Origin of the sequence: Olivibacter sp. CPCC 100613, from assembly GCF_036959255.1 — a bacterium.
In the GTDB taxonomy this organism is placed as follows: domain Bacteria; phylum Bacteroidota; class Bacteroidia; order Sphingobacteriales; family Sphingobacteriaceae; genus Olivibacter.
Map to the genome: position 1 here is coordinate 634,228 of NZ_JAWMTI010000001.1, position 461,373 is coordinate 1,095,600.

The window sequence follows — 461,373 nt, forward strand, 5'->3', positions numbered from 1 at the left end:
TCTGAATATCAATCGCGTTGAAGAATCTACCACTCAACCCAACATCGAACTGAGCAGTCTCTTCCCAACTTAGATTGGGATTTGCAACCCTACTTGGAACTAACCCGGATTCACCATTATAATTGACAATCTGGCTATTAGCATCGGTACCTGCTAAAAATGTACCTAAGTAATCATAGTACCCTATATTATCATTTCCAGCTGTTCCATAACTAGCTGTCAGCTTTAGAAACTGAGCAATATTATTGTCCTTATTGAAAAAGCCTTCGTTAGAGATAATCCAACCGCCCGAGAACGCATAGAAATTTCCATATTTTTTGTTTGGTCCAAAGCGAGAAGAGCCGTCACGCCGGAAAGATCCTTCAAATAGATACCTGTCATCAAAGCTATAGTTTACACGAGCGAATTGGGATTCGAGTGCCCAGTCGAAAATTTCTTCAGAGGCAGAAACTGGATTTGAGGCAGACCCAACATTGGGCAATCCATCGCTTGCGTATCCTGTTCCTTCCACAAAGATTTGGGTCAATGTCGCCTTTTCAAAACTATATCCTAGCAAAGCGCCGATATTATGTTTGCCATCAAATGTTTTATTATAATTAAGTGTATTAGTAGTTAACCATTTGTTATCGGTATAGTTAGTACGATATCCATAACCACCAGGCGTAAGTAAGTCTGCTTCTCTATATTTTTCGTCGATCTTATAATTATCGATTCCCCAATCAGTTTTCAGTTTCAACCCTTCTATGATCTCCAATTCTGCGTAGGCATTGCCTGTACTTCTGTCAGACCAATTTTTGTTTATCCCAGTCTGTTCAATAGCAATTACATTGGCAATAAAGCCAGTATTTTGAAATTTTCCGTCAGGTCCGTAAGGCGTAATATATGGTAACTGTAGATAGGCAGACGTAAGGGGTGCATACGTGTTATTTTCTGCACCAATTCTATCCATATCAACGTGAGAAAGGTTATAATTCACCCCAAAGTTCACTTTGTCTGAAACTTTGTGGTTTAGATTAATACGCCCAGATAAACGGTCCATCTGATTTCCTATTGTGTAGCCACTTTCAGCAGAATATGTTCCTCCCACAAAAAAAGTTGTCTTTTCACTTCCACCTGTGGCACTTAGATTCGCTGTATTAACATGGCCCGTTCTAACAACATTGTCGATCCAGTCATAACTAGTAGTTGGAAATTGCGGAACTGGTGCATTATTAGCGGTTAAGTATTCTGTTCTAAATTGACGCCATTGATCTGCATTCATCATTGGTTCTAAAGACGTAGGTTTAGAGAACCCAGTGAAGTAATCCGCATTGATTTTCGTTTTGCCTTGTCCTGACCCCTTTTTAGTAGTAATAAGTATCACACCATTTGAACCTCTTGAACCGTAAATGGCTACAGCAGAAGCATCTTTTAGAACGGTCATACTTTCAATGTCATTTGGATTAATATTAAGCAGTGGATTAAGTGCGGAAGCGCCTCCCTGCGTTTGTGTATATTGTGCTCCAGCTGAATTTAAAGGCACACCATCAATTACATACAACGGACGTCCACCAGCGCTTAAAGAAGACCCCCCTCTAATAGTGATCTGAGCCTCAGATCCTAAAACACCTGATGAGTTCACCATATTAACACCAGCTGCTTGACCTTGTAGGATTTGCTGAGGAGTTTGAATCGGAACATTTTTAAACGACTCCGAACTAACAGACGCTACCGTTTGTGTGCTTAATGCTCGACTTTGTTGTCCATAACCAACAACCACGACTTCCGATAATTCAGAAGCATTAATTCCCAACGTTACGTCCAAGTTGTTTCCTGCGCTTAAACTTTGTACTAATGTTTTATAACCAATGTAGCTAAAAGTTAAACTTACAGCACCAGTTGGAACTGACAAAGAGAATGTACCGTCATTGCCTGTCTGGGTTCCAATGGTGGAACCGCTGACAACTACCGACACTCCCGGAAGCGGCTCTCCTTTCTCGTCAGTTACTTTACCGCTGACTCTTCTCTCCTGCGCATACACTGCCCCTATAAGGACTGTGCACAACAAAAGGAAACTTAGTAGTTTTTGTTTCATGTGTTTGATTTTTTGGTTAAAAATTAAATTGATTAAAAAATATAAAATAATGCACTTATATTCAGCAACAAAAACCTAATGAGTGTTCATTCCTCAGGTTTTTTATCCAGACATATGCATTAACTTTATCGCAAGCATAGATAAGCTGAAAAATAAATATTCTATATTATTTACCATAACAACTCAGTCCCTGTATATTAGCAAAAATCGAGAAAAATAGATGTAGGATCAGGCCAATCAAAGCGCTCTGGAATTCATTATTTAATGCACTAATACCTAAAAGATGAAAGTAAATCTATCTCAATACGCCAAAAATGTTAGGGTTATTACTAATAAAAAATTGACAATTACTAAACAAAACTAAGATTTTGGAGATATTTTGCAAGTTTTTTTTTATTCGTATTAGAAAAGAGCAGTCAAACTTTCGTCTATTATGAAGTAAACAAGATTTTTCTGGTTATGGTTATATCTTTTTTGTAACAAGACGTGGGAATTGTAGTTCAGGAATACGCAATGTTGTTAAAATAAAAAGTCGACCGACTAAGAGCGACTTTCTAAAGTTATCAATTAATTTCAAAATCTTAGATTAGATTTCATCCATTAACATACCAGGCCATAAAGTTTTCCTTCAAGAATACATTGAGCATTCTTCAATATCCAAATAATTCAATGATATAAAACGATATTGGTTTACACTTTACTTAAAACATTTAGTTCTGGTTTAGATGACGATAATTAGTTTAGATACTCTGTACTATAAGAAATGTTTGTTTTAAACGATTTTACGATTTTCACACGAGGGCTGCCATTTTTGGGAACCACATCAAATGATATACGTAAACCAATGACATTGGTTGGTGAACCTTCATATTGGGTCGCCACCCCCGTTACACCTATAGTTTCTCTTGTTCCCGATAATAGATTCCCTCCATCTGTTGTAATAACGCGTTTAGTTAGGTTTTCGATGTTTGCAACTGCTAATACCGCTGGATTGAAAACCATTTGATAAGAATTATCGACCGCTTGATAATGATAAACATATCTCTGATCTATCTCCATTCCATTCTGATCATAAATACTGTGAATCTGAGTTGTCTCGTTTATTATTGGTTTATCGGATAAATAAAAAACACCCAATCGCTCATTATATATCGGCAAAAGTCCTGTGGTTTGTGATTGATCGTAACCAGGAACGGCCAATCCAAGCGATCCAACTAAAAAATCAGAAGTAATTTGACCAGTCAGATTTACATTTGCGTTAATTGCATACTGCACAACCTCAGCTCCTCCACTCTTCTTACCAAACAGCCCCCCTAGCAAGTCCTTTACAACACCCCCTAAAGCGTCAAGTATTGTTTTCACTATAGAAGGAGACGACCCAGGTGTTGATGACGCTCCGTAACTTGAATAAATTGGTATGTTAGCATTACCAGAAAAATTCGGCGTTGTGGTTAGATTTACATTTGAAACAGAAAGACTGTTTGTCAAAGTTCCTTGAATAGTGCCGTTAACGCTCACTTGCTGTATTTTATTAGATTTTATTGGCCATAAAAAACTGAAGTTTTGATAATTTTGATTGACAAGATTTTCGTCATAGGCTAATTCATATTGAAAAGCATACCATGTCCCCGGCGCTACTTGAAAGTTTTCCAAAGTAGACGTCTGAAGTTTATTTTCACTTATATCGATCATTCCAGGCTCTGTAAAATTTAAAATGGGAGAGTTTGCGGAATACGTACCCTGTCCCATTAGTGTATGTACAATATTTGTCGAAAAAATATAGTTGCCTGGCTTTACATAGTAATACATCCGTATTATTCCTCTATACTTGTTATACAGCACAAAGAACAGGTGATCATGAATCGTTGACGAAGTGAATGTATTATAAACCAGCTCCCAACCATCGACCTTTTTATAATCATGGACAAATTCCTCTGGCATTTGTCTGCTAGCCGCTGATCCCCAAGGCACTACGACATTATAGCTACCTGAAGGCATAGGCATTAAGTCAATACTTTCCCAATCCAGTGTTGGCGAAACTATTCCCAGTGGGGATAAATGACGAGCTAGAGTTGTTTGGGTTTCAACATTAGGTCCTTCTGGAATTGATTTTTCCTTTGTACAGCCAAAACAAATCGAACTTACTATTAAACTAACATAAATTTTTTTCATAATACTTAGGTTATATTAATAATTATTCATTTAGATTCAAAAAAGTATTCTTTTGCGTATACACTTTTATATGATAGAGATCGGTAACTTATCTACAATTTCACGGCTTACAGTGTTAATGTTTTTAAAATCCAAACAAATCTATATAAAATCTGGGTTGAGTATTTTATAAGTTTATGTTTTTAAGATTTATAACACGTTTTCCATAAAAACCGTCCTTCGCTTATTTGACGGTTTTTATGGAAATCAAATCTCTATTAAAGCCCTGGATTCGTCTGTTGTTCTCCTACCGGAATAGGGAATATATAGGAGGAAGAAGATGGGCTGATTTCACCTCCAGCACCATAAGAAAGAATCGTTTCACTTCTTCTCATAATATCAGGTGCTCTAAAACCTTCGCCAAGCAGCTCAATACGACGCTCTTTCAGAATTTTTTCGATAAGATCCGTTTTACTTGAACTGGTAAGTGGATTATTGGCATCTGAGCGCGTATGTACGGCATTTGCCAAGGCCAATGCTCTTGTCTGATCACCTGCTTCTGCTTCCGCTTCTGCCAGATTGAGTAATACCTCTGCGTACCGAATCACGGGGACCCAATCAATGAAAGGAGAAACACCCGCCCATTTTGTTAAAATACGCACCGTGCTTCCTCCAGTTGTATAATCAGCTGTCAGCAAAGTCTTCCGGGAATCTCCTTCATGCCATTGTGGATCTGTATAAATCCCGGTGATTACATCGCTACCTGTACTGGTATTTAGATAATACTCCACATTTCCATTCCCGGTATTATAGTAGTATCCTATTTGGTTTTGCGTGCCCGGTGCGTTTGTATCAGCAAAAGGCATTGATAGAATATTTTCCGTGGTGGTATAGGGGGTAATAAAAACAGACTGTATGTTTGCCTGTAACGCATGCGGTACACCAGTCGGAGCACTAAAAGGAGCTGATGGCGAAACGATTTTATTCGCTTCTTCAATCACTTTCGCAAAATTACCCATGGCTAAATAAACCCTCGTTTTTAATGCAATCGCGGTATTCTTGTGTGCCCTTGTAGTTCGCAAGTTAGCGTTGCTGTAGTCCGCTGGTAAAGAGGTTTCCGCTTCATCCAAATCCGTAAGGATCTGTGCATATACTTCCGAAACCGTGCTCCTCGGAAATGAATTGTTCTCCGTATTTGTTTCCGCTTTCAGACGTAAGGGTAAACCAGGTGAAGCTCCGTTGTCTTGCGCATAGGGGGTAGCAAACATATGAACTAAGGCATAGTACATCCAAGCCCGAACAAACTTCGCTTCTCCTCGATAATTAGCCTCCAATTCTGTACTAACCACCCCGGGATATTTATCAAAATCTTCTAAGAATTTATTAATCCGATTAATGGTCATGTAGGCTTGAATCCAAAAATTGTTTACCTGTGTGGTCGCTGCGTCATTGGTATGATTATAAACCGCAAGTCCCGTTACACCATTCGTAGTACGGTTTACAAATTCTTCCGCTCTTATGTCATTATAAATATAGTAGCGCCCCGCCATTAATCTTCCATCTTTTGCCGAAGCGTATAAGCCATTGACGTGGGTTAAAATACGCTCAGGCGTGTCAAACATATTATCTTCCGGAATACTTAGTTCAGGACGAAGGTTTAAAAAATCCTTACTGCAGCTCGTTGCTGTGGTTGTTAGTACGAAAGCTAACAAAGAAATTTTCAGCAATTCTTTCGCTTTATTTTTATGTATCGATTTCATTTTATTTCACTTATTAATTCTACTTAGAACCCTACTGTTAGCCCCATGGTAAATGTTCTGGCCTGAGGTATTGAATTACGTTCAATACCCGAAGAAAGATTTTGGTTACCATTACTTGATATTTCGGGATCTACACCACGATAACCCGTAACGATAAATAGATTTTGTGCAGAGCCATAAACACGCACGGACTGTATCCCGCTATTTCCAAAAAGATGCTTTGGTAAACTGTACCCTAAGCTCACATTTTGAAGTCGTAAGAAATCACCCTTTTCAACATTGTCCGAAATCAGGAAAGAGGAACCGTTGGAAACATTATCCCCATATACCGGCCGAGGAATTTTGCTCCCTGTATTTTCAGGTGACCAAGCATCCAAAATCTCAGTAGAGTTATTCCAAACGCGTTGGTCTAATAAACCTGCTCTCGTTCCATTATAAATGTAGTTACCGCCCGAAAAGGTAAATATCAATCCTAAATCAAAAGCTTTATAGCGAAAGTTATTGTTAAAGCCACCAAACCAAGTAGGTATCGTATTTCCTAATATTTGCTGCTCATTAGCGATGTTAACACCAGTCGCCGGCGTACCGTCTAAATAAGTATACGATGTTCTAAAGGTATTGCCATTGCCATCTACAAATTGTTCTCCACCATGTAAATATTGAACTTGCACACCATCCCTTGTTTCAAAAATCCGGCGACCATTCTCGGGGTTTACACCGGCCGATTTCACACCGTAAATGCTGGCCGCAGCGTACCCTACTCGTGTAATGCTGGTTAATTCAAGGCCCGAAGTATACGCAAGTAATGGCGTGGTTTCATCCACTAAACTAGTGACGCGATTTTTCAGGGTTGAGAAATTTAAACTGGTCGTCCAAGTGAAGTCCCCTTTATCAATGGGGGTTGCATTAATATTAAATTCAAACCCTCTGTTATACATGGATCCCACATTTAACAATATTGTATTTTCATCAATCGTCGCCGGAGCAGGAATACCTTTAGACGGCGATTGGGGTACGGCCAATATCATATTGTCAATATCCTTGTTATAGTAATTGGCTTCCAAGTTTAATCGATTATTGAAGAAACCTACATCCAGCCCTATATTGAGCTGTGTACTGGTTTCCCATTTTAAATCATTATTTCCTGCCTGAATATAATAATTACGCGATACGCCCCCATATATACCCGTCTGGTATAAGTTATACGCACCATATAAATTATTTAAATTGCCATTACCAACTCTACCCCAACTTCCCTTCAACCGGAAATTAGAAATGGTGTTAGCTAGGTTCGAAGTCTTAAAAAACTCTTCATTGGAAATCGTGTAACCCACAGAAACTCCTCCAAAACTACCCCATCTATTATCAGGGGATAGGGCAGAATTTCCATCTCTTCGAAAATTTCCGCTTATGTAATATTTGTTATCATAATTGTAACTCACACTTCCCAGATAGGCCTCGTAGGCAACTTCGTTCACCCAATTGCCACCGGAAGTATTCACTAAAAAACTACCTTGGTACTGGTCATAAAAAGGATCTGCTAAATTAGAACGCTGCCCACCCCAAGCACGATCTGAACGTTTTTGAGCATCTGATCCGACTAGCAAGCTCAAGTTATGGACTCCATTGAACGTTTTATCGTATGTTAAGGTATTTACCCAATTCCAGTTTTCAGAACGAATCTGATTGTTAAAGGCCTGTCCTGTACTTCCCCATCCATCACCTTGAACAGGATTCCAAAATCGTTGATTCTCGATGTTACGTAAATCCCATGAGAATGTTGTTTGGAGGTTCAATCCTTCAGCTAGCTTAATACGGGCTCCAAGATTGGCTAATAAACGATTTGTTTCTGACGCGTTTTTATCTAATTCAATCAAAGGATACGGGTTAGCATATTGCGCAGGAATTAAGTTGGCACCGCGACCAATGGCATTCCCTTCAATATTGTAGCTACCATCTGGATTAAATGGACGGACGTTTGGCATTTGCGCCATTGCTATACGCCCTAAGCCAGATGAAGCATAGGCACCACCATCAATAGAGCCCGAATTGGGTGCATTATTTTGCGTATTCGTGTAATTTACGTTAGCCCTTAAATTTAACCAATTCGTTGCTTGATGATCAATATTCATCCTGCCCGTTTTCCGTTTAAAATCATTGCCCTTCAAAAATCCATCCTGATCAGAAAGTCCTGCGGAAAAATAATACTTCGTTTTTTCTGTTCCTCCGGAAATAGTCAAATTATGATTTTGCTGCCAAGCCGATCGATAAACTTCATCATACCAACGGGTATCGACAACCGATCCGTCATCATTGTACTGCAAGAAAAAGCCTCGACCTTCATCGTCTCTTTGCGCTGGAGGAACCGCATTGGGATTAATTGCCAAAGCGTTCGCTAGCGCTGCATTTTTATGTGTTACATATTGCTCGGCATTCAATACTTCTTGGAGTCGAACGGCCTTTGTATTGCCTACCCAGCCATCATAAGTCACACTTGTTTTTCCTTCTTTTCCTTTCTTAGTGGTAATGACTAACACACCTGCTGCCGCTCTTGATCCGTAAATGGCTGCCGAAGCGGCGTCCTTCAAGATATCCATCGACTCAATATCCGCCGGATTAATATCTCCCAACGGATTATTTGCGGCTGCGTTTAAATTTGTACCTTCAAATTGTGTAGCATTATCTGTTGTAATTGGAATACCGTCCACCACGACTAAAGGAAAGGAACTGAGTGATAAAGAGCTCAAACCACGAACACGAATCACTGGTGGATTATTTAGCAAACCATTCGGTTGTACGATATTAACCCCCGTAGCTTGTCCTGTTAAACCTTGTCCAAAACTTTGTATCGGCATTGATTTAATGACGTCGCCTCGTACAGAGGCCGCAGAACCGGTAAACTCTTGCCTTTTTTGTGTCCCATACCCCGTTACAATTACCTCGGAAAGCTCCGATGCATCCGAAGACAATACAACATTAATTACATTTCGTCCATTAATGGATTCGGTAATCGATCTGAAGCCGATATAGCTAAACGTTAGGGTTCGTGCATCAGCTGGTACCGCAATCGAATAATTTCCTTGTCCATCACTTTGCGTTCCGTTGGATGTCCCTGAGATCACAATGGATACACCGGGCAATCCCCTGCCGTCTGTCTCCGTTATTTTACCGCTAATTCTTCGTTCCTGCGCATAGACGATCTGAATCAGTCCCAGGCACAGCAGAACGAAACCAAGTAGTTTTTGTTTCATGTGTTTGATGTTTGGTTAAAAAATTAAATTGATTGATTGATTAAATATAGAAGACTGTTTGTGGACTTATCTCCAAATACGTCTCACTCGCCCGGTTTGATAACCAGTACAAAGGTTCCAAGCTGATATTTTATCCTATTCGGCATAGAATACTTTTTTATAACCAAGTAAACGGGGGGAAGACAAAGCTCTGCATGCAAAAAAGTTCATACATCCACGTAAGAGCGAACGAAAACGTAAAATACCCAGAGAAATACAGTTGATTTTAGTAAACTTTCTTCAAATTTGCTTTAGCTAAATTATCTACCCTTTAATTAATACCTAATTCACAGCAAAACTAACATTTAACGTTTTTTTTGCAAGGTCTAACTGAAAAATTTTATTGATTTAAAACAAAAAACGATGGCTACCTTCAAAAAAAGCCTATTTATCAAAAAAAATCATATTAAAATAAGATAAGAATTGTAACAATACCCCCCCAAAAAAAATTATCAGAATCAACTCGCAAAAAAACGTACAAATCATGGTGTAACATGTGATACGTACTGAAATATTGATCTTGAGGAGAATATAATCAGAAATAATCACTAGCAAATCTTCGTTATATTGCTACGTGCGTAGGTTTTTGGTAAAAGTTTTTCCTCCCGTCATTCATGGAGGAAAAACTCAAAAACATCTCGGAAATTAAAGCTCATCACAAATATTGGTATATGATTCCGTATATCGCGCCGAAGTACCATACGGATATACAACTTCAACGCCTATTTTTGCTGTCGCACCGCAATTTATAGTAAAACCTCGTCTTCCGAAAGTTTCTGTCGCAACGAGGTTATTATTCAAATACCATTTATATTTAGTTCCTGTCGGTACTGTGCCCTGTCCACTTGTGGTAACCAATATTACTCCATGCCCGTTCTTTGAAAAGTTGAAAGACGTTACAGGCCGGGGACCTGTGGAGAGAGTTTTTGATATTATATTGGTACAACCGTTTATTGAAACATAAATTGTTCCACCCCCTGTCGCGGTCGATTTAATGATTACAGTTGGCCCAAGGTTAGAACCCACTATCTGAAGATTACCAGATACAGACCAAGTGAAGCTGGAATTAATTGGTAGAGAAAAAGCTTCAACTGAATATGTCTGCTGTTCGTTGACATCTAGATTATCTGGACCAGCAACAGCAAATTGATTTTGCTCTTCAATAACAATATTATTCCATAGTTCCGCTGTGGAGTTTGACTTTCCAGAAGTATTTGGAAGAGCGCTTAGCCAAAGATAATCATAACATTTATCAGCAGTAAATAATAATTCCACTGCCTTTGCAGCGTCCTTAGCTATAGCAGGAAAAACCTGTGTCGGCTCGGATGAACCTGTCAAATTAATTGGAGCCGAATTTGCACAAATCGACGTAGTAGTTGGGTTATTGGTTAGCCTCGCCTGCAAAGTTGGATATCTTCTAATATCTTTAGTTTGCCCCCATTCATAATCTGTTCCACCAAAAGTGGTTTTTATTTTATATATCGATCCTTGCTTAAAAGGATACTTAATTGACATACCGCTGCCGTAACTCCCAGGTGCGGATTCAGAATAAGCATGTGATGTAGACAGGCTTAAAATGTAAAGAGTTTTAGTATTATAATTATTTACACGAAGCTTTGAGAACCCTTGAGTAGATTTGAATATAATATCATTAACGGTCTTTTCCGAAGTAGCACAAGCATCATAACCCTGAAGAGATTGAAAATCTATAGTTGTTGTTTTCATATTGGGCATGGCCGAAAGAGCAACATTCAAAGCCTCCGTATTTGCCCCACTTTTTATCATACTCATGGCCTGATCAAAAGTAATAGTCTTGTCTTGAGTTAACTCATTGCCTTTTTCAACAGCATCTTTCTTAGAACACGAAAAAATCAATGCTAAGGATAGGATAATTGGTAAATATTGTTTCATAATTGTATCCGATTTTATTGTAAAGATAGACTAATCATTCAGATAAAAAAAAATAAAATCATATTTTAATTTAATCAAACAAAAGATTAATATATTAAAGCAAAAACTATAATAATCACACTTTACAGCACACAGACAGCCACTTACAACCAAGAAACCACTTCTTTGGATTCGTAAAACCAATTAAAAGTTGATGATAAAAAAGCCAGCGGGATTTTCTTCAAATAAGAAAATCCCGCTGGCTTTTTTATTGATAATGAATGCACCTCTAAGGCATCCACCATTGTTTCGCACCCTTCGAATCCAACACCTCTTGCTATTTTCGAGACAGCGTCTCTATAGTTAACAGCATTCCTTGTTTGCTCTTCAACCGGATAAGTCATTCTATAGGGTACAAAATCAACGTTCTGATCCAGGCTTCCGCTAACCGGTGCAACAAAAAGTTGAGCACCCCCTGGTTTTTTGATATCGAGACATATTCTTTCTAACCAAGCTTGAATCCCTTGCATATACATAGCTAACCACTTTTGTACTCTTCTGCTCCTTTTTATTTTTCCAGACAGCAGTGATGATTTAAATAAAACTCCGTTGGACAAATTTACTGTCTATCCAATGGAGTTAAGTCTAAAGGATTGCGGTTAATTAGATTAATCTATTTATCCCACCAAACTGGTTCATAAACAACAACTGTTCCTGGAAAGTTTCCGTTCGTATTAGCCTCGTTACTGGGATATAACAGGCGAAGGGGCATACGATCTACTCCTATAACAGAAGCCGCAGATCTTACTAGAAAATTCGGATAGCCAGTACGACGCCATTCGGTCCAAGCTTCAAATCCCTGAAAGCCGCACATCGCGTAATACTTCTGCGTAATTATTGCTTGAACTCTGCCATTTAAATCTGCAGGTAGCTGTGCGTCTTCGGCTTCCGAAATATACACATCTGCATCACCACTTAGATTGACAGCAGCAAAGCTTTCTCTAATCCCTTGGGTAAATAACTGCGTAACATCACCTGATGCCCACCCTCTTGCAACAGCTTCTGCTTGTAAGAAATAACTCTCGGCAGCTGAAATCACCTTAACAGGAGCAATAGCCGACGCTGGATTATTTGCAAAACCTCCAACTAATGCAGATGGTGGGGAAACTTCTTTTCCAGTATTTGAGCTATATGTTCCTTGAGGAATATAAGCGATAGAATCCTGACCGCTGATTGGACTGTAGAATGCAAACCGCCTTGGGTCATTGTTCCTCAAGAATGCAGTAACTGCAGTACCGCTCGCTACCAGATTCTGAGTATAACCCAAGTTTACCATTTCATTGTATAAAGGGTTTTCATTTCCGCCAGTTGTTGAATAAGCAATAGATGCGTCCTCTTCAAGAAATACTGGATTGTTAGCGTACAACGCCTCAATCCCAGCCCGTGCCTTCTCCGCATCAACTTGCGACAAACGTAAATAGGCCTTTAATTTTAAGGTATTTCCAAAAGCTTTCCATTTGTTTACATCGCCTTGAAAAATCATGTCTTGGCTGCCAGGCAAAACGGCATCTTCTGTATTTAACAACGCCTGCCCTTGATCGATAAACATAAATATGTTATCGTAAACAGTTTCTTGACTTTCATAACGGGGGCTTCCATACTCATTTCCCTTTAAAGCTTCGCTTAAGGGAATATCGCCGAAAGCATCTGTTGCAACTTGAAATGTGTACGCTTTCAAAAGATAGGCAATCCCCTTAAAATATTCATTAGAAGTCCCCTGATCGTTTATCATTATTTGCGCATTATTAAGCGCATTCCGATAAATCGTTAACCACACGCGATCTGTCGAGCTGTTAGTTTGGTTATATTGATCGATCGCCCGGTATTGGGAAGAAGAAGGATTTTGGGTCCAGTATTGAGCCCACATTCCTCCATATACCTGAAATGCATTACCAACAACTTGTCCTATTGAAGCTTCTACAGTTGGAAGCAATAAACTTGGTTCCGCGGAGTCCGGATTATTCGGATTTTCGTTCACATCCAAAAAATCCTTACAGCTATTCAACCCTAAACTAGCAACAAGACCCAGAGCTAGTAGGCTTTTTATACTCAATTTAAATTTCGTTCTCATTATTCGTTTCTTTAAAAGGATACCTTTACATTAATACCATAATTTCTCAAAGAGGGTTGGGCAGTAAAATCAAAACCTTGTGTATTGCCCGATCCTGCAGAGTTTACCTCCGGATCAGCGAACTGGTTTTCTTTAGGTGTCCATATAAACAAATTATTTCCATATAGGCCAATAGTTAAAGCGCCAAAAGGACTATTTCTTAGTTGTTCTTTTGTAAATTGATAAGAGAGTGTTAGATTTCTCAACTTAACGAAGGAGCCATCGATTACGCTAACGCCACTCGCCATAGCAGGATAATAGTCTTGCTTGTTATACGTAACATCTGTATTAACAACACTGTTGCCATTTTCGTCTAAATAAACCGAATTAGGGAAAATAACATCAATACGTTCTCCACCAGTTTCCGCAGAAGTTCCCACGAAACCTAAGATGTCCTTAGTCCTAGAGAAAAACTTGCCGCCTTGCTTAGTATCAAATAAGGCGTTAAGAGACCAATTTTTATAGCGGATATTCGTTCCCAATGAAGCCTGATATTTAGGATTATAACTACCAAGATATTGTGCTTCTGCTGTGTTAACCGGTAATCCAGATTCAGCATCTACAATGGTACGACCTTGATCATCTGTAGCATTTGTTACAGCATAGAATTCACCGTAAGGACGGCCTTTGGCTGCTACAATTGACATGCCGCTAAAGCCGCCTAATGAAACCTGATCAACGCCTTCCATTAATTCAATTACTTTATTGTTGTTTTTTGTGTAAGTTCCGAAGAGCTCCAAAGAGAAGCCTCCTTCTGTGCGAATAGGTGTACCCCTCAACGCTAACTCAACTCCCCTATTCCGTACTTCTCCAGCATTCACCACACTGAACCCGTATCCTGTAGAATTAGGAATAGGAATGCTTAAGATTTGATTCCTTGAATTGTTGTCATAATAGGAAAAGTCAACAGACAAACGATTGTTGAAGAAACCTAGATCGGCACCGATTTCGAATGATCTAGTAATTTCCGGTTTCAAATTGGCATTACCAATAGTAGTTCCAGACATCAAAGCAGCAACGTTTCCAAAAGGAAAAGTAGTGCTACCAAAACTACCTAAAATTTCACCTCTTGAAAACGTTGTAAGTAGCTGATAAGGGTCTGTATCATTACCAACTTTTGCCCAGCTAGACCTCAACTTACCGTAACTGATGATATTTCTTATATTAGACTGCTGGTCAAATAATTCACTGAACACGAAAGATCCACTTACACTTGGGTAAAAGAATGAATTATTCCCTTGCGGTAATGTCGATGACCAGTCGTTTCTCGCCGTAGCCTCAAGATAAAGAAAATTTTTGTACGACAGATTTAAGTCTGCATAAACACCGACCAGTCTTCTTTTACTCATATAATCGCGTATAATATTCACAGGTCCATTACTATTGGATAAATTATACCAGCCAGGAACCACTAGTCCCCCGCTTTCGTTTGTGGCAGTCTCACTCTCCGAAGTATAGCGTTGTCTAATATTATTACCAACCATCAAAGATGCGCTGAAATCCTCATTGAATTGATGGGTGGCTGTTATCATTAAATCATGAACAATCTCGTTGACGTTATATTGATCAATTTGATAGGATCCATTGCTATTATGTAAATTAGCAGAAGCTGAGTAATTACCAGTTGTATTATCAGCCGGTACAAAAGAGTACTTCGGCGATTCAAAACGTCTTCTGTCAGTATAATTGTCTACCCCAATACGCTCCTTTATATCTAGCCAACTAACAGGCTTATATCCAACATTAACATTTCCAGTAATTCTATTTACCTCATTATAGTTGTTAAAATTCTCAAGCACCCAATAAGGATTCATTGTATAGGCACCATAATAGCCATACTTGTCGTCTTGTGGAATGCCGTTAGCGTCTACGTAACCATAACCGTAATATTTATTTCCTAAGTCCTTTAAATCCGTCAACGGAATATCACGAGGTGTTTGCAATACGTTATCGTATACTGAAAAATCACCTTGGCCTCCTCCAACATTGTTGCTATTTATTCTATTATAGTTTAAAGAAATGCCCGCATAAAATTTATTGCTAAATTCCGTAGTCCCATTAAATCGGACCCCATATTTGTTGTAGGTATCTTTATTTCCTGGATAAACATTATTTGAGTTGAGAGAATTTAGACCAAGATAAAAACTTGTCTTTTCACCGCCTCCTGAAAAACTGAGGTTGTTATCCGACGTAAAGCCTGGTTTAAAAAAATCTCTCACGTTATTTTTTACTGCGGAATAAGGCTTGGTCAAACGCACACCATCTACTGCTTGCCCCCATTCTTGCACTTCTCCTGTGAAAGGCGCTCCCCAGCTCCAATTTTCTTTCGGATCGTTAGTAAACGTTGGATTCCCATTTTCATCATAAGCATAGTCGAAATAACCTTGTCCATATTCATTTTGAAAATCTGGAAGTTTTAAAATAGACGACAACGAATTCGTCGTAGTAAAGGTGATTTCCGTTTTATCGCTCCCCCTCTTTCCGCTCTTGGTTGTAATGATCAATGCACCATTGGAGGCACGAGAACCATATAATGCCGCCGCCGCAGGTCCTTTTAACACAGTGATTGATGCTATATCGTTCGGATTGATATCGTTTCCTCTATTACCAAAGTCTACACTCGATAAGGTTGATCCTCCTCCAATCTTACTTTCATTGTCGATCGGAATCCCGTCAACTACAATCAGCGCCTGATTATTTCCTGCAATCGACGACCCTCCACGCAAAACAACACGCGAGGAGCTACCAGGAGCATTAGACGTTGTTGTGATATTAGCTCCAGCCACTTTACCAACCAAGGCGTTCAATGGACTGGTACTTCTGCCTTCCACTAACTCTTCACTATTGATGGTAGGGGCAGAATATCCCAATGTTCGCTTTTCTCTTTCGATAGCGTTAGCTGTTACCACGACTTCACTCAATTCAGAAGCAGCTTCTGCCAGCGTAACATTTATCGTGGTTTGAGATCCTATTTGAACAGTTTGGGAATTGTAACCGATATACCTAAATATTAAGGTGGTCGCATTTGCTGGTATGGTTAATGAATAATTTCCGTTAGCATCTGTTTGCGTCCCGGAAGTAGTTCCTGTAACGATAACCGACACTCCTGGAAAAGGTTCACCGTCATCTGAGGTTACCTTCCCTCTAATTGTCCTTTCTTGCGCATACGCTGCTCCGATGAGCAAAGAAAACGCTAGAAAGAAACTTAGTAGTTTTTGTTTCATGTGTTTGATTTTAAGTTAATATATTAAATAGGGATTATAAGCAATTATATAAAAAAAGAAAAGGTCGATGAATAGGATTTATTCACCTGGTTTAATAATAAGTATATAAGCCCTCACTTGGGTATCCATTTCCTCTATAGTCAATACTTCATTTTTTGTTATTCCTTGCCAACCTGTCCACGCATGGGATACATAACAATTTCCTTTGCCACGCTTTAGCAAGTAGATTTTAATATTAGCTAGATGTTAAAAAATGTTAAAATCAACCGCAAATATTCTTTCTATTTTAAAATTTTCAAAAAAAATTAGAAAATGTTACAAATACTACGCCTCAGATACATTAGAACAGCATTAGAACAACTGAATGTAACAGACCAAAAAGTTCCATTTCAATCCTCGATCTCCTCAAGCCTTCATGGAAACGGTTCACAAAAAAAGGCCTCCCTTTCGGAAAGCCTTTCTATTTTCATAAAAATTGATTAATTAACAAACTAATTCACATCCCAGAAAATCTTATGAACTACGTCATCGCCACCTAGTTTGGAAGCCGCAGCATTTACATTTGTGCCATTTAACGTACGTTCACTAATCGGATAGGTTAATCGATTGGGTATAATACCCGGGTCAACAGCTCGGAAGGCGGGTTCTAACTGGGGATAGTCTAGCCGTTTCCATTCTACCCAAGCATCATAACCTCTATTATATAAAGCCAACCATTTTTGTACACCGATCTTTTCCTTCCAATCCCCTGAAGCCGTTTCATAAGCAACAGCCGGCTGCGCTAAATAAGTTGCTACATCTCGGTCATCTCCACCCCAGTAGGTGATGGATGCCTCTATCGCTTTATTATAATGCTCACTTGGGGTCCCACCGAGCCCCCATCGGGCTGCGGCCTCTGCTAAAATAAACTCTACTTCCGAATAATCGAGCAACAGTGCCTCAAAATCAGGCGCTATAACCTTATCACTTGGCTTAGAATTCGTTGAATATTGATTACTGGATCCAATTCCACCACCTACATATTCACCATTAACCGTGGTAAAGAAAAACGGACGCCTAGGATCTTGCACACTGTTCAATACACTAATAAAGGGTCCTCCCGCAACATAATCCTGCCGCGAGGTAAACTGTGAGTTTAAGTTATTGGAAACCGGGTTATTGTTAGGCGATGCCGAAACATAGGCGAAGGTAGCATTATCTGCATTGCTTGTAAAAGCCGCCGCAACCGAGGTACTGATGATCTCGCGGGCCTTCGTCTCATCAACATCAGCCAGCGTTATCGCCATTTTCAATTTTAAACTATGCGCAAACTTTAACCAGGCAGCCATATCGCCACCGTATAATAAGTCAGCACTACCAAAGCTATCACCATTGGGATCAATCATCGCGATAGCGGCGTCCAGTCTGTTTAACAGATCGGCATAGATCGTGGCCGCATCATCATATTTTGGCTGACCAATATCGGAAAGCGCTTCTGTATAAGGCACATCTCCCCAGGTATTCACGAGCACCGTCCAAGCATACACAGAAGTGATTTCAATTGCAGCCAACTGATTATTTCGCTGAACGTCTTCAATTTCCGTATCATCCGTTGCATAAGCTTTTGCTTGCTTTAAATCATGTAATACTTCCTGATAAAGCGGCTCCCAAAAATTTTGAGCAATATTTCGGGTAACAAAATTATATCGGGGTTCATCCTGATAGGTGGTAGCAGTCCACTGTTGAATCCAAAATCGAAACACATTAATATTAACACTCGGAGAAGTCACATCATCGGTAAGTTCTTTCAGTGCATTACTGAAGAGTGGGGCCTGCGAAACTTCCGCAGGATTCTTCTGATCGACATTGTAGTCATCCAGATTTTTTGCGCACGAGGCCAATAAAACCAATGGCGCAAGATATAAGAATATTCTTTTCATTTTATACGATCTTAATATTTACTAGAACCTCATTCGAACATTAAATCCAAAATTCCGAACAGCAGGATATACGCCACTTTGAATACCCTGTAAGTTACCCGAACTCAATCCGCCTTCCGGATCCGCATAAGGCACATTGCTGTGAATCAACCAAAGGTTTCTTCCAACCAGCGAAAAGTCGACACCCTTGAAAAAGTTCGTATTCGCCAGCCACCTGTTCGGTAAGCTGTACGTAAGCGAAACTTCCCTCAATTTGATGTATCCTGCATCGTAGATAAACCCCGCCTGCGGATTATTGGCATAGCCATAAGGTGTAACGGAGTTATCGTACGCTTCTACGCGGGTTGCATTTGGCGTACCATCCTGATTAACCCCCGGCAAAACAACACCGCCACCTTGACTGATTGGCAAGCGTTTCGGATTGCCTAAATCGTTCAGGCCGGCAGTTTCGGGATAAATACCGGTCGACATGCCATAATATTGATCTAAAGAGAATAAACTACCCCCTTTTTTGATATCGATTAAGAAAGATAAAGAAAAGTCTTTATACTTAAAGTTGTTCTGGATACCGCCCAGCCAATCGGGATTGATATTACCCAAAACCTGGTCCGGATCCGAGGTGAGGTAGTAACCATCCTCGCCAACAATACGGTAGTCGGGATCACCATGGTGTCCATCCTGATATACATAATCCACACCTCTCAACGTTCCGAATGGTTGATCCAGGGTAGCATTTAACGTAATACCACCTTGGAAGGTTCCCAACTGTAAATTATCATTCCCTTCGTACAGCTCAATCATCTTGTTTCGGTTACGCGCAAAATTCAAGTTCATCGTCCAGGAAAAATCATCAGTCCGCACCGGAATTACAAATGCGCTCAATTCGAAACCTTGATTTCGCAGCGAGCCGGCGTTTACCCACCGTCTATCATATCCAGTTGCTGAAGAAACCGTTACTGCCATAATTTGATCGAAGGATGTCGAACGATAATAACTGGCATCGAAACCTACCCTTGAATCCCAAAAGTTCATTTCCAAACCAACTTCAAAACTTTTAGTACGTTCCGGTTTTAAATTCGAATTACGAAGCTCTTGGGAAATAGAAGCCATTGGAATACCATTAAATGGAGTGTTGATGGTATAGGTATTATATAAACTCAAAGCGGAGGCATCGTTTCCGACCTCGGCATAGTTAACCCGCAACTTACCATAGTCCAACCAGTTCGAATCTTTTAACAGATTGGAGAACAAGAAACTTCCCGCGACCGAGGGATACCAATAAACATTATGATCAGTTGGCAATGTGGTGGATTGATCTCGGCGGATAGATCCTTCTATAAAGTAGGTTTCCTTATAACCGAAGTTCGCATTGGCAAACAGGCCATCGACACCGATCCGTTCGTAGCGTTCTCTTGGCGGTTCGATGGGGAAAATAGAATTAGAAAGTGAATAAATACCCTCATAAGCCAAACCGCCATTTGTCTGCGCACGAATAGCTGACAAATAATTTCGCCGTAAGTTACTTCCCAACAAACCGGTAAAGGTTAGATCCTCGGCTAAGTCTTTATGGAAATTAAGCATTAAATCATAATTGGCCTCGCTGTAGGTACGATCGTAGCGTTGGTATTGCGGAACATCGGCCCCTCCAATTGCCAGGCGCTCTTCCTGAAATTCATTCGATCCATCGAAAGTAACACGTCCCAAAACATCCATCCATTCTAATGGCTTCCAATTCACCACGGCGCTACCAAAATAGCGGTTGCGGCTGTCATTTTGATAATTTTTGTATCGTTCCCAGTAAGGGTTGTTGGAATAAATCGGCCCGGTAGCTCCGATATCCGACCAGTTCCAGGTGACATTTCTTTCTTCTCGCTCATAAGCACGCTCCAGCTCCTTAATATCCACATTTGTCTGCCACCATTGACGGAAGCCTTGATTCGGATTTCTTCCGTCATAGCCTGTTCCATAACGGCCAATCGCATCTACCCTCGAAAAGTTAGCAGTAGCACTCACCGTCAACTTATCATTAATCTGGTGCGAACCGGAAAGGTTAAACAAATTCTTGGTAATTTTACTGTTAGGTAAAACGCCTGTTTCGTCATTCCGTGTATAGCCCACTTTATAAGTCGTTACATCTCCTCCTCCATCAATACTGATGCTTTGCATCGAATTAAGGCCTGTTTTAAAAAATTTAGAGGGATCGTTCTGTGCCCCTACCCAGGGTGTTGCCTGTCCATAGGTTGGAGATGTTTCGTCGAATGCATTCCATTGGTAAACAAGCAAATTAGGATCAAAAGCAGCACCGTAAGAAGCATCCTCCGTAAAGGGTACTACCAGTGATGGCCCCGAATTACCAAACACAGTTTCATACCAGAAGTTACCGTCCGGAGAAGCGTAGCCTTCTTCACTGTACTGATTGACATAACCTGCACCATATTCTTTTTGGTATTTTGCAAAAGTACTTTTATCAATTTTACCGATATTCAGCCCGCTGTTGATAGTAATGTTTGTGCTGTTTTTCTTGCCCTTCTTCGTGGTAATCATGATAACACCATTGGATGCACGAGATCCGTATAAAGCCGAAGCGGCGGCTCCTTTCAATACGTTGATTGATTCAATATCATCCGGATTGATGTCCGCGGCTGCATTTCCATAGTCATATCCACCACGCCCTTGATTTTGCGCATCGGCATCCTCTTTTAAATCGGTATTGGTGTTTACATTGCTGACAGGAACTCCGTCAATAACGAATAAGGCTTGGTTATTACCTGTTAACGATTTATAACCACGCATTACGACATTGGTTGAACCGCCCATGGTGCCCGATTGTTTGATATCCAAACCAGCAACTTTTCCTGATAGGGCGTTGGTAAAGTTATTATCGCGTGTACGTGTAATCTCATCGCTTCTTACCTCTTGGGCCGCATAACCGAGTTCGTTTCGCTTACGCTCAATTCCCAGAGCAGTAACGACCACTTCACTTAATGCCTGCGCATCTTGTGATAACTCAACGTCTATTACCGTTTGGTTCCCAATAGAGACGGTTTCTTTTTCAAAACCGATGTAAGAAAAAATTAATGCATTTGCATTAGCCGGAACCGAAATCGAGTAGATTCCTTCTTCATTGGTCGTCGAGCCCGATGCCGTACCAGACACCATAACGGATACGCCCGGTAATGGCTCACCACTGTCTTTTGCAGTGACTTTTCCTCGAATTGTCCTTTCCTGTGCATATAGACTTCCTATCAAAGCCATGCTAATAAGAAAGAAACTGAGTAGTTTCTGTTTCATGTGTTTGTTTGAATGGTTATAAAATGATGATTGATTAATATCGCCTACCTTCCTCGTAGGCAATGATAAAACGATTTCTAGCAATATCAACAACCTTATTCGGCTGGCTTTATTACTAAAACGAATTTTCGGCGCTGAGCAGCTCTATTTAAAAGAAATTCTTTCTTCAAATACACGAATACAACACTAACTTTCATAAAAAATATTCAAAACATCGAAATCACCCGTCACAAAAGATAGCTATTTATTAAAAATCATTATATAAAATTAAAATTTATCAACAAAAAAAACACAAATAACGATATTATCCAAAAAAAATCAAAAATTGTTACAAATACATCAAACAAAATTCACAAAAACACAAAATAAAAAGATAATTTACCCAATAAAACATCTATAAAACATAGAAAAAATAAAAACAAATCAAACAGACATGATACTTTACCTGAAAAAAAATAAAAAAAATGCAAAATGCTTTAAAGAACCTTAAAACATATAGTAAGAAACTAAAAATACGTTGCTTTTCTGTAAAAAGTATCATTCATTCGGAAGAATGAAGACTATTTTCGCTATTTTTTAAAAATGGCTAACACAAACAACCTAGCGTTGTCAAAGCGTACATCTGTTTACCTTAAAAGCTAAATTTCTATACGTTATAATTGGTTCTTAGATGTTGAAACAACTAGTTGGGCTTTTTGTTTCAAAAAATTGCAAAAATCTCCGATTCGCTGCTAAGGCAACAATCCTTCGAATACTAATTTAGCGGGACCTTCCAAATAAATATCTTTAAATACACCATTTCCCAGATAAGTAAAACGAATATTGAGATCACCCCCCATGGCTTTAATTGGTGTATTATATGTTCCTAAACGATTATGATGCCAGGCCATTGCCAGTGCCACAGCAGTTACGCCCGTTCCGCATGCGAGGGTTTCATCCTCCACCCCTCTTTCATATGTGCGGACCTGGTATCCTTCTTCCAGCGCTTCTACAAAATTCACATTAATACCCGATTGCTTATAGGTATTATTGTATCGGATTGCTGCGCCATGCTTAAAAACATCTAAATTTTTTAAGTCTTTAACCTCTTGTACATAATGAGGAGACCCGGTATTTAAAACAAAGTCGTTTCCATCTTTTTCAATATGCTCCACATCGATCATCTTTAAACTTACCCAATCAGCAGCTTCGTTTATAGTCGCTTCATGCTCGCCGTCGACCGCCAAGAATTTGGTCGACTTTTCAATAATACCCAAATGTTTTGCAAAAGATACAATGCAACGTCCACCATTACCGCACATACTACTAGGGTTGCCGTCTGCATTATAATAGACCATCTCAAAATCATACCCGACCCGCTGCTGAAGAAGCATAAGTCCGTCAGCACCAATACCAAAACGCCGATCACAAAGCTGTGCCACTAGGGTGGTGTCATTTGCATCAAATTGTTGGTTGCGATTGTCTATTAAAACAAAATCGTTGCCTGCTCCCTGGTATTTGAAAAATTTCACTTCGATGGTTTTTGTTACTTTTTAAAGCATCAAACTTAGGGAAAAAGGAGGTATATATCAAGTAATGTGATTTAAGCCGCTCCGACACGCTGGCCTACCCTTCGCTTATTCGCATGATTTTTCCCCAGGGCTATCCTAAATCTTTTTAACGCTCAATATCATAAGACCGTTGTGCCCTGCACTATACATATCAGCACTGCCATTCCGAAGTACTTAATGGCCTAGTCTATTGGTGGCAACAACCGGCAGTCAAAGATGTCCTTCATAATTATTAAACGAAGCGTACGGTAATCAGTGAATCGATGAACCAAGGGCATGGCCATTGTGCTAAAGGGGGCTCCGATTCACGGATGGACGTCTGACCACAGGTTGCAACAGAATAGACAAGCCAAACACCTTGTCCTGCTTGGATACTCCGCATGGAATGTATACTCCCCTAAACAAACCTTAATTCCTATTACCTGTTATAGAACGGGGAAGCACTTAAAACTTTAAATAAAAGCCTTCTCAAAAATGCGCTATGCTTACGTTTAACGACAAAGGAATTTATTGTGCTCAAGCGGCTGCTTATATCGACCCATGGGCGCCGGTTGAAAGGGCAATTATAACGCATGCTCATGCAGATCATGCACGTTTCGGCAGCAAGCACTACCTTTGCCATCGCGACAGCGTAACGCTTTTAAAGTTGAGACTAGGGCCTGAAATATCTATCCAGTGCTTAAACTACGGCGAAGAAATCGATTTAAATGGTGTTAAAATTTCTTTGCACCCAGCTGGTCATATTATTGGCTCGGCGCAGATACGTCTTTGTTATAAAGGACAGGTCTGGGTGGTTTCGGGAGATTATAAGCTGGAAAACGATGGTATTTCCACTCCCTTTGAACCGGTAAAATGTCATCATTTCGTATCAGAATCGACCTTTGGTTTACCAATTTACCGCTTTCCCGACCTCCATGACGTGGAAAGCGATATGCTCAGCTGGATCGACAATAATAAAAAAAACAATATCAACTCTCTCCTAGTCGGATATTCATTGGGCAAAGCACAACGCATGATCGAAATCGCAGGAAAAGCCGATTTACCTATTTACGCACACGGTGCTATTGTGAATATTCAGCAACAATTGATTGAAGATGGATACCGATTGCAGAAGGTAAGCTATGCTTCTGCTGATCTAAAAAAAATCCCAAACCCTTATATAGTGGTGATGCCTCCGAGTGCGCTACACTCCTCCTGGATGAAGAAGTTCACGCCTTACGAAGTGGCTTACTGTAGTGGCTGGATGCAATTAAGAGGAGCCAGAAGGCGACGGAATGTCAACCGCGGCTTTGTCCTATCCGATCACGCGGATTGGGTACAGCTGAATTTGGCTATAACAGCTACCGAGGCAGAAAACATTTATGTAACGCATGGCTATAAATCTATCTATGCAAAGTGGCTGCGCGAGCAATATGGCTTAAATGCCGTTGAGGTAGATACCTTGTACGAAGACGATCTTTTAATGCAGGAGGATAAGGATGACAGCATTCAATGAGTTATTTGAAGAAATAGATCGAACAACTTCAACCAATGCAAAAATAGAAGCTTTGGTCCGCTATTTTCAATCAGCTGACGACGGAGATCTATTATGGTGTATATACTTATTAATGGGTAAGTCAACGGGGCGCTTTGTTAAAACTGCGGTGCTTCGGCAAACAACCGTTCAATTATCACAACTCCCTGCCTGGCTTTTTGAGGAATCGTATCATGTTGTTGGTGACTTGGCCGAGACCATTTCTTTATGTCTACCATCGCCGCTTGAGCCAAAGGCAAACACCTTAACGGAAACCATGATTTTCCTGAACGACTTAAAAAATAGTTCAGATGAGGATGCCGTTATGGCCCTTTCTAAGAGATGGATGCACATTCCAAGCAATCAACGCTTTGTTTTTAATAAATTAATTACGGGAAACTTCAGGATGGGGGTATCGAAACAATTGGTGATTAAAGCCTTAGCGGTAACTTTTAATAAACCTGAAAGTGAAATGGCGCATCGACTAATGGGTAACTGGCATCCCTCCAACACGCAAATTCAACAGCTTCTCTTGACATCGCTGCCAAAACACGAACGCAGTTTTGAACCTTATCCCTTTTATTTGGCCTATCAATTGGATAAAAAACCGGAAGACTTGGGTGAGGTCGATGAATGGATTATCGAACGGAAGTATGACGGCATTCGAGGACAGATTATTGTTCGCAACAAAGGCCTGTATATATGGAGTCGTGGGGAAGACTTATTGACGGATAAATTTCCGGAATTTCATGTTTTGGCCGATTTACTACCGAACGGCACAGTGATAGATGGTGAGATACTTCCATTTAAAGATAATGAAGTACTTCCCTTTTCGGTGATGCAAACCAGAATCGGCCGTAAGCAATTAAGCAAGAAAATACTTGCCGACGCACCCCTTGTAATGATCTGTTATGATTTATTGGAGTTTGAAGGTGAAGACATTCGGGATCAACCTTTAGAAAAACGACGCGGACTATTAGTCTCTTTGTTAGCGAGACTTCCCGCTGATGCTCCGCTGTTAATTTCCGCAGCACTTCCTTGCGCTACTTGGCAGGAAGTGGCTCATATTCGTGAAAAGGCTAGATTACATCAATGCGAAGGGGTAATGCTTAAAAAAAGGGACAGCATCTACGAGACCGGACGGCGCAGAGGCAATTGGTGGAAATGGAAGGTTGATCCTTATACCATCGATGGTGTTTTAATATACGGACAAAGAGGCCATGGGCGGCGAGCCAATTTATATACCGATTATACATTTGCGGTATGGGACGGGGAAGAATTAGTACCCTTTGCTAAGGCTTATTCCGGGTTAACTGACAGAGAGATTGGGGAAGTGGATGCCTGGATAAAACGACATACCATTGATAAATTTGGTCCCGTAAGGAGTGTAACGCCTACACTGGTTTTTGAGCTGGCCTTTGAGGGGATAAACCCCTCCCCCCGCCACAAATCAGGTATAGCATTGCGTTTTCCACGAATTGTTCGCTGGCGAAAAGATAAAAGCGCTAAAGACGCAAATACAAAAGCTGATTTATTAGCTTTGCTGAAGTAACAGAAAGCTTAAAACGGAAAGCATTATCTAAGGAAATAGTATTTTACAACTAACAACTATTAACGAGTAGCCAATAACCAACAAAATGCTAGCCGAAAATTGGTTTAAACATAAACAATGGTCTCCACACCGGTTCCAACAGGAAACTTGGCAGGCAATCATTCAGGGTAGTTCAGGATTGTTGAACGCCCCTACCGGTTATGGCAAAACCTACGCCATGTGGTTTGGAATTTTGGAACGGTTACTAGCCTTTCGAGCAAATCGAAAGAACGTGTCACGTGGAACATATTGCCTATGGATTACACCCCTGCGATCCTTATCACAGGAAATGGTATTGGCACTCAACCGTGTAAATGATGATTTAGATCTCAAGCTTGATATAGCCCTACGCACTGGCGACACCTCAATAAAAGAAAGGCAACGACAAAGCAAAGAACACCCTGATGTACTGATCACCACACCGGAGAGTATTCATCTTATGCTGGCACAAAAGGGTTATGCATTGCGATTAAAAAACATCCAATTTGTAGTGGTAGATGAATGGCATGAACTGTTGGGTAGCAAAAGAGGTGTTCTCACCGAACTCGGACTATCTAAACTGAAACACCTCAATCCACAATTACAAATCTGGGGTATTTCTGCCACTATTGGAAATCTGGAAGAAGCAAAACAAATTCTTCTGGGAAAACAAGAGGGTGTAATTATTAAGGCAAATCTGCCAAAAGAAACACAAATAACGACTGTCTTACCGGACGTGTTGGAAAAATTCCCATGGGGTGGACATCTTGGGATTCATCTTGCCGTCAAAGTACTTGAAATCGTCAATAAGAGCGGCACAACGTTAATTTTTACGAACACACGGTCGCAAGCCGAAATTTGGTACCAAGAATTGCTACGCCTCCAACCTGATCTTGCGGGTATTCTGGCACTCCACCACGGTTCGTTAAGCGAAGAGATCAGACAGTGGGTAGAACAAGCCCTCCATACAGGCACCTTAAAGGCAGTCGTATGCACAAGTAGCCTGGATCTTGGAGTAGATTTTCGGCCGGTCGATACGGTTATTCAAATAGGGTCCGCCAAGGGGATTGCGCGTTTCCTGCAACGTGCTGGTCGAAGTGGGCATCAACCAGGGGCCACAAGCAAAATCTACTTTGTACCTACCCACTCGCTTGAAATTATGGAAGGAGCAGCCCTTCGTTATGCTGAACAACATCAATTAATGGAAAATCGCGTCCCCTATATTCGTTCTTTCGATGTGCTGATTCAATATTTGGTTACGTTGGCCGTATCCGACGGCTTCCGACCGGAAGAGATATTCGTAGAGGTTAAGAACACACATTGCTTTGAGTCGATTACGCTCAACGAATTCGCGCAATGTTTATTGATGATCACGCAAGGCGGTAAGACCTTGGACGCCTATGATGAATTCCACAAAGTGATCATAGAGGAGGGGGTTTATAAGGTTGTTAGCAAAAAGGTAGCCATGCGCCATCGCTTAAGCATTGGTGCCATCGTTAGCGATACCATGATGAGCGTCAAATACCTGAGTGGCAAATATATAGGAAGTATCGAAGAGTGGTTTATTTCACGCTTAAACACAGGGGATACCTTTTGGTTCGCCGGTAAAAATTTGGAGTTGATTCGGGTAAAGGACCTACAGGCGATTGTTAGGATGTCCAATAGGAAAAAGGGCTTAGTTCCTTCGTGGATGGGCGGGCGTTTACCGCTCTCTACGCATCTTTCGTTTGCTATTCGTCATGTTTTGGACCAATGGCAAGGTTTAGCGGCGAAGGAGCCTGAAATTTCTTTTCTCCAACCGCTTTTTCTGGAACAGCAAAAAAGGAGCACCTTACCGAGTAATCAATACTTAGTAGTGGAACAAACAGAAACGAAAGAGGGACATCATGTATTCTTTTTTCCATTCGAGGGAAAATTTGTTCATGAAGGTATGGCGGCATTAATTGCGCATCGACTCGGAAAGGTAAAGCCCTACACCTTCTCCGTTGCGCTGAATGATTATGGCTTTGAGTTATTAAGTGATCAAAAAATCGACATTAAGGAGGCGATTGTAAAGGGTCTTTTTTCTATTGAAAATCTAAGTGAGGATATACAGCAGAGTGTAAACATGACCGAATTGGCGAGAAAACGTTTTCGGGATATTGCGGGCATCGCAGGCTTGGTTTTCCAGGGCTTCCCTGGAAAAAAAATCAAAACGAAGCACCTACAGGCAAATTCAGGTTTGTTTTTTAAGGTGTTTGAGGAATATGAAAGCGATAATTTATTGCTGCGAGAAGCGTATGATGAAGTTTTCGATTTTCAGTTAGACTATAATCGTTTATTGAATGCATTGACCCGCATCGCGAACCAGGAAATCCTTATTAATAGAACGGATCACCTGACACCATTTGCTTTTCCTATATTTGCGGAATCTTTCCGAGAACGCTTTAGTAATGAGGCCTTGGAAGATCGGTTAAACAAGATTATAGCGCAATTGGAATGAGCGATCGACTGGAGCTGCGAATAAAAAATAAAGCGATGTACTTGCTCGCGGAAAGATGTATTTTTTTCCCCGAAAACCAAACCTTGGTGATTGCTGATGTCCATCTCGGAAAGGCTGCTCATTTTAGGAAAGCAGGTATTATGATACCACAACAAGCAGGAACGGATCAGGATTTCGGCATGTTGCAACATGTATTGGATAAGTATGATGCTGCACGAATCATTTTTTTGGGCGACTTGTTTCATAGTTCTGAGAATGAAGCTTGGCGTCATTTTGTCGATTTCTCCGACCGACACCCGCATACTGAACTTATTCTTATCAAAGGTAATCACGATGTACTTCCCTTAGCATACTACCAGCAAGGTAACCTCACCGTTCATCTGGAAACATTACAGGAAGATTTCATCCTTTATTCACACGCTCCTTTACCTGCAGTACCGCCAGGCTTACTGAACATTGCCGGTCATGTACATCCCGCAGCTCGCCTAAAGGCAAAAGGAAAGCAAACGCTTCGGCTCCCTTGCTTTCATTTAGAAACTTCACTACTTTTATTGCCGGCATTCGGCAGTTTAACAGGAACTTTCGCGCTACCGAAGGGAAATGCGCAGCAATTTGTTACTACAGGACGAGCAGTACTTGCCGTTAAGTAATACAAATTCTTAAAAAATCCGGCTAAAGAAAACCTGCCTTTGACATGAATATATTTTCATTTGATAAATCCAATCCCCCTATTACCTAATTTTTTTTTCGAAATACAAACAAATTGTTACCTTTAGTTATTTATGCACTAGTGCAATGATAAACCCAAGATCAATTGCACATAAAGTTTCACTTAAAAATAATTTTATGAAATCAAAGATCTATGCACTATTAACAGTCTTCATGTTAGCGTTCACCTTTAGTACACCGTTGGCAGCATTCGCGAATGATAAGCACGCAAAAACAGTAGAAATATCGAAGGAAGAAGCGACGAGGGAAATCAATGCAATGAAAAGGCGTGTGGAAGAGATTAAGGCAATGGATAAATCCAGCTTGACGAAGGTAGAACGAAAAGCGCTTCGCAAAGAGCTTCGAGAAATGAATAAAAGAGCACGCGCACTGGGTAGTGGTGGTGTTTATCTTTCCGTGGGAGCTATTATTATCATTATTTTAGTATTGATATTAATTCTATAAACAGAAAGCAGGGAACAAGTAGTTCCCTGCCTTTATAGTACTATTATCATGCAAACATGATTTCCCTACTGAACTATTCAACCATTTTCCTACTGAACTATTCAACTCCCCAATCATCCTTTCGCTTGTCCTAAAAATTTACTAAACTTGTTTTTATATTAAATAAAACAAACAGCTAACAGCATCGTGCCAACACCGAAATGATACTAATTGTTGACGACAAACAAGAAAACCTGATTTCTTTACGGAAGTTCCTGGAAACCAATAATTTTAAGGTTGACACCGCTTCATCCGGAGAAGAGGCACTAAAAAAAGTTCTTAAAACCACTTACGCCCTGATCATATTAGATGTCCAAATGCCAGGCATGGACGGCTTCGAAGTGGCAGAATTAATCTCTGGCTACAGTAAAACGGTGGATACGCCCATCTTGTTCCTATCGGCCGTCAATACCGAGAAGAAATTCATTACACAGGGGTATGAAACAGGAGGGATTGATTATCTAACGAAGCCATTCGATCCTGACATTTTGCTGCTGAAGGTAAAAACGTTCTATCGACTATTTGAACAGGCACAAGCTATGCACGAAATGCAGGAAGCGCTTAAAAAAGAGATCGAACACCGGAAAATGCTCGAAAATAAAAAGGACGAATTCATCAGTATAGCTAGCCATGAACTCAAAACGCCATTAACAAGTGTTAGGGGTTACCTACAGTTACTGGAACGGCTACCCGAAGTGAAGGATAATGAAAAATTCAAAACCTATTTAGGAAAAACCAGTGCGCAGCTGAATAAGCTACGGGAATTAATTGACGACCTATTAGATATTTCCAAAATAGAGAGCGGGAAAATGAAGTTTAACTTTCAACCTGTTTCCGTTGAAAAATTGATCAGCAACACATTGGAAAATGTGGGGCAAATGTACCCTGAGCATACTTTTAAAAGGATTGGACAGATGGATAATGTTATACAAGCAGATGAAATGCGATTAGAGCAGGTATTGATCAATTACCTAACCAATGCCATCAAATATTCGCCTAACTCCAAAGAAATATCCTTGGAAACGACCCGTACGAAAGACAACAAGATTCAAATCGGTGTACGCGATTTTGGAATAGGAATACCGCAAGATAAGCTAAATCATTTGTTTGACAAATTTTATAGAGTAGAAGAGTCTTCTTACAAATTTCAAGGCTTAGGTATGGGGCTTTATATATGTAAGGAAATTATCACTAGACATGGCGGTGAATATGGCGTAGAAAGTCGATTAAATGTGGGCTCTTTTTTTTATTTCCGATTGCCTTTAAACTAATCTTTGTGCTGAAAATAGTATCCGATGAGAAAAAATCGTTTTAACCTGATCCCCCTCAATTATAAACTAGCGCTGCTAGGCTTCGTTCCTCTCATGTGCTTGCTGTTTTTCTTTTTTATTGTAGAGAACGAAAAAACAGAGCGAATAGAAGGAACTAATAACTTTATTACACGCATTAATCTGGCACTAAGTGCCGATAATTTAATTGAACAACTCCAGCAAGAACGGAGATTGAGCTTGGAAAAAATATTCAGAACAAAGGATGAAGGCGCGCTGAATGTACAACAATTAAAGACAGATGAGGCAATCCAACAGTTTAACACGTATATTGATAGCGGCTTGAATGCAGATTATGCAAACTACACTTTCGTCAATGAACTTCCCGGTTGGCGATCCGGTATCAATAGCGGAAAGATGGGCTATGAAGAAACGTTTAACAATTATCAAAAAATTACTGAAAGACTGAGCGTTTTCAGTAGAGTCTCCACTGATTATGCCAATCTTAATCAAAGTTTAGGAGGAAAGATAGAATTGCGGGAAATTCTCTCGCAGTTGGTCAATTATGCCGCAACACTTCGATTAAATCTCTATTTTACCTTTGCCGACGACAAGCCCACCGGTTTGGATTTTCCAAAATTCAATATGAATTATGAGCTTTTTCAATCTTACATCGACCAGCTCCAAAGCTTTGATAAACGCTACAATGAACAAAATCTGGAAAAACTGAAAGCCAGCCAGGCTTTCAATACGACCCTCGTTTTTTTTAAGACAGTACATGACACCAAAACGCTATCGAATCGCTTTACGGCGACCGAGTGGTGGAATATTTCTGCGGCAGCAATGGACGTCGCAAAAGCACGCCTGAACACAACAATCACATCGATCGGAACAAGCGCTTCAAACGTTTATCAGTCTGAAGTTTACGATCGAAATTTCACGCGTATCGTTCTTATTCTGTGTGTACTCATGGCGATTGGTCTCATTTACATCGTGATAAAAAACATTGCAAATCATTTATTTGAGCTACAGGAAGCTGCAAGCAAAATTGCACTGGGTTACACCAATATTGCGTTGCCCACCTTTGCAAAAGATGACCTAGGGGTTGTTGCACGTTCTATACGGAAGATCGATTTAAGTAATCAGGAACTCGCAAAAGTGGCTGAAGAAATAGGAAAAGAAAATTATGAGATTCCTATTCTCGCTAAAGGCACCCACGATGTATTGGGGAACGCCTTGATCAATATGAAGAATTCGCTGGAAAGTCATTCAAAAAAGGATAAAACCGAATTATGGCTACAGACCGGTGAAAGCTTGATAAATAGCTTATTGATAGGGCGGTCGGAATTAAAAGAATTTGGTTTAGAAGTTCTAACGTCTTTGGTCGATTATCTGGACGCTGCCCTAGGCACTTATTATATAGGTGAACGTGGAAAAAGTTTTGACCTGATCAGCAGTATTGGTGTAGCCGACCGATCACAACTACCGCAGAAAGTAATAGCTGGGGAAACCTTACTCGGAAAAGCTATTTTAGAAAAGAAAAGTGTACTATTGGAACAATTTCCCCAGGATTATCTACAAATCAGAACGAGTTTAGGCATCAGTCAGCCACAATGGGTGCTGATCATCCCGTTGATTCATGAAAAGGAAGTCGAAGGTATCATAGAAATTGCCTCCATCAATGCAATGCCAGAGGCGACGATTACGTTTGCTGATAGCATCACGAAAAATGTGGGCGCGGCGATACATGCCATTAAAAGTCGAATCCGACTGAAAGAATTGCTAGAGGAAACACAAACGCAAGCAGAAGAATTACAGGTGCAACAAAGTGAACTCGAAAACCTGAATGTGGAATTGGAGGCACAGGCGAATAAACTACAAGCATCTGAAGAGGAGTTAAGGGTACAACAGGAAGAATTGCTGGAAAGCAACCAAGAGCTCGAAATCAGGTCGCAGGCCCTGGAGGAAAAAAATCAAGTAATCTTGGAGCGAAACCTCGAAATACAAAAGAAAGCGGAAGATTTGGCCTTAAGTACCAAGTATAAATCGGAATTCTTAGCAAATATGTCGCATGAATTGAGAACCCCACTTAATTCGATTTTATTACTTTCACGATTACTTAGCGAAAACAATGAAGGGAATCTACAAGAAGATCAAATTGAATATGCGAAGGTAATCCAAACTTCAGGAAATGGTCTTTTAACACTAATTGATGAAATTTTAGATTTGTCTAAAATAGAAGCTGGAAAGATGACCCTTTCCTATGAGGAGATATCCCTTGCGGATATGTTAAACGATCTACAAAATTTATTCGGCCCAATGGCCACTGATAAAGGCCTCGAGCTTAAATTAGTCCATCATCAAACAGCGATCGCCAAAATCCAAACGGATAACCTCAGATTACAACAGATATTAAGAAACCTAATTTCCAATGCCCTTAAATTTACGGCTAAAGGATCCGTAACCTTAAGCATTTACCCCGATAGCAAAAAAGAGAATTATTTAAATTTCGCCGTGCGTGACACCGGGATCGGCATACCCAAGGAAAAACACCAGTTAGTTTTCGAAGCGTTCCAGCAAGCGGACGGGTCCACGCGTCGAAAATTTGGTGGTACAGGTCTAGGTTTATCTATCAGTAAAGAGCTGGCGAAGCTATTGGGCGGTATTTTGTATATCAATAGTGAAGTGACCAAGGGAAGCGAGTTTATCTTAAGCATACCTATAGCCCAACCAACAGCCGAAAAAAGGGAACAAGAAGAACCACAAGTATTGATTGTTAAGGAAACAAAGGAGGATACAGATAAAGAAACAATTCCCGAAAAGGTCTTCACCCCTAGCACTGCTGTTCCTTTCCTAAGTGCAGTAATCCCCGATGAGCTTACCGACGATCGCGAACAAATTAAAGAAGGCGACAACATTTTGCTGATCATTGAAGACGACACCAATTTTGCACGTGCGCTGGTCGATTTTTCTCATAAAAACGACTACAAAGTAATTACCACCGTCCGAGGTGATTTAGGAGTAGAATTGGCCGAAAAGTACATGCCGCGAGCCATTCTTTTAGACATCGAATTGCCTGTAAAAAACGGATGGCAGGTAATGGAAGAAATCAAAAACAATCCCGCTACGCGTCACATCCCTGTTCATATCATGTCTTCTCATGAAGTGAAACGAGAAAGTATCACCAAAGGAGCCATCGATTTTATCAGAAAACCAATGGCTCTAGAGCAAATTGGTCAAATCTTTAATCGCGTAGAAAAGGCCTTGTCTGCCGGTCCACGTAAGGTGTTAATTATCGAAGATAATCTAAAACATGCACAGGCACTTGCCCATTATCTGGAAAGTTTTAGTGTAAAGACCGATATCAGCAAAGATATTCAATCAGGTGTTAATCGATTAAAAAGCCATGAAGCAGACTGTGTCATTTTAGATATGGGCATCCCCGATGCACAGGCTTATAAAACACTTGAAACGATCAAATCGGATGCAGGTATGGAAAATTTGCCCGTCATTATTTTTACAGGCAAGCAACTTTCACCATCGGAGGAAATTAAGATTAAACAATATGCCGACTCTATCGTCGTTAAAACAGCGCACTCCTATGAAAGAATACTGGACGAAGTTGCACTTTTTTTACATCTTGTGGAAGAGTCCAACGGCAAAGCAAAGAAAGAAAAATTAACCTTGAACAATACATTGGCCGAGATATTACATGAAAAAACCGTTCTCATTGCCGATGACGATATCCGAAATATATTCTCGTTAACGAAGGCGCTGGAACGATATAAAATAAATGTCTTAGCTGCGGAAAACGGAAAAGAAGCCTTACAAACTTTGCATGCCAACGCCGGCAAGGTAGATATTGTGTTGATGGATATGATGATGCCCGAAATGGATGGTTATGAAACAACGGCCCGTATTCGTCAAGAACCTCGATTTAAAAACCTCCCCATATTAGCGGTAACGGCAAAGGCAATGATGGGCGATCGGGAGAAATGCATTGCCGCCGGTGCATCCGACTATATTTCGAAGCCTGTGGATATTGATCAATTAATTTCCTTATTGCGTGTATGGCTCTACCAATAAATCGAAGTAAGATAAAAATACTCATCATTGATGATGAACCGTTAAACATTTTAGCCCTTAGCGCTGTTTTGAAATCAAGAGGATACACGGCAGTTAGCGCAAGCAACGCAGAAGAAGGTTTAACTTTCCTCAGAAAGGATCGAGATATAGGCTTGGTACTGATGGATATGATGATGCCTGATCTTGATGGCTACGAAGCCACTGCAAGGATCAAAAAGGATGATTTTATCCGGGACGTTCCTGTTATAGCCGTTACGGCACAAGCAATGAGCCATGATCGAGAAAAATGCCTGGCGGCAGGAGCAAACGACTATATTGCTAAACCAATTGATATCGATAAGTTAACAGCGATAATCCAAAAACATTTATCCTGATATGTGGCAATTTCCCGTGATCGAAGACAACGATTTAGAGACGTTAATAAATGATTTGTTAGAGATACATGGATACGATTTTCGAAATTACAGCAGGGCCTCCATAAAACGACAGGTCAATCGGCTTTTTACCCGAGATAAATTCCCCAGTTTTGCCGAAATGCGGTACCGCCTAAAAATCGACAAAACATACCTGAAGCGTTTTGTTGAAGGAATCACGGTCAATGTTACCGAGATGTTCCGCGACGCCGAATTTTATCGATTTCTACGAACCCACATTATACCAACGTTGGGCACCTACCCTTTTATCCGAATATGGGTAGCCGGTTGCTCCACCGGTGAAGAAGCCTACTCGCTTGCCATCCTATTAAAAGAGGCTAATTTATTGCATAAATCCCTGATCTATGCAACGGATCTTAACCCAGCCGTGCTGGAAGAAGCCAAACAAGGAATATTTAATTTAAAAAGCATGAAGTTATATTCCGAAAATTATATCCTCGCCGGCGGCTTTCAAGATTTTTCCATCTACTATACCGCCAATTATCATCATGCTATATTAAATAAGGAGTTGTCAGAAAAAATTATTTTTAGTCAGCATAATTTAGTATCCGATGGTTCCTTTAACGAATTTCAACTTATTTCTTGTCGCAATGTATTGATTTATTTTAACAGTTATCTTCAAAACCAGGTTTTCAGTCTGTTTGACAACAGCCTTGCCCAGTTAGGTTATCTTGCTTTGGGCACGAAGGAAACGCTGTTATTTTCCGCTATTGCAAAACGGTATAAACAGGTTGCACCTGACAAAAAAATTTGGCGTAAACAAGTCTATGAGGTTTGAGGTTGCACTAAACACTACTTCTTAAAACCCTATCCTTCACATCTTCCCCTTAAAGCTTAAATCCTATAGCTTAAATCGTGATTTTTCACTATGTTTGTCACGTTTCTGGAAAGGCCAATAATAAAGGGTGTTTAAAAAGCAAAAGCTCTGTCATTTCGACTAAAGAGCTGTCTGAAAAGGCTGGAAGAAATCGGTATCGATTAAAACAATGATGAATTCACACACCGATGCATCGACGAACCTCGACTTGACAAAACGTGCTATTTTTAAACAACCTTAACAAAAAAGATTGCATGCTAAAACTTGAGGAAATTAAGAAGCCGATTGCTACTGAACTTGATGATTTTGAAATAAAATTTAAGGAATCTATGCGTAGCTCGGTGCCGTTGCTCGATAGAATTACTCATTACATTGTCAAGAGAAAAGGCAAACAAATGCGGCCTATGTTTGTTTTTTTCGCGGCAGGAGCTTGTGGTGGTATCAATGAATCTACCCATCGGGGGGCGGCTCTTGTGGAACTGGTACATACTGCCACCCTGGTACATGATGATGTGGTAGACAATTCCTATCAGCGAAGGGGATTTTTTTCCGTGAACGCGCTTTGGAAGAACAAAATAGCAGTCTTAGTAGGTGATTTCCTCCTCAGTAAAGGACTCTCTTTATCGGTAAAAAATCAAGATTTTGAGTTTCTCCGCATCTTAAATGAGGCAGTAACAGAAATGAGCGAGGGAGAATTACTGCAAATGGAAAAAGCTCGCCGGCTTGATATCGATGAAGGAGTCTATTTTGAAGTCATCCGGCAAAAAACGGCTTCCTTAATTGCTTCATGTTGTGCTTGCGGCGCGGCATCTACCAAGGCTCCCCATGAACTTGTTACTAAAATGCATGATTTTGGAGAAAAAGTAGGTATCGCGTTTCAAATTAAAGACGATCTTTTTGATTTCGGTTTTGATGATGTCGGCAAACCTTTAGGAATTGATATCAAGGAGAAAAAACTTACGTTACCTTTAATTTACGCATTGAACAACACTAGCAAAGAAAAAAAGCGAAGTATTATCAATTTAGTGAAGAATCACAACGAAGATCAAAAGAAAGTAATGGAAGTTATAGACTTTGTACGAAATAGCGGTGGACTAGACTATGCCAAGGAAAAAATGTTAAGCTACCAGGCGGAGGCTTTTGGCATATTAGAAACATTTCCCAAAAGTGAATATAAAACGGGATTGGAACAACTCGTACGATTTACAACGGAGAGAAATAAGTAATCATGGCGAATGAACTAGTTTTTTTCTTTGGCTTTCTGCTTTTCATCATTCTCATGTTAGCTATTGACTTGGGTCTTTTTAACAAAAAAGATCATGAAGTATCCTTTAAAGAGGCGGCTATTATGAGCAGCGTTTGGGTGGCCTTCGCACTAGCTTTTTATATGATCCTCCGTTTTTGGGGCGATAAATTGCACGACATACAGGATTTTGACCATTTGCAGGAAGTTACCCGCCGACATCTTCATAACATTAAACTATTACCCGATGATTTTGCTGCGAGCCTTGAAATCTATAAAAAGAATCTAGCCCTTGAATACCTTACCGGCTACGTTGTCGAATATGCGCTATCGGTTGATAATATTTTTGTCATGGTGTTAATTTTCACTTCCTTTGGCGTCCCCCCTAAATTTTATCATCGTGTGCTCGTATGGGGCATTGTCGGAGCCATTCTATTGCGATTTTTGTTCATATTCCTCGGAGCCTCGCTTATTAGTCGTTTTGAATGGATTCTTTACGTATTTGGGATCTTCTTGGTATATACGGGTATCACCATGTATCTTAACAGAAATGAGGAAGAGGAAATTGATCCAAAAAATCATCGCGTCGTTCGTTTTGCATCGCGCTATTTTTCTGTTTATCCGGATTTTGTTGGCCATACTTTTTTCCATAAAGAGAATGGCAAAAAATTTATCACGCCACTCTTTTTAGTTTTATTAGTGATCGAATTTACGGATCTCATTTTTGCAGTCGATTCAATTCCTGCTATCTTTGCTGTTACAAAAGACCCCTACATCGTATTCTTTTCTAATATTTTTGCGATTCTTGGCTTACGTTCGATGTTTTTCTTATTGGTCAACATTATCCATAAGTTCCACTACCTAAAGGTAGGACTTGCGTTTCTGTTGGTATTTATTGGCGGCAAGATGCTAGCGCATCATTGGCTGGAAGCTTGGGGCTTTACAACCGCCCATTCTTTATATGTAATTATTGGAATTCTGGCAATCAGTGTTATCGCTTCCCTATTGTTTCCGAAGAAAACGGAAGAGTCTTAAGTTTTATGTACAATTAAAACCTAGCCATTGATCAGCTGCTTTCTTGGCATTCAAAAAGCGTTCTTCACCAAGGCCGGACACTAATTGATACGTAGCGTGTAACGATACCAGTTCGTTTTTCCATACTTGAAGAAAATACTGTCGCTGTTCGGGTTCAGGAAAATCACGTAAGGGATCGTCTTCCCATGGTAAATCAATATCCATTAGTAGATAAAAATCATACGGATGATTTTTTAACGCGTATTTCACTGCCTCCGGTGTATCACCGAAAAGATAATCGCACCATACCTTTACCGTTAGGAATGTCGTGTCACAAATCAATAATTGATTAAACGCGATGGGTTCCAAGCTTCGCTCTAAAGCAAGCTGGCCATAAAAAATGTTCAACTCATCCTGCAACGTGTATTCTCTATTTAGATTTCGACAGTATTCCCGCGAATATTCAGGTACGCAAACGGTATTATATACTTCAGCCAGGTAGGTCGAAACCTGTGACTTCCCGGTAGATTCCGGACCAACTACTGCAATTTTTGTTATTGGCTTGTGCATAAACCTCTCCGTCAAGATCGCCTCCTTAGGCTACAACCGCTAAAATACAGTATAATATCACTGTTAACGTATAATTTTTGTAAATAATAGAGGATCTTCATATTCTTTTAACTCCTACCGATGACGCAAGGAACAAACCATACATTTTTTACATTTTTTTCAAATTATAAATCAAAAAAGTCCTATCTTTGCACTCCGACAAAGCAGTCGGAATAATCTTCAATCATAGAACTTCCCGCACTGTTTTATCAAAATCGTTCTTTTTGATAACTAATACTTTTGAACATATAAAATGCCAAAAAACACCTCCATTCGCTCGGTGCTGATTATCGGTTCGGGCCCAATTATTATCGGACAGGCCTGTGAGTTTGACTATTCGGGTTCTCAAGCAGCTCTTTCATTGAAAGAGGAAGGTATTGAGGTTTCCATTATTAATTCGAATCCTGCAACGATCATGACCGACAAGGTCATCGCAGATCATGTTTACCTATTACCGCTTACCGTTGATAGTATTGAGCAAATTCTCCAAGAGCGTCAGATTGATGCCGTGTTGCCAACAATGGGCGGCCAAACGGCGCTGAATCTATGTATTGAAGCTTCCAACCGCAATATTTGGGAAAAATACGGGGTGCAGGTAATTGGTGTAGATGTTGCCGCCATCGAAAAAACAGAGAATCGGGAAGCATTCCGTCAATTAATGATCGAAATTGGTGTTGGCGTAGCGGAATCCAAGATAGCCAACTCTTTCTTAGAGGGTAAAGAAGCAGCTCAACAAATCGGCTTTCCGCTAGTTATACGCCCTAGTTATACTTTGGGTGGAACCGGTGGAGGTTTTGTTCATAAAAAAGAGGATTTTGAAGCGGCGCTTAGTCGTGGGCTCCAAGCGTCACCAACGCATGAGGTACTGGTAGAACAAGCGGTTTTGGGATGGAAAGAATACGAATTGGAACTCCTACGGGACAATAAGGATAATGTGATTATCATTTGTTCCATTGAAAATTTCGATCCGATGGGGATTCATACCGGAGACTCGATCACCGTGGCTCCAGCTATGACATTGAGTGACACCTGCTACCAGGAGATGCGTAATCAGGCGATTAAGATGATGCGCGCGATCGGTAATTTTGCAGGTGGGTGTAATGTCCAGTTCTCTGTAAATCCTGATAATGAGGACATCATCGCAATCGAAATCAATCCCCGAGTTTCACGCTCATCGGCCTTGGCTTCGAAAGCTACCGGTTATCCAATCGCTAAAATTGCAGCAAAGCTCGCAATTGGATATAACCTAGACGAACTGGAAAATCAAATCACGAAAACCACATCAGCTTATTTCGAACCGACCTTAGATTACGTCATCGTAAAATCACCGCGTTGGAATTTTGCGAAATTCAAAGGAGCTAACCGCGAACTAGGCCTGCAAATGAAATCGGTAGGTGAAGTGATGGCCATTGGCCGTACCTTTATTGAAGCCTTACAAAAAGCTTGTCAAAGTTTAGAAACTAACCGTTTAGGCTTAGGTGCTGACGGTCGGCAATTACGTAATCTCGAAGAGATTATGCAAAGCTTGGAACACCCAAGTAGCGGCCGCCTCTTCCATATCAAAGATGCCTTTGAAATGGGCGTTCCTTTGGAATCAATAAGAAAAGCTACCCATATCGATAAGTGGTTCTTGGTTCAAATTCAAGAGCTGGTTGAACTGGAAACAGAGCTGAAACGCTACTCTCTATCTAATATACCGAAAGACTTCTTTTTAACCCTAAAGCAAAAGGGATTCTCCGATGGTCAAATTGCCTGGGTATTAGGCAACGTAAATGAAGATGAGGTATACAACCGCAGAAGAGAGTTAGGTATCAAGCGCGTGTATAAAATGGTAGATACTTGTGCGGCAGAGTTCCAAGCAGTCACTCCTTACTATTATTCTACATTTGAAGAAGAAAATGAGTCGATCCCCAGTGATAAAAAGAAAATCATCGTATTGGGCTCGGGTCCGAACCGAATTGGTCAAGGTATTGAATTCGATTATTCCTGCGTGCATGGCTTATTAGCCTCCAAAGAAGCGGGATATGAGGCCATTATGGTAAATTGTAATCCAGAAACGGTATCAACAGACTTCAATATGGCTGATAAGCTGTATTTTGAACCTGTATTTTGGGAACATGTACGTGAGATTATCGATCTTGAAAAACCAGAAGGTATTATTGTACAATTAGGCGGACAAACAGCCCTTAAGATGGCTGAAAAGCTGAAAGAGGCGGGCATTCGTATTATCGGAACCACCTTTGAGGATATGGACCTAGCGGAAGATCGCGGACGTTTCTCTGACTTATTGAAAGAGTTGGATATCCCTTATCCGAAATATGGAGTGGCAGAGAATGCAGAGGAGGCGTTAAAAGTAGCCAACGAGGTAGGCTATCCTGTATTAGTACGTCCAAGTTATGTGCTTGGTGGCCAAGGAATGAGTATTGTGATTAATGACGAAGAGCTTGAAAAAGCGGTTATTAAAATCATGAAAAACATGCCGGGAAATCGGGTATTGATTGATCATTTCTTGGATCGTGCAGAAGAAGCAGAATCGGACTCAATTTGTGACGGCGAGGATGTGCATATCATCGGCATGATGGAACATATTGAACCGGCAGGTATTCACTCCGGCGATTCAAGTGCGGTATTACCTCCATTTAGCTTATCGGCCGCAGTGCAGGAAAAAATGGATGAATACTCCAGAAAAATTGCGAAGGCTTTAAATGTAAAGGGCTTGTTGAATATACAGTTTGCAATAAAAGATGATAAGGTCTATGTAATTGAGGCCAATCCAAGAGCATCTCGTACCGTACCTTTTATAGCCAAGGCTTATGATGTTCCCTATATCAATATCGCCACCAAGATTATGCTTGGAAAAAATAAGCTAAGCGATTTCAAAATTGAACGAAAATTAGAGGGTTATGCGATCAAGGAACCTGTGTTCTCTTTTGATAAATTCCCGGATGTTGACAAACAGTTAGGCCCTGAAATGCGTTCTACCGGTGAAGCCATCCGTTTTATTAAGGATTTGGATGACCCTTATTTCAGACATTTATACGCCGAAAAATCGATGTATTTAAGCAAATAAAAGAAACCCCGGCCATATGGTCGGGGTTTTATTTTAGTTACCTGGTCTTCGTTATTAGTGGTTGGTTAACAAAGCCGAATAACGGGGAACGAAGAACCAGCAGCCACGAAAGCTACTGCCATCCGCCACCTAAAGCTTTATAAAGATTAATGACCGATTGCAAGTACTCCAAATAGGTACTATTTAAAGTAATTTCGGCGTCCAACACATTTCGTTGCGAGGTGATCACATCCAAATAGTTCGCTCTCCCCGCCTTAAATAGCTCTGTTGACGCATCAACCGCAAGACGAAGTGCGTCCACCTCATGTTGATTATAGGATCGTCTCGCCACCAAATGCCGTTGTGCATTCAATTCCGTTTCCACCTCCTGCCATGCCTTCAATACAGTTTTTTCATACGCCTGATATTCCAGCCCTTTATTTGCCAGTTCTTGTTCATAGTTAGAACGAATCAATCGCTGATTAAAGATAGGAGCCGTTAATCCCCCAAGTAAACCATAAGCAATGGAGCTAGGCGATGTGACAAAGAGTTTAGATAGATCGAAGGATTGAAATCCTACATAAGGCGAGAAATTCAAGGAGGGCAAGAAGGCGGCACGAGCCGCTTTAACATCTCCTTTTGCGGCTAATAAATTTAATTCCGCAGATCGTATATCTGGTCGAAGCGCCAGCATTTTTGCGGGCAAACCCACTTTAACTGCACTTGACAATGGGTAAGCATTAAGCTCATTTCGCTTTCTTGCAATTCGAGATGCGAATCGACCGGACAAGAAGTTCAAGTAATTCTCCTTTGAGTTTATTTGTTGCAAAACCATCTCCTTCCTGCCCTTTGAGTTCATCAAAATAGCACGTAGCTGCTGCACACCCAACTCTGTAGCGCGCCCTCCCTCTTTTTGAACTTGCACGAGCTCGTACGACTCTTGTTGTAATGCAATGTTTTTTTCCAAAATATCCAACTCATTGTCTAAAGCAAGTAGCTCGAAGTAGGCAGACGCGATTTCGGCTATCAATTGCGTTTGCACAAGCTTACGCCCTTCATAAGAAGCCAAAAACCGGGCGAAGGCCGCTTTTTTTCTATTTTTCAGCTTCCCCCAAATATCAATTTCCCAAGACGCACGCAAACCTAAAAAATAGTCAGGCACCGGATCTGGTACACGCTCATCATCTTTTAAATTATCGGAAAAGTTGGTATCATAATTTCCGATCCCATCCATCGTATAAAAACCATATTTCCGAAGCCCAACCTCGGCGACAGCATCAACAGATGGAAACAAAGCATTTTTTCCCAGGCGCATATTAGCCCGCGCTATTTCTACACGATATAAAGCCTGTTGCATCTCCGGGTTATTCGCCAAAGCGGTATCGATAAGCTGTACAAGGTATTCATCCTGAAAAAAAGTCTTCCACGATATGGTCGCCATGGATATACTGTCATTTGCTAACGTGTCTACCTGGTTCTTTCCAAGGTAATGAGCCGGTACCTTTCTATGTGCAAGCTCCACCTCTTTTTGCGTGCCACAGGACGATAGCAGTAATAACCCGACTAGCGCGACAGCCGCACCGGTTACCTTTTTAGCCTTCCTTTCCTTCCGCATAGAAGTAAATAAAACATACAGACCCGGGATCACAATGACACCCGCTAAAGTACCGATAATCATTCCGCCGATTGCAGTTGTACCGATTGATCTATTTCCAAGGGCTCCTGCACCCGATGCCATTGCTAAAGGAATTAATCCTGCTATAAAGGCAAATGACGTCATTAAGATCGGACGCAAACGTGCAACCGACCCTTCGATGGCGGCATTCAAGATAGACGCTCCCTGTTTATTCTTTAAAATAGCATATTCAATGATAAGGATCGCATTCTTACCTAAGAGACCAATCAACATAATCAAGGCAACTTGCGCATAGATATTGTTCTCCAATCCAAGTAATTTCAAGAATAGGAAAGCGCCGAATACACCCGCCGGTAAACTTAAAATAACCGGTAAAGGCAGTAAGAAGCTCTCATATTGTGCACACAATAAGAGATAAACAAATAATAAACACAAAGCAAACACGTAAATTGCCTGATTCCCTGATAAGATCTGTTCACGTGTCATTCCCGACCACTCGATCTCAAAACCGCGCGGTAAACTTTCGGCAGCTACACGTTCAACTGCCGCAATTACATCACCGCTGCTATACCCTGCTGCGGCATCACCGTTAATCATGGCTGAAGTAAACATATTATACCGTGTTAACTGTTCTGGTCCGTATATTCGTTCCATTTTTATGAAACTGGAGAAAGGAACCATTTCACCCGCTTCATTTTTAACAAATAAGCGCAACACATCTTCTGGTTTCTCACGATAACCGGGCCCTGCTTGTACCATCACTTTGTACATCTGCCCAAACTTGATGAAATTGGAAGTATAGAAACTTCCCATTAAGGTCTGTAGGGTTGACATTGCATTATCAACACTTACGCCTTTTTTTGCCGCTACATCATAGTCCACATTAATCAAATACTGCGGAAAATTGGGGTCAAAACTGGTAAAGGCACTTCCTACTTCCGGCGATTTCTTTAGATTGTCCATGAACGTGTTCAAAACATCGGACAACTTGCTGAGGTCATCACTACCACTTCGATCTAACACCCGTACTTCAAATCCACTTGAGTTACCAAAACCCGGTACGGTGGGCGGTGGGAAAAATTCAATTTCTGCATCCGTTATTCGTGATGTTTCTCTCTTCAAGCGTTCCACCATATCACCTACCGACTCTTTACGCTCATCCCAACGTTTCAGGTTAATCATCCCCATTCCGTAAGAAGCACCCGTAACTTCGTTTACCAAACTATAACCGGCAAGTGTTGAAACACTCTCCACCGATTCCATTTGCCGAGCAATTGCATCTACTTCATCCAATACGGCTTCTGTCCGTTGAACGGTAGCCCCGGGAGGAGTCGTTACATTCACATAAATCATCCCTTGATCTTCCGTAGGAATGAATCCCGATGGTAAAACGGAGGAGATACCCCAGGTCGCTATAAACGAAACCACCAATATGATCAGCGTGATGACGCGCCGACCCGCGATACGTTTAATGAGACCGGCATACTTTCCGGAGATTCTGTTGTAAACATGATTGAACTTTTTAAAGAAAGTTGCCAATACACCCCGCGGCTCCGGTCGATCGTGCGGTGATCTTAAAATAATCGCACAAAGGGCTGGCGTAAGCGTGAGTGCATTGATGCCCGAAATAAGGATGGACCCTGCCAATGTTAAGGAAAATTGTCGATAAAAAACACCAACGGGACCTGACAGGAATGCCACAGGGACAAATACAGCCGACATCACTAAGGTAATAGCGATAATTGCCCCACTGATTTCCTTCATGGCGGCCAATGTCGCTTCCATAGGCTGCATATGTTCTTCTTCCATTTTTACATATACCGCTTCTACCACCACAATGGCATTGTCAACTACAATACCAATCGCCAGTACCAGTGCAAACAGGGTTAGTAAATTGATCGAGAAGCCGAGCATTTGCATGCAAAATAAGGCACCGATCAAACAAACAGGAACCGCCAAAGCAGGTACCAGGGTGGACCGGAAATCCTGTAAAAAGATAAAGACAACCAGAAATACCAAAATAAAGGCTTCCACCAGTGTGTGTAAGACTTCATTAATAGATGCATCCAAGAAACGAGAAACATCATAACCCATCGTATATTTCATCCCAGGGGGGAAAGTCGTGCCGCGCAGCTCCTCCATTTTGGTCTTAATCAAATCAATAACCTCGCTGGCATTCGATCCTGGTAATTGCTTAATCATAATGGAAGCAGATGGACGACCATCGGCTTTGGACGCCATCTCATATTCCAAAGATCCGAATTCAATATCGGCCACATCCCTCAATCGTAAAATAGATCCATCGGGGTTAGCCCTTAAAGGAATATTTTCATACTGTTCCGGACGATCAAATTTACCAGGATAGCGAAGCACGTATTGCTGCATATTGACACTCTTATCCGACCCAATTCCCGTTTGACCGGGTGCGGCCTCCACATTTTGTGCCCGGATAGCTTTAATCACATCCTCGCTCGATACTCGATAGGCCGTTAAGCGATCGGGTTTCAACCAAACGCGCATCGCGTAATCTTTAAAGCCCATAATCTCGGCTCTACCCACGCCTTGGATACGCTTTAATTCTTTTAATATATTGATATCCGTAAAATTGTATATGAATCGTTCATCAGCTGTTTCGTCGTCGCTGTATATATTCAAATACATTAACATACTGTTCACTTCCTTCTCGGTGGTAACACCTGCCTTTATAACTTCTTCCGGTAATTCATCTAAAACGGTCGTTACACGATTTTGCACGTTTACAGCAGCAATATCAGGATCCGTACCGACTTCAAAATACACCTGTATAAGTGTATTTCCATTATTGGTAGAAACGGATGACATATACGTCATGCCCGGAACACCATTAATGGCCTTCTCTAAAGGAATGGCAACCGCATTTGTACTTACTTCTGCATTAGCGCCGGTGTAATTGGCATTTACAACAACTGAGGGGGGGACAATATCGGGAAACTGGGTAACCGGTAAGGTAAAGAGCGATAGCAGCCCCAGTAAGGTAATAAATAATGATATGACCAGTGACAGCACCGGTCGTTTTATGAAAATTTCAAACATGATACGTATCTTAAAGCAACAAAATTATTTATTGTAATCCTTGACTCGGACTGTGCAACAAGCTATCCAACGAAACCTCACGAGGTTCAATAGCCACACCGTCCGTAAGGCTTTGTGTACCTTCGAACACAATTTTTTGTCCGGCTTTAAGCCCTGAGCGTATTAAATAAAAATGGCCAAATCGTGTTCCTAGCTCAATATTGGTCATTTTAACCTTACTTGCGGTGTCCAGTACATAGACATAGGCACGATCTTGGATTTCGAAGACAGATTTTTGAGGGACAATAATAGATTCGGTGATTTTAGTCGGCAATTGTATTTTGCCTGTTGCGCCATGTTTTAGTATCCTATCCGGGTTGGGGAATCGGGCCCTTAATGAAATGGTACCTGTTTGCTCTTCAAATTCGGACTCGGCCAGCTCTATTTCCCCCATATGCGGATAGTGTTGCCCATCTGCCAATGTAAGTTGAACTTTCTTAGATAAGATGCTGTTTTCAGGCGACTTCCGCGCGATATTCTGCAGGTATTCTGTTTCCGATATGGTAAAATAAGCATATACTTCATCCAAGTCGGAAACACTGGTCAATAAGGCTCCTTCGCTTAATAAACTTCCCACTTTTAAAGGAATCCGATCGATCCTTCCCGTAAAAGGGGCCCGTATACTCGTATACCCCAATTGTGTCTGTGCACGCTGTAAATCAGATCGTGCTTCTTGTACCCTTGCCTCAGCTGCTTTTAGTTGCGCCTCCGCAACATCCAGATCTGTTTTTGTAATAATATTTTTCTTTACTAAGGTCTTAACCCTTTCCAGTTCGAGTGCTACGGTTTTAGCATCGGCAGTTGCATTGTTTAAAAGGGCTTGTGCTTTGGATACGTCGGCGCGCTGCTCATCCTCATTAATCTTAAACAATATCTGCCCTGCTTGTACCAAGGCACCCTCATCTACAAATATTTTATCCAGAAACCCCTGCACTTTGGATCTCACTTCTACGTTTCGTACGGCTTGTATATCGGCTACATAATCGGTATATAACGTTGTATCTACGGCTTTTAACTGCGTATAGGGTACGGAACGTTTTTCTTCCGACTCATCACTATTTCCTTTACTTGATGTACATGCTATAGCAGCTGATAAAGCGACGCCATATAAACCTATATAAAATCTGTTCATTAATATATTCTAAGAATGTATTTTGTTTTAGTTGACTGTTGTTCGTGCCGAAAAAGGCAATGACAGGAAAGGCCATCTATGTTGGCTCCTGATAAAATGCATCATGCATTATCGTAAGGGAATAACAGGACTAAAAAGGCTTAAGCCTAAACAGAAATGTATAATAGCCTAAAAGGGGGGTAATTTTTGATACAAAATAATTTTCACTACTGACTAGCGAAGTTATAATCGGCTTAATTGCCAGAATAAAGCTATCCAGAATCTTAATCGATATCGATATGATATTGGTTAAGAAATTATAATTTTTGTAGAAAATCGTAGGGCTCAGGTCCTTGCCCGACATCGGTATATCAAGCACGTCATCGAAAAAGCACTCCAATAAGGTGTCACCATCGAAATCCTGCAACTTATCATGAAAAACCTGCTTTTGATAAAAAAAATTATCGTTTACATAACTCGGGAAATACGTAATCGTATTTACGAATCCTAACAAAACGATAATATTTATTAACTTAAAAAGAGTCATTCAAAACAAAAGTAGCATTTTTAGCTCATGTGTAAAACTTACACCCGAAATATTATGTAAAATTCTTGTATCTAACCGAAAATGGCTTGAAAAATCTCTTCAACCTTTGCCATCCAGTTAACTTTAATATTATACTTCGACGTATCTAACCCTTTGTTATTATATTTTGATATATAGATTTCTTCAAAACCAAGTTTTTCAGCCTCAGCAATACGTTGCTCGATTCTATTCACAGCTCGAATTTCCCCCGAAAGCCCCACTTCACCTGCAAAAGCGATATGCGAAGGTACGGCTATATCTTGTTGAGAAGAGAGAATAGCAACGATTACTGCCAGATCGATTGCAGGATCTTCAACACGCAAGCCACCGGCGATATTAAGAAATACATCCTGTGCACTCAGCCTGAAACCAAATCTTTTTTCCAAAACGGCCAACAGCATGTTCATCCGTCGCGTATCAAAACCAGTGGAGGATCGTTGGGGTGTGCCGTATGCAGAATTTCCTACTAAAGCTTGTACTTCAATTAACATAGGGCGTACCCCTTCCAGCATGGCTGCTATGGTAACACCACTTATCGGGAATTCGCGTTGTGAAAGCAGAATCTCTGAAGGGTTGGAAACCTCGCGCAATCCACCATGAAACATCTCATATATGCCCAACTCTGAAGAAGAACCGAATCTATTTTTTACAGCCCGTAATATACGATACATATGATGTCTATCTCCTTCAAACTGCAAAACGGTATCCACCATGTGTTCAAGTACTTTTGGTCCGGCAATAGCTCCATCCTTGGTAATATGCCCCACAATAAATACCGGCGTAGAAGACTCTTTGGCAAAACGCAACAATTCCGCAGTACATTCTCTTACCTGCGAAACACTGCCAGGTGTCGATTCGATCTGCGAAGAATGCAATGTTTGTATCGAATCAATAATCACTAAGTGAGGTTCTACTGATTCGATCTGTTTAAAGATATTCTGGGTGGAGGTTTCCGTAAGAATATAGCAATCCGCTTTCGAAGATTGAAGCAACCGTTCTGCGCGCATTTTTAGTTGTTGTTCACTTTCTTCGCCGGAAACATATAATGTCTTTATACCTGGTATCGTCAACGCAAGCTGCAACATCAGTGTTGATTTGCCAATACCGGGTTCACCTCCTATGAGCACCAAAGATCCGGCCACAATTCCACCGCCTAAAACGCGATTCATTTCATGATCGGGTGTTTGCATCCGAACCTCTTCCGCATAAACAATCTCATGAATAACAGCCGCTTTATTCGGCTTCCGATTCCCGGAATAAGAAGTTCCGCTTCTCCAATCCGGCACTTTACTGCCTCCCTTTTCAACCAGTTCTTCTACAAAGGTATTCCACTGATTGCACGAAGGACATTTACCGAGCCACTTAGCCGATTCATATCCACAACGCTGACAGAAATAGACCGTTTTTGCTTTTGCCATTGTTTTTTAAGTTGTGCGTTACGAGTTATCAGTTGCGCGTAATTACTACTCACAACTCGTAACTGACAACTCGCAACTATAATTTTATTTCTTCTTCTTTGGCGTTTAAGAAGTGAAATTCATTCATAAAGTACGATGAAATTGCCTTTACTTTAATCCATTTACCGTACTGGAAAAACCATTTCAAGCGTCTCGAAATAAAGCCCTTTTTTATAAAGGCTTCTATATATGGATGAACACACAGCGTAATATTTCGTTCGTTTTGTTCATTCAGAACATAGCTTAAATTACTCTCAATGTCATCCATCAGTACGATGCTTGCCCGGATTTCGCCCGTTCCTCCACAGGCAGGACATTTCTCATTGGTAACCACCGTCATCTCAGGACGAACACGCTGCCTTGTGATCTGCACAAGACCGAATTTACTGGGAGGAAGAATCGTATGTTTAGCACGATCATTACCCATACATTCCTTCAAGTAGTCATGCAGTTCCTTCCTATTTGTCGGCTTATGCATATCGATAAAATCGACAACAACAATTCCACCCATGTCTCGCAGGCGCAGTTGACGGGCTATTTCTTTTGCCGCCTCCTTATTTACCAACAATGCATTGTCCTCCTGATTTTCTTTATTGGCAGTGCGGTTCCCACTATTAACATCAATAACGTGAAGTGCTTCCGTATGCTCAATAACCAGATAGGCTCCTCCCTGCAGATTAACTATTTTACCAAAGGCAGCCTTAATCTGCTTTTCAATGCCAAAATGTTCAAAGATAGGATCCTTGTGCTTATACAGTTTTACTATCTTCTCCAGATCGGGAGAGATTTCCTGGATGTAGGACCTCGTCTCCTCATAAATGATCGGATCATTTATATAGATATGAGAAAACTCGTCTGTTAATATATCACGCAAAATGGTAGATGTCCGATCCATTTCGCCTAATATTTTTTTCGCGGGATCGGTAGAAGCGAGACGCTTGGTAAAGGACTCCCATTTGGTGATTAAATCACGGAGATCTTTCTCCAACTCGGCAACCCCTTTACCTTCCGATACGGTACGAATAATTACGCCAAAATTTTGAGGTTTGATTCCCTCAACAATTTTTTTAAGTCGGTTTCGTTCGGTATTACTTTTAATTTTTTTCGAAATCGAAACCGTGTCAGAAAAAGGCACCAAAACAACGAACCTTCCTGCGATCGATAAGTCAGAACTTAAACGTGGGCCTTTGGTTGAGATTGGCTCTTTTGCAATCTGTACCGGTAGCAACATGTTACGACTTAGGATCTCTGAAATCTTGCCCGCTTTATTGATATCCTTTTCTAGCTTTAAACTATTGAGCAGCTTATCTTTATAACTGCCATTCTTTACTAGCTTGGTAAGCTTAATGAGCGACTGTACCTGTGGTCCTAGGTCTAGATAATGCAAAAAAGCATCCTTTGAATAGCCCACATCTACAAAAGCAGCATTCAATCCGGGCATTATTTTCTTGATTCTGCCCAAATAGATGTCGCCAACAGCATAATTATTATTTACCTGTTCTTTATTTAGCTCAACAAGCTGTTTATCCTGTAGTAAAGCAATAGTTGTCCCTGTCTCCGGGGAAGAATCTACTATTAATTCCTTTACCAACAGCTACTTTCTTTAGAAAGAATACAGGGGTTTGGTGGATAGATATCCAGCTAAATACACCCGCTAGTCACTCTTTCAGTTAAACCATAAGATTGTTCAATAAAAAACCGACATTACATAAACCGTTACTACGGCTATGTATAAAAAAAGCCAACAATCACAATAGCCTGCACCTCAGATCATGAGATGCAGGCTACCGGATAATGGCACGCCTAAATGCGCTTATTTTTTCTTATGTCTATTTTTTCTTAAACGTTTCTTACGCTTGTGAGTAGCCATTTTATGTCTTTTTCTTTTTTTTCCGCTTGGCATAGCTTAATTTTTTAAATGTTTTAATGAATTATTTTAATTACTTGCTCAGTTCATCAATCTTTCGATCTATGAACTGCGATAAACTTGGGTCTGCTGCTATTGATTTGCTTTGTTCAAAAGCTTTAATCGCATCAGCTTTCAAGCCAATATTTTCATAACTTGTTGCCAGGTAAAACCAGGCTTCAGCACTTGGTTGAATTTCAATAACCGTTTTAAATCGGTCAACCGCCTTATCAAACTGGCGCGAACGCATGGAGAACATTCCTAAACTCATGTTTGCCTTCAGGTTTTTAGGATCCTCCCGCACAACGTCCATTAGCATCGCAATACCCTGCATCGGCGCTCCACCTTTATTTACAATGGCAGTTCCCAGGCCGGTTTTAGCATCTAAGCTTTTAGGATTTAAATCAAGGGCCTTTTGATAAGCCGCTTGTGCATGTTCTGTCAACACAGGAGCAACAACGGTGTCCTGCAAATTTTCATAAGCAGCCGTAAAAGCATCGCCAGCCTTTAGCCAATTATCGTATGTTGGCGCTAACTTGGCTATTTCCTCATAAGAGAAACCCAGAGGGGCAGGTTTTGCGAGGTCATCCCAATGCCCTGCCAATTTCTTTAATAGACTTAAACGCTCTTCTCCACTACTATTTGGTAAAGCAGCTTCAATATCCGTAATCTCCTTCACCAAAGCGGCGTTCAGTCCTTGTTTTGCAACAGTAGAAACCGAAGCTAAATTAATAGTTTCGGTTTCGGTACTTGTATTCGCTTGCTGTTCTTGCTCGGCTTTATCACGCTTAACCAAACCTTTAATAGGTTGCGCCATCAATACCCCCATTAGTATGATTACAAAGGCAACGACTATTATTTGTTTTGTTTTATGCATGATCAATATATCCGATTAAAGCAGATTTATTTATTGCCGTTTTTTACTTTCTCAACAAAAACTTTTGCTGGTTTAAAGCTAGGAACAAAGTGTTCCGGAATAATAATAGCCGTGTTTTTTGAAATGTTACGAGCAGTCTTTTTTGCTCTCTTTTTTACAACGAAGCTACCGAATCCTCTAACGTAAACATTCTCACCCCCTACCATAGCTCCTTTTACTACCTTAAAAAATGCTTCAACAGTTTCCTGTACATCTACTTTTTCTAAACCTGTCTTGTTAGAAATCTCTGCGATAATTTCTGCTTTAGTCATGTTATATTCTTCTAATTGTTTGTTCGTTAAAAACCGCCCGATCATTCGAATTGGGGATGCAAAAGTATTGCTTTTAAATGATTTACAAAAATAAAACGTTAATTTTTATGTAAAATATCTGTCAGCGAAGCTTTTAAGGTAAAAAATTAAACTATTCAGCTAATTTTTAGGAAGTTGAGAAATTCAATTAGCCAATGGGCGAATGGGTCCATCTCACAACGGGCAACTAGTCCAGTTGAGCCGTTAAATAGTTGAAGTAGTTAAGTAGTATTACCCTTAGGAACGTTATTAGGAATACTAACAACCAATAACTGACACCCGGTAACCAACAACGAATAACTGATAACGAATCCCTACATTTGCCTCATGTTATTTTCACAAGAGATTATTCAGTGGTATTATAAAAACAAACGCGATTTACCTTGGCGCGACACGACGGATCCCTATATTATTTGGCTCTCCGAAATCATTCTTCAACAAACCCGTGTAGAACAAGGACTTCCGTATTTTAATCGTTTCGTTACTTCTTATCCTACCGTTCGTGATTTTGCACAGGCAACTGAGGACGAAATTTTAAGGTTATGGCAAGGCCTTGGCTATTATTCAAGAGCAAGAAATATGCATAAGGCAGCACGAACCGTCATGCAAGTATACGAGGGTATCTTTCCCAAGCACTATGCCACGCTCATCAATCTTCCCGGAATCGGGGAATACACAGCTGCGGCCATAGCCTCTTTCGCTGCTAATGAACCCAAAGCGGTCTTAGATGGAAACGTATTTCGTGTATTGGCAAGGTATTTCGGTGTCAACGAAGCAATTAACACTGGAAAAGGAAAAAAATTGTTCAGCAATTTAGCCACAGAGATGCTCGATAAAGCGAATGCTTCTATTTACAACCAGGCGGTTATGGAGTTTGGGGCGCTTCAGTGCAAGCCGCAGTCGCCCAGCTGCGATATTTGCCCTATCCGTATTGATTGTTATGCCTTTCGCGAAAACAAAGTAAATTTCTTACCTGTTAAATTAAAGGGAAAGGTATCAAGAGATCGATACTTCTATTATTTTATCATAAGAGACGAGAACGGCATTGTGATGCAAAAAAGAGGACCAAAAGATATCTGGGAAAATATGTATGAATTTCCGCTAATAGAATGCCCAAATGCCATGGAGCTGGAACAACTAAAGGATACCGCGATCTTTCAACAATTATTTGGTGTTGATTGCGAATTAGAAATAGTAAGCACCCCCAAAAAACATGTCCTCAGTCATCAGAATATTTATGCTTCCTTCATAGAAATTAAAAATTTAGGTCACTTAAAGGAGAAAAAAAAGGTCTGGAATTATGTTTTTATAAAAGATTTAAATACATTAGCTAAACCTAAATTAATTTTCACATTTTTAAGAGACCATAATATTTGCAACAACTAACAATTATAAGCTATGTCAGGAATTAACAAAGTTATTCTGGTCGGACACTTAGGCAAGGATCCCGAGGTTCGCCATTTAGAAGGCAATGTATCTGTTGCGAGTTTCCCTTTAGCAACATCGGAAACCTTCAATAAAGATGGAAGAAAAGTAGAACAAACCGAATGGCATAACATTGTAATGTGGAGAGGGCTTGCAGATGTTGCAGCAAAATACTTACAAAAAGGAAAATTGGTTTACATAGAGGGAAAATTGAGAACTCGATCATATGAGGATCGAGAAGGAGTGAAACGCTATACTACTGAAATCGTTGCTGAAAATTTTACAATGCTAGGAAGGAAAAGCGATTTCGAACCGCCTAGCAATGGCGACAAGTCGAATAGCACAGATCATAGTAACGACCCGAGTTCTACAACGGTTGATTTTAATGAGAATAAAGATGATGATTTACCTTTCTAAGGTTAAAGGTATAAGGTTATTGGTCTAAGTACCATAACCTTATACCCCCAGGGTTCTTCTTCCCATCATCGTATATCGATCCTTAATTCGTCTAATTGTGCCTGCGAAATGCTGCTTGGAGAATCGATCATTACATCTCTACCCGCGTTATTTTTAGGGAACGCGATAACATCACGTATCGAGTCCAGGCCTGCAAATATCGAAACCAAGCGATCGAAACCAAAAGCAATACCTCCATGTGGAGGGGCACCGTAAGTAAAGGCATCCATGAGAAATCCAAATTGTGCCTGGGCTTCTTCTTGCGTAAAACCAAGATGCCGGAACATCAATTGCTGTAAATCTTTCTCAAAAATACGGATGGATCCACCCCCCACTTCCGTTCCATTAATAACCATGTCATAAGCATTTGCTCTCACCTGGCCGGGTACGGTATCCAACAACGATATATCTTCTAACTTCGGTGAAGTAAAAGGGTGGTGCATGGCATGGTAACGTTTTGTTTCATCATCCCATTCCAATAGTGGGAAATCAAGCACCCAGAGTGCGGAGAAGGTATTCTTATCACGAAGACCCAATTGACTCCCCATCTCCAAACGAAGCTCACTCAATTGCTTGCGTACCCTATCCGCATCGCCCGCCATTACCAATATCAAATCACCCGCTTTGGCATCAAGTGCATTTGCCCAAGCAAGTAGTTGTTCCCGACTAAAAAATTTGTCGACCGATGATTTCAGCGATCCGTCTTCATTATACCGAAGATAAACCAACCCCGTAGCGCCTATTTGTGGCCGCTTCACAAAATCGGTAAGCGCGTCGATTTGCTTTCTGGTATAAGAAGCACAACCAGCTGCTTTAATTCCAACAACTAATTCGGCATTATCAAAAACAGGGAAACCTGCACCTTGTAGCACCGTATTTAATTCTACAAATTGCATCCCAAAGCGTGTATCCGGTTTATCAGAACCATACAAGCGCATCGCATCTGCATACGTCATGCGTGGCAGTTTTCCGATCGCTATATTTTTAACTTTCTTAAAGAGGTAAGCGATGAGTTCCTCAAATAAATTCAATATATCCTCTTGCTCCACAAAAGCCATCTCACAATCGATCTGCGTAAATTCCGGCTGCCTATCTGCTCTTAAATCCTCATCGCGGAAACACTTTACGATCTGAAAATACCGATCAAAACCGGAGACCATCAGCAGTTGCTTAAACGTCTGTGGCGATTGAGGCAAAGCATAAAATTGCCCTTCATTCATTCGACTGGGAACCACAAAATCACGTGCGCCTTCTGGTGTAGATTTAATGAGCACGGGGGTTTCTACTTCAAGAAAACCTTGCTGATCAAGATAAGCGCGAACCGCTTGTGCCATTTGATGTCGAAGCACCAAATTATTACGTACCGGATTACGCCGTAAATCAAGGTAACGATACCTCATACGAAGATCGTCTCCACCGTCCGTTTCATCCTCAATTAAAAATGGAGGTAATTTTGCGGCGTTCAACACAATCAGATCAACTACCTTTATTTCAATCTCTCCTGTAGGAATTTTCAAATTTTTGCTTGATCGTTCAATTACGGTTCCCTTGACTTGTATTACATATTCACGCCCTAGTTCACGAGCCCTGGCACGCAATGCCTCATCATCATCGGTATTGAATGCCAATTGTGTGACACCATACCGGTCGCGCATATCAATAAAAGTCATCCCTCCTAAATCTCTCGACCTTTGTACCCAACCGCATAAAGTAATATCTTTTCCTAGATCTGCTAACGTTAATTCTCCACAGGTATGTGTTCTATACATATATTATTATTGTTCATTGTTCATTGTTTGTTGTTCGTAAGCCGCTCTTATGCGTGCATCTATTCAACCATCAACGAACATCATTATTTTCTATTTATCTAATGGTCCTTTTCAAATCTGCTTAATAGCCATTGAGTTCAACAACCGGGAACTGATTATCCCGCCATGGTGCTGGTTTTACGCCCCTCTGTAAGTTGTTTGGCGCTCAAGATAATATGTTTTGCATCATAACCGCAATCGGCCCACAACTGATTTTGTTCGCCATGTTCAATAAATTCATCCGGAATACCCAAACGAACAACTTTTGCCTGGTAACCGTGGTCAGCCATAAATTCAAGTACAGCACTTCCCACTCCACCCTGCACACATCCATCTTCTACAGTTATCACCTTATTGAATTTGCGAAACACTTCATGCAAAAGTTCTTCATCCAATGGTTTTACAAATCTCAAATCATAATGTGCGGGAAAAACACCTTCCGAATTAAGTGATACCGTCGCTTTTACCACCTCATTCCCGATATGTCCGATACTCAATATCGCTAAATCTTCACCGTCACAGATTTTCCGTCCCTTGCCGATGGTTATTTCTTTGAAAGGCCTTCTCCAATCAGGCATTACACCTTGTCCTCGAGGATAACGAATCACAAAGGCTCCCCTATTTTCCATCTGTGCCGTATACATCAAATTACGCAGTTCCTCCTCATTCATGGGGGCAGTCACCGTCATATTTGGTATACAACGCATATAGGCTAGATCATAAGCTCCGTGATGCGTGGGACCATCGGCCCCTGCAATACCTGCCCTATCTAAACAAAAAACAACATTTAGATTTTGCAAAGCTACATCATGTATCACTTGATCGTATGCCCGCTGCATAAAGGTTGAGTAAATATTACAAAAAGGTACCATCCCCTGGGTCGCCAAGCCAGCCGAAAAAGTAACGGCATGCTGTTCAGCAATGCCCACATCAAAAGCCCTGTTGGGCATCGCCTTCATCATAATGTTCATCGAAGATCCCGAAGGCATTGCCGGTGTAATCCCCATAATTTTTCCGTTTTTCTCTGCCAATTCAACTAAGGTATGGCCGAAAACGTCCTGGTATTTGGGTGCAACTGGTTTGTCGCTCAGTGTTTTCTTTATTTCACCGGTTATTTTATCGAACAAACCCGGTGCATGCCATTTCGTTTGGTCCTTTTCTGCTAACGCAAACCCTTTACCCTTCACGGTGATACAATGTAAAAGTTTAGGCCCCGGTATATCCCGAAGCTCGTCGATAATTTTAACCAAACGCTTTACATCATGTCCATCAACCGGACCAAAATACCTGAACTTTAATGATTCAAAAAGATTACTGTTCTTTAACAGGGTACCTTTCACGCTCTTTTCTATTTTTTTTGCCAAACCCAAAGCATCAGGCCCTATTTGGGAAATCTTGTTCAAGACTGCCGCAATATCATCACGGAAACGATTATAAGGCTTCGATACCGTGATGTCTGTTAAATATTCTTTTAGTGCACCGACATTTGGATCGATGGCCATGCAATTATCATTCAATATAACAAGCAGATTTGACTTTTCTATTCCTGCGTGATTCAATGCCTCGAAAGCCATGCCGGCCGTCATTGATCCATCGCCGATTACCGCAACATGTTGCCGGTCATTTTCTCCTTTATAGTGAGATGCTACCGCCATCCCTAATGCTGCAGATATAGACGTTGAAGAATGTCCTACACCAAACGTATCATATTCACTTTCACCACGTTTCGGAAATCCGCTTATTCCGTTATAAACTCTGTTGGTATGAAACACATCGCGTCTTCCGGTAAGGATTTTATGTCCATAGGCTTGATGGCCGACATCCCAAACCAACTGGTCATAAGGGGTATTTAGCACATAATGTAATGCCACCGTGAGTTCCACAACACCTAAACTCGCTGCAAAATGCCCCCCATAAACAGAGACTACATCAACAATATATTGACGCAACTCTTTACAAACTTTTTCTAGGTCCGACTCCCTGAGCTTTTTTAAATCGGCGGGGCTATTTATGTTTCTTAACAACGTTCCTGGTTCAAAATCCATATTTAAATAGGTTCTGAAAGAATTTGTCCTGTAACCAGTCCTCCTTCTCTGCCTGTAAGTACAAAATTACGGTAATAACAAAATGTTTACAAAGTAAAGGATAAATATTCAATTTAGCTATGTACTGCTTTTTTTGTTCTCGTTCTGTTCCATCTCAGCTTTCCGCTAGTTCTGCTCATTTTTCACCAACAAGCAACTACTCGCTTTGTTTTTCAGCTATATATTTCATTTTTGCCTAAATCAGTCTTTAAATCTAATACCAGAGATTACCTTTGGTGAACTCCCGTTAGTAGGTTTCGCTTTTAACATACAGATGAAGGTGTTTATATTAAAAGAACCTTTATTTTAACTTCTTTCTTTCTCCGCGAAAGAAAAGAAGCAAAGAAAGCTCGCCGCTTCAAAATTTACAGGAACGGTACTGCCTCCCAGTGCTAGCTGTAAATTTTGGAGGCGGCACTTTAGTGGAACGATGGGCTTTAACTTTTAACCGAATGTACTAGTTTTAGCCTTATAAATAGCCAGTGTGTTGGGGAAAAATGGCCTTGAAGGATACCGAAGCAGCGAGCAGCAAAGTATTTGCACGACTGTTCATCTTGCAATATACAAGCGGATTGAGGAAGTGAAACGGCTCCAATACGCGTTATGGATACTTTGCAATCAGGTGCAAGGTAGCCTACAGAGCCTTGATTATTCATTTGTGTTTGTTTTAAAAGGTATTCATGAGCTCGAAGCAAGCTTCTCGGTTGTTTGGTTCTTTATGATCAAGCATAAAGAACTGATACTAAAAAATAGATTAATAAAAACGTTCCTTTTAAACGCACTTACTCCACGTTATAATTTGTATTTAATAAAAGCTTACCTTTGGAGCCATGCAAACAGAAGGTTTTGAAATAAAGCTTCCCCAATTTGAAGGTCCTTTTGACCTTTTGCTATTTTTCATTGAGCGAGATGAGCTCAATATACATGAAATTTCCATCGCTCGTATTACAGATGATTTTTTGGGCTATATTCATCATATGAATTCCTTAAATATGGAATTGGCCAGTGAATTCATTTTTGTAGCTGCCACCCTAATGCGCATTAAAGCAAAAATGCTCTTACCACGCCCGGAAGTCGATGAAGAGGGAAATGAAATTGACCTCAAGAAAGACCTGGTACAAAAACTTATTGAATATAAAAAATTCAAAACAGTTTGTGAAGATCTAAAAACATTAGAGGATAACCGTTTCATGATTGAAAAACGCGGCAACATTGCGTTCAACCTCAAATCAGCTGCCACTGAAGTCGAACCGGGTGAAGAACTGAACTCGTTTGATCTATATAAGCTTATGAAAGTGTATGATCGGCTAATGAATAACTATCTGAATAAATCGAATGGGGTAAAACACACTGTCGTCCAATATCCTTATACCATTGAGCAACAGAAAAAGGCCATTACCTCCTTATTAACAATTAATCAAAAATTAGATTTTAAGGCCATTCAACAGCATTCCGAAAATAAAGTTCATTTTGTTTATAACTTTTTAGCGATATTGGAAATGCTTCAACAACAGATTTTGGAACTGCAACTGGGCCTAGGTTATAATAATTTCTGGGTAAAAGAGAGGGTCTAGCTGACGCTACTCCCACTGAGCCCTTAAAATAAAGCTAAATTACCGATGGCTAATAACCCGAAATCGATTATTATTTTCTACATTTTCCCTATCTTTGCGCAACTATCTAAAACTGATACTTATATCAATATTTAATGGAAAGAGATAACATCATATTTGAGCTGATTAATGAAGAGTTACAACGTCAAGAAGAAGGCATTGAGCTGATCGCTTCGGAAAATTTTGTAAGCAAGCAAGTCATGGAAGCAGCGGGGTCCGTATTAACAAATAAATATGCGGAAGGCCTACCGGGGAAACGTTATTATGGCGGTTGCGAAGTAGTGGATGAAATTGAACAAATCGCAATCGACCGTGCAAAACAACTTTTCAATGCGGAATGGGTTAATGTGCAACCACATTCAGGAGCGCAAGCCAACGCTGCCGTATTTTTAGCGATCCTTAAACCGGGCGATAAGATTTTAGGTTTCGATCTTTCCCATGGGGGTCACCTTACACACGGTTCTCCGGTAAATTTCTCAGGCAAGTTATATGAAGCTCATTTTTATGGTGTTGATAAAGAAACCGGTTTAATAGACTATAAGGCTTTAGAAGAAACTGCGCTTAGAGAACAGCCAAAGGCAATCATTGTTGGGGCTTCGGCTTATTCACGTGATTGGGATTATGCCTTCATTCGTCAGGTAGCTGATAAAATTGGTGCTTTAGTAGTTGCAGACATTTCACATCCGGCAGGTTTAATAGCTCGCGGACTGCTGACTGATCCACTTCCTCACTGTCATATTGTAACGACAACAACACATAAAACCCTTCGAGGTCCGCGTGGAGGTATGATTATGATGGGGAAAGACTTTGAAAATCCGTGGGGCTTAAAAACACCTAAGGGCGAGATCAGAATGATGTCTTCTCTTTTAGATATGGCGGTTTTTCCCGGTACGCAAGGTGGGCCTTTGGAACATATCATTGCGGCTAAGGCAGTTGCTTTTGGTGAAGCATTAAGCGACGGTTATATGGAATATGTCTTGCAAGTGAAGAAAAACGCTTCGGCCATGGCAGATGCATTCGTTAGCAAAGGATACAAAATCATCTCCGGAGGTACCGATAATCATTCCATGTTGATCGACTTAAGAAATAAAGGAATTAGCGGTAAGGCAGCCGAAGCAGCCTTAGGTGAGGCCGGAATTACTACCAATAAAAACATGGTGCCGTTTGATGATAAGTCACCTTTTGTTACCTCAGGAATTCGGATGGGAACTGCCGCCGTAACAACCAGAGGACTACAAGAAACTGAGATGGTACAAATCGTCGAGTTAATCGACCGTGTCATTAACGCTCCCGAAAATGAAGAAGTTCTTGAGGTCGTTCATGAAGAAGTGCTTCAACTGATGGCCAAGTTCCCTTTATATAAATAAAATACCTCCAGTTAGCTATAAAAAATCAACAAACGGGCATTCCATAGAATGCCCGTTTCTGTTAACTTTACTTAGATATTAGTTCGTATTCAACTTACTATTAAATGTGTACGCATTTAGCAATAATAAAGGGTTAACAAAGGGTTAGTGAAGGTATACCTTCACTAACCCTTTGTTAACCCCTTGTCAACTCTCTATCAATCCCTTATTAATAACCTGTCAAGTACAAAGAAAGCCTAAATATATATATCAGCACAATAGAAACTTTTTAAAAAAAGATCACAGTTATTTGGTAAAGGCAAGTGTCAGCACGCTAATACTTACACCAGGTATTTCCAACAGCCTGTTGGCACATGCTTCAATTGTTGCTCCAGTCGTCAACACATCATCGACTAATATAATATGCTTATCAGTAAAGGCATTTGGATTCACCACTTCAAAAATATCTTTCATATTTTCATAACGCTCATATCGCCTTTTGGTAGTTTGCGATTCCGTTCGTGTGTGTCGAATTAGGTTATTTGATTTAATCGGGAGTTTAAATTGTTCGCTGAGTCCTTTGGCAAAAAATTCACTTTGATTATATCCTCTTTTTTTTAGCTTTTTGGGATGCAGAGGTACAGGGACGATAAAGTCGGCACCCCCAAAGGAAGAAGTTGCTAAGGTAGCTGCATAATATTTACCTAATATATATCCGATTTCGGGCTTGTTGAGATACTTTAAATGACGAAGCATATTTTGTACCGATGAACCTTTTACATAATAAAGATAGGAAGCAACCGCCTTTAAATGAACACGCCCCCATAATTGTTTACTCGCCGCGTTCGCTGCATCTTGATGAAAGTTTGTAACCGGTAAATGATATAAACAATGTGTGCAGATAAGTCTTTCGTGCTCATAAAGTGCACGCATGCATCCGGTACACAACTCAGGATACAATAAAGAAACAAATGCCCTTAAAAACCGGATCATCATAGGTTTTGGTTAATTTGTAAATAATTACCCTCGCTGTGAGCAAATTGACAGCAATGGTTTCGGACAATGGCTGCAATAGAAAAATTTTAGCGTTATACAGCCTGTTCTTGCTTTTCCTTTACCGCCAACTGTCCGCAAGCGGCGTCAATATCCTTACCACGACTTCGTCTAACATTGGTTGTAATCCCTTTTTTCCGGAGAAAAGCAGCAAAGCGATCAATTTTATCCCCTTCGGCATTCTCAAAATCAGCAAAAGAGATGGGATTATACTCTATGATATTAACCTTACAAGGTAAATGTTTGCAAAATGCGGCTAATTCAGCAGCATCTGTCAACTCATCGTTGAAATTATTGAAAACAATATATTCATAGGTAACGGGATTCTTGGTCTTAGCAAAATAGTACTTCAAAGCCTCTGCCAGTGCTTTCAGCGTATTTTGCTCATTAATCGGCATAATTTCATTCCGTTTAGCATCGTTGGCGGCATGGAGAGAAAGGGCAAGATTAAATTTCACCTGATCGTCTCCCAACTTCTTAATCATTTTGGCGATTCCGGCGGTTGATACGGTTATGCGTTTGGCCGCCATATTCAATCCATCCGGGCCTGTAATCCGCTCGATGGACTTTAAAACATTTGCATAATTAAGCAGAGGCTCCCCCATTCCCATATAAACGATATTACTTAGCGGTGCTGAATAATTTTCCTGTGCTTGCTTATTGATCAAAACAACCTGATCATAGATCTCATCTGCATTCAGGTTTCGTTTCCGATCCATATAACCCGTTGCGCAAAACTTACAGGTTAAGCTACAACCAACTTGGGAACTGACACAAGCTGTCATTCGATCAGGAGTAGGGATCAAGACTCCTTCAATAATATGGTCGTCAAAGAGCTTAAAGGTGCTTTTAATAGTTCTATCAGCACTGTATTGGGATTTATCAACCCGGACAGCATTGATTACGAAATTTTCTTTCAGGGAATCGCGCAGCTTTTTACTGAGATTAGTCATATCATCGAAATCAACACAGGCTTTCTCCCACAACCATTCATAAATTTGCTTTGCACGAAAGCTTTGCTCTCCTAAAGCGACCAAAGTTTCCTTCAACTGATCAACACTTAACGATCTGATATCTACTTTCTTTCCCATATTTTTCACGGTGCAAATATACCGCTTTTTTAACACAAAAATATATAATCCTTTGTTATACAAGTGTGTTAAAGCGTGAAACAAATTTCGTTAGTTTCATATTTTTTGCTAACATTGCCCGTAATTATTAAAAAAGTAGACGAATTCTTCATATTTTTAGTGAACCTCAGATGTCATGGTAAATTATTACTCGGCAGACTATATTCTTCCCGTTTCTGCAAAACCCATTTACAATGGTGTCATTGGAGTGGATGAGAACGGAGAAATTATAGGTGTTTATGAATCAGGAGCAAAAGAAATATCGGATAAAACCATTACTAAACATAAGGGGATTATTACACCGGGCTTTATTAACACGCACTGTCACCTCGAGCTCTCTCATCTGAAAGGTAAATTTCCAAAAGGTACTGGATTAATTCCCTTCATCGAAGCTGTCATTGAGCAACGGGATACGGATGAGCGCGAAATCATAACGGCTATGCAAGCAGCCGATGCGGAAATGAAAAAAAATGGCATCGTAGCTGTTGGTGATATTGTGAACCGTGCTATATCTAAAAACACGAAGGAACAAAGTAGTCTATATTATCACACCTTTGTAGAAATTCTGTGTTTTGACCCTGAAAAAGCACAGGAAGTATTTAGAAATGGCTTAACCTTATGCGAATCATTCGATGGCTTACCGTCATCGATTACGCCACATGCGCCTTATTCCGTATGTAAAGAAATTTTCCGATTTTTAAAGCAGCTCCACAAGCCTGAAACCAATCTACTGAGTATTCATAACCAGGAAAGCGAGGAAGAAAATAAATTTTATCGATATAAAGCAGGAAAGTTTGTCGATTTTTATCAAAAGTTAAATCGGGACATCAGTTTTTTCAAGGCGCAAGCTAGGGATTCGATTCAAACCATCGTTCCACTATTACCAAAGCGGCAACCTGTGATGTTTGTGCATAACACCTATACGAATATGAAGGATATTTTCTTTGTAGATCGTTTTGCCGGAGACGTGACTTGGTGCCTATGCCCCAATGCCAACCTGTATATCGAAAACAGACTGCCCAAGATTGATCTCTTCCTTAGTCAGGACAATCCCATAACATTGGGCACGGATAGTTTGGCTTCCAATGATAAGCTATGCATTTTAGCTGAGCTCTTGACGCTGCATAGCCATTTTCCGCATTTAAAGTTAGAACAAACCTTACAATGGGCGACCCTTAATGGCGCCAAATACTTGGGTATCGATGACTTATATGGAAGTCTTGAGAAGGGCAAAAAACCAGGTCTTAACCTAATCAGTCATACCCAAGGATTAAACTTGAGTGAAAACTCAACAGTTACCCCACTATACTAAGGAGCCAGCCACCCTATCTAGCCTAGCATAGGCTATCATAAAAAACAGTGTAAGACAAGAAGATTGATTTATAAAAAAATCGCACTTTTGCATTATAGCGTTCTTCGTATCGCTATAAAAGGAAAGTATGAATATCAATGAAGCATTTGAATATTACCGTTTTCGGAAAAGTACAGGGTGTTTATTTCAGAGCAGCAACTAAAGCCGTTGCCAATCAGTTACGAATTGTGGGCTTTGTAAAGAATTTACCTGATGGAAGTGTTTACATGGAAGCTGAGGGCGAGTCCTTCGAATTGGAAAATTTCATTGAGTGGTGCCACGAGGGACCAGAACACGCTGTCGTCGAAAAAGTTGAAATTAATTCGAGCGAACTGAAGAATTATCGCAATTTTGAAATTCTTAAACGCTAACATTTTAACGATCAATAAAAATTGTCTACACTACGAAAATTTGCCGGACAAACCTTTATTTATGGTTTAAGCACTATTATAGCCCGTTTAGTTAATTTTGTCCTTACGCCTTTATTTTCCAGAAAACTTTCCACTGCGGTCTTTGGGATTTTCACCACCATGTATAGTTATGCTTCGTTATTGAATGCATTACTGGCCTTTGGAATGGAAACCACTTTTTTTCGATATCTCCAAAAAAAAGAGGATAATAAGCAAGCGGTCTATAATAATACCTTTCTGATTATTCTCTTTATTAGTTTATGTTTCCTCTTGTTTGTCTTGTTTTTCAAGCAGGAAATTGCGCACTTTATCAACATATCCGATCCCGATCTGCCTAAGTATATTACCTACTTTTCACTTATTTTGACATTGGATGCCGTCGCCGTTATTCCCTTTGCTAAGATAAGGGCTGACGGACATCCGTTAAGATATGGCATAATTAAGTTGATCAATATCTTCACTTTTGTGTCATGTAATTTACTTTTTATCGTTTTTATTCCTTGGGCGCTTAAAAACAACCTTTCTATTGTGAGCTCCTTTTCGACCTGGTATCATCCCCAATGGGTTGGTTATGTATTTATTTCAAATCTAATAGCGAGTGCAATTACCTTATTGTTGATGGTTCCTGAATTACTTAAGTTGAGGCTGCGATTTGATGGTCAGCTAGCATTGGAAATGTTTTCTTACAGCTTTCCTATTTTGATCGCAAATTTTTCATTCATTATTAATGAGAATCTGGATAAAGTATTCTTAGGGCAGCTATTACCGGATAATATCGCTGAAACGCAAGTTGGTATCTACGGACTGTCAGCAAAACTGGCGATTTTTCTAAGTATCTTCATACAGGCATTTCGTTTAGGTGCCGAACCCTTTTTCTTTAGTCATGCAAAAGAAAAAAATTCGGGACAAACATATGCCATCATCATGGATTATTTCATTATTGCAATGACCATCGGTATGCTGGGATTAGTAGCAAACATAGAGATTTTAAAATATTTTATTGCAGGCGATTCCTTGGAAACAAGTATGGGAAATTGGAAAGGACTCTCAATTGTTCCTGTTCTTTTGTTGGGATACATCTTTTTAGGAATATATATGAGCTTGTCGATTTGGTATAAGCTATCTGATCAAACAAAATATGGCCTTTATATTTCCGGTGCCGGTGCCATTGTAACCATTGTGTTGAATTTAGTATTTATACCCTCTTATGGCTTTATCGCCTCTGCCTGGATTACGATGATAACCTATGCCTGTATGATGATTCTTTCTTATGTTTTAGGACAAAAAAATTACCCAATACCCTATCATACATTTAAAAATTTGACGTATATTGTATGTGCAATTATACTGAGTTGGTTATCTTTCAGCCTATTTAAAAGAAACCTCCTCATTGGAAATGCACTGCTGCTATCTTTTTTAATTTGTATATACCTGAAAGAAGGAAAGCAGCTCAAACAATTAATGGGAAAGAAAAAATGATACCGGCCTAACCTTTGCGATAGAAGACAGAAGATGAGGAGAGTGGACGAATATGACTTTTTTGTTTAAGGTCAGCCATCGGTAAATGATATGAATAAATAAAGAATGTAAAATGATCTTAAAGAAGAAAATATACGGTTTTATCTGTTTTTTATTAATAAGCGGACATCAAGTACTTGCGCAGGCACCTACAGATAGTAGCCAAGTAAAGGATTTATACTACCAGGCGCTAAATGAAAAGGCTCGAGGCGATATGGACCTGGCACAAAACACACTGCATAAGTTATTGAAATTAGATGACCGGAATGATGCTGCCTATTTCGAATTGGCCCGTTTAGAATTGGAAGGTAAGAACATGGGTGACGCCGCCATTCATGCTAAGAAAGCGACCAGCTTGAAGCCTGATAATGAATGGTATTGGGTTCTATTAGCCGATATTTACAAACGAATGGAGGATTTTAAATCCCTTCCGCCAATTTTTGATCGACTAGTTCAGATTAAACCGGAAAAAAAGGAATATTTTTATGATCGTGCTTACGCGCTCTTCCTAAACAATGAGCTTGACAAATCGCTTGTTGCTTACAATGAAATCGAGCAAAAATTCGGAAAGGATGATAATATTATAATTGCTCGTCAAGAAATATACCTAAAACAAAAGCAACCCAAAAAAGCAATCGAGGAGGTGACATCCATTATCGAAAAGGAACCGGACAGCACGAAAGGCTATTTGCTCTTGGCTAATTTATACCTAAAGCTTGATAAACCAAAAGAGGCGATCAAAGTATTAGATGAAGGACATGCGCGTATTCCGGGAGATCCCTACATTTCATTGAGTAAAGCCGATGCCTACCATAATTTAAAAGATGAAGAAAAATCAGCGAGGGAGCTTAAGCTGGCTTTTGCGAGTGAACGCATGGATTTTGAAGGGAAAATGCGCCTATTGATCAGTTTGATGTCTGATCCGAAAAGCAGTGAAATGGCGCCCATTATACGGGACTTAGCAAATACATTGACAATTAGTTATCCTGCCGATGCGCGTGCTTTTGCCCTATATGGAGATATTTTAGCCCAGCAGAAACAACTTAAGGAAGCGCGGGAGCAATATCTCAAGGCAATCGACATCAACAGTAGAATCAATACAATCTGGGAGCAATTACTACAGATAGAGTTAAGTTTAGGTATGCAAAAAGAGGCCTTAGCCCACGCTTACAAGGCATCAGCATTGTTTCCACAACAACCATTAACCCAATTTTTTTCAGGGCATGCCTTCTTTATGGAAAAGAAGTATACGGATGCCAGAAGTTGCTTTGAAGCCGCATTGAATTATGTAGAAGAGAAAAATACGATGTTACTCACGCAAGTATATAGTAGCTTAGGCGATACGTATCATGCCTTGGATATGTTTGCGGAATCTGATCAGGCCTACGAAGAAGCATTAGCCATTGACAGTAACAATGTGGGCACACTTAATAATTACGCCTATTACTTATCTCTTCGGAAAACCAATCTAGAGACGGCCGCTAAAATGTCCAAAAAATCCAATGAATTGGAGCCGAATAACCCTACATTTCAAGACACGTATGCTTGGGTCCTGTTTCAACAGGGCAATTATACGGAAGCATTGAAATGGATTGAAAAAGCAATTACCACTTCGGGAGAAACCTCCTTTGCACTCCTGGAGCATTACGGTGACATATTATTTAAATTAGGCGACATCGAAAAGGCGGTTTCAAAATGGAAAGAAGCGAAAGCGACCGGCGAAACTACCGGTGAAAATGTTGAACTTTTAACAAAGAAAATTGATTCCAAAAAGTATATTGAGTAATCATGCCCTTTAATCATTCAACTATCCGAACGTTATCCATTTTAATGGTGTTATCAACCTGTTTACTGGTTTCGGCATGCAAAAGCAAAAAGATGGTGGTTGAAGCGACTAAAGAAGAAAAGCGAAGCAGCTTGAGTAATCGGGTCTTGCTAAACGGTATTCTCGATAATCAGTTAAGCTTTAAGACCTTCAGCGCCAAGGCAAAATCTGCTGTTGCTATTAATAAAGACAATTATGATGCAACGCTAAATATTAAAATAAAAAACAAAGAGGCTATCTGGATTTCTATCACAACGGTTTTCGGAATTGAGGCGGCCCGCGTACTGATCACGCCGGCTCGTTTTAAAATGATGAACCGAATAAATGGAACCTATATTGATGAACCTTTTTCCTTCTTACATCAATTTGCCTCCGAAGAGATTGGCTATGATAACCTACAAGCCATGATGGTAGGAAATATTATCGAGCAAGCGTTAACTTATTCAAACGAAGCAGAAAAAAACAACTTGGGCTATTCGCTAAGCGGTTTTAAAAACGATTTAAATTTCCTGGTACAAACGGATGATAATTTTAGGATCACGAGCAGCACCCTAAGCACTGATAATGCAGAACGTCAAGTAAGCACAAATTATACTGATTTTGCACTAATAAGTAAACATCCGGTACCTAAAGATATTCGCTTAACCGCCAGTTCTTCGGCCGTAAAGTTAGAGCTGCAGTTAAAATATAACCGTATCGCTTTAAACGAAGCATTGGAAATGCCTTTTACGATTCCGTCGAAATATAAGCCTTTAGGCGCAATACGTTAATTAACAAATGTTCATCGAGTTGAAAATATTTTAGTACTTTCGTTGGCAATAAATTCGTTAAAATAACGATGTAATGTAATAGGACATCGATCAATGATTTGAAGAAGAGAATGATTCGGATAAAGTCAATATGCTGTTTGTTTTTTTTTCTGGGAATAGGCCTTTCAAGCTGGGCGCAGTCGAGCGCACAACTGAAAAAGCAAAGGGAAGCACTTACACGTGAGATCGAATTACTGAATCAAACGTTACGTTCTACATCAAAAGATAAAACACTATCACTCAAACAGGTAAATGCTCTTAATGCCCAAATTAACCTACGTGTAAAAAAAATAAAAACCATTAATAGCGAGGTAAGTCTGATCGAAAATCAGATAACAAAAAACACCAATACAATTCGTTCGTTGCAAAGTGAGCTGGCGAAGCTCAAAAAAGGATACGCTTCGATGGTGCAATTTGCTTTCCGTAACTCAAGCGCCTACAATAAAATGATGTTCATTTTTGCTTCTAATGACTTTAATCAAGCCTATAAGCGTCTTAAATACCTTCAACAGTTTAGTGACTCGCGAAAAAAACAAGCAAAAGAAATCGAAGAAACGCAGAAGAGTATTGAGCAAAAAATAGCCGAACTGGCAAGCAATAGAAAGGAAAAAGTAGTACTTCTTAGCGATCAGGAAAAGGAAAAGAAAGCACTTGATGGCCAAAAAACTGTTAAATCAAAAGCACTTAACGACTTAACAAAAAAGGAGAAAGAGTATAAACAAGAGCTGAATAAAAAGCAACAGGAAGATGCACGTTTAGCCCGTGCCATACAAGCCGCTATTCGAAGGGAAATCGAAGCAGCAAGAAGAAAAGCCGAAGAAGAGGAAAGAAGAAGGGCGGCTGAGTTAGCGAAAAAAGATCCGAATGCGAAAGCGCCGGAGCCAACGGCTAGAAAATCCGACAAAGAGGCCCTCTTATCAACTCCTGAAGCAGCCAAACTTGCAGCAGACTTCACGGGTAATCGCGGTAGACTCCCATGGCCTGTAGCCTCAGGATCGGTAACGCAAGGTTATGGACAGTATACTTATGGAAAAGGTGTAAAAGTTAACAGTAACGGAATCACCATTCGCACGGGAGCCGGTGCTACTGTTCGCGCAGTGTTCGACGGAGTTGTCTCTTCCATTATACAGTTGCAGAATCAATACACTGTATTGGTAAAACATGGTAATTATTTCACCGTTTACCAGAATCTAAAAAGCGTAAGTGTGTCCAAAAACCAAAAGGTATCTGTAAAACAAGCAATTGGTACGGTAGCAGTAGATGCAACGGAAGGGACTTCGGACCTGCACTTTGAAATCTGGCAAGGAACTTCTCCCATCAACCCAAGTAGTTGGTTAGCGGGGAATTAGGCATTTGGGTCCAGAAAATCATAAATGATTAAAAATTGTTTATCTAAGCATTTTTACATAAGTTTGTAAACTAGACGTAAAAGAATTACGTATATAACAGAAAGAATAGGAGCTACAAACGTAGTTATTGAATAAAGATTTTAAATATTGAGTTATGTTAAACACAATTTTGTTACTGGGTATCGGTGGGCCTGAAATAGCAATTATCGTTCTTGCTTTGTTATTATTGTTTGGTGGAAAGAAAATCCCTGAATTAATGCGCGGACTAGGTCGCGGTGTGAGAGAATTTAAAGAGGGTCAAGCCGGCACCACGAAAGATGAAGTTAAAGAGGAAAAGCAATAAGCCCTCATTCTTATAAAAGATAAGCTGCTGTAACGTCTATAGCATGTTACAGTAGCTTTTTTATTATTATTTAAAAAAAATCACCTTACTATACTAAGTGGGTTGATTAAAACGTTGTTTAAGAGAATTATTATCAAAACGCTTTTGGGCTTTGCTCAAAATATGTTAACGTACAGCAATGATGAATTGATTTGATAATCAACAACCTTAAATATAAGACATGATATTGAAAAGATTTTCGGCGTTTGCCGTGGGTATGTTGTTTTGCGTTCATTTGACACAGGCAACAACAAGCAAAAATACCGACGAACCTTCGAAATTAAATGCCACTTCGGACATTCAACCTAGAGAAGATTCTACGCATAGGAGAAACCCGGAAGCCCAAGACCCCTCTTGGTACCTTGCTCCTCAAAATATAAAAAAGCAACTGGATACCTTACAACGAGTAGTCCCTTTATCGTATAACAGTTACGTTCAATCGTATATCGACGCGTATACGGCGTCGCGCTATAAGAACCATCTTGCTAAAATGCTTGAGTTAGCGCAATACTATTTCCCTATTTACGAAAAGGTATTTGCTGAAACAGATGTGCCACAGGAAATCAAATATTTATCGATCATTGAGTCGGCTTTGAATCCACACGCAGTTTCCAGAGTGGGGGCTACCGGCCCTTGGCAATTCATGTTTGCTACAGCCAAGGCTTTTAATTTAAATATAGACAACTATGTTGATGAGCGAAAAGACCCTTATGCAGCAACTTATGCCGCTGCAGCTTATTTAAAAGACGCTTATAACGAGTTTGGCGATTGGCAACTTGCAATTGCCTCTTATAATTGCGGAAAAGGAAATGTTGCTAGAGCTATACAACGTTCGGGTATCGAAAAACCTGATTTTTGGACGGTCAGAAAGTATCTTCCGCAGGAAACGCGTAACTATGTACCTGCCTTTATTGCAATGACCTATGTACTTAGCAACTATGAGTTACTTGGAATTTCAGGTCCTGCCAATGCCGGATCTACCCTTGCGGCGGAAGAAGGTACAGATGTAATATTAATCGACAAGTTCATTCCATTATCAGGCATTGCAGAGGCATTGCGACTCGACTTGGATCAACTGATTACATTAAATCCTGCCTATAAAAAGAGTATAATCAACGGTACGCCGGAGGCACCGAAGCGATTAGTTGTTCCAGCCGTAGATAAGACTTCTTACGCCAGTTTATATGCCGCTTTAAACACACCAACTGACGCTCCTGCAAAAGTCATTACAGCCTCCAATACAGATCGTAAAGCTATTTATCATCGTGTAAGAAAAGGAGAAAGCCTAGCGTCAGTCGCCAATAAATACCAAGTAGAGGTACAAGATTTAAAGGTTTGGAATAGGCTACGAAGAAATGCAATTGTTCCCGGACAACGGTTGAAAATTTCAGAACCTGGCTATGTTACCGGCAAGAAAGGTCTCGAGCGGAAATCGGTAAACTATGTAACGTACAAGGTTAGAAGAGGGGATACACTTTCGGGGATAGCGCAAAAATATAGAGGTGCTACGGTTAACAATATAAAAGCCATGAATAATTTAAAGGGCTCATCCCTCAAACCTGGAATGACTTTAAAGATCAATAGCTTATAAGGTACCCCCCTGCGTGTAATAAAGAAATCCGGCAGCTCCAGGTTCGTTGTTAGGCGGGAAAGTGTCACACATCTGCCTAATACGTTTTTTTCTCTGCCCATATGATCTTATCAGTGCAGATAGGCCGCATCCTCTTCGTCTTCAAAACCTTCGAGTGTGACAGATACGTGCTCATTAAGAATGGTAGATAATTTGTGTCCCGAAAAGTCACTTACAACAGGAAACTTATGGTGACTTCTATCAATTAGCACGGCAGTCCTCATCTTTCGTAGAGGAACATTCAAGAAAACACCCAAACCATAAGCCAGCGTTCGTCCGCTGTTCAACACATCGTCTACCAATATCACCACTTTATCCTTTGCCTCATTAACAGAAATATCTGTTTCCGCTTGTAGCGTGGAGCTGATCTTATTTAATGAAATATTGATAAGTGTAACATTGATTACGGATGAAATCTTTCTCAATTCCTCTTTTAAACGACGAGCCAGCACATATCCTCTCTCAGCCACGCCAGCTAAAACAATTTCCTTTTCTTCAAAATTATCTTCCAAAATCTGATACGCAATCCTGGTAATTTTCTTCCTAATCTGGTCTTTGTTTAAAATCAATATTTTTTCACTTGCCATAGCATTATTCTGATTCGATAAAAGTAGTAAATATTTTCTGAAGAGGAATCGAAGTATCTTCGGTTCAATAGACCGATAGCGGTGGGTGTATACAAGGCAAAAAATAATTGAATCCAGTACAACTGTCAGAAGCGGAGTCTCGCCTAGTTCAAATGGAGAACCTCTTCCTCCTCCGACCCGGTTTCGTTCTGCGCTTTCAGACTCATGCGACCTCCATTAAAATAATACCGTCTCCAATAGGCTTCATCAAGATTGCTGATCATAACCCCTCTACTTGTTGACGCGTGTGCAAATTTTCTATCACCTAAATAGACCCCAACATGGGTAATGCTTCTACTTCTTATTTTGAAAAATACTAAATCGCCCGGCTTCAATTCATTTTTGTTGATGGGGTCAACCTGTGTATAAATATTTCTGGAATTATTCCCAATGGAAGTGTTAAATACCTTTTCGTATACCTCATAGGCGAACTTAGAACAATCAATGCCCTTTTTTGTCTTACCGCCCAATCGATAAGGTGTTCCTATCCAATCATAAACAAACTGATATAGCTTTGTATTGGTGGATGCAGAAGCAGCTATTCCCATTATCTGAGAAAAGTATTCTTTAGCTAAGTTATCTGGATCTTCGGGTGAATTATTTTTTTCAGTGGAGGTTTGGGCCTGAAGGTTTAGTGACATGGCACCTAGTAGCATACATACTACCAAAAGCGTTTTTTTCATCCGAGTTAATTTACTTTTAAGGAAGCCGCCCAATCCACGCGTTCTGGTTGACTATCCGTTTAAGGTTAACAATGTTGTTTTCTAATGTAAAAATTTATCCATTCACTAAAACAGGTTGTGTCGCAAATCTAAACTAAAACTTTTACTTTGTCAAAAAAAGAAAACACAATTTTAACATTTTTTTGACATGTGTACTATATACCATACAGGCGAACAAAAAAAGGGAGAGAAAAACAAATAATAATTCACTTTCTCCCACGTACATTCTGTGAATATCGCAACAATTGATTAGATTTGCCTTCCAGTAAATTAAGTACACGAACATAAAGCGATGAGTTCAACACCAATAACAAAAGAAACATATCTAGAGTGGTATAAGTCGATGTTACTTATGCGTAAGTTTGAGGAAAAAGCAGGTCAACTTTACGGTCAACAAAAAATAAGAGGCTTTTGCCATCTATATATTGGACAAGAGGCTGTTGTTGCAGGTGCAATATCCGTTCTTCGTAAGGAAGATTCGATGATTACCGCTTACCGTGACCATGCCCACGCCCTAGCGAAAGGAATGAACGCCAATGCTGCTATGGCAGAGCTATTCGGAAAAGTGACAGGTTGCTCGAAGGGAAAAGGTGGATCGATGCACTTTTTTGATAAAGAAAACAATTTTGCAGGGGGACACGGCATTGTCGGCGGACAGATACCTTTAGGTGCCGGTCTTGCTTTTGCCGAAAAATACAATGGAACAGATAATGTTTGCGTTTGTTATATGGGTGACGGAGCGGTAAGACAGGGATCTTTAAATGAGACCTTTAATATGGCAATGCTCTGGAAGCTTCCTGTTATCTTCGTTTGCGAAAATAATGGCTATGCTATGGGTACTTCCGTTAAGCGTACCACCAACATGGTTGACATTTATAAAATGGGTTTAGGTTTTGACATGCCTAGTGCACCCGTAGACGGAATGGACGTTGTTGCCGTTCACAATGCGATGGATGAAGCTGTTCAGCGTGCAAGAAAAGGAGAAGGACCAACATTCTTAGAGATTCGTACCTATCGTTATAAAGGACACTCCATGTCGGACCCTGCCAAATACCGTACAAAAGAGGAATTGGAGCAGTATAAAGAGCGCGATCCGATTGCTGCGGTAAAACACGCTATTTTAGAGAATAAATATGCTGACGAGCAGTGGTTTGATCAAGAGGAGGCGGAAGTAAAACGCATTGTTGACGAAGCGGTTAAATTTGCCGAAGAATCAGCATATCCAAATCCTGAGGAGCTTTATACGGACGTTTATGTACAGCACGATTATCCATATATTATGGATTAAACCACGGTGCATTCTTAATAATTTAATTGATAAAAAAACCCAGATAATATTATGGCTGAAGTAGTTCGAATGCCTAAAATGAGTGACACCATGACAGAAGGTGTGATTGCAAAATGGCATAAAAAGGTAGGCGATAAGGTTAGCTCAGGAGATTTAATTGCTGAGGTTGAAACCGACAAGGCTACCATGGATTTTGAATCCTATCAGGAAGGCACGCTATTATACATAGGTCCTAAAGAAGGTGAAGCAGTTCCCATTGATGCTGTGATCGCTGTATTAGGAGAAGAAGGTGAAGATTATCAGGCATTACTTGATGGTAATGGCAATGATTCCTCTTCAGCAAAAGAAGATAAAAAAGAGGACGCGCCGGCACTGGAAGAAACCGAAGATGAGGATGAAGGAGAAGAAGTAAGCGCGGAATCATTGGGTGCAACTGTCGTTACGATGCCACTACTCAGCGATACCATGACGGAAGGTGTTATTGCAGAATGGCATTTCAAAGTCGGCGATAAGATAAAAAGTGACGATGTCATTGCAGACGTTGAAACGGACAAAGCGACTATGGAGGTAACTGCCTACGCTGAAGGTACCTTATTGTATGTTGGTGTAGAAAAAGGACAAGCAGCAAAAGTGAATGATATCATTGCTATCGTAGGAAAAGAAGGCACTGATGTAACTCCTTTACTTAAACAAAAAAGCAGTAAACCCAAAAAACAAGAAACGGCAAAGAAAGAGGAATCTGCTAGCAGCGCCCCCACGGAGGCAAGTCAGACAGCAAGTAAAGAGTCTGTATCAAGCGATTCGTCCCGTGTTAAAGCATCCCCTTTAGCGCGGAAAATTGCGCAAGAAAAAGGCATTGATTTAAATGAATTGAAAGGATCGGCAGAAAATGGTCGCATCATCAAAAAAGATGTTGAATCATTTACACCGGCCGCTAAGCAAACAGCTGCAGCTTCCGCTGCGCCAAACGCTGAAAGCAAATCAGTTACCATCCCGCAATTTATAGGTGAAGAAAGCTTTTCTGAGAAGCCTGTAACGCAAATGCGTAAAACGATTGCAAAACGCCTTTCGGAAAGCTTATTTACTGCCCCACATTTTTATGTGACAGTGAAAATTGATATGGATAGCGCCATTTCGGCCCGGAACAAAATCAATGAGGTTGCCCCTGTTAAGGTATCTTTCAACGATTTGGTTATTAAGGCTGTTGCAGTGGCTTTGAAACAGCATCCTAATGTTAATTCTTCATGGTTAGGCGATAAAATTCGCTATAATGAGCATGTTAACATTGGTGTTGCCATTGCTGTGGATGAAGGCCTGTTAGTTCCTGTTGTCCGCTTCGCTGATGGAAAGACTTTATCACATATATCAGCAGAAGTAAAAGACTTTGCGCAACGAGCCAAAGCAAAGAAACTACAACCAAAAGACTGGGAGGGCTCCACTTTTACGGTATCTAATTTAGGCATGTTCGGCGTGGACGAATTTACCGCGATCATCAACCCACCTGATTCCTGTATATTAGCCATTGGTGGAATACAGCAGGTTCCTGTAGTAAAGAATGGCGCAGTAGTTCCGGGTAACATCATGAAAGTTACCTTAAGCTGTGATCACCGTGTAGTGGATGGCGCTACAGGTGCAGCCTTCTTGCAGACGGTTAAATCATTATTGGAAGAACCGGTCCGGTTATTAGTATAAAAATTTTAAATAAGAAAAAGGCATCTACCCCAACAGGCAGATGCCTTTTTTCTTTCGTATACGTTTTTTGCTCTTTTATCGGTTACAGTCGTTTCCCTTAAACTAATTATTATTTATTTCTCTCTCTATCGTAGAAAAGAGCGATATAAAAACGAGTATAACAGAAAAATCACACGAGAAGTTACTAATTCAAAACTTTATTTACGATTTTGGCCGCAAACAAACAGTAATCGAAATATGATACTTAAACGACTATTACTTTTATGCTGTTGTATCAGCTTATACTGCGCACAAGCCCAACAGGTGGATAGACCCAAACTTGTGGTGGGCATTATGGTAGATCAAATGCGTTGGGATTATCTATATCGTTATTACGATCGATACACCGAGGGTGGCTTCAAACGCATGCTAAACAGTGGTTTCTCTTGTGAAAACACTTATATCAATTACATTCCAACAATTACTGCAATCGGCCATAGTTCGGTTTACACCGGCACAACACCCGCTATTCACGGGATTGCCGGAAATGACTTCATCATACAAGCTACCGGAAAAAGTATGTATTGTACCGAAGATGAATCCGTTAGCCCCCTTGGAACTGCACCCGAGAATGTAGCGGGCAAAATGTCGCCAAGAAATCTATTGGCATCAACGGTAACCGATGAGTTAAAACTGGCTTCCAATTTCCGTTCAAAGGTAATTGGAATAGCCATAAAAGATCGAGGTGCCATTTTACCTGCAGGCCATTTTGCTGATGCCGCTTATTGGTTCGATAACAGCGGCGACTGGATCAGTAGTTCTTACTATATGACGGACTTGCCAAAATGGGTTAAAGATTTTAATCAACAAAAACTTGCTGAAAAGTACTTAAAACAAGATTGGAATACCTTATATCCGATTGAAACCTATAAACAGAGCATTGAAGATAATAATCCGTACGAAGGCAAATTTAAAGGAACACAAGCACCAACATTCCCGGTTAAGACCTCTCAACTGCTAAAAGAAAACGGCCTCGGTTTAGTTGCTACAACACCTTATGGAAATACCTTAACGCTTGATTTAGCAAAAGCAGCCATCGACCATGAAGAACTAGGAAATAATGCCAGTGGTTTTACAGATTTTTTAGCAATCAGCATATCATCTCCCGATAAAATAGGGCATCAATTTGCCGTGAATTCAATAGAAGTCGAGGACAATTACCTACGGCTGGATAAAGATTTGGAAAATTTCTTTAATTACCTCGATAAAACGGTTGGACAGGGACAGTATACGGTGTTTTTAACTGCTGATCACGGTGCTGCCCATAACCCACAGTATTTCATGGACCAGCAGGGGAATGGGGGATATTTTAATTCCAAAGTGGTACAACAAGGATTGAATGAACAGTTAAAAGCAAAATTTAATACCGATAAGCTTGTCATCAGCTTATCAAATTATCAAGTTCATTTAAATAACATACTTATAAAGGAACAGCATCTTGATCGACAAGCCATTTGTGATGAGGCAGTAAAATATTTACGGAACATAGATGGGGTTGCTTTCGCCGCGGAAATGGATAAAGTATCGGAAGCAGCTATACCGGCGCGTATCAAAGAGCGCATTATAAACGGCTATAATTACAAACGTAGTGGCGCTATTCAGATTGTCTTAGAACCACAATGGTATGCCGGATCAGCAAAATCTACAGGCACCACACATGGTAACTGGAATCCGTACGATTCACATATACCGTTAGTATGGATGGGATGGGGTATTAAACATGGTGCAACGAACCGCGTCACCGCAATGACCGATATTGCGGCAACCGTCGCAGGTCTATTACACATCCAGGAGCCCAATGGAAGTATCGGTAATCCAATTATTGAAGTTTTGGCCCAATAGCTCATTTAAAACCCGCAGAGCGATGCGCATTCTCTGCGGGTTTTACCTATTCCATTCCTTTTCACGTCTTGATTTCTTCTGGAAGAAGATTTTAATTACCGATATCTTATTCATTTTTGAAGCTATCTATCGTCATGAACCTTTCGAGGTTTTGTATTCCTGTCTCTGAGAGGCAGACTTAATTCGATCAATATGTCTTCCCATCATATCGTAAAAGAGCAACAAGAACCTGCTTTAATTGTGGATTTTTTTCAAGATCTTGACCTCGAACTCCTTGGACAGCTATTGGAGTGGGCACCTACAGTTATCGCCAATCAAGAAAGTGCCCAATGGTTGTCGGAAAGAAACATCCATGTTGATGTGGTCCTTGGCGTAGGAGATCATCATGGCATTAAACAAGATGGACTTACTTTCCTCCGAGGGAACAGCGCTTCCTTCAAAGAAATTGCGCTAAACTATCTTGTTGAAAAAGGATACCAGGCCGTTAATATACTTTCTCAAGAGCTGCCGATAGATTTATTTCACCGCTTTACATCTCTTATTAACTTGGTGTTTATCAATGGCGAACGAAAAGTCTTTGCCATCAAGTCCGGTTTCAAAAAATGGAAACCCGCAGGCGAGGTTATCCACATTCTCGCAAACGAAACGCTTTTCCAAACAAAAGGCCTAAAAAAAGAGGGACATCAACAATATCAAACAACAAAGGATGGTTTTTTCGAGATTCACTTTCAAACAGCTCATTTACTTATTGCGGAGAATCTTTAATTCTTTAACGGCTCTAGCCGTGTTGGTGTATCCTTTCCCGCGACTATCGAGCGCGTCCCCAGGGCAATTGCATTAATTGAGGAAACAATGTTGTTGATATCCAAGGTTTGCAATTCGTCTTTCACGGTATGATAGTAATTATCCTTATCAATCTGCACAGTAGAAGCTGTATGTGCAGGAACGCCCAGCGCAGCCAAGGTTGCATTATCACTTCTATAAAAAAGGTTCTGTTCCGGGTAGGGGTCCGGATAGAATGAGAAACCGGTACCTTTCACATTATTTTGTAATATCTTACCAAGATCCGACTTTTCAAAACCGGTTAAGTACATAGCGTTCGGTCCAAATTTAGCGTCTTTGCCAATCATCTCTATATTAATCATCGCCATTACATCATCAGGATTAAGCTGCTTAGAAAAGTACTGCGAACCATAGCCTCCAGATTCCTCGGCAGTAAAGGCGGCAAAAACCAATGTTCGTTCGTTATCCTTTTGCTTAGCAAAAATCTTTGCTAAGCTTATTACTGCGGTAATTCCCGAAGCATCATCATCTGCACCATTTGCAATAGAATCTTGACCAACGGGCTTTAAAATGCCGATATGGTCATAATGTCCCGAAAAAATAACGAACTCATTCGGTTTGGATTTTCCCGGTAATATCCCCACGACATTAGCAAGCCCTTTATTTTCTACGGTACCTGTATAATTAACTCGAAAAGATTTGGGTTGTTTAGCATGTAAGACAAAAACAAATGAATTCTTTTTCTTCTGATCCGTATTTAATAATATCCTACCATTATCCGCATGTTGCTTCAAATAATTGAATTCCTTTGCGAAACGCTCGTCAACACAAACAATGGCGTTGATATCCTGCTGCGAAATCTCTCGGTATTTACTTCTGAAACTATCTCCTGCACTTATTGATAAAATACGCACTTCCGGATCCGTATTCCAATTAAGTCCTGCTTGATCACTCAGCACAAAACCCCTCTCCTCATCAATCTGCTCGCCATCGAATAAAATTTCGCACAGAGACGGTTTTATTTGCGTTGCCTGGAAGCCTTGTAAAAAATCGTCTTCACCGCCTTTAAGTGGTTGCAACCCCGCCTTCCTGAACTCTTCTCCGATAAAAGCAGCCGCCTCCTCTATTTCAGGAGTAAACACAGCTCTACCCTTCAATCGATCATCGGCTAAAGTTGAAATAATTCGCTGCACTTCTTGTTGATCGATACGGACAGCCACCTGTTTCTTTTGACTCGCACAAGCACCCATTATCAACGCTAAAAGAGAAAGGAAAAGCTTATGCATCAATGATCTATTTTTATACATAAAATATCACTTTAATTTTTGTTTCTTGTTAAAAATTTCCGGATTGTTGACATCAATCGATCAAAAATTCAACGATTCGCAAAACGCATCTAAACACCAATGTCCCCCGATTTGATGAACAAGAAAGTTTAGTTAAGTTTGGTAATAAAGTTAAACAAAATCCCTAGCTTTGACGATTAGAAGTATTAATTCTTAAAAGAAAGATTATGAAAGAAATAAGCGTAGAGGAGCTAAAGGAAAAAATCGATCAGCATGAAGATTTCCAACTAATAGATGTACGTGAGGAGTTCGAATATGAAACATCCAATCTGAATGGCGAGAATATTCCATTGGCCCAAGTCTTAATAGAAAAAGATAAAATCCGTAAAGACAAACCCGTGGTAGTACACTGTAGAAGTGGAAAGAGAAGTGCCCAAGCAATATTACTTTTAGAGAAAGAAGGTTATACTAACCTTGCGAATTTAGAAGGCGGTATTCTTGCTTGGCGCGATGCTTTCGACCCGGATATGCAGGTATATTAAATCAATATGGGCAAGCAAATTCTTTATAATATTTTCCTCAATATCGGTATTCTGGTTTTAGCCTATTGTACCATTGCTTCCTACAATGGGAAGCAATACGGCATTATGGCCGGAAGTATACTGGGGATCGCAGCGCTCATATACCTGAAGATTAAGCTCGCAAAAAAGGTGAAAGAAATAATCAGAAACGGCAAAAAATAAGTTTTTGTACTATATTTAAGTCAATATTGTAGCAATAGTAGACATTTTTTTAATGATTTTTTTTAGCCATTTTTTGATGTGCCTATAATTATCTAAACGATATATATGGAACGCAAAACACTTTAAAACAAGCGTTTATACAACAATTAACAGTAAGACACACTATCAAAGGGGGCTAAGAGAGGCAAATTGATCCCATCTTTTTTTTTGGAATAGTATTTGCTATTGTTGCATGAATAAAACTAATAACTATTTTTGTATACAAATTATACAATTAAAACTGTTTAACCTTTAAAAGAACGAAGTATGAACTATTCTACAATCAAAAAAGCAGTTACTTGCTCTTTGATTGCCGCCTTAGGTTTCACTGGGGCAGCTCAAGCACAAGATGCTAAAGTATTTGGCGGAAGAAGCCAATACAGAACTTGGTCCATTGGAGTCAATGGCGGTATAACATCTCCTAATGTACTAGTAGGAGGATCTAATGCTTTCGGACGCAAAGTGGGTCTTTTCGAAGCCCCTGTAAGAGAATATTACGGTATCAATATACGTAAACAATTCTCGAGCTGGTTCGGATTGCAATTAGATGCAAACAGAGGACGTATTTTTACGCATAACGCGGATGGACAAGCTCCGGAAGTATTACCTACTTATGGAAATGTCAACGGTATTAATGCACAGTCAGCACAAACTGATGTTCAATATGCAGTTAGTTTGAATGGTGTATTCCAATTTGCTACCATTGATTTCTTAAGAAGAGAAAACGCTGTTAACTTTTACGCTAGTGTAGGTTACGGATTGATGGCGTTTAATCCAGTAGGATACACCAACAATGATGGTACCGGTACTGAATGGAATAACAAAGGAAACTGGGGTGAAAGCTTAACAGATAGAGAATTTAAGGGTGATAAAGACTACACTCGTGAAGCTTTTATTCCAGTAGGTTTAGGTCTTAAATTTAAATTATCAGACCGTGTAGCTTTAGATTTAGGTTATACAATGAATTTTGTTGACACTAAACAATTGTTTGGACCAGTGGAAGGCAGAGCTAGCAATGATAAGTTCTCTTATACCCATGCTGGTTTAGAGTTCTCACTAGGAAGCAAAGACAAGCAAGATTTAAATTGGGCTAACCCAGTAGCTACTCTTTATGATGAGTTGAAAGACCCAGAATTGAGAAACGAAGTTGATGCGTTGAAACAACGTGTTAGCGCTCTTGAATCAACTGTTCAAGCGTTAAGCACTGACTCAGATGGTGATGGTGTTGCCGATAAATTCGACAAATGCCCTAACACACCAGCTGGTACTCAAGTTGATGGATCAGGATGTCCAATTAAATTCCCTGAGCCTGACACGACAGCTCTTTCAACCGGTTCTTATTCAAACATTCAGTTTGAATTCGATAGCTCCGTGTTGAAAACTAGCTCTTACCCAACTTTAGATCAAGTTTCTTCTGACTTACGTGCTAGCGGTGCTACGCTTACTTTAGAAGGTAACGCTTCTGAAGAAGGAACTGAGGAGTACAACTATCAGTTAGGTTTAGACCGTGCTAACTCTGTAAAGAACTACTTAGTTAACTCAGGTGTTGCTGCAGACCAAGTTAATGTGGTAAGCAATGGCGAAACTAAACCAGTTGCATCTAACGCTACTGAAGAAGGTCGTCAATTGAACCGTAACGTACAATTCAAAAAATAATCCTGTCTATTAAGCAGGTTATTATAGAAACCCTCGGAACAATGTTCCGAGGGTTTTTTCTTTGAATTCTCGTCAATCCACATTAATTTCGTAATATGTATTTTTTTTCCAAAAAGGATCGGAATCGCCCTAAAGAAAGTTTTAACTTGCGGGTAATGCATATCATTAACAAGGTAGCGATTACGCTCTTTTTACTCGGAATTTTGTATAAACTTATCAACTGGTTTTTTCTTCGTTAGTTCAGATCATATGAAAGAAATCATTAACACAAACAATGCCCCTGCACCTATCGGCCCCTATAATCAAGCTATTAAAGCTGGTAATACAATCTATGTCTCTGGTCAAATTGCTTTATCGCCTCAAACCGGGAGCTTAGTTTTAGATAGTATAGCAGCACAAACCAAACAGGTTCTGGAAAATCTGCATGCTATTTTAGAAGAAGCGGGTTATTCTTTTGCCGATGTAGCTAAAACGAGTATTTTCCTTACCGACATGGCCAACTTCAATATAGTAAATGAAGTATATGGTGAATATTTCACAGAAAATGCTCCAGCGCGAGAAACCGTCGCTGTTAAAGGACTTCCCAAGGGAGTTGATGTTGAAATCTCTTGTATTGCCTGGAAAGCCTAACTGCTAGCCCCACGTAAATGTCCGCGATTGAATATGGTTTACATACGCCAATAGAATACTTAAAGGGAGTTGGTCCACAAAAGGCAGACGTACTGAAAAAAGAACTGGCGGTATTTACTTTTGGTGATCTTGTATATTATTATCCTTTCCGCTATATAGACCGAACCAAATATTATAAGATTAACGAATTACATCCTGATCTTCCTTCCGCTCAGATTTTAGGCCGATTAATTGCCGTTGAACAAATAGGACAAAAACGGGGCAAACGACTGGTTGCGCAATTTAAAGATGAGACGGGATCAATGGAACTTGTCTGGTTTCAAAGCATCCGATGGTTGGAAAAAAGTCTCAAAATTGGTTCTGTATATATCATATTCGGAAAACCAGCACTTTTCAACGGTCAATTTTCCATGACACATCCTGAAATGGAGCTCTACAATACAGCCGATAAAAATGTTGGCAATCCCAGTTTACAGCCTGTTTATCGATCAACGGAGAAGCTCAAGCAATTTTTTCTAGATACAAAAGGGATTCAACGACTGCAAGAAGGGTTAATTGCCTGGGCTTCAAAAAAAATGGCGGAGACCCTTCCGTCCTATATTCTAAAAAAGCAACAGCTAACCTCCAAAGCGGAAGCGATTACCAATATTCATTTTCCTTCTAGTGTGGAGGAATTAAAATCAGCCGAGAGGCGTCTTAAGTTTGAAGAATTGTTTTTTATACAACTCAAATTGTTGAAGAATAAGTTACTTCAAACACATAAGTTCAAAGGCCACGTTTTTGATAAAGTTGGAAGCAATTTCAACACGTTCTATCAAGAACACCTCCCTTTTCCATTGACGGGTGCTCAAAAGAGAGTTATTAAAGAAATTAGACATGACACACATACCGGCGCGCAGATGAATAGGCTCTTACAAGGAGACGTGGGGAGTGGAAAAACAGTTGTAGCGCTCATGACCATGCTGTTAGCTGTCGACAATGGTTGCCAGGCTTGCATGATGGCACCCACCGAAATACTTGCTCAGCAACACTTCAATGCTTTAATTTCTTTGATTGGTAATTTACCCATCTCCATTAAGCTATTGAGCGGTTCGACGCCCAAAAAGGAGCGAAAAAGTCTTCACGAAAGTCTGCTGGATGGGACTTTAGATATATTAGTTGGCACGCACGCACTTATCGAAGATACGGTACAATTTAAAAATTTAGGTTTAGTTGTAATTGACGAGCAGCATCGTTTCGGTGTTGAGCAACGTGCAAAATTATGGCGAAAAAATCCTATACCTCCACATATGCTTGTTATGACCGCGACACCGATTCCGCGTACATTAGCCATGACCCTCTATGGGGACTTAGACGTATCCGTAATCGATGAATTGCCGGCTGGAAGAAAACCCATCAAAACGCTTCATCTATTTGAAAGTAGCCGATTAAGGATGTTCGGCTTTATGCGTGAGGAAATTAGCAAGGGGAGACAGGTATATGTCGTATATCCGCTGATTAAGGAAAGCGAAAAGCTCGATTTAATGCATTTGGAGGCCGGTATTGAAAATCTAGCGCGCGAATTCCCCTTACCCGAATACACAATCAGTATTGTGCATGGAAAAATGTCAGCTAAAGACAAAGATTTTGAAATGCAGCGCTTTGTAAAAGGCGAGACACAGATCATGGTGGCCACCACAGTTATAGAAGTTGGTGTAAATGTGCCGAATGCTACTGTCATGATTATTGAAAACGCGGAGCGCTTTGGTCTTTCGCAATTGCATCAATTACGCGGTCGCGTAGGTAGAGGAGGCGAACAATCTTTTTGTATTTTGATGTCATCCAATAAGCTCAGTAATGAAGGTAAGCTAAGGCTTAACACGATGGTTAAAACCAATGATGGATTCGAAATTGCTGAAACTGACCTTCAGCTGAGAGGCCCCGGAGATATCGCAGGAACCCAACAAAGTGGGGTATTGGATCTGAAATTGGCTGATTTGAGTACCGATCAGCAACTACTCCAAGAAGCAAGAAATTTAGTAATCGACCTATTTAAACACGATCCTAAGCTTGAAAATCCGGAAAATCAACTACTTCATAGATACCTTTTAGAACGAGGCAACGGTATCAGTTGGGATAAAATTTCTTAATATATGGATTTTAGCTATAAAACGCTTAACTTTGTGGCATCAAATCATTTCACTTTACATTAAATTATTTTTATGTAATAACATGCTAGTCAACATTATCGCTGCCAAATACTGGTTGTAGATGCGGTATATTGATAAGTATGAACTTTTCACATGCAATAAACCTCATCCGTAACCGTATTGACTTAAGTTTCAGGCACGATTCTTTCATTGCAAAAGAGATGCAAGGAGCTACGTTATCTGTACTGTTAAATTACATATAAACCTAGCTTATAGAACTATTATTAGTAATTTTAATTCCTTAAGAATACCTATGGCCATAAAAAAAATATATGATACTGCAATAAAACCTGAAAGAGCTGTTTTAGTGGGCATTATAACCCCAAACGAAACGGAAGATCAGGAAAAAGAATACCTTGAAGAGTTAGCCTTTCTGGTTGAAACCGCAGGCGGAGAAACAATCAATAGTTTTACGCAACGAGTGCAGAGGCCAGATAGAGCGACCTTTGTGGGTAGTGGAAAACTGGATGAAATTAAAGCGTATGTAAATGCTGAGGAGGCGGATATGGTTGTATTTGATGACGAGCTGAGCCCTTCTCAACTAAGAAATATCGAAAATGAATTGAAGATCAAAATATTAGATCGAAGCAATCTAATATTAGACATCTTTGCCAACCGTGCAAAAACCGCACAAGCAAAAACACAGGTTGAGCTTGCTCAATTACAATACTTGTTGCCTCGACTGACACGAATGTGGACTCACTTGGAACGTCAGAAAGGTGGTATTGGTATGAGGGGGCCGGGGGAAACACAGATCGAGAGTGACCGTCGGATGATCCTAAATAAAATTTCTTTATTAAAAGAAAAGTTGAAGCAGATTGATAAGCAAAATGAAACGCAGCGGAAAAATAGAGGCGAGCTAATCCGGGTAGCTTTGGTTGGTTACACAAATGTTGGCAAATCGACGATTATGAACATGATTTCTAAGTCAGAAGTTTTTGCAGAGAACAAGTTATTCGCCACGTTGGACACCACTGTTAGAAAAGTTGTTGTGGACAATCTCCCGTTCCTATTATCAGACACGGTAGGCTTTATTAGGAAGTTGCCTCATCATTTAGTTGAATGCTTCAAGTCGACCTTAGATGAGGTACGGGAGGCTGATATTTTAGTCCATGTTGTGGACATCTCCCATCCCAATTTTGAGGATCATATTAATACAGTGAACGAGACATTAAAAGATTTAGGTGCGATTGATAAACCGATGATTACTGTTTTTAACAAAATTGATGCCTATAAACCGGTAGAGACAACGAGTGAGGATCATGGGAACGAGGAAGGAAAGAACGGTATCACGATCGACGATTTTAAGAACAGCTGGATGGCAAAACATAGCAGCCCTGCTGTTTTCATTTCTGCAACAGAAAAAAAGAATATCGAAGAATTTAGGCAACTTTTATACAACAAAGTAATCAAAATTCATACGGCCCGATACCCGTATAATAATTTGTTATATTAATCATTATTAAGTAATTGAAACATGGGATCAACAGAGAGTAAAAGACAACAACGCTTTGCTAGTGTAATCCAACAGGATTTAGCCGACATATTTCAGCGAGAAGGGATGGTATGGGCTCCTGATACACTGGTGACCGTTACACGTGTTAGGGTTACACCAGACTTAGCCATTGCCCGTATTTATCTGAGCTTCCTTAACGCAAAGAACGTACAAGAAACGATTGCCAATATAAAAAGTCATGCGGGCGAGATCAGGTATAAATTAGGTAGTCGCATCAAGAATCAGGCGCGTATTGTACCTCACTTAGAGTTTTTCGTTGATGATACAAATGAGTATGTGGAACGCATGGACAAACTTTTTGAAAAAATCAGTAAAGAGCCGAGGCAAGAAGACTAATCAGGCACAATCTGCAATTATTGGTTTTTATTCAATATGAATGCTTTTTCAGCTTAACGAAGACGATTATTGGTTTCCATCCCCCTCCTTAGCTGAGGAGGATGGCTTACTCGCAATCGGTGGTGATCTTCAGACAGAACGACTTCGATGTGCTTACGCGCAAGGGATTTTTCCTTGGTATGATGAAAGCACACCCATATTATGGTATGCCCCTCCTAACCGTTTTGTATTGTTTCCACAAGATTTGAAAATCAGCAAAAGCATGCGCAAAGAGATGCGAACCAACAAGTATCATATTACTTACAATAAAGCCTTTGCACAAGTAATTCACCACTGTTCTTCCGTCCCAAGGAAAGGGCAACAAGGCACATGGATTACGGAAGAGATGCAAAAAGCCTATATCAAATTACACCAAGAAGGCTTTGCTATGTCGGTAGAAGTTTGGGAAGCAGAACAGTTGCTTGGAGGACTATATGGTGTTGTCTGCGGAAAAAGAAATCACGTATTTTGTGGTGAAAGTATGTTTTCATTGGTTCCCAATACGAGTAAACTAGCGTTAACTGCACTTTGCTTATCCGATCAATTTGAGTTAATAGATTGCCAAATTGAAAGTGAGCACCTTAAATCCATGGGCGCACAATTTATTTCTGCAAAAAGCTATTATCAGCTATTGCAAGCTTAGCATTTAAATCTTAGTTTAGTGATAATCAAATATAGCCTGTGTGGACTTACTGTATCAGATAGACTTAATCGGCGCTTTAGTTTTTGCTATTTCGGGAGCGATGGCCGCGGCCGATCATAAAATAGATATTTTCGGCGCCGCTTTCACCGGCTTTGTGACTGCTATCGGTGGTGGTAGTTTGCGAGATATTTTCCTGAACACCAGACCAGTATGGGTAGATGACCGGAACTATCTATTAGCAATTTTGATAGGCGTAATTATCGCGACAACCACACATCGCTATCTGGGCAAAATAAGAAGAACCTTATTTATGTTCGATGCGTTAGGTATCAGTTTTTTCACCATTGTTGGCTTACAAAAATCACTTGCAGCAGATAGCAGCGAGATTGCCGCTGTTGTATTAGGTATGTTTTCTGCAGTTATGGGTGGCGTAACACGTGACACGTTAATGAACGAAACACCCCTTATATTTCGCAGGGAGATTTATGCTACTGCTTGTCTATCTGGAGCCATCTCCTTTATTGTACTGGCAGGTTTTGGTGTCAATGAGAATCTGAACGCCTTTATCAGCGCCTCGCTTATATTTATTATCCGGATAATTTCCGTGCGTTATAAACTGTCATTACCCATCGTAGGCGGGTAACGGTTTACCGTTTCTTTTTTTGTGCAGGAAACTTCATTTTATAATCCACTTTCACCTGGCCTTTGGAAATCGCGTCAAGTTTGGACTTAAGCATCGCTTTGCGCAATACGCTTAACCTATCCGTAAACAGTTTGCCTTCGATATGGTCATACTCATGTTGAATAACCCTGGCGGCAAGTCCATCGTATTTTTCACGATGCTCTACCCAATTTTCGTCAAAGTACCTAATATGTATCGTTGCATGCCGGCTAACATCTTCTCTGATATCAGGAATACTTAAGCAACCCTCATTAAATTCCCACTTTTCTCCTTCTTCTTCTTCAATAGAAGCGTTGATGAATACCTTTTTGAAATCTTTCAATTCAGGCGCATCATCCTCTGCGAAAGGAGATGCATCCACCACAAACAGTCGAATAGAAAGTCCTACTTGTGGTGCGGCGATACCAACACCGTGTGCAGCATACATTGTATCGAACAAATTCGCGATTAGCATATCCAATTCAGGATAATTTTTATCTATATCAGTGGCTTTGCGCTTTAGTACCGGATCTCCGTATGCTATTATTGGTAATTTCATTTTGCAAAGTAAAAATTAAAAAATAAAAATTAAAAGTCCGACTCTTTATTTATTCCTGCTCAGGAATAAAATCTAGCTGACTAAGTTGGGACTCATCAAATATTTCATTTGAAATTGCGAGCAGCTCTTCTGCGTTAACTTTCTTTATTTGCTCCACAACTTCTTCGAGCGTGTTCACCTTGTCGTAGTCTAGTAAATTTTTCGCCATCGAGATAAGTACGCCCATCCGATTCTCCTCTCCTAATGCAATCTGACCGATAAATTTTTGTTTCGCCTGATGCAGCTGTAAGCTTCCCAGCTTGGCATCTCGCAACTTTTTAAGCTCTTTATTGACCAATTTTCGGGCACGATCCGCCTTATCGGCATCGGTTCCATAATAAATGGAAAACATACCGGTATCTGTAAAGGGGGTATAGTTTGACTCGATTGTGTAGGCTATTCCGTACTTTTCGCGAATTTGAAGGTTTAATCTAGAGCTCATACCCATTCCCCCTAAAAGATTATTCAGCACCATCAGACCGATTTTGCGATCATCATGTAAAGAATAAGCTATATTCCCAATACTAACATGTGTTTGAGCGATCGGTTTTGCAACTTCCTTTCGAACAGGATGATAGTGGACATCCATGTTTCTTACTCGCTTTGATAGGTTTGCAGGAATCTTTGCCAGGATAGATTCTGCTAAGCGCTGCACTTTCTTCCAGTCATAGTTTCCCGTTATTGCTAAAACAATTTGATCAGTACAATAATTTTCTTTGAGAAATTGAAAGACACTTTGTCGTGTTATCCCTTTAAGAGATTCGCTGGTTCCCAAAATATTATGACCCAGCGCATGTCGATCAAATAATAAATCTTCGAAATCATCTGCAATCGAATCTTCAGGACTATCCTGATAAGAAGCTATTTCGTCAAGAATGACACTTTTTTCCTTTTCCATCTCCGATTCAGGGAATACTGAATGGAAAATAATATCTTCGAAAAGATCCAGTACGCGTGGTAGATGGTCCTTTAGAAAAGACGCATGTACACAGGTATACTCTTTTGTCGTATAGGCATTGAGATCTGCTCCCACTGATTCAAGGTGATTCAAAATCTGATTGGTACTTCGTCTTTCCGTGCGTTTAAACAATAGATGCTCCACAAAATGAGCCATTCCGTATTGTTCTGAAAGCTCATCTCGTGTTCCTGCATTGATTAAAATACAAGCATGAGATACAACGGTATCCGCAGGTTTTAACAGTACACGGATACCATTAGATAAATGAATGATTTGATGATCCATTGTGGTGGACAAACATAGACAAAAATGCGGGGATATTAAAATCCGCCAGGTCTTCCACCCCTTTCGCCCATCGGCCGATCGCCTCTTTCCCAACGCCCCGGACCGCTATCATCCGGCATTGCTCCAGACCGCCCCGCAAACTTTTGGAAACGATACGTAAAAGATAACATAAAGTAGCGTGCCAAGCGATTGGACCTGCTATCCGAAATTCTATTTTCCGTAACCAATCTGGAGATATTCACCTGCTCGTTTAGCAAATCGAAAGCTTGCAGTCGTAACATGCCATTTTTATTTTTAAAGAACTGTTTCTCTAAAAAGGTATTAATGATCAAGGGGTTTGCTTGCACATTACCTTCATAACCATTGTTACTCGTCTTTGCTACATCGAAATTCCATAGTAAGGTGGGGGTAATATAAATATTGCCGTACAGGGAAGCTGCCCAAGTCGTGATATTCTGGTTGCTTCGGTCCTGCAGGCTATTTTTTGTGGTATTGTAGGTAAAATCTACTCCAGGTCTGATTTCCAACCAATCCTTCGGATTTATCTGTACGTTGAGCCCCTGATTCAACACCCAGTTTTTGGCTTCGTTCTCAACTGAGTTTGCATAAGAGATATTATTATTAAAATTCGCTGAGCCCCGAAGAGATACCACGTATTTACGATTATTAAAAGGTTTTGCATAATGGTAAAAACCACGGGCGTTATAGTTCCCACTGGTATTCAAATACTGCGTTTCTTGCACCACTCCTAGACTATCATCCACCGTGGTGATACGATTTGTTGTGATTTTATCTTGAGTAACATTTGCATTCAACACAGCGAAGAAAATATTACCGGATTTAAAATCGAAATTGCGATAGCGTAAGTTTAAGGTATGATTAAACTCAGCAGCCAAATTGGGATTACCTGTTGTCGGAAAATTTGGATTAGAAACATCCGTTATCGGTTGCAACTGAGAAAAGGTCGGTTCACTTGCATTCCCTCTGTATTCCACATTCAAGGAACGAGTTCTAGAAGCTTTATATTCGAAGCGAGCCACCGGAACAAAATAAAATCCATTTCTTCCAAAAGACAAATCTTGTCCGGCCAAGTTGGTGTGGCCAGTTAATCGGGTAGGTAAAACGGTAGCACCTAATTGATAAACAAACTTGTCCGTTCTATAACGATACGTCACACCCGCACGATGAGTGGAAAAAGTATACTCATAAAAATTACTTAAGGAAGGATTGGGTATACTATTACCTGCTAAATCCATCGAATTTGCTTGCCGATCATTATCGTAGTTCGCGAAATTAAAATCATACGTAAATTCCAGATTGCTTTTATCTGTGAGCGGCTCGATATAAGAGAGAGAAGTCCCCCCGTTTAATCCTTTATTGTTTAGATCGACTAATTGTCTTTGATAGATGCGCGCACTATCTAGATCATTACTAAAGGTAATATTGTTGATAATTCTGTCTAAATCTTGGTCTGTTTTAGCCGAATTTAAGGAAAAGTTAAAGAAAACATTCCGTCCACGGTCATTTATTTTATAATTTAACAACCCACTCCCCCCAAAATTGGGTGTAAAGGACTTATCATTATTTATATTTTCAATTTTGTTTGACAAAATACCATTTATTTGCTGATTCGTCAGTTCGTAACTACTACTATTGTTATTTCCTATACTCAATGTGGGAGAGAGTTTTAGAAATAATTGATTATTCGGTTTATATTCCACATTCCAATCGAAACGATGATTATTACTGATAGCGTTGCTCGTTGCGTTTGTACTTCTTAAGATTGTCGTATCAACGAAAAAATCCTGAATAGAATTCGTGCTCATTACGCTGTTATCACTGTGATTATAGCTGTAATTGCCATACGTTGTCCACTTGTCATTAAAGTCCTTTCGATAATTGAATCCGGCCGAATAAGAGTCTGTCAATCCATTACTTCCTCCACCAAAGCCACCGGGGCCGCCGAAACCGCCTCCCATTCTTCTCCCACCCCCGCCGGGCATCCTTCTGGCTCCTCCCCCTCTTGCATTGAAGTCAAAGGCTTGATTGTTGTTATTATTCGCATTAACCAACACAGAAAATTGGCGCGATCCCGTGAACGAATTATACATACCGCCTAGCTGGTAACGATATCCGTCATCTCCATCCGGTTTGGTTCCCATACCGGCACCGAATTGCCCAAAGTTACCATTGTTATTCTCTTCCGCAATCGTTATGTTCAACACCTTCTCGGGCTCCCCTGTCCTATTCCCCGTTAAATTAGCCTGATCACCATAATCGTCGACAATCTGAATCTTCTCAATTATGTCAGCCGGTAAATTTTTGGTTGCTGTTTTCACATCGCCTCCAAAAAAATCTTTCCCATTAATTCTAACTCTTGCTACACTTTCCCCTTGTGCCTGTACATTTCCATCTTTATCTACTTCTACGCCATCCAGCTTTTTTATGAGTTCCTCCGTCATAGCATTCGGCCGCACACGATAGTCCTTCGCATTATACTCAATGGTATCTTCCTTCATTGTTACTAAAGTGCCGCCCGTTACATTGACTACGTCTAATAGTTGGGACTCAAATGACATAACTAGTGGTGCTAATTCAAGCGCGTTTTGACCATTGAAGGTAAAGCTTTTGCTGAGGGGTCTGAAACCGAGACTCGTGATCAATAAGTTAAAACTTGTTGCTTTCACATTTTTGAAGGAAAACTTTCCATCAACGTCACTACTTGCCTGAAGTGTATCCTGAGGAGACATCAACTTAACAGATGCTGCTATTACACTAAGTCCTGTACTATCTCTTAATACACCATTTACTACTTTACCCGATTGTGTTTGCGCCTTAACAGAAAGAAGGCTTAATCCAAAGAAAAAAGAAAGAAGGAAACTTCTAATCAACAGGTTGATTTTTTTGTAGCGCATTTTGTTTTAATCGTTATCTTTTGGTATTAATTTGATTATATCACTTTGGTTTAGCAAGTGGCAAAACGATCCATTCGCAGGGTTCTTGCCTCGCTGCTTTTCTACTGGGTTGTGCACCGTTGTATCCATATCCTCCATAGCCAGATCGCCCGACAGGCCGTGCATTCTCCACGTTCTGCATAATGACACCATTTATCTTTATGTTAAGTGCGACTTCGCCGCTCTTATCCAAAATCAAACCAAGTCGCTCAAAAGGAATAACAGCTTCATAACACAAGGCATCTGCGCTGTCGATTTTTACTGCTGCTTTGATGCCGTAATTATTTTTTAAGGAGATTGGTCCATCTACGATATCCGCCATGCCATAAATAAAGAGGGCTCTTACCGCATTTAAAATTCCCTTACGCATATCCGCAGGCTTTTCATCCTCATCCCCGGTCGTCAAGCTTCTCAACGATTCGCGATCGGGAACCGGAAATAGAATCGATGCTCCTTCTTTTTTCTTTCCTTCTTTATTCACAAGAAAGCTAAACCCCTGATGTAAGGCTTGCATCTGCCAACTGCCATTCCTCACACGCATTCCTATATAGAGCTGTCTTTCGTCATTTGCAATCTCGTACTGAAGCTCTTGTTTATCGTAATAGTAGCGTAAACTGTCTCCCCATTCTGACAAATCACCATCCACATGAATATTCGACTTAAAATCAATCCTTGCAGGTGCGATGGATTTCCTTTTTTGTCCATATGCAACATATGTACTTAGTAATAGGCTAATAAAAATTAATCGGCTTACCTTGTGAAATTTCATCTCCTTTCTTATGACAAAGCTTTTTGACTAACTCGTTTTTTTTTGGTTTAATTGTAACATAAAAAATATATAGTATTTAGCTATAATCAGGGATTTCGTTTTTGCCATATGCTATGGTGTTCATATTAAAAGAACGTTTTTACGAGCTCTTGCAGCAAAGTTCCAAGCGATGAGTTTATTCGCGTTTTGTCCATTTTGGTGCTCATGAACTCCCTACGGTCGATTTTAGTTACTTTTTTCATTACTTGTTCGTTTTTTATGGCATTCAAGCTCATCGTGGTCTGCGGAAGAAAGAGACAAAAAAAGTTCCTTTTTCAAAAGCGCAATCCCTGAACAATTAACCGCTAACACTTCATAGCTAAAAAATATTTCTATCTTTGTTTCATTCAAATTCGATCCATATCGTATTATAAAATGCTATTGTCTACTTTTCAAGATGAATTTATCGAAGCTGGATGTGATGAAGCAGGAAGAGGATGCTTAGCAGGTCCGGTTTTTGCCGCGGCGGTCATTTTTTCTTCTACATTTAAGCACGACATATTAAATGATTCCAAAATACTATCTGCAGCCCTGCGTTACGATTTAAGGGAAATGATAGAGGCGGAAGCACTTGCTTTTTCCGTTGCCAGCGCCAGTGCCGAAGAGATTGATCAGATCAATATATTGAACGCCTCGTTTTTGGCCATGCATCGTGCCCTAGATGCCTTACAAATGCAGGCTGAATACATTTTGGTGGACGGTAACCGCTTCAAGAAATACCAAAACGTTCCTCATCAATGTGTTGTAAAAGGAGATGGAAAATATCTTTCAATCGCCGCAGCCTCTATTTTAGCAAAAACATACCGCGATGATTATATGGACAACTTAGCCCATGAACATCCTGAGTATGACTGGCTAAAAAACAAAGGTTATCCTACCAAAAGACATCGAGACGCGGTTTTGAAATACGGCTTAACACCTCATCACCGTAAAACCTTCAGGATAACAGATCCGCAATTAAGTCTTTCTTTTATCTAATCCATATTTTGCCTAAGTTTGCGCAGCATTTTGAACCTTTTATTTTTTTGATATGAAAACTACCGCTCTAACGGATTTACACATAGCACTTGGTGCGAAGATGGTGCCTTTTGCAGGTTATAACATGCCTGTACAATATACAGGTATCAACGATGAACATGAAACGGTTCGTAAGGGTGTTGGCGTGTTTGATGTAAGCCATATGGGAGAGTTTATATTGAAGGGAGAAAAGGCCGTGGATCTGGTACAGAAAATAAGTTCCAATGACGCTTCAAAGCTATACGATGGAAAGATTCAATATGCTTGCATGCCTAACGAAACGGGTGGTATTATTGACGATTTTCTTGTTTACCGTATAGATGCCACCACCTTTTTATTGGTAGTCAACGCCTCCAATATACAAAAGGATTGGGATTGGATTTCCAAATTCAATAGCTATGGCGTTGAAATGAAAGACATCTCTGACAGAACATCATTATTTGCGGTACAAGGTCCAAAAGCAACGGAGGCTTTACAAAGTCTAACCAGCCTGGACCTAGGAGAAATGGAATATTATACTTTTAAAAAGGGTGTATTTGCCGGTATTGACAATGTATTGGTATCCGCTACTGGTTATACAGGAGCTGGTGGATTCGAAATCTATGTCGAAAATGAACATGCAAAGGATGTGTGGGAAGCAGTTATGAAGGCAGGCGAACCATTCGGCATTAAGCCCATCGGACTCGGAGCACGTGATACGCTTCGACTTGAAATGGGCTTCTGCTTATATGGAAATGACATCGACGACACCACTTCTCCATTGGAGGCTGGTCTAGGCTGGGTAACCAAGTTTACGAAAGACTTTGTAAATGCAGAAAATTTGAAGAAGCAAAAAGAAGAAGGCATACAGCGTAAGTTGGTTGGATTCGAAATGCTTGAACGGGGCATCCCAAGACATGGATATGAACTTGTTAACGAAAACGATCAACACATTGGACATGTTACTTCCGGTACGCAATCTCCGACGCTTCAAAAATCGATCGGCTTAGGTTATGTAAAGAAGGAATTCAGTAAAGAAGGAATTGAAATCTACGTCAAAATCAGAGATAAAAAGGTAAAGGCAGTTGTAAGTAAGCCTCCTTTTATTAAATAAGCTGTTATCAACGGCTTAAAATAACGTCATACCAAAAGAATTATATTTTGCTTGATCAGACTAAAGAGATAAATGTTTGTTTGAGCCCTGCACTCATTCATCTACATGACATTCGAAATAGCATTGTTGTTGTGATCGATATTTTCAGGGCCACCACTTCTATGTGTTACGGATTGGCTAATGGAGCTGAAGGAATTATCCCTGTAGCCGAAGTATCTACATGTGCTATTTATAAAGATCACGGATACTTACTTGCTGCCGAACGGAATGGAGAAGTTGTTGACGGTTTCGATTTCGGCAATTCTCCTTTTTCTTATGTGAAGGAGAAAGTCAAAGATAGAACGATCGTCCTAACAACAACCAATGGAACCAAGGCCATCCATTTATCTAGAGAGGCAAAACAAGTGGTCATTGGATCTTTTTTAAATCTTACAGCACTTTGCAACTGGTTAGGGCAGCAAAGTGATCCTATTCTATTGGTGTGCGCTGGATGGAAGGATAATTTTAACTTAGAAGACACCCTTTTTGCCGGTGCCATCATCAATAAACTGAATGAAAGTCATCAAAAAGGGGATGATGCCGCTATTGCTGCTGAAAGTCTATACTTAACAGCAGCAAGCAATCTTTCTGATTTCTTGGCTCAAAGCGCACACAGTAAAAGACTACAAGGTTTAGGTATTCAAAAAGATATTGACTTTTGCCTACAAATTGACCTCTTGCAAACTATTCCGGTTTTAAAGGGAGATCGACTTGTTGCCTTAGAAAACTAAACAGCTAATTCCTTCATCAAGATTTCGCATCGAGCTGCAATAAGTTGATACACCGGATCAAACAAATTATTATCGTAGTAAGGATCCGGTACAATATCATTTACCAAAAAGAGGCTCACTTTGGCACGGTCGCCCGTTGAGCGGGCCATCGCCAATACATCTCGCAGATTGTTCCGATCCATTACAAAAATCCGATCGTAGTGATCGAAATCGGCTTTATTAAATTGCCTGGCCCTTTGTTCACTGATATCGACTCCATACTTTTTTGCGACTGCTATAGACCGTCCATCAGGACATTCTCCAAGATGCCAATTCCCTGTCCCTGCAGAATCGACTTCCCAGTTTAACCCATTTTCTTCGATCAAATGAGCTAATATTCCGTGGGCCAAAGGAGATCGACAAATATTGCCCAAACAAACCATGAGTATTTTCATCTTTATTAACTGGTAAGCCGTTAGTTATTAGTAGTAACCACAATGGCTAACGATTAATCCCTGATAGCTTTTTTAAAATTGTAATGTAAACACACTTCCCTTCCCTTCTTCTGAGTGGACACTTATATTTCCTTTGTGCATAAGCATAATTTGTTTGCTGAGCGTCAAACCAACACCACTCCCACTTTTACGGGTGGTAAAGAAAGGAATAAAAATACTTTCCAGCAAATCTTTGGGTATTCCCCTTCCATTATCTGTTATTTTAATCTGTGGACCACTATTATTGGCCAACGCAGAAAGGCTAATATAAGGTTTATCCGCGTCCTTTACTGCTTCCATTGCATTTAGCAATAGGTTGATAAGTACCTGTTCTATTAAGTTGATGTCTAAAGACAATTGTAGAATTGGATCTTTTAAAATGATATCCAATTCAATATTTTTCTGGATGAGCGAAGGTTCCATCAGTTGGTAGAGGTTTTCGAACATATCAGCAGCATAGACTGTTGTCAATTCAGGTTGCGCAATCTTATTGAGGCTTCGGTAAGTACTTGCAAATTTCAATAGGCCTTCACTTCTTCGTTTAATAGTTTCTGTACCCAAGCGAATATCATCAAGTTCCTCGCTGTTTGGCAAAGTTTCCAATCGATTTTTCAACGTATCTGCAAGCGAAGATATAGGGGCAATTGAATTCATAATCTCATGCGTCAAAACGCTTAGCAGTTTTTGCCAGGCCTTCGATTCCGTTTCGTCTAATGCTTCATTGATATTCTGAAAAGCCAACAATCGGTAATGTCCATCAGGTGTTTGAAAACTACTGGTAGAAAATTGGAGTTTCAATACGCCCTTTGGCGTAGGCACGGTAAACACGTCAGCTTTACCCGTAGACATTTCCAGCACTTTATTGTATAAATCAGGATTACGTTTATTCAAGCCGTCAATTTGGGAAATATAAGGAATGTTGAACAGTTCTTTGAAGGCCTCATTCATCCAAACAACTTTTCCTGTTTGCTCATCATAGGAAAGGATGGCCGTATTCACAACTTCCAAAATAGTCTGCAGGTATTGATATTGCGTTTCACGTTCACTGCTTATTTTTTTAAATACGCCATTTATCTCATTAAAAGCTCCTCTAAGTGGTCGTATTTCGGGTCCGGCATTTTGCAGTGGAAAAAACCGAGTAAAGTCGCGATATCGGGCTGCCTCCGCAAATTCATCCAATTCGCGATAGGCTCGCATTTGAGAGCGAAAATTCAAACTCAGCATCCATAAGGCGATCGGCAGAACAAGGAGTGCATAAAGATAATAGCCCGTTAGCAGCAACCAGCATAGAAGGCCTATGGTGAGGAAAAGTAAAAACGCCCTGACCGTGATTAATAGCCGTAAACGGTTCATTAGATATTATACTTGCTTAATCTTCTATAAAGAGCGGTACGTGTTAATCCCAACTCCTGAGATGCCTTACTTATATTCCCATTATGTTTTTCAATCACCTTCATAATGGCATTCTTTTCCATTTCGCTTAAATTATAGTCATCCTGTTCCAGCTTCGATTGACTATTCGCCTGCTCAATGGGAGAGAATATAATATCCTCGGCACATAGCACTTCCCCATCTGTCATGATAATAGCGCGTTCGACACTATACTGCAATTCACGGACATTTCCGGGATAATGATAATTTAGTAATTTATCCTCAGCACGTTTGTCCAAGTCAGGAACTTGTTTCGCATATTTTGATGCATATTTTTTCATAAAGTGACGGGCCAGGAGCAATATATCATTCCCTCGCTCACGCAAGGGAGGCACCTGCACTTCCACTGTGTTAATTCGATAGATTAGATCCTTTCGAAAACGACTTTCATTCGCTAATGCCGTTAAGGGTACATTAGTAGCACAAAGCAAGCGGATATCCACTGCTATCGGCGCATTGCTTCCCAAGGGAATGACCTGTCTATTTTGAAGTACACTCAATAATTTTGCTTGTTGCTGTAAGGAGATATTTCCGATTTCATCTAAAAATAAGGTACCTTTATCAGCAGCCTCAAACCGTCCAACCCGATCTTCCCGTGCATCTGTGAAGGCTCCCTTTTTATGACCAAAAAGCTCACTTTCAAATAAAGTGTCTGTTAAGGCCCCAACATCAACTTTTACATAGGGCATCAACACCCTACGAGACGCCCGGTGAATCATATCGGCAATTACATCCTTCCCTGTACCATTTTCGCCTAGTATAAGAATATTGGCGTCAGTTGGTGCAATTTTTGTAATTTTATGCATAAGATTTTTCATCACTTCCGACTCACCAATAAGGTCGCTATTTGTTGCCTGAGGGGTTTCTGATTTCTTTTTACCCGATTTTTTGTTCAGAATATCGCCAATTACCTGCAAAAGATGCTCGTTTTGCCATGGCTTTACAATAAAATCAGTAGCACCTTGTTTTAACGAGGTAACGGCCAAATCAATGGCACCATATGCCGTGATCATAATGACCGGCAAATCCGGCCGAAGTGATTTAATGCGATTTAACCAATACAATCCTTCATTGCCTGTATTAATGGCACTTTTAAAGTTCATATCAAGTAACACCAGGTCGATGGGCTGTCTCGACAAGATTGCAGGAATATTCTCTGGATTTTTATCTGCAATTACTTCACTGACTTCTCTTTTTAACAGCAATTTAACTGCGGTTAATACATCAGGATCATCGTCAATAATGAGTATTCGGGCGTGTTTCATGTTAGCATTTAGTTTTTAGCGATTAGTTATTAGGGATATTAGCTATTAGGCAGCAACTTTAGTCAATGCTAACTAAAGACCATGTCCTAGCAGCTAATCGCTCTGTCTTGTAAAGATATAACTATACCATTATTATTAAAAGGCTGATAATCAGAAAAAGTGCTGTAAATCGTATTTTGTACGCTGTACGCAAGCGCACATAAAGTGTACGATATCGAACAGTACCAAAACCCAAAAAAACGTAAGAAGCTGATTATTAGCAGCCTATTTTTATGGCACAAGCTTATATGGTTATTATGCGAGCAAAAAGCATATTTTATTGCCGTATAACGAACAAAAATGGACAGAGCACTACCAAAAAAGAAATGGAATAATAAACGGATTGCAACCGTTGTGGGGATCGTGGGCATTGGTGCCTTAATTTTCTCTAGCTATTACTTCACATCGGGAAAATCAAAATTAAATGTTGATGCAGAAAGAATTACTATATCTGAAGTTACAGAAGGACCATTTAGGGAGTTTATACCCGTGAATGGTATGGTAATGCCCATTAGTACGATTTACCTAGATGCCTCCGAAGGTGGCCGTGTTGAAGAAAAGTTTGTGGAGGACGGTGCACTTATGAAAAAAGGGGATCCAATTATGCGATTATCAAATACAGATCTGGAGTTGAGCTTGGTTAATCAAGAGACGCAGGTACTTAACCTACTCACACAGTCTCAAATTTCTCAGACCAATGCTCAACAGGCCTCTATTTCAACCCGTAACCAAATGGCAGAGGTAGAGAATGGATTTAAGGAAGCTACACGCGAGTACAACTTGAAGAAACATTTATATGACCAAAAGGCAATAGGTCGCCAAGAGTTTGAGAAAGCACGGAACGAATATACCTATCAGGTTGAGCGAATGAAACTAAGCAGAGAAAACTTACATACCGACTCCATACGTACACAACAGTCATTAAAAGAGAGCCGTGAAACCTACGAACGTACACGAAGTGCTTTGGATCTAATGCGTCGTAAAGTGGGTGACTTAATTGTAAGGGCACCAATAGACGGTCAGCTTACGGCTTTTGATGCAGAAATAGGTCAAAAGAAAAATCCCGGCGACCGATTTGGACAGCTAGACGTGTTAAGTGGTTTCAAAGTAAAAGCCGATATTGATGAACATTATATCTCACGTATTTATCCTGATCTAGATGGTGAGTTTACCTTATCGGGCAAGACCTATAAATTAAGGGTAAAAAAGGTATACACGCAAGTTGCCAATGGAAGATTTCAGGTAGACATGGAATTTGATGGAGAAACACCTAAAGGAATAAGACGTGGCCAAACCTTACAAATACGCTTGGCTTTAAGTGATGAAACGAAAGCGGTCCTATTACCTAAAGGCGGGTTTTATCAGCAAACAGGGGGCAACTGGGTATTCAAGCTAACTGCCGATGGTAAAACGGCTTATCGAGCAGATGTACAATTAGGAAGGCAAAACCCTGATTACTACGAAGTTATTCAAGGCTTGAAACCAGGAGAAAAGGTTGTAACTTCCAGCTACGAAACCTACGATAAGGTACAAGAACTCGTTGTGAAATAATTAAATACGCAAGAAATATTAAAATAATGCAGTTATCTGCCTTTTAGCAAGTGAAAGAACTGCCATAGCTAATAAAAACATGATCAAAATAACTGAACTTCAAAAGTTCTACCGCACAGAAGAGGTAGAAACGGTAGCACTCAACAACCTGAGTATTGAGGTTGAGAAAGGTGAATTTGTGGCTGTTATGGGCCCCTCAGGATGTGGAAAATCTACCTTATTGAATATTATTGGTCTTTTAGATGATCTAGACGAGGGTAGTTACAAGTTCAATGATATAGAGGTCGCGCATTTTAATGAGCGAAAACGCTCGGATTTACGTAAACACAATATTGGTTTTGTCTTTCAGAGTTTTAACTTGATTGACGAGCTAACTGTTTTTGAAAATGTGGAGCTCCCGCTTATTTATACCAAAGTGCCGGCCGCCGAACGTAAAAAACGGGTAGAAGAAGTCCTGGAAAAAGTACAAATTATGCATCGCCGTAACCACTTTCCTCAGCAGCTTTCAGGGGGACAGCAACAACGGGTTGCGGTTGCGCGCGCTGTCGTAAACAATCCAAAACTGATCCTTGCGGATGAGCCTACGGGTAACCTGGATTCAAACAATGGTAATGAGGTCATGCAATTGCTTACCGAATTAAATGAACAGGGTACGACCATCGTCATGGTAACACACAGTGAGCATGACGCACGTTATAGCGACCGTATTATTCGGATGTTAGACGGGCAAGTGGTCATGTCAACAGTAGGAAGTTAAGCTGTGATAAGTTTTACGTTGTAGGTATTATTAATAAGTTTTCGATAGGTACAACTTTCAACGTTAGAAGCTATGTTAAAAAATTACTTTAAAAGCGCTTTTCGGAGCTTGGTAAAGAGTAAGCTTTATACGGCACTCAATGTAGTCGGGTTGAGCATTAGTTTAACTGCTGCCACCTTCCTCCTTCTATGGGTATGGGATGAGCTGAGCTTTGATCAAATGCATAGCAAAAAAGATCGGATTTATTACGTTGCGGCCGCCATCGGAAAAAGCAAAGACCAACTATGGGGCACTACATCCGCTCCACTTGCTGTCTTCGGAAAAAACGAAGTTCCCGCCATTGAAAATGCATGTCGCATATCTTCATTTCACGATAATCAGCTATGGCTCTATAAAGACAAGAAGTTCAATGACGCTCCGATCTATGTTGACAACAGCTTCTTTCAATTATTTGATTTTAAGTTAATCGAAGGAGATAAAAAACAACCGTTCCCTGATAACCGTTCCATTATCATCAGTGAAAGTACGGCGAAAAAATATTTTGGTCATGAAAACCCTATTGGCAAAGTACTGCAAGTAAAGGATGGTAATCCTTATAAAGTAACGGGCATAATGGCCGATATGCCCGCAAATTCCAGTCTTCAGTATCAGATGCTCTTGCCTTTCGATATATTAGCGGAAAACAGGGAATCCAACCCGTTGAACACTGATTGGGGAAACTTTAATTATCAAACTTACTTTCTGCTAAAGGCCGGTAGTGACCCTATTTCTGTTGGCAAGCAACTAGCTGATATTCATCGCAAAAATCAACAATCAGATTTTTGGAAAGATTTAAACTATTTACTGCAGCCACTTTCTAAATACCACTTGTATGCTTCAGACGGCAGTGAGCAAGGTATGAAGCAAGTAAAAATTTTCACCTTTGTGGCTTTTATCATCCTAGTAATTGCGTGTATTAATTATGTTAATTTAGTTACCGCGAGGTCAAGTAGACGGAGCAAAGAAGTTAGCGTTCGGAAAGTAGTTGGGGCAAACAAAAAACATTTATTTTCACAATTTATAACTGAATCTTTTTTAGTATTCCTATTTGCTGTTGTGCTTTCAATCGGATTAAGTTTTCTTTTAATGCCACTGTATAACAGCATTTCAGGTAAAGAAATGCTGTTCAGTTTACTTAACCATCGTGTTTGGACTATTTTTGGAACGACACTTTTTGTAATTTTAGTACTAGCTGGCGTGTATCCCGCACTGATGCTTTCGTCATTCAATCCGGCCTTGGCACTAAAAGGCATTCTGCCACGTTTTGGAAAAAACAGCACCTTTCGCCAAGTACTCGTTGTTATTCAGTTCACTTGTTCCGTTGTCTTGATTATTGCCACCTTAATCATTAGCCGGCAACTTCAATATATCCGTAAGATGGATCTTGGATATACACGTGAAAATGTCTTCACATTCAACACCTTTAATTTTAAAAAGAATTACGACGCGATTCGTCAACAATTAGAAGGAGAACCTGGTATTTTGGGTGTGACAACATCAACACAATCGATTTTAAATTTGTTTAGCTCTACAGGTGATCTTGAATGGGAGGGAAAACCGGCAAATATGAGCTCCTTCATCATTAATCAATTATCTGTAGATCAAAATTTTACAAAAGTAATGAACTTGCAATTTACCTCCGGCGAAGGCTTTACCGGCACACCGGCGGATAGTGCACATTATATTCTCAATGAATTGGCCGTTAAACAGATGAAATTAACGGATCCGATTGGAAAATCGATCACCTTTCATGATAAACCAGGCACCATTGTTGGCATTTTGAAAGATTTTCATTTTAAAGATATGAAAACAGCAATAGAACCCTGTATTCTCTTTATAGATCCCAATTGGGGATGGAACACCATGTATATTAAGACGACGGGAAAAGACGCTTCCAAAGCACTGGCAAGCGTAAAGACGTTATGGAAAGAATACAATGCCGATTATGATTTTAACTACCAATTTATGGATGAATCGTTTGACAATATATATAAAAGCGACATGCGAGCAGGGCGTTTATTCAATCTATTTGCCGGTATAGCCATTCTGCTTTCCTGTCTTGGTTTGTTTGGCTTGGTAACCTATACCGCTGAGACGAAGGTTAAAGAAATCGGTATTCGCAAGACCTTAGGGGCCAGTGTAAATCATATTATTCTATTAATCTCTAAAGATTTTATGAAGCTGGTAGCTATATCCTTTATTCTTTCCTTTCCCATCGCTTGGTGGCTGATGAATAAGTGGCTGGATAACTATGTTTACCGAACCGATGTTCGAGTTTGGGTGTTCCTTGTCGCCGGGTCAATTGCTTTTCTCATTGCCGGACTTACTATTTGTGGACAGGCGTTAAAAGCAGCAAAAAACAACCCGATCAAGGCGATTCGAACGGAGTAAATTCGTTACCGGTTGTGAGCGAAAACCATCCTTGCAATGCATAACTCATCACGATGATCAAGAACTATCTTAAAACTGCATTTCGAAACCTATTCCATTACAAAGCCTATGCGCTTATCAATATTATTGGCTTATCTATTAGCTTAACGGCTGTTATTTTAATTAGTTTATGGATATGGGATGAATGGAGTTTCGATCGTATGCACAGTAAAAGCGATCGTCTTTATCGAGTTTCCACTACCTTTGACATCCAGTCTAACAATGTATTTCCACAATCTCCCCCTCCCTTGGCCACATATGCAAAATCACGTATTCCCGGTATCGAAGAAGCTTGTCGTTTTTCAAATAGTGAAGCGGTTATCCTTCTACCCAGCCAAGACGAGAAGTTCAGCGAAAGTGGGCAGTATGCCGACTCTTCCTTGTTTCGTCTTTTTGATTTTAAGATGTTGCAGGGCGATAACAGACACCCATTTCCGAATGACAATTCCATCATCATATCCGCAAGTCTGGCAAAAAAATACTTTGGCCGGACAGAGGCTGTCGGAAAGCAAATTCTTGTCAGCATTGACCCTTTGTTAAAAGAAGGCAAGCAGCCCTTTTTGGTAACAGGCGTCATGGAAGATCTGCCAAGTAACTCATCTATACAGACGGATTTCTTCATCCCATTCAACTTACTGAAGAAACGATTTAAAGAGAATGATACCGATTGGGGTCATTTTTCGTTTCGCACTTATTTTTTATTGAAGAAGGGTATAGATCCACAAAAAATCGAATCTCAGCTCATTAAGTTACAGCAACAACAACGAGGAGATGAACTTTATAAGAAGCTTGTTTATTTTCTACAACCGATAGAAAAAATTCATCTCTACAATGGCGATGGAACAGATGCCGGGGCTCAACAGGTTCGAATTTTTTCCATAATCGCATTTCTCATTTTATTCATCGCCTGTATTAATTATCTCAACCTTGTTACAGCTCGTTCGGCACAGCGCGGTAAAGAAGTGAGTGTAAGGAAAGTCATTGGAGCAAATCGTTCGCATCTTTTCTTTCAATTTATTATTGAATCTTGTACGCTATTTATGATCGCCACGATTCTTGCATGCCTCCTTAGTTACTTGTCGATTCCCTATTATAACGAATTATCCGGAAAGGAACTCACGTTCGATATCCGTGATTTCCGTATTTGGTTTATCTTTATAGGCACGTTCACAGCTACCCTATTATTAGCCGGCATCTATCCTGCCATCACCTTATCTGCATTTAAGCCCGCTCAAGCGCTGAAAGGGATCATTATTGGATTGAACCAAGATAATTGGCTGAGGCGATCGCTTGTTATTGTACAATTTACCAGCGCGGTTATCTTAATCATTGCTACGATTATCATAAGTAAGCAGATGACCTATATTCAGCAAAAAGATATGGGCTATCAACAGGAAAATGTCTTTGTTTTTCCACAGATCAACTTTCTCAATCATTTTGAGTCTATTCGTACTGAGTTAGAACGTGATCCAAGTATAAAGGGTATCACGTCGGCCAGCTCGATCATCAATGATATTGGCAGCAGTACCGGTGACATCGACTGGCCTGGTAAATCGACAAAGGATGCCCAGTTTATGGTCAATAATATAGTAATAGACCATAAGTTCCTGGATGTTCTAGGCCTATCCTTACAGGAAGGAAAAAGCTTTACCGGTAGACCCGCAGACTCCAACTACATATTGCTAAATCAAACAGCCGTTCGTGAAATGGGATTAAAGGATCCGGTTGGGCAAACGATCAGCTTTCGAAACAGCCCCAGAACCATCATTGGTGTGGTTAAAGATTTTCATTTCCATAATCTTCGGGAACAAATCGGTCCTTGTATTTTATTTGCGGATGCGGGTTGGGCCCTTGGAGGTATGTACGTTAAAGCAAGCCCCGGTAAAACAGGCGAAGCGATTGCTTCAATACAAAGACTGTGGAAACAATATAATTCAGCCTATGAGTTTCAGTATGAATTTCTAGATGCGCGATTTGAAAAGCTTTACAAAAGCGATATTCGAGCGGGTCGACTGCTGCATATTTTTGCATGTATAGCGATCTTGCTTTCTTGCCTGGGTTTATTCGGATTGGCTACCATCACGACAGAGTCTAAAGTAAAAGAGATTGGGATTCGCAAAACATTGGGAGCCACAATATCCGATATTGTACTACTCGTTTCTAAAAATTTGATTGCACTGGTTAGTCTTTCGATTATCATCGCATTTCCTTTAGCCTATTGGCTGATGAGTCGATGGTTAGACAACTATGCTTATCATACAGCTATTTCTTTATGGATTTTTATAGGTGCAGGTTCGCTAGTAGCTACGATTGCGCTACTTACTGTTTATAGCAAGGCCATAAAAGCTGCGAAAAACAATCCGATAAAAGCGATTCGTACGGAGTAGATTAATTACCGTTTGCGTTACCAATTGTAAGCGAAAGCTCTACTTGCGACGCACAACACATCAACCATAACTATGATAAAGAACTACATAAAGATCGCATGGCGCAATATTTGGAAAACCAAGGCCTTTTCCATCATCAATGTTCTTGGTTTGGCCGTCGGAATGACTGCCTGCTTCCTCATTGCGCTCTATGTCAATTTCGAACGGAGCTATGATCGGTATCATCGAAAAACCGATCGCATTTATCGCTTAGTATGTGATATCAAAACACCAACAGAAACCATCAATGCCAATATTACTTCAGGCCCCATGGCGATGTATGCCGCACGGGATCTTCCAGAGATAGAAAATTTTGTGCGTTTACTGCCCAATAGCTTGCTCATACGAAAAGACAATATCAAATATCAAGAAAGCAGTTTATTCTTCGCAGACTCTTCACTTTTCCAACTTTTTGATTTTCCATTAATTGCAGGAAACCCTGAAACAGCATTAAAAGAACCGTTCAGTGTGGTTTTGTCCGAGTCGGCAGCAAAAAAATATTTTGGAAAGGAAAACCCGATAGGTAAAAGTTTACTATTAACTGATGACAGTTTTAATAGTAAAGTTACAGGTGTCATGAAAGACATTCCTGAAAACTCTCAATTTAAAGGGGATGTCTTTATTTCTATGGTCACCTTGATCAAAATGGCTGATTTCAAATTTGATGAGCAATGGGGAAATTTTGGTTTTACCTCTTATTTACTTCTCAAACCCAACACCAATGCGTCCTTATTAACCACTAAATTTCCTGCCTTTTTGACTGAGCGTGTCGGCAAAGAAATGGATCAAATGAAGATGCATTATAGCCTATTTTTAGAACCTCTAAAAGAGGTGTATCTGCATTCGAAACGAGGGGGTTTTGAAAACGGCAATATCAACAATGTATATGTCTTTGCCATTGTAGCGTTGTTCATTCTGCTTATTGCATGTATTAATTTTATTAATCTTTCGACAGCAAGGGCAGTAGAAAGGGCAAAAGAAGTAGGTATTAGAAAGGTAGTGGGTGCTTACCGCATCCAGATTACCCGGCAATTTATCAGTGAATCTATATTGATCTGTCTACTCGCTTTTGTGATTTCTCTTTTGCTCTGTTTAGGACTGATCCCTTATTTTAATTTTCTTGCCGGCAAAGAAATTAGTGGTGGTATATTTCTACATCCTCTCTATATCCTTGTTTTGTTCTTATTGGCCTGTTTCATCGGATTACTTGCCGGCATTTATCCTGCACTCGTATTATCCTCTTTTAAGCCCGTAACGGTACTAAAAGGCAAATTTTCGTCCAATACAAAAGGGCTATTATTAAGGAAAACCTTAGTCGTCGTACAATTTGTGGTATCTATTGCGCTCATTGCCGGCACCTTGATTGTAAATCGTCAGCTTGCCTATATGCGAAATCAAAATCTGGGCTTCAACAAAGAACAGGTATTGATTCTGCAAACAAACGGAGATGCCAAGAGCCGGATTTTAAAAGATGCGGTTACCAGCATTTCCGGTGTATTAGCTAGCGCTGTTTCGGGTGCGGTTCCTGGAGGCGAAAACCCCGTTGCCTATTCAGAAATAGAGAATAAGCAGGGGGATATGCAGATTGCAAACCTCCCGGTCTATTTCGTGGATTATAATTACCTTCCACTTTATAAAATTGAACTGGTAGCCGGCCGTACCTTTTCACCCGATTTTGGGACGGATACAGCGCAAGCGATGATTTTGAACGAAAGTGCCGTTAAACTCTTTGGTTATGCAAACCCAACAGAGGCCATTGGTAAAAAGTACTCCCAATGGGGAAGCGAAGGGAAGATCATTGGTGTCATCAAAGACTTTCATTTTAAATCCCTGCAGTCGAAAATAGAACCCCTCAGCATGCGATACGGTCAAGGAAATGGAGGAGGTATGGTCTCGCTCAAAATCGATGGTAAACACATTAACAATGCCTTAAAATCAATTGAAAAAAAATGGCAGGAAATCATTCCCAACCGTCCATTCGATTATTTTTTTGCAGACGAGTTTTTTGATCGTCAATATCGTTCAGAAAATCGTTTTGGCAACCTGTTCTTCAACTTTGCCATGCTCGCTATTTTTATTTCTTGTCTAGGCTTGCTAGGTTTAGTATCCTACCATACTGCCCAGCGATATCGCGAAATTGGTATACGAAAAGTTTTAGGAGCCAATGTTTCGGTCATTGTAAAGTTGCTATCTCTTGATTTCTTAAAACTGGTATTGATTGCACTGCTTATTGCATCACCGATGATGTGGTTTTTAATGGATAAATGGCTGGATGATTTCGAATATCAAACCACCATCAGTATTGGAATTTTTGTACTAGCAGGAAGCATTGCCGTTGGTATTGCTTTAATCGTTATTGGATCGCAAACTATACGAGCGGCATTGACCAATCCGGTTGAATCTTTGCGCAACGAATAGGTTGGTTATTCGTGATCGGTTATTTGATGAATAGCTGAAATACCTTAAAAACAAACACCATGCTGAAAAACTATTTTATTTCGACTTGTCGGAATTTATGGAGAAACAAACTTTTCTCTTTGGTCAATATAATTGGCTTAGCAATAGGGATCAGCTCTTCTTTAATCATTGCTATGATTGTTCAATACGAATTCAGTTTTGATCAATTCCAGAATGATAAGGAGCGGATCTATCGAATTGTATTGGATATGAAGCGAAATGGATTCGAGATGCATAGTGCATCGGTACCGGCACCCTTAGCCCATACCGCTCAAGAAGCAATCACCGGTATCGAACAGGTGATTCCCATTTTCAGCTTTCCAGGTGATGCCAAAGCAGATGTGACAGTTAAATCGGATAATATCGGTCAAAAAGTTTTTAAGCAGCAAGCGCGAGTTATTTTTACGAACACAAACTATATACAGCTTTTAGGCTACGAATGGTTGGCCGGTAATTCCGCTTCTGCATTGACACAACCCTTTCAAGTCGTACTTACCCGCAGCAGAGCAGCACGCTATTTCCCCAAAAAAAGTCTACAGGAAATACCGGGAAGCATCCTAAAATATCGAGATATCGAAGTAAGCGTGAGCGGCATTGTTGAAGATCTTAAAAAAGTTACCGATTTCCAAAGCCAAGAATTTATTTCACTCTCCACACTGAACGCAACTTCACTACAAGAAGACCTTATGTTAAATGTTTGGGACGACTGGATGGGATATTCCAATCTATTAGTGAAAATATCACCCCAGGCACAAGCTACTCAGGTTGAGCAAGGATTAAACACCCTATTAGCCAGGCATTCAAAAAAAGATCAATTTTTTTCTAAAATTCAACTTACGCTACAACCCCTATCAACGATACATTTTGACGCACGTTATCAAGGAATGGATATCCGAATCGCTCATAAACCAACCTTATACGGTTTAATTGCCATTGCTGTCTTCCTATTGCTACTGGGATGCATCAACTATATCAACCTCAGCACAGCACAAGCATCAGCACGTGCCAAAGAAGTTGGCATCAGAAAGTCGGTCGGTGGTGATAAAAGGCAACTCATCACTCAATTCTTAGGAGAGACCCTTTTCCTAACAACACTTGCAACCCTGGTTTCTATTATCATTACCCCTTTTCTACTCCATGCTTTTTCGATATTTATCCCAAATGGTCTTACCTTTTCTTTCCTCGGTAATACAAGCATGTTGTTTTCCCTCATCCTGATCATTCTATTAGTAAGTATCCTTGCCGGGTTATACCCTGCTTTTGTCCTGTCGAACTACAATCCGGTACAGGTATTGAAGAACCAGCAACTTCCGAGCCTCGGCCAGACAAGGCAAGCTCTTTTACGAAAGAGTTTAACGGTATCCCAATTTATCATTGCCCAATTTTTTGTCATAGCTACTCTGATGATCAGTAAACAAATCTATTTTGTGCTTCATGCCGATATGGGCTTTGAAAAAGAGGCTATTCTTACCTTTAAAACACCAAGAGACACTGTTGAGACCCATCGAATGCAATTAAAGCAACGCTTGCAAGCAATTTCGGGCATCCATGCTGTTAGTAACGGCTTTCTTACTCCAGCTACCGAGGGCGGGGCCTTTGCCAATCTTACCTATTTTAACGGAAAAGAAGAGCTCAAGCCCAATGTTCAAATTCGATGGGGAGACGATGATTTCCTTAATCTATATAATATACCAATCATTGCGGGGCGAAATGCAATCGCCCATGATTCCTTAACAGAGCTGGTAGTCAATGAACAATTCACGAAAGAAGTCGGTTTTCAGCGTCCGGAAGAGGCCTTAGGTCAATTTGTCACATATAACGACAAAGAGGTTCCAATTGTAGGCGTTATGAAAAACTTCCATACGCAAAATTTGCGCGCCAAATTAGCGCCTGTTATCTTTCAAAATCGCCAAGGTGATATTTTCCACATAAAACTTTCATCCGGCCAACCCGGAGCGGATTGGCAGAAAACGATTGCCCATATCGAAACGCTTTTTAAGGAAAGCTATCCCGGAGAAGAATTCAATTATGAATTTATAGAAGACAATATCAGGAAATTCTACGAAAAAGAACAGGCTACTGCATCCTTGTTAAACTGGGCAACCGGCTTGGCTATTTTAATAAGTTGTTTAGGACTGGTAGGGTTAGTGCTTTACACGACAAGCAATCGGACAAAAGAAGTGGGGATCCGCAAGGTGCTGGGAGCATCTGTTGCTCAACTTATCACGTTATTAGCAAAAGATTTCCTTAAGCTCATCATACTTGCTTGTCTTATTGCATCTCCCCTCGCTTGGTGGGCTGTCCACCAATGGCTTGAGAATTTTGCTTATAAGACCCCTATGGATTGGTGGGTGTTTCTACTTAGCGGGATGGCTATGGTTTTATTAGCCGTTTTACTATTGAGTGTGCAAACGTTCAAAACGGCAATCGCCAATCCCGTAACCAGTTTACGTGATGAATAAAACAGTGCAACGTTTACTTTTTGTTTGCGTCTTTTAAATAAAAAATCATGAAAAAGCTCTCTCTCTTTTTTATTGCCATTTATAGCAGCTATTTTTTGGCATCGGCACAAGATAATACCTCTCCTTATTTAACGAAATCGCTTGCAAGTGAAAATATCCGCTCAGTGAATCTACAAACCTCCGGTGGGAGTCTAACGGTGGAGGGAGTAGCCGGGTCGCAAGCGCGCTTGGAGGTATTTGTCCAGGGAAATAACGGGAATAACCGTTTAACTAAAGAAGAAATCGAGCAACGTCTACAGGATTATGACCTACAAATCAGCACCGATAATGGACAGCTCGTAGCCACAGCAAAGCCAAAAAACGGATTTAAAAATTGGAGAAAATCAGTATCCATTTCCTTCAGAGCTTATGTACCGCAAGCAGCATCTGCGAAATTGAAAACCAGCGGCGGTAGTCTTTCTATCAACGGTATTAATGGACTCATTGAAGGAGAAACATCCGGTGGAAGCATTAAAATAGCCCAGGTAAAGAACAATGTTAATTTAAAAACCAGTGGTGGAAGTATCAATGCGGCTGACGTTGCGGGAAATCTATTACTACATACATCAGGAGGTTCCATTAAGTTGAGCAACTTAAAAGGAAAAATTGATGCGCAAACTAGTGGCGGGAGTATAGGAGCCAACGATATCAGCGGTGAGTTACTTGCAAAAACTTCCGGCGGGAGCATTCGCGTTGACCGTATGACGGGAAGTGCGGACCTAGCCACAAGTGCCGGTAGTACGTCGGTAAATATGGTAAATGTGGATAAGTACCTCAAGATTGATGTTTCCGCCGGCAGTGTTAACCTTCAACTTCCTATGGATAAAGGTCTGGATCTAAACTTATCAGCAGGAAAAGTTAATCTTCCTTCTCTAGGAAATTTTTCAGGAACAAAGGAAAAAGATCGTGTGGTCGGAAAATTGAATGGAGGTGGTGCCCGTGTAGACGTTCATGTCAGCGTAGGCAATTTAAATCTTGAAGCGAACTAAACTTCATTATTTCACTATATATGCCACAATTTACATTCGTTTTGTGGCATATTATCGCACATTTTGAAAAAAATATGCGCATTTTTATGATATAAACAGTTCTGCTCTTCAACGAATACCTACAGGGGCAAATAAATCATCCTTTTCATCGTATTTTTATTAAAGGGAGCCACGAATAAATTAATTAAACCAGGTCCCGATAAAAAGATGACACGCTTTCCGCTTCGCAAAAATTATTTCGCAATTACCCTTTGGGTATCCTTATTTCTTTTAGCAGCCTGTAAAAAGAATGACAACAATGAATTGCCCGGTATCCAAATTACATCGGCTGAATATGATGGAAAACTCCTTTTCGTAAACAAAAACAATTTTCAGATAATGACGAACAGAGAGGCCGTTTTCAGTGCAGATGATAGTCGTATCAATATAGACGCTAATGGGCTGGTAAAACGAGTAACATCCGGCGAGGTAGTCGCCATCGACATTGCGCCACGAGAACAACCTACGAACAAAACACGCTTTTATCTATTAGGTGCTACTGATACCAATCATGATAAACCGCAAATCACCTATAATGGAAAAGGGGCTACCGATCCCTATAATTCTTATTTGAAGGGTTGGGCAACCTTACAAAAGCTACCGGTCAACAACGAGAGCTATGCGCTGGTTTTACGCCACGCCGATGCCGATCAAGGTGTGGATTACTCCTTAAATCACAACGATGCCGGTCCTGCCAACTGGTGGAAATCAAAGGACACAGCTTTAGCGCGCCAATTAAACGAAGAAGGCCGAACACGTGCCCGCGAATTAGGCGTCAATCTTAAAGCATTGGGTTATCCAATTAGCCGCATTTACTCCAGCGAATTTAATCGGGCAATAGAGACGGCCGAGCTCATGGAACTTAACTTACCAATTATACAAGATAGCACCTTGAATCATCCTTCACATAACCATGGAGATTTATTTAAAGGCTTAACAAAAATCCTGCAAAATACGCCAACAGACAACCAGATCACCTTAATATCCACCCACCATCCCATTAATGAAATTATTATCAGTGGCGGTTACCCAACTTTCCCCGATGTATCTCCTTTCAATTGGACAGGCATGTATTTTGTAAAGATAGCTCCCGATAAAACCCTTACCTATGAAGGAGCCGCTTCTTGGGGAATGATCAATTATTGGCGGCAATTGTCCAAGCCATAAACGAAACGGATACCTAGGCAAAAGCTTGGATTAAATCTCCTAAACAAACGGTTATATATATTCATTCTAAATAAAAAATTCCTGTTTCATTCGTTCAGAAAATGCATCTATTACCGCCATAAGCCTTATCTTTGAGGAAGTTCAGTAGCACTTTGCATTATTTCATTTAATAAACGCTCGTTATGGACGATTTCCTCGCCGCCCGTTCCCAAATGGCCCTCTCACTTGGCTTTCATATTGTTTTTGCCTGCATTGGTATGGTTATGCCTTTCTTTATGGCAATAGCTCATTATAAATGGCTCAGGACAGGCGAGCAGGTATATAAAAATGTGACGAAAGCTTGGAGCAAAGGGGTGGCTATTTTCTTTGCTACCGGAGCGGTCTCAGGTACGGTTCTATCTTTTGAGCTAGGTTTGCTCTGGCCAACCTTTATGGAACATGCAGGACCCATCTTTGGCATGCCCTTTTCGTTGGAAGGCACAGCCTTTTTCATTGAAGCCATTGCTTTAGGATTTTTTTTATATGGTTGGGATAAATTCAATCCTTGGTTTCATTGGTTCACAGGTGTCATCGTCGGGGTAAGTGGCCTGGCATCAGGAATTTTAGTGGTAGCCGCTAACGCGTGGATGAATAGTCCATCCGGCTTCGACTACATCAACGGTTCCTATACGAACATCAATCCAATAGAAGCGATGTTCAATGATGCCTGGTTTTCACAAGCACTTCACATGACCTTAGCCGCCTTCGCAGCAACTGGTTTTGCCGTAGCGGGCGTTCATGCGCTCATGATTAAGAAGGGAAAGAATATCCATTTTCATCAGAAAGCCTTCCGCATTGCGGCGATTTTTGCAAGTATTGCCGCCGTACTGCAACCACTAAGCGGCGATATATCCGCCAAAGATGTTGCAAAAAGACAACCGGCTAAGCTCGCAGCTATGGAAGCCCATTTCAAAACGGAGGAAGAAGCTTCGCTCATTATCGGTGGGCTTGTCGATGAAAAGGAAAAAGACGTAAAATATGCGCTAAAGATACCCGGTTTACTTAGTTGGATGGCCCATGGTAGCAGCAAAGCCAGCGTTACCGGCCTGGATAAAATTCCGGAAGATTTTCATCCACCGGTAGCTATCACCCATTATGCTTTTCAAGTAATGGTCGGTTTGGGAATGCTTATGCTCACGTTATCGATCATTTATTTCATTGCACTCGTCAAAAAACGTTCATGGCTTGGCGCCCATTGGCTTTTGAATTTATTTATTATTGCCGTTCCTTTGGGTTTTATCGCCATTGAAGCTGGTTGGATGGTAACCGAAATAGGACGTCAACCGTGGATTATTTATGGTATTATGCGAACGGTGGATGCCGTTACTCCGATGCCAGGTATTGTTTATTCATTTTATTTATTTACCGCTGTTTATCTTTCTTTGTCGATTATCGTAGCTTTTCTGCTTTATCGCCAAATTAAAATGGTTGGTAAGATTTATGATATATAGGTTATTCGCTATAGCCAGGTTATTGCTATTTAGCTTATCGGCCAACAAAAAAAGCTAAGAATATGTTATATGTAGTTATTGCCTTTCTTTGGACTGCCATTTGGTTATACCTGCTTTTAGGTGGAGCCGATTTCGGTGCCGGCATTATCGAATTAATAAGTAAACGCGAGCATAAAAGTAAAACACGGCACACCATGTACCGTGTTATCGGCCCAATTTGGGAGGCTAATCATATGTGGCTTATCATAGCCATTGTTATTCTATTCGTTGGCTTTCCAAAAATCTATACAACAATGTCCATCTTTATCCATATTCCATTGACAGCCATGTTGCTTGGAATTATTGCCAGAGGAACGGCCTTTGTTTTCCGAAATTACGATGCTGTTGATGATCATATGCAAAGCATTTATAACCGTATATTCGTCTATTCCAGCGCAATTACCCCCTTTTTTCTTGGCATTATTGCAGCCAGCACGGTGAGCAGAAAGATTGATGTACAAGCAGCGGATTTTTTGTCTGCGTATGTCTATAGCTGGTTAAACGGCTTCGGCATTGCTGTTGGCCTTTTTACGGTATGCATTTGTGGATTTCTAGCGGCTATCTATATCATCGGGGAAGTACATTTGCAGGAAGATAAGCAACATTTTATCCGCGTGGCAAAAAAAATGATTGTAGCTGCTTTTTTCGCGGGCGGGCTCGTTTTTATTGCCGCACATTACGAACAAATACCCTTATTGGATTGGATTTTCGGACACTGGATCGGTTCACTAGCTATGGGGGCGGCGAGTATTTCATTGATATTCCTGTGGCTATCTTTAGATAGGAATTCAGGTATTCTCATTAGGCTTTTGGCGGGATTCCAGATAAGCATGATTTTATTAGCGGCAACTTACATTCATTTTCCAAAGATTATACTTTTAAAAGACGGAGCTTCGCTATCCTTGATCGAGGATGCCGGTTTAGATAAAACGATAGAAGCCTTAGCCTGGGCACTTCTGCTGGGAAGTATTTTCATTTTACCGGCACTATTTTATCTAATTTATAGCTTTGAAAAGAAAAAGGAAGTCGCTCATTGAAAACAGGAGCGCCGACCTATTTTATCCGGCACTCCTGTTTTTTAAAAACTATAGGCGACACTCAAACGGTAATTCCGTGGTGCTTCGGTTTGCCAGTAATAACTACTCAGCCAATCATAATAAGAACCACTGAATAAGTATTTATCAAATATATTAAAGGCATTGGCCGTTATACGCATTTTCCTTCCTTCCCAGAAAATTCCACCATCTACCTTATGATAGTCCGGCAGCCGAAGTTGTCCTTCACCCCAATTGTCTGTTGCACGATTGAGCAACCCGGTATAACCCAAAGAAACGCCTACGCCATTTAGTGCTTTGACAGGCAACTTATAATTTAACCACCCATTAATTACATGCTTAGCGAAGCCTGGCATTACTTGGCCCACCGTCACACTTGTTACGCCGGGCGTCACTTTACTAACTTTCGAATCCGTGTAGGCGTAATTCGCAACAATACGCAAATTAGAACCAATACTTCCTCTTGCATCGAACTCGAAGCCTTGCGCTTTTTTCTGTCCTAGCACAATACTTGTAGGATTCGTAGGTGTACTGTTCGGCCCCGTAGTTAATTCGTTGTTCTTCAATATCCTGTAAACAGATAAAGTGGTATTTAGGTTGCCATCAAACCACTCGTTCTTAATTCCAAATTCCGTATTATTACCCGTTATCGGTTTTAATTTTCCATCATTCTCAATCGTTCCAGAAGCACTTTGCGGAACAAAAGCCTGATCATAAACAGCATAAACCGACGCACTTTGATGAATCGAATAACTTAATCCTAAACGCGGTGTGAAACGTTTTGCTTCGTCCGCGCTTTCACCATAATATTGACGAACATAGGTGTAGCGCCCCGCCAGGGTCAATCTTAGTTTATTCTCAAAAAAACCTAATTCATCTTGAAAATACAATCCCGTATAACGCTGCCCTTGCAATCCTCCTGCTGCCAAAGCCCTCGCTTCTAAACTCGTACTTCGATCAAAGTTTGGCAATCCGTTACTCGGTACCCCATAAGAAGGGTTCAGTGGATCGAAATATAAGGTGGCACTGTCACGATCTAAATCATGTGATTGCCCCCAATCAGCAATATATGTCTTTTTACCCATATCAACACCCGCAAGAATACGATGCCGAACCGGACCTGTTTGTACATCTCCATTAACAAAAACCTGTCCCAATCCCATACGCCCTTGCGCATCCCAGATACCAACATTTCTAATCACCGTTCGATCCGCATTAACCTTTGACGGCCAAGAGCTGTAGCCTACTTGATCATAGAAGAAATAAGATCCTTGAGCCGTTAATCGCCAATGATCATTGAACTTATGTTCTAAGGTTAGAAATAAGCTGTGATCATCGATGTTCGTTGGTGGAATACCCGGGTTCGTCATCGTAAAATCTACCGGTAATGTAGCATAGCCACCCGCCTCAGGCCCAAACACGTAATAAGATCCTACTTCGGTCATCCGTACATGTTGCAGTGTATATTCAGCCGTCAGTTTCGTTTGCTCATCCACTTGATAAGAAATTACCGGTGCGATACTATATCGATCGTTATATTCATAAGGGCGATGCGAGGCTTTATTTTGCCCCATCACATTTAGTCTATATAATAGCTTACCGTCCTTACTCAACTTCCCATCTAAATCGAGTGTTCCTCTAAATAAATCAAAACTGCCCATTGTAAAGCTCGCCTCTCCTTTTGTAATACCCGTAGGTTTTTTGGTAACCACATTATACAATCCGCTCGGATCCCCATTCGCCAGCATAAACCCTGCGGGTCCCTTAACAAACTCGATATGATCTACAAAGCTCATATCCTCTGTTAGAGGCCCCCAATAGGAGCCAACCACATTGAATCCATTTCTAAAAGCTTGAATTTGCGATCCGCGCATGTTGATATTCGCGTATAAATCTCCCCAATGCTCTAAGCGAACGGCTCCACTGACATTACGAATCAGTCCATCACTCATACTAACAATCTGTTGATCCGCTAGCACCTTGTTGGTTACAACTTGAATATTTTGAGGAATTTCCAATAGCGGCTCGTTTAAGCGCAAGCTCGTAGACGTGGTATCTACCTTGTATTGTTTCTTCTGGCTGGAAATAATTACTTCTTGCAGTTGCTCATTGGTTGCTTGTACCCTAAAATTTTCGACAAGCTCAGTCCCATTAAAACGAATCAGTCGCTCTTGCTTCTCAATTCCAACAGCTGATAAAACCAATGTGTACTCACCCTCTTTTATGCCTTGAATTTCGTAGCCCCCTGTGCTATTCGTTTTCCCACCTGTACGTGTCCCTTTAATCCACAGTGATACGCCCACAACTGGCTCCTTCGATTGATTAAGTACCGTCCCTTTAATTTGCGCAAATGTTAAGTGTGTAAAACAGAGACTAAGTACGACGAGTAGGTTGAATGATAGTAGTCTTTTCACTTTATTTAGAATAAATCTAGTTAAACAAATTTTGCACAAACGTACAATTTGTTTAAAAATTTGTCAACTTTTTTTAGACTTATTTTAAATAAGTGAATATTGGTATATCACCGGTGAAACTTATTCTGTAGAATAAATATAGCAGATGATCCCTAAGCTACCTAAAATCTTCATCATCCAATTCATCTTCATCATCCTGTTCAAATGAAGAGTTAAAAAGGCTACCGAACATATCTGAAAAAGCAAATCCGCCATTCATCATATTTTTACTGAGTTGAGAATATTCTGCCAATCCGTGTAAAACGAATTCCATGAGCAGCAACGTTTGGTTGTCCGTCAATTTCTTATGAAAATCTTTCACAACCGTCTTTAAACCAGGCACATGATTTAAGATCATTGCATATTCTTCCGTGGGCAAAGCATCATTAATATCCAATTTATTTCCTGCCGTGAACCAATCGATAATATCTTGATAAGGATTGCTGGCCTTAGTTTTTTTTATTTTTTCCGGATCAGGGAAATATTCTGCAAACAAGGTTTTAATCGCATTGCTAATCAGCTTGTTTGCAACATGAACGGGACCTTCCAATTCACCTTCATATACTAATTCGATCTTCCCTGTGATAGCCGGGATAATGCCAACTAAGTCGGCGATCCGAGTAAAAGTTCTCTCCTCTTCCGATAATAGCATCCGTCGCTCTGCTGTACTGACCAAATTTTCATAGGCCGAAATTGTCAACCGAGCGGACACCCCCGATTTTTGGTCAATAAATTCACTTTTCCTAGCCTCAAAAGCCACCTGTTCGACCAAATTTTTCAACAGTCTATCGACTTCAATGAGCATCTTTTGTTGAGAAGAAAGTCGGGCTTCCTGAAAAGTAATTGCTCTTGATATATCGATCGTTTTTGGATAATGTGTCAATATCTGGCTTTCTATCCGATCTTTCAATGGGGTTACAATAGACCCTCGATTCGTATAATCTTCCGGATTAGCCGTAAAAACAAATTGGATATCCAAAGGTAACCGTAACTTAAAGCCCCGAATTTGGATATCCTTTTCCTGTAACATATTGAAAAGGGCTACCTGTATCCTTGCCTGCAAGTCCGGCAGCTCATTAATTACAAAGATTCCACGATGCGCCCTCGGTATCAATCCAAAATGAATAACGCGTTCATCATTATAGGTAAGTTTGAGGGTCGCAGCCTTAATCGGATCTACATCACCCACTAAATCAGCAACGGTTACGTCCGGTGTCGCCAATTTTTCGGTATAACGTTCGCTGCGATGCAACCACGCAATCGGCGTATCATCCCCTTTTTTTTCTATCTCTTGCTTAGCGAACCAGGAAATGGGGTTTATCGGATCATCAAATATTTCACTTCCCGCCACGTAAGGTATATATTCATCGAGCAAATTAACCATTAAACGCGCTATTCGTGTCTTTGCTTGCCCACGTAAGCCTAATAAAAGAACATTGTGTTGCGAAAGAATGGCGGTTTGCAGTTCAGGGATAACAGTTTCCTCATAGCCTAAAACCCCTTCAAACCCTTCTTCTTTACTTTTTAACTGTTTGATTAGGTTCTCTCGTAATTCTTCTTTTACCGATCTACTTTTATATCCAGCTGCTTTTAATTCACCTAATGTCTTGACCATAGTTATATTGAGTAATTAGCTTTAGAAATTAGCCCAAAGCCTTGTTATTATCAGTTATCAACCATCCACCTTGTAGTTTTACCTTAGCCATTCTATCTCTCGTCGGAGTTTAGTACTTTCGACTCGCAGACCTTCAGCTAATAGCCAACACCTAAAGGCTAATGGCTCATCACCTTACCGTTCTTCTTCTATTTTTAATATAATCTTCAAAAATATACTCACCCAGTCCATTTAGCGAGCTATAAAAAGCTTTACCGCCATTAACCTGTGTAAACTGACGAACAAATTGCTGCAAATAGGGATCCCTAGCGATCATAAAAGTAGTAATTGGTATTTTTAATCGCTTACATTGTGCCGCCATGGTGAGTGTTTTATTAACCACTTTGCGATCCAAACCCATACTATTTTTATAGTACCTTCCATGTTCCTTCAGACAAGTTGGCTTACCATCGGTAATCATAAAGATTTGCTTATTATGCGTTTTTCGTCTTCGCAATAAATCGGTTGCCAGTTCTAAACCGGCGTAGGTATTTGTATGGTAGGGCCCCACTTGAAGATAAGGCAAATCTTTCAAGGTAATAGGCCAGGCGTCGTTTCCAAAAACCACAATATCAAGTGTATCTTTAGGGTACTTGGTCCGAATAAGCTCGGCTAAAGCCATCGCCACTTTCTTTGCCGGTGTAATTCGGTCCTCTCCATACAAAATCATACTGTGTGATATATCAATCATCAACACGGTAGAGGTAAGTGTTTTATAATCCCTTTCTTCGACTTCTAAATCGCGTTCGGTCAAGGTGAAATTCTGTAATCCGTGATTGATTTGTGCATTATGAATCGAAGCCGTCATATCAATTTGGTCCAAGCTGTCGCCATATTGATATTCTCGACGATCCGCATTTTTCTCTTCACCTACACCACTACGATTACTTCCATGATTTCCTTTGCCCGATTTCTTCAACTTCCCGAAAATCTCTTCTAAAGCCGACTGTCGGATCGTTTGTTCTGTTTTGGGGGTAATTTGAAACGAACCATCCAAAGGATTCTCCTGGAGATAGCCCTTATTTTTGAGATCTTCGATGAAATCGCCCATCCCATATTCGTCGTCGGTCAGCTTATATTGCTTATCCAACTCATTCATCCATGCCAGAGCTTCTGCCGCATCACCTGCTGTATAGTTGAGTAATTGACTAAACAATTTTAACAGGTTATCGAAGCCTCCTTTAGGCATATCACTCGGAAGAAATTCCGAAAATCGAAATCCTCTCATTTTGCTCCCTTCTTCTTTACTTATAAGCGCGTCCAAAAAAAGCCCTTTCTATTCTAATAGTTGTAAACACCTTACCTTGGTTGTCAACATCTATCCTCATGTCGCTAGTAGCGCGCTTATTATGAATACTCAATCGAAGATAAAATTTTCCACGGAGAATATTTCTAAGCTCAAGGTCATTTTTAATACGGAACCTTCGGAAACCACTAGGCAGCTATCAGCTTTATTCAAAAAACTGTATAGCTAATTACTGAAAATGAAGGCTTCCTTATAATTGCACAACAGCACCGTTTTGCGCGCTTTCAATAGCCGCTTCAATAAGCTTCATGGTTTGAACGCCCTCAGCTGCCGTAACCGGTTCGGCTTCCTGATTAACGATCGCTTGGTAAACTCCTTCAAAGAAATCAAGATAATTTCCTTTTTCAGAAGGAACTCGCTCTTTAAAGTCCTTACCATCTCGTTCGGCATGCAGTATGCCCCATTCACTTTCAGGTTCCTCACACCAGCTCGTTGTATCTGGCTTTTCACCTGCCAGGAGCCGATCCTCTTGCCTATCTGCCCTGCTTTTCAAGAAAGAACCATTTTTACCGTGAACGATATACGACGGTGCCATCTCCCTGGCAAGAAAACCACCTTTTAAACGTACTCGCTTATCCGCATAGTACAAAATCAATTCGAAGTAGTCATTTACCTGTGAGTTGGTTCGCATAATTGCTAAATCTGCAAAGATAGCCTTGGGATAGCCAAAAAGGGAGAGAGCCTGGTCAATCATATGCGGACCACGATCCCTTATCAGGCCAGCAGCAGGAGAAGGTTCTTCCAGATGCGCCTTTGTATTCAATTTGGGGAGATAGGCCTCATAAGAAAACGTGACTTCTACAATTTCCCCCAAAACACCTGATTTCACGATCTTCTTAACGGTTTTAAAATCACTATCCCATCGGCGGTTTTGGAAAACCGCTAGTTTGAGTCCACGCTCCTTCGCCAGTGCCTCTAAGGCTGTAGCTTCTGCAGCTGTGATGGTGAACGCTTTTTCAACAACTGCATGTTTACCCGCTTCAAGCACCTTCTTTGTAAAATCATAGTGCGTCCCTGTTGGTGTATTGACGATAACCAATTCAACTGATTCATCGTTTAAAATAGATTCAAGAGACGGATAACTCGTCACATCGGGATAGTCCTTTTGAATAAGTTTTTTACTTCTCTCCCAAGAGCCGGTCAACAAAAATCCTGGATGTAAATCAATAAAGGGTGCATGGAATACACTACCTGACATTCCGTATGATAATAAAGCAGTTTTAATGGTATGCATCGATAAATTCTATTGGTTTTCTTTCAAACCTAGTCTATTTTTCCGAATTTTCGGTTCTTTCAAACAAATTTATTGGGAATCAGTTATTTTAAAGTGAAGAATAGATGAAATTATTTTCTCTTTTTCAGTAGATAAACCATGCGTATGATTAACCTAAAGGTAAATGGTAAGAACTATTCATTAAAGGTAGCACCCGATACACCCTTACTGTATGTATTGCGAAACAACTTGCAGCTTAATGGACCGAAGTATGGTTGTGGTATCGAGCGGTGCGGCTCCTGTATGGTACTATTGGACGGCGTAGCTATGCCCTCTTGCAAACGACCGTGCAATTCGCTTGAAAATGTGTCGATAACGACGTTGGAAGGTCTGGGCCAAAACAAGCAGCCTGATCCGGTCCAAGAAGCCTTTATCACAGAACAGGCAGCTCAATGTGGTTATTGTATCAATGGTATGATTATCGCCTCGAAAGCTTTGTTACAGGAGAATCCAAACCCAACGGATAAAGAAATCCGACTAGCTCTGCAGCGGGTATTATGTCGCTGTGGCAGTCATAATCGTGTTATACGGGCGGTCCGTCAAGCCTCCCTTAGGTTAAGGACCCAGCTATGAATAGAAAAGACTTTATAGCGAAGACGGGGCAACTTATTATCGGCTTTCACCTCTTTCCGCTTTTTTATTGCACATCAGGCAAAGGAACCACAAAATCCATAAATAGCAACCGCATTGATGCTTGGTTAAGATTAAACGATCAGGGAAAAGTGACCTTGCTGACCGGGAAGATGGAGCTTGGCCAAGGAATCCGTATTGCGCTGAAACAAATTGCTGCTGAAGAACTGGATGTTGAGCTCAACCGTATTGAAATCATTATAGCGGATACCGAGCTTACACCTGACGAACGATATACAGCGGGGAGTGCTTCCATCGAAAATAGTGGAATGAGTATCCGTCAAGCTTCAGCCGAAGCCCGTTATCAATTGACTAAAATGGCTTCCGAAAGGCTGCATCGGCCAATGGAGTCACTTACCGTTCGAGATGGACTCGTTCTTGATCCATCGCAGCCTCAAAAAGCCATAAGCTATTGGGAATTACTCAAGGGAGAAAATATCCAAGGCGAAATTACAGGGAGCGCACCCGTTAAAAATCCGAAAGATTATCGGCTCATCGGTAAAGATATCCCTCGCGATGATATACAGGCCATGGTAACAGGTACCCCTTATTATATACAAGACCTGCGATTCCCTGCAATGTTGCATGCTCGAATAATTCGCCCTCCCGTCTATGATGCCGAACTCGTATCTTTTCCCGAAAAAGAGCTTGCCAAAATAGCCGAAGTGAAGAAAATAATTCGAAATGGTAATTTTCTAGCCGTCGTGGCAGAAGAAGAATATCAAGCCATCCGAGCATGGGAGTATTTGCGATCTTTCACTAAATGGAAATCAAAACCTTTGCCTTCTCAATCGACGTTATTTGAGGATATGGCCCGTGTTAATGGGGACAGAAAGGTAGTAGAGGCAAGAGGAGAAATAGATAAATCTACCTTATCACAGATTGAAGCCGTATATACACGTCCCTATCATATGCACGGGTCTATCGGTCCCTCTTGCGCATTGGCAAAGTGGGATTCAAACAGCTTAACAATATGGACACATAGTCAAGGTGTTTATCCCCTAAGGAAAAGTCTGTCCGATCTGCTGGATCTCCCGGAAGCATCAATCCATGTTATCGGTGTTGCGGGTTCGGGCTGTTACGGTCATAATGGCGCTGATGATGTAGCGGCAGATGTGGCCCTAATTTCGCTTGCACTCCCCGGGAAAACTGTTCGCTTGCAATGGATGCGTGAAGATGAACATCTTTGGGAGCCGTACGGATCCGCTATGCGCATTCATCTACGGGCTGGTCTTCAAGATGGAAAAATCAGTTACCTGGAAAGCGATTTATGGTCAGATACCCATAGTGTCCGCCCTGGAGGAGATGCTTCTCTACTTTTAGCAGCGCGATATATCCACCCAAAGAGATCCATTGAAAGAACAGGTGTGTCGGGCGGTGCTTATCGAAACGCCGTTCCCCTTTACAGCATCGCTGACCTAAAGGTTACAGCTCATGCCTACCAAGGCCCCCTACGCACATCTGCCCTGCGAAGCCTGGGTGCCTACGCAAACATCTTCGCTTTGGAGTCATTTATCGATGAATTGGCGTTGACGGTTCAGCAAGACCCTGCAGCATTTCGTTTAAAGCATTTAAGCGATTCGAGAGCAGTTGCCGTTATAAAAGCGGTATGTGATAAGGTTCAGTGGGATAAACGAACTGAACGGCAAGGGATTGGTTTTGGACTTGCATTTGCGCAATATAAAAACCAAGCAGCTTACTTTGCCGTGGTGGCCGAGGTCGCCGTGGACCATGTAAATAAAACTTTTAAAGTCATTAAGTTAACAGGTGCCATTGATGCGGGTCAAACGATTAATTCAGATGGACTAAAAAATCAAACAGAAGGAGGTATGATTCAATCGGCAAGCTGGACACTATTCGAAGAGGTCAAGTATTCAGAACAGGGCATACAAAGCGATACTTGGGAAAAGTATCCCATTATGCGCTTCTCCGATGTACCTAAAACCGAGGTGATAATTATTGACAGACCCGACGAAAGACCGGTAGGTGCAGGTGAGGCAGCACAGGGTCCGACTAGCGCTGCGATAGCCAATGCACTATGCGCGGCCAACAATATGCGCTTAAGAAATTTGCCACTGATGGCGAACAAGGAGCCATGGAATCATTACCCTTCTGAAGGATAGTTGCTATCTTCAAATTTCGTTTCCATATACAGTGTTTCTACTTTTTCCCTAGCCCATGGCGTTCGTCTAAGAAATTGAAGACTTGACTTAATACTGGGATTGTTTGCGAAACAATTCAATCGGATTAACCGCGCAAGCTCCTTCCATCCATAATGTCTTTCCAAGCGCGTAATAACCATCTCCAGTGTAACCCCATGCATGGGGTTATTCGGCTGTTCTTTATGAAAATCTCGAGACATATCTTCGTTGACCTATAGCGTTTCCAGGTAAGTTATAATTGCCATCACATCCTCTTCTCCCAAACCTTTATCCATTGCCTTTTTATAGGTTTCCGCTAGCGGTTGGGCCAAGGGAAAATCAATCCCCTGCTCGCGAGCCAAACGGAGATCTTTCACCATATGTTTCAGCGCAAATGCAGCCGGGAAGTCTCCCGCCACAATGGCACTCGTTTTTAATTTTGTGAGCGGACTTCCACAAGCTCCTTCGTTTACAATTCGCAGCATATCATCGGCCTTGATTCCGTTCTTCTTCGCAAATAAAACGGTTTCAGCCAATCCCTCCAACGTAAGTGCCAAAAAGTAATTGATTGCTAATTTCGCCGATGATCCTGCCCCTACACTGCCCAACCAGAACGACAATTTCCCCAATTTCTCAAATAAAGGTTGCGCGGCACGAAAATTATCCTCATCGCCACCTGCAAGAATTATTAAGGCACCATCCTCGGCAGGTTTAACACTCCCTGAAACTGGAGCCTCCAGAAACCTGGCTCCGACGGCCTTGCACATTTCCTCCAACTCATAAGAAGTTTTTGGAGCAACGGTGCTCATATTTATAATAAGTTTACCATCAACCGGACAATTAAGTAGGCCCCCCTCGCCCAGAAATAAACCCTTTACCGCTTGGTCGTCTGATAACATGGTTATAACAACATCACTTTCCGCACACAAATCTTGTATACTATTTGCTAAAGCAGCACCCTGATTGACTAAGCTTTCCGCCTTCGACGCTGTTCGATTATATACATTGAGCGTATAACCTGCTTCCAGCAAATTTTTTGCCATGGGAATTCCCATATTGCCCAAGCCTATCCATCCTATTGTATCGGTCATCTAAATTGGTATTTCAAAACATCCGCTTTCATTAGCGGGTGTTGCTATAACAAAGGGCAAAGATAATTGTTTAAGCCCTCAAATACAATCGCATGCGGCCCCCTCGCATATCATTACTTCTTCCACAGACTTTGGATTACCGGCAGCTGCCTTTCTCTTATTGAAGGCAAAGGCGAAGAATGCACCAAAAAAGGCCATCGCTGCACCAACTACTGCGGGCCAGGTATAATCGAAATGATAGACCAAAGGTAGCCCCCCCAAGAATGCACCTAAAGCATTTCCGATGTTAAAGCTTGCCTGGCTAACAGATGCGGCAATCATCTCCGCACCTTTAGCCGTATTGATCATCAGCATTTGAATCGGTGCTGCTAGGGCAAAGGCCACAGCTCCGGTTATAAAAGTCATAATTAACGCCGTAATCTGGTTAAAAGAAACAAAATGTACAACAATCAAGGTAACAGCCATTAAGATCAACAAAGCAGCCGAAGCCTTTCCTGGCGAGAAACGGTCGGCCAAAAAGCCTCCTAAAAGATTTCCAACCATCATTCCAACACCTGCCAACACTAAAATATAGGTTACCGCGTCGGCTGAAAAACCAGCAACACTTGTCATCATCGGTGCGATATAACTGTACCAGCAAAACAAGCCTCCGGTGCCAATCGATATCATCAATATAATGAGCCAAGCTTCTGTTTTCTTGAAGAATCCGAGTTCATTTCTTAAGTTTCGGTCTGCGTTAGCTGACAAAGCCGGTAATAAGGCCTTTAAACTAAAAACCGTTATTAATCCTACAGCTACCACAATGGCAAAAGAAAAACGCCAGGAGAAGTGATGGCCAATATAGGTTCCCAAAGGAACGCCTGCAATATTGGCAATGGTCAAACCCAAAAACATCAGGGAAACTGCCTGCGCTTCTTTTCCTTTCTTCGCTATACGGCTTGCAACAACCGACCCTACACCAAAGAAAGCTCCATGGGGCAAACCGGAAAGTAAACGGGCAATAAATAAGGTATTGAAATCCGGAGCAAAGGCAGAAAAGGCGTTAAAAGCCGTAAACATTACCATTAATGCGATCAATATATTTTTGGGAGGATATTTACCTGCAATAGCTACCAGTAAAGGAGCTCCGATGACTACGCCCAAGGCATATGCGGATATAAGGTGCCCTGCCTTTGGAATAGAAACCGTTAAATCCTTCGCAATATCCGGAAGCAGTCCCATCATAACGAATTCGGTTATTCCGATACCTAAGCCTCCTAAAGTTAGTGGAAGTAAGTTTTTGTTCATAAGTTACTTAGTGTCTAAAATACACATTGCAAAGTTAGTATATTCTCCTTCAATTCGTACGAAGCATTTTTAAATAAATAGCTATGTTTGCTACATATTTACACAGCGAAAACAATTTAACCGTTCACACATGAAAAGAAACATACTCTTGCTAGCTTTAGCATTAGGTGTTCACACTATTTATGCGCAACAGAAGCGCTTTAGCATCGATGAAGCTGCCATTGGGCTTTATGCCAATCTTGCACAAGAAAACCTGGCGCAACTCAGTTGGGTTCCTCATGAAACCGCTTTCGTTCATACTGTTAAGGTTCTAGATGAAGATGTATTGATCCGTAAGCATGTTCCAAGCCTAGCTGTTGACACGCTGTTACACCTAAGCGATATTCAGAAACTTCTTGGCTCCGATATAAGGTTAAATACTTTTCCCGAAATCCACTGGCTGGATAAGCAAACGATGTACTTCGAGGTGCAAAATCGCTATTTCATAGCGCATCAAAAGGCGACAGATTGGGAGGTTTTACCTTGGCATACATTACCCGAAAATGCGGCCAATATTGTCGTAGACAGCGTGAATAAACAATTAGCTTATACGCAGGGTAACAATTTGTTTTTGATTGACACAAACGGAAAAATACAATCGCTAACACAGGACGCTAATCCGGATATTGTAAACGGCCAGTCGGTCCACCGCCAGGAATTTGGCATTGAGAAAGGGATTTTCTTTTCGCCAAAAGGGAATTATCTTGCCTTTTACCGGATGGATCAACGTATGGTTGAAAGCTATCCCATCGTCAATTGGGATAATACACCGGCAAGCGTTCATGGTACTAAATACCCTTTTGCAGGCCGCCCCTCCCATGAAGTTAGCCTTGGCGTTTATAACCCCAAAAATGCAAAAACAGTCTTTTTACAAACAGGTGAACCCAAGGACCATTACCTTACCTGTGTGACCTGGAGCCCGGATGAAAAGTTCATTTATGTGGCTATTCTAAACCGTGAGCAAAACCACCTATGGTTAAATCAATATGACGCGGAGAATGGTTTTTTTATAAAAACACTTTTCGAGGAGCAGGATCCAAAGTACGTACAACCGCTACATGAGCTACACTTTCTGCCCCACAAAGACGATCAATTTGTTTGGTGGAGTCAACGTGATGGATTTATGCATCTATATCGTTACGATAGAACAGGAAAGCAATTAAATCAAATCACTAAAGGCAATTGGGTCGTTAATGAGATTATCGGAGAAAGTGCGGATAAGAAAACCCTTTACATTACCGGTTCCAAAGAATCTCCCCTAGAAAAGCATGTATATGCCGTGCATTGGGAAACAGGAAAAATGACTCGATTGGATGCAAAGCCAGGAGTTCATCAAGCCCAGGTCAATACCGATGGCACGCACATATTAGACAGTTGGAGCGATGGCACGACGCCAAGAACCATCGATATCTACGGTACGCAAAAAAACTGGAAGAGAAACCTATTGACTTCCAAAAATCCACTTTCCGCGTATTTACGTCCAAAAGTAGAGAACATCACGTTAAAAGCAGATGACGGTACACCCCTATTCGGCAAACTAATCTATCCTACCAATTTCAATCCTTCTCATAAGTATCCCGTAATTGTTTACTTGTACAACGGCCCGAATGTACAGTTATTAGCTAATAGCTTTCCGGCCAGTGGGAATCTTTGGTACGAATACATGGCACAAAGAGGTTACCTTGTTTTCACCATGGATGGCCGAGGGAGTAGCAACAGGGGCCTAAAGTTTGAACAGGCAACCTTCAGACAGCTTGGATCGGTGGAAATGGAGGATCAAATGCAAGGTGTTAACTACCTGAAATCACTGCCCTATGTGGACATCGACCGAATGGGGATACACGGCTGGAGCTTTGGCGGTTTCATGACCACATCCTTTATGCTGCGCAAACCAGACATATTTAAAGTAGGAGTGGCCGGCGGACCGGTATTAGATTGGCGCTTGTATGAGGTGATGTACACAGAGCGCTATATGGATACACCGGCAGAAAACCCCGCGGGTTATGAAAAAGCCAATTTACTATCGAAGACGGCCCTTTTAAAAGGAAAATTGCTTCTTATTCATGGCACATCCGACAGTACGGTGGTATGGCAACATTCGATAAAATTTCTTAAAGAAGCCATAAAGACAAGAACCCAAGTCGATTACTTTGTCTACCCTGGGTATGAACATAATGTGCGTGGCTACGATCGGATTCATCTTATGCAAAAGATAAGCGATTATTTTGATCTATACCTCAACCCCTATGCGGCACAAGATATAAATGAGAAAGCAAATGCGAAGCTTTCATATTAATGAGAATTTAGTTATTTTGGTATCATGACCTCAGATATATACGATCAATTTCCACTGTTAGCCCATGCTACCTACGTAAATACACCGGGCACCGGCATTTTATCAAAAGATATTTTAGACTGGCGAAGAAAACATGATGAAGATTATTTTCAAAAGGGAAGCACGTTTCGGATAACCCAAGAACATTTTCTTCAGCAGGTGAGAGAGCAGCTGGCCGCTTTCTTTCAAGCGAATGCGGCAACTACTTTTTTAGTCCCAAATTTTTCATTTGGCATGAATACCTTTTTGGATCGTCTAGCGTCCTCTGAACGCTTTTTGTTGTTGGAAGAAGACTATCCCTCTGTTAATTACGCCGTAAAAAGCCGGGGTTTTAAGGTGGAAACGGTACCTGTTGACGAAAATTTGGAAGATCGGATACTGACAAAAATTCGTGAATTTAAGCCCACTGCTTTCGCTTTTAGTTTGGTTCAATATATAAGCGGTATAAAGCTGGATCTTGATTTCTTAAAAAAGTTAAAAGCTGAGTATCCTCAACTTTTACTCGTTGCCGATGGTACCCAATATTGTGGGACCGAAAGTTTTGACTTTAAAAGTTCCGGTTTAGACTTCCTCGGGGCCAGTGGTTACAAATGGATGCTTTCGGGATATGGCAATGGTTTTGTTTTATTAGGAGAGGGTATTACAGACCGCCTATACCTCAATACTGTTGGACAGACACTTCCAACAGAACCATTCTTGCAAGGCAGAACACCGTTGTCTTTACTCTTCGAGCCTGGGCATCAGGACACCCTATCATTCGGTACATTGCAACAATCCATTACCTATTTCAACCAGATCGGAAAGCAGGCGATGGGGAACAGCATTCGGAGTTTATCACTTAAAGCCCTAGCAGCTTTTTCCGATAGGGGCCTTTTAGCGGGTAGTGTAGCGAAGCGCTCCCTACATTCTTCCATTTTCAGTCTCTCGATTGACGATGATGCCCATAAGCGGCTCCAGGAAGCAAATATTGTTTGTATGCGCCGCGGTTCGGGCGTACGCGTCGGTTTCCATTTTTTTAATACCGAAAAAGACTTAAGTAAAATATTGGCCGTTCTGGATCAACATATATAATCAATCATAAAAAATGGCCTCCTAAGAGGCCATTCATCATAAAACCAAACCTAAAATTGAACTCTTTGTCCCTTACTATCTATATAAAATTCTTCCTCCCCCTTCTTAACACGTGCAGTCCCATCTAAAAATATCTCAGCTTCATCGTAAATAAAGGGGACCACCACTTTCCCATTCTTATCTACAAATCCAAACTTTTCTCCTTTCTGCACGTAGGCAACGCCATCAACAAATAGCGAACCTGTTTGATAACTTGGGGGTGTAATCACCTTATTCGTGGTATCTATCAGTGCATACAAACCATCTTTCATTGCCCAAATACGATCCTCTGATGCAATAAAGGCTCCGTCATAGGTAAGGGGAATTATTTCCCGGCCACTTTTATCAATGACACCGAATAAACCATCGCGCGATACCGGTGCTAAACCCGCACTATAGCCATAGCGATCATGGTAACGAGGTTCTACGATTACATTTCCTTCATCGTCCTCCACACCCCAAAGCTCACCATCATCAGTCCAATGATATCCTTCGGCAAGCTCATAATCCTCTTTTTCTTCTACGATGCTGTCAACCGCAACGGCGCTATCATCCGAAAAATCAAATGAATCTTCAATGATATAATCCGTCGGTATCGTAAATAAGGTATCGTCAACCAGTGTTTCTTTAATAGAGGTGGCTTTAATCCCTACATCCATACCATTTGTATTGGTGAATATTTTCAAGGCCATGCCCGGAACATCCTCAAGATAACTATATTCTCCCCAAAAGAGCTTTGGTAATTTCTCTGCATACCATATGGTGATATCTTGCGTCACATCACCAACTGTCATGCCCAGTAATGCTTTCTTACAGGTAAAGCCTGCAATTTCAGCGATTTCATCTGTCAAACGGACTTTTGCATCGGCCGCATTCACAACAACCATACTATCGCCGACCATTTCTGTATTAATTTTTGCTGTTGCCATAGCAGTGCGGGATGCTGTTTTACTTTCAGCATATAAGTTATAGGACGAACTATCTTCCAGATTGCTGATCTGCACCGAAGAAATAATTCCTTTCTGCTCGATTCGCATTTTACTTTCTGTCACATAAGCCTTTAGCAGGTGTTCCCCTTCTTTTGTGCCGCTCATGGCCTTCCCTAATTCCATCATCGCGATCATTTGCTTTTCTTCTTCGGTCATACTTTCCGAATCCTTCTTAGGCATATCAAAAGCTATATCGTATCCAACAACCCAGGCTTTCACTTTCTTTATTTCTTGTGCCCGCAATCGGTTGAATCCAGTCAACCCGATAGCTAACAGGGTCAACAATAAAAAAGAACATTTTGGTAACTGTATTTTCATTAGAATAAATTAGCTGTCTAATAATAAAGAAGCTTATCTGCCAAGCGCCGCTAACTATGCACTAAGTTTTATTAAGCTCGCTAAATGGCCCTCTTTTTTGACACAAAAGTACATATTGCATGCTTGATCTTCCATCACGGGAAACAGGGGTTTTAATCACAACGAATTGATGTTTGTAGGCTGTATTGCATGTACGCGCTCCTCATAAACTTAATTATAGAATCGCCTATCGAAGGGTAATCGCCATATAAATTGGCTCGCCAGACAAATTATTATCTTAATTATCAAGCATTTAAACACAAAAAGAAACAACTTATGCTTATCTTTTAAACTTTTTTTTGCATTTCACTGTTTTTTCTACGTCCCGTTTGCAACGCTAACGGTGTAATTAAGTGCGTTTATTCAACGAACGAAAACTGTTAAACGGCTTTCTTATATACTAAAAATAAAGTATGTTTGAAAGTCACGGATGAAGAACCACACATCTCTTAATGATTTATAGATGGGAAAGGCATACATGAGAAGACGTTATTTACATGACCAAAACGGGGTGTTTTACCTTAAACTTATTTCTTTATCATTTTTTCTTATTCTACTAAACAATTTTAGTTTTGCGCAGCGTCCGGGGTATGAGTTGGAACCTTCTCGATCCAAGGCGGATACCACCAAGCAGCGAGACCTCATCGACTTGGCAAAAGATTTTCTGAATATTGAACCACCAAAAGGCCCCGACAGTAGTGGAAAATCGCTTTACTTCTCTTTTCTTCCTTTTTCTACTACTGTACCGGGTGGTGGACAGGCCTTGATTACTTCTACTACAGCAGGTTTTTACACCGGTGATCGGCAAAGCACCAATATGTCACGTGTCACCTTTACGCCGTACACGAACTTTAACGGCCGTTTTGGTCTCCCAATCCGGTCGTATATTTGGTTAAAGAATAACGAGTGGGTAATTATCGGAGATACGCGCTTGATGAAATATCCGCAATATACCTGGGGTTTAGGACGGCAGCATAGCGAAGAGGATAAAATGTTAGTTGACTATACTTATTTCAGATTCTACCAACATGCATTACGCAAATTTAAGCGGAATTTTTTTGCGGGCCTTGGCTATAACCTGGATTATCGAACAAATATCGATGCAGACAAAGAGGGCGTTCTATTAAAAGATTATGTAAATTATCCTTATGGAACCGATGATTTTGGCAGAAGTTTATCCTCAGGCTTGAGTTTTAATTTTCTTTACGACACACGCGCCAATTCCATCAACCCCTTGGATGGTTATTACGCTTACTTTCAATACCGCATTAATCCGAAATTCCTTGGCAATGATCATTTTTGGAGTTCTGTTTACCTCGATCTACGAAAGTACATTCGTTTTACAGAAGACGCCAACAGGCAAAATATGCTTGGCTTATGGAGCTATTACTGGTCGGTCTTAAATCAAAAAGTACCTTACTTGGATTTGCCGAGCATTGGTTGGGATGTATACAATCGGTCGGGAAGAGGTTTTGATCAAAATCGTTTCCGGGGAAGACATCTATTTTATCTGGAGGCCGAGTATCGGCGCGACATAACCAATAACGGACTGTTAGGCTTTGTATTATTTACCAACGCAAATACCGTTTCAGGTCCTAATAGCAACATTTTTAGAGATTGGAACCAGGCCTACGGCGGAGGTTTACGGATTAAATTCAATAAAGGTTCGGGTACCAATATCGCCATCGATTATGGTCGGAGCAAGGGTTTCTCCGGATTCCAGATAGGATTAGATGAAGTTTTTTAGCCCGTATCTAGCTTTCAGCTCTTAGATTTTAACTAACAGCTAATACCTAATGGCTAACTACTAAATTTTGCTATATTGCACATAAATAGGCGTCGAAAAAAGTTTTTATGGACAAAAAAGTATACAACCGCATTAAGGCTGTTTTAGCAGAGCAAGGAAAAACAAACAAGTGGCTTGCAGAAACCCTGGAAAGAAACATTAACACGGTCTCTAAATGGAGTACAAATAAAATGCAACCTACAGTAGAATCGCTTTTCGAAATTGCAGAAGCCTTACAAGTCGATGTCCGCAGTTTACTTGTTTCAACAAAACAGCATTAAATAAATAATCTATATAAATAAAATCGGCTTGCTAAGCTGAATACACTGACATTAACGATTAACAGAAGATGACATATAAGATAGGAGACTTCGTTCGCTTTGTGGAAGAGGACTTTGAAGGGCATATCACCAAACTTATCAGTGATGAGCTCGTAGGTGTCACCGGTGAGGATGGTTTTGAAATCCCGGTACAAACCACTAAAATAACACGAGTGTATGGTCAGCAAAACAGAAAAGACCTGGACTTTGATGAGGATACCAAAAAACCGAGCAACCCTTCCGGTCCTTTTATAACGGAAGGAATATATTTAGCCATTACCGGCGATCAAAAACAAAATATCGGCGTTTTCAATTTAGTAAACGAAACCTCTTTTGATTTACTGGTAAGCTTTAGTACGGAAAAAGCGAAGCAAGCTGTGGGCGAATATGCCGGCATCCTTGCGCCGAAAAGTACACAAAAGATTTACAGCCATAAAATAAGTGAGGTCAGCAGCTGGCCGTTGTTTGATTTTAAATTCTTATTTCACACCGCTACATTACAACCGCTCAAACCTTCCTTAGAATTAACGAAACGTATCAAACCCTTTGATTTATCCGAAGCAAAAAAACATGTTCCGCTCTTGAATGACCGCGCCTGGCTTTTCCGGTTGGATGAGGACTTTAAAATCGACGCTGAAAAACTGAAAGAAAGTTTTTTAAGTCACCGGCCCGACAAGAAATAAAAACGCACTTCCATAGCGGATCCTCCTTATATTTGTTCGATTTTGGACAGTAAACTGTTCGAAATCGAACACCGCCTCTTTTCTATTCCTTCTCAAATACATTTAAAAGCCATTTTTTCATTTGGCGGTATTCTTGGTCTATCAGGTGAAAGCAAGATTTTGATAGGTTCTTCGTTATTGGCTATTCGCCATTCCTTACTAAGAACGGACAACAGACAACGATTATGTTTCAAAATTACCTGAAAATCGCGTGGCGGAATCTACGGAAGCATCGCATGTACGCTGCCATTAAAATTGGAGGCTTTGCGTGTAGCATCGCTGCCTGCATACTGATTACCCTATACATTATTCATGAAGTTAGTTATGATAAAAGCTATCCGGATGGAGAGCGGATTTATCGTATCATCGCCCGATTCAATAACAATGGAAAAATACTAAAAGGGACATCTTTTCAAGCTCCATTAAGTAAAGCGATAAAAGCGGATTTCCCGCAAGTAGAAATGGCAGGAAGAATCCTTCCCAACTCTTTATTTTACGGAGCAGGGAGTAATCAGGTAAATATAAGCGATAATCCCACAAGCATATATGAAGAAGGTTTTACCTATATGGATCAGGAGTTATTGGATATGCTTCAGCTACCTATGGCTTTCGGAAAGAGATCAGAGGCATTGGCAGCCCCCTATACCTTGGTCATGACCAAAAGTAAGGCAGAAAAATATTTCCCGGGAAAGAATCCCATCGGAAAAATTGTTTACTTAAATGGGGATAGATCCAAGCCTTACACCATAAAAGGGGTGATAGAGGATCTCCCTTCCACATCACATTTAAAGCCTTTCACCTTTCTACTTACTCTAAATGGCGTAGTGTTTTATCCAGGTGAGCAGGACAATTGGGGAGCAACTAATTACCCGACGTATATTAAACTACGGAAAGGGACTGATGTTGCGCAATTTGAAAAGATGTTAACAAAAGAAATTCTTAGCAAGTATGTCATTCCTAATATGCAGCAGGCAGGGAACGTCCGCGCAAATGAAATGGAAAAAAATCTTCGCTTAAGCTTACAACCTGTTAAAAATATCCATCTTTATTCTGCTGATATACAAGATTACCCCCAAATGCAAAGAGGCGACATTAAGTTTGTATGGTTGTTTGGCGGTATTGCTACCTTTATTCTACTGATCGCTTGTATCAATTTTATCAATCTATCTACGGCAAAATCAGCCAAGCGCGCAAAAGAAGTGGGTCTTCGCAAAGTAGTCGGTTCTTATAGAAGCAGTTTAATCACCCAATTTTTAGCAGAATCTACTCTTTATAGTATATTATCTTTCCTAATCGGTCTATTACTTGCTTGGCTATTGTTACCTTTATTCAACGCCCTCTCAGGAAAGGAGCTTGGCCTCCCGTGGTCCAGTTGGCAGTTACTTCCCATTATTCTATGTTCAGCCCTATTCGTTGGCCTTCTTGCAGGTCTTTATCCTTCCTTCTACTTATCCGGCTTTCGTCCTATTGCTGTACTAAAGGGGGAGTTGAGCCATGGTACGAGGAATCCTTTTCTTAGAAATGGTTTGGTTGTTTTCCAATTTGTCACTTCCATCATGTTGATTATCGGCACGTTGATTATTAACAACCAAATGAATTTTATACTCAATAAGAAAATAGGTTTCGATAAAGACCAGGTGATGATATTGCAGGGCACGAGCACCCTTGGTAATCAACTAAAAGTACTAAAAGAAGAGCTTCAAAAATTACCTCAAGTGAAAAGTGCTTCGGTAAGTGATTTTCTACCCGTAAGAATGGAAGGGGTAAAAAGAAACGGCAACACTTTTTGGAAAGAAGGAAAAACCACAGAAGAGGCCGGAACTGGTGGACAATTTTGGGAAATTGATGAAAATTACCTTTCTACTTTGGGCATGAAGTTGCGGGCTGGCAGGAACTTTTCTAAAGACATGGCTACCGACTCGCAATCAGTAATTATTAATCAAAAGTTAGCGAACGATTTGGGACTCAAAAACCCAATAGGTGCCCGTATTACCAATGGGCGTGTATTTACTGTTATTGGTGTATTAGAAGACTTTAATTTTGAATCTCTTAAGGACGAAGTAGATGGCTTATGCATGGCACTAAGTAATAGCCCTACCATGCTTGCCGTCAAGATAAACGGCAAAGATGTGAGCACAGCAGTACAAGCAATTGGTCTTGTATGGAAGAAATTTTCACCGGACCAAGCCATGCGCTATACCTTTTTAGATGAGGGTTATGCAAACATGTATAGTGATGTAAGACGTACGGGTAATATATTCACCAGCTTTGCTTCGTTGGCCATATTTATTGCCTGTTTAGGGCTCTTTGGCTTAGCAGCCTTTACTACAGAACAACGAACCAAAGAAATTGGGATCCGTAAGGTTCTCGGTGCCAGTGTTCGGGGTATCTTACAATTGCTCACAAAAGATTTTCTAAGACTTGTGTTTGTCGCCATTGTCATCGCCTCACCTTTAGCCTGGTGGGCGATGAACAAATGGTTGCAGGATTTTGCCTATCGAATTGAAATCCAATGGTGGGTATTTGCTATCGCGGGACTAGCTGCCATTGTCATTGCTATACTGACGGTTAGCTTTCAAGCCATCAAAGCAGCCTTGGCCAACCCGACTAAATCCTTGAGAAGTGAGTAAATTTAGTTACTGGTTATTCGTGCTTGGTTATTTGCCATTCTTACGAGGAACTAATAACGGATAACAAATAACGATTATGTTTAAAAACTACATAAAAATCGCTTGGCGGAATATTAGAAGGAACAAATCCTTCACCATCATTAATGTATTTGGACTCACCTTAGGAATTACCTGTGCCTTATTGATTTTTGCTTTGGTACACTACCATTTTAGTTTTGACAATTTCCATAGGGGCGAAGAACGGATCTATCGTTTAGTTACGGAATGGCAAGATGATGTTGTGGATCATTCCGCTGGTGTTCCCGGCCCCTTGGGTAAGTCTTTTCGTGATGATTTTAGTTTGGACCAATATACTGCGCGGTCCATCAATTTCCGTGATATGCTCGTCACACTTCCCGGAACACCGGATAGGAAGAAATTTAACGAGGAAAACTTAATTGCTTATACAGAAGCCTCCTACTTTTCCATTTTTAATTTTCCTATTTCAAAAGGTGAGTCGGCAGAAGTCCTTGCAGATCCAAATACAGCAATCATCACTGAAAAAATCGCAAAAAAATATTTTGGAGATAGCAACCCCTTAGGGCAAATTATCAAAATCAACAATAACACCGATTTCACGGTGAAGGCTATCCTAAAAGATTTACCGAACAACACGGATCTTCAAAGTGAAGTATTCCTTTCCTTCGTGAACTTAAAGGATCGGGATCCAGAACTAGCGCGCGACGATGCTTGGAATGGTGTATATAGCGGAACGCAATGTTATACCTTATTGAAAGAAGGTATAAGTTTGGATATGGCCGAAAAAGCGCTGCGACAAACTTCCGAAAAACACTATCCAGGTCGAGATGCAAAAGTATGGAATTTCAAACTACAACCACTAAAGGACATTCATTTTAACCCCGTTTATAACGGCGCCATCAATAAAAATTACTTATATGCTTTATTATTTATCGGTTTATTGTTGCTTTCTACGGCCTGTATTAACTTTACAAACTTAGCGACAGCACAAGCGATCAATCGTGCAAAAGAAATCGGTATCCGAAAAGTACTGGGCAGCCGACAGAAACAACTTTTTTGGCAGTTTATTTCAGAAACTGCTCTTATTACTCTTATGTCCGCATTACTCGCTTATGGATTTGCTTCCCTATTGTTACCAAGCATCAATAGTATTTTTCAATCCGAAGTCCGTTTAAATTTATTAAGTTCGTGGCAAATGCCCCTATTTTTAACCGGTCTTATCGTTTTCGTTATTTTCCTTTCAGGATTTTATCCTGGCTTGGTATTGGGCGGTTTCAAACCCATCCAAGCCTTACGGAGTAAAATAACCCAGCGTGAAGTTGGTGGCTTTGCTTTGCGAAGGTCATTGGTCGTTGGACAATTTGCCATTTCTCAACTACTTATTATTGCCACGTTAATTATCGCGCGGCAGATACATTATGTCAATAATACGGATCTTGGTTTTGACAAAAGCGCTATTGTCAATTTACCTATTCCTGAAGCTGATAGCGATCAAATCAATAAAAAGTTGACACTTAAGAACCGCCTTGAAGGTACCAATGGTGTTCAAACAGTTTCCTTAAATTTTCAACCCCCTGCTTCCCGCTCAAACAGAACAACCAGTGTTCGCTATGATACCCGTACAGAAGAAGAAAGATGGAGCATCAATTTGAAATTTGCAGATAACCAATACCTATCTACATTCAATATGCAACTGGCCGCTGGCAGAAATATACGTCGATCGGATACAATTAATGAGTTTTTGGTGAACGAGACTTTTGTGAAGAAGCTTAATCTAACATCGGCGGAAGAAGTAATTGGAAAGAATATCACAGTAAATGGCACCGCTTATAATGGCCCTATTGTAGGTGTGGTGAAAGACTTTTATAACTATTCTTTCCGCAGTGAAAAGGACGCCATCTGTATTGCGTCTAACAGTGAAGAATATGTTAACTGTTCAATTAAAGTGAGCAGTCAACACCTGGCTTCTACCTTAGCTTCCTTCGAAAAGATATGGAGTGAAACCTATCCAGATTATGTATATTCCTATCAGTTTATGGATGACGCAGTCGCACAATTCTATGAAACCGACAATACCTTGCTCAAACTGATTCAAGCTTTTACACTCGTAGCTGTTTTAATAGGCTGTCTTGGCTTATATGGCTTGATCTCTTTTATGGCCTTTCATAAGACCAAAGAAATTGGTGTACGGAAAGTTTTAGGAGCCACCATACCGGATATTCTATGGATTTTTGGGAAGGAATTCATTCGTCTGCTAATCATCGCGTTTATAATTGCTGCGCCGATTACGTGGTGGAGTATGAAAGCGTATTTGCAAGATTTCTCTTACAAGATTGAAATAGGACTTAACGTTTTCTTATTGGCTATCGCCATTACTTTTGTCATTGCAATTATCACCATCGGTTTCCGTTCTATCAGAGCTGCTACGGTAAACCCGATAAAATCGTTGAGAAGTGAGTAATGGCTTATTAGTTACTCGTTATTGGTTATTTGTCAACCTGACTAAGAACGGATAACGAATAACTAAAAAGGGGCAGGAAGCGTTGGCATACCTTACAAACTATTCAAGTATTTTTCGAGCATCGTGTATCCATCATCGGCCAACTGATTTGCGTCAGTAGGATCATTTGGATCGAGCTGGTGATCAACTTCCCAAGTGTCTGGTATACCATCCTCGTCCGAATCATCAGGCGGCGTAACACTTTGCAGTGTAGGCCATCCTCCCACATCCTGTTGACTATCAATGATACCCGATGGGTGCTGGATGCCCGCCGTGTTTACCAGCGCGTAGGTAGCTCCCTCATAGGTTGCTGTTTTGTTTCTTACCTCCTGAATGATTCGTTTATCGACGGTATCTCGCCTGGGTAATACCGCACCTACATTGTTCAACACCTCCTGATAGGCCTCTTCTGCCGTACCTGTAAGCATGGGTAAAGTTGGGAAGGGTGTGTTTTGTTTGGCGGCGGCAATAAGCGCGGCTGCTCCCGGATAACTGTCGCGTTGCACCCCTTTCTCCCAATTGTCTGCACTTACGTCCGGAAATCCGTCAACGAAATTCCCGTGGATAAAAAACCTTCCGCCCCATACCGTATCACCGGCAGCAAGACTATAACTGGTATATTGCAAAATGCGATTTCTTTTATTGCTTATACTACTTACGGTACCCCCGGGCCATATTTATAATAGTTGTTGACCATATTATAGTCGCCATTCTCACCCCCATAAGTAGAGTTTATATTCCCCCAATTATAAATCACATTATTACGGAAGTCCACCAATTCTTCATCAGGACCAGTTGCGGCCAGTGTTCCCGAAAAGCGTGGATTCCGACTTGAATTATGGGAGAGCAGATTATGATGAAAGGAAGACCGATTCCCACCCCAGATTCCTCCATAGCCATGTGTTCCTTTTTCATGGGCAGATTTGTATAAACTTTCGCTCAGTATACACCATTGGAGCGAAAAGTCTGTAATACCATAAAAAGAACCGATTTCGTCTACCGACCAGCTCAAAGAACAATGATCAATGATAATATTTGCGTAAGGAGTTCCTCCCGCTGCCGGGAGCGAAGTATAGAGTGCATCCGTTGTGATGCCATTAATATCACCCAATCTAAACCGAAGATATCTGATAATAATATTATTTGCCCGTATAGCGGTTCCATAGCCGGCAACACAAATCCCATCCCCTGGCGCTGACTGTCCGGCAATGGTGATATTATCTTGCGTAATAAAGAGGTTACTTTCTAAAAAAATCGTTCCCGAAACCTTGAATAGAACCGTTCGATTGGGTTGGCTGACCGCATCTCTTAAACTTCCAGGGCCCGAGTTATTTAAGTTCGTTACATAATACACCGTTCCACCTCGTCCACCTGTAGCGAATTTTCCGTATCCCTCAGCCCCCGGAAATGCCACAAGAACATCATTAGGCAGTACGTTTCGAGTACTTGTCAATTGTTTTGACGGTGTGTCAATTGTTGCCTTGCTACAAGAAATTAATACAACAAGGGCAATGAATATCCATTTAATTCTTTCCATAATAGCGATTTTATATTGATTGTTAAGGGTATAAGGTTAGGCCGTATATTCAGGTTTCCAGTGTTGAACAGTCTCCGTTTCGGACGCTAAATTGCCCATGTGTATGGCAATTGTACTATCATATGCCGTATGCGCATTCGATAAAGGCTTCTCATTGGTCAGAATGCAATGAATAAAGTGTTGTAAGGAAAGGACGGAAGGGTCAGGCAACTGTTCATTCTTTTCTTTAAAAATCAGTTCCTCCGCTTCTCCCTGTGTTCTCGCTAGAAGCGTAGCGCCGGTAACACCATCAACCGTCCCCTGTTGATTCTTTGTCGATTCCCCATAGATAAATGCTTTATCCCGTTGGATCTCCAAGGTCGCCCGATCGCCTAAAATCCGTATATTATAGCCATTATAAGCATTTGATAATACAGAAGTTACGCTTGACTGTATCCCTCCGGGATATTCATAAACCGTTCGGATATGATCGTAAGTCTCCCGGCCATCCTTCCAATAATTGATCCCTCCAAAACCCACAACCTTCACGGGTTTCTTATCTAACAAATAATGCACGGCATCAATCTGATGAGCACAGAGCTCCGATAAGGGGCCGCCGCAATAGGCGCGGTACATTCGCCAATTGATTAATCTTTCATTTTTCGGATCATCTACCGGGAAGCGCCAATTGGAATTTCGATTGTATTGACATTCAAAATGGGTAATTTTCCCTAACCAATTTTGATTGATCACTTCCTTCACCCTATGATAAAGTGCAAAATAGCGGTATTGAAATCCTACTTGGAATATCTTTGAGGACGCCTCCACAACCTTCCGTAAATCGATCGCTTGCGGAATATCATAGGCCATGGCTTTTTCCAGGTAAACGTGTTTTTCAGCTTGTATGGCCTCTTTCGCCATGGGATAATGTAAAAAAAGGGGGGTAGCAATGACGACCGCATCGATGCTCTTGTCCGCCAACAGTTGTCTATAATCTGTATAAGTTGATACCTTACCTCCTATTATTTTACGAGCGCTAGCAAGGTGAGGCGCATAAACATCACATAATGCGGTAATCCTCACCCCTTCAATTCCCATCAATAACTTGATTAAACCGGTACCACGCGACCCCGTTCCAATAATACCTACTTGTATGGGATCGCTTAATATTCCACTTGAAAAGGACGGCAGTTTATCGAGGGCCAGTGATGAGAGCATCAATCCACTGCGCGTTAAAAACTCTTTCCTTGAATAATGATCAAATTTCTTCATGAATATTTTAGATATAATGGCTACTTAATGTATGCACGGAGTGGTAAGTTGGTTTCTTTCAATGCCGCGACCGCAAGCTTGGCGACATGTTTTGCTCCGGATTCCGATAAATGTGTATCATCCTTTTTCCCTTTGGGTAAAGAAGCAAATTTTCCCGGCGGGATGTGTAAAAATAATTCCTTGGATTGTTCAGGACCTATTTTTTCTAAACAAGCAGCTACCAGCGCATGTAAATCGACAAGCGGCGTATGTGTTGACTTAGCCACTTCTGCTACAACCGTTAAATAAGCACCATGGGTGTCCATGATATGCCCTTCTTGATCGAACTTGCGATGCGGTATGGATGTAAATAGAACGGGATAGGCATTTTTTGCCTGTACCTCTCGAACATATCGTTCTATATTTTGCTTAAATGTTGTGTGTGGATCTGTATGCCTAGCCGTGTCCAGCTTGGCATCATTATGACCAAACTGAATAAAGACGTAATCGCCGGCCTTAACCTGCTGTATGACCTTCGACCAAAAGCCTTCATCACGAAAACTTTTTGAACTGCGCCCGCTCATGGCCTCGTTATGTATACGTACCTGTTTTGTAAACAAGGGAGGGGCAAGCTGCATCCAGCCACGGATGGGGTACCCCTTACCGAATTTATTAAGATAGCTTGCCGTATAATCGGCCATGGTGGAATCACCAATGGAATAAATATGGACCTCTTCTGGTTGCTTAAAGCTAAACAGGCATAAAAGACCTACGATAAGGCCTAACTTCTTCCTATAATGGTAAGGTATCATCTTTCTGTGATTAAATGTTTACAATTAATAACCATAATCCTGTGTTAGGTTCGGGTTGGCATCTATAGCGGTCTGTGGAATTGGAAATAGTTCGCTATGATTAGCCCTAAAAAGCTGAGCAACGTTCGTAATCCAACCATCTGTCAACGCTGCCATCCAATTTACTCTTATAAAGCCTTCAGGAGCGATTGCCGGACTCGCTTCATACAACGAATTCCCCCATACGACCTCCTGCTCAGTCGGTTTATAATACATATACTGTGGCAGCTGATCATAAGGGGCTACTTTGTTTTTCATTTTAGTAAGTACCTCTCGAACCGCTTGTATCTTCTGATCGATTAAATTCCAGCGGATGAGGTCATACTTACGGATACCTTCCCCTCCAAACTCCAGATAACGCTCTTGTACCAAAGCCGTAAAAAAGTCTTCTTTAGTGTTTGGAATATCCCCAATCATTGCTCCGTTGCCATCATAGGCTCGCATCCGAACTTCCTGTAATGCCATAATAGCGTCATTGCTTGGGCCATTTTGCAACTCATTCTCAGCCTCAGCAAACATCAATAATACATCTGAAAATCGAATTAGGGGCCAATTCAAACCTGTTGCCTGAATAGCGGAGGAAAGGCGCGGATTGATCCAATCCGAACGGAATTTCCCGCTGGTCATATTTAAAAGTGGTTGTACCTTTTTACTATAATCCGGATCATTATAATAGGGGGCACAAGTAACATCCCGTCGAGTATCCAACGAGTCAAACGCATAAAAATAAGCGGGTATAATTCTAATCTGACCATTACCCAGTAACGATGTATTCCCGGGAACATAAAACCGCGGGCCATCATAATACCCTAAATTACTATCCGTTTCTCGTCCCATTGCTACTTCAAACAGAATTTCCCCATGAGGGTCAAGGGTATAAGCATCAATCCCTTCTTTGAATACCGCTTGAAAGCTTGGATTGAGCGTATGCTGCTCCCGATGTTGCATGAGTTCATAGCATTCATCTCGCGCAATCTGATAAAAAGACAGGTAATCGCCTGTTCGTTCCATACGGTTATTTCTGCGAAGGGAAAACCCGGCACGATATAGGGCCAATCTTGCTCGTAAAGCTTTTGCGGCCCCTTTCGTAATACGCTCGTCGTTACTGGCCTCCGTCCGCCAAGGTAGCAGCTCTTGTGCGGTTTTCAAGTCTGCAATCAAACGGGTATAAATCGTATCACGATCGACTTTCGGTAAGGTGAGCTCAACTTGGTCAGCTGCCGGTTCAAAAGGAGCCGGAATATCACCCCAATTGCGAATAAGCTCAAAATAAAACTGCGCCCTCAATGTAAGCGCTTCTCCGTACAACCTTTTTAACTCAAGCTGCTCCGATGCCGCCCCATTGCTGTATAGATCCATTGTAGGAATATTTTTTATACAAATATTGGCCCTTTCAACACCTGCATATAACTGTTCAAAAGGGCCGGCAAGCTGCGCATTGGTCGCTTGTAAATTATAGCGTGATAAATCTCGGGAGCTGTTATCCGGAGCAGCACCATTCAAAACACCAACCATTTCATCGCTGTCATAAGGATACATCAGGCTCAGCCGGCTTCCATAGGCTTGTAGCCCGGATAAACGATCATACACACCCAAAACGGCACTTCTTGCATTGGGTACGTTGCTAAATACATAATTTTCACTGAATGCAGATGGCGGTTCCATATCCAAATACTTTTTGCATGAAAACAGCGATAAGGAAAGTACAAAAACAAGGATTGTTCCTTTTAAAAAAATCTTAGATAGCATGGTCATGATGTTAAAGCGTAAGATTAAGACCGATTATATATGTTTTACTTCTTGGGTAGGCGGAATAATCAACTCCTGGCGTAGTAGGCACTGCTCTACGTGTATTCACCTCTGGATCATAGCCTGAATAATTGGTAAACACAGCCAAGTTATTCACCGTTCCATACACCCTTAACTTTTTTAGTTTGATTTTTTGAAGCACCCTATTGGGCAAACTATAACCAATGGTGATATTATTAATCCGTAAAAAAGACCCATCTTCCATCGCCCAAGACGTTGGGTACCAAGCCCCGACACCACTGATAGGTATCCAGATGGAGGCATTTTGGTTTAGCGCGGCTAAGGCATCGGGTGCGATTCCTTTTACCACCTGCTGCCCTCCCTCAGTTACAACCTGCTGTACCACCTGACCATTACCGTCGATCGTCTTCCAACGATCGTTCATAATTGCTAGGGAGTTTGAATTGCTGCTATAGCCATTGGTAAATTCTATCTTGTTGGCATTGTAGATTTTGTTTCCATACACGAAATTCAAGAAAATGCTCATATCAAAATTCTTATAGGTGAATTGCTGAAATAATCCACCTGTAAATTTTGGCGTCGCATCGCCGATAATGGTTTTATCATTTTCATCTATGCGATTATTACCATCCAGATCTTTCAATTTCATCCATCCGGGCTGGGCCGTACCGATTGCATTAGAAACATCTACCACGCCTTCTTTTAGTGTATAAATAGACGTCTCCGGATCATAATTAAAATCGTTCACCGAATAGAAGCCATCCGATACAAAGCCATACATGGTACCTACAGACTGACCAACTTGCACCACATAATCTGCCGGTTGTCCCGAAATACCAAAGCCCGAATATTCATAATAATAGGACTGGCTATTGGATAACTTATCGATTCGATTACGGTTAAAGGATAAATTGAATGCCGTATTCCAAGTAAAATTCTTATTGCTGATAGCCGTGGCATTGAGTTGAAATTCAATTCCTTTATTAGACGTATTTCCGATATTCTGTAACTGTGTTTTATAACCTGAGGTGGTCGGTATGGGTACATTTAACAATAAATCGTTCACTTTATTGTGATAGGCATCAACGGTAAGTTGAATACGGGAATTGAATAACGCAAGGTCCAATCCAATATTTTTAGATACCGTCGTTTCCCAAATCAAATCGCGATTCGCCAGGTCATTAACGGCCAATCCCGGCAAAATCTGTTCGTTTAAAGCGTATTTAGATCCAATACCAAAGATATTCAAGAATAAATAATCGTCTATACGATCATTCCCTGCCGAGCCATAGCTGGCCCGTAGCTTCATGTCTGATATAACCGGTACATTTTTCAGGAATGGCTCATCTGAGAGTCTCCAGGCAATAGAACCGGAAGGAAAGAATCCCCAGCGTTTGTCGGACGCAAACCTAGACGAGGCATCAGCACGTATACTGAACGATGCCAAGTATTTATCTGCAAACGCATAATTTGTTCGATTGAAGAAAGAAACCGTACGTGTTTCTGAGTTATAGGTCTGTGGATAGGTGGGAATAACCGTACCGAGGCTTAATTGCGCCAAGGCTTTTTCGGCGCCAATACCCTCTGGAAAATAACGTAACTGATTCTCCGTTCTTTTGGAAGAAATGGTATAGAATTCATTTCCCAGGATCGCATCGATGTGATGTTGTTCACGCTGTATCTTGAAGGTTAACACATTGCTGTTATTAAAGCTGTTGCGTTCTGTGCCCAAGAGCGATACCATGGGTAAACGTGCCCCTAAGGTTCTGGCTTTGGAAGTGATACCATCATCAAAACTATTAATGTCTTCATTTTGATAGTTAAAGCCTGCTGAAGAACGAAATGAAAGCCAGTCGTTGAACACGTAATTGGCATAGCCATTCAGATTGGTAATCCGTGTATGCCTATTTCTGTATTGTGCATCACTTAATTGCACGGGATTAATAATACCAAGTGCATTCCCTGTATTGGTCTCTTCGTAATAGGCTTCATCTAACTCTTCCTCTGATAAACCGCCAATAGTAAGCGGTCTATATTTTATCGTATGCCGGAGCATATTATACGTAGACCCCGCTTCATCTGCGGTCCCGGCCCCATTTATTGTCCGATTATTATAACGCACATTAAAACCTATTTTCAACTTGGCGTTAATCTTGTTATCAAATCGAAAATTGAGCATTTTCCGATGAAAGTCTGAGTTAAGCATAATCCCTTCATCATCATTGCTGGTTAGGCTCAAGTTATACTGAATGGCCTCCGTACCACCTGTAATACTCAGGTTATGGGTCTGCATGAAGGCATCATTACCAAATGTTTTCTTTTGCCAATCCACAAAAGGCTCATTTTTATATTTTTCCAGTTCATCCCATTGGCCGTACATGGCCGCAAATCCCTCTTCCATGCTGGTATTTCCCCTTGTGCGTTCATACTGCCTGACCACGAAATCATAAGGACGCATCACGTCCAACTTATTCGCAAGTTGCTTTAAACCAAAAATATTACTATAGCCTATTTCTGTTTTCATTTCCTTCCCCCCTTTCGTGGTGATAATGACCACGCCATTCGCACCACGTGCACCATAGATTGCCGTGGAGGAGGCATCTTTCAATACGTCAATCGAGGCGATATCTTGAGGAGATAAGCTGTTAAGCCCATCTTCGACCTGAATACCATCAATAATGTATAAGGGTGAGTTATCTTGGGTAATAGAACCTCCTCCCCGGATTTTCAATTGCACATTGGCACCCGGAGAGCCTTCTGATGTTGTGACCTGCACACCGGCGAGTCTACCTGTAAGTGCCTCCGCGGCTGAGTTGATGGGAATATCCTTTAATTGTTTATCATTCAGGGAAGAAACCGACCCGGTTAAATCTTTCCGACTTACGGTAGCATATCCGATTGCCACTACCTCATCCAGCATTACTTGGTCTTTTTTGAGTGCTATCTGCAGTGTTTGCTGATCATTGATCGGTATCTCCTTTTGCAAATAGCCTGTTGACCTGGCTACCAAGACCGCATTATTCCCTTCGGGACGCGATAGCTGAAAATGTCCCTTCTCATCCGTTTGCGTGACCAAGGATGACCGGAGAAATAAGATGGTAACCCCCGCAAGCGGCTCTTTCGAATCGGCGTCCGTAACGGTTCCACGAATACTTTCACTCTGTTTTTTTTGTTCCTGTGCATATCCTTTCCCGTACAAAAGGAGCACTACGAGTAGCCCTAATAAAGCTGTTGGATAGGTTTTCTTTCTTTTCATAATTTAAACAGTAGGTTTTTCCGCTACTAATAGGAAGCGGATAACACGACCCCGAGTTTATATTGGTAAAATTGGTTGCCTTAAGGAATATCAAGCAATTTATACTCCTTGTGTTCCAAAAATATCAGTTAACTCCATTGCTTATATGAAAATGATTAACCTATTAACGAGAACGTTGCCGAAAATGAATATATCAAGCCAAAACTGTCCGAATACGGACACTGGTTGTCCGAATATGGACAATGGCTGGAACAGTAATCGCTTTAATGGTTAAATAAGGCCTTTTTGACGATGGCAAAAAAGTTGTATAACGACAAATTGTAAGCTATTTGATAAAAAAATCATCCGCAAGGTGGATAGCTGAAATACCGCTGAAAAACAAATCATATGTTTAAAAACTATATAAAAATTGCTTGGCGAAATTTGTTACGATACAAATTCGTTTCCTTCATCAACCTGTTTGGATTGAGTGTAGGAATCACCTGTTGTTTGCTCATCGCTTTGTATGTATTAGATGAGTTGCGTTATGACCGCTATAACAGCAAAGCCGACCGAATTTATCGAGTGGAACGAACGTTCTTAAATTCGGAGAGCAAAAGCACCTCCTTAGAACTGGGTGCTGTTGCACCGCCCGTTGGCCCTTTACTACAAAATGATTTTAAGGACATCCAAACAATGACCAGTATGCTTCCTCTCGGAGGAATGACTTTTCAGTACCAGGACAAAATATTCAATGAAGAGAATGTATACTGCACGGATGAAAATCTTTTTAAGATTTTTGATTTTACAGTAACTAAAGGGGATCCAAAAACAGCGCTACGAGAGCCCTATTCCATTATGCTTTCCGAAGAAATGGCCAAAAAATACTTTGGAACGGAAAATCCGTTAAACAAGTTATTAAAAATTGATCAAAAACTAACGGGCACGGTAACGGGGGTTTATAAATCGCTTCCCTCGGATGCACATTGGCATCCCAATGTGATGGTTTCTTTTTCTACACTAAGAGATACCGCTGTATACGGTGAAGAACAACTTCGTACAAATTGGGGAAATAACGCCTTTTATACGTACGTTTTGCTGCCTAAAGATTACGATGCCAACAAACTGGAAGTACAATTCCCCGCTTTTTTAAATAGACATATTCCCGGTGCCGATAATAAAGCCCAAGAGTGGACTTTTCTTTCGTTAAGAAAACTAACGGACATACATCTTCATTCCCATAAGGATTCTGAATTGGAAGAGAATGGCGACATCAAGCGGGTTTATATTTTTTCTATAATAGGTCTTTTTATTCTATTGATTGCTTGTATCAATTACATGAATCTATCCACTGCCCGCTCTGCGCTACGTGCAAAAGAAATTGGAATCCGAAAAGTTGTTGGGGCAGAGAAAACAGAATTGATTTATCAGTTTTTAAGTGAAAGTGTTCTGCTCTGCTTGCTCGCCTCCTTGATCTCTATTGTATTAACAGGTATGGCGTTATCCGGATTAAATCTACTGGCAGGAAAGGCCTTTACGGTAGCACATTTATTACAGCCTCCTATTTTAATTGGCATAATCACACTCCCTCTCATTATCGGTGTGCTATCCGGTATTTATCCGGCCCTGTTTCTTTCCGGTTTCAAGCCCATCAGCGTATTGAAAGGTATTTTCAAAACAGGTGAAAACACATTTTCTCTCCGAAAGGCACTTGTCGTGTTTCAATTTTCTATTTCCATTATACTGATCGTTGGTACCCTGATCGTATTCAGGCAACTCCAATACATCCAAAACAAAAGTTTAGGTTTTAATAAAGAACAGATTGTAGTTCTTAACAACAACCAAGGGCTGGATGGTACTTTTCAGTCTTTTAAAACCAGCCTATTGGCTAATCCGAACGTTAAGGAAGTAGGAAGATCCAGTCGAATCCCGTCAGGAAGATTATTAGACGCGGCCGGCTCACAGATCAATTTAGGAAATGGCTTAGCCCCGTCCAAGGCAGATATCAAATATGTACGTAGCGATGCCGGCTTTATCCCTGCTTATGGAATCCATATGATTACCGGTAGAAATTTTCACGCCGATAATAATCGGGATACCTCTTCCTTTATTCTGAACGAAGCTGCAATTCGTGTTTTAGGTTTAACGCCAGAAGAAGCAATCGGCAAACCTTTTAAATACGACGCTAGAGTAGGGCAAATTGTCGGGATCATGAACAATTTCAATTTTGAATCTTTGCACCAACGCATTCTACCTTTGGTTTTATTTAATTCCGCTAATGAGAATGATTACGGCCGAATTTCGGTGAAGATTAACGGAAATGTTCAACAGGCTGTGGAACACCTGCAAGCAGTCTGGGAAAAATATCTGCCCGAAGCACCTTTTACCTATATTTTTTTGGATGATCGTTTTGCCAATTTATATAAAGCAGAACGGCAACAACAAGTAATTTTCACCCTATTCTCCTGTATTGCCATTGCCATTGCCTGTTTAGGATTGTTCGGTCTTTCCGCTTTTACCATCACGCAACGCGTCAAAGAAATAGGTATTCGGAAGGTATTAGGTGCCAGCACCGCAACGCTTGTTCGCCTGCTTTCTGCCGATTTTTTACGTCTGGTACTCATTGCAGCTATTATTGCATTCCCCTTGGCCTGGTATGTTATGAGCAATTGGTTAAACGACTTTGCCTACCGCATTGAGATAGAATGGTGGATATTTGGCTTTGCTTTAATCATGGCACTGATCATCGCTTTTTTTACGATCAGCTTTCAAGCGATTAAGGCCGCAATGGCCAATCCGGTGAATAGTTTGCGCAATGAGTGAATTTAGTTATTGGTTATCGGTTCTTAGTTGTTGGGCAGAAGAAAGGCCGCACCGTAAGAGGGATAAGCTACTTGAACGAAACATCAAAAATAGAAAGCAGGAAATACTTACTTTCATTTTAACCCAAATAGTAACCTGATGAAAGCTATTCTTCTGATAAAGAATTCATAAGTTAGGAAACAACCGATTATCGTAGCGAGCAAAACCAAAACAAATTGAATACGTACGTCTATAGCCAATGGAAAGATAAAATAAGATCCAAGGTAAAGAAAAATCATATGAAGTATGTAAAATGGGTACGCCGCACGACTTAAATAGCGAAGTAGGCTACTGGGATGGTTGAAATATTTGTACGCAAATGCAAAAAATGAAACAATCCAGCAATTCGACTCAATAGACAGCATATAGGTCGGCGCTGAAGACTGAAAATAAGTAATCCTTATTATAAAAAAGGTTACTGCAAACGCAAGAAACAGCCATCGCCACTTTAGAATCATAGGCCAAAAGGTAACACCACATGAGACAAAGCAAAACCCGAAGAAGAACGCCAGTAACCCCAGAACGAAACCATGCCATGTCATCGCATACATTTCAAAGGGCATCGGATCAATCAACAAAACTTCCGCGATAAATACGCCCATCATTAATAGTATGCCCAGTGGACTGCTAAATATCTTTTTCATCCAACGCATTAGCTGACCATGTTCCTGCCGCTTTAAATAGAAAAAAATCGGCGCGAACACGATAACATAAACAAAAAGGTTACCAAGAAACCACAGGTGCCCTGGCCCGGGTAAATAGGCTATATCAAAATGATAATACCTTTGCCATATATAAATATGGAGAGGAACAATCAATAGCACCCCAAAAAGAAACGGAAGCAGGATTCTTTTGGCTCTCTCCAGCAAAAGTTGTTTCCAGCTTCTATTTCTAATGGCAAAATAAACACCCATGCCTGACACATAAAATAAAAGTGGTATCCGCCATACATTCATCATGCTCATGGGAATCCACAAGGCATCCCATGATTTTTCATTCGTTATAAAGCCGATCATCATCCCCCAAGGCTGAAAACCGATTGCTACATGATATATTAAGAGCAATGCGATCGCGATGACACGCATCCAATCAATATCATATCTTCTATCTAATACGGGCATATCCTTTCTCTTTGTTTTGTTTATTATTTCAGTTGGGCGGCTATCTCCGGCCGAATTTTTTCGAGATATGCGTAATCTAACTTCAATCCAAAAGGCTTAAGCATTTTACCCATCATATCATAGGTGCTCTTGACTTCGCTGAAGGGTGCTGCTACTGATGCGTAAGCCGTAGCTCCATATTTATTCTTTATTGTTTTATCAGCTCCATTATCCAATAACGTTTTGACAATATGAGGCCGACCAAAAAATGCGGCCGTAATAAGTGCAGTGGATCCCTCCTTATTCTGAAAATTCAGATCTGCTCCTGCGTCGATTAATAGCTTCACCATTTCCGGCTTATCAAATAATGCTGCGGATATTAGCGGACTCGATCCTCCATAAGGGTCTTTCTTATTTAGATCTGTTCCCGCATCGATATGCTGCTGAACAGCTTCCAGATCTCCCGTTATAATCGCTGTGTGGATATCAATTTTGGGAGCTGCTACCTTGTCCTTAACATCAACAGACTTTCCCTTTTGGTTAGAACCGTCCTGACATCCAGTCATAATAAACAAGGCTATTAAAAAGGATAATGTAGAGACTACTTTCGATGAATTTCTTTCTTTCGTTTTCATGATGTTTGGTATTCGTTTTTTTCGATTTTTTTATGTTGTAAAGATCGTTCCAGTTCACAGGACGCACCAAATAACCATGCGGATAAAATCATCAAGTTTAGAGATGACAATATAAATTATGATGAATCGATATAAATTATGATGCATAATCGTCCAAATAGGTATATTTGATCTAGCGAAAATAAGATGTAAACCAATGCCTGATTATCAGCCCTTTGCTAATGACTTTATTCGTCAAATTGCGACGATCGTGGAGCAGAATCTCTCGAATGAGCAGTTTGGCGTTTCCGAACTTGCCGAAGCGCTGAATATGAGTCGCTCAAACCTACTCCGTAAAGTGAGAAAGTTCAGCAATTTGTCAGTCAGTCAACTAATCAGGCAAGTACGTTTAGAGCATGGGATGAATCTGCTTCGGTCCTCTTCCTTAAACGTTTCTGAAGTAGCCGATCGTGTGGGATTTAGCAGCACATCCTATTTTATCAAGTGCTTCCGCGAATATTACGGCTTCCCTCCGGGTGCGGCTAATAGCCAAAAAGAAGCCCCGGAAAATATGCCTCCTCCTGCTATTTCCAAAAACCCTAATCGCCGCTTCATTTTTATTTCGCTATCTGCTGCGCTCATCGTTGTGTTCGCCATTGCTTTATTCAAATATGGAATAAACGCTTCATCTACTAAGAACTCCCTTGAAAAATCGATTGCCGTACTACCTTTCATAAATGACAGTAATGATTCGACCAATGTCTATTTAATCAATGGTTTGATGGAATCTACCCTCAATAATCTTCAAAAAATAAAAGATTTGAAAGTAACGAGTAGGACTTCATCCGAGAAGTACAGAAATATATTCAAGTCCATCCCCGAGATGGCCAAAGAACTCAACGTGAATTATTTCGTGGAGGGGAGCGGTCAAAAGATCGGTAAGCAAATTTTATTGAATGTGCAGTTGGTTGAAGCTCCAAACGACCGCCATTTATGGTCTCGACAATACCGCCGAGAGGTTACAGATATTTTTCAATTGCAACAGGAGATTGCGAAAGACATTGCCAAAGAAGTTCAAGCGACCATTACTCGTGAAGAACGATCGAGGATTGAAAAAAATCCGACCGAGAATTTAGTGGCATATGACCTTTTTTTGAAAGGCAGTGATTTATTACATAGAGGTGGCCATGCCAATTTGGAGCAAGGTATCCGCTATTTTAAAAAGGCGATTAAAGAAGATCCGCAGTTTGCCCTTGCTTATGCCGTTTCTGCCATCGCCTACTACTATCTGGATCTTTTTCAAGAAAGAAAAATTTACACCGCTGAAATGGGTTTTTATGCAGACAAGGCACTTTTATGCGATCCTCTTTTACCAGAGAGCCTGATTGCCAAAGCTTTATTTTATGCACATCAAAAAGATTATAAGGCAGCCGTTCCCTATCTTGAAAAAGCCTTGGAATACAATCCTAATTCCATTTTGGCCATCCACTTTTTATCAGATTTTTATAATTATTCTATTCCCAATACCGCTAAGTACCTCGAGTATGCGCTGCTAGGGGTTAAGTTGAATGCGGGATTACAAGATTCTACTACCACAAGCCTTAACTATTTACACCTCGGCAATGCGCTGATACAAACCGGATTTGTCGAAGAATCGCTTCATTACATTGACAAGTCAATCGCTTACAATCCCGAAAATTCCTATGCCACCTGGGTAAAGGCAGCCATCCTTTTTGCGAAAGACGGTAATACCGAACAAACAAAGCAATTGTTACTGAAAGAATTCGACAGAGATAGCACACAGCTCCATATTTTACAGGAAATAGGGAACGTTTACAATTATGCAGGCGATTATCAAGCCGCTTATCGATACTACCAGCAGTTTATCAAACTGCGTGACGCTCAACAATTGGACATTTTTAAAAATGTTGACCTTAGCATCGGAATCGTTCTAGCTAAATTGGGATTTAAAGAGGAATCGAATAAATTCATAACCAGTTTTAAAAAGTTTGCAGACAATGACCAATCTATTTATAAGCATGTACACCAGGCGATGTACTATGCTTACCTGAAAGATAACAAGAAAACCTTAGATCACTTAAAGCTATTTACCAAGGTAGATAATTATCAATACTGGATACTTTTACTTGAAAGAGATCCATTAGTTAAACCGCTTAAAAACTTACCTGAATTTAAAACGGTAATGCGTGCCATCAAAACTAAATTCTGGGATAGGCACAAGGAAATAAAGGTATCGCTGGAAGAAAAAGGATTGCTATAGTAGAGGTATAAAAGCAAGCGTGCAATACAACCCGATGAAACTGCCAATTCACCAAATCAAGAATTCCACCACTTCCTTGCTGTCACTAAACGAATTTTGGATTGAGGAAAATCTTATTTATCTGCGGGAAAGATATGATTAACGGTTTAGCCCATCTCGTAATGAAATAAAGCATCTTGCTCGCAATGGATGCGCATATTATAAATTTATGCGTATATTTGTATTAAATTAAGAATAGCACATGAAAGCAAAACTAAATTTAACTATTGATGAACAGCTATTGGCACAGGTAAAAGCATATGCCGCGCAAAAGCACAGTAGCGTTTCCGAGCTTGTAGAAAGTTATTTTAGAACATTCATCGTGAAAAAGCCGTCTGGGAAAGGAATCGTTCAGCTTATTGAAAATTTGCCAAAACCCGAAATACAGGATCAAGCGGATTTAGCAAAAGATTATTTTGAGGATAACGCGGATAAATATGGCTTTTAAAGTATTATTGGATGTCAATATTCTGCTAGATTTTGCTCTCCAAAGAAAGGCTTATGAAGAAGGAAAAACCATTATAGTATGGGCAGAACAAGGGAAGATAAAAGGGTATGTAACCCCTTCTGTCGTACAAATATGTGCTTACTGGATCACCAAATCATATGGTCCCGTTAAAGCAAAAGAAATCCTCGGTTCGTTATTAAGCTTTTTAGACAGCATCGAAATTCCTCATGAACAGGTTTTGGCGGCAGTCCATTCATCAATGACTGACGTGGAAGATGCTTTATTATATTATACGGCTCTGCATCACAAACTTGATTTTGTCATTAGTCGCGATCAACATTTTCAGAAAAACAGCCTCCCTTCTCTACCCGTTCTTTCTCCTCAGGAATTTATTAGATTGAATGCATGATTTTATCGGAAGAGGCTCCTTGATGCATCTTCCTGTAACACTACCTAATCTGGGAACTATAACGAGTAAGAAATCGCACCACTTCTACTCGTTGCCTTTTCTTTTTTATCTCGGTATCCATCTCTTGGTATATAGTGAATAACTGGTTAAACGTTTAACAATATAAAAGAAAGGGCTTCTTAAAAGTTACTTGATACTTAAACAAAAAAAGCCTGTATCTTTGTCTTATTATGAAACTTGATATTAGCTCCCTCAGGCAGTACATCAGACCTTTCGACGCATTTAATCCTTATGAACTGTATGCGCTCCTGCGATTGAGAAGCGAGGTCTTTGTTGTTGAACAACATTGCGCTTATTTAGATGCTGATAATAAGGATCAACTTTGCCATCATCTATTAATCTACCAAGACGAAACCTTAGCGGCCTATGCCCGTTTGGTTCCTCCTGATATATCTTATCCCGAAATGTCTATTGGACGTATCGTTACCAGCAAAGCGGCAAGGGGTATAGGCTTGGGTAAAGAGCTAATGAAACGTTCTATCCAAGCTTGTTACGATCTCTTTGGGGAGGCTTCCATTCGTATCGGTGCACAAGTATATGCAATACCTTTCTATGAATCCCTAGGCTTTGTAGTAGATGGTGAAGTGTATGACGAAGACGGGATCGATCATGTGGAGATGATAAAAAAAGTGGAAGCTTAGTCCCATTTACACCACCTAAACAACTGTACGGTATCGCACACTCTGCTGTACGATATCGAACAGCTACTCTATTTACCGAGCAATAAACCACTAAACATCAATACTTTACACACAAATTTTGATTTGGCAAAGTTTTTAAGCAATTCAATGAATGGCCGATACATCGCTGAAAAATTAACAATATGTTTAAAAATTATATCAAAATTGCTTGGAGAAACTTACGAAAACACAAATTCAACACAGCGATCAATATACTTGGCCTAGCCTCTGGCTTGTCTTTTACATTGCTTATAGGTGCATTTGTATGGCAGGAACTTCATGTCAATCAAAATATCAAACATATTGATCAGCACTATCTCTTAAAAAGCAATCTCAATGAATATTCCGCCATCGGTATGCTTCCCAAAGCACTTAAAGAGAATTATCCGCATTTAGTAAAGAACTACTTTCGCTTTGATGGTATAACAGCCATCCTTTCTTATCAGGATCAGCATATACAAAGTAATGCGATCGTAGCCGATTCAAGCTTATTCGAGATGTTCGGTTTCAAGTTGCTTACCGGCGATGTAAATGCTGCACTTAAAACACCCGATCAGGTCATATTATCTGCCCCTTTTGCGAAGCGTCTGTTTGGGAATGAGGAGGCGCTGGGCAAACAACTTACGGTGCGAAACTTTAACAATGAGGAACAGCTTTTCACTGTTGGCGGTGTGCTGGAAAACTTAGAAGAAAATGCCGTTTTAAACTTGACAGGCGAAACAGATTTAATACTCCCAATACAATCCACCAGCTTTTTTGGCCGACCTATTGACGATTGGCAAAGCCTTTATATCGCCTCTTATTTAGAGCTACAACCAACTATTTCTTCCAGCTCTTTAGAGGAGCCGATACAAAATCTTGTCCAAGCACATGCTCCTGAGGCTATCGCAAAAGACTATAAAGTCTCGCTGGCGCCTTTAAAAACATACCACCTGGAAAAAGGTGAGGGATCGATTAAACATTTGCTATACACGATCTCGATCGTTGCTTTTGCTATTTTGCTCTTGGCCGTCATTAATTTTGTTAATATCAGCATCAATACATCTGCCGGTCGATTAAAAGAAATTGGTATCAGAAAAGTGGTTGGAGGTACCAAGAAACAATTACAGACTCAATTTATTGCAGAAGCCTTATTAGCCGTGCTTATATCCATGCTGCTATCAATAGGCCTTTATCCGTTCTTGTCGAAGGTTATATCCACTGTATTGGGAAAACCCATCCCGTCACTGTTCAATTTACCCACTTCGTTCTGGATACTGGCGATGCTCGGCTGCTTAATAATAGGATTACTTGCGGGAGCCTATCCAGCGCTTCGTTTATCGACACTACCTACCGTCCTGTCGGCTCGCGGTAAGCTGGCGCAAAGCAACGATGGGTTCTTTCTTCTTAGGGGATTAATCAGTATTCAATTTGCGGTTGCGCTGATTGCACTAACATCATCGGCTATTATTGCCCAGCAAGTTAGTTTGTTCTTTAGCAAAAACCTGGGTTACGATAAGGATTATTTACTAAGCGTGCAGGTGCCCCGTGATTGGACTGCCGAAGGTTTACAACATACCGAGGTATTAAGACAAGAACTTGCTAAGCTACCCGAGATTGAAACTATTTCCATCTCTTATGACATCCCCGGGGCGATGTCTTCCGGCAATATGGATATTCTGAAAAGCACGACGGACAACGATCCTATCCATACCAATTTAGTTTTTTCCGATCGGCATTTTGCTGATACCTATAAAATACCGCTACTTGCGGGCAATTTTTATAGCCCTAACGAAGCGTCCGAACCTAGGGATCGCGTGGTAATCAATGAAGCCTTGTCAAAAGCGCTTGGCTATACCAATCCTGCCGATGCCGTTAATCAAATTGTTTATTTTGCGGATGCCAGTTCCGCCATCATCTCGGGTGTAACAAAAAATTTTTATGGAAACTCGATGCATTTTCCCATTGGGCCGATGCTATGGTTTAACATAAAAAACAGTAATGTTTACCGCTATTTCAGTATTCGCTTAAAACCGGGAAATGTCGGCGCCTCATTAAATCATTTAACCGCTGCTTGGAAGAGAATAGTACCGACCGCCCCTTTCGATTACACGTTTATGGATGCGAAATTGGCACAACAGTATAAAACCGAAATGCAATTAAGGCAGGCGGGTACCATAGCAACAATACTGGCAATGATCATTGTTCTCTTAGGTATATTAGGGCTTGTATCGCACAATCTACAAAAAAGAGTGAAGGAAATAGGAATACGAAAGGTTTTAGGGGCCTCCGTTAAACAGATTATCTATTTATTTATACATGATGTTTATCCACTGTTCCTATTGGCTGCCTGCATAGCAATACCAACGAGCTATTGGTTGATGAAGAAATGGCTCGCAAATTTCTACGTAAGAACTGAATTGGAAGTTGACAAGTTCGCTATACCTGTGCTCGTTTTAGGAGGAATTACCTTATTAGTGATTATTGTGCAAACCATTAAAACAGCGCTGAATAAACCGGTTGATGCTTTGAGAAGTGAATAAATCTAGTTATTGGTTCTTGGTTGCTAGTTATTCGTAGACCTGCCGATCAAGATGCTGAAATCTTGCAATGAGCGCCGGATCAAACAACGATTAACGAACAACGAAATGATAAGGAACTACTTAAAAATTGCCTGGCGTAATATGCTAAAGCATAAGACGCATACCCTTATTAATATATCAGGAATGGCCATTGCCTTTATCTGTAGTATGCTATTATTGGCCGCCGTTTATCACGAATTTTCTTTCGATAATTTTCATCGGTATAAAGACCGGGTATTTAAGCTTTATGAATTTCATAATTTAGTAAAGGGAACGGAGCTTGGTGCTACTATGGGTTATCCAGTAGCTACGTACCTGAAGAAGGAGAATATTGGGATCGATAAAGTAACTCGAATTAAAAACAGTGGTAGAGAAATTCGTACCGATGCTAAATCACTCGAGCAGGGAATAAATCTAGTTGACCCGGACTTTTTTGATGTCTTTTCCTTCCAGATTATACAAGGTCAAACTCGCTCACCGTTGGATAACATAGATGCCATTGTACTGAATCAAACGACCGCAACCAGTTTATTTGGAGAACAAGACCCCATAGGAAAGCCGGTCGAGATTAAAATAGGTGGAGATTGGAAGCGTCTTATCGTATCCGCTGTAATGGAAGATGCTCCGCAAAATTCAACCTTTAAGCTCCCCATCTTGGCACGTACAGAACTAGACCCCAGCTGGGCCAGAACCAAGGAAGAATGGTATGAGCAGCATCACAATGTATATGTGCGCCTCGCGCCACATGTAAGTCAAGCACAGGTGGAAAAGCAATTGCGTTTGTTCGTGCAAAAATATTTGCATCCAGATGGAGCTTCTTTAAAAAGAGATGGATTTAAAGCTGATGACAATGGTGATTATTTAGGCATGCGTCTGTTATCTTTAAATGATCTTCACTTTAATACTGAAATAGGTTCGGGTGATACTGTCAGCAAAACCTATCTTTATATTCTCCTCTTAGTGAGTATCGTTATCTTATTTATCGCTTGCTTCAATTTCATCAACATTCAAATTAGCCTGTCATTCACACGGAGTAAGGAATTAGGCGTGAGAAAGTGTTTAGGAGCCGCCGCCCGGCAGGTATGGGGACAATTGTTTTGGGAGAACTTTATACAGATCGGCTTCTCATTATTTATAGCTTTGTTAGGTGTCGCTGCGCTTATTAAAATACTGACACTTTATAACTTCTTTAAACTCGATCATGCCGTTCTTTACAATCCGCAAATGGCAATAAGTGTATGTGCCATATGGATACTCATTTCCTTTTTATCATCCGGGTATCCCTTTTTCATCTTGAACAAGCTTAAAACTACAGATATCTTTAAAGGCAAATTCAGCATTATTAAATCAGGAATCGGCAGGAACATTCTCATTACTCTCCAGTTTATCACCGCTATTGTACTGATCTGTGCAACGGCTATATGTTATTTACAGTTTCAGCATCTTCGCACGGCTAGTCTTGGTTACAATACCTCTTCCATTGTTAGCATACCCGTTAAAGACGTTACACACGGTCGGGATATCAGTGCCAAATTACGTACGCGTCTCGCTTCTAACCCGTCAGTATTAAGTGTAACGGGTGCAGACGTTAATTTGGGTGTTGGCAAAGATGGAAGTACTTCTAAATCGCAGGTCGGCTTCAGCCATGAAGGAAAGAATATAAAAACGACCTACATTTCAGCTGATTACGATTTTTTGAAAACACTATCTATTAAACCATTGGAAGGGAGGGATTTTTCTATTGCTTTTTCAGCAGACACATCGGAAGCCGTTATCATCACGGAAAGTATGGCCAAGCAACTCGGTAGTGGACAATTACTGGGGCGCAATATTAATACCGATTCGGCCGGCCGCAATGGTTGGCATATCATAGGCATCATTCCAGATTTTCACTTATATTCTATGCACAACTCAACGGAGCCACTCACGATCGCTATTGAAGGCAACGCTTCGCTAGATTATATTTTCGTAAAAGTCAATACACAAAACCCGGTTGCTACCATGGATATGCTCAGGAAAACTTATGCCAGCTTGGAACCGGATGCTGAATTTAAGGGAAGTTATATTGATGAAAATATCGACCGTTGGTATAAAAAAGAGAAACGCTTAGCTACGCTTTTTTCAGTCTCGGCGGGAATTGCCATTTTACTTTCATGCATGGGCTTATTTGGTCTAGCACTCATTATTATTCATCAAAAAGTAAAAGAAATCGGTATACGGAAAGTATTGGGTGCATCGGTAGCCAATATCACGGGTAAAGTCATCCGCGAATTCGTGAAACCCGTTATCATTGCTTTTATAATTGCAGCCCCCATCGCTTGGTGGATTATGAATCTGTGGTTAGACGATTTCGTTTATCGTATGGATATGCCCGTTTGGGTTTTTCCTTTGGGGGGAATTGCCGCATTGCTAATAGCAATTTTGACAGTAGGTGTTCAGTCATTGCGAGCAGCAAAAGCAAATCCGGTAGATTCCTTGAGAAGTGAGTAATCTTAGTTGTGAGTTACCAGTTGCTAGTTATGAGCTTGATCAACTCGCAACGCATAACTCACAACGCATAACGATAAGAAGATGATAAAAAACTATTTCAAAATCGCTCTCAGAAATTTCAAAAAGAATAAGCTTTATAGCTTCGTAAATCTTTCTGGCTTAACGATTGGTCTGGTTACCTGCATGTTAATAGGTATTTACATCCAGAATGAGATCACGTACGACAATTTCCATGCAAACGCAGACCGACTTGTCCGGGTAACGTCCGATCTTCGGATGTCTGGCTCCGAACACCAGTTTGCACAAACGGGCACCAAGGTAGGTCCTGCTTTTAAAAGAGCTTTTCCGCAAGTATCAGAGTATGTTCGTACGATGAAAAGTGCGGGTGCTATTACGGTAAATCAACAATCTTTTGATGAAAAGAATATACTCTATGCCGATGCCGCCTTCTTCCAGACGTTTTCTTTTCCGCTGCTACAGGGTAGTGCCGCATCGGTGCTTGGCGACCCGAAGAAGGTGGTGTTATCCCGTTCAACAGCAAAGAAATATTTTGGAAACGCAAACCCCATTGGCAAAACCATCCAATTGAATGGAGGCGAAGCGCATTATGAGGTCACTGGCGTCAGTGAAGATGTTCCACTCAACTCCCAAATTCAGTATGATTTAATTATTTCTTTCAATAGCTTGGATGCTGCAAAAACGGAAATATGGAGTACGGCTAATTATATTACCTACCTATTGCTTCAAAATTCCGATCAGATTCGCCCATTGGCTCATGCCATAACAGACTATATGAAAAAGGTAAATGAGGAAGAAATGGATATTCCGAAAACAGATTATTGGACCATGCACTTGGAACCCCTAAAGTCTGTGCACCTACATTCTAAACTAGCAGGTCTGGAAGCAAATGGCAATATCATGTATATTTATGTGTTAACGATTGTTGCACTCCTTATTTTGTTGATTGCCTGCGTCAACTATACGAATCTATGCATTGCACAATCAGCGAATCGTGGTGTGGAAATTGGTATCCGACAAGTGATGGGCGCAGAAAAAAGGCAGCTGATCAAACAATTTTTGGGTGAATCCACCTTGCTCACTTCTCTCGCCTTGCTTATGGCCTTGTTCACTAGCATGGTTGTATTACCGCTATTCAATAATATAACCGGAAAGGACTTTTCTTTCGGTATATTCCTAAATCCGCTGTTCTTGATAGCTGCCATCTTATTAAGTCTTATCATTAGTTTGCTTGCTGGATTATACCCAGCCTTTATACTGAGTAGCAAACAATTAGCACAAACGTTAAAATTGAGTCTACAAATAACCAATTCGGGCGGCATGATGCGCAAAGGACTAATTATTTTCCAGTTTTCCATTGCCATTTTTTTACTTGCAACTACCTTCATTGTGCTGAAACAAATGAACTATGTACAAAACAAAAACTTGGGCTACGACCGCTCTCACGTTTTAGTTTTACCTGTAGATGCCAAAACCCATGGGGTATATGAGCAACTGAAAAATGTCTTTAAAGCTAATCCAAATGTATTAAGCGTTACAGGCTCTTATGAAGATCCGACATCCATTGGCTGGGGGGATGGTATTCATGCAGAGGATGGCACGGGACCTAAAGATCTTTCGCTCAATGCAACGCCGGCCGATCTCGACTATTTAAAAACTATGGGCATGACCTTAGTGGCTGGTAGAGATTTTGTTCCGGCTGATTTTGCCGCTCCTGAAAGTACGACTGCGCCCGGTTCACAGCACCGAACTGCTTACATTTTGAATGAAAAGGCTGTAAAAGATTTGGGATGGACCCCCGAAAAAGCCATCGGCCAAATTGTATCCAGAGGGATTCCCGGTCCAGTAGTAGGTGTCATAAAAGATTTCCACTTCGAATCCCTTCATGCGCCTATCGGGCCACTATTGATTTTTCCAGATACTTCCTTAGTGAGACAGCTTTTTGTGAAAATAAAAAGCGATCATATAGCCGCGACGTTAGGTACGTTGGAAGAATCTTGGAAAGCACATGTCGGACACCGCGCTTTTGACTATCATTTTTTGGATGACGACTTCCAATCGCTCTATAAGACCGAAGAGCGGATTGCCGACTTGTTTTCGGTTTTCTCTGGTATTGCCATTGCTTTGGCCTGTATGGGCTTATTTGCGCTTGCCGCTTTCACCACCATTCAACGAACCAAAGAGATCGGAATTCGGAAAGTTCTTGGCGCGAACATCACGAACATTGTAATGTTGATTTCAAAACAATTTCTGTTACTGGTATTCCTAGCTTTTTTGATTGCCTGCCCTGTGGCCTGGTGGATGGGCAGTGACTGGCTAGATGATTTTGCCTACCGAATGGAATTGAACAGTTGGATTTTTGCTTTCGCGGGTTTAACGGCAATCTGTATCGCTGGAATAACGGTTAGCTTCCATGCGATTCGCGCTGCTCTGGCAAACCCGGTGGATAGTTTAAGGAATGAATGATGTTGGTTATGGGTTAATCGTTTTATTAGTCAACTTTCCTTGCACATTATTAGCCAATAACGACTTCATTTGCGCAATAGCTACTTTATTTAATTGCACTAAGCGTTCTTTTGGTGATAGATTCTGTTGGATCAGTAAAGCGTTGATGCTTTCCATATTACTCAATACCACTAGTTGTTCAATAGTCGCTTCATCTCGTATGTTTCCCTTGGTGTCAGGATGCTGTTCTCGCCAATCTTTAGCAGTCATACCAAAAAGCGCTACATTGAGCAGATCACCTTCATTTGCATAGATATAGTTTGATTGCAGCCTATCAATTTCTTTCGGGATAAGATTTTCTTTGATAGCATCGGTATGAATTCGGTAATTTATTTTAGAAATAGTACGTTGCAGATTCCACTCAAGGTTATTACGGTTACTTTCTTCCTCTTTGAGGCGTTGGAATTCTTTGATCAGGTAAATTTTAAATGCAGGACTTATCCACATTCCAAACTCAAAGGCTATATCGGGATGAGCATATGTACCTCCATATCTACCCGCTGCCGCCCTTAACCCAATTGCATTCGTCTTTTCTACCCATTCTTTCACGCTAATCTTATAGCTATTCAATCCAACTTGGCTTTTAATTATGGCGAATTCGCCATAATTAAAATTGGAGTTATTCACAGACTCCCATATACCCAGGTACTCAACCGTATTCCTGTTGCGTAACCAGTCGGATATGAAAAAGTCGCCATCTTTAGCTTTTAACATATCTGTCAGTGATATATATTCTCGGTTATTGGATAATATAACCGTAATATCCATCCCCTGAACACTAATCTTTTTATTCTTGACCATATTATTCAATTCCCAGTTCCTTCTTTCGTTTTATCACATCGATCACAAAATCCTGATCAGACATATTCATGATCATTTCCATTCGCCACTCGGCAAAAAAAGCAACATACAGCTCACATCTTTTGTCTTCATTAGGTTCATTATCCATTTGTTTGATTTTAGTTCGCCATTTTTCGAAATACTTCTCTTGAATCTTCTTAGCTGGCAGCAAGATTTAGGTTTACCTTTCTTTTCATTGGTCAATTTATTTTTGATTTAGATTGAATGAATGCAATAATGCAAATATATAAAATATTATTAAAAAGCATATTTTAATTTTTAAAAATACTTTTATACTGTTTTTTAAAGCGAATTCAAACTATAGCCTTATCTGCTTAATTAGGGGCGCCTTCAGCCGTAAAGCTTCTTCCAAAACCAAAACTTGTTGCTCTCAAAAATTTTCGCTAAAATGACCCAAATTATCGTTCAGATCTGAACAGCTAGTGTTCGTTTCCGAACACTTTCTTATCAAAAATCACCACAACTACCACGTTATCAGAAAGTTGTTGTTTTGGCGTAATTCCTGTATAAATTAGTGATAAACCGGCTATTTGGTTACTGGTTATTCGTGATTGGTTATCGGGCCGCGTAGTCTTGAAAACTTAAGTCTTGTATGTTTAAAACTCACTTAAAAACGGCTATACGTAGCTTCTATAAGAATAAAACGTTTAGTTTTATTAATATTCTTGGGTTAACCTTAGGACTTTCTGCATGTTTTTTAGTATTAACGGTGGCACTTGATGATCTGTCATACGACCGCTTTTGGAAAAGGACAGACGATCTTTATCGTGTATATTCCGAAAATAAAATGGGTAACGGTATTTATCTTAAAGAAGCATATACCCCCATTGGTTTAGGCACTGAACTCAAAGAACACTTTCCTGAAGTGGAAGCCTTTTCAGCGGTACGCCTATCGGAACTACATTTTAAAGCGGGTATGGATGAATCCAGTAGGCATAATGTCAATGTGATGACTGCTGATTCGAGCGCACTAAAAATGTTCGATTTTGTCAAGATAAATGGCCAGCTTACCCACCACATCGTCGGAGAAAAGAATATCATTCTAACAGAAAGCCTTGCAAAACGGTTGTTCAAGGACGAAGATGCAGTCGGTAAATATGTTTATGATGTGCCCTCATGGAAGGAAAGGTCAACTTCCTATTTTGTTACAGCGATTATTCAAGATTTACCACAAAATACACATTTACGAGCCGAGGCCATTATCCTCGAAATACCTAAAACTGAAAGGATCGAGAAGAACCAAGGAGCAACCATACATACCATTTATTATTTACTAAAACCAGGAACCAACATCAAGCGCTTCGAGGCAAAAGTAAATGATTGGTATCGTCGACACCTGGATATAGAAAGGGGAAAGGTAAAGTTCATCTTTCAGCCAATGAAAGATCTATACTTGCATTCAGATTATAATGCGCGTCAACAAATCAGATCAAACATGCGATCGGTTTATATTTTTGGAGCCGTTGGATTTTTTCTTCTATTAATAGCTTGCATCAATTTTATCAATCTAAGTACAGCTCGTGCTATAACTCGTCTAAAGGAAAGTGGAATAAGAAAAATTTTGGGTGCAGACAGGAGGCAACTAATCGGGCAATTCCTAACAGAGGCGTTATTCTTCTTCGCGATAGCAACTGCACTTTCGTTATTTCTTTATGCGTTAACAATCCCTGTCTTGGAAAAATTTTTAGGCCACCAGCTTACATTGACCATTTTTGACTATTGGCCCTTTTTCCTATCTATTCTAGTATTTACGCTGATATTAAGCATTATAACAGGATTTTATCCAGCAATCTTTTTGTCGGGATTTAACCCGGCCAACAGCTTACGTGGTCGCATTTTTACCTCATCGTCGACCTCGTCCACTGTCTTTCGAAGAACGCTGGTAATTGTTCAATTTTCTATCGCTATTATTACATTGATCACTTTACTGGTTGTTCATGCGCAGCTTGAGTTTATTAACCGCAGAGATTTAGGATTTAAAAAAGAAAATTTGTTATACATTGACCACGTTTCATGGCAGGGGAAAGGCGAGACTATAAAAACACAGTTAGCGCAATTACCAGGCGTACTGAACGCAGCAATTACCAGTTGGCAACCACAAAGTGGTATGGCTACAAGCTGGATGAACTTCGATCACCCTAAACGAAAAGAAGAGCAGGTTAAAGTCAATATAATTTGGGGAGATATTGATTTTGCTGAAACGATTGGACTCACGTTAAAAAAGGGACGAATTTTTAACAAGGGATTTGGTACGGATGTACAGTCCAGATCGGAAGATGAAACAGATACCGAGAAAACTGAAAACTCTAATCAATCACTGCAATCACCGGTTTTGATTTCCGAATCGACGGCGAAAGATTTCGGAATCGAAAAAGAAAACACACCAGTTCCCGCTACGAGCTACACCGCGGTTGGTATAGTAAAAGATTTCTATTTTGAATCTTTACACCATGCCTTAATGCCTACTTTTATTTCAGCGGAGCAAGGAGTTGATTATGGCGGCATGTTTATTCGTATCATGCCGGGAAAGGAGGAACAGGTATTAAGTGGCCTTCATAAAATCTGGAAGGCAGCTTTTCAAGATAAGCTACTGAGTGCTAACTGGATGGACGAAATTGTTAATAAACACTATGAAAAGGAGCACAAACAGCAACTGCTTTTTACTTTTTTCAGTGGGCTCATGCTGTTTATCTCGTCATTGGGGGTATTCGGCTTAGTTTTACATACTGTGGAACAAAGAGTTAAAGAAATTGGAATTCGGAAAGTGCTGGGCGCCAGTATCGCAGGTATTGCAACAATGCTTTCTAAAGACTTTGTTAAGTTAGTTATATTAGCCTCTGTGGTTGCCTCGCCTATTGCTTGGTGGGTGACTAATAAATGGTTGGACGATTTTGCTTATCGAGTGGAGGTTTCTTGGTGGCTTTTTGTTATCGCTGGTATCGTTTCCTTATTTGTAGCTTTGATAACCATCAGTTTCCAAACTATTAGAGCAGCTACGGCCAACCCAGTAGATTCTTTAAGAAATGAATGATTTTGATTATTGCTTTAAACCAGATAACGAAGAACTAACAACGAAGAACGATTATGTTTCAAAGCTATATCAAAATTGCTTGGCGAAATATTAAGAAATACAGAAAATACTCGCTGCTTCACCTGCTGGGTTTAAGCTTAGGGGTTAGCACCTGTTTATTCTTGTATTTGTATATCGATTTTCATCGGAGTTTTGACCGCTTTCACCCAGATGGCGACCGCACATTTAGGTTTGTACATGAGTTACACCTAGAAACAACGGAATATAACAAGGGCGGGTCTTACGCCATTTACCAAGCGCTATTAGCGGAAATACCGGAAGTAGAAAAAGCTGCTTTTGAACTAGGGAACCAAGAGTTCACGTTAAAGATCAATGATCAACTTTACAAGACCGACAGAAAAACAGCACTAACTAATTCTGCCTGGTTTGACATTTTCGATTTCCACTGGCTAGCAGGAACGCCAAAAGCCCTTGATGCGCCCAATACCGCCGTACTCACCAATCAAATGGCTAAAAAATATTTCGGCGATATTGATCCGCTGGGTCAAACCATTCTTGTAGAAAGCAAACATCCCTTCACCGTTGTCGGTATTATTGATGATTCCCGCGGCAATACGAGTGTTAATGCAGACATGTATCTTTCACTTGCGTCCATTAAAACCTTACAGCCCGACTTAATGGATAACTTCTTTACCTACTGGGCCTATTTTAGCTCAAACAACAATGTCTACTTAACCTTACATGATGCCGCTCAAAAGAACATTGTGGAAAAGAAGCTTATGCAGTTGGCCAAAAAGAACTTAGACCCAAGTATAGTAGACGCCTTCGTGTATAAATTACTGCCGTTATATGATAGCCACTTTGATAATCGATATGGCGGAACTGCTAGCCACAGGTTGTTAACGATATTAACGATCATCGGAAGCTGCATTATGTTGATAGCAGGAATCAACTATGTCAACCTTACCATTGCGCAACAAGCCCGTAGAAGTATGGAAGTAGGCACGCGCAAAGTTCTTGGTAGCAGCAAGTGGCAGCTGTTCGTGCAATTTATGACCGAATCGGTATTAATTGCATCCATGGCCTTACTTATCGGACTAACCGGTCTGAAATGGTTGTTGCCTTTAGCAAATGAATATCTACTGAGCAGCGAGCCGATTCAGGTCGTTTCCTGGACGAGGCTTTGGCTTTTTTCGGGATGCCTTTGGCTGATCGTAACCCTGGGCGCAGGTGTATATCCGGCCTACATAATGGGGCGACTTCAGCTTCACGACGCTCTAAAAAACAGGTTCTCATTACAAAATGGTTTAGGTCGGCAATCCTTGGTGATTCTTCAAAGCGCGATTGCACAGATAATGATCATGATAACGGTCATAATCGTATTGCAGGTTAATTATCTCCGCAATACCGATATCGGCTTTAATCGTGAATCCGTTATGATTGTCTCTCTTCCTAAGGAAGCAAAAAACAAAACGAATGTTTTGAACAAGCTTCTTACCACTGATCCGAGAGTTGTACATCACAGTTTTTGTTTCCAAGGTCCGGCAAATAATCAACGGTGGGGTGGTACCGTCTTGTTTGATAATCGAGCCGACTGGGAAAGCTGGGCAGCGCGCTATGCGTATGCGGATACCGCTTATTGCCGCACTTTTGGCCTGCAGTTAGTGGCGGGACGTAACCTCCAGGCGAACACCCCTTCTCATGAATATTTGGTCAATGAACGAATGGTTTCTATGTTAGGTTACGATAATCCACAAGAAGTTTTAGGCAAAGCACTGTTAGCTGGAGGAATGCATGACGATGCCGCGGGTATTATCGTAGGCGTTGTTAAAAACTATAATACCAACTACCTCACTGAACCGATTAACCCAACAGTTATAGGCAGTAAGCCTACTATGTATTCGTCTTTAGCCGTGAAGTTCTCACAGAAAAACATAACCGGATTAATCGCCGATTTACAAAAAGAATGGCGAACCCTATTCCCTAATGCTCTTTTCGATTTTACCTTTCTAGACGATCAGATTGAAGCCTTGTATACAAAGGAGATACAGCAACAACGATTGATATGGATCGCTTCTACCATCGCAATAACCATCAGTTCGCTTGGATTATTAGGTATGGTCGCACTCATGATTTTACATCGCACGAAGGAAGTCGGTGTTCGCAAAGTGTTCGGCGCCTCGGTAAAAGATATCGTGTATATGCTATCATTCAACTTCGTACGTATTGTCGGTATCGCTTTTGTTATAGCTGTCCCAATTTCTTGGTGGGTTATAAAAAAATGGCTGGCTGATTTCGCCTATCGCATTGATCTTCAGTGGTGGATGTTTGCCCTCGGTGGATGCGTTGCTTTTATTATTGCAATAAGCACGGTGGCGTCGCAGGCAATAAAAGCCGCTTTAGCAAACCCCGTTGACTCCCTGCGAAATGAATGATTTTGTTATTGGTTAATTGTTGTTCGTTGTTGGTTATTCGTATGATCCTACTCAGAATGAGCAACGGATTATCAACAGCGAAAAGAAGAGTCACAGGTATAAAGTGAAAGAATAACAATGCATGTCAAAAATGACTTGATACCTGTCTACGACACGTTATCTATATACAAAAATGCTAAAACATTATATAAAAATAACCACACGTTACTTGTTCGAAAATAAACTGTTTTCGATCATTAACCTTTTAGGTTTGGCAATCGCTTTATGTATTGTTTTTTTTACTTTTCTTTATGTACGTTTTGAATTGAGTTATGATCAATTTAACAGCAAAGCTGATCGTATTTATCGGATTAGTATAGATGTTAAGAGCGCTACAGGTACTGTACACGAAACAAGCGCAGCTCCCTTAGCAAATGAACTTGTACAAAACTTCCCTGAAGTAGAGAACGCAGGCCGCTTTTTACTAGATTATTTTATTGTCTCAAAGGATCTAGAGAATTTTGGAGAAGAAACAGTGGCCTATGCTGATTCCTCTGTCTTTTCTATTTTTTCTTTTCCTTTATTGAAAGGAAATATTGCCACCCTATTCAGCGCTCCTTTCAGCTTAGTTATTTCAGAAACAGCTGCCAAAAAATATTTTGGTTCCACCAATTGTCTTAATAAAACACTGCAATTAGACGGAGAACATACAGTTACGGTAACAGGGATTATGAAAGATATGCCGGCAAATTCCCACTGGAGAAGCGACTTGCTATTATCTATGTCAACCTTGTTTTCGTTTTCCAATAATCAACATCTTCATGAGGATTGGAAAAGGTTTGGGTTTTCTACCTATATATTATTGAAAGACAAGACCAATTTCCACCAATTTAAACAAAAGCTAAATGCCTTTGACAAAAAAATACCGATTGATCATAAGCTTTCATGTCGATTGGTTTTAGAGCCACTGAAAGATTTGTATCTCCGTGGAAGTTCAAGAGGCAACAAAGCGGGTGCTACCACCAAAGGCAATTATAATAATATTTATATTTTTTCATTTGTTGCTCTATTCGTACTCATTATTGCCTGTTTCAATTACATTAATCTCAGAACCGCTCTATCATTAAAACAAGCAAAGGAAATCGGCGTACAACAGGTGATGGGCGCTACAAAAAGACAATTAACTATTCAATTTATTATTGATGCCCTCCTAATTTCTTCCTTAGCTTTTCTAGCGGCCATATTCCTAGGTATCATCAGCTTTCCTTGGTTTAATGAATTAGTAGGCAAAACGATCATTCCTGACTTTCAAACTTTTCTTACTTTCCTCCCGCCGGCTTACGTTTTTGTTTTGCTCATTGGTCTTCTCTCTGGAATTTATCCCGCTTTTTTCCTGACTCGCTTTAAACCGAATATGGTATTAAAAGGAAAGTTTGCCAATAATCCAAAAGGGCTCATCTTAAGGAAAAGCTTGGTTATTATTCAGTTTGTAGTTTTCACGCTTTTAACGGTAGCCACAATGGCCATTTATAAGCAGCTACATTATATGCGCAACGATCATTTAGGGTTTAAAAAGGAACATAATTTAGTTATCGATTTTCACTATGATGAACGTATTAATGGGCACCTTGAACAAGTGAAGAGCGTATTTATGGATATTGCCGGAATAGATCAAGTAAGCTTTTCTGCTTATATACCCGGAAGACCTAATCGAAAATTTTCAACATCCCTTGAGGGGGAAAATGGCATGACGGAAACCTTTCAATCCGATGTATATTTTATCGATAATGATTTTCTTAGCCAATATGGTATAGAACTTCTTGCTGGAAGAAACTTTTCAGATCGCTTGTCGGATGATGTTCGCAATCGTCTTTTAATAAACGAAACGTGCCTTAACCGCTTGGGTTATACGAACCCTCAGGATGTTATTGGTAAACGTTTTACCCAATTAGGCGCAAATGGCGAAATTATTGGCGTGGTAAAGGATTTCCATTTCCAATCGATGCATAAAGAAATTCAACCCCTAACCCTGCAAGTTGCGCCTGGTTTTTTTACGTTCCTGACTTTGTCTATTTCTACCCAAGATATCGCAACAACCATCAAAACGATTGAAGAAAAATGGCAACATCTCACACCTGGACTTCCACTGATCTATTCTTTTACGGACGAAACCTTTAACGCACAGTATCAGGCCGAAGAGCGTTTTGCTAAACTGTTTATTTCATTGGCCATTTGTTCTATTTCCATTGCCTGTTTAGGCTTATTGGGACTTGTATCTTTCAACACACTCCAACGAACGAAAGAGATTGGTGTCAGAAAAGTGTTAGGAGCATCTTCTGTCCAATTATTTTATTTACTTACGAAGGAATATGTCCAGCTTATCGGCATTGCCTTTCTACTTTCCATCCCAATCGGTTGGATTGCGCTGAATAAATGGTTAGAAAGTTTTGCCTATCGAATCGATATCCGATGGTGGATTTTTCTTTTTTCAGGGAGCGCTGCAATGGCCATCACTTTCATGACGGTTAGTTTTCAGGCGATCAGGGCAGCCTTAACCAACCCCGTGGATAGCTTGCGGGATGAATGATTTTGGTTATTGGTTCTTGGTTGCTCGTTGTTCGTGGACCTGTCAATCAAGATGCTGAAACCTGGCAATGGGCGCCAGTTCAAACAACTAGTAACGAGCAACGAAATGATAAGGAACTATCTAAAAATTGCCGCTAAAGTATAGGGCGCACACCCTTATCAATATATCGGGAATGGCCATTGCCTTTATCTGTAGTATTCTATTATTGGTTGCCGTTTAATCACGAATTTTCTTTTGATAAGTTTCATCGGTATATCGGGGCTTTTTTCTTTTTCGCCTATTCGGACTTATCGCCCATCGGGGGCATCACGTCCACCCTATTAGTAAAATCAAATAATTTTGTATAGCCGATATAGCTTTTTCTCGCCCGGGCCATTAATAGGATTTTCGAATTTCTAACGGTATTGATCATAATTCCGTTTACTGTTAACACCGTTATTCCGAACCTGGTGAGGATATTGTCGGATCCCAAGCCGAGCTGTTAACAGCTTTAACCAGATCAGCCCGTGAGCCAATCTTAACTAACTAGTATTATGTTACATTCACATAAAATGGGAATGATTGAACGTTACCGCATGGTGTTTGGACTTGAACGGTAACCGGATATGAACCTGCAGAATAAAAAGTAATTTCAGCCTCCCCGTAACTAAAAAAATCTATCTGAAAATCGCTGCCTGATTGTTGCCCGTTTACCAAAAAGACATATCCTGTTGGAGGAACACCCGGATAGGTTGTAGGAAAAGTGAACAATCCCCTTTCATTGGTATTGAGATTAAACGGCCCCGAAATCTGCATGGTGCCCGGCACCGGTGCTGCCCCCGACGGAACGGTTAAAGTGCTTGCTAGGGGAGTACCACATGCGCTGTTTACGGTTGCTGTTATTGTCCCCCAACCCGTGGTTCCTTTCTGAACCGTTACAGGGTTTGCTGTGTTTGAGCCCACAATGCTAAAATGTACCGATGTAGACCAGGTAACACTTGCTCCTGCGGGCAAGTTGGGCACCTGAAATGTTCCTGACGAACAAACAATAGCAGTTCCCGTTGCTTTATAAGGTGTTGCTTGTTGTATGGCTTTTAATGCGTTTACCCGACCGTAACCCATTTGATTATTCCATGTTCCGAAGGGATAGGTACCGGGGTAAGAACTATAAGAATATCCACCAACCTTGTCGGCGGTATTTCCCAAGATCTGGTAGACCTGTGTAGGGGTATAGTTTGGCTGAAACTGTAAAATCATCGCTGCGACCCCCGCGGTAATCGGTGTAGCAAATGATGTACCGTCAAGATTTGCAGAAGTATTTTGATATGCTGTAGTTATGATGCCGACACCGGGCGCAACCAATCCCAAACCCGCACCATAATTCGAAAAACTGGCTCGGGTATCGCCTGAGGTTGAAGCACCAATGCCCATCGTATAAGGGCTGGATGCAGGGAAGCTGATAGTACCGGCCGAGTTATTGCCCGATGCAGCAAACATCGGGATGCCTCTCCCGCTCCGACCCCCGGTGGTATAGGCAAGGTAAATTCCATCATAGACAATTGCTCCCGGGTTTCCAAAACCAATGGAACAGCTTATAACATGAACCGGAAGATCATAAACAGCCGCTGCAAAGGCATTGTATTTCCATTGATCAGTCGAATTTATAAAACCGTAATTTGGGTCTGAACTTGGATTATAACCAATTCTTAACTGTACAACGGTGGAGGCAAAAGCTACACCGGTTAACAGAGTTGCATTATTTCCGACCGCTGCCGCGGCACCTGCACAATTCGTGCCGTGACGATCTGTTCCTAAGGGCATGCCCGTTCCATCGTACCCGCTCATTGTGGAAAGATCAATATGATTTAATTGTATACCGGAATCCATGATACCGATGTTAACCCCGGTTCCTCTCGTCCAGCACCAGGCGCCCGGTGCCTGAATTTTTGGAAGATGCCATTGTGATGGGTACAGCGGATCATTGGGATTAAAAACACTCGCCTTAAGAGATCTAAAGAAATTTGGCTGTGCGTATACAGCTTTTCCTGTTTCAAATATTTTATTGGAAACCTCCAGGGCATCCAGATCGGAATCCTTAGGTAGTGTAAGAATATAGGCGTTCGGCAGCCGGTAGACCTGTGAGATATCTGATAGCCTGAAATCACTTCTCAACTTATTCAGTTCTTCGGCAGATGGCTCTTCTTTGAACTTTACTATCAACTGGTTTAAAAGCGCAACCTTAATTCCCGTACTATCAGTATACATCTGGCTTACGTTCAAGATAGAAACCGTTTCGATATATCGTTGAATCTCACTTAACAGACCTTCCCTGTCGTTTGATTCATTTATTAAGACTTCTAAAAATGGAGGTATCTGCTCTTCAAAAACTAATTTTTTATCGGAAATATACTTGGATAACGCTTGAAAGCTTGAGAGTGAAAAATCATCTTTAGTTGTTGAATCGGAAACATCCAACTGTAACAGCAATGCATCGGGAATCGGGTTCAAAGGCTGCTTTTCGCCAAATTCATTGTAATAGAACCTCGGTGTTTCATTAATGAGCAATTCGTTTAACGCTTTCATAATTTTTGATTATTTATGGAGATTTAATAAATTTAAATATTCCAGTATCCTGATTATAAGCTGAAACAATCCCGTTATAATATACTGTATCTAGTTTCAAGCGGGGGCATTCTGCCGTAGGGTCCGGAGAACCGACATAAATTAAAGTGTCGATATCTGTTTCGGTAATTTGAATGGAACACGTATCCCTTTCCGTTCCGCGTGCGTCAAAACTGAAATATTTGTTATCCCCTCCTTCTGTAGCTATAGTATATGGCAGATCAATTGTACGCGATGGGTAAATTTGCAAGCTATCAGCTTGAAAAGGTGCATCAGGAGAAAAAAAGAGATCCCGCCCGTCAGGATTTACAATATTAAAATTGATTTTGATCGGTGGTATCATGTTTGTACACTCTAATGATCCCTCGTCTTTATTGGAACACGAAACCAGGCAGCAGAAAATCAATGGAATGAACGTTAAAGTTTTTATAAATGCTTTGATCATGGTTTATTCGTTAGTTTAAGTCAGTAAACGGTGTAACCTATTGTTTTGCTACAATCCTTACAATCTGTTAATCAGCTCTAATTTAAGTTTTTACTGCATTAGTTATATTAAGTATCTGTCAATGGTACATTAAGTTGATGCAATAGGGGCGAAGGGAAGTCCCGGCCTATCACGAATTGCTTTCTACTTCAGCTTTACTGCATTTTATTTTCGCGCGCAAAGTTAGAACCATAAATCCCAGGGTCGCCCCTGTCCTCACACTGCCTTTTCCCTCTTGTTTTCAATATTCTTCTTTGCTCTCGAAGACAGTTTGCTCTTTCCGCTAACAAAACAAATAGGCAGATGCATGCATATCTAGCAGATTATGCTACATTCTATGTATTCTTTAAAATCTTCCAGCGTCCTTATCTAATGCCTCTATAGCAACAGAAGGCTCAGCATGTGCTGCCCATTTTCTAGTATACAACCCATATTACTTACTTTCTTTCAGTTCGAGATGCCCATAAAGCTTCATTAACATTTCACAGGGATCCGCGTCAATCGCTTTGGCAATTAATACCAGTTCATCTGCTCTTAATTTAGCAGAAGGATTTAGGGATAATTCGCTAACGCGCGGTTTGCTCAGGCCTGTACGTCTTGCGACCAACGATTTATTAACAGACTTCTTTGCTAAATATTCTCCTAAGGGTGTCATATTATCATTATTTACAGCCAATTGTATATACAAATATTAAAAAAATACAGAATTTCTTTACACTTATTTGGATAAAAGAAAGTATTTAGTTAAAATTGTAAATATATTCTATACAAAAAGAAAGTATTTAAAAACAAATCACTGTTCAGAACGTATGGAATAAAGAGTAGTATCCTAAACCATTTGATTATGAGCGATATCACACCTATTTTGGAAAAATTAGTGGAAAAGATCCCCATGGATTGCATCTATGAATTCTCTTACACCTTTTTAGCAGAAGAGAAACAGCACCTACTCATTGTAATTGACTCCAAGTGTCAGGTTCCTGCCAAAACCTTAGACCCGATGGCTGCACTTTGCCTTGCTGAAATACCTTTGTACGGTTATACACTCATACCTTACGGTGAGTTGAAAACAGCTCTTAAAAACGGTACACTTCATTATGCCTTAACCTGTCGTCAACAAAATTTGAAGCTTGACCTTGGCAAAAAGGCGCTTCCCTGGCTGACACGCTTAGAACTGGAAAGTATCCGAACAAAGGCGCTGGAACATTTTGAAAAAGCAGCGATTAAACAGCGTGATTTCTTAGAAGGTATGGAATTCTATCGTAGCAAAAACAACTTTGAACAAGCTCTGTTTATGTTGCACCAAGCCACAGAATTAACCTTTCGGGGTATTGAAAAGGCTATTTTTAAGCGTGATCGCCCCAGTCATAGTTTACAGGAGCATCTTAAGTTAATTACCAGGTACATCCCTGAACTTGCGACCCTTTTTGACAAAGAAGAACCCCATTATTATCGTTTACTCAAATTGATCGATCAATCTTATACGGCCGTGCGTTATGAACGACAGTTTGAGGTGGAAAAAGAGGAAATCGAGCAGTTGGTATTCAAACTGATTCCGGTTTTAGATTGGTGCAACGACTATTACCATACTTGCATGATCGAACTCGATGCGATGATCCGGCAAGCATCGGTCGAACCCATTATACAAGCAACAACAATCAACGCGCCACCCACTATCAAGCTATCACTTCCCGATCAATTACGCAAACAGTTGAATGAACAACAAGCAAAGGCTTTAACTACTATTTGCACGAATCTCGTTAAAAAGGAAGTGCTGCAACAGCTAGTCCTTATTGGCCATGAAACTCATGAATCGCAAAAAATAGCCCTTTACCAATGTGATCATCTTGATATCCGGCAAACAGAACATTGTTATCTGCTTGGCATCAGTACTAAGAGCAGTACTTCTAAAAGCCATATTATTGTCCATACGGATATCCGGGTTACCGTAATTTTATGTGCATCGTCCAGCGTAAGTCAAGCGCTCGAAAAGAAAAATCGTTTTTTTATACAAACACTTACCCATGGGACGGTACTCTACCAAAATGCAGACCAACCCTTATTCTCTATTCCTGAACCTGATTGGATGCTGACTTTAGAGAAAGCACAAGCTGTTTGGAATTATAAAAAGTATAAAGCAGATACTTTGTTAGCCTGTGCGGAATGGGCCATCAGTCAACGTCAAGACACTCACATAGCCATGTTTCTTCTCTCCCAGAGCATGGAGCAACTTTGTATTGGTTTGATTTATGCCTGTCTTGGCTATCATGTAGATCAGAGCACGCTTCCATTTTTGCTTCAGGTCTCCAAGCTTATCTCGCCACAGCTCGCTGATTGTTTTGTTTTCGGAGGAGACGACACAAAGCAGGCATTTAAATCGCTTGCCAACAGTCTGCATGCCGTTCGTTATAAAAAGGAAGCAGCTCCCAACGATAAAGAATTGGCAATTGCTATGGCCTGTTACGAACGTTTCCAAGCCATTGCTATCGCTTCCTGCACCACTAATTTCGCTCAATTAGAGAAGCGAATACTGGCAGAATCTTCAAATAAAGAATTGGTTGAAACGGCAAAAGACGACCATGCCGTAGAACCTAGCAATGCGTTGTAGCCCTTCCTAAACCTAGCTACATGTCTTGCGTAAACACGTCTATTTTTGTGTAAAATAAATTTTGCGGGGACAGCACCGCAAAATTTATTTGAAGGTCATGTTAGATGAAGTTTACACCTCGGGGTACTAATTATTGTTTACGCAGGTATTTAGTTAGAATCACAATCAACTGCCCCTCTACTCTTCCTTCTATCTGCTCGGGATTATCTTCTACCAAACGAATATTTTTCACCACAGTTCCTAATTTGGCGGAGATCGAACTTCCTTTTACATCCAATGTTTTTGTCAAAACCACGGAATCGCCATGCTGAAGTACATTGCCATTTGCATCTTTATGTACGGGTTTAGCAGCCTCACCTTCTTCAAAAGTCCCAGCCTGTGCCCAAGAAAGCGTCTCTGGTTCTAAATAAAGAATGTCAAGTGCGTCCGCAGCCCAACTTTCTCCTTTTAGACGATTAAGTCCCCGCCAAGCTAATACTTGTACCGCCGGTATTTCACTCCACATGACATCCGGCAAGAAGCGCCAGTCTTCGGGAGAAAAAGCTTCTGTTCCTTCCAACTGATCAGCCAATGTTTTGATTATTACAAGCTCATTATTCGAATAGCTATCGGGAGCGACGCTATAAACCATCAATTCGCCCTCTTTGCCACTTAATTCACATCGTCCACCACTTCTGGCCATTAAAGATTCATTTATTGCCATTTTATCTACTTTTTAAGGATGCAAAGATACGATTTGGGATGGAAAAATTCCCCACAGCTTAGAAACCGCGGGGAAAACAGCTATCTCGACATCAATGATACCGGTTCACACCAATCACCAGGTCCGCTGCTATTTACAGCACGAACCCTGACATAATATGTGGTCCCGGGCTGCAATCCGCTCAAGATGTTGCGTGTGGATGTAGTGGTCTTACGATCACTCCATACAAACATCCCCGACTCATCCCGTTCCTTGGCGTTGCTGTACTCGTAAATGACACGCCCCGCAATCTTATCAAAGTCAAAGCGTATTTGACCGCTTAAGGGGCCATCTGTTAGGCGCAAACGTGTAGGTATCGGAGGTATCAAGCCAGCAATAGGTTGCGCAGACAGGGAAAAACCTGAGCTAAGGAGCATTGGCATATTTCCTTCGGCAACTGAATTGACATAAAAAGCTAGTCGCTTTAATAGGCTACCCAATCCTTCCTTACTCTCATTTTTGATACTCACATCAAGAGGGCTTCCCTTCTGACTAGCTTTTGCCAATTTTTCCTGGTAGTCCGTCACCGCATCTTGCACCTCCGTTAAACTTGGTGATGGTTCCGGAAAGTTGGTGTTGCTAGTCATCGCCTGTAAAATTGTTAAGGCATTTTGTAAAATTTCAGCATCTCTTTTGCTTTTAAAACTGCTGTTTACTCGTAAATTTCTCATCATTTTCTATTTAAAATTGTTATCCATTTATTTTTTCTCATCGAATTCCGTTAACGTATATCACCGCAAATCAATCGTCCCTATTTAAGGAGGTACTACAATCCATTTTTTCATTTTTGCTCATTTATTTTTATATTTAAAAAATATGCTCTCCTTCCCTTGAAGTGCAATACAAAATTCCGCAAGAAAAAAATAGAGCATGTCGCAATTTGACGCTTTTGTCGTTTTTGGCGTAAAATGACGCTTTTGTCGCTTTTCAGATGTCGTAACCAACCCCTCTGGACTGCAAAAACCATTCTCAGTGTAAAGAAAACAGTGACCAAAATGCACCGCTTCAATATCGAAATTGGGAGTTTTGCCCGCAAAACGGGTTAATTCGGCAATGAAACGACCTGCTTTGCAGGAAAAACACAGAATTTAACAACGAAGCGCAGCCATTAAGTAGCACAATGCTGCGTTTTGCTGACACAGTGCAGCAATTGAATATCAAAACGTGGTATAGTACGATCGAAATAAATCGTTTTAATAATGAAACCACCTATCTAGCTGTTGAGATGAGCCGTTTTACTAGCGAAATCAGCTATCGTGACAGCAGTTTGCTAGCTATTGCGAGCGAAACGATCGACTTTGCAATGGGTATTGAGGAAGCTTTCCATGTTGGAGAAAAAGGTAAGCGGGTCTTTCCAATGTTCTTTGTGCGGAAACGAACACTTCTTTGTTCATTTTCGTACATTACTTTTACCGTAAACCTCGTTCAAATTGCAAAAACAGCTTTTTTTAATATGGCCACTTAATTGTGGATAGCTAGCTGGTTAGATGCCTTGTCCGTACAGCAAGAAGCCCTTGGAACGTTAACATAGCCGACAGACCAAATTGGAATTTTAACAATTTAATGCAGCATGATTTATCATCACCTTAAAGCGACCTTACGCTATTTATGGCGGAATCGTTTATTTACAGGTTTAAATATTTTGGGATTGGCCATTGGCATTAGCGCGTCCTGGATCATCTTTCGAATGGTTAGCTTTGAATTTAGTTATGATAAATTTGAACCCGATCGTGAACGCATTTTTCAACTGACATCGAGCTTCAAAACACCAGATGGACGGGATCGTGAGATGGCTGTTGTTCCTAAAGGTGTATTGCCAGCAATGCTCCGGGAAATTTCCGGACTGGAGGAGGTTTCTCCTGTTTATTATCAGCATTATGAAACGGCCCAAACTGCCAAAAGTCCGTTGGTAGAAAACCTCTCTGAACGGATAGCCACATTACCAGGCTATTTTAAAATGATAGGCTATCAATGGCTAGCGGGAAATGCCCAGCAGGCTCTGAAAACACCAGAGCAAGTTATATTAACTGCTTCGCGAGCACAATATTATTTCCCCGGTAAACGCCCTTCAGAAATTATTGGACAAACCATCACCTATAATGATACCATACAAAAAACGGTGTCCGGTGTTCTCGCAGATTTAGGCTATCTCAATAGTTTTCCTGCACAAGAGTTTTTTCCTATAGACCAAGAAAGTCTTACCAGTACCGATTGGAGCAGCTTATCTTCCAATGAGTTATTGTTTGTTAAGCTTAAGAAAGGGGTTAGCACTAAGACTGTTCTTGATCAATTGAATGCACTAAACGAAAAGATCAACAGCGAGATTTTTAAACAACGCAACTTTAAATCACATTTTAAGCTTCTTCAGCTGAAGGACAAACATTTTGCCACCCAATCTGACGCCCGTACCGCCAATAAATCCGTATTATTCGGCTTGGTAGGCATTGCGTTCTTTCTACTTGCCCTAGCCTGTATCAATTATATTAACCTGACCACCGCACAAATACCTCAACGGGCAAAAGAAATAAGTGTTCGGAAAACGTTAGGAAGTACATCAGGAATCATTATCCGTTCTTACTTATTGGAAACTTTTGTTGTCTGTCTACTAGCAGTCGCCTTGTCACTATTTCTAACATTTTTATCCCTGCGCGTTTTTGCGGAATACATCCCCGAGGGTATGGACAATTTCACCAATTATCCCGGTATGATTGCCTTTTCCATTGCATTGATCGGTATTATTACGGTTCTTGCAGGACTCTATCCTAGCTGGCTCGCTACCCGTGTACAAACGGTCCGCGTATTAAAAGGCGAAACAAAGCAATCGATTAGGGGCTATCAATTGAATCTCCGTAAGGGACTGATTGTGTTCCAGTTTGTAATTGCACAGGTATTTGTGATTTGCTCCATTATTATCGGACAACAAATGAAATATACTTTGGACAAAGATTTAGGTTTTGAACATGAAGCCATCTTAACGGTCGAAATCCCCTATAAGCTACAGCAGGATTCGCTTTTTCAAGGCTCTCAATTTGTTTTAAAGCAACGACTGGCTCAACATCCCGAGATCGCAGCGGTTTCTTTGGGCGACTTACCGATGATTGACCGAATGACGGCTTGGTTAATGGATTATCGCGGAAAAAACGGCACCATACAAAAGCAAGTGATGTTTAAAAATATAGACAATAATTACCTTGATCTTTATCAAATACCGTTACTTGCGGGAAGGAACGTCCAGTTAACGGATACCGTGCGCGAATTGCTTCTAAATGAAACCGCGCTCAAAGCCTTTGGCTTCTCTCGTGCCGAAGAGGCCATTGGGCAAACTTTATATCAAGGTAACACGCCGCAGACTATTGTTGGAGTTATTAAAGATTTTCATCAGTTTAACTTGAAGAGCACAATTGATTTACTCGGTTTTACAGCGCAAAAGCCTGGTTTAACAACTTTTAATATCAAACTATCTTCACCTAAGGTTTCCTCCTGGAAAAAAGCGATTGCCCTTATTGAGCAAGAATGGAAACAAGTTTACCCGACAGCGCCATTCTCTTATCAATTCTATGATGACACGATAAAATCGCTATACCGGCAGGAGCATAGTACGTCCCGACTGGTGAATGTGGCTACCGCTATAACTTTGTTGATCAGCTGTCTAGGATTATATGGCTTAGCCGCCTTTACCGCTTTTCAACGCACCAAGGAAATTGGCATTCGCAAAGTGCTGGGAGCTACCGTTGGTGGAATAACCGGGCTGCTCTCTAAAGACTTTATCAAACAGGTATTGATCGCGTTAATGATTGCCACACCAATTGCCTGGTGGACCATGAATAAATGGTTAGAGAACTTTGCGTTTAAAATAACCGTACAATGGTGGATGTTTGCCATCGCCGGACTAGGCGCAATTACAATCGCTTTATTGACGGTAAGCTATCAAGCTATTAAAGCTGCAATAGCTAACCCGGTTGATTCATTGCGAAGCGAGTAAGGTTTATTCATTAGGGGCTACTAGAAAAAAATAAGACGCCATTCATCCTTTTCATGCTGAATAGCCCTTTATGCGTCAAGTCGTATAAAGCATGCTTTAAATAAATCGGGTAAATCGTTGTTCCTGCTGATTTTTGCTTATCCACTTCCCGATAGATATAATAAGGAGCTTGTGGCATATTAAAGAAGCGCCGGCGCAAGAGTAAGCGTAACATGTATAACATATATTCTTTTATTTCCTGTTCTTCTAAAACAGTAATATTGCGATATAACTCATGAAGAACAAGCGGCTCATTTACCTTTCGCTTATTTTTTCGTTGAATCCAAGGGTGAAAAATCCGATATATCAGCTTATCCTTTTCGCATTCCTTTTGAACTCTCACAATTCTTTTTTCATTGTAGGCATAAAATTCATCCTTTTCAAAGGATAGCTCATCTAGATAAATTTCCGAAAAAATGTATTTCAAATTTTCCATATCGATCCCCGTTAACTTAGCCCCTTCCTCCATTCGCTCATAATCGCTAAAATAATAGGGAGCTCTTCCCAGTAAAAAAGAGAGCTCTTCCTCTGTATAATTACTTCTAACTCTCGCGGAAATATAGACGTATCGCTCGGCAAGTTCATCTTGTGTCAACATGCCTCCATAGGTTACGGGTAGTTTAGGTTTCATTATGGTAAAAGATTAATCAATACCCAATTGTTTCTTCCTCTGCTTCACATCAATAATGAAGTCCTTTTCTGACATATTCATAATCAGCTCTTTTCGCCATGATGAAAACAGCTTGGAAACAGCTGCATGCCGTTCATCAAGACTGTTTTCTTTATAATTTTTTTGAATTTCTTTCAGTTTTTGACAGTATTCAATATGGATTTGTTTTGCCGGAACCAGTCGATTCCCCTTTTTCTTTGTCTGATACAACATAAACTTAGTTGCCAGCCCTTCATTATCACTCACCTCTTGACTATTATATTTGGCTAAAGAAACCAGATTAATAAACTCCTGTAAAATTTCTTCAGGTTTCCAATAAAGGATATCACAAGCTGTTTCGAATTCGGAGGTAAAATATATCTTAATTTCCATAATAGATGATTTTAATTGGTCTCCCTTTTTCCTTTAATTTTTTTCTCAACATAACATATTCATCACGCCATTTTTTCACCTCAACCCTTAACTGTTCTTCGCATTCCGGCTGTTCCAATTCTGTTCCCGCAATAGTCATCATTGCGTGATGATATTTTCCCTTTGCTTTCTTTTCGATATATTCTTGTGTTTCTTTTGTGTCCTCAACCGGTGTATTCTTGAGAAAGAAATCCGTCAGCAAACCTTCGGGGTCTTCAGGATGAACACTCATCAATCGAGGCAAAGAAATCCGATCCAAATAATACTGAAAGAACTGCTCTTGCTCGATATCTAACATTTTACACAACAGTTCAAAATCTTTTAATAGCTTAATCTTTATTACTTTCTTCATATTATGCGATATTGTTTAATTCATCATAACAGCAATTAACTATTGATTGATATTCCCGCGATTTTCTCCCAGCATCTATTTTTATCAATTTGCTTATATTCTCTAAGTAAGGATGAAACTTATGAGCGAAATCATCATTCATCTTTTCTCTACTAACACCTTGAAACCTTAAAAACCGTTGCAGAATTTTTATGGCCTCTGACTGTTTGACTTTATTGTCCTTATCCAAAAATTCGTAAAGTGTAATACGTTGTGAGAGTGTCTCGAGCGTTTTCTCTACGGAAATATTAAATAGCTCACTAACGACAATAAAGTCCTCCGGTAGGTTCAGTTCAATTGTTCTTTTCATGATAAGTTTAGGGTGTTTAACAATGATTCAAAGATATAAAAATATTATTTAAAAGCATATATATATTATTAAAAATATTTTTACCAATAAAAAAAGCAATCTTTTTAGAAGTTCAATAGGCTCCTGTACGGAAATGAACAAATAAGTGTTCATTTCCGTACATCACTTTTTTTAAAACCTGTATTTGGAGGTTATTTAATAGCTTTCTTAATGTGGCAACTTAATTGTACGGATCGATAGCAGGGATACTGAAGAACCCATTGAGATGTTTCAAAACTATATCAAAATAGCATGGAGAAACCTTTTCCGAAATAAAGGTTTTTCAGCCATTAACATTATCGGTTTGGCAATCGGGTTAGCGGCTTTTTGGTTTATTGCGTTATATGTTGCCGATGAGCTTAGCTACGATCGTTATCATACGAATGCCGATCGACTTGTCCGCGTAGTTCAACGTACCAGATGGAATGGGAATGATCTACATCAAGCGCCTACTTCTCCTCCATTTGCTCCTGCTTTAAAAGCAGCTTTTCCGGAAATCGAAGCAGCAGCACGCATTGACCTTGAAGGCGGAGGTATTATAAGGGTAAACGATAAAAAGATTAAACAAGAAGACATCGTCTTTGCCGATGCTAGCTTACTCCGATTGTTCTCTTATCATTTTATTTATGGCGATCCGGCATCTGCCCTATTGAAGCCGCAATCTATTGTTATTACAGAAGAATTAGCAACTAAGTTATTTGGTTCAGCGGAACAGGCCTTTAATCGTACACTGTATTTTGATGACAATTTTCCAAACCAAATTACAGGAGTCATTATTGATATACCGCAAAATTCACATTTACGTTTTAGCGGTGTTCGTTCTTTCGATAATAACTTCACAGGAGGTTGGCAGAACTTCCATGTGTATACTTATCTGTTGCTCAAGGATGGCATCGATTATCGTACATTAGAAAAAAAACTAGCATCATTTGCTGCTCAAACCATCCAAAAGCGTATGCAGGTTGCCGATTATAAAATCGAACTGCAACCCGTACCTTCTATTCATCTGCACTCAAATCTCGCTTACGAACTAAGTGCAAATAGCAGTATAAAAAAAGTAACTTTACTCAGTTTTGTAGCTATTTTGATTCTTCTCATTGCCCTTATAAACTATTTGAATCTATCCACTGCTCAATATATAACACGCGTTAAAGAAATAGGAGTCCGTAAAGTGATCGGTTCAGGTAAACGAAACATTGCCTTTCTGTTTTTAACGGAAGCCCTTTTGCTGACGTTCATTGCTTCAGGTATTGCAATTGTTTTAATTCAACTGGCATTCCCCTACTTTAATGAACTCACCGGAAAGCAATTGTTCGTTTGGCGCTTCGGTGTCTTCAACACGTTGATTACGTTGCTGGTGTTTTCTCTCTTTACAGGAATTGTTGCTGGCGTCTATCCCGCTCTATTTTTAGCTCGTTTTAAAACGATTCCCGCGCTTAGAGGCCAAATCGGAAGCATGGCGATGAATGCTACAGTACGGAAATCATTGGTTAGTTTTCAATTCGTCATAACGATTATATTAATTTCTGCATCACTTGTTATTTTTAAACAACTTCGTTACGCTGAACAAGCGGATTTAGGCTTCAATAAAGACCAAGTAGTAACTTTCCATATCGATGCCCAGCAAGTACGAAATCAAATATCAGCTCTAAAAGCACAATTGTTGCAAAGTCCTTTTATAGAAGGCGTTTCAGCGGCGGGAAACCCTATTGGCGATAACAATCTAGGTGGTTTGGGATACAAATTTGAAACCGCTGATGGCGATTTTTCCGCTCCTTCTATTCCTGCACAGGAGTTAATGGTTGACGCAGACTTCCTACCAACAATGGATATCAAACTATCGTTGGGTAGAAACTTTTCGACCGCAATGCCTTCAGATAAATATAGTTCCGCTTTAATCAATGAAACCCTCATGAAAAAGCTCGGTTGGACGAATCCGATTGGGAAACGAATGAAGTTTAACATAGACGATCGAGGAAACACGGCAGAAAGAACAATCGTGGGTGTTGTAAAAGATTTTCATACTTATTCACTTCAACATGTAATTGAACCACTCGTGATGGTAATGCCTCCTGTAACGACTATGGAGGACAACTTATACGTTAAGCTGGCAAAAAACCATATCTCGGAAGGTCTCCAATACTTGGAAAAGGTCTATCAAACTTTCGACAGATCAAATGTTACTTCTTATTATTTCCTGGATAAGAACTTTGCCAAACAATACACCGCAGAAAGAAAACAGGCGGCAATGACACTGCTGCTTACGGCTTTGGCAATTTTAATAGCCTGTCTCGGTTTATTTGGCCTTTCCATTTTCACTACGGCGCAGCGAACTAAAGAGGTGGGGATTCGGAAAGTTCTAGGAGCTAGCACAGCCGATATTATACAAATGCTATCTGGAGATTTTTTAAAGCTTGTAGCCTTGGCCTCATTGATAGCCTTACCTATCGCCTGGTTTTTCATGCATACTTGGCTGCAAAGCTTCGCCTATCACATTAAAATTAATGGGTGGCTGCTTGTTTTTCCATGTATCGCCGTTTTAATAATAGCCTTGTTGACGGTCAGTTTTCAAGCAATTAAAGCAGCGTTGGCGAACCCGGTTGATTCGTTAAGGGATGAATAACAACGACACAAGATATAGGTGTCAAGACATAAAGCTCTTATTCGTAAATAGGCTCATAGAATATCTTGATACTTGATACCTTCTACTTGCTACTTAATATGAAAAAAAATTATATGAAAATCGCTTGGCGAACCCTCTTAAAAAACAAGGGATACACGGCGCTTAATATAACCGGAATGGCTATCGGCCTTGCCAGCTGTCTTCTCATTGGGCTTTACATTCGGAATGAATTGTCATATGATGAATACCACGTAAAAAAGGATCGGATTTATCGCGTTGTTCACGGTTATAAAGAGATCGGAACCAGCGGAACAACGAAAGCGGGGCAAAAAGGGGATTATACTTATCAAATTTGGGGGAATGCACCGGTGGGAAAAGCACTAGAAGCTGATTTTCCGGGAGTAGAAGAGGTTGTCCAATTTTCCGGCAGATCCCCTGTATTGCTTCGCTATGGTGACAAAGCCTTTCAAGAAGACAATGTCTTTTTTGCTGATTCCAACACCTTTAGTGTCTTCAGTTGGAAATTGCTTGCCGGTAATCCAAAAACAGCACTTGTCGCCCCTTATTCCGCCGTGCTTACTAAGAGCACGGCCAAAAAATATTTTGGTGACGAAAATCCTATTGGCAAAACCATTGAAGGAGGTAATACCGGTGGGAGGGCCGCCCCGGGTGTCTATACAGTAACCGGTATTTTAGAAGACATACCCCCTAATTCACACTTCACTTTTGACGCGCTCATGTCTATGAGCTCCTTTAAGCAATCTTGGCCAGAGGTTTTTGATGAGTGGGGTTATGTGGATTTCTATACTTATTTCCTACTTTCGGAAAAAGCAAATCTTGAGCAGTTAACGGCAGACATTCCTGCCTTTCTAAATCGGCACCATGCTAATGATGATGGTCGGTACAGTATTGCCTTTGAACCTATGTTAAATGCTTATTTGCACTCAAGTGCCGATCGCCAGCCTGGCGCTACCGGTAGTTTGGCCAATTTATACATTTTTGGGGTAATAGGTATTTTTATTTTATGTATAGCGTGCATCAATTTTATGAATTTGGCAACGGCACGCTCGCTCGAGCGGGCTAAAGAGGTTGGCATACGTAAAGTAGTAGGAAGCACAAGAAAAGAATTGATTTGGCAGTTTCTGACTGAATCGTTCCTTATGATTTTCATATCAGCTGTTTTAGCGCTTTTATTGGTTTTACTGCTTTTCCCGTTTGTCGCCGCTGTTACCGGGAAGCAGATCAACGCGGATTTTGTCTTTACTTGGCAAACATTTTTACTTTTCCTCCTTACCCTGTTCATTACCGGCTTTTTAGCAGGAAGCTACCCTGCGTTAGTCTTATCCGGTTTCAAGCCCATCACCATCCTTCGAGGTGTTTTCCGTACTTCTCCAAAAGGAGCCCTTTTAAGGAAAGGTTTGGTTATTTTCCAGTTTAGCTTGTCAATTGCCCTAATCGCCGGAACTGTTATCGTCGTATCACAGTTAGATCACTTGCAAAATAAAAATCTCGGGTTTAAAAAAAACCATATGTTGGTCATAGACTTCAATTATGATGAACAGGTACTCCGGCAATTGGAGTCCATTAAGCAGGCTTTTTTGCGCGAAAAAGAGGTCGTATCCGTATCTGCATCCCGTAGCGTCCCTGGCAGCTATTTCCCGAATGCCGGTACGAGTATCGAAACGGCAAATGGTAATTCCGTTATGGAAGTTCCGGCCATCTTTGAAGTGGATATTGATTTCATTTCCCATTTCGGCATTGAAATGGTCGCCGGCAGGTCTTACTCGCGTGATTTCCCCGCAGACACGTTACATTCTTTAGTCATTAATGAAGCTACGGCAAGGCTTTATGGTTATAGCAACCCGAAAGATATTATCGGGAAGCGCTTTTCGCAATGGGGACGGGACGGAACGGTAATCGGTGTAACAAAAGATTTTAATTATCTTTCTCTTCATAAACGTGTTGAACCCCTAACCTTACGCTTAGCTCCTATGGCAAGCCGATTTCTGAGTTTGCAAATACAGTCGGATAATTTACCGGCAACGATTAGTAAATTAGGCGAGATATGGACAAAATTGGCGCCACAACGCCCATATTTATATAGCTTCCTTGATGAGAGCTTTAATCGGCAATATGAAGCTGACGCCCATTTTAGGAACGTATTTTCCATTTTCTCTAGCATGGCAATCTTTATCGCCTGTTTAGGATTATTGGGTCTTGCAACCTATACTGCTCAACAGCGTACGAAAGAAATTGGGATACGTAAAGTACTTGGCGCATCCGTTAACAATATTATCAAACTACTATCCACCGATTTCATGAAATTAGTATTAATCGCGGGGCTTATATCATCACCCCTCGCCTGGTTTGCTATGGATCAATGGTTAGCCAATTTTGCTTATCATATGGAAATTCACTGGTGGATATTTGTAGCAGCCACTTTCTTAGGACTGGTTATTGCCTTTTTTACGGTGAGTTACCAAGCTATTAAAGCCGCGATGGCAAATCCGGTGAAGTCTTTACGGTCTGAATAGGAACGCGACCCATCCTAACCAGATAGGGTATTTACCTTGTAAAATGATAACGCTTGAGAACGAAACAATACAAATATCAGGATATTTCAACACCATAAAATCCTTAACATTGAAATATCCTGATACATACTTGCCTGCAGAAGGCTGGTCTCTTGATACGATACAGCAATTTAAACCTTAACCGTTTTCCAGCGGCCTCGAGAAAAAAGCCAAAGTGTAAAAAGCCCCACTCCTGTCTCTGAGGCAAATATTCCCCAAAACACGCCGGTATGGGAAAGATGAAGCGAAATAGCCAAAAAATAAGCAAGCGGAATCTGGATCAACCAAAAAAAGACAAAGTTAATCATCGTCGGTGTTTTTGTATCACCGGCTCCGTTAAAGGCTTGTACAGAGACCATCCACCAACCATAAACAAAAAAAGAGTAAGAAATAATCTGCAACCATTCACCCCCAATAGCAATAACGCGGTCGTCTATGCTAAAAAGGCCGACTAAGGGTCTATTAAAGAAGAAAAATATCAGCGAAATGATAAGCATAAATACCATATTATAACGACCGATTTTCCAAACGGCCGATTCTGCTCGATCCGGTCTTTCCGCACCTAAATTTTGTCCGACTAAAGTGGCTGCAGCGTTCGATAAGCCCCAGGCAGGCATCATACAAAACATCATGATGCGCATCGCGATGGTTGACCCCGCAACAGCCTCGCTTCCCACTTCAGCCAAAATACGCATCAAAAAAATCCAAGATGTCATTGCAATCAACATCTGACCGATACCTCCCAGTGAAGTGCGTAATATGGTAAACATTGTTTTCATATCCCAAACGATTTGATCTATGCGGACTCGGATGTGCTTTCCTCCCTTAAAGAGTACCCAGAATTGCATTACCACACCAACCGCTCTACCTATATTAGTGGCAATAGCCGCGCCGTCAATCCCAAAGGCGGGAATTGGCCCCCAACCAAATATGAGTAACGGATCAAGAAGGATATTTACGCCATTGGCTACCCATAGTACACGCATAGCAATAGCTGCATCTCCGGCACCTCTAAATATTGCATTCATCACAAAAAGTAGTATTACCACGACATTACCACCTAACATCCATTGCGTGTAGCCATAACCGTGCTGAATCGACCACGCATCCGCTCCCATAAGTGTTAGTAATTCTTTGGAAAAGAAGATTCCGGCCGTAGCAAAAGGTAAAGATGCTATGATGGCAATGAAAATTGCCTGAACAGCAGATAAACCCACTTGTTCTTTTTTCTGTTCACCAATTCGTCTGGCGATGATAGCCATAACCGCCGTAGAAAGTCCCATTGCTATTGAATAAAGCAAAAATAAATAGGTTTCGGTAAGACCTACGGTTGCAACAGCCGATGGCCCTAGTTTGCCAACAAAGTAAATATCAACAACCGCGAAAATAGATTCCATCATGAGCTCCAAAATCATGGGAACCGCTAATAATAAAATGGCTCGCTTTAAATTAATTTGGGTATAGTCGGCCTCGGTACCGCGGATGGCATTTCCCAATTCTTTCCAAAGGGACAGCTGATTCTGCCTATTATCCATAGATCATGCATTTAATTGTTTATAATTGGTTGTTCTTGCAAGCACATATGCTTCGTCAACTAAACTTTGGTAAAAATACGGAAGATTTAGGGATCCGCTCGTAGGGGAATCTGACAAATTAGGGGTAAAATAAGACAGATACCCTTTTATTGATGTCAACTATGGAATTGACACATTACATATAATAATTCCTACTATTTTAACGCTCGCTTTTCAATCCACCCCCTGCGATATCCACGCCTATCTTACCTACAAATCCCCCCTTCTTCATCATGGATTGCGCTTCGGTCAGCTCATTTAACGTAAAGACGCCCGCTATATGCAATCTCAGATCTCCACTTTCAACAAGTTCCTTTAAAGCGCTCAGATCATCCCCGCTGGGTTTGACAAACACGAACTTCATATTGGGTTCGAAAACCACATCAACCGCCGTTTTTACGAACCCTTTCATATTATTGGTTTCCCCCCTAGTGGTCACAAACAGTCCTTGCTCATTCAAATGCTGTTTTAAATCACTGTAAGTATACATGCCTGCAGCATCAAATATAAGATCAAATTTGGCTCCCGAAGGTATATGTTGACGTTGATAGTCAATAACGACATCACAACCGATTTTGTTCGCATATGCACGATGCTTTTCGCTACACAGGCCACTAATATGGCAATTCAATGTTCTCGCTAACTGGACAGCAACGGATCCCACCCCACCGGTACATCCTGTAATCAAAATGTTCTCGCTTTCCTGTAACCTGCCGATCTTGAATAAGCCTTGATAGGCCGTTAATCCAACTAGAGGAATGACTCCTGCCTCTAAATAGTTAAGATTAATCGGTTTAAGCGCAAGCTGATGTGCATCTACTGCTAGTTCTTCTGCGTAACAGCCTCCTTTTAAGGCGGAAATCATACCAAAAACTTCATCCCCTTCCTTAAACAAACGACTCTTCGACTTCAGTACTATACCACAAAAATCACTACCGATTACCTGATTGGAAAAACCGGCACTCGAAAGCAAAGCCTTTCCATTGCGTACCATTACATCTACGGGGTTAATCGATGAAGCGTAATTTCTTACTAATACTTGCCCGTTCTTAACTTTTGGTTGAGGAAGTTCTTTTATCTTAAACCTTGGGCTAACGCCTTTTTTTTCTAATACTGCTGCTTTCATTATTTTTTATCCCATCTCCGCAAATAACACCTTGCAAATTAAGGAATTGTCCACAAGGCATTGTTGCCTGTATCTCATTTTGTATGCCTTTTTGTTACCGCACTGTCAAAGAATAGCCCGCGCTATCAACCTTTATCTCATCCGCTGTCCGAAATCGAACATTGCCTGTCCGATTTCGAACATAAGCGTTTAAAAAATATATGCAAAAAGCTTATAACCAAGCTATTAATACTTTTGGAAGTATTTTGGTAAACCAAAAATGATGGCCTACGCATAATGGCCAAAACGATCTAATTATGCTTAAAAATTACTTTAAAACAGCTTGGCGTAATTTGTGGAAAAACAAGTTCTATTCGCTATTGAATATTTTAGGGCTGGCCATTGGTATGGCTGTTTGTATTGTTATTATTCTTTTTGTTCAATATGAACGAAATTTTGATGCAATACATCAAAAGAACCTCTACCGCTTAGATGAGGTACAGAAATGGGAAGGAATGGTCGCTCCTCAAAAAGTCGCGCTCTCCATGTACCCCATGGGCCCGACTTTACAGCGTGAGTTTCCTGAAATTATCAACTTTACACGTGTCAATCCATTTGGTAAAGTCACTTTTCAGGTAAATGGTATCAAACATGCGCTGGCTTCCACCCATTTAGTCGATTCTACCTTTTTACAGTTATTCGATTTCAAGCTTTTAAAAGGTGATCGCAGTACCGCATTACAGAATCCCAATAGTCTAGTGCTTACCCAGACGAGTGCCAAGGCCTTATTTGGCAGTGAAGAAGCTTTAGGCAAGACGATTACTACGAGCGGACGAGATACCACCAACTTTACCATTACAGCAATTTTAGCAGACATTCCTGAAAATTCGCATATTCAGTTCGACGCACTATTCTCCATGAACACTTATGTCAATGCGGAACAAATGCAGAATTGGGGAAGCAATTGGCTCACCACCTATTTGGAAATTGAGCTAAACGCAGCGATTCGACAACTTGAAAAGAGATTTCCTGCTTTTCTCGTAGATCATATGGGACAAGAAAGAGCCAAGGGTTATGAGCTATTCTTGCAAAGCCTTCGGGATGTACACGCGGGATCAACAGATATTACGCATGATTATATCAATCATCAGAAGTTCAACAGTAAATACACCCTTATTTTCTTTGCTATAGCGCTGGTGGTATTAGCAATCGCTTCGATCAATTTTGTCAATTTAACTACGGCTCGTTCTTCAGGTAGAGCGAAAGAGATCGGTGTACGGAAAAGTACAGGCGCTAAAAGAGGACAATTGTATTTTCAGTTTATCGGCGAATCCATTTTCCTTTGTTTAATTGCTTTGCTATTGGCGATCGGTATGGTTAAATTAATGCTATTATATGTCAATCATATCAGTCTTCGAGCCATCTCGTTTCCTTTATTTGCTACTCCTGGTCTTTTCTTTTCCTTGCTTTTTGGCGCCATCCTACTTGGGGGCTTGGCGGGGCTATATCCTGCGGCTTACCTATCTTCATTCAAACCTACCATTGTTTTGAAAGGTAAAGCTTCCCGTATTAAAGGCAAAGCATTTTTCCGAAATTTATTAGTTGTTGGGCAATTTGCCTGCGCCATTGCTTTAATGAGTTCCACCCTCATTGCGATCAAACAACTTCGCTTTATGCAAAAAAAAGACTTGGGGTTCACGCGAGAACAGATTGTAACCGTTTCACTGGATAATAACGCGAACAAAAAATATGAAGCACTGAAGCAGGAACTTTTAGCCAGTAATTTAATTAAAGGTGTTACGGCTAATCAGCAGAAGTTAGGCAACAATTTACATCAAACAGGTGTGAATTATTATGGAAATGGTCCTGTTCGAAATTTTGCTGTTTCACAGATCGTGGTTGATCCCGATTTCTTAAAGGTTTACCAAATTCCACTCGTGGCCGGTCGTGATTTTTCAAGCGATCGGTTGGCTGAAAATGGCAAGACCTATATTATCAATGAATCCCTTGCCAAAGAGCTACTCAAGGAAGATAGGCAACAGCCGATAGAATCGCTAATTGGCCAGCGCTTTGGTTTTGGTGGTTTAGATTCGAACAGTACGATCATCGGCGTCGCAAAAGATTTTAACTTCAATTCACTACATCATAAAATTGAAACCTTATGTCTCTATAACCAAAAGGATTTTGGCTATAGTGAACTTTCAATTAAAATCAATACAGCAAAAGCTCAAGATGCCTTAGCCTATATCCAATCCGTTTGGAAGCGAGTAAGTCCCGACAGTGATTTTGAATATCAATTTTTGGATGACCATTTTGAAGATCTTTATAAAGCCGATCAAACAACCAGCGAAATTGTTGGTATTCTTGCCGCCCTCGCAGTCTTAATTTCATGCATGGGGCTTTTAGGTTTAGCTACTTTTGTAGCAGAGCAACGAATTAAGGAAATCGGTATAAGAAAAGTACTTGGAGCAAGCGTCCGAGGATTAGTTCAATTATTGTCGAAAGACTTCCTAAAGCTTGTGCTCATTGCTATATTCATTGCCGTACCTGTTGCCTGGTTGGCTATGAATAAGTGGTTAGAAGACTTTGCCTACCGAATCAACATCGAATGGTGGACCTTTGTTCTTGCGGGTATCTTGGCAATCTCCATCGCGATGTTAACGATTAGCTTTCGCGCAATTAAATCTGCTCGAGCTAATCCTGTCAAAAGTTTAAGGACCGAATAAATTTCGTTATTAGCTCTTGGTTATTCGCGATGCCTTACCAAGAACAAACAACTAACAACAAATAACTACAATGTTAAAAACGATCATCCGTCAGCTATGGTACAACAAATTGTTTACAAGCCTGCATATTTTAGGTTTAAGTATCGGTATTAGTGCCTGCTTTATCATCTATCAACTGGTCGGTTTTGAGTTTGGCTTCGAACGGGCAATTCCAAATCACGAGCGAATTTTCAACGTGGTCAGTCACCTAGAATTTAATGGAGAAGAGGGACATAATGTGGGGGTGCCGAAACCTTTGGGAAAGGCCGTTGAAACAGAGGTTCCCGGGGTTAAATTCGTTGTTCCTGTTGCTGAACTGTTTATGGAACAAGTGGTTATTCCTCAAAGAAACGGTGAACGTAAAACTTTTAAATCGCCCGATCTTCAGGTAATGACACAGTCCAGTTTCTTCGAAATGCTCCCTTATCAATGGCTAACGGGAAATGCAAAACAGGCACTGGACGCGCCCAATAAAGTTGTTTTGACGAAAAGCCGAGCAGAAAAGTATTTCCCGGGATTTGCTATAAATGACATCATGGGTAAAACATTGGTTTATAATGATAGCATTAGTAAAGAAGTTAGCGGAATTGTTAATGATTTAGATTTTGCAACTAGCTTTTATGCCAAGGAGTTTTTTACACTACCAAAGGATTATCCATCGCAGAGTGACTGGGGGTCTACGAATTCCAGCGATAAATTATATATTCAACTTGAGGCCAACAGTTCAGTCACGGCAGTACAACAAAAAATCAACGCCCTTTCCGTCAAAAATACCCAAGAACAATTTGCTAAATGGCGATTTAGACGTGATCAGCGCCTTATTCCGATAACAGCGATGCACTTCCGCACAGAATATGGCGAAAATAATGTGCATAAGGCCAACAAACCCGTTCTGCTTGGCTTAATTGGCGTGGCCGTCTTTTTGTTAATCTTGGCGATCATCAATTTCATTAATTTGAGTACAGCACAATTACCTAAACGGGGTAAGGAAATAGCCGTACGTAAAACAATGGGTAGTTCAGGCGGACGTTTGATCTATCAATTTTTAGGGGAGACCTTTGTCACTTGCCTGCTGGCGGCATTTGTTTCCTGTTTTTTCACTTATCTGTTTCTCCGATCGTTCCAAGACTTGTTTCCCGAGCATATGCATGCCTATAGTAACTATTATCAGATTTTCGTTCTATTTTGGCTATTCTTAGGGCTCACCACGCTTTGCGCAGGTTTATATCCCAGCTGGCTTAGCACGCGTGTTAACCCGATTCAAATCCTACGGAATCAAAGCATTATTACGATTGGAAATGTCCGCTTATCCCTCCGAAAAACACTTATCGTTTTTCAGTTCATCATCGCTATGTTATTTATCGTATGCGCCATTATTGTGGGTGAACAACTTCGCTATACGCTTCATAAAGATCTTGGGTTTAACAAGAAGGCCATTTTATTAGTCAACATTCCCTGGCGTAAAGTAAATGATAACAAAGGGACAAAATACACTTTTCTAAATGAGCTGAAGAACTTAAAAGGAATAGAGACTATTTCCTTAGCCGCTCCTCCTTTAAGCAGTCATACGATAAGTAATAATTACGATTATATACCCGATGATGGTACGGCCAAAAAAGAACTCCAACCCTATATAAAGAATATCGATACGGCCTATCTGGAACTCTACAACATGCATTTACTAGCTGGCCGTAACCTTCTTCCACTAGATACTGTCAAGGAATATCTAATTAACGAAACCATGTCAAAGATCCTTGGTTTTAAATCACCGAAGGAAGCGATCGGAAAATTCATTGGTCCGCAAGATCACGAAAAACATCCGATTGTCGGTGTGGTAAAGGACTTTCATAATAAGACTTTCTATAGCTCAATTGATCCGATTATCTTACTGATCGACAAGCAATTGAATGCGACTTATAATATAAAATTAACGGAACGAAACCCAGATGGCTGGCAGGAAAGCATTGGCGATATCGAAAAGCTTTGGAAAAAATTTTATCCCGCAGACGCTTTTGAATATAAATTCTACGATAAAAGCATCGAGGAACTCTATACACAGGAAAGGAATATGTCCAAAATCATCAATTTATCAACTTTCGTTGCTATTTTGATCAGTAGCTTAGGCTTATTAGGGCTGATTACCTTAACAGCCCATCAACGCACAAAGGAAATTGGTATCCGGAAAGTACTTGGTGCTTCCATTTCGGGGATTGTCACTTTGCTTTCCAAAGACTTTTTGAAATTGGTAATATATGCCATTTTAATTGCCACACCAATCGCTTGGTGGGCCATGACCAAATGGTTGCAACGTTTTACCTATAGCATAGAAATTCAATGGTGGATATTTGCATTAGCTGGTTTAATGGCAATAGGCATAGCCTTTTTTACAATGAGTGTGCAGGCTATTAAAGCAGCAAAGGCCAATCCTGTGGATAGTTTGCGGAATGAATAATTTGGTTGTTGGTTACTCTTTATCGAAAAAAAACAAATAACTGACAGCAAATAACGAATAACGAGATGATCAGAAACTATATCAAAATTGCTTGGAGAACACTTTTAAAGAATCGGACTTATACGGGCATTAATATGATTGGTTTATCCTTAGGTATAACCGTAACGCTACTGATTAGTTTATGGGTTTGGGATGAGCTAACCTTTGATCAGCAACAAGCGAATTATACAAGGGTTGCACAAGTAATGCTCAACACCGAACATACCGGTACTATACAAACATCAAAAACAGTTGCTGCTCCTCTGGCCGAAGCGCTAAGAACAAATTTTCATCAGGAATTTGAGACGGTTGCATTAGCTCGTCAAACGGGCGAACATACGCTAGGCAGTGAGAACAAACGACTTCGTGCTCAGGGTAAGTTCATAGAGGATGATGGTACGAAGATCCTTCCACTAAAGATAAAACACGGCATAAGAGCGGGCTTAGAGAAGCCGAATAGCATCATGCTTTCGCAAGAAATGGCCTATGCTATTTTTGGAAAGGTGAATGCTATTGGCAAAACGGTTAAAGTTGACAATAACATGCTCACCACCGTGACGGGCATCTATGAAGATTTTCCTCTAAATTCTACATTCAGAGAAGTAAAGTATTTGCTTCCTTGGAAGCTCCTAGTCGCTACCGATGGAAACTATAAAAAAATGGAAAGGGCCTGGGAATATAACTGGTTCGAAGTTTTTGTTGAATTGAACCCTGCTACATCCTTTTCATCGACCACTGAAAAAATAAGCAAGCTGCAGGAAGATCAGCTAACCAAAAATCAGGAACAGGTCGCTACCACCTACTCGCTTTTTCTACATCCTATGAGTAAATGGCATTTGTACGACGATTGGAAAAATGGAAAACAAGCCGGAGGACAAATAAAATACATATGGCTTTTTTCGATTATTGCGGGTTTTGTCTTGCTTCTTGCTACGGTAAACTTTGTTAATTTAAGCACAGCAAGCGCACAGAAAAGGGCAAAGGAAGTTGGGCTTCGTAAATCTGTTGGGTCGAACCGAAAGCAACTTATGCTTCAGTTTTTTTGTGAATCTATATTGACCTCCTTCTTGTCCTTTTTGTTGGCGTTAATTACGACCTATGTAGCTTTGCCCTATTTTAACGAGTTGGCAGAGAAAAATTTGAGTATTCCTTATAGCAGCTTGACTTTTCATTTAATCTGCTTCACTTTTGTTTGTTCAGTCGGTCTATTTTCCGGTGCTTACCCGGCTTTAGTACTGTCCACTTTTAAACCAATTAATACCCTCAGAGGCTTATATCAAACACAGCGAGCAATCGTTCCCTTACGCCAAGTGTTCGTTATTGTTCAATTTACTGTTGCAACGATTTTAACGATTTGCACCATCGTGGTGTTTAAGCAAATAAATTATGCAAAAAATCGGGATCTAGGTTATCGTCCAGATGGACTTATCAGTGTTCGGATAAATAACTTTAATGGTCGTAATGAATCGTTCCGAAATGCATTACTAAGCACGGGAATGCTAACAGATGTGGCACAGACAACCAGCCCGGCAACGGATAACTGGTCAAATACCTCCGGTTTCTTTTGGGAAGGCAAACCCCCTGGATTTAAGGATGATTTTTCGTTAATGGCTGTATCTCCTGAATATGGAGAAACACTCGATTGGAAAATTATTGCGGGTAGGGATTTCTCTGAAGACTTCATCAGTGATTCCACTGCTGTTATCCTAAATGAAAGCGCCGTGCGGTATATGAACATACAAGATCCGATAGGAAAAACGATTCGCTGGAAAGACGCCACATTTAATGATGCTTCTTATACCATAATTGGTGTGGTTAAAGATCTGGTGGCTCAATCACCCTATGAACCAGTACATCAAATGATCTACTTCATGCAACCTGCAGCCAATTTTCTCATTGCCCGAATCGCACCAAATGTGACACATCAGCAGGCGCTGACGAAAACCAACGAGGTGTTCAGGAAGCACTTCCCGCATGAGCCTTTTGATTATAGCTTTATTAAAGATGATTTTGCCAAAAAATTTACCGTTGAAAATAGAATTGCTAAGCTAAGTACTGCTTTCACTTTATTGACATTAGTCATAAGCTGTTTAGGTGTTTATGGCCTGGTTACTTTTATTGCCGAACAACGAAAAAAAGAAATAAGCATTCGCAAAATATTGGGTGCAGGCATCCGTTCTCTTACCTATCTGCTTTCCAGCGAATTTATAAAACTTGTATTAATTGCCACAGCGATTGCCAGTCCCATTGCTTGGTTACTTTTGTACTATTGGCTCAAAAATTTCTCTTTAAGAACACCGATTTCCTTATCAATTTTTATTTACGTAACCTTTTTCATGCTCGGCATTGCTTTCATTAGCACCGCTTTCCGAACGATTAAAACCGCAATTTCCAATCCCGCCGACTCATTAAGGAATGAGTAGATTCGTTGTGAGTTGCCCGTTGTTCGTAAAAACAAGTCTCGCAACCCACAATTGAAAAAACACTGTTCGTTTTCGAACACCAATTGTGCACTATCGGACAACGATTCGAATCATGAATAAAACAAGATGCTAATTTTCAACCGCTTACACTTTTTGGTTTCATTTATGCCCATTTTGGTACGATTGGTTATAAATGATGGCTCTGGGTAGGTAGTAAACCTACTCTTAGCCTTATTAAAGCTATACATTATAAGTATTAAGAACCTTATAACATAAAACTTACGACAATAAAATATGAATACCAATAACCTAAAGATAGCATGGAGAGCAGCTTGGAAGTCCAAGCTGTTTACTATGCTTAACATGTTAGGTCTGGCGATCGGCTTTGCCGGATTTATTCTGGCCTATGCCTACATTCATCGAGAAAATAGTTATGATAAATGGAATCCCAATTATGAAAATATCTACCTTATCGGTTTAACTGATGAGGCTCGTTCTTCCGATATTACGCCTGCGGCACTTGCTCCTGCTTTGAAAGCAGCAATACCCGAAATAGAAAGTGTTGGTCGCGTTGCAAGGGCTCCTTTTGAAATCCCGTTTATCTCGGAAAATGAGATGTTTTATGTGAAGAATTGGCTGGGAGCCGATCGTACTATTGCAACTATTTTTGCGATCAATCTAACAGGACTTTCAATTGCTAATTCCTCGGAGAAGTCAATAGGCCTACTGTCCGCCGAAGTGGGTAAAAAACTCTTTCCTAATGAAGCTCCAGCAGCATTCAAGACCTCTAAGATGGTATCCTTAATGAACGAAGAGAGTGGTTTTACGGAGAACGTCCATGGAATCACTGAACCTCGTCTCCTGTCAAATTTGGAATACGATTACATTGGTTTTAGAGAGGACATTGCAGAAGGAAAGGGTGACGGTGATAACAATGTTTATCAAACTTATATCCTCGTAAAACCAGGAATCAATATTAAGGCACTCACGCATAAAATCAATACCATCTATCAAAATAACATCGCGAAACGAGGAGAAGTCAGCAGATCAACACGTGCAGAATCCATTATTTATCTGGATCCCTTAGAAAACCTCCACCTGCGCCCCAAAAATGGTTCCGATACAGGGTACAAGATCGTGTGGGCACTGGGTATTCTTTCTTCTATCATCCTATTATTAGCATGCATTAATTTTGCGAATTTGATGTTGGTACAATCGCAAAAACGGTTTAAAGAGATTGGTTTGAAGAAAGTATTTGGTGTTTCTCGAAAACGCTTAGGCCTTCAGTTCCTAATTGAGGTGTTTGCGCAATGTCTCCTATCTGCAGGCATTGCCTGCTTTATGGTCAACATGGGGTGGAATGCTATGATCACTTTTTTTGGTTATGATTTTTCTTCTTTCGATTTCAACCTGACTGTGTTTGGCCAACTAGGTAGCGCAATTTTATTAACCACGCTCTTTTCAGGATTATATCCCGCGTATATTTTATCTGGCTATCATCCCATTACCATATTCAAAGGAAATCTTTATAACGGCCATGGGACTTTTACTTTACGAAACGCCTTGCTTGCTTTTCAATTTATCATCGCCTTTGTCTTTATCAGTGCAATGCTCGTTATCAATAGGCAGATGAACTATATGGAAAAAAGTGATAAGGGATTTAATGTTGACCATATTGTACATATTAAAAATCTCACGCTATTCAATAAACCCGCTCAATTCACCACGCTGAGGAATCAAATGAAAGCGATTCCCGGTATCGAGGAAGTTACGGTGGTAACGAATTACCCGGGAGGACCCGCACCCAGCAATGAAGAGTTCACTTATATCGATAAAGCATACGCTTTAGACCATATTGGTGTAGATTTTGGTTATTTCGAAACCCTGGATATGGACCTATTAGCGGGTAGGACCTTCTCCACATCGCTACAATCAGATACCACTCAATCTATTGTCATCAATGAATCAGCAGCACGGCGCTTAGGAATCAATCAACTGAACGGTGAAAAGATCCGTATTTGCGATCAAAACTATACCCTAATCGGTATCGTAAAAGATAGTAAAATGCAAGGTTTTGAACAACTTGTAAAACCCACCGCCTATACGCTGCAAACAAAGTGCAGCTATCCGAATCACCCCTTTAAAAGTGATATTTTGGTAAAAGTGAACGGGAGCAGCATTCGTTCAACCCTACAAATGTTGGAAAAACAATGGCCATCTATTAACAAGCTGGATGGCAAGTACTTTATCTACGATTTTCTTGACCAGCAATATGCCGCGCTTTATGCTAAACAAGAACAGCTACGCCAAGCTTTCACAGCATTCTCTACGTTGATTATGCTGGTAGCATTACTCGGTTTATTCAGCATGTCGGCTTTTGCAATCAATTTACGCGAAAAAGAGGTAAGTATCCGTAAAGTGTTAGGTGCCAATACCCGACAAATTCTATTGTTGCTCAACAAACCCTTTATTCAATTGGTATGTATTGCAATGCTGATTGCTACCCCCCTTGCTTGGTGGGGTACCGCTAGGTGGTTGGACAGCTTCGCTTATCGTATTCATTTGTCATGGGTAATCTTCATTGTAGGAGCGGCATTAACCTTGTTTTTAGCCTTCATTACGATCAGTTATCAAGCCATTAAAGCTTCTATTGTTAACCCTGCAGATACGTTAAGAAATGAATGACGTCGCAGCGCTTCAAGAAGGGAACATGGGTTTAAGGTCCAAAGGGAGATTCTTTTAATTATTGATACCGGTTTATAAGATATTAATGCGTCCTTCAGGGACAAACTTTTAGTTTTTTAATTTTTACTTTTTAACTTACACCAAAAAAGACGATGATTCAACTTAGCAACATCTTTAAATGGTATAACGTGGGCGGCAACCGTTCGTTTGTGTTAAAGGATATCCATCTTACAATTAACGAAGGTGAATTTGTGTCGATCATGGGACCATCCGGTTCTGGAAAATCAACCTTACTGCACGTTCTTGGGCTGCTGGATGAACCGAATGAAGGCAGCTATCAATTGCTCGGAGAAGAAGTTTTACACCTGAAGGAAAAACAACGTTCCGCGCTTTATAAAGAGCATATCGGTTTCGTATTTCAGGCTTATCATCTGATTGATGAGCTCACCGTTTACGAAAACATTGAAACGCCCTTGATTTATAAAAATTTAAAGGGCAGCGAAAGAAAAGCAATTGTGGCCGACTTAATAGATCGTTTCGGAATTGTTGGCAAAAAAGATCTGTTCCCTGCTCAACTTTCGGGCGGACAACAACAACTTGTCGGCATTGCCCGTGCGCTGGCAACAAGTCCTAAACTGCTCCTTGCGGATGAACCAACGGGTAACCTAAATTCGAAACAGGGAGAGGAAATTATGGATTTATTCAAGCAGTTGAATGAGGAAGATGGCGTGACAATTATACAGGTGACGCACTCAGAAAAAAATGCGGAGTACGGTAACCGAATTATCGAGCTACTGGATGGACAAATTGTAAAATAAAGCTATTCTCATTAAAAGAGGGTCATCCCATGCTAAACGATATACACAGATTTTATGTTAATATCGTTCCAAAAGTGTTGCATAAGCCTTCAAAGCATGGTGTACGAAGACATTTTTTCCCGTATCCGGGTATAATTTATAATAAGCTGAGTCGGGTTGGAGGACAATAGGAACTCCGGCCCGCATATAATTCATCGTTTCTGCATAGACGGGTTCTTTCAACTGTGGCAGCGTTTTGTGAATTTGCTTAAACAGTGTCTTTCCCAAATACTTTTCAAAATTCTTTCTTGCTTTCTTGCTTGATTTATCCAGTTTGTTAAAAGCGCGCTTTAGGTACCACCGAACATAGAACGGTTTTTGCTTATTTAATACTTGATCAATACTACCAAATGGATTTAACTGATTAAAATCTTCTAAGGTTTGCAATGAAAAAGGTGTTTCCGGCACCCAATCGACAGCATTCACCACATTAAAAGCCCAGCCGCCTCTTGTGATGAAATCATAATCGTAAGCATAAAATAAGTTACCGGGTTTTGGCGCAGCACTGCAATAGGTCTTAATAAGTAAATCTGCCGGTAATCGCTTTTCTTCTATCTGATATCGTAGATAAGAGGTTAATAAGAACGCTAAAGCTCCTCCTTGGCTATGTCCCATAACGATTAATTGCTTCGTCCCCTTTTTATACTGTTCTGTCAGTTGCGCAAGGATATCAGGTGCCAAATAGGCAATTCCAACGGTCCAGCCGGCATGAACGGTCGCCTTCGGATTTTTTGAGAACGTGTAAGTAAAGGTTGTACTATCATTCAATTGTATTTCTCCTTTTGCAGGAACCATTGCGGAATAAAAATTCTCCAACCAGCTTACCGGGTCATTAATAGTTCCACGAAGCGAGACGACCATTATTCGTTTATCACGGCTAAGCCAAAAATCCCATCGGTTTTTTAAGCCCAGCTCAGGAGATCGATAAATCCGTTCATAATCAGTCGGCGGTTCCAAATAATTTGGCCCGGGTTTTAACGTATCGCTCTGGGAAGAAGAAATGCGCAACAAGGTTTGATATTCCTGTTTACTGAAGCCCGACGCAAATGGCTGCGCTTTCAGTTCAGAGGCGCTTATAAATAATAAAAACCAGATCCCAATAATATAGCTGTGCATAAATATCCCTCCAATGAAACAGGGTTAAATCTATAAAGTTTTACTCCCTTTTTTGTTTATATTGCCAAAAAATTTTACGTATTCCTAAAACAGGTAGATCCAACCGCTCTTATGAGAAATTTATCGAGAAATCTATATTTTCAGGTAATTGTTGCTATCATTATCGGCATAATAGTCGGTCATTTTTACCCTAGCGTAGGTGAATCGCTCAAACCTTTGGGCGATGGCTTCATTAAATTGGTAAAAATGATTATTGCGCCGCTTATCTTTTGCACAGTCGTGTTGGGAATTGCCGGCATGCAGAATGTGAAGAAAGTAGGTAAAGTAGGCTTAACCGCCATTATCTATTTTGAAGTAATGACCACAATTGCGCTCCTTTTAGGAATAGCCATCGTAAACATTTTGCAACCCGGAACGGGAATGAATATCGACCCCGCTTCGTTGGACACCTCAACCGTTGAAACTTATATCACGCAGAGCAAACATCAGGACAGCCTAAAGGACTTTCTATTGCACATTATTCCAGATAACGTTATTGGAGCATTGGCTGAAGGCGATTTATTACAGGTGTTATTTTTTGCCATTTTACTTGGTTTCGGCCTTTCTAAAATAGGGAAATCGGCTGAACCTGTGATGACTGTTTTACAATCTTTCCTAAACGGAATTTTCGCGGTTATCAAGATTATCATGCGCGCTGCTCCCATAGGTGCCCTGGGCGCAATGGGTTTTACGATTGGTAAATATGGCCTTGGTTCGCTCGCAAAGTTGGGTATGCTGATGCTCTGTTTCTATCTAACTTGTCTCATCTTTATTTTTCTGATCGTGGGAGCGGTCCTCTATTTTAATGGCTTCAGCATATGGAAAGTTTTAAAGTACATCAAAGAAGAGCTACTGATTGTTTTAGGCACTTCTTCGTCTGAATCTGCACTCCCGGGCATTATGCAAAAACTGGAAAAGGCAGGTTGCTCCAAGCCGGTAGTAGGCTTGGTTATTCCAACAGGCTATTCTTTCAATTTGGACGGCACATCAATATACCTAACCATGGCGGCAATCTTTATTGCACAGGCCCTTAATATGCACATGAACTTCAATCAACAGCTAACACTTTTGCTAGTGCTGCTACTCACATCAAAAGGTGCAGCAGGTGTAACCGGTAGCGGGTTCATCATTTTAGCCGCTACACTCCCGATGGTCGGCCATGTTCCCGTAGAATCCGTTGCGCTGGTTTTTGGTATTGACCGTTTTATGAGCGAAGCCAGAGCATTAACTAATATTATCGGTAATACAGCCGCCACAGTCGTAATCGCCAAGTGGGAAAAGGAGATTGACTTAGAGCAGGCCGTTGATATAAGACTATAAGCCCTAGATCTACCCCTTGATTTATCCGTTACAAAAAAACGAGAAGCGATTAATTGAAATAACCTACTGTACGAAAACGAACACCTAATGCCCGTTTCCGAACGTATAACACCCCCTCTCTTTTAATAACCGCTTGTAAATAAAACAGATAAGATTTTGGCTTATCCTGTGTATTCTGTTGGCATAATAAATTTTACATGAATACACTAACAAGAGCTTTATTGTTTTTTCTATATATATTTCCATTATTTGCTCGTGGCCAAGATTCCGTTAAAACACACTATAATCTAGAGGAGTGTATCGCATTAGCGCTTAAAAACAATGCAGACGCCCAGAAAAGTGCCAATAGTAGCCAAGCAGCCTCTTTAGATTTAAAACAGGCGAAAGCGGCTTTACTGCCAACGCTGAGCGGGACTTTGAACCATAATATTAACACGGGCTTTTCTACAGATCCGATCACCAACGCCATCGTTTCTCAAAATATAACTTCGGGAAATCAGAATTTAAGTACAAACCTCGTTCTGTTCAACGGTCTTAACCTGCTCCGAACCATTCGTCAACAAGCCTTCGCTTATCAAGCAACACAAATGGATGAGCAGCGGATAAAAGACAATTTAACGATGGATGTTATACTGGCTTATTTACAAGTTATTACGGCGAATGACGCACTTGATCAATATAAACAACAGCGGGATGTTACACAAAAGCAATTGGAACGGTTGGCGCTGCTCAATAAAGATGGCGCAATTGCCCCGGGCGAATACTATGACGTCAAAGGGCAGTTTTCGGGAGACCAGATTACCGTGTTGACCGGTGAAAATACCCTTAGAACAAATATCATAACGTTAACCGCTTTACTAAATATTCCTTATAGCCAAGCGCTTTCATTCGAACCAATCAACCAGCTTCCCGATGTTTCCAGCGCATCCTTAAGCCAAGAGACGCTTTATGATAAAGCAGCTTCCTCACTCGGAACATTAAAAGCGGCCCAATTCTGGAAAGAGAGTGCTGAATACCAACTAAAAGCAACCCGTTCTTTATATTTTCCATCCCTATCGCTCGGTGCAAATTTATCAAGTCGATATTCAAATGCGGACAGAGACAGAGGAACCTATATGGATCAAATTCAAGATAACTTAGGAAAAGGGGCTGGTTTAACGCTAAGCATCCCGATTCTAGACGGCTTCAGAAGACGAATTAATGTATCTCGAGCCAAACTTGAATTAAGAAACGCCGAAATAGATCTTGAAAATACAGAGAATAACCTGCAACAGCAAACCGCACAGGTATTGATTAATCTACAAACCGCGAAAGAAAAATATTTGGAATTACGTCAACAGGTAGAAGCATATAAAGAATCGTTCCGTGTAGCAGAAGTTCGTTTTGAGGCGGGCGATATTAACTCCGTGGAGTTTCTTCTTCAAAAAACCAAATACGACCAAGCAAATATCGGGTTGGTAGTTGCGCAATATGAATGGCAATTGAGGCAACGTATTGCTAATTATTACAATGGTCAACGCTAAGCAACGATCAAGCGAAAATCAGTTCGCCCTATCAGGCTAAGGAAAAAAATTTATAACTTGCGGATGTTATGGGCAATATTGATTTTAGCTTTTTCAACATCCGACTATTGGATGTAATTGATATCTTTCTGGTAGCTATCATCATCTATTACATCTACAATCTTATCCGTGGAACAATTGCGGTGAATATCCTCATTGGTTTATTCATTATTTACTTAGCCTATCTAGTGGTTAAGCAATCGCAAATGCGATTGCTTACGGAAATATTCGGTGGCTTTATCAGTGTGGGGTCCATTGCGTTAATCGTTGTCTTTCAACAAGAAATTAGACGGTTCTTAATCCATATCGGGAAAAACATCAGCTTTCGACGCAACCGCAAGCTGTGGTCGCTTTTTTTGGGAAAGAAAGAAATCGAAAAGGACAACACTGCTCGCCTGAAGCCGATCATTGATGCTTGTAGAAGTATGGCAAAATCGCGAACAGGCGCGTTAATTGTCTTCTCGAAGTTTTTTGACGAGGAGTATTACCAAAATAGTGGAGAATTTATCGATGCCGAGATTTCGAAACGTTTATTGGAAAGTATTTTTCATAAAAATAGTCCTTTACATGATGGCGCTTTGGTTATTGTAGACTTTAGAATAAAAACGGCAAGCTGCATCTTACCGCTTTCAGACAGTGAAGATCTTCCACTGCAATTTGGGCTTCGGCACCGTGCCGGGATCGGGGTCACCGAGATGAGTGATGCTGTCGCCGTAATTGTGTCTGAAGAAACCGGTGAAATTTCTTACGCCAAACAGGGAAACGTCAATATGAATATCAGCCACGAGGAGCTCGAGCATCTCTTAAATGAGGATGTGTAATTGCTCTGCTTTTGCATCTTACACTAAAAAGGCCCTCATTGTAATTAAGGGCCTTTTTAATAAATAAGCTATTTATTTTATTGATTCTTAGCAATATTCATTGAAGGCAGCAATCAGATTATCGGCAATCATTTGAGCAGGTCTTCCTTCAATATGATGCCGCTCAATCATGTGCACCAATTTACCATCCTTAAACAAAGCCATCGATGGTGAAGAAGGTGGATAAGGTAACATATAGTTTCGAGCCTTATCAACAGCATCTTTCTCCATACCGGCAAAAACGGTCACAATCTTAGCTGGCTTTTTCTCGTTTTGAATGGCCGCCTTCGCTGCTGGGCGTGCATTTGCTGCAGCACAACCACAAACTGAGTTCACAACGACAAAAACAGTTCCGTCACTGTTAATCGCCGAGTCAACCTCTTCGGGTGTTTTAAGTTCTTCGAAACCCACGGCTGTCAACTCTTTGCGCATAGGTTCAACTAAATATTCTGGATACATATCGTTTGTTTTTTACGTTATTAAAAGAATACAAAGATAGTTGAAGCCAACGGTTTAGACAATAGAACTCTTTCAATACATTGTCATTATTATTCGAAGCGGGGAATCGACAAGCGATCCAATTGTTTAATGATCGTATCAAAGCGTGCACCACGCTTCGTTAGTTCTTCCGCTTTTTTTCGCAAAGCTTCTTGCTTGGCTTTGAATTCAGGTGTTTCTATTTTCGTGCTTAATGCAACCATTTGTTGACTTAACGCGGATGCTCTTGCCTCCAAAGCCTTTTCTTTTGCTTGCATTTCCGAGCTGTGCATTTTTAATTGCATTTGTTTTGAAAGCGCTTCCATCTTCTTACTGCTTTCCGCTAGCTCTCTTTCCTTTGCTTTCCACTCGGGGGATTCAAAATAAGTGGAATCACCTTTCATCGCCAATCTTCCCAGTTGTGCTGCCTTTTCCTGAACATTTTTCATGCTCGCTTTCCATTCAGGGGATTCAAAAAAGCTTGTAATAGCTTTATTATGTTGAGCAATTTCGGCACTATTCTTCGTCAATTCTTCTTGACATTGTTTCCACTCAGGCGAATCGAAATGCTTGTTTAGTTCTTGTGCTTGCTTCCCAATTTCGTTGGCATTCAGTTGCAATTCCTTTTGATAGTCTTGCCACTCTTTCGATGAAAAAAAGGCATCTAAATCATGTTGGTAATCCACCGAGGAATCTACGGCATTATCTTTAGGGGTGTCGTGCTGTTTAAGCGTATCCTGTTTGTTTAAAGGAGCTGCAAGCGGAGGTAAAGGAGCTAGTGGAGCCAAAATTTCAGCAGAAGGACTCGCGGGAGGTACAGGCAAAGCTGGAGCTGAAGGCTTCACTTCCGCTGGTGCCGGTGCTTTGGGTGGGTTAGGAATGCTGTCATTTGACGGGTTAATCCAAGCTAATCCGAAGACACCTGCAATTAGAAGTGCCAGTGCACTAAGTTTATGGCGCACATTTAATGTGGTTGTTTTCATAAGTGTAATTCTTTTAATTCGTTGAAGCAAGTGCTCTTTGTCGTCAAAAGCACCTAGGGCAAGTGTAGATAGTTTTTTAGTACGAATACTTTCGAGTGATAATAATGCATAGGCATACACCATGGCGTCCCCGCCGTAATTTAACACCTCATCATCGCAAGTATATTCCCTTTCCTTTTCAAGCATGCTACTCAGAACCCGCACGAAGGGATTAAAGAACAAGATCGCTTCCACCATACATTTTAATAGGTTAAGTACATAATCATTTCTTCGGATATGGCTAAGCTCGTGTATTAGTATTGTTTCCACCTGTTTCAGGTCCAATGCAGATAACGCAGCAACCGGAAATAAAATAATGGGTTTAAAATAACCGATCACCGTAGGAACGTCCACTTTTTCGGAAAGGTAAAAACCGATTTTCTTACGGATTGCCATCCTTTTGATTAATGAGTTATATACGATCAACCAAGGTTTCGGAACCTCCACTTTATTCGACTTTCTTAGACGAGCAATTCCCACGTAGCCCCCCACTAAAACGGCAATCTGAAAACAAAGTCCCAATAGATAGAAAACCGCTAGGTGCGGAAAATAATGCTCTAACATTAAAATGGTATTGCTATTTTTTCCCATTGGAGTTATCCCGGTAATAGCAATCGGAGTCGTATGCTCAGCTGCATCAATGATGGGAGTGTCCGGCAAATAGCTTATAAAAGTACCGATGAAAGCAATCAATAGGAGGCCTAAAAAAGAAAACAGTAGATTTACTTTTTCCTTTGAGGACAAATAAAAAACTGACACCAGCACATAAGCCATCCCCGCTAATAAGGCGCCTTGCCATAGCGAGTGAAGTAAGCTCCAGCCAAGTGCATAAATTAAAGGTGCTAAATTCATTTTCTTTATTTTTTATTTTCTAAATCATTTAATAACTCCCTTATTTTTTCCAGCTCAGAATTGCTTGCGCGATGGTTACCCAAAGCCTGCATAACCAAACGCGCCGCTGAACCATCGAATAAATCTTTTATAAATTTATTGACCAGCTGCTGTTCTGCTGCATCTCGACTTACAAGGGCTCGGTAGATATGGGTTTTACTACTTTCATCCCGTTCTACCAAACCTTTTGTATGCATGATTTGCATTAGTTTTAGCATCGTGGTATACCCTACTTCTTTGTCTGGAGAAATGTGCTCATGTACCTGCCTAACGGTACAATCGCCATGCTCCCATAAAATTTTTAGTATTTCCAGTTCGCTCTCTGTGGGTTTTATCGTTTTCATCAGCCTTTCTGTTTACATCATCGTACTGCAGCATGCTACACTTATTACGAAACATTTCGTAATCAAATATACGAAGAGTTTCGTATATTCAAATACTACTTAAAAATTTTTAACATTTTTTTGCCATACCATTTATTTTTCCCTTCTACGATCAATAAGTTATCCGAAACGTAATATTACCCCTTGGAAACACAAATCCTCCCAAATAGTTAGTACCTTTGTTTTGCTATTAACATGAATAATGCATACTCCACAAGGGGGTTATTCAGATCGTTAACAATTTATATTTATAAACTATGTCATCAGTAGAGACAACGTATGTACCCTATAAGGTTAAGGATATTAGCCTAGCCGAATGGGGGCGTAAAGAAATCGAATTAGCAGAAGCGGAAATGCCTGGTTTAATGGCCCTCCGAGAAGAATATGGAGCATCTAAGCCTTTAGCAGGTGCTCGTATAGCAGGTTGTTTGCACATGACAATACAGACCGCTGTGTTAATCGAAACATTGGTTGCATTAGGTGCAGAAGTAAGCTGGTCGTCTTGTAATATATTTTCAACCCAAGACCACGCAGCCGCCGCCATTGCAGCAGCCGGTATCTCGGTTTACGCATGGAAAGGCCTAAGTGCTGAAGAATTTGATTGGTGTATAGAGCAAACCTTGTTTTTCGGTGAAGAACGAAAACCTCTCAATATGATCTTAGATGATGGAGGAGACCTAACAAATATGGTATTCGACAAGTACCCTGAATTAATTAAAGGCATCAAAGGATTATCGGAAGAAACCACTACAGGGGTACATCGTTTGTACGAACGCATGAAGAAAGGAACCCTTCATTTGCCTGCTATTAATGTTAATGATTCCGTAACCAAATCTAAATTCGACAATAAATACGGTTGCCGCGAGTCTTTAGTTGATGCCATTCGTAGAGCTACCGACTTGATGCTCGCTGGAAAAGTAGCCGTTGTAGCCGGTTACGGTGACGTGGGTAAGGGATCTGCCGAATCGCTTAGTAGTGCGGGGGTTCGGGTTATAGTTACCGAAATAGATCCGATCTGTGCTTTGCAAGCGGCAATGGAAGGTTACGAAGTAAAAAAATTCGCGAATGCGGTTAAAGAAGCAGATATCATTGTGACAACAACCGGCAATAAGGATATTGTCCGCGGCGAGCATTTTCCGTTAATGAAAGATAAAGCTATTGTATGTAATATCGGTCATTTTGATAATGAAATTGACGTTGCTTGGTTAAATAAAAACTATGGACATACCAAGATTGAAATTAAACCGCAAGTAGATAAATATACCCTTGACGGAAAGGATATTATTTTACTGGCGGAAGGGCGCTTAGTGAATCTGGGTTGTGCAACAGGCCATCCTTCTTTTGTGATGAGCAACTCTTTCACCAACCAGACCTTGGCCCAAATTGAACTTTGGACCAATACTGCACAATATGAAAACAAGGTTTATACCCTACCCAAACACCTGGATGAGAAGGTCGCACGCCTGCATCTAGCAAAAATTGGCGTAGAGCTCGATGAGCTTTCGGATGAACAGGCTGCTTATATCGGTGTAACGGTTGACGGCCCCTACAAACCCGATCATTATCGATATTAATAAAACACTATATTAAATAGGAGCTCAAGGGGCTCCTATTTTCTTTACGGCGTTCCTTTTAAAATGGCATAAACATTGGCCAAATAAGCCGCTTCCGTTAACACCTCCTTTATATCTTCCCATTCTTCTTCTGTAAATGCCATACTAATTTCTTCTGCTGCAGAATGCATTAGCAATCTATACTCTCCATCTGGGAAACAGATCGAACGTTGCTGAAATACATATTTCTTTATATGCGTTAAAAACAAATAAAATTCCTTTTGCTTAAAATTCAACAGGATGTTATGATGCCAAATGAAGAACATGCCACATTCTGTACATTGACTAACTGTTGTTCTTGCTGTTTGACATAGTATCCTTGTATTACACATATTGCTGGGGATTGTGCCTGCTTTAGCCATGCCTCCAAGCATGGCTAAACAGGGCTTTTTGAAATATTCAAACTGTTCTCGTTCTTTTGAATACACAAATATAAAGTTATTTTTAATCATTCTAAATAACAATAGGCTTGTGACATTCAGATTACAATCTAACTAGTGAAGTAGAAGACCGTTTTGGCCTGGAGCTTTGCATTTGAAAGCAACATTCTCTATGTTTGCCTAATAGTAACGATATGATATGACGAAGCTTTCTGTTAACATCAATAAAGTAGCAACCTTAAGAAACAGCCGTGGGGGTAATAATCCAAATGTATTGCAAGTCGCGCTTGATTGCGAAAAATTCGGCGCGGAAGGAATTACTGTACATCCGCGGCCTGACGAAAGACACATACGTTATCAGGATGTCTATGATTTGAAAGCGGCTATTGCGACAGAATTTAACATAGAAGGAAATTGCCGGGAGAAAAAATTTGTAGATTTGGTGCTTGCTAATAAGCCCACGCAAGTGACTCTTGTTCCCGACGAACAAGGACAAATAACGTCAAATCATGGTTGGGATACCATCGCCAACCAATCCTATTTAAGGGAAATGTCGACTCTTTTTAAAGAAGCCGGTATACGGGTTTCTATTTTTGTTGATCCAGATCCTAAAATGGTGGAGGCAGCAGCCGATACGGGCACAGATCGTATTGAGTTATACACGGAGGCTTATGCCACGAACTATCATAAGAGTCCTGCTGAGGCCATTCGCCCCTACGTTGAAGCCGCTAAACTTGCCGTAGAATTAGGATTAGGATTAAACGCCGGCCATGATCTCGACTTACAGAACCTTCATTATTTCTATACGCAAATCCCACAACTGCTTGAAGTCAGCATAGGACACGCATTAATTGCAGATGCTCTCTATCTAGGGCTGGAAGAAACGATCAAACGCTATAGAACCCAATTGAGATAAAAGAAGAGGGAGAAAGGTTGAAGGCATAGGACGAAACACTTCATTCTTGCGCCCTAAGCCTTCAATACTTGTACCATATCCACGCTGTTAGTGTTGCTCCAAAGCTGAAAAGAAAAAGCCTCCTTCAATAGCGGCATTTTCATCTGAATCGGATCCGTGCACGGCATTCGCCTCGATTGATTTTGCATATTTATTTCTGATGGTTCCAGCTTCTGCCTTTGCAGGATCAGTAGCACCTATCAATTTTCGAAAATTTTCCACCGCGTTATCCTTCTCCAAAATAGCAGCCACAATAGGTCCTGAACTCATAAAGCCCACTAAATCTTTATAGAAGGGACGTTCTTTGTGTACAGCATAAAAAGCACCTGCTGTTTCACTGGTTAAATGTGTATACTTCATCGCCACAATCTTGAAACCAGCTTCAATAATGTCGTTTAAAATTGCTCCGATATAGCCATTGTTAACTGCATCGGGTTTAATCATCGTAAAAGTTCTATTCGTAGCCATCTATTTGAATTCTTTTTTGCAAAAATAAGCTTTTATGTCCACTTTATTTCCTTATTTGAAATATTGTCCATATATATGCAAGTACGAACTTTTCTTTTGAATATCTAGGAAAAAATTTAATAGCTTTGCACTCTTTAAAACACTGCATGTTAACGATTACCACGCTGAAACAAATATTAGCCGAACCCAAAAGTATAGTTATAACCACTCACTATAAACCCGATGGCGACGCTTTGGGATCGTCACTGGCTATGTTATTATGGCTAAAAGCACGTGGACATCAAGTAAGACTCATTGTACCGTCCGATTACCCCTCGTTTTTAGCTTGGATGCCTCATCAGGACGAAGCAATTATCTACACAGAAAATAAGCCTCTTGCAGATAGCTTGATTACGGCGGCTGATTTAATTTTTTGTTTAGACTTTAACGGTCTTGCACGTACGCATGACATGCAATCCATTTTGGCTGCCAGCCGATCCACCAAGATGATGATTGACCATCACTTGGATCCAGAAGGGTTTGATCAGTTCAGGCATTGGAATCCCGAGTCAGCAGCAACGGCCTACCTCGTATATGATTTCATTGTGAATCTGTTAGATGACCGAGCATCTATTACGCCGGATATTGCAACCTGTCTATACACCGGTATTATGACCGACACCGGATCCTTTCGTTTTCAGTCAACCACTGCAGAGATTCATCTAGCCATCGCCGATCTTATCTCGTTGGGCGCAAAGAATGCACAGATCCATGAATTCGTATATAATAGTTCTTCAGAAAATAGATTGAAGTTTTTAGGCTTCTGCCTGCTTAACCGCTTAGTGGTACTTCATGAGTATCATACCGCTTATTTTGCTATAACAAAAGAGGATTTAACCCGTTTTAATATCGTTACCGGAGACACCGAAGGTTTAGTAAATTATGCTTTGTCGATCAGTGGTATTAAGCTGGCTGCCCTTATCATTGATCGCACCAATCAAATCAAATTGTCCTTGCGCTCTATCGGAACATTTCCGGCAAATGAAATCTGTGCAAAATATTTCAACGGAGGAGGCCATCGTAATGCAGCAGGCGGCCATGACAGCCTTCCTTTGGAACAAGTAGTCGAAAAATTTAAAGCGGTTCTTCCCACTTATAAGGAGCAACTTCTTGCTAAAGAATAAAAAATAAAATTGACAGAATTTATACAGAAAAATTTAAAACAGTAAAAGAAAGCAAATAATGAAAAGAACATCCCTTATTTTAGGTTTGGCAGCTTTAACAGGATTGGGAGCTACGTCATGCCAGAGTTTCAAAGACGGTGCTGGAGGCATGCAGTATAAAATTGTAAAAGAAGAGGGAAAGACCAAAATCAAAGAAGGCGATTTTGTTTCCCTTGGAGCAGTAATCTCTACCGAAAGTGATTCGGTTCTCAATAGTAGCTATGAAATGGAGCAACCTTTTTACTTAGCGACGCAGAAACCAATGTATCCCGGCGATATTTTCACGGCATTATCGATGTTGGGCGAAGGCGATAGCGCTGTTTTTAGGTTAAACATTGACACCATGGTGGCCAAAACCGGCCAACCTCGTCCTCCTTTTAAAGGACAATATATTGTACATACTTTCAAAATAAATAAAGTAATCCCTAAAGGTACTCTTACAGATAGTGTTTTCAACCAAGAAGTAGAAAAATACATCGCGCAGGATCGCGATAAAGCGAAGAATGCAGAGGCTGGAAAGATCGAGACTTATATTAAGAAAAATGGTCTTGAGGTAAAAACAACGGGTTCAGGCCTCAAATACGCGATTGAAAAGGAAGGCACCGGAAACAAACCAAACGTGGGAGATACCGTTGTCGTACATTACACCGGTAAGTTCTTGGGAGGAAAGATCTTCGATTCAAGTGTAAAAGAAGACGCAAAAAAGGGAAATGTATATAACCAAATGCGCGAGCCATACGATCCCATTCGAATTCCTATTGGTGTAGGTGCTGTTGTTCCAGGTTGGGATGAAGGCCTCGCTTTATTATCTAAAGGTGCTAAAGCAACGTTGGTTTTGCCTTCAAAACTAGCTTATGGCGAACATGGAAGTATGGGTATTCAACCCTACACTCCATTAGCTTTCACGGTAGAAATCGTGGATATTGTTCCTCAAAAGGGAAAACCGGCACCAACAGCTGCAGCGCCCAGCACACCGGCAACTGCTAAGAAATAATGATCAGAGCCCATCACAAAACGATGGGCTTTTTTGTTTTTGTTCGGCTCGGAACGGGTAATCTTTAATTTTTTTATATATGTTTGCCCATATGCAACTTACCGATACGCATACACATCTTTACTATCATGAGGGACGTGCATTAGACGAGCAGATAGCGCGTTGTAAGGAAAATCACATAACCCGCCTATTTCTCCCAAATGTCGATGGCGAATCGATCGACAAAGTATTCCGCACATGCAGTCGTTATCCGGACATATGTTATCCGATGTTGGGTCTACATCCTTGTAGTGTAAAGGATAATTTTATGGAAGAACTAACCGTCATTGAGGAAGCGCTATCGACAAATACAGTGGTAGCCATCGGTGAAATAGGCCTTGATCTTTATTGGGATAAGACAACGCTTCCACAACAACGAGAGGCCTTCAAAATACAGGTCACTTGGGCAAAAGAACGTAATTTACCTATTGTTATTCATTGTCGTGAAGCTTTTGAGGAACAATTCGCGCTACTGGAAGAACTAAAGGACGAAAAGCTGTTCGGTATCTTTCATTGCTTTACCGGTAACTTAGCACAAGCACAACAGGCTATATCCCTTGGATTTTATTTAGGTATTGGTGGGGTTGTGACGTTTAAAAATGCCGGTCTTGATAAAGTGGTTGAACAAATAGATTTGGAACATATTGTACTCGAGACTGATGCACCCTATCTGGCCCCTGTTCCTTTTCGAGGAAAACCAAATGAAAGCAGTTATCTAATCCACGTAGCTCAGAAGGTAGCAGACATACACGGCCTAACAATAGCGGAGGTAGCAGATAGAACTACGCAGAACGCACAAACCGTTTTTGGGATTTAATATATTTCTTCTGTTAAGTGACCGTTGGGGGGCCTTTGTTTATTACGAAGGAAGCTCAACGCCAAAAAGAACACTTGTGAAAAGAATTGAATTTATCTAAGTTTACAAGGCCTTTGAACCCAGAAGAAAAGAAGCTCTATTGAAAGAGAGATGCAACGCTAATTTACATGAACAATATACTGATATTATATACCGGGGGAACAATAGGAATGGTTACCGATGAGACATCCGGAAGCTTTGTTCCATTTAATTTCGAACTTATACATAAAAATGTACCTGAATTAAGTCGTTTAAATTACAATTTATCGATTCATTCTTTTGATCCGATTATTGATTCGTCCAACATGCAGCCTGCCATATGGGTACAAATGGCAGCGCTTATCAAAGATAACTACGACTTGTACGATGGTTTTGTGATCTTACATGGATCGGATACAATGGCCTTCTCTGCTTCCGCTTTAAGCTTTATGTTAGAGGGCCTGCAAAAACCCGTTATTTTTTCGGGTTCTCAATTACCCATTGGCGAAATCCGAACCGACGCCCGTGAAAATTTGATTACAGCCTTGGAAATAGCCTCGGCCAAAAAGCATGGACGTTCTCTCATACAGGAGGTCTGCATCTATTTCGATAGTAAATTATTCCGGGGAAATCGTTCGTTTAAATACAACTCGGCAAAGTTTGAAGCCTTCCGATCGCCAAATTATCCCGTACTGGTGGAGGCAGGAGTGCACTTGAAATACAATAGGCCGGCACTCATGAATAATACGGGTAAAGATTTTACTTTACATACGAAAATCGACAACTCCATTTCAGTCCTTAAATTATACCCGGGCATCAGCCAAGAAGTTGTCAGGGCTGTGCTAGAATCCGATGCACGTTCTGTTATTATGGAAACTTTCGGTTCCGGCAATACAACTACAGCTACCTGGTTCTTAGACATGCTTCGCGGGGCTATACAAAATGGAAAAAATATTGTCAATATTTCCCAATGTAAAGTCGGTTCTGTTGAGCTTGGCCGATATGAAACCAGTCGCTGGCTTAAAGAAATGGGCGTGCTAAGTGGTTTCGATATGACCTTCGAAGCTGCCGTAACCAAGCTTATGTACCTTCAAGGCGAATTTGAAAGCCAGAGCGAAGTGGCTCGGTGGGTGGAGGTAAATATCAGAGGAGAATTGACGGACTAATTTTTACGTTAAGTAGTGAAATAGTTGAGTAGGAAAACCGTGAAGAACTACTCAACAACTAAACTACTCGACGATACCCTCCAGAGTAAATAGAAAGGCGTAGTTCAGCGAAATATCTTTTAGATAATCAAATCTACCCGAAGCACCCCCGTGGCCAAAGTCCATATCCGTTTTTAACAATAGTACATTGTTATCCGTTTTAGTCGCCCGCAGTTTTGCCACCCATTTTGCAGGTTCAAAGTACTGTACTTGACTATCATGCAAACCCGTGGTTACCAGCAAATTTGGATAAGCTTTCGCCTCAATGTTTTCATAAGGTGAATAGCTTTTCATATAGGAATAAGCGTCTTTATTTTTTGGATTTCCCCATTCCTCAAATTCGTTCGTAGTTAGTGGTATGCTCTCATCCAGCATTGTGTTTACTACATCAACAAAAGGCACTTGTGCAATAATTCCGTTCCACAGTTCAGGAGCCATATTCATCACTGCACCCATTAATAGTCCACCCGCGCTTCCCCCCTGCGCATATAAATGTCCTTTACTTGTGTATTTTTCATCGATAAGGTGTTTCCCGCAACATATAAAATCGCTGAAAGTGTTTTCCTTTTTCATCATCTTACCATCTTCATACCATTGTCTACCCATTTCCTGGCCCCCTCGAATATGAGCGATCGCATAGACGAAACCGCGATTCAATAAGCTCAATCGTGTACTACTGAATGTAGGATCCATCGATGCTCCGTAAGAACCATAGCCATAAAGGAGTAAGGGAGCTTGCCCATTTTTCTTAAAACCCTTTTTGTAAACCAATGAGATCGGAATCCGGACACCATCGCTCGCTGTTGCATATAGGCGTTCGGTTACATAGTCTCCCTGATCATAACCGCCAAGCACTTCTTGTTGCTTCAACAGCGTTTTATTTTTATCTCCCATTGCATAATCGAAAGTAGAGGACGGTGTTGTAAGCGACGTATAGCCATAACGAACGGTGGAAGTATTATATTCCATATTTGCCTGGGTATAGGCTGTATAAGCTGCTTCACCGAAATCGAGGTAGTGTTCTTCTCCGGTACGCAGATTTCTGATATTCAACTGAGTTAGTCCATCTCTCCGCTCTGAAACTACAATAAAATCTTTGAATTCATCTACCCCTTCCAGTAACACATCCTTCCGATGGGGAATCACTTCTTTCCAATGTTCGACTCCGGTTTCGTCCAAAGGGCACTCCATAAGTTTGAAATTCAGGGCATCTTTATTTGTCACAATTAAAAAGCGATCTTCCAATGCAGTCACATCGTATAATACATCTTTCATCCGCAGCTGAAAAACTTTAAAAGCATCATTCGGTTGATCTGCGTCGATAAACCTGGTTTCCGAACTCGTCGTTGCCCCTGAATAAATATAAATGAACTTACCTGATTTAGCCCTTCCTACCCCAATATAATTACTCTTATCTTGCTCTTCATAAACAGTCTCGTCTTTACGTGTGTCAACGCCGAGTTCATGTTTTTTTATCTTTTCGGTCAGTAGCGTCACCGGGTTTTTTGAGGTATAAAAGAAGGTCTTATTATCATTTGCCCACGCAACGGCACCTGTAGTTCCCTTAATCTCTTCCTTATAAAGTGTGCCGGTTTCCAGATTTTTGACAAAGATGGTGTATTCCCGACGAGATATTGTATCGATACCGAAAGCCATTAATTTATTGTTAGGGCTGACGCTGAAACCTGTCGCACTGAAATAAGGATGCCCTACCGCCATTTTGTCTACATCCAGCAAGACTTCTTCTTCTGCCTCCAGGGTCCCTTTCTTTCGGCAATATTTAAAGTATTGTTTCCCATCTTCAGTCCTCGTATAATAAAAATACCCATTTCTAAAATAAGGTACCGATTCATCTTTTTCTTTTATACGTGCGCGCATTTCCTGGAATAGGGTTTCCTGGAACCTTTTGGTCCCACCCATCATGGTATCCAAATAGTTGTTTTCGGCATTCAAATAGTCAATTACTTTCGTGCTGTCAGGCCCTTTTTTAAAGTAATCAATCATCCAATAATAGTTATCTATTACCGTGTCTCCATGGATAATTCGTTTATGTTCTTTTTTTTCGGCGATGGGAGCTGTAAGTTCAGGCCAACGATAGGACGGTTTGTTTTTCTCATCGTTTGCGCATGCGGCTAAAATCGTTAATAGTATCATAGAAAGCTGATTCTTTTGCATGTATTCTTAAGTTAAACTCGTCTTGAGCATCAATTTACCAAGATAAGAATTAGTTTCTTTTTTTTCATTTACAATTACTTTCAAAGGCATTTTAGCGTCTTCATACTTTTTCATCGCCAATTTATTTGATTTCTACCTTATATATGCGATATTCAATTTTTACAAAATCCATTGTTATAATGAAACTTAAATCTTTTCTATCCTTCTGCCTTGGATTATTCTTATCAAATGTCCTATCCGCTCAAGAAAAACTATACAATGAAGTACAGGATAAATATGTGTTGACCGCAGCAGGGGCCTCTCATCTAGCTAAATTACCACTTAAATGCATGCAGCAAGAGTTTCCTTATAAAACGGGTGTCACTTTTTCGGATACTACGTTAATAACAAAACCGAAGAATTACCATCCGGCCTTTTATGGTTGTTTTGACTGGCACAGCAGCGTACATGGTCATTGGATGTTGGTCAGATTGTTGAAACTCTTTCCTAAACTTCCCGAAATGACCGAAATTCGTACCAAGCTTCGCAGCAACCTAAGTGCCACCAATATACAGACAGAAGTGGAACTTTTTAAGCAAGAGGCCCATCGTGGCTTTGAGCGAACATATGGCTGGGCATGGCTTCTACAATTGCGGAAAGAGTTGTTGTCCTGGGACGATCCATTAGGCAAGGAGTTAAGTAAAAACCTAGCGCTATTGGCACAGCAATTGGTCTGTCTATATATAGATTATTTGCCCAAAATGAATTACCCGATACGTGTAGGAGAACACAGTAACTTGGCTTTTGGACTCACCTTGGCTTATGACTATGGGATGGAAACTAAGAATGATTCGTTGCTTCATGTTATACAAGAGACCGCGTTACGCTTTTACAAGAATGATGTCGGCTGCCCAATCAGCTGGGAACCGGGTGGCTCCGATTTTTTAAGTCCTTGTTTGGAGGAGGCGGATTTAATGTGGCGCATCCTCCCCAAAAAAGACTATGCTTCGTGGGTTGAGCAATTTTTACCCGACATATTCAATGGTCAAACGGTGCTCGCTCCCGGTACCGTGACAGACAGAACGGATGGTAAATTGGTACACCTCGATGGTTTGAATTTAAGTCGGGCCTGGTGTTTATATGGTATTGCTCATCATATACCTGCGCATAAAACCGTTTTGATAAACCTAGCAAATAAGCACCTTGCAGCAGCCCTACCGCATGTTGCCAGTGGTGATTATATGGGTGAACATTGGTTGGCTTCTTTTGCTGTATATGCCCTGACAATGCAGTAAAGCTATGTTATTTTTCCCGCAAAAAGAACCAAAACCGACCGTAGGGAGCTCATGAGCGCCAAAAAATGGACAGAATGCGAATAACCTCGTTGCTCCAAAATTTACCGGACGGTAGTGCATCCCGCTGCTTGATGTAAATTTTGGAGGCGATTTTTTCGAAAACCAAGGGGCGCGGTATTTTTAATCAGAATTCCCTTCCGTTCAATTCTTTGTATAAAAAATTATTCCAGCCTTAAAACCGTAAATTAAGTCCCAGTAGAAAGTTCGTCCCTGCCTGAGGAAAATAAAAATTAGAGGTATAAATGGCTGGATCCCCTTGGTAAATTGAGCTATAGGTATAGCCATTTGATTCATATTTTTCGTTGAAGATATTATTAATCAAGAGCGATAACCCGATATTTTTTACACTTTTAAATTTCAGCTGATAAGACATCCGTATATTATTGACGAAGAACGCATCCAAGCTCCGGTCCTTATTGGATGTATTATCTAAATATTGTCTCGAAACGTATTTTGAAATGAAAGCAACCTCACCATTTTTAATCGGTACAAAGGCAAGCTCACTCGATCCGACAAAGGAAGGAGAAAGTGCTATCGTTGTGCTTTTATAATGATTAACTTTCTGATCTGCCACATTCCACTCGGCATCATACACGTTGATATACTCGTAAAAATCTTTTATTTTATTCCTGCTCAGCGCTCCGGTTAAAGCCCAGGAAAAATTACGCACGGGTTGCCATTTAAGGTCGGCTTCCAACCCTAAGCGGTAACTATCCGGTACATTCATACGGGTTTGTGCACCAACGTCATTAATTTGGCCCGTCAAGATTAACTGATCCTTATATAGCATGGCGTAACCATTGATTCCTAAGCTAAAACGACTTGTTGTTCGTCTATAGCCCAACTCAATATCTTGCATGCGTTCTGCTTTCGGTCTACTGTCGGGCGTCGAGTTTTCATAATCGTCTCGTACCGGTTCTTTATTGCCAATCGCATAAGACAAATACACCTGATCATTGCCGGCAAATTGATAAGTCATCCCAACCTTTGGATTGAAGAAATTTAAGTCCGCTTCTTGTTGAACATTATTCAGATTCCGATCAAAACCCAAGAAAGAATAGCCTACGCGTCGATATTGTATATCACCAAACAATGAAAGTCTATCTAATTGATACGCTCCTTTTGCGAATACATTAAAATCTGTTTTCTTAGCATCGTTAAAATAATATTGATAACGCGTATCGAAGCGCTCATCGCCCATTTCATGGGCGTTTTTTATAAACAAGGGATTTCTGGACCAAGTAACATCGCCATAATGGTCTCCTTTGTATTCATTATAGGCGCCACCAAGTGTCAGATTAAGCCGCTCATTTGCCTTATATTGAGCAGAGTAGGTGACACCATAAAAATGGTTAGATAACCATCGCTCCCTCACAAGGTCTGTTGTGGAAATTGTGCTATCCCCCACAATCACGGGCGTCAAGCCATAATCTTCATAGTTAGCACCAGCTTTATATTCTTCGTAATACCCTCGGCCTCTTGTATAATGCAGGGCAGCATTTAGACTGAGGTTTTCCGATACATTAGTAGAAAATAGGAGTTGATAATGGTCTTGCTGATAATTATCATTTTGATTTTTGTATAGAAAAGAATTATAACGTCGGGGATCCGCATTTCTAATATTTTCGGCATCAGCTCCTTGCAGACCATTTGCGGCTATATAGCTTTCTACATCTTGCGTCGTTCCAAATAATTTCTCCTCCGGTACACCGTTCCAAGCTTGGTAGGTTTTTTCTTTTCCGGAGAAAACATTAGCGCGTAGTAGGCTTTTCTTTCCATACCAGGCGCCGCTTAAGAAGAAAGACTTTAGATCAGATGCCCCTCGATCAACAAAACCATCCGATTTTATTCGGGAGAGACGACCATCGAACGTGAATTTATTGTCTATTAATCCTGTGCCAATCCGCACCGTATTCTTCCAGGTATTAAAAGAGCCAAAGGAATTGTCTAGCTCAGCATAGGCGGTGTCAGTCCGCGTATTTGTTTGGATATTAATGCTGGCGCCAAAAGCTCCCGCACCGTTGGTAGAGGTACCAACCCCTCTTTGTATTTGTATATTATCTACCGAAGAAGCGAAATCAGGAAGATTAACAAAAAAAGACCCCATGCTTTCCGCATCATTATACGGAATGCCATTGAGCGTCACATTCACCCGTGTTGGATCACTACCGCGAACGCGGATGCCCGTATAACCGACGCCGGCTCCGGCATCGGAATAGGTGACAACACCAGGTGTTTGATCTAGCAAAAAAGGAAGATCCTGGCCTAGGTTGTTTTTTGCAATATCCTGACGGCTAAGGTTTTTATAGGTAGTAGCTGCGTTTGTATTTGCCCTTGTTGCATGGACGATTACTTCATCAGCGATAAATTCCTGTGAGCTTAACGATACAAGCAGTTCTTGGCTCGAATCTAACATCAACTGCTTTTCCACCGACTTATACCCAATATAACTTACGCGTACAATATAATCGCCATCTTTCACATTCTTAAACGAGATCACCCCTTGCCTATTTGTTTGAGCGCTGGCTAAGGAGCCTAGAATCGAAACACTTGCACCTACAAGCGGCTTGTTTTCTTTTTCATCGATGACCTTCACGGATAGGTTGTTCTGTGCCCATAAGAAAATTGGACTAAATGCTGCTAAAGTAAAAAGCAAGCTTCTCTTTTTCACGATATAGTTTTTTTATTCGATATACCGTTGATAGGGGTTACAACAGCATCGCTATCACACATAAAATATAACCTCTTTGGTAATTGCTCCCTCCCTACGCCGGCATTATCCGGATCAGGTGCTCAGGAAAGGTCGGCTTTTCGTCTAGCTCTCCCGATGGGTATAATCTCAGCCCTGATTTGTGTTTTTAAAAAACAAGGCACCCCTTTAGTGATGTGCGGCAAATATACGAATTATTTTAAGCTTTTGCTTTATATAGAGTAAGTGTAATCGTAAAAAAGAAGGCTTTCTTTAGTAGAAGCCTTTCATTTTCTTAGATATGACCGGTCTGCCATTGAATCCGTTACATTTTTTGTTCTTTATCTTTAATTTCTTCTTTATAAGGATAAAAAACAAAGTTTGCCCCTTCGGGTACAATTACGAAAAGGCACATAAAATCTTCAGGCCTTTTATAGTTTTTTATAAAATGCTCTTTTCGAGCTTCAAGTATAACTCCCTTTTCTATAAACTCCTCAAGTGTAGATGCTTGGATTGTCCACTGTGTCCCCAGCTCATTTCTGTCCAGAATCAATTCACCCAAGCTAACCTCATGTTGATGAGCAATAAAAATTGGATATTGGGAGAGCCCTTCGGCCATGATCTCAATAGCTACTTCTTTAATTGAATCTTTGTAAAAATTCAAATCGACACGTAAGCTTTTTAAGGGACTATCTTTTTTCGGCGCCTGCCCATCGTCTCCTGCTTGCGCAGCTAATAATTCTTCTAAATCCATGCTACTTATTTACCAACTCGCAACTATTTTAGCTCCAACAAAACCACATTTTCCACATGTTGCGTATGCGGAAACATATCTACCGGTTTAATTCGTTTAACCTCATATTTTTCGCTCAACAAAGCCAAATCGCGGGCCTGTGTAGCTGCATTACAGCTGACGTAGACCATTCGCGGCGCTTCTAGCTCCAACAATCTCGCCACCACCTCAGGATGCATACCTGCCCGTGGCGGATCGGTGATAACCAAGTCCGGTTTACCGTGTACCGACATAAATTCCGGTGTCAACACATCCTTCATGTCTCCTGCAAAAAACAAGGTGTTTTCGATACCATTTATTGACGAATTCAATTTTGCATCTTCAATGGCCGATGGCACATATTCTATGCCGATGACCTGTTTAACGTCCAATGCAACAAAATTGGCAATAGTTCCAGCACCGGTATACAAGTCATATACCAACTCATGCCCTTTCAAATCTGCAAATTCTCTGGTTATACGATAAAGTTCATAAGCCTGCTCAGAGTTGGTTTGATAAAAAGATTTGGCTCCTATTTTAAACCGAAGTCGTTCTGTCCGCCCCGGCAAGGCCATTTCTTCGAAAATATGGTCCTTCCCGGCATAGGTAATGATTTCCTGATCGAAAATGGTATCGTTTTTTTTCTGATTAATAATATATTGCAGCGAACTAATTTCTGAAAATCTTCCTTTCAAGAACTCCATAACCTGTGCAATTTGCTCTTCTGTCGGATACGCAAAAACAACGACAACCATCAAATCACCGGTTGTTGCCATACGAATCATCAGATTCCGAAGCGCCCCTTCATGATTTCGAAGATCATAATAACTAATTCCCTTTTCAAGCGTAAACTTCTTTAGTTCATTTCTAATTGCATTAGAAGGATCGCTTTGCAAATAACAATGTTCTATCTCTAAAATCTTGTCAAACCGCAATGGCACATGAAAACCTAAAGCGTTCATCTCATGCTGTTCTCCGCTTACTATATCTTCTGCAGTTAACCAGCGCTTATTTGAAAAGGTATACTCCAGCTTATTTCTGTAATACAAGGTATGATCAGAAGGCAAAATTTCTTCTAGGGAAGTGGTATCGACCTTGCCTATCCGACTTAAGGCATTATCCACACTCTTTTGTTTATAAAGCAATTGGGCTCTATAATCCATATGTTGCCATTTACAACCACCGCACACACCAAAATGTGCACAAAAAGCATCAATTCTATGCTTTGAGGCCTGTTTGATCTTGGTAATCTTCGCTTCTGCAAAATTTTTCTTTTTGCGGATAAGTTCGATATCCACGATATCTCCCGGGATCGCCTTTTCGATAAAAATCACCAAGTCATCGGTCTTCCCAACGCCCTTTCCTTCTTCTGCTATGTCGATAACCTCAATGTTCTCGAGCAGCTTTTTGTCTTGTGGAATCTTTCTCTTCATGAAGATGCAAAATTAGCTAAAATGCCTGTCATTCACGAACTGAAATATTAAAACAGCGCGAGTGCATCCCTGGCAGCCTCATCGGCTTGAAAGAAGCTAAAGCGAGACAAAAAACGAAGATGGTTGACTATCTAGTGGCCAAAGAAAAGCTTTCGGAATATTTCAAAAAACCCTTTCTTCTTAACTACACTTTTATCGAAGCGGCTTTCTATCATCATCGAAAAATGAAGCAGTTCACGTCTCATAAAGGAAATTTTGATATAAATTTATGTTTTTTATACCAAAAACCAAAACGGTTTCTTGGCTTAGCACAGTAGATTCATTTACGATCTACGGCTTGCCGATTTAAACGAACTCGGAAGAAAAAAGAAAAACTTAGTCCAGCGAAGGAAAAGAAATTCCCTTTATCTTACGGAATAGTTCCACTGCATATAAATCCGTCATGCTAGAAACGAAATCTAAAACCGAGCGTATCTTCCTATAAGTACTTGTTTCTCCGCCCTTATATTGATTGGGTATAAGCGCTACTACTTTCTTGTCATAGGATGATGTATGATTGAGGTACGCAGGCACAAACTCTTCTAGTAAACCGCTCATTACCTTATAACCTGCAACCTCAATTTGCACAACTGCGGGTGCATTATAAATTTTATCAATTGAAATTCTTTCAATGGTCTTCATTACAGTTTTCAGGTGGCTCGGAATATTATCAATCAGCGAGGATTCAAAATTGCCCGACAACAGTTCTTCTTCCTTTGCGAAAAAAACACTCGAACATTCTTGAATCAAAGTACTGATTGCTTTGGCTCTCAATAAGCTCACACGGCTATCGATATCATTTATATCCGCCAAGCGTTTTTTAATGTTGCTATCGTTTGTTAAGGGAATTAAAAGCTCTTCGACTTCGGTAGCCGATAGTATACCTAAACGATGCGAGTCCTCCACATCAATGATGTTATAACAAATGTCATCTGCAGCCTCTACCAAATAAACTAAAGGGTGGCGTTTATACACCGTCTGGTAGTTTTCATCCCGCTCCATGCCAAGCGCTGTCGCTACCTTAATAAAAGAATCTTGTTCTGGTTGAAAATAGCCATACTTTTTTCGGTGGAGCCCGCTCCCCTTAACATTTCCATCTATTGCGGCACATGGATACTTAACAATTGCAGCGAGGGTACTATAGGTTAAGGCAAATCCTCCGGCTTCCTTCCCGTTAAATTGATGTGTTAGGATACGTAAAGCATTTGCGTTTCCCTCAAAATGGATTAAATCTTGCCACTCGGCATCTGTCACATGTTCTTTATATTTCAACCCGTCACCACTCAAAAAATAGTGAGAGATCGCGGCCTCCCCGGAATGGCCAAAAGCCGGGTTTCCCATGTCATGCGCTAAACACGCACTGGAAACAATATTCCCTATTTCCTGTAAATAGGGATGTTGTTCATCTAACCCCGGGAAAACTTCCTTTTTCTTGGTGTAGAAAATCCGACCTAGCGATCGCCCAACGCTAGCCACTTCCAAACTATGTGTCAGTCGGTTATGTACAAAAACACTACCAGGTAAAGGAAACACTTGCGTTTTGTTCTGAAGCCGTCTGAAGGGTGAGGAAAAGATTAATCGATCGTAATCTCGTTGAAATTCAGATCTCGCTATATCTTGGTTTTTTATTTCGCGATGTTCATATCCCCAGCGTTTTGCAGAAAGTAATTGTTTCCAGTCCATTCTTCAAGTTTGCCACAAAGATAAGGCTAAATTGTTTAATCAAAACTCTCCGTACATCTTTATAAACTTCAACAGAACCCCGTTGCTCCATCCAAAGCCATCCTGAGCCGGATATTCTCCTCCCCCTGCCTCTAAATTCGCATCAATCACATTATATTTCTCCATCATTTTTCCCGTTTGCCTATATACTTTTGTATTTAATGCAATCCACCGCTTAGCAATATTCTCGGCTAACTCAAATTGCCGATAATTTCGTAATCCCTTTACCACTATCCATTGCATAGGTGCCCAGCCGTTGGGTGCATCCCACTGCTGACCGGAGACTTTCAAGGTAGTGGTAACACCGCCACTTTTGAGAAAATTCTTGCGGATCATATCAACTGCCTTTTTTATCCCTTTTTCCGGTGCCATCGCTATAAAGAAGGGTGAAAAGCCAGCAATAGTGGCTTCTTTGGACAATGAGTTTGTTCGTATATTATAATCGTAATACCAGCCATCGCGCTTATTGAAGCAATATTGATGAATCGCTTGCTTTCGATTTTTGGCAATCAGCTTATATTTATTTGCTTTCCCTTTATCGCCCAAGAGTTTATAGCTCTTTTCGATTGTCTTTTCCAGATGGTATAAAAGGCAGTTCAAGTCGATGGGTATAATTCTAGTGGTTTCGATCGTATGCAAATCTTTACCATCTACCATCCACCTTGAACTAAAATCCCAGCCACTTTCGGCCGCTGATCGAATGTCTCGGAATAACCGCGACTCTTTCTTCTCGGCGATAACCGTTAAATGGGCATCTTCGTAATACGATTCCTGACGGGCTATATTTAATTGATCATAGTAACGGTTCAAGAACTGGCCATCTGACATTTCGACTACGTGCTTCGCCCTCTGCGTTTTATCCATCCAATAAGCATATTCTTTCAAAAGCATCGGAAAGTATTCTTGATACACCGTCTCCCCCTTTATTTCAGCAAGCAGGTCTAACATAAGCGAAAAAAAAGGTGGCTGAGACCGACTTAAAAAATAACTTCTATTACCATTCGGAACATGTCCATAACGATCAATCATGACAGCGAAATTCTTTATCATATGCTCAACCATCTCATATTCACCGCTCTCTTCCAAACCAAGCATTGTAAAGTAAGAATCCCAATAATAGATCTCATTGAAGCGACCACCCGGAACAATATAGGGAAAAGGAAGGGCCAAAAGCGAGCTTCCCGGAATCACTTTGTCAGGATCTCTTCTTAAAACTAACCATAGTTTTTCTAAATGCTCAACAATCGGTGTATTCGTATCACTGTAATATTGGATATTATGAGGTTGGGGAAGGTTAAAATTCGCATTAACAAAATCGATCAATGAAAAATCCTTCGCCTGTCGCTGAACCCGAAAACGTCGCAGAATCTCTGACGGAACGTCTTTGGGGATGGCGTCTACAAAAGTCTTGTTGTCTCCAAATATTCGTTGCAACTGAACTTCCCGAAACAACTCATCGTAAATCTGATCGGGGGTTAAACTCTGTTCTTTGGTGGACATGTGCGCTATTTTTAATTTCCACCTCTTGATATCGTTTGCTGTATCTTATTTCCCTTAACGCATACGTAAACGCAGTACTTGATTACTCGCAGTAATATAGAGGGTCTTGTCGTCATCTGCTAAACAACAATTTGAAACACGTTGCTTAATCCGGATCTTTCCGATCAATTGGTAGGAGCTGTTAAAGATCCAAATGCCTCCGGGTCCGCTAGCGAAAATATTTCCTTCTTTATCTACTTTAAAGCCATCCGGTCCACCTCCAAATTTACTAAAGTCGAAAACAATTCCCGCTGACTTTAACGAATCATCGGGTGTAATGTCAAAAGCATAGAGCATCGGCTTTTGGTCGTCTGAATTACCTATGTATAGTCTGTTTTCATTGGGGCTAAGAGCAATTCCATTAGGCCTGTTGATGGTATCAATCAGTAAGCTCAAACGTCCTAAGGTATCTATTTTATAAACACCACAAAAATCCAACTCTTGTTTTTCTATATGCTGATCATTCAGTCCATAAATCGGGTCCGTAAAAAACAAATCACCATTACTGCGTTCTACAATATCGTTCGGGCTGTTTAACTTCTTTCCTTTCCATTTGGCTGCGAGCGTAATGAATTTGGACTCGGGATGGCTTAATAAGGCATCCATACGAGCGATTCGTCGATCACCATGCTGACATAAAACTAGGTTTTTATGCCGGTCCAATAACAAGCCGTTTGATCCTATTTCTCCACCTCTCACTTGGTTACTGGTATAGCCTGCGGGTTCCAAATATAGCGCTAGACCTCCTTGTTCTGTCCATTTAAAGACCTTATTGGGTGGGATATCTGAAAACAAAAGCATTTTGGCTTCCTCCACCCATAACGGTCCTTCCACCCAGGTAAATCCTTCCGCAATTACTTCCAGATCGGCATCGATGTTGATTAACTTATCCAGATCCGTATGAATTCTTTCAATATCGGCGGTCGTTTTATTCGTTGTTTGATTTTTAACCGCATTGTTGCAAGACCATAAGCTGATAAGGGCGACTATCGTGAAAAGCTTGAGCATATCTTTTTTATAATTCCCCTGTTCTAAATAAATTTTCTTCTTTTCCATTTTTTCTCAAGAGACGAAAATGTGATGCAACGGCCTTCCAAAAGGGATAGCATTGATAAGGTAGGCCGTATTCAGCAGCATATCGCCGGATTACACGTGTAATATAAGGATAATATGTGTGTGCAACCCCAGGGAATAGATGATGGGCTACGTGGTGTGTAAAACCACCAAAAAGGAAATTGGCGACTGCGCTATCTGCACTAAAATCTTTTGTTACATGCATCTGATGTTCGGCCCAGGTGGTTTGCATCTTTCCATCGTCCGGAGACATCGGAAAATGTGCATGTTCATCTACGTGTGTCGATAGAAGCGCAACCACGCCAAGCGCGCTACCGGATAAATGCATAACGAACCACGCCAATAACACCATATACCATGCTTGCTGTAAGACTAACATCGGCACGATCAACAGGTAGAAAAGATTGAAAATTTTACAGGCAAAAAGTTTAATATATTCGACCCTGGGGATATTAACGACACGCTTTAAATAATTATCCTTTGTGCCAAAAAAATCTTTAAAATCTCTTATAAAAAGCCAATTAATGGTGTAAAGAGGATAGATCATCCACATATAAATATGTTGATATTTATGGTAATTGAAATAGCGACTCGAGGGATATATCCGTACCAAATCACTTTGTTTAATATCAATATCCCAGTTTTGTATATTCGCATAGGGATGATGTAAAAGTAAGTGCCGTTTTTTCCAAATAAAGCTATTGCTGCCGAAAAGTTCAAGTACATAGGTAAACCATTTGTTGTGTTTCGGATTCTTGAAAACGGCATTGTGCGCAGCATCATGAAAAGCATTAACAAATAACACAATCATAAACAGCCCCGCTAATATATAAAAGAAAAAAAGCCCCCTGTTCGTATTACCAAAAACTAATATTCCTACATAGCTTCCTAAAAAACCAACTAATAAAAAAAGGGATTTAATAATGTTTCCGGTTTGTATGCGCGGGTTTTTTAAAATGTTCTCTTGCACCTCCTTCTGCATTCTTTTGAAAAAATCGTCTGGTGCAGCTTTTTTAAATGTAGGTTTTATAAGTTTTTCCATATTTCTAAAGTAATCGCTTTTATACAACAAAAATCCATTCCTATCTGATTACAAAAATGAGGCATTTTAGTTCTAATTAACCGCTCGCCTTTTTTATTTTTACATAGCTAAGACGCTCCGTGTCTTTTCCAATAGGTAGACGGACTCTCCCCAAAAAAACGCTTAAAATCCTTCAATAGATGATTTCTGTCATAAAAACCACTTTTAAGCGCAATTGCTAAAAGTGGATTCTCCCCTTCGCTGAGCAGTTGGTAGCTTTGTAAAATCCGCTGCGTTCGCGCATATTCTTTTGGACCCATTCCAAGACATTGATGGAAGTTCCGTTCTAGCCATTTATAATTAGCTCCCACCTGTTTTACCACTTCCTGTATCGAAATGTTACCATGGTGCTTGCCGATACACTTCATAGCATCTCTCAAAAGGTAATTTTGCGAATGCTTATTCACTAAATGACTTCTAAGAAATTGTTCAAAAAAACCTAATTTTTCGTGGATATCACTTGTCGAATAGATTAAACTTAACAAGTTATCGGTCTGGCCTCCGAATAAAAATTTCAAAGGAAAAGCCTTCTCTCTCTGGAGGTTTTTACTCGCGATCAGATCAAGCTGTCGCAGTGCATCCGCTTGTAAACGGATAATCAATAACTGATCGATTACCGTCTCACAGGTAATTTTTACTTGTTTCAAATAGTGTCCACAGAACCACGCTCCACCTATATCTATTGATCTTCCTTGACTCGTGAATTTTACGCTTATATCGGGCCGAGGAAGAAATACAAGGGTGGGAACACCATCACTCAATGCAGCACAGTCTTCCAAATTTATCGACTCGAAGATAACATAGGAATCGATAAAATTGGCTAAATCGATCGGTGGGTGTACTCTTTGAATATACTCCCTTTGATTGCTGTAAGTTATATGTCTAAGTAACTCCACGGGCATATCCTTACAAAGATAAAGCTTTTCCTTGACAAAAACATTGGTAAAAGGTAATGGGAGAATTGTCTATTTTTTACTAACCGCCATGCAACTAACATTTCTAGCTTTGTAATCAAAAAGATGATATTACCGATTTTTGCATATGGATCTGTCGGTTTGAGAAAAAATTGCCGAGAGATTCCTCCTACTTATCCAAATTTACAATCTTTCATTGATAATCTCTGGCAAACACTGGATAATGCGGAAGGTGTGGGATTAGCCGCACCGCAGGTCAATGAAAACATACAGCTTTTCCTCGTTGATAGTCGTGTAAATTACTTGGAAGCAAAGGGTAAAGAGATGGCATCGGTAGACTATCCCGGCATCCGACAAGCTTTTATCAATCCTAAAATTATAGCGCATTCCGATGAAATGGAAATAGAGGAGGAAGGTTGCCTAAGCATTCCCGGGATTACTTTCTCTATTAAAAGATTTTCCTGGGTTCAGATAATCTATTTGGATGAAAATTTTCAGGCACATACAAACTATTTTTATGGCAGAACGGCCCGAATTATACAGCACGAATATGATCATATTCTCGGCAAATTACCCATTGACTACCTAAATCAACTGCAAAAATTAATGATTAACAAAAAATTGGATAGAATTCGGAAGGGTCATATTCGTACCTCTTATCCGATGCATCATTAATTTACCTGTTTTTATGACGATTTCTTTACTGAAGGTATTGGTTTTTACCCTAAATTCATCAAAATTTACTGCTGTAAGGAATTTCATTATAAACATTGAACATGGTATGTTTTTTTTGAAGATGCTTAGCAAACTTCCTCTTTCCGTACTTTATTGTTTAGCTGATTTTTTAGCCTTTATTGCTTTTAATGTAATCAAATATCGTCGCTCCGTTGTATTCGACAATCTTTCTAAAGCATTTCCAGCTAAACAGAAGGCTGAATTAAACAAGATCGCTAAGAAATTTTATATGCATCTGGCCGATTGGCTGATAGAAACGCTAAAAGCATCTAACCTCTCTGAAACCCAATTGAAGAGGCGGGTCCATTTTGAGCATACTGAACTCATTCGAGAATATCTCGACCAAGATAAATCAGTTATTGTGTTAACAGCTCATCAATTTAATTGGGAATGGGTTCTTCTATCTGGTTGTCTTGCCTTCGAGGCACCGATCGATGCCATATATATGCCCGTTAGCAATAAGCGTGTTGAATCCTTTCTTCTTTCCATACGGAGTCGTTTCGGTGGTTCGCCCATTCCAAAAGATGAAGCCTTGTCTATCCTCGTCAAGCGAATCAAAAAGAAGCGGATCATTGCCATGGTGGCAGATCAACGCCCGCCACAACATGCTACGGATAAGTATTGGTCTCATTTTTTGCAGCAAGAAACGGCTTTTTATTTAGGTCCCGAAACCTTACCCAAATTTATCAAGCTTCCCGTTTTCTTTATGAGAACGCACAAAACCGGAAGAGGTCGATATACGGTTTCCATCGAAAAAATTGCTGAACCCCCTTATGATTATCTCAAAAAGGAAATTATGCCTCTCTATATCGAGAAGCTTGAAGAACTTCTTGAAAAGCATCCGGATAACTGGCTATGGACCCATAAAAGATGGAAGTATACGCGGGGTGCTTACGAATAGCGTCATTTTTTTTCATTTATATAGTTCGCCAATTGTCGAATAGTTGGATAATCGAAGAAATCTGTCACCTCCACTTTTCCGGGATAAATTTCTTCGATCTGTTGATGGATCTGTGCAAGCACCAATGATGTTGTTCCGATTTCAAAAATATTCTCATCTAAATCAATTCTTTTATCGGTTAATAAACCGTCACAAATTCCTTTCAACGTTTTCTCTATAATAGTAGACTCCTGTACTTCCTTTTTGCCTTGAATAATCCATTGCTGAAGTTCTTGAAGTGCCTTATCAAATTCACCTCGTTGATACCGATCACTTAGTTGGTATCGCTGAATCTTCCCGCTTGTTGTTTTCGGTAATTGACTGATGGGAACAACTTCATGTATTTCTATTCCGATCCGTTCATTTACGGTTTTTTTTACGGAATCAGCTACGGGAACAAAACCTGACAACAGTCCCTTAAACACCATAAAAGCGAGTATCTTATCTTGCCCGTCAACTTCGCTGTTCATACTGGTAATAGCTATTTTCCCGGTTTCCGCAACCCCCTGGTCTTGCAATAGCTGCTCCAGGTCGTGTGGATAATAATTCTGCCCGTTCACGAAGATAATATCCTTTTCTCTTCCCGTAACGACCAGCTCCCCATCCGCTGTAAAAAAACCTAAATCACCGGTATCCAACCATCCTTCATAGCTCAATGCGCCTTGTCCCAGATAACCCTTCGTCACATTCTCTCCGGCTATCTCGATCTTACCGATATAATGATTAGTCAAACTTACCTGATCGGAGCCCACAATTCGAACAAAACATCCATCTACCGCTTTTCCCTCTACAGCAAAGGAAACACCCTTTTCCGAATACTGTACCAATGAACCTATTTGCAATTGATCCCGATCAAGTGTCACATGACGAAAGCGTTTGCCCGGTTCTGGAAAAGCAACTGCCAAGCTCGCCTCTGCCAATCCATAAACTGTAAACATCGTATTCTCTTTAAGTCCGTATAACTGCATTTTCTGTAAAAACCGCTGCACTAAAGAGACAGCAATAGGTTCTGCGCCATTAAATATAAGACGAACATGATCGAGGGTCAACCCTTCTTGCGCTTGATTTCTTTCTAAAGCGTTCAAATAATGCTGGTAACCAAAATTAGGTGAGCAGGTAACTGTAGCCCGTACCTGACTGATTTTTTGAAACCATAAAGCCGGTCTTCGGATAAACAATTCTGCAGGCATTAAATACTGTTCGATCCCCTGTACAAAAGGTGTTAAATGAAAACCGATCAGCCCCATATCATGCGTTAGCGGCATCCAACTCAATGTACTATCTGCATCGGTCATCGCCATTCCTTTGATGATTCCTTGTATATTGGTTAGTACATTTTTATGGCTTAACACAATTCCTTTTGGCATACTCGTTGTACCGGACGAAAATTGAATGATCGCCGTATCATCTTCCTCTACCACTACAAAATCTGTTGCCGGCATGAGTGGTGGTATCTGTTCAACCACAAGGCTTTTCTCTTCAATGGCTCGCCATCGGTTTTCCAAACCATTTGATGCAGCAAACTTTTCCAACCGGTCTTTTTGATTTCCATCTAACAGTAACCACGGCGATTCTAATTGTTCCCATATTCGAAATAGTTTCCATTTATGCTCATCCGAAATTCCAAAGGAAACCGGAACAACAGGATTAGCGCCCAAGATTGCCGCCCAGAAACCTTCTATAAAGGCCTCATTTCGTTGGCTCAATAAAATGATTTCATCTCCTCGTGTAACACCCTGCGTGCAAAAGAATGCGTGCAACCCTAATGCACGCTCCTTTAGGGTTTCGTATGATAGGACAAAAGCGTCTTCTGCTCCTCGAATAAAATGTAATTGTGCTTTTGGGTTTTTATTATTGGTAATCGTATCTACAAGTGTCTTCATTTAAATCTTACCGTTTTTAATTCAGGATTGCTATGGTCAGTTCTTCCGGCTCATCAGGCGAGCAAAAAAAGGCTTATCGGGCCTTAAATTTATTTGGGCTTCCATGCCGATAGGTTCATCTACCAAAACCTCTATATCGGTTGAGCGAAGAATCATGGCTATGTGCAGCTGCATCTCAACCAAGGCAAAAAAATCACCGATGCATTGGCGCGGCCCTCCCGAAAAAGGAAAATATTCAAAACGATGCCTTTCTTTTCGAAGCGATGGATCAAATCTTTCGGGATTAAACACGTCCGGTTGGGTCCAATATTTCGGATGTCGGTGAATTACATAAGGCGATATAAAGATATCTGTCTTCGGTGGTACGTAATACCCACCAATGACATCGGCCTGAATAGATCGTCGCGTAAGAAGCCATCCCGGGGGATAAAGGCGCATGGTTTCTTCCACTACCTGCCGAATGTAAGACAATTGCTCCAGCTGTTGAAAACCGAGATCGAGATTTTTTGTTTCCAGTGCCTCGCGTTTCGCCTTTCGATAAACAGCAGGATGTTTATTTAATAAATACCATGCCCAAGTCAAGGCACTGGCTGTAGTTTCATGGCCCGCAACAATCAAGGTCATCATTTCGTCTATGATTTCCTTATCAGCCATTGGTTGACCATCTTCCCCTTCCTTTGCTTCCATTATCATCGAAAGAAAGTCGTCCTCTATTCTTTGCTCCACGCGTCGTCGGTTGATAACCTCCTGAATAACCTTGGCTAAAGCTCTGAACTTCATAGCGAATAATAGGTCACGTTCATGTACCTCCGTAAGTAGCGTGAATGGATTTGTTCCATCTTCCCTTTCCAACCATTGTAAGTCGGCTGAAAATAGTGCTTGAAGCACTATACGTAATGTAACCGAACTTAATTCATCCGTCAGGTTTATGGTTTCTTTGTCGGCCAGCCAACTAGCCAGCATTGCCTCATTGGCTTGTACGATATTACGTGTTAGTCTGGCAATAACTGCTTTATGAAATGCCGGTTGTATCATCCGTCGCTGCTTCTTCCAATAATCTCCTTCACTTACCATAATACCATTTCCAAGCAAAATTTTTACCCGATCAATACCAACACCTTTTTCATAATTCCTATTATTCGTGATTAGGACCTGTTTTACCATTTCAGGATCAGACACCACATAAGTATAATGATTACGTCTTGGTGAAAAGATCTTATATAAGTCGCCATATTGCTGAAATAATCGCAGCATAGTTGATAATGCCTCTGGTCCTTCTTCAATTTCTGACTCCTCTTCGGGGCCGAAAGGAATATTTTCTTTTGTTAACAGGTCCATAATCAATTGTTTTATTGAATAAAGCTTATTTTTATCGAGCTTTATGGAAAAATATGCCCATATTCACGAATACGGTCGAGATATATTATATCCCTACAGTCGCTTTTTCCCTTCCAATCATTTGCTATTTAAGACTAAAAATACGGACAGAAAATTGGAGTCGCTACTTGGACTTAAATTGTTGTCTGATTTATTACTTAAAATTGACAGTCAACAAAAATTAGAGGATATCCAATATGAGCCCAACGGCAAACCTTATTTTCCTGATGCTGATTTGTATTTTTCGATCGCCCATTCGCAGGGGATGGTACTGGTCTCTTTGGAAGAGCATCCCGTAGGCATTGATCTGGAGTTTTCTCAACCACGATCATTCACTATGCCCGAAATATATCTTAACAGTCAGTTACTGACCTTCACCGGTCAAGATAATTGGATAAATGCTTGGGTACACCAAGAAGCCGCTTTAAAAATGTTCGGCTGGAATGACCTACGCTGTTGTCAAATGATAATATGGGATTCTGCCAAAAAGGGTAACTTTAAAGGGCATCCCTTCCATATTCAGGAAATCAAGGTACATGTTGATTACTATGCCGCTAAATGTTCGGAACAAACAGGACAATGTGCTGTATGATTGCCCAGTTTCAATTTGGTCACTTTTCCCAGATCTCGTTACAAAAGAATGGCCGACAACCTTAACTTAATGTAAGTCTAACGCTAAGATAACACCGAAATATCAACTTTGCCTCAGTAAAGTGTAAAGAATACACCCAATTTAATGTGCAAAGCAATTTGATATGTATTTACAGCAAAAACTTAGGGGTCGGTTCAATAAGGAGAAAACCCTATTCTCGAAGGCCGGCCTCCTACTCTTATGCAGTCTCGCTGCAAGTCCCTCGATGGCAGTAACCAGCGAGTGGTCAAAAGAAGGGGAACTGGTTGCAACAATGCAACAAACCGTAAAAGGTACCGTAACCGATGGGCAGCAAGTGCCTATCCCAGGTGTAAGTATAAGGGAAAAGAACAAGTCTGCAAACGGTACAACAACCGATGGCAGTGGTAATTTTTCGCTAAACGCCCCTGTTGGAGCAACGTTGGTCTTTACCTATGTTGGCTATGAAACCAAAGAGCTTCTTGTAGAAGAAGGGAATACGCCACTAGTGGTAAGCTTGAATGCCAGCGCCAATGAATTAGAAGAAGTGACGGTTTCAATCGGCTATCAACGAGTAAGAAAATCAGACGTGACCGGGTCCATATCCAGTGTAAAAAGTGATGAACTAAATCTGAGCGCACCCAAGTTGGGGCAGGCACTTGTTGGAAAGTTGGCAGGTGTACAGGTTTCTCAAACCAGCGGTGCTCCCTATAACAGCACAAAGATTCGGGTTAGGGGGATTGGATCTATCAATGCAAGCTCCGAGCCATTGTATGTCATTGACGGTTATCCCGCGGGGAATAATATCAATATTAACCCGAATGACATTGAATCAATCGACGTACTTAAAGATGCCGCATCGGCTGCTATTTACGGTTCTCGTGGTGCAGGCGGGGTTATATTGATCACAACCAAAAGAGGGAAAGAAGGTACGAGTCACGTCGATTACGATGTACAAGCGGGCTTTGGTCAACTCTCAAAGAAAGTCGATCTTCTCAATGCTTCGCAGTTCATAGACTTATTCATTGATGGGCGGAACAATGCCTACAAAGATTTGGTGGTTAATTCGGGAAAAACTTGGTCGGATAACATGTTCATGGACGACAATGCTACACGGGTGGCACTTGTTGGCAATGCCGGGTCTGTGCAAATCCCAACTGATATTTACGATTTTTCAACCGGACAAGCAAAAGCACCTCAGTATGAAACCGATTGGCAGGATGAATTGTATCGCAACGCGCCTTTCCAACGACATAACTTGTCATTTTACGGTGGCAGCGAAAAAGTTCATTATTATATCAGCGGATCTTATCAAAATCAAGATGGGATTATGCTGGGTACCGACCAGACGCTTTTCAACTTCCGTAGCAATATCGACGCGCAAATCAGCAAACGATTACAAGTTGGTGCTAATATTGCTTTTACGTACAACGATAATAACGAAGTGGGAACAGGCCGTTATAATGGAAGCCCATCGATGGCAGCCCTGCTTTACCTCCCTTATCTTCCTGCGCGAGATCAAAATGGCAATCCGATCCAATACCAGATGGCTGCACTTTCTGCACAAAATTATGGTATACAAAATCCGGAAAATCCCCTCGCTTACGTTTCCATGGTGAAAGATAACCGTAAAGAGCGTCGCGCGCTGTATAATGCCTATGCTAATTTTGACATTATCGAGGGCCTACGGTTAAGAGTAAATGGTGGGGTAACAACTTATAATGAAAAGTATGATTATTATAAACCGACCAGCCTAAGCGATGGTAACTATGCGCCTTACTCTCCACAGGCCATTAATGCAGCCTATGCGCAAGCTGACAACCGGGGAGACCTGGATATACTCGGAGAGGCTACTTTAAATTATAAAAAGTCCTTTGGCGACCATAATCTGGACGCTTTGGTTGGATATTCTGCACAGCAAACGGATGTAGATTTCATTTCCGTTAGAGCCAATGGTTTTCAAAGCGATGCCATTGGTGAGATCACCGATAAGGGGGCAGATGCTACCAACTTCTGGCTGGAGGATGCTTATAAGCAACGTACTACTTTACAATCTTATTTCAGCCGGGTTAGTTATAACTACAAATCGAAATATTTCTTACAAGCAACCTTCCGTGCAGATGCTTCCTCCCGTTTCGGTCCGAACAATAAATGGGGTTATTTCCCCTCCGTATCAGGAGGCTGGACGCTCTCGAACGAAGACTTCTATAACGATTGGTTAGGTGCAGGTTCTTCCGTAAAAGTACGAGCAAGCTGGGGACTGAGTGGTAACAATAATATTGGCGATTATAAAGCTTTGACGACCTATAATGCCCCGGGCGGCGTCGTTTTGGGTAATCAGGTTGCTACCGCTTATTGGCCCGATGATCTAAAGGATCCGAACTTGAGTTGGGAATCGACTTCTCAATACAATGCCGGTTTGGATGTAGGTATTTGGAATGGTCGCGTGAATTTCATGGCAAACCTTTACCTAAGCCGTTCGTACAACTTGCTATTTAATCAACCGATTTCGGCTATCTCCGGTGCTTCTTCTATCCTGACCAACTTGAAAGATAGTAAAGTGCAAAACAAGGGTTTTGATTTTCAAATCGATGCAGCGCTTATTCAAAAACAGGATTTTGATCTTTCCTTTAGTGGAAATATCAACGTGAACCGGAACAAAGTATTGGATCTGGGAGGGGCTTCTACTATTTATGTAAACGGTGCTGAACGTTCTTATATTACGCACGTTACGCAAGAGGGGCAGCCTGTCGGTATGTTCTGGGGATTTAAAGTATTAGGTGTAGCAACGGAGGAAAATTACCAAACGGTAGCCCCTTCTGCAGCCCAGTCAAACCCGATGCATCCGGGTGACCTCTATTTTGAAGACATCAATGGTGATGGTATTGTTAATGATAATGATAAACAGATCATCGGAAGTCCTTATCCTGACTTTACCTATGGTTTCGCGATTAGCGCCCGCTATAAAAAATTTGATTTAAGGGCGTCCTTTAATGGCTCTCAAGGAAATAAGATTCTTGATGGTTATGATTACTATCTCTATAATATGGAGGGCTCCGGCAATCAATACGCAGACGTCGATCAGCGCTGGCGTTCGGCAGCAAGTCCCGGTAACGGTAAAGTATACAGAGCTTCTAGAGCAGGTACTCAGAGTAATAGCACGCGTTTATCTGATTTCTATCTGCAAGATGGTTCTTATTTGAGGATGACCAACCTTATGGTGGGCTTTACCTTCCCGGAGAGATGGATTTCTTCCTTGAAAATAAGTGGGGCCCGCATTTTTGCAAGTGTGGATAATCCCTTTACGATTACCAATTATAAAGGCTATAACCCCGAACCGGACTATAATAACGGGAACAATGCTGAAAACCTGACCCCCGGCGTGGATTATGGTTTATACCCATTGGTTCGCTCTTATAACTTAGGTCTAAAAGTAACTTTCTAAAATTGTGTACAAAATGAAATGGAAATATATCTTGCCTTTTGCTATCATGACATTAGGCTCCTGTAGTAAAGATTTTTTGGATCAAACGGATCCGAATGCAACCCAAATAGACGACTATTTTAAAACAGAGAATGATGTATTATTAGCTGTCAATGGTCTATATCAAACGCTTCGCAATGGAAATACACTTGGTGAAACGAGTAGCTTATATAGCGAACAACGATCGGATAATACCGGCACGAACGACAACCAATCAAACTCGGGAGAGCCTTTTCAGTTTAATGATTTTTCTTTGCTTCCCAGTAATTCTTACCTGAAAACCCATTGGGTAAATATGTACGACGGAATAGCTCGGTGTAATACCTTATTGGCTCATGTTGATGAGGTAACTTTCTCGAGTGAAGATATTAAAAAACGTTATGTGGCGGAGGCAAAATTCATCCGTGCACTCCTGTATTTTCATATGGTGCGAAAATGGGGTGCGATTCCTTTAACAATTGTTCCGCCCACAACGACGGATGAGGTATCAGCAATAGCCTATCGGCAAGATGAAAGTATAGTATATACTCAAATTGTACAGGATCTAACAGAAGCTTTAGACAGCAATTTACCCAATGAGCAATGGGATTATGCTGTTGGAAGAGTTTCCAAAGCAGCTATCAATGCCTTACTTGGACAGGTATATTTGACCATGGGCTCCACGTTAAGTGAAAATACCCAAGCCAATCTTCAACAAGCAGAAACCTATCTTTCTGCTGCCTATAACATGCGGAGTTTTGGCGAATTAAAAGAAATTCCTTACACCGATGTATTCGATGTAAACAAGAAAAATACGTGTAAAGAGTTGGTTTTCCAGATTCAATACCTGCAAGGTGATCAGAATTATTCTTCTGCTATCGCGCGTAATAATCAAGCAAAGGGAGAAACGATCAATTCCCTAAAACCATCCACAGGATCAGGAGGGATGGCCAAACGGGATTTAGTGAACGATTACGAGCAGGGAGACCTCCGAAAGGATTTTTCAGTGAAGTTTGCTGCAGATCCGCAAGTGAGTGATTGGTTTATTACTAAATTTAGGGATACCAGTCCAGCTGCCGGCGAGCAGGGATGGGGTGGCAACGATTGGATTGTGATTCGTTATGCAGACATCATGTTGTTGTTAGCCGAAACCAAGATGAAATTAGGTAAAGATGGGGAAGCGGTCGCTTTATTGGATCAGGTAAGGGCTCGTGCAGGCATGCCTTCTTATCAGGAAACGATGCAAAATGTCGCTTATGCGGCCAAGTACCCTACGTTGAAGGAAGCGATTCTTCACGAACGGCGCGTAGAACTGGCCTTCGAAAATCATCGTTGGTTCGACTTGATCCGAAATTATACCGCGGAAGAATTGGTTGCTTATTTTAAAGCAAAAAGCCAAAGTGACTACGGTTTGGCTAATTTGAATAACATCAGTACGAAAGACCGGTATTTCCCGATTCCTTTTGATGAATATCAGTTAGATCCAGAGAAAATGTATCAAAATCCCGGTTATTAAATTATGAACCTCCCGTTTTTTAGATTTAGGATGACAAGCATGCTTGTCATCCTACTCTTGGCTCTCAATCCCACGAAAGCGCAACGCATCAACACAAGTAGTCAAGAACAAATGCTTCAATTGAAAAACTATTACTTGCTTTCATTGCTTGAACAAGCTCCACTTAAATCCTGGATGCTTCAACAGCAAAAGCTTGCGGAAATAACCGAAAAAAGAAAAACAAATCTGCTATATGCCCTCAAAAACTGTAGTGATGTCGCCTGTTTGGTAAAAGCAATGCAGCTAAGTGAAAAGGAAATAGAAACGGTTGCTCATATATTTGACAAGGCCTATGCTGAAAGCTCCTTGCTCCATCGTTTGGTAAAAGAGCAACTCATTCCTTCAAAAAGATACAATCAATATGCACAAGAAATGCCCGAAAAACTACTGACGCAAGCATTAAAGCAGGATTTAGAAGGCCTCAATTATACGATTGCCGTATATGGAGAAGGTAAAGCGCCCAATTATCCAAAAATAGATTCCATTGCCTTTAACGTAAACAGTAAACAATATCAAAATTTACTCTATGATGTGGTTGCTTCGATAGTAGACCAACCAAAGGAACTTGATTTATTCTTTTCATGTTCGCTTATAAGTGCCTTACGCCTACTTGAAATAAACGAACGGCAAGAGGCCGCAGCTTATGAACCGCTTACGGAAACTGAAAATCGACTCGCTTTAGATAATGTAAAGACAACAGATTGGAACAAATTTCCTTATACCCTTATTCTGATACCCGGTGCCGGACCAGAAGAACCGAATGTCGCTTTAAGTGCGGAAGGTATGCTACGATGTAGGGTTGCGGCGAATCGCTATCGGGAAGGTTTAGCACCCTTTATTATGGTTTCAGGGGGGAATGTACATCCGTATAAAACCAAATTTAATGAAGCGGTAGAAATGAAAAAATACCTGGTAGAGAAAATGAGGGTTCCCGAAGACGCCATATTAATCGAACCACACGCAAGGCATACCACTACCAATATGCGTAACTGCGCACGTATTATGTATACTTATGGCTTTCCGACGAACAAATGGGCCGTTACCTCTACCGATCGTTCGCAAAGTTATTATATCAGCAAAATGGAAGCACGGTGCATGAAAGAACTAGGCTATGTTCCCTATAAACTCGGTAAGAGATTAAGCGATACAGAACAGGAATTCATGCCTTTGGAGATTTCACTTCGCATCAATCCTTATGAGCCTTTAGATCCATAAGACGTCAATAGGTCTTCCGGGATATCACAATAATTTGGCAACCTAGTAATAGGTTCATGTTCCCTTTTTACTCTTGCATAAGAGAACAGACAAAGGGTTGGTTGGACTATTCCAGCGGTAGTGGTACCTATGATTATCAGCAATAACAAGCGATTTTCAGGATAAAAGAGGGGTCCATGGGCTCCTCTTTTATTATTTTTCTAAAGGACCATTTTTGGGTGTCGGGATGACAGTTCTTGAACCTATGAAAACGAATGAAAACGATCGACAGCAATAACATAGCCATAACTCATTTAAACGCATATTTCGCTTTCAAACGTTTTCGCATACTTTAAATTTCTTTCTAAAAACATTCCCCCTTTTATTCCCCTTTCAAAAAAATACACGTATATTTGTTATGCGTTTAAATTCTTTGTATGGCATTGATCACAACTAACTTTATCCTTAGAACGGATAAAAAGAACCTTAAAGGGGAATGCCCGATTGTCTTGACCGTTTCTGTTTCGGGAGCATTGAGAAAGGTTTCTACAGGCATAAGTATTTTACCCGAACAATGGAATTATGAGCATAAAAAGGCATTTTACCTGAACAGACAAGCAGCTAAATCCCTGCTCCCCTCAATGAACTATGACTTACTCCCTTCTGCTGATGAAATTAAGCGGATGAATGGATCGTTAGCTGCGATTATGGAGAAAGCTCAAAAGATAGCATCTCGTTTCGATCTTGACGGAATCCCGTTTACGGTACAGATGATCATTGAAGAGCTATCTAAACAGGGTGGGAAAACAGCAGTCAAACAAAAGCCAAAAGAACATCTTGTTGATTTTATTGACCAATATATTGACAATGTCAAAGCAAGTCGCAATCCGGGGACGATCAAGGTATACATAACCACAAAAAATCATATAAAAGACTATGAAACCCATAACAAGGTCCGTGTCACTTTAGCTGATGCCGGCTATGGATTTCTGCAATCCTTTTATAACTACCTGATCGAGGTAAAGAAGCAAATCAACGTAACCGCAGCGAAACAAGTCACTACCGCTAAGACATTCATATCTTTTGCCCGCAAGTTCGGATACAAGATTAATGATACCTATCACGACTTTACCGTCAAAAGGGAAACTTTAGAAGTAATTGCCCTGACTGAGGAAGAATTTATGTCTTTGTACAACCTTAACCTATCCGGAGAAGGAAAAGTGATTGTTGCGGACAAACCTAAATTGCGTGAAATCTCATTCAAGGCTTTGGCCAAAGTAAGGGATGTGTTCTGCTTCTCCTGTGTGACAGGGCTTAGGTATTCGGATTTGGCCCAGCTGCGCAGGGAACATATCAAGAACGGATACATCCAGCTAACAGTTACAAAAACCAAAGAGCCTATTGAAATACCATTGACCGCTTATGCTGTCGACATATTGAATAAATATTCAAAACACATCAAGTGTCTTCCCATTATAAGCAGCCAGAAATTCAACGACTATTTAAAGGCACTGTGCAAACATGCCGGCATCAATGAGAAGATTGAAATCGTGCGCTACAAAGGTTCCGTCCGCGATGCGGTGATATATCCTAAGTATGAACTCGTTTCTGCTCACACAGGACGAAAAACATTCGCTACCTTATCCTTGGAAAAAGGCCTGAATGCGGAGGAAGTTATGAGCATTACAGGACATAAGAGTTACGCTAGTTTCAAGAGATATGTAAAGATCACCCACGAACGCAAGAAAGCTGTAATGCATAAAGCATGGGGCGCTCCGAAGCCTAAACTTAAAGCAGTTGGAGGGCACAATGAATAAGTCAAAGAAATATATCGTTAGAATTCAAATACCTAGTAGTAAACTAGTTTTCGATACCACCGACTACGGATTTGAAGAGATTGTTTTAGATAATGAAATGTCTGATAGCGCGATTGCCGTCCAGTTACTATACATGTATAATGTTGAGATAGGCGAGGGTCCCAAAGAACGATTCTTATGCATAAAAGACCCCAACGAAAAATGTAAGTTCTTTTTATTAACCAGGTTTTGGAATACCTTCAAAGAAGAATGGAAGAGCAAAAAAGTTTTCGATTTAGAGGGAAAAGAAGTCGGAAATGAAAACATAGACAAATATTTATCAGTCTTCCATAAATCATTCGTAAGCGGGTATCACGATTTCGAAGACTCCCTAGTTAAGAAAGCTTCTATATTTAAAAATGACATTAACTATCTGTCAGAAAAGATAATAAAATTTATAGATTCATATGAGAGTGCGATTTACAGTCCGTTCGCCATTATTGACGATAAGCATGTCCTATTAAATGAACATATTAATATGCTAGGTAAGCTTGCTGGAAATTACTATAAAGCTTGGCATATTATCGTTAACAACCCCGAAAAGTTTATAGATATATTAATAGGCAACAAACTTAATCAGTATAGATACTTCGTGCTCTACAAATTTATGAAAGATAACGGTGACGTTCAGCTGGGAAACTCAGGAGTAAACTTCGAATATTTTGCTAAAAGATTAAAGGATATATTGTTACCGTTTCTTGAACCTTCCAGGGGTGATCAAATACAACTATTAGACTCCATAACACTACTAAGTCTCAAAAAGGAGCTTGACGGCGTGCTTTGGGAGGACGGTATTACAGAAGAGGACTTTATCAAATATTGGACTATAGGGAAAACCAGTTCTAAACTGCCGTTAGTAGGAACTAAGAGAGATTTTGTTTTCGTTTTGATGGAATTAGGTTTAATAGGCGAAAATAAAAAAATAAAAAAAGTTAACGACGAAATCATGGGTGATCATTTCGGTATAAGTTCAATATCTACTGAGATTAAACGCGTTAGGGAAAACATAGCAAAGAATGGATCATTTTATAAAAAATATAAAGGCAAAATACCAAAAGCACTGTTCTCATAAAGTTGAAGATTGTGCTCTTCCCATTTAGCTTTCTTTCGCCCGCGCATATGACCGCCGTAAAAACGATTTTAAATACGTATATTCGCTTGAAACAAAATGTGTGGAAGGGAAGATGGGAGTGTACAGAAAATTTACACCTGCGGGCTTTAAACAGGCTTGGAAAGAATACTTTGAATGGTGTGACAATAATCCATGGATGAAGAGTGAGGTACAAAGGGGTATCCTAGTCCAGGTGCCTATCCAAAGACCATATACCGAGATTGGTTTTTGCTCATACCATGAACTGGGCGAAAAGTATCTCCGCGATCTTTATGCGTCGGCCAAAAATCGAAGCGATGAAGAATCAAAGGAATTTGTTGAGACATTACTACAGGCAAGGGCCAAATGCTATTCGCAAAAATTTGAAGGTGCTGCTGTAGGAATATTCAATGCAAACATCATTGCTCGTGATCTAGGGCTGATAGATAAACAGAAACATGACGTCAAAGCAGACTATAAGATAGAATCGCGCAAACCTGATTTATCAAAGCTGTCTTTGGACCAGTTGAAGACACTAAGGGAAATAAACAGGCGTTTACGCGAAGAAGGTGAAGCGGGATAGGAAGCTTTACAGTGCACATTATAAACTTTAATAATATGGAGCATTGGAAACCAAGAAATACTGATGTATTATCTGCACTTGTTGGAGAATACCAGTTTTTACACCTTTTAAGGGGCCGTGTTTATGACAAGTTGATTGACTATTTAATAGAAGTTGGTCCTGCTTGGGCAGATGAAGAATCCGACTTTATATTACCCACCATTAAGGGTATTTCCGCTAAACTAGGTGAAAAACATGTATCTAAATGGATTCCTATAATTGCAGACGATCTGATTACAATTAATCTCGAAAAGCCAGAACTTTTCAAAACTAAGGACACCTATTCGCTCTATCTTCTTCATACATATGAGAATTCTGATGATACTTCAATAAGTTATCATATTTGGACGGACAAACACTTTCATATTAATGAACGATTTTATTGGCACTTTGCTAAAGTAAAAATGTATTATCATTTATTTTTTATAGAAGACATTCGTCATGAATATCGCAATGGGATTATATCAACGGAAATTACCTTAAATACGGGAAGCCAAAACGATTATAGAAAATTCCTGTTACAGCGTGCATTATTTGAAAATAAGATCTCTCTGTCTGAGGTTTATAAATTATCCGAATACACCATAGATCAAATGCTCCGAGAAATTTATCGCTGAACATAAATATCCTATTACAGTCTTTCGCCAGCGTTAAGGAGCTACTTGGTCTATTGCTCAACGTGTGCGAGAATGTTAACATTTGTTAACATACGCGGCCCCTGAGACCTGGCATTTTCTTTTTCGAACTCTACACACATATGACCATGGAAAAACCTTCCCATATACTAAATATGATCGTTAAAACCTCAAGCCCTTTAAAGCATGTGTCCGAAAATTGGGCACATAAGAAATTCAGTTAGTCGGTCGCGGAGCATATAACCTTGTACTTCACGGACGAAATTTCGTCCATACCAAGTGGTTGTAAAATATCGATTTTCAGAGCTGCCCATTTTTGTTATAACTGATTGATTCATATCGATGTGGGATTTTCCCATAATGACTTTAACATGCCTCAATTTTGTATATTTACATATACGACAAAGGAAATTAACATGACAGATTTTTACAACAAAGACACCTATACTTTCGATGACATTCAAATGCTCATCAACGAACGAATACCTGAATCGCTTAAGCTTGATTATAAAGCGTCTGGAGCAGTTAATGCTAACATGTTAAAGGATATTGGAAAAGACGTATCCTCATTCGCCAATTCAGCGGGCGGCATTATAGTTTATGGGATAAAAGAAGTAAATCAGGTGCCCGCGGAGCTTACGTTTATTGATGGGAAACAATACACAAGAGAACGCTTAGAACACTTCATTGCTAGGGCGGTTGAACCTCGTATAGAGAATCTTATGATCTACCCGATTGTTGTCGATAACGATCTATCTAAGACAATCTACGTCGTCAAAGTCCCGCAAAGCAACCGCATCCACATGAACATGGACAATAGATATTACAGACGATATAACTTCGAAAGTGTGCCTATGGAAGAATACGAGGTCAGAAATATGTATCTACGGGCTAATCTTTCAGAATTGGATTTGAGCTACAGAACGATTTATCAAAACAATCATACCAAAAATAAACACTCAATAACTTTTGAATTTAACGTACTGAATAGTGGAGCAAGCATCGAGAGGTTTTACAAACTTATTTTAGAGATACCAAGGACGCTTTTCGCCAAAGCGGTTGATAAGGATTTATTACAGAACAGATATTATTCGACCTTCACAAGGGAAAGTATTATACTGTCAATACCTAACACAAGTCCAGTATTCCAAAATGAACAGGATTTAATTGCTTCAATAGATTTTGATGTGACCGTATTTGACGAAAAAAGGTTTGTTGGACAAATTGATGTTAAGCTATTGTACTCTAATGGCGCGCGGTCTGAGTCAATAATATTAAAAGATAAATGGAATGCTCTATGGGAAAAACAAACCGACCATTAATCGGTCGGTTCGCTAACATGTGAGGCTAATTTATCAGTTGCCCAAATCGGGTTACGTACTTTTTTAGCTTAGAGCTATTCCAATCCTGGTCAATCCGGTTTATTTCATCTCGAAGAAAAACGGCATCGTATTCCACATTGTAATCGTTCAAAATTGCCGCTATGTCGTTTAGCTTTTCTTTATAAGCGGCATATAAGTTATAGCTATCACAGTACATGCGGTAAGTATTGGTTTTGTTCTTGGCAAGATAGCGCATATAGATTCTGATAGGCAGATTTACGGGCACATATTTCCTTTTGTATCGAACTACAAGAACCGCATCTATCATTCCCTTTACCCGCTCATTCGATGCGGTAAACCTAAAACTAATATTCGGCTTATCAATTGCTTTCATTTTCCAAGACTTTAATGTGGTCTGCCGCAAACTTGACGGTTCCTATTATCTCGCAGGATTTGCCCAGCCAGTAGCAACAGTCCAAAACATGCTGTTCGTTGACTGACTGCATAGCACATAGAGTACTGATGGTCTTAGCTATATGCTGCATACAGTGGTGTATGTCCTCTGTATTTTCGGTAATGGCTTTAATGTCTCGAATTTCGTTTTCGCCTTCAATTGAGCATATATTGTGATCTAATGTTATATTATTCATGCTTAGATCCTCCTTTATCGTTTATAAGTTTGTAATTCTTAAGCAAATTGTATGATTCAGCCTCAATCTCTGTTTTTGTGCGTCCGGCATATCCGTTATACACTTTCTCAATATCTAGAAGCTTATCAAAGCTTTCCCCATCCAGGTTTTCGAAAAACTGGTAGAGCCTGTATAACATTTCTCCCCCTGTATCAAAACCATATGCTCCCATGATCGTCTTTACTTCGTCTAAAGCGAGACATCTTATAAGTAAGATCATCATATCCTTGTAGGCATAAGGAGTGAAATCATTACCGTCAAATTCAAGCAAGCTAAAGGCTTGTTCAGTTACGTCTTTTCTTCTTACACTTCCGTACACCCTTAGTAGATTGGCTTTAGTTGTATCGTTCAGCCAGTCTGCATTCATAATAGATTCATTTATGTGTTTAAACATGGTTAATACTTTCTATTGTTTACGAATTATTTGTCTGTTGATTTTAAGGAATTAGCTCGCTGTCCAAATACGCCCATTTCAGATCATCCGTTGGAGCCAACCATTTACCGGCAGTCCCTCTGACAAATACCTTATTTAACGGTATTTCATAAGGACTATACCGTCCGCACTTCGACAGAGATCCATCTTTCTCGACTGACCCAAATTCTATTTCAAAGTGGTGAATTTGCACCCAGTGTTTACAGAGCCGAAAAACGTACTCCTTCATCACCATTGCCGCCTCTTCAAGCGGCTCTCCCCAATCCGTTAGTCTGGGGATAACATTAATAATGCTTTTGTTGCTCCCGTCAAGGAAGAACAGAGTAGCTTTTACATAGTCGTTCCTGTTGTGATCGGCAGAGACTAAACTGGCGATAGAGACATCGCTATTTGTTTGTGTGGACGACGGATTCACAGTCCGTTTAAGTGGTGTGTTCATAATCAGTTGTTTTATAGATATGCTGTTATAGAATTAAAATTTGAGATTGGCTTTTTTAAAGCTTCTGTATTCCATCCTTTCTGTATCATAATAAACCTGTATAGTGTCATTATGCTTTCTTTTGTTTTCCCCCTCAGCTGTGGGCATGATGCGGTTGTTAAGTGTACCGAAAGCCTCTCTTACCGTGCCGTCAACTTTTGTAAAATAGAACCGTACAATACCGTTTAGCATTTTTGCTTTCAATCTAATGTTGGCCCATGCGCATCTAAGTGCATCTCTTAGTGAATAGCCATTTCTTTTAATGAATTGCCAAGCTAGTTTCATTATCTCGCTTAGTTTGCTTTTGTTCTGCATGGTCATAATATTAACATTTAATATCAATTATCATCACAAACATATACATAAATAATCAATAATGCAAACATTTATTAACATTTTTTATCAATAAATTTTAAAACATTGATACTATACGTATAAATACTTATTTTTGCATTATGTTAAACGTCAAAAAAGCAATCAAAAAGCGGGGTATGACCAGTTTGGAAGTAGCCTCAAAATTGGGGGTAACCCCGGAAAGCCTGAGTAGATCTATCAATGGCAATCCATCTTTAGATACATTGCAAAAAATAGCTGACGCTATTGGTGTAAGCGTTGTCGATCTATTTGACCGGACTGAAATTACCGCATCGTGCCCGCATTGTGGTGGTGCTATTAAGATCGGGATAGAGAAAGCGTAGTTAGTACACCTACGCTTTCATTCTTACTATCAGCTGGCACGCCTGTCGCTCGAAGCATAATGACTCTCAGATAACGTCGGATTATCGTCTCTACACTCGGACGCGACTAGTTTCAACTCACAATTCTCGCTATTATATGTTGATTGAAGCGGAAGAAATTTTCTATCTCCGAATGATTCTATGGAATAAATTTCATCATAAGACCAATTTTTTCCGTAAACGGTTCCTTCGAAGATAACACTTGGTTTATACCTGAACCTCATCATTGCATTGGCCGTCATACCGGTAAGCGAACCAGTGTATTTACCGTCAGTAAAGACGTACTCTTCACTACTGTTGGTCCATGAAGTCATAATATTGCTTACCATGAAACCGCTGAATGATGAGCTTACTTCAAGGTCAACTGATTCTGTCTTCGTATTACTGCTTGACGGATTTTCCGATCGGTATACGTCGTTGTTTTCCTCCACTGACATAAATACATCATCGAACAAAATGCGCTGTCCACGCTTAACATACAACCTGACTTCTATCTCACATTCTCCTGCCGTCAATACCTCAGGTTCTGGGAATTTCATATCAAATCCACCCCCAAAGTTTACTGTGGCCACGTCACCTATTTTCATATTGTTAACAGACACCGGTATTGTCCCGTCTCTAAGATGTGGAGACAATCCCCATCCCATCCCAACATTAACACCTTGATTAGGTCTCCTGCATCTTAATATTAATCCAGTCGTCCCATCAGGTATAACCTCATAACTCTCAATATCAGTGCCTTCTACAAATCTCTGCCCCGCAAAATTTAAGTAGCCTTCAAGATTATTAGCTTGTGTCATAGGACACGGTACTGTCATTACAACTGTACTATTAGATGAGAAGTTTATGTAATCGTCATTTATTGGACTGCCACTGAAATAACTGTCAATCAACATAAAATTGTTATCATTAGGATCGCTATATCCCGAGTAGTTATATCTATTAAAGGTAGCACCCTGAGGTATCGGCATCCAGTATCCGTTTTCATTGAGCACCAGTTCTTTCCCATCGACTTTTATTCTGACACTGACTCTTAGCGGGTTTGTGTCCCAGTTAATTATACCTGTTTCTGTGTAATAGGGAAACCCGTTCAAAGGGCAGAACGTAAAACCGAACCTGAAAGTTTTGAACAAAAGTTTAGTATCTATAGGCATGCCATATTTACCACTATCAAACATTGTCAGGTACACCTCCTGAACATCGCCTGCTGAATTCGCAGGAAAAGACACGTCAGCGGAAACACCTATTCTATTATTAAGCGAATCTCCAGTTGTCAAAGATGCTCCCGAACCTGTTGGCCTTAATACCCATTCGAATATATTACCTGACGACGTTTCGAAACTACCGTTCGGAACTAAGTTGTTTTGTTGCTTCTGCCTATAAGTGACAACCACGCTTTTTAATCCCGGGATCATCAAACTGGATTGATCTTCTCTTATAAACTGATAATTACCCCCTGGCTGAATGCTTTTGTTAACATTTTGACTTGAGGTTGAAATTATAGGCATCGTGCTTGGACCGTAATCTGTATTAACTTCATGTACGGTAAAAGATCCGGTTACAACATCATTTATTCTCCTTATATTCCACTTACCGTTTGACTGGAATATTCTGCATTGAAAAGCTTTTAATAAGCTCTCAAGTACATAAGAACATGATCTGTACACAACATCGGTGCTTCCGTCCTCAATGTAGCTTTTGAAAGCCCTTCCCCTATCTCCCCATTGAGGCGTTCCGGCCAATGCCCCATAAACATCGTCAGGATACGCGGTACATACTATCGAGCTTATCCATGTTATAGGGAGCTTTAGCCCTAGATACACTTCTCTAAACAAAATATCCCTGATATAAGCTAAAGGAGATAGATTGCTTACATCTTCACCGATAGGCCAGTTGTTGATACCTGTAAAATCTATCCCATCTAGTAAATTCAGGCCATCTATCGCGGTAAAACTCACTTCAAACGGGGGTGCTTGCAGTTCCTTTTGTATGCGGTCAGGCACAACAAATCCCGTCCAGTATAAAACACCTTCTCTGTAAACCTGAACGGTAAAATCTCTGTCATTGGCATTCTGCAGCTCTTCCACATCGATCTGACCATCGCTGTACAGGCTTATAGAAACGCTGCATGGTATAATTACCGCATAAGGGTCGTCCTTGTTTGTATAAGTAAAAACACATGCCTTATTCTCTACCCCATCAACTATTATTGGATCGCCTGTATAAGCCGCTGTAGATATATCAAGTCTCCAACGCTGCTCCTCTTCACTATAATAATCCAACCTGTACTTTACCATCTTGTAAGATTTATAATCCGTTTAACTTCATTTATTCGCCCGTCTATGATAAGATCGATTGTGGCCTTTAAAAGCTCAATAGCTTCTTTGTCCTTTCCTTGGTTGAAGTCGGCCTCATCCATTTTTATTTTGTGTTTCAACCCTCTTAGGTATTGCTTCAACATCACTGTTTCCCTGTCTCTCATTTTGACTTATTTATTTCTTCTCTAATAGCCTTTTCCAATATTTTCGGAAGCTTAAGCTCTTCTTCTTTTACTGCCGGGTATAGCATCGGAGTTGCCGGCATTGTTCCTTCACCGTTTCGATAAAATTGTTTCGCGTGCTCCTGCCATTCAGGATCGTACGGGGCCACCGTCTTAGCCGCAAACGGCCCTGTACCGAATTCCGCAAACGGCGCCCAAAATAGTTGGTTATGAACCTGATGGACTAAGTGTTCATGTTCGTAAACCCAGTTTTGCCCAACCTCCTTGAGGTTTTCCGTTGCCTTAGCTCTGGCTGCGGTACGAATTCTGTTTGCAGAATTAGCCAATTGCGAATCCAGTTCAATTTCGACGGTATCTGACACTTTCTTTAAAGCACTCTTCGCTTCCTTTAGGCCGGTTATCTTAATCTGTATCTTAGCCATGTCGATTAATTTAAAAATAACGGAACCTCGGACTTCCCAACGCCCCAGTTGCACCCATCAATAAAATCGATAATCTGCTCTTTTGTCGCAGGCGACTGCATGTATATCGGTACTCCTGCGAACCCTTCCAATATCAGAATTGACTGATCAATGGTCAATTCACGATGTTCAATAAGGAAAGACTTTAATTCTATGGCATTGCTAATGACTATCTCCATCTTTTTCAAGTTTTATAATCAATCTTCTTCCTTCGTTGTCTCCTGTTATTTCTGTTTGCCTTGGAAGCACATAAGGCATCAATTTAACTACCACGTCCAGCCTTTCTTTAGGATCAAGTTGAGAAAGATAATTGTCAATACTGTCCATCTCACGATCTATCAGAGCCTTCACTACTTCCTTTAGTTCCCGACCTGTCTTATTGGGCACTCCTTTAGGCCTTCCATTAGGATTGCCCGACTCTCCTTTCTTAAATGCCATAGCTATTGTAAATTGTTGTTATTTTCAGTTTTGAGACTATCCCCGGTAGTGTTGACACTAACTGCCAGATGCGGTTTCACATACTCGTACTTGGCCGAATCGGTTATGATCTTCTCTAAGCTATTCAGTTTTCTTTTCAACGATTCATTATTGAGCCTTAAGCTATCAACCATAGATTCTTTACCCGACAATGTATCGTTTAAACGTCTGATTGTGGCCATTTGGTTCTTTAGTAGTCCTTCCTGATACTGCACTGTTTCCTTCAGCTCCTGTATCTCTTTCTCTAGTGCATTCATTTTGTTTCTATTTGGTTATTGATTTGTACTAAAAAGGTGCTTTTTCTGCGAATAGCGATTTGAGTTTTATCCTTCTGGTTATCTTTTCGGTTGCCTTATTATGTCTCTCCATTAGTTCGTAAAGTTCCTTTTCGATCAAAATTGCACCGATCCTGTCCACTAATCGTTTTATTCCTGATCCTTCAAAATAATGCAGGAACGTATTCCCATCGGCCGTGGTGCACTTGCAAGGAAACATTTTTGCAAAGTCATCAATCGCATTGTAAACGTACCTCAGATCCTTATGTGCTCCTATCAAATATTTTCGATAATGGTAATCCATTCTATCATAGTGGTGACTAGCCTCTAGGATGTAATTAGGTGCATCGATGTATACCGCAGCATCAAGCCTGTCAGGGACATATTTAATGAAGTTATCAGTCAGGGCCTTTTTTAAGTCTTTGTCCTTTGGTTGCCAAATTATTTTCATGTTGTTATGTAATTATATTGATTTCATTATATCAAATGCTCTTTTCCAATCCTTACCTCCACATTCATACTGCAGCAATATCGTAACGGGACTCGCCGACCACCCGCCCGACGCCTCTGGCTTGAAATGTTCTATTCCTGGTGTGTTACTGCTGAATGCGTAGAGGGTACGCCTTCCTGTGTGATAGTCTACACTCAACCCTGCTGCGGTTGTCTTATCAGGTCTTGTGTAGTATATGTGATCGCCCTTACGATGATGCAGTGTAAAACCATAGTTCGTAAGTATTGTATCAATCACGTCCTCGCTTACATTAGAATTGAAGTAATTTATAAGCTCCTTAGCTTCACCTTTACGGCTAGATGATTCATTCGATTTAAGCTTTGTTTTAGGTGTTTTAACAGGCTCAAATATCTTGTCGAACACGTTTGCCGTTTCGTTAAAATAAGCGTTCTCATCGTACGCAAAGAAGCGAAGTGAGGCAACGTTTCGCGGTGCAGAATCTATCGCTATACCTAATTCTTCAAAAGCCAGCTTCATAGCATCAAAATGCTGGGGGTGTTTGGTTTTATCGCTGATAGGAAATAAACCCCAAATCCCATTTCCGCTCGCAGAACGCGCGCAATAAGTTGTGTAAGGTATTTGCTTCACTAAGTCAAATATGCGCTGCATATCGCCTCCTATGCCATCAATGTCGAATGCCATAAAGCCTGAATGTGCAACAACATACTTTTCTCCGCGCCCCCCAACCTGTATAGCGCTAGGCGTAATTCCGTAAAGCTGTTTCTTCAACTGTTGCTGCTTCTCACTTTTATATGGCTCACTACGTATCTGTGAAACCAGGTCAGTTTGAGCAGGTGCCGTTAACACGGATGAAAAGTTGACAAGATGTGGCTCCGTACTGAACCGCCAGTTTCCGTTCCTATCTTGATAGGTCTTATAGAGACTACATTGTGACTGTAATAACGTCTTTTTCATGCCTTCAATTTTGTTTCTTTTTTTATTTACTAGTTACTGGTTTGAACTAGTAAAATTCCAGTAACTAGTATTTACTGGTTACTGGTTTATTGCGTATATATATACGCAACCAGTTCAGTAATAAATACAGCAGTAAAACAGTAGTTACTGATTCAATAAATATCTCGTATGAGGTGTCTTTCCTTCTGTCCTCACAAACCCATTATCTAAATAATATTTCCTGTATGATTTAGCCACACTCTGCGCAACCTTAAAGCCGTACCATGTACTGATCTCGTTAACGAGTCCCAGCTCGAATTCGGAGAGCTTGGGTGTACTGTCAACTCTAAGAACTTTAGCAAGTATCTCTCTGTGCGTTTCATCTGCGATCTCTTCAGGAAGGAGCGCTTTCTGTTTCTTAACCGTCTCATGTACTTGACGGCTAAATCCCTGCACTATTTTCGGTAGCTCCCCCTTGTCCCATCTGATTGCAAAGTCTTCAAAAGGCAGCCCTCTGCATTCCTTTGCAGACACAATACTCATAGAGTTGTCATCAGGACTTCTTTCCACCATAACCTCAATCTCACACTTCTGACTCGCTATGCTACCAACATGTGCTCTAGCGTCTTTGGACTGTCCTTTATTCTGATGCAGAACACCGGACACGTGAATGTCGTATTTGGAACATAGCTTTAATAAGTCAGTAATAACAAAGTGCCCTTCTTCGGCGCTCATGAAATCATCCATAACATCTACGATTCCGTCAATTATCACCCATCTCACGTCTTCTGTCACTTCAATCGCTGCATGAATGATTGCTAACCTGTCTTTTGGACTAAACTCCCTTAGATCGCAGTAAATTAGGTTTGGAGAAGTTTCCAGATTTGCCAGTTTAAGAATCAACCTCATCGTTCTGGCCGCATAACTCTCGCCCTGCTCGTTATCGAAGAAAAGCACGGGTCCCTTGACTGCCCCCAAAAAGTATGTGCGTTCTGACTTTTCCACCGGGTTTATGAAAGAAGCAACCGCAAGTGCCAAAGCTGTAGTCTTTTTGCTTTTCTGCTTACCTTGCCATAAGCTAAAGCTCTTCTTGGTCAGCAATGGGATTATCTCTCCGTCATGGACAAAATTTACTATAGGCTGAGGTAAAGGATAATCTTTCGTCTGATCCAATATGGAACGCTTAAACAGTTCTTTTGGATCTGTCTTAATGGAAGGAATCCCTTCGCCAAAGCTGACAACACGCTCTTCAATATTAGTTACCTGCATACTCGCCTCCTATATTTCTTGACGGTCCGTTTAGCCATGAACAACCCCTTGACCGCAGCCAATAGAATCCGACAGGCGAGTATTTTGTAATCGGACAGGAAGAATAGTAGGCTATAAAAACAGTATCGGATTTCTTTAGCTCGCTTATTCGCCAGCAAATTGTTGATCTTTCCACCCCGGTTATTGACTCAAGCTGCCGCATATTAAGAGGTATACTTGCAGCATTCAATGCCTTGACGATCTTTAGCCGTTGAATCCTCTTAATGTTTTCTTTGCTACCGTTATTTTTGGTATATTTGTCCTGTCCTGTACCCGAAAAGGTATTTTGCCCTGACTGCTGGTTGGGGCTTTCTTTTTTTTCTTTCATCACTTATCCTCCTCACTGTTTCTGCTTATTATTCACCTCTAATGCCGAAACAACTTTATCCAGATCATACCTGTGTATCCCTCCCATTTTAAGGTATGGGATTAAGCCTTTCTTTTTGTATCTTACCAGTGTTGTTTCCCCAATATTTAGGATCTCAAGCAGCTCTTTAGTGTCTAAAAACTTCTTTTCCATATTTCGTCCCTTTGTTACCTAACCGTTAGTGTTGGCTGGATCTGTTCCATAACCTGATACCAGTTGTATCTAACTGCTGAATTTATCCTTATAGCGCTTATCTTCCCCTTGTTTCGCCAGCTTCTTATTGTCACAGGCGATATGTTCAACCTCCTGGCTAACTCCTTCGTGTCAATTATTTCTACTCCTGCTTGCGAAGTAGGTGTCGCAGACATGTGAACGATGGCCTTAGATAACGCATCGGTAATGATCGCTTGGATCTCTTCTTTCGATGTGATGATCTGAATATGCTCCATTTCTTATGATTTTGATATTGTAAAGTTGGCAATGCATGAAGCAAGGATGTAAATGTTTAGATTGTAAAATGAAAAATTAAAAGCATTGATGGTCAATACATTAACGAATATATAGAAAAGTTATTAGCAAGTTGCTAGCAAGGTTGCTTTCCAATAACGGCCTTATTTTATCCTCTTACGGATTCCCGTAGAAATAATGGAGGTATGTACATTATCTTCGGCCTACAAAATTTGTTATATGAAAAAACACATACTAATCGTATTATCTTTCTTCATCACGCTTCTATCTTGCAGAAAGGATGATAAACAAGACTTATTTGAAACTAAAGTTGTTCAGCTTGTGTTCAGCCCAGGAGGTGTTGGTTCGACATTTGGATATACCAACGCTACCAGCGGTGATAAAGGAAATAGAACCGGATCAGGCTTGACAACCTTGACTGCTACGGTTCGCCCAGGTGATCAGATGACACTCCAAATGAATTGCGATAGAAAGTCGGATTTCAATCAGGAAATTCGTATTGTCATGGATAATAAGGAGCTGGTCAAGTCAGGCGAACCTCAATACTCCGATGAAAGACAAACGGTATATGTATTGAACTATACTTTTGGAGAGTCGTTATTTAGGAAATGACTCTTCCTAACCGATATTTGTTACTGTGTCTATTTAGGAGTATGTGTATTCTCTCGTCAGAGCAATTTTAATTGCTAGTAAGGTATAACGCTATTTAAGACGCCGAGATAACGCGTTATAAGCTTTTGAAAAGATCACGCCTTCAGGCAAGAAGTTGGGAAGAATAATTGGGAAGCAAATAAAAAAATATCTATATTATCGAATTATATTTAGTATTAATTTTTACACATTTAGATACTAAACACTCTTAGATGAAACAAAATGCGCTTCTAACTCGTTCTAAAAGAACGTATTTAAAATATTTAAAAGAGTTTTAAAACTGTGTTGACAATCTCACATATTGTTGATAACTTTGCATTGCTCATCTCGCCACATTAGGGAGATCTTGGGGAAATCCAAGAAAGAGTTTCGAGGCTCGATACACCAAGATGTGTACCGAGCCTTGCGGTTTTAATACATTAAAGTATTTGCGAAAGCTTTCTTTTTATCTTTTTATTCATTTGTTTTATTGAATATTCTTTGTTTAAATAGTAAGCGGACAAAAGATAATAATCTAGTCCGCTTCGCTGCGGTTCAAGAACTACAACATATTTTTCAGTTTTGTTATATAAATATGTTCTATTAACATTTCTTCTTTTCTTTTCGTCTCGCTCTTCAGTACTAAAAACTTGAATTTCTTCCAGATGAGAATTCTCTAAATGGAACTTTACCCAATGTAACCGTTCCGATCTATAGAGATCAAATATTCTGCCTACGTTCCCTTGGACGTCTTCGATAGTAGACCCGACAGTTATTAAATGATGAAATAAATTATCGAGATCTATATCTCCATTGATGTTCTTAGTAGGTCTTATTGGCTTCCCCAAGAAATCTCGATCAGATTCTTCAAAATCTCTTCTAAAAACTCGTTTCAAGGAACTCTTACGATCATTTTCAGTCAAGTGGGATAATTCTAACAAGGCAGAATAAACTTTCAGTAGATTTGCTGGCATAAATTATTTTAAGTCTATATAGAACAAGTTGAATTTATCTTCTGATTTCGGAGTCGAACAGGTTATTGGAAGTTTACAATGTAATTCTATTTTGTCTATCAATCTTGTTTTTGCCAATACGGCATTAAGCCCTCTAAGCTTGTAATTAATAGCGCCCATAAGTAAATCTGTAAGTTGCATGAATGAGCTCTCATAAGATTGAATAAATTGAAAATCTCTTATTGAAGCGTTATATTTTAATATTTGTTTCAGCTTGGTTAAATTTCTGTTGCTAACGGTATCTTTAGCATCTATGTAAATATTATACGACTGTTCCAAGTCTATTTTATGATGTAGTAATTGATAATACATTCTGAAATAAAAGTCGTCATACGTAAACTCTTCCCTTCCTTCGTCAATTTTAGATTTATCTACTATTATAGCTCTGAACTTAAGGTCATTAGAAAAAAAATAATCGATTAAATCCGAATAGAATTGATATTGGCCATTAGACACTTTTGACCATTTAACTTCTCCCTTAAATTTGTGGTCGGCCTTTAGCATTTTGAAATGTCTTTTGTGCACGCTTAGCTGATTGTACGCTACACTTACATACGATATTATCATATACGGACATCCATCACTTTTGAGATGAGTGCTCTCATCACAATACATATTAAAAGTCTTGCTCATATTATTCGGGTACAGGTAGTCTATTACGGTTACGGTGATAAAATACAAATATCATTAATTTTTATCAATCTGAATAAATTTCTTATCAATTATTCTTTAATCTAAAATAACCAGTAACCTCCAAATATTTTACACATTGCATCCAAGTTTTGAAAGAGGTAATAGCTATAAAACAAAACCCACACGTTTTACAGCATGGGTTTTGTTTGCGTTTAAATACCTTTTGGCATCTTTACAAAGATAATGTTTTTTGACATTGTGCTCAAATCGGAAAGGTTTAATCATAAACCACACAAAATATTCCCCCTTCTATTCCCCTAATCTAAAAACAATAAATCAATTATCTGTAATACAATAGTTTATAATTTAAATAAGTCGGGATGACAGGATTCGAACCTGCGACCTCTTCGTCCCGAACGAAGCGCGCTACCGGCCTGCGCTACATCCCGGAATGATGATAAAACAAACTTAAAGAAATTGTTCAAAATTTGAAAACCTGTTATGTGCTCCTTTTAAACCTTAAGCGCCGGGTACACTCTAATCATAAAAATAGTCGCTATTCTATGAGAATGATCGTCTTTTCAGCATTAATTTCCTTGCTTGTCTTCCATCATCCAACAAGGGCTCAAACAAGACCTCAGTTAGCCGTTAGGCTTAACCAGAACAATGACATCGCCTTTGTTCGGATACTTTATCCCGAATTACAAGTTGATTTAAATGGAAATGGTCAGCTTATCAATACGTGGAATCAACTGGGTGAAGAGACTTTATCATTGGATTATTATGATGAGTTTAAGGGAAAGGAAAAACAAGGAAAATTAAAATCCATGGGCAGTACACAAATTGATTACTACGATAATTTCGATGGAGAGGCCAGAAAAGGGAAAGTGAAAAGAATCGGCGATATAACGGTAGATTATTACGATCGTTTTGACGGTATATTGGCCGGAAAAATTAAGTCTATTGGAAATCAACGTATCTCTTATTATGATCAATTCAGCGGAAATGAAAAAAAAGGAAAATTAAAGTCTGTTGGCTCCGTTCAAGTTGAATATTATGATCGTTTTGACGGTAACCATCGGGCCGGTAAAATAAAATCAATCACTGGTAATGAACAAGAAAATGTGCGGATTCTTTTCAACTAAGGAATTTATGGAAGGCCTTACATCACCTTGATAGTACGGCCCTCCTTTACGATCAGTCAACCTAAAAACTTAACAAAGAAATGACTGCTAATTAGATATGCTGACAGCCTTTTTCCGATACTCGTTTTGAGCCACTTGGTTTAACATGAAGCTTGCAACATCTGCTCGAGCGATTTTCAAGGATAATCCCTTTTCACTAGCACCAAAGCCAATCTTATAACGATCCGTACGTACGCCGTCTGTAAAAGCGGATGGCCTTACAATCGTATAGTCTAAATTACTGGTCAATAAATAATGTTCTTGTAACTGATGATCCTTGAACGCCTTTTTTAGAAAGAGACCGAACATCACATGTTTCCAGAAAAAATTAAGGTTTCCTGCACTGTCTCCCAAACCTAACGTAGTCTCACATATCAACCGCCTTATGCCTTCCTGCTCCATCGCATCAATGATATTTCTAGTTCCACTTGCACGAATACCTCCCTTATTTCCATCACCGATTGCACACAATACGGCATCTTGATTTTTGACAGCTTCTTGAATTGTTTTGCTGTCGTTCAAATCTCCTTTGAAAATCCGCAGCAAGGGATTTGCTATTTCTTGTAATTTTTGCGGACTTCTAGTAAATGCGGTTACGTGATGTCCCTCTTGAAGGGCTTGCTTTACAATGAGCTTGCCTATACTTCCTGTAGATCCAAATACAACTAAGTTCATGATAACTCCTTTTAAAATTTTTAACCTGGATGATATCACAAATTTCCGTCGCTGCGTGTTCGAAAAATAGAAGAAAAACGACAAAAAGCTACTACATTCGTTGCGAGAATACGCGGGGTGTCTCCCCCGTAAAAGCCTTAAATACACGGATAAAATGCGATTGATCGGCAAATCCGTTCGCATAAACCACTTCATTGATCTTACTAAAATCCTTGAGTGCCAGTTGGGAAAGAGAAGCTTGAAATTGAATAATTCTTGCAAATTGCTTAGGGGAAAGCCCCGTTTCTTTTATGAAACGCCTCTCCAGTGTCCTATCATGTATGTATAATGCGGAAGCAATTGTATTGATACTTTCTTGCCCGTTTGTTTGAATAATCCGTTCAATCGCTTGTTTAATCTTCAAATCAAGCTTCTGTTTCTTTCTTTCGAATAGTGAACAGAGAAGTTTCGTGATTGCTTCTATCTTTGCTTCCACCGATTGATAAGCGAGCATCTGGTTATTAAAAGACAACATATCGACTTCCTTGAACAAGCTTAAATCATAACAGCCGTCGTTAATGGATTTGGGATCGACGTCAAAGAAACTTTTGAAAACAAAGGGATAAAGCCGAAATATAATAAGTAAATAGGGTCCGGTGAGCTGCATTTCGATCGGATGAATCGTCTGCCCATATAAAAAGGATATAGGCATCAATTTACCATGAGGCCTAATCATTAAACCTGTTTGGGTTTGCTGAAAGAGTAGTCCGGGGTAGCCGTCGGCGAAAAAAGGTAGATGAACCTCATTACTGCGCTTTTCTTCTTCATAAATCCAGATATCCTTTACAAACAAGGATATAGAAGCTGGCGCTGAAAGCTTTTGATGGACCATAACATTCGCGAATATAGAAAAGACACCTTAAATTATAATTTGCTTGACGAGGAGGCTAGCTGCTCTGTCAACTGTTGCAGATGTCGCAAGGTATGATATGTGTTAAACCCCAGCCATTCCAAGCGCGTAAAAGGACCATACTGAGGGATAGCAAAATCCGTACATAAACGTGATAAATCGCTTTGGTTCCAAACTTCCCGATGCTGATCAACTCGCTTCTTAAGTCCTAAAAGAAGCTTTTCCTTCATTATTTGGTCGGCTGAAGGTATTACTTCTTGCGGAGCTTGATATCGCTTATCGAAGTTCAAAAGTATGCTCTTTATAAGTGGTAAATGGAAATCTATAGGTCTATCCGCCTCCACCGTCGTCCCTTTCATGGTATATATTGAAGCATAGGATTTATAGAGGTGCAAACCTAGCTGGCCAGGAGTCCATTTACCTGCAACGAAGGTTTGATTCAATTGTTCTTCCGTCAATGAATTGAGCAGTTCAAGTAATTCTTCCATCACTTGCTCAAAAAGGTTTTTTAATTCTTGATGTTTGTCTTCCATATCCCTGTTAACTTATTGATAGATACAAACTTACTAAAGTTGCCGTCTATAATAAAGGATATTTACGACAAAAGAAACGTAAAATGCGACAATAAATAAAGCCACAGTTATAAGCATGTGGCTTTATTTATTTGCATATCACATTATTGGGCTACTTTCTCAAGTACCTGCTTTTCATCCCGTAATTGTTTTTCAAGATCTGCATAGGCCACCTCCTGCACAGTGAGTCCCTTTTCTATGGCCAATGACGCCGCTAGGGATGCGCTTTGCCCAAGAATCATAAACACGGGTTCCATCCGTATACTACCGAAGGCAATATGAGAGCTCGAAAGACAGACAGGTACCAACAAATTGCTACACTCCTCTTTTTTGGGAACAAGTGCTCCGTATGAGATCTGGTAGGCCCCTCTTTTTGGAGATACACCGATATCCCCTTCATTTTGAACAAAGCCATCGGATTTGATGTAACGCTGTATATTATGAGAATCAAGCGCATAGGACCCCATCCCTACCGGATCTTTTACCTGGCGATCGCTAAACGTATCGTGTTCTGTCACAACATAAGTGCCAATCATCCTACGCGCTTCCCGAATATAAAGTTGATGAGGCCAGTTACCATTATCTTTGAACTCGTCTTTAGCTAATCCCCATTGCGCCATTTCTTTACGGACATCTTCAGGTACGCGCGAATCATTCGCTAAAAAATACATAAGGCCTTGTTGATAATCCGTGTGTTCTTTGATAATCTCGTTCCGTCGTTCATAGCTAGCATCCGGATAGTCGTAGTTCATACCAATAAAATCAGTACTAAATGGACCATGATTATTCGTATCTGTTTTTCGGTTCGGTATCGGATCATATTTTTGGAACGTTTCATGCCAGCCTGAAGCATAAACCCTTGCTAGCAGTTCATAATTATCCGCATTGTAATTTGCCGGTTTAGGGAAGGGAACCCGATTATCCGGATGATTACTTAAACACATACGGAAACAATAGGCTTGTACCTTATGGTCTCCTTCGCCATATTTTCCTGGATCTGCTTCTGATATGCCAAAAAGCAAGCCGCTGGTGGAGTCTCCCGGAATCTTATATGGACTGATATCCGACTTGAAGTAATGTCCATGATGCAGCACCCCCGTTTGCACACCATTCCATTTCTCTCCATACTGTGCATTAGCTTCGCGACCTACATGATAGCTTACGCCCGCAGCGGCCATCAGATCTCCTTCATAGGTTGCATCAATAAATACCTTACCCCGATAGGTCTTTCCACTTAGCGTAGTAATTGCTATAATCTTACCTTCCGCCAGCTCAACTCCTTTCTCCCGATCAAGCCATTCATCCCGACGGATATCCAATTCAAACTCCTTTGCATAATCTTCGAAAACCTGCTCAGCTATGTGCGGTTCAAAAATCCACATCGTCCGCTCATTTCCGTCAATAGCTGGAGTACCTTGTCCTTTGTTACCATATTCCGCAGGCTTTTGCCAACGCCAGGAAGCGCTGTCTTGATAGGCCATGTAAACACGATGGTAAAAATCGCGCGCTAAACCACCGATCACCGATTTATCGCCTGTATCCGTAAATCCCAACCCCCCGGAGGAAAGTCCTCCCAAGTGCTTATCTGGTGATACAACAATCACCGACTTGCCAGATTTCTTTGCCTGAACCGCTGCTGTAATGGCCGCAGAAGTACCGCCATAAATAACAATATCCGCTTCTTCCTGATGCTGTTGCTTTTTTGGTCCACAAGCAATTATTACCAATAAGAGGTAAACATTGAACAGTAGTTTCTTCATAATAGCTTATTTATATTTTAACGTTAGTTGTTTCTGTTACTTTTTTATTAATATCCGGGATTTTGTTCACCTTGCATGGCCTTATTGTATAGTATTTCCGAATTTGGTAGCGGCCAAAGCATCACTTTGTCGGCAACGGCAATACCTTTAATCTCCAAAATACGTTGTTTTGCTATACCCAACCTTACCAAATCCAACCAACGTTTACCCTCATACATTGTTTCATAGCCGCGTTCTTCTATTACTTTAGCTAAAAAAGAATCCAGATTAAAATCAGCCAATTTAAAATCAACCGCTGACCCTGCGTTTGACGGGTAACCATAGGCTCGTCGATGCACTTTATTTAAGCTTTCCACCGCCTCCTCTGTCGGCGTCCCTTGTGCTCTCGCTTCCGCTTCCGCATGAAACAATAACAGGTCTGCATATCGATACCAAGGATAATCATTTGCAGCACCTGCAGTAGCATCCGGATCTCTAAATTTTCTGAATAAGCATGTTGTTGGCCCTAAACCAATATCCACATTGTATAAGATATGTTCTTTTCTAAGATCAGCCTTATCCCAATTTTTTATAAAAGGATTTTTTAACGAGTCGGTATATTGGGCGTATACACCTCCAGGTCCGTAGTAGTTATACTGTGCGGTTTTTCGATGCGCGTAACTCACCAAACCAAAACCTTGCTGTCTATTAAATTTCAAATAAAAAATTTCTTCAGGCGTATTGACGACATCGGGACCAAAAATCTTTTGGAAATCTTCTGCTGTCGAAACCTCAACTAAAGAGAATTTTCCAGAAGAGATTACTTCGGTCGACTTTGCCGCAGCTTCATTATACCGCTGTAAGTATAGGTAAATTTCCGTCAATAAGGTCTTCGCTGCCCATACGGTTGGACGGCCTATATCTTGTACTACATCTGGCAAACCCGCCTCGGCTTCCAACGCGTCCTGTAAAACCAATTGGAGAACTTCATCCGTTGAGGATCGGGCGACATCTGATAGATCCAAATTTGCTTCGGTGCGAATGGGTAGGCCACCAAAACAACGAACCAAAGAAAAGTACATCATGGCACGTAGGTACTTCGCCTCTGCTATAAAAGTTTGTTTATCCTGATCACTTATTTCACTACCAACAGGAACACGCTGTATCACAATATTGGCATTCCGAATGGAGCGATATAGGCTGTCCCAAACAGCACTTACGCGATTAATATTGGTATTATCTAATCCCTGATATGTACTTACCGGGGCTTGTGAACCCCGGGAGTTTCCATAATCGGGCAGGCCCTCTAATTGTGCCGGGTAATTCAAACCAAAAGCACCATCGCCCCGCATCGGTCCATAAATTGCATTAACGGCCGCTCTTGCTTCAGCGCTGGTGTTATAAAAATTACCTTCCGCTTGTGATTTCGGCTTTTCCTGTAAGGCCTTTGAGCAAGCCGAAAAAACCAACAGTACTAGGACTCCTATTGTTAAATTTCTCATTTTAATACCTCTTTATTTCTTTCCCTAAAAACTTGCTTTTATTCCGAACGTAATTGTCTTCGCCGTAGGATACACATAATGATCTATTCCCAATACAATCGAATTTGTACTTCCATAAGAATTTACCTCCGGATCATACCATGAATAATTTGTGATGGTCAATAAGTTTTGCGCACTTACATATAATTGCCCACTAGAAAGCCAATTCAGCTTCCACTTATCCGCGGGAAGATTATAAGCGAGTTGGATATTCTTTACACGAAGAAAAGATCCATCTTCTACAAATCGATCTGACATTTGGGCTTGCGAATTGGTTTTAATGATGGGATATTTTGCGTCCGTATTACTGGGTGTCCAATGGTCTGTATACACTTCCCGAAGCATATTCAGCGCCTGTCCATAATCATATCCTTGTCCTTGTGCACTTAGGTTGTAAATATCATTCCCCTTGCTTCCCTGAATGAAAATAGAAAGGTCAAAACCTTTGTATGACATCGCTGAGGTAAGACCATACGTAAAATCCGGATTCGGATTCCCTATAATCTGCTTATCTCCCTGGTCTCTTGTGCCATTGTTATTGAAATCCTTATAGCGAATATAGCCATTTTCATCATAACCATCTTCTACGTAGCCATAAAAGGACCCCAGCGGATAACCCTCTCGTAAAATATTGACATTGTCACTAAGCGCCGCTCCAATGATATCCCCGAGTATATCATTCCCACCGTAGAGCTCTACCACGCTGTTTCTATTGAAGGAGATATTTCCACCGAGCTGCCAATTAAAATCGCCTTTGAAAACCTCACCGCTTACATTAATATCAACCCCCTTATTTTGAATTTTACCTACATTCTGTACCGTGAAAGAATAACCCTGTGAAGCAGGGAGGGTAACATTGTTCAGTAGATCACGTGTATTTTTTATGTAGAAGTCTGCCGTCAAACTTAATCGATTATTAAATAACCCTACATCTAATCCTACATCGGTTTGCGCAGTGGTTTCCCATCTCAAAGGCCCAGCCAAACGAGCACTTGGCGAATAGGCAGGAACCAACGCATCCCCAAATACGACCTGACTGGAAACGAGTTGATTCAGCGTAAAATAAGGATCAATAGCGGTATTCCCGGTTTCACCATATCCGACGCGCAGTTTTAGATCTGAAATCGCCGGCATTTTTTTTATGAATTCTTCTTCAGACAGGCGCCAAGCAAGGGCTGCGGAGGGAAAATAACCCCATTTTTGGCCATCACTGTACCGCGAAGAACCATCCGAACGAAAGCTGATCGTTGCTAAGAAACGATTGTCAAAAGAGTAATTCACCCTCGCCAGGTAAGAAATTAGGCTCCATTTCGTATATGATGACTTCGGTACATTCTGCGTAGCTGCTGCACCGATATCATAGGTTTCTTGGTTATCACTAATGAACCCCGTTCCTGACGCTGAAAATGCTGTAGTAACATAATTCTGGTAAGTGAACCCTGCCAAAGCATTCAAACTGTGTTTCCCAAATTCTTTCCGATAATTTACGGTATTTTCACTCAGCACACTTGTTGTTTTGGGCGTTGAAATACTGGCAGATCCGGTAGAATTAACAAATCTTGTTGTCCGGTATCTGTCCATTCGTTCGTTCCCGTTTTCAATACCGCCTAACGTTTTAAATACTAATCCGTCAATAGGCTCGTAACTCAAAGAAAGGTTCGCCAGTACGTTGTCTGATTGCGCCTTATCAGACTCTTGATATAAGAAGTTTAATGGATTAACGATGACGTTGGAGCCCCAGGTGTAGGCCTCCGTTAGATTTGTATAGCTACCATCAGTATTATACAAAGGCATCGTAGGGTAACCTGAAAGTACCGCTGACATTAACGAGCCTCCACGGTTTCCTCTTTCTGATTCTTTTTTACTTTCATCAAAACGACTCAAAATACCGCTGAAATCTAGTTTTAATTTACTACTGATATCAGAATTTAGGTTTACCCGTAGTGAATTTCTAATATAATCACTCCCTACAATAATTCCCTCTTGTTTAAAATTGCTGCCTGATACGGAAAAGCGGGTTTTTTCATTGCCACCACTCACCGTTACGGTATTGCTTATAATTGGCGCATTCCGAAAGACAACATCTTGCCAATCGGTTCCTTCACCAAAGCTTGCAATCTCTTCCGTTGAAAAATGGGGATCGATTCCATCATTCGCCGCTTGTTCGTTATAAAACTGTGCATACTCCGTAGCATTCATTAATGCTAACTTCTTACGCAAAGACTGGCTTCCGATATATCCATCATAATCTACTTTTACTTTCCCCGATTTTCCTGTTTTTGTGGTGATTAAAACCACACCATTGGCCCCTCTTGATCCGTATATGGCTGTCGCGGAAGCGTCCTTCAATATTTCTACCGACTCGATGTCTGCATTATTCAACAGTAAAGGGGATCCCGAATAGGGAAAACCATCTACAACATATAAGGGTTCATTGCTTCCCTTTATTGAATTAGTTCCACGTATACGGACACTAATGGGACTGCCCGGTGATCCCGTATTTTGTGACACATAAACGCCAGATGCTCTTCCTGATAAAGCCTGCACCATATTAGTCGATGGTAACTGGCTTATTTCGTCCGCCTTAATAGACGCTACGGAACCAGTAAGATCGCGTTTCCGTGTGGTTCCATATCCAACCACGACTACTTCATCCAAGTCGCTCAAAGACGCTTTCATGGTAACGTTGATCGTTGTTTCGTTAGCGATGGTTTTTTCGATGGTTTCGAAACCGACAATCGTAAAAACCAATGTTCTTGCTTCGCCACTTAGGTTGATCTGATAATTACCCTGGGCGTCGGTTGCACTAGCAATGGAGGTTCCCTTTACCAAAACGGTTACCCGTTCAATCGGCTTCCCCTGCTCATCCAATACACGTCCAACAACTCTTTTTGGTTGCTTTTCTTTTTCTAAATCAAAAATGTTGTTCCGCTTTGGTGTACTTGATTTAATGACAATCGTGCCATCTTTCAATGTCCATTCCAGTTCAAGCGGAAACAGCATCGTTGTCATTGCTTCTTCAAGGGGTAGGTTCTTAAAATCTACCATCACTTTTTTATCTGCTAAATCCTTTCCTTTCAAAAAGAAAGAATGACCACTTTGCCGTTGAATCCTCCGCATTACTTCGGCAAGTGATGTATTCTTTGCTTTCAACGTAATGGTCTGGGCAAAGCTTGCCCCGGAGACTTGCATGATCGTAAGAAGAATAATGAAAACGGTTAGTTTCATAATCAGTAGCAATCGGTAAGTTAAAGGCCAAAAGGACCCTTTAACACATGCATAAAAAATCATATGTTTGTACTGTTTGAATGATGTAATATAATTTGGTTAGATCCATTTGCTGCCCAGTGGCAGCTCTATTGCGCATTCAAATCCGCCGGATAGTGTCACTAGCACTGTCCGGCTCACTCTGAATGTGTGTTTTGCTTATTGTCTCATGTTTGATCCTTGGTCATAACGGTTTTCCTTTTATGGTTAATAATTTGGTTAATTAACTGCTTGCATCCCTAATCTCACATTAGGTAACTTGTTTTTTTAGTATACGATAAGCGTATTGCTTCCCTCTTTTTTGTCTATTTTAAATTTTACACCGCCCTCTTGCAAAATTGCCAATACAGCTGATAATGTCTTTGTACGACTAATTTCACCATAAAAATAGGTGTTGGGTACTTCACCCTGGTACACAACATCCACATCATACCATCTACTTAACTGCTGCATCGCATCCGTTAGTTTTGTCTCGTCAAAATAAAAAACGCCTTCTCTCCAAGATACGTAGGGTTCAATAGCGACCTTGGCTACGGAAGTCTTTCCTTTTATTACGGTGCTTTGCTCGCCTGACTTAAGAAGAATAACCTGATCATGGGTTTTGTCCTCGTGCCATGAAGCGGGTTCAATACGAACCGCACCTTCCACTAAAGTTGTCTTCACAGCTTCCTCCTCATCATAAGCCAAAATATTAAACTGTGTCCCCAATACGTGTACTAGTTGATGTTTACTTTTCACCAAGAAGGGCCGTTGTTCATCTGCTGCTATTTCAAAATAGGCTTCCCCTTTCAGTTCAACGATTCGGTTTTCATCGGTAAAATTTGTTGGATATTTTAAACTACTGGCAGCATTAAGCCAAACTTGCGATCGATCGGGTAGCACGATCTTATACTGCCCTCCCTTCGGTGTTTCGATCGTATTATATCGAGCTTCCTTCTTCCCTTTATCTACACTAGATTTAACATCATCGCCTGAGATTACCTCATACACAACTTGACCATTCGCTTTTTTAGAGATCTTTATGCCACTTTCTTCTGCTAAGGCCCCATCTGTAGCAGAGTCTAAATTGATTTTACGCCCATTGGCAAGCGTCAATATCGCTTTATTAGTCCCTGGATTAATATCATTGTTTTTTGTCAACAGCTCTTTCTTCCGATCGCTCGATTCTTTTATAACTATATAAGCACCTATGCTAAGCATCAGAAAGAGGACTGAAGCCGCTGCCAGCCAAAAAATCGCAGGCTTTCTCCTAATCTTGGTCATTGCAGTTTGTTCCGCGTTCATCTGTGACACTAACCGATCTAAGAGCCTATTTCGAATCGTTTCTTCATCATCATAATTCGAAGGCATTTCAACCTGTTCATCATTGTGACTATTATACCATGCTTCAAAATCAGCCTTTTCAGAAGCTGTTAATAGTCCTCTTTCCCACTTATAGGCTAATTTCTTAATATATGCTTCGGTAAACCTGGAGGCCATATAGACTCATCTTTATTCTATAGTATCAAAATTGACCGGCTAACCTTAGTCGATATCAATTTTTTTTTCTTATAGGAAAGTGGCCTTTACAAAATAGACCCTTGACGTTCGGCAAGCTTGGGCAATAGGATATAGCGATGAAAAAATACCCTTAAATAAGGCGATGTGCTGAAAGCTTAGCCTTGTATGCAGGCAAGCCAATGGACTTTTTATAGAAAATGGTGGAGAGCAGCAACAAAAAAACTGGTTACGAAGGTTGGATATTGTTTTCCCAAATCATTTCGAAGGGTTTTACTGGCTTTGGTTAAATGTGCTTGCACTGTTTTTTCAGAAAGTTTTAATTTTTTTGCTATTTCTTTATAGTTCAATCCCTGTTCACTACTCATTCGATAAATCAGCTGACACTTATTGGGCAATTGTTTAACCGATATTTCTAAATTTTCCAGCAGTTCCTTCTCAAAAATATACGCATCTACCGAAGATTCGATGTAACCATATGATTCCTCGCTTTTAAGTTCCACCGTATAGGGAAAGCTTTTTTGATATGATTCTGCCAGGATGCGGATAGCCCTATATTTCACTGCCACAGCCAAATAAGTAGCAAGCGAATGCCTTAAACTAATACTTGCTCTTCTTTCCCAAACAGAAATTAAAACATCCGAAACACATTCTTCTGCTCGTTCAGGTATCGATAAACGATTCAGCGCTACACTAAATAACTTTTTCCAATAGCGCTCAAAAATTTCACGCATCGCTGCCTGATCATCTTGTCTTAACAATTCGATCAATTCAGTATCAGCCATTTGCGTATGCATGTTCATATCAGTTAGATTGATAAAAAGCTTAACGATATTTAAACGGGACACACGGTTTAATTGGTTTTGATGTTTCGTTAAAAATACCTATGCCGAAATTATAAATTTTTTCCGGCTCTATCCAATTGTTAGGCACTTCCTTTACTGATTTTACTTGTTAACATTTTATTTGCACTGTATTTAATCACTACTTTCCCGTTTTAGCAGGCAAATTATTGCGAAGATGAATAGCGGTGGATAAGAGGGGTGAGAAAAGAGAGCCGGCGTAAAGGATCTAGATAACTGAAAATACGGTTTGATTGCCAAGCTCCACCTTGGTGATCCGCTTTTTATTAATCATAGGCCCAAACCGGCTTAAAATATTCGGTTTAATAAACGAAACTGAAACGCGTTGCCCGTTCAATTTCGCGGCCAAGCTATCTAAATTCAAGTTTTCAACATCCACCTTGCTGATAAAATACATCCCGGCTTTATCCTTTAACTCGATGATGTAATCACCCATTCGTCCCTTATTTACCTTAGTGACTACCGATTGTACCTGCACCATTCGCTCCTCATTAGGATCAACTGGCTTTAATTGGAAATAGACGAAAGCAATGAAGCTAAACGCAAAAAGAGAAACCATTAAACGCTTCATAATCCACCATTTTAAGATAAGACCATTGGTTTATAGCAAGATACGACTTTTATACGAATACTTACTATTTTTTATGCCTCTTTTTCCTTTCGACGATCCGATGCCGACTGATCTTCTGCAACACCCGATTTCCAATAAGAATAGGCATACAGTTCCTCTCGTTGCCAGTGTTGGTCTATACGAAGATAGTTTCTGATCGCTTTTACCGTCGCATATTCTGCAGCTACATAGGCAAATCGTCGTTTTTCAGGTAAATTTAGCTTTTGAACCGCCGCTGCGAGTAAACTCCCTTTTTCAGGACGGGCATTATGCAGCCAGATTAACTCGACATCCGCTTTACTTTCTAACACTTGTTCATCTTCCTTACCATGTACTTCTAGTATACAAGTAACCTTTACTTTCGGAGCTACCTGCTCCAAAATAGCAGCAAGAACCGGTATTCCTGTAGCATCACCAACTAATAAATAATTATCTCTTAAAGGAAAAAGTTCTGTTTTGCCATCGCGCATTAAAACACCAAGTATATTCCCTTCCTTGGCACGATTTGCCCACGCGGAGGCGGGACCTTCTTCCCCGTGCGCTACAAAATCTATCCATATCTCCTTTGTCTCCAAATTTATCCCCCGATGCGTATAGGTACGCACAATTGGCCGTATTTCTTCCGATGGATGCTCCCACTCCCCCTTTTCGTAATTAAACGTAGGAAAATAAACCTTGTCTACTCCTTCCGGTGGTATTAAGATCTTATTATTTACACCTGTTGTCGTGTTCGCGAAACGTTCAATATCTTGACCTGTCAAGTATATACGTATATAATGTGGTGTAATCCATTGCTTTCTCTTTACACGCAGTTCAGCCTGAATCGGTTTTGCTTTCATTCTCTTACCATTTTTAATCTAAATATGTTTCAGTTTATCGATCGATTAAACACTTGTTCGGATAAAACACTATTAAGAATTGTTCTAAGCTTCTTCACAAAGATATTTTTTCCAAAGATTAAAAAGCAACGCTTTACGGAGAAAAAACAACGCATGCCGGAATGTATCGACTTATGACATAAACAAGACTTTTATTATAGATCGGTTTTGAAAATACACCCATATAAAGGAAAGTTTCGTTATGTTTAACGAATTTTAGACAGCACCATCGCTCTCACCAAAAACTAGATTTAACATGCAAGTAAAGGCTCATAAGATACATGATAAAGAAATTGCAGAGATCATATCCGATGAAATCATCCTAAAAACAAAAGACGATGCGTTGGATTTGATGGGCAATCTATATTATCAAGGATTTGAAAAGATTATCCTATATGAAAGAAACATAAGTCCCTCCTTCTTTGACTTAAAGAACGGTATTGCCGGAGAGATACTACAAAAGTTTTCAAATTATCGTATGCAACTTGCCATTGTGGGCGATTTTGAAAAATATACCAGTCGGGCATTGAAAGACTTTATATACGAGTGTAATAATGGTAGATTGGTCAATTTCGTAGGTTCCGTCTCCACTGCCATCGACTAAACTTGCCTGTTTTTATTATAAATAAAGTTGAACGAAAATGAATGATATTGACTCGCACTTGATTCCTTTGAAGTGATTTTCATGTTTGTTATTTGCAGGTAACTATACGTTATCAAATCAAAAATCATGAAAACAACAACAGGCTTAATTTTATCCTTCATTTGCCTTTTTCTTCCAATCTCTTTATTCGCGCAACAAAAAACAACTGGATTGAAAGCAAAGGACGGCTTTATTGACATTCCATTAGAGAAATCTTATTGGCAGAACGATTCAGATCGCGTATCTTACGAAAAAATACAAGATACCGCAACCATGTATATCCACCCTAGAGCTGGATATACGCGATTAAGGGATTTTGATTTCACCACCGGAACGATTGAGTTTGACTGGCAGCCTATTGATACTATGTTCTCATCCTTCTATTTTAGGTTTCAGAACAAAGAAGCGTCAGAATGTATTTATCTTCGTACACCACGAGCGGGTAATCCTCTTGCGATGGACGCTCTACAATATGCCCCTTTTATAAAGGGTGTTAACCTGTGGGATCTATTAGTACATTATCAGGCACCCGCTAATTTTTCAAAACGAAAATGGAACCACATCAAATTGGTCATCTCAGAAAAACAAATGTTAATATATTTGAACGACCCGGCCAAGCCCCTTCTTTGGATTCCACAATTGGAAGGAGATGTCTCGCATGGAACATTGGCGTTTGACGGCGAGTCAATCATCGCCAATTTAAAAGTTAAACACGGTTCAATTGAAGGTCTTGCAAACACACCCGGCATCGACCCAACCGCAAACGATCCTCGCTATATTCGTCATTGGCAATTTGTCGAACCAAGGGACTTCCCTTTCGGCCAGGAACCAAAGGGCGATGATTTACCAGAAGCCAATGCCTCTTGGACATCCATTGACGCTGAACGTCGTGGTCTTATAAACATAACAAGGTTGTATGGGGTCAATCCGGCACGCAGCCTTATTTGGTTAAAAACGACCATCAAAGCAGATAGTGATCAACAGAAATGGCTAGATTTTGGCTTTAGTGATGAAGTATGGGTGTTTATCAACGGTCGTTATGCCTATGCTGATAAGAATTATTATGCACATCCTATTATGAAGCCCCCATTTGGTAGGTGTTCTATAGAAAACAGCGCTATTAACCTCCCTTTACAAAAAGGAAATAATGAAATATTAATAGGACTCGCTAATAACTTTTATGGTTGGGGTATTATTGCTCGTCTTCGTGATTTAAACGGGATTGTTGCTTTAGGAGAAAATGATTTATAAAAGGGACTATTAAATGTCCCTTAAATCCTTTGCTTACTTATCATCGATTGAATTGTCGGATAATCGATATAACCCTTCGGACCTCCATAGTAAAACGTTTCTTCATCCCAAGGTGTAAGTGCTCGTTCAGTACGAAATCGTTCTACTAGATCCGGATTTGATATAAAAGGTTTTCCGAATCCAATAAGGTCCGCTATACCCGCTTGTAAATCCTGTTCGGCACGTTGAGCGGTATAACCCCCGGTAATTAAAATTAAATTGGTAAATCCTTGACGGATTTCTTCAATAAATTCTTTCGGAATAACTGATCGCCCATCTGCTATACTATTCGACAAATGAATATATAAGATGTCTAATTTATTTAATTCCCTAATCAGATATCGATGTGTTGCTGATTCTTCTGCATAAGGATGCAGTCCATTTATACTCCGAAAAGGAGACAAACGTACACCAACGCGATTCTTTCCTATAGCCTGTACTATTCCGTGCATGATATCGAGAAGAAAACGACTTCTATTTACGATATTGCCTCCATAAATATCCTTTCGTTGGTTTGCGCCCGGATTAAGAAATTGGTCGGGAAGAAAACCATGCGCTCCATGAACTTCCACTCCATCAAACCCCACTTCTATTGCATTCTTTGCCGCTTGTATGTGAGCATCAATCATCGCGTGTACACCGATTATATCCAGTTCGTCCGCTAAAGGGATTGCCTGATAAGTCCCGTCCGGTATCCTCATTTTTTCTTTGACGGGAATTGCAGATGGAGCTATTAACGCTCTTCCTTCCTGTATTGATGGGTGTCCTATACGCCCTGCGTGAACAAGTTGAACAAAAATTTTTCCTCCCGCTGCATGGACAGCATTAACTACCTTTTTCCATCCCTCCTTTTGTTCCTTTGTATAGATGCCCGGTACATTTGTATAACCAACACCATTGGCTTCTACTGCGGTATTATCTGTAATTATAAGCCCAGCACTCGCACGTTGTTTAAAATAGGTTAACATCCACTCATTTGGAATCCCTTTCTCCACGCGACGCCTACTCATTGGCGCCATTACGATTCTATTTTTAAATAAGATGTCGTTTTTATACAGTGTTGATAACAGCTTCTGATAAGTCTTCATATTCATTTTGTTTAAAATTTAATATTTCAAAAATAGATCACGGAGACACTTATAAACTTTAACGAAATAAGGTTTATTCTGTAACTTTAAAGGATTATGAAGAAAAAACAACTGTATCATCCTTTTGAAATATATATATCGGATATAGAACACTGGCAAGAACGGCCTTTGGTATATCATTTTTTTGAAATCGTTCTTATTTTGAAGGGCGAAGGCTTCCGTATTGTGAATCAAAACGAATTCGCGTATAAAGCAGGCAATATTTTTTTGTTTACGCCGATGGACTGTCGGGGATTTGAAAGTAAACAGGTGACCCATTTTTGTTCAATACGATTTTCGGAAGTCTTCTTGACACAATATAAAAATAGTCAGGAGCGGCAAAGAATAACCACTTGGCTCAAACAATTGGAACAAATATTTTATCAACATAATCGATTTGAACCGCTTCTTGTCAAGAACAGTAATGATTGTAAAATGATAACCGAGTTGATAAACAATCTATTAGCTGAATACGAATATAAACGGCCTTATTATGAAGAAAACTTGCAATACCTAATAACGCTCATTTTAAATATTTTATCGCGAAATATTTTTCATGGAACCGAAAAATCAATTCACACGGCACAGGAGGAGCCTCTTATCAATAAAATGCTATTACATATTGGCCAGTATATTCATTGTAAAGAAAAATTGAAAGTCGAATATTTAGCATCAAAGTTCAACCTCTCAACCAATTATGTTGGCGAGTACTTTAGAAAACTAACTGGAGAAAGTCTTCAGCAATACATAAGTCTTTACAAGATAAAACAGGTTGAACAACGACTCGTTAATAGTGAACTTACAATCAGTCAAATTGCCGATGAACTGGGTTTTACAGACGAAAGCCACTTAAGCAGGCAGTTTAAAAAGTATAAAAATATCAGTCCAAAATTATATCGAAGAAATCTGAAATCACTTGCTTTAACATCAAATTAGCGCTAAAACTTCTATAGGATGATATTCCATAAAATATTTTTATATTAGTTACAACCTATCAATTTCATATATGGTAATAGCTGCAATAGATGCTACTGACTTAGATGATATAACCTCTTTACAGGAAGAGGGTTGGTCTGATATCCGCCTCGCTTTCACACGTTATATAGAAGAACCCTTTTCACAGCCGATAAAAATAGCAATAGATAAACAATTGGCTGGTGTCGGCGCCGTCATTGTGCATAGAGATGTTGCTTGGCTAGGCCATATTATCGTGCAAAAAGAACATCGAGGGAAGGGTTTAGGTAAAATTATTACGGAAACTTTAGTCAATTTGGCAAACGAGCAAGGTTGTGAAACTATTTACCTATTGGCAACGGCGCTTGGGGCACCGGTTTATGAAAAAGTTGGTTTTGTAACAGAAACAGAATATAATATTTTCACCAATATCGATCTGTCAACCGAAGCCACTGAATCAGGTAATATATTAAGCTATAACGAAAACTTTAAACAGGAAATCGTGGTACTCGACAAGATAACTTCTGCGGAAGACCGGCTTTTCTATCTGAAGAAATTTCTTAAGGATAGCTACTTATATATCAATAAAAATAAAGTTGAAGGCTATTACATCCCTACTTTAGAGAATGGCCCGATAATAGCAAAAACCCAAGATGCGGGATTAGCTCTTGTTAAATTGCACTTGAAAACACACAAGCAGCTAATTTTTCCAAAAGAGAATGATCTATTGGTAGACTTTTTACATGATAAAGGGTATACCCCAACATCCTCTTGTAAAAGGATGCGTTTTGGTAAATGGAAAGCTACAAAAATGGCATATATATACAATCGCATTGCAGGATATCTAGGTTAAATTCTTGAAATTTTCTTATTTCATAAAATCTGCGTTTAAGTTAAAAACTGTTAATTACTTGTAAATCAGAAGATAAATTCTTTATATCGTAAAAAGAATTGTTTATGCATTTCGCTTTTACGCTGATTCTCTTTTTTTGCTATACGTTCTTATGCGCGCAGGAAGGCCTTTCGACGTCAAATGGGAAGGTAGAAGAATCAATAGATATTGATAGCACAAAATTCAATCGCATCATTTTATTAGATGAAATCATTGTTACAAGCAAGAAGGACTATTTAACAGATTCCTTGTCCCTTCGAAAACAATACGCCTCTCTTTTCAATCCGAAGAACCCTTCTTGGAAAGATTTTTTCTCCTCTACTAATTATTTTGATAAAGCACCCTTACCATATAACAGAGCTACTAATACCACCTCTTCCATTATCAGTCTAAATGTACTTTCATTAATAAATTTTCTTGGAAAGAACAAAAGCCCGGAAACTAAACTTCAAAAACAGTTAATGCATGAGGAGCAAGAAAGATACCTAGACCATGTTTTCTCCTCCGAGAAAATACAAAAAACAACTGGCCTCCAAGGCGATTCACTTTCTTTTTTCATTCAGCGTTATCGGCCTAGCAAAGAAGAAATAATTAAAATGTCTGAATATGATATTCTCTCTTACATCAAAGAATCCTTTAAAAGCTACCAAGCGGAGAGTAATCCGTAAGAAGCTTCGTTTATTGATCATCTTACCTTTTTTATTGACTGGCATATCCGCCCTAACAGCTTGTCATCCTAAACAAGAAACAGAAACGGGAGAAAAAAATACTTTCAATCTATATTCCAATATGGTACAAGACACCTTTAAAATTTATGTTCAAAAGCCCGTAGAATATGAAGAAAAAACTAACTCAAAATATCCCCTTGTTCTTGTCACGGATGCCAACTTCTATTTTCCCATGCTCGCTCCTATCGTCCATCAATTTGAACAAACCGGTCTTATGAAACCAATAATTCTCGTTGGTGTCGGCTATCATTCCTTGGAAGAGATGGATTCGCTGCGTGTTCGCGATTTCTTGTTTCCCTCCTCCCTGCCGTCCGACGAAACGCAAGCAGAAGGGGGTGCAAAGAAATTCCAAGCTTTTCTTCGAGACGAATTATTACCCAGATTAGCGGATTCTTTACGACTAAACGCAGATAAAGCCTTACTCGGGCATTCCTTTGGCGGTTATTTTTCCTTGCTCACACTCTTTGAGCAGACTAGAAGTGGGCAATATTATTTTAATAAGTTTGTAGCTGCAAGTCCAACGATGTGGTATAACGATTTTTATCTAAACCACCTTGCAGATAGTTTGAAAAATAAGGTAGTACAAGACAGCGCACATCTTTATTTAAGTGTTGGTGGGTTAGAAGACTCCACCTGGTACGTAAAGCCTGTCCACTATATGACAAAGAAATTAACTTCAGATTCTATCGGTGCAATTAATTGTACCGCTATAAATTATAAAGAAATGGATCATATGGATGTAGGACTCCTTTCATTTATACATGCACTGAAAGTATGGTATAAACAAGAATAAAAAAGATAGCTAAAAGCAAATTTTACAGATGGTAACCTTATACACACGAACGAATTTAAGTAATGATGAACCGACCCGTGTTCTCCAATATAAAGTTATTTGGTGTACCCATGGTTCAGCCACTATTATTATTGATACGCAGCAATACACCTTAACGAATCACGAAGTTATTACCATCACATCTGGACAAATCCACCATTTTAAGGAGATTGCAGGTCACATCGCCATTCTCGAATTTTCACTTGATTTTATATGTAAAGACGAAAACGATATCGAACTTATCTTTCATAATGGTTTATTCTGCCATTTTGGAATCAATGAGGTAGTTCCTGTCAAGAGAATAGATACTTTTAATTATCTATTGCAGCTAATCGAAACCGAACTGCAAAAGAAGTTATATCAACATTCCATCTCTATCCGCGCCTGCATAGAACTCTTATTAGTAGAAATCAATCGCGCGAAGATTGACAGAGGTGATACTATATGGAAACCGGACTCTCTATTCTTACGTTTTCTAGAAACCGTCCGAAACAATTTTTCCAAAAATTATTCACTCAGTACTATCGCTGAACTGTTGCATAGTACCGAAGCAAAACTGAATGATTTGGCTAAATTGCATACGAACAAAACCGCGCAGAACGTTATATATAGTCTTGTCATTTCAGAAGCCAAACGCTTACTTATTTATCAACCTTATTCTTCGATTAAAGAAATTTCCTTTGAACTCGGTTTTAAAGATCCCTTTTACTTTTCCAATTTTTTTAAAAAAAATACGGGTTTGTCCCCAAAAGAATATAAAAAAATCCACCTTGTTTAAATATTACATGCTTTTCCTGGGATTGTCTATTTATTGAGAGTCTATCATTATTCATCTTTACTGCGTATTAAATGTGTTAAATGATGGATAATAATATTAATAACTATCTCGTTAAAAGTGAATTAATAGAATGGATTCCCTTAATTGAAAATGGTCATCAGTATAAGGGAATATTCGTTAAATCGCTACGTTACGATGCAGCAACAAAGCGATCGAAAACGATACTACTGAAATTCGAGCCTGGAGCGGCTTACCCTTATCACAATCACCCGGCTGGAGAAGAGCTATTCATCTTGGAGGGTGAAGCCATTATTGAATCGCTAAAGTTCAATAAAGGCGATTATTTATATACGCCTCCTAACTTTAAACATAGCGTTGAATCAGTGACAGGATGTGTTATTCTTTTTATCGTTCCTCAAGAAGTAGAAATTTTAGCCCGTTTATAAATTTATATCTTTACCAATGGATACCCTGATGGTATCCATTGGTTGTCAATTACTTACAAAGGTGTTCACCGATAAGTTCTTAAATCAATTCAATTCGTTTTGAAAAGCATTCAAAACGTACTAAATATTATACAATAGAATCCCGGAAACATTTAATCCAACGGTGTTAAAATAATATCAATAGTCTTCCTCATCTTCCGAATGATTATCTTCCTCCCATTGTTTTACCACTTCGTCAGGAGATACCTGATTAATATTTTTTAAGGTTTCGTATTTTTCTTCTATCAATTGAATAATAGGCAATACATGTCGTATGTTTTGATCACTTAAGTGATCAAAATCACTGATCTTAAATTCAAATTCTTCTGCATCGGTAAGTAGTTCTTCGACTTCTTGTAACTCTCCGCTTGAAGCAAGTTGTTGAACACTGTGATTCAGTCCCTTATAAGCTTCCTCTAATTGATAAATAGCTCTTAGTAAATTCTTTCTATATTCTTCCGTGTAATTTTTACGCATATAGGCAGTTGATAATGTTCTATTTTTATCAAAATAAACATTATCTAAATGTATGCCAAATCATCCCTATTGCTTCTCAGCATTTTGACATAATACACACGAAAGTTCGAACACCATCACAACCACTACTCCGCTCTTAACGATTCAACTGGATTCATCATAGCAGCTTTAACCGTTTGATAGCTCAGAACCAAGAGGGTAATGCCTATTGCAAAAACGCCAACCAGCCCGAATACCCACCATTGTACCTGAATATGCAAAGCATAATTTTCTAACCAACTGTTCATGACATACCAGGTGATTGGTACAGCCAATACCAAAGCCAACGCTATCAGTTTCACAAAATCAACTGATAGTAAACCAAAAATAGTAGGTACAGAAGCACCTAAGATTTTACGAATGCCTATTTCCTTTGTACGCTTATGAATTGTATAAGTAGTTAATCCTAAAACACCCAAAGAGGTAATCAATAAAACCAATACGGAAAATACCCCTACAACCTTACCAAATCGACGATCTGATTGATATTGCTGATCCAGTAGCTCGTTCATAAAGTGATAATTCAACGGATATTCCGGGTAGACTGCTTTCCATTCTTTTTCAATGGTCTGCAAGCTTTTGGCAATATGCTTTGTTTGTAATTTTACAGTAACGAAATCACTTCTCGTACTATACCAATGAACCATCGGTAGCATAGCTTCCTTCAGAGAAAGCTGATGAAAATCTTTCGTTACTCCGACGACGAACCATTTGTTACCCCATAAGTCAATGGCCTGTCCTATCGCCGATGTTGCATTTTCAAAACCCAACAATCGCGCCGCTGTCTCATTAATAAGTAATTTATTTTCATTTTTTGTTCCCTTTTTGAAATTTTCTCCCGCAGCTAATTTAATATCATTTGTAGGAATAAAATCTTCGTCGATACCATATAGCGTATAGTTATAACGATTTCCATCGGTGGCACCATAACGTGTGATGCCAACTGAAGTGCTAACGTCATACAGCGCAGTAGGTACTGCGTCGGATAATGTCACTTTTTCCACTTCCGACAAAGTCAACAGTTTATTTTTAAACGTTAAACCTTTTTCTCTTCTCAGCGAATCTGTTCCTGTTTTCGGACCACGTATAACCAGCAATTCAGAAGGATTCAAACCAATATCTTGCTTTTTTAGAAAATTTAATTGTTGGAAAACAATCAACGTGGCAGACAATACAACCATAGCTGCTATAAATTGCCCGATAATTAATGCTTTCCGAAAGAAATTTCCGTTTTTATCCGTCGTAAAAACACGACTGACTACCTTTATCGGCTTGGTAGTAGCTAATTGAAACGCTGGATATACACCTGAAAGGAAACAATTAAACAACAGTAACAAAACGATACTCGACCAAAAGAACTCAGTACCAAACAAATTAACAGGAATGTTTTGTCCGATCAATTGCCTATAAAATGGTGATGCGATACTTATCAACAAGACGGAAAAACCCATCGCTATCAAATTGATAATCAATGTTTCTAACAGTAACTGACAGATCAATAATCCTTTTGAAGAACCTAATAGTTTTCGCATGCCAATTTCTTTCACTCGTTCAGATGCTCTTGCGGTAGTCAGATTAACATAATTTACAGAACCGACCAATAAGATTAGAAGAGCAATAACTGCTAAAAAATTGACCGTTTTAACATCTCCATTAACTTCTGGTTCAAAGAACTTATGGGAATATAGATGGATTGATTTAATAGGTTCTGCATTGAAAAGATTAGTAATTTTTCCACTCAAATTGCTTTTTGTCAACGCATGTAACTTTTTATTAAAAGTGTTGACGTCTGTTTTCGGTGGTAACCGAACATATAAATAATTGTTATTCCCTCCCCAATTATCATCCATTGTCCATCCTAAGGCCTTCAATGAGGAAAAAGAAACCAGCATATCAAACTTAAGGTGCGTATTAGCAGGTGAATCCTGAAAAACACCTGTAACCGTGTACAAGGTATTTTCTTGCTTAAGTGCTTTTCCGATAGGATTTTCTGAGCCAAATATACGTTTCGCCTCTGTCTCTGATAAAACGAGTTTATAGGGCTGATCAAATGTATCTGCATTCCCATTGACAAAGGGCATTTCAAACATAGAGAAGGTAGAAGGATCCACGGCATAAATATGTTCGATCCGAAAGGCCCGATGCATATATTGGATTTCATTATTATCTTCCAACATCTGAATACGAGTAAAATCCAATACCTCCGGCATTTCCTGTTTCAAAAAAGGACCTAACGGGGGATAAGTTTCACAATCAGTATCTATGTATTCAGACCCGTTATAGTTATCTAAGGTTATGCGATATAAATCGTCTGCCTTTTCAATAAAATTCTCATAACTATATTCAAAACGAACAAAGTGAACCAACAATAAAAATACAGCGGTTGAGACGGCTAAGCCCAGTACATTAATCAGCGCGTAATATCGATCTTTCCAGAGCGTGCGCCAGGCGGATTTTAAATAATTGGTAAACATAAAACCTGATTATTGCAAAGATATTCAACTACAGGGCCAAATCATATATTCACCTTTTAACTCCTTTACGGCCTTATTGTTTTTTTCATCGTGTTCGAATACGAACACACACCGTACGCTTATGAACAGTTTAATAATACGGTCTTAAAAAAACAAAATTTTAAGTTTAATAGGAATCTAGTTTATTTAGTAATCTTAAAACAACAGTTCCTTATGATAGGATTTATTGGCTACGTCCCGCCACTCTCGCTCTCGCACATATGCTACAACCATACTAGGAAAGGAGTGACAGATAAATGTTACTTGTTTCACAAGTATATCAAAAAAAGAGAAACCAAAATTCAAGCAAGCTTAATCTGGTTTCTCTTTTTTTGATAAAGGCTCAAAGCCCACTATTCGCTTGTCGGGATGGCCGGATTTGAACCGACGACCTCCAGCACCCCATGCTGGCGCGATACCGGGCTACGCTACATCCCGAATTTTTGGACGACAAATCTATATAAAATTTCTCTAATTCGCAATTCTTCAATAACTGTTAGTATTACAGTTGATACCTGGTACAGCGATCGATCAAACAGTCTTACAAATTTATTCCTTACTTCAATAAAGAAGAAATAACAAAATATATTAAAACTTTTACAAAAAGTAATCAAATATTCATATTTACCGTAAAATATCAGTAAATATTCCGTTTATTTACCGTAAAATTTACGATAAAAATACGATCAATTTACGGTAAATAAACGATAAAATTTGATATTTTATCATTATCTCTTCTATTTCTTTCTAATTTTTTATCGTATTTTTTTATGGATTTTATAAGACAATAGGGTAAAGTGGGTTATGAGGGTCGCCAATGAAATCTAAAGATTGTACATTTGAAAGAAAAATAGATATGCCAGGTGCTACCATAAACTTCTTTACTGTAGAGATTAAATACACGCTAAAAAATAAATTAGCGTTAAAAAAATGGATAAAAGATGCCATTGTTAATGAAGGCTTTAAACCAGGTGAAATAAGTTTCATTTTATGCTCAGATGAATACCTGCACAAAATTAATGTGGAATACCTAAATCACGACACTTACACCGATATTATAACCTTTGACAATAGTGAAGACGAAGATATCATAGCAGGAGATATATTTATAAGCGTAGACAGAATTAGCGAAAATGCAAGCCAATTTTCTGTAGATGAACGCGATGAATTACACCGTGTTGTTATCCATGGCATTCTACACCTCTGTGGTTATTTAGATAAAAAAAAGGAAGACAAAAAAAGAATGACGGAGAAGGAAAATGAATACCTTTCAAAGAGAATAATTGGTTAAATAAAAAAGGGATCCATACGAATCCCTTTTATTCTCAATATGTTTTGCTTAATCTCTCGATCGAAGCAGGATACTTGCATAGTATACCAAAGTTGCCAATGATGATAAAGCAGCTACAACATAAGTCATAGCAGCCCACCAAAGCGCATTCTTAGCGCCATCATGCTCTTCTTTGCTGGCCATAATGCCTTTATTCGTTTCCAACCAAGCTAACGCTCTATTGGAAGCATCAAACTCAACAGGTAAGGTTACAAAGCTAAATAATGTAACTAAAGCCAAAGCAGCAACACCGACTGCTAATACAATAATATTACCGGAGAAAATGGCCAATAAAACACCGATCATTAAAGTCCATGATGTTAAAGTTGATGCAATGTTAACAACCGGCACCATCGCTGAACGGAACTGCAACCAGGTATACGCTTTTGCATGTTGAACCGCGTGGCCGCATTCATGTGCCGCTACCGCCGCAGCTGCAACACTTCTTCCGCTATACACTTCAGGACTCAAATTCACTGTTTTATCCGCCGGATTATAGTGATCCGTTAATCTTCCCTCCACTGAAACTACATTGACATCGTAAATATTGTTGTCATGTAACATCTTCTCCGCAATATCTTTACCGGACATACCGCTACTTAATGGAGTTTCAGAATGCTCCTTAAACTTACTCTTGAATCGCCATTGAACAATAAAACTAACAATCGCAATTCCTATTAATAACAAATATTCTATTCCCATTTTAAAATCAATATATACTACACTCCCTCAAACTGCATACCGACTTTAAGCTTTCCCGGCTTTCTTTCTAAGTTATGCATTTTTCCTATAAATTTAAGACAATTAGATTAAAATACGATTAGAAAGGGAGCTCAATACCTGACATTATATCAATAAGATGGAATTAAATGCTGACAGTTTAACAGCCATTGTTGAACAAAATGCAAGAGGAAATAAAGAGATGAATTAAAGCAGTGACAATAAGGTTCTGACTGAATCAATTTTTCTATATAAATTTGCACAAAACAACCAGCATGGAAAATCTATTGATCGTTATTTTACTCATCGTTCTACTTTTCTTTTTGTATAAATTGACGCAACGTACCAATCAACCAAATTCTGAAAGCTTTACGAGCTTTCAGGACGAGCGCGATGATCTTCTGGTAAAGATAGCGAAAGCAGAACAGAAAGCAGACAATTATCGATTAGAAAACGAACGTTTACTAGTAGAAGTAAAAGCTGAACGAGAGAAAGCTGCGGCAGCCGAAAGAACAATTGAGAGTTTAAACGCATACTTTGAATCGCAGCAAGAAAAATTAAATGAGCAGAAGCTCGAAATTGCAACGATGAAAGGTCAGTTTAATAAAGACTTTGAACTGATTGCCAATAAAATCTTAGAAGAAAAGACACTTAAATTCACGGAAACCAATCATAAAACGATCCATCAACTTTTAGATCCTTTGAAAGAAAATATTAAAAGTTTTGAAGAGAAAGTTGATAAAACCTATACCCACGAAGCCGCGGAAAGAAATTCGTTAAAAGGTGTTGTTATGCAGTTAATGGAACAAAGTCGGCTTATTAAAGATGAAGCTGTTAATTTAACTAGGGCATTGAAGGGTGATCAAAAGAAGCAAGGCAATTGGGGTGAAGTAGTTTTAGAAAGAGTGCTTGAACGATCAGGCTTAACGAAAGACAGCGAATATCGTTTACAGGCAAGTTTTCAAAGCGAAGAAGGCAAACGTCTGCAGCCGGACGTGATTATTGATTTACCGGAAGAAAAACACCTAGTTATTGATGCTAAAGTTTCCCTCGTCGCTTATGAAAGATGGGTAAATGCAGATAAGGATGAGGAACGGGAACTATATGCAAAGCAGCATATTTATTCTATAAAAAATCACGTTACCGAACTTTCTCGTAAAAATTATCAAGATTTATACAAAATCACATCACCCGACTTTGTTTTATTATTCATGCCGATCGAATCTGCTTTCAGTATGTCTGTTACGATTGATGGTGAACTATTCAGTGAAGCTTGGGATAAGCGCGTGGTTATTGTGAGCCCTTCCACTTTGCTGGCCACACTTAGAACCATTGCCAGTATCTGGAAACAGGAGCGACAAACGCGAAACGTAATGGAAATCGCAAGAGAGGCGGGTGCATTGTACGATAAATTCGTTGGTTTTACAGAAGATATGGATAAAATTGATAAACAAATTACCGTATTGGCTAGGACACATGAAGATGCTAGAAAGAAGTTAGAAACCGGGAAAGGAAACGTAATTTCAAAAGTTGAAAAGCTAAAAAAACTAGGTGCTAAGGCCAGCAAGCAAATTGATATCAGTTTATTCGAGGATGATGAATTTATAGAGGATTAACCGGTTTCACGTGAAACCGGTTAATCCTCAAAACCTTATAGAAACACCCCGCTAGTTAAATGCATTCCAACCCTGCGCTGTAATTGGATATAGGTTGCCGCTTTTTGATATCAAATTACATCCGGCCTGTTCTTCCATAATATGTCCAATAATACTAACATCTATATCCCCTTTTATCTTCTCATAATCGTCCTGCTTAATCGTGAACAATAATTCATAATCCTCTCCTCCGCTAAGTGCACATATTGTTGGATCCAATCCAAATTCACGGGCAGTATCGTACGTCATCTGGTCAATCGGAATTTTCTCTTCATACAATCTACAACCCTTTGAAGATTGCTTACATATATGTAAAATTTCCGAAGCTAATCCATCCGATACATCAATCATGGACGTAGGTTTAATTTGAAGCGTTCTGAGCAACTGAACCACATCACGTCTTGCTTCGGGTTTTAATTGTCTTTCCACTATATAGTCTTTTCCTTCTAAATCGGGCTGAATATTTGGATTCTCTAAAAAGATCTGTTTTTCCCTTTCCAGCAACTGCAGACCAACGTAGGCTCCTCCCAAATCACCGGATACACAAATCAAATCGCCCTCTTCTGCTCCACTTCTATAGGTAACGGCCGAAGGATCAGCATAACCGACGCTTGTTACACTGATTACCAGTCCTTGTTTCGAGACTGAGGTGTCACCTCCTATCAAGTCTACTGCATATTTTTTACAGGCTAAAATAGCACCAGCGTATAGCTCCTCAACCGCTTCTAAGGGAAACTTACTCGATAAACCTATCGAAAAAGTTATTTGAGAAGCTATACCATTCATTGCGTAAATATCGCTAAGATTAACCTGCACTGCTTTGTATCCCAGATGTTTAAGAGGAACATACCTTAAATCAAAATGTACACCTTCTAAGAGCAAGTCGGTAGAAATTAAGGTCTGCTTCCCTTCATGCTGAATAACCGCCGCATCATCACCAATCCCTTTAATCGTCGATTTTTCATTGATTTCAATTGATTTGTTGATCAAGTCAATGAGACCGAATTCGCCAAGTTTATCTAAGCTGGTATTCTCTTTATTATCAAACATCTCTTTATTATTCTAGAGTCCAAATTGTGCGGAAATGGCTAACATTCGCTCGATCGGTTTACGAGCGCGGTTAATTACCTCTAAGGGCAAATCTATCTCGGGTAGTTCAAAGCGCATCGCGTTATAAAGTTTTTCTAAGGTGTTCAACTTCATATGTGGACAATCGTTACAGGCGCAGGCGTTATTAGGAGGAGCGGGTATAAACACTTTTTGGGGATTAGCCTTTTGCATCTGATGAATAATACCCGACTCTGTTGCGACAATAAAAGTATTTGCCCTATCGTTTATCGTATATTTTAATAAACCTGTTGTTGAACCGATGTAATCAGCCTCTCTTAAGATATGTTCTTCACATTCCGGATGCGCAATAAATTTTGCATCAGGATATTGGCTCCGCAAACGATCAATTTTCTCCTGCGAAAATATTTCATGAACCATGCATGCGCCATTCCAAAGAACAAGATCGCGTCCGGTTTTTCTTTTTACATAATCACCTAAATTCTTATCAGGGCCGAATATAATCTTTTGATCTTTTGGCAAACTATCCACAATTTGCACTGCATTAGAGGAAGTACAAACAATATCACTGAGCGCTTTTAATTCAGCTGTGCAGTTTACATAAGTAATAGCAAGGTGATTAGGATACTGTTCTCTAAATTTGGCAAACAAATGTGGAGGGCAGCTATCTGATAAGCTGCAACCGGCTTTCAGATCCGGCAATAATACTTTCTTTGTAGGTGATAGAATTTTTGCTGTTTCAGCCATAAAATGAACACCGGCAAAAACAATGATCGATGCATCAGTCTTTGCAGCCTCCTGAGAAAGCCCTAAGCTGTCTCCTATATAGTCTGCTATATCTTGAATTTCGGAATCCTGGTAATAATGTGCCAAGATAACTGCATTTTTTTCCTTCTTCAGCCGATTTATTTCTTGCACTAAATCCATTCTAGGATCAATTGCTTCGTCTATATAGCCTTTGCTAGTCAGTTGTTCCGTATAGTTTTCCATGTTCTTAGCCTACGCATATTTCATTACACAAATGTACATAAAGAAAATGAAATCGAATTTTTGTGAATTTTCCACGTTTCAATAAATACAATAATTCTTTTTATATAAAATCTTCTTATCGTTTATTAGGGTGTTAGTAATGTTAGCAAATGCGCGCTATTTTTTCTTGCTTAATAGGATGTTTCTATTTTATACACATGTTTTCAACAGTATTTATAGACTAAATATTTGATTTACAATAGTTATTTTTTTAACCCATTTTTCTTTCCATATTTTTTTGTCAGTTTTTTTTCCGGAACTTTTGGTTGAGAACTGCGCTTGTTCAAGCGGAATAAATCATTGAAAAGTTTTGTGAAATGTGCATATAATAACTTTTAGACAAGTTATTCTTTTTATTCCACGTACTTTTTACAAAAAAATCCACATATTTAACATGTTTTTCCACCGTTTTGGAAGCAGATATCAATAAATAATTTTTTCAATATGGCGAATGTTGATTTCTTAGTTGTAGGTTCGGGCATTGCAGGCTTAAGCTTTGCCTTGAAAGCAGCTAAGTATGGTAAGGTTCTGATAGTTACGAAATCAAATGAGGACGAATCGAACACTAAGTATGCACAGGGTGGCGTGGCAGTAGTTGTGGATAAGTCTGACAGCTTTGAGAAGCATATCGCTGATACACTGGTTGCTGGGGATGGTTTATGCGATAAAAAGATTGTGGAAAACGTAGTGAAGGAAGGGCCTGAGCGAATAGCGGAGATTATACAATATGGAACCCACTTCGATGAAGTTGCAAAGGGAAGCTATGATTTAGCTAGGGAGGGTGGTCATTCGGAACATCGTATTTTACATTATAAAGATATTACCGGATTTGAGATTGAGCGAGCTTTACTGGAGCAGGTTCATCAATCGCCGAATATTAGTATACTGACACATTATTTTGCTGTTGATTTGATTACACAGCATCATTTAGGCTTATTTGTTAATAAGACTAGTGAAGATATTACTTGTTACGGAATTTATGCGCTAAATACGCTTACGAATGAGGTGGAGAAGATCTTGAGTAAAGTTACCGTAATGGCTTCCGGTGGGGCCGGACATATCTATTCGTCTACTACAAATCCTGTCATTGCAACAGGGGATGGAATTGCGATGGTTTATCGTGCTAAGGGAAAGGTGAGAAATATGGAATTTATTCAATTCCATCCCACCTCTCTTTATAATCCGGGCGAGTATCCATCTTTTTTAATATCAGAGGCGCTTCGTGGTTTTGGTGGGGTATTGAGAAGGAAGAATGGGGAAGAGTTTATGTACGAATATGATGAGCGCGGTTCTTTAGCCCCAAGGGATATCGTCGCACGTGCAATCGATAATGAGATGAAGAGATCGGGTGATGATTATGTATATTTAGATATAAGCCACCGGGATAAAGGCGAACTGCTAAAGCATTTTCCGAATATATATGCAAAATGTCTAAGTATAGGTATTGATCTTACACGGGATTATATACCCGTGACGCCAGCTGCTCATTATTTATGTGGCGGTATTCTGGTAAATGAATATGGCTTATCTTCCATTCAACATCTTTACGCTTGCGGTGAATGTTCTTCGACAGGTTTGCATGGCGCGAACAGGTTGGCTTCCAATTCTTTATTGGAGGCGTTAATTTATGCGCATCGGATTTTTGAGCATGCGGTGGGTATCTTTGATAAGATCAGTCTACCACTTGATATACCAAATTGGGATGACACGGATACGCACTTGTCGAACGAAGATATTCTGGTAACCCATAATTTGAGAGAAACACAAAAGATTATGAGTGACTATGTGGGGATTGTACGTTCAGATTTTAGGTTAGAGCGAGCGATGAGAAGGTTAAAATTGTTGTATGAAGAGACGGAAGATTTTTATAAAAACACAAAATTGTCAGTGAAACTTTGTGAACTTAGAAATGTGATACAAGTATCGTACATTGTTATTAAATCAGCGATGGCCAGAAGGGAGAGCAGGGGCTTGCATTACACCACGGATTATCCCAATCATTCGAGGGAGCTTGTAGATACTATATTTTAATTATTGATGATATGGCGTTGATAAGAGCTGTTTTAAATAAAGAGCCACGGATTGAAGAGAATACCTTTGTGGCGGAGAATGCGACTATTGTGGGGGATGTAACTATTGGAAAACATTGTTCTATTTGGTTTAATGCGGTTGTAAGGGGTGATGTAAATTACATACGTATAGGATCTTATTCGAATATACAAGATGGAGTGGTAATCCATGGTACGTATTTAAGAAATGGAACTGATATAGGTAATTATGTAAACGTTGGACATAATGCTTTAATTCACGGTTGTACTTTGAAAGACCATTGTCTTGTTGGTATGGGGGCAATTGTGATGGATCGGGCGGTTGTTGAAGAGTATGTAATTATAGCCGCAGGGGCTGTTGTTTTAGAAAATACAATTTGTGAGAGTGGATTTTTATATGCTGGTGTACCTGCAAAGAAAATTAAGCCGCTGACACATGAACAGCGGACATTATTAGATAATTTACCTAACAATTACGTATTATATGCTAGTTGGTTTGAGGTGGATTAATCGCTGCTGTTTTATTTTCCTCAGGTATATCGATAACTTCTTCCTGTTCCCAATTAGGTCGAACTGTAATTGGTTTACTATGGTACCACACTTTCTCAGGTTGGATACGCTTTTCAACATCGGCAGGATCCCATTTATTATTCCGATTTTTATCGTAGACAATTCGGATGAGGTATTTTCCACCAGGAAATTGTTTGAAGACGAGGCGATCGGACTTGGTAATAGGGGTTGAAAGGAATATAGTCTCTTTCTTTTCGTTTGTTATTTGCACAAGATATTGATTTCCAATAGTATCTGGTACGTTTAATTTTAAAATAACGTCTCCGAAGTTTTCGGTTTCGTCTAGCGTAAAGCTTCGTTTTACAGCCTTTGACTTTTCATCAAAATAGCCTTGAAAAGCATTTTCTTTGAAATCCAGTTGATAGTTACGTTTGGGACGCCAATTGTATCGTATTATGTAAGATCTGTTACTACTTGTGTCTTTTATAAGCTGAAAATTAGGGCGGGAAACTGAATCCTCCGTAAGTATAATATTTTGTCTGTCAAATGATTTTATTGGTCCTGTACTATTTAAAATGATATGTTTTATTTTATTAACCTTTTGGTTATTTAGGTTATCGGTAATGATGAGATCACGGTCATATTTTTCATTTTTACTTCTACGAATCGTTGTAGAATCCAGTATCCTATTATCTTCTAGAATACGTACTTTCAATGAGTCGAAATTCAAGTCGGTTAGCCACATTGATGCACTGTCTCTTGCCATACTATAGTTGACGATTTTGTCTTCGTTCAGTTCGTTCGGGACAACCACTTCTATTTCAGGTTTAGCTACTGGCCTATTAAAAACAAAATTAATGGTGCCATTTTTTTCAATTTTACGGTCGAGCAGTCGGAAATCAGTTGGAATTGGTTTTGATATAGCCAATTTAATGTTGCTAGTATCTTTGTTCAATAAGAAAGAATCAGTTAGAAAGCCAATTTCTTCGTCTGTACCATTGAAAATACGATCGTTGTTTTTTTCCTTTAGGGCATAAATACGATAGGTATCTTCTTTTAAGTTATGAATTTTAAAGTTGCCACTGGAATCCGTCAATGTGAAGATATTTGCCTTTCTTTTACCAAAGATTGAATCTTGCCTAGTTGGGATAAGCATGACGGTTATTTCTTTTTCTTTTTCTAGGGTAAGTGCATTGGTAACATTACCGGATATATTTAGTGAATCTATTTGATCACCGGTTGCAAAAACATAGCTATAATTAAGCAAGGGATTTCCCTCATTATAATCGCCTAAGGCCTTACCAAAATTAATGGTATAGGTGGTTTTTTCTTCAAGTGTATCGGGTAAGGTAATAACCAACGATTTCTTTTTTATTTTGTAGATAGGAATTCTATCCATATCCGGTGTTACGCTAATTTCTTTAAGTTCATTTTGAAGCTTTACAAATTCATCGAATTCGATGATAATTTCTTTGGATTTGAAATTTCTACTTAAGTTAATAGGTGTTTCTTTTAGTACTTTAGGTGGGATGCTATCTTTCGGCCCTCCCATAGGTTGCTGAATGCTGGCACAATGTGTATTAAATAAAAAAAGAGTCAGAAAAAGACCTAAAATTGCATGATTTGTATTTAAGCCTATTTTTAAGCTCTTTAAGAGACTTTTTATTTTTTTGGAGGTCAGCATCGTTTTTGAAAAGATAATGTCTCTTATTATGTTATTTACAACTTATTTAAAATATTGATAATCAGTTATTTAAATAAATTAGGACATATGAACCATTAAAACACTTACATCAGCAGGAGAAACACCTGAAATTCTAGATGCTTGGCCTAAAGTTCTTGGTTTTATTTTTATTAATTTTTCTCTTGCTTCTTTTGATAGTGATATTAACTTGTTGTAATCGAAATCAGGGTTAATCTCCTTATCTTCCATCTTTTTCATCTTATTTATTATTTCTATTTCCTTATCAAAATAGCTATCATATTTAACTTTTATTTCCGCCTGCTCAATAATTTCTTCAGAAAAATATTGGAGTTTTTCTCTTAAACCACTGTTTGCTTCTGCCAGATTCGATATATTTACTTGCGGTCTAGTGAGGACATTAAACATTTTTATATTTTGGCTGAGCGGACTGGAAGATATTTTTTCCAAAATGGGATTCATTTTGGAAGCTTCGACAGATGTTTTTCTAAGATACTCAACGATTTCGTCCGATTTACTTATTTTTTCTTTCACCTTATCCAATGCTTGATCAGTGGCAAGACCAAGCTGGTGTGCGAGTGGTGTTAATCTGATATCTGCATTATCCTGTCTCAATAGTAAACGATGTTCAGCTCGAGAAGTAAACATTCTATAAGGCTCTTCCGTACCTTTGGTTACTAAGTCATCTATTAGTACACCGATATAGGATTCCGATCGTTTAAGTATAAGCTCATGAAGATCGTTAATTCGTTGATGCGCGTTGATACCGGCAATTAATCCTTGGCTGGCAGCTTCTTCATAACCAGTTGTTCCATTTATTTGTCCGGCAAAAAATAGATTTCTCACTTTTTTTGTTTCGAGTGTTAAATCCAATTGCATAGGCGGAAAATAGTCGTATTCAATGGCATAACCAGGTCTGAACATCTTTGCATTTTCGAAACCGGGAATTTGCCTTAGCGCCTTGAATTGAATATCTTCAGGCAAAGAGGTTGAAAATCCGTTGACGTATATTTCGTTCGTCCGCCAACCTTCCGGTTCTACAAAGATCTGATGCCGATCGCGTTCTGCGAAGCGATTTATTTTATCTTCTATAGAGGGGCAATATCGTGGACCTAGCCCCTTGATACGGCCGGTAAACATAGGAGATTTTTCAAAGCCCTCTTTCAGTGTTTCATGAACGTCACTATTTGTATAGGTTATCCAACAACACCGTTGCTCTTGTGGTAGATCTATTGATTGATAAGAGAATCGACCTCTTTTTTCGTCTCCCCATTGCTCTTCCATTTTTGAATAGTTGAGCGTTCTTCCATCAACACGCGGAGGTGTCCCGGTTTTCATCCTTCCTGATTCGAAACCTAATGAAATGAGTTGTTCGGTTAAACCAGTTGCTGCTTTTTCCCCAGTTCTGCCGCCGCCGAATTTTTTTTCACCGATATGTATAATACCATTAAGAAAGGTTCCATTGGTTAATACAACAGCATCAGCTTCTATACGTATTCCCAACGAAGTTATCACACCTTTTACCTTTTCTTGCTTTACGATAATTTCTTTCACTGTATCTTGCCAGAAATCTACATTGGGAATTGCTTCTAACTGTAAACGCCATTCTTCAGCGAAACGCATTCTATCGTTTTGAGATCTTGGGCTCCACATCGCTGGACCTTTCGATAAATTTAACATTCTGAATTGAATGGTTGTTTTATCTGCAATAAGACCGGAATACCCACCTAAAGCGTCAATTTCTCTTACTATTTGGCCTTTAGCTACACCACCCATAGCGGGATTGCAGCTCATTTGCGCAATCGTACCCATATTCATAGTGATAAGGAGTACTTTCGATCCTAAATTTGCTGCTGCTGCTGCTGCTTCGCATCCCGCGTGGCCGGCTCCTACGACGATTATATTATATTTTGAAAACATGGCTTTATATGTTTCACGTGAAACCTTATCTGAAGTTTCACGTGAAACGTTTATATTAATTCTCCTAATTCTAACCAACGAATACTTTTTTCTTCCAAATGATTGTTTAGTGTTTCTATTTCATTCGCTAGGTCGGTCAGTAAATGATGATCGGTAGTTTTAAGTATTTCGTCTGTTTTATTTTTTATTTTTAATTCGATGTCTGCTATCTCTTCTTCTAACGTTTCAAATTCTCTTTTCTCTTTGAAGGAGAGTTTATTTTTTTCTGTTTTTGTAGTAGTTGTAATAGCTGTTTTTGTTTCTTCTTTTTTAACTTTTTGACTTATATTTTCTTGTTTGAAGTCTGAATAATTTCCATTATAGATTTTAATAGGCTGCCCTTGTTGAAAAATAAATAGCTGATCTGTCAGTTTATCGAGAAGAAAGCGATCGTGAGAAACAAGAATGAGAACACCCGTGTAATTTTCTAAAAAATTTTCTAAGACATTTAATGTATCGATGTCTAAATCGTTGGTAGGTTCATCTAATATTAAAAAATTTGGATTCTTAATAAGAATACGCATTAATTGTAAGCGCTTTTTCTCTCCCCCACTTAAAGTTTCAACTAAACTATATTGTTTTTCAGGTGCGAAAAGGAAATGTGTTAGTAATTGAGAAGCAGTAATTGTTTCCCCTTTACTGGTGGTTATGTATTCAGCTACCTCTTTTACCACATCTATAACACGTTGGGTTCCGGTAAAATCAAGTCCTCCTTGTTTGTAGTAGCCATAAATTGTGGTGTCACCTTTTATTATTTCCCCCTTGTCAGGTAGTTCCTCCGTAGTTATCAAGTTTAAAAAAGTCGATTTGCCACTGCCGTTCTTTCCTGCTAGACCGATTCGGTCGCCTTTTTTGAACGTGTAAGAAAAATCATGTATAATGTCGTTTTTTCCAAAAGCCTTGTAAACATGATGAAGTTCTAATATTTTATTACCTTGCCTACTAAGTTTAACATCTAGTTGAAGCGTATTTTTCTTTTCTCCGCTTTTCGTCTTTTCTTCCAAATCGTAGAAAGCGTCAATTCTTGCTTTTGACTTAGTACCGCGAGCTTGTGGCTGACGTCGCATCCATTCAAGTTCTTTTCTTAATAGATTTTTGTTTTTTTCTAAGATTGAGGAATCAGCCAGTTCACGTTCGGCTTTCTTTTCAAGAAAGTATTCATATTTACCTTTGTAGCTGTAAAGATTACTTTGATGAAGTTCTTTTATTTCTGTACAAATATTATCAAGAAAATAACGGTCGTGTGTAACAAAGATAATGGTTTTCTGTCCTGTTGTTAATAGGTTTTCCAACCATTCTATCGTTTCAATATCCAGGTGGTTGGTAGGCTCGTCTAAAATATAAACATCAGGCTCATCTATTAATAACTTGGCAAGCGATAGTCTTTTTTTCTGGCCACCCGAAAGATTGTTGATAGACTGATTTAAATCTGTTATACCTAGTTTATTTAGAATAATCTTCAGATTGTTTTCAAAATTCCAAGCATCTTTTATCGTAAGTATCTCTACCAACTCTTGAATACGCGCGTTATCGGCCTGCTCTAGTTGAACGAGTTGATCATATTCTTTTATAAGTTGCTGAACGTCATTGTCTATACTATAAATAAAATCAGATACAAGGGACATATTTTCAAAAGTAGGTTCTTGCTCCAGGTATCCCACTCTTAATTCTTTTGTTTTTACTACATTCCCTTTAAAAGGTTTGATTTTTTCGCCGAGAATTTTTAAAAGTGTGGATTTTCCTGTCCCATTAATTCCCACAAGTGCCACCCTGTCCCCTTTCTGTAATCCAAAGGTCAGATCCTTAAATAACCAACGTTCACTAAACGAATGGCTTACGCGCTCGATTGATAATATGCTCAAATTATAGACCTTTTTATGTATCTTAAATATATATAAACACTTGTTTTATAAGCTTTTATGTTATTTTATTTTTTTGGTAGTAACGTGTTACCAGCATTAAAGTATATGTACCAACCTTTTGGTTAATAATCCCGGGAGCAGTTTAATCTCGAACGGCAAAATTACGCAATATTCGTTAAAAGAAGGATTTTTGTGGTCTGCTAGTTGAGCTTGTGATCAGGAATCAAATGAAATTTTGGAATAATCACGTCAAATATGACACCGTCAAATTCCCTTAACATCTGATAGCTTCCCTGCATACTTCCCATGTCGCTTTTTAAATTGCATCCTGACACATATTCATAGCACTCACCTGGAGTAATGAGTGGTTGCTGACCAATTACTCCTTCACCTTCTACTTCCCTATGTGTTCCATTTGAGTCGAATATAAACCAATGTCTTCTTAATAGTTGAACATTATAACTGCTCATGTTTTCGATCGTGATCTTATAAGCAAACATAAAATGTTCATTTTCCGGATTTGAATATTCCGGTTGGTATATTGCCTCTACCGAAACTTTAACACCTTCAGTAATTTCAGTAACCATTTTTATTATTTTTGAGGCAATATAGGAAATGAAGAATTAAAATAGAAATACTCAGTTATCAAATTTTGCTCATTTATTCTGCAAGTGTGTTAGAAAACTGAAAGGCTATTTCGTCTAAGACTTCATGTATATCTGCCACTTTATCGAGACTTACCAATTTCATTCGATATTCTTTAAAATTTGGTATGCTTTTGAAATAATTGGCATAATGTCTTCTCATTTCAAATATACCTGTTTTTTCCCCCTTCCATTCGATCGATTTTATAAAATGAGTTTTACATACATTAACGCGTTCATTTATATTAGGACCATCCAAAAAGGTACCCGTTTCAAAGAAATGTTTAATTTCCCTAAATATCCAGGGATAGCCTATAGCGGCTCTGCCGATCATAATACCGTCTACTTCGTATTCTAAACGCCATGCAGCGGCCTTTTCTACACTGTCTACATCACCATTACCGAAAATTGGGATCTGTATGCGTGGATTTTTTTTAACCTGTTTAATTAAGGTCCAATCTGCATTTCCTTTGTACATTTGGGATCGCGTTCGGCCATGTATACTAAGTGCTTGTATTCCAATGTCTTGTAGTCGTTCAGCGACTTCATATACATTTTTGGTCTGATCATCCCAGCCAAGCCTTGTTTTTACGGTTACCGGCAAATGTGTTGCATTCACAACTGCCTTGGTCATTGCTACCATTTTGTCTATATCCTGTAATAGACTGGCTCCGGCTCCTCTGCAAGCAACATTTTTAACTGGACAGCCGTAATTAATATCGATTAGATCGGGTTTAGCTAAAGTTGCTATTTCTGTTGCTTCTTCCATACTTTTGATATCACTACCAAAAATTTGTATGCCTATGGGACGTTCGTATTCAAAAACATCAAGCTTTTGTTTACTTTTTGCTGCATGTCTGATAAGACCTTCGGAAGAGATAAATTCGGTGTACATCATATCCACTCCATTTTGTTTACATACGTATCTAAATGGAGGATCGCTCACATCTTCCATTGGCGCAAGCAGCAATGGAAAAGTTCCTAAATCAATATTATTTCCAATCTTGATAGACATTACCTATATTCAACCCAATTATTAAATAATTTGCAAAAATATAAAAAATTGAACGCTAATCCCTATACTCGTTCTGATAATCATCCAAGTATATCTTTTCTTTACTTACTGATTACGGTATTACTTTCAGCGACGGTCTTTAGCTTAATTGGCTTATTTATAGGTTTTTTACTTTTTGGTAGCGATATTTTGCAGCTAGGAGCGCAAAGGTTTATCGGATTAACGGAAGACGAGCTAAATTTCATTAGCTTATCACAGATTTTTTCGGCAGTGGGTACTTTCGTGGTACCAGCCTTACTCTTAAATAGAATAGAGAGAAATAAAAAAGCATATTTTGACTTAAGCCTTGGATCAGATGTGAAGCATTATGCTTTGATTTTCCTCTTAATGCTTATGTTTACGCCCTTTTTTGAAATAACTATTCTGTTAAATGAACGGATGCATTTTCCCGATTTTATGAAGAGTGTTGAACATTGGATGCGTGAAAAGGAAGATGAAACAGGTGCGTTAACCAACGCACTTCTATCTCGTGACTCTGTTGCCGGATTAATAATCAACATATTTATGATCGGCATTTTGGCGGCAGTTGGAGAGGAACTTCTGTTTAGAGGTTGTTTACAAAATATATTCATCAAGTGGATTGGAAAGCCGCATATAGCAATTTGGTTAACGGCGGCTATCTTTAGTGCCATTCATATTCAATTTTATGGTTTTCTTCCAAGAATGTTAATAGGAGCATTATGTGGGTATTTATACTTTTGGGGGCGAAGCATTTGGCTAGCTATTACCGCTCATTTTATTAATAATGTATCGGCTATTTTAATAGCATTTTATCTTGTAAAATCAAATAAACCTTTGGATTCGTTGTCATTTGATCTTAATCAATGGCCTTGGGCGATTGTCAGTTTATTTGCAGGCCTCTTAATTTTGTATTTTTACAAGCGGGGTACAGAAAAAGTTAACTAGGCATCTTATATTATCATGAAAACGCGCGCAATAACTGGTTTTTTCTTTGTTTTGGTCATGTTAGCATCTGTACTTTCAGGTGCTTATGCTTTTAGTATCTTTTTTATTGTTTTGTCATTATTCAGTTTAACCGAATTTTACGGGTTGATTGGTAGAGAAAAAGCAAGGCCTGACCGTATGGGTGGAATATTGCTGGGGGGGGCCATATTTTTAGCGTTTGCTGCTTTTAATTTACATTTAGTGCGATCTTTTATTTTATTGCTTCCTATTCCTTTTTTGGCATTTATCTATATTCGGGAATTATATCAAAAGAATGAACAACCTTTTTATAATATTTCATTGACATTCTTAGGAGTGATCTATGCGGTTGTTCCCTTTGTGTTTTTTTTCAATTTGGGATTTTTAGGGGGAGATTATCAGTATTATCTACCAATGTCATTCTTATTTATGCTTTGGGCCAATGATACCGGGGCTTATCTGGTGGGTATGAAGCTTGGCAAAACAAAACTATTTGAAAGGCATTCACCAAAAAAGACATGGGAAGGTTTTATTGGAGGTGTGCTCTTGAGTATAGTCGTTGGTCTCATTTTACATCAATATTATCCGAATCTAAGCGGCTGGAAATGGTGTACAATTGCGGTTATTATCTCGGTATTTGGAACATGGGGTGATTTAACTGAATCAATGTTGAAGCGTAGTTTTCAGGTGAAGGATTCCGGAAGCTTGTTGCCGGGTCATGGTGGGTTATTGGACCGGTTTGATGGACTATTGTTGGCAGCTCCTTTGGTTTATTGCTTTTTAAGGTGGGTCGCTTAGAACAACAAAATAAGCTCACCTTCAATAGGTGAGCCTATTCTAAATGAAATAGGTGGTGATTTAATCCTGATCTTTACTTATAAGATAGTTGATCAGCGCGTCTGCCGTCAATTTTTGCTGCTCACCACTACTCATGTTTTTTAGCGTTAGGAGGCCCGAAGAAACCTCTTCCGCTCCCAATAATATAACATATGGAATTTTTTTCTGATCAGCATAACTTAATTGTTTTTTAAGCTTTACACTAGCAGGGTAAAATTCGGAAGCAATGTTATTTTTTCTTAGATTTTGAAGTAAAGCCAATGAAAAGTCTTCGGTAGATCTGTCAAAATTGGTTAATAATACCTGTGTAGTTTCCATAGCGCTATCCGGAAACAAAGCAAGCTCCAGAAGTACATCATAAATACGGTCGGCTCCAAAGGAGATGCCCACACCGGTAAGTCCTTTTATACCAAACATACCCGTCAAATCATCGTATCTACCACCCCCACCGATACTACCCATGGCAACCTCGTTGGTTTTAACTTCAAATATACTACCTGTATAGTAATTTAATCCCCTTGCCAAGGTAATATCAACTTCCACATACTGAAGTGTGTCAGTATCTAATTTTTGCACATAGGCTAAAACGGTTTGAATTTCTTCGATTCCCTTTTGTCCCGTTTCTGAATCTTTCAATACCTCCTTTAAGGTATCCAATTTATCAACGTTATTCCCTGACAAAGCAATAATAGGATCTAATTTTTCAAGTTCTTCAGATGAAAATCCTTTATCAACTAACTCTTGCTTTACGCCGTTTAATCCGATTTTATCCAATTTGTCGATAGCGACAGTCATATCGATCAATAATTGAGGCTTTCCTATAACATCTGCAATACCCGCTAGTAACTTTCGATTATTTAGTTTGATTGAAAAGTCTTTTAGCCCCAGATTAGATAAGGCTTCTTTATATACAAGGATGAATTCTGCTTCATTTAATAGACTTTCAGAGCCAACCACATCTACATCACACTGATAAAACTCACGATATCTACCTTTTTGAGGGCGATCAGCACGCCAAACAGGTTGGATTTGAAAACGTTTAAAAGGCAAGGTTATCTCATTTTGATGCATAACAACATATCTGGCGAACGGGACAGTTAGATCATAGCGTAAAGCTTTCTCAGTAAGCAGCGGTGTAATTGAATTGGAATTTAATGTTCCGTATTTTTCAGGACTTATTTTGGCAATAAAATCTCCGGAGTTGAGAATCTTAAATATAAGTTTATCCCCTTCATCTCCATACTTACCTGTTAATGTTTGCAGATTTTCAAATGAGGGTGTTTGAATTTCTTGATATCCATACTTTTTAAATACAGCCTTTATTGTATTGAAAATATAATTTCTTCGCTCCATTTCAAGAGGAGAAAAATCCCGAGTACCTTTTGCTAAAGACGGTTTGATTTGTGCCATGGCACAAACTTAGATAAAATTTTATTCAGTTAAGATTGCATAAAGGTATTAAGAAAAAGAAAATGGAGGATGACTTGAAACAAAGGTTTTAAATAAATGTTTTTTAAAAATAGAACTTATCCATTAAATCATGAAAAGAAAGCTAGTTTTAGGAGCCTTAATGTTATTCATGGCTCTAGGAGTTTTTGCGCAGCAAGACAAAAGTAAGCGCGCCAGTCCGCCCGATAGTATCCATGTTACCACAACCTCAGGGCTAACGATTTCAATTAATTACAGCAGACCTTATTTAAAAGGGAGAAAATTAGGCGAAGAGGTTGCGCCAATAGGAAAAGTATGGCGAACAGGCGCAAATGAAGCAACAACGGTCGAACTGAATAAGGATGTTACCATTGAGGGAAAAGCATTGAAGGCAGGAAAATATAGTTTACATAGCATACCCGGTGAGCAGACTTCGACCATTATCTTTAATAAAGTGTGGAAAAAGTCGGGTTTAGATTATGATGAAAAAGAAGATGTACTTCGTGTTGATGTACCAACGGAGCAGAATAGTCAATCAGTAGAACAATTCACCATATCCGTTTCGAAGGACGGGAGAATCGAGTTAGCGTGGGGAAATTATAAAATGGGTTTTACAGTAAAATAGGCTGTTAATTAATAAAAGCGGCTCCTTTGAAATGAATTATATCCAGTCATTTCAAGGGGGCTATTTTTTTGTGGGTGAAGTGTATTTATGCAGCGTTTTTTAAATTATAAACAGAAGTATTGCTAAATAAAAGCTTAGAAAGTTTCTCGAATGAGAAAAAAACTCGTTATTTTTGACAAAATTTTTAAAATATAGGCATTCGGTTAAAAAATATATATTTGGTATGGTGATATTTCGGGATAGGATGTTATTTTTTAAAAAAAGAAGAAGCTCCTTTGGGAGAGGAGCTTCAACGCTAACCAATTATAAACCTATATTAAACTGAGGGGCAAAGTCGGACAAAAGAAGAATAGATTGTCAATAAATATTCTCTTCTGTTGATACAAACATAATAAATCTTCATAATATTTACCATTTTTTTAATAAAATTTTTAATTTTTATAAATATTTAAAAAAATACTCGTAATAATTTATAAATAATCAAAAATCATGGAAAAAAAGTCCCAATTTTTAGAACTTGATAACTTAGACACGCAAATTTTATCTATTTTAATGAACGATGCGTCGGTTCCATATACAGAAATTGCAAAAAAACTCGTTGTTTCTGGCGGAACTATCCATGTTCGCATGAAAAAAATGGAAGAACTTGGTATTATTAGAGGTTCTAACCTAATTATTAACCCTCAATCTATTGGATTTGATATATGTGCCTTTCTAGGCATCTATTTAGAGAAGGGATCTCAATATAAAACAGCTGTTGAGCAATTAAGAGAGGTAAAAGAAGTGGTAGAATTGCATTATTGTACTGGCCAATATAGCATGTTTGCAAAAATTATATGTAGGGATACCAATCATTTACGTCATGTATTGAATGAAGACATACAAGCGATCAAAGGAATAGCCAGAACAGAGACTATAATATCTCTTGAAGAAAGTATTAAGAGACAAATTTCATTGATTTAGGTTTTTTTATTTGAAAAATAGAGGAAAATGGGATTTTTTTCGTGCCTCTATAAAATATAAGTAGTTTGTTTAATTTAGATATGCAAGCTATAAGCTATATAACTACATAAGATTTTAAGAGCAAGCGTTCTATATTAAAATAAGCAGGTAATAAAGCATGGGTCCAGGAGATATTTTAGCAGAACGATGGGTATAAAATAGAAAGCCTGCCATAAATCATGGCAGGCTTTCTATTTTATTTAAACAAAACTTATTTTACGTATGAAACTTCTTTTACAGCAGCCACTATTTTTTTAATGCTAGGTAAGGCAGCTTCTATAAGTGTTGGCGCATAAGGTAGCGGAACATCTGCTGAAGTAACGCGAATAACCGGTGCATCTAAATAATCAAATGCATTTTTTTGAACATTGAATGCTATTTCAGAAGAGATAGAGGCTAATGGCCAAGCTTCTTCTACGATGACAAGTCTGTTTGTTTTTTTAACAGATTCGATAATTGCAGCGTAATCAATAGGGCGAACAGTTCTCAAATCGATTAAATCAACAGAAATACCTTCTTTTGTTAGTTCTTCTACAGCAGGAATGACGACTCTTGGAATCATTTTTCCAAAAGAAACGATGGTTACATCTGTTCCTTCTTGTATCTTGTGGGCTTTTCCAAGTTCTAAATAATATTCCTCTTCAGGGACTTCTCCCTTATCTCCGTACATCACCTCTGATTCCATGAAGATAACAGGATCAGGATCTAGAATGGACTGTTTCAATAAGCCTTTTGCATCGTAGGGATTTGAGGGAACAACAACTTTTAATCCCGGGCAATTTGCATACCAATTTTCGAAATTCTGTGAGTGTTGCGCTGCCAACTGACCTGCATTTCCTGTTGGGCCACGGAATACGATGGGACAAGAATACTGACCACCGCTCATCGAGTGGATTTTAGCTGCGCCGTTGATCACTTGGTCGATAGCTACCAATGAAAAATTAAAGGTCATAAACTCAATGATCGGTTTAAGTCCCTTCATCGCTGCTCCGATACCGATACCAGCAAAGCCCAACTCGGCAATGGGGGTATCGATAATACGCTTAGCTCCGAATTCCTCAAGCATGCCTTGGCTCACTTTGTAGGCACCATTGTATTCAGCAACTTCTTCGCCCATCAAGAAAATTTTCTCGTCTTTGCGCATCTCTTCGACCATTGCTTCGCGAAGTGCTTCTCTGAACTGTATTTCTCTCATTAGATATAAGTAATGTAGTTTAAATCAAATTTTGTACGCAAAAGTACTTTAAAAAACTGAAAATATGAAGTATTTATCGGCTAATTCATTAATATTCGCTTTCATTTTCCGTATCTTGATTTAGGCCTGACTGAAAGAATTCTTGATAGTTGTCATTATAGGGTAAATCGATATTTGCATCATGTTTAAAGGGTATTTTTTTATCAAAAAGATCTTCGAGAGCTTGTTTCAAACGAAATTCAAATGCCTCTTTGAAACTGTCCAAACCAGGGCCCGTTAAGGTAAATTTACTACCTCTTGTTTTTGTATAGAACAAGCTGCCTTCTTGTCGTAGTTTTCTCGCGACATAAAGATTAGGCTCTACTTCGCGCTTCCCGGTTTTCTTTTCATAGATATAGGTATAAAACAGTGTTTGTAAAAGTGCTTTATTGAACTTTCCTGTGCTTGCGTCGAAGAGACTGTCAATATCCGTATAATCCAGCGCATCGTTCCCGGTTTTATAATCTACAATACGCACCTTTCCATCCTTCTCATCCACCCGATCAATAATTCCATAAAGTTTAACAAATGATTCCTCTCCGTTAATAATAATTGGGAAATCAATGACATAGTCTTTTTTGTTCTCTAACTCAATAATTGTAAAAGGAGCTATATTTAGATCATGATAAATGAAAATCTGTGCATATTCTCTAGCAATTTCAAGCACGATTTTCTCCATGCTAGAAGGGGTATTCGTTTCAAAATAGCTTGGATTTCCATAAAAGTCTTTCGCTGTTGCTCTTAGACACAAGTGTTCCAAACGTGCTAATTGATCTTTTATTCGTTGGGCAGTTATATAGGGGCTCGTTTGTTTAAGCTCTTCATAAAACCATTGCATGATTTCATGAATAATAGAACCGACCCTATTTGCTTCAAAATCTTCGCTTAATAATTGAGGTTCTTTTACCTTGGCTATATATTTAAGGAAAAAAAGCAAGGGTGATTGAAGAAAAGTAGTAAATGCAGTGGCAGAAATTCCTGGTTTTGGATCGGCATTAGGTTTAAAATAACGTTCCAGCGTATTCCAAACGGCATTCGACTTACTAATTTCCAAAGCTGGGGGTACTTCGTTTGTCTTAATCGTTTGCTGCTGTTTTAATTGAATGAAAGTGAAATCACTTTCAAATTGAAGTTGTTTTACAAATCGGCTAATTTCACCGGTGCTATTTTCATCAATATGACCATTATAAACAAGCGTAATCTGGTCAGCTCGTTGCATCAATCTATAAAAAAGATAAGCAGAAAGAGCTTCCTGGTTTTCCAACACGGGAAGACCGTGGGCCCGACGGATGGAATCGGGAATAAAAGTGGCCGAAGAACTTGTTTTTGGCAGAATACCCTCATTTACACCCAGAATATAGAGCTCCTTGAAATCAAGGTTTCTGGTTTCAAGCAGACCCATAATTTGTATGCCTGATAAGGGGTCTCCTTCGATTGCTGCTGTAATTCCCTGAAGGGATTTTCTAATTAAGGAAATGGTAAAATTAACACGAAGTGATTGAAGTGTATTTAACGCATCATATAATTGATTAAGAACGCGGAATACCTCCGTGAAGATAGCGGCATCAGGATAGGTCAAAAGCGCTTCTTCTTTTCTGATTTGAAAAATTTCGCGAATAATTTCTTGCAGATGCCTGATCAATTCTTTTCCATTCGTTTGCTTATCAAAGAAAGATGCTTGAGTTACCGCTTGTAACTCAATAAGCGGGACATTAATATAATGATTGGTGTATATAAGTTGTTGTATTTGCTCCTTTACCGAACGAGGTGTATCTATAAGCGGATGCGAAAGAAAGATTTCGATATCTTTATAGTAAACGAACGCTCTTTTTTGTAGTACGTATTGCTCTTGTATTCTTAGCCACAAGTCGACAATTCCATAAATCGGAGATTGCGAAATAGGAAAGCCCATGGATATATTCGTTTCTACCGTAGCAGGAATACTTTGTAAAGCGGGGATCAACAAACGTTCATCCGCAAGCAGAACGGCTGTTAGTCCTTGATTTACATCGCTTGTGTTTTTTTTACCGGCAAGAAAGCTATCTAATAATTTTGCCTGCGCGGTATAGCTTTTCGTTTGGACAATTTTAACAGTTTGTTTACGTGTTTCGAATTGATTGAAGGGAGAACCAAGCGCGTTTTTCAGTTCATGTATTGTTAAGTTTTTTCGGATAAAGTGACCGGTTTCTTGATGGACATCGTCTAGGTAATAACGATCGACGTCAAAGTAAAAAAGGGCTAATTCTTCCTTTTGCCATTTTTTGAATAAGGTTACTTCCGCTTTGTTCAATGCGTTAAAGCCAACGAAAACAAGTTGTTTAAACTGTTTTACATAGGAAGGATTGGACTCCTGCCCTTTAGCAAATGAGCGATAAAATTGCGGAGTGGTGGCTAATCCGCGGGCTTTTAACATTTGATGAAAATCGGTATAAAGAATGGGAAGCGTTTTCCACAGTTCAATAAACCGATCTTGTATGTAGCTTTGTTTTTCACCACTGAAGGTTGACCAGAATTGGCTAATGAATACCAACTGTTCTTCTGAAAAATGAGGAAATTGCTTTTCGATCAAGGCGATATCATATAATTCAGTATATATATCCGTTGGATCAACCAGGTCATAATCTAATTGCGCGAAATCACTTAAGATCGTTTCGGCCATCGGATAAAACCGCTCTATACTGATTGTTTGTCCGCCGCTTTGCTCCTGGATAGCATTGTAACCTTGATAAAGTGTTAAAATTTGTGTTAACTTGTCCGCTTCTTGTTCAAGGAATGCATGCTTAAAAAATTGCTGAATAGTAAAAAAAGACGGACTCCATATCGGTTTCCCGATACGTTCGGCCAGGTATTTTTTCATATAGACTTCCGGACGCTTATTATTGAAGATAATAGCAATATCTTTTAAATCCGAACCGTAACGAGCGATTAAATCATTGGTGACTTCTTTTAAAAAAGGGATCATGGTGAGCGCAATAAAGAATATTAAACTTCGACTAAGCGGTTATTGAATGCATAAAATAAAAAAGCACGTACATTTGGATAACCCATTTCCTGTAAGTTTTGTTGGTATTCTCTCACTTGGATTATGTGCTGAGAGTTTTCCATACCCGTAAATTTAAAATCTAATATGATTGTTTCGTCTGTTCCGATCAATACCTTATCAGGGCGCAATATATTTCCATCCTTTGTGATAATTCGTTGTTCATTGAGGCTTTGGTAAGGTTTATCTAAAAGCGCTGCCAAATGCTCATTCTTGCGGAGTTGTACAGCTTCTTCATGTAATTTCATGAGTTCTTCTGCTGTAATCAGACCCTCGCTTTGCATCCTGTTGAGATGTTTTGGAAAATCTGATATTTCTGTTGTCAGCGATAATAGCTCGTGCAGTAATAAGCCTTGTCTAGTTGCTGTATTCTGTTCGCCCAGCGAAAGCAGTTCCCGTTTTATTTTTCGATTGTCTAGTGCTTGTTTTAGTAAATCTGATACTGGAAATTTATTAAAACGCCAATAATGATTGCCGGCACTTTCCCAGTAATCAATACTAGCTTCCTGATACCTAATCGGGGGTTGGATCGGATGCTTTACCTCCCTAAAAGTATCGGTTGATGGATAAATGATGCCCTTGTTGTATTCGATACCCAACTCATCACTGTGTAATGTTAATACTTGTCGAAGCAAATCAGCAATCAGAGAATCACTCCCTTTGCCTTCTTTAATATCCGGGGCACTGATATAAAGTTCTTTTCTGGCGCGCGTTGTTGCTACATAAAGCAGGTTTAAAGCATCCATGTAATTAAAGAGCATTTCTTCGAAATAGGTTTGAAAGAGTGACGACTTAGCGAGCATACTGTTATATTTTACCGGAACGCTTTGGAGAATTTCGTAGGATGTATTGTTTGTGTTTACCCAGAAGTTGCTGTTAATCATCCCATCAAGCTCCCAGGAACAGAAAGGGATCATCACCACATCGAAGGCCAAACCCTTGGACTTATGAATCGTCATAATTTCTATAGCATTACTTCCTTCATTAGCTGGCAGTGCTTTCATTTTCCCTTCCTCATCCCAGTAGCTTAGGAACGAAGTGATGCCTCGTTCGCCTTGGGAACTGAATTCGGCTACAAGATCCCTAAACGTAATTAAATAAGGTATGGAAGCTTCATCCTTGGTGATTTCATAACCCTGAATTAAAGATTCGATCAGTTCTGTTAAAGGAAGCTGTTGCCAGCCATACCAATTATTAATGATGATATTTGGTAAAATTTTTCCCCAAATTTTAATATCGGATTGTGCGGCATTTAACCATGACACTTCGTCGTCGTTTTCCCCTTGTCCGCAAACTTGTTGATAAAGGTAAAGACAGTTTGCCCGATAAAGTGAAGCTTCTTCAGCCGGGGTGATCATCGCCCTTAAGGTATTAATAAGCAAGCGAATACCGGGATTGTTAAGCAATAAAAGTGCATCTCCTGAAATAACGTCAAATTTATGAGACTCTTCCAATTCTTTCTGTATGTACAGCAGATATTCGATAACTTCACGAGCTTCTGTATTATTCCGAACCAAAATGCCTATTTGATGGGGTTGATATCTACTATTACTCAGCCAAGTAATAATCGTATCGGCTAGGGCTTTTAAGGCTGCTGGTTTAACCTCCTTTGTCCGTGTTTTGGCAAAGGAACTCGTAACAGGAAAAAAGGAAACAGTAACTTTCCCTCCTTCGTTCCTACCGGAAGGAATTTTTTGAACGGTTTCTTGGTAAGCGTCGGTTAATATCTGTGCATATCCAGCTGGCTGCCACCAGGAATTGTACAAGCTGTCGCCTATTTCATTGTAAATCTTATCGTTTATTATTTGCTGTAAAAGTTTTGGAGCTTGGGTAAATAAAAAGTTATTGAATTCTATAATATGGGAAAGACTTCGGTAATTCTCTTGAAGCGTGTGGAAACTAATGTAATGCGCTCCCAAATCCTTCCCCGATTGGTATTGAAGAATTCTCCAGTCACCATTTCGCCACCGATAAATACTTTGTTTGACGTCTCCAACTATTAGATGATGAGGAATGGATTGATTTCCTCCCCCACTAGCGAGTGCATTGACCAGCAAAGGTTTAAAATTTTGCCATTGATTCGCAGATGTATCTTGAAATTCATCGAATAAGAAATACTTATAGCGATTTCCCACTTTCTCGTAGATGAAGGAAATGTTTTGATCTTGATATCTGTTGATTTCTCTCAAAAGATTTTGTGCATCACTAATAAGAGACACCGCGTTCTCTTCTCTATATTCAGCAAGCAGCACACTCATTTCTTTTAGCAGACGCAAGTAGTAAAAATTAGCTTGAACCGCTTTTGCTAAAAAGTAAGTGCGACTATGTTCCTGTTTATAATTTAGAAGTTGATGTAAATGAGGGTTCAACTGATTGTATAAATCGGAGACCGCACCACTAAGGCCATTTTTTTGCCATTTTTCGGGATTATCTATATATTCAGCAAACTTGTCGACAGCCTCTAAATTATCAGAACTCAAGGACGGTATTTTGGCAATTAAATTTTGGGACTTACGCAGGAATAGATCACTTGACACTCCCGCACGATTAAATATGTCGGTTGCCTTTTTTAATAGGTGGTCCATTTCTCTCTCAAAACGGAGAATAATTTCCTCCGAAAGGGCTTCCATCGTGGTAAAGACTACTTGTCGATCTGCTTCACTTAACTTGGAAACGGCCTCGTTAAAAGGATGAAAATGTTCTTTGAAGAGCTCATCTGCCAGTTTCTTCAGTACGGTTGTATAATTCCAACTGCGATCGTTTTCTATTTGCTTTCTAGCATAATTAATGATCCATTGCAATAGGTCGTCACGATCATTCAATAATTTATTAAGACGTGAAACCAAGCTCTGTTTGACCCGATCACTGTTCATCTCCAAGCGATAGGCTGCATTTAAACCAAGTTCGAAACTAAAACTTCTAATAATTTTTTGGTAAAAGCCATCAATTGTGCTAATAGCAAATCGACTATAATTATGTAGAATTTGTCTGTAAACTTCCTTAGCTTTTAGCTGTAAATCCACCCTAGATAGTTCTGGATAGGTCTTCATTATAATAATGCGATAAGATTCTACCTCCTCACTCGCTAATGCCAGACCTTCGATGACATTTAGAATGCGGTGTTTCATCTCGGCTGTTGCCTTATTGGTAAAAGTGACGGCCAGAATTTCCGAAAAATGAATTTTCTTGCCGAACAATAAACTGATATAGTGTGCAGTTAAGCTAAAAGTTTTTCCAGATCCGGCCGAGGCCTTTAGTATTTTTACAGGAGGAATATTGGCCATATTAAACAAAACACTTTACTTTGTAAAATACGTAAATTTATTCAGAGCGATGAAGAAAATCCTTATTATAATCTTTATTTGTGCTGTTTTTGTTTCGCAAGTCGCTGCCCAACAGGCAAAGAAAAAACTCTATCATCCTGAAGCGAATGCTCAATCAGAAATAAAAGCGGCTGTCGAAAAGGCAAAAAACGAAGGAAAACATGTTTTTTTACAAATAGGAGGAAACTGGTGCGTTTGGTGTTTGCGTTTCAACGAACTTGTTACGGGCAATGATACCTTGAAAAACTATATACAGGCTAATTACGAAATAGTTCATGTGAATTATAGCAAGGAAAATAAAAACGAGGATGTGTTAGCTTTGCTCGGTTATCCACAACGATTTGGTTTTCCTGTATTTGTGATTTTAGATGGCGAGGGAAATCGGCTTCATACCCAGAATAGTGCCTATTTAGAGGAAGGGAAAGGGCATAGTACAAAAAAAGTGCTTGAATTTTTGGAGAACTGGTCGCCTAAAGCGATTGATCCGAAATCTTATCGAAAGTGAGTTCGATCAAGAAAGGGAACAAAATTAGATATGCAATGTTTCTCGCGGTCGAGCGTCTGTAACAATTGCTCCGTTTTAAGCTCAAAGTTAGAGGCTTTTTATAGAGGAAACATTATTAAACACAAAGCGATGAAAGAGCAAAAAATCTTTATGATGATCCCAGATATTACTCCGGAGGAGATGATATTTTTACGCAGCGCCTTACAGACTATTAAGGAAGAAAACGCAGAAGAATTTCTTTTTCTATATAAAGGAAAAAGAAAAGGAACACAGGAAGTCATGTTGATGACGCTCATCGGCTTTCTGGGCATTGCAGGGATCCAACGCTTTATGCTAAAACAAATAGGTATGGGAATCCTGTTTCTTTTAACGTTTGGCTTTTGTTATATTGGAACCATTGTAGATCTCATCAATCACAAGAAGCTCACGGCCGATTACAATGAGCAAATGGCCCTTGAAACCCTCCAACTTATGCAAATCTATCGGTCCTAAATTTTAATAGCGGCCATTTGATCAATTTGGAATAGTCGTTTGCATATTCGAAGGTCCGCTTTCATTTTTTAAGCGGTCGATGGCGGTTATTATATAGGTATATTGCGAACCTCCCCTAACAGACTGATCGGTATAAAATGTACGATTGGTATCAAAAATTATTTCCAGGATATTCTGTGCGTTATTTAGATTAATTGCTTCACCTTCATTAAATCGATATATTACGTAGCCATAAGCTGTTTCTCCATCTGTTGCAGGTAGCGGCTTGTCCCATCTTAAGGAGACCCCGCCCGTATTTAAATTATGGTATAGAAGGTTTTGAGGAGCCAGAGGCGGTATACTGTCCAGCCAAGGCATCGTTGGTTGTAGAGACTTATAGCGATAAAAATTATATTGCAGGGAATCTCTAAAGCCACCGAGGTTATTTACAAGGGACTTGGAGCTAAAATAAACACTGCCCTGTATTGTAGGAAACTTCCTTAAGTGCCGAATCTGATTTGGCAGTTGGCGTCTGTCCCTCCACCCCGTTGCATTATCTGCTGCTCGATAAGCGGCTTGCCCTATATAGATGTGCTTACCATAGCCATTGGCACTCCACCAATCAATCAGGATTTCATAAGCAGCAGCACGATTATTGAAGGGGAAATAAATCTGTGGATTGATATAGTCTACCCAACCATTTTGAAGCCAGGTCCTCGCATCCGCATACAATTGTGAATAGCCGCTTAACCCGGAAGTTTCAGAACCCTCCGGGTGTTGTTTCTTATTCTGCCAGATGCCAAAGGGGCTAACGCCAAATTTCATATATCTTTTTTCGTGATGCACACTATCGGCCAAGGTTTTTATTAGTTCATTGACATTATTTCTTCGCCAATCATCTATTCTTGAGAACCCCTTTCCATAACGTTGAAATGTGTTTGCATCGGGAATAGATTGTCCTCCGGCTGGGTAAGGATAAAAGTAATCGTCAAAGTGAACCCCATCAATATCATAGTTTTTAACAACGGACATAATGACCTCTACGATATATTTTTGAACCTCTGGTATGCCGGGGTTAAAGAGTTTCTTTCCCGCATAGGTAAAAAACCAATCGGGATGTTGTTTCGTAATATGATGGGGACTAACATTTGTTTCGTTTAGGTCGAATGTAGCACGATAAGGATTAAACCATGCGTGTAATTCCATACCTCTATTATGGGCCTCCTGTATGGCAAAGTCTAAAGGATCATATAAAGGGTTTGGCGCTTGTCCTTGGCTCCCTGTCAGGAAACGCGACCATAGTTCTTTTCCTCTTGCATAGATTGCATCGGCAGAGGGCCTAACTTGTAAGAATATGGCATTGATCCCCGCGCGCTGATGGGCATCTAGGAGGCGCAAGAGCTCTTGTTTTTGTGTCTCGGACGGTAAGCCGGCTTTACTAGGCCAATCAATATTGACAACAGTGGATACCCAAACACCTCTTAATTCTCTTTTGGGAATAAGATCTGTGTTTTGCGCCTGCACTGTCAAGCAAAGAAATGAGAGAAGGTAAAATAGAGAACCTAATAGTTTATTGCGAGGGGAAATATTCATCAAGTATATCGTATTTGTTTTCAGCCGCTTTTCTTTTATAAAAAGTTGTAAAGATAAGTATAGCTTTGAGTACGAGAAAAAAAAATGGGTAAAAATGCAGGGATTTCGCTTTTAAAAGGAAGAAAGATTTTAATTAGTTTATTTTTTACTCCTGTTCTTATCCTTATATCATAAAGAACCGAAGAATGTAATGGTGAAAGAGTTGACTAATAAACTTAATATTAAAACAAAATGACTGTCGACTTTCTGACCTAAAACATGGATCGATTTAACACATAGATGAAAGCGTATTTTTTAAGTAAAACCGACCAACGGAGCTCCCATATTTCCTAATTATTATTTAACGTTTGGACGGATGTGTATTTATATTAAAAGTGAAATCCCTGAATAAAAGTGTTTGCGTCAATATTTTTGTATGTATTGATATTAGTACAAATACCTGTTTATCACATGAAAAGAGATCGGGAAAGGGGTTTTTATAAAATAATTGTTGTTGGAACAATTTTTGCTTATCGTTTTGAGCCTAACGTTTAAATGTGACAAAAAATGGAAGAGAATGATATAGTCTATAAACCTTCTGCTCAAACAGATAGTAGTCAGCATCGTGCCAATCCGCAAACAGATGGTTTACAGGAACGGGGAAAGGACAATCCAAAGATTTACTTTTTCATTTTCGCTATTTTGGCTTTATTGGCCACCAACATTTACTTTTATGTTAAATATAAGAGTTCAAGTGAGCAACAGACAACGATCCTGAGCGAAAGAATTCAAATGGAGACGGAGTTGGACAGAATAGAGGTCGAATTAGATCGTGTTACCAACGAGAACGTGGATTTGACGGAGTCATTAAAGGCAGCTCAGAACAATGCAAGGACAAAGATAGAGGAATTGCGCGCAAAATTAACGCAAAATGAACTGGATCGGACAGCACTTCAAAAAGCGCGAGAAGAAATTGCGAAATTGAAAGGGGCAGTTTCCCGGTATACAAAAGATATAGAACAACTGAAAAGCGAAAATGCCCTGCTAATATCGGAACGAGATCGTTTGAAAGCAAACGTTAATACAGTAAGGGAGAAGGCAAGTGAGCTGGAAAGTATCAATAGTATGCTCGAGCATAAAGTAGAGATTGCTTCAGCACTCAAGCTTTCCTCAATTAATGTGAATGGGATCAGAGAACGAAAGAGCGGGAGTGAAAATGTTGAGAGTAAAGCCAGGCGAACCGATAAATTAAAAATAGAATTTAGTATCGCGGACAATCCAATTGCGAAAGAGGCGATATATGATGTCTACATTAGAGTAATCGAGCCAAATGGAAATCTGCTGATTACGGAGAACAATATTTTTGAAGTAGACGGTGTAGAAATGCAATACACCGATAAAACAGGCATAGAATTTTTGAACGATGGGAAGCTTTATACCATTGAATGGAGGGGGGTTGAAAATTTCAAGCCAGGAACTTACACCATTGTGTTATATACGAACAGAGGGACCATGGGAAAAGGAACGATTCGACTGACCTAATCGTTGATTTATAATGGTATTTCAATAAAAAAGGTGGTTCCTTTGCCGATTTCTGTTGAGTAGCTGATCGAACCTTTCATACTTTCAATGGTCTGTTTGACGAAAGCCAGTCCTAAACCAGTACCAGAGCTTTTTGTTGTAAAATTTGGTTGGAAGATGCGGTCCCGAACTTGCTCGTCTATCCCATTCCCGTTGTCTTTAATGGCGATAATTAATAAGGAATTATTTCTTTTCATTGAGATATGAATCAAGCATTTTCCCCGACCAGCTTTGGCTTCGATGGCGTTTTTAATTAGGTTGCTGAAAGACCTTCTAAGTTGGTCTTTATCGCCTCTTACTACTACAGATCCTTCCCCATGATAATTGAAAGAAATCTCAACGGCGGCAGTATTGTTGTATATGGGGATAACTTTTTCTATGGTATCATTTATATCAACATCTTCAAGTTGTGTGTCGGGCATTTTAGCAAAATTTGAAAACTCAGAGGCAATAGTTGATAGGCTGTCGATCTGTTCTATAAAAGATTTACTAAAGCGCTTGAATTTTTGATCAAAATTAGGGTCATCTTCCTTCCAGGAGCGTTCAAGTAGTTGTACGCCAAGTTTTAAAGGTGTTAAAGGGTTTTTGATTTCATGTGCTACCTGTTTGGCCATTTCCCTCCAAGCGGACTCTCTCTCAGATTGGGCTATTTTGTTTGCACTTACCTCCAGCGCGGCAATCATGTTATTGTATTCTTTGATCAAAGAGCCGATCTCATCATTTCTCTTCCAGAATATGGGCTCATTCGTTTTTCCGATAGAAGTTTTTGCCAAACTTCTTTGAACGAGGCTTAGAGGTGAAGTTATTCGGTTAGCGATAAATACGGCGAACAGACCTAAAGCGACGATGACGAGCGCATAAATATTTATGAGTGTACTTAATAGCATCCCGATACGTTCTGCAAATTCTTTTTCATCAGAAAAATAAGGGAGACTCAGATAGGCGATTGTTTCGTCCTGATCATTTTTTATAGGTGCATAAGCGACCGGGTATTCTAGATTACCGATTACCTCTTTATGGAAATATTCAGATCGCCTAAATTTGGACATATGTAACCAAGCTTTCGCATTCATATGTTTTGATGTTAGACCGAGATCATAGATTTTACTTTGTGTTGTATAGAATAAAACACCCTCTGTATTATAAAGGCTGATATCCGTAGCGTTTGAGGTTGCGGTATTATAAAGATCTTTTTCAATTTCGGGATTTTTCGCTTCGGGGTTTTTAAATGCTGAAGACTCAAGTCCGGATGTAATGGTTTCTAAACCTGAAACCATTTGATTAATACGTTTAACGGTATTTATTTCCTGTTGATGTACATATTGATTACTTACACTAAAGAAAGTAATGGCGCCGGCAATAATTAATGTAATGACAACGGCTGATACAACAAACGCCTGTATACGTGTTCTATAGAGGATTTTATTTTGGGTGATCCAAAAAGAACGTCTTACCGTTCGAAAGCTAAAGTCATAATTTTTAAAGGTGATAATCAGCCATTGGGAAGCATAAACGGTAATGGCAAAAACAAGTAGTACGAGGAATAAAAAGGACAAAGAGGCTAGTTGCATCCAAAGGCCCTGTCGATCTTTACTCAACACCATCAATATATGGTCATTGGGTCGATACATAAGTTCTCCGCCCCCATTTGTTGTATTTATTCGAATGAATTGGAAGCGATCTTTGGGATAATCACGATCGTTCTCGGAAAAAAGGTGATCACCAAATTGATTGACTAATTTTCCGTTTCGATAAAGAGCAAAGGAATATTGCTCCAAGTTTTCTTGCTTATTAAGTCGGCCGTTACTCAGTATTTCGGGGAAGGATACATAACGCTCAAAGGCTTTACTAGTTAATTCGATTAATGCCGTGCCAACCTCTTTTCCATCAACAATAATGGGAATTAAACCGAAATACAACAGGCTTCCGAAATTATTATTGATGCGATAAAAATATTCTGACACCTTAATAGACCCTGATTCTACCTTTTGTTTATAATAAGCGAGTTTTTGTACATTTTTAACATCATCGGTAAAGTTTTTTTTCAACTCATAGATGTTGAATTCATAACGTGATAGGTAACCGCTAAAATAGGTCTGTTTGATGTAATCATTTAATACATGAACATTATATTTTTGAGGTTGTGAAAAATAATTTATTAGATAATGATCCTTTGCAACGGTATTTTCTATACTATAGAAAATAAATACGGCATCTGGATCGTCAGCAGATTCTAGGCGTTGTAAAATTAATTTTTGTGTTTCCAGTTCCTTATCGTTAATAAATCGAGTCTGATTCAAGGAGGCAATCCCTGCAAAGAGTAAAAGGGTAGTAATAAATATGACGAGGTTAAAATCTTTCTGACTGAAGAAAGTCAGCGCCCGAAGCAAAATAACGCTACTAAAGAGGAAAAAGGATACGGTTAATTCATTTATGAAGAAAAGGGTACCTCCATAAATAATAAGTAGGATAAAAAATAAGGTGAACCATTGGCGTTTATGGATATCAAAACTTAAACTTACGGCCATTAAGACTTCCAGCAAAAGATGCAGGTTGAGTATAACCAGGCATAAAGCAGAAATTCCAAGCCAGCTGAAAACATTGAGTTTTAATATATTAGTAACATCAAATTGGATATTAGAATTGCCGATCAACCCTCCAAAGACCTGAACAATTTGGGAACAGATTAAGTAAATGAGCAACGATGCAAGTGCAAAAAAGATAACCTTGAGGAAGGTATTCGTTGACGGTCTCTTTACGAAAAGCTGAAAGCGATAATTGTAAACATAGCACATAAACCAGGCGGCAGCTATTACGTTCAGTAAAAAGGCTCCTAAAGACGGAAAAACAAAGCTCGATGCATAGTATTTGGGATCGAAAATTTCATTAAAGAAGTGAGTGGCGAGCAAGCCATTAGATAAATCGAGATATCTGGTAAGAATGAAGAACAGCAGAAAAACCAAAGCGGACAACTTAACTTTACCCTTTCCTGCCATCCAAGCACAAACGCTGTTCATCAAAATCGTTGCAAAAAACATGGCCGCAAGCCACATCGCCAATTCTAGTTTAGAAAAGAGTGTATTGTACGTTTGTTGTTTCAGTTTTACTGAGAACAAGTATTTACCATCGCTGCTTCGTATATTATAAACCGGGTTGTCGTCGTAATTTGCAATCGTGAGGTTTTGACTATGAATCAGGTCAGGCGAGAAGTCTTCGTTCAGGTAACTGTTTTTTAATGCGTAATGTGATTTGATGGGAATTAAACACACGACAGAAAAGCCCCCTTTCGACCTTTTAATTGCTTCATAAGAGCCATTATCTGCAACAATTAATGAGCTTCCTTCAGGCAATCCTGCATCTGATTGTGGAACGATTTTATCTGAACCCCAAAAAGTTAATTCGCTATTTGAATAAGTATATACAAGAACTTTTTTCGTTTCGCCAAAATACTCAACAACATGAGCAGTCAACTTTTCATTGTTTTGAATATCTTTAAGGGCGTTAAAGCTAGCACTATCTTTAAGAAAGGCTTTTATAAAAAGCTCCTTTTTGTGCAGATTTTGCTCGATCCGTTTCGCTTCGATCCGTAAAATCTCTTCCTTTCTAAAAGTTAAATGAATTGTAAGCGCCGTACCGATGAAGCAGAGAGTCAGTACCAGAAGTAATACCCGTATTTTTAAAGAGTTATTCAAAGTAGAACGTATTGCTTTTGGTAAAAATATAAAAAAACCTCATACGTATAAAGAAAACGTATGAGGCATAAAAATAATATGCGACCGTAAACTTAAGCGAGATTGGCAGCAGAAGTATCTGCTTGTCTATTCACCTTTTTTACCAGCCCCTGTAATACATTTCCCGGACCAACTTCTATAAAGGATGTAGCCCCATCAGCCAACATGTTTTCAATTGTTTGTGTCCATTTTACTGCGCCGGTTAATTGAGCAATAAGATTCTCTTTAATTTTAGCTGGATCAGTATAAGCTTTCGCATCTATATTTTGATAAATCGTGCAAATCGGTTCTTTGATTGATACTTTTTGAATCGCATTTTGAAGCTCCACCCTAGCAGTTTCCATCAGGGGAGAATGAAAAGCTCCGCCAACGTTTAATTTAAGGGCTCTTTTAGCGCCCGCCTGCAACAACAATTCACAAGCTTTCTCAACTCCTTCTATTGTCCCGGATATAACCAATTGTCCTGGACAATTATAATTTGCAGGCACAACCACATCGCTGACGCGCTGGCAAATATCTTCCACCGTAAAATCATCAAGTCCTAAAATAGCTGCCATGGTAGACGGCTGGATTTCACACGCTTTTTGCATCGCATTGGCTCTTTGCGATACCAAAGTGAGACCATCTTCAAAGCTTAAAGCTTGCGTGGCAACAAGGGCGGAAAACTCGCCTAATGAGTGACCGGCCACCATATGTGGATCAAACTGATCGCCCAATGCTTTAGCTAGAATAACCGAATGTAAAAAAATAGCAGGTTGCGTAACATTGGTCCTTTTAAGATCGTCTTCGGTTCCATCGAACATAATATCCGTGATACGGAAACCTAAGATTTCATTTGCCTGTTCAAATAGATTGCGGGTACTTTCTTTATATGCATAAAGATCCTTTCCCATTCCTACAAATTGCGCTCCTTGTCCAGGGAATAAATAGGCTTTCTTCATTCGTTTATGATGTTTTAATGTATAGTTTAAAGATAAAAGAACACTGAAACACTAGTCGAGGCTAGCGGTTATCAATCGTAAAAACTCAGCTCGCGTGCGCTCATGTGCAAATTCTCCCGTAAAGGCAGAAGTAGTCGTAACGGAGTTCTGTTTTTGAATACCTCGCATTGCCATACATAGGTGTTTACATTCGATTACCACGGCCACTCCTGCCGGATTAAGGGTTTCTTGAATACAATCCCGTATTTCGTTCGTCAGTCTTTCCTGTACCTGTAAGCGACGGGCGAAAGCGTCCACCACTCGAGGTATTTTGCTAAGCCCAACAATGTGCCCTTTCGGAATATAGGCGATGTGTGCTTTTCCGAAGAAGGGTAATAGGTGATGTTCGCACATGGAATAAACCTCTATATCTTTTACGACCACCATTTGGCTATAATCTTCTTCAAACATCGCACTTTTTAAGATTGCAGCAGGATCAACATCATAACCATGGGTTAAATATTGCAGCGCCTTAGCAATTCTTTCCGGTGTTTTCAATAAGCCTTGGCGTTTTGGGTTTTCGCCAAGTTGAGAAAGAATATCTTCATAATGACTGGCGATACTTTCAACCTTATCGGTATTATAACGATCAATTTTTACATAACCATCCAGTTCATCGTCATCCAAAGGAGCCTCGTTATTGTTAATATTCATCGGATTGTTCCTTATTAATTTTAGTTTCCAAAATATTCCACCGAATTGTTTTCGGTTTCCTGAAGTTTTATACTATGAAGTTTCGCGCCTGCGGCTTCGATCGGGTTTTTCAATTGGTTAAAGATTTCTAGAGCAAGAACTTCTGTGGAGGCCATTTTCCCTTCCATAAAATCTACATCCAAATTTATGTTTCGGTGATCTAGTTTTTCTACAACATGTTGTAGAATGATATTTTTAAGGATACGTAAATCCATCACAAACCCCGTAGTTGGGTCGATCTCTCCCTTGATAGTAACAAAGAGCTCATAGTTATGACCATGCCAATTAGGATTGCTGCATTTACCGAAGGTCGCTTCGTTTTCTTCCAAGCTCCAGTCGTCACGATATAATTTATGGGCGGCACTAAAACGCTCTCTACGAGTAATATAAATCATAATCAATTATTAGCCCGCAAAGATAAGCTTAATAATTTTAACATTTCAGAATTTTGATGGATGAAAATCATTATATTGCCTTTCTATTACTTATGACCAAATGCTTAATAGTGGCAGCAACTGCCACAGAAATAGGTCCCTTTATGCAATCTTTAGAAGGGAAGAAAGAAAAACCCGATATTTTAGTAACAGGTGTTGGTATGGTGGCTACCGCCTTTGCTTTGGGGAGGAAATTAAATAACAAGGCATATGATTTTGCTATTAACGTAGGTGTGTGCGGATCCTTTTCAAAAAATATACCGCTTGGAGAACTCGTTTTTATCGAAAGGGATGTGTTTTACGAATTAGGGGCTGAAGATGATCAGCACTTTATCCCAATAGATGAATTGGGTTTTGGAAAAGCTGCATTCCAAGCGATACGGGGCTTTCCAAAGGACCTTGTTAGTCCGTTCAGACAAGTTAGGGGGTTGACTGTAAACAGTGTACACGGAAATGATCGAAGCATTGAACAAGCATTAGAGAGAGCGCAGGCAGAAGCGGAAAGCATGGAGGGAGCCGCTTTTTATTATGCCTGTGAACAAGTGGGATTGCCTTGTGTACAGATAAGAAGCATTTCTAATTATGTAGAAAAACGGAATCGCGATGGCTGGCAAATGGGGCTTGCTGTCAAAAATTTGAATGATTGGCTCCTTTCTTATTTTAGTTAAGTGTTTTTTGATATAAAATGACATTTTAACCAAGAAAGATGCTACTTGTTCTACTACTTTTGCTAGGGATGTTTTATATGATATAGCAAACAAAGCATAATTTGATGAAATTGACACTTGGATTTTCACCCTGCCCTAATGATACGTTTATTTTTGATGCAATGATCCATCATAAAATTGATACAGAAGGGCTTACTTTTGACGTACTTTATGAAGACGTGGAATCGTTAAACCATAAAACGTTTGACGGCGCACTCGATATTAGTAAACTTAGTTTTCATGCTTATGCTTATGCATTGGAAAAATATGTTTTATTAGATGCGGGAAGTGCCCTTGGCTTTGGTGTAGGTCCGTTACTAATCTGTAAAAAGAAGGAATTGGTACATCAGGTTCTTCAGGGAAGAAAAGAACAGGGGGACTCAGATTTGAAGGTTGCCATACCCGGGAGGTACACTACGGCAAACTTTTTACTTGGATTGGCCCTCCCTCAGCTTCAAAATAAAGAGATTCTTGTTTTTTCTGAAATAGAACCGGCCTTATTAAATGAACAGGTTGATTTGGGTTTAATCATCCATGAAAATAGATTTACTTATCAAGAGAAGGGGTTACATAAAGTAATAGATTTGGGAGATTTCTGGGAAAAAGAAACAGGAAGCCCGATCCCATTGGGAGGAATTGTTATCAAAAGAGATATACCGGATGACATTAAAAAGAAAGTGAATCGTATTCTAAGAAGAAGTGTAGAATATGCCTTTGCCCATCCAAACGACGGTATTGATTTTATTCGCCAACATGCGCAGGAAATGAGTGAAGAGGTTATGTATAAGCATATTGAATTGTATGTCAACAAATATTCGTTTGATTTGGAACAGGAAGGAAGGCGTGCTGTGCAAGTAATGTTTGAAAAAGCACAGCAGTTAAATTTAATACCGCGGATAGAAAAAAAACTATTCTTAAGCTAGTAAAAGCAACCTTTTCGGCCTTTGGATTAAACAGAAACACGTTTTTATTGTTCTAAAACAGAAAATACTTAAAGAATGAATAGACACACCTATCAAAGTGGAATAATAGGGAACTGTGCCTACATTGCGCATGTACAAACAAACACAAATATTTCTTGGTTATGCTGGCCTGCCTTCGATAGTACATTTGTTTTCGGCAGTAAACTTGATAAGGAAAAAGGGGGTGAATTTTCAATTCTTCCTGACGGGGAATTCCAGTCGGAACAGCGATATATTCCGAATACCAATATTTTGGAGACGACAATCTCCAATGAAGAAGGGACGTACAAAGTAACAGATTTTGCACCCCGGTTCAGGCAGTATCATCGTTATTTTAAACCGCTGATGTTAATCAGGAAGGTGGAGCGTATTAGCGGGGAACCGCGTGTCCGCATGCGCTGTTATCCGGTAACGGATTACGGGAGGACAGCTCAAGATCGGCATCGAGGAAGCAATCATGTCGAGTTTACAGGCGGGAGTGATCGCATGCGGTTGACAACCAATGTTCCTATAAGCCATTTTTTCGAACCAGGGACTTTTGTTCTCCACGATACAAAATATTTAATATTGACTTATGGGGAACCCCTGGAAGCTCCACTCGAGGATACGGCAGAAATTTTTTTAAGACAAACCATCAATTACTGGCGAACTTGGATAAAACATACCACTATTCCCCCCTTTTATCAGGAAGCCGTTATTCGCTCGGCTTTGGCATTAAAACTTCATCAATATGAGGACACTGGTGCATTTATAGCCGCGAGTACCTCTAGTTTACCCGAGTCACCGGGGAGTGGACGAAATTGGGATTATCGGTATTGTTGGATTAGAGATAGCTATTACGTATTGGCCTCTTTGCTTCGCATAGGGCAGTTTGAAGAAATGGAGCATTATGCTGAATTTATTGCGAATATCTCAGTCAATGAAGAAGGGCGATATCAACCCCTTTATAGTATCACAGGGAGAAAGGAGTTAATCGAGGAGGAATTGAGCCATCTCTCGGGCTATATGGATAATAAACCCGTTCGACTAGGCAATCAAGCATATGAACACGTGCAAAACGACGTGTATGGCCAGGTCCTGCTATCGTTACTTCCGCTTTATACCGATAAACGATTTGTAGGTAAAGAGAAAGGGCATTCTTCAGTATGGTTGGATATGATGATTGGAAAAATCGAACAGACAATTGACGAAAAAGATGCCGGAATTTGGGAATTTAGAAATTTTGCTAATTACCATTGTTATACGAATCTTTTTCAATGGGCGGGAGCCAAAGCCGCTGCAAGAATTGCTCGGGAACTTCAGGACTCAAAGCTAGAGCAGCGCGCAGAAGCCTTAATAGTAAGGGCATCAAAGCACATTGAGGATTGCTACGATCCCAAAAGAAAAGTTTATACCCATGCAGTTGGAAGCGGGCATTTAGATGCCAGCACCTTACAGCTTATTATCATGAATTATCTAGACCCTTCGTCTGAAAAAGCAAGGGATCATCTGAAAGCCTTGGAAGAAGAACTTCGAGCAGAAAACGGACTTTTTTATCGATATCTTCATGCGGATGATTTTGGTAAACCGAAGTCGACTTTTCTCATTTGTGCCTTTTGGTACGTTGAAGCTTTAGCTTCTGTAGGGAGGACGCAGGACGCCATCCAGACTTTTGAAAATCTGCTGCCTTATGCAAACCATCTATTATTGTTTAGCGAAGATATTGACGCTAACAACGGTGACCAATGGGGCAATTTCCCGCAGGCATATAGCCATGTCGGCCTTATTAATGCAGTTAACAGAATTGCTGTTAGATTAGGAACACCCCGATTTTTGGTAATAGATCCCTAAGAATCTTACTTTTCAACTAGGAAGCCAAGTAGATCGCGTACTTCTTCTTGGTTTTCTAGGTAATATTTGGCGGCCGACACATTGCTACCAACCTTGATGCTAATTGCTTTTTCGGGGAGAGCTTTAAAGGTGTCTTCATCCGTTCGATCATCTCCTATCGCCAAAATAAAGTCGTAATCCGTATCATGTAGAAGATTTAACGTAGCCCGCCCTTTATTCACATCTGCATTCTTTACTTCGACAACCTTATCTCCGTCAAGCATTTTAAGACCATAGGTGTTTAAATGGTATTGGAGATTATCCATGAGTTCATTTGCGCGAAGAGAGCCCAACCCCTTTTGTACCTTACGGTAGTGCCAAGCAAGCGAATAGCTTTTTTCTTCGATAAAGGATCCCGGTGTTTTATCTGTATAATTTTCCATCAATTTTTGCACCTCATTCTTCCAGTTAGTGGATAAGCCTGGAAGCTGTTCCCATTCACTCATATTATTCTTTTTCCAGGCACCATGCTCAGCGATTAACCTATAGTTTTTCATACCGAACCATTGCTCGAGTGTGGTATGTTTTCTTCCACTAATGATAACCAGTGTGTTTTTTTTGTCTGCAACAAAAGTATCTAATAACTTATACAGTGCGGGATCGGGCGATGCTTCATCAATTTCTTTTTTAAAACCCACAAGCGTTCCATCATAATCAAAGAGCAATAAACGGTTACGAGCAGCTTGGTATCTTTCTTGTATGGCGAGCCTAATCGAGGCCTTTACCAAATTGGCCATCGAATTCTTTTGCATTTGTTTAACGTCTTCTAAGCGATTCATAAAGATCTTTACCCAGTGTTTGATGTTGAATTTGAAGACGACTGCACGCATTGCCTTCATTCTTTCCTCCATTTCACCTCTGGGCATATTTAATGCTGTTATTAATGCTTTTCGAACCTCGGAAATATTGTTTGGGTTTACCAATAAGGCATCGTTAAGTTCTTTTGATGCACCGGCCATTTCGCTCAGGATCAAAACACCGGTGTTGTCATTTCTGCTCGCGACATACTCCTTGCTTACCAGATTCATTCCATCACGCATCGGCGTAACGAGGCATACGTCGGCCACATTGTATAAAGCAGAAATAATTTCAATGGGATATCCGTGATAGAAATAAGCAATCGGATGCCATTCAAATGTTCTGAATCGAGCATTAATATGGCCGGCAAGTCGATCGATCTCATCTTTTAATCTTTTATATTGAGGTACTGTATCTCGAGAAGGAACGACAATCATATAGAGGATAATTTTCTCGATATATTCCGGGTTTTTCGAGAGTAGCAATTCAAAAGCATTCAGTCGTTGAATGATTCCCTTACTATAATCTAGTCGATCAATCGATAAAATGATCTTCTTTCCGTTAAAATTTTGCTTGAAACTCTGGATATGCGCCAATACTTCAGGATCATTCCCTAATCGGGAAAACTTTTCGCTATCCATACCCATCGGAAAAGGCTCTGCTAAAACAAGGCGATTTTCAACGCGTAAGCGATTTGCATCCGCATGTATGGGTAATAGATGTGTAGCTGCGCTCAGAAAATGACGTACATCATCAAAGGTATGAAAACCCAGTAAATCGGCTCCCAGCATGCCGTGTAATAACTCTTTTCGCCAAGGGATTAGGCGAAAGAGCTCCTGCGAAGGAAAGGGGATATGATTAAAAAAAGCAATGGATACATCTGGTTGTTTCAGCCGGATTAGGCCTGGAACTAACAAAAGCTGATAATCATGAACCCAAACGATGTCGCCGGGATTTAATTCGCGAAGAATAATATCTGCAAATTTTTGATTCACTTGCACATAAGACAACCAATTCTGATAATTGTAATTTGCATAATTGGAAAGATAATGAAATATCGGCCAAAGAACTTCATTGCTAAAGCCTTCATAATAGCGCTTAATTTCTTCTTTACTTAGAAATACAGGAATTAAATTGAGTAGTCTTAGTTTTTCGGTGACGTTTTGTTGCTCATTTTCTTTTTGAATATTTACACCGGGCCACCCGATCCAAATATTATTTCCCTCCTTATATATAGACCCTAAACCCGTGGCCAGCCCTCCTTCACTCGGGGTAAAACTCAACGCATTATTTTCTTCAACAATTTTTACAGGTAATCTATTCGATACGATAATTGTTTTGCTCACGATTCAATTAATTTTTATGATTAAAACCCAAAAATTGGTCAAGAGTTTGGAAAAAGGCCAATTCTTACGGTATATTTTATGAAGTTTTTAAATATAGCAAAATTTATTGGAGGAGAATAAGCAATCAAAAATATACGAAAGCAGGCGCTTTAGGATAAAAACAATGAAGAATAAACCGTAGGTTTGGGGGTAAATTCATGAAAAAGCTTTTACCATTTTTATTGATATTGTTGGTTGCTCTTTTCTCTTTTTATTACAAGAGAATGCCCGAAACATTAAAAAAAGGTTTTGGTCGGGTATTGGTCGTTGCAATCGTTGTATTTTGGGTCTATTTACTATTGAAATATGTATAGTTTAAAGATTTTCAAATAATTCCTGTTGTTTTTTATTTTTTAATGGGAATTTTTTTATCTTTGCAGCCCCGCAGTATATAGCTCCGGGAAATATGTTGAATACATAAATTATCTCAGATGGCAACTAAAATAAGATTGCAAAGATTCGGTAAAAAGGGAAAACCTTTTTATCATGTAGTGGTGGCTGATTCACGTGCACCGCGCGATGGTAAATTTATTGAGCGTTTAGGTTCGTACAATCCAAATACGAATCCTGCAACAATAGAATTAAATTTCGATAAAGCCTTAGATTGGTTAACAAAAGGAGCGCAACCAACAGATACCGCACGGGCTATTTTGTCATACAAAGGGGTGCTTTACAAAAAGCATTTGCTGGGCGGTGTGAAAAAAGGTGCCTTTGATGAGGCTACTGCTGAAAATCGCTTTCAGGATTGGTTGAAAGGAAAAGAGGAGAAAATAGAAGGGAAGAAGGATTCACTTTCTAAATCGAAAGAGGAATTAAAGAAAGCAGCATTGGCAGCGGAAGCTAAGAAGAAAGAAGATAGAGCGGCCGCTTTAGCAGCAAAAAATGCACCGGTGGAAGAAGAACCTGTTTCTGAAGAAGCTCCGGAAGAAACGCCAGAGAATGCTACAGATGGCGAAGAAACAACAAGCGCTGAATAATACAATAGCGTATTAATATTAGATGCCATTCTTAAGATATTTTCTTTAAGAATGGCATTTTTTTTCAAGACTATTTCCGGCTATACATGGCGCTTACTAAAGGCAACGAATGATGCATGTTGATGAATGTTTTTACATTGGTTATATCAGTAAAACACGGGGTTTAAAAGGGGAAGTTCAACTATATTTTGAATTTGGAGACTATGAATCGTTGGACTTTGATGCCGTATTTTTAGAAATCGAGAAGAAACTGGTTCCCTTTTTTGTTGACTCTTTTAAAATACAGGCCAACAAAACCGGGTATTTTTTCTTTGAAGATGTGACAAATATAGATACAGCAAAGAGCCTTTTACGCAGATCGGTGTATATGCCGAAGACGAAAATGCCTGAAAGGGATGAGGATGAATTTTACACTTCCGATCTTGTCGGTTATTTTGTGCATGACACACATCACGGTGAACTAGGTGAGATTATAGCTGTAAATGAATATCCGCAGCAAGATATCGCGGTCGTTCAATACCGGTTTAAAGAATTGATGTTTCCAATAAATGATGATTTTATTGTGAAAATAGATGAAGACCAACATATTTTACATGTTGATCTGCCAGCGGGTTTAGTTGATGTTTACGATGAAGGATAATTATGCGTTTTGATATCGTGACCGTGCTTCCGGGGCTTTTGGAAAGCCCTTTTGCTCATTCCATCCTGCAACGGGCCCAGAAAAAAGGATTGGTAGAGATTTATGTTCATAATTTGCGCGATTATGCTGCCAATAAACATAAAAGTGTGGACGATTATCCTTATGGTGGGGGCAGCGGGATGGTTATGCAAATAGAGCCTTTTGCAGCTTGCATTGAAAAGTTGCGAGATGCCAGGGATTATGACGAGGTAGTATTCATGAGTCCTGACGGGGAACGACTCAATCAAACAATCACCAATGGCCTTGCTTTGAGAAAGAATATGATAATTCTTTGCGGGCATTATAAAGGAATTGATCAACGTATAAGGGATATCTATGTTACCCGAGAAATTTCGATCGGCGATTATGTTCTGTCGGGAGGTGAGTTGCCTGCAGCGATCTTGGTCGACGCCATCGTTCGTCTTATACCCGGGGTTTTATCAGACGAAACTTCTGCCCTGTCTGATTCTTTTCAGGGTGACCTGTTAGATGCCCCGGTTTATACAAGGCCTGCGGATTGGCGTGGACACCGGGTTCCGGATATTCTGTTGAGTGGTAACCAGTCGTTAATTGACAACTGGCGATATGAACAGTCTTTAGCGAGAACACGAGAAAGAAGGCCCGATCTTTTAGATGAATAGTTGGTAAGGGGGGCGAAAATAAAAAATAAAATAGGTTTTTAATTTTAAAATAAAATAGCTAATATTGCAGTCCGATTTTTACGGGTTAAAAATCGTTGTTAATTACTTAAAATCATGGATTTAGTAAAATTTGTAGAAGAGCAGGCGGTAGCAAAAAATGAAGTTCCTGCATTTAAAGCTGGTGATACCGTTAGCGTTCACTATAAAATTCGCGAAGGTAACAAAGAACGTATACAGGTATATAAAGGAGTAGTTATTCAACGAAACGGAGCAGGGTCAACCGAAACTTTTACTGTTCGTAAAATGTCAAACGGTATAGGTGTTGAGCGTATTTTTCCTGTGAACTCACCAAATATTGATAAGGTTGTCGTTGATACCTACGGAAAAGTACGTAGAGCTAAATTATTTTACTTACGTAGCTTAACAGGTAAGGCTGCTCGTATTAAATCAAAAAGAGTATAAACAGAAACAGCGCAAGTTGATCTGTCTGCTATATAAAAAGCCTCTTGACAACAAGAGGCTTTTTTATTTCTTTCCCTCCCATTCATTGAAAAATTGAAGAAGAAAATCCTCCATATACTGATGACGTGTTTCGGCCAATCGTTTTCCTGTTTCAGTATTCATCTTGCCCTTTAATAGCAATAGTTTTTCGTAAAAATGATTAATTGTTGGAGCGGTGGTGTTTTTGTACTCTTCTTTGCTTTGATTTTCTTTCGGCTTTATCGCTGGATCGTAAATACTTCTATTCTTATATCCGCCATAATTAAAGGCCCTTGCTATGCCGATTGCACCGATAGCGTCCAGGCGATCTGCATCTTGAACAATTGCTAATTCTTTTGACCAGAAATCAATTTTTCCTAAGCCTGCCTTGAATGACATGTTCTTGATAATGTTGCAAACATGGGTTATCATTTCGTTTTCGACTTGAAGCGTATGCAAGAATGAACGGGCAATCTGAGGCCCCAACTCTTCATCGCCACCATGGAATTTGCTGTCAGCAATATCATGTAGTAAAGCGGCTAGTTCCACAATGGTCGTATCAGCTGTTTCCTTTTCTAAAATGAGTCTTGCATTTTTCCAGACACGTTCCACATGAAACCAATCATGTCCGGCTTCCGCTTCCTTTAATTTTAATTGAACAAAATCTTTCGTTTTTTGTATAAGGGTGTTCGTCATAAGCTTTCTTGGAAATTTACAGGTTCATTCGCTTCAAAAGCTACGTAGGCTCGCAACCAAGGATCCGTACCAATAAGCTTCCATTTATGTCCCTTGCCCATTGTGTCAGTAGCGATTAAAACCTCTCCTGCTTGTAGTATAAATTTTTTACCCAACGAAGTGGTAAACTCCAAGGTTCCTTTCATGGTAATTACGTATTGTATACGCGGAGCGGTATGCCAGTCGTAGGAAGCTTTGGCAATCGTTTCCTTGAAATGCAAATGCTGAACATTGGTTACAAAGTTATCGGTAACGAAGCCCTGTTTAAAATAAGAATGGCCATCAGGACCTGCATAAAGTTTAAATGCTTTAATCATGTTCAGGTATACTCCTTCTACTCCCATCATATAATTCATATGATAAGAGTCGACAATCTAGTTTGCCGTTATAAAATTCAACACGTTTGTAGGTCTGGAGTCCGATTTTCTTTGCTAAATCAGGATTTCCTGTAAAGACAAACCCTTTGTAACCTTTGCATGATTGTTTCATAAAATCGCCCATGCGTTTATACGTTTGTTCGAGTTTTGTGTGAACCCCCAAGCGCTCGCCGTATTCCGGATTAAAAACAATAACACCTGAAGGAGGGGGGACCATTGTTTGCTCAAAATCGCACGTTTCGAATGTTATTAATTGATCCACACCAGCCGTTTTCGCGTTGGCTTTGGCTATTTCCACGGCTTCTTGTGAGATGTCGGACGCAATGATCTTTAAATCTACAGGTTTAACAATTTGCTCCTTTAGTTTCCTTCTCGCAGCAAAAAAAACCTGTTCATCATAACCCAAAAAATGCATAAATGCATAATTCATGCGAAAAAGGCCCGGCTTCCGATTAGTTGCGTGCAGCGCTGCTTCAATGGCCAAGGTACCGGATCCGCACATTGGATTGATAAACGGTGATTTTTCATCCCATTCAGTAGCGAATAAGACACCGCTGGCCAATGCTTCCAGCATGGGGGCTTTTCCGGGATGTTTGCGATAACCGTGTTTAGCTAAAGTTTCACCGGAAGTGTCTAGGTATAAATCCGCTTTGTTTTCCTGCCAAAAGAGATGTACGACCGCTTTGTTGAGTTCCGATCCCGAATTCGGACGAACGCCTTTCTTTTCTTTAATGCGGTCCACGACCGCGTCTTTTACCTTCAAATTGGCAAATAAAGGGGTCGTAATGGTCTCGTTATTAACGGTAGAGGTTACGGAAAAATACCCATTGAAGTCGATCAACTCTTCCCAAGCGATTTTTTTTATCTCGCTATATAGCTGATTTGCGTCGTTGGCTATAAAAGATCCAATAGCATAGAGAACTTGACTGGCGCAATACAGATTAAGATTGAGCGTAATGCAGTCATTTATACTCGCGTTAATTTCTACACCGGTACTGAAAGCTCTTTTTATAGAAAAGCCAAGTGCTTTAACTTCTTGCTGCAAATAAGGAGATAATCTTTTATTGCAGGTAATAATAACTTTTTGAGGAGTGTTGAAAACTTGCATAGCTTATTGTGCGAAGTTACTGATTATTGTCGCCAAAAATCCTTAATTTTACAATTTATATCTTTTTAATGTTATGGAAATAAAAGGCAAGGTACATGAAGTTGGTGCGATTCAGCAAGTTACGGACTCATTTAAAAAACGAGATCTGATCGTTCAGTATGCTGAGAATCCGCAGTTTGTAGAGTATATTAGATTTGAAGCAACGCAGGATCGGGTTAATCTTTTTGATAATCTGGTTCCGGGTGAAGATATAGAGGTTTCTTTTAACTTAAGAGGACGGCCTTGGACGAATAAAGAGGGCGTTACAACCTACTTTAATTCCCTGGTTGCCTGGCGGGTCAATAAAGTTGCGCCTGAAGGAGCTAGCGCGACACCTCAATATGTACCACCGGTAGATATTTCCTCAGCACCTGGAGATGACGATGACCTACCTTTTTAAAGGTTAATTATTAGATAAAAAAGCAAGCTACGACTATAGCTTGCTTTTTTTTTAGAGGAAAGCTGTTGGGTATCTGTAGCACGTTCTTCCGGTTTCTCTTTAGGTAGTAGTTTTATACATCATACCTATTTTGATCATTAACAAGTTTCCCCGTGTGTTAAAATTTGTTAAAAGAAGCCTGAAAAGCAAGTGCTTGCGTATTTTTGTGTATATGAGGCGTAAAAATATAGGGCTGATTATCGGGTTAATGCTATTTGCTCTTTTGGGTGTGATAGCGATGCAGTATTATTTTATTCATCAATCCTATAATCTGAAAGCGCAGTTATTTGATGAGGCGGTTAATGCGACCTTAAATACAGTTGTACTGAAGGCCGAAAAGAAGGAGGCTATCGATTTTATTGAAGCGCAGGAAGCTAAGAATATTCGTAACAAGCAGCTTCGGGAAAAGCAGCAACGGGAATTAGAGGAGGAATGGCAGGCAAAAGCTGTTGTTGAACGTATGCGTAAGCGACAACGTCAAATGGAGGCCGAATATCGTGAGCTGGAGTCGGAATTAAAAAGACAATTCCCGAGTGCGACCCTTATTCCAAACTGGTTCTATGAAACCTATATGCGCGATCCGAAGCTAAAAAAATTGGTGAAAGTATCACTTAAACAAAGTGCGTCCGGGATTTATCAGAATAACAGCATGGAGATTTATGCTGAACGATCTGTTACCAACCCAAAAAAGGCAAAGGATGATAGCGTGCGGTATGTTATTCTGGATGATTACATGAATGAGTTTGCCGTAGTTGTTCTACCTCCTTCTCGAGATCGACAATTAGATGAACAAATTAAGCGGTATGAAGAGCAAGAAAAACTTAAACAGGCAACGCAGTTTTTCGACTCCTATATGTCAAATGCGCAACAGCCGGCAAGCTCCGTTATAGAAAATCTGGCCAATGATTTCGAGCTGGCAAAACAACCGTTAAAAAAACGAATAAATCCCTCTTATATTGAGAGAGAATTAAAAGAAGAGCTATTACAGCGGAAAATAAATCTTCCCTTTAACATGGTAATAACCGAGGGCAGTGATGATTCTGTTTTGTTTCAAATGGCATCCTTTAATGGGAATTTTGACCTTAAGAACTCTTACGCGACACTCCTATTCCCCAATAGTATGATTAAATCTTCGGGGAAGCTGGCCATTAACTTTCCGAGCAGAACCTCTTTGCTGTTAGGTAGCATGGGTGTGATGCTTGGATCTTCTGCGGCTTTACTACTGGTGTTAATAGGTTGCTTCACTTATACGATCTTTATTATCTTACGGCAGAAGAAAATTTCGGAGATGAAAACGGATTTCATAAACAACATGACGCATGAGTTTAAAACACCTGTAGCCACGATTATGATTGCGAGCGAGTCCTTGAAAGACCCGGAAATTGTTACCGATGTGAAACGTGTTGATAAGCTTGCCAACATTATTTATGATGAGAATGTTCGATTGGGAAATCATATTGAAAGGGTACTGAATATCGCAAAGATTGATAAAGGCGATTTAAAGCTTGACAGGCAGGAATTGAATCTAAATGATCTGGTAGCCGCAGTTGTAGATAGCATGGATTTACAGTTAAAAAAGCGAGAGGCACTTGTTAATATGCAACTTGATGCCGTTAATCCCCTGCTTCATGGAGACGAATTCCATCTGTCTAATGTAATCTTCAACCTCATTGATAATGCAATAAAGTATAGTAAGGGGATCCCGGAAATTACTATTAAAACGAAGAACATTGGTCATCATATTCATGTTATTGTGTCCGATAAAGGGATCGGTATGAGCAGGGATCAATTATCTAAGATTTTTGATCAATTCTATCGTGTCTCTACGGGAAATTTACATGATGTTAAGGGGTTCGGCCTCGGACTGAGTTATGTAAATGATATTATTAAGCGGATGAAAGGGACAGTAAAAGTTAAGAGTGAGAAAAATAAAGGAACAGAATTCGAACTGATTTTACCTATTATCAAGAATTAATTGTATACGGTATGCGAAAAATTTTATTAGCAGAGGACGACCCAAATTTGGGAGAAATACTCAAAGATTATTTAGAATTAAAGGGGAAATTTGACGTCAGATTATGTCAAGACGGAGAAGAAGCCCTGCGGGCCTTTGGCAAAGAAGACTTCGATCTGTGTATTTTAGATGTAATGATGCCTAAAAAGGATGGTTTTTCGTTGGGAAAGGAAATCAGAAAATTGAATGAAAATGTACCTATTATTTTTGCTACCGCAAAAGGCATGATGGAGGATAAAACCGAGGCATTCAATTTAGGCGGTGATGATTATATAACAAAACCATTTCGAGTTGAAGAATTATTGCTGCGAATTCATGCGTTACTAAAAAGAAGCTCTTTTCAGGAAAGAGGTGTTGAAGAAGAACTACCGGTGAGGTTTGATTTGGGGGAATATAATTTCGACTATACCGCTCAATTAATCAGTCGACATGGACAACAACAAAAGCTATCTACCAAAGAAGCAGAGCTTTTGCGGATGCTCTGTTTAAAGAAAAATGATGTGCTTACGCGGGAAGAAGCGTTGATCAAAATTTGGCATGACGACAATTATTTTAATGGGCGTAGTATGGATGTTTTTTTAAGCAAGCTTCGGAAATACCTTAAAGAAGATTCGAAAGTGGAAATCGTGAATGTACACGGGAAAGGATATAAATTATTGGTCGGTTAATGAATAAGCTCTCCCACGTGTTTTCTAATATTATTTGCCATTTTTTCCAGGGGTAAATCGTTGATATCTGTTCCAAAAGGGTCTTCAATTTCTTCGGCGATCAATTCGAGTGAAGTTAATACGTAGAAGGCAAACACAACCGCAGGGATAACAAAATATCCAAGGGAAAACACAAAGCCATAAGGTAACGTCAGTACATAAATTGAAATAAACTTTTTGATAAAAGAGGTGTAAGTGAAAGGGATTGGCGTATTTTTTATCCGTTCACAAGCCCCACAGATATCAGTAAAAGACAAGAGCTCATTGTTTAATATAATTAATTGGTCTCCACTTATCACCCCTTCTTTGTACAACATATCCGTTCTTTTAAAAATCATCGCAGCTACCTGATTGGGGCCATGCTTACTCTCGTCTAGATGATTGAACTCAGGATGATCTTTTTCGTCTAACATGAAGCGTGTTTTATTAGATTGCAAATGTTCTCTAAGCGTATCCGCAAATAAGGGAATGCTCTTTTTATAGAAGCTACGGTTTACCCTGTCTCCTTCGGGCAATAGACTTTCGATTCGCAAGGCAAGATTTCTGCTGTTATTCGTTAGCTGCCCCCATAGTTTTCGTCCTTCCCACCACCGATCATAGGCAGTATTGGTTCTGAATACCAGCAAAATGGATAGAACAAATCCAAGAAGGCTGTGCATAGAGGGAATGTTACGCAGCCAGCTCTTTTCTGATAATTTAAGGTATTCTATTTCTACATAGGCGATTGCCCATGCATATAATGTCATTAAAATTATATAGGGATATAATTTTTTTATCGTTTCCGAACGATGAAATGATAAAACGGCATGAAGCCAATCCTTTGGGTTGTAAACGATCATTGTTAACGAGGATATATAGGCGTAAATCTAAAAAAAGAAGATTAAAATATCCGTACGAATGGGCCGAAAGAAATTGATGCTTCCTGACCATTCATTACACGATGTTTTCAATTAAAAAGGAGTCCCTATAGCTTAAATTTAATTCCCTGTGCCAGCGGGAGTTTGTCGGAGTAGTTTATCGTGTTCGTTTGCCGCCTCATATAAGCTTTCCATGCATCAGAGCCTGATTCCCTTCCTCCGCCTGTTTCTTTTTCACCGCCAAAGGCGCCGCCGATTTCTGCTCCTGATGTGCCGATATTCACGTTGGCAATGCCGCAATCAGAACCGTTAACAGACAGAAAGCGCTCGGCCTCGCGCAAATTAAGTGTCATGATAGCCGAAGAGAGGCCTTGGGGAACATTGTTTTGCATGTCAATAGCATCCTCCAATTCCTTGTATTTCATAATATATAAAATTGGTGCAAAGGTTTCTTGTTGAACAATTTTGTAAGCGGGTTCAACCTCCGCAATACACGGCTTGACATAGCACTTGGAGGGATAAATAGCTCCCTTCAGTACGCCTCCTTCTACAATAAATCTGCCTCCCTCCTCTTCACATTTCTTGATAGCTTCTAGGTAAGACTTAACGGCCTCTTCATCAATCAGTGGACCAACATGATTCACTTCATCTAACGGATTTCCTATTCTTAACTGTTTGTAAGCATCAATTAAACGAGCCTTAAATGTGTCATAGATGGACTCATGAATGATGAGTCTGCGTGTTGAGGTACAGCGTTGTCCGGCGGTTCCAACGGCACCGAAAACACAGGCTAATAACGCAGTTTCTAGGTCTGCATGCGCTGAAACAATGATGGCATTGTTACCGCCCAGCTCGAGAATCGTTCTACCCAGTCGTGCTGCCACTGCTTGGGCAACCGATTTTCCCATACGTGTGGAGCCGGTCGCTGAAACGAGCTGAACGCGGGGATCCGATGCCAAGCTTTTACCCAATTCCGCATCACCTTGAATTAGGCAAGAAACCGCTTGTGGTAGGTTATTGTTAGAAAAAATAGTTGAAACGATATTTTGACAGGCCAGTGCGGTTATGGGTGTTTTTTCTGAAGGTTTCCAAACACAAACATTCCCGCAGACCCAGGCAATCGCTGCGTTCCAGCTCCAGACCGCTACAGGAAAATTAAAGGCCGATATGATTCCAACGATACCTAATGGATGCCACTGTTCAAACATACGGTGAGCCGGGCGTTCAGAATGTGTTGTCAGCCCATATAGCTGCCTGCTCAAACCTACGGCGAAATCGCAAATATCAATCATCTCCTGTACTTCCCCTAGGCCTTCTTGTAAGCTTTTACCCATTTCATAGGATACAAGCTGGCCTAGATCTTCCTTATGAAATCGCAAGGATTCGCCTATCTGACGCACGATTTCTCCTCTCTTCGGTGCGGGAACCTGTTTCCATTGCGAAAAAGCATCGCCCGCTTTTTCAACTAATGTGTCATAGTCCTCTTTGGTGGTTCTCGGGGCTGAAGCGATGGCTTGACCGTCTACCGGCGAGAAACTTGTTATAGCGGACGACCTGTCGCTAACATTTTGAATACAAAGTCTTTCTAGAACTGAGGGAATATGAATCGGTTTCATAAGCATGTGTTTTTCAATTGAATATGTGCTGTACAAACCTAAACTAAATTCCGGAAAAATGCGTATATTTGTATATACAAAGGTTAGTAGGGATCGTTTGAAACCTCAACAGAGATTGCCGCTGGTGAATGTTATTAACAAATCGCTTCAAAAAACAAGATTGTAAAGTCTTATAAGACAAGGTGTTGCCTTTTGTTTTGTTTGATTGTGGAAAACTAAATTCTTGGAATAGGAGTTTTAACGGTAATTTGAAGGCAATATTTCATCAGCAAGTGTATTAGCTAAGCTGTTCGTTTTTTGTACTTATTGGCATTATGGTTGAACGTTAATAAAGGTTCCTTTGGAATCGGGTTCTGTTTATACGGTACGTTGAGGGGCAATAGATAAAGAACTACTAATTATTTTAATTGCGATGGAAGACGATTTTGATTTTGAATTCTCTGAAGACCCAAAGTTTTCAGTAGAACGTTACGAAGAAATGATCCGTAATGAGGATCAATACTTTTTTGACGCCCAAGCATTTGAGGGGATCATTGACTATTATATGGAGAAGAATGATCCTGTAAAAGCTCTTCAAGTAGTGGATTATGCGGTTAACCAACATCCATTTGCCGCAGTTTTTTACATCAAGCAAGCACAGCTATATTCTATAACTAATCAACTGGATTTAGCATTGAAGGCGCTAGATAAGGCGGAGCTACTAGAGGCTTCTGAACCGGATATATACCTCATTCGTGGGGGGATTCTTGGTACAATAGACCGCTACGAAGAAGCTATTGCAAACTTAGAGAAGGCGCTATCTTTAACAGAAAATCCCGATGAGATTTTTTTGCAGATGGCGATGCTTTTTCAAAATAAAGGAGATTATGAGCAAGCGATCAAATACCTGAAAAAGAGCCTTGAACATAATATGGAAAATCAGGAAGCATTGTATGAGCTGGCTTTCTGCTATGATGTTTTGGATCGACAGGAAGAGAGTATCGGATTTTATCTTCAATATATCGATAATGAGCCATATTCCTATGCTGCCTGGTATAACCTCGGAAATGCCTATCATAAATTAAGTTTGTATGAAAAAGCGATTGATGCTTATGACTATGCGATCTTGATTAAGGAAAATTTTGCCTCCGCTTACTTTAACAAGGGAAATGCATTAGTTAATTTGGACCGATATGCCGAGGCAATTGATGTTTACAAACAAACATTTGAATATGAGCCACCTAGTGCTGAAACCTACTGCGCCATTGGTGAATGCTATGAGAAATTAGAGCAAATGGACGAGGCGAGGTCTTACTATAAGAAGGCCGTTAAAATCGATCCCAAGCTTGGCGATGGTTGGTTCGGGATTGGTGTTACACTTGACTACGAAGAACGCTACTTTGAGTCGTTACATTTTTACAAAAAAGCCTTGGACATTGATGATCAAAACCCGGAATATTGGTTCGCGATCGCTGATGCCCGTTATAAGTTAAAACAGATAGCAGAAGCAGAGGCGGCTTATGAAAAGGTTGTTGAATTAAATCCACTTGATATTGAGGCTTGGCTGGACTATTCCTCTATTTTGTACGAGCAAGAAAAACTTGCAACAGCTATTGAAGTGATATCGGAAGCAATTAAAAACAATCCGGACGCGCCTGAGTTACATTACCGCATGGTGGCTTATATGTTTGCTGCCGGAAAGTATACGGAAGCGTTGAACTTTTTAGAGCTGGCCCTTACAGCCGATCCTGAAAAGTATCATATACTCTTTGAATATCTTCCCCAATTACAAGATAATAAGGTGATTCTAGAAATTATTAATAAGTTTACTAGGTAACAATTACATTTTATCAACATGAAAGTACAGCAGTGTTGATTTTTTTTTTCACCTTTGCATTCCTATGAACTTTGAGTTAAATAATATCCCAACACGGACGCTCAAGCCTCGGAATAATGGGATAACGATGGTGATGGATAAAGGTATGAGTACCCGGCAGGCCCAAGATTTCATCGAAGTTGCTGCTCCACATACCGATATAGTAAAACTAGGATGGGCAACATCCATGGTTACTCCAAAGCTTGAAGAAAAGTTACAGATTTATCGTAATGCACAGATGCCCTTTTACTTTGGGGGTACGTTGTTTGAAGCCTTTTTGATAAGGAATCAATTTGATGCATATAGAAAAGTACTCGATAAGTACAAAATGGAGTATGCGGAAATATCCGATGGATCAATTGTCTTACCCCATGAGGAAAAGTGTAAATATATTGACATACTAAGTAAACAGGTCACCGTTATCTCTGAAGTAGGGTCCAAAGATGATAAAAAAATAATAGCCCCCTATCGTTGGATTGAGCTTATCAAGGCAGAATTAGCTGCAGGTTCTTGGAAGGTTATTGCTGAAGCAAGAGAAAGCGGTAATGTTGGGATTTATCGCGAAACAGGAGAAGTTCGGCAAGGGTTAGTTGACGAGATATTAACACAAGTTCCGCAGGAATCCATTATTTGGGAGGCACCGATAAAGGCGCAACAAGTTTGGTTCATTAAATTGATTGGTAGTAACGTCAATTTAGGCAATATAGCACCGCAGGAAGTCATTCCATTGGAAACCATACGCCTGGGGCTGCGCGGTGATACTTTTGACCATTTTATTTCTATGTAACTTTGCTCTGCAAAAACATAGTAAATATATGTTTGTTAAATTTTTAATGAAAGATCGGAGTAAAGAAATCTCCGAATATTATAAATAGTGATGAAGAAATTTGGATTGATTGGATATCCGCTTAAGCATTCATTTTCTAAGCAATATTTTAACGAAAAATTCGAAAAGGAAGGTCTCAAAGACTATCATTATGAATTATTACCTCTTCCAAATATTAGCGATCTACCTGACCTGCTAAAGCAGCAACCTGAGCTTTGTGGGTTAAATGTGACTATACCACATAAAATAGGCGTTATGTTTTACCTCGATAAGATATCGCCTGAAGCAAAGGAGATCGACGCGGTTAATTGTATCAGGATTGTGAAATCAAATCCCGTTGAATCTTTTTTTAGCGGAGAAATGTGCATGAAGAAAGTGCAGTTGGAAGGATATAATACCGATGTTTATGGTTTTGAAGAATCATTAAAACCATTATTAAAAAAGCAACACTCAAAAGCACTTGTGTTGGGAAATGGAGGCGCTGCTCGGGCGGTGTTCTACGTACTAAAAAAATTGGGAATCGATTATGACGTCGTTTCAAGGCGAGCCAACCCCAAACAGCTTTCGTACGAACAATTAAATAGAGAAATAATTGAAGCGCATCCGCTTATTATCAATACAACTCCACTAGGGACTTTTCCAAAGATCGATGAAAAACCTGAAATTCCGTATGAGTTTATCGATAAGCGACATCTTCTTTATGACTTGGTCTACAATCCAGAGGAAACAGCCTTTTTAAAAGAAGGGAAAAAAGGGGGGGCTACGATAAAGAATGGATTGGAAATGCTCCATTTACAAGCGGAAAAAAACTGGGAAATATGGAATTCCTAACCAATCACTAAATTAGCGACGTGATTTCGAGAGGAATAATAATTGTTGTATACGTTCTTCTTTTAGGGCTATTTTCTTCTTGCGGAAGAGACTATGCTCCCAAGCCTCGTGGTTTTTTTCGAATCAAGTTTCCTGCCAAAAAGTACCAAACATTCAAGGGAACGTGTCGTTTTCAATTTGATTACCCTACTTATGCATCGATCGAACCTGATACAAATGAGTCGGCTAAACCCTGTTGGTTTGACCTTGTTTTTTCACCTTACAATGCCCGTATACATTTAAGCTATTATCCAATTTCTAGTCAAAAGGTTTTTAATGAGCTGGTGGAGGATGCCAGAACTTTTGCTTTTAAGCATACGGTAAAGGCTACGGCGATTGATGAATCGATCATCTCTTTTCCTGAGGAGCGCGTGTATGGAATTCTTTATTCAATAGAGGGAAACAGCGCATCTTCTGTCCAGTTTTTTGTAACGGATAGTACCAGAAACTATTTAAGAGGAGCCTTGTATTTTCATGAAAGACCTCGGCTCGATTCTGTTAAGCCGGTATTGGATTTTCTTAAGGAGGATGTCCGGGTGATGATCAAATCCATGAAATGGCATTGATTGATAAAAACACACTCAGATTACGCAGGAGGATGATCACTTGTTCCAATTTGTTTTGCTCTTATTGGGGAATGCCAAGCATTTTGTCTAAGTTTGTTCATTATGATACATGTAAAAAGGTTTGAAAATAATCCCTTTGCTGAAAATACCTATATTTTATATGATGAGACGCTTAATTGCGCCATAATAGATCCGGGAATGTATACTGAAGCAGAGGAAAAGCGTGTGCTTCATTTTATCAGTTCGAATAATTTGAACCCCACCCTTTTATTGAACACCCATTGTCATGTAGATCATGTGCTAGGAAACAGGGTGATTTATGAAGCGTTTGGATTGCTTCCTCAATTTCATGAATTGGAAGCTTCTGTACTATCAGACGTTCAAGTGAGGGCACCAATGTTTGGACTACGATACGAACAATCGCCCATCCCTGAACACTTTCTACCAACAGCTGGAGAGGTAAGCTTTGGTAATACAGTATTAGCACTTATTTTTGCACCAGGGCATTCTCCCGGGCATTTATGTTTTTATCATCAGCAGGAAAAGGTGCTTATAGGAGGAGATGTTTTATTTAAGGGGAGTATTGGCAGAACCGATCTTCCCGGAGGAAATCATCAGTTGCTATTAAGGAACATTAAAGAAAAGCTTTATAACTTGCCAAATGATACCGTTGTTTATCCGGGACACGGACCGGAGACATCTATAGGGGAGGAAAAGGTCAACAACCCTTTTGTTAGGGCATAAGTAGCTTTTATATTATGAATACTGCCATCTTTATTGCAAAGCGGTACCTTTTCTCCAAAAAATCTGTTAATGCCATTAACGTTATTTCGGCCATCAGCATGATCGGTGTGCTTGTGGCAAGTGGCGCATTGATTGTTATCTTATCTGTTTATAACGGTCTGGAAGGGCTGGTATTGAGTATGTACAGCTCGTTTTCCTCTGAGCTACGGATCGAGCCTGCTTCTGGTAAGGTATTTAAAGAGGACACGGTTATTTTTCGGCAGCTTAAGGAAGATCCGCGGATTTTAAGCTATAATCATGTATTACAGGAAAAGGTACTTTTAAGATATAAGGATTATCAATACATAGCAACGATGAAGGGAGTTGATGTGTCTTATGGTCTAAATCGGCCGGCAGCCGGTTTATTGTGGGATGGAGAATTTATATTGAACGAAAACGGAATAAACTATGCCATATTGGGAGCAGGCGTTTTCACTAATTTAGGCGTGAGCTTGAATAGTATTTTGGCGGAGATTGAAATTTTTTCACCAAAAAAAGGTGTTAAATCGGCGCTTAATCCAGCTGATGAATTCAATGTCAGGAATATTGCACCGGCAGGTGTTTTCAAGGCGCAACAGGAATTAGATGATCTCATCATTGTTCCGATTGATTTTGCTCGCGATGTACTCGGAGAATACGATGAAGTTTCGGCGATCGAAATTAATCTTAAAGAGAATGCAAAATTGACACGCTTTCAGACGGATATCCAAAAAGTTCTAGGTAAAAAATACAATGTAAAGAACCGAGTAGAGCAAAATCCCGGCCTTTACAAGTTATTAAATAGCGAGAAGTGGATGGTTTTTTTCATTCTCGCCTTTGTGCTGGTAATTGCGGCCTTTAATATTGTTGGATCCCTAACCATGCTGGTAATCGACAAGCAAAAGGACGTGGCCGTGCTAAATAGTTTAGGAGCATCGAACGGATTGGTAAAACGTATTTTCTTTTTAGAAGGAATTTTTATTTCGATGATTGGCTGTTTAGGAGGCTTAACTTTGGGTGCGATTTTCTGTATAATTCAAGAAAAATTTGGATTAGTACGTATGGGAACCACAACGATTGTATCTGATGTTTATCCAGTATCGATGCGATGGTCTGATTTTTTACTGGTATTTCTAACCGTGTTGCTCGTTTCCGGGGCGGCGTCGGCCATTTCCTCGCGGTTAAGTGTTAAAAATATGGAACAATTAAAAGCTTCGGAATAACTTCGAGCGGCTTTATTCTTAATTTAGTACAGTGACAATAACAGATATTTTACAACTATACAAAGAGCATAAGGGAGTTTTATCGCTTACAAGGGCAATTCAAGGATCTAAGCCTAGAATTCAGTTGAAAGGACTTATCGGATCGGCCGATGCTTTAGTCGCTGTTTCAAGCTACCAACTGCAGGAGCGACCTTTTATTTTTGTGTTACCTGATTATGAAGAAGCAGCGTTCTTTTTAAGCGATTTAGAAGGAATTTTGGATAAGCAAGTTCTTTTTTTTCCATCTTCTTATCGGAAGCCCTTCGATTTTACGCAAGCAGATAGCGCACATGTGCTGCAACGAGCAGAAACCTTAAGTACGTTAAATCATGCTTCGGAATTACCGAAAATGGTTGTTACCTATCCGGAGGCATTGGCCGAAAAAGTGATCAATCGAAGCGAACTGAGCAAAAATACACTTGAAATAGCCATTAATGCAAAACTAGATATCGACTTTATCAATGAGTTTTTAATAGAGTACGACTTTGAGCGGGTGGATTTCGTTTATGAACCTGGCCAATTTGCTGTTAGAGGGGGGATCGTTGATATCTTTTCTTTTTCCAATGATTTACCTTATCGCATAGAATTTTTTGGCAACCTCGTCGAGAGTATACGTACTTTTGACACCGAGAATCAACTTTCTGTCAATAAAATACACACAGTAACCATCGTTCCGAACGTACAGGCCAAATTTCTAACAGAAAACAATATTTCGTTATTGGAGTATATAGAGAGCGATGCGGCCATATGGATTAAGGACGTTCAATTTACACTCGATATCGTACAGGCTGGATACAAGAATGCAAGTAAGTTATGGGCTGCATTATCTGTTCAGGACAAAGAGCATAACCCGGATTGGATTGATCCGAAGTTTAGCTTTACCGATGAAAAGATGCTTGCGAACCTACTGCAGGATTTTCCCATCATTGAGTTCGGGAAGCAATTTTTTTATGGCGCCGACCATCAAATTCAATTTAATCAACGGCCTCAACCATCCTTCAACAAGGATTTCGGTTTACTTATCCATAATATAAAGGAGAATGAAGGGAAAAAAATCGTTAATGGTATTTTTAGTGACTCCCCGAAACAGATCGAAAGACTTTTTGCTATTTTAGATGATTTAGATAAGACGGTTAAATTTATACCTATTAGTATAGCCTTACGTGAAGGGTTTAGTGATGAGGAATTGAAACTAGCCTGTTATACGGATCATCAAATTTTTGATCGCTACTATAAATATAAGCATAAAAAGGGTTATGCGCGATCCCAGGCAATTACGTTGAAGGAGCTGCGCGATCTTAAGCCTGGAGATTATATTACCCATATTGATCATGGTATTGGTAAATATGCAGGCCTGGAGAAGATAGAAGTTAATGGCAAAACGCAGGAAATGATTCGCTTGGTTTATGCCGATAATGATTTACTATATGTAAATATCAACTCATTAAATCGAATAAGTAAGTACTCGGGCAAAGAGGGGACGCTTCCTAAAATGAATAAATTAGGGACAGATACTTGGGATAAGCTTAAAAGGACCACCAAAAAAAAAGTTAAGGATATTGCCCGCGATCTGATTAAGCTGTATGCTCAACGTAAGGCGCAAACCGGAAATGCTTTCAGTTTGGATACTTATTTACAAACAGAGTTAGAGGCCTCGTTCATTTATGAAGACACGCCTGATCAAGAAAAGGCAACCAATGATGTCAAAAAGGATATGGAAGCACCACACCCAATGGATCGGTTGGTATGCGGAGATGTTGGCTTTGGAAAGACAGAGGTGGCCGTTCGTGCCGCATTCAAAGCGGTAGCGGATAGTAAGCAAGTGGCTGTACTGGTTCCTACCACAATTTTGGCCTTACAACATCACCGAACATTTTCTGAGCGCTTGAAGGGCTTCCCTTGCACTATTGATTATATTAATCGATTCAAGACAAGCAAAGAGATTAAAGATACCTTGACAAGGCTATCTGAAGGTGAGGTTGACATTGTTATCGGAACACATCGGTTAGTCAGTAAAGATGTAAAATTCAAGGATCTCGGGTTATTAATTATTGATGAGGAGCAGAAATTTGGTGTAGGTGTTAAGGAAAAGCTCAAGCAGTTACGTGTTAATGTAGATACATTGACCCTTACTGCCACTCCGATTCCCCGAACCCTTCATTTTTCATTGATGGGAGCGAGGGATTTAAGCATTATAAGCACACCTCCTCCAAATCGTCAGCCTGTACAAACGGAATTGCATGTATTTAATGAGAAACTAATACAAGAGGCTGTAACGTATGAAATTAATCGAGGCGGACAAGTATTTTTTATCCATAATCGTGTGCAAGACTTACGGCAATTAGGGGGCATGATAACCAAGCTAGTGCCCCATGCTAGATGTGGTGTTGCCCATGGACAACTGGAAGGAGATGCACTGGAGGACGTGATGCTTAAATTTATTAATCATGAATTTGATGTGCTTGTGGCTACAACAATTATCGAGGCGGGCTTGGACATTCCGAATGCGAACACGATTGTTATTAATCATGCGCACATGTTCGGGTTAAGTGATTTACATCAAATGCGTGGAAGAGTAGGTCGATCTAATAAAAAAGCCTTTTGTTATTTACTATCACCCCCCCTCTCAACACTTACACCCGAAGCTCGTAAACGTCTTAGTGCCATTGAAGAATTCAGTGAATTAGGGAGTGGGTTCAATGTTGCGATGAGAGATTTGGATATTCGGGGAAGTGGAAATTTGTTAGGTGCTGAACAAAGTGGATTTATCGCAGAAATAGGTTTTGAAATGTATCATAAGATTTTAGACGAAGCGATCCAAGAGTTAAAGGACGACGAGTTTGAAGGACTATTTAAAGAGGAAAAATCGCGACAATATGTGAATTTTACCCAAATAGACACAGATTTAGAAGTATATATTCCAGATTCTTACGTCACTAATGTTGGTGAACGTTATAATCTATACAATCAAATGGCTTCATTGAAGACCGAAGAAGAAATTGTGTCTTTCGAGCAGGACTTGGCTGATCGTTTTGGCCCGGTATCACAACCTGTAAAAGAATTATTAAATACACTTCGTTTACAATGGCTTGGTAAGGAAATAGGCTTCGAGAAGATATCCTATAAGAAGAATGTGTTGCGCGGCTATTTTATAAGTAATAAAAAATCGCCCTATTTTGAGAGCGAACGATTTGGAAAAGTTTTGCAGTTTGTTCAACAGAATCCATCGGTCTGCAATTTAAAAGAGGTGAAAGGAAGTCTACGGATTGGATTTGATCGAATTCAAAGTGTGGATGAAGCACTTATGCTTCTTCAAGAATTAGCTAGTTAGTGATATGGAGCCTGATAAGGAAATATTAAAAGCGCTTGTTGTTTACAAAATGCCTTATGGAAAATATAAGGATTGGCCTATATCCCGTTTGCCCGAGCGTTACTTGATTTGGTTCCATAACCAAGGTTTTCCTAAGGGGAAATTGGGAACCTTACTCGCCACCATGTATGAAATCAAATTAAATGGGTTAGAGCATTTGTTAACCCCACTTGAAAACAAAAGATTCCACGAATAAAAGCTGCTTGCTACGTAGTCGTTAGTTTTACTCTTCATCTAAGGCTTGATGAAGGAACAGTTTGAAATCGTACATAGCTTCTGCAAACGCCAATAAATGATGAATACCTTGCCCATTATCATTTGAGAGCTCAGTATTGCTTAAGGCTTTACTAGCCGTAAAACTTTTTAGCTTAAGAAACTCAATATCCGGATGCTCCGGATCATACCCCGCCGGTGCCTTTTTAAGTTTGTCGTCGTTATTTAGCGTGCAGAACTTGGTGAAGCTAGTTGCAGTGATAATTTGTTTAAACTGATTGCCATTATAATCAATTTCTTGCCTAATAGCTGCTAGATGTTCCTTTTCAGGGCGCCAATAACCCCCTGCAATAAATGAATTTTCCGGCTCTATATGTAAATAGTATTCGGGACCATTAAGTTTCCTCCCTGCGACGGATATACCGGCGCCAAACCAATTTTTATAGGGGGTTTTGTCTTTACTAAAACGGGTATCTCTGTATATTCGAAAGAGACATTTTGAAACAGGAATATCTTCACTGATATAACGATCTATTTTAGACAAAGCGACGATAAATTCACCAACAAAATCCTTGACATTTTGATGTGCGAGATCATAGTCGGCTCGGTGTTCTTGAAACCATTCTCTATTGTTATTTTCTTTTAATTCCTTTAAAAAGGTGAATGTGGATGGGAAAATATGCATCGTTAAAAAAAGCTTTTGCTACGGGATTTGTCCCGTAGCAAAGATAATCAATTACCAAAACAATAAATATAGAGCAGCGACAACACCTGTCACTAACAGGGAGCCGATCGCAAAACCGGGATGTACACGGAACATCTTCGTATCTACTTCTAAGCCTTTTGGTTTCACTCCACGGTTGTTTTCTATGATGCTTATGACTAACATGGCCATAATACAGATGATGAAAACGAAGCCCATGCGATCAAGGAAAGGTATTTCGTAAATTCCCTCGGCATTTTTGACAGAAAAGCCAGTAGAAGCCAAGAAGGATAAGTCCATTATATTTGGCAAGAATTTAAAAATCACGGAGAGGATAAAACCTCCTACTGTTGCAAACATGGCAGCAGATGATGTTGCTTTTTTCCAGAAGAAACCTAAAATAAACATGGCGAAAATTCCGGGAGATACAAAGCCTGTATATTCCTGAATGTATTGAAAACCACCTTTTTTATCTATTCCAAGATAAGGAGAAATTACAATGGCCAACAGCATGGAAACGATAATGGTGGTCTTTCCTACGTTGACTAATTTTTTCTCCGAGGCCTCTTTGTTAAAAATTTTCTTATAAACATCGAGTGAAAAGATGGTAGCAATACTATTGGCTTTTCCAGCTAATGAAGCCACTACCGCAGCTGTCAAGGCCGCGAAAGACAACCCTTTTAACCCGGTTGGTAAAAGATTAAGCAGTACGGGATAGGCGTGATCAGGATTTACACTTCCATCTTGAAGCATTTCTTGCTGAAAATAACCTTCCTTGTATAGGATATAAGCTGCAATCCCCGGAAGCACAACAATTACAGGCATTAGAAGCTTTAACCCTGCAGCAAATAACAGCCCTCCTCGTGCGGTCTTTAAATCGGCACCCAAGGCGCGTTGTGTAATGTATTGATTACATCCCCAATAATTCAAATTGACAATCCATAAACCGCCAATTAGTACCGACAACCCCGGTAAATCGAGGTAATTCTCATTATCTTTTCCGAAAATCATCTGGAAATGGTCGGGCGCTTTTTCGTACATGAGCCCCAATCCACTTAATGCGCCATGTAGACCAAAATGATCTGCTACTAAATTTAGCGCTATGTAGGTTGTTGCCAAGCCACCAAGGATGAGAAAGAATACTTGGATTACATCCGTAAACCCAATAACTTTCATACCGCCAAGTGTAATTATAATAGCAAAAATAGCAAGAGCAAAAATACAAACGGTGAAATTGATACCTGATATACTGGATACGGCTAGCGCACCTAAGTACAGAATTGATGTAAGGTTAACAATAACATAAAGTAATAACCAAAATATGGCCATTACAATACTTACCGTGCTATTATAACGTTGATTTAAGAATTGGGGCATGGTGTATATCTTATTTTTAAGATATACGGGAATAAAGAAGATACCGACTATGATGAGTGTTATAGCGGCCATCCATTCGTAAGCAGCGATGGCTAATCCCATTTTAAAGCCCGAGCCGCTCATCCCGATGAATTGTTCGGCAGAAATATTGGACGCAATTAATGATGCTCCGATTGCCCACCAGGTTAAGGAGCCTTCTGCAAGAAAATAATCTTTCGAGTCGGCGGTGAGTGATTTCTTTTTTTGATATACCCAGTAGCCGTACAGTGCTACAATCAAAAAGTAGAATAGAAAAACAAAGTAATCAGTAGTGTGTAAGGTTTTCATTGGCCTTTTATTATGGTGATTTTATTTTTGCACGTGAAATCGATAAATTGTTTGGGACTGAAACGATTGTCCCGCACGTAAGATCGGTGATGGAAAGTGTGCTTGATTAGGAGCATCAGGAAAGTGTTGTGTCTCGAAGCAAAAAGCGTGTTGCTTCGCGTAGGAATTTCCTGATTTTCCTTTATCTTTTCCTGTTAGGGCATTTCCGGTATAAAATTGTATACCGGGTTCTGTCGTAAGCACTTCAAGTTTAATCCCACTTTGGGTTGAATAGGCAGAAGCAGCAACATACTTTTTGTCTGTATTGTTGCGGTGTAAAACAAAGGTGTGGTCGTATCCCCCGCCCCTTTTGAGTTGTTCATCATCGTTTAATATAGAGGAAGAGATAGGCCGTGGTTTACGAAAATCAAAGGGGGAATCATTAACCGACCGAAGTTCTCCCAATGGAATTTGAACGTCATTGATGGGGAGAAATTGATCCGCTGCAATTTCAACCACATGATCTAAAATGGACCCGGAGCCCTCCCCATTCAGATTAAAGTAAGCATGATTTGTAAGATTTATAATCGTATCTTGATCGCTGGTTGCTCGATAACTTAGTTGGAGCTCGTTGTCATCTGTTAGTAAATAATCTACCGAAACAGTTAATTTACCGGGAAAGCCCTCTTCTCCATCAGCAGAAGTATAATAGAAGGTTACCTGATTGGGATTGTTAAGTCTTCGGTCCCAAATCTTCGTGTGAAAACCATTTCTTCCACCGTGTAAGGCATTCGAACCATTGTTCGGTTCAACTTTGTAAGTCACACCCTTCAGTTCAAAGGTGCCTTTGTTTATCCGGTTGGCGTACCGTCCAATGGTCGCTCCATGATATGATTCATCGGCTTGCAGGTAATTGGTAATACTACTGAAACCTAAAACAACATCGATCAGATTTCCTTTTTTGTCCGGAACGATGAGGCTCACTATTCTTGCTCCATAGTTTGTTAGGGCTACCTGCATCCCCCGGTTGTTTTTTAATATGACTAACGCACTGCTCTTTCCACCTCCTTTAGTTTTGAAATCTTTCAGTAAGGGAAGCTTATATCTGGCCATACGATGCTTGAGTTAAATTAACAACACCTGTTCCGGAATTTATTTCAGCAATATAATACGGAATATCTATCCCTGTCTGTTCTTTATATGCGGCAGCAACTTCCCGAGCCACTTCTTCCGCTTTGCTTGCCTTGACAAGATTAATAGTGCAACCGCCAAAGCCCCCTCCCATCATACGAGCTCCTAAAACATGTTGGTTGCCCTTTACCAGTTGTACCAAAAGATCTAGTTCCTTACAACTTACTTCATACTGGTTTTCCAGGCCTTCATGCGTTTCGAACATGCGTTTTCCAAAAGCAATGAAATCGTCTTTTTTTAGATCCTCACAAGCAAGCTGTAACCGTTCAATTTCTGCGACTACATAACTACATCTTTTATATACGATCTCGTTAACCGGTTTTACATATTTTAAAAGTAATTCTTCCGAAGCATGCCTTAAACTGGTAACAGCGGGGTCATATTGATTAATCAATCGGACACCTTCCTCACATTGCTCCCGACGTTCGTTATAAGCAGAGGAAGCTAAAGAGTGTTTCACCTGCGTATCGAGTAATAATATTTTAATATCATTTGTGTTAAAAGGTATATACTCGTAGGAGTAATCCGCGCAGTCTAGTTTTACGAGGTGTTGTTCTTTTCCGAAGACGCTTGCAAATTGATCCATTAATCCACAATTCACCCCAACAAATTGATTTTCCGCAGCTTGGGATAAAAGAGCGATATCCAGCTTACTTAAATTCAACTGAAATAGGGTACTCAGTGCAAATGCTGTGGCACACTCCAATGCTGCAGAGGATGATAAACCTGCTCCTTGAGGGATGTCTCCGGTAAATGCAATATCAAAACCTTCATCGATGGTATAGTTATTTAACTGCAATTGTTCAATAACGCCTAGAATATAATCCGGCCATAGTTTATCGGTTTTTTTTATGGCGCTAATTGTCGTTTCAAAGGAGTCAGAGAGATCTATGGCGTAAAGGCGAATTTTGTCTGTTTTGTTTTTTGCAATCGCTAAGTACACATTTTTGTTAATTGCTGCCGGGAGAACAAGTCCTTCATTATAATCCGTATGTTCTCCGATAAGATTAACTCTTCCAGGTGAGCGGACAATTAATGGGTCTTGACTAAAATTTTCAATAAATAGTTTCTTTAGGTTAGCCGCTTTAATCATGCTTTTGTTTATAAGGATTTAATTTCCAAATGTATTGGATGAAATATTAAAAAGCAAATGGATTGTGTGAAAAATACACTATTTGCTGATTATTCAAATAGCTTTAATAAGCAGGCTTCATAGGGCGTTTTACGAATAATCATTTATAAAGATGATGTTTATTGGTTGTGTTAAATTTTTTATGACTGATTATCAGTTGTTTATGAGTTATTATGTTTTTAACAAGCTACTATGTATTGCATAATACCTAATAAAACATATATCTTTGTTATATGATAGTAGAAAATACACAAACCCAAATGAGGAAAGGAATACTGGAATACTGTATTCTGTCAATTATTTCCCGGGGGGAAATATATGCCTCAGATATCATCAATGAGCTGAAGACGGCTCGCCTACTGGTGGTAGAGGGTACACTATATCCTCTGTTGACCAGGTTGAAAAATAATGAATTACTGAGTTATATCTGGAAAGAGTCAAACTCAGGCCCTCCAAGAAAATATTATCAAATAACGGCAGCAGGGCAAGAAGTGCTCAAGGCCCTAGATGAAACCTGGAATGAGCTCGTGTTTGCGGTAAAAACATCCACCGAATCAAGCAACACCGAAGCGAACAAAGATGTCAACCTTTAATAAATGATTAGCCATGAATAAAACAATAATAATAAATATAAACGGCATTGTTTTTCATATTGAAGAAGATGCTTATGATGCTTTGCGTTCATACATGATCGATGTAAAAAAGCATTTTGCCTATACTGAAGATAGCAAGGAGATTGTCGGTGATATTGAGAACAGAATTGCGGAAATGTTCAGTGAGCGGATTGTCCCTGGAAAGAAAGAAGTTATTACCACACAAGATGTCGAAGAGGTTTGTGCTCAGATGGGAAAGGTGAGTGACTTTGAGAGTGACAATACGGGTGATCCTTATGATTATGCACAACAATCCTATTACCGTTCGAATTATTCCGGTACACGTAAGTTATTTAGGGATCCCGATGATAAAGTGTTTGGCGGCGTATGTTCCGGTTTGGGCCATTATCTGGATATAGAAACTCTTTGGGTTCGATTGGCAATGGTGCTTCTGTTTGTTTTTGCCGGAACCGGTTTTCTTTTATACATTATACTTTGGATCGTTGTGCCTCTAGCAAAAACCCGAGCAGATCGGATGGCTATGCGTGGAGAAGCACCTAATTTGCAAAATTTTAAAAAGAATTTTGAAGAGGAAATGGAGGGCCTGCGTGGAAATTTTACTATGGCCGGGGAAAGAATCAAACCCGGCCTAAATAGCGCTGCAAATTCCTTGGAGGGCGCTGCAAATTTTATTGCTAAAGCATTCATTGTGCTCCTAAAAGTTATCGGCGCGTTGATTATTTTCGGGTTAAGTGCGGGCATTATTGGCCTGCTTGTTTGCCTGATTCTGGCGATACCGGATTGGACAGGAGAAGGCTTCGGTGGATTGTACGATCCGGATTTTCCATTATATCTCGTTCCTGAAACCTATAAAGGTGTCGTCATTGTTGCCGCCTTCTTCAGTTTGGCAATTCCGTTATTGGCACTCATAATACTAGCGATCCGTATCGTCTTTAACAGACGTATAGCAGGGAGCTATGTCGGTTTTGGCCTTTTGGTGCTCTGGCTAGTCGCGGCGGGGACGCTTACTTATTATACAATTCAAACGGCTCAGGACTTTAGAGAAGACGCATCCATTGTTCAAGAACGGCTGTTAGCACCGTTTCCAGCTTATTATGTGGATATAAACGATGTTAATGTAATAAAAAAGGTTGATTCCAATGGTAATCGATTGGATTCTCTGGGTACTATTATAAAGTCTAATCGGAAAAGGGGCAAATTTAGAAATATGAATGGAGTGGACATTAGCATTATAAGGGCGGAGAGTAATAGTCCAGCGAAACTGGTACAGGAGTTTCACGCAAGGGGAAAGAACTTTGATTTAGCGGCTAAAAGAGCAGAAGGAATTATCTATAATGTGAATCAGCAGGAACAGCATATTGTGTTCGATAACAACTCAACTTTGCCACAGGGAGAACTCATGCGTGACCAGCGCGTCAGTATTAAAATGCTACTACCGATCGGGGCTAAACTTTTTTTAAGCGACGAAGCAGATAATCATATAAGAAATTTACCTGTTTGGCAATGTCGTGAAAATTTTTCGGAAGAAAATAGGGCTTCTTACACGGAATGGATCATGACGGAAGAAGGATTAAAATGCATCGCGGAGATGAAAAAGGAAGAAGAGGAGCAGAAGCATCAAGCTGATTCTATCCATGTCAAAAAGGAATAGCATAGCACTTGAGCTAGAATACTTGATAGTGGGAGTCTATTCTCCGTACTATAAATTACGTAAATTAGTCGCAAAATCATTTTTATGGAGATTGCAACGCTTTATAAGCTTTTTCAGGAAAACCAAAATATATCGACAGACACAAGAAATATACTGCCTGGATGCCTTTTTTTTGCACTAAGGGGAGCTACATTTAATGGCAATCTATTTGCTGAAAAAGCATTGGAGTTAGGGGCGAGTTTCGCGGTTGTGGACGAGCCAATATCAGTAGAAAACAAACGCATTGTGCGCGTTTCAGATGTTCTGGAAACTCTTCAAGCTTTAGCGCGTTACCACCGTGATCAGCTAAAAATACCGATTGTTGGTGTTACGGGAACGAACGGAAAAACGACTACGAAAGAGCTCCTACAAGCAGTATTATCACAAAAATTTAACACCTATGCCACAAAGGGCAATTTGAATAACCATATAGGAGTGCCATTGAGTATTTTGGCAATCAAATCGAATACAGAGCTTGCCATTATAGAAATGGGTGCTAACCATATTGGGGAAATTGCTTTTTTATGCGGAATATCGAAGCCTGGATTAGGGCTTATTACAAATGTTGGCAAAGCCCATTTAGAGGGGTTCGGAAGCTTTGAGGGGGTGAAGAAGGCAAAAGGGGAATTATATGATTGGCTGGAAGGGCATGAAGGGGTTCTATTTTTGCAAGGCGACAATAGCCACTTATTGTCAATGGCAAACAATAGAAGTTTTAAGCAAATTTTAACCTATGGTTTGGACGAAGCAAATAATATCAGCGGTGAGCTACTTTCCATTAATCCTGTTTTGAAGCTATGTTGGCGTAGTGTCAAGGCATACGGTTGCGACAGCCAGCTTGTTTCTACAAATTTAACAGGCTCATACAACTTAGAAAATGTTTTAGCCGCTGTAGCTGTGGGTTTGTATTTTGGATTGAGGCCCGAGGAGATCAATCGAGGCATTGAAAGATATACGCCTACAAATAATCGTTCGCAAATAATGCGGACCAATAAAAATACAGTTATCTGCGACTACTATAATGCGAACGCAAGTAGTATGTGGGCAGCTTTGGATAACCTAGAAAGCCTTGAGGCAGACCAAAAGGTTTCTATTTTGGGCGATATGTATGAGTTGGGCAATGAGGCACCTGACGAGCATCGTCGTCTGATTGCGCGTGTTCATGCGATGCCGCTTTCTCGGAAAATTTTTATTGGGAAAAACTTTTTTGAACAAAGACAGGACACGGATAATGTAGAATACTATGAGTCGCTTGACGCCGCACAGAAAGCGCTTGAAAAAAAGCCGCTTGAAAACACCACGATTCTTTTGAAAGCCTCTCGAGGAATGGCCTTTGAGGGGTTGTTGCAATACCTGTAATAGTTAATGTGAGTTATGAGGAAGATTAATCGTTTTTTTTGGTTTTGTAGTGGAGCACACATACCAACTTTATTGAAGACTCCCTCAGAGCATAATAAATATGTCGGTATTGGTGCGACTATTTTTTTTACAGGTTTATTCGCCGCCATTGCCGGTAGTTACGCACTTTACTTTGTATTTAGCGGAAATGCCTATGCCCTGCTTGCGTCGATCTCTTTTGGTATCGTTTGGGGAATGGCTATTTTTAATATGGATCGGTACATTGTTGCGTCCATTGATAAAGCGGTTACGCCGTTTAAACAATTTTTACAGGCAGCCCCTCGCCTATTTCTGGCGATATTGGTAGGGGTTGTGATTTCAAGGCCTTTGGAGCTAAAGATTTTTGACAAAGAAATAACAGAGCAGCTTAAGGTAAATTACTTAAATGCGCAAAGGCAACGGATTGACAAATTAAATCGTTCCTTTGATGATAAATACACCAAGGATATCGACAAATTGAGAGAATTGAAGTCCGAACTCGAGGCTCTTATTCAATCGATGAAACGAGAACGGCAAAATTTAAATTTTGAAATTTTTGGAAGCAAAACAGCGGAGACCTCAGGTGTGATGGGGTATGGCCCTTACGCCAAAAGAAAAGAAGACGCATTAAAGGTGCAAGAAAAGAGGGAACAGGATTTACGCTTGCAAATTGGCGTTCTTGAACAGTTTATAAAAGATAGACGGCAGGCCGATGGTTTACTTAGTGAAAAAATAATGACATCCAATGAGTTAGGTCGTATTGTTCAATTTGCCGGTTTTGCTGATCGAAATGAGGCTCTTGGCCAATTAAAGTACGATGAAGAAGGAAAACTGAATGAAAGTAATTATTGGTCAATAACGTTCATTAGCTTATTGTTTATTTTCTTCGAATCTTTGCCTGTGCTGGTTAAATTGATGAGCGCCAAAGGACCATATGACGTATTGACCGGTAATGAAGAATTGCTGGTTATTTATAGGTCAGAGCAGGATAAAATGAAAGAAATAACAGTTTTGGATCAAGTTCAACCTGCTAGGGTTAGTGCAGATGTAAAAAAAATAAAAAGCCAGCTCGAGGGAATTTCCGTATAAGGCTCATTGGTAATACCTAACGAAAGCATTACCAATGAACATTAATGACCTTATCTGATTTCAGTAACCTTAATCATATTTGTTCTTCCTTTTTCGCTAATCGGAATCGATGCCGTGTTCACAATAAGATCACCGGAAGCGATCAACCCGGCCGCTTTAAGTTGGGAGTTCACATCGGCTATCGAAGAATCTGTACTTTCTTCCCCATCATAATAAAATCCTTTTACTCCCCAAAGCAAGCTAAGCGTGTTAAGCAGCGATTTGTTTCCGGTAAAAATATGAATATCTGAGTCCGGTCTGTGACTCGAGATCTCGAAGGCAGTATAACCGGAAGAGGTCATTGCCACAATCGCTTTTGCTTTTACCTGTTGAGCAAGGTACACCGACGATGCACAAATCGAATCGGGAATCGAGGTGGAAGGGTTATGGCCCGGTTTGCGAGAGGAAAAGTAAGGATATGCTGTACCTTCTACGTTTTTGATAATCTTCGTCATGGTTTCGATCACTATTTCAGGGAATTCTCCAACGGAGGTTTCGCCGCTCAGCATAACGGCATCAGCTCCATCTAAAACAGAGTTTGCTACATCATTAACTTCCGCTCGGGTTGGCCTCGGTGTTGTGATCATACTTTCCAGCATCTGGGTGGCAATAATCACGGGCTTCGAAGCATCGCGGCATTTCTGAACAATCATTTTTTGCAACAATGGCACTTGCTCCATTGGTATTTCAACCCCTAAGTCCCCTCTAGCAACCATAACGCCATCTGTAGCAGCGATAATGCTATCGATGTTCTCGATTGCTTCGGGTTTTTCAACTTTTGCGATAACGCGCGCTGTTTTACCTCGCTCGGCGATTATCTTTTTGCAGAGAAGAATGTCCTCTGCCGTACGAACGAAAGACATGCCAATCCATTCGATATCATAATTTAATACAAAATGAAGATTATCCAAGTCTTCTTCTGTTAAACTAGGAATAGAAACCTTTGTATTAGGAAGGTTGACCCCTTTTCTGGATGTGAGCACGCCTCCGTGCACCACCTCGCAAGTAACCGTGTCAATACCATTCGTTTTTAATACCCTTAACTGGATTTTTCCATCATCTAAAAGAATGATTTCCCCTTCAGTAACATCTTTTGGAAATTCCTGATAAGTAATGTAGATCTCGTCCTCATTTCCTATCATCTCTTTAGTCGTGATGCGAAGTTGTTTGCCATTGAGTAGGATGGCTCCCCCCTCTTTCATTTTTCCAATTCGTATTTTAGGGCCTTGTAAGTCGGCCAAGATTCCGATATTTAAATTATTTTCGGCATTAATCTCCTTTATCGTATTAATAACCTTCAGATGATCCTCTTGGCTACCATGCGAAAAATTTAGACGACAGACATCTACACCCTTTTCAATTAAGCTGCTTAATATTTCTTTTGGCGATGAAGCGGGGCCTAAAGTGGCCACAATTTTAGTTCTCTTATGAACTTTTTTCATTTTATTGCTAGTTTTTAATGGCTTTGAACAGACTGCAAATCCTTGGTTTACCGGAAATGTGGCTATTCTTTTATGGTTGTTAATTCTATTATTCTTCAATTATTATTTCCCGCTCAGGCAAAAAACGTACGATCTCTATTCACAATAGTGTAAAAATTACACAGGCAAAGGTAATAAAATCATTCTCAAGCTAAAATACTAAATTTTCTCTCGATTTCAACTTATGCGGATCTATTTCGGATGCTACGACTACTTCTTTTAAATTATTGAGTTGATCAACCTGCCATTCCAAAAGTTCTTCATCAATCGGATTTTTTATCAGTAAAAAGAAATCGGTTACTTTCATTTCGGGAATGAGTATTCCTCCTTCGATGCCTTTATTATTTAAGAGATAGTAAGCGATTTCGGTGTTGTTGTCTTCATAATAGTATCGTCCAAAATAAAAAACATGTCGGTTATCCTGCCAAATTTCGTGATCGTCTATTTTACGAAGGTCTAGCCCTGTAACTTTATTAATATAATAGCATAGTCGATAATCCTTTAAAGGGCAAGTTATGGCAATTAAATTGAAGTCGATATCCAGCTCGTATTTTAATGTCAGCTTATTCAATGTTTCTCCTACTTTACTGCAAACTTAGATAAATTGCCATTCTATTGCAATTGATAGCTTTAACACAAAACAAAAAATAGATTGTTATTAATGACACTTAGGACACTAAGTGTTTTAAAAGAAGTAATTTTCGTCTTAAGTTGCGCAAATTGCCTAGGGTAAAATGCCTTTGAGAATAAAGTAATTAGGCCTAAAACTTAAAAAGGTTTGATTTTTGCTGAATTTTATTTTTCTTTGCACTGATTTATTAAACATTAAACCATAAAAATCATGTCTGATATCGCTTCAAGAGTTAAAGCAATTATCGTTGAGAAATTAGGTGTTGACGAAAATGAAGTTACACCAGAGGCTTCATTCACCAATGATTTAGGTGCTGATTCATTAGACACCGTAGAGTTGATCATGGAGTTTGAAAAGGAATTCAACGTAGCTATCCCTGACGACCAAGCTGAAACCATCAGCACTGTTGGACAAGCTGTAGCTTACTTAGAAAAAAACGTTAACTAACTAAAAATTAGGCCAATCGAATAAATGGAGCTTAAAAGAGTAGTAGTAACAGGATTAGGTGCGCTTACTCCTATTGGTAATACTGTTTCTGAATATTGGAATGGTTTGATCAACGGGGTAAGCGGAGCTGCTCCTATTACGCATTTTGATGCAGAGAAATTCAAGACAAGATTTGCGTGTGAAGTAAAAGGATTCGACCCTACTCAATTCATGGATCGGAAGGAGGCTCGTAAGTTAGATCCATTTGTTCATTATGCGTTGGCCTCTACAGAAGAGGCTGTACGTGATGCCAAGTTAGAGTTTGACAAGTTAAATACAAATCGTATCGGTGTAATTTGGGGATCAGGAATCGGAGGCTTAAAAACCTTTTTAGACGAAGTAAGTAATTTCGCTAAAGGCGATGGAACACCTAGGTACAATCCCTTTTTTATACCCAAAATGATACTGGATATATGTCCTGGACATATATCTATGAAGTATGGACTACATGGGTTGAACTTTTCGACAGTGTCCGCTTGTGCTTCCTCCACACATGCATTGATCGATTCCCTCAATTACATTCGAACCGGATATGCTGATGTTATCATTAGTGGTGGGTCAGAAGCGATAATAAATGAAGCGGGGATTGGCGGCTTTAATGCTATGCATGCACTTTCAACACGTAATGATGATCCTGCTACGGCATCACGTCCTTTTGACAACGACAGAGATGGTTTTGTAGCCGGGGAGGGTTCAGGGACGATTATTCTGGAAAGTTTGGAGCATGCAAAAGCACGTGGAGCCAAAATCTATGCTGAATTAATTGGTGGAGGAATGAGCGCAGACGCACATCATATTACGGCTTCACATCCCGAAGGTCTTGGTGCACGTTTAGCAATGACGAACGCTATAAAGGACGCACATATTTCTAACGAACATATTGATTACATCAATGTACATGGCACCTCAACACCCGTAGGCGATATAAGTGAATCGAAGGCTATTCTCGATCATTTTGGAGCTCATGCCTATGAGCTTAACATTAGCTCAACTAAATCTATGACGGGCCACTTGTTGGGAGCGGCCGGGGCAGTGGAATCTATTGCTTCCATTTTGGCCATTCGAAATGGTATTATACCGCCGACGATTAACCACTTTACCGATGACCCGAACTTGGATAGTCGACTTAACTTTACATTTAACAAACTGCAAAGTCGTACAGTCAACTATGCTTTGAGTAATACTTTTGGTTTTGGTGGACATAACGCTTCCGTAATTTTCAAAAAGTACGACGAATAATGCGTTTCAACCTTGAGAAACCTATTCTTTTTGAAGACTGCAGTGAAGTAAATGGTATCTATGGAATTTTGAAAATTTTCCAAATGAATAATGTCTATTTTTAGCATTTATAAGCTCTACCTTTCGTCCAAACGAAAATACGTTCGGGCATTGAAAAATTTACTTGGATTTATACCGGGAAATTTGTACCTCTATCAGATGGCTTTTCGCCATAAATCGGTTGCGGTGCAAGTAAAGAAAGGAACAAAAAATAGTAACGAGCGACTGGAGTTTTTAGGAGATGCTATTTTAGGAGCCGTCATAGCTGAGCTTTTGTTTAAGATGTACCCTTATAAGGATGAGGGCTTTTTAACAGAGATGCGTTCAAAGATCGTCAGTAGAGTTCATCTTAACCAATTAGCTAGAAAACTTGGTTTTGATGAACTTATTCAGTACGATTCTAAAATGGTAGGATATCCCGGTAAGTCGAGTTCTTTACTGGGTGATGCTTTCGAAGCGCTCATTGGGGCTGTCTATCTTGATAAAGGATACTTGTTTACCCGTAATTTCCTTCTAAACCGCATTATAAAACCACACGTAGATATTCATCTATTAGAACAAACCGAAACAAACTTTAAGAGTAGGTTAATTGAATGGTGTCAATCTACCGGTAACGACGTTCTCTTTGAAGTCACAAATAATGCGGAAGGAGAAAGCGCTAAGTTATTCACAGTAGAAGCAATTATTTCGGGAGAGGTTAGAGGTATCGGACGTGACTATAATAAGAAAAATGCTGAAAAACTAGCCGCTGAAAAAGCCTGCGAAACATTAGGCATCGTTTAAAGAGCTGTACTTTGGCTGATACTAGACATTAGTAACCATACTTATTCTTCCATAATTTTTTTAGTTGCTCCCTTAGCTTTTGTTCGGCAGGATTGTTTCCCGGATCGTATAATTGTTGACCACTCAATCCATTAGGCATAAACTCCTGTTCAACAAAATTCCCTTCGTAAGCGTGCGCGTATCTGTATTCCTTTCCATAATTTAAATTTTTCATCAATTTTGTTGGCGCATTTCTTAAATGTAAGGGAACGGATAAGTCGCCCGTTTGCCTTACAAGCGCTTGGGCGTTATTAATAGCCTCGTAAGCAGCATTGCTCTTTGGTGACGAAGCCATATAAGTTACCGTTTGCGAAAGAATGATTCTTGATTCCGGCCAACCAATTACATTTACAGCCTGAAAACAGTTGTTTGCCAACAGCAGTGCATTTGGATTTGCATTACCGATATCCTCGGAGGCTAAAATGAGCAGTCTTCTGGCAATAAATAAGGGATCCTCTCCACCTTCTATCATTCGGGCAAGCCAATATACAGCTGCATTTGGGTCACTTCCTCGAATGGATTTTATGAAAGCAGAAATAATATCATAATGCTGTTCTCCCGCTTTGTCGTAGAGCGCCATGTTTTGTTGAACCTGTTTTAGCACAAAATCATTATTGATGTGATGCTCTTCACTAGAAAGGGCATTACTAACCAGCTCCAACACGTTGAGTAGTTTTCTGGCATCTCCTCCTGAAATTCGGAGCAGCGCTTCGTGTTCGTCAATGATAATTTTTTTCTCTTTTAAAGCCGGATCGCTCGCTATTGCCTTTTGCAGTAGCGTCACAAGGTCACTTTCTTCCAAGGGCTTCAAGGTATATACCTGGCAGCGGGATAATAGCGCGGATATAACTTCAAAAGAGGGATTCTCTGTTGTGGCTCCTATTAATGTCACTAACCCGCGTTCGACAGCACTTAACAAAGAATCTTGCTGGGATTTTGAGAAACGATGGATTTCGTCAATAAACAAAATGGGCTGATCCTGAAACATAGCCTTGCTTAAGTTCGCTTTTTCGATGACTTCTCTCACATCTTTAACCCCGGCATTTATCGCGCTGAGGTTAAAAAAAGGGCGATTTAAGCGTTTTGAAATAATGTAAGCCAAGGTCGTCTTTCCGACACCGGGGGGACCCCATAATATCATTGACGGAAGATTGTTGCTTTCAATGGACTTTCTTAAAGCGGCATCCGGGCCCAATAGGTGATACTGACCAACATAATCGTTTATATTTTCCGGGCGCATGCGCTCAGCCAAGGGAGGAGTTGTTGCCATCTTTTTTAGCAAACTTACTATTATTTTTATCTAAATGCAATATGAAGATCTTTTAAGATGCACGGAAGAATTAGGTTAAGTGTTGGCTATCATAAAATTGCAAATCAAACCAATTTTATATAAGTTTGTATATTGAGAAATGAATAAAAACGGTTTACGTGCAAAAGATACTTAAATACACATTGGTTTCTTGTCTAGTGATGGGCTTTGCGCCCGGTGTAAAAGGCAAGTTGGCCAAGAAGAGAAATGGTGATAAAGGGATCGTGTCAGACACAGTATCCGTGAAAAGCTTTACAGGGATAGGTCCCGTTCAGTATGAGCTTCCTCCTGAAAAAACAAAAGAACAATTACTTAGAGAAGCGTTTGACCAAAAGCATATTGCTTCGGGCTCTGTTACGAAGGAATTGGAAGAGCGGGATCTAAATATTGTTTTGCAACAGACCGGGCAGTATTACCCTTTACCTTCCAATACAGCTAACAGCACGATGGATTTGGAGACTTCCCTCCAACGTTCTTTGCAATCATATCTGCAGATTGGAAATATGGAAATGGTGTCAAATTTGCAAAATCGGTTGGCGCTTCTATATGTAAAAGATAAGAGATATGAAAAAGCAATTGGCAGTTTTGAAAGAGCCCTTGCTATAAAGGCTGAAATTAATGATTTTCATGCGCAGGCTATTATTGCAAGTAACTTAGGGGCCTTGTACGAGTTTTTAGATAATACAGATAGGGCCTTATTTTATTATGATTTGATGAACAAAAACGCTTTAAGGGCAAAAAGTGTGCATAACGAGGCTGTAGCCTTAGAGCATTTGGCGGTTTTAAAGGCGAGAAAGGGGCAATTTAAGGAAGCACAGCACGATATTATTAAGCGTGTTTTACCTTTATATAAGAAAGAGAAAAACGTAAGTGGTCGTGTGAGTGCCTATAATAGTTTAGCTGCAATTTATTTATTGGAGAAGAAATATACCGAATCTAGATGGTTTCACCTGCAGGCAGTAAAAGTTGCTTCCTTGGCAAGTAATAGTCAACGAGACATGTCATATAGCTTATACCATCTTGGTAAAGTAAAAAAATTGCTAAAAGAATATGAACTGGCCATCACCGATTATACATCAGCGGCTGCTTATGCTTTACAGGCGGGTGACGAGATGTTGAGATTGCGGATCTATGATGATTTGGGTGATGTGTACTTAAAAACAGAAAATTATACAAAAGCTTCTGAATATTTAACAGAATACCACCATATCAAAAACCGACTATTTCCCGCTAGCGATGTAAAGGTTGTTGTGTCAACAACAAAAGAAGAAGGCGCAATGACAGTAATGCAAAATACTTCAATGTAAGAGGTCGATCGACTAAAATAGCATCGCACAAATGTAAAATTTATATGATTTATAAAAGAAATAGTTTTATACTATATTGCTGTGTGATTTTTGGTTCTTTTTTTGATAATTTTAAAACCTTAAGGACAGCGTTGTCCGAAAGAGTATTACGTATAAATAATGGATATTAAATCGTTCCAAGAGATGTTGAAAAAATTGTTTTTGGCGTTGTTTATTGCTGCAGCTGTTGCTTGTAGTGCTAACCCGCGCGTTAAGTTGGATGAAGGTGCAGGAACTCTGCGGCCCAATGCCAAACAAGAAATTATAACCAAAGATTTAGTGGCGCTACTAGAAAAGGCGCATTACAAAAGAGTTCCTTTTAACGACTCTTTATCGTCTGTTGTTTTCGATCTGTACTTGAAAAACTTAGATCAAGGAAAAAATTATTTCCTTCAATCGGACATTGATAGTTTTGAGTCTTATCGTAAAGTTTTACTGAATGATTTAAAAAATGGTGATTTAAGTGCTATGTTTCATGTTTATAATGTTTATAGAAAGCGATTCAATGAACAATTAAAATATGCGATTTCGCAGATAGACAAAAAATATGATTTTACGAAAGACGAATCCTTTGTTTACGATCGAGAAAAGCTTGCTTGGTTTAAGACAGAAGCTGAGGCTCAGGAAAGCTGGAAAAAAAGAATAAAATACGATCTTTTGAATCTGAAATTGAGTAGTACAGGCAAAGAGGGGGAAGAGGCTAAAAGCAAAAAAACACTCAAAGAACGGTATCAAAATTTGCTTTCACAGGAAAATACATCTAATAATTATGACGCTTTTCAAATCATGATGAATGCGTTCACGGGTGCAATTGATCCACACACCAATTACTTTACACCAGAGGATGCGCAGCGCTTTAATGAGAGCATGGCTCGTTCGTTTGAAGGAATAGGTGCACAGCTGATGATGGATAACGAAGTGGTAAAGGTAATGCGTATTGTTCCAGGGGGACCTGCATTTCGTGATAAGACACTTAAACAAGACGATCGAATTATAGCAGTTGCTCAAGGTGATGACGAATTTGTAGACGTAGTTGGTTGGCGGTTGGGTAATGTCGTGTCGAAAATAAAGGGCCCCAAAGGAACAACAGTTCGATTAAAAGTTATTCCTGCAGGACAGGAGCTCACTGCTGCTCCAAAGATTATATCTTTGGTACGGGATAAGATTGTAGATGAAGAACAATCAGCAAAGAAGGAAGTTAAAGAGGTTAAGGGAGAAGATGGGACGACCTACAAAATTGGCGTTATCAAAGTGCCTGGCTTTTATTTAAATTTTAAAGAGATGCAGGCTGGGAATCCGGATTATAAGAGTACAACGCGAGACGTCCGGCGGATTTTAGATACCTTAAAACAGGAAAAGGTGGATGCCGTTTTGATGGATTTGAGGGCAAACGGAGGAGGGTCTTTAATTGAAGCAGTTGAGTTAACGGGACTTTTCATTAAATCAGGACCCGTTGTACAGGTAAGGGATCCAAATAATCGCGTTGAGATCAATAACGACGAAGATGAAAGTATTAGCTGGGAGGGGCCTCTCGGTGTTATGATTGATCGGTTTAGTGCATCGGCGTCCGAGATTTTTGCCGCCGCTATTCAAGACTATGGACGTGGAATTATTATCGGAACCCAATCTTATGGTAAGGGTACTGTGCAAAGTGCGGTAGCGATGGATCAGTTCATTAGCCGTGCAGATCGATTATTGCTAACCGCAAGGGACAAAACAAATGAAGCTTCCAATGTGGATGACGGTATGCCTCAGGGAGCTCCTAAATTTGGACAAATTAATTTCACCACATTCAAATTTTATCGGATAAACGGGAGTAGTACACAGCATAAAGGAGTTACGCCCGATATCGAATTTCCTATGATTTATGCGGCCGATAAGTTTGGAGAGAGCTCTGAAAAAGCAGCGCTTCCCTGGGATCAGATTAAATCATCCTCCTACACACCTTATGCAGATTTAAATGCGATCAAACCAAATCTGATAGAGAAACATAATGAGCGGATGAAGACATCTACGGAGTATAAGTATCTTTTAGATGATATTGAAACATTTAATAAACGTGAAGGTGAAACTTCGGTTTCCTTGCAGGAAACGAAATTAAAGAAGGAAAGAGAAGATCAGGATGTAAAAAATAGGGATCGGGTAAATGCTCGGCGTCAACTAAAAGGCTTGCCGGTTATCGCAAAAGGACAGGCTCTACCTCGGATGGATAATGACTTTATCGAAGATGAAAGTCTAGATATTATGGCCGACTTTATAAAACTGAAATCAGCTACCGGTGGCCAGATGGTGTCTAATGTAAAGTAGCGTCTTTATGTGCGTATATCGAACTAAACAACCATAGCCACTTTAAGTGGCTATGGTTGTTTATAGCCTATAATATCCTGTTAGCAATTAGAAGAAATAAGCATTGATAAGATAATTTTTATTATGAATACTGAAAAGATCATTTTGGATAATATAAAATATAGAAGAAGCATTTTTCCCGTAAGTTATATCGATCAAGATATTCCGGATGAAATTATAAAGGAACTATTGACCTATGCAAACTATGCGCCAAGTCATAAGCTTACTCAACCTTGGTTTTTTACCGTATTTAATGGAGAAGGACGTTCGGCACTTGCTGATAAAATGGCTGAATTATATAGAGCACAAACAAATGAAGAACAGTTTTTGCAAAAGAAGTATGATAATATCAAGGAGAAAATTCTAAAATCTGCTGCGATAGTTGCGATTAATATTGCTTATAGCGGCATAGTTCCAGAATGGGAGGAAGTGGCGGCTATTGGGTGTGCGGCACAAAACCTCTGGCTTGCGGCTAGAGCGAAAGGCATAGGTGGTTACTGGAGCACACCGGGAACTTTGAGTGGGCTGAAAGATTTTTTACAGCTCGGGCGAAATGAAGCATGTCTTGGTCTTTTTTACCTAGGATATCACCACGAAAAAGAAACTACCGGTTTAAGAAAACCGATTGACGAAAAAATTCGTTGGATAAAAAGTTAATGCGTAAACGATGCTAATTGTCGCTTGCTCTGCTCTTATTTCCTTGAGTAATCTGATTAATAAAGCTTGCCCAGGCTAAAGGACTAAATAAAGCATTGGAATTCCGTTGATTGACCGTCTTATTCGTTAAACCGATATGCCTGCTCGTAGCATCTAAATTTTGGATCTCGGAAGCATTCCTTGGTACTACTTTAGACATGGCTACTAAAGATTCATACGAAAGGTTCCGTTGAGCAATTAGGTAGTCATCATCAGCGATCTGCAAATTCATGAAGGCATAGTTGAATTCATCAATACTTGCCCAGGGATAAACAGTTACTACCGGCAAATCGATGATTTGTGCTTTCATTGTTAGCGCAACTGTGACCTTATTACTGGCGGTTTTTGGTATTATTAACTGTTCAGAGCGATAACCTACGGCGCTGAGTTTTATCGTGTCTCCTTCATGGGCGACAAAAGAAAAGAAACCTTGATGATTTGCGTTAAAAAGCTGCTTTTGATAAGAAAGATTCGTTAATGTTACATAGGGAACTGCGATACTTGAGTCAGCATTATGTATAACCCCGCTGAATTGCACTAGCTTTTTTTCTGTATGCTGTTGGGCCGATGTTAAAGCCGATACGCTAAAAATAAGCAAGCAGGTTACAAAAGCGATTTTTTTCATAATGCGATAAAACTACCAAAACTCAGCAAAACCTCCTGTTAAATAATGTTAAAAGGAATTACTCCAATTAGTTAACACGTTGGGGTATGGTTGCGTTTGGGTCGTTTGGATCGGTAATGTTGATGGCTTCTACTGCGGTAATTTCAGGAACAGCTTTTTGAATGGCTTGTTCCAAACCCGCTTTGAAAGTCATAATACTCATCGAGCAAGACGCGCACGATCCTAACAAGCGCAGGCGAACTACATTTTCCGACGTAATTTCTTCTATGGTTACATTACCACCGTCTGCCTCGAGATAAGGCCTTAAGGTGTTTAGTGCTTCTTCTACTCTCTCCTGTAAGCTCATAACCTTATATGGTTTTAAAAATAGATGTAAAGATACTAAAAATTATTTACTGTATAAAATTGGGCTTTTGTTCATCCTTTAAATTATGCTGTAAGGAGAGTTGTTGTGCCACTTTTTCAGCAATTGATATAAAATTTCCTGAAATGAATTCATCCTCATCTGTGACAATCGGATAGCCGTTATCACCGGCATCGCTAATACTCTTGACCAAAGGAAGCTCCCCTAAAAATGGGGCATCAAACTTTTCAGCAAGACGTTTACCACCATCTTTTCCAAAGATGTAATACTTGTTGTCGGGTAACTCGGCGGGTGTGAAATAGGCCATATTTTCGATTATACCTAATAGCGGTATATTGATGGTGTCCATCATGAACATACCGATGCCTTTCGTTGCATCGGCCAATGCAACATTTTGGGGTGTCGTAACGATAACGGCTCCGGCCACCGGATAATTCTGAGCGACTGTAATATGTACGTCTCCGGTACCAGGAGGCAGGTCAACCACTAGATAATCCAAATCGCCCCAGTCGGCATCATTAAATAACTGTTTAATAGCAGCACTTACCATCGGCCCTCTCCAAGGGATGGGCTGGTTCGGATCGGTAAAGAAACCGATGGATAATAATTTAATTCCAAATTTTTCAATTGGTTCTATTTTTGTTTTTCCGTCAGCTGTTTTAGAGGCCGTTGGACGTGCTCCTTCAACCCCAAACATTAAAGGAATTGACGGTCCGTAAATATCTGCATCCAATAATCCTGTTTTTGCGCCCTTAAGATGGAGGGCTAAAGCTAGATTGGCTGCAACAGTTGATTTACCAACGCCACCCTTACCCGAAGCAACAACGATAATATTTTTTATGTTAGCTAATTGTTGATTCGGTGCAGCTTTTACCTGAGACGTCATGTTTATGGAAACGTCAATATTTTTATCGACAAAGTGCGCGATGGCATTACGGCAGGCGTGCTCAATATGATCTTTCATTGGGCAAGCCGGGGTGGTAAGCACAACACTAAAGCTAATTTTATGTGGTGTGATCTCAATATCTTTGATCATGTTTAATGTAACAAGATCTTTTTTGAAATCAGGGTCTTCAACAAAACTTAAAGCGTGTAATATCTGTTCTTTAGTTATCATTTGAACTCCATATTTTATGCAAAAATACGAAATATAGGGTAGATAAAGTTGGCTTTGCCCGGGTTTACGGTATTTCTACATTTAATAAACAAAAGAAGGCGAATAAGACATTGACAGCATATACTTCGGATTCCAAATGGTTACGTGATTAATAATGAGAGAATAATATTACTTTTGGCGAAGAATCGTGCGTCCATTCGTTATGATAAAACAATATTTAAAAAAAATCCACCCGAAACACCTCAAGATTGCGCTTATTGTCCTTGGGACGATAATGGTGGCATTCATCATTGCTGTCGGAGTACTCTATAATAAAAGAGAAAGTTTGTTACAGAAAGCATTACAGCAAGTTAAAAAGCAAGCTCAAACCGAATACGATTTGAAGGTGACGATCGACAAAGCGTATTTTTCGGGTTTTAGTACGGTAGCCGTTGAAGGCTTTCGTATTTTACCGAATCAGCGAGAACAATTAATAGACATCAATTATTTAGATATTACAGTGAAGCTTTGGCCCCTTTTATCAGGGAACATCAAAGTGTCTGCGCTGAATTTGCATGATGCTAAACTATCTTTTGTAAAAAAAGACAGCCTAAGTAATTATGATTTTTTGTTTAAACAAAAGGAAGTGGATACCACAAAGACGGCCACTAAAATGAACTTGGCAGAATTAGCCGATAAGCTGATCAACAGTGTACTTTATAAGATTCCTGAGAACATGGAACTTACTGATTTTGAAGCAAGTTATATGGATGATAGTACCAAACAAGTTGTGTCTGTACCTAAAGCTATTATTGATGACGGTGATTTGTCATCTACGGTTGAAATCAATGATAATGAGGCGGTTTGGCATGTTTTGGGGCAAGTGCTTCCCTCTAAAAAACAATTGTATTTTAAAGTTTATGCAGAAGGAAAGCCTGTTGAACTACCCGTTATTAAGAAGAAATATGGGCTTACTTTGCGGTTCGATACGTTGGAAACGGATCTTAAGAAGGTGACAATGAACGGTGGAGAATTGCAAATATCCGGCGGATGGGCTGCGAAAAATCTTGTTATCCAGCATTGGAGAATAGCTGAGCAGGAGATCATTGTTCCGCAAGGGCATATCGACGCTAAGGTTCTGGTCGGCGAAAACTACATCGGACTGGATAGAAGTTCTGAAGTAAAAATCAAAAAATTAGTTGCTCATCCTTTTGGAAAAATAACATTTAAGCCACACCGTAGCATAGAATTAGGGGTAGATATGCCTGAAATTAATGCACAGGATATGTTTGATTCCTTTCCTCATGGTATGTTTGATAATTTAGAGGGAATCAGGGTCTCTGGAAAATTAAAATATCATTTAGATTTATTCGTGGATTTAGATAATCCGGATAGCGTAAGGCTCTCCGCAGGGATGGATAAAAAAGGATTTCGAATAAATTCTTGGGGGAAAACGAATTTATCGAAAATAAATACACCATTTACGTATATACCGTACGAAGACGGAAAAGCAATGCGAAGTATTGATGTTTCACCCAATAATCCAAATTTTACTTCGCTTAATGACATATCTCCCAATCTTAGGAATGCCGTGCTTACTACTGAAGACCCCTCTTTTTTTAGCCATAAGGGCTTTGTGATCGATGCGTTCAAAATGTCTATTACAACCAATTTAAAAGCCAAAGCATTTAAACGGGGCGGGAGTACAATTTCTATGCAGCTAGTAAAAAATGTGTTTCTGGGAAGAGAAAAAACATTGGCACGGAAAATAGAAGAGATATTAATGGTCTGGCTCATAGAAAATAATCAAGTAGTGAGCAAAAGCAGAATGTTTGAAGTTTATCTCAATATCATTGAGTGGGGAAGAAATGTATATGGAATAGGAGAAGCTGCGCGGTTTTACTTTGGAAAACATCCTTCTCAGTTGAATGTGGGAGAAAGCATTTATCTGGCCAGTATTATCCCTAAACCAAAAACAGGGCTCTATCCCTTTCAATATGATGGACATTTGAAGCCATATTTGGGGGGATATTTTAGATTAATAGGTGGTATTATGGCTCGAAGAGGACTGGCGCCTCGTGACAGTAGCAGTTACGGATTTTACAATGTGACCCTCCGTGAAGCACTGAGACCGGCTAGACCGGATACGCTTCAGGTCGACACAATAAAACAAGATTTTCTGGAAGAGGAGTTTGAAGAAGCGAAAGGTTTCTTTGAAAAGCTTTTTGGGAAAGATAAAAAACAAGAACAACAGGATTGATGAAAATACAGATAGATCATAAGGACTTCGAGCTAATGATCGAACATGAGCAGGTTAAAAAACGGTTGCGGTTGATAGGAATACAACTAAATGTAGCCTATGAGAATAGAATACCGGTATTTGTTGGGGTACTAAATGGATGCTTTATGTTCATGGCAGACCTCATGAAGGAGGTTCATATTGCCTCGGAAGTGTGTTTTGTGAAAATGGCTTCATATCGCGGTGATCAACGGGAGGAAGAGGTGAAAACGCTGATTGGCCTTCCTAATTCCCTAAAAGGAAGAGAGGTGATAATTGTTGAAGATATTATAGATACCGGGAATACACTGAAGCAGGTGATCGAACTAGTTGAACGTGAAGAGCCAGTGTCTATTGCTGTTTGTACCCTGTTGTTGAAACCAGAAGCTCTTGAATATGATTTTGAAGAACTAGCTTATGTGGGTTTTGAAATTGAGAATCAATTTGTTGTAGGGTATGGGCTTGACTACAAGGGTATTGGCCGTAACCTAAAGGATATTTATCGGGCGGTTTAAGCGATCACAACGGTAACGGAACCCATGCTTACCTCTTGATAGCATACAAGATTATTAATAATTTATTCTGAGGAAAAAATGTGCTAAGTTTGTAGCTGGATTAATGCTTTGAAAGGCACACGTAATAATTAATTTTAATGAAATTCCATAAAGAAGGTTATACGACATTAGCGCTATCGATATTATTTGTTTTTGTAATAAATGCGTTAGTACATTTTTTTTACTCTGACAACATGATCTTGACATGGATCGTCTATATCCTTTCCTTTGTACTTCTTGTAACAGTGATACAGTTTTTCAGAAGCCCAATCCGTAAAATCGACTTACATCATCAAAAAATATTGTGCCCGGCAGATGGGAAGGTCGTGGTTATCGAGGAAACAGAGGAAACAGAATATTTCAAGGACCGGCGTTTACAGCTATCCATTTTCATGTCACCGATTAACGTGCATAGTAACAGGAGTCCGATTACAGGAGTTGTCAAATTTTTTAAATACCACCCGGGGAAATACTTGATGGCCTGGAATCCGAAATCTTCAACGCTAAATGAACGAACGACAATAGTTGTGGAGAACTCGTTCGGTGTAGAAGTTTTATTTAGGCAAATTGCGGGGGCATTGGCGAGGCGTATTGTCTGGTATGTTAATGAAGGAAAAGAGGTAAAGCAAGGAGAAGAGTTTGGTTTTATTAAATTTGGTTCTCGTGTAGATGTTTTTTTGCCAATAGGAACTAAGGTAAATGTGAAATTAGGCGATAAAGTTAAAGGAGGTATTACCGTCTTAGGGGAATTTGATGAAGAGAAGCGTGTTGATTAAAAACGTCAAACTTACTAGTTATGCAATTTAAATTGCTGGTCTCAATAAATGCGTTAATTGTTGCTTTATCATTAAGTTCGGTAAACTTTTACTTTCAACATAGCTGGTATTATTTCATTATTACCTTTGTTATTGCTTTCATTTGCAGTTTTTTTGTTTTTTATTACCTTATCGAGCGGTACATTTATCGAAAGATCACCCTTATTTATAAAATGATCCACAATCTTAAGTTGGGTAAAGATCTAAAGGAAGCGTTGGGTGAACAATTAGGAGACGATCCAATTAATGACGTACACGAAGAAGTAAGAGCTTGGGCAAGGGAGAAAAAAATCGAAATAGACGCCCTGAAAAATCAAGAGCAATTTCGCAGGGAGTTCCTTTCGAATATATCACATGAATTTAAAACACCACTTTTTGCAATTCAAGGGTATTTAGAAGCCGTTCAAGATGGCCTTATGTATGAAGATCCTGAACGAGCAGAAACTTTTTTGCAAAAGGCATCGAACAACATCGATCGCCTAAGTTATCTCATAAAGGATTTGGATGAAATAGCTAAACTGGAAAGTGGTGAAATTAAAATAAATTACCAACGATTTGATCTTTCGATGCTGGTGAAAGAGGTAATGGAATCATTGGAATTAAAAGCTGAAAAGCACGATATAGAACTCATATTTAAACCTAAATATAGCTATCCGATATTTGTAAATGCCGATCGTGAAAAAATCCGGCAAGTTTTGGTCAACCTAATTAGCAACTCTATCAAGTACGGGAAGGAGAAAGGACATACGTATATCAAAACCTATGAATTGCATGACCAGGTACTCCTTGAGGTGACAGATGATGGAATCGGAATTGAGGAGAAGTATTTACCGCGCTTATTTGAACGTTTTTTTAGAACCGATCGAAGTCGTTCCAGGCAAATTGGTGGATCTGGATTAGGCTTGGCTATTGTGAAACATATTCTTGAAGCCCATCAACAGACAATTTCTGTACGAAGCACGGAAGGACTTGGATCAACCTTTGGATTTACACTGGCAAAGTCGTAGTTAATATGACCTTCTGTATACGTTACACAAATGTTCAGTGAAGCAGAGATTGCATAAACTTAACATTAACTTAACATTAAGGAGATACCTTTGCAACATAATTTAAAAGTAAAATGTCGCTAAACAGTATATTTCAATACTTTGTTCCTAAGGACAAAAAGTTTTTCCCGCTTTTTGAACAGGCAAGTACTAACCTGATAGACATCGCTCAGGCACTTCATGAGGCCGTTAATACAGATGACATAGAACAACGAAAATTGCTTTATAAAAAGGTCAAAGATTTAGAGCATAAAGGCGATGAAATAACCCATCAAATACATTTGGAGTTAGGGAAAAATTTTATTACACCCTTTGATCGAGAAGACATTCATACACTTGCGAGTGCTTTGGATGATATTGCTGACTATATTTTTGACTCTGCAAACCGGATGGAGCTTTACCATGTGGATATCATTACCGAGCCAATCCGCGAATTAGCCAACCTAATTGTAGAAGCAGTTACTGCGCTTTCCAAAGGGATGCATGAGCTAAGAAACTTAAAAAACGTGCGCAGCATAGCAGATGCCTGTGTACGGGTTAATAGCGTTGAAAATAAAGCTGATTATGTTTACAATAAAGCGATAGGTGACCTGTTCTTGTATGAAAAAGATGCGATAACTCTTATAAAATATAAAGAAGTACTTGCTACGTTGGAAACTGCAACAGATATGTGTGAAGATGTGGCTAATGTGTTAGAAAGTATTTTAGTGAAAAATGCATAACGGCTTAGATGTGCTATTTGAGTTTACATTTAAACCCTCCACTCATTAAAATTTAGAAATCTATGTTAACCATCTTGGTCGTTGTTATTGTATTAGCCGTTGCTTTTGATTATATAAACGGTTTTCATGATGCAGCCAATTCCATTGCCACTATTGTATCAACTAAAGTTCTTACGCCTTTTCAAGCGGTACTTTGGGCTGCGGCTTTTAATTTTGCAGCTTATTTCTATTTTACAGACCATAAAGTTGCGAATACGATCGCAAAGACTGTTGTTGAAAATTACATTACATTGGAAGTTATTCTGGCTGGACTGATAGCTGCCATCGGATGGAATTTATTTACCTGGTATTATGGCATTCCTTCCAGTTCTTCCCATACACTCATCGGTGGTTTTGCAGGAGCAGGGATGGCTCATGCACTTTTTTTAGGAGACTCTGTTATGGGGGCCATCAATTTAGGCCCCACGTTAAAAATAATCTCTTTTATTGTCTTGGCGCCGGTCATTGGTATGTTAATATCAATTGTTATAACCCTGATCATTTTACACCTAGCGAAACGTTCGCGTCCGGCCGTTGCAGAAAAGTGGTTTAAGCGATTGCAGTTAGTTTCATCGGCAGCCTTGAGTTTTGCCCATGGAGGAAATGACGCGCAAAAGGTGATGGGGATCATTGTTGTTGCTATGGTTGCGGGCGGTTATTTACCAAATGCCGATCATATGCCGGAGTGGATTCCGTTAACCTGTTATACAGCGATATCATTAGGAACCATGAGTGGTGGATGGAAAATTGTGAAAACAATGGGTACAAAGATCACTAAAGTAACTGCTTTAGAGGGTGTTGGAGCCGAAACGGCAGGAGCCTTAACTTTAGGAATTACCGAGCACTTTGGTATTCCTGTTTCCACAACCCATACGATTACAGGTTCTATCATCGGTGTCGGCTTGGTTAAGCGTGTCTCGGCTGTTCGTTGGGGTGTAACGATAAGTTTGCTTTGGGCATGGGTATTAACGATTCCGGTGTCTGCTGTCTTGGCGGGCATCACTTACGGAATTATGCATTTTATTTTATAAAGAGTCCTTTATATGTTTTTGAAGAGACCTTGAGGCACTATTCAAAAACAAATTCAACTTCCGCTGATTTATTTGCTTCCCAAGCTGGTCCACCTTCTAATAAGCGTTTTATCTCGTTTATTTGACGATAGCTAGCTCCTTTTATCGTTTGTATATTAATGGGCCTTCCCTCTTGATCCACTTTAAATCGGAGAATAACAACACCTTTCGTCCTATCGGATTTCATATTTTCTAAAATGTAATCGTTAAAATGATCCCATCCAGCTATCGGCGATGAGGAAGATGTCTTTAATTTTCTCGCAATCGACAACCCATTACCAGAAGGGATGGGGTCACTTGTGTTGAGTTCCATTGTTACTTCTTGGTTGCCTCCATTATTGGCTATATTTCGCGTGTTAACCATCCAAAGTAAAACGCAAGCCAAAATGAAAAGTAGACAGGCAACGGCGGCTATACCAAGCCGTTGGGTAGTGAAGAGCATCCGGTTTCTCTCTTGCGGTTGCTCCGTTATCCTATCCTGTAGACGCTGTTGCAACAAGGTTAGGTGGTGCGTATTTACGCCTTTTTGTAGATAGCCTTCTAGTGCATCGTTTAAAAAGGGATCATCCAATGCTTCTCGTTCAAGTTTATTCATCTCCTCAGGAGTCAGTTCTCCTTTAAGGTATTGCTGAATTCGTATAATATTAGTCGCGTTGCTTGTCATTTTTTTCCATACAAATTTTCAGATTCCGTTTGCCATTTTGTATATGGCTTTTAACTTTATTCAAATCGTAGCCTGTAAGGTCTGCAATCTCTTTGTAGCATTTTTGATCCAAGTAAAATAGCCGAACACAGGCTCTTTGTTCTGCATTTAATTCCTGTAAACATTGCTCCATTAGATTGAGTTTGTTTTCAAGTGTATCTTCTCCTAAGAATTGATGCACAACAAGCTCGTTTTCCATAAAAGAATTTTCTTCTATTGAAATGGTATGGCTCTTATTCGCGTTTCTTAATTCCATGAGGCAATAATTTCTTGCAAATGAATAGAGCCAACTTTTGAAATTGCTAACCGTATGGATGCGCAATTTCTGTATGAGCTGCTCAAATATCTGCATAACGGCATCTTCGCTTCGAGCCTCATCTTTTAGATACTTCAGGCAGACACCATAAACAAGAGGCATATAAGGTTGGTATAGCGTTCCCAATATCTGTAATTCACCCGTAGATTTATATCGATTTAATAAATCAGCTTCGTTGTGTTTTTCTGTTTTTTTCTCGAATGCCAATGCGGTGCTTTTTTAACAACAATCTAAAATAATCATATAAAACAACTTTCGCAATCACGGGAGGGTTAAATGGACGCAGCTGTTAATTTGAAATACAATGCGTCAGAAATAACTATAAACAATTGGATATTAATCTTGTTATACTGAAACAATTAAAAACACTGATTATGAAACAAGCATGGCCATACGGTGTTCTGATCGGCATTCTTAGCGGAGTATGGATTTTCGTTATTCAGAAAACAGGAGGAAGATATTCTGTGGGATTTCTCGGAATTTCATGGATGGAATATCTTTCTGTTTTTATCCCGTTTTTGGGACTTTATTTTGGAATTGCTCATTATAAAAATACGCTTCCTAACCGACAGATTTCTTTTTTTAGAGCTTTTGTTCAAGGTTTTATGATTTTACTTGTAGGTGGCGTACTGGCGGGTTTAGCTACGGCGATATTGCTTCAGTATGAACGCCAGCCCTATATGGAAGAATATATAGGACGATGCGCCGGAGCGTTGCTGGTAGGTATTTTACTCAATCTGGCTGTAAGCCTTTGGTTCATGAATAAGCCGAAAAATCTTTAGTTTCCAGACACTATGTTTTTCAAGCGGTTCGAAATCGACATTGACGGTTGAGGCTCCCTATGCGTTTTTGTAAATTGCATATAAAATTCAGTTATCTAAGTTTTTGATGTACTTTCGTACCGATGGAACTGGATATAAATAATATTGATCGGGAAACACTTATTGCCGCAGGCGTTTTGGCGGCTATCTTTTTGTTTGTCAAAATTTTGTACGCGAATACTTTTAGGGCAACATTAAAATTGATAGCACCTGAAAATAGGTTCATGAAGCCTGGTGAAGCATTTTTGGTGCTGATTCCGATTTTTAATATTTATTGGAACTTCGAGTTAGCTAAGCGTATGTCCGATTCATTAACTAATGAATTCTATGATCGAAAAATTGCTGAGGAGGAATTTCCGGGACGCTCAACGGGGATTACTGTTGCAATTTTGTATATTATTACGATGTTTCCGCTATCGGTGAATATTTTGATGGGGGTGAATTTGGTCTACTTTTTCTATTTTTTTGCGTATTGGGTTAAAATGAACAGATTTAGAGAATTGTTAAAGGACCACGATATTTTTCTCGAAGAACAACAAGGGCACAAGAATGAAGAAAACTAAATCATGATTTTAGCAACATTAATAGATTATTTAGAAAGTATTGCACCGCTTTCCTATCAGGAGTCCTATGATAATTCCGGTCTAATCGTTGGACAACCTGATGACGAAGTTGATCAAGCAATCATATCGCTCGATTGTACGGAAGAGGTAGTCGATGAAGCAATCCGTTTAGGTTGCCGTTTAATTATCGCTCATCATCCAATTGTATTCAAAGGATTAAAACGCTTTAACGCGAACAGTTATGTAGAACGTGTTGTGATGAAAGCGATTAAGCACGATATCGCGCTCTATGCCATGCATACCAATCTTGATAATGTTTATGAAGGAGTGAATAAAAAGATTGCTGAAAAATTAAACCTTCAGCGGCTTTCCATTCTCTTACCGAAAACCGGGTTATTGCATAAACTGGTCGTCTTTGTGCCAAAAGAACAAGCCGGACAGCTTCGATCGGCATTGTTTAAAGCAGGGGCAGGCCATATTGGGAATTATAGTGATTGTAGTTTTGGTGTTTTAGGAACCGGAACATTTAAAGCAGGTATGGGTACAAACCCATATGTTGGTTCTGTGGGAGAAAGTCATCAGGAGCATGAAGAGCGGATAGAGGTTCTTTATCCACAGGATAAAGAACGGCAAATTTTGGTTGCTATGTATGAGGCACACCCTTATGAAGAAGTTGCTTACGATATTTATACCCTACAGAATAAGCATCATCAAGTAGGTAGCGGTATGATAGGGAATTTGGCGGAACCCATGGAAGAGCTTCAGTTTCTGGAACTTCTTAAACAGCGTTTGAAGACCGGCGTCATAAGATATACCCAGTTAAAAGGGGAAAGCATTCAGCGGATTGCTGTTTGTGGAGGCTCAGGAGGTTTTTTGCTTCCACAGGCTATTCGACAAGGGGCCGATATATTTGTAACCGCCGATTATAAGTATCATGAGTTTTTTGACGCAGAGAAAAAAATTGTTATCGCTGATGTTGGACATTTTGAAAGTGAGCAGTTTACACAAGAATTATTGTTGGAAATAATTCAAAAAAAATTTCCTAACTTTGCAGTCCGTTTAACCGGAGTAAATACAAACCCCATAAATTATTATATTTAATGGAACAAACCGTAGAGCAAAAGTTGCAAGCCCTTTGGGATTTGCAGACAGTTCATACCAAAATTGATAAAATCCGTCAAGTTCGCGGGGAATTGCCTATTGAAGTAGCTGATCTTGAAGATGAAGTAGCTGGTCTCGAGACTCGTATGGAGAAAATACGTTCAGAGCTTGACGACTTGGAAGATGCTATCGTTAATCGCAAAAATATGATTAAAGAAGCACAGGCAGCTATTAAAAAATATGAATCACAGTTGAACGAGGTAAAGAATAATAGAGAGTATGATGCTATTACCAAGGAGATTGAGATTCAGGGATTAGAGATTCAGGTTTGCGAGAAAAAAATCCGTGAGCATGAATTTGAGATTCGTAATAAAACAGAAATTTACGAAAAGACAGAAGGCGATTTAGAAGAGCGTAAGAAGGATTTAGCTGTTAAACAAGAGGAATTGGACACAATAACTTCCGAAACACAGAAGGATGAAGATGAATTGTTACAGAAAGCGGAAGAAGCCGAATCGAATATCGAAGAGCGTTTGCTTATTGCCTATACTAGGTTGCGTAATAATGCAAAAAATGGCTTGGCCGTTGTCACAATTGATAGAGATTCCTGCTCGGGATGTCATAACCAAATACCGCCACAAAGACAGTTGGATATTCGCCAACGAAAGAAGATTATCGTTTGTGAACACTGCGGTCGTATTTTAGTAGATGAAGCATTTGTGGAAAATACATTCGCCTAAATTTATTAACGCATATTGTTAAGCTCAGGTCATATGTCCTGAGCTTTTTTGTTAATAGTGCATTTTGGCATTGTTACTGCTAATAAAGAGCAATTATGTCCGTTAATCCAATACACATGGCGCGTAAATTAGTGTTGTTTCTTCTCTTTTCTTTTAGCTTACTTCCAGGTGCCTATGCAGCTTTTGACCTCTCCACCAATTGTAAGGGGGCCTATTCTGAGATTTTAAATTTAAGACTGGATTTAGCAAAACACTATCTGGAAAAAGAGAAGTTAGCAAACCCCAAAAATGACTTTATTCCTTTATTGGAAAATTATGTTGATTATTTTTATATACTATCCTGCGATGACAAGTCAATATTCGACAAACTAAAAAAGAATAAATCAAATCGTTTGTCCCAAATTAGTGGCGGCGACAAAGGATCGCCCTATTATCTTTTTGCTCAAGCGGAAATAAATCTCCAATGGGCATTACTACGTGGGAAATATCAAGAGTACGTAGCAAGTGCGCTTGAGATTAAAAAAGCCTATAATATGCTCCAAGAAAATATGGAAAAATTTCCGGAGTTTATTCCCAATAAAAAGGGGCTGGGGATGGTAAATGCGGTTATCGGCTCTTTACCTTCCGGCGCGCAAAAAGCCTTGGGCACACTAGGTGTACATGGAAGTACCATAAGGGGTGAGAAGATGTTGGAAGAGCTTGTAAGTAACTTGCCGGGATCTCCTTATGCCATTTTTTATGATGAATCTGTTTTTTATTTAATGCAGGTTTGGGTCAATATTACAAAGAAGAAGCAAGCCTTTCAAAAAATTTATCTTTTGACCGACAAGATGAATAATGATAGTCTACTAAAGCTTTACATACGGGCATTTTCGGCTTTTAGAACGGGGCATAACGACGAGGCAATTAATTATTTAATAGCGAGACCTAAAAATGTCGAGTATGTGGATTATCCTTATCTTGATTATTTATTAGGCATGGCCAAGCTGCACAAATTGGATTTTTCGGCACAGACTGATTTCCAACATTTCCTTAACGGAAACGCAGGGGGAAGCTATACCAAAGATGCCTATCTTAATCTAGCTTATATTGCTTTATTGCAAGGTGATAGCCTCAGCTATAAGACGTATCTTTCTAAAGTACAGCTTAATGGGACCACATATGATGAGAAAGATAAGCAAGCACTTAACGAATCGAGTGAGGGCGTGCCGAATGGCAGTATATTGAAGGCTAGATTTCTATTTGATGGTGGCTATTACGAAAGAGCAAAAAGCGTTCTGGAAAAAGAAAATGCCAATAATTATAAGCAAAAACGTGATAAGATTGAATATTGTTACCGTTTTGCACGTGTATTTCATGAAACGGGAGGAATGAATGGTGCCATCAAGTTTTATCAATATACAATCACCTTCGGCCAAGATGCCAAATATTACTACGCGGCTAATGCAGCACTTTTTCTGGGCGATATTTACGTTGGAAAAAGACGCTATAAAATGGCGGCAGATTACTATAATAAGGCGATCAGTATGAAAAACCACGATTATGAGAGTAGTATCGAGAATAAAGCCAAAGAAGCCTTAAAAAGAATAGCGGGAAAATATTAATTTTACCCTATGAGTATTTTAATAAGGCCAGAAGAATATGGTGTTGCTGAACGTTTTTTGCATTATGTGAAGATCGATACACAAAGCGATCCGCATGTAATTTCCTATCCATCTACTGAAAAGCAAAAGGACCTCGGACGATTGTTAGTAGAAGAATTGAAAGCATTAGGTATACACGACGCACATCTTGATGAATTTGGATATGTATATGCAACAGTGGATTCGAATGTTGATGACCCTGCAATACCTGTTATTTGTTTTTGTTCCCATATGGATACCTCTCCGGATTGCAGTGGCGAGCATGTAAAGCCGATCATTCATAAAAATTACCAGGGAGAGCCTTTGGTATTACCTGACGATCCTACGCAAGTTCTAACGCAAGAGAATCATCCGGATTTAAGAAATCAGCTTGGCAACGATATTATTACGGCTAGCGGAACCACCTTATTAGGAGCCGACAATAAAGCAGGGCTTGCAGCCATTATGGATGCTGTTGCGTTGTTGCTCAAGCATCCGGAAATAAAACACGGCAAAATACGGATCCTCTTTACGCCTGATGAGGAAATCGGCCGGGGAGTTGATAAAGTCGATATGGTAAAGCTAGGGGCCGATTTTGGCTATACCATTGATGGGGAAACAGCGGGTTCGATTGAAGATGAAACTTTCTCTGCTGATGGGGCTGTGCTCACTATTAATGGCATAAGCGCGCATCCCGGTTTTGCCAAAGAAAAAATGCAAAGTGCAATAAAAATTGCCGCCAAAATTATCGAAGCCTTACCAAAGGACGGTCTTTCTCCGGAAACTACTGCCGGCAGGGAGGGGTTTATCCACCCTGTTTCCATATCTGGTACGGTGGAGCAGGCCAAAATTGAGTTCATAATAAGGGATTTTACAAATGAACGACTTCATGCGCATGGGCAAATCCTAGAAAAGATTACTAAACACGTTATCGAGCAACATTCAGGATGTTCTTACCAATTAGTCATTCATGAACAATATCGGAATATGAAGCATGTATTAGATAAATATCCCGCGATTATGAACATCGGACTCCAGGCGATTCAATTGGCAGGTCTGAATCCTATCAGAAGGAGTATTCGAGGGGGTACTGATGGTTCTCGATTATCGTTTATGGGCCTCCCTTGCCCTAATATATTTGCAGGGGAGCATGCCTTTCACGGGAAGCAAGAATGGGTTTCTATACAAGATATGCAAAAAGCGACGTTGACAATTCTACATATCGCCTATCTCTGGGCGAAAAAGGAGGAACGTAATTGAGAGCAGTATTGCAACGTGTCAGCCATGCTTCTTGTAAAGTTTCCGGAAAAACTACAGGAGAAATAAAGCACGGGCTATTGGTATTATTGGGAGTTGAGGAAGAAGATAGGGTGGAGGATGTATGCTGGCTTGCCCGGAAAATCGTAAATATGCGAATTTTTGGAGATGATAAAGGGTTGATGAACAAATCGCTGATGGATGTGAATGGAGAGATTCTCCTTATATCGCAATTTACGCTTTTTGCACAAACTAAGAAAGGCAACAGGCCCTCTTTTATAAGCGCGGCCAAGCCTTTACAGGCAATACCTATTTATGATAAAATGATTAACGAGTTGGAAACGTTAATGGGTAAAGCCGTTGCGAGAGGTGTTTTTGGAGCTGATATGAAAATCGATTTACTTAACGATGGACCCGTGACCATTATAATGAACACAAAGGATAAAGAAAACTATTGACGAGTTTAATTTCTAGATAAAGAACTATGACAATAAAGGAAGCACAAGAATTAGTTGATCATTGGATTCAAACAACCGGTGTCCGTTATTTTAATGAGCTTACCAACACGGCCATGTTAATGGAAGAAGTGGGTGAAGTTGCGCGCATTATGGCAAGACAATATGGTGAACAGTCCTTCAAAAAATCGGATAAGGAAGTAAATTTAGCGGATGAAATGGCTGACGTGCTTTTCGTCTTGATTTGCTTAGCAAACCAGACAGGAATTGATCTAACCGATGCGCTCGAGAAAAATCTTCATAAAAAGTCTATTCGCGATAGCGAAAGACACAAGAATAACGAAAAGCTGAATCGACCCTAATCCAGCTTAGCGATCATAATTTGTCGGTTTTCATTTTTAAATAAGGCAGCGGCTTGCTTGCTTCTCAGTCCCGATTGACACAAAAAAATAATCGGGTGATTGCCTTTAATTTCGGAAACCCGATGGGGCAATTCATAGAGTGGAATATTGATACCACCAATATTTTTCTCCTCAAATTCCCAATCTTCTCTCACGTCAACCAGTAGTGTATTGGGATTTAATCGTTGATAAGTCAGCGCCTCACGACCATGCATTACATATTTATGATGTTTCAAAGTGTTTATTTTCCTGTTGTTCGGATCCGCAGCAAAAGAGAAGCTTTGATAACGATTTTTTTGAATATCGATTGTCAGCAACTTGCCGCTTAAAACATCTCCATAGGCTGTAATGACCTTTATAACCTCATTTGCCATAAAGATTCCAACCATACCAGGTAATACATTGAGAATGCCATTGATCGAACAGCTATGGCAATGATCGGGATCGGGTGCATCAGGGTAAAGGCAACGATAAGTTGGCCCCTCTTTATAATTGAAGACCGACAATTGCCCTGTGTAATCATTTACCGCACCTGATACGAAGGATTTACCGCTTATCACACAGGCATCATTTACTAAATAACGTGTATTAAAATTATCGCTGCCATCAACAATTAGATCGTACTGTGATATGATCTCCAAGGCATTATCAGCACTTAAGCTAAAGGGATGGGATTTGAGTTGGACAGCAGGTTGTAACTGCTTTAATTTTTCTACAGCGACAGAAGCTTTGAAATGGCCAATATCTTCTCGACTAAAGAGAACTTGTCGATGCAGGTTATGCACCGAAACAAGATCCCCGTCAATAATACCGATATGCCCCACACCTGCCGTTGCGAGATATTGTAAAGTCGGACAACCAAGTCCACCGGCACCGATAACCAACACCTTTGCCTGTTGTAGTTTTTTTTGAGCGGACTCGCCAAAACCCGTCAATTTTATTTGTCGGTCGTAATATTCTCTGTCTTTTAACATGAAACTAGCTAATCTAACTATCAATCTAATTGTAACATGGAATCCCAGTCTTTCCAAACAGGGTCGTACCCCGCCTGTTTTATTACAGCAACGATCTCCTCCGGTGTCCGTGAATCATCTATTTCAAATTGTTCCAAACTTTGGGGCTCAACCGCGTAGCCGCCAGGGTTTGTTTTAGAACCGGCACTCATGGAGGTGATCCCTAATTTGATAATGTTATTCCGGAAGTTTTGACTTTCGCGTGTTGACATAGAAAGTTCCACATCGCGATTAAATAGGCGCCAGGCACAAATGAGTTGTACGAGCTCTGCGTCGCTGATGACAGTTTTTGGTTCCAGTCCTCCTGCATGGGGGCGAAGTCGTGGAAACGAAATAGAGAATTTGCTTTTCCAGTAAGTCTTCTCCAAGTATTGCAGATGAAGGGCAGCGAAAGCACTATCGGTACGCCAATCGTCAAGTCCCAATAAAACACCCAATCCAATCTTACGAATTTCAGCGCGTCCAATTCTATCCGGTGTCTCTAAGCGATATTTGAAGTTAGATTTCTTGCCTTTCGTATGATGAATCTTGTAGTCCGATTGATGATAGGTTTCCTGGTACACCAGGATCGTATTAACGCCGAGCTGGCCTAGCTCTCGATAATCGCACTCATCCAATGGTTGTACCTCCATTGCAATATGGGCAAAATGCTGTTTAATAAGTGGAAGCACTTTCCGGAAGTAATTCATTCCAACCTGCTGTTGCGCTTCACCAGTTACCAAGAGAATATGTTGATAACCCATCTTTTTCAGTACGGCAATTTCCTGCAAAATTTCCAACGCTGTAAGCGTTTTTCTTGGTATTTTGTTATCTAAACTAAAACCACAATAGGTGCAGATGTTCTGGCATTCGTTCGAGAGGTATAAGGGCGCATATAGTTGTATTGTTTTACCAAAGCGCTGCTGTGTCTCTTTTTGGCTTAATAAAGCCATCTGTTCTATTAGAGAACGCGCTGCAGGTGCAATAAGTGCCTTAAAATCCTCATAGGTACGATTTGTAGAACGAAGAGCCCTTTCAGCATCCGCTTGTGTTTTACTTTCAATAGAGGCCTTTTCAATTGCCCAGTTAAATTGGTTGAAGCTAGTCGTAAACATTAGGTATGCATTAAAAAAGACGTAAGTGGGCTAGATGCCTGCGCTTCTTGCCCTGAAATAGCCATCCCCGCCTCGTAAGCAAGTCGTCCGGCCTGGACGGCGTCTCTGAAGGCGGTTGCAATCTTAACCGGATCAGGAGCTACCGCAATAGCCGTATTCACCAATACGGCAGCAGCCCCTATTTCCATTGCCTGTGCAGCCTGGCTCGGTCTACCAATTCCCGCATCTATGATAACAGGGATATTCGATTGTTGAATAATAATCTCCAGTATCGGCAACGTTTGCAGCCCCTGATTGCTTCCTATGGGAGCACCCAATGGCATAACGGCTGCCACCCCCGCGTCTTCCAATCGTTTACACAGCACGGGGTCCGCATGACAATAGGGTAATACCACAAAGCCTCTTTTAACCAGTTCCTTCGCTGCGAGAAAGGTTTCAATCGGATCTGGCATCAGGTACTTGGGGTCCGGATGAATTTCTAACTTTAACCAATTCGTTTCTAATGCTTCCCTGGCAAGCTCGGCGGCATAGATTGCTTCTTGAGCGGTTCGTGCTCCCGAGGTGTTGGGCAACAAATTGATTCGGGGATCATCAAGATGTTTAAGTAATTGATCCTGCGAGTTGATCTCAATGCGTTTGAGTGCGACGGTCACCAATTCTGATCCTGAGGCAAGCAATGCTTCTTCCATCATTGCCAGAGAACTAAATTTTCCTGTGCCCGTAAACAAACGGGAGGAAAAAATTTTATCCGCTATTTTTAAGCTATTGGACATGATTGTAGTGCTATTTGTTTCAGTAAATTTTGGCAATCATTTTGAGGTTGACTGCTATTTGAAATAATTCCCGACACGGCAATGCCATGTATACCTGTTTGAAATAGAGGATCGATATCGTCGAAATGTATTCCGCCAATGGCAATGATGGGAATGTCGATATGCCGATCCTTGACCTTCCCGATGATTTCACGATAACCCGTTAAGCCTAAAGTCGGACTTAGCTTTTCTTTGGTCTTCGTAAACCTAAAAGGGCCTAAACCAATGTAGTCGATCGGCTGTTTGCTTAAGCGTATGATATCGTCGATGGTATTAGCTGTACAGCCAATGATTTTATTGGGACCCAGTATCTCTCTTGCAAGACTAGGTGATAGATCATCTTTCCCGATATGGACGCCATCTGCATCAATTTCTTTTGCAATATGAACGCGGTCATTTATGAGAAAGGTGCATTGATGTTGCTTTGAAACTTCCATACATCTTATCGCTTGCTGTTTAAAGGTGTTGTCATCGATGGTTTTTAACCGAAATTGAATCCATCGTATCCCTTCCTTCGTTGTAATTTTGACTTGGTCAAGGATCGATTTCTCCCTTACCGCCTGCGTAATATATTGTAGTCGCTCGATGGTTTTTTTAAATTGACTCATAAACTTGATCAGCTATCAGGTGTTTTAGATGTATATAATTTGATACGGGATTAGTTGAATGCCATATATGTCCTAACGTCGCGGCGCCGTCAAAGCCCTTTCTTTTTATTAGACCAATATTTTTATCTGAAATACCGCCAAGGGCGATGAGTTGTCCTTGTCTTTTTAGGACCCCGGTTTCTAGTAGATTTCTTTCACCTCGATATCCTGCTTTGGAAATACTATCGAAAACGGGACTGATAAAAATTTGCGTTAAAGGCCCGTCCATGGCTTTAAACTCAGCCACAGAATGTGCCGAACCGGAAATTATTCCAACTCCTTCCACTCTTTTAAATTCAGCGGCTTTCAGATGAATCCCACCTATATTAAATTCTTGAAACAGGCTGTGATGACCGTGAACAATTAACCTGTGGTGAAAGGAAGAATCAATAGATTGGAGAAACTTTCTAATAAGTTCAATGGTTGCATCCGGTTTTCTGAGATGCAAAACTTCCAATCCATGATCAAACAGTTTATGAACTGTTTTTGCTTCATTTCGGATAAATGTTTCCGGACTAATAATGACCAGTTTCATATAACAGTGCTAAGAATATAGTTCAAAGTTGTTTTCGCGGAATTCCTTTGCTTTTTCATTCAGTCCTTTATCCAAAGCATCATTGGGGTCTAAACCTTGCTCTGCAGCAAATTTTCTAACATCTTGCGTAATCTTCATGCTGCAGAAATTTGGGCCGCACATGCTACAAAAATGAGCAGTTTTAGCACCTTCGGCAGGTAGTGTTTCATCGTGATATTCCCTTGCGGTATCCGGATCCAGTGCCAGATTAAACTGGTCTTCCCATCTAAATTCAAATCGGGCCTTGCTCATTGCATTGTCGCGATACTGAGCACCGGGATGACCTTTAGCAAGATCGGCTGCATGCGCCGCAATTTTATAGGTAATGACACCATCCTTCACATCTTTTTTGTTCGGTAACCCCAAGTGTTCTTTAGGTGTAACGTAACATAGCATTGAGGTACCAAACCAACCAATCATGGCTGCTCCTATACCTGATGTGATGTGGTCATATCCAGGAGCGATGTCTGTTGTGAGGGGCCCAAGGGTGTAAAAAGGAGCTTCCCCACACGCATTTAGCTGCTTGTCCATATTTTCTTTAATCATGTGCATAGGAACATGGCCGGGACCTTCAATCATCGTTTGTACATCGTGCCTCCACGCAATTTGCGTTAGCTCTCCCAAGGTTTCCAATTCGGCAAACTGTGCTGCGTCGTTGGCATCTGCAATAGATCCGGGGCGTAAACCATCGCCCAGCGAGAAGCAAACATCATAGGCCTTCATGATTTCACAGATTTCTTCAAAATGTGTATATAGGAAGTTCTCTTGATGATGGGCTAAACACCATTTAGCCATAATTGATCCTCCACGTGAAACAATGCCTGTTGTCCGCTTGGCCGTTAAAGGTACATAAGGAAGACGCACACCCGCATGAATGGTAAAGTAGTCAACACCTTGTTCCGCCTGTTCAATTAAAGTGTCTTTAAAAAGCTCCCAAGTTAATTCCTCCGCCTTGCCATTTACTTTTTCAAGCGCTTGGTAAATAGGCACCGTTCCAATAGGCACCGGCGAATTTCGAATAATCCATTCTCGGGTCTCGTGTATATTCTTACCGGTTGATAAATCCATTACGGTATCAGCGCCCCATCGAATAGCCCAAACCATTTTTTCTACTTCTTCTTCAATGCTGGACGTTACGGCCGAGTTGCCTATATTCGCATTGATCTTAACCAAAAAATTCCGACCGATAATCATGGGTTCGGTTTCCGGATGATTAATATTATTTGGTAAAACCGCCCGTCCTCGTGCAATCTCCGAGCGGACAAATTCAGGTGTTATGAGTCCGTCATGCCCATGCGCGCCAAAATTCTGCCCTTTGTGCTGTTGCCATAAACTATTGTCCTTCTCATAAAGTTCTTCCAGGCGCATGTTTTCACGCACGGCTATAAACTCCATTTCAGGCGTTATTATACCTTTTTTTGCATAATGCATTTGGGAGACATTCGCTCCATCCTTAGCTCTTCTGGGCGATGCTGAATACTCAAAACGTAGATAATCAAGTGATGGATTGCTCAATCGGGATTTGCCATATGCTGAGCTAATCTCGTTCAATCGATGGGTATCATTCCGTTCTTCAATCCAAGGGTTTCGTAATGTTGGTAGGCCTTGCCGCACGTTAATAGCGATGTCTGGGTCGGTGTATGGACCGCTTGTATCATAGATAGTAACCGGAAGATTTTCTTCTGTTACGTTTCGAAAGCGATCGGTGGTGGCGCTTAATGAGACCTCACGCATCGGTACACGAATATTATGCAAAGGGCCTTGCACATAAATTTTTCTGGAACCGGGAAAAGGTGTTCTGCTGATGGTTTGCGCTGAAGGCAGTTTTTCTGTTTTCATTTTGAAATAATTTTATTGTATTGGGGTTCAAATGCAAGCGGATCATCCTCCTTGAGCCGCGGTAATGATCACTATCTGATCACCTGGGTGGATCTGAAAACTATTCCAGTTGGATTTGGGAATAACCTGTTCATTTACAGCGATGGCAACACCTTTTGTTTGGGCTAGTCCATAACTTTCCAAGGCAGCTAAAAGATGCTGTCCGTTTACAACAAATGTTTGATGATTAATAGTGACTTCCATAAGGCAAAAAATTAAATGCTTTAGAAGTCAACCAGAAACGGTTATGAGAAGACTCGTCTACTTTTCCCTTCGCAGGCATTATCCTGAGCAGGTTATGAGGGTAACTCTCAGCCCCAAAAAATGGGACACCCCTAAAGCTTTGATTCAAAAGTATAAAATATTTTTAAAGAATAGAAATTCTCCTGCTTTTGTTAGCAAGATAATTTTCGGGGGTTTCAACGATATTCGCTTTATCGTAGCGAGTTCGAAAGTAATAACTTATTTTTAATGCCATAAAACATCAATATGAGAAAGACCTTATTTTTTTTATTTATAATAATTGCGATGTCGATGCGCGTGTCCGGACAAGAGCAAGCGATATCTGCGATAAAAAAAGTTTTGCATCAACAGGAGCTGGCTTGGAATGCAGGAGATATTCAGTCTTTTATGGAAGGCTATTGGAAAAGCGATAGTTTACTTTTTGTTGGGAAAACAGGACCGATTTATGGTTGGCAAGGAGCATTGGATCGCTATATAAAGACTTATCCCGATAAAGAAAGGATGGGTTTGTTAACATTTGATCTGTTACGATTCGAAGAATTGTCTGTCAACAGCTATTTCGTTCTTGGTAAATGGCATTTGAAGCGGAAAGATGACGATGTTGGCGGTGTTTTTACCCTTTTGTTCAAAAAAATTGCAAATAAATGGCTGATTATAGCAGACCATACCAGTTAATATTTTTTGATTAAATACTATGCTAATTCCAATACAACCGGGCAGTGGTCCGAATGTAACGCATCTGCTAAAATAGCGGCCTGCTTGACACGGCTTTCTAAAGGTTTGCTAGCGAGATTATAGTCGATACGCCAACCAAGGTTTTTTGCCCTTGCATTTGCGCGGTAACTCCACCAAGTGTATTGATGAGGTTCTGGATGCAAGTGTCTAAATGTGTCGATGTATCCGCTATTTATAAATTCTTCCATCCAAGCGCGTTCCTCCGGTAAAAAGCCAGAGCTATTGGCATTTGACTTGGGATTATGAATATCGATGGCTCGATGACAAATGTTGTAGTCGCCCGAAATAATTAGATTGGGAAATTCCGTTAGCAGTTTATCGCTGTAACGGCGAAAATCGTCTAAGAATTGATACTTAAAATCTTGTCGGATATCCCCGCTTGATCCCGACGGAAAATACGCGCTGATTACAGAAAACTCGTCAAAATCAGCGCGGATAATCCGGCCTTCTCTGTCATATACATCGATATCACAACCATATTCAACGTGTCTGGGGCTATGTTTTGTTAAGATAGCCGTTCCACTATAGCCCTTTTTTTCAGCAGGGAACCAATAATGTTCGTAACCAAGTGCTTCGATTAATAGCAAATCAATTAGTTGATCAGGAGAAGCCTTGATTTCTTGCAGACAGAGGATGTCCGGGTTTGCTTCTTTTAACCAACTGATCCAATCTTTTCGCATGGCAGCGCGGATGCCATTCACATTATAAGTTATTATTTTCATTAATGGTTGTGTGCTTTTGTGCTGTATTTTTTATGGCTATGAATGGGGCGAATTTAATAATTAGACGCTGTGTTCTATTTCGCAAACAAATCTAAAAATCGCCTGAAAATGTTTGGTTTATAAGGTTCTCCTCGAAGTTCTGCTTCCAGTTTCCTAGTCGCCAATGGTGTCAGAACACTCATTTCCATAACGACGTTTTGGAGTGGGCGATCGTTGCTATCTGTCGGCAATGCAGCTATGCTATCAATTAAGGATATACCTTTTACCGTTTCGCCGAAAACAGTATAATTATGATCTAGGAAAGGGGTGCCGCCCAGTGTTTCATAGATATCACGTTGATAGGAAGGAATTTTTTTCCCCTCCAGTTTTAGCTGCTCTAACCTATCCAGTTCTTTCGGGGTGTACTTTTTGCCTTGGACGAGGTAAAATTGAGCCGCGCTAGATGACTTTTCCGGATTATTATCGCGTGCAGCGGCAAGAACCCCTTTTTTATGAAAGAGGCTATCATTGAATTCAGCTGGTATTTTATAGTCAAGGTCACCCTCGCCTAAAAGCACTCCTTGTGCTGCGTTTTTCGAATCCGGATCCCCTCCTTGAATCATAAAATCTTTTATTACCCGATGGAAAAGGGAACCGTTATAGAAACCCTCGTTTACTAGTTTGATAAAATTATCCCGGTGTTTTGGTGTTTCGTTGTAGAGTTTTACGATACATGTTGTGCCATTCACCGAAACACGAACATAACTGTATTCAGGTTTTGCTGCGAATGTCAATAGACTTAGAAGTGATAGTGATAAGAAAAGAATTATTTTCTTCATATGGGCATAGATATATTATGAAATATTAGTTGTAGAGTTTGGGATATGCGCTTCGAAGTAGTCAATAATGAGCGATTTTAAAATAAGTTCTTGCTCTAAAAGCGTGTAATTGGGGATCGATTTGATTAATTTCCAATGAGGCCATCCGTCCTGGTCAATTCCTTCGAGTTCATAGAAGCCCATTTCGCTAAACAACCGACAGGTTGCAATATGCATAAGTTCCTCCTTCTGTCTCTTGGAAAAGTTCTGTGGACCTTTTCCAAGCTCTTGTACACCAATTAAAAACAAAAAAACTTTTATATCCGGTGTCTCCGTATCAAAATGATCGGCTGTATATCTTTGTAGCACACGCCATCGATTATTTATTTCTGATGCATTCATATCTTACAAAGATAACATATACTATGGTATCAAGGCAGTATGCTCTATACATCATATTCCAAGATCAGGATGCTTTTTGTAGACCAAAGTGTGGATTTTTATCCACACTTTGGGGGTTTGCTGTACTGTTTGATATAAAAAAATGCCTTTAACGTGCCGTAAATGCGCTTTTCTTTTTTGGCACACTATTTCTATATAGGATAACGTCCTTTTGAAGAAATAGGAAGGGACCATTGAAGTGTCAATTTTGTTAACCTTTTAGGTTAAAATATACGAAATGACTTTGCTAACGCCAGTAAAGCTGTATAGCAAGGTTCAAGATAACGGTAAAGTACTTTAGAAGTATGTACTGTTTGTTTTAGTATCTGACGGAAGGCTACCATGTTCTTGGTGGCCTTTTTTTAATTTTTTCCTATCACAAGTGTCATTTTCTATAGAATGAATGCCCCGAATCACACAAAGTTTAGGGAAAAGAACCGTTATAAATATTTCCGAATCAGCTATGTATTGCAGAATTCACAAAGATTTTATATGTGTATCTTTGTAATTTAGTATTATCACGCCACGAGGAGCTAAGATATGAACGATATACAAAATAGAGCGGACATCGAACGGTTAGTTCGTTTATTTTACGAACGAGCTACAACAGATGAACTGATAGGTCATTATTTTACATCGGTAGTCCCGATAAATTGGGATGAACATATTCCAACTATTGTTTCTTTTTGGGAAAATATCTTATTCCAAACCGGCGCTTATAAGGGTGGTATGCTTTTTAAGCATATGAACCTAAATTATCTGGCTGCGTTTAAACCTGCACATTTTACTAGATGGCTTGATTTATGGGAAGATACAGTAAATCAATTGTTTGAAGGGGTGAATGCAGAAGAAGTAAAGTTTAGGGCGAAGAATATTGCTGTTATCATGCAGCGTAAATTAGACATATCTTAACATAATAAAAAGCAGAAGATCACTCTTCTGCTTTTTTGCTATTGAGGGCTAAAATAAGCGATAGCCAACACCGATAGTCCACAAGTTTATTTTTTGCGATTCGGCACCGTCTTTCGTTAGGCTACTTAACCCATGCTCATAACGTAGGTCGGCTCTAAACTTCATAATATCTACTCCTACACCGCCGGTAAGAGCAATTGCTTGATTTCGATAGCTTCCAGGTCTTGTAGCATCTCCGATACGATCAAAAATGGAGTTATCCTTATCAATTAAAAAAGAGATAACCGGACCTACTTGAACACGAGCAGCTATGGGGCCTAATCCAATTCGAGTGCCTAGTAATAGTGGTAGATCTAAACTGGTAAAATTGAAATCTACTTGCGCATTATTTTCATCTGTAAGTTTTGCTTCTGCGTTTTTACCGGTTATATACAGTTCCGGTTGAAAATGAAAACCAGCTCCACCGATCCGGGCCCATAATCCCGCCTGATAGCCTGTGCGACTGCTCTTATCGAACCAGTTTTCGTCTGTTTTTAAAGAGGAAAAGTTTAATCCTCCTTTAATACCAAGTTGAAAAGTAGGGAGTAACTGTGCGGAAGCAATCGTCATTGTACTGATCAGTATACAAATAGATAAAAGTGTTTTTTTCATGTTAATACTCGTTTTTTAATTGTTAATAGCATAATCGGTAAGGTTTTAATAGCTGTTGACCATACCGATACCAGATTCCACAAATTTCGAGCCTAAAATAGAGAAAGAAGCCGTTAATAACATATATAAATCATCGCATACACGATGCGATTGTATTTAACTAATAGGCCAAGATTGTGCGCTTATTTCGTGTTCGCAAATGTCAAGCATTTTAGCTAAGTTTGATTTAGTTAAATTTTATTTTAAGTTTGTTTAAAACCAACATATATGATGTCTTTTACTTTAAATGAAGCTGATTGGAAGGTTCTCAGAGAGAAGATCAAGCGGAAGTATAATCATCTTACTGAAGAAGATTTAGCCTATCAGGCGGGAGAGGAAGAGGATCTCGTCAACAGGCTATCCATACGTGTAAAAAGAAAACCGGAGTATATCTTGTTTACATTACAGAAAGGGCTAGCCGATTTATCGGGAAATAGACTTTAATGTAAATTCAGGGACCTTGATTGACCGCCAATCTACATCAGATTTTATACATTTAAGTAAGCAATTAGTCAACGCTTCAGAACCTATCCCTGGAGCATTGATTTTCTATCAATAAATAGAGACTGATGAATAGATTCATGAAAAGTAGTTATATCGTTAAGCTACTGATAGGACTTATCGTAGGGGGGATATTGATGGCGTTCACCCACGTTAAAGATGACTTCTTTGCGATTGGAAAAAACCTCGAAATCTTTGCGGCTCTTTATCGGCAGGTCAGTACGACCTATGTTGAGGAGGTAAATCCAAATCTTTTGATAAAAAAGGGAATCAACTCGATGTTGGAGGAGTTGGATCCTTATACCGAGTTCGTTCCTGAATCAGATCTTGACGACTTTCGCCTTCGGTATATCAACACACAATATGCGGGTTTGGGTGCTAGAATTGTAGGTCTGGAAGATAAAAGTATTCAAATCGCTGAAATATTTGAAGATTATCCCGCTCATAAAGCGGGATTAGAGGTTGGCGATGAGATTGTAAGTATCGATGGCCAGTTTGTTCAGGGAATGGCTGCAGAAGATGTCAGCCATCTATTAAAGGGTGAAGAAGGGACACCGATCAAGCTAACGGTAAAAAAAAATTTAACAGGAGTACGGGAAAACAAAGAGATCGTTCGCCGGAAAATAATACAACCTAATATAAGCTACTCAACTATATTACCGGCCAATATAGGCTATATAAAGCTGGACAAGTTTTTAACAGGAGCGGCAGATGAAGTGCGTAAAGCAATCCTGGAGATGAAGCGAACAACACCATTAAAAGGGCTGGTGTTAGATCTGCGAGATAATGGTGGCGGTATTCTTCAGGAATCGGTAAAGATCGTGAACTTTTTTGTTAAACAGGGACAAGAAGTGGTTTTTCAACAGGGAAGACGGGGCGATAGTCGATTTGCTTATGTGACTAAGCAGGCCCCTTTAGCACTGGAATTACCGTTAGTTGTATTAATAAATGAACGTTCAGCCTCTGCTTCCGAAATTGTGGCGGGAGCTTTGCAGGATTTAGATCGAGCTGTGGTGCTTGGAAGGAAGAGCTTTGGAAAGGGGCTTGTGCAACAAACTTACCGCTTGCCTTATAATAATATGGTAAAAGTAACGGTTGCGAAATATTATACACCATCAGGAAGATGCATTCAGGCGCTCGACTATGCGCATAGGGATAATCGTGGTAAAGCGATAAAGATTAATGATAGTTTGATCACCGAATTTAGTACAGTAGCGGGAAGAAAAGTTTATAATGGTGATGGTATATCACCCGATATTGAGGTAAAGGAAAAGAAAACAAGTGCTCTTATTCAGGAATTGAAAAATAAATTTTTGATTTCCGGATACGCAAATAGGTATTATCATACACATGATTCACTGATGAAAGACCTTCAGTTGTTTCGTTTATCAGATGAAGACTATAAGGATTTTTTAAGCTATTTATCAGAGCAGAAATTTACCTATAGTTCACGCGCTGAAAAAGCCTTTCAATATCTTCGTTCCGCTTTGGAAGACAGTAACCAAGTTAAACAGACTGTGCCTGAATTGGAACTATTGGAGCAAAAAATTCAGTCGCTGAAAGAAAAAGATTTCATGATTGGTAAAGGAGAAATTGCGGCAGCACTTGAAGAAGAGATTGCATCACGCTATTATTTTCAAAGAGGTAGATATCGTATAGCGCAAGCAAAGGACGAAGCCATAAAGAAGGCACAAGCGCTTTTAGGGGCAACGGACCACTTGGTGTATAATAATGTATTGTCCGGGAAGGGAGGCTATCATACTATTGGAAAACCGCGAATGCATTTAGCTTCAGCTGAATCATTGAACTGAGTTCACTAAGAATAATCGAACAACTCCGATTTTAGCTATGTTTCTCGCCAATGCGCTTAAAAAAGGAATCTCGGTAGGTATCCCCTATTGGAACTAGTTTTTCTTTCAATGAAATTCGGCCACGCTCTATACTCTCAATTTTTTCTAATGCCACAATATACGATTTATGCACCCGAATAAACCGTTCTTCAGGAAGTGTTTCCTCCATTTTTTTCATGTTTTGCAGCGTAATTATCCGCTCGCTGGAAGTGTAGATCGAAATATAGTCCTTTAATCCTTCAATATAGTAGATATCGTCGTAGTCGACACGTTGAATTTTATGTTCGGTTTTTACGAAAATAAACTCACTGTTCTTCGTGTGGTTTTGCATCGATTCAATCTGTGAACCCTTTTGAAAAAATTGTGTTTTTTGACCAATGACTTTTTGTATCGATTTATAAAATCGATCAAAGGCAATTGGCTTCAGCAAGTAATCAGTAACATTAAGTTCGTAGCCTTCAAGTGCATACTGTGGATAAGCGGTTGTGAGAATTACATCGCATTTTCCATTTATAATTTTTAGAAATTGAATGCCGGTTAACTCAGGCATTTGTATGTCTAAAAAAACCAAATCAATTGCACCTTGTTGTACCAATCCCAATCCCTCAATTGCATTTGTCGTCGTAGCAGACAAGGTAAGCTCCGGAACTTTTTGAATATAATCTGCTATAATGTCTAATGCCAAAGGCTCATCATCAACTACTAAACATCGTATCATGGTTCATCAATTTGCTTTATAAATATACAAATAATTCACTGCTGTAGTAATCATCGTTGTCTTGCACGATAAAGGTATGCTTTTCGGGATACCCGAGTTCCAGTCTTCTTTTAAGATTTGTGAGACCAATGCCTCCGGATTTATCTTTATTTAGCTTATTCTTCTTATTCTGTGCCTTAAAATGTAGACGACTGTTTTGAACTTCAACTGTAATCCTGATCGGATGCTCTTTATCCGTTGCTACACCATGCTTAAAAACATTCTCCAGAAATGAGATTACTAACAAAGGCATGATGCGGTGTTGATAATTGTCAATGTTGATATGCAGATCTAAATATACCTGTTCTTTTACACGAAGTTTTTGAAGTTCTATATAATTTTCAAGATAATTGATTTCATCTTCTAAGGATACTTTTTCATCGTTACTTTCATATAGCATATAGCGCATGATTTCAGATAACCTCAATATGGCTTCCGGGGCTTTATCCGATTTTTGGTAAGCTAATGAATAAATATTGTTGAGCGAATTAAAGAGAAAATGAGGATTAATCTGCGTCTTTAGAAATGCAAGCTCTGCATTTAACTTTTCCGTTTCAAGCGTTTTCCTGGCCTGTTCCATTTGATAAGAGTTTGTAGCCAATCTAAAAGCATAACCCAATAACATGAAAAAGAGGGTAATAATAAGTGCGGAAGTAAAATACTCACCTTTGGTTAAAGTGCGTTCCATATGGTCGCCATAATGCATAAGAATCGGCTCGTTATAGACGGCGATTGTTAATTTGATAATGGAACTGACGAATAGAGAGCAAGCAGCGATGATAAAACCTGAAAGATAACGCTTGTTTCCGATAAAATAAGGGGCAATATAGAAATAAGTCAGATAAAAAATCCCAATATTAAATAGCGAGAATAGAATATAAAAAATTACGTGCGGGAAACTATTCTTATTATCGTTTGCTAAAAATAAAAGCGTGGCCAAAATAAGCCAAACGAGTATATGATAAAGGGTATGATTTTTCTTCATGCAGGCTAAGCGCTCTTATTTTTGTCCATTGCTTTTATATTTACTTACAAGATAACAAATATATCCTTTATGTGGCAATTTGGCCCCTCTGATATACTAACTGACTTTTAAACAGGATGAACTCGCAGAAATAAACGATGTAGTTAGTTTCCCGTTTGTCTAGAAATATAAAGCGTTAGTCTAAAAAACTTTATGGATAAGGAAAACCATCGTTTATTTGTAACATCATAATATAATAAAGAAATGAACACCTTAACTCCTAAAAATATGAAAACGCTTTTATCAAATATCTCTCCGTTCTTATTATTATTGATACCGATATTAATAGCTGCATTGGTAATATGTACGCACGTTAAGACGGAAGTTGTGCAAAGATCCGCGGATTTAAATGCCTCCTTTGCTACTATTCCCAAATATTTAAATGTAAAGGCCCTTCTCTTCTCTTTCGATTAAGCGAACGAGTACTATTTAGGAGAAAGGCCATAAGATTACCCCCACTTGATACGATGAAACCATCATGATTTATTCAAACCACACAGGGGTATGAATAAATCTGATAGCTTCATCGCCACTAAAACCGCCGAAGGCAGCATGAATGCCTTTAAAAACATGTAAATAATGAATAAATAAATTTAAACGGATGAAAAAACGCCCATTTTTGAGGGTGTTTTTTTTTGCTTTTAAATAACTAAAAAAATAGTTGTAAAACTAATTTTTTAGTTTTATGTTTGTATTATAAATTTTAATATATGGAAATCAAGGAATTAACACGCGCCGAAGAACAAGTTATGCAGGAACTTTGGAAACTGGGGAAGGCATTTGTAAAGGAGATCATTGAGCAGTTAGATGAGCCTAAACCAGCCTATAATACGGTTTCTACTATTATTCGTATTCTGGAAACAAAAGGGTTTGTTAGCCATGAAAGTTTTGGAAAAAGTCATCGTTATTTCCCCAAGATAAGCAAAGACACCTATAAAGAGTTTGCGGCGAGTAAATTACTTTCGGGGTATTTTGATAATTCTCCGCGGAGTATGCTTTCGTTTTTTCTACAAGAAAGTAAGTTAAACATAAGGGAAACGGATGAACTTTTAAAGCTATTAGAAAAAGCAAAGAAGAAATAGCATGCGTTAATCATTAAAAACAGTAATTATGATGAACTATCTAATTATCGCCAACATTTACCTAATCTTATTTTACGGGTTTTACAAATTTTTTCTTGCAAGAGAAACCTTTTTTCAGGTAAATAGGGCTTATCTAATAGGAACCACGAGCTTATCATTTATTTTGCCATTGATACAGCTTGAATGGTTACAGGATATCTTCAGAACCTCTACTGTATTCGTAGCACGCTCAAGTTTGGACGCTGTAACCATTTATGCAGGAGACAACGTTGATTCGGTTAACGCGGAAAGTGGGATTGCTATCCCGTTTTGGGGCTATATTTATATGAGTGGATTATTGGTGCAACTTATCCTGGTGATCAGGAAATTCATTCATTTAAAGAGACGTTTGCAAACAACTAATGAAGGCGATGCTTATTCATTCATGCATGCGGTCAAAGTAGATGTTGGACAGCAGGGAAGCTCAAAAATTCTTCGTCATGAACTGATACATGTGCGGCAGTTCCATACACTCGATGTTCTTTTTTTGGAATTGATCAAACTATTTAACTGGTTCAATCCAGTAGTGTATTGGCTGGCAAATTCCCTTAAGTTAACGCATGAATATATTGCAGATGAGGCCGTAAATACCAGCCAAGCAGATAAAATAGCCTATGCAGAACTATTAATTAGCCGAACCTTTTCGGTCTCCTCATCGGTATTGACCAATAATTTTTTGAATCAATCATTTATAAAAAATAGGATCGTTATGCTTTTAAAAAACAAATCTAGAAGACCGGCGCTTTTAAAATATGTTTTAGCAGTGCCATTGTTCATTAGCATGTTGATATTTTCATCAGCAAAGGTGAGTGATAAGGCCGAACGTTTAACAGAACTTGCCCTTGGTAAGGCCGAAGTTGAAAATTTTTATAAACTAGTAGGAACTCAGGTAAGGTATCTTGATAATGCAAAGGCCAATGAAGTACAAGGAGCAGTGGATGTCGCTTTTGTAAAAGAGGCAGATAACTTGGAAGCAAAAGTTCTAAATACCATTAGCGATGGTCAAGGAGCGGAAGTATTACGAGTACTTCGGTTACCAGAGGTAGTGAAAGAAATGCCGGAAGGCAAGCATGTGTTACGGGTAAAGTTTCTTTTGGTGGGAACGACCGTTAAAGAGAAGCTCGATGTGCCCCTGACTGTGCCTGCAGGATATCAACAATTAGAGGAAGTGGTTGTAGTAGGTAAGCCTACCTCTCCCGAAAAAGCAAAAGAATCGAGAGATGGTATCCCTTCTCCTAAAATTGTACAAGTTAAAAGCGCAAGGTCAAATAAGGATATTCCCCCGCCGCAGGTTGTGTTGGTGAGGACGGATACTACAAAAACTGTAATGGACTTTAACAAGGTAGAAAAACAACCACAATTTCCCGGCGGATTGCATGCCTTTTATAAATGGATAGGGGAGCAATACAAATACCCCGCGGAGGCTAAAACGAAGGGAATAGCAGGTACTTTACATGTGAGTTTTGTTGTAGAATTGGACGGATCACTCAGTGAAATTGAACTATTAAAGGACTTAGGCCATGGAACCGGGGAAGCGGCTATCGCCCTCTTAAAAGAGTCTCCAAAATGGGCGCCGGGCCTCATGGAGGGCAAACCTGTACGTGTTTATTATACCCTTCCTATAAAATTAAATTTAAGCAACCCAAAACCGCAGGAAAAAACGGGGCAGAATACCTCAAGTCTTTAATACAATCTAAGCTGGTGTATATATGAAAAAAGCGGTTTCCTCAGAAGAGGAACCGCTTTTTGCTTAGTAGTTAGTGTAAAACGATTTTATGAGTGTGTGGTCTTTTCTTTAAAGAACTTAGCATTAAGATAATCCCTATTCATTCTAGCGATGTTGGTCAACTTAATACCCACAGGACATTCTGCCTCACAGGCTTTAGTAACGGTACAAGCACCAAAGCCCTCTTTATCCATTTGTTCTACCATCGCCTGTGCTCGTTGATAACGCTCAGCCTGTCCTTGTGGTAACAAAGCATATTGCGATATTTTAGCGGAGACGAAGAGCATTGCGGATGCATTTTTACAAGCTGCAACACAAGCCCCGCAGCCGATACATGTTGCCGATTCAAAAGCTTCGTCGGCTTTAGGCTTAGGGATCGGGATGACATTTCCATCAGGAACACCACCCGTATTGACAGAGACGTATCCGCCAGCTTGTTGAATGCGATCGAAAGCTGTACGATCAACTGCTAAATCTTTGATCACAGGAAAAGCCGCGGCTCTCCAGGGCTCAATGACAATGGTTTGTCCGTCATGAAAGCTGCGCATATGCAACTGACAGGTCGTTGTTCCTTGTTTCGGGCCATGTGGCTGTCCGTTAATATGCAATGAACACATACCGCAGATACCTTCACGACAATCGTGATCAAAATATATAGGATCTTCTCCTTTTCTTGTAAGGTCTTCGTTTACAACATCAAGCATTTCCAAAAAGGACATATCTGAAGATATACCATTTGCTTGTATCGTAACAAATTTGCCTTTTGAAGTTTCATTTTTTTGACGCCAAACTTTCAGCGTTAAATTCATTGTTTTTTCTTCACTCATGATGCTTTATATATTTGAGTGGTTAATTATTTATAACTTCTTTGGGTCAACTTCACATTCTCAAATACGAGCGTCTCTTTGTGAAGTGTTTCCGGTTGATTATCTCCGTTATACTGCCATGCAGCTACATACGTAAAATTGTCGTCATCCCGTTTTGCTTCACCTTCCGGTGTTGCACTTTCTTCGCGGAAATGTCCTCCACAAGATTCACTGCGATTCAAGGCATCATCAACCATTAATTCTCCAAGTTCTAAGAAATCCGCTACACGACCGGCTTTTTCTAAGGAGAGGTTTAACTCTTCATTATCGCCTAGCACCGTGACATCGTTCCAAAACTCTTTTCGAAGTTCTTGGATCATTCCCTTTGCCTTCTTCAAACCATCTTCGTTCCGCGCCATGCCACAATATTCCCACATAATATGACCGAGTTTCTTATGAATATCATCTACCGTTTTCGATCCTTTTAAACTCAAAAGTTTGTTGACTTTTTCCTCCACCTCTTTTCTCGTGGTTTCAAAAGCGGGATGATTTTTATCAACTGGAGCAAAACTTCCCAGACTGGTAAGGTAGTCACCCACGGTATACGGAATTACAAAGTAACCGTCGGCTAACCCTTGCATCAAGGCAGAAGCGCCTAATCGATTTGCCCCGTGATCGGAGAAGTTACATTCACCTAAAGCATATAATCCTGGAATACTGGTCATTAAATTATAGTCGACCCACAGTCCGCCCATGGTATAGTGTACCGCAGGATAAATACGCATCGGTTGTTTGTATGGGTTCTCGTCCGTAATTTGATAATACATATCAAACAAGTTTCCGTATTTAGCACGTACGGTATCTTCGCCCATACGTTGAATAGCCTCTGCAAAATCCAGGAATACGGCTAATCCGGTTTTACCAACACCCCTTCCTTCGTCACACATCATTTTTGCATTTCTGGAAGCAACATCGCGAGGAACAAGGTTTCCGAAGGATGGATATTTTCGCTCCAAGAAATAATCCCGATCTTCTTCTTTGATATCAGAAGGCTTCGACTGTCCTTTTCTAAGTTTTTCCGCTAATTCAACGGTTTTAGGAACCCATACTCGTCCATCATTACGCAATGATTCGGACATCAGGGTTAATTTCGATTGGTGATCGCCCGTTACAGGAATACAGGTTGGGTGAATTTGGGTGTAGCAAGGATTTGCAAAAAAAGCACCACGCTTATGGGCTCTCCAAGCGGCAGTTACATTACAACCCATTGCATTGGTAGATAAGAAGAAAACATTGCCATAACCGCCGGTGCATAATAGGACTGCATGCCCTTCGTGCGATTCGATTTTGCCAGTCTTTAGATCACGCGTAACAATCCCTTTAGCATGCCCATCAACCATTACGACATCCAACATCTCGTGGCGAGTATACGATTTTACTTTACCGGCATTAATCTGACGGTTCAGTGCAGAATAGGCGCCTAACAAAAGTTGTTGCCCTGTTTGCCCACGGGCATAAAAGGTACGGGAAACCTGTGCACCCCCAAAAGAGCGGTTGTCTAGCAAACCACCGTATTCCCGTGCAAAAGGAACACCTTGTGCCACACATTGATCAATTATATTGACAGAAACCTCTGCTAAGCGATAGACATTCGCTTCACGCGCTCTGTAGTCGCCACCCTTGATGGTATCATAAAATAAGCGGTATACACTATCACCATCGTTCTGGTAATTTTTTGCGGCATTTATACCTCCTTGTGCAGCAATAGAGTGAGCACGACGTGGACTATCCTGGTAACAGAACGTTTTTACATTGTAACCTAACTCAGCAAGTGATGCTGCAGCGGAAGCTCCTGCTAAACCTGTTCCGACCACAATTATGGTAAATTTACGTTTATTAGCAGGGTTAACTAACTTAAGATTGAATTTATGTTTTGACCATTTTTCGGCTAATGGGCCCTCTGGTATTTTAGAATCTAACATCATCTTTATTCTATTTTTATCACAAATTAGCGAGCTAAAGCGTGAATTTTATTTACAAAAGAAAAAATACAATGGCATTGCAGCAAATGCTATTGGAATGATAATGCCAAACAGCCATACTGCCAAAAAGCGCACAATTGGTATATATTTTTTATGATCGAAACCTAAGGATTGAAATGCACTGTTAAAGCCATGAATTAAGTGAAAAGATAGAGCAGCCATGGCCAGCACATAGAATGCAACCAGAAGCGGATTCTGAAAAGCATACGCAACTTGTTTGTATAAATCACGTGCTTTTGTTATTTCTTCTCCATCCTGTGTAAACTTTTGGTAATCCGTAAATTCAGATGCATTTAATTCCGTAAACTGCGTTTCAAGTGTGTTTAAGTTCGTACGATATTCTATATAAGGTACTTCATCATTGTGGAATTTCCACCAAAAATTTGACATATGGGTAGCTATGAAGACTAAAAGCACGGTCCCTAAAATACCCATGTTCCTTGAGTTCCAAGTGCTGTTTTTATTACCTGCATAACTTGCATAACCAACTGGACGCGCTTTCTTATTATGCAGCGTTAATAATAATGCATAGATAGCATGAATTATAATAGACGCGTACAATAGATAAGACACTGCCTTTATAGGAGGAAAGTGCGTCATGAAATAGGCATAGTCATTAAAGGCTTTGCCTGCATCATCCTTAAATAATTGGAGATTACCAATCAAATGCACGATCAGGAATGTACATAAGAACAAGCCTGTCAAAGCCATGATTAGTTTTTTCCCTAAAGTGGAAGTTAATGCTTGATTAAAACTACTCATTTTGTGTGTTAATTTTATTAATGGTAGGCAAAGCTATTTATTTGATTTAATAATGACATAATAATGGCGATCTATTTACGCAATTTAGAATGGTTCTAATTTTTGACGAATTTTGCGCAATTTTATCACACATTTATTCGCATTCATTTTTGACAGACGTGTTAGCTTTTCGAAGGAGCCTTTACTAAACGGTCTGATTGATAGTTTGTTGTAGGTTCATTTCGATTTGGCCCTTTTGGAACGTTCTTAGGTATGCAGTTTAGCACCTTATCGAGAAGAATTATATAACAAAAAAGGGCTCTTCTTTCGAAGAACCCCTTCTGTTAAAGGTTATATATACTGTGTTATTTTAAAGGGAAAGTGGATGTATAACGGGCGCCATCTTGTGTTACACCACTGAGTTGAATCATGTCATTTTTACCATAACCCAATGCACTTTCAACATCGTCTACATTATTAACCGGCTTGCCGTTAATGGACGTGATAATAAATCCTTTTGGAACATTGTACTCCGCAAATAAGCCATCTCTTCTAACTTCGGATACGACAACACCTGATGAAATATTGAATTTCTTTTTCAGTTGTGCATTCGCTGGAATAAAGCCTGCCCCAAGTTTATTGTAAAGTTCGGCAGTACTGCGATTGCTACCGCTCTTTCCTTCTTTGTCCGATTTAATGGATTCATCACCTTTCAACGTTACAGAAACTTCTTTCTCTTTTCCATCACGTTTGTAAGTCAATTTAACTTTGTCTCCCGGGCGGAGTCGTGCAACACGCTCCTGTAAATCAGGGCTCGAATAAATGACATTTCCATCAATTTTCGTGATAATATCACCTTTTTTCAATCCCGCAGCAGCTCCTCCACCATTTGGTACGACGCTGTTAACGTAAAGACCGTTAATATCTGCAACACCCAATTCTTTTGCTAGCTCGGTATTAAGCTCTTGGAAAGTCACACCCACATAGCCACGTTTCACACTTCCATATTTCACAAAATCGTCCGCAATCTTTTTAACTAAATTAACGGGTATCGCAAAACCATAGCCTGCATAATAGCCACTTTGCGACATAATGGCGGCATTTATGCCGATCAGTTCGCCATTGGCATTGACCAAAGCACCGCCACTGTTTCCTTTATTAATTACGGCGTCCGTTTGGATAAATGATTCGACAGCTGAGCTTGCGGGCACATTATTCGGGTCAGCGCCATTTTGTTGCCATTGTTGATAAAGGTCTTGTCTTTGTTGATCGGCGAGTATACCAATTGCTCGGCCTTTCGCGCTTACAATACCCGCGGTAACCGTAGATTGTAGACCAAGTGGATAACCAACGGCTAATACCCATTCTCCAATATTAACATTATCCGAATTTCCCAATTTAACGATCGGTAGATTCGTCGCATTTACTTTTATCAATGCTAAATCAGTGTTGGGATCACGGCCGATGACCTTCGCATCATAAACCTTTTTATTGGTGAGTTCAACGGTGATTTTGTCAGCACCTTCTACCACGTGGTTATTTGTTACAATATAACCATCATTGGAAATAATAACGCCGGAACCGGAAGCTCTTGCGGGTTGCGCTTGACGCTGCCGTCCTCTTGGTGCGCCAAAGAATTCTTCAAACATATCTTGAAAAGGATCACCGCCCGATCTGCCGGATTGTTCGTATTCCGTTTTTATATGAACCACCGCGGGGCTAACTGCCGCTGCTGCCTGCGTAAAGTCAAGATTGCCTGTTGAGGCTGATATGGTATTTGGGTTATTCGCGTAGTGAAGTTGTTGCCGTTCTTCAAACGACATTTGGCTAATTTGTTTTTTCTCCAACAATTTGTAACCTCCAACAGCCACCGCTCCACCAATAAGGGCTGTTAGTAGTGTCAATCCTATTTTTTTCATTTCTATTTTATTTTTTTAGCGGTTGTTAAACTACGTGGAGTCTGATGACTGATTACTGGGATACGGCTTTTTCGTTCAAGGAAAATTCTGTCAGAATTGGAGTCCTAGTAAAGTCCTTCGCTCTCCTATTTGTTTTAGTCAAGTCTGCAAACTTTGATTTGACTAGTTCAAAAGTAATACCATTTGGTGTTTAAAGTCAAATTTTTGGCTTGTCATTTCTGTTAAAAAATGTTAAAGAAAACTTAAAAAACAGGACTTATATGAAAATATTACAAAGGTATTAAATATGAGGGGATTGTGCGGCTTCTTCCAGCTCCTTATACCATTCTTCGCCATACTTTCTGATCAAAGGTTCTTTCAGAAAACGATAAACCGGAACTTTTAATTCTCGTCCATATGAACAGGCGTCGTGGCAAATGTGCCAGCGATCGTAATTGAGTACGTCAAATTCAGGATACTTGGTAATACGAATGGGATATAAATGACAAGATATAGGCTTCTTCCAATTTATAAGGCCGCGTTGATGGGCGATCTCGATGGCACATTTTGTAATGCCATTTTCCCACGTAACATAGGCGCATTCCTTGTTGCCATCAACACAGGGAGTAGTTAAATCACCTTCTTCATCTACTACATGTGTTCCATTGTTTTCAACAGTTTCGATCCCTTTGAGGGTCATAAAGGGTTTCACTTTCGGGTAAATTTCCGCCAAAATCGCCAGCTCGTGCTGATCGAGTGGCGCACCTGAATCTCCTTCGACGCAGCAAGCTCCTTTACATCTGTTCAGGTTACAGACAAATTGCTCTTTAATGATTTTTTCATTAACCAATACGTCACTAACTTCAATCATCATGTCGTTTTTGTTGTATGACAAAATGTCGTTTTCGCGTCTTTTTGTCGTTTTATTTAGTCGTTTTTAAAGGATATTTTAGGCCTTTGACACCTGTAAGTTCCAATGTTACCGCTCCGATTAAAATGTCCACCTGGGCTTTCACCGGAATTCGATTGCTGTCATCTGTCACCCAAAGATGAAGTTTACTGTCCTTTTTAAAGACGCGCCCGGGCTCCAGCGATGGGCTAAACCGCAGGCATCGTAGTTTTCCCAGTGGGGTTTTTATCGTCTCTTTACCTAAATAAGTGATATAGAGATAGGCTAAAGAATCTTTTAAAAAATAAGAAAGTTTAAAGGATTCCCCTTCCTTAATGTTCGATAGATCAAGCGTACGTGAAAAATAATAGGCAGACAATAAATCGAATGTTTGTGACTCTTTGGCGGTAAAATTACCACGTGTTGCTTCGATCTTCTTCTTATCTTGATAAAATCGAATTTTATCATTTCTCCTATACTTACCCTCTTTGATATCTTCGCTAAAGAAATATGGAAGATAAGTGCTTTGATCAATATAAGAATCATATTGATCTCGAATATTGTAAAATACACTAAAGGCTTTTGAGGTTTTACCAACGGCATTTAAGTGGTATGTAGGTTTTCCATCAAAGGTTAAATCAGAGGGTAAAACTTTTAATACACCTTCTGCTGCCGAGATAAAACCATATTTCAATTTATAGGTCAGCTCCTCTCCCGGTTGAAATACACCATTCTTCAAATAAGGCAAGGCCTGTGCAAATACATGTGCTGTAAATGTGATCGAAAGAATAAGGGTGAGTAGTTTCTTCATCATACTAATTAATCGCTGGCGTCCTCTGGAAGCCTTAGACGATATTCGATGTCGTTCGTTTAAATATAGGAACTGTAGAACAGGGTTCACCGTACATAATACTTTTAGCCACTTTTGATAATTTATGCGCAAAAGTAACGAAAGCTGATTCTGGAATTTTTATATCTCCGCAACCTTTAACAACTACGCGCTGATCTCTAAACTGTTCCATATCGATATTTGATAGCGCGCGTTCAAAAAGCATATCCTCAAAGACATTTTCTGTCCCGAAAAAAAGCTCATTTGCATAGGGCTCTAATTTGTTCGCTAAGAGCATATAGGCCCAAGTAGGAACAATGGCGTCAGCCGTACATGTGATAAGTACGTTTTTACCGGTATACTTAGACCAGTCATTTTCTTTCACAAACGCACGAAAGTCTTTTTCGCGCAAGATAAGTCCCTGAAAGAGATTTTCCTTTATGTCGTAAATTGCTGTTTCCGCTTTTGATTTGAGTGAAGCCAAATCGAAGGTTAGCAGACCACTGTTCGCAACTCTATTTACTATGTTTTCTTGAATTTCCATACCCTTCAAATTAATTACAAGGTCCCGTTTGTGCCATTTTTGGAACAAAAAAAAATAAAAATCCGGATAGATTATGCGTCTATCCGGATACAAAGGTATGAATAAATAATTTTAGTAGAACCTCACACGGTTGTCCTTAATGTCTGCTTTATCTAATAAAGCCTGGAAGGACTGATTAGAAGCTCGTTGTCTTACTTGTTGTCTAACCTGTTGTTTTTGTTGATCAACTTTGTCCAATGCGGCTGGATTTACAAAGTCAGTAACCTGCACCACATACACACCTTGATTGCCTTCGATCGGTTTGGATAGCTGCTTAGGCTGTAACCCAAATACAGTGCCGACCACTTTATTTTCTTGTGCAACACCGGGTAAAATAGGATTCGCGAAAACGATGTTCTGTTCAGCTTTTGCCGTTTTCCCTACTTTCTGGGCTACTTGATCAATCGATTTTGCCCCTTGTAACGCATCATGCAGCTTTTGTTCCAGCCTGATCGCTTTTGCTTTGTTTAATACAGCTGGCTCAATCTCCTTCTTCACATCTTCCAGCGATAGTTGACCTTTTGGACGAATATTGGTAAGCTTAGCTACAACATATTGGTTGTCCAGCTCATATACCTTATCTGTTAAATCACCTTTTTCTGCTTTAAAGGCCCACTTAATGACTTCTCTAGGTGTTTCAAGATTAGGTAGGTAGCCCTGCATCGGGGTAATATTGTCTGCATGTTCAACCGTTAAACCTGCTTTTTTAGCCTCTTCAGTAAAGTTTTGACTCGTTGTTTTTCCGAAGAAATCAGAAGCTTTACTATAAGCTGCTCTCAGCGTTTCGTTGCTGCTTGATACGCTCTTATCGATAATGGCCGCTTTTACTACTTTGGACATACCTTTTTGTGCATCTACTTTAATGATGTGAATTCCATATTGTGTATTTAAAACGAATACGTCACCAGGTTTTGCATCAAACACAGCATTTTCAAATGCAGGAATCATACTACCTCTAGCAAAAGTACCCAATTCACCTCCGTTGTCTTTCGTTCCATCAGTACCAAATTCCACGGCTAAAGCAGCAAAATTACTGCCCTTTAAAATCAGATTTTTAATAGAGTCAGCCTTTGCCATCGCCTTGTCCACACCACCCTCTGTGGTCGGATTGAGCAGGATATGACGCGCAGTAACTGAATCCGGGCTATTTCGTACATCCAATATTTTGGCAGACTCATATACGCCATTTGAATATACAGGCCCTACGGTTGAACCTTTTGCGGCATTGAATACTAACGAATCTAAAGCAGGGCTCAGGGTTCCTTTCTTTATATAGGAAACCGGTCTTTTCTGCTCCGAGTTCGAAACAGCAAAAAGAGAGTCATTGGTAGACTTCTTTAATTCTTCTGTTAACTTGTTAATGGTTTCTTTGGCAAGTGCCGTATCCTGAGCAGTTGGCTGTGCATTAAATACAACGTAGTCGAATGATCGGGTTTCCATCTGATTTTTGAAAGCCGCTTTATGCTCATTGTAGTAATTTTGATAGTCGGCGTCCGTTAACTTGATATCTTTATCAGGCACGGAAGCGTAATCTAATAGAACATAGCTGAAATTTGCTATTTTACTTCGTTGATTGTAGTCTTCAGTTGCCTCCAAAGAAGTTACATAAACACTGTTCTGTATTAGGTTATTATATTTCTGTTGCATGCGACTGTCTCTCATTGCTTCCAGAAAGGTGCCCCACTGTCTACTCAACTCACTATTAGCAGGTTCTTTTGCCACATTGGCAAGAAATTGATTTAATTGATTGCGATCGATTTCACCGGTTTGCGGGTTACCGAAATTCTGCGCGATCATAGGCGACGGATTTTTACCGGTTACCATATCTTGCAGCTCATTTTTCCCTACACCCAGGCCAATACGCTCAAGTTCTTTGTCCAGCAGTAAGTGCCTCAAATTTTGGTTCCATGCATCTTCAACCGCATAAGCCGTCATTTGCGGACTCATATTGCCTCCCATTTGCTGGCGCATATTGTTGATGCTTTGTTCCACTTGATTGTTAAAATCTGTATACGATATAGATTCTCCGTCTATACTACCTACCTCATTTTGATGAGATGCCCAAAACGGGGTTCCGAAGCGGATAACGTCGCCTAATAAAAATGCTACGATTGCCAAACCGATAATTACTACAATGATTATTCCCGCGCGGTTTCGCAAAAAGGTCATTAATCCCATATGCTCTTTATACTATTTTGATTGAAGGTTTTAAGTTCTTTATTATTGCTTTATAAGTATTTAAAATAAAAATTCAACAAATTTTTAAATGAGGGCGCAAGATACAATTTTTAACAATAAAAAAAGTATTTACTGTTTAGTATTGTCATAATCCATCCCCCTCTTTTAAGTTGTACACACCTCTAGCCCCATTAATTTTGCGATGCTCAAAGTTTTCATCCGCTTCAAAGAAATTTCCTTCCAAAATACTGCCATCAGGACTGGTGATGGTTAGCGGCAGCTTGTTGAAGAAGATGCGCTTATCGTTATCCCAGAAAAGTTCTTCCGATTTAAAAATTGTTCCATCGGCCATGGTTACAACCACATCATGTCTCAATTCAACCAAGTTCTTCTTTTCAAAATACAAACCATATTTAGCGGTTACTCTTCGTTCCTCTTTTTTATCTTTATCATAAAAAATCAAAAGAACATCTTTCGGGAATTCGTAAAAAGGGCTGTCGATATTGTGCTTAATCATTTTGCTGGAGATCAGCTTAGCTTTTACGATTGCCGAATCGCTGTAAATAACGGTAACTCCATAAGAGATATCGACGGGTTCCTCCGCATTGATATTTGCAATACGTTCTACTTCTTTCAGGTCGTTTTCACATGAGCATAAAAATAGGCCAGCAAAAAATAACGAAACCATGGTTTGCTTAAAAACCATGGCTTGCCTTTTATGGAACATTTTGATGAACTTATTAGTTACCAAATACATTTCATTTACTATTGCTCCCTGACTAACTAGTCGTACCTATACCGTTGGAACCAGCGGTCATTTAGCATAAAGGATACGGTAAAATTAAAATACCTTTCCTTAACTAAATTGCTTGTCAACGTCCCCCTTTGCCCGTATTCAGCTGTTAGGTTGATTTTGTAATAGGCCTGAATACCTGATTGTGCCCGGATCGGAAGACCTAAACCTAAGCTAACGGCCATATCTTTTATATCTTGTCCGTTTAAATTTAAGTAGGTTTTGTCATACCGTAACCCAAATCGGTAATCTACTACATTCCAATAACGGATAGAGGTAATGTCCGGTGTCCACTGGCCTCCCAAACTTGCTCCGTAGCTATCTTCGAATTTTGTTTGATCATCCAAAATGGAACCATCCTTATAATCTGACCATTTGGCATAACGGAGGTCTGCACCTAATAACCACTTGTTGGCACGATTAATACTGAAACCAAAGCTATGCCGCATGGGAAGTGTTATCTTTTCTTCATTACCAAAGTAAGATGACACCGTGTCTAAGACCGAGTTAATGGTGCCATCCGATATTGTACTCGATATCCGCGTTACGATTTCGGAAGCCGTAGAATTGAGTTTTGTACCCAAGCTGTTTGTATAACCAAGCGTTAAGAGCGTTTTTTCATTCAATGTTGTATGGTATTGAAGACCTAAATCATAATTGAACCCATTGATATCTCTCTTATTCTCAATTCGAGAGTTGGTAGCACCCAATTGATTGGGGTATTCGATCCCGCTTATATTATTAAGTTTTCCGAAAAGATACGACACATTCGCACCCACACTGAAATATTTTCCGATTTGTACACCGTAGCCGATATAAGCCTTACTTAGGCCTCCTTCGCCTGCAAAAGCTCTGTTAGCTTGCGTTGTATCGCCAGTGCCAAAAGACATAGGAGAGGCATAATTATAACCCATATCTGAAAAAGGCATCAGGCCAAAGCTAAAGGCGGAGCGTTGACTTAACGGAATGGCGAAATTAATATGATTTAAAGCAAAATTTCCACTTGCCTCACTATTCCCACCCTTTTCAAGGATGGTTCTGTTCATGTACGCTCCGATATCAAATGTCGATAAATGAATGCTGGAATAGGCGGCCGGATTGGCTACGTTAATATTGCTATAACCGCCTAAACTACGCACGCCCGTTGACAGTCCTCCCATTGCCCTATATTGAGGTAATTGATCACCTCTTAAGGCGCCCAACCCAAATGCCGAATAGGGAGAGCTACTGTTTGATTGCGCATTAGCGGTTGCACTAACGCATATTCCAATAATATAAAGGTATTTCTTAATGTGTAATCTCATGCGGATCTACTGTTCATGAAGCTATATATGTCAATTCAAGACTGCAAAGCTATTTATTTTTTAGTTGTGAAGTGGGGTGTTTTTGTTAAAAAAGGTTAAAACACACAGTTTTACTCGTTTAAAAAAGTTGAAAGTATAGAATGGCAATGATCAAAATCGCGTAAACACTTTCATAAAACCACCTGGTTTTAGCAAAATTGAAATAATAGGCCATATAAATCGAAATGGGTGGTGCACATATTAAAAAATGATATTGGGGTGCATCTGTTTTTAAATAGTATGAGCAGATGCCAAATAGAAACATGAAAAACAACAATTGAAATGATTTTCTTACATGAACGATACTTTTATAGAAATTTTCTCTTAAGGTGTTCAAAAAGAGAATCAGAACAAGGGCTAACGGTAGCAACACCCAATAATCGTAAAGCTCTATATGGAAGGATGTGGGAATTGGATTTGTTAAAGGTTTCCAGATAGCGTAAAATTCTTTGATGCGATCATTCCACAGATAGATGATACCAAGCAAGAAGTAGATGGTTAGGAAACCGAGTAGTCCCGCAATCCATTCACGCCAATCAAAGGGTCTAAAGATGATGAGTGCTATCCATAGTAGCAAGAACATGAGGATAAAAGGAAAGTAAAATAACGTTCCAACAGCGACTAACATACCCAGGTCGTACAGGGTTGACTTTACTTCTGGACGATGGTACGTCTTTAGCAGTTTGTCAATCATCCAGATCAGCAAAAAATTACAAATGAGTGTAGGTGTTAATGCCAGAAAGGGGAGTAAAAGACTTGCGGTTGTTACATACATCAAGGCGGGTAAAAAGGTAGGCCTTCCCAGTAAATTATGATTGTCAACAATGCGGTTTAGTAAGAGCGCTTGTGCAATAGTAATTGCTAAAGTAATCAGAATGCTTGATAGTGGCGTAAAGGTTAAATCATTTGCATTTTTCACAAAAGCCATAATCGCCTGCTCAAAAAGAATGGGGTGAAAGGATTTAGGCATATGAATGAAAGCGCCTATACATAGGAAGAAAGCGATGACTATTAGAAATAGAAGATTGGAGGGAGTAAATTTCCTAAATAAATTGATCATTACCTGCTTTTCCTTGACTCATCAGTATAAGACAACAATATTAACATAATCCGGATAAAAACTAAAATCTATCTACCGTCAGTATGGTGTAAAAGCCCGCAAGGCCCCATTGATACCCTGCAAAGGTAAACAAGATATCAATAATTCAAAACGAGGTTAAGCGTGGCTTAAAGGAGTTTTAGGAATTAATTTCGCAAGGAACGATTCCATCGTTTTCGGTTGCCGATCGGGGTGAATTAGGGCCATTCTTTACCCTTTTAACCTTCTGCTTTCAACAAAGCCAATAGCTTGTTAACGTTCAATTTTTCGTTCAAATCTTCGCTCTCAGCGGGATCGGTATCTTCTAAGGCTATTTTCGCAAAATCATCTTGGTTATAACGATAAATCTCCCATTTACCTTGATTGTATTCCAAAGCCGTTAGGTTCTCCACCCAGTCGCCGGAATTCAAATAAGTAACCGTTCCATTTTCCGTTATAATCTCTCGTATTTCAGGCTGATGGATATGACCGCATACAACATATTGATACCCTTTTTCAATGGCGAGCTCTGCGGAGACTTTCTCGAAGTTATTGATAAACTTGACAGCATCTTTAAAACTTGCCTTTATTTTCTTGGAAAAGCTCATCTTTCCTCTCCCCATTTTAACTAAACACCAGTTTACAAAACTGTTCAGTAAGATGAGTGAATCATAGCCAATTGCACCTAACCGGGCTAACCATTTGGAATGTTGCATCGTTACATCAAAAATATCGCCATGGAATATCCAGGCCTTGCCTTTTGACAGAGGCAACACTAACTTATTGCTGAGCTGTAGGGAGCCTAGGTTGAAATCGGCAAATTTTCGCAACATTTCGTCGTGATTGCCTGTCAGATAATGAACAGGAGTACCTTCGGCGACAAATTTGAGCAGTTTGCGAACTACTTTCATGTGGCTCTCCGGCCAATAGCGTTTACTAAATTGCCAGATATCAATAATATCACCGTTTAATATGATCTTTTCAGGCTTAATGCTCTTGAGATAAGTGAGCAGCTCTTTCGCGTGACATCCGTAGGTCCCAAGATGAACATCTGAGATAACTACCAGTTCTATTGCACGTTTTGACATCAACGTATAAACTTTGCATACAAAGTAAGCCTTCTGTTGTTAAGTTGCTGTTAATTAGGTGTTATATTTTATTGCTAATCACCTTATACCTTTTCCCCATATCGCATATCTATCTACTGGTTAGCCGAAAAATTGGTTCCATAATCCGACCTTTTGGAATTGATGGCGCTGGTTTGCCGAACTACCTTTGTATTATCAAAAACAAAAAGGAAGAACAAGAATCATTAAGTAAAATAATTTTTTGTTTCGATCGAGAAGAAGCGATTAACTTCTTAGCAAGAATAAATGATAAAAAACTTTACAATTAATTTTTAGCAACATGAAAAAGGTAATTAAACTGAGTACATTTATATTAGCTGCATTAACTTTGCTTACATTTTCCGCTAAAGCGCAAGATCGCGAAGGCTTTCGTTTGAGTGTGGGCCCTGAATTTGGTTTACCGATAGGGGATTTCGGTGATGCCTACGACTGGAGCGTGGGAGGTTCTGTTCAAGCTGAATATCCAATCCTGAACAACGATTTATACGTAACCCTTAATGCTGGTTTCAATAATTTCTTTGCAAAAGATATCAATGGCATTTCCGGTAAAGATTTGCAATTGCTTCCGGTAAAAGCGGGGCTTAAATATTTTCCTGTCGGGAATTTTTATGTTCAAGGTGAGGCCGGCGTGTCTTTTTTAACCAACAAGGATGATATAGGGGCTACCAAATCTGCCACGTTCGTATATGCACCACAAGTAGGCTATCAATTCGGTTTGGGCGGCAAGAGCTACTTGGACGCAGGTATACGTTTTCAAGGCAATAGCAAATTTACAGACAATGGAAGTAGTAACAACTTCTTAGGTTTAAGGGTAGCTTACGGCTTTGGTCTATAAAAGTCTCCTAAAAGCTTAGTGATTTTTGTTTATTTAAATTTGGCCTGTTTCCTTTGGGAACAGGTTTTTTTTGCGTGTTTTTGACATTATTCATATGTTAATATGATATTCAATTTACGTTGAAATAGTGGGATATGCTTTGCTTTGCATTGATCAAAAAGGTAAATATATGAGCAATTTTTCCCATAAATTGATAATAGCCGAAAAGAACGACGCTGCTTCTCATTCCATGATGGATGGAAATCCTGACTTTATTGTCATGCAGGCTGATCGAAATACATTAACCAATTTGTCCAATTTACATTTGTACGAATACATGGCCTTTATTCTAAATCTTAAAGGAGAGGGGATCGTAAATATGGAAAAGTATTCTTTTAAGCTGGCCCCAGGTAGGCTGTACCTGATTAAGCTTACATCAGCAACTTTATTCGAATCGCTGACCTCAGATTTTCAGAGCTATGTTATTCTTTTCAAGAAGGATTTTATAATCAACGCCGTTTTTCATGAACCCCTGATTGAAAATTTATTGGTGAATGGTTTTGATGAACCCGCTATTTGTACTTTAACAAAATCAAATTTTGCTTCCATTCAATTAACGTTCAAACGATTAGATCAAGAGTATCATAATAGTAAACTGTTTCGGGATAAAATGTTACGATTGCTGTTTATTGAGCTGCTTTTGGAAACGAGCCGTACCAGCACGCAGGTTTCTGTTAAGGCGCTGACCTTGCCTTCACGGCAGCAGCAGTTGGTGAATAAATTTAAACGACTTATTGATGATCATTTCTTGACCAAAAGAACGGTTCAAGAGTATGCGGAACACCTTTTTGTGACAGCCAAACACTTAAGTGAAGTAGTCAAAGTGTATACAGGAACAACCGCTTTGTATATGATCCATAGTCGCATCATAGAAGAAGCTAAATATTGGTTAACCACCTCAAATTTAAGTATTAAAGAGATTGCGGGAAAACTTAATTTTGATACCAGTTCACATTTTAGCCGTTTTTTTAAGCACATTGCGGGCTATAACCCAACTGCCTTTCAACGGCTTTATAGTTTACAATATGTGAGATAGTACTTTATTAAAGGTGTGAAAAAGTCTCTAAAGGAAGCTAACTAGGTAATTCGCTATCAATAAAAAATAAATAATTATTAACTTTGCAGCTTAAAAAAACATTAAACGCCGTTTGCAGCGGTATCAATGAAATATGAAAGCATATCAAACCTTGCTGTATTACTGCTACAGCACCATCACGAACGCAGAAGAATTTGCTGAAAATCACTTGGCTTTTTGCAAGTCATTAGGGCTTGTTGGGCGCATAATTGTTGCCGATGAAGGATTAAACGGAACGGTATCAGGTACACCTGAAGCGTGCCAAACCTATATGGATACAATACACGCCGATCCGCGGTTCGCAAAGACGGATTTTAAAATAGACGAAGTGGATGAGCTTTCTTTTGTTAAAATGCATTGTCGGTATAAACAGGAAATCGTGCATTCCGGATTACGCGATCCACAGATCATTAATCCTACAAAGAAAACGGGAGTTCATTTGGAGCCCAAAGAATTTCTGGAGATGAAGGATCGGGAAGACGTCATTGTATTGGATGTTCGCTCGGATTACGAGCACCAAGTCGGTCATTTTAAAAATGCTGTACGTTTAGATATTGAAAATTTTCGAGAATTTCCGGAAAAGATCAATGAACTAACCAAGTATAAAGATAAGAAGATTCTGACCTACTGTACGGGCGGAATAAAATGTGAAAAGGCATCAGCATTACTGTTGCATGAAGGTTTTGAGCAGGTTTATCAGTTACATGGTGGTATTATTAAATATGGTAAGGAGACCGGAGGGAAAGATTTCGAAGGGAAATGTTATGTATTTGACAATCGCGTCGCTGTGGAAGTAAATACAGTCAATCCTTCCGTTGTATCTACTTGCTTAAATTGTGGAGCGCATACGACGAAGATGATTAATTGTGCCAATCCAGCATGCAATGAGCATTTTACACAATGCGATGATTGCGGATGGAAAATGGACGGATGTTGCTCAGATGCTTGCAAGGAGCATCCTAGAAAAAGAGTATTCGACGGAACTGGGTATTATGTCAAAATTCCGCAAGCTGTTAATCTTAGTAAGAGAAAGCATAAAAAATTTCCTGCAAAGACCTAATGTCCCCTATATGTGCAAGAATTGGTGGTTTTTCATAAGCCTATTAGTCTTGCTGTTGCTTGGTTCGTCGTTCAAGCAGGTGACAGCGCAGACAAATAGGCCGAGGGTTGGAGCGCCGCCTGTCGCTGCACAGATCGCCACTACGGAGGACGCCCACTTTGCAGGAGCACCCCTCGTTCAGAATTTCACAAAAACTACTTATCAAGCGGGCAATCAAAACTGGTCAGCAAGTTACGGACCGGATGGTCGAATGTATTTTGCCAATAGCGATGGCCTGTTGTCTTTTGATGGACAACATTGGGACCTAAATAGCATGCCCCGAAAAATCTTGGTCAGAGGTGTTGCCGTTGGCGAAGACGGGAAAATATATACCGGAGGGTTTGGCCAATTCGGCGTATGGGAAAGGGATGTTTTCGGTCAGCTTGTGTATCGTTCGCTTAGCAATCAGTTAAAAGAAGCAGATAAACTACATGACGAAATCTGGAAAATCTATGTCGATAAGGAGAAGGTGCTTTTTCAGTCTTTTTCCGCGATCTATACTTATCAAAACGGAAAGCTAAGTGTTTTAAAAACGACTGACCCTTTTTTATTTTTATATCAGGTAAACGGGCGTTATCTGGTAGAGATACTGGCAAAGGGGTTATTTGAGTTTAAAGATGGAAAGCTGTTGAAGTTGATCGATAAACAATCCTATGGAAACTCAATTATCCTGTCCATCCTTCCTTATACATCCAATGCATTACTTATCGGTACTGCCAAAAGTGGTTTATTCATCCTTGAGAATGACCGGGTAAAACCGTGGAGGAACGATGCAGACCCCGCCTTACGGCAATATCAGCTCAACAATGGACTGAAAATACTAGGAAATAATTATGCTTTTGGTACCATTTTAAATGGTCTTTACCTATTGGACCAAACAGGAAAGCTCATTCAGCATATCAACAAAAGTAATGGCTTACAAAATAATACCATTTTAAGCCTACAAAAAGACGCCCTTCAAAATATTTGGGTTGGCTTAGATAATGGGATCGATCGTATAGAAATAAACTCGCCTATTTATTATTTCGATGATCGGGCGGGTATTTTAGGTACGGTCTACACGTCCAAAATTTACAAAGATAAGTTATACATTGGCACGAATCAGGGGCTCTATTATAGTAATTGGCCTGCGCGTAATAACCGTTTCGACTTTCGACTGATCGATGGTTCGCAGGGGCAGGTGTGGGAACTTTTTGTAGTAGACGATGAATTATTCTGTGGTCATAATAACGGAACTTTTAAACTAGCAGGCAACCGACCGCAATGGTTATCGACAGTTACGGGGGGATATACCTTGCATAGGTTGCAAGGCGTGGATGATCAGGTAATACAGGGAACCTATACCGGTCTGGCTCTCTTTAAGAGAAGTAATGGCCGTTGGATGTTCGAACGGAAGATTGAGAACTTCAACGAACCTGTTCAGTATCTCGAACAATTAAGTGACAATCGGTTCTGGGTGAGTGGATATAAAGGACTTTATGCAGTACAATTAAATAATGAAAATACCCGTGTTCTTCAGCAAAAGCGATATACTGAAAACGATGGATTACCACAAAGTCCCTATGTAAATGTATTTAATTTGGCGGGAAGGGTAGTCTTTGCAACGGACTCCGGTTTCTATTTACACGATGAGATTGCAGACCATTTTCACGCTTATACACAGTTGAATGAACGATTGGGCACTTTTGCCAATGCAAATAAAGTAGTGCCGGCTGCCGGCGATAAATACTGGTTTATTAGGAAAGGGCATTTGGCATTAGTCAGTTTTGGTGACGGAGGGAAGGTTCATATTGATTCTACGGGTTTCACGGTCTTAAACAACCGTATGCTCAGCTTTTATGAAAATATAAATCTGCTCACTTCGAATCTATCCTTAATAAGTTTAGATGACGGTTTTGCATTATACCGAAAAGTAAACGGAGAGCAGCAACAGCCAATCGGAAGTCCCATTATTCAGAAAATCGAGGATATCGCAGACAGTACGGCGAAACCAATTGCGTTTTATCGTTCGAACGAGACCGTTTTGAATGCACAGCAAAATAATATACGTATTACTTTTGCCTTACCTTATTTTTCCACAAATGCCATACAGTTTCAATATCAGCTGGAAGGAAATTCAAAAAATTGGTCGGATTGGAGTAATGTCTCCCAGAAAGAGTTTACGAATCTTGCCCCCGGTAAATACCTATTTAAGGTGAGAGCGAATGTTCTTGGTAAAACAACGCCTATAAGCATGCTGGCTTTTGAGATAGACGCTCCTTGGTATAGAAGCAATTTGGCCTGGATAACCTATACTTTATTGTTTTTACTTTTACTCTATGGGGGGAGACGTTATTATTTGTATAAACTTAAGAGGCATCGGGAAGAAGTGCAACAACGAATGTTGCATGAGCAGGAGGAAAGATTACAAAAAGAGATGTTTGAGAATGAACAAAGACTTTTCAGACTGAAGAACAATCAATTGGAGAAAGAGCTTGCCGGTAAGAATAGAGAATTGGCCAATTCCGCTATGAATATCGTCTATAAAAATGAGTTGCTGAATAATGTACACGACGAATTACTTCAACTAAAGGATGGAGACGGACGAAGATTGTCAGGTGATCAACTAAAAAAGATCAGCAAAATCATTGATGAGGCACGAAGTGACGAGCGCGACTGGAATCTATTTGAAGAAAGTTTCAATGAAGCGCACGAGAATTTTTTCAAAAAACTCAAAGCCAATTATCCTGAGTTGGTACCTAATGACCTAAAGTTATGTGCATACTTGCGAATGAACATGTCGAGTAAAGAAATTGCGTCTTTGCTTAACATTACTACGCGCGGAGTGGAGATCAGAAGATATAGATTACGGAAGAAGCTAAATCTAGGCCACGATCAAAACTTAACCGAATTTTTGATGGACGTATAGATCCCATAACGTAGCATATCCTCAAGAATTCTTCAATTCCCCTTAATCTTCGATTCATTAAGACTACATCATTACTACATCAAACACTTCGTGTATTAAGTACACACTTATAGCGAAAAACGAGAGGTGTGTTTTTGTTTTAAATTGCTTATAATCAATTTTTTATAAAAATAGCTAAGAATAATGAGCAAGTGATTTTATGGTTGATGTATAGATGTAGAGGCTCTTTTTTTTCTATTCGTGAAACAATAAGGCACCTTTGCTTTGTTAACCTGAGTAAGGGTGCGCTCACTTATTAGTGCTCGATACTCAACTATATTAAATTAAGACAATTTTAACCAATCAAAAAGCTATGAGGTACAGATTTACGTATTGCCTAATGGTTTTATTTATGTTTCTCGCAGGCCCCTCATTGGCACAGCAAGAAATAACCATTCAAGGTAAGGTAACGGACTCGCTCGATGGAACAGGAATTCCAGGTGTGAGCGTATTAATTAAAGGTACAGGGAAGGGAACTCAAACGGATGCCAATGGTAATTACAATATAAAAGCACCGTCGAACGCTACCTTAACATTCAGTTTTATCAGCTATAGCAGGCAAGAAATAGCGATAAATAATCAGACAACGATTAACGTTGCGTTGGCTAGTGAAAGTGAAGTGTTAGATCAAGTTGTGGTCGTGGGATATGGCACACAGAAACGAAGCCAAATTGTGGGCTCGGTCAGCTCGGTTAAATCGGAAGAAATCACCAAGCAACCGGTATTGACCGCTGCACAGGGTTTACAAGGAAAAGCTTCAGGTGTTCAGATTAACGCTTCGGGGCAGCCTGGTTCGCAGCCACAGGTCCGTATTCGTGGGGTGGGGTCAGTTACCGGTAACCAAAACCCGATCTATGTAGTGGATGGCGTAATTACAGACGATATTACCAATATCAATAATTCGGATATTGAATCGGTTGAAGTATTAAAGGATGCATCTGCCCAAGCCATCTATGGTAGTAGAGCTGGTAATGGTGTAATCTTAGTTACAACCAAATCCGGGAAGACGGGTAAGATGACAGTTAACGTTAATAGCTATGCCGGTTTTCGTAGTATGACTAATGGAGTAGATATGGCGGATGGAAGATCGCACGCCATATATACAAATGAAGCCATTACCAATACCAATAGACTAACCGGTCAGAACGATCCAGTGATTTTCGATCCAAATAACCTGCCTACACAAACCACCGATTGGATGGATGCTATTACGAGACAGGGTTTAGTGCAGAATTATGATGTAAGTGTGAGCGGCGGAACTGAAAAAACAACATATTATTTCAGTGGTGGCTATTTTGGTGATCAAGGTATTCTAAAAGGAGCTAAATATGATCGCGTGACCGCGAGGTTAAATAATGAATATAAAATCGCACCCTACTTGTCTGTAGGACACAACTTAACAGTCACTTACAACAAAAATGAGAACAAGCCAACGAGTGCATTCTCTTCTGCTTATCGCATGGCACCATCAGCTCCTGTACGTAACGCAGATGGTTCATATGGTTATCTCAGTGCCCTAAACGTAGGTAATCCTGTTGCAGCGATAGACTATACAAACGATTTTTCGAACAGTACACGCTTACAAGGAAATGCCTACGTGAATGTGAGACCAATTGAAGGTCTTACCCTAAGGGGTGATTTCAATTTTGATAAGACAGACGGCGGCGGTAAGATATATGTTCCGGTTTACAGCGTTTTTAGTGCACAACAAAATAATCGCTCTTCTTTAAATGTAATTAATCAGGGTCGTTTTTATTACATCATGAATCTACAGGCCACTTATTCTAAAACTTTTGCCGAGAAACATGAACTTAACGCCACTGCCGGTTATTCATTTGAAAGAGATCGCGCGAATCGGTCCAACCTTAGAATTTTTGATGTTCCAAACCAACGCAACCTTTGGTATCTTAACCAAGGTGATCCCAGTACGTTGATTGTTGTAGAACCTAAAAATAATACTGCTAATGGAGGTGATCTAATTCGAAGAGTATCCTATTTCGGCCGAATGACCTACACATATGACAACCGATATAATATTAGCGGATCCTTAAGAAGAGATGGATCTAGCTCTTTTCCAGTAAATAGTAAATGGGGTACCTTTTATTCCATCGGTGGTTCTTGGAACATAGCTAACGAGCATTTTATGGAAAATCAAAATCTATTCGACTATTTAAGGCTACGGGTGGGGTATGGACAAGTGGGTAATGATATTTCCATTGCTAATAATAATTTGGCGGTACTCCAAGGGGTGGCCCAAACGGGTTATTATGGCTTTGGTTATCCGGATTTCCCAATTTCCCTAGGTCAAACATATAATAAAAGTCGTGATGCATTAGCATCCTGGGAAACAACGAAAGGTATTGATGCTGGGTTGGAGTTCGGATTGTTGGACAGTCGTCTTTCTGGAAGCTTTGGTTATTACAATAAGCTCACAGAAGCCTATATTCCGATCAGGCTACCCGCCCTTGCAGGGGACGAAGACAACACATTGTATTCGCAAGCTGCGAAGGTTCGGAATAGAGGCTTTGAAGCTGCCATAAACTGGGAAGAAAGAAAAAATGATGATTTTTCTTATCGGCTTGGATTTAATGTAACCCTTAATAAAAATGTCGTCGATGAGGTAACCGGGAATTTTCAATTAAGAGGGGGGAGCCTTGGAAACGGAGAAATTTCGACGCTTTCAAAGGTGGGCGAACCAATAGGTAGTTTTTGGGTATACGAAACGGACGGATTCGATGAAAACGGTAACTTCCGCTATAGAGATGTCAATGGAGACGGCCAACTAACAGAAAGCGATCGCGTGTTTGTCGGTTCTTATCAACCCAAAACCTATTTCGGATTCAATGCCGGGGTGAATTATAAACAATTCGATCTGTCGTTTGATCTCTACGGAAATCTAGGAAACAAAATTTTCAATGGTAAACGTGCCGTACGTTTTGGTAACGAGAATATTGAACAAGAAGTTTTTGACGGTAGGTGGACTCCAAATAATACAAATGCATCACATCCAGCGCCTTTGAATTCTATTCCTAGACCTTCTACCTATTATATCGAGTCAGGCAATTTCTTAAGAATAAATAATATTACTCTGGGATATACGTTCGATAACCAAAAATTCACTTTTCTGAAAGATAGTAAATTGCGACTATTTGCTACCGCACAGAATCCATTTGTGTTTACATCGTATAGCGGATACACACCCGAGATTGCTGAAGCAGCCTCAAGCAACTCTCCGCAGGGTTCAATTGCTACATCTGGTTCTGCAATAAATTCTGGAATTGAATTGAATGTTTATCCAATTTATTCGACGTACATGTTTGGTTTAAATCTGACATTTTAGCATTATGAAAAAAATCATTTTTCCAATCAATATAATGGCCATTTTGGCGGTAATGGTTATCGCTTCTTCCTGTAGTAAGGACTGGCTGAATCCAGACCCTGAAAATATTGCTTCTAGTGAGGATTCCACCTACGCGGATCCTGCAAATGCAGGCCGTTTTGTAACCGCTGCTTATACTAATCTGCTTACTTGGGAGCAAAGCTCCTTCGCGTGGATTGGTACCACCAGTATCACTTCTGATGATGCCGATAAAGGCAGCTCACCGGGGGATTTAGGTACAGATAAGGATCAACTGGATAATTTTACCTTCACAGCGACCACACCATCATTTAGGGATGGGTGGAACAGCAATTTCTTGGGTATAAGCTATTGTAATCAGGCACTAGCTAACGTGCCCGTATTTGACATTGATGAAGCTCTTAAAACTAGATACTTTGCGGAAGTAAGATTTCTCAGAGCATTCTATTACTTCAATTTAGTGAGGATGTACGGTAATGTACCTAAACTTGATAAAGTCGTTACCAATGAAGACGTTCAATCACCTGACTTATTTAGACAGTTACCTCCAGATTCTATTTATGCATTTATTAAAAGCGATCTAGAATTTGCCTTAAAAACATTGCCGAAAAATACTGAATATGGACCGGAAAATGTAGGAAGAGCAACGCAAGGCGCTGCTGCAGCGTTGTTAGCAAAAGTTTCTATGTACCGTAAAGAGTGGGATAGAGCCTATTCGCTTACCGATAGCATTGTCAATGGTGCTGTAGGCAGTTATGCATTAGTAAGTGATTATCGAACTATTTGGAGAGAAGTTGGTGAAAATTCATCCGAATCACTTTTCGAAATCCAAAGCACTGGACAGGAGAATGGTAGCGTGCGGCAGTATTCGCAAGTGCAGGGAATAAAAGAAGGGCAGTTCAATGTACCTTCGAGTCAAGTATTTCAGGGATGGGGATTCAATACGCCTAGCGCTGATTTGTATAATGCTTATACTGAAGGAGATGTGAGGCGTGATGCCACTATAATTAGCGTGGGAAACACACTGTTTGATGGCGTCGTTGTAAGGTCTGCGTTTAATCCTCGATATAACTATAAGGCTTATGTTAGTATCAGACAAGAAACACAAGGGGGAAGTACCGACTTCAGTAATAAAAATATTCGGATCTTACGGATGGGTGAGATTTATCTAATCCGTGCAGAGGCTGCAAATGAGTTAGGAATGTCAGCCGAAGCGTTAAGTTCATTGAATGCCATTAGAACACGGGCGAGAGGTGATAACCCCAATGCTGTTCCTAATATTACTGTTACAGATCAAGGTCAGTTGAGACAGCTTATTTGGAATGAACGTCGTTTGGAACTTGCTATGGAACATGACCGATTCTTTGATCTTGTTAGAACAGGACGAGCGGGAGAAGTTTTACGTGCACATGGTAAAAATTTTGTGGACGGAAAGCATGAGCTATTCCCGATTCCTCAGGACGAAATTGCTGCTAGCGGCGGCGTATTGGTACAAAACCCTGGCTATTAATATGACAACTTGCAAATCTGGAAGTCTTATCTTCCAGATTTGTTAATACCTTCCTTCAGATACAAATGAACTTGTCTGAGTTACTACAATAAGAAATGTGTAATAACTCGGGCAAGCTTTATCACCAAAAACAAACATCAATGAAAATTTCTTCTTTCATATTATTACTAACAATTCTGTTTCTTTCCTTTTCCTGTTCTCAATCAACTTCCAATAAAGAAGAACAGCAATCAACAGAAAAGGGTGACTCGCTTTCCAATGATTCTTTGCTCACGCTCGTACAAAAGCAAACCTTTGATTATTTCTGGGAAGGTGCTGAAAAAACGTCCGGTTTGGCACGGGAACGTATTCACATGGATGGTGTTTATCCTGAGAACGACCAGGACGTGGTAACGATTGGTGGGGGCGGTTTTGGTGTCATGAATATACTAGTGGGAATGGAACGTGGTTTTATTACGCGTCAAGAGGGGGTACAAAGACTAGAACAGATTGTAAACTATTTAGAGAAGGCAGATCGTTTTCATGGTGCCTGGCCTCATTGGTTACACGGTCCTACCGGTAAAGTAAAACCCTTCGGCCAAAAAGATAATGGAGGCGATTTGGTAGAGACAGCTTTTATGGCACAAAGCCTTCTATGCGTACGTCAGTATCTGGCGGAAGGCAATGAACAGGAAAAAGCAGTTGCGGCCAAAGCAGATCAATTGTGGAAGGAAATTGATTGGAATTGGTATCGTAAAGGTGGACAGAATGTATTATACTGGCATTGGAGTCCGGAATACGGCTGGGAAATGAACTTTCCGGTGACAGGTTATAATGAATGTTTGATCATGTATGTACTGGCAGCATCTTCTCCTACGCATGGCGTGCCTGCTGCGGTTTATCATGAAGGATGGGCGAAGGGTGGAAAAATCAAAACCAATGCGGAACAGTATGGGCATAAAATAATTTTGGGCTTCAATGGACATGAAGGAACCGTTGGACCGATGTTTTGGGCACATTATTCTTATTTAGGTCTGGATCCGAAAGGTTTAAAGGACCAATATGCTGATTATTGGGTGCTCAACAAGAACCAAACCCTTATTCAACGACAGTACTGCATCGAGAACCCAAAACACTTCAAAGGCTATGGACCGAACGCTTGGGGTTTAACCGCGAGCTATTCAGTGAAAGGTTATGCAGGGCATAGCCCCAAAGAGGATTTGGGTGTGATTAGCCCGACAGCGGCGCTATCTTCTTATCCCTATGCACCCGAATATAGTATGGAGGTCATTCGCTATCTCTATGATCAGTTGGGTAGCAAAGTATGGGGAAAATATGGGTTTTATGACGCATATAGCGAAACGGATAATTGGTTTCCTCAACGTTATTTGGCAATTGACCAGGGGCCCATTCCGGTAATGATCGAAAATGAACGGAGTGGCTTGCTCTGGAATTTATTTATGAGCGCCCCGGAAGTAAAAGCAGGATTAAAAAAACTGGGTTTCTCCAGTCCTAAAATTTAAAATGTTTGGCCATGTATATAAAACTCAAAAATTTGAATTATGAAAAATTTTAATCTGTTTATTTGTTTAGTGTTGCTTGTACTGACTACTCCTGTTGTCCAAGCTAATAATATCGAAAAAATCAACAAACAAGAGGATCTAGTGTCCATCGTAGGAAATAATTCTACGTCTATTGATGTTAATGTTTTTTTAAGAAATGCAGTCACTGGTCAAAGTTACTCTTTCGTTGTACCTGCTCACAGTTCGGGTGTTGTTCTTGGTGAACTGCCCAAAAGTAATGATTATTATAGTATTAATATGTGGTCTTCAAGTGCAGTGCGTATGCGATTTTATTGGGCTGATTCGTTAGCACCAACAACTAACTTTGTTGCAGAAGAAGTTCCCGTCGCTTCCTGTGATTCTTGTCCCACTATTTACATAGGCAATTAACCTTTTACATGGTCAAACATTCTAAGAGGTTATCAACAGTATGAAAAAGGCTTACTATATCGCACTTGGGTTTCTTCTTTACTGCGTAATCAAGGTCAATCCTACCTTCGGACAAGCCACCTACTGCAATCCGCTCAATCTGGATTATACCTATATGATCTATAATGCCCATCAAGACATTTCTTATCGTTCGGGCGCTGATCCGGCTGTTGTTAAGTTCCGTGGAGAATATTATATGTTTGTTACGCGGTCAATGGGTTATTGGCATTCTACTGATCTGACAAATTGGAATTTTATTAGGCCTGAGAAATGGTATTTCCAAGGTTCTAATGCACCGGCCGCACATAATTATAAAGATTCTGTGCTTTATGTAGCCGGCGACCCTTCCGGATCTATGAGTGTTCTTTATACAGATAATCCAAAAAAAGGAGATTGGAAGACTGTTCCCGCGATTTTAAATGATTTACAAGACCCGGATCTTTTTATAGATGATGACGGTCAGGCATATATGTTCTGGGGATCTTCTAATAAATTTCCGATCAGGGCAAAAACACTGGATCGACATAAGCGGTTCCGGCCTTCCGAGAAAACCTATGAGCTGTTTAATTTAGTTCCAGACAAGCATGGATGGGAACGCTTTGGAGAAAATCATCGGGATACCGTGCTGGGTGGATATATAGAGGGACCTTGGTTGACCAAGCATGCAAATAAGTATTATATGCAGTACGCTGCACCGGGTACGGAGTTTAATGTCTATGGTGATGGCGTTTATGTCAGTGATCACCCCCTCGGCCCCTATCGTTACGCGCCTAATAATCCCATTGCCTATAAGCCGGGAGGCTTTGCCAATGGCGCCGGACATGGTAGCACGGTGTTAGGATCAGGAAATCAATATTGGCATTTTGGATCGATGGCTGTTTCTGTCAATGTGGGCTGGGAACGGCGCATTTGCATGTTTCCAACTTATTTTGATCAAGAGGGCTTAATGTATGCTAACACCCGTTTTGGCGATTATCCCCACTACGCAGCGGGAACCTCGAAGCAAGGCGCATTTGCGGAATGGATGTTATTATCCTACCATAAACCCGTTTCCGTTTCATCAACTGTAGGTGAGTTCAGTGCACAACATATCGTAGATGAAAGCATTAAAACTTTCTGGCTCGCGGCCGCGAATGATGATAAACAATGGGTGCAAATTGATCTTTTAAAACCGGCAACAGTATATGCCATTCAGATCAATTATCACGATTATAAATCCGATATGTACGGCAGAATCCCGGATCTCAAACATCAATATATTATTGAAGGCTCGCTCGATGGAGACAACTGGCGGGTAATTGTTGACAAACAGGATAATCAACGTGATGTACCTAATGAGTATGTTTCCTTGACCTCCCCGGAACGCCTCCGGTATGTGCGGTATAAAAATATACACGTGCCGACACCGCATTTGGCTATTTCCGGACTCCGCGTTTTTGGTAAAGGAGAAGGAAAAAAGCCCGCTACGGTGAAAGGATTTCAGGTGCGAAGACATCAAGATAAACGGGACGTTACTATAACCTGGAATCGGCAAAAAAACATTCAGGGATATAATGTCTTGTGGGGAATTGCGCCCGATAAACTATACAGTGCATGGATGGTATATGATGATAATAAACTGGAGATGAAAAGTCTGACGACTGATCAAACGTATTATTTTGCCATCGAAGCGTTTAATGAAAATGGCGTTTCCGAAAAAACCAACGTGCAGGAAGTTAAATAAGTTCTGTGTTAACTGGTAACGTGCAACACGGAACGTAAACTCATAAATATGAACAAACGAATCATACCAGCCCTGGCTGCTGTTCTGTTAATGGCAGCACCCTTTGCAACACAAGCGCAACGAAAGGTGGATAAAACACCTAGACTTGCAATTAAGACAGATGAACGTAAAATGGATGCTTTTATCGATAAGTTGATGGCCAAAATGACACTCGATGAAAAAATTGGTCAGTTAAATCTACCAACGGGTGGAGAAGCTACGACAGGATCGGCAGTAAGTACGGATCTGGAAAGTAAAATCAAAGCAGGGCAAGTTGGAGGTGTATTTAGCTTGACGACGCCTGATCGCGTGCGAAAAACACAAGAACTAGCGGTGAATCATAGTCGGCTGAAAATTCCTTTGATTTTTGGGCAAGATGTGATACATGGCTACAAAACGCTTTTTCCGATCCCTTTAGGCTTGTCGGCAACATGGGATTTGGGCTTAATTGAGCAAACAGCTCGGATAGCTGCGACGGAAGCAAGTGCTGATGGCCTGAACTGGGCCTATTCTCCTATGGTCGATATCTCGCGTGATCCTCGATGGGGGCGTATCTCCGAGGGAAGTGGAGAAGACACCTACTTGGGCTCGCAAATCGCCGCCGCGATGGTACGTGGTTTGCAAGGAGATGATCTAGCGGCCAATAATACCTTAATGGCTTGTGTAAAACATTTTGCATTATATGGTGCTGCTGAAGCGGGGCGCGACTACAATACAACGGATATGAGCTTACACCGTATGTACAATGAATACCTTCCTCCTTATAAAGCAGCGGTGGATGCAGGTGCAGGAAGCATTATGACCTCCTTCAATGATATCAACGGGGTACCCGCTACCGCTAACCACTGGTTGTTAACCGACGTGCTAAAGGAACAGTGGGGATTTAAAGGGATGGTCGCTACCGATTACACGGCAATCAATGAACTAATTGATCATGGTTTGGGCGATTTACAACAAGTTTCAGCCTTATCACTCAAGGCGGGTGTCGATATGGATATGGTGGGGGAAGGATTTTTAACTACCTTACAGAAATCCCTGCAGGAAGGGAGGGTCAATGAGGAGGATATCAATAGGGCTTGCCGAAATGTACTGATCGCTAAGTACAGATTGGGACTTTTTGACGATCCCTATAAATATTGCAGCGAGGAACGTGCGAAAAAGGAAATTCTGTCGAAAGCGCATTTGGATTTTGCGCGTGACGTAGCGGCACAGTCTTTTGTGTTGTTAAAGAATGAAAACAATACCTTGCCCTTAAAGAAAACCGGAACCGTGGCATTAATTGGCCCTTTGGCTAATACTGGAAGCAATATGCCAGGTACATGGAGCGTGAATGCAGATTTAAAGAATACCCAATCACTATTGGCGGGCATGCAGGAAGTGGTGGGTGCTGATGTAAAAATATTGCATAGCCTGGGGTCAAACTTATTGGATGATGTCGCTTATCAAGAACGAGCGACGATGTTTGGTCGGGAAATTCCGCGAGATAATCGCTCGGAAGAAACCTTGGTAGCGGAAGCAGTTGCTACGGCGAAGCAAGCAGATGTGGTGGTTGCCGCATTGGGAGAAAGTTCTGAAATGAGCGGAGAGAGCTCGAGCCGTACCGATTTGAATATCCCTGCCGTGCAACAGCGCTTACTCGCCGCTTTATTGAAAACAGGAAAACCGGTGGTATTGGTGGTGTTTGCGGGTCGGCCTCTTACGCTTACCTGGGAGCAAGCAAATGTGCCCGCCATCCTCGATGTTTGGTTTGGTGGTACGCAAGCGGCTAAAGCCATTACCGATGTGCTGTTTGGGGATGTCAACCCTTCGGGAAAAATCACCGCAACCTTTCCGAAAAATGTAGGACAAATACCGATTTATTATAGCCATAAAAATACCGGCAGGCCGCTCGCAGAGGGAAAATGGTTTCAAAAGTTCCGCTCCAATTATTTAGACGTGGATAATGAACCCCTCTATCCTTTTGGTTACGGTTTAAGTTATAGCTCTTTTGCTTACAGTGACATTACACTCAGCAAGACTTCATTCAGTCAGGGTGATTCCATTGTGGTATCGGTTACGTTAACTAATACAGGGAAGATGGCCGGCAAAGAAGTGGTGCAATTATATACGCAAGACTTGGTGGGCAGCATAACCCGTCCGGTCAAAGAACTCAAATCATTTCAAAAAATTGAGCTAAAGGCAGGCGAGCGCAAACAGGTGGTTTTCCATATTTCTGCAGAAGATTTGAAATTCTATAATGCCGACTTGCAATATGTGGCTGAACCAGGCGACTTTAAAGTCTTTGTGGGTGGTAACTCGCGCGACGTGAAAGAAGCGGAGTTTAGCTTGCAGTAAAGTTAGTTTATTATTAGCTAATTAGCCAATTAGCTAATACGATCGATTAGTATGCCGGCGAATGAATTTATCGCACGAAACTTAGCATTATACGGCTGTTGTTCATAATTCATCATTACAAAACACTTCTGCAATTCACAAGACCTGTAGCTTTTTCAAACTAAATTCCGTTAAATAGGTTGTGTAAAAAATGATAATAAACTAAACAACAGGAATATGAAAACGAAAAACTACTTTATCCTCTTGATGATGGTGCTTGTGGGAGGGTTAGCTTTTAGTGCGTGTAGTAACGATGATGACGATTACGTGCGTATGCCGACAGCCTATGTGAACTTTGTAAATGCCTATGCTGGAGCGGATGCTTTAGGAATTAAGCTCGATAATAATAGTGTTGATCGAGGATATTCTCTTAAATATGGAGACTATATTCCCTACGATTATGGACGAGCTTATCCAGGTACAAGACGTTTTAGTGCTGGAATTCCTAATACAACAACTGCGATTGTTGATAGCACCATTAACCTAAGAGACAGCGCAACATACACTTCTTTTGTTTATGGTTATCAAGATACGGTATCTAGTATTTTAGTAGAGGATAAGGATGCCGCAAACTTCGATGCTAGCAAAGCATATATTCGGTTTTTCAATTTATCGGAAAACACGCCAGCGGTAAAAGTTAACCTGATTCAGAATAATACACCAACCGCTGTATTTAACGATAGACCCATTGATAATCAAACCTCAGCGGCTACCAACGCTGGCTTTATTGCAACAAATGAGGGATCTTATACCATTCAGGTAACGGATATGAATGGAACCCAATTAGCCATACGAAATGAAGCTGCGGCATTGAACGCTGGTAGATATTATACGATACTAACTAGAGGGATTAACGGAAACGCACAAAAACCGATAGTTGTAGGAATATTCCAACACTAACACTTTCAATGAAACAAAGCATACAACCATTCGCCCAATATATAGCCGAAGCGTAGCGATAAGGCAATAATCAGTAAAATAAAAGCCAATCCAAATGCATATTTGTAGATTGGCTTTTTTAATTCTTCTTTTAGTTTTTCGATGAATTGATTGGCCATGGCCACGCTCCCATAATAAATTAACGTTTATCTACACTATACCTTCCCGGCCCCACAAATGCTAAGCCTATAAAGACAAATAAAAGTTCTATAGGATGCCCGGCCGACATGAAGCCTTCTGCCTTGTAATGATGGAGTGCAGCCATCAACATAACGAAAGCCAATAATATGGTGGCGGGCCTAAAAGCAAGACCAATAATTAATAAAAAGCCACCCAAGGTTTCTGTAATTGCTGCAAGAAAACCCCAAAAAGTATAACCAAAAGTGATGCCAATATGGTTTATCGAGGTACCGACACCTTTCCAAGTGTCGGGGCCACCCATAATTTTAGGATATCCATACATAATAAACATAGCGCCCAGCGCTAAACGGATCAGTAATAATCCAGTGTTTTTGTAATTTCCAAGTGTTGAAAGTAGGGCCATTTTGTTAAGTAAAAAGTAAAAAGTAAAAAGTAAAAAGTAAAAAGTAAAAGTTAGCTAAAGACTTAGTGTTTGTTTTTTACAATCTGTCGCTATCCCCATAAGTCATACGCACGTGATGTTCTTTTACGCTTAAGTGAGCAATTGCACCAAAAATTAGGGCATTGTTATTCTCGATATGCCCTGCAGGAAAATCAAAAGCAACTGGGTAATCGTACACTGAAACGATTTCACGGACGAGTTCTTCTATCGATAATCCAAAAGGGACCTTACTGTCTTTTAAATTGGTAAAACCGCCTACCAGCAGGCCTTTTAAATTTTTTAATTTTCCAGCTCGTTTTAACGTCCATAACATCCGATCAATGGCATAGTAGAACTCCCCCACATCTTCAATAAACAAAATCTTACCATCATAATCCATATCCGAACTGGAACCTAATACATTCACCAGCAGCGCTAGATTACCACCAATCACAATACCCTGGCTTTCACCTATAATATTGGTGTGTTTGCTTTGATATTCGTATAATGGATTTTTACCAAAAAGCGTATCTCGTAAACTGAGTAGGGATTCCTTTGTTGCTTCGGGGACGGTTATGGGCATTTGACCATGCATTGTTGGAATACCATAGTTGCGTTGAACATGGCTGTGAATAACCGTTATGTCACTAAAGCCAATAAGCCATTTCGGATTTTTTTCGAAGCTGGAAAAATCCACTAAATCGATCATCCGGACGCAACCGTAACCTCCTCTCGCAGCAAAAACAGCCTTTATCTCTTCATTGTCGAGCATCGACTGAAAATCTTGTGCTCTTAACTCGTCACTCCCTGCGTATTGGCGATAACTACTGTGCACGGTTTTCCCGAGTACAACGTTCAAATCCCACGATTTTAACAGGTTGATCGCATCGTCTAAATTATTGTCTACCTTCCATGCAGGGCATACGATACCCACTTTGTCACCTTTTTTCAAATAAGGAGGTGTTTTCTTCATATCTATTTATTATGAAGTGCAAATTGATGTATCTTTGCCGAATTAACAAATCATTTTTGAAAAAGCACTTGAGCCGTACGTGACACCTGTCTATTGTAGGTGTGAATTGTAAATTAAGTTCCACGTGCAACTTAAGAATTACAACGTTGAACGTACAATTGTTACAAGAACATGAAAGATTTTAAACGCTATACCATCACTTCGGCCCTACCTTATGCTAATGGGCCCTTACATATCGGTCACTTGGCAGGGGCTTATATCCCGGCCGATATATTCGTGCGTTTCTTGCGGATGAATAACAAGGATGTTGCTTTTGTTTGTGGCTCGGATGAACATGGAGCGGCCATTACCATTAAAGCAAAAAAGGAAGGAATTACACCCCAACAGATTATCGACAAGTATAATGCGCAGATAAAAGAGAGTTTTGAACAGTTTGGTATTTCTTTCGATATCTATCATCGCACGTCTGCCAAAATACATCATGAGCTCTCACAAGAATTTTTCCTTAATCTGTACCATAAAGGCGAGTTTGTGGAGAAGTACTCTGAACAATATTATGACGAGGAGTATCAGCAATTTCTGGCGGATCGGTATATCGTTGGTACCTGTCCAAATTGTCATAATGAAGGCGCCTATGGAGACCAATGTGAGAAATGTGGTACATCGCTCAGTCCGACCGACCTCATCAATCCTAAATCCACTTTAAGTGGTAAAACACCCGTACTCCGCGAAACGAAACACTGGTATTTGCCTTTGGATAAATATCAAGCATGGCTCGAAAAATGGTTATTGGACGGAAAGAAGGATATTTTAAAATCCAATGTGTACGGACAATGTAGTTCCTGGTTAAAATCCGGTCTGCAGGCCCGATCAATGACGCGTGATTTAGATTGGGGGGTAGATGTTCCGCTGGAGGAAGCCCAAGGCAAAAAGTTATATGTATGGCTCGATGCACCTATTGGTTACATTTCGGCCACCAAACAATGGGCCTTAGATACTGGAAGAGATTGGGAGAAATATTGGAAGAAGCAGGAGAATCCGGAAGATGACGCCTGTTTAATTCATTTTATAGGAAAAGATAATATCGTATTCCATTGTATCATATTCCCGGCTATTTTACATGCACACGGAGAATATATATTACCGGAAAATATTCCGGCAAACGAGTTTCTAAACCTGGAAGGCGATAAGCTCTCAACTTCGAGAAATCATGCCGTATGGTTACATGAGTACCTTGCTGATTTTCCCGGAAAACAGGATGAGTTGCGTTACGTATTGACTTCTATTCTGCCGGAAACATCGGATAGTGAATTTACCTGGAAGGATTTTCAAGCACGGGTCAATAATGAGCTGGTTGCAATATTCGGCAACTTTATCAACCGTGTGTTGGTTTTATCACACAAATATTTTGGAGGTAAGGTGAAAGCTGCGGGAGACCTCACCGATAAGGATAAATTGGTTTTATCTGAATTGGAACGTTATCCCAAGGCTATTAATGCTTCTTTGAGTCAATATCGTTTTCGGGAAGCGCTGGCTCAATTTATGAATGTGGCTCGTTTGGGTAATAAATATTTGGCAGACGAAGAGCCTTGGAAACTGATCAAAACAGATGAGGACCGTGTAAAGACTGTATTGAATATAGGCTTGCAAATCGCGGCTAATCTGGCGGTATTGGCCCAGCCGTTTTTACCGCATACAGCAGAAAAGTTATTCCAGATGCTGCGTTTCAAAGATCGGGAATGGGCAGCTGCAGGCAATCCTAAATTGTTGCAAGATGGTCATGACTTGGGTGACGTGCAATTGTTATTTGAGAAAATCACCGATGAACAAATTGATGCGCAACTAAGCAAATTAGCGCAAGCAAAGGTAGAGAATGCAAAACCACAAACAAATATCGCGGAACCTGCGAAAGCAAATATTTCCTTTGATCAATTTACACCTTTGGATATTCGGGTGGGTAAGATTCTAATGGCTGAAAAGGTGGCGAAAACAAAAAAATTGCTGAAGCTAACCATTGATACCGGAATTGATCAACGTACAGTGGTTTCTGGTATTGCGGAATTTTTTGCTCCCGAAGATATTATAGGGCGGCAGGTTTCCATTTTAGTAAATCTTGAACCCCGTGAAATTAAAGGTATTCTCTCTCAGGGGATGATTCTGATGGCAGAAGATACGGATGGCCGCTTGGATTTTGTGGCACCGCAATCAACAATAGATATGGGAAGCATTATTAGATAACTTTATATTATATATTAAGTTATACGTTATAAGAATACACCAAACTTACAACGTATAACTTATCACTTATCCTTCTTTCAACAACCATTGTTTGAAGGCTTCAAAATCAGCTCCGAGTTCTTCTTTTCTGCTCGGTTTGTTTTCCAAGTCTTTTACCTGCGCCGGTATATCGATGGCTTTTTGTTTTTCTTCGGAAAACACGTCGGGAAATTTGCAAGGATGTGCAGTTGATAAAAATACAGTTGTATAATTTCCGCCATGTTCTTTTTTATAAGCGTTCCCTGCTAAGTAAGCAATTGACGTGTGTGGACAGGCAAGGTATTGATAGCTATTGTAGAGTGCTTCAATAGCCTCCCGGGTATCTTCATCTGTATAAGCGTAAGCAGTTACTATTTCATTTACGCGTTTGCGATCTCCATCAAAAAGATCCATAATGCGAACCCAATTACTTGGATTGCCGACATCCATGGCATTGGATAAAGTGGCTATCGATGGACGTGGTTCATAGCTGCCGCTTGAAAGGAAGCGCGGAACAGTATCGTTTACATTAGTAGCTGCTAAGAAGTGACGAATGGGTAAGCCCATTTTATAGGCCAATAAGCCAGCACCAATATTACCGAAATTTCCACTGGGAACAGAAAATACGATGTCAGTTATCCCTTTTCTTTTCATTTGCGCATAGGCATTGAAATAGTAAAAGGTTTGTGGAATTAAGCGGGCGATATTGATAGAGTTGGCAGAAGTTAGTCGAAAATGTAGATTTAATTCGGCATCATTGAAAGCTTCTTTTACTAAGGCTTGGCAATCGTCAAAAGTTCCGTCAATTTCAAGCGCTCGAATATTTTGACCATTGCGGGTAAGCTGTTGTTCTTGAATAGGACTTACTTTACCTTTAGGATATAAAATGGTTACCCTCGTGCCTTCGACCCCAAGAAAGCCCAAAGCCACGGCTCCGCCGGTGTCTCCGGAAGTCGCTACCAATACGTCCAGTAATTGGTTGTTTTTCTCAGTTTTCGAAAAATAGCCCATAACGCGACTCATAAATCGGGCACCGAAGTCTTTAAAAGCAAGTGATGGACCATGAAATAATTCCAGTACCGCCGTCCGATCATCAAGCGATACGACCGGAGCTTCAAAATTGATCGCATCATTCACGAGTGAACGGAGATCATTGGCCGGAATGCTGTCGCCAATTAAGTGGTGAGCCACTTCAAAAGCGATATCGGGTAAAGTAAACTGATCAAGATTATTAATAAAATCCGCAGAAAGCGAAGGGATCTCAGTAGGCATATAAAGCCCCTTATCTGAAGGCAAACTGTTAAATACGGCTTCTTTAAAAGAAACTCTTAGCTTTTTATTATTAGTACTGTATAGGTTCATTAGAGTTATGAGTTATGAGTTATGAGTTATGAGTACACGTTGGTTACTCGCTCATAACGCTGACCTATTACACCTTAGGTCTTTTATTTTTTAATAGCTTTATTTAGTTCATAAGTTGTACCCTTAGGCTTTACGATGTAAGTAAGCTCACAACGGGCAACTAACGGCTCGCAACTATAATTCCCTCGGCCCCTGTTGATTTACTGCCGAAACGTAGCCGTTGCTATCAATACCTTTCGATTGCAGATGCTGTACAATTTGCCGGGTGATGTCCGATGCGGTTGGATGGTTATCGGCAAAGGCAAAGACAGAGGGTCCAGAGCCGGAGATGCCAAACCCAAGTGCTCCTGCTACCATGGCAGTTTGTCGCATTTCATAAAATTCAGGAATCAGAATAGCACGAACAGGTTCAATCAGGACATCCTGCATACTGCGACCGATTAAGCCATAATCGCTCATAAACAGACCACTTACCAAGCCCGCAATATTGCCCCATTGAACCACCGCATCTTTCAGCTCGATTTTAGAACGAATCATCTGCCGAGCAGCACGCGTTGGCACATCTACGTGGGGAAACACTACGGAGCAGTATAAGCTTTTTGGAACAGGTATTGACACGACTTCCAGTGGCTCGTAACTTTTAATCAAGGTAATACCACCAAATAAAGAAGGGGCTACATTATCCGCGTGCCCGTGCCCACAGGCCAATTCTTCGCCTTTCATCGCAAAAGGAAGCAATTCTTGTTTCGTTAAAGGTTGTCCAAGCAGCTGATTAATAGCGAATAAACCAGCTACCGTACTCGCAGCACTGGATCCTAATCCACTTCCGATAGGCATGTGTTTATGCAACTCTATTTCCACTCCCACATCTTCACGGTTTAAATGCTTTAGTAACATCTGAACACAAGCGCTAACCGTATTCTTTGCCGGATCGAGCGGTAATCGGCCGTCATCGCCCGTAATCTTTAACAGTTTAACGCCAGGCTGGTCCGAGCGTTCCATAATCACCTCATCTCCCGGTTCGTCCAGGGCTAGTCCCAAGATATCAAAGCCGCATACCAGGTTAGCCACGGTAGCCGGTGCAAACACATGCACGCGGTCTTTTTCTTTTCGGACCTTACCAGCGGGTTCTTTTTCTATTGTTAATTCCATTTATTAGATAAGTAAAAATTCAAAAGTAAACCTGCCTACCGCAGGCAGGAAGTAAAAAGACCTACCGTCGTTAGACGCAAATCTTGTCTCAGTGGTCGATTTCGCATTACGTACATTGAGTGTAATTTGGCTATAACCTTTCATAGGCTCATTTTCACATTAGCTAATTATCACATGTAATTTATGCTCCCGCATTCATCAAATCGGCAAATACGCCACCTGCTGTAACTTCGCTACCCGCTCCCGGTCCCTTTACAACTAAAGGTCGTTCCTTATAACGTTCCGTGGTAAATGAAATCACATTATCACTGCCTGAGAGATTAAAAAAGGGATGCTTTTCATCCACCAATTCCAGGGCAATTGAAACCTTGCCATTTTCCAGTTTTCCAATATAGCGGATCGCTTTGTTTTCATGATGGGCTTTCTCTTTCAGCTCGTTGAAAAAGGAAGTTTCTTTTATAAGCTCCTCATAGAATGCTTCTACACTTGGCGCATGTAGGCAAGCTTCGGGGAGTATTGCGCCCAGTTTCACCTCTTGCGCTTCTATTGCCAAACCGCTATCTCGTGCCAGAATAAGCATTTTGCGCATAAAATCAGTACCACGTAAATCATCTCTCGGATCAGGTTCAGTATATCCCAGCTCTTGTGCCTTTTTAACCACATCGTGGAAAGAGACCTCACCGGAGAAGCTATTGAAGATGTAGGAAATGGTACCTGAAAGGATAGCTTCAATACGAATAATACGGTCGCCACTAGTCATGAGGTCCTTTAAGGTACGAACGATAGGAAGTCCCGCCCCCACATTGGTTTCATAGAAAAAGTCAACCCCATGTCGACGGGCGGTGTCCCGCAGCAGCTTATATTGTGCATAACTGGAAGAGTTGGCAATTTTATTGCAGGTTACGATGGATATATTTGATTCAAAGATCTGAAGATAATGGTTAGTGGGCTCTTCACTAGCGGTATTATCAAGAAAAATGCAATTAGGTAGATTTAATTGCTGCATCCTATTAATGAAGGCTTCCAAATTAGCGGGTTCGCCTTTACGCTCCAATTCAGTTTGCCAGGATGATAGGGAAATCCCCTCTAGATCGAATAACATTTTACGGGAATTGCTCATGCCAACTACTTTGACTTGAATGTCATTGTGGTCACGCAGAAAGTCTTGTTGTTCCAGTAGTTGTTTGAACAGCGTAGATCCGATGTTGCCCGTACCAAGATTGAATACATGCAGCGTCTTCTTTAAGGCAGTAAAGAACGCATCGTGTACCGCATTTAAAGCTTTCGATAGATCGACCTGACCAATAATGACGGAAATATTATACTCTGATGAGCCTTGGGCAATAGCTCTTACGTTGATACCATTACGTCCCAAAGCATGGAATAACTTCCCGGAAATACCTGGAGTTTGTTTCATATTTTCGCCAACAATGGCGAGCACCGATAATTCGTTTTCTATGACAGGTGTTTCTAGTTTTTTTGCGAGTAACTCCAATTCGAATTCAGTCTCGATGAGGTGTTTGGCGCGTACCGCATCTGCAGGATGAACTGCGAACGTGATGCTGTGCTCGGATGATGATTGTGTGATCAGCACGATATTGATTTGTTCATGAGCAAGCAGCGAGAACAGACGTCCGCTGAAACCTGCTCTACCAATCATGCCACTGCCACTTAGGTTAATAACACTGATGGCATTGATGGAAGAGATGCCCTTGATAGGATAAGAGGTCTTATCACTCTCATATTGGATGACGGTCCCTTCAAAACTTGGATTAAATGTATTCCGTATAACTATAGGCACTTTTTTCATAAAAGCCGGAATCATTGTAGGTGGATAAATAACCTTCGCTCCGAAATAGGATAATTCCATGGCTTCTGTATACGATAAAATCGGTAACGGGAACGCTTTTTTTACCATGCGGGGATCTGCGGTTAACATGCCATCTACATCTGTCCAAATCTCAATGGCCTCCGCCTGCAATGCGGCGCCAAAAATGGCTGCTGTATAGTCGCTGCCGCCTCTACCTAAGGTGGTAATCCGACCATTTATATTGGAAGCGATAAAGCCGGTTACAAACAGAAATTTATCAGGATGTGCTTGCACAAACTGACGGATGTGTAATTCGCTTTGTTGCAAGTCGACACGAGCGTTACCAAAATTACTGTCGGTTTTTATTAAGGAACTGGCCTCAACAAAAAGACTTTCGGGAAAGTATTGCGCAGCGATTTTGGAGACTAAAAATGCAGAACAACGTTCACCATAACTGACAATCAGATCCTTACTTTGCGAGCTTAGTTCTCGTAGATTCAATACACCCTGTAATAGGTCTTCTAATTCATTTAAATAAATTTTTAACTGTGTGAAAACAGGATTCTGATTCTTAATTTGAATGAGCTCTTTAACAATGGTAAAATGCTTTGATTCTAATTCCTTCAAAGCAGGGCTGAAGCTGACTCCTTGTTCGGCCTCTTCGGCCATTTGAGTAAGGAGGTTTGTAATTCCGCTCATGGCCGATAAAACAACAATCGGCTTTTCTCCTTGCATGTACCGCTGTTTTAAGATCGCTAATAAACCATTAATGCTTTCGGTAGATCCGACTGAGGTGCCTCCAAACTTAAGTATCTTCATTTTTTCTGTTTGTCCTTAAAATCGTTATTAAATAAGAAAGGCGCTTTCTCATCGAGAGAAGCGCCTTTTATGTTTTATCGTTGGCATTACAACATAAAGATTACTTCCCTCGGTGTTTTGCTATCCCGGTGGTAATCGTTGTGGATGTTGTAATGGATATAATTGCTTTCATTTTTGTAATTGGCAGTAAAGTAAAAGGTTTATTTTTAATTTATCAAGAGAATTTTAATATTTTTTAGATTTTAGCAATTCGCACACGAATGCGTTATCTATTGGTTGTAAGTTTTTAGCTGTACGCATCCTGCACAAGAACGTCGATACGAATCATTATATTCACACTATATCCACCCTATAGAAAGGCAAGAGAACATAAGGAGATAGCGAATGTATACAAAAGTATAGGTGGAGTTAACGTGGATTAAAGGTGGACTTGACGTGGAGTTCAGGTGGATTTAGATTAAATGTCTTTTGGAAAAATTAGGGCGAAGGTTGGGGCGTGCTTAAACTTCTCGAAAGTAAGAAAATTATTCTAAGTCTACCAGTTGCTTCGGAGCGTTTTTTAGGAAGTTTTGCCATTGAATAAAAAATCTTATTTTTGGGCAGTCTTTGCAATAGCATGAAATATTCATCGTTATAAGCATTTACAATTTCTTATAGCCTTAGAAAATATAGTATTCATATGAATGACCTAATAAAGTTACAATTAGAAGACGCTAGTGATTCCATGCAGAAAGCCATTTCGCATACCGAATCAGAATTGACAAAAATTCGCGCAGGTAAAGCAATGCCTTCCATGTTGGATGGGATAAATGTTGATTATTATGGGACGCCCACGCCATTATCTCAGGTTGGAAGCATTAATACACCTGATTCTCGTAGCTTAGTTATTCAGCCATGGGAGAAGAGCTTGCTAGGTGCAATTGAAAAGGCCATTATCGATTCCAACATCGGATTAAACCCTCAGAACGATGGAAACATTATCCGTTTAGCTGTTCCGCCTTTGACGGAAGAGCGTCGCAAGGAATTGGTAAGAAAGGTAAAAGATGAAGCGGAAAAAGGGAAAGTGGCTATTCGTAATATCAGAAAAGATGCGAATGATGGCATTAAAAAACTAAAAAATGACGGGGTTTCGGAGGATGAAATCAAAGTGGGGGAAGGAGAAGTTCAAAAGCTAACGGATAGTTTTATCGTCAAAGTTGATAAATTAGCAGAAGCGAAAGAAAAGGATATTATGACCGTTTAAGGGAATTTGAAATTATTAAAAAACCACGGCGACATCCGTGGTTTTTTTATTTTATACCCAACGTTAACCACTAAACAATTCAACGACTTAACCACGCTATTAAATTGTTGCGTAAATAGCGTGTTACCCTCATAAATTGCTTGTATTTTAGCGTAAAGTTATGTCATATGAAGAGAATATTACATTTAATCATCCTAATCTATCTCAACCCTGTATGGGGACAGCAAAAATCAGACTTGACGATTGAAAAAATAATGCGTGATCCCAAATGGATGGGCACATCTCCTGAAAATATAATGTGGGGAGAATTTGATGGACATCTCTATTTTAGATGGAATCCTGAAAATCAAGATTACTTGCCTTTGTACAGGATAGATACCCGGAATCAACAGCCAAAAAGGCAAGAAGAAGAAGTGACACGAAGTTTTATACAGCAAACGCAATATAATCAAAACGGAAATCGAGCCGTTTACATAAAGAATGGGGATGTGTTTGTATATGATTTAAAAACGCGGCACGAAAAGCAATTAACGGCCACGGTGGAAGTAGAATCAGGACCCCATTTTAGTACAGACGAAGATGTTGTCTTTTTTAAACGCGGGAATAATGTATATAGCCTGCCCTTAGTAAATGGTGAATTAAAACAGCTTACTAATTTTGTTTACGGAAATGAAAAGAAAAAAGACGATGCCAAACTTTCAGATCAAAACCAGTGGCTCAAAGAGAATCAATTGGCTTTGTTTGACGTCTTAAATGATCGCAAGCGGAAAATACATACGGACGATTCATTGGAAAAGCTGCGAAAAGTAAAACCGTTGAGAGAGCTTCCCATAACAGAAAATGAAGTCGTTCGAAACGTTTTTGCGAGTCCAAACTTAGCCTATGTTGCCTACATAAAATATAGTCCGTCAAAGAGTAATAGAAACACAATCGTTCCGAACTATGTAACGGAGTCCGGCTATACGGAAGACATGCAGACGCGAAATAAAGTGGGCGATGAGCAGGGAACTGCAAATGCCTATCTTTATGATATTCAAAAGGATACGGTTCTGCCTATCAGTACAGCAAATTTAGCGGGAATAAAAGAGGTGCCTGCTTTTTACAGCGACTATCCCGCAAAGAGAGATTCACTGCTTAAATTGAATAAAGATCGGACGGTGAATATTGGCGGTATTTATTGGAATCCACGAGGAGACAAAGCACTTGTTACAGTTTATGCGCAAGATCATAAAGATCGTTGGTTGGCATTGTTGAATCTCCAGACAGGAATTTTGGAGACACTGGATCGGCAACATGATGATGCGTGGATTGCAGGACCCGGTATCGGTGGAAGCTGGGGTGGTGGAAATATTGGTTGGATTAATGATGAACAAATTTACTTCCAAAGTGAAAAAACAGGCTACTCTCATCTATATAGCCTGTCGGTGGAAACAGGTTCGAAAAAACAACTAACCAACGGCCGCTTTGAGGTGCAGGACCTTCTTCTCTCAAAAGATAAGAAAACATTTTATCTGACAGCTAACAAAGAACACCCGGGTATAACGCACTTTTACAGCATGCCGGTTAACGGTGGTTCGCTCAAACAGATTACTTCAATGAAAGGGGGTAATGAGGTTACGCTATCACCGGATGAAAAGTGGCTAGCTATACGTTTTTCAACCAGTAACACACCATGGGAGCTCTACCTGCAAGAAAATAAACCGGGAGCTAAAGCAATTCAGGTAACGGAATCGCGAAGCGATGAATTTAAAGCATATCCTTGGCGTACACCCGAAGTCATTAGTTTTGCCAATCGCTACCAAGATAGTGTTTACGCTCGTTTGTACCGCCCTAAAAACCCTAAAGAAAATAATCCGGCGGTTATTTTCGTGCATGGTGCCGGTTATTTGCAGAATGTCCACTATTGGTGGAGTTCGTATTTCAGAGAATACATGTTTCACAATTTATTGACTGATTTAGGGTACACAGTGCTTGATATCGATTATACAGCAAGCGCTGGTTACGGGAGAGATCATCGTACAGGAATTTACCGTCATATGGGGGGAAAAGACTTGTCTGACCAGGTTGATGGAGCTAAGCTCTTAGTGGATAGATACGGAGTCAATCCAAAGAATATCGGTATTTATGGGGGCTCCTATGGTGGTTTTATTACGTTAATGGCACTTTTTACGCAGCAAGAGGTTTTTACAGCAGGGGGAGCACTTCGTTCGGTCACCGATTGGGCCCATTATAATCATGGCTACACTTCCAATATTCTAAACGAACCTGTAAATGATCCCAAAGCCTATCAACAATCCTCCCCTATCAACTTTGCTAAAGGCTTAAAAGGTCATTTATTAATGTGTCATGGTATGGTAGATGTAAATGTTCATTTTCAGGATATTGTACGACTTAGTCAACGATTAATTGAACTTGGGAAGGATGATTGGGAACTGGCAGTTTATCCCGTAGAAGATCATGGTTTTGTTGAGCCGAGTAGTTGGACCGATGAATATAAACGTATTCTAAAGCTTTTTGAAGAAAAACTTACAAACAAATAATACTCCTTTGCATGATGTGGAAGTATGGGATGCTTTTTTTACTCCTGTTCGCTTCGTGTCAATATGAGCGGACGATACAGCCCGCCTTTTATTATTGGAAAACACAATATCAACGACGCGAACGCGAACAAGCGACACTTAATAAGCTAGATACTAAGCAACTTTTTGTACGTATAATGGATGTTGACCTGGACGAAACCGGGCTAAAAGCTATTCCGGTTTCACCTATTGTCTTTAAAAACAAATTGCCGGACTCCATTGATGTTGTACCTGTTGTTTACATCGTGAATAACGTTTTAAAGCAGCAATCGGAACAAGCATTGACGATGCTTGCAAATCGGATTTTATCCTTTACGGAAGCAAAGGTAAAGCAAGGCGGTAAAAATAAATTTACCGAGCTGCAAATTGATTGCGATTGGACGCAAACAACCCGCGAAACCTATTTTTCGCTATTAAAGAAAATAAAAGCGTTAACAAGCCATAAAACCATTATACTGAGTGCCACTTTACGCTTGCACCAAATAAAAAATAGACACTCGAGCGGTATTCCGCCGGTTGATAAGGTCTTATTAATGTGTTATAATATGGGTAATTTACGTAAATATGGTACACAAAATTCTATTTTGGATGAAAAAGAAATGGCCATTTATCTAAAAGATTTTCTTCCACATTATCCGCTACCGGTTGATATTGCCTTACCCTTATTCAGTTGGTCTGTGGTCTTTAGAGATCAACAGTATGTAGGGATCTCAAAGCATCTTGACAGTCAGTCTTTAACCGATACCAATTTGTTTTATCGACAAGGAAATACGTCGCTTTATCATTTAAAAAAAGAGCTTCCAAAAGCGGGATTGCGGGTAAATGATGTCATCCGAAGAGAAGAAGTGAACATAGAGACTTTGTTTGTCGCGTCTGATTTTTTATCTCGATATTTGCCACGGAAGGATCTAAAGGTGGTTTTCTATCATTTAGATGCGGCTCTATTAAATCGTTTTTCGGATGAGCAATTGCAAGAAATTATTGATCGTTTTTAGTTTTTCTATTTTCCTCTTTTTTGGTGAAATTGCAATTAACATTGCATGTGGGCCAGAACCCGATCCGTATGATTATTACATTTCATATTTTCATAATGATATCCAGGGGAATGCATATGCAGCGTTTTCATTTACTGACCTAAGTTTCTTGTACAGCGAGGATGAACCGCAGACCGAAAGCCAAATCAATGCACGGGAATGGACGGATTACCTTGCCAAGGGAGTGCAAGCATCAGATGTGCGATCATTGATGTACCAAGCTAGTGAAGCTACGGATTCGCTCGTGCTTAATTGGAAACATAGGAAAATCGATGCCGCGCCGGATAGTCTAAAGCGTAATACGTTCTTTGCCGCATTGCTTCATCATAAACAAGCTTTTGACTATTACCTATTTGCAAAAGAATGCGAAGGCCAAGCTGCTTATACCTACGATCATTGGGATCCAACACCGAGAGATACGATGGCAATGCTCAGGTTGGCAGAAAGGGCTTTAAAACACTTGAAAAAAGTGAAGCGGGATGATTTTTTGCGCCTACGTTATGCTTATCAAGCAGCAAGGATGTATCACTATGCTGCTGACTATAAAAAATGCATTTGGGTCTATGATGAATATATACAGTCAAACGATACCAAGAGCGCCGTGCAGGGTTGGGCCCTAGCATTGAAGGCAGGTGCTTTAAGACGAATTGGTGAAGAATCGCGGGCCGCTTTTCTTTTCTCAAAGGTCTTTGAGGGCAACCCTGAAAGAAGGGTGCAGGCTTACAAGAATTATCATTACATCAACGTAAATAAGTCGCTTATACTTCCGTTTGCGAACTCTAATGATGAGCGGGCAATTATATGGAGTATCGAAGGGTTCAACAACACGGAATTGAATGCTTATACCTTGGATACAGTATACCAATTAGCACCAGCCAATGCGTTGGTTGGAACGCTATTGATAAGGGAAATTAACAAGTTGGAAGGCTATCTAAATAACGCGCCTCTTAGTGAGGATTTATATGGATACAGAAATTACTTGTATGGAAGCGACTCGCTTGCTCAAAAGGCGCGTCTTTATGCGGACAGCTTATTGGCATTTTCATTACGATTAGCAGCGGATAAAAAATATAAGGAGCCATCTTTGGGGACAGTTGCTGCGGCTTATATCAGCTGGATGAAGGGGGATAATGAAAATGCCTCGGCGCTCTTAGATCAATTAGAAACCATAAGGCTCTCAGCCAAGTTGCGGGATCAATATCAAATTATCCGTCTTTTAATACAAGTGCACGAGGTAAAGCGAAGCGGAAATCTTGAATCGGAGGGTTTGCTGTCCAGTTTAAAATGGCTGGACGAAAAGCGCTTGGCTGAATATAAAAACCATGCGGATCGAGAAAATTATGGTTTTTACGGAGAGAAGGATTTTCGTTTTACACGGACTACGCGTAATATTTATCAAAGTTTACTCGCACCGAGATACTTGCAGTTAAAAGACACGGCTATGGCCGCTGTTTCTATGGTAAAGGGGGATATCTACTGGGCTGGTAAAACCGGAAAGGATTCGCTATTTCAATACAGCTCGTATCAAACAATAAGCTTTTGGCAGCAACAATTAAGACCCGAAGCTTTACTGAGAATAAAAGCGTTCAAGGAACATGGTAGTCAAGAGCAACTTACAAATTATTTGGTACAAGCGTTAAACGCTCTTCAAGAGGATGATTTTTACGAGCTTTTGGGAACAAGTTATCTTCGTACACATGAATATTCAAAGGCTCTTGCTAGCTTTAATAAGCTATCAACGCGTCATCAATTTTGGGTGGCGTCAAATTGGTATAACGGCGATGAAGAGGCTGCTCTCCAAGCCGATCCTTTTTTTACTACGGTAAATGATTATCCGAAAACTTATACAGAAAAGGGTGTGAATAAAAAGGAATTTGCAGAACAGATGGTTTTATGTCAAGAAAAAATAAAGTCAGATCCGAAAAATGCAGCCAAGTACTATTTTGCGATGGCCAATGGAGTTTACCAAACAGGGACTTTTGGTAATTCTTGGTATCTGATTAGCTATACCTGGAGTAGTGCAGATGCGTATATTTCAGGTACAAATTATTACGATGAAGACTACAAGCATGCAAAGCAGGCAAGTAAGTGGTATGAAAAGGCTCGTTCTTTAAGTAAGGACCTAAATTTTAAGGCCAAATGTACTTTCATGTTGGCCAAATGTGAGCAAAAGAAATACGGTTATCGGTCGCTGACAGATTATTATTCAAATCGTAATTATACCGGACCGGATCCTTTGTGGCTGTTTAGCATGAAGAACAAATATTTTGTTGAATTCGCCAAGTATTATAAGGAAACTGCATTTTATCAACAAGCAGTGGGTGAATGTAGCTATTTGAGTGATTTCATAAAATCGAAATAATCTAATCTATAGAAAAGGTTATTCGTTAAATATTAGGCTCTGCTATCATTGCCATGATAAATACTTAAGTAGCTTTCATAACGGCTTACTTCGATCTCTCCTTCCTCTAATGCCGCTAACACAGCGCAACCGGGTTCGTTGATATGCCTACAATTATTGAATTTACACTGGCTCATTAACGCACGCATTTCAGGAAAAAAATGACTGAGCTCTTGTTGCTCAATGTCAATTACACCAAATTCCTGAATACCGGGAGTATCAATAATGTACCCCCCACGTGCTAATGGCTGCATCTCAGCGAAGGTCGTCGTGTGTTTTCCTTTATCCGACCAGTCGGATATTTTTCCCGTTCGTAACAAGGCTTCCGGTATGATGCGGTTAATGAGGGTTGACTTTCCCACACCGCTGTGCCCTGAAATCAACGTTACCTTATCTATTAAAGAGGCTTCTATAATTTCCATATTGATCCCCTTTAACGCTGAAATTTCAAAACACGGATAACCTAGATTTTCGTAGATCGATCGATAATCAGCCAGTATTTCCAAACCTTCTTCGCTAAATAGATCGAGCTTATTGAATAATAGACCTGCTGGTATATCGTAGGCTTCCGCAGTAACTAGAAAGCGATCGATAAAACCTAAAGAAGTTGGTGGTGAAGCCAAAGTAACCACTAAGTAGGCCTGATCTAAATTGGCAGCAATAATTTGTGCTTGTTTGGATAAATTGACCGATTTACGAATCATATAATTCCTTCGATCATGCAGAAGGGTGATCACGGCCGTTTCTTGTTCGGGTTCCAGCGCAATTTCAACCCAATCGCCTACTGCGATCGGATTAGTGGTTTTAATGTCCTTCGTGCGGAATTTACCTTTTATGCGGCATTCATAGCTTGTTCCTTCCGCCAAAACGGTGTACCAACTGCCAGTTGATTTTGTAACAAGCCCTTTCATTTATGTTAAAATAGCGGCTAATCCTTTTTTCACCCGTTTAACTGTTTCTTCTCTGCCGAGCAGCGTTGCTATATCGAATACGTGAGGCCCGAATTTACCGCCGACCAACATGATACGAAGCGGAAGCATAAGTTCACCTAGTTTTAATCCGCTAGATAGAATAGCCTCTTTGTAATATTGTTCCAGCGCTTCGGTTTCCCAATGTTCGAAGGAAGACAGTTTGGGGATAATGTCATTAAAAAAGGCTGTCTTTTCGTTGCTCCATTTTTTTTGGATAGCCTCTAGATCATAATCGGTAGGCGGTGTAAAGAAAAAAGAAGCCTGTATCCAGAAATCTTCTATAAAAGTAAGGCGGTCCTTCACTAATGCTAATACTCGTTCAAGATAATTGTCAACCGGATCGATCACGCCATGCTCTTTCAATACGGCTTTAACCATTGGAAGGAGCTTTTCGTTTTGGCTGCGTTTAATCCACTCATGATTGAACCATTTGGCTTTTTCGAAGTCGAACTTCGCCCCGGCTTTACTGATTCTGTCAATTGAAAACTTCGCGATGAGTTCATCAAGCGTAAAGATCTCTTGATCTGTACCATCATTCCAGCCAAGTAATGCCAACATATTGATAAATGCTTCAGGAAGAAAGCCAAGCTCCCGAAATCCTTTGGTAAGATCGCCTGTCTTCGGATCGGTCCAATTCATAGCGTACACCGGAAACCCTAATCGGTCTCCATCGCGCTTGCTAAGTTTTCCATTTCCATCGGGTTTTAAAATTAACGGGAAATGAGCCCATTGTGGCATGCTATCCTTCCAGCCGAGATATTCCCACAACAATAAATGTACGGGAGCTGAAGGGAGCCACTCTTCGCCTCTAAAAGCATGCGTAATCTTCATCTGATAATCATCCACTACCACGGCTAAATGATATGTAGGCATGCCATCTGCTTTCAAAAGCACCTTATCGTCCACTAAGGAGGTGTCAAAGCTGACTGTTCCCCTAATCATATCCTGAAAGCCAATGGTTTCGCCTACGGGCATTTTTATTCGGATAACGTGGGGGACACCAATCGCCAGAAGCTTTTTCACCTCACTTTCGTCTAAACTCAGGGAATTACGCAGTTGTAACCGATTTTCGTGGCTATACTTAAAATTCGGAATAAGCTGACGTTGCGCCTCAAGTTCTTCCGGTGTGTCGAAGGCATAATAAGCATATCCATTGACTACCAGTTGTTCTGCAAAGGCACGGTATCGATCCTTTCGTTCACTTTGTCTATAAGGAGCGTAAGGCCCGCCGTTTGCGGGACTTTCATCAGGGATTAAACCGCACCAAGCTAAACAAGACATGATATATTCTTCGGCACCCGGAA

Annotated in this window: 368 protein-coding genes, 2 tRNA genes and 1 riboswitch (2 of these 371 cut by a window edge); of the genes, 189 read left to right on the plus strand and 181 right to left on the minus strand. The window is 40.0% G+C overall.

Annotated features, from left to right (window positions below; genetic code table 11):
• The 11 genes from RYH73_RS02470 to dapF all read right to left on the minus strand — a co-directional run.
• Positions 1-2,074, minus strand: the 5' portion of a protein-coding gene (locus RYH73_RS02470) for a SusC/RagA family TonB-linked outer membrane protein (protein ID WP_335311673.1). The gene continues 923 nt to the left of window position 1, outside the view; the window shows 2,074 of its 2,997 coding nt (coding positions 1-2,074); the start codon lies at positions 2,072-2,074; its stop codon lies off the left edge, out of view.
• A gap of 735 nt (positions 2,075-2,809) precedes the next feature.
• A complete protein-coding gene (locus tag RYH73_RS02475; protein ID WP_335311674.1) occupies positions 2,810-4,246 on the minus strand; it encodes a hypothetical protein in 1,437 nt (478 codons plus the stop codon).
• Positions 4,247-4,503: 257 nt separating this feature from the next.
• A complete protein-coding gene (locus tag RYH73_RS02480) occupies positions 4,504-5,985 on the minus strand; it encodes a RagB/SusD family nutrient uptake outer membrane protein (protein ID WP_335311675.1) in 1,482 nt (493 codons plus the stop codon).
• Between the two features lie 23 nt (positions 5,986-6,008).
• The gene (locus tag RYH73_RS02485; RefSeq protein WP_335311676.1) at positions 6,009-9,236 is read right to left on the minus strand and encodes a SusC/RagA family TonB-linked outer membrane protein; all 3,228 of its coding nucleotides are present in this window, start codon (positions 9,234-9,236) and stop codon (positions 6,009-6,011) included.
• Between the two features lie 684 nt (positions 9,237-9,920).
• Complete coding sequence (locus RYH73_RS02490; RefSeq protein ID WP_335311677.1) at positions 9,921-11,186, minus strand: hypothetical protein; 1,266 nt, start codon at positions 11,184-11,186, stop codon at positions 9,921-9,923.
• A gap of 143 nt (positions 11,187-11,329) precedes the next feature.
• Entirely contained in the window at positions 11,330-11,701 is a 372-nt protein-coding gene (locus RYH73_RS02495) for a hypothetical protein (protein ID WP_442946052.1), read from the minus strand.
• Positions 11,702-11,838: 137 nt separating this feature from the next.
• Positions 11,839-13,296, minus strand: coding sequence for a SusD/RagB family nutrient-binding outer membrane lipoprotein (locus RYH73_RS02500; protein ID WP_335311679.1), 1,458 nt, complete (start codon positions 13,294-13,296; stop codon positions 11,839-11,841).
• Positions 13,297-13,307: 11 nt separating this feature from the next.
• Positions 13,308-16,559, minus strand: coding sequence for a SusC/RagA family TonB-linked outer membrane protein (locus RYH73_RS02505; protein ID WP_335311680.1), 3,252 nt, complete (start codon positions 16,557-16,559; stop codon positions 13,308-13,310).
• A gap of 491 nt (positions 16,560-17,050) precedes the next feature.
• On the minus strand, positions 17,051-18,478 hold the full coding sequence (locus RYH73_RS02510) for a SusD/RagB family nutrient-binding outer membrane lipoprotein (protein WP_335311681.1): 1,428 nt from the start codon (positions 18,476-18,478) through the stop codon (positions 17,051-17,053).
• A 21-nt stretch (positions 18,479-18,499) separates the two neighbouring features.
• Complete coding sequence (locus tag RYH73_RS02515) at positions 18,500-21,769, minus strand: SusC/RagA family TonB-linked outer membrane protein (protein ID WP_335311682.1); 3,270 nt, start codon at positions 21,767-21,769, stop codon at positions 18,500-18,502.
• A 731-nt stretch (positions 21,770-22,500) separates the two neighbouring features.
• Entirely contained in the window at positions 22,501-23,286 is a 786-nt protein-coding gene (dapF, locus tag RYH73_RS02520) for a diaminopimelate epimerase (protein ID WP_335312590.1), read from the minus strand.
• 514 nt (positions 23,287-23,800) lie between these two features.
• On the opposite strand from dapF, the gene RYH73_RS02525 reads away from it, so the two are divergent.
• The 11 genes from RYH73_RS02525 (at position 23,801) to RYH73_RS02575 (ending at position 38,979) form a co-directional block, all read left to right on the plus strand.
• Positions 23,801-24,814, plus strand: a complete 1,014-nt coding sequence (locus RYH73_RS02525) for a ligase-associated DNA damage response exonuclease (protein WP_335311683.1) — start codon at positions 23,801-23,803, stop codon at positions 24,812-24,814.
• Positions 24,798-26,384 carry an ATP-dependent DNA ligase gene (locus RYH73_RS02530; RefSeq protein ID WP_335311684.1) on the plus strand — a complete coding sequence of 529 codons (1,587 nt, stop codon included), beginning with the start codon at positions 24,798-24,800 and terminating at the stop codon, positions 26,382-26,384. Before RYH73_RS02525 ends, RYH73_RS02530 begins: the two co-directional genes overlap by 17 nt.
• 85 nt (positions 26,385-26,469) lie before the next feature.
• The gene (locus RYH73_RS02535; RefSeq protein ID WP_335311685.1) at positions 26,470-28,884 is read left to right on the plus strand and encodes a ligase-associated DNA damage response DEXH box helicase; all 2,415 of its coding nucleotides are present in this window, start codon (positions 26,470-26,472) and stop codon (positions 28,882-28,884) included.
• Positions 28,881-29,534, plus strand: a complete 654-nt coding sequence (pdeM, locus tag RYH73_RS02540; protein ID WP_335311686.1) for a ligase-associated DNA damage response endonuclease PdeM — start codon at positions 28,881-28,883, stop codon at positions 29,532-29,534. The genes RYH73_RS02535 and pdeM overlap by 4 nt, the downstream gene beginning before the upstream one ends.
• A 196-nt stretch (positions 29,535-29,730) precedes the next feature.
• Entirely contained in the window at positions 29,731-30,057 is a 327-nt protein-coding gene (locus RYH73_RS02545; RefSeq protein WP_335311687.1) for a hypothetical protein, read from the plus strand.
• A 200-nt stretch (positions 30,058-30,257) separates the two neighbouring features.
• On the plus strand, positions 30,258-31,367 hold the full coding sequence (locus RYH73_RS02550) for an ATP-binding response regulator (RefSeq protein WP_335311688.1): 1,110 nt from the start codon (positions 30,258-30,260) through the stop codon (positions 31,365-31,367).
• 24 nt (positions 31,368-31,391) lie between these two features.
• On the plus strand, positions 31,392-35,450 hold the full coding sequence (locus RYH73_RS02555; RefSeq protein WP_335311689.1) for a response regulator: 4,059 nt from the start codon (positions 31,392-31,394) through the stop codon (positions 35,448-35,450).
• Positions 35,435-35,824, plus strand: a complete 390-nt coding sequence (locus tag RYH73_RS02560; protein WP_335311690.1) for a response regulator — start codon at positions 35,435-35,437, stop codon at positions 35,822-35,824. The genes RYH73_RS02555 and RYH73_RS02560 overlap by 16 nt, the downstream gene beginning before the upstream one ends.
• Position 35,825: 1 nt before the next feature.
• Entirely contained in the window at positions 35,826-36,662 is an 837-nt protein-coding gene (locus RYH73_RS02565; protein ID WP_335311691.1) for a CheR family methyltransferase, read from the plus strand.
• 293 nt (positions 36,663-36,955) lie between these two features.
• Entirely contained in the window at positions 36,956-37,927 is a 972-nt protein-coding gene (locus tag RYH73_RS02570; protein ID WP_335311692.1) for a polyprenyl synthetase family protein, read from the plus strand.
• 2 nt (positions 37,928-37,929) lie between these two features.
• Positions 37,930-38,979 carry a TerC family protein gene (locus RYH73_RS02575; RefSeq protein WP_335311693.1) on the plus strand — a complete coding sequence of 350 codons (1,050 nt, stop codon included), beginning with the start codon at positions 37,930-37,932 and terminating at the stop codon, positions 38,977-38,979.
• A 3-nt stretch (positions 38,980-38,982) separates the two neighbouring features.
• On the opposite strand, the gene RYH73_RS02580 is transcribed toward RYH73_RS02575, so the two are convergent.
• Positions 38,983-39,528: an ATP-binding protein gene (locus tag RYH73_RS02580; RefSeq protein WP_335311694.1), complete on the minus strand. Its 546-nt coding sequence runs from the start codon at positions 39,526-39,528 to the stop codon at positions 38,983-38,985.
• Positions 39,529-39,820: 292 nt separating this feature from the next.
• Between RYH73_RS02580 and carB the strand changes: the two genes are divergently transcribed.
• Positions 39,821-42,637 carry a carbamoyl-phosphate synthase large subunit gene (gene carB, locus RYH73_RS02585; protein WP_335311695.1) on the plus strand — a complete coding sequence of 939 codons (2,817 nt, stop codon included), beginning with the start codon at positions 39,821-39,823 and terminating at the stop codon, positions 42,635-42,637.
• 112 nt (positions 42,638-42,749) lie between these two features.
• Here the strand turns inward: carB and RYH73_RS02590 are convergent, their stop codons facing one another.
• From RYH73_RS02590 to RYH73_RS02620, 7 genes are all read right to left on the minus strand, one after another.
• Positions 42,750-47,324: an efflux RND transporter permease subunit gene (locus tag RYH73_RS02590; protein ID WP_335311696.1), complete on the minus strand. Its 4,575-nt coding sequence runs from the start codon at positions 47,322-47,324 to the stop codon at positions 42,750-42,752.
• A 28-nt stretch (positions 47,325-47,352) separates the two neighbouring features.
• On the minus strand, positions 47,353-48,495 hold the full coding sequence (locus tag RYH73_RS02595) for an efflux RND transporter periplasmic adaptor subunit (RefSeq protein WP_335311697.1): 1,143 nt from the start codon (positions 48,493-48,495) through the stop codon (positions 47,353-47,355).
• A 130-nt stretch (positions 48,496-48,625) separates the two neighbouring features.
• Positions 48,626-48,988, minus strand: coding sequence for a hypothetical protein (locus RYH73_RS02600; protein WP_335311698.1), 363 nt, complete (start codon positions 48,986-48,988; stop codon positions 48,626-48,628).
• A gap of 104 nt (positions 48,989-49,092) precedes the next feature.
• Positions 49,093-50,478 (minus strand): DNA repair protein RadA, encoded by a 1,386-nt coding sequence (radA, locus tag RYH73_RS02605; protein WP_335311699.1) that lies wholly within the window; start codon positions 50,476-50,478, stop codon positions 49,093-49,095.
• A 76-nt stretch (positions 50,479-50,554) separates the two neighbouring features.
• On the minus strand, positions 50,555-52,108 hold the full coding sequence (locus tag RYH73_RS02610) for an Rne/Rng family ribonuclease (RefSeq protein ID WP_335311700.1): 1,554 nt from the start codon (positions 52,106-52,108) through the stop codon (positions 50,555-50,557).
• Positions 52,109-52,457: 349 nt separating this feature from the next.
• Entirely contained in the window at positions 52,458-53,300 is an 843-nt protein-coding gene (locus tag RYH73_RS02615) for a tetratricopeptide repeat protein (RefSeq protein ID WP_335311701.1), read from the minus strand.
• A gap of 26 nt (positions 53,301-53,326) precedes the next feature.
• Complete coding sequence (locus RYH73_RS02620; RefSeq protein WP_013664426.1) at positions 53,327-53,611, minus strand: HU family DNA-binding protein; 285 nt, start codon at positions 53,609-53,611, stop codon at positions 53,327-53,329.
• Between the two features lie 366 nt (positions 53,612-53,977).
• Here RYH73_RS02620 and mutY point away from each other — a divergent pair, with 366 nt between their 5' ends.
• A complete protein-coding gene (mutY, locus tag RYH73_RS02625) occupies positions 53,978-55,036 on the plus strand; it encodes an A/G-specific adenine glycosylase (protein WP_335311702.1) in 1,059 nt (352 codons plus the stop codon).
• Between the two features lie 12 nt (positions 55,037-55,048).
• A complete protein-coding gene (locus RYH73_RS02630; RefSeq protein WP_335311703.1) occupies positions 55,049-55,492 on the plus strand; it encodes a single-stranded DNA-binding protein in 444 nt (147 codons plus the stop codon).
• 65 nt (positions 55,493-55,557) lie between these two features.
• Here RYH73_RS02630 and aspS read toward each other — a convergent pair whose 3' ends face one another.
• The 3 genes from aspS to RYH73_RS02645 all read right to left on the minus strand — a co-directional run bounded on the left by aspS (position 55,558) and on the right by RYH73_RS02645 (position 60,079).
• Positions 55,558-57,300 (minus strand): aspartate--tRNA ligase, encoded by a 1,743-nt coding sequence (gene aspS, locus RYH73_RS02635; protein WP_335311705.1) that lies wholly within the window; start codon positions 57,298-57,300, stop codon positions 55,558-55,560.
• 155 nt (positions 57,301-57,455) lie between these two features.
• A complete protein-coding gene (gene dxs, locus RYH73_RS02640) occupies positions 57,456-59,384 on the minus strand; it encodes a 1-deoxy-D-xylulose-5-phosphate synthase (protein WP_335311706.1) in 1,929 nt (642 codons plus the stop codon).
• 476 nt (positions 59,385-59,860) lie between these two features.
• Entirely contained in the window at positions 59,861-60,079 is a 219-nt protein-coding gene (locus RYH73_RS02645; RefSeq protein ID WP_335311707.1) for a hypothetical protein, read from the minus strand.
• A 174-nt stretch (positions 60,080-60,253) separates the two neighbouring features.
• Between RYH73_RS02645 and RYH73_RS02650 the strand changes: the two genes are divergently transcribed.
• Both RYH73_RS02650 and glyA read left to right on the plus strand, forming a co-directional pair.
• Positions 60,254-60,997, plus strand: a complete 744-nt coding sequence (locus RYH73_RS02650; protein WP_335311708.1) for a segregation and condensation protein A — start codon at positions 60,254-60,256, stop codon at positions 60,995-60,997.
• A 134-nt stretch (positions 60,998-61,131) separates the two neighbouring features.
• Positions 61,132-62,403 carry a serine hydroxymethyltransferase gene (gene glyA / locus RYH73_RS02655; protein WP_335311709.1) on the plus strand — a complete coding sequence of 424 codons (1,272 nt, stop codon included), beginning with the start codon at positions 61,132-61,134 and terminating at the stop codon, positions 62,401-62,403.
• 285 nt (positions 62,404-62,688) lie between these two features.
• On the opposite strand, the gene RYH73_RS02660 is transcribed toward glyA, so the two are convergent.
• Complete coding sequence (locus RYH73_RS02660) at positions 62,689-63,378, minus strand: ComF family protein (protein ID WP_335311710.1); 690 nt, start codon at positions 63,376-63,378, stop codon at positions 62,689-62,691.
• Between the two features lie 92 nt (positions 63,379-63,470).
• Complete coding sequence (gene rlmN, locus RYH73_RS02665) at positions 63,471-64,526, minus strand: 23S rRNA (adenine(2503)-C(2))-methyltransferase RlmN (protein WP_335311711.1); 1,056 nt, start codon at positions 64,524-64,526, stop codon at positions 63,471-63,473.
• 175 nt (positions 64,527-64,701) lie between these two features.
• On the opposite strand from rlmN, the gene RYH73_RS02670 reads away from it, so the two are divergent.
• The 8 genes from RYH73_RS02670 to RYH73_RS02705 all read left to right on the plus strand — a co-directional run bounded on the left by RYH73_RS02670 (position 64,702) and on the right by RYH73_RS02705 (position 73,800).
• Positions 64,702-65,877, plus strand: coding sequence for an amidohydrolase family protein (locus RYH73_RS02670; protein ID WP_335311712.1), 1,176 nt, complete (start codon positions 64,702-64,704; stop codon positions 65,875-65,877).
• A gap of 137 nt (positions 65,878-66,014) precedes the next feature.
• A complete protein-coding gene (locus tag RYH73_RS02675) occupies positions 66,015-66,287 on the plus strand; it encodes an acylphosphatase (protein ID WP_335311713.1) in 273 nt (90 codons plus the stop codon).
• 21 nt (positions 66,288-66,308) lie between these two features.
• Complete coding sequence (locus RYH73_RS02680) at positions 66,309-67,805, plus strand: lipopolysaccharide biosynthesis protein (RefSeq protein WP_335311714.1); 1,497 nt, start codon at positions 66,309-66,311, stop codon at positions 67,803-67,805.
• A 112-nt stretch (positions 67,806-67,917) separates the two neighbouring features.
• Complete coding sequence (locus RYH73_RS02685; protein WP_335311715.1) at positions 67,918-69,630, plus strand: tetratricopeptide repeat protein; 1,713 nt, start codon at positions 67,918-67,920, stop codon at positions 69,628-69,630.
• 2 nt (positions 69,631-69,632) lie between these two features.
• Positions 69,633-70,439: a DUF4292 domain-containing protein gene (locus RYH73_RS02690; protein WP_335311716.1), complete on the plus strand. Its 807-nt coding sequence runs from the start codon at positions 69,633-69,635 to the stop codon at positions 70,437-70,439.
• 110 nt (positions 70,440-70,549) lie between these two features.
• Positions 70,550-71,827 carry a murein hydrolase activator EnvC family protein gene (locus RYH73_RS02695; protein WP_335311717.1) on the plus strand — a complete coding sequence of 426 codons (1,278 nt, stop codon included), beginning with the start codon at positions 70,550-70,552 and terminating at the stop codon, positions 71,825-71,827.
• A 154-nt stretch (positions 71,828-71,981) separates the two neighbouring features.
• On the plus strand, positions 71,982-72,170 hold the full coding sequence (locus RYH73_RS02700) for a Sec-independent protein translocase subunit TatA/TatB (RefSeq protein WP_013664442.1): 189 nt from the start codon (positions 71,982-71,984) through the stop codon (positions 72,168-72,170).
• A gap of 220 nt (positions 72,171-72,390) precedes the next feature.
• A complete protein-coding gene (locus tag RYH73_RS02705; protein WP_335311718.1) occupies positions 72,391-73,800 on the plus strand; it encodes a lytic transglycosylase domain-containing protein in 1,410 nt (469 codons plus the stop codon).
• Between the two features lie 110 nt (positions 73,801-73,910).
• On the opposite strand, the gene RYH73_RS02710 is transcribed toward RYH73_RS02705, so the two are convergent.
• Together RYH73_RS02710 and RYH73_RS02715 are read right to left on the minus strand one after the other, a co-directional pair.
• Positions 73,911-74,426, minus strand: coding sequence for a phosphoribosyltransferase family protein (locus RYH73_RS02710; protein ID WP_335311719.1), 516 nt, complete (start codon positions 74,424-74,426; stop codon positions 73,911-73,913).
• Between the two features lie 143 nt (positions 74,427-74,569).
• The gene (locus RYH73_RS02715) at positions 74,570-75,148 is read right to left on the minus strand and encodes a C40 family peptidase (protein ID WP_335311720.1); all 579 of its coding nucleotides are present in this window, start codon (positions 75,146-75,148) and stop codon (positions 74,570-74,572) included.
• A 331-nt stretch (positions 75,149-75,479) separates the two neighbouring features.
• Here RYH73_RS02715 and pdhA point away from each other — a divergent pair, with 331 nt between their 5' ends.
• The 4 genes from pdhA to RYH73_RS02735 all read left to right on the plus strand — a co-directional run bounded on the left by pdhA (position 75,480) and on the right by RYH73_RS02735 (position 80,813).
• Positions 75,480-76,475: a pyruvate dehydrogenase (acetyl-transferring) E1 component subunit alpha gene (pdhA, locus tag RYH73_RS02720; RefSeq protein ID WP_335311721.1), complete on the plus strand. Its 996-nt coding sequence runs from the start codon at positions 75,480-75,482 to the stop codon at positions 76,473-76,475.
• 51 nt (positions 76,476-76,526) lie between these two features.
• Positions 76,527-78,167 carry a pyruvate dehydrogenase complex dihydrolipoamide acetyltransferase gene (locus tag RYH73_RS02725; protein ID WP_335311722.1) on the plus strand — a complete coding sequence of 547 codons (1,641 nt, stop codon included), beginning with the start codon at positions 76,527-76,529 and terminating at the stop codon, positions 78,165-78,167.
• Positions 78,168-78,404: 237 nt separating this feature from the next.
• Positions 78,405-80,048, plus strand: a complete 1,644-nt coding sequence (gene pafA, locus RYH73_RS02730) for an alkaline phosphatase PafA (RefSeq protein WP_335311723.1) — start codon at positions 78,405-78,407, stop codon at positions 80,046-80,048.
• A gap of 192 nt (positions 80,049-80,240) precedes the next feature.
• A complete protein-coding gene (locus tag RYH73_RS02735) occupies positions 80,241-80,813 on the plus strand; it encodes a hypothetical protein (protein WP_335311724.1) in 573 nt (190 codons plus the stop codon).
• On the opposite strand, the gene RYH73_RS02740 is transcribed toward RYH73_RS02735, so the two are convergent.
• Positions 80,810-82,117 (minus strand): M20/M25/M40 family metallo-hydrolase, encoded by a 1,308-nt coding sequence (locus tag RYH73_RS02740; protein ID WP_335311725.1) that lies wholly within the window; start codon positions 82,115-82,117, stop codon positions 80,810-80,812. The two genes, RYH73_RS02735 and RYH73_RS02740, sit on opposite strands and share 4 nt — an antisense overlap.
• A gap of 227 nt (positions 82,118-82,344) precedes the next feature.
• On the opposite strand from RYH73_RS02740, the gene RYH73_RS02745 reads away from it, so the two are divergent.
• From RYH73_RS02745 to RYH73_RS02790, 10 genes are all read left to right on the plus strand, one after another.
• Positions 82,345-82,659, plus strand: a complete 315-nt coding sequence (locus RYH73_RS02745; RefSeq protein WP_335311726.1) for a rhodanese-like domain-containing protein — start codon at positions 82,345-82,347, stop codon at positions 82,657-82,659.
• 6 nt (positions 82,660-82,665) lie between these two features.
• Positions 82,666-82,860: a DUF6358 family protein gene (locus RYH73_RS02750; RefSeq protein ID WP_335311727.1), complete on the plus strand. Its 195-nt coding sequence runs from the start codon at positions 82,666-82,668 to the stop codon at positions 82,858-82,860.
• A gap of 306 nt (positions 82,861-83,166) precedes the next feature.
• A complete protein-coding gene (locus RYH73_RS02755; protein ID WP_335311728.1) occupies positions 83,167-84,555 on the plus strand; it encodes an OmpA family protein in 1,389 nt (462 codons plus the stop codon).
• 95 nt (positions 84,556-84,650) lie between these two features.
• The gene (locus RYH73_RS02760) at positions 84,651-84,794 is read left to right on the plus strand and encodes a DUF6728 family protein (protein ID WP_335311729.1); all 144 of its coding nucleotides are present in this window, start codon (positions 84,651-84,653) and stop codon (positions 84,792-84,794) included.
• Positions 84,795-84,804: 10 nt separating this feature from the next.
• Entirely contained in the window at positions 84,805-85,185 is a 381-nt protein-coding gene (locus RYH73_RS02765) for a RidA family protein (RefSeq protein ID WP_335311730.1), read from the plus strand.
• A gap of 17 nt (positions 85,186-85,202) precedes the next feature.
• Positions 85,203-87,314 carry an ATP-dependent DNA helicase RecG gene (gene recG, locus RYH73_RS02770; protein ID WP_335311731.1) on the plus strand — a complete coding sequence of 704 codons (2,112 nt, stop codon included), beginning with the start codon at positions 85,203-85,205 and terminating at the stop codon, positions 87,312-87,314.
• A gap of 313 nt (positions 87,315-87,627) precedes the next feature.
• Positions 87,628-88,830: a GTPase HflX gene (gene hflX / locus RYH73_RS02775; RefSeq protein WP_335311732.1), complete on the plus strand. Its 1,203-nt coding sequence runs from the start codon at positions 87,628-87,630 to the stop codon at positions 88,828-88,830.
• Positions 88,831-88,851: 21 nt separating this feature from the next.
• Complete coding sequence (gene rbfA / locus RYH73_RS02780; RefSeq protein WP_335311733.1) at positions 88,852-89,226, plus strand: 30S ribosome-binding factor RbfA; 375 nt, start codon at positions 88,852-88,854, stop codon at positions 89,224-89,226.
• Positions 89,227-89,266: 40 nt separating this feature from the next.
• On the plus strand, positions 89,267-89,908 hold the full coding sequence (aat, locus tag RYH73_RS02785) for a leucyl/phenylalanyl-tRNA--protein transferase (protein ID WP_335311734.1): 642 nt from the start codon (positions 89,267-89,269) through the stop codon (positions 89,906-89,908).
• Positions 89,909-89,948: 40 nt separating this feature from the next.
• Entirely contained in the window at positions 89,949-90,551 is a 603-nt protein-coding gene (locus RYH73_RS02790) for a trimeric intracellular cation channel family protein (protein ID WP_335311735.1), read from the plus strand.
• Between the two features lie 4 nt (positions 90,552-90,555).
• Here the strand turns inward: RYH73_RS02790 and def (RYH73_RS02795) are convergent, their stop codons facing one another.
• From def (RYH73_RS02795) to RYH73_RS02810, 4 genes are read right to left on the minus strand one after another with little or no spacing between them, the layout of a single operon-like run.
• Positions 90,556-91,128 carry a peptide deformylase gene (def, locus tag RYH73_RS02795; protein WP_335311736.1) on the minus strand — a complete coding sequence of 191 codons (573 nt, stop codon included), beginning with the start codon at positions 91,126-91,128 and terminating at the stop codon, positions 90,556-90,558.
• A gap of 49 nt (positions 91,129-91,177) precedes the next feature.
• On the minus strand, positions 91,178-92,410 hold the full coding sequence (locus tag RYH73_RS02800) for a M16 family metallopeptidase (protein WP_335311737.1): 1,233 nt from the start codon (positions 92,408-92,410) through the stop codon (positions 91,178-91,180).
• Positions 92,411-92,445: 35 nt separating this feature from the next.
• Complete coding sequence (locus tag RYH73_RS02805; protein ID WP_335311738.1) at positions 92,446-95,325, minus strand: outer membrane beta-barrel protein; 2,880 nt, start codon at positions 95,323-95,325, stop codon at positions 92,446-92,448.
• A 40-nt stretch (positions 95,326-95,365) separates the two neighbouring features.
• Complete coding sequence (locus RYH73_RS02810; protein ID WP_335311739.1) at positions 95,366-96,133, minus strand: hypothetical protein; 768 nt, start codon at positions 96,131-96,133, stop codon at positions 95,366-95,368.
• A 414-nt stretch (positions 96,134-96,547) separates the two neighbouring features.
• Here RYH73_RS02810 and RYH73_RS02815 point away from each other — a divergent pair, with 414 nt between their 5' ends.
• The 3 genes from RYH73_RS02815 to RYH73_RS02825 are packed head-to-tail and all read left to right on the plus strand — an operon-like array spanning position 96,548 to position 99,052.
• On the plus strand, positions 96,548-97,150 hold the full coding sequence (locus RYH73_RS02815; protein ID WP_335311740.1) for a ribonuclease HII: 603 nt from the start codon (positions 96,548-96,550) through the stop codon (positions 97,148-97,150).
• A 52-nt stretch (positions 97,151-97,202) separates the two neighbouring features.
• Positions 97,203-98,282 (plus strand): glycine cleavage system aminomethyltransferase GcvT, encoded by a 1,080-nt coding sequence (gcvT, locus tag RYH73_RS02820; RefSeq protein WP_335311741.1) that lies wholly within the window; start codon positions 97,203-97,205, stop codon positions 98,280-98,282.
• Positions 98,283-98,329: 47 nt separating this feature from the next.
• On the plus strand, positions 98,330-99,052 hold the full coding sequence (locus RYH73_RS02825) for a 2-phosphosulfolactate phosphatase (RefSeq protein ID WP_335311742.1): 723 nt from the start codon (positions 98,330-98,332) through the stop codon (positions 99,050-99,052).
• Here the strand turns inward: RYH73_RS02825 and RYH73_RS02830 are convergent.
• The 3 genes from RYH73_RS02830 to RYH73_RS02840 all read right to left on the minus strand — a co-directional run bounded on the left by RYH73_RS02830 (position 99,049) and on the right by RYH73_RS02840 (position 102,221).
• Entirely contained in the window at positions 99,049-99,486 is a 438-nt protein-coding gene (locus RYH73_RS02830) for a low molecular weight protein-tyrosine-phosphatase (protein WP_335311743.1), read from the minus strand. The two genes, RYH73_RS02825 and RYH73_RS02830, sit on opposite strands and share 4 nt — an antisense overlap.
• Before the next feature lie 72 nt (positions 99,487-99,558).
• Positions 99,559-100,878: a sensor histidine kinase gene (locus RYH73_RS02835; protein ID WP_335311744.1), complete on the minus strand. Its 1,320-nt coding sequence runs from the start codon at positions 100,876-100,878 to the stop codon at positions 99,559-99,561.
• Positions 100,878-102,221: a sigma-54-dependent transcriptional regulator gene (locus tag RYH73_RS02840; RefSeq protein ID WP_335311746.1), complete on the minus strand. Its 1,344-nt coding sequence runs from the start codon at positions 102,219-102,221 to the stop codon at positions 100,878-100,880. Before RYH73_RS02840 ends, RYH73_RS02835 begins: the two co-directional genes overlap by 1 nt.
• A 339-nt stretch (positions 102,222-102,560) precedes the next feature.
• On the opposite strand from RYH73_RS02840, the gene RYH73_RS02845 reads away from it, so the two are divergent.
• The 10 genes from RYH73_RS02845 to RYH73_RS02890 all read left to right on the plus strand — a co-directional run bounded on the left by RYH73_RS02845 (position 102,561) and on the right by RYH73_RS02890 (position 119,182).
• A complete protein-coding gene (locus RYH73_RS02845; protein ID WP_335311747.1) occupies positions 102,561-103,811 on the plus strand; it encodes an efflux RND transporter periplasmic adaptor subunit in 1,251 nt (416 codons plus the stop codon).
• 79 nt (positions 103,812-103,890) lie between these two features.
• On the plus strand, positions 103,891-104,568 hold the full coding sequence (locus tag RYH73_RS02850; protein ID WP_335311748.1) for an ABC transporter ATP-binding protein: 678 nt from the start codon (positions 103,891-103,893) through the stop codon (positions 104,566-104,568).
• A gap of 72 nt (positions 104,569-104,640) precedes the next feature.
• Positions 104,641-106,998, plus strand: a complete 2,358-nt coding sequence (locus tag RYH73_RS02855; RefSeq protein WP_335311749.1) for an ABC transporter permease — start codon at positions 104,641-104,643, stop codon at positions 106,996-106,998.
• A 53-nt stretch (positions 106,999-107,051) separates the two neighbouring features.
• Positions 107,052-109,424, plus strand: coding sequence for an ABC transporter permease (locus tag RYH73_RS02860; RefSeq protein WP_335311750.1), 2,373 nt, complete (start codon positions 107,052-107,054; stop codon positions 109,422-109,424).
• 72 nt (positions 109,425-109,496) lie between these two features.
• Positions 109,497-111,881, plus strand: coding sequence for an ABC transporter permease (locus RYH73_RS02865; RefSeq protein WP_335311751.1), 2,385 nt, complete (start codon positions 109,497-109,499; stop codon positions 111,879-111,881).
• Positions 111,882-111,940: 59 nt separating this feature from the next.
• Complete coding sequence (locus tag RYH73_RS02870; RefSeq protein ID WP_335311752.1) at positions 111,941-114,382, plus strand: ABC transporter permease; 2,442 nt, start codon at positions 111,941-111,943, stop codon at positions 114,380-114,382.
• Positions 114,383-114,429: 47 nt separating this feature from the next.
• The gene (locus RYH73_RS02875) at positions 114,430-115,410 is read left to right on the plus strand and encodes a DUF4097 family beta strand repeat-containing protein (protein ID WP_335311754.1); all 981 of its coding nucleotides are present in this window, start codon (positions 114,430-114,432) and stop codon (positions 115,408-115,410) included.
• 207 nt (positions 115,411-115,617) lie between these two features.
• Positions 115,618-116,616, plus strand: a complete 999-nt coding sequence (locus tag RYH73_RS02880; protein WP_335311755.1) for a histidine phosphatase family protein — start codon at positions 115,618-115,620, stop codon at positions 116,614-116,616.
• Between the two features lie 182 nt (positions 116,617-116,798).
• Positions 116,799-118,106, plus strand: coding sequence for a cytochrome ubiquinol oxidase subunit I (locus tag RYH73_RS02885; RefSeq protein ID WP_335311756.1), 1,308 nt, complete (start codon positions 116,799-116,801; stop codon positions 118,104-118,106).
• 62 nt (positions 118,107-118,168) lie between these two features.
• Positions 118,169-119,182 carry a cytochrome d ubiquinol oxidase subunit II gene (locus tag RYH73_RS02890; protein WP_335311757.1) on the plus strand — a complete coding sequence of 338 codons (1,014 nt, stop codon included), beginning with the start codon at positions 118,169-118,171 and terminating at the stop codon, positions 119,180-119,182.
• A gap of 41 nt (positions 119,183-119,223) precedes the next feature.
• On the opposite strand, the gene RYH73_RS02895 is transcribed toward RYH73_RS02890, so the two are convergent.
• The 4 genes from RYH73_RS02895 to RYH73_RS02910 all read right to left on the minus strand — a co-directional run bounded on the left by RYH73_RS02895 (position 119,224) and on the right by RYH73_RS02910 (position 125,847).
• Positions 119,224-121,614, minus strand: a complete 2,391-nt coding sequence (locus RYH73_RS02895) for a TonB-dependent receptor (protein WP_335311758.1) — start codon at positions 121,612-121,614, stop codon at positions 119,224-119,226.
• Positions 121,615-121,771: 157 nt separating this feature from the next.
• Positions 121,772-123,268 (minus strand): sigma 54-interacting transcriptional regulator, encoded by a 1,497-nt coding sequence (locus tag RYH73_RS02900; RefSeq protein WP_335311760.1) that lies wholly within the window; start codon positions 123,266-123,268, stop codon positions 121,772-121,774.
• A 169-nt stretch (positions 123,269-123,437) separates the two neighbouring features.
• The gene (locus RYH73_RS02905) at positions 123,438-124,535 is read right to left on the minus strand and encodes a vWA domain-containing protein (protein ID WP_335311761.1); all 1,098 of its coding nucleotides are present in this window, start codon (positions 124,533-124,535) and stop codon (positions 123,438-123,440) included.
• A gap of 268 nt (positions 124,536-124,803) precedes the next feature.
• Positions 124,804-125,847 carry a Gfo/Idh/MocA family oxidoreductase gene (locus RYH73_RS02910; RefSeq protein ID WP_335311762.1) on the minus strand — a complete coding sequence of 348 codons (1,044 nt, stop codon included), beginning with the start codon at positions 125,845-125,847 and terminating at the stop codon, positions 124,804-124,806.
• A gap of 144 nt (positions 125,848-125,991) precedes the next feature.
• Between RYH73_RS02910 and RYH73_RS02915 the strand changes: the two genes are divergently transcribed.
• Both RYH73_RS02915 and RYH73_RS02920 read left to right on the plus strand, forming a co-directional pair.
• Positions 125,992-126,459, plus strand: coding sequence for a (2Fe-2S)-binding protein (locus tag RYH73_RS02915; protein WP_335311763.1), 468 nt, complete (start codon positions 125,992-125,994; stop codon positions 126,457-126,459).
• Positions 126,456-128,639, plus strand: coding sequence for a xanthine dehydrogenase family protein molybdopterin-binding subunit (locus RYH73_RS02920; RefSeq protein WP_335311764.1), 2,184 nt, complete (start codon positions 126,456-126,458; stop codon positions 128,637-128,639). Before RYH73_RS02915 ends, RYH73_RS02920 begins: the two co-directional genes overlap by 4 nt.
• Here RYH73_RS02920 and RYH73_RS02925 read toward each other — a convergent pair.
• From RYH73_RS02925 to RYH73_RS02935, 3 genes are all read right to left on the minus strand, one after another.
• The gene (locus tag RYH73_RS02925; protein WP_335311765.1) at positions 128,621-128,878 is read right to left on the minus strand and encodes a VF530 family protein; all 258 of its coding nucleotides are present in this window, start codon (positions 128,876-128,878) and stop codon (positions 128,621-128,623) included. The two genes, RYH73_RS02920 and RYH73_RS02925, sit on opposite strands and share 19 nt — an antisense overlap.
• A gap of 12 nt (positions 128,879-128,890) precedes the next feature.
• Positions 128,891-129,748 (minus strand): NAD(P)-dependent oxidoreductase, encoded by an 858-nt coding sequence (locus RYH73_RS02930; protein ID WP_335311766.1) that lies wholly within the window; start codon positions 129,746-129,748, stop codon positions 128,891-128,893.
• Between the two features lie 78 nt (positions 129,749-129,826).
• A complete protein-coding gene (locus tag RYH73_RS02935) occupies positions 129,827-131,035 on the minus strand; it encodes an MFS transporter (RefSeq protein ID WP_335311767.1) in 1,209 nt (402 codons plus the stop codon).
• A 130-nt stretch (positions 131,036-131,165) separates the two neighbouring features.
• Here RYH73_RS02935 and RYH73_RS02940 point away from each other — a divergent pair, with 130 nt between their 5' ends.
• Complete coding sequence (locus RYH73_RS02940) at positions 131,166-133,370, plus strand: S9 family peptidase (RefSeq protein ID WP_335311768.1); 2,205 nt, start codon at positions 131,166-131,168, stop codon at positions 133,368-133,370.
• A 24-nt stretch (positions 133,371-133,394) separates the two neighbouring features.
• Entirely contained in the window at positions 133,395-134,480 is a 1,086-nt protein-coding gene (locus RYH73_RS02945) for an aminotransferase class V-fold PLP-dependent enzyme (protein ID WP_335311769.1), read from the plus strand.
• Between the two features lie 50 nt (positions 134,481-134,530).
• Here the strand turns inward: RYH73_RS02945 and RYH73_RS02950 are convergent, their stop codons facing one another.
• On the minus strand, positions 134,531-135,826 hold the full coding sequence (locus RYH73_RS02950; RefSeq protein ID WP_335311770.1) for a WG repeat-containing protein: 1,296 nt from the start codon (positions 135,824-135,826) through the stop codon (positions 134,531-134,533).
• Between the two features lie 502 nt (positions 135,827-136,328).
• Here RYH73_RS02950 and RYH73_RS02955 point away from each other — a divergent pair.
• The 5 genes from RYH73_RS02955 to RYH73_RS02975 all read left to right on the plus strand — a co-directional run bounded on the left by RYH73_RS02955 (position 136,329) and on the right by RYH73_RS02975 (position 143,802).
• The gene (locus tag RYH73_RS02955) at positions 136,329-137,612 is read left to right on the plus strand and encodes a BamA/TamA family outer membrane protein (protein WP_335311771.1); all 1,284 of its coding nucleotides are present in this window, start codon (positions 136,329-136,331) and stop codon (positions 137,610-137,612) included.
• 107 nt (positions 137,613-137,719) lie between these two features.
• The gene (locus RYH73_RS02960; protein ID WP_335311772.1) at positions 137,720-137,932 is read left to right on the plus strand and encodes a helix-turn-helix transcriptional regulator; all 213 of its coding nucleotides are present in this window, start codon (positions 137,720-137,722) and stop codon (positions 137,930-137,932) included.
• A 68-nt stretch (positions 137,933-138,000) separates the two neighbouring features.
• Positions 138,001-138,654, plus strand: a complete 654-nt coding sequence (locus RYH73_RS02965) for a hypothetical protein (protein ID WP_335311773.1) — start codon at positions 138,001-138,003, stop codon at positions 138,652-138,654.
• A 224-nt stretch (positions 138,655-138,878) separates the two neighbouring features.
• Positions 138,879-141,323, plus strand: a complete 2,445-nt coding sequence (locus tag RYH73_RS02970; RefSeq protein ID WP_335311774.1) for an ABC transporter permease — start codon at positions 138,879-138,881, stop codon at positions 141,321-141,323.
• Positions 141,324-141,399: 76 nt separating this feature from the next.
• On the plus strand, positions 141,400-143,802 hold the full coding sequence (locus tag RYH73_RS02975) for an ABC transporter permease (protein ID WP_335311775.1): 2,403 nt from the start codon (positions 141,400-141,402) through the stop codon (positions 143,800-143,802).
• 92 nt (positions 143,803-143,894) lie between these two features.
• Here RYH73_RS02975 and RYH73_RS02980 read toward each other — a convergent pair whose 3' ends face one another.
• From RYH73_RS02980 to RYH73_RS03005, 6 genes are all read right to left on the minus strand, one after another.
• Positions 143,895-144,467, minus strand: coding sequence for a hypothetical protein (locus tag RYH73_RS02980; protein ID WP_335311776.1), 573 nt, complete (start codon positions 144,465-144,467; stop codon positions 143,895-143,897).
• A 29-nt stretch (positions 144,468-144,496) separates the two neighbouring features.
• Positions 144,497-145,378, minus strand: coding sequence for a pectate lyase family protein (locus RYH73_RS02985; protein ID WP_335311777.1), 882 nt, complete (start codon positions 145,376-145,378; stop codon positions 144,497-144,499).
• A gap of 36 nt (positions 145,379-145,414) precedes the next feature.
• Positions 145,415-146,629 (minus strand): Gfo/Idh/MocA family protein, encoded by a 1,215-nt coding sequence (locus RYH73_RS02990; protein WP_335311778.1) that lies wholly within the window; start codon positions 146,627-146,629, stop codon positions 145,415-145,417.
• A gap of 20 nt (positions 146,630-146,649) precedes the next feature.
• Positions 146,650-147,420: a rhamnogalacturonan acetylesterase gene (locus tag RYH73_RS02995; protein ID WP_335311779.1), complete on the minus strand. Its 771-nt coding sequence runs from the start codon at positions 147,418-147,420 to the stop codon at positions 146,650-146,652.
• Positions 147,421-147,444: 24 nt separating this feature from the next.
• On the minus strand, positions 147,445-149,124 hold the full coding sequence (locus RYH73_RS03000) for a RagB/SusD family nutrient uptake outer membrane protein (RefSeq protein WP_335311780.1): 1,680 nt from the start codon (positions 149,122-149,124) through the stop codon (positions 147,445-147,447).
• A 94-nt stretch (positions 149,125-149,218) separates the two neighbouring features.
• Entirely contained in the window at positions 149,219-152,485 is a 3,267-nt protein-coding gene (locus RYH73_RS03005; RefSeq protein WP_335311781.1) for a SusC/RagA family TonB-linked outer membrane protein, read from the minus strand.
• Between the two features lie 387 nt (positions 152,486-152,872).
• On the opposite strand from RYH73_RS03005, the gene RYH73_RS03010 reads away from it, so the two are divergent.
• Complete coding sequence (locus RYH73_RS03010; protein ID WP_335311782.1) at positions 152,873-155,287, plus strand: ABC transporter permease; 2,415 nt, start codon at positions 152,873-152,875, stop codon at positions 155,285-155,287.
• Positions 155,288-155,400: 113 nt separating this feature from the next.
• On the opposite strand, the gene RYH73_RS03015 is transcribed toward RYH73_RS03010, so the two are convergent.
• Positions 155,401-156,447, minus strand: a complete 1,047-nt coding sequence (locus RYH73_RS03015; RefSeq protein WP_335311783.1) for an acyltransferase family protein — start codon at positions 156,445-156,447, stop codon at positions 155,401-155,403.
• A 23-nt stretch (positions 156,448-156,470) separates the two neighbouring features.
• A complete protein-coding gene (locus tag RYH73_RS03020; protein WP_335311784.1) occupies positions 156,471-157,061 on the minus strand; it encodes an ankyrin repeat domain-containing protein in 591 nt (196 codons plus the stop codon).
• A gap of 196 nt (positions 157,062-157,257) precedes the next feature.
• On the opposite strand from RYH73_RS03020, the gene RYH73_RS03025 reads away from it, so the two are divergent.
• The 7 genes from RYH73_RS03025 to RYH73_RS03055 all read left to right on the plus strand — a co-directional run bounded on the left by RYH73_RS03025 (position 157,258) and on the right by RYH73_RS03055 (position 168,492).
• The gene (locus tag RYH73_RS03025) at positions 157,258-159,321 is read left to right on the plus strand and encodes a helix-turn-helix domain-containing protein (protein ID WP_335311785.1); all 2,064 of its coding nucleotides are present in this window, start codon (positions 157,258-157,260) and stop codon (positions 159,319-159,321) included.
• A 241-nt stretch (positions 159,322-159,562) separates the two neighbouring features.
• The gene (locus RYH73_RS03030; RefSeq protein ID WP_335311786.1) at positions 159,563-159,808 is read left to right on the plus strand and encodes a DUF6364 family protein; all 246 of its coding nucleotides are present in this window, start codon (positions 159,563-159,565) and stop codon (positions 159,806-159,808) included.
• A complete protein-coding gene (locus RYH73_RS03035) occupies positions 159,798-160,217 on the plus strand; it encodes a type II toxin-antitoxin system VapC family toxin (protein WP_335311787.1) in 420 nt (139 codons plus the stop codon). The genes RYH73_RS03030 and RYH73_RS03035 overlap by 11 nt, the downstream gene beginning before the upstream one ends.
• A gap of 230 nt (positions 160,218-160,447) precedes the next feature.
• Positions 160,448-160,918 carry a GNAT family N-acetyltransferase gene (locus RYH73_RS03040; protein WP_335311788.1) on the plus strand — a complete coding sequence of 157 codons (471 nt, stop codon included), beginning with the start codon at positions 160,448-160,450 and terminating at the stop codon, positions 160,916-160,918.
• 182 nt (positions 160,919-161,100) lie between these two features.
• Positions 161,101-163,479: an ABC transporter permease gene (locus RYH73_RS03045; RefSeq protein ID WP_335311789.1), complete on the plus strand. Its 2,379-nt coding sequence runs from the start codon at positions 161,101-161,103 to the stop codon at positions 163,477-163,479.
• Positions 163,480-163,584: 105 nt separating this feature from the next.
• On the plus strand, positions 163,585-166,008 hold the full coding sequence (locus RYH73_RS03050) for an ABC transporter permease (RefSeq protein WP_335311790.1): 2,424 nt from the start codon (positions 163,585-163,587) through the stop codon (positions 166,006-166,008).
• An 81-nt stretch (positions 166,009-166,089) separates the two neighbouring features.
• Positions 166,090-168,492 (plus strand): ABC transporter permease, encoded by a 2,403-nt coding sequence (locus tag RYH73_RS03055; RefSeq protein ID WP_335311791.1) that lies wholly within the window; start codon positions 166,090-166,092, stop codon positions 168,490-168,492.
• A gap of 6 nt (positions 168,493-168,498) precedes the next feature.
• Here the strand turns inward: RYH73_RS03055 and RYH73_RS03060 are convergent, their stop codons facing one another.
• Together RYH73_RS03060 and RYH73_RS03065 are read right to left on the minus strand one after the other, a co-directional pair.
• Positions 168,499-169,332 carry a KilA-N domain-containing protein gene (locus RYH73_RS03060; RefSeq protein WP_335311792.1) on the minus strand — a complete coding sequence of 278 codons (834 nt, stop codon included), beginning with the start codon at positions 169,330-169,332 and terminating at the stop codon, positions 168,499-168,501.
• A gap of 1 nt (position 169,333) precedes the next feature.
• Positions 169,334-169,480 (minus strand): hypothetical protein, encoded by a 147-nt coding sequence (locus tag RYH73_RS03065; RefSeq protein ID WP_335311793.1) that lies wholly within the window; start codon positions 169,478-169,480, stop codon positions 169,334-169,336.
• 504 nt (positions 169,481-169,984) lie between these two features.
• Here RYH73_RS03065 and RYH73_RS03070 point away from each other — a divergent pair.
• The 3 genes from RYH73_RS03070 to RYH73_RS03080 all read left to right on the plus strand — a co-directional run bounded on the left by RYH73_RS03070 (position 169,985) and on the right by RYH73_RS03080 (position 177,424).
• Entirely contained in the window at positions 169,985-172,423 is a 2,439-nt protein-coding gene (locus RYH73_RS03070; protein WP_335311794.1) for an ABC transporter permease, read from the plus strand.
• A 53-nt stretch (positions 172,424-172,476) separates the two neighbouring features.
• Entirely contained in the window at positions 172,477-174,858 is a 2,382-nt protein-coding gene (locus tag RYH73_RS03075; protein ID WP_335311795.1) for an ABC transporter permease, read from the plus strand.
• A gap of 172 nt (positions 174,859-175,030) precedes the next feature.
• Positions 175,031-177,424 (plus strand): ABC transporter permease, encoded by a 2,394-nt coding sequence (locus tag RYH73_RS03080; protein WP_335311796.1) that lies wholly within the window; start codon positions 175,031-175,033, stop codon positions 177,422-177,424.
• Between the two features lie 531 nt (positions 177,425-177,955).
• Here the strand turns inward: RYH73_RS03080 and RYH73_RS03085 are convergent.
• The 3 genes from RYH73_RS03085 to RYH73_RS03095 all read right to left on the minus strand — a co-directional run bounded on the left by RYH73_RS03085 (position 177,956) and on the right by RYH73_RS03095 (position 181,164).
• Complete coding sequence (locus RYH73_RS03085; RefSeq protein ID WP_335311797.1) at positions 177,956-179,986, minus strand: S8 family serine peptidase; 2,031 nt, start codon at positions 179,984-179,986, stop codon at positions 177,956-177,958.
• Between the two features lie 13 nt (positions 179,987-179,999).
• Complete coding sequence (locus RYH73_RS03090) at positions 180,000-180,470, minus strand: hypothetical protein (RefSeq protein WP_335311798.1); 471 nt, start codon at positions 180,468-180,470, stop codon at positions 180,000-180,002.
• Between the two features lie 472 nt (positions 180,471-180,942).
• Positions 180,943-181,164: a helix-turn-helix domain-containing protein gene (locus RYH73_RS03095; RefSeq protein WP_335311799.1), complete on the minus strand. Its 222-nt coding sequence runs from the start codon at positions 181,162-181,164 to the stop codon at positions 180,943-180,945.
• Between the two features lie 189 nt (positions 181,165-181,353).
• Here RYH73_RS03095 and RYH73_RS03100 point away from each other — a divergent pair, with 189 nt between their 5' ends.
• Positions 181,354-183,117 (plus strand): HEPN domain-containing protein, encoded by a 1,764-nt coding sequence (locus tag RYH73_RS03100; RefSeq protein ID WP_335311800.1) that lies wholly within the window; start codon positions 181,354-181,356, stop codon positions 183,115-183,117.
• Positions 183,118-183,247: 130 nt separating this feature from the next.
• Here RYH73_RS03100 and RYH73_RS03105 read toward each other — a convergent pair whose 3' ends face one another.
• Both RYH73_RS03105 and RYH73_RS03110 read right to left on the minus strand, forming a co-directional pair.
• Entirely contained in the window at positions 183,248-183,820 is a 573-nt protein-coding gene (locus RYH73_RS03105; protein WP_335311801.1) for a PhnA domain-containing protein, read from the minus strand.
• Positions 183,821-183,900: 80 nt separating this feature from the next.
• Positions 183,901-184,533: a fibronectin type III domain-containing protein gene (locus RYH73_RS03110; protein ID WP_335311802.1), complete on the minus strand. Its 633-nt coding sequence runs from the start codon at positions 184,531-184,533 to the stop codon at positions 183,901-183,903.
• A gap of 446 nt (positions 184,534-184,979) precedes the next feature.
• Here RYH73_RS03110 and RYH73_RS03115 point away from each other — a divergent pair, with 446 nt between their 5' ends.
• Both RYH73_RS03115 and RYH73_RS03120 read left to right on the plus strand, forming a co-directional pair.
• Positions 184,980-185,324, plus strand: coding sequence for a hypothetical protein (locus RYH73_RS03115; RefSeq protein ID WP_335311803.1), 345 nt, complete (start codon positions 184,980-184,982; stop codon positions 185,322-185,324).
• 105 nt (positions 185,325-185,429) lie between these two features.
• A complete protein-coding gene (locus tag RYH73_RS03120) occupies positions 185,430-187,841 on the plus strand; it encodes an ABC transporter permease (protein WP_335311804.1) in 2,412 nt (803 codons plus the stop codon).
• Positions 187,842-187,851: 10 nt separating this feature from the next.
• On the opposite strand, the gene RYH73_RS03125 is transcribed toward RYH73_RS03120, so the two are convergent.
• From RYH73_RS03125 to RYH73_RS03140, 4 genes are read right to left on the minus strand one after another with little or no spacing between them, the layout of a single operon-like run.
• On the minus strand, positions 187,852-188,511 hold the full coding sequence (locus tag RYH73_RS03125) for a hypothetical protein (RefSeq protein ID WP_335311805.1): 660 nt from the start codon (positions 188,509-188,511) through the stop codon (positions 187,852-187,854).
• A gap of 12 nt (positions 188,512-188,523) precedes the next feature.
• Positions 188,524-188,922, minus strand: coding sequence for a hypothetical protein (locus tag RYH73_RS03130; RefSeq protein ID WP_335311806.1), 399 nt, complete (start codon positions 188,920-188,922; stop codon positions 188,524-188,526).
• Positions 188,912-189,313: a hypothetical protein gene (locus RYH73_RS03135; RefSeq protein ID WP_335311807.1), complete on the minus strand. Its 402-nt coding sequence runs from the start codon at positions 189,311-189,313 to the stop codon at positions 188,912-188,914. Before RYH73_RS03135 ends, RYH73_RS03130 begins: the two co-directional genes overlap by 11 nt.
• 1 nt (position 189,314) lies before the next feature.
• Positions 189,315-189,662 (minus strand): hypothetical protein, encoded by a 348-nt coding sequence (locus tag RYH73_RS03140; protein WP_335311808.1) that lies wholly within the window; start codon positions 189,660-189,662, stop codon positions 189,315-189,317.
• 265 nt (positions 189,663-189,927) lie between these two features.
• On the opposite strand from RYH73_RS03140, the gene RYH73_RS03145 reads away from it, so the two are divergent.
• Positions 189,928-192,324 (plus strand): ABC transporter permease, encoded by a 2,397-nt coding sequence (locus tag RYH73_RS03145; protein ID WP_335311809.1) that lies wholly within the window; start codon positions 189,928-189,930, stop codon positions 192,322-192,324.
• 98 nt (positions 192,325-192,422) lie between these two features.
• Positions 192,423-194,858, plus strand: coding sequence for an ABC transporter permease (locus RYH73_RS03150; RefSeq protein WP_335311810.1), 2,436 nt, complete (start codon positions 192,423-192,425; stop codon positions 194,856-194,858).
• Between the two features lie 170 nt (positions 194,859-195,028).
• Here the strand turns inward: RYH73_RS03150 and RYH73_RS03155 are convergent, their stop codons facing one another.
• On the minus strand, positions 195,029-196,432 hold the full coding sequence (locus RYH73_RS03155) for an MATE family efflux transporter (protein ID WP_335311811.1): 1,404 nt from the start codon (positions 196,430-196,432) through the stop codon (positions 195,029-195,031).
• 199 nt (positions 196,433-196,631) lie between these two features.
• A complete protein-coding gene (locus RYH73_RS03160; protein ID WP_335311812.1) occupies positions 196,632-197,597 on the minus strand; it encodes an NAD(P)-dependent alcohol dehydrogenase in 966 nt (321 codons plus the stop codon).
• Between the two features lie 296 nt (positions 197,598-197,893).
• Here RYH73_RS03160 and RYH73_RS03165 point away from each other — a divergent pair, with 296 nt between their 5' ends.
• From RYH73_RS03165 to RYH73_RS03185, 5 genes are all read left to right on the plus strand, one after another.
• Positions 197,894-200,302 carry an ABC transporter permease gene (locus RYH73_RS03165; protein WP_335311813.1) on the plus strand — a complete coding sequence of 803 codons (2,409 nt, stop codon included), beginning with the start codon at positions 197,894-197,896 and terminating at the stop codon, positions 200,300-200,302.
• Between the two features lie 70 nt (positions 200,303-200,372).
• Positions 200,373-202,793 (plus strand): ABC transporter permease, encoded by a 2,421-nt coding sequence (locus RYH73_RS03170; RefSeq protein WP_335311814.1) that lies wholly within the window; start codon positions 200,373-200,375, stop codon positions 202,791-202,793.
• A gap of 65 nt (positions 202,794-202,858) precedes the next feature.
• Positions 202,859-205,255, plus strand: a complete 2,397-nt coding sequence (locus RYH73_RS03175; protein ID WP_335311815.1) for an ABC transporter permease — start codon at positions 202,859-202,861, stop codon at positions 205,253-205,255.
• A 294-nt stretch (positions 205,256-205,549) separates the two neighbouring features.
• Positions 205,550-207,940 (plus strand): ABC transporter permease, encoded by a 2,391-nt coding sequence (locus tag RYH73_RS03180; RefSeq protein WP_335311816.1) that lies wholly within the window; start codon positions 205,550-205,552, stop codon positions 207,938-207,940.
• A 152-nt stretch (positions 207,941-208,092) separates the two neighbouring features.
• Entirely contained in the window at positions 208,093-208,758 is a 666-nt protein-coding gene (locus tag RYH73_RS03185; protein ID WP_335311817.1) for an ABC transporter ATP-binding protein, read from the plus strand.
• 57 nt (positions 208,759-208,815) lie between these two features.
• On the opposite strand, the gene RYH73_RS03190 is transcribed toward RYH73_RS03185, so the two are convergent.
• Positions 208,816-209,913 (minus strand): lipase family protein, encoded by a 1,098-nt coding sequence (locus RYH73_RS03190; RefSeq protein WP_335311818.1) that lies wholly within the window; start codon positions 209,911-209,913, stop codon positions 208,816-208,818.
• 111 nt (positions 209,914-210,024) lie between these two features.
• Here RYH73_RS03190 and RYH73_RS03195 point away from each other — a divergent pair, with 111 nt between their 5' ends.
• The 3 genes from RYH73_RS03195 (at position 210,025) to cdaA (ending at position 213,655) form a co-directional block, all read left to right on the plus strand.
• Positions 210,025-211,272, plus strand: a complete 1,248-nt coding sequence (locus tag RYH73_RS03195) for a dicarboxylate/amino acid:cation symporter (protein ID WP_335311819.1) — start codon at positions 210,025-210,027, stop codon at positions 211,270-211,272.
• 197 nt (positions 211,273-211,469) lie between these two features.
• Positions 211,470-212,795: a TolC family protein gene (locus tag RYH73_RS03200; RefSeq protein ID WP_335311820.1), complete on the plus strand. Its 1,326-nt coding sequence runs from the start codon at positions 211,470-211,472 to the stop codon at positions 212,793-212,795.
• A 68-nt stretch (positions 212,796-212,863) separates the two neighbouring features.
• On the plus strand, positions 212,864-213,655 hold the full coding sequence (gene cdaA / locus RYH73_RS03205) for a diadenylate cyclase CdaA (RefSeq protein ID WP_335311821.1): 792 nt from the start codon (positions 212,864-212,866) through the stop codon (positions 213,653-213,655).
• An 87-nt stretch (positions 213,656-213,742) separates the two neighbouring features.
• Here the strand turns inward: cdaA and RYH73_RS03210 are convergent, their stop codons facing one another.
• The 3 genes from RYH73_RS03210 to RYH73_RS03220 form a co-directional block, all read right to left on the minus strand.
• Positions 213,743-214,153: a BrxA/BrxB family bacilliredoxin gene (locus RYH73_RS03210; RefSeq protein WP_335311822.1), complete on the minus strand. Its 411-nt coding sequence runs from the start codon at positions 214,151-214,153 to the stop codon at positions 213,743-213,745.
• 89 nt (positions 214,154-214,242) lie between these two features.
• The gene (locus RYH73_RS03215) at positions 214,243-216,045 is read right to left on the minus strand and encodes a M56 family metallopeptidase (RefSeq protein ID WP_335311823.1); all 1,803 of its coding nucleotides are present in this window, start codon (positions 216,043-216,045) and stop codon (positions 214,243-214,245) included.
• 5 nt (positions 216,046-216,050) lie between these two features.
• Positions 216,051-216,428 carry a BlaI/MecI/CopY family transcriptional regulator gene (locus RYH73_RS03220; protein WP_335311824.1) on the minus strand — a complete coding sequence of 126 codons (378 nt, stop codon included), beginning with the start codon at positions 216,426-216,428 and terminating at the stop codon, positions 216,051-216,053.
• A gap of 296 nt (positions 216,429-216,724) precedes the next feature.
• Here RYH73_RS03220 and ahcY point away from each other — a divergent pair, with 296 nt between their 5' ends.
• The gene (gene ahcY, locus RYH73_RS03225) at positions 216,725-218,041 is read left to right on the plus strand and encodes an adenosylhomocysteinase (protein ID WP_335311825.1); all 1,317 of its coding nucleotides are present in this window, start codon (positions 216,725-216,727) and stop codon (positions 218,039-218,041) included.
• A gap of 44 nt (positions 218,042-218,085) precedes the next feature.
• Here the strand turns inward: ahcY and RYH73_RS03230 are convergent, their stop codons facing one another.
• On the minus strand, positions 218,086-218,508 hold the full coding sequence (locus RYH73_RS03230) for a DUF6686 family protein (RefSeq protein ID WP_335311826.1): 423 nt from the start codon (positions 218,506-218,508) through the stop codon (positions 218,086-218,088).
• A gap of 151 nt (positions 218,509-218,659) precedes the next feature.
• Here RYH73_RS03230 and RYH73_RS03235 point away from each other — a divergent pair, with 151 nt between their 5' ends.
• A complete protein-coding gene (locus RYH73_RS03235) occupies positions 218,660-219,376 on the plus strand; it encodes a pyridoxine 5'-phosphate synthase (RefSeq protein ID WP_335311827.1) in 717 nt (238 codons plus the stop codon).
• Positions 219,377-219,463: 87 nt separating this feature from the next.
• On the opposite strand, the gene RYH73_RS03240 is transcribed toward RYH73_RS03235, so the two are convergent.
• The gene (locus RYH73_RS03240) at positions 219,464-219,883 is read right to left on the minus strand and encodes a nucleoside-diphosphate kinase (RefSeq protein ID WP_335311828.1); all 420 of its coding nucleotides are present in this window, start codon (positions 219,881-219,883) and stop codon (positions 219,464-219,466) included.
• Between the two features lie 146 nt (positions 219,884-220,029).
• On the opposite strand from RYH73_RS03240, the gene RYH73_RS03245 reads away from it, so the two are divergent.
• From RYH73_RS03245 to RYH73_RS03260, 4 genes are all read left to right on the plus strand, one after another.
• On the plus strand, positions 220,030-221,046 hold the full coding sequence (locus RYH73_RS03245) for a DHH family phosphoesterase (RefSeq protein ID WP_335311829.1): 1,017 nt from the start codon (positions 220,030-220,032) through the stop codon (positions 221,044-221,046).
• A 58-nt stretch (positions 221,047-221,104) separates the two neighbouring features.
• The gene (locus RYH73_RS03250; protein WP_335311830.1) at positions 221,105-222,079 is read left to right on the plus strand and encodes an FKBP-type peptidyl-prolyl cis-trans isomerase; all 975 of its coding nucleotides are present in this window, start codon (positions 221,105-221,107) and stop codon (positions 222,077-222,079) included.
• Between the two features lie 91 nt (positions 222,080-222,170).
• A complete protein-coding gene (locus RYH73_RS03255; RefSeq protein WP_335312591.1) occupies positions 222,171-222,935 on the plus strand; it encodes a TatD family hydrolase in 765 nt (254 codons plus the stop codon).
• A 167-nt stretch (positions 222,936-223,102) separates the two neighbouring features.
• A complete protein-coding gene (locus tag RYH73_RS03260) occupies positions 223,103-224,119 on the plus strand; it encodes an asparaginase (protein WP_335311831.1) in 1,017 nt (338 codons plus the stop codon).
• A gap of 63 nt (positions 224,120-224,182) precedes the next feature.
• Here the strand turns inward: RYH73_RS03260 and RYH73_RS03265 are convergent, their stop codons facing one another.
• Positions 224,183-226,333: a S9 family peptidase gene (locus RYH73_RS03265; RefSeq protein WP_335311832.1), complete on the minus strand. Its 2,151-nt coding sequence runs from the start codon at positions 226,331-226,333 to the stop codon at positions 224,183-224,185.
• A 179-nt stretch (positions 226,334-226,512) separates the two neighbouring features.
• Here RYH73_RS03265 and RYH73_RS03270 point away from each other — a divergent pair, with 179 nt between their 5' ends.
• Positions 226,513-227,607, plus strand: coding sequence for a DUF2891 domain-containing protein (locus RYH73_RS03270; RefSeq protein ID WP_335311833.1), 1,095 nt, complete (start codon positions 226,513-226,515; stop codon positions 227,605-227,607).
• A gap of 232 nt (positions 227,608-227,839) precedes the next feature.
• Here the strand turns inward: RYH73_RS03270 and RYH73_RS03275 are convergent, their stop codons facing one another.
• The 8 genes from RYH73_RS03275 to RYH73_RS03310 all read right to left on the minus strand — a co-directional run bounded on the left by RYH73_RS03275 (position 227,840) and on the right by RYH73_RS03310 (position 238,912).
• Entirely contained in the window at positions 227,840-230,338 is a 2,499-nt protein-coding gene (locus RYH73_RS03275; protein ID WP_335311834.1) for a TonB-dependent receptor, read from the minus strand.
• A gap of 343 nt (positions 230,339-230,681) precedes the next feature.
• Positions 230,682-231,110, minus strand: a complete 429-nt coding sequence (locus tag RYH73_RS03280; RefSeq protein ID WP_335311835.1) for a hypothetical protein — start codon at positions 231,108-231,110, stop codon at positions 230,682-230,684.
• Positions 231,111-231,133: 23 nt separating this feature from the next.
• Positions 231,134-232,561: a 23S rRNA (uracil(1939)-C(5))-methyltransferase RlmD gene (rlmD, locus tag RYH73_RS03285; protein ID WP_335311836.1), complete on the minus strand. Its 1,428-nt coding sequence runs from the start codon at positions 232,559-232,561 to the stop codon at positions 231,134-231,136.
• A 375-nt stretch (positions 232,562-232,936) separates the two neighbouring features.
• Positions 232,937-234,283: a deoxyguanosinetriphosphate triphosphohydrolase gene (locus RYH73_RS03290; protein ID WP_335311837.1), complete on the minus strand. Its 1,347-nt coding sequence runs from the start codon at positions 234,281-234,283 to the stop codon at positions 232,937-232,939.
• A gap of 39 nt (positions 234,284-234,322) precedes the next feature.
• Entirely contained in the window at positions 234,323-235,822 is a 1,500-nt protein-coding gene (gene treF / locus RYH73_RS03295) for an alpha,alpha-trehalase TreF (RefSeq protein WP_335311838.1), read from the minus strand.
• 54 nt (positions 235,823-235,876) lie between these two features.
• On the minus strand, positions 235,877-236,917 hold the full coding sequence (locus RYH73_RS03300) for an SMP-30/gluconolactonase/LRE family protein (RefSeq protein WP_335311839.1): 1,041 nt from the start codon (positions 236,915-236,917) through the stop codon (positions 235,877-235,879).
• Entirely contained in the window at positions 236,877-237,977 is a 1,101-nt protein-coding gene (locus RYH73_RS03305; RefSeq protein ID WP_335311840.1) for a fatty acid desaturase family protein, read from the minus strand. Before RYH73_RS03305 ends, RYH73_RS03300 begins: the two co-directional genes overlap by 41 nt.
• 107 nt (positions 237,978-238,084) lie before the next feature.
• Positions 238,085-238,912: a helix-turn-helix transcriptional regulator gene (locus RYH73_RS03310; RefSeq protein ID WP_335311841.1), complete on the minus strand. Its 828-nt coding sequence runs from the start codon at positions 238,910-238,912 to the stop codon at positions 238,085-238,087.
• A 123-nt stretch (positions 238,913-239,035) separates the two neighbouring features.
• Here RYH73_RS03310 and def (RYH73_RS03315) point away from each other — a divergent pair, with 123 nt between their 5' ends.
• Together def (RYH73_RS03315) and RYH73_RS03320 are read left to right on the plus strand one after the other, a co-directional pair.
• Complete coding sequence (def, locus tag RYH73_RS03315; protein ID WP_335311842.1) at positions 239,036-239,605, plus strand: peptide deformylase; 570 nt, start codon at positions 239,036-239,038, stop codon at positions 239,603-239,605.
• Positions 239,606-239,711: 106 nt separating this feature from the next.
• Positions 239,712-240,566, plus strand: a complete 855-nt coding sequence (locus RYH73_RS03320) for a lysophospholipid acyltransferase family protein (RefSeq protein WP_335311843.1) — start codon at positions 239,712-239,714, stop codon at positions 240,564-240,566.
• Between the two features lie 2 nt (positions 240,567-240,568).
• On the opposite strand, the gene RYH73_RS03325 is transcribed toward RYH73_RS03320, so the two are convergent.
• Positions 240,569-242,488: a non-ribosomal peptide synthetase gene (locus RYH73_RS03325; protein WP_335311844.1), complete on the minus strand. Its 1,920-nt coding sequence runs from the start codon at positions 242,486-242,488 to the stop codon at positions 240,569-240,571.
• A 36-nt stretch (positions 242,489-242,524) separates the two neighbouring features.
• Entirely contained in the window at positions 242,525-243,826 is a 1,302-nt protein-coding gene (locus tag RYH73_RS03330; protein WP_335311845.1) for a cytochrome P450, read from the minus strand.
• A 43-nt stretch (positions 243,827-243,869) separates the two neighbouring features.
• Here RYH73_RS03330 and RYH73_RS03335 point away from each other — a divergent pair, with 43 nt between their 5' ends.
• The 9 genes from RYH73_RS03335 (at position 243,870) to RYH73_RS03375 (ending at position 256,212) form a co-directional block, all read left to right on the plus strand.
• Positions 243,870-244,457, plus strand: coding sequence for a 4'-phosphopantetheinyl transferase family protein (locus RYH73_RS03335; RefSeq protein WP_335311846.1), 588 nt, complete (start codon positions 243,870-243,872; stop codon positions 244,455-244,457).
• Positions 244,458-244,620: 163 nt separating this feature from the next.
• Positions 244,621-247,920: a SusC/RagA family TonB-linked outer membrane protein gene (locus RYH73_RS03340; RefSeq protein WP_335311847.1), complete on the plus strand. Its 3,300-nt coding sequence runs from the start codon at positions 244,621-244,623 to the stop codon at positions 247,918-247,920.
• A gap of 13 nt (positions 247,921-247,933) precedes the next feature.
• Positions 247,934-249,454, plus strand: a complete 1,521-nt coding sequence (locus RYH73_RS03345; protein WP_335311848.1) for a RagB/SusD family nutrient uptake outer membrane protein — start codon at positions 247,934-247,936, stop codon at positions 249,452-249,454.
• A gap of 3 nt (positions 249,455-249,457) precedes the next feature.
• Positions 249,458-250,708, plus strand: coding sequence for a YdcF family protein (locus tag RYH73_RS03350; RefSeq protein WP_335311849.1), 1,251 nt, complete (start codon positions 249,458-249,460; stop codon positions 250,706-250,708).
• Positions 250,709-251,124: 416 nt separating this feature from the next.
• Entirely contained in the window at positions 251,125-252,504 is a 1,380-nt protein-coding gene (locus tag RYH73_RS03355; protein WP_335311850.1) for a site-specific integrase, read from the plus strand.
• Positions 252,497-253,615 carry a hypothetical protein gene (locus RYH73_RS03360; RefSeq protein WP_335311851.1) on the plus strand — a complete coding sequence of 373 codons (1,119 nt, stop codon included), beginning with the start codon at positions 252,497-252,499 and terminating at the stop codon, positions 253,613-253,615. Before RYH73_RS03355 ends, RYH73_RS03360 begins: the two co-directional genes overlap by 8 nt.
• A 100-nt stretch (positions 253,616-253,715) precedes the next feature.
• Positions 253,716-254,216, plus strand: coding sequence for a terminase small subunit (locus tag RYH73_RS03365; RefSeq protein WP_335311852.1), 501 nt, complete (start codon positions 253,716-253,718; stop codon positions 254,214-254,216).
• Between the two features lie 35 nt (positions 254,217-254,251).
• Complete coding sequence (locus RYH73_RS03370) at positions 254,252-254,872, plus strand: hypothetical protein (RefSeq protein ID WP_335311853.1); 621 nt, start codon at positions 254,252-254,254, stop codon at positions 254,870-254,872.
• Positions 254,873-255,306: 434 nt separating this feature from the next.
• A complete protein-coding gene (locus RYH73_RS03375; RefSeq protein ID WP_335311854.1) occupies positions 255,307-256,212 on the plus strand; it encodes an AlbA family DNA-binding domain-containing protein in 906 nt (301 codons plus the stop codon).
• A gap of 25 nt (positions 256,213-256,237) precedes the next feature.
• Here the strand turns inward: RYH73_RS03375 and RYH73_RS03380 are convergent, their stop codons facing one another.
• The 4 genes from RYH73_RS03380 to RYH73_RS03395 form a co-directional block, all read right to left on the minus strand.
• Positions 256,238-256,606, minus strand: a complete 369-nt coding sequence (locus tag RYH73_RS03380; RefSeq protein WP_335311855.1) for a hypothetical protein — start codon at positions 256,604-256,606, stop codon at positions 256,238-256,240.
• Between the two features lie 248 nt (positions 256,607-256,854).
• Positions 256,855-257,295 (minus strand): hypothetical protein, encoded by a 441-nt coding sequence (locus RYH73_RS03385; RefSeq protein WP_335311856.1) that lies wholly within the window; start codon positions 257,293-257,295, stop codon positions 256,855-256,857.
• A 43-nt stretch (positions 257,296-257,338) separates the two neighbouring features.
• Positions 257,339-257,773, minus strand: a complete 435-nt coding sequence (locus RYH73_RS03390) for a hypothetical protein (RefSeq protein WP_335311857.1) — start codon at positions 257,771-257,773, stop codon at positions 257,339-257,341.
• A 33-nt stretch (positions 257,774-257,806) separates the two neighbouring features.
• On the minus strand, positions 257,807-258,133 hold the full coding sequence (locus RYH73_RS03395) for an SH3 beta-barrel fold-containing protein (RefSeq protein WP_335311858.1): 327 nt from the start codon (positions 258,131-258,133) through the stop codon (positions 257,807-257,809).
• Between the two features lie 134 nt (positions 258,134-258,267).
• Between RYH73_RS03395 and RYH73_RS03400 the strand changes: the two genes are divergently transcribed.
• On the plus strand, positions 258,268-258,510 hold the full coding sequence (locus tag RYH73_RS03400) for a helix-turn-helix domain-containing protein (RefSeq protein ID WP_335311859.1): 243 nt from the start codon (positions 258,268-258,270) through the stop codon (positions 258,508-258,510).
• Positions 258,511-258,539: 29 nt separating this feature from the next.
• On the opposite strand, the gene RYH73_RS03405 is transcribed toward RYH73_RS03400, so the two are convergent.
• From RYH73_RS03405 to RYH73_RS03460, 12 genes are all read right to left on the minus strand, one after another.
• Complete coding sequence (locus RYH73_RS03405; RefSeq protein ID WP_335311860.1) at positions 258,540-260,846, minus strand: hypothetical protein; 2,307 nt, start codon at positions 260,844-260,846, stop codon at positions 258,540-258,542.
• Positions 260,840-261,031, minus strand: coding sequence for a hypothetical protein (locus RYH73_RS03410; RefSeq protein WP_335311861.1), 192 nt, complete (start codon positions 261,029-261,031; stop codon positions 260,840-260,842). The genes RYH73_RS03405 and RYH73_RS03410 overlap by 7 nt, the downstream gene beginning before the upstream one ends.
• Positions 261,028-261,471: a hypothetical protein gene (locus tag RYH73_RS03415; RefSeq protein WP_335311862.1), complete on the minus strand. Its 444-nt coding sequence runs from the start codon at positions 261,469-261,471 to the stop codon at positions 261,028-261,030. Before RYH73_RS03415 ends, RYH73_RS03410 begins: the two co-directional genes overlap by 4 nt.
• Before the next feature lie 5 nt (positions 261,472-261,476).
• A complete protein-coding gene (locus RYH73_RS03420; RefSeq protein WP_335311863.1) occupies positions 261,477-261,689 on the minus strand; it encodes a hypothetical protein in 213 nt (70 codons plus the stop codon).
• Entirely contained in the window at positions 261,673-261,948 is a 276-nt protein-coding gene (locus RYH73_RS03425) for a DUF5681 domain-containing protein (protein WP_335311864.1), read from the minus strand. Before RYH73_RS03425 ends, RYH73_RS03420 begins: the two co-directional genes overlap by 17 nt.
• 2 nt (positions 261,949-261,950) lie before the next feature.
• Positions 261,951-262,244 carry a hypothetical protein gene (locus RYH73_RS03430; RefSeq protein WP_335311865.1) on the minus strand — a complete coding sequence of 98 codons (294 nt, stop codon included), beginning with the start codon at positions 262,242-262,244 and terminating at the stop codon, positions 261,951-261,953.
• A gap of 28 nt (positions 262,245-262,272) precedes the next feature.
• Positions 262,273-262,713, minus strand: a complete 441-nt coding sequence (locus tag RYH73_RS03435; RefSeq protein WP_335311866.1) for a hypothetical protein — start codon at positions 262,711-262,713, stop codon at positions 262,273-262,275.
• 12 nt (positions 262,714-262,725) lie between these two features.
• Positions 262,726-263,688, minus strand: a complete 963-nt coding sequence (locus RYH73_RS03440) for a BT4734/BF3469 family protein (RefSeq protein ID WP_335311867.1) — start codon at positions 263,686-263,688, stop codon at positions 262,726-262,728.
• Positions 263,689-263,832: 144 nt separating this feature from the next.
• Entirely contained in the window at positions 263,833-264,936 is a 1,104-nt protein-coding gene (locus tag RYH73_RS03445; RefSeq protein WP_335311868.1) for an AAA family ATPase, read from the minus strand.
• Entirely contained in the window at positions 264,923-265,303 is a 381-nt protein-coding gene (locus tag RYH73_RS03450; protein ID WP_335311869.1) for a hypothetical protein, read from the minus strand. Before RYH73_RS03450 ends, RYH73_RS03445 begins: the two co-directional genes overlap by 14 nt.
• Positions 265,304-265,315: 12 nt before the next feature.
• A complete protein-coding gene (locus RYH73_RS03455) occupies positions 265,316-265,495 on the minus strand; it encodes a helix-turn-helix transcriptional regulator (RefSeq protein ID WP_335311870.1) in 180 nt (59 codons plus the stop codon).
• Between the two features lie 14 nt (positions 265,496-265,509).
• Positions 265,510-265,791, minus strand: a complete 282-nt coding sequence (locus tag RYH73_RS03460) for a helix-turn-helix domain-containing protein (protein WP_335311871.1) — start codon at positions 265,789-265,791, stop codon at positions 265,510-265,512.
• A 238-nt stretch (positions 265,792-266,029) separates the two neighbouring features.
• On the opposite strand from RYH73_RS03460, the gene RYH73_RS03465 reads away from it, so the two are divergent.
• Positions 266,030-266,422 (plus strand): hypothetical protein, encoded by a 393-nt coding sequence (locus RYH73_RS03465; protein ID WP_335311872.1) that lies wholly within the window; start codon positions 266,030-266,032, stop codon positions 266,420-266,422.
• A 458-nt stretch (positions 266,423-266,880) separates the two neighbouring features.
• Here RYH73_RS03465 and RYH73_RS03470 read toward each other — a convergent pair whose 3' ends face one another.
• The 3 genes from RYH73_RS03470 to RYH73_RS03480 form a co-directional block, all read right to left on the minus strand.
• The gene (locus RYH73_RS03470; protein WP_335311873.1) at positions 266,881-267,414 is read right to left on the minus strand and encodes a hypothetical protein; all 534 of its coding nucleotides are present in this window, start codon (positions 267,412-267,414) and stop codon (positions 266,881-266,883) included.
• Between the two features lie 3 nt (positions 267,415-267,417).
• Entirely contained in the window at positions 267,418-268,086 is a 669-nt protein-coding gene (locus RYH73_RS03475; RefSeq protein ID WP_335312592.1) for a DUF3800 domain-containing protein, read from the minus strand.
• Positions 268,087-268,461: 375 nt separating this feature from the next.
• A tRNA-Pro gene (locus tag RYH73_RS03480) sits at positions 268,462-268,535 on the minus strand.
• 114 nt (positions 268,536-268,649) lie between these two features.
• On the opposite strand from RYH73_RS03480, the gene RYH73_RS03485 reads away from it, so the two are divergent.
• Positions 268,650-269,231, plus strand: coding sequence for a hypothetical protein (locus RYH73_RS03485; RefSeq protein WP_335311875.1), 582 nt, complete (start codon positions 268,650-268,652; stop codon positions 269,229-269,231).
• 87 nt (positions 269,232-269,318) lie between these two features.
• On the opposite strand, the gene RYH73_RS03490 is transcribed toward RYH73_RS03485, so the two are convergent.
• The 10 genes from RYH73_RS03490 to RYH73_RS03535 form a co-directional block, all read right to left on the minus strand.
• Entirely contained in the window at positions 269,319-269,945 is a 627-nt protein-coding gene (locus tag RYH73_RS03490; RefSeq protein ID WP_335311876.1) for an NAD(P)-dependent oxidoreductase, read from the minus strand.
• 91 nt (positions 269,946-270,036) lie between these two features.
• Entirely contained in the window at positions 270,037-270,816 is a 780-nt protein-coding gene (locus RYH73_RS03495; RefSeq protein WP_335311877.1) for a helix-turn-helix transcriptional regulator, read from the minus strand.
• A gap of 32 nt (positions 270,817-270,848) precedes the next feature.
• The gene (locus RYH73_RS03500) at positions 270,849-271,367 is read right to left on the minus strand and encodes a DinB family protein (protein ID WP_335311878.1); all 519 of its coding nucleotides are present in this window, start codon (positions 271,365-271,367) and stop codon (positions 270,849-270,851) included.
• 143 nt (positions 271,368-271,510) lie between these two features.
• Positions 271,511-273,166, minus strand: a complete 1,656-nt coding sequence (locus RYH73_RS03505; protein WP_335311879.1) for an FAD-dependent oxidoreductase — start codon at positions 273,164-273,166, stop codon at positions 271,511-271,513.
• A gap of 47 nt (positions 273,167-273,213) precedes the next feature.
• Positions 273,214-274,647: a RagB/SusD family nutrient uptake outer membrane protein gene (locus tag RYH73_RS03510; protein ID WP_335311880.1), complete on the minus strand. Its 1,434-nt coding sequence runs from the start codon at positions 274,645-274,647 to the stop codon at positions 273,214-273,216.
• Between the two features lie 24 nt (positions 274,648-274,671).
• Positions 274,672-277,914 (minus strand): SusC/RagA family TonB-linked outer membrane protein, encoded by a 3,243-nt coding sequence (locus RYH73_RS03515; protein WP_335311881.1) that lies wholly within the window; start codon positions 277,912-277,914, stop codon positions 274,672-274,674.
• A 306-nt stretch (positions 277,915-278,220) separates the two neighbouring features.
• Complete coding sequence (locus RYH73_RS03520) at positions 278,221-279,432, minus strand: FecR family protein (protein ID WP_335311882.1); 1,212 nt, start codon at positions 279,430-279,432, stop codon at positions 278,221-278,223.
• A gap of 209 nt (positions 279,433-279,641) precedes the next feature.
• Positions 279,642-280,247: an RNA polymerase sigma factor gene (locus RYH73_RS03525; RefSeq protein ID WP_335311883.1), complete on the minus strand. Its 606-nt coding sequence runs from the start codon at positions 280,245-280,247 to the stop codon at positions 279,642-279,644.
• Positions 280,248-280,521: 274 nt separating this feature from the next.
• Positions 280,522-280,884 carry a hypothetical protein gene (locus RYH73_RS03530; RefSeq protein WP_335311884.1) on the minus strand — a complete coding sequence of 121 codons (363 nt, stop codon included), beginning with the start codon at positions 280,882-280,884 and terminating at the stop codon, positions 280,522-280,524.
• Positions 280,885-280,955: 71 nt separating this feature from the next.
• Positions 280,956-281,762, minus strand: a complete 807-nt coding sequence (locus RYH73_RS03535) for a siderophore-interacting protein (RefSeq protein WP_335311885.1) — start codon at positions 281,760-281,762, stop codon at positions 280,956-280,958.
• A gap of 295 nt (positions 281,763-282,057) precedes the next feature.
• Between RYH73_RS03535 and RYH73_RS03540 the strand changes: the two genes are divergently transcribed.
• Together RYH73_RS03540 and RYH73_RS03545 are read left to right on the plus strand one after the other, a co-directional pair.
• Positions 282,058-282,405, plus strand: a complete 348-nt coding sequence (locus tag RYH73_RS03540) for a DUF4180 domain-containing protein (RefSeq protein ID WP_335311886.1) — start codon at positions 282,058-282,060, stop codon at positions 282,403-282,405.
• Positions 282,406-282,531: 126 nt separating this feature from the next.
• Positions 282,532-283,695 carry a hypothetical protein gene (locus tag RYH73_RS03545; RefSeq protein WP_335311887.1) on the plus strand — a complete coding sequence of 388 codons (1,164 nt, stop codon included), beginning with the start codon at positions 282,532-282,534 and terminating at the stop codon, positions 283,693-283,695.
• Positions 283,696-283,715: 20 nt separating this feature from the next.
• On the opposite strand, the gene RYH73_RS03550 is transcribed toward RYH73_RS03545, so the two are convergent.
• Positions 283,716-284,822: an alkene reductase gene (locus RYH73_RS03550; protein ID WP_335311888.1), complete on the minus strand. Its 1,107-nt coding sequence runs from the start codon at positions 284,820-284,822 to the stop codon at positions 283,716-283,718.
• Between the two features lie 96 nt (positions 284,823-284,918).
• Between RYH73_RS03550 and RYH73_RS03555 the strand changes: the two genes are divergently transcribed.
• The 6 genes from RYH73_RS03555 (at position 284,919) to RYH73_RS03580 (ending at position 289,491) form a co-directional block, all read left to right on the plus strand.
• Positions 284,919-285,797 carry an AraC family transcriptional regulator gene (locus RYH73_RS03555; RefSeq protein ID WP_335311889.1) on the plus strand — a complete coding sequence of 293 codons (879 nt, stop codon included), beginning with the start codon at positions 284,919-284,921 and terminating at the stop codon, positions 285,795-285,797.
• A gap of 70 nt (positions 285,798-285,867) precedes the next feature.
• Positions 285,868-286,668, plus strand: a complete 801-nt coding sequence (locus RYH73_RS03560) for a GNAT family N-acetyltransferase (RefSeq protein ID WP_335311890.1) — start codon at positions 285,868-285,870, stop codon at positions 286,666-286,668.
• Positions 286,669-286,772: 104 nt separating this feature from the next.
• On the plus strand, positions 286,773-287,375 hold the full coding sequence (locus RYH73_RS03565) for a hypothetical protein (protein ID WP_335311891.1): 603 nt from the start codon (positions 286,773-286,775) through the stop codon (positions 287,373-287,375).
• Complete coding sequence (locus RYH73_RS03570) at positions 287,314-288,228, plus strand: alpha/beta hydrolase (protein WP_335311892.1); 915 nt, start codon at positions 287,314-287,316, stop codon at positions 288,226-288,228. The genes RYH73_RS03565 and RYH73_RS03570 overlap by 62 nt, the downstream gene beginning before the upstream one ends.
• A gap of 28 nt (positions 288,229-288,256) precedes the next feature.
• Positions 288,257-289,045 carry a helix-turn-helix domain-containing protein gene (locus RYH73_RS03575; RefSeq protein ID WP_335311893.1) on the plus strand — a complete coding sequence of 263 codons (789 nt, stop codon included), beginning with the start codon at positions 288,257-288,259 and terminating at the stop codon, positions 289,043-289,045.
• A gap of 80 nt (positions 289,046-289,125) precedes the next feature.
• Complete coding sequence (locus RYH73_RS03580; RefSeq protein ID WP_335311894.1) at positions 289,126-289,491, plus strand: cupin domain-containing protein; 366 nt, start codon at positions 289,126-289,128, stop codon at positions 289,489-289,491.
• Positions 289,492-289,668: 177 nt separating this feature from the next.
• Here the strand turns inward: RYH73_RS03580 and RYH73_RS03585 are convergent, their stop codons facing one another.
• The 3 genes from RYH73_RS03585 to RYH73_RS03595 form a co-directional block, all read right to left on the minus strand.
• A complete protein-coding gene (locus tag RYH73_RS03585; RefSeq protein ID WP_335311895.1) occupies positions 289,669-290,007 on the minus strand; it encodes a hypothetical protein in 339 nt (112 codons plus the stop codon).
• Between the two features lie 125 nt (positions 290,008-290,132).
• Positions 290,133-292,520 (minus strand): ABC transporter permease, encoded by a 2,388-nt coding sequence (locus tag RYH73_RS03590; protein ID WP_335311896.1) that lies wholly within the window; start codon positions 292,518-292,520, stop codon positions 290,133-290,135.
• A 403-nt stretch (positions 292,521-292,923) separates the two neighbouring features.
• Positions 292,924-292,997 (minus strand) — tRNA-Pro (locus tag RYH73_RS03595).
• A gap of 418 nt (positions 292,998-293,415) precedes the next feature.
• Between RYH73_RS03595 and ybeY the strand changes: the two genes are divergently transcribed.
• On the plus strand, positions 293,416-293,850 hold the full coding sequence (gene ybeY / locus RYH73_RS03600; protein ID WP_335312593.1) for an rRNA maturation RNase YbeY: 435 nt from the start codon (positions 293,416-293,418) through the stop codon (positions 293,848-293,850).
• 48 nt (positions 293,851-293,898) lie between these two features.
• Here ybeY and RYH73_RS03605 read toward each other — a convergent pair whose 3' ends face one another.
• Entirely contained in the window at positions 293,899-294,591 is a 693-nt protein-coding gene (locus RYH73_RS03605) for a zinc metallopeptidase (RefSeq protein ID WP_335311897.1), read from the minus strand.
• A 293-nt stretch (positions 294,592-294,884) separates the two neighbouring features.
• On the opposite strand from RYH73_RS03605, the gene RYH73_RS03610 reads away from it, so the two are divergent.
• Positions 294,885-296,225, plus strand: a complete 1,341-nt coding sequence (locus RYH73_RS03610) for a DNA recombination protein RmuC (protein ID WP_335311898.1) — start codon at positions 294,885-294,887, stop codon at positions 296,223-296,225.
• A 51-nt stretch (positions 296,226-296,276) separates the two neighbouring features.
• Here the strand turns inward: RYH73_RS03610 and thiL are convergent, their stop codons facing one another.
• Together thiL and nadA are read right to left on the minus strand one after the other, a co-directional pair.
• A complete protein-coding gene (gene thiL, locus RYH73_RS03615; RefSeq protein ID WP_335311899.1) occupies positions 296,277-297,314 on the minus strand; it encodes a thiamine-phosphate kinase in 1,038 nt (345 codons plus the stop codon).
• Between the two features lie 12 nt (positions 297,315-297,326).
• Complete coding sequence (nadA, locus tag RYH73_RS03620; protein WP_335311900.1) at positions 297,327-298,322, minus strand: quinolinate synthase NadA; 996 nt, start codon at positions 298,320-298,322, stop codon at positions 297,327-297,329.
• A 483-nt stretch (positions 298,323-298,805) separates the two neighbouring features.
• Here nadA and nadB point away from each other — a divergent pair, with 483 nt between their 5' ends.
• Positions 298,806-300,392 carry an L-aspartate oxidase gene (nadB, locus tag RYH73_RS03625; protein ID WP_335311901.1) on the plus strand — a complete coding sequence of 529 codons (1,587 nt, stop codon included), beginning with the start codon at positions 298,806-298,808 and terminating at the stop codon, positions 300,390-300,392.
• An 11-nt stretch (positions 300,393-300,403) separates the two neighbouring features.
• Positions 300,404-300,919, plus strand: a complete 516-nt coding sequence (locus RYH73_RS03630) for a gamma carbonic anhydrase family protein (protein ID WP_335311902.1) — start codon at positions 300,404-300,406, stop codon at positions 300,917-300,919.
• Here the strand turns inward: RYH73_RS03630 and RYH73_RS03635 are convergent.
• From RYH73_RS03635 to dusB, 5 genes are all read right to left on the minus strand, one after another.
• Positions 300,897-302,603: an Ig-like domain-containing protein gene (locus tag RYH73_RS03635; protein ID WP_335311903.1), complete on the minus strand. Its 1,707-nt coding sequence runs from the start codon at positions 302,601-302,603 to the stop codon at positions 300,897-300,899. The genes RYH73_RS03630 and RYH73_RS03635 overlap by 23 nt on opposite strands.
• Positions 302,604-302,681: 78 nt before the next feature.
• Positions 302,682-304,541, minus strand: coding sequence for a tRNA uridine-5-carboxymethylaminomethyl(34) synthesis enzyme MnmG (mnmG, locus tag RYH73_RS03640; protein WP_335311904.1), 1,860 nt, complete (start codon positions 304,539-304,541; stop codon positions 302,682-302,684).
• A gap of 50 nt (positions 304,542-304,591) precedes the next feature.
• Positions 304,592-306,442, minus strand: a complete 1,851-nt coding sequence (locus RYH73_RS03645; protein WP_335311905.1) for an ABC-F family ATP-binding cassette domain-containing protein — start codon at positions 306,440-306,442, stop codon at positions 304,592-304,594.
• A gap of 200 nt (positions 306,443-306,642) precedes the next feature.
• Positions 306,643-307,029: a Co2+/Mg2+ efflux protein ApaG gene (gene apaG, locus RYH73_RS03650; protein WP_335311906.1), complete on the minus strand. Its 387-nt coding sequence runs from the start codon at positions 307,027-307,029 to the stop codon at positions 306,643-306,645.
• A gap of 73 nt (positions 307,030-307,102) precedes the next feature.
• A complete protein-coding gene (gene dusB, locus RYH73_RS03655) occupies positions 307,103-308,101 on the minus strand; it encodes a tRNA dihydrouridine synthase DusB (protein WP_335311907.1) in 999 nt (332 codons plus the stop codon).
• A 30-nt stretch (positions 308,102-308,131) separates the two neighbouring features.
• Here dusB and RYH73_RS03660 point away from each other — a divergent pair, with 30 nt between their 5' ends.
• On the plus strand, positions 308,132-309,067 hold the full coding sequence (locus RYH73_RS03660; RefSeq protein ID WP_335311908.1) for a CPBP family intramembrane glutamic endopeptidase: 936 nt from the start codon (positions 308,132-308,134) through the stop codon (positions 309,065-309,067).
• A 15-nt stretch (positions 309,068-309,082) separates the two neighbouring features.
• A complete protein-coding gene (locus RYH73_RS03665) occupies positions 309,083-309,883 on the plus strand; it encodes a phosphatidate cytidylyltransferase (protein ID WP_335311909.1) in 801 nt (266 codons plus the stop codon).
• Positions 309,884-309,943: 60 nt separating this feature from the next.
• On the opposite strand, the gene hisS is transcribed toward RYH73_RS03665, so the two are convergent.
• On the minus strand, positions 309,944-311,332 hold the full coding sequence (hisS, locus tag RYH73_RS03670) for a histidine--tRNA ligase (RefSeq protein WP_335311910.1): 1,389 nt from the start codon (positions 311,330-311,332) through the stop codon (positions 309,944-309,946).
• 130 nt (positions 311,333-311,462) lie between these two features.
• On the opposite strand from hisS, the gene RYH73_RS03675 reads away from it, so the two are divergent.
• Positions 311,463-311,975: a DUF2911 domain-containing protein gene (locus tag RYH73_RS03675; RefSeq protein ID WP_335311911.1), complete on the plus strand. Its 513-nt coding sequence runs from the start codon at positions 311,463-311,465 to the stop codon at positions 311,973-311,975.
• Between the two features lie 489 nt (positions 311,976-312,464).
• Positions 312,465-312,938 carry an Lrp/AsnC ligand binding domain-containing protein gene (locus RYH73_RS03680; RefSeq protein WP_335311912.1) on the plus strand — a complete coding sequence of 158 codons (474 nt, stop codon included), beginning with the start codon at positions 312,465-312,467 and terminating at the stop codon, positions 312,936-312,938.
• 250 nt (positions 312,939-313,188) lie between these two features.
• Here the strand turns inward: RYH73_RS03680 and RYH73_RS03685 are convergent, their stop codons facing one another.
• The 3 genes from RYH73_RS03685 to RYH73_RS03695 form a co-directional block, all read right to left on the minus strand.
• Positions 313,189-314,172 (minus strand): pyruvate dehydrogenase complex E1 component subunit beta, encoded by a 984-nt coding sequence (locus RYH73_RS03685; protein WP_335311913.1) that lies wholly within the window; start codon positions 314,170-314,172, stop codon positions 313,189-313,191.
• An 88-nt stretch (positions 314,173-314,260) separates the two neighbouring features.
• Positions 314,261-317,173, minus strand: coding sequence for a PD-(D/E)XK nuclease family protein (locus RYH73_RS03690; protein ID WP_335311914.1), 2,913 nt, complete (start codon positions 317,171-317,173; stop codon positions 314,261-314,263).
• A 20-nt stretch (positions 317,174-317,193) separates the two neighbouring features.
• Positions 317,194-320,535 (minus strand): UvrD-helicase domain-containing protein, encoded by a 3,342-nt coding sequence (locus RYH73_RS03695; RefSeq protein WP_335311915.1) that lies wholly within the window; start codon positions 320,533-320,535, stop codon positions 317,194-317,196.
• 49 nt (positions 320,536-320,584) lie between these two features.
• Here RYH73_RS03695 and RYH73_RS03700 point away from each other — a divergent pair, with 49 nt between their 5' ends.
• Positions 320,585-321,079: a thioredoxin family protein gene (locus tag RYH73_RS03700; protein ID WP_335311916.1), complete on the plus strand. Its 495-nt coding sequence runs from the start codon at positions 320,585-320,587 to the stop codon at positions 321,077-321,079.
• A gap of 129 nt (positions 321,080-321,208) precedes the next feature.
• Entirely contained in the window at positions 321,209-321,571 is a 363-nt protein-coding gene (locus RYH73_RS03705) for a TM2 domain-containing protein (RefSeq protein WP_335311917.1), read from the plus strand.
• Between the two features lie 21 nt (positions 321,572-321,592).
• Here the strand turns inward: RYH73_RS03705 and RYH73_RS03710 are convergent, their stop codons facing one another.
• On the minus strand, positions 321,593-323,143 hold the full coding sequence (locus RYH73_RS03710; RefSeq protein ID WP_335311918.1) for a glycoside hydrolase family 10 protein: 1,551 nt from the start codon (positions 323,141-323,143) through the stop codon (positions 321,593-321,595).
• Between the two features lie 546 nt (positions 323,144-323,689).
• Between RYH73_RS03710 and RYH73_RS03715 the strand changes: the two genes are divergently transcribed.
• On the plus strand, positions 323,690-324,664 hold the full coding sequence (locus RYH73_RS03715; protein ID WP_335311919.1) for a hypothetical protein: 975 nt from the start codon (positions 323,690-323,692) through the stop codon (positions 324,662-324,664).
• A gap of 8 nt (positions 324,665-324,672) precedes the next feature.
• Here the strand turns inward: RYH73_RS03715 and RYH73_RS03720 are convergent, their stop codons facing one another.
• The 4 genes from RYH73_RS03720 to RYH73_RS03735 all read right to left on the minus strand — a co-directional run bounded on the left by RYH73_RS03720 (position 324,673) and on the right by RYH73_RS03735 (position 330,502).
• Complete coding sequence (locus RYH73_RS03720) at positions 324,673-328,395, minus strand: sensor histidine kinase (RefSeq protein ID WP_335311920.1); 3,723 nt, start codon at positions 328,393-328,395, stop codon at positions 324,673-324,675.
• A gap of 92 nt (positions 328,396-328,487) precedes the next feature.
• Positions 328,488-329,375 (minus strand): ACP S-malonyltransferase, encoded by an 888-nt coding sequence (gene fabD / locus RYH73_RS03725; protein ID WP_335311921.1) that lies wholly within the window; start codon positions 329,373-329,375, stop codon positions 328,488-328,490.
• A 51-nt stretch (positions 329,376-329,426) separates the two neighbouring features.
• Positions 329,427-330,068, minus strand: a complete 642-nt coding sequence (folE, locus tag RYH73_RS03730) for a GTP cyclohydrolase I FolE (protein ID WP_335311922.1) — start codon at positions 330,066-330,068, stop codon at positions 329,427-329,429.
• 20 nt (positions 330,069-330,088) lie between these two features.
• A complete protein-coding gene (locus RYH73_RS03735) occupies positions 330,089-330,502 on the minus strand; it encodes a 6-pyruvoyl trahydropterin synthase family protein (RefSeq protein ID WP_335311923.1) in 414 nt (137 codons plus the stop codon).
• A gap of 56 nt (positions 330,503-330,558) precedes the next feature.
• Between RYH73_RS03735 and mqnB the strand changes: the two genes are divergently transcribed.
• From mqnB to RYH73_RS03750, 3 genes are all read left to right on the plus strand, one after another.
• Positions 330,559-331,209, plus strand: coding sequence for a futalosine hydrolase (gene mqnB / locus RYH73_RS03740; RefSeq protein WP_335311924.1), 651 nt, complete (start codon positions 330,559-330,561; stop codon positions 331,207-331,209).
• Between the two features lie 104 nt (positions 331,210-331,313).
• On the plus strand, positions 331,314-332,171 hold the full coding sequence (locus RYH73_RS03745; protein ID WP_335311925.1) for a 1,4-dihydroxy-6-naphthoate synthase: 858 nt from the start codon (positions 331,314-331,316) through the stop codon (positions 332,169-332,171).
• Positions 332,172-332,246: 75 nt separating this feature from the next.
• Positions 332,247-334,040: a glycoside hydrolase family 15 protein gene (locus tag RYH73_RS03750; protein ID WP_335311926.1), complete on the plus strand. Its 1,794-nt coding sequence runs from the start codon at positions 332,247-332,249 to the stop codon at positions 334,038-334,040.
• 5 nt (positions 334,041-334,045) lie between these two features.
• Here the strand turns inward: RYH73_RS03750 and RYH73_RS03755 are convergent, their stop codons facing one another.
• On the minus strand, positions 334,046-336,223 hold the full coding sequence (locus RYH73_RS03755; protein WP_335311927.1) for a bifunctional alpha,alpha-trehalose-phosphate synthase (UDP-forming)/trehalose-phosphatase: 2,178 nt from the start codon (positions 336,221-336,223) through the stop codon (positions 334,046-334,048).
• A 470-nt stretch (positions 336,224-336,693) separates the two neighbouring features.
• Here RYH73_RS03755 and RYH73_RS03760 point away from each other — a divergent pair, with 470 nt between their 5' ends.
• The 4 genes from RYH73_RS03760 to rplS all read left to right on the plus strand — a co-directional run bounded on the left by RYH73_RS03760 (position 336,694) and on the right by rplS (position 339,021).
• Positions 336,694-337,239: a 30S ribosomal protein S16 gene (locus tag RYH73_RS03760; RefSeq protein WP_335311928.1), complete on the plus strand. Its 546-nt coding sequence runs from the start codon at positions 336,694-336,696 to the stop codon at positions 337,237-337,239.
• A 109-nt stretch (positions 337,240-337,348) separates the two neighbouring features.
• Positions 337,349-337,879 carry a ribosome maturation factor RimM gene (gene rimM / locus RYH73_RS03765; RefSeq protein WP_335311929.1) on the plus strand — a complete coding sequence of 177 codons (531 nt, stop codon included), beginning with the start codon at positions 337,349-337,351 and terminating at the stop codon, positions 337,877-337,879.
• 2 nt (positions 337,880-337,881) lie between these two features.
• On the plus strand, positions 337,882-338,559 hold the full coding sequence (trmD, locus tag RYH73_RS03770; protein WP_335311930.1) for a tRNA (guanosine(37)-N1)-methyltransferase TrmD: 678 nt from the start codon (positions 337,882-337,884) through the stop codon (positions 338,557-338,559).
• A gap of 114 nt (positions 338,560-338,673) precedes the next feature.
• The gene (rplS, locus tag RYH73_RS03775; RefSeq protein ID WP_442946053.1) at positions 338,674-339,021 is read left to right on the plus strand and encodes a 50S ribosomal protein L19; all 348 of its coding nucleotides are present in this window, start codon (positions 338,674-338,676) and stop codon (positions 339,019-339,021) included.
• 63 nt (positions 339,022-339,084) lie between these two features.
• Here the strand turns inward: rplS and RYH73_RS03780 are convergent, their stop codons facing one another.
• Genes RYH73_RS03780 through RYH73_RS03790 form a run of 3 tightly spaced genes read right to left on the minus strand, consistent with a single transcriptional unit; the run spans position 339,085 to position 341,259 of the window.
• Positions 339,085-339,735, minus strand: a complete 651-nt coding sequence (locus RYH73_RS03780) for an HD domain-containing protein (protein WP_335311931.1) — start codon at positions 339,733-339,735, stop codon at positions 339,085-339,087.
• Entirely contained in the window at positions 339,732-340,091 is a 360-nt protein-coding gene (locus RYH73_RS03785) for a hypothetical protein (protein WP_335311932.1), read from the minus strand. The genes RYH73_RS03780 and RYH73_RS03785 overlap by 4 nt, the downstream gene beginning before the upstream one ends.
• Complete coding sequence (locus RYH73_RS03790; RefSeq protein ID WP_335311933.1) at positions 340,084-341,259, minus strand: THUMP domain-containing class I SAM-dependent RNA methyltransferase; 1,176 nt, start codon at positions 341,257-341,259, stop codon at positions 340,084-340,086. The genes RYH73_RS03785 and RYH73_RS03790 overlap by 8 nt, the downstream gene beginning before the upstream one ends.
• Positions 341,260-341,332: 73 nt before the next feature.
• Here RYH73_RS03790 and RYH73_RS03795 point away from each other — a divergent pair, with 73 nt between their 5' ends.
• The 3 genes from RYH73_RS03795 to RYH73_RS03805 all read left to right on the plus strand — a co-directional run bounded on the left by RYH73_RS03795 (position 341,333) and on the right by RYH73_RS03805 (position 344,419).
• Positions 341,333-341,698: a DUF3127 domain-containing protein gene (locus tag RYH73_RS03795; protein WP_335311934.1), complete on the plus strand. Its 366-nt coding sequence runs from the start codon at positions 341,333-341,335 to the stop codon at positions 341,696-341,698.
• Positions 341,699-341,909: 211 nt separating this feature from the next.
• Positions 341,910-343,712: an ATP-binding protein gene (locus tag RYH73_RS03800; protein ID WP_335311935.1), complete on the plus strand. Its 1,803-nt coding sequence runs from the start codon at positions 341,910-341,912 to the stop codon at positions 343,710-343,712.
• 11 nt (positions 343,713-343,723) lie between these two features.
• Positions 343,724-344,419, plus strand: coding sequence for a response regulator transcription factor (locus tag RYH73_RS03805; RefSeq protein ID WP_335311936.1), 696 nt, complete (start codon positions 343,724-343,726; stop codon positions 344,417-344,419).
• On the opposite strand, the gene RYH73_RS03810 is transcribed toward RYH73_RS03805, so the two are convergent.
• On the minus strand, positions 344,416-345,297 hold the full coding sequence (locus RYH73_RS03810) for a bestrophin family protein (protein WP_335311937.1): 882 nt from the start codon (positions 345,295-345,297) through the stop codon (positions 344,416-344,418). The two genes, RYH73_RS03805 and RYH73_RS03810, sit on opposite strands and share 4 nt — an antisense overlap.
• Before the next feature lie 125 nt (positions 345,298-345,422).
• Positions 345,423-346,931 (minus strand): L-piperidine-6-carboxylate dehydrogenase, encoded by a 1,509-nt coding sequence (amaB, locus tag RYH73_RS03815; protein ID WP_335311938.1) that lies wholly within the window; start codon positions 346,929-346,931, stop codon positions 345,423-345,425.
• Between the two features lie 412 nt (positions 346,932-347,343).
• Here amaB and RYH73_RS03820 point away from each other — a divergent pair, with 412 nt between their 5' ends.
• From RYH73_RS03820 to RYH73_RS03855, 8 genes are all read left to right on the plus strand, one after another.
• Entirely contained in the window at positions 347,344-348,747 is a 1,404-nt protein-coding gene (locus tag RYH73_RS03820; protein WP_335311939.1) for a tetratricopeptide repeat protein, read from the plus strand.
• A 64-nt stretch (positions 348,748-348,811) separates the two neighbouring features.
• Entirely contained in the window at positions 348,812-349,573 is a 762-nt protein-coding gene (locus RYH73_RS03825; protein WP_335311940.1) for a phosphosulfolactate synthase, read from the plus strand.
• Positions 349,574-349,663: 90 nt separating this feature from the next.
• A complete protein-coding gene (locus RYH73_RS03830; protein WP_335311941.1) occupies positions 349,664-350,443 on the plus strand; it encodes a shikimate dehydrogenase family protein in 780 nt (259 codons plus the stop codon).
• 20 nt (positions 350,444-350,463) lie between these two features.
• The gene (gene gldD / locus RYH73_RS03835) at positions 350,464-351,048 is read left to right on the plus strand and encodes a gliding motility lipoprotein GldD (RefSeq protein ID WP_335311942.1); all 585 of its coding nucleotides are present in this window, start codon (positions 350,464-350,466) and stop codon (positions 351,046-351,048) included.
• 102 nt (positions 351,049-351,150) lie between these two features.
• Positions 351,151-351,792: an MBL fold metallo-hydrolase gene (locus RYH73_RS03840; protein WP_335311943.1), complete on the plus strand. Its 642-nt coding sequence runs from the start codon at positions 351,151-351,153 to the stop codon at positions 351,790-351,792.
• Between the two features lie 14 nt (positions 351,793-351,806).
• Positions 351,807-353,033: an FtsX-like permease family protein gene (locus RYH73_RS03845; RefSeq protein ID WP_335311944.1), complete on the plus strand. Its 1,227-nt coding sequence runs from the start codon at positions 351,807-351,809 to the stop codon at positions 353,031-353,033.
• 31 nt (positions 353,034-353,064) lie between these two features.
• Positions 353,065-356,403 (plus strand): transcription-repair coupling factor, encoded by a 3,339-nt coding sequence (mfd, locus tag RYH73_RS03850; RefSeq protein ID WP_335311945.1) that lies wholly within the window; start codon positions 353,065-353,067, stop codon positions 356,401-356,403.
• 4 nt (positions 356,404-356,407) lie between these two features.
• Entirely contained in the window at positions 356,408-356,638 is a 231-nt protein-coding gene (locus RYH73_RS03855; RefSeq protein WP_335311946.1) for a DUF3820 family protein, read from the plus strand.
• A gap of 27 nt (positions 356,639-356,665) precedes the next feature.
• Here the strand turns inward: RYH73_RS03855 and RYH73_RS03860 are convergent, their stop codons facing one another.
• The 4 genes from RYH73_RS03860 to galK are packed head-to-tail and all read right to left on the minus strand — an operon-like array spanning position 356,666 to position 361,325.
• A complete protein-coding gene (locus tag RYH73_RS03860; RefSeq protein ID WP_335311947.1) occupies positions 356,666-357,340 on the minus strand; it encodes a DUF2461 domain-containing protein in 675 nt (224 codons plus the stop codon).
• 51 nt (positions 357,341-357,391) lie between these two features.
• A complete protein-coding gene (locus RYH73_RS03865) occupies positions 357,392-359,062 on the minus strand; it encodes a sodium/sugar symporter (RefSeq protein WP_335311948.1) in 1,671 nt (556 codons plus the stop codon).
• Between the two features lie 21 nt (positions 359,063-359,083).
• Positions 359,084-360,154, minus strand: coding sequence for an aldose epimerase family protein (locus RYH73_RS03870; RefSeq protein WP_335311949.1), 1,071 nt, complete (start codon positions 360,152-360,154; stop codon positions 359,084-359,086).
• Complete coding sequence (galK, locus tag RYH73_RS03875; protein WP_335311951.1) at positions 360,141-361,325, minus strand: galactokinase; 1,185 nt, start codon at positions 361,323-361,325, stop codon at positions 360,141-360,143. Before galK ends, RYH73_RS03870 begins: the two co-directional genes overlap by 14 nt.
• Before the next feature lie 272 nt (positions 361,326-361,597).
• On the opposite strand from galK, the gene RYH73_RS03880 reads away from it, so the two are divergent.
• The 4 genes from RYH73_RS03880 (at position 361,598) to RYH73_RS03895 (ending at position 366,134) form a co-directional block, all read left to right on the plus strand.
• On the plus strand, positions 361,598-361,957 hold the full coding sequence (locus RYH73_RS03880; RefSeq protein WP_335311952.1) for a PadR family transcriptional regulator: 360 nt from the start codon (positions 361,598-361,600) through the stop codon (positions 361,955-361,957).
• A 13-nt stretch (positions 361,958-361,970) separates the two neighbouring features.
• Positions 361,971-363,629, plus strand: a complete 1,659-nt coding sequence (locus tag RYH73_RS03885; RefSeq protein WP_335311953.1) for a PspC domain-containing protein — start codon at positions 361,971-361,973, stop codon at positions 363,627-363,629.
• Between the two features lie 84 nt (positions 363,630-363,713).
• The gene (locus tag RYH73_RS03890; RefSeq protein ID WP_335311954.1) at positions 363,714-365,027 is read left to right on the plus strand and encodes a UDP-N-acetylmuramoyl-tripeptide--D-alanyl-D-alanine ligase; all 1,314 of its coding nucleotides are present in this window, start codon (positions 363,714-363,716) and stop codon (positions 365,025-365,027) included.
• 15 nt (positions 365,028-365,042) lie between these two features.
• Complete coding sequence (locus tag RYH73_RS03895; protein ID WP_335311955.1) at positions 365,043-366,134, plus strand: DUF4407 domain-containing protein; 1,092 nt, start codon at positions 365,043-365,045, stop codon at positions 366,132-366,134.
• Positions 366,135-366,184: 50 nt separating this feature from the next.
• Here the strand turns inward: RYH73_RS03895 and pyk are convergent, their stop codons facing one another.
• On the minus strand, positions 366,185-367,615 hold the full coding sequence (pyk, locus tag RYH73_RS03900) for a pyruvate kinase (protein ID WP_335311956.1): 1,431 nt from the start codon (positions 367,613-367,615) through the stop codon (positions 366,185-366,187).
• A 190-nt stretch (positions 367,616-367,805) separates the two neighbouring features.
• Entirely contained in the window at positions 367,806-368,225 is a 420-nt protein-coding gene (locus tag RYH73_RS03905; protein ID WP_335311957.1) for an IPExxxVDY family protein, read from the minus strand.
• A gap of 270 nt (positions 368,226-368,495) precedes the next feature.
• Here RYH73_RS03905 and RYH73_RS03910 point away from each other — a divergent pair, with 270 nt between their 5' ends.
• From RYH73_RS03910 to rnc, 3 genes are all read left to right on the plus strand, one after another.
• Positions 368,496-368,732 carry an acyl carrier protein gene (locus tag RYH73_RS03910; protein WP_013664647.1) on the plus strand — a complete coding sequence of 79 codons (237 nt, stop codon included), beginning with the start codon at positions 368,496-368,498 and terminating at the stop codon, positions 368,730-368,732.
• Between the two features lie 24 nt (positions 368,733-368,756).
• Positions 368,757-370,010 (plus strand): beta-ketoacyl-ACP synthase II, encoded by a 1,254-nt coding sequence (fabF, locus tag RYH73_RS03915; RefSeq protein WP_335311958.1) that lies wholly within the window; start codon positions 368,757-368,759, stop codon positions 370,008-370,010.
• Between the two features lie 90 nt (positions 370,011-370,100).
• The gene (gene rnc, locus RYH73_RS03920) at positions 370,101-370,832 is read left to right on the plus strand and encodes a ribonuclease III (protein ID WP_335311959.1); all 732 of its coding nucleotides are present in this window, start codon (positions 370,101-370,103) and stop codon (positions 370,830-370,832) included.
• A gap of 28 nt (positions 370,833-370,860) precedes the next feature.
• Here the strand turns inward: rnc and RYH73_RS03925 are convergent, their stop codons facing one another.
• On the minus strand, positions 370,861-372,141 hold the full coding sequence (locus RYH73_RS03925) for a replication-associated recombination protein A (RefSeq protein ID WP_335311960.1): 1,281 nt from the start codon (positions 372,139-372,141) through the stop codon (positions 370,861-370,863).
• Between the two features lie 158 nt (positions 372,142-372,299).
• Here RYH73_RS03925 and RYH73_RS03930 point away from each other — a divergent pair, with 158 nt between their 5' ends.
• The 3 genes from RYH73_RS03930 (at position 372,300) to RYH73_RS03940 (ending at position 376,529) form a co-directional block, all read left to right on the plus strand.
• Complete coding sequence (locus RYH73_RS03930) at positions 372,300-373,487, plus strand: tetratricopeptide repeat protein (protein WP_335311961.1); 1,188 nt, start codon at positions 372,300-372,302, stop codon at positions 373,485-373,487.
• A gap of 183 nt (positions 373,488-373,670) precedes the next feature.
• A complete protein-coding gene (locus RYH73_RS03935) occupies positions 373,671-375,833 on the plus strand; it encodes a carboxy terminal-processing peptidase (RefSeq protein ID WP_335311962.1) in 2,163 nt (720 codons plus the stop codon).
• Positions 375,834-375,956: 123 nt separating this feature from the next.
• Positions 375,957-376,529: a nitroreductase family protein gene (locus RYH73_RS03940; protein WP_335311963.1), complete on the plus strand. Its 573-nt coding sequence runs from the start codon at positions 375,957-375,959 to the stop codon at positions 376,527-376,529.
• A 13-nt stretch (positions 376,530-376,542) separates the two neighbouring features.
• Here the strand turns inward: RYH73_RS03940 and RYH73_RS03945 are convergent, their stop codons facing one another.
• The 3 genes from RYH73_RS03945 to RYH73_RS03955 form a co-directional block, all read right to left on the minus strand.
• The gene (locus RYH73_RS03945) at positions 376,543-377,193 is read right to left on the minus strand and encodes a hypothetical protein (RefSeq protein ID WP_335311964.1); all 651 of its coding nucleotides are present in this window, start codon (positions 377,191-377,193) and stop codon (positions 376,543-376,545) included.
• 67 nt (positions 377,194-377,260) lie between these two features.
• Positions 377,261-377,539, minus strand: coding sequence for a NifU family protein (locus RYH73_RS03950; RefSeq protein ID WP_335311965.1), 279 nt, complete (start codon positions 377,537-377,539; stop codon positions 377,261-377,263).
• Between the two features lie 46 nt (positions 377,540-377,585).
• On the minus strand, positions 377,586-378,674 hold the full coding sequence (locus RYH73_RS03955; RefSeq protein ID WP_335311966.1) for an Mrp/NBP35 family ATP-binding protein: 1,089 nt from the start codon (positions 378,672-378,674) through the stop codon (positions 377,586-377,588).
• A gap of 202 nt (positions 378,675-378,876) precedes the next feature.
• Between RYH73_RS03955 and RYH73_RS03960 the strand changes: the two genes are divergently transcribed.
• From RYH73_RS03960 to RYH73_RS03985, 6 genes are all read left to right on the plus strand, one after another.
• On the plus strand, positions 378,877-380,913 hold the full coding sequence (locus tag RYH73_RS03960; RefSeq protein WP_335311967.1) for a transglycosylase domain-containing protein: 2,037 nt from the start codon (positions 378,877-378,879) through the stop codon (positions 380,911-380,913).
• Positions 380,913-381,446 (plus strand): hypoxanthine phosphoribosyltransferase, encoded by a 534-nt coding sequence (gene hpt, locus RYH73_RS03965; RefSeq protein WP_335311968.1) that lies wholly within the window; start codon positions 380,913-380,915, stop codon positions 381,444-381,446. Before RYH73_RS03960 ends, hpt begins: the two co-directional genes overlap by 1 nt.
• A 137-nt stretch (positions 381,447-381,583) precedes the next feature.
• Positions 381,584-382,261: a phosphatidylserine decarboxylase family protein gene (locus RYH73_RS03970; RefSeq protein ID WP_335311969.1), complete on the plus strand. Its 678-nt coding sequence runs from the start codon at positions 381,584-381,586 to the stop codon at positions 382,259-382,261.
• Between the two features lie 20 nt (positions 382,262-382,281).
• On the plus strand, positions 382,282-383,307 hold the full coding sequence (locus RYH73_RS03975; RefSeq protein WP_335311970.1) for a sensor histidine kinase: 1,026 nt from the start codon (positions 382,282-382,284) through the stop codon (positions 383,305-383,307).
• Positions 383,308-383,420: 113 nt separating this feature from the next.
• Positions 383,421-384,068, plus strand: coding sequence for a DUF47 domain-containing protein (locus RYH73_RS03980; RefSeq protein ID WP_335311971.1), 648 nt, complete (start codon positions 383,421-383,423; stop codon positions 384,066-384,068).
• Positions 384,069-384,130: 62 nt separating this feature from the next.
• Positions 384,131-385,138 carry an inorganic phosphate transporter gene (locus RYH73_RS03985; RefSeq protein ID WP_335311973.1) on the plus strand — a complete coding sequence of 336 codons (1,008 nt, stop codon included), beginning with the start codon at positions 384,131-384,133 and terminating at the stop codon, positions 385,136-385,138.
• A 37-nt stretch (positions 385,139-385,175) separates the two neighbouring features.
• On the opposite strand, the gene RYH73_RS03990 is transcribed toward RYH73_RS03985, so the two are convergent.
• A complete protein-coding gene (locus RYH73_RS03990) occupies positions 385,176-385,841 on the minus strand; it encodes a hypothetical protein (protein WP_335311975.1) in 666 nt (221 codons plus the stop codon).
• The gene (locus RYH73_RS03995; RefSeq protein ID WP_335311976.1) at positions 385,822-386,403 is read right to left on the minus strand and encodes an RNA polymerase sigma factor; all 582 of its coding nucleotides are present in this window, start codon (positions 386,401-386,403) and stop codon (positions 385,822-385,824) included. Before RYH73_RS03995 ends, RYH73_RS03990 begins: the two co-directional genes overlap by 20 nt.
• Before the next feature lie 167 nt (positions 386,404-386,570).
• Here RYH73_RS03995 and RYH73_RS04000 point away from each other — a divergent pair, with 167 nt between their 5' ends.
• The 8 genes from RYH73_RS04000 (at position 386,571) to RYH73_RS04035 (ending at position 393,117) form a co-directional block, all read left to right on the plus strand.
• A complete protein-coding gene (locus tag RYH73_RS04000) occupies positions 386,571-386,978 on the plus strand; it encodes a DUF4199 domain-containing protein (RefSeq protein ID WP_335311977.1) in 408 nt (135 codons plus the stop codon).
• A 122-nt stretch (positions 386,979-387,100) separates the two neighbouring features.
• Positions 387,101-387,580: a hypothetical protein gene (locus RYH73_RS04005; protein WP_335311978.1), complete on the plus strand. Its 480-nt coding sequence runs from the start codon at positions 387,101-387,103 to the stop codon at positions 387,578-387,580.
• A 3-nt stretch (positions 387,581-387,583) separates the two neighbouring features.
• Positions 387,584-388,681, plus strand: a complete 1,098-nt coding sequence (locus RYH73_RS04010; protein ID WP_335311979.1) for a Nif3-like dinuclear metal center hexameric protein — start codon at positions 387,584-387,586, stop codon at positions 388,679-388,681.
• Entirely contained in the window at positions 388,681-389,421 is a 741-nt protein-coding gene (locus RYH73_RS04015) for a zinc ribbon domain-containing protein (protein WP_335311980.1), read from the plus strand. The genes RYH73_RS04010 and RYH73_RS04015 overlap by 1 nt, the downstream gene beginning before the upstream one ends.
• A gap of 116 nt (positions 389,422-389,537) precedes the next feature.
• Entirely contained in the window at positions 389,538-391,025 is a 1,488-nt protein-coding gene (locus tag RYH73_RS04020) for a tetratricopeptide repeat protein (RefSeq protein ID WP_335311981.1), read from the plus strand.
• Positions 391,026-391,034: 9 nt separating this feature from the next.
• The gene (gene pepT, locus RYH73_RS04025) at positions 391,035-392,303 is read left to right on the plus strand and encodes a peptidase T (RefSeq protein WP_335311982.1); all 1,269 of its coding nucleotides are present in this window, start codon (positions 391,035-391,037) and stop codon (positions 392,301-392,303) included.
• Positions 392,300-392,758, plus strand: a complete 459-nt coding sequence (gene dtd, locus RYH73_RS04030; RefSeq protein ID WP_335311983.1) for a D-aminoacyl-tRNA deacylase — start codon at positions 392,300-392,302, stop codon at positions 392,756-392,758. The genes pepT and dtd overlap by 4 nt, the downstream gene beginning before the upstream one ends.
• A 26-nt stretch (positions 392,759-392,784) precedes the next feature.
• Positions 392,785-393,117: a nucleotide pyrophosphohydrolase gene (locus tag RYH73_RS04035; RefSeq protein ID WP_013664672.1), complete on the plus strand. Its 333-nt coding sequence runs from the start codon at positions 392,785-392,787 to the stop codon at positions 393,115-393,117.
• On the opposite strand, the gene RYH73_RS04040 is transcribed toward RYH73_RS04035, so the two are convergent.
• The 7 genes from RYH73_RS04040 to thiS are packed head-to-tail and all read right to left on the minus strand — an operon-like array spanning position 393,114 to position 399,378.
• Complete coding sequence (locus RYH73_RS04040; protein ID WP_335311984.1) at positions 393,114-394,130, minus strand: HesA/MoeB/ThiF family protein; 1,017 nt, start codon at positions 394,128-394,130, stop codon at positions 393,114-393,116. The two genes, RYH73_RS04035 and RYH73_RS04040, sit on opposite strands and share 4 nt — an antisense overlap.
• 20 nt (positions 394,131-394,150) lie before the next feature.
• Positions 394,151-395,263 (minus strand): 2-iminoacetate synthase ThiH, encoded by a 1,113-nt coding sequence (gene thiH / locus RYH73_RS04045; protein WP_335311986.1) that lies wholly within the window; start codon positions 395,261-395,263, stop codon positions 394,151-394,153.
• Positions 395,263-396,036 (minus strand): thiazole synthase, encoded by a 774-nt coding sequence (locus RYH73_RS04050; RefSeq protein ID WP_335311988.1) that lies wholly within the window; start codon positions 396,034-396,036, stop codon positions 395,263-395,265. Before RYH73_RS04050 ends, thiH begins: the two co-directional genes overlap by 1 nt.
• Positions 396,021-396,683 carry a thiamine phosphate synthase gene (locus RYH73_RS04055; RefSeq protein ID WP_335311990.1) on the minus strand — a complete coding sequence of 221 codons (663 nt, stop codon included), beginning with the start codon at positions 396,681-396,683 and terminating at the stop codon, positions 396,021-396,023. The genes RYH73_RS04050 and RYH73_RS04055 overlap by 16 nt, the downstream gene beginning before the upstream one ends.
• Positions 396,670-397,257 carry a thiamine phosphate synthase gene (locus RYH73_RS04060; RefSeq protein ID WP_335311992.1) on the minus strand — a complete coding sequence of 196 codons (588 nt, stop codon included), beginning with the start codon at positions 397,255-397,257 and terminating at the stop codon, positions 396,670-396,672. The genes RYH73_RS04055 and RYH73_RS04060 overlap by 14 nt, the downstream gene beginning before the upstream one ends.
• 9 nt (positions 397,258-397,266) lie before the next feature.
• Positions 397,267-399,135 (minus strand): phosphomethylpyrimidine synthase ThiC, encoded by a 1,869-nt coding sequence (gene thiC, locus RYH73_RS04065; protein WP_335311993.1) that lies wholly within the window; start codon positions 399,133-399,135, stop codon positions 397,267-397,269.
• A gap of 42 nt (positions 399,136-399,177) precedes the next feature.
• Positions 399,178-399,378 (minus strand): sulfur carrier protein ThiS, encoded by a 201-nt coding sequence (gene thiS, locus RYH73_RS04070; RefSeq protein WP_335311995.1) that lies wholly within the window; start codon positions 399,376-399,378, stop codon positions 399,178-399,180.
• A 47-nt stretch (positions 399,379-399,425) separates the two neighbouring features.
• Positions 399,426-399,521: riboswitch (TPP riboswitch) on the minus strand.
• A gap of 142 nt (positions 399,522-399,663) precedes the next feature.
• Here thiS and RYH73_RS04075 point away from each other — a divergent pair.
• Entirely contained in the window at positions 399,664-400,092 is a 429-nt protein-coding gene (locus RYH73_RS04075) for a YybH family protein (RefSeq protein ID WP_335311996.1), read from the plus strand.
• Between the two features lie 17 nt (positions 400,093-400,109).
• On the opposite strand, the gene RYH73_RS04080 is transcribed toward RYH73_RS04075, so the two are convergent.
• The 3 genes from RYH73_RS04080 to RYH73_RS04090 all read right to left on the minus strand — a co-directional run bounded on the left by RYH73_RS04080 (position 400,110) and on the right by RYH73_RS04090 (position 402,073).
• The gene (locus RYH73_RS04080; protein WP_335311998.1) at positions 400,110-400,874 is read right to left on the minus strand and encodes an exodeoxyribonuclease III; all 765 of its coding nucleotides are present in this window, start codon (positions 400,872-400,874) and stop codon (positions 400,110-400,112) included.
• A 74-nt stretch (positions 400,875-400,948) separates the two neighbouring features.
• Positions 400,949-401,692: a peptidylprolyl isomerase gene (locus tag RYH73_RS04085; protein ID WP_335311999.1), complete on the minus strand. Its 744-nt coding sequence runs from the start codon at positions 401,690-401,692 to the stop codon at positions 400,949-400,951.
• Positions 401,693-401,707: 15 nt separating this feature from the next.
• Positions 401,708-402,073: a hypothetical protein gene (locus RYH73_RS04090; RefSeq protein ID WP_335312001.1), complete on the minus strand. Its 366-nt coding sequence runs from the start codon at positions 402,071-402,073 to the stop codon at positions 401,708-401,710.
• Between the two features lie 579 nt (positions 402,074-402,652).
• Between RYH73_RS04090 and RYH73_RS04095 the strand changes: the two genes are divergently transcribed.
• Positions 402,653-403,024 (plus strand): group III truncated hemoglobin, encoded by a 372-nt coding sequence (locus tag RYH73_RS04095; protein WP_335312002.1) that lies wholly within the window; start codon positions 402,653-402,655, stop codon positions 403,022-403,024.
• Positions 403,025-403,072: 48 nt separating this feature from the next.
• Here the strand turns inward: RYH73_RS04095 and RYH73_RS04100 are convergent, their stop codons facing one another.
• A complete protein-coding gene (locus tag RYH73_RS04100) occupies positions 403,073-403,675 on the minus strand; it encodes a porin family protein (RefSeq protein WP_335312003.1) in 603 nt (200 codons plus the stop codon).
• A 267-nt stretch (positions 403,676-403,942) separates the two neighbouring features.
• Between RYH73_RS04100 and RYH73_RS04105 the strand changes: the two genes are divergently transcribed.
• On the plus strand, positions 403,943-404,158 hold the full coding sequence (locus tag RYH73_RS04105; protein WP_335312005.1) for a hypothetical protein: 216 nt from the start codon (positions 403,943-403,945) through the stop codon (positions 404,156-404,158).
• 125 nt (positions 404,159-404,283) lie between these two features.
• The gene (locus RYH73_RS04110) at positions 404,284-406,026 is read left to right on the plus strand and encodes a S41 family peptidase (RefSeq protein ID WP_335312007.1); all 1,743 of its coding nucleotides are present in this window, start codon (positions 404,284-404,286) and stop codon (positions 406,024-406,026) included.
• Positions 406,027-406,057: 31 nt separating this feature from the next.
• On the opposite strand, the gene RYH73_RS04115 is transcribed toward RYH73_RS04110, so the two are convergent.
• Together RYH73_RS04115 and RYH73_RS04120 are read right to left on the minus strand one after the other, a co-directional pair.
• Positions 406,058-406,783, minus strand: a complete 726-nt coding sequence (locus RYH73_RS04115; protein WP_335312009.1) for a LytR/AlgR family response regulator transcription factor — start codon at positions 406,781-406,783, stop codon at positions 406,058-406,060.
• Positions 406,784-406,799: 16 nt separating this feature from the next.
• Positions 406,800-407,807, minus strand: coding sequence for a sensor histidine kinase (locus RYH73_RS04120; protein ID WP_335312011.1), 1,008 nt, complete (start codon positions 407,805-407,807; stop codon positions 406,800-406,802).
• A 267-nt stretch (positions 407,808-408,074) separates the two neighbouring features.
• Here RYH73_RS04120 and RYH73_RS04125 point away from each other — a divergent pair, with 267 nt between their 5' ends.
• From RYH73_RS04125 to RYH73_RS04135, 3 genes are all read left to right on the plus strand, one after another.
• Entirely contained in the window at positions 408,075-408,260 is a 186-nt protein-coding gene (locus RYH73_RS04125; protein WP_335312013.1) for a hypothetical protein, read from the plus strand.
• 296 nt (positions 408,261-408,556) lie between these two features.
• Positions 408,557-408,928, plus strand: coding sequence for a BlaI/MecI/CopY family transcriptional regulator (locus tag RYH73_RS04130; protein ID WP_335312015.1), 372 nt, complete (start codon positions 408,557-408,559; stop codon positions 408,926-408,928).
• 28 nt (positions 408,929-408,956) lie between these two features.
• A complete protein-coding gene (locus tag RYH73_RS04135; protein ID WP_335312017.1) occupies positions 408,957-410,654 on the plus strand; it encodes an energy transducer TonB in 1,698 nt (565 codons plus the stop codon).
• Positions 410,655-410,740: 86 nt separating this feature from the next.
• Here RYH73_RS04135 and RYH73_RS04140 read toward each other — a convergent pair whose 3' ends face one another.
• The 12 genes from RYH73_RS04140 to RYH73_RS04195 all read right to left on the minus strand — a co-directional run bounded on the left by RYH73_RS04140 (position 410,741) and on the right by RYH73_RS04195 (position 424,961).
• Positions 410,741-411,520, minus strand: a complete 780-nt coding sequence (locus RYH73_RS04140; protein ID WP_335312019.1) for a succinate dehydrogenase/fumarate reductase iron-sulfur subunit — start codon at positions 411,518-411,520, stop codon at positions 410,741-410,743.
• Between the two features lie 26 nt (positions 411,521-411,546).
• Entirely contained in the window at positions 411,547-413,484 is a 1,938-nt protein-coding gene (locus RYH73_RS04145) for a fumarate reductase/succinate dehydrogenase flavoprotein subunit (protein ID WP_335312021.1), read from the minus strand.
• A gap of 45 nt (positions 413,485-413,529) precedes the next feature.
• Complete coding sequence (locus tag RYH73_RS04150) at positions 413,530-414,303, minus strand: succinate dehydrogenase cytochrome b subunit (RefSeq protein WP_335312022.1); 774 nt, start codon at positions 414,301-414,303, stop codon at positions 413,530-413,532.
• Between the two features lie 344 nt (positions 414,304-414,647).
• Positions 414,648-416,201 carry a Do family serine endopeptidase gene (locus RYH73_RS04155; RefSeq protein WP_335312024.1) on the minus strand — a complete coding sequence of 518 codons (1,554 nt, stop codon included), beginning with the start codon at positions 416,199-416,201 and terminating at the stop codon, positions 414,648-414,650.
• A gap of 280 nt (positions 416,202-416,481) precedes the next feature.
• Positions 416,482-417,051: a DUF3109 family protein gene (locus RYH73_RS04160; RefSeq protein ID WP_335312595.1), complete on the minus strand. Its 570-nt coding sequence runs from the start codon at positions 417,049-417,051 to the stop codon at positions 416,482-416,484.
• A gap of 52 nt (positions 417,052-417,103) precedes the next feature.
• On the minus strand, positions 417,104-417,880 hold the full coding sequence (locus tag RYH73_RS04165; protein WP_335312596.1) for a DUF3108 domain-containing protein: 777 nt from the start codon (positions 417,878-417,880) through the stop codon (positions 417,104-417,106).
• A gap of 34 nt (positions 417,881-417,914) precedes the next feature.
• The gene (locus tag RYH73_RS04170) at positions 417,915-418,442 is read right to left on the minus strand and encodes a DUF2480 family protein (protein ID WP_335312026.1); all 528 of its coding nucleotides are present in this window, start codon (positions 418,440-418,442) and stop codon (positions 417,915-417,917) included.
• Positions 418,443-418,553: 111 nt separating this feature from the next.
• A complete protein-coding gene (locus tag RYH73_RS04175) occupies positions 418,554-420,659 on the minus strand; it encodes a peptidylprolyl isomerase (RefSeq protein WP_335312028.1) in 2,106 nt (701 codons plus the stop codon).
• Between the two features lie 145 nt (positions 420,660-420,804).
• Entirely contained in the window at positions 420,805-421,365 is a 561-nt protein-coding gene (gene lptC, locus RYH73_RS04180) for an LPS export ABC transporter periplasmic protein LptC (protein ID WP_335312030.1), read from the minus strand.
• Positions 421,366-421,442: 77 nt separating this feature from the next.
• Positions 421,443-422,756, minus strand: a complete 1,314-nt coding sequence (locus RYH73_RS04185; protein WP_335312032.1) for a hypothetical protein — start codon at positions 422,754-422,756, stop codon at positions 421,443-421,445.
• Positions 422,757-422,874: 118 nt separating this feature from the next.
• Positions 422,875-423,855, minus strand: coding sequence for a DUF6427 family protein (locus tag RYH73_RS04190; RefSeq protein WP_335312033.1), 981 nt, complete (start codon positions 423,853-423,855; stop codon positions 422,875-422,877).
• A gap of 257 nt (positions 423,856-424,112) precedes the next feature.
• Positions 424,113-424,961 (minus strand): UDP-2,3-diacylglucosamine diphosphatase, encoded by an 849-nt coding sequence (locus tag RYH73_RS04195; RefSeq protein WP_335312035.1) that lies wholly within the window; start codon positions 424,959-424,961, stop codon positions 424,113-424,115.
• A 319-nt stretch (positions 424,962-425,280) separates the two neighbouring features.
• Here RYH73_RS04195 and RYH73_RS04200 point away from each other — a divergent pair, with 319 nt between their 5' ends.
• The 11 genes from RYH73_RS04200 to RYH73_RS04250 all read left to right on the plus strand — a co-directional run bounded on the left by RYH73_RS04200 (position 425,281) and on the right by RYH73_RS04250 (position 442,868).
• On the plus strand, positions 425,281-425,835 hold the full coding sequence (locus RYH73_RS04200) for a hypothetical protein (RefSeq protein ID WP_335312037.1): 555 nt from the start codon (positions 425,281-425,283) through the stop codon (positions 425,833-425,835).
• A 169-nt stretch (positions 425,836-426,004) separates the two neighbouring features.
• The gene (locus RYH73_RS04205; RefSeq protein ID WP_335312039.1) at positions 426,005-426,910 is read left to right on the plus strand and encodes a helix-turn-helix domain-containing protein; all 906 of its coding nucleotides are present in this window, start codon (positions 426,005-426,007) and stop codon (positions 426,908-426,910) included.
• A gap of 133 nt (positions 426,911-427,043) precedes the next feature.
• On the plus strand, positions 427,044-428,009 hold the full coding sequence (gene trhO / locus RYH73_RS04210; RefSeq protein WP_335312041.1) for an oxygen-dependent tRNA uridine(34) hydroxylase TrhO: 966 nt from the start codon (positions 427,044-427,046) through the stop codon (positions 428,007-428,009).
• Between the two features lie 10 nt (positions 428,010-428,019).
• The gene (locus RYH73_RS04215) at positions 428,020-430,956 is read left to right on the plus strand and encodes a ligand-binding sensor domain-containing protein (protein ID WP_335312042.1); all 2,937 of its coding nucleotides are present in this window, start codon (positions 428,020-428,022) and stop codon (positions 430,954-430,956) included.
• A 352-nt stretch (positions 430,957-431,308) separates the two neighbouring features.
• Positions 431,309-434,335 (plus strand): SusC/RagA family TonB-linked outer membrane protein, encoded by a 3,027-nt coding sequence (locus tag RYH73_RS04220; RefSeq protein WP_335312043.1) that lies wholly within the window; start codon positions 431,309-431,311, stop codon positions 434,333-434,335.
• 4 nt (positions 434,336-434,339) lie between these two features.
• Positions 434,340-435,863, plus strand: coding sequence for a RagB/SusD family nutrient uptake outer membrane protein (locus tag RYH73_RS04225; RefSeq protein ID WP_335312044.1), 1,524 nt, complete (start codon positions 434,340-434,342; stop codon positions 435,861-435,863).
• 140 nt (positions 435,864-436,003) lie between these two features.
• A complete protein-coding gene (locus RYH73_RS04230) occupies positions 436,004-437,365 on the plus strand; it encodes a glucoamylase family protein (protein ID WP_335312045.1) in 1,362 nt (453 codons plus the stop codon).
• A gap of 39 nt (positions 437,366-437,404) precedes the next feature.
• Complete coding sequence (locus RYH73_RS04235) at positions 437,405-437,794, plus strand: hypothetical protein (RefSeq protein WP_335312048.1); 390 nt, start codon at positions 437,405-437,407, stop codon at positions 437,792-437,794.
• 40 nt (positions 437,795-437,834) lie between these two features.
• Entirely contained in the window at positions 437,835-439,556 is a 1,722-nt protein-coding gene (locus tag RYH73_RS04240) for a family 43 glycosylhydrolase (RefSeq protein ID WP_335312049.1), read from the plus strand.
• Positions 439,557-439,604: 48 nt separating this feature from the next.
• Positions 439,605-441,929 (plus strand): beta-glucosidase BglX, encoded by a 2,325-nt coding sequence (gene bglX / locus RYH73_RS04245; protein WP_335312051.1) that lies wholly within the window; start codon positions 439,605-439,607, stop codon positions 441,927-441,929.
• A gap of 216 nt (positions 441,930-442,145) precedes the next feature.
• Complete coding sequence (locus RYH73_RS04250) at positions 442,146-442,868, plus strand: DUF4397 domain-containing protein (protein WP_335312053.1); 723 nt, start codon at positions 442,146-442,148, stop codon at positions 442,866-442,868.
• Between the two features lie 5 nt (positions 442,869-442,873).
• On the opposite strand, the gene RYH73_RS04255 is transcribed toward RYH73_RS04250, so the two are convergent.
• The 3 genes from RYH73_RS04255 to RYH73_RS04265 all read right to left on the minus strand — a co-directional run bounded on the left by RYH73_RS04255 (position 442,874) and on the right by RYH73_RS04265 (position 444,442).
• Entirely contained in the window at positions 442,874-443,026 is a 153-nt protein-coding gene (locus RYH73_RS04255; RefSeq protein ID WP_335312055.1) for a hypothetical protein, read from the minus strand.
• Positions 443,027-443,046: 20 nt separating this feature from the next.
• Positions 443,047-443,451 (minus strand): DoxX family protein, encoded by a 405-nt coding sequence (locus RYH73_RS04260; RefSeq protein WP_335312056.1) that lies wholly within the window; start codon positions 443,449-443,451, stop codon positions 443,047-443,049.
• A gap of 76 nt (positions 443,452-443,527) precedes the next feature.
• Positions 443,528-444,442 carry a S66 peptidase family protein gene (locus tag RYH73_RS04265; protein ID WP_335312058.1) on the minus strand — a complete coding sequence of 305 codons (915 nt, stop codon included), beginning with the start codon at positions 444,440-444,442 and terminating at the stop codon, positions 443,528-443,530.
• 171 nt (positions 444,443-444,613) lie between these two features.
• Here RYH73_RS04265 and metG point away from each other — a divergent pair, with 171 nt between their 5' ends.
• Positions 444,614-446,680, plus strand: coding sequence for a methionine--tRNA ligase (metG, locus tag RYH73_RS04270; protein WP_335312060.1), 2,067 nt, complete (start codon positions 444,614-444,616; stop codon positions 446,678-446,680).
• A 66-nt stretch (positions 446,681-446,746) separates the two neighbouring features.
• Here the strand turns inward: metG and thrC are convergent, their stop codons facing one another.
• The 3 genes from thrC to thrA form a co-directional block, all read right to left on the minus strand.
• Positions 446,747-448,060, minus strand: coding sequence for a threonine synthase (thrC, locus tag RYH73_RS04275; protein ID WP_335312062.1), 1,314 nt, complete (start codon positions 448,058-448,060; stop codon positions 446,747-446,749).
• A 174-nt stretch (positions 448,061-448,234) separates the two neighbouring features.
• Complete coding sequence (locus tag RYH73_RS04280; RefSeq protein ID WP_335312064.1) at positions 448,235-449,212, minus strand: homoserine kinase; 978 nt, start codon at positions 449,210-449,212, stop codon at positions 448,235-448,237.
• A gap of 181 nt (positions 449,213-449,393) precedes the next feature.
• The gene (gene thrA, locus RYH73_RS04285; protein ID WP_335312066.1) at positions 449,394-451,841 is read right to left on the minus strand and encodes a bifunctional aspartate kinase/homoserine dehydrogenase I; all 2,448 of its coding nucleotides are present in this window, start codon (positions 451,839-451,841) and stop codon (positions 449,394-449,396) included.
• Positions 451,842-452,520: 679 nt separating this feature from the next.
• Here thrA and frr point away from each other — a divergent pair.
• The 4 genes from frr to RYH73_RS04305 all read left to right on the plus strand — a co-directional run bounded on the left by frr (position 452,521) and on the right by RYH73_RS04305 (position 459,059).
• A complete protein-coding gene (gene frr, locus RYH73_RS04290; RefSeq protein WP_335312068.1) occupies positions 452,521-453,084 on the plus strand; it encodes a ribosome recycling factor in 564 nt (187 codons plus the stop codon).
• 167 nt (positions 453,085-453,251) lie between these two features.
• On the plus strand, positions 453,252-455,624 hold the full coding sequence (locus RYH73_RS04295; RefSeq protein WP_335312069.1) for a S9 family peptidase: 2,373 nt from the start codon (positions 453,252-453,254) through the stop codon (positions 455,622-455,624).
• A gap of 11 nt (positions 455,625-455,635) precedes the next feature.
• The gene (locus RYH73_RS04300) at positions 455,636-456,658 is read left to right on the plus strand and encodes a hypothetical protein (RefSeq protein ID WP_335312071.1); all 1,023 of its coding nucleotides are present in this window, start codon (positions 455,636-455,638) and stop codon (positions 456,656-456,658) included.
• Positions 456,624-459,059: a hypothetical protein gene (locus tag RYH73_RS04305; protein ID WP_335312073.1), complete on the plus strand. Its 2,436-nt coding sequence runs from the start codon at positions 456,624-456,626 to the stop codon at positions 459,057-459,059. The genes RYH73_RS04300 and RYH73_RS04305 overlap by 35 nt, the downstream gene beginning before the upstream one ends.
• A 32-nt stretch (positions 459,060-459,091) precedes the next feature.
• On the opposite strand, the gene rsgA is transcribed toward RYH73_RS04305, so the two are convergent.
• Entirely contained in the window at positions 459,092-460,009 is a 918-nt protein-coding gene (gene rsgA / locus RYH73_RS04310; RefSeq protein ID WP_335312075.1) for a ribosome small subunit-dependent GTPase A, read from the minus strand.
• Positions 460,010-461,373 carry the 3' portion of a glutamate--tRNA ligase gene (gene gltX / locus RYH73_RS04315; RefSeq protein WP_335312077.1) on the minus strand. 160 nt of this gene lie beyond the right edge of the window, so the window shows 1,364 of its 1,524 coding nt (coding positions 161-1,524); its start codon lies off the right edge, out of view — the gene reads right to left on this strand; the stop codon is at positions 460,010-460,012.

Excerpts from the sequence above, each read along its gene's own strand:
- RYH73_RS02475 (WP_335311674.1), bottom strand. The coding sequence starts at position 4,246 with ATGAAAAAAATTTATGTTAGTTTAATAGTAAGTTCGATTTGTTTTGGC.
- RYH73_RS02480 (WP_335311675.1), bottom strand. The coding sequence starts at position 5,985 with ATGAAATCGATACATAAAAATAAAGCGAAAGAATTGCTGAAAATTTCT.
- RYH73_RS02485 (WP_335311676.1), bottom strand. The coding sequence starts at position 9,236 with ATGAAACAAAAACTACTTGGTTTCGTTCTGCTGTGCCTGGGACTGATT.
- RYH73_RS02490 (WP_335311677.1), bottom strand. The coding sequence starts at position 11,186 with ATGAAACAATATTTACCAATTATCCTATCCTTAGCATTGATTTTTTCG.
- RYH73_RS02495 (WP_442946052.1), bottom strand. The coding sequence starts at position 11,701 with ATGTATATGCAAGGGATTCAAGCTTGGTTAGAAAGAATATGTCTCGAT.
- RYH73_RS02500 (WP_335311679.1), bottom strand. The coding sequence starts at position 13,296 with ATGAGAACGAAATTTAAATTGAGTATAAAAAGCCTACTAGCTCTGGGT.
- RYH73_RS02505 (WP_335311680.1), bottom strand. The coding sequence starts at position 16,559 with ATGAAACAAAAACTACTAAGTTTCTTTCTAGCGTTTTCTTTGCTCATC.
- RYH73_RS02510 (WP_335311681.1), bottom strand. The coding sequence starts at position 18,478 with ATGAAAAGAATATTCTTATATCTTGCGCCATTGGTTTTATTGGCCTCG.
- RYH73_RS02515 (WP_335311682.1), bottom strand. The coding sequence starts at position 21,769 with ATGAAACAGAAACTACTCAGTTTCTTTCTTATTAGCATGGCTTTGATA.
- RYH73_RS02525 (WP_335311683.1), top strand. The coding sequence starts at position 23,801 with ATGCTTACGTTTAACGACAAAGGAATTTATTGTGCTCAAGCGGCTGCT.
- RYH73_RS02530 (WP_335311684.1), top strand. The coding sequence starts at position 24,798 with ATGACAGCATTCAATGAGTTATTTGAAGAAATAGATCGAACAACTTCA.
- RYH73_RS02535 (WP_335311685.1), top strand. The coding sequence starts at position 26,470 with ATGCTAGCCGAAAATTGGTTTAAACATAAACAATGGTCTCCACACCGG.
- pdeM (WP_335311686.1), top strand. The coding sequence starts at position 28,881 with ATGAGCGATCGACTGGAGCTGCGAATAAAAAATAAAGCGATGTACTTG.
- RYH73_RS02545 (WP_335311687.1), top strand. The coding sequence starts at position 29,731 with ATGAAATCAAAGATCTATGCACTATTAACAGTCTTCATGTTAGCGTTC.
- RYH73_RS02550 (WP_335311688.1), top strand. The coding sequence starts at position 30,258 with ATGATACTAATTGTTGACGACAAACAAGAAAACCTGATTTCTTTACGG.
- RYH73_RS02555 (WP_335311689.1), top strand. The coding sequence starts at position 31,392 with ATGAGAAAAAATCGTTTTAACCTGATCCCCCTCAATTATAAACTAGCG.
- RYH73_RS02560 (WP_335311690.1), top strand. The coding sequence starts at position 35,435 with ATGGCTCTACCAATAAATCGAAGTAAGATAAAAATACTCATCATTGAT.
- RYH73_RS02565 (WP_335311691.1), top strand. The coding sequence starts at position 35,826 with ATGTGGCAATTTCCCGTGATCGAAGACAACGATTTAGAGACGTTAATA.
- RYH73_RS02570 (WP_335311692.1), top strand. The coding sequence starts at position 36,956 with ATGCTAAAACTTGAGGAAATTAAGAAGCCGATTGCTACTGAACTTGAT.
- RYH73_RS02575 (WP_335311693.1), top strand. The coding sequence starts at position 37,930 with ATGGCGAATGAACTAGTTTTTTTCTTTGGCTTTCTGCTTTTCATCATT.
- RYH73_RS02580 (WP_335311694.1), bottom strand. The coding sequence starts at position 39,528 with ATGCACAAGCCAATAACAAAAATTGCAGTAGTTGGTCCGGAATCTACC.
- carB (WP_335311695.1), top strand. The coding sequence starts at position 39,821 with ATGCCAAAAAACACCTCCATTCGCTCGGTGCTGATTATCGGTTCGGGC.
- RYH73_RS02590 (WP_335311696.1), bottom strand. The coding sequence starts at position 47,324 with ATGTTTGAAATTTTCATAAAACGACCGGTGCTGTCACTGGTCATATCA.
- RYH73_RS02595 (WP_335311697.1), bottom strand. The coding sequence starts at position 48,495 with ATGAACAGATTTTATATAGGTTTATATGGCGTCGCTTTATCAGCTGCT.
- radA (WP_335311699.1), bottom strand. The coding sequence starts at position 50,478 with ATGGCAAAAGCAAAAACGGTCTATTTCTGTCAGCGTTGTGGATATGAA.
- RYH73_RS02615 (WP_335311701.1), bottom strand. The coding sequence starts at position 53,300 with ATGCATAAAACAAAACAAATAATAGTCGTTGCCTTTGTAATCATACTA.
- RYH73_RS02620 (WP_013664426.1), bottom strand. The coding sequence starts at position 53,611 with ATGACTAAAGCAGAAATTATCGCAGAGATTTCTAACAAGACAGGTTTA.
- mutY (WP_335311702.1), top strand. The coding sequence starts at position 53,978 with ATGTTATTTTCACAAGAGATTATTCAGTGGTATTATAAAAACAAACGC.
- RYH73_RS02630 (WP_335311703.1), top strand. The coding sequence starts at position 55,049 with ATGTCAGGAATTAACAAAGTTATTCTGGTCGGACACTTAGGCAAGGAT.
- aspS (WP_335311705.1), bottom strand. The coding sequence starts at position 57,300 with ATGTATAGAACACATACCTGTGGAGAATTAACGTTAGCAGATCTAGGA.
- dxs (WP_335311706.1), bottom strand. The coding sequence starts at position 59,384 with ATGGATTTTGAACCAGGAACGTTGTTAAGAAACATAAATAGCCCCGCC.
- RYH73_RS02645 (WP_335311707.1), bottom strand. The coding sequence starts at position 60,079 with ATGAATAATCAAGGCTCTGTAGGCTACCTTGCACCTGATTGCAAAGTA.
- RYH73_RS02650 (WP_335311708.1), top strand. The coding sequence starts at position 60,254 with ATGCAAACAGAAGGTTTTGAAATAAAGCTTCCCCAATTTGAAGGTCCT.
- glyA (WP_335311709.1), top strand. The coding sequence starts at position 61,132 with ATGGAAAGAGATAACATCATATTTGAGCTGATTAATGAAGAGTTACAA.
- RYH73_RS02660 (WP_335311710.1), bottom strand. The coding sequence starts at position 63,378 with ATGATGATCCGGTTTTTAAGGGCATTTGTTTCTTTATTGTATCCTGAG.
- rlmN (WP_335311711.1), bottom strand. The coding sequence starts at position 64,526 with ATGGGAAAGAAAGTAGATATCAGATCGTTAAGTGTTGATCAGTTGAAG.
- RYH73_RS02670 (WP_335311712.1), top strand. The coding sequence starts at position 64,702 with ATGGTAAATTATTACTCGGCAGACTATATTCTTCCCGTTTCTGCAAAA.
- RYH73_RS02675 (WP_335311713.1), top strand. The coding sequence starts at position 66,015 with ATGAAGCATTTGAATATTACCGTTTTCGGAAAAGTACAGGGTGTTTAT.
- RYH73_RS02685 (WP_335311715.1), top strand. The coding sequence starts at position 67,918 with ATGATCTTAAAGAAGAAAATATACGGTTTTATCTGTTTTTTATTAATA.
- RYH73_RS02690 (WP_335311716.1), top strand. The coding sequence starts at position 69,633 with ATGCCCTTTAATCATTCAACTATCCGAACGTTATCCATTTTAATGGTG.
- RYH73_RS02695 (WP_335311717.1), top strand. The coding sequence starts at position 70,550 with ATGATTCGGATAAAGTCAATATGCTGTTTGTTTTTTTTTCTGGGAATA.
- RYH73_RS02700 (WP_013664442.1), top strand. The coding sequence starts at position 71,982 with ATGTTAAACACAATTTTGTTACTGGGTATCGGTGGGCCTGAAATAGCA.
- RYH73_RS02705 (WP_335311718.1), top strand. The coding sequence starts at position 72,391 with ATGATATTGAAAAGATTTTCGGCGTTTGCCGTGGGTATGTTGTTTTGC.
- RYH73_RS02710 (WP_335311719.1), bottom strand. The coding sequence starts at position 74,426 with ATGGCAAGTGAAAAAATATTGATTTTAAACAAAGACCAGATTAGGAAG.
- RYH73_RS02715 (WP_335311720.1), bottom strand. The coding sequence starts at position 75,148 with ATGAAAAAAACGCTTTTGGTAGTATGTATGCTACTAGGTGCCATGTCA.
- pdhA (WP_335311721.1), top strand. The coding sequence starts at position 75,480 with ATGAGTTCAACACCAATAACAAAAGAAACATATCTAGAGTGGTATAAG.
- RYH73_RS02725 (WP_335311722.1), top strand. The coding sequence starts at position 76,527 with ATGGCTGAAGTAGTTCGAATGCCTAAAATGAGTGACACCATGACAGAA.
- pafA (WP_335311723.1), top strand. The coding sequence starts at position 78,405 with ATGATACTTAAACGACTATTACTTTTATGCTGTTGTATCAGCTTATAC.
- RYH73_RS02735 (WP_335311724.1), top strand. The coding sequence starts at position 80,241 with ATGTCTTCCCATCATATCGTAAAAGAGCAACAAGAACCTGCTTTAATT.
- RYH73_RS02740 (WP_335311725.1), bottom strand. The coding sequence starts at position 82,117 with ATGCATAAGCTTTTCCTTTCTCTTTTAGCGTTGATAATGGGTGCTTGT.
- RYH73_RS02745 (WP_335311726.1), top strand. The coding sequence starts at position 82,345 with ATGAAAGAAATAAGCGTAGAGGAGCTAAAGGAAAAAATCGATCAGCAT.
- RYH73_RS02750 (WP_335311727.1), top strand. The coding sequence starts at position 82,666 with ATGGGCAAGCAAATTCTTTATAATATTTTCCTCAATATCGGTATTCTG.
- RYH73_RS02755 (WP_335311728.1), top strand. The coding sequence starts at position 83,167 with ATGAACTATTCTACAATCAAAAAAGCAGTTACTTGCTCTTTGATTGCC.
- RYH73_RS02760 (WP_335311729.1), top strand. The coding sequence starts at position 84,651 with ATGTATTTTTTTTCCAAAAAGGATCGGAATCGCCCTAAAGAAAGTTTT.
- RYH73_RS02765 (WP_335311730.1), top strand. The coding sequence starts at position 84,805 with ATGAAAGAAATCATTAACACAAACAATGCCCCTGCACCTATCGGCCCC.
- recG (WP_335311731.1), top strand. The coding sequence starts at position 85,203 with ATGTCCGCGATTGAATATGGTTTACATACGCCAATAGAATACTTAAAG.
- hflX (WP_335311732.1), top strand. The coding sequence starts at position 87,628 with ATGGCCATAAAAAAAATATATGATACTGCAATAAAACCTGAAAGAGCT.
- rbfA (WP_335311733.1), top strand. The coding sequence starts at position 88,852 with ATGGGATCAACAGAGAGTAAAAGACAACAACGCTTTGCTAGTGTAATC.
- aat (WP_335311734.1), top strand. The coding sequence starts at position 89,267 with ATGCTTTTTCAGCTTAACGAAGACGATTATTGGTTTCCATCCCCCTCC.
- def (WP_335311736.1), bottom strand. The coding sequence starts at position 91,128 with ATGAAATTACCAATAATAGCATACGGAGATCCGGTACTAAAGCGCAAA.
- RYH73_RS02800 (WP_335311737.1), bottom strand. The coding sequence starts at position 92,410 with ATGGATCATCAAATCATTCATTTATCTAATGGTATCCGTGTACTGTTA.
- RYH73_RS02805 (WP_335311738.1), bottom strand. The coding sequence starts at position 95,325 with ATGCGCTACAAAAAAATCAACCTGTTGATTAGAAGTTTCCTTCTTTCT.
- RYH73_RS02810 (WP_335311739.1), bottom strand. The coding sequence starts at position 96,133 with ATGAAATTTCACAAGGTAAGCCGATTAATTTTTATTAGCCTATTACTA.
- RYH73_RS02815 (WP_335311740.1), top strand. The coding sequence starts at position 96,548 with ATGCTATTGTCTACTTTTCAAGATGAATTTATCGAAGCTGGATGTGAT.
- gcvT (WP_335311741.1), top strand. The coding sequence starts at position 97,203 with ATGAAAACTACCGCTCTAACGGATTTACACATAGCACTTGGTGCGAAG.
- RYH73_RS02830 (WP_335311743.1), bottom strand. The coding sequence starts at position 99,486 with ATGAAAATACTCATGGTTTGTTTGGGCAATATTTGTCGATCTCCTTTG.
- RYH73_RS02835 (WP_335311744.1), bottom strand. The coding sequence starts at position 100,878 with ATGAACCGTTTACGGCTATTAATCACGGTCAGGGCGTTTTTACTTTTC.
- RYH73_RS02840 (WP_335311746.1), bottom strand. The coding sequence starts at position 102,221 with ATGAAACACGCCCGAATACTCATTATTGACGATGATCCTGATGTATTA.
- RYH73_RS02845 (WP_335311747.1), top strand. The coding sequence starts at position 102,561 with ATGGACAGAGCACTACCAAAAAAGAAATGGAATAATAAACGGATTGCA.
- RYH73_RS02850 (WP_335311748.1), top strand. The coding sequence starts at position 103,891 with ATGATCAAAATAACTGAACTTCAAAAGTTCTACCGCACAGAAGAGGTA.
- RYH73_RS02855 (WP_335311749.1), top strand. The coding sequence starts at position 104,641 with ATGTTAAAAAATTACTTTAAAAGCGCTTTTCGGAGCTTGGTAAAGAGT.
- RYH73_RS02860 (WP_335311750.1), top strand. The coding sequence starts at position 107,052 with ATGATCAAGAACTATCTTAAAACTGCATTTCGAAACCTATTCCATTAC.
- RYH73_RS02865 (WP_335311751.1), top strand. The coding sequence starts at position 109,497 with ATGATAAAGAACTACATAAAGATCGCATGGCGCAATATTTGGAAAACC.
- RYH73_RS02870 (WP_335311752.1), top strand. The coding sequence starts at position 111,941 with ATGCTGAAAAACTATTTTATTTCGACTTGTCGGAATTTATGGAGAAAC.
- RYH73_RS02875 (WP_335311754.1), top strand. The coding sequence starts at position 114,430 with ATGAAAAAGCTCTCTCTCTTTTTTATTGCCATTTATAGCAGCTATTTT.
- RYH73_RS02880 (WP_335311755.1), top strand. The coding sequence starts at position 115,618 with ATGACACGCTTTCCGCTTCGCAAAAATTATTTCGCAATTACCCTTTGG.
- RYH73_RS02885 (WP_335311756.1), top strand. The coding sequence starts at position 116,799 with ATGGACGATTTCCTCGCCGCCCGTTCCCAAATGGCCCTCTCACTTGGC.
- RYH73_RS02890 (WP_335311757.1), top strand. The coding sequence starts at position 118,169 with ATGTTATATGTAGTTATTGCCTTTCTTTGGACTGCCATTTGGTTATAC.
- RYH73_RS02900 (WP_335311760.1), bottom strand. The coding sequence starts at position 123,268 with ATGGTCAAGACATTAGGTGAATTAAAAGCAGCTGGATATAAAAGTAGA.
- RYH73_RS02905 (WP_335311761.1), bottom strand. The coding sequence starts at position 124,535 with ATGAGAGGATTTCGATTTTCGGAATTTCTTCCGAGTGATATGCCTAAA.
- RYH73_RS02910 (WP_335311762.1), bottom strand. The coding sequence starts at position 125,847 with ATGCATACCATTAAAACTGCTTTATTATCATACGGAATGTCAGGTAGT.
- RYH73_RS02915 (WP_335311763.1), top strand. The coding sequence starts at position 125,992 with ATGATTAACCTAAAGGTAAATGGTAAGAACTATTCATTAAAGGTAGCA.
- RYH73_RS02920 (WP_335311764.1), top strand. The coding sequence starts at position 126,456 with ATGAATAGAAAAGACTTTATAGCGAAGACGGGGCAACTTATTATCGGC.
- RYH73_RS02925 (WP_335311765.1), bottom strand. The coding sequence starts at position 128,878 with ATGTCTCGAGATTTTCATAAAGAACAGCCGAATAACCCCATGCATGGG.
- RYH73_RS02930 (WP_335311766.1), bottom strand. The coding sequence starts at position 129,748 with ATGACCGATACAATAGGATGGATAGGCTTGGGCAATATGGGAATTCCC.
- RYH73_RS02935 (WP_335311767.1), bottom strand. The coding sequence starts at position 131,035 with ATGAACAAAAACTTACTTCCACTAACTTTAGGAGGCTTAGGTATCGGA.
- RYH73_RS02940 (WP_335311768.1), top strand. The coding sequence starts at position 131,166 with ATGAAAAGAAACATACTCTTGCTAGCTTTAGCATTAGGTGTTCACACT.
- RYH73_RS02945 (WP_335311769.1), top strand. The coding sequence starts at position 133,395 with ATGACCTCAGATATATACGATCAATTTCCACTGTTAGCCCATGCTACC.
- RYH73_RS02950 (WP_335311770.1), bottom strand. The coding sequence starts at position 135,826 with ATGAAAATACAGTTACCAAAATGTTCTTTTTTATTGTTGACCCTGTTA.
- RYH73_RS02955 (WP_335311771.1), top strand. The coding sequence starts at position 136,329 with ATGGGAAAGGCATACATGAGAAGACGTTATTTACATGACCAAAACGGG.
- RYH73_RS02960 (WP_335311772.1), top strand. The coding sequence starts at position 137,720 with ATGGACAAAAAAGTATACAACCGCATTAAGGCTGTTTTAGCAGAGCAA.
- RYH73_RS02965 (WP_335311773.1), top strand. The coding sequence starts at position 138,001 with ATGACATATAAGATAGGAGACTTCGTTCGCTTTGTGGAAGAGGACTTT.
- RYH73_RS02970 (WP_335311774.1), top strand. The coding sequence starts at position 138,879 with ATGTTTCAAAATTACCTGAAAATCGCGTGGCGGAATCTACGGAAGCAT.
- RYH73_RS02975 (WP_335311775.1), top strand. The coding sequence starts at position 141,400 with ATGTTTAAAAACTACATAAAAATCGCTTGGCGGAATATTAGAAGGAAC.
- RYH73_RS02985 (WP_335311777.1), bottom strand. The coding sequence starts at position 145,378 with ATGGAAAGAATTAAATGGATATTCATTGCCCTTGTTGTATTAATTTCT.
- RYH73_RS02990 (WP_335311778.1), bottom strand. The coding sequence starts at position 146,629 with ATGAAGAAATTTGATCATTATTCAAGGAAAGAGTTTTTAACGCGCAGT.
- RYH73_RS02995 (WP_335311779.1), bottom strand. The coding sequence starts at position 147,420 with ATGATACCTTACCATTATAGGAAGAAGTTAGGCCTTATCGTAGGTCTT.
- RYH73_RS03000 (WP_335311780.1), bottom strand. The coding sequence starts at position 149,124 with ATGGAACCGCCATCTGCATTCAGTGAAAATTATGTATTTAGCAACGTA.
- RYH73_RS03005 (WP_335311781.1), bottom strand. The coding sequence starts at position 152,485 with ATGAAAAGAAAGAAAACCTATCCAACAGCTTTATTAGGGCTACTCGTA.
- RYH73_RS03010 (WP_335311782.1), top strand. The coding sequence starts at position 152,873 with ATGTTTAAAAACTATATAAAAATTGCTTGGCGAAATTTGTTACGATAC.
- RYH73_RS03015 (WP_335311783.1), bottom strand. The coding sequence starts at position 156,447 with ATGCCCGTATTAGATAGAAGATATGATATTGATTGGATGCGTGTCATC.
- RYH73_RS03020 (WP_335311784.1), bottom strand. The coding sequence starts at position 157,061 with ATGAAAACGAAAGAAAGAAATTCATCGAAAGTAGTCTCTACATTATCC.
- RYH73_RS03025 (WP_335311785.1), top strand. The coding sequence starts at position 157,258 with ATGCCTGATTATCAGCCCTTTGCTAATGACTTTATTCGTCAAATTGCG.
- RYH73_RS03030 (WP_335311786.1), top strand. The coding sequence starts at position 159,563 with ATGAAAGCAAAACTAAATTTAACTATTGATGAACAGCTATTGGCACAG.
- RYH73_RS03035 (WP_335311787.1), top strand. The coding sequence starts at position 159,798 with ATGGCTTTTAAAGTATTATTGGATGTCAATATTCTGCTAGATTTTGCT.
- RYH73_RS03040 (WP_335311788.1), top strand. The coding sequence starts at position 160,448 with ATGAAACTTGATATTAGCTCCCTCAGGCAGTACATCAGACCTTTCGAC.
- RYH73_RS03045 (WP_335311789.1), top strand. The coding sequence starts at position 161,101 with ATGTTTAAAAATTATATCAAAATTGCTTGGAGAAACTTACGAAAACAC.
- RYH73_RS03050 (WP_335311790.1), top strand. The coding sequence starts at position 163,585 with ATGATAAGGAACTACTTAAAAATTGCCTGGCGTAATATGCTAAAGCAT.
- RYH73_RS03055 (WP_335311791.1), top strand. The coding sequence starts at position 166,090 with ATGATAAAAAACTATTTCAAAATCGCTCTCAGAAATTTCAAAAAGAAT.
- RYH73_RS03060 (WP_335311792.1), bottom strand. The coding sequence starts at position 169,332 with ATGGTCAAGAATAAAAAGATTAGTGTTCAGGGGATGGATATTACGGTT.
- RYH73_RS03065 (WP_335311793.1), bottom strand. The coding sequence starts at position 169,480 with ATGGATAATGAACCTAATGAAGACAAAAGATGTGAGCTGTATGTTGCT.
- RYH73_RS03070 (WP_335311794.1), top strand. The coding sequence starts at position 169,985 with ATGTTTAAAACTCACTTAAAAACGGCTATACGTAGCTTCTATAAGAAT.
- RYH73_RS03075 (WP_335311795.1), top strand. The coding sequence starts at position 172,477 with ATGTTTCAAAGCTATATCAAAATTGCTTGGCGAAATATTAAGAAATAC.
- RYH73_RS03080 (WP_335311796.1), top strand. The coding sequence starts at position 175,031 with ATGCTAAAACATTATATAAAAATAACCACACGTTACTTGTTCGAAAAT.
- RYH73_RS03085 (WP_335311797.1), bottom strand. The coding sequence starts at position 179,986 with ATGAAAGCGTTAAACGAATTGCTCATTAATGAAACACCGAGGTTCTAT.
- RYH73_RS03090 (WP_335311798.1), bottom strand. The coding sequence starts at position 180,470 with ATGATCAAAGCATTTATAAAAACTTTAACGTTCATTCCATTGATTTTC.
- RYH73_RS03095 (WP_335311799.1), bottom strand. The coding sequence starts at position 181,164 with ATGACACCCTTAGGAGAATATTTAGCAAAGAAGTCTGTTAATAAATCG.
- RYH73_RS03100 (WP_335311800.1), top strand. The coding sequence starts at position 181,354 with ATGAGCGATATCACACCTATTTTGGAAAAATTAGTGGAAAAGATCCCC.
- RYH73_RS03105 (WP_335311801.1), bottom strand. The coding sequence starts at position 183,820 with ATGGCAATAAATGAATCTTTAATGGCCAGAAGTGGTGGACGATGTGAA.
- RYH73_RS03110 (WP_335311802.1), bottom strand. The coding sequence starts at position 184,533 with ATGATGAGAAATTTACGAGTAAACAGCAGTTTTAAAAGCAAAAGAGAT.
- RYH73_RS03115 (WP_335311803.1), top strand. The coding sequence starts at position 184,980 with ATGCTGCGTTTTGCTGACACAGTGCAGCAATTGAATATCAAAACGTGG.
- RYH73_RS03120 (WP_335311804.1), top strand. The coding sequence starts at position 185,430 with ATGATTTATCATCACCTTAAAGCGACCTTACGCTATTTATGGCGGAAT.
- RYH73_RS03125 (WP_335311805.1), bottom strand. The coding sequence starts at position 188,511 with ATGAAACCTAAACTACCCGTAACCTATGGAGGCATGTTGACACAAGAT.
- RYH73_RS03130 (WP_335311806.1), bottom strand. The coding sequence starts at position 188,922 with ATGGAAATTAAGATATATTTTACCTCCGAATTCGAAACAGCTTGTGAT.
- RYH73_RS03135 (WP_335311807.1), bottom strand. The coding sequence starts at position 189,313 with ATGAAGAAAGTAATAAAGATTAAGCTATTAAAAGATTTTGAACTGTTG.
- RYH73_RS03140 (WP_335311808.1), bottom strand. The coding sequence starts at position 189,662 with ATGAAAAGAACAATTGAACTGAACCTACCGGAGGACTTTATTGTCGTT.
- RYH73_RS03145 (WP_335311809.1), top strand. The coding sequence starts at position 189,928 with ATGTTTCAAAACTATATCAAAATAGCATGGAGAAACCTTTTCCGAAAT.
- RYH73_RS03150 (WP_335311810.1), top strand. The coding sequence starts at position 192,423 with ATGAAAAAAAATTATATGAAAATCGCTTGGCGAACCCTCTTAAAAAAC.
- RYH73_RS03155 (WP_335311811.1), bottom strand. The coding sequence starts at position 196,432 with ATGGATAATAGGCAGAATCAGCTGTCCCTTTGGAAAGAATTGGGAAAT.
- RYH73_RS03160 (WP_335311812.1), bottom strand. The coding sequence starts at position 197,597 with ATGAAAGCAGCAGTATTAGAAAAAAAAGGCGTTAGCCCAAGGTTTAAG.
- RYH73_RS03165 (WP_335311813.1), top strand. The coding sequence starts at position 197,894 with ATGCTTAAAAATTACTTTAAAACAGCTTGGCGTAATTTGTGGAAAAAC.
- RYH73_RS03170 (WP_335311814.1), top strand. The coding sequence starts at position 200,373 with ATGTTAAAAACGATCATCCGTCAGCTATGGTACAACAAATTGTTTACA.
- RYH73_RS03175 (WP_335311815.1), top strand. The coding sequence starts at position 202,859 with ATGATCAGAAACTATATCAAAATTGCTTGGAGAACACTTTTAAAGAAT.
- RYH73_RS03180 (WP_335311816.1), top strand. The coding sequence starts at position 205,550 with ATGAATACCAATAACCTAAAGATAGCATGGAGAGCAGCTTGGAAGTCC.
- RYH73_RS03185 (WP_335311817.1), top strand. The coding sequence starts at position 208,093 with ATGATTCAACTTAGCAACATCTTTAAATGGTATAACGTGGGCGGCAAC.
- RYH73_RS03190 (WP_335311818.1), bottom strand. The coding sequence starts at position 209,913 with ATGCACAGCTATATTATTGGGATCTGGTTTTTATTATTTATAAGCGCC.
- RYH73_RS03195 (WP_335311819.1), top strand. The coding sequence starts at position 210,025 with ATGAGAAATTTATCGAGAAATCTATATTTTCAGGTAATTGTTGCTATC.
- RYH73_RS03200 (WP_335311820.1), top strand. The coding sequence starts at position 211,470 with ATGAATACACTAACAAGAGCTTTATTGTTTTTTCTATATATATTTCCA.
- cdaA (WP_335311821.1), top strand. The coding sequence starts at position 212,864 with ATGGGCAATATTGATTTTAGCTTTTTCAACATCCGACTATTGGATGTA.
- RYH73_RS03210 (WP_335311822.1), bottom strand. The coding sequence starts at position 214,153 with ATGTATCCAGAATATTTAGTTGAACCTATGCGCAAAGAGTTGACAGCC.
- RYH73_RS03215 (WP_335311823.1), bottom strand. The coding sequence starts at position 216,045 with ATGAATTTAGCACCTTTAATTTATGCACTTGGCTGGAGCTTACTTCAC.
- RYH73_RS03220 (WP_335311824.1), bottom strand. The coding sequence starts at position 216,428 with ATGAAAACGATAAAACCCACAGAGAGCGAACTGGAAATACTAAAAATT.
- ahcY (WP_335311825.1), top strand. The coding sequence starts at position 216,725 with ATGTCATCAGTAGAGACAACGTATGTACCCTATAAGGTTAAGGATATT.
- RYH73_RS03235 (WP_335311827.1), top strand. The coding sequence starts at position 218,660 with ATGACGAAGCTTTCTGTTAACATCAATAAAGTAGCAACCTTAAGAAAC.
- RYH73_RS03240 (WP_335311828.1), bottom strand. The coding sequence starts at position 219,883 with ATGGCTACGAATAGAACTTTTACGATGATTAAACCCGATGCAGTTAAC.
- RYH73_RS03245 (WP_335311829.1), top strand. The coding sequence starts at position 220,030 with ATGTTAACGATTACCACGCTGAAACAAATATTAGCCGAACCCAAAAGT.
- RYH73_RS03250 (WP_335311830.1), top strand. The coding sequence starts at position 221,105 with ATGAAAAGAACATCCCTTATTTTAGGTTTGGCAGCTTTAACAGGATTG.
- RYH73_RS03255 (WP_335312591.1), top strand. The coding sequence starts at position 222,171 with ATGCAACTTACCGATACGCATACACATCTTTACTATCATGAGGGACGT.
- RYH73_RS03260 (WP_335311831.1), top strand. The coding sequence starts at position 223,103 with ATGAACAATATACTGATATTATATACCGGGGGAACAATAGGAATGGTT.
- RYH73_RS03265 (WP_335311832.1), bottom strand. The coding sequence starts at position 226,333 with ATGCAAAAGAATCAGCTTTCTATGATACTATTAACGATTTTAGCCGCA.
- RYH73_RS03270 (WP_335311833.1), top strand. The coding sequence starts at position 226,513 with ATGAAACTTAAATCTTTTCTATCCTTCTGCCTTGGATTATTCTTATCA.
- RYH73_RS03280 (WP_335311835.1), bottom strand. The coding sequence starts at position 231,110 with ATGGATTTAGAAGAATTATTAGCTGCGCAAGCAGGAGACGATGGGCAG.
- rlmD (WP_335311836.1), bottom strand. The coding sequence starts at position 232,561 with ATGAAGAGAAAGATTCCACAAGACAAAAAGCTGCTCGAGAACATTGAG.
- RYH73_RS03290 (WP_335311837.1), bottom strand. The coding sequence starts at position 234,283 with ATGGACTGGAAACAATTACTTTCTGCAAAACGCTGGGGATATGAACAT.
- treF (WP_335311838.1), bottom strand. The coding sequence starts at position 235,822 with ATGTCCACCAAAGAACAGAGTTTAACCCCCGATCAGATTTACGATGAG.
- RYH73_RS03300 (WP_335311839.1), bottom strand. The coding sequence starts at position 236,917 with ATGGAAAAGAAGAAAATTTATTTAGAACAGGGGAATTATAAAAAAGAT.
- RYH73_RS03305 (WP_335311840.1), bottom strand. The coding sequence starts at position 237,977 with ATGGAAAAACTTATAAAACCTACATTTAAAAAAGCTGCACCAGACGAT.
- def (WP_335311842.1), top strand. The coding sequence starts at position 239,036 with ATGATATTACCGATTTTTGCATATGGATCTGTCGGTTTGAGAAAAAAT.
- RYH73_RS03320 (WP_335311843.1), top strand. The coding sequence starts at position 239,712 with ATGTTTTTTTTGAAGATGCTTAGCAAACTTCCTCTTTCCGTACTTTAT.
- RYH73_RS03325 (WP_335311844.1), bottom strand. The coding sequence starts at position 242,488 with ATGAAGACACTTGTAGATACGATTACCAATAATAAAAACCCAAAAGCA.
- RYH73_RS03330 (WP_335311845.1), bottom strand. The coding sequence starts at position 243,826 with ATGGACCTGTTAACAAAAGAAAATATTCCTTTCGGCCCCGAAGAGGAG.
- RYH73_RS03335 (WP_335311846.1), top strand. The coding sequence starts at position 243,870 with ATGGAAAAATATGCCCATATTCACGAATACGGTCGAGATATATTATAT.
- RYH73_RS03340 (WP_335311847.1), top strand. The coding sequence starts at position 244,621 with ATGTATTTACAGCAAAAACTTAGGGGTCGGTTCAATAAGGAGAAAACC.
- RYH73_RS03345 (WP_335311848.1), top strand. The coding sequence starts at position 247,934 with ATGAAATGGAAATATATCTTGCCTTTTGCTATCATGACATTAGGCTCC.
- RYH73_RS03350 (WP_335311849.1), top strand. The coding sequence starts at position 249,458 with ATGAACCTCCCGTTTTTTAGATTTAGGATGACAAGCATGCTTGTCATC.
- RYH73_RS03355 (WP_335311850.1), top strand. The coding sequence starts at position 251,125 with ATGGCATTGATCACAACTAACTTTATCCTTAGAACGGATAAAAAGAAC.
- RYH73_RS03360 (WP_335311851.1), top strand. The coding sequence starts at position 252,497 with ATGAATAAGTCAAAGAAATATATCGTTAGAATTCAAATACCTAGTAGT.
- RYH73_RS03370 (WP_335311853.1), top strand. The coding sequence starts at position 254,252 with ATGGAGCATTGGAAACCAAGAAATACTGATGTATTATCTGCACTTGTT.
- RYH73_RS03375 (WP_335311854.1), top strand. The coding sequence starts at position 255,307 with ATGACAGATTTTTACAACAAAGACACCTATACTTTCGATGACATTCAA.
- RYH73_RS03380 (WP_335311855.1), bottom strand. The coding sequence starts at position 256,606 with ATGAAAGCAATTGATAAGCCGAATATTAGTTTTAGGTTTACCGCATCG.
- RYH73_RS03385 (WP_335311856.1), bottom strand. The coding sequence starts at position 257,295 with ATGTTTAAACACATAAATGAATCTATTATGAATGCAGACTGGCTGAAC.
- RYH73_RS03390 (WP_335311857.1), bottom strand. The coding sequence starts at position 257,773 with ATGAACACACCACTTAAACGGACTGTGAATCCGTCGTCCACACAAACA.
- RYH73_RS03395 (WP_335311858.1), bottom strand. The coding sequence starts at position 258,133 with ATGACCATGCAGAACAAAAGCAAACTAAGCGAGATAATGAAACTAGCT.
- RYH73_RS03400 (WP_335311859.1), top strand. The coding sequence starts at position 258,268 with ATGTTAAACGTCAAAAAAGCAATCAAAAAGCGGGGTATGACCAGTTTG.
- RYH73_RS03405 (WP_335311860.1), bottom strand. The coding sequence starts at position 260,846 with ATGGTAAAGTACAGGTTGGATTATTATAGTGAAGAGGAGCAGCGTTGG.
- RYH73_RS03410 (WP_335311861.1), bottom strand. The coding sequence starts at position 261,031 with ATGAGAGACAGGGAAACAGTGATGTTGAAGCAATACCTAAGAGGGTTG.
- RYH73_RS03415 (WP_335311862.1), bottom strand. The coding sequence starts at position 261,471 with ATGGCTAAGATACAGATTAAGATAACCGGCCTAAAGGAAGCGAAGAGT.
- RYH73_RS03420 (WP_335311863.1), bottom strand. The coding sequence starts at position 261,689 with ATGGAGATAGTCATTAGCAATGCCATAGAATTAAAGTCTTTCCTTATT.
- RYH73_RS03425 (WP_335311864.1), bottom strand. The coding sequence starts at position 261,948 with ATGGCATTTAAGAAAGGAGAGTCGGGCAATCCTAATGGAAGGCCTAAA.
- RYH73_RS03430 (WP_335311865.1), bottom strand. The coding sequence starts at position 262,244 with ATGAATGCACTAGAGAAAGAGATACAGGAGCTGAAGGAAACAGTGCAG.
- RYH73_RS03435 (WP_335311866.1), bottom strand. The coding sequence starts at position 262,713 with ATGAAAATAATTTGGCAACCAAAGGACAAAGACTTAAAAAAGGCCCTG.
- RYH73_RS03440 (WP_335311867.1), bottom strand. The coding sequence starts at position 263,688 with ATGAAAAAGACGTTATTACAGTCACAATGTAGTCTCTATAAGACCTAT.
- RYH73_RS03445 (WP_335311868.1), bottom strand. The coding sequence starts at position 264,936 with ATGCAGGTAACTAATATTGAAGAGCGTGTTGTCAGCTTTGGCGAAGGG.
- RYH73_RS03450 (WP_335311869.1), bottom strand. The coding sequence starts at position 265,303 with ATGAAAGAAAAAAAAGAAAGCCCCAACCAGCAGTCAGGGCAAAATACC.
- RYH73_RS03455 (WP_335311870.1), bottom strand. The coding sequence starts at position 265,495 with ATGGAAAAGAAGTTTTTAGACACTAAAGAGCTGCTTGAGATCCTAAAT.
- RYH73_RS03460 (WP_335311871.1), bottom strand. The coding sequence starts at position 265,791 with ATGGAGCATATTCAGATCATCACATCGAAAGAAGAGATCCAAGCGATC.
- RYH73_RS03465 (WP_335311872.1), top strand. The coding sequence starts at position 266,030 with ATGAAAAAACACATACTAATCGTATTATCTTTCTTCATCACGCTTCTA.
- RYH73_RS03470 (WP_335311873.1), bottom strand. The coding sequence starts at position 267,414 with ATGCCAGCAAATCTACTGAAAGTTTATTCTGCCTTGTTAGAATTATCC.
- RYH73_RS03475 (WP_335312592.1), bottom strand. The coding sequence starts at position 268,086 with ATGAGCAAGACTTTTAATATGTATTGTGATGAGAGCACTCATCTCAAA.
- RYH73_RS03485 (WP_335311875.1), top strand. The coding sequence starts at position 268,650 with ATGAGAATGATCGTCTTTTCAGCATTAATTTCCTTGCTTGTCTTCCAT.
- RYH73_RS03490 (WP_335311876.1), bottom strand. The coding sequence starts at position 269,945 with ATGAACTTAGTTGTATTTGGATCTACAGGAAGTATAGGCAAGCTCATT.
- RYH73_RS03495 (WP_335311877.1), bottom strand. The coding sequence starts at position 270,816 with ATGGTCCATCAAAAGCTTTCAGCGCCAGCTTCTATATCCTTGTTTGTA.
- RYH73_RS03500 (WP_335311878.1), bottom strand. The coding sequence starts at position 271,367 with ATGGAAGACAAACATCAAGAATTAAAAAACCTTTTTGAGCAAGTGATG.
- RYH73_RS03505 (WP_335311879.1), bottom strand. The coding sequence starts at position 273,166 with ATGAAGAAACTACTGTTCAATGTTTACCTCTTATTGGTAATAATTGCT.
- RYH73_RS03510 (WP_335311880.1), bottom strand. The coding sequence starts at position 274,647 with ATGAGAAATTTAACAATAGGAGTCCTAGTACTGTTGGTTTTTTCGGCT.
- RYH73_RS03515 (WP_335311881.1), bottom strand. The coding sequence starts at position 277,914 with ATGAAACTAACCGTTTTCATTATTCTTCTTACGATCATGCAAGTCTCC.
- RYH73_RS03520 (WP_335311882.1), bottom strand. The coding sequence starts at position 279,432 with ATGGCCTCCAGGTTTACCGAAGCATATATTAAGAAATTAGCCTATAAG.
- RYH73_RS03525 (WP_335311883.1), bottom strand. The coding sequence starts at position 280,247 with ATGCATACGCAAATGGCTGATACTGAATTGATCGAATTGTTAAGACAA.
- RYH73_RS03530 (WP_335311884.1), bottom strand. The coding sequence starts at position 280,884 with ATGAAGCGTTTAATGGTTTCTCTTTTTGCGTTTAGCTTCATTGCTTTC.
- RYH73_RS03535 (WP_335311885.1), bottom strand. The coding sequence starts at position 281,762 with ATGAAAGCAAAACCGATTCAGGCTGAACTGCGTGTAAAGAGAAAGCAA.
- RYH73_RS03540 (WP_335311886.1), top strand. The coding sequence starts at position 282,058 with ATGCAAGTAAAGGCTCATAAGATACATGATAAAGAAATTGCAGAGATC.
- RYH73_RS03545 (WP_335311887.1), top strand. The coding sequence starts at position 282,532 with ATGAAAACAACAACAGGCTTAATTTTATCCTTCATTTGCCTTTTTCTT.
- RYH73_RS03550 (WP_335311888.1), bottom strand. The coding sequence starts at position 284,822 with ATGAAGACTTATCAGAAGCTGTTATCAACACTGTATAAAAACGACATC.
- RYH73_RS03555 (WP_335311889.1), top strand. The coding sequence starts at position 284,919 with ATGAAGAAAAAACAACTGTATCATCCTTTTGAAATATATATATCGGAT.
- RYH73_RS03560 (WP_335311890.1), top strand. The coding sequence starts at position 285,868 with ATGGTAATAGCTGCAATAGATGCTACTGACTTAGATGATATAACCTCT.
- RYH73_RS03565 (WP_335311891.1), top strand. The coding sequence starts at position 286,773 with ATGCATTTCGCTTTTACGCTGATTCTCTTTTTTTGCTATACGTTCTTA.
- RYH73_RS03570 (WP_335311892.1), top strand. The coding sequence starts at position 287,314 with ATGATATTCTCTCTTACATCAAAGAATCCTTTAAAAGCTACCAAGCGG.
- RYH73_RS03575 (WP_335311893.1), top strand. The coding sequence starts at position 288,257 with ATGGTAACCTTATACACACGAACGAATTTAAGTAATGATGAACCGACC.
- RYH73_RS03580 (WP_335311894.1), top strand. The coding sequence starts at position 289,126 with ATGATGGATAATAATATTAATAACTATCTCGTTAAAAGTGAATTAATA.
- RYH73_RS03585 (WP_335311895.1), bottom strand. The coding sequence starts at position 290,007 with ATGCGTAAAAATTACACGGAAGAATATAGAAAGAATTTACTAAGAGCT.
- RYH73_RS03590 (WP_335311896.1), bottom strand. The coding sequence starts at position 292,520 with ATGTTTACCAATTATTTAAAATCCGCCTGGCGCACGCTCTGGAAAGAT.
- ybeY (WP_335312593.1), top strand. The coding sequence starts at position 293,416 with ATGCCAGGTGCTACCATAAACTTCTTTACTGTAGAGATTAAATACACG.
- RYH73_RS03605 (WP_335311897.1), bottom strand. The coding sequence starts at position 294,591 with ATGGGAATAGAATATTTGTTATTAATAGGAATTGCGATTGTTAGTTTT.
- RYH73_RS03610 (WP_335311898.1), top strand. The coding sequence starts at position 294,885 with ATGGAAAATCTATTGATCGTTATTTTACTCATCGTTCTACTTTTCTTT.
- thiL (WP_335311899.1), bottom strand. The coding sequence starts at position 297,314 with ATGTTTGATAATAAAGAGAATACCAGCTTAGATAAACTTGGCGAATTC.
- nadA (WP_335311900.1), bottom strand. The coding sequence starts at position 298,322 with ATGGAAAACTATACGGAACAACTGACTAGCAAAGGCTATATAGACGAA.
- nadB (WP_335311901.1), top strand. The coding sequence starts at position 298,806 with ATGGCGAATGTTGATTTCTTAGTTGTAGGTTCGGGCATTGCAGGCTTA.
- RYH73_RS03630 (WP_335311902.1), top strand. The coding sequence starts at position 300,404 with ATGGCGTTGATAAGAGCTGTTTTAAATAAAGAGCCACGGATTGAAGAG.
- RYH73_RS03635 (WP_335311903.1), bottom strand. The coding sequence starts at position 302,603 with ATGCTGACCTCCAAAAAAATAAAAAGTCTCTTAAAGAGCTTAAAAATA.
- mnmG (WP_335311904.1), bottom strand. The coding sequence starts at position 304,541 with ATGTTTTCAAAATATAATATAATCGTCGTAGGAGCCGGCCACGCGGGA.
- apaG (WP_335311906.1), bottom strand. The coding sequence starts at position 307,029 with ATGGTTACTGAAATTACTGAAGGTGTTAAAGTTTCGGTAGAGGCAATA.
- dusB (WP_335311907.1), bottom strand. The coding sequence starts at position 308,101 with ATGTCTATCAAGATTGGAAATAATATTGATTTAGGAACTTTTCCATTG.
- RYH73_RS03665 (WP_335311909.1), top strand. The coding sequence starts at position 309,083 with ATGAAAACGCGCGCAATAACTGGTTTTTTCTTTGTTTTGGTCATGTTA.
- hisS (WP_335311910.1), bottom strand. The coding sequence starts at position 311,332 with ATGGCACAAATCAAACCGTCTTTAGCAAAAGGTACTCGGGATTTTTCT.
- RYH73_RS03675 (WP_335311911.1), top strand. The coding sequence starts at position 311,463 with ATGAAAAGAAAGCTAGTTTTAGGAGCCTTAATGTTATTCATGGCTCTA.
- RYH73_RS03680 (WP_335311912.1), top strand. The coding sequence starts at position 312,465 with ATGGAAAAAAAGTCCCAATTTTTAGAACTTGATAACTTAGACACGCAA.
- RYH73_RS03685 (WP_335311913.1), bottom strand. The coding sequence starts at position 314,172 with ATGAGAGAAATACAGTTCAGAGAAGCACTTCGCGAAGCAATGGTCGAA.
- RYH73_RS03690 (WP_335311914.1), bottom strand. The coding sequence starts at position 317,173 with ATGATCCCTTTTTTAAAAGAAGTCACCAATGATTTAATCGCTCGTTAC.
- RYH73_RS03695 (WP_335311915.1), bottom strand. The coding sequence starts at position 320,535 with ATGGCCAATATTCCTCCTGTAAAAATACTAAAGGCCTCGGCCGGATCT.
- RYH73_RS03700 (WP_335311916.1), top strand. The coding sequence starts at position 320,585 with ATGAAGAAAATCCTTATTATAATCTTTATTTGTGCTGTTTTTGTTTCG.
- RYH73_RS03705 (WP_335311917.1), top strand. The coding sequence starts at position 321,209 with ATGAAAGAGCAAAAAATCTTTATGATGATCCCAGATATTACTCCGGAG.
- RYH73_RS03710 (WP_335311918.1), bottom strand. The coding sequence starts at position 323,143 with ATGAATATTTCCCCTCGCAATAAACTATTAGGTTCTCTATTTTACCTT.
- RYH73_RS03715 (WP_335311919.1), top strand. The coding sequence starts at position 323,690 with ATGGAAGAGAATGATATAGTCTATAAACCTTCTGCTCAAACAGATAGT.
- fabD (WP_335311921.1), bottom strand. The coding sequence starts at position 329,375 with ATGAAGAAAGCCTATTTATTCCCTGGACAAGGAGCGCAATTTGTAGGA.
- folE (WP_335311922.1), bottom strand. The coding sequence starts at position 330,068 with ATGAATATTAACAATAACGAGGCTCCTTTGGATGACGATGAACTGGAT.
- RYH73_RS03735 (WP_335311923.1), bottom strand. The coding sequence starts at position 330,502 with ATGATTTATATTACTCGTAGAGAGCGTTTTAGTGCCGCCCATAAATTA.
- mqnB (WP_335311924.1), top strand. The coding sequence starts at position 330,559 with ATGGATGAAAATCATTATATTGCCTTTCTATTACTTATGACCAAATGC.
- RYH73_RS03745 (WP_335311925.1), top strand. The coding sequence starts at position 331,314 with ATGAAATTGACACTTGGATTTTCACCCTGCCCTAATGATACGTTTATT.
- RYH73_RS03750 (WP_335311926.1), top strand. The coding sequence starts at position 332,247 with ATGAATAGACACACCTATCAAAGTGGAATAATAGGGAACTGTGCCTAC.
- RYH73_RS03760 (WP_335311928.1), top strand. The coding sequence starts at position 336,694 with ATGGCAACTAAAATAAGATTGCAAAGATTCGGTAAAAAGGGAAAACCT.
- rimM (WP_335311929.1), top strand. The coding sequence starts at position 337,349 with ATGATGCATGTTGATGAATGTTTTTACATTGGTTATATCAGTAAAACA.
- trmD (WP_335311930.1), top strand. The coding sequence starts at position 337,882 with ATGCGTTTTGATATCGTGACCGTGCTTCCGGGGCTTTTGGAAAGCCCT.
- rplS (WP_442946053.1), top strand. The coding sequence starts at position 338,674 with ATGGATTTAGTAAAATTTGTAGAAGAGCAGGCGGTAGCAAAAAATGAA.
- RYH73_RS03780 (WP_335311931.1), bottom strand. The coding sequence starts at position 339,735 with ATGACGAACACCCTTATACAAAAAACGAAAGATTTTGTTCAATTAAAA.
- RYH73_RS03785 (WP_335311932.1), bottom strand. The coding sequence starts at position 340,091 with ATGATTAAAGCATTTAAACTTTATGCAGGTCCTGATGGCCATTCTTAT.
- RYH73_RS03790 (WP_335311933.1), bottom strand. The coding sequence starts at position 341,259 with ATGCAAGTTTTCAACACTCCTCAAAAAGTTATTATTACCTGCAATAAA.
- RYH73_RS03795 (WP_335311934.1), top strand. The coding sequence starts at position 341,333 with ATGGAAATAAAAGGCAAGGTACATGAAGTTGGTGCGATTCAGCAAGTT.
- RYH73_RS03800 (WP_335311935.1), top strand. The coding sequence starts at position 341,910 with ATGAGGCGTAAAAATATAGGGCTGATTATCGGGTTAATGCTATTTGCT.
- RYH73_RS03805 (WP_335311936.1), top strand. The coding sequence starts at position 343,724 with ATGCGAAAAATTTTATTAGCAGAGGACGACCCAAATTTGGGAGAAATA.
- RYH73_RS03810 (WP_335311937.1), bottom strand. The coding sequence starts at position 345,297 with ATGATCGTTTACAACCCAAAGGATTGGCTTCATGCCGTTTTATCATTT.
- amaB (WP_335311938.1), bottom strand. The coding sequence starts at position 346,931 with ATGAAACCGATTCATATTCCCTCAGTTCTAGAAAGACTTTGTATTCAA.
- RYH73_RS03820 (WP_335311939.1), top strand. The coding sequence starts at position 347,344 with ATGGAAGACGATTTTGATTTTGAATTCTCTGAAGACCCAAAGTTTTCA.
- RYH73_RS03825 (WP_335311940.1), top strand. The coding sequence starts at position 348,812 with ATGAACTTTGAGTTAAATAATATCCCAACACGGACGCTCAAGCCTCGG.
- RYH73_RS03830 (WP_335311941.1), top strand. The coding sequence starts at position 349,664 with ATGAAGAAATTTGGATTGATTGGATATCCGCTTAAGCATTCATTTTCT.
- RYH73_RS03840 (WP_335311943.1), top strand. The coding sequence starts at position 351,151 with ATGATACATGTAAAAAGGTTTGAAAATAATCCCTTTGCTGAAAATACC.
- RYH73_RS03845 (WP_335311944.1), top strand. The coding sequence starts at position 351,807 with ATGAATACTGCCATCTTTATTGCAAAGCGGTACCTTTTCTCCAAAAAA.
- RYH73_RS03855 (WP_335311946.1), top strand. The coding sequence starts at position 356,408 with ATGGAGCCTGATAAGGAAATATTAAAAGCGCTTGTTGTTTACAAAATG.
- RYH73_RS03860 (WP_335311947.1), bottom strand. The coding sequence starts at position 357,340 with ATGCATATTTTCCCATCCACATTCACCTTTTTAAAGGAATTAAAAGAA.
- RYH73_RS03865 (WP_335311948.1), bottom strand. The coding sequence starts at position 359,062 with ATGAAAACCTTACACACTACTGATTACTTTGTTTTTCTATTCTACTTT.
- RYH73_RS03870 (WP_335311949.1), bottom strand. The coding sequence starts at position 360,154 with ATGGCCAGATATAAGCTTCCCTTACTGAAAGATTTCAAAACTAAAGGA.
- galK (WP_335311951.1), bottom strand. The coding sequence starts at position 361,325 with ATGATTAAAGCGGCTAACCTAAAGAAACTATTTATTGAAAATTTTAGT.
- RYH73_RS03880 (WP_335311952.1), top strand. The coding sequence starts at position 361,598 with ATGATAGTAGAAAATACACAAACCCAAATGAGGAAAGGAATACTGGAA.
- RYH73_RS03885 (WP_335311953.1), top strand. The coding sequence starts at position 361,971 with ATGAATAAAACAATAATAATAAATATAAACGGCATTGTTTTTCATATT.
- RYH73_RS03890 (WP_335311954.1), top strand. The coding sequence starts at position 363,714 with ATGGAGATTGCAACGCTTTATAAGCTTTTTCAGGAAAACCAAAATATA.
- RYH73_RS03895 (WP_335311955.1), top strand. The coding sequence starts at position 365,043 with ATGAGGAAGATTAATCGTTTTTTTTGGTTTTGTAGTGGAGCACACATA.
- pyk (WP_335311956.1), bottom strand. The coding sequence starts at position 367,615 with ATGAAAAAAGTTCATAAGAGAACTAAAATTGTGGCCACTTTAGGCCCC.
- RYH73_RS03910 (WP_013664647.1), top strand. The coding sequence starts at position 368,496 with ATGTCTGATATCGCTTCAAGAGTTAAAGCAATTATCGTTGAGAAATTA.
- fabF (WP_335311958.1), top strand. The coding sequence starts at position 368,757 with ATGGAGCTTAAAAGAGTAGTAGTAACAGGATTAGGTGCGCTTACTCCT.
- rnc (WP_335311959.1), top strand. The coding sequence starts at position 370,101 with ATGTCTATTTTTAGCATTTATAAGCTCTACCTTTCGTCCAAACGAAAA.
- RYH73_RS03925 (WP_335311960.1), bottom strand. The coding sequence starts at position 372,141 with ATGGCAACAACTCCTCCCTTGGCTGAGCGCATGCGCCCGGAAAATATA.
- RYH73_RS03935 (WP_335311962.1), top strand. The coding sequence starts at position 373,671 with ATGTTGAAAAAATTGTTTTTGGCGTTGTTTATTGCTGCAGCTGTTGCT.
- RYH73_RS03940 (WP_335311963.1), top strand. The coding sequence starts at position 375,957 with ATGAATACTGAAAAGATCATTTTGGATAATATAAAATATAGAAGAAGC.
- RYH73_RS03945 (WP_335311964.1), bottom strand. The coding sequence starts at position 377,193 with ATGAAAAAAATCGCTTTTGTAACCTGCTTGCTTATTTTTAGCGTATCG.
- RYH73_RS03950 (WP_335311965.1), bottom strand. The coding sequence starts at position 377,539 with ATGAGCTTACAGGAGAGAGTAGAAGAAGCACTAAACACCTTAAGGCCT.
- RYH73_RS03955 (WP_335311966.1), bottom strand. The coding sequence starts at position 378,674 with ATGATAACTAAAGAACAGATATTACACGCTTTAAGTTTTGTTGAAGAC.
- RYH73_RS03960 (WP_335311967.1), top strand. The coding sequence starts at position 378,877 with ATGATAAAACAATATTTAAAAAAAATCCACCCGAAACACCTCAAGATT.
- hpt (WP_335311968.1), top strand. The coding sequence starts at position 380,913 with ATGAAAATACAGATAGATCATAAGGACTTCGAGCTAATGATCGAACAT.
- RYH73_RS03970 (WP_335311969.1), top strand. The coding sequence starts at position 381,584 with ATGAAATTCCATAAAGAAGGTTATACGACATTAGCGCTATCGATATTA.
- RYH73_RS03975 (WP_335311970.1), top strand. The coding sequence starts at position 382,282 with ATGCAATTTAAATTGCTGGTCTCAATAAATGCGTTAATTGTTGCTTTA.
- RYH73_RS03980 (WP_335311971.1), top strand. The coding sequence starts at position 383,421 with ATGTCGCTAAACAGTATATTTCAATACTTTGTTCCTAAGGACAAAAAG.
- RYH73_RS03985 (WP_335311973.1), top strand. The coding sequence starts at position 384,131 with ATGTTAACCATCTTGGTCGTTGTTATTGTATTAGCCGTTGCTTTTGAT.
- RYH73_RS03990 (WP_335311975.1), bottom strand. The coding sequence starts at position 385,841 with ATGACAAGCAACGCGACTAATATTATACGAATTCAGCAATACCTTAAA.
- RYH73_RS04000 (WP_335311977.1), top strand. The coding sequence starts at position 386,571 with ATGAAACAAGCATGGCCATACGGTGTTCTGATCGGCATTCTTAGCGGA.
- RYH73_RS04005 (WP_335311978.1), top strand. The coding sequence starts at position 387,101 with ATGGAACTGGATATAAATAATATTGATCGGGAAACACTTATTGCCGCA.
- RYH73_RS04010 (WP_335311979.1), top strand. The coding sequence starts at position 387,584 with ATGATTTTAGCAACATTAATAGATTATTTAGAAAGTATTGCACCGCTT.
- RYH73_RS04015 (WP_335311980.1), top strand. The coding sequence starts at position 388,681 with ATGGAACAAACCGTAGAGCAAAAGTTGCAAGCCCTTTGGGATTTGCAG.
- RYH73_RS04020 (WP_335311981.1), top strand. The coding sequence starts at position 389,538 with ATGGCGCGTAAATTAGTGTTGTTTCTTCTCTTTTCTTTTAGCTTACTT.
- pepT (WP_335311982.1), top strand. The coding sequence starts at position 391,035 with ATGAGTATTTTAATAAGGCCAGAAGAATATGGTGTTGCTGAACGTTTT.
- RYH73_RS04035 (WP_013664672.1), top strand. The coding sequence starts at position 392,785 with ATGACAATAAAGGAAGCACAAGAATTAGTTGATCATTGGATTCAAACA.
- RYH73_RS04040 (WP_335311984.1), bottom strand. The coding sequence starts at position 394,130 with ATGTTAAAAGACAGAGAATATTACGACCGACAAATAAAATTGACGGGT.
- thiH (WP_335311986.1), bottom strand. The coding sequence starts at position 395,263 with ATGTTTACGACTAGCTTCAACCAATTTAACTGGGCAATTGAAAAGGCC.
- RYH73_RS04050 (WP_335311988.1), bottom strand. The coding sequence starts at position 396,036 with ATGTCCAATAGCTTAAAAATAGCGGATAAAATTTTTTCCTCCCGTTTG.
- RYH73_RS04055 (WP_335311990.1), bottom strand. The coding sequence starts at position 396,683 with ATGAGTCAATTTAAAAAAACCATCGAGCGACTACAATATATTACGCAG.
- RYH73_RS04060 (WP_335311992.1), bottom strand. The coding sequence starts at position 397,257 with ATGAAACTGGTCATTATTAGTCCGGAAACATTTATCCGAAATGAAGCA.
- thiC (WP_335311993.1), bottom strand. The coding sequence starts at position 399,135 with ATGAAAACAGAAAAACTGCCTTCAGCGCAAACCATCAGCAGAACACCT.
- thiS (WP_335311995.1), bottom strand. The coding sequence starts at position 399,378 with ATGGAAGTCACTATTAATCATCAAACATTTGTTGTAAACGGACAGCAT.
- RYH73_RS04075 (WP_335311996.1), top strand. The coding sequence starts at position 399,664 with ATGAGAAAGACCTTATTTTTTTTATTTATAATAATTGCGATGTCGATG.
- RYH73_RS04080 (WP_335311998.1), bottom strand. The coding sequence starts at position 400,874 with ATGAAAATAATAACTTATAATGTGAATGGCATCCGCGCTGCCATGCGA.
- RYH73_RS04085 (WP_335311999.1), bottom strand. The coding sequence starts at position 401,692 with ATGAAGAAAATAATTCTTTTCTTATCACTATCACTTCTAAGTCTATTG.
- RYH73_RS04090 (WP_335312001.1), bottom strand. The coding sequence starts at position 402,073 with ATGAATGCATCAGAAATAAATAATCGATGGCGTGTGCTACAAAGATAT.
- RYH73_RS04095 (WP_335312002.1), top strand. The coding sequence starts at position 402,653 with ATGAACGATATACAAAATAGAGCGGACATCGAACGGTTAGTTCGTTTA.
- RYH73_RS04100 (WP_335312003.1), bottom strand. The coding sequence starts at position 403,675 with ATGAAAAAAACACTTTTATCTATTTGTATACTGATCAGTACAATGACG.
- RYH73_RS04105 (WP_335312005.1), top strand. The coding sequence starts at position 403,943 with ATGATGTCTTTTACTTTAAATGAAGCTGATTGGAAGGTTCTCAGAGAG.
- RYH73_RS04110 (WP_335312007.1), top strand. The coding sequence starts at position 404,284 with ATGAATAGATTCATGAAAAGTAGTTATATCGTTAAGCTACTGATAGGA.
- RYH73_RS04115 (WP_335312009.1), bottom strand. The coding sequence starts at position 406,783 with ATGATACGATGTTTAGTAGTTGATGATGAGCCTTTGGCATTAGACATT.
- RYH73_RS04120 (WP_335312011.1), bottom strand. The coding sequence starts at position 407,807 with ATGAAGAAAAATCATACCCTTTATCATATACTCGTTTGGCTTATTTTG.
- RYH73_RS04125 (WP_335312013.1), top strand. The coding sequence starts at position 408,075 with ATGAAAACGCTTTTATCAAATATCTCTCCGTTCTTATTATTATTGATA.
- RYH73_RS04130 (WP_335312015.1), top strand. The coding sequence starts at position 408,557 with ATGGAAATCAAGGAATTAACACGCGCCGAAGAACAAGTTATGCAGGAA.
- RYH73_RS04135 (WP_335312017.1), top strand. The coding sequence starts at position 408,957 with ATGATGAACTATCTAATTATCGCCAACATTTACCTAATCTTATTTTAC.
- RYH73_RS04140 (WP_335312019.1), bottom strand. The coding sequence starts at position 411,520 with ATGAGTGAAGAAAAAACAATGAATTTAACGCTGAAAGTTTGGCGTCAA.
- RYH73_RS04145 (WP_335312021.1), bottom strand. The coding sequence starts at position 413,484 with ATGATGTTAGATTCTAAAATACCAGAGGGCCCATTAGCCGAAAAATGG.
- RYH73_RS04150 (WP_335312022.1), bottom strand. The coding sequence starts at position 414,303 with ATGAGTAGTTTTAATCAAGCATTAACTTCCACTTTAGGGAAAAAACTA.
- RYH73_RS04155 (WP_335312024.1), bottom strand. The coding sequence starts at position 416,201 with ATGAAAAAAATAGGATTGACACTACTAACAGCCCTTATTGGTGGAGCG.
- RYH73_RS04160 (WP_335312595.1), bottom strand. The coding sequence starts at position 417,051 with ATGATTGAAGTTAGTGACGTATTGGTTAATGAAAAAATCATTAAAGAG.
- RYH73_RS04165 (WP_335312596.1), bottom strand. The coding sequence starts at position 417,880 with ATGAAGAAACTACTCACCCTTATTCTTTCGATCACATTTACAGCACAT.
- RYH73_RS04170 (WP_335312026.1), bottom strand. The coding sequence starts at position 418,442 with ATGGAAATTCAAGAAAACATAGTAAATAGAGTTGCGAACAGTGGTCTG.
- RYH73_RS04175 (WP_335312028.1), bottom strand. The coding sequence starts at position 420,659 with ATGGGATTAATGACCTTTTTGCGAAACCGCGCGGGAATAATCATTGTA.
- lptC (WP_335312030.1), bottom strand. The coding sequence starts at position 421,365 with ATGGTTTTTAAGCAAACCATGGTTTCGTTATTTTTTGCTGGCCTATTT.
- RYH73_RS04185 (WP_335312032.1), bottom strand. The coding sequence starts at position 422,756 with ATGAGATTACACATTAAGAAATACCTTTATATTATTGGAATATGCGTT.
- RYH73_RS04190 (WP_335312033.1), bottom strand. The coding sequence starts at position 423,855 with ATGATCAATTTATTTAGGAAATTTACTCCCTCCAATCTTCTATTTCTA.
- RYH73_RS04195 (WP_335312035.1), bottom strand. The coding sequence starts at position 424,961 with ATGTCAAAACGTGCAATAGAACTGGTAGTTATCTCAGATGTTCATCTT.
- RYH73_RS04200 (WP_335312037.1), top strand. The coding sequence starts at position 425,281 with ATGAAAAAGGTAATTAAACTGAGTACATTTATATTAGCTGCATTAACT.
- RYH73_RS04205 (WP_335312039.1), top strand. The coding sequence starts at position 426,005 with ATGAGCAATTTTTCCCATAAATTGATAATAGCCGAAAAGAACGACGCT.
- trhO (WP_335312041.1), top strand. The coding sequence starts at position 427,044 with ATGAAAGCATATCAAACCTTGCTGTATTACTGCTACAGCACCATCACG.
- RYH73_RS04215 (WP_335312042.1), top strand. The coding sequence starts at position 428,020 with ATGTGCAAGAATTGGTGGTTTTTCATAAGCCTATTAGTCTTGCTGTTG.
- RYH73_RS04220 (WP_335312043.1), top strand. The coding sequence starts at position 431,309 with ATGAGGTACAGATTTACGTATTGCCTAATGGTTTTATTTATGTTTCTC.
- RYH73_RS04225 (WP_335312044.1), top strand. The coding sequence starts at position 434,340 with ATGAAAAAAATCATTTTTCCAATCAATATAATGGCCATTTTGGCGGTA.
- RYH73_RS04230 (WP_335312045.1), top strand. The coding sequence starts at position 436,004 with ATGAAAATTTCTTCTTTCATATTATTACTAACAATTCTGTTTCTTTCC.
- RYH73_RS04235 (WP_335312048.1), top strand. The coding sequence starts at position 437,405 with ATGAAAAATTTTAATCTGTTTATTTGTTTAGTGTTGCTTGTACTGACT.
- RYH73_RS04240 (WP_335312049.1), top strand. The coding sequence starts at position 437,835 with ATGAAAAAGGCTTACTATATCGCACTTGGGTTTCTTCTTTACTGCGTA.
- bglX (WP_335312051.1), top strand. The coding sequence starts at position 439,605 with ATGAACAAACGAATCATACCAGCCCTGGCTGCTGTTCTGTTAATGGCA.
- RYH73_RS04250 (WP_335312053.1), top strand. The coding sequence starts at position 442,146 with ATGAAAACGAAAAACTACTTTATCCTCTTGATGATGGTGCTTGTGGGA.
- RYH73_RS04255 (WP_335312055.1), bottom strand. The coding sequence starts at position 443,026 with ATGGCCAATCAATTCATCGAAAAACTAAAAGAAGAATTAAAAAAGCCA.
- RYH73_RS04260 (WP_335312056.1), bottom strand. The coding sequence starts at position 443,451 with ATGGCCCTACTTTCAACACTTGGAAATTACAAAAACACTGGATTATTA.
- RYH73_RS04265 (WP_335312058.1), bottom strand. The coding sequence starts at position 444,442 with ATGAAGAAAACACCTCCTTATTTGAAAAAAGGTGACAAAGTGGGTATC.
- metG (WP_335312060.1), top strand. The coding sequence starts at position 444,614 with ATGAAAGATTTTAAACGCTATACCATCACTTCGGCCCTACCTTATGCT.
- thrC (WP_335312062.1), bottom strand. The coding sequence starts at position 448,060 with ATGAACCTATACAGTACTAATAATAAAAAGCTAAGAGTTTCTTTTAAA.
- RYH73_RS04280 (WP_335312064.1), bottom strand. The coding sequence starts at position 449,212 with ATGGAATTAACAATAGAAAAAGAACCCGCTGGTAAGGTCCGAAAAGAA.
- thrA (WP_335312066.1), bottom strand. The coding sequence starts at position 451,841 with ATGAAGATACTTAAGTTTGGAGGCACCTCAGTCGGATCTACCGAAAGC.
- frr (WP_335312068.1), top strand. The coding sequence starts at position 452,521 with ATGAATGACCTAATAAAGTTACAATTAGAAGACGCTAGTGATTCCATG.
- RYH73_RS04295 (WP_335312069.1), top strand. The coding sequence starts at position 453,252 with ATGAAGAGAATATTACATTTAATCATCCTAATCTATCTCAACCCTGTA.
- RYH73_RS04300 (WP_335312071.1), top strand. The coding sequence starts at position 455,636 with ATGATGTGGAAGTATGGGATGCTTTTTTTACTCCTGTTCGCTTCGTGT.
- RYH73_RS04305 (WP_335312073.1), top strand. The coding sequence starts at position 456,624 with ATGAGCAATTGCAAGAAATTATTGATCGTTTTTAGTTTTTCTATTTTC.
- rsgA (WP_335312075.1), bottom strand. The coding sequence starts at position 460,009 with ATGAAAGGGCTTGTTACAAAATCAACTGGCAGTTGGTACACCGTTTTG.